This is a genomic window from Brumimicrobium aurantiacum (assembly GCF_003402975.1).
In the GTDB taxonomy this organism is placed as follows: Bacteria; Bacteroidota; Bacteroidia; order Flavobacteriales_D; family Crocinitomicaceae; genus Brumimicrobium; species Brumimicrobium aurantiacum.
This window is the reverse complement of the sequence record NZ_QURB01000001.1, coordinates 288,357-749,729: the sequence shown is the minus strand read 5'-3', so window position 1 is coordinate 749,729 and position 461,373 is coordinate 288,357. Positions and strand designations below refer to the sequence as shown.

The window sequence follows — 461,373 nt, the reverse complement described above, 5'->3', positions numbered from 1 at the left end:
TCCTCTTTAGACAATTTAGCTGTCATAAGTTGTTCTGTAAGTTCTTTCAACCTTAAACTAATGGATTGAAGTGTATCGTGAGAAGTCATAAAATGATAAAATTATTTGTTGTTCAAATTTAAATAAAAAGACAACACCTTCTTCCAAATGATGAAAGAAGGTGTTAACAAAATTAAAAGTAAATCGATTATAGTGTACCTCTCAAGGCTTGTTCACGCTCGATTGATTCGAATAATGCTTTAAAGTTACCAGCACCAAATCCTTTTGCTCCCATTCTTTGAATAATTTCGAAGAATAAAGTTGGACGATCCTCAACTGGCTTAGTAAAGATTTGTAATAAATAACCTTCTTCATCAGCATCAATCATAATTCCTAATTTTTGAAGTTTATCAATATCTTCTTGTAATTCGTGATCAAACTCACCTAATCTACCTGGTACTAAGTCATAGTAAGATTGTGGCGGAACAGATAAAAACTCTACACCTCTACTACGTAAATCCGCAACTGTTTTTAAGATATCGTCAGTGGCTACTGCAATATGCTGAACTCCTGGTCCTTCATAAAAGTCAAGATACTCTTCAATTTGAGACTTCTTGTTTCCTTCTGCTGGCTCGTTAATTGGGAATTTAATACGACCATTTCCGTTTGACATAACTTTTGACATCAATGCAGAGTATTCAGTGTGAATCTGCTTGTCATCAAATGATAGGAAGTTAACAAACCCCATCACATCTTCGTACCATTTTACCCAAGTATTCATTTCATTCCAACCAACATTTCCTACCATGTGATCAATGAATTTCAATCCTGTTGGCTCTGGGTTATAATCTGATTCCCATTTTACGAATCCTGGCAAGAAATCACCTTTATAGTTTTTACGCTCAACAAACATGTGAACAGTTTCTCCGTAAGTATAGATACCTGCACGAACAACTTCTCCATGCTCATCAGACTCTACTGTTGGCTCCATATAAGATTTTGCACCACGCTTTGTAGTTTCTTCGTATGCTTTTCGTGCATCCTCTACCCATAACGCAACGATTTTAACACCGTCACCATGCTTCTTGACATGCTCACCAATTGGGCTATCACTCTTCAAAGCAGTTGTAAGTACAATTCTAATTTTATCTTGTTTCAAAACATAAGAAGCTCTGTCTTTCACTCCTGTTTCTAAACCGGCATATGAGTGTGATTGAAATCCAAATGCTGTTTTATAAAAGTGAGCCGCTTGTTTGGCATTTCCTACATAAAACTCAACATAATCAGTTCCTAACAACGGTAAGAAATCTTGAGCTCCCTCAAATATTTTCTCTAAACCGTATTCTACATTCTTTACATCTTTTGCCATTGCAATATTATTTTGATTTTTATTTTATCCTTATTTATTAATCTTCCAACCAACTGTAAGCGTAATCTGGATCACAGATATCTAAGGCCGCTTGTGTTAATTGTAGTGGTTTGAAAGTATCCACCATTACTGCTGTTTCACCAGTCTCTTTTTTACCTATACTTTTTTCCATCGCTCCTGGGTGTGGTCCATGAGGAATTCCCATTGGATGTAAGGAGATAAATCCTTTTTCAACATGATTTCTTGACATAAAGTCTCCATCCACGTAGTACAACAACTCATCAGAATCTATATTACTGTGATTGTAAGGTGCTGGAACTGCCTCTGGATGGTAGTCATACAAACGAGGAACAAATGAACAGATCACAAAATTGTGCGCTTCAAAAGTTTGATGAATCGGAGGGGGCATATGAACCCTTCCTGTAATTGGCTCAAAATCTTTTATATTAAAAGCGTATGGAAAGTTATATCCATCCCAACCTACAACATCAAATGGATGAGAAGCATAAGTCACATGATGTAAAGCGTTTTGTTTTTTAATTTTCATCAAAAACTCTCCTTTTTCATCATGAGTTTCTAATTCACTTGGCGCTCTGAAATCACGTTCACAAAATGGTGAATGCTCCATCAGTTGACCAAACTTATTTCTGTATCTCTTTGGCGTGTACATTGGAGAAAATGACTCAACAATAAACAACCTGTTGTCTTTTCCATCAAAATGAATCTGATAAATAATTCCTCTTGGTACAATTAAATAATCTCCAGGTCCAAAAGGTATATTTCCCAACATCGTTTTCAGAGTTCCTGTTCCTTCATGAACAAAAATCATTTCGTCTGAATCCGCATTTTTATAAAAATAATCTTCTGTTGAATCTTCAGGTGCAGAAAGGGCTATATTCAAATCGTTGTTGAACATTACAATTTTTCTACTTTCTAAATAATCCGCCTCTGGATTTACTTTAAATCCGTTCAGCATTTGACTTGTCACAGACTTCTCCAAAGCAGCCTTCGGCGTCAAATCAATTGTTTCTCCAACCTTTTTAATCATAGTTGGACGATGAACATGATACATCAATGATGCTGTACCGCTAAAACCTTCTGTTCCAAAAAGTTGCTCATAATGATATCCACCTTCTTCTTTTTTAAAAGTGGTGTGTCTTTTATGTGGTATCTTACCAAGTTTCGTATAAAACGGCATAAAATCGTTTTTTTGTTATAAAATAAGTTGAAATATTTAGGCAGGCGAGTCAACAAGAATGAAATCACTCTGGATTGCGTTTCAATAAAGCTTTTCGTTTAGATTTAACTCTTCCGAATACGTTCATATTATGGACTTTTCTTATTTCTACAAATATACGAAATTGAATTACGAATTACGAATGATTCAATTATGAATTTGAATTTGTTTGGGTGGTAGGCTTTAAGCTTTAGGCAATATGCAGTGTGCAATATAGCGTATAGCGAACAGCCTACCGCCTTACACCAAAATAAAAATCACCTAACTTTAATTCTTTAGTCGTAGCAAGTCACTATATTCGCATTTAGAAAAAAAGTAAGCTATGAAAAAGATATTGGTTATCGGTGCAGGAGGTCAAATTGGTACAGAACTCGTGCTTTTATTGGAAAGTAAATTTGGAAAAGATGCTGTAATCGCTTCTGACATTAAAGAAGAGTGTCCAAAAGCCTTAAGTGACTCAAAATATATTCCTTTAAACATATTGGATAACGATAAACTTACTTCAGTTGTAAAGGAAGAAAAAGTAACAGATATCTACTTACTTGCGGCATTATTGTCGGCAACAGCAGAAAAAGACCCTAAATTTGCTTGGAAACTAAATATGGAAGGACTGTTCAATGTACTTGAATTGGCAAAAGATGGCTTAATCAAAAAAGTATTCTGGCCAAGTTCAATTGCAGTGTTTGGACCTACAACTCCGAAAAGAGACACTCCACAACGCACGATTATGGAACCAAGTACAGTTTACGGAATTTCAAAACAAGCTGGAGAGCAATGGTGTGCATGGTACCACGAAAAGCATGGAGTTGACGTAAGAAGTATTCGCTACCCTGGATTGATTTCTTATTCAACTTTACCAGGTGGAGGAACAACAGATTTTGCAGTGGATATTTTCTATCATGCTAAACACAATGCAGAATACACTTCATTTGTGGACGACAAAACTATGTTGCCAATGATGTTTATGGACGACGCAGTAAGAGCAACTGTCGAATTAATGGAAGCTCCAGAAGAAAACATCAAAGTTCATAGCTCTTATAACCTAGGTGGAATTAGCTTTACACCTGAGGATTTAAAAGAAGAAATTCAAAAACACATTCCTGATTTCAAGATAAATTACGCACCTGATTTCAGACAAGATATCGCCAACTCTTGGCCGCAATCAATTGATGACAAAAATGCCCAAGAGGATTGGAATTGGAAACATGAATTCGACTTACCAAAATTGGTGGATGTGATGTTGAAAAATGTTGATCCAAAGTTGATGTTTGACAAATAGCAACAGCTATGTATTGAACAATCTAGCCTTAATTAGGTTATTGTTCCATTGAACAAATTTATCTTCCAGCAAAAAACACACTAATTTGTGTATTTTAGCAATAGTATCATTCTAAATAAATTACAAATGTTGTATAAAGAAAACGAACTCAAAATAAACAATAGCCTTACAGGTGAAAAAGAAGTATTTGAATCAATTTTAGATGGTTTTGTAGGACTTTACGTATGTGGACCAACCGTTTACAGTAATGTTCACCTAGGAAATTGTAGAACTTTTATTTCTTTTGACGTTGTTTATCGTTACCTATTGCACTTAGGCTACAAAGTTCGTTACGTAAGAAATATTACTGATGCGGGACATTTAGAAAATGACGCTGAAGAAGGAGAAGATAAAATTGCCAAAAAAGCAAGATTGGAACAACTGGAACCAATGGAAATTGTTCAACAATACACTTTAGATTTCCATAAAGTATTGGATCAATTCAACAATCTTCCTCCAAACATTGAACCTACAGCGACTGGACATATCATCGAACAAATTGAAATGATTATGGACATTTTTGACAATGGATTCGCTTATGAATCGAATGGTTCAGTATATTTTGATGTTGAAAAATACAACGAAAGCAATAATTACGGTGAACTTTCGAAACGTAAAATTGAAGATTTAGTCTCAGGTACCCGAACACTAGATGGTCAAGATGAAAAGAAATCTCCTTTAGATTTTGCACTCTGGAAAAATGCCAAACCAGAACACATCATGAAATGGCCTTCACCTTGGGGATTAGGTTTTCCTGGATGGCACCTTGAATGTTCTGCAATGAGCACAAAATATTTAGGCGAAACTTTCGATATTCACGGAGGTGGAATGGATTTAAAATTCCCACACCACGAATGTGAAATCGCACAAGGAACAGCAGCTACAGGAGAAAAACCTGTCAACCATTGGATGCACGCCAACATGCTTACTTTAAACGGTAAGAAAATGAGTAAATCGACTGGAAACACTTTACTTCCTGATGAACTTTTCTCAGGAAACAATGACGTTCTTGGTCGTGCTTATGATCCTATTGTTGTTCGATTCTTTATGATGCAAGCGCATTACGCAAGTGTGTTAGATTTTAGCGCTGAGGCTTTAAATGCATCCGAAAAAGGATTCAACCGATTAATGGAAGCAATCCAATCCTTGAAGGAAATCACGCCAAAAGGAGATTCTTCAATTGATGTTGATGCGTTAATTGGTAAGTTTTACGCTGCTATGAATGACGACTTTAATACACCAATTTTAGTTTCACATTTATTTGAAGCAACTAAATATATTCAAGGAGTTAAAGCAGGAAAAGAAACAATTTCGTCAACTGATTTCGAAAAACTAGACAAAGCCATGAAAGCTTTCACTTTTGATGTCCTTGGTTTAAAAGAAATCACTGAAGAAAAACAAGATAACGGAAGTCTAGACACCGTGATGGAATTGGTACTTCAAATGCGTCAACAAGCCCGTGAAAACAAAGACTGGACAACTGCTGATGCAATTCGTGACAAACTAAAAGAAGCAAATATTGTTGTTAAAGACGACAAAGACGGTGCGAAGTGGGAAGCACAATAAGCGATTTAAACTTGAACAATTTATATTGCAAAAAAATACTCAAAAGATAACACACTAGTAATCTTTGCTTTAAAAATTATTTTAAAATAAATCATTTGAAATGTTTTGAATTCAATAAAATGTCCGTATATTTGCAACCCGTTTGGATACGGAAGCGCAACGCAAGCGCATCGAATTAGATAAAATTTACATAAAGATATATTGCGGGGTGGAGCAGTTGGTAGCTCGTCGGGCTCATAACCCGAAGGTCATAGGTTCGAGTCCTGTCCCCGCTACTAAAAACCAGAGAGAAAATGAGAGCGAAAGCGAACATTATCCTCTGGTTTTTCTCTTTGCACTCATCTCTCACACTCACTCTATAAAATCAATGCAGAAATTATTTTATTAAAAGGAAATCTATTTCTGATTTTATCAGATCAAGTCTAATTGTTAGGCATTAGGCATAAATTTCTGATAATTTAAAAAAGTGCTACATCTCACCCACAAAAATCATTGCCCTTGTTGAAAGATGTTAAGAATCATCCACCCTTCTCAATCAACTTAAAGGAACCTTTTTCTTACAAAATTCAACACCTTTAAAAGAAACCAATACCAACTAAAATCTTTAATCCTTTTACTCGAGTCTACCCAATACAAACTCAGTCATAACAAGTTTTTAACATGATCAGACCACCTGTTAAATAAGTTTCTTAACCAAACAATATTACCGTGTTTTTCAATAAAAAAACATTATGATTTATTTAACAAACTTTAAGTCGAATCAAAAACAAATCCATACAACTCTCACTTACACACACTTACACACGTGTGCAGGCTGACATTAATTATACCTTCACTCTAAAAAACAGGCCACGAGTACATAATATTTGGCAACTGTGCCAACTTATGTAATTTTGCAGCCGTTAATCAACCAATACATAAAAATTTAATTGGTCAATAACACCAAATTCATGAGTAATCTTCGAACTACAAGAACTGTCATTTTAATCCCGCATTACAATAATTTAATTGGATTAGAAAAATCTATTAAATCCGTATATCATTCTAAAGGAATCGACATTTTAATTGTAGATGACGGAAGTAGCCCTTCACAAGTTCCTGACTTGTTGAAATTACAAAAAATTGCGGCAAAAAACACAACTATCAAAATTGTATTTTCGAAAGAGAACAAAGGAATCGCAACTGCATTAAATATAGGCCTAGACATTATATTAGATTTGGATCAATACGAATTCATTGCTCGTCTTGACTGTGGTGACACCTGCGTGGCAAATAGATTTTTCCTACAAGAAAAATATTTAGACCAAAACTCAAAAACTGCTCTGGTAGGTTCTTGGGCAAGATGGATTGATCAAGAATCAAAAAATGAGCTTTTCAAATTTAAGCCACCTATCCATCATAAAAAAATCAAACGAATGATGTCTGTGCGATGCAACTTCATTCATCCGGCTGTAATGTATCGCACGTCTGTGGTTAAAGAAATAGGAAAATACCCAGACAACTATGAAGACGCTGAAGACTATGCTTATTTCTTCAATATTTCTAAAAATTACGAAACGGCAAATATCCCTAAGTTTTTGACTAATGTGGACTATAACACAAAAGGGATTTCAGTAGAAAACAGGAAAAGTCAAAACAGAAGTAAGTTAAAAATCATTCGCAACTTTGGCAAAACGGACATATTCCAAATTTATGGTGTATTTTATAATCTCGCATTACTTATAGTACCCGCAAAGTTTGTTTTTTCATTAAAGAAAAAGGTTTTTTCATAAATGACTATCATCCACATAGTCGAGCCTTTTGCAACTGGGATAAACACCTTTATTCATGAGTTGGTTGCCGGTATGCCAAATGATCAACACATCATTATACACGGGGAAAGAGATGATAATCGCAAACTACAATCTATAATGGATGAATATGGCGATAATGTAAAATTTGTTCGCTGGAAAAATGCTCAAAGAGAACTAAGATTCCTAAAGGATTTAAAAAGCTTTTTAAGTCTGAGAAAACTTTTAAAAAACAACCCTTTCGACATTATTCATCTTCATTCTTCAAAGGCAGGTGCAATTGGAGGTTTTTGGAGTTTTATCAAAGGGAGGAAAAATGTTGTTTATACTCCAAATGCTGTTTCCTTTTTAAGGACTGATGTTCCTCAATATAAAGTGAAAATATTCAAATTTATAGAGCAATGCATTAGTAGGTTTGGGGTTAACATCGTTAGCTGTTCACCTTCAGAACATCAAGCATATAAGAAAATTGGAATTGAATCTAGAATCATTCGAAATGGAGTAACGATTGCTCATAACAATGAAGAAAAACCTAAACAAGCAAACAAGGTTTTCACTGTAGTGATTAATGGTAAAATTACAACTCAGAAAAACCCATCTGTTGTAAATGAAATCGTGAAGCATTTTGAAAACGATGCCTCAATTTCATTTAATTGGATTGGAGATGGTGAACTCAGACATATATTGAATTCAAGTAAAATCAACATACTTGGATGGTGCAATAAAAAGGAAGTTTTCAATCATTTAGAAAAAGCAGATCTTTTTCTCTCAGCCTCGTTATGGGAAGGTTTACCGCTTTCATGCATTGAAGCAATGTTCTTTAAACTTCCTTTATTATTGAAACAATCTGTAGGAAATATAGATTTAGTAAACGAAGGAAAAAATGGATATACTTTTAATACAGTGCAAGAAGCCGTTGAGCATATCAACATCCTTAAAAACAATCCTCAACAACTAGCATTGATGTCTGAAAATGCAGAAAAAACATACGAAAACTACAGCAATTATAGATGTGCTAAGGAATACAGAGATTTATATAATGAATTAATTCGTGGTAAAACAAAATAATGACCAAATCTAGACTTGTCATATCACTACTCATTGTCTTACTAGCAATGCATCTATTGCCTTTAATGTACTTTACAGGAATATTTACTTTGCTGATCTTTCTATTCGTTTTAACCCAAGGCAATCTTAAGGAAAGAATCACTTTATTAGTCAGGAACAAGTCATTCTGGATGCTGTTAATTCCTTTTCTTATTTATGCTCTTTCTATGGCAACATCTGAAGATCTACATAGTGCTTGGAAGAGTTTAGAAATAGGTATTTCACTTCTCATTTTTCCTATCATCATTGGATTAATCAAGATTGAAAGAAAAGACATTATAATATTTCTAAAAAGCTTAGTATTTCTTGTTGCTTTTTTGCCCGTCTTAGGATTTATACAACAATACTTCACATACCTTGAGGTTCAAGATACAGGGTTATTTTATAATGACAATTTGGTGTCGATTCTAGACAAACAAGCAGTCTACTATGGTTTTTTCATCAATGTGGCACTTCTTACCTTATTCATTTTATGGAAGAAAGGAGAAATTCGGAATACCAGCACAAAAATTCTTGGAGTAACTTCTTTCATTTTACTCGTCAGCACCCAATATTTATTGGCAAGTCGTATTGCAATTGCCTTAACAGTTTTAATGATCCTTGCTTTTGCAATATTGTTTATGATCAGCTTTCTCAATAGAATTCAGGTCCTCATCTTCGCTACAGGTTTTATTGTTTTGGCATTTGTAATGTTATTTTCTTTTCCTAAAGTCCTCAAAAGATTTCAAAGTATTCAACATGTGGAATACAGATTTGACAACCCAAATCCAATCAACCACTTTAATGGAGAAATTAAAAAAGAAAATTGGAATGGTCTTAATACACGCCTTGCAATTTGGGAATGTTCAATCGATGCAATACAATTGAAACCTATTTTCGGACACGGTATTGGCGATGGACAACAAGAGCTTTATAATATCTATGAAGATAAGAACTTCATTTTAGCAAAGTCTAGCAATTATAACACCCACAACCAATACCTACACTTTGCTTTGATCGGTGGAATTATTGGTTTCTTGGCTTACTTAGGTCACCTACTCTACTTTCTACGTATTTCTCTAAAAAAGAAACACTGGTTACTTTTTGGATTTATATTCATTTATCTAATTACCGGTTTAACAGAGAACATTCTTGGTAGAAATCAAGGGGTAGTTTTTATCAGCCTCACCTTAAGCATTTTGGTCTATTTTAGTCCTGAATTATCAAAAAAAATTAAGCAATAATGAAAACAATCTACCAACATACAAAAGCAATACTGCTATCGCTTACAGTGCTTAACTTAGCAATTCACCTCGCAGGTTTCTATTATGGAACGCAACTTTTCAACTTGTTTTCAACTTTTGTTATTTCAGAATTATTACTCTGTATTATTTACCTCATCATCACTGTTTACAAGTGGATTAATGAAAATTTTCACAATGTTGAAACTGAGCAAATAAAACTTTCTAAAGAGATCACAAGAACAAATAACAGCACAATTGATAGGATTGAAAAGTTAGAAAACGATATTCTACTCAGCAAAAAAGCAACAAAAGAGAGTTTTACGAATTTTAAAGATATAATGCTCAACAAAATAGAATCAGAGCAAATGAAGCTTTCTTCAGACATCACAAAAACAAATAATAGTACTCTAGAAAGAATTGAAAAATTAGAAAATAAAAATCTAGAACTGATAAATAAATTGGAGTTTGAAATCCTTGATAGACTAAAGCATACTCAAGAAAAAAATACAACGGCTATTTTAGATGCGGTTAATTCACTAAAAGAACAAGCTAATAAAAACGACATATTTAATAAAAAAGAGCTTATAGCAATAGTAGAAATATTGGGTAGAATCAAAAAATTGTCTGAGCATTCTATTCATGAAATTGCAATGAATTATGAACTTCTTAAACACATAACATCAGAAGTCGACACTAAAACACATCAACTACTATTTGAATTCACTAAGGCAAATACTGAAAACAATTCTTTGAAATTAGGCATTGAGTCTACAAATCAGAATATAGATAAGAATAAAGAGGAAATTAGAAGTTTAAAAACGATTTTCAATAAAGAAATAGAAAAGCTTAATCAGAGCTTCATTCACCAATTGAATTCAAAAGAAGATGAGTTGTCATTGATTGTAGACAAAATTCACAATACGATTGACTTATTTAAAGAAAAAATAAACTCTTCAACATTTGATTTTCACTCATTAAAACAAGACATTGAACAATATAGATCTGATTTAGAATTAGCCATTGAAAATCATTTTTCACATCATAGTCAAAACCAAAAAAATCACTTTGATTATCAAATAAGAAAACAGCTTAACATTATTTATGACAGATTAGATGCTTTAATTTCAATACATGAGACTATAAAACCCATTGCTCCTTTACCTATTATGCACGATTGGAGAGTTAGTTCAGACTTTGCACATGCAACATTATCAACTCTTTTAGAAATAGGAAAAGGTTCAGTAATTGATATTGGAAGTGGTATTTCTACAATATTAATGGGCTATGGAGTTAAACAAAACGGTAATGGTAAAGTTATTTCTCTGGAACATTCATTGGAGTATTATAAGAAAACAAAAGCGCTAATTAAGTTTCATCAACTAGAAGAATACTGTGAATTATATTACTGTCCATTAATTGAATACGATATTAATGGGGATAAATGGTTATGGTATGATATCTCCAAGATTTGCTTTCCAAGCGACATATCATTGGTATGTGTAGATGGCCCTCCTGGAATCACACAGTATATGGCCAGATATCCCGCACTCCCCCTATTAATAAAACACTTAAATAATGATACGGTCTTATTTTTAGATGATGGCGATAGAGATGAAGAAGCAAAAATAGCATCAAAATGGGAAACCTCTTTCAAAAGAAAAAAGATAAAACATTCATCACATAAAGGATATTTCACTTTAAAAATAATAGAAAATGAATAGCGTCATAAACGGCTTTTTTGAGAAAACATTTGTTTTGAATATGTCTATTGAACAAGAAAAGTTAGCTCAAATAGAAAAAAAAATGAAACATGTAAATATAGACTATACCATTTTTAATGCTGTAAACGGAAGATCGAAGGAATATGATAAAATATGGGAATTATATACAAAACGTCCAAAATCAACTTACCTTGAAAAACAGTATAGAAAAAAATTCATTGAGAGTCGAGGAGCATTTGGTTATTTAAAAACAATGGAAGCACTAATTAAACAAGCTATAAAATTTAAGTATGATAACATTCTCATATTTGATAATGACTGTTTGTTTGATAATGATTTTGATCGAAAAGCAAAGAAATTTATACAAAAGATTAATTCAAAAAATTGGAAAGTAATACTTTTTGGAGCTTCTGATTATGGAATCTCAGAAAGAGAAGTATCGACTCCTTATTATTCGCCAATAAAATTAAAGACATGTGGTTCATTTGCGATTGGAATTCATAATTCATGTTACAAGGATATTTTAAGAGAAATCCAAAAAATGGAAACTCCATTTGATAATATGCCATTAGGCCAGATATATGAGAAATATCCAGAAAATTGTTTTGTTGCCTTTCCAAATATTGTAATTGCCGATGTATCAAATAGCTCAATTAGATCATCAAGAAATCTTAAGTTACATAGTGAAAAAATGAAGTGGAAACTTGATAATTTTAACTGCTAAATAATATTATGACTAACTATTTATTAACAATAATTATTCCGATGTATAATGTTGAAACTTATATCGGAGAGTGTTTGGAATCAATTTTGAAAAATGATGTCTTGGCCCTCAAACAGGTCGAGTTAATCTTAGTCGATGATAAATCACCTGACAATTCAAAAATGATAGCAGAAAAATTCATAAAAAAATCAATTTTAAATGCGAGAATAATAAGTCATGAAGAAAATTTAGGTTTAGGAGGGGCAAGAAATACTGGAATAAAAGCTGCAAATGGAAAGTTTATTACCTTCATAGATTCAGATGATTGGTATGCCGAACTATCCATCGAAAAAATAATCGCCCATTTAACTAAGAATCCTGAAGTTGACACTTTCGTTTTTGGTTTTAAAGCAATAAAAAATGGAAATATTACATGGAGCTATTTACCTGATAAGTCAAAACATATTATTTCAGGTAAGGAAGGGCTAGAGGACTTATCTTTAGATAAAATTACTCCTGCGGCATGGAATAAAATTTTTAATGCTGAAGTACTTAAAAACATTAAATTTCCATTGCATCGTTATTATGAAGACTTAGAGTATACACCGCAAGCATTTCAAAACTCTAAAGATATTCTTTTTCTGAATGAGTCATATCTATTTTATAGGCAAGATGGAAATTCAATTACTAGACAAGACACTAAACCTAAGCATATTGAAGACATTTCTGATGTACTATATACTCTTAATGAAAAAATTATTGATAAAAGTATATTTTCAAATTTCTTCTTTAATCGATGGGAATACCTCTTGAAGTCTTGGTCATTAAATAAGCATCTGTTTTCTTTGGCTATTGAACGTATTGATTCATTTATTTGTGAGCACCAACAATCTTTAAATTTTAAATCACCATTAGCAAAATCATTTTTTAATAGATTAATTACAGAAGCAGTTCAATTAAATAATTTAAGAGAAGTTAATAAAATATTGAATAACTTATTCAGTGTTGTATATCCTATTAGCTCTCACTTGACTCCTTTAATTAGCATTATAGTACCAGTATTTAACGCCGAGAATTTCATTTCTAAATTCACAGCTAGTTTTACAACTCAAAATCCTAATCTTTTTGAAATCATATTTGTAGAAGACTGTAGTGATGATAATTCATTAAACCTATTGTTAAATCAAAAAGACAATTTCAATAACATTAGTATCATTCAAACATTATCTAATTTTGGAGCAGGAGTTGCAAGAAATATTGGTTTAAGGCATGCTAAAGGTGATTATGTTATATTTCATGATATAGATGATATTCCTGATGAAAATCTTCTAGAGATAGCAGCATCTACAATAAAAGAGAACAATGATCCTGATTTAATTATACACCCTTTTTCAGTTTTAAATTCTGACTATAGTTATGCATGGTCAAGTGTAAAAATTCAAAACCTTAATAAGAAAAACTACACTGGGAGTGAAATTTTCGAACTAATTTCAGATTCAGTTATTAATCCAGCTCCATGGAATAAAGTATTTAAAAGATCTATCTGGCTGGAAAATAATATTCAATTCGATCCTTGGATTCATCATCAAGACCTTAGTACTATACCATATGCTTGCTTTAAATGTAAAAATGTTATTATACTAGATCAAAAACTATATAGCTATTATTTGAACAAAAAAGGAGTAACTCAAGGAGTTTCAGACAAACATGTTAGTTCTGTATTTTATGCACTCACAAGTTTATATGAACGCTTTAATAAAAACGAAAATGAAATAGATGAATTTTTAAAAGAGCAATTTTTAAATTTATCATTTGAAAATATCGCTTATAATTTCAAGCTTAGAAAAGACTTATTTTCTCATTCTCAATTAAACAGCTTTATACAACACTACATTGATTTTATTAAAGTTACAGATGTTAGTCTAACATATTTATTAGGATCAAAAGAAGCATTTACTATAACAAAGACAATTATCAACTCATCTATAGAAAATGGCATTACTCCTAAGGTTGGATATAAAATTGATGAAGTCGAATTTGAAAACTTAATTTTATTCCAACAGAATATAGACAATCAAATAGAGTTATTGCTCAATGAAATAAATACTGATGAAGTTTCCAATTCAAATGATGTTAATCAGATTTATTTAAAAAAAGAGAAAGAATATTTATCAATAATTCAACAACAAAAATTCGAATTAAAAGAGAAACAAAACTCAATAAATTGGTATGCCCGAACCTATGAACATTTACCAAAATGGTTTTTAAAAATTGGAGGGATTTTTAGATATTTAAAATAAGTATATGAATTTTAGACTAAATAAAAAATTAATCAAAGAGCGAGCTTTAACTAATAAGCTTTCGAAACAGCTTAAGTGTTTCAACAGACTGGTCTTGTGGGGTTACAAATCGCCTAGACACTCTCATTACTATATACACCAAGGATATTATTCTTTTTTTAAACAGAATATTGACATTGATATTGTTTGGCTTGAGAATGAAGAAGCCAGTAATGACCTCATAGAACCAAATGATTTAATTATGATTCCAGATACTCATCTAATTTCAAATTATGAGTCATTAAAAATTGATAAACCTAGGTTAGATTGCTTTTATATTTATCATAATTCTATAAAACTTCCTGAACACTGGCTGGATAAGAATATTAAGTATATAAAATTATATGAATATAGAAATGGATATAAGAAAGATTTAATTCAAAAAGGAGTATCATTTAAAGAAATAAGACCTTTTGTCTTGACAAGTAGTTCTGACAGATCAATTCTTCAGCCCTGGGGGTTTCCAATTCTACCTTCAAAAATGCTTTCACCTGTTACTGCGAAGACGAATCAAGTTAATTTCGCAGGGACAATTTGGGGAGATAAAGAAGGAAAGTTGAATGGAAATTATTTCAAAATAAAAAAATTAAATGAACTATTAGATTCTAAAGGTTTAGAATTCAATGTTCGAACTAAGATGACAGAAGAAGAAGAGATTAGTTTTTTGAGAAAATCAATAGTTTCAACATCTATCGGAGCAATAGGACATGATGCTTCAGACTATTTACAATGTAGAATATTTAAATCAATTACTTATGGTGTATTAACACTTACAGACACCAAAGCTTTCAAACATATCTTAAAAGACTCTTTTGTCAATTTTAAATCTTGGGATGAGGGAATTGATTTAGTCACCAATTTAAATGAGAAAGAGAAACGCAAAATAATTAAAGCTCAACAAAAATCAATTTTCGATTATTCATATTTAAATCATTGGATTAATATGCTTGATTTATTTAAAGAGATTTATCCAGAACAATTTAGATGAATAAACTGTCTTTAATATTAGCCATAACAACTTACAATAGAATTGAGTATTTAAAAGAATGTCTCGATTCTTGGAATAGAACCCGGTCAACAAATGTTGTCTGGCACCTTGTTATTGCTGACGATGGCTCAAACGATGGAACCTTAGAATACCTCTCTCAGCTTAAATTGAATAATTGTGAAATAACTGTTCTGAAAAACAACCGTATTGGTGTTCATCAACAAGTGAATACAATCTTGAACTATTTGGAGCAAATTCAATTTGATTTCTGTTTTAAAATAGATGATGACATTTCATTCTTGAAACCTGGATGGGATCATTTATATTATGATACAGCCATAAACTCAGGAAATCATCACTTAGTTTTCTGCGACGAAAATTGGAGTACTGAACAATTTTTGCATAAACCAAAAACATCAAAGAAACATGCGTTAATCGGTCGTGTACCTAAAATGCATGCACATGGATTCTTTTACACCATCACACCAAACATAATTGATAAAGTCGGTTATATGGACGTTGCTTCCTTCGGGTATAGAGGAATGGGACATGTGGATTATACTGCTCGTTGTGCAAAAGCTGGTTTTACAGATCAAGAAACCCCCTGGGATGCACTCAACAGTAATTCTTATATTACCGCTACCAAACATAATTATAAAAGTGTAATTCCCAATACTGCCACGAGTGTTTACGACTCCTTCAATAGAGAAAGAAAAGAGCAAATTATTCTTCAAAAAAATCGTATCTATATCAAGCGCCAAGAAGTTGACCCTGGTCTTTTTCCTAAGTTTGAAGATGAATTGATAATTGCTTTAACCCACAAGATGAGTAATTTCGAAACTGAAAAAAAAGAGCTTGTTACATGGTATGAAACCGAAATAAAAAAAATAACCAATTGGCATTTATCTCAATACGAATACTTACCAAAATGGTTTTTGAAATTGGGTAAACTATTCAAACTAAAAAAATTAAAATGAAAAGTCAAAATACAATTAAACCAGTCACCAGACTTCAAGAGAAACACGTTAAAAATGCAAGAGTTTTATCTGACAGATTTCATCTATTGAAACACCTCCCTAAAAATGGTATAGGTGCCGAAATTGGAGTGTTAGGAGGGGATTGGTCTGAACATCTTTTGGCGGAAACAGAGCCTTCTGAACTCGTTTTAATCGACACTTATTATTCTAACGACTATGACCATAAAAAACGATTCACCAAAAAGAATCATGAAGCTTATATCAGGGACAAATTCAATGTCCACGGAGAAAAAGTAAGGGTGATGAAAGGACTCTCGTGGAACATGTTAAATATTTTTGAAGATCATTATTTCGATTGGATTTATATTGATGCTGCACACGATTACAATTCGGTAGTCAAAGACCTTAAAGAAGCATATAGAACGCTAAAACCTGGAGGGATAATTATTATGAATGATTATATCGAATATGATCATTTCACGAAGGAAGAGTATGGTGTGGTTCAAGCGACAAATGAATTTATGACAGAACATAATTTTGAAATGCTCTTTTTTGCATTGCATCCAAATATGTTTTGTGATGTAATGTTGCAACAAATTAAGGATTAAAAATGAAATATTGGTTAATTACTACTGAGTTCCCTCCTATTCATGGTGGTGGAATTAGCACTTATTGTTGGCATACCGCAAAAATGTTTAGCGAAAAAAAACACGAAGTCACTGTGTTTGTTAATGACTATGCTGTAAATAATGTTTCAAAAGAGAAGGTTGAAGAAAATATAACACTTATTCGTTTTAATCCAAATCAAGTTAAAATGGGTAGCGCCCTTGGTCATGATGCAAGGCTAGGACTAGAATTTGCGAATATTGTTGAATTGGAAATGCAAAAATCTGGAGTTCCTGACATTCTTGAAACACAAGATTACTTAGGCATTGGATATTATATTCTTCAAAAAAAGGCATTACTCTACCCCTTATTTAAAGACCTCAAGGTAGTATTAACAATGCATGCTCCAAGCTTCTTGTACCTAGATTTTAATCAGGTGCCTTATTACAATTTTCCAGAATATTGGACTGGGGAATTCGAAAAAGCATCTATTCGAATGGCCGATTTAGTATTGTCTCCTTCGCAATATCTAATTGATCAACTTGATTCGAGAATGAATCTCCAAGAAAAAAATCCGATACGTGTTTTTAATCCATATAGAAATAATTGGTCTACCGGTGAAATACCAATCTATGATGAAGGCGATTTAGTCTTCTTCGGAAAGCTAACTCCACAAAAAGGATGTCTCGAAATGCTTTCCTACTTAAAAGAAATGTGGGACAATGGATTCAGTAAAGTTTTAACCATCATTGGTGGTGGAAATCACTTCTTTTATCCTTTTCAAGAGGATATGATTGAATACGTTAAAAAACGATATTCCACTTATATCAACAAAGGACTGATTACTTTTGAAGGAAACATGCCTCCTGTTAAGTTAAAGGAACGACTCAAAAAAGCACATGTGATCATTACCCCTAGTATTGTCGATAATTTACCTTATGCTGTACTGGAATCGATGGCGTTAGGAAAGTTAATTCTCGCTTCAGAAAATGGAGGACATACAGAAATCATCAAACATGGTGAAAATGGATTTATTTTCAAACATGGTTTGGAGGGAAGTTTTGCCGACACATTATCTGATATTTTACAACTTAAAGAGAAAAAAGTTCAGAACATTGGTATTCAAGCTCAAAAAGCTGTTGAGTTCAACACTAATTATGAAACTATATACAGTGAAAAAATAGAGCTACTTTCTGAATTAATGAGGAACTATAAACAGGAGGACACCTTCCCTTTTATTGAAACAGTTCAACGATCAAAACAGAATCAAGAATTTTCTGATAATTCAAAATTGAGTATAGTTATTCCATACTACAATTTGGGAGAGTTCATAATGGACACCATACATTCACTCAAGAAAATAACTGTTAGTAACGTTGAAATAATCATCGTTAATGATGGTTCTACAGATGCCCATAGCATAAAAGTTCTTGATCAGATCAAAGCAGATAAATCAATAACAATATACAACAAGCCTAATCAAGGTTTATCACTTGCTAGAAATTTTGGAGCGAAGAAATCTACAGGAACCTATTTAGCATTTTTAGACGCTGATGATACAGTCAGTCCAGAATACTACGAAAGGGCTATTGAAGTCTTAAAACAATATAAGAATGTCAGTTTTATTGGATGTTGGGCACAGTACTTTGGAGAAAGCACTGATATTTGGCCAACATTTAACCCTGAACCACCATACTTATTAACGCATAATATGATCAATAGTAGTGCACTTGTTTATAAAAGAGAAGACTTTCTTTCTTATGGTCAAAATGATCCGAATATGGTTTACGGAATGGAAGACTATGACAGTGTCATTTCTATGGTAAAAAACGGTGCAAGAGGACTTTCATTTCCAGAATTATGGTGGCAATATCGTATTAGGAAAAACTCCATGGCGCAATCATTTACAAAGAATAAAGAATTGTATCTTTACCGTAAAATAAGTGAGAAACACAAAGGTTTTTTCCAAAATTACGGTTCAGAAATAGCAAACATACTCAACCATAACGGAACAGGTATATATTTCGACAATCCAACTTGGCCACTACAAAGCAATAGAGGTCCAAAAATCTTTTCAGGAAGAGTAGCACAAATGGTAAAGAAAAATCCTACAATGCGATTCTTAGCAAAAAAAATATATAATAAATTAAACAAATAATATAGGGTTTATTATGGGAAGCAATGCAGCTAGTGCACAATTGACAAGAAAAAATCGTTGGGAACGGATTTGGCTTCTGGCAAAAATTGAATTTAAACTACGGTACTACGAAAATAGACTTGGACTGTTGTGGGCATTACTAAAACCACTTATTCAACTGGTAATTTATTTTATTGCCTTTAAAATAGTCATGCGAAATAACATAGAAAACTTCGCGATATATTTATTTGCTGGAATTATTATTTGGCAATTTTTCTCTGAAACAACCGGAGGATTAATCAATATTCTAAAGACAAAAAAGTATCTATACGAATACTCCAATATGTCTAAAATAGAAATTTATCTAGCAAGTTTAATTAGTGCCACTTTAGGGTTTGGCTTCAATTTTCTTATACTTATTATTTTCTTAATTGCTGGAGGAATTGATATTGGATGGAACTTATTTTACTTTCCTTTTATATTTATTTCCTTATTTATTTTCTGTTTTGGAATAGCATTAATTCTTTCAAATCTTTATTTAATGGTGAAAGACATTAATCAATTCTGGCCATTAATTTCACAGTTTTTAATGTGGCTTTCTCCTATATTCCTAGGTTTTGAGGCATTGAAAAACAATATTCCATTCATTAGTTTCTTAAATCCATTATTTGGCTATATATCGAGCTTTAGAGATGTAGTAATGTATAATACTAGTCCTGATTTTACAATCGTATTAATCAACTTTATCCATGCAATTATTGCATTATGTTTCGGTTTATTTTTACTAAGAACAATAGGTAAACGTGCGTCTGAATTACTTTAATATTATGAATAAAGAAATATCATTACAACTATCAAACGTTAATAAAACATTTAGGACTTCTAGTAAATCGTTTTCCACTTTAAGAGACCGATTAATCAATTTTTACAAGAAGAACGATGTTAAAACAATAAAGGCGTTAAAAGACATCAACTTAGAAATTTACTCAGGCGAGACCATTGGTGTGATTGGAAGAAATGGAAGTGGTAAGTCAACGCTAACGAAAATTATGTCAGGTACTTTTATTCCTGATCGTGGAGGTCAAGTCACCAAAAATGGAACTTCACTATTACTTAACTTGGGGGTTGGATTTAGTCATGAGCTATCGGCTCGAGAAAATATATATGTGAATGGTTCAACACTAGGATTACGCATTAGTGAAATCGACGAACTGTTTGATGAAATACTTGAATTCTCAGAACTAGAAGATTTCAAAGACACTAAAATCAAATACTTTTCGAGTGGAATGATTCAACGTTTATCTTTTTCTATTGCAATTTTTGCTAAAGCTGATATCATATTTTTAGATGAGGTTTTTGCAGTGGGTGATGATAAGTTTAGAAAGAAAGCAACAGAAGCCCTAAAACAAAACTGGTTAAGAAACAGAACCTCAATTATTGTCTCCCACAGTATTGGCACCATAAAAGAACATTGTGATAGAACAGTTTTATTGCACAAAGGTGAATTAAAATTTTTCGGAGATACAGAAAAAGCTATCGCTTTATATCAGGAACTAGAATAACCTAGATGAAAAAGTAAACCTCTAGATTGTTCCCATAGCAGTCAATACCAGCTTTCTCTTACCTCCGTGATTTCGGTGTTCACACAAATAAATCCCTTGCCATGTTCCTAAATTTATAGCACCATTGGTAATTGGTATCTGAACAGAACAACCCAATAATGAAGATTTTATATGCGCTGGCATATCATCACTTCCTTCGTAGGTATGCTCATAATATGGAGCGTTTTCTGGCACAAATTGATTAAAATGACTTTCAAAATCCATTCGAACTGTTGGATCAGCATTTTCATTAATCGTTAATCCGGCTGAGGTATGCTGGATAAAAACCTGGAGTGTGCCTATCTTAATCTCTTTAATTTCTGGAATTTCTCTTATAATCAGATCTGTTATAAGGTGAAATCCTCTTGAATAAGCTGGCAATCGCATTTCTTTCTGTATACACTTCATGGCTTGAATATAAAAATTTTTAATTTGTTTGGCCGTTATCACAAAAAAACACATCATTCTACAAAGTAGGATTAAATGCCTACCTTTGTACCATATATATAATACATGACATTTAAACAACTCGGGTTAGCAGACCCAATTTTAAAAGCCCTCGAGGAAGAAGGCTACGAGAATCCAACACCAATTCAAGAACAATCGATTCCCATCCTTTTAAAAGGAAAAGACCTTTTAGGTGTTGCTCAAACTGGTACAGGGAAAACAGCAGCATTCGGAATTCCGATTCTGCACCATTTATACAATGAAAACGCAAACCAAAAAGGAAAGCGAAAAATAAAAGCACTAGTCGTTACACCAACGCGTGAACTAGCACTTCAAATTGAAGAAAGTTTCAAAAACTATGGTCGACATACTGACCTACGCACCACAGTAATTTTTGGTGGAGTTAAACAAACAAAACAAGTTGCAAGATTAAAGCAAGGTGTTGATATTTTAGTAGCTACGCCAGGTAGGTTATTGGACTTATTGAGTCAGGGACACCTTACTTTTCGCGATTTAACACATGTGGTTTTGGATGAAGCAGATCAAATGCTTGACATGGGATTCATTCATGACATCAAGAAAATTATCGCCAAACTTCCTCCGAAAAGACAATCTCTTTTCTTTTCGGCAACAATGCCAAAATCAATTGTTGAACTTTCGAAGAAGATTCTAGGTGAATTTGAACAAGTAAGCATCAAACCACAGCAAGCTACGGCAGAAAAGGTAGAACAAGGTGTTTACTTCGTAAGTAAAGGAAATAAAATTCAATTGCTTTCTCACCTCATTAAAGAGGGTTCGCAAGAAGCTGTTTTGGTTTTCTCTCGTACCAAACATGGTGCAAATAAAATTGTCAAAAAGCTAGAAAAAGAAGGAATTGGTGCAAAAGCCATTCACGGTAACAAATCTCAACCGCAAAGGGAGGCGGCTTTAAATGATTTTAAAGAGGGAAAAATACAAGTTTTGATTGCAACAGATATTGCAGCAAGAGGAATTGATGTTGACCAACTTTCTTTGGTAATCAATTATGATTTGCCTAATGTTCCTGAAACTTATGTTCACAGAATTGGACGTACAGGACGTGCTGATGCTAGTGGAATTGCCTTATCTTTCTGTGCCAACGATGAACGCACTTTTTTAAGAAGTATTGAAAAACTGATTAAACAGAAAGTTCCTGTGATGAAACCACATGCAGAGGTAGAAGAGGAAATTGAAGATAAATCTGTAAAGCCAGTTAATCCACAGCAACGTGGTCGCGGTGGCGGAGGTGGAAGAAGAAAACCACAAAACAGACGAGGAAACAACAATAAAAATAGAGCCAAGAAAAAAGATTAATTCTGTTTCTTTGTACCAACATCAGGTGTTGAAATTTGAGTATGGCAAGTTTTTTGTATTTCTTCTAGTGAACTAATAAAAAAAGCTATGAAAACAATCATTTCAATCCTCACAGTTACAGCATTGCTAGTTGGAATGACTAGCTCTACCAACATTGCATATCCTACAATCCAAAGTAAAAGTTTTACGAGTGGAGAGAAATTAACTTACCGAATAAGTTATGGAATCATGGATGCTGGTGAAGCTGTATTAACGGTAAAAGAAACAAAGAAGAAAGGTGCAAATGGTAGACCACTTTACCATGTTAAAGGTGAAGGAAAAACCCTTGGAGCTTTCAACTGGTTTTATAAAGTAGAGGACGTTTACGAATCTTATGTAGATAAAAAAGGTGTATTTCCTTGGTTATTTTTGCGTGACATCAATGAAGGAGGTTACGAAAAAGAACAAGAGTACGTTTTTCAGCAGAATAAACAAAAAGTGGTTTCTGAAGGAAAATCATATAAAGTTCCACTTGGAGTTCAAGACATGATTTCTTCTTTCTATTATGCACGAACATTGGATTTTAAAAACATGAAAGTTGGTGAGATAACCGAATTTAAATGTTTTATGGATGAAGAGGTTTGGCCATTGAAAGTCAAATATGTTGGAAAAGAAGACATCAGTATTCGTAAAGGAACTTTTGAGTGTATGAAATTCCAGCCGGTGGTACAAGAAGGAAGATATTTTGAAGAACCAGATGATGTTGAATTTTGGGTAACCAATGATGAAAACAGAATTCCAGTGCTTGTAAAAGCGAAAATTCCTGTAGGTAGTATTAAAATGCACCTTGTAGAATGGGAAGGTTTGGTTGGAGATATCGCCATTAAAGATTAAAAAATTATCAAAAATGAACCCCGTTTTAATAGACGTGCAGCTTAATTGCTGCACGTTTTTTTATTTAATAAAATGATAAGTCGTAACAATTGAATACACTTTCGTAAATTTGCTGTATGGTAGTATACAATGTAACAATCAGTCTAGATGTAAATGTGGCTAAAGAATGGCTTTCATGGATGAAAGAAACACATATTCCTGATGTAATGGCAACAGGTTTTTTTAGAGACAGTAAGCTTTGTCGTGTTCATGGTGAAGAAGAGGGTGGAGTAACTTATGCAGTAATGTATACAGCTATTTCTGAAGATGCACTCAACACATATCAAGCTGAACATGCTCCGCAATTACAGGCAGAACATACACAAAAATTCAAAGGTAAATTCGCTTCGTTTAGAACTTTACTTTCAGTAGTTCAAGAGTTTTAGTCGATATGAGCGTTCAACCAAAAAAACATCTTGGACAGCATTTTTTAACGGATGAAAACATCTGTAAGAAAATTGTTGCGCAATACGTCAATTTTAAAGGCGCAAACAACATCCTAGAAATTGGCCCAGGAATGGGAGCAATCACGAAGTACTTTCTAGACATTGAAGGAACGGAACTTCACGTGATGGAAATTGATAAAGATTCTGTGGAGTATTTGTCTACAGTATACCCTCAACTTCAAGGAAAAATTCATTCTGATGATTTTCTAAAAACAGATTTATCTCAATTTTTTGACAAATCTCCTTTTGCTGTTGTTGGAAACTTCCCTTACAATATCTCATCTCAAATTCTTTTTCATTGTATTGAATACAGAAACCAAATCCCAGAAATTATGGGAATGTTTCAAAAAGAAGTTGCTGAACGTGTCGCTGAGCCTCCAGGTTCTAAAAAGTACGGTATTTTAAGTGTTTTAATGCAAACCTATTACGATATAGAATATTGTTTTACAGTGCATGAAAACGTCTTTAATCCACCACCAAAAGTAAAGTCTGGAGTCATTAGATGTTTGAGAAATGACAGAACGCATCTTCCTGTTGATGAAGAATTGTATAAAAGAATAATAAAAGCTACATTTAATCAACGCAGGAAAACCATTCGAAATGGACTGAAACTTATACTTGATGTAAGTCTATTGCCAGATCATCCATTTCTGAAAAAACGTGCCGAAACTTTAAGTGTTGATGACTTTATTCAGTTGACACAAATTATAGAGGAAACGATCAAAGAAAATTAAAAATAGATTTTACATTTTCATTAGGGAGTTCATAAAACGATAGAAATGCAGTTCGATTTAACAAAAGAATATTTAGATCAAATAAAGGTTGAGATAAACGCGAGTAATAGTCAATTTATTGATCGTGAGATTATACATCTTCACCCTGCAGATATTGCAGAAATTCTTGACGAACTTACCCGAGACGAAGCTAAATTCATCTATGATCATTTAGACCATGACCTTCAAGGTGATGTTTTGATGGAACTGGAGGATGATGTTCGTCAACGTTTTGTGGAGTCTTTTAACACCAAACAACTTGCTCAACAACTTGAGAATTTAGATTCCGATGATGCTGTTGACATTTTGGGTGAAATGCAGGTCGACAAGCAGTTGGAGGTTATATCCGAAATGGATAGTGATAACGCCTCCGAACTTGTAGATCTTTTAAATTACGATGAAAACACTGCCGGTGGTTTGATGCAAACGGAGTTTATCCGTGCAAAGTTAGATTGGCCAATAAATCGCTGTGTTATTGAACTGCGTAGACAAGCCGAAGAAGTGGATAAAGTACACACCATCTATGTCGTTGATAATAGTGACAACCTTGTTGGAACTTTATCTTTACGTTCCCTTCTAGTAGCCAATGCAAAAGCCTTAGTTAAAGATGTTTACACGAATAAAAACATGGCTTATGTTTACACCAACGAAGACTCTGAAGAAGTTGCAAGAGTAATGGATAAATATGATTTGGTTTCTGTACCAGTATTGAATCTCCAGAAGAAATTAGTAGGTAGAATTACCATTGATGATATCGTTGATGTGATTCGTGAAGAAGCTGACAAAGATTTCCAAATGGCATCTGGTATCTCCGAAAATGTAGAAGCCAATGCAGGAATTATTAAAATGTCTCGTGCCCGACTTCCATGGTTATTGATTGGTTTATTAGGTGGAGTACTAGGATCACAAGTAATTGGAAATTTTGAAACTCAGATTGGAGCCATTCCTTCTTTGGCCTTTTTCATTCCATTAGTTGCTGCAATGGGAGGAAATGTTGGAGTTCAATCTAGTGCAATTGTTGTACAATCTATTGCCAATGGAACAAGTCAATTCAGTAGTATTTTATCTCGTGTTAAAAAAGAGGCGATTTTAGGTTTACTCAATGGCTTAATTTGTGGAACCCTTATTTTTGCAATAACTTGGTTATTACAGGATATTAGATTAGGAATTTCTGTAAGTATAGCCTTGTTCATTGTCATCTTTTTCGCTGCGATATTTGGAACGCTTATCCCTTTGATTTTACATCGATACAAGATAGACCCAGCAGTGGCCACAGGACCATTTATTACGACACTCAACGATGTTGTTGGACTCTTTATCTACTTTGCAGTAGGAATGATGGTATTCGGCCTATAAAACCTTGTTACCTTCCAGGAGAGAATGATGTTCCAGATGAAGACCCTTCAATTATTTGAATACCGTTTTCGAATTTTTGTTCCTTGATTACTTTTCCATTTTCATCAAAGATTTTGACTTTTCCATGTTTGACACCATTTTTATACTCGGCTTCTGAAATTATACGATTCCCTCTAAACTCGAAAGTCTGCATTTTTCCATGCAATTCACCATTTTTATAGTGCGATATTACCGCTGGTAAAACTCCTCCCTTATGGTATACAATCCACTTGCCATGCTTCTCACCATTTTTATACTTTCCTTCTTGAGTTTTAGCATAATCTTTTTGAGAATAAGAAACCGTTTTTCCGTGCAATACTGATGTACGAACCTTTCTGTCTTTCATTGGTCCATATTTTACTTTAGATTTCTTCTCAATGACCTTAAAGTTCTCAACATCTTTCAATGCTCCATTGTCAAAATAACTCAACCATTCTCCAGTTTTTTGTCCATGGTCATAACTTCCTTTCGAAAGTGGTTTTCCGCTACTATAGAAAGACAACCATTCTCCATTTAGTTTTCCATTGGTGAAATCAGATTGGTTTTTCAATTGTCCATTTTCCCAGTAGTTTTTCCAAGTTCCTTCCTCTAGATCATCAATGTAGTCACCTTCCATCAACAATGTTCCATCTTCATACCAAGTGGTCCAACTGCCATTTTTTAAATCATTTTCAAAATGTCCTACCTTAAATTTCTTTCCATTCTTATAATAATAAGTCCATTTTCCTTCTTTCAGTCCTTCTTTAAATTTGGCACGGTAAGAAAGTTCACCATTTGGATAATTGTACTTCCAAACTCCATGCTGCAAACCATCTTTGAATTTTCCTTGCATATCAACAACTCCAGAGTTGGTGTACCAAGTCCATTCACCCGTTTTTTCTCCATCTTCAAATTGCCCCTCTACGTTGAGTTGACCATTGTCATAATAATAGTCGTACTCACCATTTAGTTTACCGTCTTTATAATGTGTGATTTTTTCTAAATCTCCGGTATAGTAATAATATTCCCATTTTCCTTCAGGTTTATTCTCTTTAAAAGCTCCTTTCATTAAATAATAACCTCTTACAGAAGCTTCTTCAAATTCACCGTGTTTTATTCCGTCTTTATAATTATACCAAGACTCAAGTCGACCATTTCCAAAATAAGTGGCCATTGCACCATTTCCTTCTTCTATGGTTTGTGTATGTGCCGAATCAGCGCCATAAAATTCCCAAACATATGAAGTACTGTCGATGATTTCTTCTACCATTTTTAATGCACCATCCGTATAAAAATAGCGCCATTCGCCAGTTGGATTCCCCATGTTGAAATACCCAACTTGTGAAGTATCACCCATTAAAGAAAACTCTATATAAATACTGTCTTGTAAATCTTGATGAAAATATCCTATACTTCTTAAAGAATCGTTTCCATAAAATGTTTTTACTTCTCCATGAAGCTTGTTGCGATCGTAATGACGAACTTCAACCAGTGATCCTTCACGATTAAAAAACGACCATTTCCCATGTCTTTCTGTTGTTTCCCCTAAATCATCAGAATAGTAATAGCCATGACTTTCAATCATTTTTCTTACACCTGGATCGTAATAAAACGTTTTTCTTTTAGACAAGTTTCTTTCCTTTCTGGATTGACTATACCCATTAAACATTAAGAAAGTAAACAAAACAAAAAGTACTGATTTATACATTGGAAATATATTTTTATTCAAATATTGAAAAACATTAATTATTAACTCAATTGAGCTTTAAACTAAAACGTTCGATAAGCGCGAAATATTATACATTTTACATTCTCTAATCTGATTTATCGCAGCCAAATTACAATACTGTTGATGACTAAAAAGCCACCAAATGCCATTAATATTGAACCTGTAATCCTATTTAAAGAACGTAAAAGTGCAGGGGTAATGAATGGACGTAGTTTTTTTGCACCAATGATTTTTAATACATCTATGGTAAAAAAAGTAAACAATACAATGGATAAGTAAAGTATCATTTCACCTCCTGACATAACTTGATTTGATCCTGAATGACCTAAAGCCAAAACAGAAAACCAATAAAAAACTACCAAAGGATTGGCAAGATTGAGTAGTAAACCTTTAATGAATAGAATCCAATAATCTTTCGGGTCCACATTCATTTTCTTGGTTTTCTTTACTTCTATCGGGCCTACTTTTTTGTTAAATGTAAGGAAGCCATAAACGAAAAACAAGACGCCACCAATCATTCTAATTAAAGCATTATCAGAACCACGTGACAATTCCTCCACCTGTTGGATAAACACGTAGGCTATCACAATGTAAATGATATCACTAATTAAAACACCTGCATCAAATGATAGAGCTGCGCGAATTCCTCTTTTAATACTGGTTTCCAAAAGCAAGAAAAATGCAGGTCCAAGCATAACGCTTAAGATTAATCCTGTAACAATTGCTTTTAAAAATAATTCGCTCAAAATCTCTTACTTCTTTTAATCGTTCAATTTTAAAACTGCCAAGAAAGCCTCTTGTGGTACTTCTACACGCCCAACTTGTCGCATTCTTTTCTTACCTTGTTTTTGCTTCTCTAACAGCTTTCTCTTACGTGAAATATCTCCACCATAACATTTCGCTGTTACATCCTTACGCAATGCTTTAATCGTTTCTCTAGCAATAACTTTCGCTCCAATACTCGCTTGTACAGGAATCTCAAATTGTTGTCTTGGGATTAACTCTTTTAGTTTTAAACAGATTTTCTTCCCTAAATCAAAAGCATTACTTCTGTGTACCAAAGCAGAAAGTGCATCTACTTGTTCGTGGTTCAATAAAACATCTAGTTTTACTAAGTCTGAAGATTGATATCCAATTGGATGATAATCAAACGATGCATACCCTCTTGACACAGATTTTAATCGGTCATAAAAATCAAAAACGATTTCCGCCATTGGCATATTAAAGGTAATCTCAACTCTATCTTGTGTTAAATACACCTGATTCTGTAATTCACCTCGTTTTTCAACACACAAATTCATTACTTGTCCAACATACTCAGATTTTGTAATTACTTGTGCCTTGATATATGGTTCTTCAATCATTTCAATAATTGAAGGATCTGGTAATTCAGAAGGATTATTTACGATTTGGCGAACAGTTGGTTCTTTCTTCGTATAACAGAAATAAGAAACGTTAGGAACTGTAGTAATTACAGTCATGTTAAACTCTCTTTCCAAACGCTCTTGGATAATCTCCATGTGTAACATTCCTAAGAATCCACAACGGAAACCAAATCCTAATGCAGCAGAAGACTCAGGTTCGAATACAAGCGAAGAATCATTCAATTGCAATTTTTCCATTGAATAACGCAATTCTTCAAAATCATCTGTATCCACAGGATAAATTCCAGCAAAAACCATAGGCTTCACATCCTCAAATCCTTTAACAGCAGTTTCACAAGGATTCTCATGATTGGTAATTGTTTCTCCAACCTTTACATCCTTTGCTTGTTTGATCCCAGAAATAATATATCCAACATCTCCAGTTTTAACCACGTTTCTTGGTTGAGGAGTCATTCTTAAAATTCCAATTTCATCTGCGGTATAAGATTCTCCAGTATTCAAAAACTTTACTTTTTCTCCTTTGTGCATCGCACCATTCATTACTCTGAAATAAGCGATAATTCCTCTAAAAGGATTAAACACAGAATCAAAAACCATTGCTTGTAAAGGTGCTTTTGGATCACCACTAGGCGCAGGAATTCTAGTTAAAATAGCTTCCAAAATTTTATCTACTCCTAAACCAGTTTTACCGGATGCAGGAATAACATCTGATGGGTCACATCCTATTAAATCTACGATTTGATCTGTTACTTCTTCAGGTTCGGCACCAGGCAAATCCATTTTATTTAGAATTGGAATAATTTCCAAATCATGCTCCAATGCAAGATATAAATTTGAAATTGTTTGTGCTTCAATTCCTTGAGAAGCATCGACTATTAACAATGCTCCTTCACAGGCTGCAATAGAACGCGAAACTTCATAAGAAAAGTCCACGTGCCCTGGAGTGTCAATCAAATTATAAGTATATTTTTCACCATCATGTTCATAGTCCATTTGAATGGCATGACTCTTAATGGTTATTCCACGTTCTCGCTCCAATTCCATGTCATCAAGTGCTTGACTTTGCATATCACGATCTGAAATCGTTCCAGTTGTTTGTAACAGCCTATCTGCCAAAGTACTTTTCCCATGGTCAATGTGTGCAATAATGCAGAAATTACGAATATTTTTCATTTAATATCTTTAGTTCTTTTATAATAACTGATCTATCTCCCCCTTATGAAATCGATACAAAAATCAATTTCTATGAATATAATAAATCGTATGCGAATTTAATGGATTTTAGTCAGTTTTCAAGTTAATTCCCTACAAGAATAAAAGTCGAAGATTATATTTTTTAAGAAAACACCCTTTTCTGATTTTCAAAATAATAAACAAATCAGATATAAACATATAAAAGCTTAATTATATGCTATTTACAACAAGAACTATCAAATAGAAACGCCCTAAAATAATAATTGGAGATAAAGGCGGGCGCCCTTATCTCCAATCAAACACTACTACTTATGAAACCTAACGGTGCAAAGATATAAAACTTTTGTGTTTCAAAAACATTTACCATGGTATTTATTCTTAAAATATTGTTAATTTTTTTATGCAAACATAATTTATTGAAACAGAAAACTAATTTCTACAGGTAAATCATTGTAAATCAAAGCATTAAAAAGAACGCTAATTATGAAATTCTATTTGTATAGAATGTAAAAAAGAGGAAAATTTTAAGAAAAGTTTTTAATCAAAAAATAAACGACCATTATACCATTCAGGATCTAGTGTTGCGCCAATACCTTTATAAAAATCAATTGCAGAGGTATTCCAATCCAAGACTTGCCAATCCATGCGTTTTACCCCCAATGACTTTGCTTCTTCCACAAGTCGGGAGAATAATTCCTTACCAATACCATTTCTACGGTAGTCTGGCTGAATATATAAATCTTCAAGATACAAACAGCGACCCCGCCACGTTGAGTATGAAATATAATATAAGGCCATTCCTCTAATTACTCCTTCTATTTCATAAACGAAACAATCACAGATATGATCTTCAAATAAATCTATGGCTAATTGCTCAGGTGTATTAATTACTTCATCAGGTGCTTTTTCAAAATCGGCCAACTCTTGAACGAGTCCCATTAAGGCAATCTCGTCTCCTTGTTTAGCTTTACGAATTGTTCCTTTAGGCATTTTTCCTATTTTAAATTCCACCAAGATTAAACCTCAATCTTAAGCCTGCTGCAGTATTTCCAGTAACATACGATGTTGCAATTGTAGGATCTGTTAATTGTTGATCGTAGAAAAGAGAGATGGTTACATTCTTTCCAATTAAATAATCAGCACTTGAACGAATTGAGAACACACGTTGACCTGCAGTGGCCTGAGTTTGATTCTCTACAATTTTTCGAATTACAGTAACGTTATCTCTAATTGAAAGGTCTATTCTTATGTTAAGATCTGAAGGTTTAAGCTTTGTTCCTTGGAAAGACAATGGAAGTGCGAAGTTCGTAAATTTATATCCAGTTCCTATCACAATTTCAGTTCCTAACATTTCAGTCAACTGGTTATTTGCTAATGACAACGAAGAAGATCTTTCCTTACTAATTTCAAATTTGGTTAATAATCCATTTCCATTAATTTTCCAAGTTGCATCAAAACCAATCAATGGAGAAAAACGTTCACTAATTGTAATATTTTGTACTTGCTGTTGTGAAATAAAGTTGTCGTTTATGTCTCGTGCAGACAAATAACCATCATCATCAACCTCTGCATTTAAATTGGTTTGCATTCCTGCAACTGTAACAGATGAAGTATATCCATGTCGAATCGTAAAGTTTTGTACAAACTTCTTGAAGAAATCAAATTTAGATAATCCGTTATAAGAAACTTGCCAATTTGGAAGTGGTACATTTCTAACAGGATTAATTGATTTACTGTTTGTTTTGTTTCCAGTAAAGGTATTTAGGAAAGCACCAATAATTACATCTTGTTGACTTGGTCCAAAACCATCTTTAAATCCGGCACTATCAGACAAACTATATGGATTTCCTTCTCCTAAAACACTAGATACCTCTGCTCTTCTATCTCGTAATTCTTCAAACGAACTTGACTTAAAGTTATCCGACTCACTAATTGATTCGAAAGCGGATTGAATAGATATTGTAGAATAACTTAAAGTTGTTGTTCTAAATTCACTTTGAGATTCGAAGGTTTGCAAACTATCCGAGAAACGGTAATATTGGGATGAGTTCTCTGTGAAATTACGCTTCAATGTTAAATCAACTTTTAAATCTTTTATTGGTTCAAGACTTGCTCTCAAGTTATAGTTTTGAGAATGCATGATGGTATGTTGCGTATTTAATCCACTAGTATCAACAATATATCCGTTTGAACCAGCGTAAGGTGCATATTCAAATCCATTTGATTGACCAAACACATTTCGCTCTTGTTGCCCCATTGCAAAACCACGAATTTTACTATCACCAAACATACTTTCGTTTAATCCGAAAACTTGCGCTTCTTCATTAAACCCAGGTAAAAGAATACCATCGTTCTGACTATAAGTTCCAGAGAGGGTTCTAACACTCATTAGCATTCTCGCTGCAAATCCAGTAACTGGGTGATAAGGTTTACCATATTTTTCTTGGTTTTCTTCTTCACGCTCTTCTTTATTGGCGAGTCGTTCATTCTGACGCTCCAATCGAGGCTCTTTATTCTCAAGTTTTCTTTCTACTTTATTTACTTCTTTTTGATGGGCAACCAATTCATCCGTTTCTAATTGATCAACTTTCACCTTCTCTAATTCTTCTTGTTTCTTCTGAAGTTCTGCTACCTTCTTGGCCAGTCGACTATCATTCTTGGTATTGTTTCCTCCCAGACCAGATCGATTTAGGTTATTGTTTCGCCCATTTCTATTTCCACTTCTAATCGTATTTCGACCACCTCGTCCACCATTAATAATTTTATTAAAGAATTCAGATTTTTTGTAAAGTGTCAACATATTCAACTGTGCAGTAGTGTTTATCGTTCTACTGTTTTGAATTACATTACCAAAGGCTTCTTGACCTAGATTTGGTCTTGACCATTCATAAGCTCCACTATAACGAATGTTTGAATTAATGAAATCCAAAGCTGGAATTTTATTAAATGGAATATTGTAAGAAATATTGTAGTTATGGTCGTAACGCATTGTTTTACCAAGAGTTCTAAATTGAGTTCTAACAGAATCTTGGAATTCACGATACAATTCTGGACTCTCATTTCTATCTACTTGACCTTCTGGCTCGTCAATAATCGAACTATTATTAGATCCAAAATCAAACTTCAAATTTCTAGTGATGTCATATTTGAAATTAAATGTTCTGTTCCAAGTAAAGTTCTTCAGGTAAATAGGTTGGAACTCGAAACTTGTATTCGGAATGTTATTTCTAATTTGTCTTTCGTTGTAATTACGCGTCAAATTGTTCTTAACACTAATGTTTTTTGGACCTAAGTATAAATTTGAAGATCTCACTAAATCCCACCACTTAGATTTACGCATAAATTTAACGTTTTTAAATGGCTCCCATAAAGTAGGTGTTCCATTGTAAACATAATTCACACCACCTTTCCAAACCTTCGTTCTGTCGTAGTTGGTATTAAAGTCTTGCAATAAATCTTCACTATAAGCATAATTGAATGAGAAATTACTTATGTCCCAGATGTGAGCATCAGCACCGGGTTTACGTTGCTTTCTAACATTCGTAAAGTTAAATGATTTCCTTTGTGTGAAATCTCTACCTGCCTTTAACTTTTCCTTTCGTTCTTCAGCATCGTAAGACGAAAGTTCCACATCAGGATTATAAGGATCAAAGCGTGGATTTATTGTTCCCACAGAATAAGTGTACAAAAAAGGAATATCAATTTTTGCATTTTCACCCAATAACTGACCCAATTGAGCATTTGCAGAAAGATCTAAATTCAAACGTGTATCTCTTTGCCTTTCTGCCACTCGACTATCAATACTTCCCCAGTTCAAGCCACTGTATGAACCGGCTACTTGAACGGTTGCGAAATCTGCAATTTGAAGATTAGCTTGTGCCAATGCAGCAGAACCTCCCTCATTTTCGAATTCAGTTAACCTTAACTCGTTTACCCAAACTTCTACACATTTGGCCAATCCATCATCTGGTTGCCAAGGGTGATCTGAATTCACAGAAGGATTTCGAATACCAATCATAATGGTTTTTACATCAGTTAGATTCGGATTTCCCTTCACCTTCATTAAACGAGGCGGATGATTCACATTACCATTATCAGAACTCCCTGGTTTATGTGCTACAACCTTACTGTATTCAACATTCGTTGCTGTACTCGATCCTGGCTGGGCCATTTCTTCATTTCGTTCCTTTTTTAAGGCAATTAAATCCTCAAAGACAATTCTGAGGTTATTTTCTTCAGGCCAAATTTCCGTATCTTGAGTTGATCCCCACGGAGTAACCGTCATAGGTACCTCATATTCGTAATAGTTTTCTTCGAAATCTGTACCCAATCGGATAAACACAGAAACATCTTCATCATTCAATGGACTCGTGGGCTCGGATTCTTCAGCATGGAGGTACATTTCAAGATTTTTGTACATGATCATGTCCATACCAACATTCTTGGTGGCAGCTCTAGCATCACCATCCTTTAAATTACAGACCTCAATCGTCATTGACTGCTCATTCAACTGTCTTTGGAACTGTTGAGATGGATCCACCTCACGCAATATCCCTGGAGGAATAACATAATTAACAGGCTCTCTTTGGTCGTGTTCTTCAACATTAACAGCACCAATATTAAATGAAGTTAAATCTGGATCTGTTTGAACACCATCTGTTGGCTGAACTAGACTCTCACTATATTTTCTCCATTCTCCTCTAACCAATTCTAACTTAGCAAAACGCAATGTTGTTTCCTCTTCAAAAGAACGCATAAACATTCTCATGAAACGAATAGAACGGAAATCAGAAATACCGTTAACAGCTTTATCAGGACTTCTTACTGGAATTCTAAATTGGTACCATTTATAAGCTTTACTTCCTATATCATATTCTCTTGAGTTGATAATGTAATTCTTACCTACTTCCATATCGTTTTCACGCAATGAAACTTTGTATTGATAGTAGCTTTCTGATTCACTTAGGTTATTATCACGATTCACATCTTCCATGTCTGGAGTGTTTGTTGCTTGTGTCGGATAGCCTTCTGAATTGATTTCCGCAGACATTTCTGGTGTAGGAGAGTTTCCTTCGTGTCCATTCCAGTATTTATAACGTTCAATAATACCTATCTCCTCTTCATCGTAACGATCATCTCGGTAATAGTTATAATTATCCTTAGAAATATCCTCTAAAATTTCATCTTTTGCAGCTTGGGATAAAGTAGGATTATTTTGTACCCATGCTACAAAGTTAGCGTAGGCATTTAACTCATCCTCATCACTATATCCGTCCAATCCAACATCTTGCGCAGCACGTGTTTCTTGATCATTATCAAAAGCATTCACAACAACTTGCTGTGTTGAAACTCTTGCCCAATTTGTTTCATCTGTATTTTCAGTATTCGAAAATTCTCGTGGCAATCCATTTTCAAAACTTTTCCTAGAATCTGGCAAAACATCTTCCGAAAGGTTACCAATATTAAAGTATAAATCTCCTCCTGTATGGTTTGTATTAGGTTCTTGCGCCTCTTGGTCTTCATTAAAAGGATCCAACATCCAGAATTGAATATATTCTACATTTGTTTCTTCAAAATTTGTTGTCGTTAATGAACGCATAATTCCATTCCAACGCTCTTGAGGATCAATAAACTCACCATCTTGATTTACCGTATTTGTCGTATCATAATTATACATACCTCTTTCCTTTGGATAGTAGGTCATGTTAAAAATCGGCAAATTCGTAATGTCACCTGTTGCCGGTTGAGTGTTTGGGAAAATATCCGTTTTATTCACCAAAGAAACATTCATATTTTCAGTTTCATCTGGATTTTCAGCAATATGTGTTGGAGTGATTGAACGATTTTCATGGAACATCGGGTCAATAGAATACCACGATAAATGAGAACGTTTGAATCCTGCAGCCAAATTGTTTTTCAAAGAAGCTTCAGGAAAAATATCTGATTGACCTTGTGGAATTGATGCTAATTTCCAAGAAGAAAAGTTCTTCAAATCTATTGTTGACTGACTTCCTTCAAAATCGTCGACATAAGAAATCCCCTCTTTTGAAATGGCACGTGGAGTTCCAGGAATTAAATGAGCGACCTCTGCATTTAATGTCAAGGTTGACATTTGCTTTGTAGAAATCGTTGGAATAAAATTAATCAATTTAGTTAAAAGTGGAATATCTGTTCGGTAAGACAAATTCATTCCTACAATATTATTTTTGAAAGGCTCATCACCAATATCCACCTTTTGCGTAATTGGCTTTTCAGTCATTCTCATCCATGTCGCACCAACATTAAAGTCAGGATTAATCATGTAATTCATGTGTGTTCCCATCAATGATTTATTTTGGAAACCAAAGACAGAATTACTTTCAATAGAAATTTTTATATCAGCATTTGATTCTAAAACTGCGCTATTTAAAATTTTCACTCTACCTAAATTATAATCTACAGTAAAGTCAGTTCCTTCTGTCAAACGAATACCTCCTGCAGTTACCACAACAGCTCCTTCAGGAACATTTAAGGCGTTCAATGGAATTTCATCACTCACAGAAGATTCATATTTACCTACGAAGTAGAACCTATTTTTCTTAGGCAATTGCTGTGCAGCAATTTTTGTGGAATCATACAGTTCATCAAAAGCTACATTGTCGGCAATCTGATGCAAGTCCTCTTCAATAAGTTCATCCTTTAAAGTTTGACCAAAGGGTTCAATGGTACTAAAGTAAATCCGTCCATTCCGGGTATTTATTGTTCCTCCATTTGTCGCCTCATTTCCATTGAAAGTAATCGGCATAAAGTCAAACACACCATCTTTTTGAGCACGATTATTTTGATTCAAGCGGTCCATTCCAACAACATCAATAACTTGTCTGTCATCTAAACCTGGATAAGGCATAAAATTCACGTTCAAACTGTTGTCTGGATTATTGTAAAGAATGTCCAATCTAAACCCTTCTTGACTTACTTGGTAGGCACCAATTGAATAAACGTTTTTCATCATCAAATCCCACAATTTATTTTTAGGATTTATGATTGTTGGTTTCAATAACTTAAGGAAAAGTGCATCTGTTCCTACGATACCATCTGTTGAGAACTCTCCAACTTGATATGTTCTTCCGGCATAAGTATATTCATAAGAAACGGCCAATACCTCATCATTATTTAAAGGAAGATTTACAGATATAAAACCTAACTGAGCATTATAAGTAAATTCTTGTTCGGTTAAACGTCTCGCATTTTCAACTTTTTCAAAATCTGTGGCTTGTTGAAAAGGACCAGGCTCTGTTTGTTCAGATTCAAGCGCTACTACAGCATTATTAAATCCACGAATAGTTGGGTTGTTTTTGGCGTATTCATACAATCCATTGGCTTCATTTCGTGGGAATTCATTACTTGAAGCACTTCCAGGATTTCCCGACCAGTTTTCAGGTTTTGCTTCCCCTAAATCCGTGAAGGCAATAATATTTCTTGTGTCTTCTACTTTATTGGTTTGATTGGTTACCCAAACTTCAATTCTTGTAATATTCACCAAAGAACTTACAATCGGAACACTTTCCATGGCTTCGTTGTAATGCTCCCTGTGATAATAGTTCAAGAAGTAGTGACGATTGGCCTCGTACTCATCTGCTTTTAATTCGAAGTCCTGCACCTGCGAACCACCTTGAATATTGATTTCTTGTTTTTGACCTCTCGAAGTTGATGCAATTGCGTCTACCGTTAAACGACCAAATTTCATTCTTGTTTTAACACCAAATAAAGTTTGTGACCCTTCGATAAGTGATGTTTCTAGTGGCATAGAAACGTTACCAGCTTCTATTTTTTGTAGAATTTGATCTTCGTTTCCTGTCCATTCCAGCTTCGTTACATTATCAAAATTAAAAGCAGCCTCTGTATTGTAAGATGCTCCCAACTTCAATTTCGTTCCTATCTGTCCAACAAGATTCAATTGTATTTGTTGTTGGAAATCAAAACGTGTTATTCTACGTTGGTTTTCTGGCAAACTTGGATTATCATAACGTGAAGAGTTCACTCCTAAAGACAATTCTACACTTCCTTCCGGACGAATTTGAATTTCATCAGAACCAAAAATATTGGCAAATCCGGGAGAATCAATTTTAATTGGTGGAATCAAACCTTGATCTTCTTCCGTTTGACTATCCACCTTATCTTTCCAATAACTTTGCATTTGCTGCTGACGCTCATACTCAATGTATTCTTCAAGCGTCATCATTGAAGGACGGCGATAATCAATCCCTCCTATCACTTCTTTAAAAACATACTTACCTGTCTTTGGATCATATACAATTGTTTTTTCAACTGACTTAGGATCACCTAAATCGAAACTTTGCTCTTCATTTCCTGTAGGATCGTATGGATTGTTTATTGGATATTTTAATTCTGTTGAGTCTGGATTATTCTGTCCATAGGTAAAATTTACCATTGAAAAAATGAGGGCGATAATTCCCCCTTTCCATATTGTATTTAGTGTTTGTCTATTCACAGTTGGATATTCCCATTAGAGCACCTTCAATGCATCTTTGATTAAAAGTTCTACGGAACTTTGTTCATTCATTACTTTATTTATGGCTTTTTCTGCAGTTTTCTTATCGAAACCAAGTGAAACCAATGCAGTTAACGCATCAAATCGTAGTGTATTGTTTGAAGACGAAACATTCTCATCAGAAACCTCGAATTTTAACATTTTATCCTTCAAATCAACAATCACTCGCTGCGCGGTTTTATTCCCAATCCCTTTCACTCCCTTGATAGTGTTTACATCTTCAGAAGTTATTGCATGGGCTATTTCAGAAGGAGAAAGTCCTGAGAGCATCAAAATGGCAGTATTTGGTCCAATTCCAGATACAGAGACTAAGAAATTGAACATTTCTCTTTCTTCAATATCTTTAAAACCATATAAAATTTGAGCGTCTTCTCGGACAACAAATTGTGTAAAGATCTTAATTGACTCTTCACTGCCTATCGATGAATAAGTATTTAAAGAGATTTTAACTTCATATCCTATTCCTCCACATTCTACAACTAAAACAGTTGGAGATTTTTCTACAAGCCTTCCATTTAAATATGTAATCATACTTATTTATTTTGAGCGTCCACTACAGCAACTTTTACCATATTTACAATTTCCCTAACTGAAGCTCCGAGTTGCAATACATGAATTGACTTCCTCAATCCAACCAACACTGGTCCAATCGCCTCGGCATCTGTCATTTCTTGCAATAATTTATATGCAATATTTCCAGAAGAAAGATTTGGGAAAATAAAAGTATTCACTTCTTTATTTGCCAATTCAGAGAATGGGAACTTCTCGTTCATTAATTCATTATTCAACGCGAAATTCGCTTGAACCTCTCCATCTGCTGATAGTGTTGGGTACTTATCGTGAATAATTTCAACAGCTTTTGCCATCTTCTTAGCATCTGCTCCTTCTGCTGAACCATAATTTGAGTAAGACAATAAAGCAATTTTAGGATTGACTTTAAACTTACGCACTGTTTTAGCAATATGGTGAGTCATGTCTGCAATTTCTTCCGCTGAAGGGTTAAAGTTAACCGTTGTATCTGCTAAGAAAATTGGACCGCGTTTAGTGATCAAAACATACATTCCTGCAACTCGATCAACATCTTTCTGAGTTCCTACAACTTGTAAAGCAGGTCTTAGCACATCGCTGTACTTACGTGTTGCTCCAGAAATCATTGCGTCAGCATCCCCAGATTGAACCATCATTGCACCAAAGTAATTACGTTCTCTCATAATTTTGGTTGCTTCATATGCTGTGAATCCTTTTCTTTTTCTTAATTCGAAAAACTCATCTGCATAACGCAATAAACGTTCTTTTTCTTCCTCTCCTTTCGGATCTAAAATTTCAACGTCTGGCAATTCCATATTGTATTCTTCAATCATGGACATTACCTTTTCCTTTCTACCTAAAAGAATTGGAATAACTACTCCTTCCTCATAAGCCGTTTGAGCTGCTTTTAGAATGCTATAGTTATCTGCTTCTGCAAAAACAACACGTTTCGGGTTTTTCTCCGCTTTCTCTGTAATTGTTCTTACCAGCTTATTATCAATTCCTAATCGTCTTTTCAGGTTTGCTTCATAAGCATCCCAATCTTCAATTGGCGCTCTTGCTACACCAGATTCCATTGCTGCTCTTGCAACAGCCGGTGCCACATGATAAATCAAACGTGGATCTAATGGTTTTGGAATAAAGTTTTCACGACCAAAAGAAATACTTCTTTCTCCGTAGGCTTCACTCACCTCCTCAGGAACAGTTTCTTTCGCCAATTCTGAAATAGCATATACTGCAGCCAATTTCATTTCTTCATTAATCGATTTAGCACGAACATCCAAGGCACCTCTAAAGATAAATGGGAAACCAAGTACATTATTTACCTGGTTAGGATGATCTGAACGACCTGTAGCCATAATCACATCTTCACGAGCGGCCATAGCATCTTTATAAGGTATTTCTGGTTCAGGGTTTGCTAGCGCAAATACAATTGGATTATCTGCCATAGATTTTACCATTGCCTTTGATACCACTCCACCTCTAGAAAGTCCTAAAAGTACATCTGCACCAACCAATTCAGTAGCAATATCTGAAGTCTTTTCATGGTGTTGAGCAAAAAACGCTTTATTTCCAGTCAAGTTTTCTCTGTCTTTACTTAGAAGACCTTTACTATCAAACATGAAAATATTTTCCATTTTCGCTCCCAATGAATTGTACAACTTTGCACAACTCATCGCTGAAGCTCCAGCTCCAGAAACAACTATTTTTACATCTTCTATTTTCTTTCCTGCTAATTCTAATGCGTTGATTAATCCAGCAGATGAAATAATTGCTGTACCGTGTTGATCATCGTGCATTACAGGAATATCCAGTTCTGCTTTTAATCTTTCTTCGATTTCAAAAGCTTCTGGTGCTTTAATATCTTCAAGGTTTATTCCACCAAAAGTTGGAGCAATTGCTTTAACCGTTTGAATAAACAAATCAGGATCACTTGCGTCAACTTCAATGTCAAAAACATCAATATCTGCAAAAATCTTAAATAACAATCCCTTTCCTTCCATAACAGGTTTTGAAGCTGCTGGACCGATATCTCCAAGACCTAAAACAGCTGTACCATTAGAAATAACGGCAACTAAATTAGATTTGGCAGTGTATTTATATACATCTTCAGGATTTTCAGCAATCTTTAAACACGGTTCTGCTACTCCAGGTGAATAAGCCAAAGACAAGTCACGTTGTGAACTGTAAGGTTTTGTTGGAATAACTTCAATCTTTCCAGGTTTACCTTGTGAATGATAGTCAAGTGCATCTTGTTTTCTTATCTTAGCCATAATGTTTTCTTTTGTAAATCTTTTGCAAGGGCGTAAATTTAACAAAAACCAACACATCAAAAGAATTTTAGCTTCAAAGTATGGGAAAAGAAAGAATAATTGTTTTTACAGGAGCAGGAATTAGTGCTGAATCAGGGCTCGGAACTTTCAGGGATAATGGAGGTTTATGGGAAAAATACAACATTGAAGAGGTGGCTACTCCAGAGGCATGGAACAAAAATCCAAAAATGGTTACTGATTTCTATAACATGAGAAGAAAACAGTGTTATGAAGCATCGCCCAATGCAGCACATTATGCAATTGCTGAATTAGAAAACAAATATGAAGTTGAAGTCATCACACAAAACGTTGATAATCTTCACGAACGTAGTGGAAGCACTAATGTTTTACATTTGCATGGAGAATTAAACAAAGTAAAAAGCTCTGGTCCAAACGCAGAAAAAACCATTTTAAAACAAGATAATTGGGAAGTAAAAATGGGAGATTTATGTCCGGAAGGCTATCAACTTAGACCACATGTAGTATGGTTTGGAGAAGCCGTACCAATGTTAGACAAAGCAGTCCAACATATTAAAAATGCCGATATTGTAATTGTTATTGGCACATCATTAAACGTCTATCCAGCTGCAGGAATTATAGAATATGCACCTGTAGACGCCAGTTATTATTTAATTGACCCTAACGAAGTTCATGTCCCTTCATATTTTAATGTAATCCAAGAAACAGCGACAAAAGGAGTGGTTCAACTCGTAAACCAACTTTTAGCATAAAAAAATCCCCGACCTTTTAAAAAGATCAGGGACATTAAACAAATTGCTTGGTTTATTTCTTAATTATTGGATTACTAAACGTTGAACATCGCTTTTCAAACCATTTTGTCCGTATACGTTTACAAAGTAAATTCCTCTTTTCAAATCTGAAACAGAAACTTTAGAATTGTTTGAAGTAATCTCATAACGCTTAACTTCTTTTCCTAATGCGTCCAAGAACACAACAGTTCCACCATTTTCAACTAAGTCACCATCAAAAGACACGTAGTTTTGTGCTGGATTAGGGTAAATACCTAATTTTGATTTAGTTTCTTGTTGAGCAACATCTAAGTTACATTCAGCATTTGTTGATTTATACAAGACTGTAATAGAATCTAACTCATCACCTGAATCATTCACAACAAAGTACTTATAAACACCACAGAACTCACTTCCATTTGGAGAAACTTGAGGTTTAAAAACACCATTATCACCTGACTCAATCGTATTTAATTGTGGAGTAGTCCATGAATAAGTATCGTCTGCATCAATACAGAAATGCTCATCACAAATAGCGTCTATCAAACCGCTATTAAGGATTCTTTCTCTTTTATATTTCACTTCAATAGTCGAACTACTATTATTTATTACTCTAAACTCGTAATAAACGGGCTGTCCGTTGGCATCTCCAACAGCTTCAACTGAAGTACCGCTGAGATCAGTGTTCATATCGTTTACACTTACTATTTCAATATCTTGTGCAAACACTGAAGTTGCAGCCAACATTAAACTAGTAATAAAAAGTAAAGTTAATTTCATATGTATATATTTTTTTAGTATTTGTACTGTAAATATAGAACAAATAGAGTGAATAACCAATAAATCATCAGAGATCAAAAAAACTAAACCCGCTTAGGAATACAATAATAAAAGTCAGATTCATCCATAAATAAGCATAGCTTTCTGATAAAAAAATATTTTAGAAAACTATTAAAAAACCAATGATACAAAGGCATTTCAACACAGCCGAAGCACACTACCAAACATTAAGCCAAAATTAACAAACCCTTCAATATTATTAAATCATTAAGCAATAATTAGATTTAATTAAACAAAATAGAGTTCGGTTTTTTATTGAACGGTCGTTAAAATTCTCTAAATTTGAAAGAAACAAATTAAACATTATTATGAAACAACAATTATTTAGCACGGCGGCAGCCTTACTAACTGCCTCCACATTATTTGGTCAGCTTCCAGTGAGTCAAACACAAGAAAACAGAAATGTTGTCTTAGAAGAGTTTACAGGTATATACTGTACATATTGTCCTGATGGTCACAAAAGGGCTCAGGACATTAAGGACGCAAATCCTGGTGATGTCGTATTAGTAAACGTACATACAGGAGGATATGCACAACCAAATGGTTCAGATCCAGACTTCAGAACTCCTTTCGGGACAGCATTAGCGAATCAATCAGGTTTACAAGGATACCCATCAGGGACAGTAAACAGAGAAGTTTTTACTGGTTCAAACACAGCACTTGGTAGAGGTGATTGGGCGACATACTCTTCAAACGTTTTAAATGAGACATCTTACGCAAACATCGCTTTAGAGTCAACTATTGATGTTGCTACAAGAGAGCTTACAGTTGATGTTGAAATTTACTATACAGCTGATGGGCCAGCAGCAAACAACTTAAACGTTGCTTTATTGCAAAGTGGTATTGAAGGACCTCAAACAGGAATGGCTGCCAACCCGGACCAAGTTCTTCCAAATGGAAATTACCAACACAACCACATGTTACGTCACTTTTTGACAGGACAATGGGGTGAAGTTATCTCAACAACGACTCAAGGAACATTAGAAACACGTCAGTATGTTTACACTATTCCTGCTGATCTAAATGGAGTTAGTTACGAATTAGGTGATTTAGAAGTCGTAGCATATATCGCTGAAGGAAACCAATATATTATTTCTGGTGCTGAAGGACCAATTGACTACATTATACCTCCAGGATCAACTTTGGCAGATCTTGAAGCTTCAACTTCTATGTCTTCACCAAGTGATTATTGTTCAGACCAAGTTACTCCAGAAATTACAGTTACGAACCAAGAATCAGATGCAATTAACTCTTATGAGGTTTCTTATATGCTTAATGGTGGTACAGCGGTTACTCAAACTGTTAATACTCCATTGGCACCAGGTGCTTCTACAACAACTACTTTCCCTTCAATTACTTTACCAGCGGGTGAAAATGTAATTAACTATGAAGTAAATGTTATAAGTGGTTCATCTTATGTTGAATTAGTTACAGGAAATAATACTGCTGCTTCTTCAACTATGTACATTATTCCTTCTGCAGCTTTTGGTACAACTAATGACGAAGGATTTGAAAACGTTCCTGGATACCCAGACGCTCCAGCAGTTCCAAACACTCTTGTTGAGAACGCTGATGGTCACCCATTCCACGTAATTAGTCAAGCAAATGTTAATGGATTAACACATGATTTAGGAGGTTTTGGTAACTCTACAAAGAGTTTATTCTGGAACTTCTTTGGAATCGAAGCAGGTGGTGAGGCAAGTCTTGTATTCCACAAGTTAGACTTTAGTACAGGTTCTGATTATGGAGTTACATTTAACCATGCTTACGCACAATATAGCGCTGAAAATGACAAACTTGAAGTATTAGTTTCTACAGACTGTGGTGCTACATGGACTACAGTTCATTCTGAAGAAGGTTCAAATTTAGCCACTGCATCTCCTGCAACTAGTAATTTCTGGCCTGCAGTAACTGAGTGGAGAAGTAACTATGTTGACTTATCAAGTTACGAAGGTGAGTCAGAGGTTATGGTTGCATTTAAAGGAACTTCTGGATATGGAAACAACTTATTCGTTGATGATATTAACATCTCTGATGGGTTAGTTGCAAACCTTAACAAAGAAGTAAGTCCATTAGCAGACATGAAAGTTTATCCAAACCCAACTTCAAACGTTGTTAACGTAGAGTTTGAATTAACAAACACTAATGACGTATCAGTTTCTATCTTGAATACTGTTGGACAAACTGTAACTTCAAATAACTTAGGAAACGTTTCTGGTGTTCAATCTACACAATTAGACGTTTCTTCTTTAGAGTCTGGAATGTACATTGTAAAAGTTCAAACAGCAAACGGAGAACAAACTAAACGTATCTCAGTAATCAAATAATCTGATTTTGATAGAAGATTGTTACTCAACAATTGAATAACAAATTTTAGATACAAATAACATTAAAGAGGGAGACAGAATCGTCTCCCTCTTTTTTTTGGATTCCAATAGTCCTTAATGATTTCTTAACGTATTTTCACTTTTTGTATCTATATTTGAGAACTACAGAACTATTGGTATGATGTATGCTAATATTCGGCTAAACTAAAAATATAAAACATGAAAAATTTATCACTATTAATTTCGACGGTATTCTTAATGTTCACAGCAAATTCATTTGCTCAAGGAAATGATAAAGGACTATTAGAAAAATCAATCCCTGAAGTTCAGTTAAAGAACACAGTAGGTGATGTCATCAACACAGCTAAATTACACAATGATGGTAAACCAATGATCATTTCATTTTGGGCGACTTGGTGTACTCCATGTAAAAAAGAATTAAATACTATCCATGATTTATATATTGATTGGCAAGATGAAACAGGCGTGAGATTAGTTGCTGTTTCAATTGATGATAACAAAACTGCTAGTCGTGTTGTTCCTTATGTAGATTCAAAATCATGGGAATATGAAATTTTATTAGATCCAAATGGAGATTTCAAAAGAGCAATGGGTGTAAACAATGTTCCTCATACATTTTTAATTGATGGAAATGGGAAAATCGTATATTCTCACAACAACTATGCTCCTGGTGATGAGTATGAACTTTATGATCACGTGTTAGAATTAACAGAAGAAAAGTAAACCATACATTTAACTCACTCAATTACGATGAAAATTTCAAAAATACTTGCTAGCTCATTGTTACTATGTTTAGGTTCAACTGTGCTTTCGCAAGGTTCTATCTCAGGTAATATGGAAAGTACATTTCAATATTTACTAGATGATGAAAAAATTGATGCAGAACAACCTGATGAAAAAGCTTTAATTAACTCATATGTAAATGTAAATTACCGCAACAGTGGTTTTAAAGCTGGAATGAGACTTGAAGCCTATTTACCAGCAATACTAGGTTATCCAGATCGTTTTGACGGAGCTGGTTTAGGTTATAGATATGTTGGTTACGAAAATGACTTGGTAGATGTTACAGTAGGGAATTTCTATGAACAATTTGGTTCAGGACTAATTTTCCGTTCATACGAAGATAGAGCGCTCGGTGTTGACAACATGATGAACGGAGTAAGCTTGAATCTCCGTCCATACAAAGGGGTAACCATCAAAACTGTTTATGGTCGACAACGTTTTTCTTTTACAGAAGGAAGCAACGTCTATACGGATGGAATTGTTAGAGGTGCAGATGCTGAAATCAACTTCAATCAATGGTTTCCAAAGTTAGCGAGTAGTAATTTTAGAGTTTCTGCTGGTGGTTCATTTGTTTCTAAATACCAAGAAGACAATAATACACAACTTGTTCTTCCAGAAAACACAGGTGCATATGGTGGACGTATGGAAGTTGCGTATAAAAAGTTCTTCATAAATGGTGAATACATCATTAAAGAGCAAGATCCATCACAAGACAATGGATATATTTACAATTATGGTAAAGGGTTATTATTAAACGCTGGATACTCTCAAAAAGGATTAGGGATAGTTGTTTCTGCAAAGTCAATTGACAACATGAGTTTCAGAAGTGACAGAGAGGCTGCATTACAAGATGCTACAATTGGATTTATTCCGGCATTAACAAAAACACATACTTATAATTTAGCAGCTACATTATATCCTTATGCTTCACAACCAAATGGTGAAGTCGCGTATCAGGCAGATGTTATTTACAAAATCAAAAGAGGGACAAAACTTGGTGGAAAATATGGAACAGATGTTTCGTTGAACTTTTCAACGGCATACGCTCCTGTTCAAAACACTTCTAATGTAAATCCTTTAGACTCTACTCGTGTGGCTTACGACTCAAAATTATTTGATGCAGATGACCAATTGTATTGGCGAGATTTTAATGTTAGCATCAAAAGAAAATTAAATAAAAAATGGACATTGAAAGGAAGTTATTTCAACATTTCAATGAACAATGATGTTTTAAAATTAACAGATGCCAAGGGAATTATTGAATCTCACATTGGAGTTTTAGATGTTCAATATAAAATTAACCGTAAGAACACTATTCGCGCAGAACTTCAAGGATTGTGGACAATAGATAATAAAGACAGAGGGGATTGGGCTACGTTTTTAGTAGAATACACCATTTCTCCTGATTGGTTCTTTAGTGCTTTGATACAATCAAACTACGGAAACCCTGTTGAAGAAGATCAAATCCATTATCCAATGGTTGTAGTTGGTAAAATTTGGGGTGCCACAAGACTACAAGTGGGTTATGGTCGACAAAATGAAGGTTTATTTTGTGTTGGAGGAATTTGTAGACAAGTTCCATCTTCAAATGGGTTAACGGTATCATTCACTCATAGTTTCTAAAATTTATTATTATGAAAAATTTACAAAAATATTTCTACTTAATGCTAGGGGCTTCTTTACTCATGACGAGTTGTGATAAAGTTGAAAACCCCTATGAACAAGTAGCTACAATTGATATCGACACAACATTATACAATGGTACTTGGAGTGATTATTTAGAAAACGAATATCCAGTTTTTTCCACCAACACCAACACAGATGTAAATGTTTTAATAGAAGATTATACAGGACACAAATGCAACAACTGCCCAACTGCGGCTGATGAAGCGCATGAAATTTACGGCAATAATCCTGGAAGAGTTTTTGTTGCTTCAATTCATTCGGGACCAGGATCTTTGTCCTTTCAACAGGCATATCCAAACAGCTCAAAATATTATACCGATCATACAAATCCTGAGGGAATAGCGTATGGAGAAGAATTCGAAAGTGGATTTGGATTCTTTGGAAACCCTCAAGGAACGGTAAACAGAAGTAAAGGAAATGGCGAAATGTTTTCACTTTATGGAGTTTGGGAAAGTAGAACCGATAATATTCTAAATACAAACGATTTAAAAGTCAACATACAGTCTGAATTTAACTATTATGATTACGCGAATGGAGGGTATCTACATGTCGAAGTGGAGAAGAAAACCAACGAAGCAATTGATATGAAGACCGTTGTTTATGTAATTCAAGATTCATTGGTTGATTGGCAATTAATGCCGGACAATTCCGATAATGAATTTTATGTTCATCGTGACAAGCATTTAGGAAGTATTGACAATAATCCATTTGGTATCACAACATTCGACGCCAGTGCTGCAAATGGTGAAAAGAAAATTATTGACTATTCGTATGTGCTACCTCAAGAATTGGATAAGGACAACATGCACTTTTTGATTTATACTTACGATGTTGATACTTATGAAATATTACAAGTTATCAAACAAACCATAGAATAAATTGAATTCCATTATAGAATTTCAAAGCCCACATAAAAATTTATGTGGGTTTTTTATTTTGAATAAATAGTGTAATACAATCGTTATTTTCATCTTACCAAGGCGAACACTTCAGCGATTTCGAAAAACTTTATTAATTTTGGTTACAAACTAATAATTCTTCAATGGGTAAGATATTAATCATAGATGACGAGAAAAGTATACGAAGAGCACTAAAAGAAATTTTAGAATTTGAGGACTTTGAAGTCGACGAAGCAGAGGACGGAAAAGAAGGGCTTGAAAAGGCTACTTCACAGTATTTTGACTTAATATTTTGTGATATTAAGATGCCGAAAATGGATGGAATGGAAGTGCTTTCTGCCCTTCAAAAAGAAAAGGTAGATAGTCCCGTAATTATGATCTCTGGACATGGTAATATTGAAACAGCTGTTGAAGCCATCAAAATGGGAGCTTTCGATTTTATAGAAAAACCACTTGATTTGAATCGAATTTTGGTGACCATTAGAAATGCCAATGAAAAGAATAATTTAGTTGAAGAAAAAAAGGTTTTAAAGAAGACTGTGCAACGCTTTAAAGGTTCTTCAATAATTGGTGAAACCGATCGCATCATTCAGATTAAAGAAATGATTGAAAAAGTTGGTCCAAGTGAAGCACGTGTTCTAGTCACAGGAGAGAATGGAACAGGTAAAGAATTAGTCGCACGTTCATTACATGACAATAGTCCAAGAAAGGACGAAGCGTTTATAGAAGTAAATTGTGCAGCTATTCCTGCAGAATTAATCGAAAGTGAACTTTTTGGACATGAGAAAGGAGCCTTCACCTCAGCCGTAAAACAAAAGAAAGGGAAGTTTGAACTTTCAAAGAATGGAACCTTATTTTTAGATGAGATTGGTGACATGAGCGCATCTGCTCAAGCTAAGGTATTGAGAGCCTTACAAGAAAATGTAATTCAGAGAGTTGGTGGAGAAAAGAACATCAAGGTTAATCCTCGAATAATTGCAGCAACCAATAAAAACTTACGTAAAGAAATTGAAGAAGGTAATTTCCGTGAAGATTTATATCACCGATTAAGTGTAATATTAATTCATGTACCCACTTTAAATGAACGAGAAGAAGACATTCCTTTGTTAGCAGAGCATTTTTTAACGATGACTTGTGCTGAGCACGGTATTCCACGTAAGAAGTTTTCAGAAGATGCATTAGAAGCACTTAAAAACACCAAATGGTCTGGAAACATTCGTGAATTGAGAAACATCATTGAAAGAATGGTGATTTTATGTGATCATGAGATTACGGGTTTTGATGTAAATACATTTTCTAATCCAAGAAGTTAATTCATGATTTTGCAATTTGAGCACAGCACTTAAAATTAAAGAATCACATGTTTTTTAAATCATTATTCAGTAAAAAAAAGAAGGCTGAACAAAATATTCCAACGGAAATGAAATACTTAATTGTAGGCTTAGGAAATCCAGGAGCGAAGTATGAAAACACACGCCACAACATTGGCTTTAAAGTAGTAGATGCTTTTGCAAAAGAACGTGAGGCGAATTTTGAAACCATAAAGCTTGGTGATGTTGCCAAAGCAAAATGGAAAGGTCGACAAATCATATTGTTAAAACCTTCTACTTTTATGAATTTGAGTGGAAAAGCAGTGAATTATTATCTGCAAAAGGAAAAAATCAGTGTTGACAACTTGTTAATCATCACGGATGATTTAGCGCTTCCATTCGGAAAACTAAGGATGAAAGGTAAAGGAAGTGATGGTGGACACAATGGGTTAAAAGATATTCAAGCCACCTTAAACACCAATAAATACGCACGTTTAAGATTTGGAGTTGGAAGTGAATTCAGCAAAGGTCAGCAAGTTGATTATGTTCTTGGTGAATGGACATCAGAAGAAAATGATATGATGGAGGAACGCATTAAAACTGCCACAGAGTTTATCAAAGGATTTTCTACGATTGGATTAAACCAAACCATGTCCAATTGGAACAACAAATAAGCAATGGAAGGTGTTTTAAATACCATTCAAAAAGCTTGTAAGTTTGAAACATCACCAAAGTTCATTTCAAATTTACATGGTGGTGACATCAACAAAGTTTATTTAATTCAAGCAGAATCAAAATTTTGGGTAGTAAAGCAAAACAATGCAAGCAACTTCCCATTCATGCTCGAAAAAGAAGCAAAAGCACTTCAATATTTTCAACAGATTGAAGGGTTAAGATATCCAGAACCCAAAACTCATTTTACTAAAGACAATCAGCAGTTTTTGGTCATGGAGTTTATTGAAGAAGGAGAGAATAATACAGAAGGTCAGTGTCATCTTGGAGCCAGATTAGCACAGCAACATCAACATTCAGAGGATAGTTTTGGATGGGAGGAAGATAATTATATCGGGAGTTTAGTTCAAGTGAACACACCAAAAGACCGCTGGATTGATTTTTTCATTGAAAATAGATTAAACAATCAAATTAAAATTGCTTTTGATCAAGGGTTGCTGAACTCTCATGATACTCGTCAATTTGAGAAGATGTATCAGCGACTTGATGAAATAATACCGCAAGAGAAACCCGCTTTACTACATGGTGATTTGTGGAGTGGAAATTACTTCATCACCGTCGATAAAGAAGCTATCGCTTACGATCCAGCAATCTATTTTGGACATCGTGAAATGGATATTGCGATGACAAAGTTATTCGGTGGATTTTCAAATTCTTTTTATGCATCCTATCAGGATAATTTTCCCTTAGAAAAAGAATGGGAACTTAGAATACCCATCTTCCAATTGTATCCCAATCTTGTTCATTTGAACTTATTTGGAGGTAGTTATTTACAATCAATTCAATCTGTTATACAACAATATTAAGGGCTTAGAATTCTTTAAAAGTTAATCTATAAACAGTGTTCCATTGACCTTCTGATCCAATGTTAACTTCACCATCATAATTTGAAATAATTGTTTCAATTAATTCAGTTCCAAAATTAGATTCATAATTACCGGCATCAAAACCCACTCCATTGTCTTTGTATTTTAATTCGAAAGTACTCTCCTCTAGTCTCTTCAAAGAAATATGAATCTCAGGATGATCAATAGAACTATTGAATGCATGTTTGAATGAATTGGTGATCATTTCATTAATCGCTATTCCAAGATTGATTAAAGTCTCAATTTTAAATGGAATCTCTTCAGAAACAATGGAAATATCGATACGGCTATCTCCTAATTGATGTAAGTTTTGAACCAGTTTCTCAAGGTAAATTTTGGCGTCAATGTCTTTAAATTTCTCCTGACGATAGATTACATCATGAACAATTGCCATTGCGTTAATTCTATTTACAGCTTCTTCAAAATTTTCCTGAAGTTCTGGATTATCAAAATTATAGGATTGAAGCCTCAACATACTTGAAACAATCTGAAAGTTATTTTTCACACGGTGATGCACTTCTTGAAGTAGTAGTTTTCTCTCTTCACTTTGTTTTATGATATTTTTATTGACTTCTTTAGTCGTTTTTAGACGAATTAATATAATGAATGAGAACACGAATAGTACAATAAATAGAATTAAAACGATGATATAATAAAACATCAATTGCTGGTTTTCTTTTTCACGAATAAGTTTAGCTTCCAATTGTTTACTTTCAGAAATCACTTTCTCAGTTTCTAATTTATAGCGTATGGTTTCATTTTGTGAAATTTGAGTCATAATTTGAGACTCTCGAATATCTTGATAATCCATCAATTTTTTCTGGTATTCTGCTACCTGTTTCCATTCATTCTTTGCTTTAAGAATTTCAATCAAACCTTCGATGGCTTTTAATTCTGCTTCTCTATTTTGAATTTCCTTACTCAACGCATAGGCTTCATTTGCTAATACTAAAGCTTGATTGAAATCTTTCCTTAATAAATAATTCTCTGCAATGTTCACATTAGTATAAACCACACCAATTTTAGAGTCATATTTGACGGACATCTTATTCGCCTTATTTAAATGAATTAATGCTTTTTCTATTTCACCTAATTTATTATAAATAGCACCAATATTATTGAGTACAAGTGCCGTTTTCATAGGTCGATTCGTCAACTTTGAGACCTCCAAAGCCTCTTGATAACATTTTAGCGCACCCTCTTGATCTTCTAATTCTTTTTTAATTCCTGCATAAGCATTTAAAACAGTTGAAAGTAATTCAGGATTATTCATTTTCCTTGCATAACACAGTGCTTTTTGAAGATACTCATTCGAACGATTTAAGTCATTTTGATCCCTATATATCTTTGAAATATTGATATAACCTTGTGTTATTCCTACTGAATCATTGTAATCTATAAAAATAGAGGTAGAAGCATGTAGACTTTCAAGAGATTTAGCTTGGTTTACTGTTTTAAGATAAATCACTGCACTATTATTTAAAGATCGTGCTAAATCAATTTTTTCGTTTTTCTCCTTGAATATTATTGTTGCCTTTTCGTAATAAGACAAAGCTTTCACAAAGTCTTTATCACGAAAACACTGCATACCTTGCAAAAAATACATTTTACCAACATAAACGTTTAAATCTTTAGGATCATCTGATCTCAAGTGTTGTTCTTGGGCAATTTTAAAACCAATATTCAAATAGTACCTTATACTGTCTTGATTTTCAACAGTGTTAAAATAGTTGATTTTTTCATGTAATTTCTTGAGCTCTTCTATAGAACTATCATGGGCTTTGGCAAAGCTTGCGCCAAAGAACACAAAACAAAAAATCAGAAATATAAAAATAGATTTCAAAGCGTTCATAAAGTAAGATAGTGTTAAAGTTCCAGCGAAACTGTATTCTCTATTCAAGATTCGTTTTACAAAAATCAAAGACAATAAGAGTGTTTCCTCTTGATCTGATTTATTTCACTTGACCTTCAATAAAGATATGCTAAAGTAAAAATAAATTGATTACAAAAAGCTTCAATGCAATCAACTATCAAATTAAATCATTTAATACGGTTTGATAACTAAATAAAGGGGGGAGATTTTTATTCTGTTGACTGCTCTTTTTCGTCATTCTTTACAAGCTTAATGGGAATAACTGTTTTCACTTCCCAATTCGCTCTAATGGTTGATTTTGTTGTAAACCAAGCTACTTTTTCTGCCTCTACACCATCAAAAATAGATCCAGTTGTCCATTCACCATCTTTATTCTCATCGTAAATATAATAGAATGAATAACTTCCTGGCTGTAAATATTCAATACGATGGCTTACTTTTTCTACACCATCAAACACCAATTCTTGTTTAAAATTATGCTCTTTATTCTCTACTACTAAAATACCGTATTCTGGAATTGTATCAAATTCAACAATCATTACCCCGGTTTCCTTATCTTTTTGAGGAGAAAAATCAATTTCCACACTGTCCTTCAAAGGATAGTTTATTCCACTTACAGCGTGAGGAGGAATGGTTAAAAACACCTCATCTATTTTACGTTTATCAAAAACAAGTGCTTTTTCAATTGGAGAAATATCAACAAGTTCATAATCCAATTTCTTTTGAACAGTGTCATCCTCAGCAATGGCTTTAAAGCTAACCATTGATTGATCAAAAGACTTAAAAGGTTCATTAGATTTTAATTTTAGGGTATCATTTGCCCAAAGAGAATTATTGATAATGTTATCCGTCAATTTAAGCGCCAAGTCGTCTTCATTCTTAAAGAAGAACCTTTTAATAATCGTATCATTTTTGTCATCAGCTTTTAGTATACCAGAAAACACTCCAGATTGATCCGTTTGACCATAAAAAGCACTCAACGAATCTTTATCTTCGTTCCATATAATCTGTAATGGTTCAACGGGTAGGAATTCGAAAGACTCATTTTCTCGTAATTCTCGACTAAATCCAATTCCCCAAGTTGCTGTAGGTAAAGCTTCATTCGATTGAATGGTTAACGCTTCATTTCTTGTAGGCATTAAACGGATAATAGGACCAGTTTCGAATAGGGTATCCAATTTCACAGGGTCAAACAAAGCAGCCCTTTTCTCTGTCGCATCAATACGATTATTTAAGTTTTCATCTTCAAAAGCATAGAGATAAAAAGTGGTATCTTTAATGTATCTGAAAATGGCTATCCCCTTATCATTCGTTGATGCATAATAGCGTGGCTCAATCTTCGAAGTATCACTTTTGACACGTTCAGTAAACAATCCAACCGTCACATCTGTAACAGGTTTACCAGTATAGGCATCGTTCACCTGAACACCTGTTTGCAAAGAATCGATAAATTCTCCTGTTGAAAAAACGTAAGAAATGATTGAATCATTTTGCTCAGTGATGTCTTTCACCGCACGATTGAGGTATATAGTGTAGGTTGTGTTTGGCTTCCATTCACCCGATTCTACCTTTAATTCAACAGATTTTCCTTTGATTTTGTAATCCAACTTCACGTCGTCTGGTGTAACGCGAATATTCTCAGCAGGTTTATTAAAAGAAATAAACTCGTCGAAAGGAATTAGAATTGACTCAGGGTAAATTTCAGTGCTGGCATTAGGAGGTTGTACTTTATCTGTAATAACTCTAGGCGCAGTAACATCAACGGGTCCACCGGTAATTGTACCCACTTGTCCACAACCTGAAACAAGATATATGGATAAAAGAAGAATTATAAAATTGAAACGAGCCATGCACAAATTTCGGTTAAATATTTTTGATCTACTTCATCAAAAGCGTTAATTACATCATGATCAAGGTCAAAAACACCTATTACTTCATTGTTTTTAATTAATGGAACCACAATTTCAGATTTTGACAAACTACTGCAAGCAATGTGATTTTCATACTCATCAACATTGTCAACACGTACAGTTTCTGCTTTTTCCCAAGCGGTTCCACACACTCCTTTACCCTTCTTGATGCGAGTACAGGCAATAGGACCTTGGAAGGGAGCCAAAACAAGTTCATTGTCCTCAATCATGTAAAATCCAACCCAGAAATAATTAAAAGTTTGTTTGATAGCCGCTGCAACATTGGCCAAATTTGCCACACGATTTGTTTCGCCTTCACACAAAGCTTTCAATTGAGGAAGTAAAGTAATGTACTTTTCTTCTTTCGAGCCTTTAACAATATTGAGGTTTTCCGCCATGATTATCTTTTACGAGGTGTCTTTTTTCTTCCTCTGTGCATTTGGGCTTGACGCATTTGATTACGAGATGCAACCATTCCCATTTGTTTTTTCATCGTTGTTAACTGTTCCTTCAACATGTTTTTGTCATCTAATTTCTTCGCTTCAGACAATAACATTTTAGCTTCGTTTTTACGTCCAGTTTGCATGCAGATACCTGCCAATTGCATATTTGCAACCGCTTGATCCTGTTTTGTTCTCAACCCCATTGAAAGGGCTTTACGAATCATTTGCTCACATTGTGCAAATCCTAAATTTTGTTGTAGTCCCAACATTCCTTTAAGGTAGATCACATAAGCATGCTGTTTTTTAGGTAAAAACTGAGGTGCTTTAATTCTATTTAAGGCCTGCCATGCTTTTTCTTGTTTTCCTAAACGCATTTGATAAAGCGCAATAATTACATTTTCATTTCGCCAGAAGGTTAACATGATAATGGCCAAAGGAAAAATCATTGTGATTCCCCAACCCCAAGATCCAGTGGCAAATAAATAAACATTAAAAGCCAATGCAGATGCGGCAATAATAACTCTAAGAATAAATCCAATCATAACTTTAATTAATCAATTGTTGCAATACATTTTAATTCAATAGCAATTGGTGTCGGCAGAGAAGAAATCTCAATTGTTGTTCTACACGGTTGGTTTTCTTTAAAGTATTCCGCATAAATTTTATTATAAGTATGAAAATCTCTTTTCATATTTACAAGAAAAACCTGAACATCAATTAACTGATCCCAACTTGATCCAGCATCTTCTAAAATAGCACGAACATTGTCGAATACTTGTCTACATTGAGCTTCAAAATCGAACTTGATAAAGTTTCCATTTTTATCCAATTCTAAGCCTGGCACATGTGAATCTGTGTCATCAGAACCCGCTTTTCTTGGCCCAACTCCTGATAAGAAAAGTAAATTTCCTGCTCTTCTTGCATGTGGGTATAAACCTACTGGTTTTGGAGCGTTGCTTGTGCTAAATTTTTCTTGATTTGACATATCCAATTTCTTTAAGTCGACAAATATAAGGAATTGAAGTGGGTTGTATGAAATTTATTGAAAAGGAAAATGACGAGGTCCAATAAAATGTCATAACAACATTAAAGCAAATGGAATTTACAACGATAAATAGAATTAAAAAATATGTTTGAAGCATTAGAAATTCCTTTCCAAGGAAAACTATTCTAAAACTTTTATTAAAAACATGAATTCTAAATAATTCTAAACTTCAGATGGGTGTTTAATTGCCATACAATTAAGTCAAAATATCTATTTCTGATTAAATCTTACTGTTTTTACCTAATACCATAAACTAGGTATTTTGACTTACAAACAAATGAATACCCACTTTTTGGTATTGGGGTTTCTTTACGTTGGAAGTATATTTGCAAAAGTTATTTGTATTTAATCTAAATAAGAACAAAGATGAAAAAAACTTTACTTTATACAGCACTACTTTTAATGGGTAGTCAATTTACATCAGCTCAAACAGATGACACTGTGAGTATCGGTGCGGGTTACACCAATGAAACTTGGTATAGCCTAGAGAATGGTGTACAAGGAACAGCTACGGCTGCTGACTGGGATTTGTCATTTGATTTGACAGGTTTTGGTACTTCTATCCGTGTAAATAACGGATTTGGAACTACCCTTTATGCTTACCCAAATGGAGACATCAACGATTGGGCTTCTGTAGATACTGCGGGACTTTCAACTTGGAACCCGGTTTACAACAGTGAATCTTCTTGGTTTGTTGGTGCGCTAGACCAAAACGTTAACACAAATGATCCTTGGGATGTTGGATGGGGAGTTTATGACCAAAACACACATGTTATTTCGGGTGATTCTATTTTCATTATTAAACTAATGGATCAATCTTATAGAAAGTTACGAATTGATGACATGACAAGTGGAACATACAATTTTACTTTCGCAAACCTTGATGGTACAAACGAAGTACAAGGAGCTGTTACAAAATCAGATTACACAGATAAATTATTTGGATACTATTCTATTCAAAACGAAACTGCTTTAGATTATGAACCAGTAACATTAGACCAATGGGATCTTTACTTTGGTAAATACACAGGATTTGTACCAACAGCTTATAATGTGACTGGAATTTTGGCAGGACCAACTACTCAAGTTGTTCAAGTTGATGGGGTTACAGATGTTGCGGCATTTAATGACTGGGGATCTCAAACATTTACAGACGACATAAGTACAATTGGTTCAGACTGGAAAGAATTTGAATTCGCTTCAATGTCATACGTTATTGCAGACGATGTTGTTTATTTCGCAAAAACAGCTGCCGGAACTATTTGGAAAATTGTTCCAACAGAATTTGGAGGTAGCGCTGATGGTAACTTCATTTTCACAAAGGAGAAAATGTCAACTGTATCATTAGATGAAAACGGAATTCAAAAAGCAGAGGTTTTGGTTTATCCTAACCCAGCAACAAACAATGTTTCTATCATCTTGAACAACCTTTCTGCTCAAAATGCTAAGGTTCAAATTGTAGGAACTGACGGAAAATTAATGTTCTCTAAAGAGTATGTTGGAGCATCTAACTTCGAAGTGAAGAACATTTCAGTGGACAGTTTTGAAACAGGAGTTTATATCGTAAACATCGTTTCAGGAAACGAATCAATGACTCAGAAATTAGTTATCAAATAAAGAATAAAAAAAATAATTATGAAAAAGTTACTTCTTTGTGCTCTTGCCTTAACAAGCACATTCATTTATGCACAAGACAAAAAAGAACAAGACAGAAAATCAATATTAGAAATGGAAGGTTGCTATTCAGTGACCTTCGATTTCGCCGAAACATTTTCTCCTGATACAGCTTATGTAAAGTATGACAACTACTCTTCTCAAGCAACAGAATATGTTTTTGCTATCGAAGACGAGCCAGATTTTATTTCATTACAACACATTTTGGTAGTAAATGACACTTTTATCGTAAAACACTGGCGTCAAGACTGGGCATACGAAAACAGAGAAGTTTTAATGTTTGACAAAGACAGAACATGGAAGAAAAATAAGATTTCTAAAAAAGATGCTGCAGGAACATGGACACAAAGTGTTTACCAAGTAGATGACAGTCCACGTTACCAAGGATATGGAACATGGGTACATGTTGATGGAAAACACTATTGGGAATCTGTTGCTGATGCTCCACTTCCACGAAGAGAGGCGACTGTAAGAAGAGATTACAATGTGTTACGTCGTCACAACAGAATGGAAATCACAGAAACTGGATGGAACTTAGAGCAAGACAATCAAAAGATTTACCGTAACGACGAAGGTAAAGACCAATTGATTTCTTGGGAGAAAGGACATGAGGTTTTTACAAGTGGTAATAAAGGCTGTCAACCAGCAATTGATTGGTGGAAAGAAAACCACAATTTCTGGGCTGATGTTCGCGATGTTTGGAACGAAACAATTGAATCAAACGATCAAATCAAATTAGAACGTAAAGTTGATAAACAATTAATGTATCAAAAGCTATTTGCATTGGGTGGTAAATATGAAGGAGACAACTATGACCAAGCCAAAGCAAAAAAAGAAATTGAAACAGTAATCAACTCTTTTACAAACATTTAACCCAACCACAAATCACCTAAATTGAGTAATTAATTCATAATTTATTAAATATAATCGTCCGGCTTGATTAAGGCCCAGGCTGGACGGTTTTTTTAATAAATTGCCAGGGGTTGACTGTTATAAAAAGAATACGATCATCATGTTAGCGAATTGTAAAAACATCTTCTTTACATCCATTTTACACTTATTTTTTACCACTTTCGTTGTTGGTCAAACCATAACGGTAATTTCTCTTGAAGATAGTCAACCCATTCCTGGAGCAAGAATTGACATTCAATACAATGAAGAAGTTTTCAACTTCAGGACTTCACTTGATGGAGCATTAAAAGTAAACAAGGAATTACAAAATAAGCCTGTAGATTTGACCGTTTCATTTATGGGATATGAAACAAAGCATCTATCTTCAATTCTTGTAACAAAAGACACAGCAATTGCCCTGGCTTCTTCAGTAAAACAATTTGAAGAAGTAGCCATTACAGCACAATATAAATCCCAGTTAGTTGAAAATGCGGTTCACCACATTAAAATCATTGATCGACAGAAAATCGAAGCAATGGCCGCCCAAGATTTAAAAGGAGTACTTACCAATGAGTTGAATGTTCGTATAGCGGAAGACAACGTATTGGGAAGTAGTATGCAATTACAAGGAATTGGTGGTGAAAACGTAAAAATACTTGTGGATGGAGTTCCTTTAACCGGACGATTAAATGGAAATATTGATTTATCTCAAATTCCCTTAGAAAGTATTGAACGTATAGAAATAGTTGAAGGACCACTTTCTGTAACATACGGAACTGATGCGTTGGCAGGAACCATCAATATAATCACAAAGAAAAATCAAGTAAAACGATTTGAACTTAATTCTAACAATTATGTAGAAAGCAGTGGTAAAGTAAACAACACACTTTCCTTAGGTTGGCAAATTAAAAAACATCAAATTCGTGTAGAAGGAGGTCGATATTTCTTCGATGGATGGAATCCAGATCATGCACCTTTTTATTATGATGCAAATCCTATTGCTGACAGTTCACGCGTGATGCAATGGAATCCAAAGGAACAATTATTTGGCGGTATCAATTACCGTTACAACAGAAAAAACACACTATTTAATTACAGTGGACAGTTTTTTAATGAAAACATTATTAATCGTGGTATGCCACGTCCGCCTTATCAGCAAACAGCGTATGACGATTACTACGAAACCAATAGGGTCAATCAAAGACTAAATTTTCAATACAGATTTGAAAACAACTACCGATTGTCTTTAATTGCTGCCTACAACGGATATTTTAGAAAGAAAAACACTAAAATCCGAGATTTAACAGAGATTACAGATATAATCTCTGGAAACCCTTCAGACCATGATACTTCGCAATTTCATAGTTTTATTGCTAGAGGTCGATTAATTCAAGCCAAACCAGGTTCCAAGATCAATTATGAAATTGGATACGACATACTTTATGAAATTGCCTCTGGAGAAAGAATTCTAGACAAGCAACAATCGATTGGAGATTATGCCCTTTATGCCACTTCAGAATATTCTCCTATTCAAGCTTTGACTATACGTCCTGGATTGAGATATGGATACAATAGTGAGTACACTTCACCTTTGACACCATCGTTAAATATCAAATACAAATTCTTTAACAGAAAGAAACAAAACATCAGTTTACGTGCTTCTTACGCAAGAGGATTTAGATCACCTTCAATCAAAGAATTACACTATGTATTTGTTGACATTAACCATAATATTGTTGGAAATCCAGATCTAGAAGCTGAATATGCGAACCATTTTAATTTCTCTTTACACCAGAACATAAATCTAGAAAAACTGAGATTAAAGAATAAATTAGTTCTTTTCTACAATGATATTCACGAATTAATTACCCTTGCTCAAGCTTCTACAACTGAGTACTCTTATTTCAACTTGGAGAGGTACACAACTACAGGTGTTCAAGCGGAAAGTAACCTTAATTATCAGAATTTAATTACAGGTGTCGGTGTAGGTTATATCGGTCGTTACAATGAATTAGCGAAAGAAAATAATAGTTCAACTGACTTTTTATTCTCTCCAGAAGTAAAGTTTAACCTTCAATACAATTGGAAGAAAATTGGACTACAAACAGCCGTTTTTTATAAATACACTGGTGTTCTACCAAACATTCAAAAAAATGTTGACGGTGAACTTTATGAAACACGTATCAATGACTATCATTCTTCAGACATTACGATTTCGAAGTCGTTTTGGAAAAATAAATTAAAATTCACAGTAGGTGTAAAAAACCTTTTCGATGTAACAACAGTTGCAGGAAACGCCAGTGGTCAAGGAGCACATTCTGTAAGCACAAGTGGTGTTAACGTAGGAATGGGAAGGCTTTACCATGTTGGACTAAGATTAAAATTAAATTCTAAATAATTATGAGACTTATATTGTTCATCGCCGCATTTATTACTTTAAGTTCTTGTTTAAAAGAAGAGTCGCCAATTCCAAAAAGGGAACCAGGAGACGTTGTTACGAATGAAACAAACATTGGATCCAACTATGAATACCAGGCTTATTTTGACCTTTCTCAGAATAAAATGACTGGTAAAATCTCAAAAAACAATTGGGATATTGGTTTTGAAACGGGCGAAAACGGAAGTCGTGTAATCATCAATACTGCACGTAATATGATGGTTTACCATACAGACCAAACAGAATTAGCGAATATCACAAGTGCAGATGGATACAATGAAAACGCTTTGTTTGATCAAGCTACCGGTAATTTAGACTCAACTGGTATTGGAAACTGGGAAGATGGTTTTGTGCGTATTATCAACATGGGATACTCTTCCACACAACAAGAATTGGATTGGTATAAATTAAAGATTATTGAAGTAACTCCAACAACCTACACTTTTGAGTTTGCTAATTTAACCGCCAATTCTTCAATGACTAGAACTATATTAAAGCAGGATGAATATAATTTTACATACTTCAGCATGATGAGTGATATGGAAATTGAGGTTTCGCCAAAAACAACTGAATGGGACTTTGTTTTTACTCAATATATTCACCAGTTTTACGAACCAGTAGAAACACCTTATTTACTAACAGGATGCATCACTAACCGTAGAAATACGAAAGTTGCAAAAGTTACTGAAGTTGACTTTGAATCTATTGATTTAGAATATGCATCAAATCTTGTATTATCTGAGCACACCAATACTATTGGGTTTAGTTGGAAAACCCTAGTTGGAGAAAGTTACGAAATCAATAGCGATATGTCCTACATTATACAAGATCATGAAGGGATATATTACAAATTGAGGTTTATTGATTTTTACTCTGAAACAGGAGAAAAAGGAAATCCTGTTTGGGAGTTCCAATCGCTATAAAGGCACGAACATTTAAAGAAACAGTTTTATGCCTCTAAAATATATTTTTCTACAACTTTGGAGAACTTTTCATGTTCTACAGCAAGAACTTTCTTTTGAATATCGTCAATTGAATCGTCGCTAGACAGTTTCACTTTATGTTGAGCTAGAATTTCACCATTATCATACACCTCATCAACAAGGTGAATGGTAATCCCTGATTCAAGTTCTTTGTTTTCCTTAACAGCTTTATGCACATTCATCCCATACATTCCTTTACCTCCATATTTTGGTAGCAACGCAGGATGAATATTAATGATGTGCTTTGGATATGATTTTATTAATTCACTCGGGATCTTGCGTAAGTATCCCGCTAAAACAATATAATCGATACGTTCTTCATGCATTAAATCAACAAGAAAAGAACCGTCATTTGCCCCTTCATTATTGATAACCACTTGGTCAATAAACTCTTCAGTTTTGGCTAAAACACCAGCGTTTTCATTATTAGTGAGCAGTAATACAGCGTCAATATTTGGAGATTGATCAAAATGCTCTATAAGCTTGATAGCATTACTTCCACTTCCAGAAGCAAAAATTGCGATTCGTTTTTTATCCATACCGGTAAATTTAATGTTATTTCAAAAAAGGCGACATAAATGATAAAGAAAAGCCCTCCAAGATAAAATTCTACACTACATCAACAGGATTCTTGTTGTCGTCTACAGCAACCATTGTAAAAGTTCCATGAACTGCCTTTTCTCTCTTTTCAGAGTACATTTCCTCAACGTAAATATCTACAGCGACTACAATACTTGATTTCCCCACTTTTTCTACGTTCGCTACGAGTTCAACCAATGTTCCACTCGGAATTGGTTTTTTAAAATCTACACGATCTGAACTAACTGTTACTACCTTTTGTCGACTGAATCGTGTAGCACAAATAAAGGCCACTTCGTCCATTAGTTGGAGCGCTGTTCCTCCAAAAAGAGTATCGTAGTGATTTGTAGTATTAGGAAATACTGCTTTAAAAACTTTTGTTTCAGCAGCAGCTTTACGTTGTTCTAGTGTGTTATTCATAGTTATTACTTAAAGTTTCATTTTGAGGTATAGACGTCGATTTTACATGATTTGGATACTTTGTTTGATTCAATTTATAGTAGAGAAAACTCACCAATGCAGCACCGATATCAGCAATCGGAAATGACATCCAAATTCCATTCAAACCAAAGTATAACGGGAGTAATAAAACCAAAGGAATTAAGAAAATTCCTTGTTTTGTTAAAGCTAAAAACAATGCTGGACCAGCCTTACCAATCGCTTGGAAATAAGCACTGATAATTAAACTAACTGCCAACAACGGTGTCGCTAAAAATACGGTTCTAATAACTGGAGTTGTGTCATCTATTAAAGTTTGGTCTGAGGTAAACATTTGAGAAATGTCCGCAGCAAAAACCATTAACAAAATAAACAATAAGAAGGAAATAGCTGAAGCCCAACCCACAGATATCTTTACGATTTTCTTTACCCTCTTTTTTAAACTTGCACCATAATTATATCCTACGATAGGCACAAAACCTTGAGTGATACCCAAGACGGGGAAGTTGGCAAACATTAAAACACGATTAACAATTCCATACACTGATAAACCTTGTTCTCCCCCATAAAAGTAAAGGGAATTGTTCAATACAATAGCAAGTAAACTAATGACTCCCTGTCTGGCCAAAGTAACGGCTCCTAAGGCACTAATTTCTTTGATAATTGGAATTGAAGGTTTACAAGCATCAAATGAAATTTTTAATACTGACTTTCCATATAAAAAATGGCGAAGAGTAAATGCTGCACTTCCAACATAAGAAATAGTTGTAGCCCAAGCAGCACCTTCGATTCCCATGTCTAAAACAACAATAAATATGGGATCAAGGATTAAATTAATAATTGCTGGAATTACCATAGCAAACATTGCAACACGTGGATACCCTTCTGCTCGAATTACATTTATGCTCATCATGGCCCAAGCTAAAAATGGGATTCCAACAAGTAAAATGGTAAAGTAAGAAACTGCTGGTCCTTCCACATCACCTTTTCCACCAAAAACATGAATAATATCTTTGGTAAAAAATGCGCCAAGAATGACAAAAAATATTGCCAATACAAGCGTCATCAAGACTTGATTTCCGAAAGTTTTATAGGCTTTTTTTAATTTTCCATTTCCTAATGCTCTAGAAAGTACTGAGGATCCACCAACACCAATGGCCATTCCAATACTCGAGATTAAGAAAGTTATGGGTAAAACAACCGTAATGGCACCAATTCCCTCCGGCCCTACGAACTGTCCAACAAAAATAGTGTCAACAATTGCGTAAATCGACATTGTAAGAATTCCAACAGCTGCTGGAATTGCTTGTCCAGCCAATAATTTCCCTAAGGGAGCGGTTCCAAATTTTTCAGTTGATTTCATTCTTTACAACTAACACAAAGGTTTTAAAAATGTTGTCGAAGATAAATGAATTTAACGCTAATTGTAAAATTTCAAATATTTTAACAGAAGAATACAATCATTACTCATCTTTCTCAAGGTTTTTCAATTTAAAATAATAAAAAGTTCCTTCATCCTTGATTTCACGTCTAAACTCTCCTTCTAATTGATCTACAAAAATTTCAATTAGTTGCGTTCCAAAAGTATTACTACTTCCACCTTTCCATTTACCATCATCTGCATAAATCATATTGAAATATTCTTCATCTGCTGGTGAAACTTGAAGTGTGATTTTTCCAGAATGCTTAAAGGCATGTTTCATTGAATTACTCACCAATTCACTTATGATAAGTCCAAGAGGAACGATTGTAGTAGAACTAACAAAGCTTAGTGTAGATTCTACATTAAAGTCGATTTCTTTATCTATTAAACCAGTATTAATCAAGTTATTGACCAGTGTATTCAAGTAATCTTTTACATCGAGGTTGATTAAAGACTCTTTTTCATACATTTTTTGATGTATTAAAGACATGGTTAAAATTCTTGTAATAGCTTCTTCAAAACTTTGTCGTGCTTCTTCCGATTTGATCTCACCTGATTGCAAACGCAGTAGACTTACGATTACCTGCATATTATTTTTAACACGATGATGTATTTCTTGAAGTAAAACAGTTTTTTCGGTGTTTTGATACTCTACAATTCGTTTTTCTTCTTTAAGTTCTTCATAAGCACTATTTGCAGCATCCCTTGCATGTTTATTAATTAATCCAAATCGATACATGATATAACCAATTAGAAACATTGAAATTCCAAACTCAATCGAAAGAACTATAAGTGCTTCAGGTTTAATGGTTAAACTTAAGTAAGCCGTTCCAGGGAAAGTTACATTATAATAAATTACAAAAAACACTGTATTTACTATGAGGTAAAAAATTCCCGTTAAATTTCCTAATGTAAAAAAGGCTGATAATACAATAACAACCATCCAGAGAGACTCTTGCAAATGAAGTGATTCTGGAACAGTAAATATTGCCAAGGCCATAATAATAGTGACCGAAAAGTACAAAATATGAGCAATTACCTTATAAATCTTAAAATACTTCAACGCAAATAGGCCAAAGAAATTAATAAACAAAACGATTAAGTAAAAAATAAAAAAGCTGTCGTCGATAAGGTAAGTGAAAACAGTCATTATAAATCCAACAATCGTAAACACATAGTTTATGCTCCAAATAAAATTAAACTTGGTTTTTTCTTCGAAATTTGAAAGATCACTACTTGACATAATAATTGGAGCTCTTAATTTTCAATTGTTTGAGGATACAATGCCTTTAATCAATAATAGTATTCTCTGGTTATAGCGCTTACAACAAAGGTAGAACTTTTTTAATGAATTATAATGTTTATTACTCAGAAAAAAACATTAATACATACCTCTAAATATCAACCATTTAAAGCCGAGATAAAAACAAATACATATTAAAACTAAAAATGATTTCATAAAAACTATTTTGATTATTAGAGTCACGAATTTTACTTATAACACGAACCCTATACCGTCTAAAAATCGATAAAAATTGCTTACATTTGTTGGTAATTTTAAACTGCAATGCAAGAAGAAAAACACAAGTTCGCAACCAAGGCAATTCACGCTGGTGTAGAACCTGATCCAACTACAGGAGCTATAATGACTCCGATTTATCAAACGAGTACATACAAACAAGAGAAAGTTGGTCAACACAAAGGTTACGCATATTCTAGAACATTAAATCCGACAAGACATGCATTAGAAAATGCTATTGCTGAATTAGAAAACGCAAAATATGGCGCCTGTTTCGGAAGTGGAATTGCGGCAATTGATGCCTTATTAAAAATTTTAAATCCAGGAGATGAAGTAATCACAACAGCAGATTTATATGGCGGAACATACCGTATCTTCACAACAATTTTTGCCAAATATGGTATAAAATTTCATTTTATACCAATGAGTGATTTATCAACACTTGAAGCTACAATTAATGAAAAAACAAAATTGGTTTGGATTGAGACACCAACCAATCCGATGATGAATATTGTAGACATCGAGGAGGTGGCAAAAATCACTCAAAAAGCAAATATTACTTTAGCTGTTGACAATACTTTTGCGACTCCCTTTCTTCAAAGGCCAATTGATTTAGGTGCAGATATTGTCATGCATTCAGTTACAAAATATTTGGGTGGACACTCTGATGTGGTCATGGGAGCTTTGGTTACACAAGACAAGACATTGGCAGATGAAATCTACAGAATTCAAAATAGCTCTGGAGCAATTACCAGTCCAATGGATTCTTTTTTGGTGTTGAGAGGAATCAAAACTTTACACCTCAGGATGCAACGTCATTGTGAAAACGGAAAAAAAATAGCTCATTTCTTAAAAGATCATCCAAGGGTAGAACATGTTTATTGGCCAGGGTTTGAAGATCATCCGAAGTACGATATAGCTAAAAAACAAATGGATGATTTTGGAGGTATGATTTCTTTTTCTTTGATTGGAAACGAATTAAAAGAGGCGCACCAACTAATGGAAAACTTGAAAATTTTTACGCTTGCAGAATCATTAGGTGGTATAGAATCATTAACTTGCCACCCTGCAACAATGACTCATGCAGCGGTACCAAAGGAAGAAAGAGAAAAAGCAGGAATTGTTGATTCTCTTATTCGTTTGAGCGTTGGGATAGAAGATGCAGAAGATTTAATAAATGATTTAAAACAAGCTTTGGCTTAAATATATAAAATGGGGTTTAATAAATTTGCAGTAATTGGAGTTGGAAAATATGGATCGAATATTGCCCGAAGACTCGCCGAGAAAGGAGCACAAGTTTTTGCTTTCGACAATAGTGAAACAAGAATTGAAGACATCAAAGATGATGTTGCATTTGCTGTGACCTTAAACAGTACTGATTTTAAAATTTTATCTTCTCAAAAGCTAGAAGAAATGGACGCTGCGGTTGTGGCGATTGGAGAAAATTTTGAAGCTACTGTATTGACCGCCGTTCACCTAATGGATTTAGGTGTAAAACGTATTATTGCACGTGCAAATGGTGCCGACCAACGATTAATTTTAGAAAAAATTGGTGTTAAAGAAATTCTTACTCCAGAGGATGAGGTAGCCTTTGTAATCCGTGAAAAACTATTGAATCCTTCAATTTTATCTTTCCTTCAATTATCAGAAGAGTATGAAATTGCAGAAATTAAACCTCCAAAGGGAACTTTAAATAGAACAATTCAAGATATTGATTTTAGAAATAAATATCAATTGACATTAGTAACCATGAGGCGTGAATATGACATTAAAAAGAAAGGTCAGTACGAAGTAGAACAACATGTTATTGGTGTTCCGAAAGGAGACACGGTTATTGAATCTCGAGATACTTTAGTTGTTTTTGGTACTGCTAAACACGTTCAGCGCTTCATTGACGTAAACGAATCATGATATACATAATAACAGGAACATCATCAGGAATAGGAAGAGCTCTTGCTTTACATTTCTTAAACCAAGGAAATAAAGTCATTGGAATTTCCAGAAGTAACTCGATTTCCGATGAAAACTTTACGCACATCAGTTGTGACTTATCTGACAAACATCAATTGCATGAAATTTCTTTGTTAGACCATATTGCGAAGGAGGATTTTCCAATTCGATTAATCAATAATGCAGGTATAATTGGAGATATAAAAAGATCTCATGAATTAACTCTGACACACTATGTTGACATGTCGATGGTGAATTTGGTTGCTCCACAATATTTATGCAGCTATGTTTTATCAAGCTTTGGATTTGAGAATGTAGAAACAATCATAAATATTTCATCTGGTGCTGCGCAGCGACCTATACCTTCATGGGGTGCATATTGTGCAACAAAAGCAGCGATGGACCTATTTGCGGAAACATTACAAGCCGAAATTAATGAGTTAGGACAAGCAACAAGAGTTTACAATATTGCACCAGGAGTTGTTGACACCAATATGCAAATCAACATTCGAAAAAGTGGTCAAAAGAACTTCTCTAGTCATCAAAAGTTCGTTGATTTAAAAGAGAATCAAGAGTTGAGAACTCCAGAAGAAGTTGCACAATTGGTTGACGAATTTCTTCAAACAGATCACAACGAAAAAGAAGGTGTTATCTTTCGTGTTTAAGTCTCAAAATCAAAGCACTATTCTGAATTTTCGTGCTTAAAAATAAATTTTACTTTTTTAATTGGAGAATTCAATAAGCTGTCTTCCGCCGGATGATAATTGATTTCCATAGGTAGATTTTTGTTGTAGGAAACGAATCCATTTTCACTATGTAAAAAATAATTTTCTCCTGAGGTTAAGCTATCTGTGAATTGCTTTACGATACCAACTGAATCATAGAAAAATGATCGTTTTGTAATAAAATCATTATCGTAAAAAGATTGGTTTTTTAGAGCACCATTGTTGTAATAATTTTTGGATTGCTTCATTGTTTTTTCGACTAAATTTTCCAATTTAAACGATGAAGTATATGTCTGAGGAGCACCATAGTAAAAAAGGTTTTCCCCTTTAGCTTCGAAATGATGATCGATATAGGAAACATTCCAAAAGGAACTATCCAAAAGAAAGTAATGTTCTATTTTATCATTACTACTCATATCAATAAATTTTAGCACTGAAGTATCTTTATTCTCTTCCACAACAAGTCTTTCATATTGTTGGAGTTCTTGTATTGTGTTTAAAAAAGAAATCATACTTTTCTTTCTGTATTTGACATTACTAGAAACTGCTGGTGCAGAATAGCCTATCGAATCAATTTCATTTTTATAACTAAAGATATGTTCCGTTAATTTTACACCATCGATAAATTCAGTAATAAATACTTTTTTCACATTTCCCTTTGTATCAAAATCCACGTCAATTAACCTATTTGGCATAGTATCAGTGATATGAAATAAACTATCAGTCATGTTGAGATTAGTAAATTCAATGGATACTCTTTCTATTTTATTAGAATCAATTAAAGTTTTAGAAAACCAATTGGGAAAGCTCATATTCTTCCAGCCTTGACTATTCATTGCACTCCAATTAATAAGTTGAGGAACATTAGGAGGTTCAGGAATCGTTTTTTCCACCTCAACAGCCTCTTCTTCACAAGAATAAAAAGCGATTAAGCAACAAAGAATAAAGGTAAAAAATGGAAGCTTCATGAATACTGTCATTTGGTAATTTTAAAAATAAAACAAATGTCGGACTAATAAAAATTAAACAACAGATAAACAAAAAAAGTGCAACCTCATGGCTGCACTTTCTTGACTTTGATATTTGTTTCTAGAAATTCTCTTGACTTCTTCTAATTTTAGCAGCCCTCCAAAGATCGTAGTAACTTTTTGTTTCCATAATAATTACTCCACCAGTAGTATCTCCATATTTGGCAGGAATTGCACTAGAATAAACTGTAATAGCTCCAATTGCTGAACTTGGAACACTTTGAACAGTATTCATCTTTACTCCATCGATATAATGAATCAAGTCATTTCCTCTGGCTCCACGAATCATCATTTTTCCTTCAGAATCGATTTTAATGTCTGAATTTCGACTCATAATTAAAGCTTTCACATCGTTTTTTACTGCGCTTTGAGCGATATCTAAAGTACTGATTCTTTCCTGTCCAAAATCAAAACTAATCAAAGGATCAGTGTATCCTATTTTGGTATAGCCTTCAATTTCTTTCACTTCTTCGTATACATTGATACGACCAACGTTTTCAATTCCATCTGCTACAACTTTGGCGTAAACAGTTTGAGACAAAGAATCAAATTCATAGTTTACATTCAACACATACATTCCAGTAGGAATTGCAGCAATTTTAAAACGCCCTTCTTCATCTGTGACTGCTCCAAATTTTGTAGCTCCTCTTTCTACCCAAACTTTAGCAAACATTGCTGGCTTATCAGTTTCAGGGTTTTCAAAAAGCTGTCCTTGAATATCTCCTACAGCACCCTGAGCAAATGCAAAATTCACTAAGAACATTGCTACGAGTAAATTAATAGTTGTTTTCATCTTTTCTTTTTTTTGGTTCGCTATTGTGATGCAAGAAGAATTGATATTCCATAAATAAATTTTAAAAAATATGTTTCAAAACAGTTATATCAATAAAAAATCCCCCACTGCAATGCAATGAGGGATGAATAAAGTCAACGATATAAAATAGTATTATTCTTCGTCTTTAGATTTATTATTCTTCTTCTCTTCTTCTACTTTTTTCATTGCCTCACCAATTTGGTTTGACGCAGTAAATGATGCGACCATATTGTTTAACATATCACTTCCTGCTTGCGGTGAATTTGGAAGTAAAATCAAGTTGGTATTGGTTTCTTCACCTATCGATTGAAGTGTATCGTAATGTTGTGTTACAACGATTAATGCTGAAGCTTCTTGAGAATTAATACCTACATTGTTTAACACATCAACACTTTCTTCCAACCCACGTGCAATTTCTCTCCTTTGATCGGCAATACCTTGACCTTGTAATCTTTTACTTTCTGCTTCTGCCCGCGCTTTTGCAACAATTTTGATGCGTTCTGCCTCCGCTTCAAATTCTGCAGCTACTTTTTCTCGTTCTGAAGCATTAATTCTATTCATTGATATTTTCACTTGCTCATCTGGATCTATATCCGTCACCAAGGTCTTTATGATATCATAACCATAGTCTTGCATCGCTTCATTCAATTCAGATTTTACTGCATTGGCAACATCGTCTTTACGTTCGAATACATCATCCAACACCATTTTAGGAACTTCAGCACGCACTACATCAAAAACATAAGAGGTAATTTGAGCTTGTGGATTTTCTAATTTATAGAAGGCATCATAAACCTTGTCTTTGACGACTTGAAACTGCACAGACACCTTCAAACGCACAAACACATCATCTTTGGTTTTGGTTTCTACAAGAACATCCAACTGTTGAATTTTCAAATTAATGCGTCCAGCGACTTTATCTACCAAAGGTATTTTCAATTGAAGACCAGAGTTTCTTACCGATTGAAACTTACCAAATCGTTCAATAATAACTGAAGTTTGCTGTTTTACGAGAAAGAAAATACCATATATCAATAAAACGATTATGGCTAGTACAATCACATTGGAAAAAGGGAATTCATTCATAGTATTTAGTTTTTTAACGAATTTACGATAAACATGAACAATTTCCTATAAAAAAGCTTAAAGCGTTATAGTCCTTGCATTGTACTTAATTTGTGATAAAGGCCTTTTCTAGCAAATAACTCATCGTGCGTTCCACTTTCAACAATTTCTCCTTTTCTTAAAACTAAGATTTGATCTGCATTTTTAATGGTGCTTAATCGGTGAGCGATAACCAAGGATGTTCTGTTTTTCATTAAATTATCAAGTGCATCTTGAACCAGTTTTTCACTTTCAGTATCTAGCGCAGAAGTTGCTTCATCCAAAATCATGATTGGAGGATTTTTCAAAACTGCTCTTGCAATACTCACACGTTGCTTTTGACCACCAGATAATTTATTTCCGCGTTCACCAATATTGGTATGGTAACCTTCCTTCATAGATGATATGAAATCATGAGCATTAGCGATTTTAGCAGCGTTAATAACCTCTTCTTCTGTTACACCATCCATTCCGAAAGCGATATTATTGAAAACTGTATCGTTGAATAAAATAGATTCTTGATTTACAATTCCGATTTGGTCTCTTAAATCTCTTACTGTAAAATCTTTGATATTTGTTCCATCGTATAAAATATCACCTGCCGAAACATCATAAAAACGAGGTAATAAATCAGCGATTGTAGATTTTCCACTTCCAGATTCACCAACCAAAGCAACCGTTTTTCCTTTACTTAAATTAAAACTAAGATTCTTAAGTACATTTTCGGTTTGATACGCAAACGAAACATTTTGGAAGGTAATTCCTTGTTCTAAATCTTTAATCGTTTTTGGCTGAAGAGGATCTTCAATTTTTTCATCGGCATTTAAAATTTCATCTATTCGCTCTATACTGGCTTTTACCTTACTTAAGTTGGCACTGTTTTTCGCAATATTTTGAATGGGCACAAGAAGTTGTGAAAAAACCACGATAAAACCAATAAACTGTTCTCCAGTAAGTCCATCTCCTTCCCCACTTAAAATCATTGTACCTCCATACCAAACAATGGTTACCAGAACAACGGCACCTAGAAACTCGTTTAATGGAGATGCCAAATCTCTTTTTCTAAAAGCACGTGTAAACAAACGTTGATGATGTAGGTTGATTTTAGCAAACTTCTTAACCGTTTCTTCTGAAGCATTGAAAGCTTTAACAATTCTGATTCCTCCTAAATATTCATCTAAAAATGAAAAGAGTACTCCTAATTGTTTTTGTCCTTTACTAGCCGTTCGTTTTAAACTTTTTCCAATTCTAGAAATAATGAATGCTGAAATTGGCAATAAGATCAATGAAAAAAGGGTTAGTGCCGGACTCCAATAGATCAACACACTTAAGGTAATAAATACTGAAATTGGATCTCTAAAAATCAATTCAAGCATTGCAACAACAGAAATCTCCACTTCGTTTACATCACCATTCATACGAGACATTAAATCACCTTTCTTTTCTTCAGTAAAAAAAGAAATTGGTAATCTCATTGACTTAGAAAACATTTTATCACGGTAATCTCTAACCACAGACATTCGTAACTGTGACTGATGATAAACGGCTAAATATTTGAATAATCCCTTAAAGAAAAAGGAAATAACCACAGAAGTACAAACAAAAAACAATGCGTTTTTAGGATCTTCCTGGGCCATTGAAGTCATAAAATAATTGTAATAATCACTGATAAAGTCAATATAATCAGTGATTCCCGTATCTGTTAGAGTTGGTTTATTAACAATTTCAACTTTTTCAGAAGGGAAAATAACTTTTAAAAAAGGTACAAAAAGCACCAAGGAAGTCAAATTAAAAATCACATAGAACACATTAGAAATAATTGTTGCTATAGCTCTCCATTTGTACTTAAATGTAGCTTTAAATGTTGTAATAAGATGTTTCATACAACACAAATATAGGGGTATTTCTTGTTTATATGATTCAAAATATATCACTACTTTTGCAGTATGGGTTCAATAAGACAAAATAAGATTGAAAAGGTTATTCAAGAAGAAGTATCTAAAGTTTTCCAACAGAATGCGAGAGAGCTATGTTTAGGTGCAATGGTTACTGCTACAGTAGTTCGTGTAACACCAGATTTAAGTATGGCTCGCGTATATTTAAGTATTTTCGCTGGACCACCTAAAGAGGAGGTTTTGGAGAATATTCAATACAATAAAGGTAAAATTAGAGGTGATGTTGGACGTAGATTGAAAGATATGCGACACATTCCAGATTTAAATTTCTTTATTGACGATTCATTGGATTACGCTGAGAAGATTGATGAATTACTAAAGAAGTAAGTCATGAATGTTGCTCGATTTATAGCAAGACGGTATTTCAAAGCGAAAAAATCTAGAAATGTAATTAACCTCATCACTTTAATTAGCGTTGTTGGAATTGCTATTTCTACTGCTGCTTTGGTAATTTTACTTTCAGCTTTTAATGGAATCGAGCAAATGGTCATTAAGCTTTACAGTGATTTTGATCCACCTATTAGTATTCGTTCTGCCAAAGCTAAAACCTTCAACCAAGGCTTTCTAGATTTCAATAAAATTGATTCTGTGGAAGGGGTGATCAATAGGTCGCGTGCTATTGAAGAAGTAGTAATTTTAAAACACCAAGACAAGTGGGTACATGCCCAAATGGTTGGTGTTGACACGAGTTTTTTGTCTATGTCAAAAATGGAGGAACACCTAGTTGATGGTATTCCGAAACTATACATCGACGGGAAACCACAAGCTATTTTTGGTGCCTACTTATTAGATAAACTTGGAGGAAGTGTACCAAATTCTTTGCATTTTCAAGAGCAGATCACCTTTAATGTTCCATTAAGAGAAGGTAAAATACGACCTGGAAAGAAACCTTTGAATGTTAGAATGGTTGGCGTCTCCTCTCGTATGAATTACAACCGAGAAGTTAACGCTGAGAAAGCCCTAGTACCATATGAACTCGCCAATGAACTTCTAGAGTATGGAGAAGATATTACTGCATTATATATCGATATTGATGAAGATTATAATGTGAATGAAGTAAAGCGAAACATTCAAACCCTAGTAGGAAATGATTTCGAAGTGAAAACCAACTTCGAGAAAAATGAATTGATTTTTAAAACCAGTCAATCAGAAAAATTGATTGTTTATTTCATCTTGGTATTCATTTTCATCTTGGCTTCATTCAATCTCATCGCATCAATTGCCATGTTATTTGTTGAGAAAAAACCTGACATCAAAACGCTTTATGCAATGGGGGCCAATAAAAACACCATCTTTAGAATCTTTTTCTATGAAGGTTTAATGATTGTAGCAAGAGGCGCAATTTTAGGGTTAATTATTGGGTATGCTGTAACTTTTGCTCAAATTACCTTCGGAATGATTCCTATGCCTAGCGCAACAGAGGAATACTTCCCAATGGTCACGACTTGGAAGGACATTATTTTAATTATTGGCTCGGTTTCTTTACTTGGCTTTATTACATGCTACTTCCCTACTAAGATTTTAATTCGTAGACATCAAAACTTGAGTAAATAGAGTTACTGAAACTTTGAAAAGTAGTCATAAAAAATGGACAAAAATGATATTCTTGTCCACTTTCAAAAATCAATCTTAAAATCAAATGACTATTCTATATTTTGAATAATTAATTGAATACTTGAACATTTCCTGATTTCTCTATTTCTTGACCTAGACTTGTTTTTCCTTTAATTACATAGAAATAAGTTCCCGGATTCACTAAGTCTCCTCTTTTATTTCTTCCATCCCATTTAAAATTAGGATTAGCAAATTCTTGTACAACATTCCCCCATCGGTTAACAATTACACATTCTATAGAAGAGATTCCCTCTATCTCAGTTAATTTAAAGTAATCATTTACACCGTCTGAGTTAGGAGTAAAAACATTAGGAACTTGAATGTCACAATTAAGGTTAACACTGATGTATACAGAATCTAAATCCGAACGACAAGAACCAATAAAGGATTGAACATTAAGATAACTAGACTGATCAAAAGAAACATTCTGGGTGGCTCCATAAAATTCGCCTGGAAACCAAACAAACTCTGCATCTGGAAAAGTAGATTGCGCAGTAACATTGGCCTCGTCTCCTAAACACAATAAAATACTGTCTTGTACATTTACATCTGGCTTTTGACCTAAAATTAATTCTATTGAATCGGTTAAAGTTCCGCAAACAGGATGTGTTCCTTCTAGAAAAACCCAACCTAAATCATTCATTGTCGTATTCAACATCTCTCCAGTTTCGTTTCTTGGTAGCCAAAGATACGTGGTGTTCTCTAAGTTCGACTCTGCCACTAACTGATTCTGATCTCCTTCACAAAAGACAGTATCACCAACAATGTCTAAAGTTAGTTGATCGATAACAGCCATTTCGAAATAAGCAGTATCAACACAACCTAAGTTAGTTGTTGCAATTACACTATATATTGTTGTATCCGTAGGTTGAACATAAACTGAAGATTGTGTAAAACCATTAATCGGCCAGAAAAAATCTGTTTGAGTAATATCAGAAAACACCTCTATTTCACCAGTCATTCCTTTACAAATTACATCATCTCCCTGAAAAGTAATTTGAGGTAATGGATTAACATTCACAGTTACCGTAACAGGTAAAGATACACATCCGTTTGGGTCAGTTCCTTCAACCGTGTAGGTTGTTGTTTGAGTTGGAGATACTGTAATTGTAGCATTATTCAAAGTTCCTGGATTCCATGTATAATCTATATTTGATTCAACAGAATATGCTGTAAGATCGATTTCATCACCTTCACAAATTGTCTGATCAGGATCAACCGTTATCACTGGATTTGGAGGAATTATTACATCAACCTCATCTGTATAGTTACATACTGGACGAAAACTAATATCGTCAATTGCAAAATCATTTCCGCCACCTGAATTATTGAGGTTAGTGATACAAATATTTGCAGTGGTATTTGTTCCAGAATTCCAAGTTTCGAAAAACTGGTTCCACGTACACCCGTTCGTTGATGCTAAAAAAGGATTTCCAAGTGGTGTTCCATTAATGGTAAATTGTAATTCAGAAACATTAGGATCATTTAATGCATTTGTTAACCAAGTACTGAATTGATAACTGGTATTGGGTGTTACATTTACTGTTTGACACCAAACACTAGTTCCCGACGAATTCGATCCATTCACAATCATCATGTTTCCTGAACCTGATGTATGGTCTCCACATGCACTAAAATTATTGTGAACGCTGCTAGGAGATGTATTTATAGCATAGGTGCCAGGATTAGTTAGTTGCCCCCATGCTCCACCTGTACCTACGATATAATCTGTTAAAAAACCTGTGTTTCCGTTCGAAAAATCACCATTTGTAACCAATTCAGGACCTAAAGCTACAGCATAACAAGTATAAGTTCCAGAACTATTTACAGTAATAGAGGGCTGTGACGAGCCATTACTCCAAACGTAGCTATCCATTCCAGGATTGGCATTCAAGGTATAAGTTTGACCACAAAGCAATGTACTGTCATTTCCTATTGAAAAATTCACATTACATGAAGTCTGTGCATATAATGTAAATGAAAAAAGAATACAGGACGATAGAATAGTTAATAGTTTCATAATAAAGGAATTTTTAATAAAGGTGGCAAGCCCTCGGACTCACCACCTTTTACTACACAATTTACTGAACAATCAGCTTCTTTATTACCTTTTTAGTTTTGCTTGAAATGTGCACAAGATAAACTCCTCTACTCCAATTTCTAGTATCAACTTTAATATTTTTAATCACGTCATTAAATTCTTCAACAAGCTCACTTGTAGTGTTGTAGATCGAAATATTTGCAGACTTAGTATTACCTAACTCAACTGTAAACAAATCACTTGTTGGGTTTGGATAAACCTTCAATGTTTCACCATTTTCATCATCTGTCAAACCTAATGTTGAAGTAATAACAACTTCTCTTGTTATAGTTGTATCTCCACAGTTATTTGAAACTGTTACCATAGCATTATAAGTTCCTGATGTAGCATAAAAATGATTTACACTTGATGCTCCATTATTTATTGTGTTTCCATCTCCAAAATCCCAATCGTAAGTATATCCATTTTGAGCATTTTGAACATTAAAAACGGTTACACCTGTCGATTGTTGTACAACATCTACACCTGAAATATTTGGTGATTCTTCAACCTCAACAACTGTTGAACCAATCCCTATACAACCTAAAGTATCTGTTACTTGAACCGTATAAATTCCTGAATCAAAAACTATTCTTGTTTGTGAAACGATATTCGTTCCATTCCAAATATAAGAAGAAGTTGGGTTTTGAGCGTCTAATTCTAAAGAATCTCCTTCACAAATATTATAATTCCCTCCCAAATCAACTACTGGATTCGTGTTTATTACATCTATTTCTTTCACCATTTTTTGGCAATTTGAAGCTGCATCCTTTCTCATCCATAGATAATACGTTGCAGGTTGAACATTGTTAAACGCACCATGTGACTGCCATTGTGTTGGGGCATTAGTTGCATCAGTTGTTATTCCAAACTCGTATGATTTCGTTGAAATACTAAAGTTTTTCACTGCATGTCTCATCGCATCACCACCTGTTCCAGCACTAAATGCATGCTCCCATGAAGTGGTGTTTTCGGTTAAATATGAGTTTGGCAACTGAACATTGTCAAAAACAAGCGTACCATTAACTGTTAAGCTAAATAAACCATTGACGATTGAAAATTCAACGGGAATGTCTGTTTTATCCTTCCAAATACTGATATCACCTTCATACGCAAGTGTATTTGGACCATTTGGATTTGGTGCATTTGTATTATTTTGACCGTAAATCAAATAGATTCCAGCAATATTTGGAGAGTTATCTGCAGAGTCAAAGCTCAATCTTAATTTTGAACCTGAACCATTATGTGGGTTATTTGCATTTACATTAATATCATCTGCAAATGAATATGTAATTCCATCTGCACCTCCCGTACCCCAATTATTTATCGGTAAGTCAGCAGTTAAATCAAAACTAACGTTCATTGAATTGTTAGGTCCTAAAACTTGATTACTTGGAGAAATAACAATTGCTCCTGAAGATGAAGTTGCAGAAGGAGTAATAACAGCTCTTCCGTTAATAATTTCTGCATCACCAGAAAAGGCAATGTCAGTTACATTGTTCGGATCCGTTAAATCATTATCATAAATCAAAGATTCGATACTCTGACCAAAATCGTTTACTGCTTCAATAGAACCTCCAAGATTGATACAGTTATAATGTTCAACATCAACATCAGTTCCAAATCCAACGATTACATCTTTTAAAGTCGATTCATAGATTATTGATGGACATTCTGTAGATCTTACTTGGTATTTCACTTTATAAACAGAGTCGGTCGTTGCATTAATTGAAATACTATTGGCACTACTCCACGCTGCTAAAGTGGCATTGTTTTCATCCAAGAATGTGTATTCCCATGTTGAACTTCCTGTTAAGGATGGTAAGTTAATTACATCCAAATCAACAATTGCTGGAGCACTACATAGATTACTTGAACTAATAGAATAATCGATAACGACTTGATCAATTGGACTTACTTTTACAGTTTCTTCACTAGTACAACCATTTGCGGATGTACCGGTAACAGTATATGAAGTAATATTGCTCGGTGATGCATTTACTAGAGCAGTATTTGAATTTGACAAACCATTACTTGGTGACCATGCATATGTATCTGCACCTGAAGCGATAATTGCCGCTGGATTACCCGCACAATAAGCAACATCATTAAAGTTTACTGTTAAGTTTGGGCTTGAGTTTACTGTTATTAATTGATTCGTTGTATAAAAATCTGTTGATGAAGCGGCACAAGATATTTTTAATCTCAAATCTGTAGTTTGTGACATCGTACTTTCATACACTGTTGAATCTGCATTTGCAATATCAACCCAAGATCCACCATTTAATTCTTGCCATTGAAAACTCAGACCATTTACATAAGATAAACCATCAAAAGAAGCCCTCAACATTTCATTCTCACATAATGTAGTCTGATTTACGTTAAAATCATAAGTACCCGTAAAGTTTTGTGTTTGACAATCAACATAATTAATATGTTGAAACTTAATTTTTGGAACCTCTTGATGTGTATTTTGAGCAGTTGGAGGATTTTGGAGGTTTGGTACTGTACCGTCGTTTCTCGTCGTAATCGAACGAGTATTTGCGACATCATAAGTTCCCCAAGAGATTTGACTAAAGGTATAACCCGGTCTTTGATCTCGGAATCCAACAACAATATTTGATACCCCATCCCATAAGAAAGGAGTGTCTAAAGTAAGCTCCATCCAACTATTTGCACCATTTGCGGTAACAGTACCTTGAAATACCGTATCTAAATTTGCGGAATTTACCCAATCAGAACCATTAGAAAAATCCGTTTTAGTGGTTTGACCAATCAAGATTGTCCAATCATCAGTACTATTCACATTTCCTGAAACATTATATAAGCTGATGCTAGAAATTTCTGTTGGCGTTCCTTGAACAGCCGGTAAAAATTCTGAGGCGAGATAAATACTTTGATTGTAGCTATAGCCATAATAACTATAGAAAGGGGTTGTTGTGCTTTGTTCCGTTCCTTGATCAAGAACTGTTTCATAAATTTGCGCTTTTGAAAAGCCCGCAAAGAAATTGACTAATACAAAGATTAGTATAGAGTGTTTGAGTATCATAATAATGTAGTTTTAAATAAATTCTATGACTCAAATCTACATTCTGTTCTAATCAATAACGATTTTTTACCGAGACAAAAACGAGACAACTCACTATTTTAGCCGTATTACACAGACTTTATGAATTCCAACAACTCTTTTTGAGATGCTATTCCTAATTTCTTCCTTAATCTTAAATTTGATTTTCTAACCGAATCTTGAGAAATTCCAAGTATCCTCGACATTTCTAAATTTGTTAAATTAAGCTTTAACAACATTGCTAATCGAATTTCAGAATTTGTTAAATCTGAATGTTTTTTGATCAATGAATTGTAAAATCCTGGATGAACTTTATTGAATAAATGTTTAAATTCCAACAAATCATTTTCAGTTAGTAATGTAAAAGAATTGATTTTCTCGTAAATATGAACTTTTTCCTTTTCCAATTCAGTATTCGCTTTCAGCTTCTCCGTTTTAATGATTTCATTGTGTAAAACTTCAATGATCTCATTTTTCTCAGAAAGGGTTTTTAAAATCCCTGTTAGTTTTTCTTCATTTCTTTGAAGGTCTGTATGAATTTTTTCCTTTTCAAGTTCCAAAACCTTATGTTCAACAATTTTTCTTTTTCTAAGTAGGTAAATGATGAATACACAAGCAATCGAAATAATTAATAGTATAATTGCTAATCCATAAAAGTACTGTCCTTTTCGTCTTTCTTCTTCAATTTTTAACTCACTTTCATTTTTCTTTTTTTGAAATTCAATTTGAAAAATCATGTTTTGTAAGTTCGCTTGATCATATGCCAATTTTGAAGAATCTTGATAAGCAATACTCTTTTTATAATATTTATAGGCTTTTTCATAATCTTTCAATCGTTCCCAATAAATAGTTTTTGTATCATAATAGGTCATAAGAGGACTATATCCATTGACGTAATCAATCAAAGAGTCTAAAATCAACATATTTGAGTTTACCAATTCCATATTCTCTTCATCGAATCCTATTTTGATAATAAAAGCAATGGCGTTTAAGGCACTGACGTTTTGTTCTTTTTCTAAACTAAGTTTTTTGTCAATTAATAAATAACGTTTTGCTTTTTCAATATGACCTTCCAAATAATTAATATGACCTAAATTACCATTAATAATTCCTATCCATTCATTATTGTTTAAGGCTTCAGCTATGTTTAATGCCTCATTGTAAAAGTATATAGAGGAGTCAATTTTTTTTAATTGAATATATGTTAAACCTAGTGTATTCTCGATATTAATTCTTCTGGAACTAGAATCAGGACATAAGGCTCTTGCTTTTAAAAGTAATGGTTTTGCTTCCTCAAATTTTTTGAAATTGTAAAAATAGGTGCCTTTTAATTCGTAAAATCGCTCTGCAAAGTCAATTTTCGTTACATCATGATTTTTTAGTATGGTACTTACATTATCTAAATATTGATAAGTAATGTATAGTTTGTTTTCATTGTATAATATCTGTGCAATATGATAGCACAACTCAGCATAAATTAAAGATTCTGAACCTTTAAAAAGGTTTGCTTTATTCACCACAAAATTAATGACTTCACCATTCCAAGACTCCCCTTTTTCTTCATGGTCTTTGATGAATCTCAGTAATTCTTCCTCACTTAGTTTTTCTTGTGCATTCAGTTCCTGAAACGACCTATTCTGTTCACCATTATACTCTGCTTTTGAGTGACTATAAAAGGTAAATATTGATAGTATTACAGTAATAAAAATGGCGCTATACCTCATTAGGCATTAAATATAACTATTTAATCAAAACAACTGTTCCCATTTGGGTAATCACTAGCTCTGTTTTCAATTCGGTAAAGGTGATTTTCCAGTTATACATTCCATCTGCAACCAATTGATCTCCGTAAGTTCCATCCCAACCAATGTTGTAGTCGTTTGACTCAAATACTTTCTCTCCCCATCGGTTAAAGACTTCAAACTTGTACAACTGAGGATCTACTCCTACTGTCATTACTGGCTTAAATACGTTGTTGATATTGTCTCCATCTGGCGTGAATGCATTCGGAACATAATATATCGTTTGGTCGCGGATAGGAATTATTTGTGTGGTAGAATCTATACATCCTTTGGCTGAAACTACTGTTAATGTAACTTCATAATCTCCTTCTTCTCCAAATGGGAAAGTAAAACTAGGATTTACTTCATTACTCACTCCTTCTTCTGCAAAGTCCCAAATATTATTGGCATTCAACTGAGATTCATTCGTGAAATTTACCACAGGATTATCAGAAAAAATACTTGTTGGACTGTATTTAAACTCTGCTATTGGATCTGGATTTACACAAATCATCTGACTTTCTGTATGTGTATTCAAACACAGGTTGTCTGTTTCAATACTCAAGGTAATATCATAACATCTTACCTCATCAAAAACATAAGTCATTGTACTGTCTGTCCCTACCTGAGCTCCATCTACATACCAAATGTAATCTTTAGCTCCATCTACAATTGTCATGTCTGAAAAGTTTACTGTTAATGGACTACAACCTTCCAAAACATCTGAGGTGAATTGAATTTGCGCCATTTCACTTACTTGAATCGTTCCTACAGCTGTATCTGAAGAACACGGTGCATCACTTACCACAACATATTCAAAAGTGTAATCTCCTTTTGCCAAGCCATCAAGTACCAATATTCCTGTATTTGGATTGAATACATTTCCTGCCAGGCCATCCATTGATGTCCAACTTCCTGGATTCGCTACAGAAACAAAATTATTCAAGTCTACATTGCCATCATTACAAAACTGTTCTGTGAAATCGTTTCCGGCACTTAAAAAAGTTTTTACATCTAAATCGAAAAATCCTGTATCTGAAGGACAATATGTACTTGAAAGCACATAATCATACTGCTCTATACCCGCAAGGTTGCTCACATCTAATTGACCTCCTGGAATTGGATTTCCTTGTGGGTCATACCAAGTTCCTGTTGCATCATTTGCTGGATCAAGGAAAGAAAACAAATCCACATTGAGGTCAGTATCACAGGCTTCAAAAACTTGATTTGGAGGAGTAACACTAGGTGGGTTTTTGGTTACAACATTTGTATCTAATGTATTGACACAACCATTCACATCTGTTGCTGTTACTTCGTAAGTTGTGGTCGTATTCACCTGAAATGGAACTCCATTTTGAACTCCATTGTCCCAAACATATGTATTTGCTCCATTGGCAGTTAAGGTTACGTTTTCACCAATACAAATTGTATCATTGAATGGATCAAGAGTAATTGTAGGCAAAGGATTAACAACTTGTGTAAAAGGTTGTGGACCATTCGCACTACAGCAATTGATTAAACTTGATAGTGGTGTAAAATCGTATGTTGTAGTCGAGTTAGGTGTCCAAAACAATGTATCTCCAGTTTCTACTCCATTAATTACTGTTGTTGTTACTCCATCTGTATATTCAACATCTATTGGTGTAGTAGAATTATTAACTTGGAAGACCACCCATCCTTCTTCACCAATACAAATAGGACCACTTGAATCTGATATAGTATAACTTTCATCAACATAACCAATGGTCATAAAACGGGTATCATTCATTGGAATATGTGCTGTAGACAGTCCAGTAACAGTCAACGTTCCGCTTGCCACACTAAAAGTTAAACCACCTCCTTGAGCATACAAAGTTGCATTCGAGAAGTCGTCATCTGTATCAATCATCAATCGAATGTTTGTAGGGTCAATTCCTGCGATTGAGTTACATGTGTCAATGATAAAATCAATATTAAAATCTTGATTGAAATTTGTGTTTGTAATTTTAAATTCTCGCTCTAACCTAGAGGTAACAGGTGCTGGAGCTTCTGAATTTCCTGTTGGAGAACCACATAAAAACCCTCCATTATGTCCCATGGTTACATATGACAAATCTGTATTGATTGTTCCAAGATTGTTTTCATTTGCTTGAACCAAGGCATCAATATATATCCTTACACTGTCATCAAAACTATGAGATTGCTTTTGATTTAAATCTTCAACATCATCACGTCCTATTCCTATTACATCATTGTGGAAAGCAGGTGCATTACTGGCGTCCCAAATAATTGTTCCATCTGTAGCGAGGTAATCCCCTGAATTGTTGGTTGGGTTGTGAATTAAGGTTGTTCCATATTTAATCGCTAAATAAGTCTCCACCTTTTGCATTTCAATATCAGTAAGATCACGATCAAAAAATATCACTTCGTGAATAAAACCATTGTAGGCAGAAGTTCCAATAGAAGGGTGATATCCAATATATAAACCATCAGAACCCGAAGATTGAGAAGCTCCTATGGGTGTTGGAATTAAATCACTTCTATTATAGGCTTTCATACTTGTAGAATTTGATCTATTCCCTTTGTATGAAACGATGTTTGGAATATTACCATCAGAATAATTTCTTACAGCATTGGTTGAATTAGAAGGGAGTTTTCCAAGCGCTATTCTTGAATTCGCTCCGAGATTTCTAACCTGTAACCCAGTATTTCCATCATTGTACAAAGTGATGTGATGATTTATTGAAGCTGGCGTAGGTAGCATATAAGCACAAAAATAAGAGCCTTCATCAGTCGCATAGGCATTACTTAATAAAGCTGGTGGATTAGCATTTCCTAATCCTTGGACAGTTGTTAAGTTTTGTCCAGCAAAAGTATTCCCACTGAAATTTATAGTTCTGTTGTAATTTGAAATTGCTCCAGTTGGGGTTAGTTCCAACTGAGGATAAGGAGCTTGTCCATCTGTAACTGTTACCGCACCTGCCCCTGCAGGGAATTGTGTAGTCCAGGATGTGACATCTCCAACAGCTAAATCATCTGCACGAAACCAAGAAGTTAAATCTACTGTTCCAACACCTCCTGGTGAAATTTGCGCATTTAACATTGTTGATGTAAAAACTAATGCTATTAAAATTAACTTATTCATACTAACCTTTATAATTATTATATACTTTTATAAGAGTAATTGTTTTTTCAATGACTATATTAAATTTAAACGCCTACATTTAGTCTACATTAGCGTTAATTGGTTAATTACATGATTTATTTAAGTAAAGTCACTGTTCCCATTTGGGTAATCACTAGCTCTGTTTTCAATTCGGTAAAGGTGATTTTCCAGTTATACATTCCATCTTTAACCAATTGACCTCCATAGGTTCCATCCCATCCTACTTCATAATCATTTGATTCAAATACTTTTTCTCCCCATCGGTTAAAGACTTCAAATTTATACATTTGAGGATCTATTCCTACCGTCATTACTGGCTTAAATACGTTGTTGATATTGTCTCCATCTGGCGTGAATGCATTCGGAACATAATAAATCGTTTGATCTCGGATAGGTATTATTTGAGTTGTTGAGTCAACGCAGCCCTTAGGTGAATATACCGTAAGCGTTACTTCATAATCTCCTTCTTCTCCAAATGGAAAGGTAAAATCGGGATTGATTTCATTGCTTCCCCCTAAACCTGAAAAATCCCAAATATTATTGGCGTTTAACTGTGATTCATTGGTGAAACTTACCACAGGATTATCTGAGAAGATACTTGCCGGTGAAAACTTAAAATCTGCTATTGGATCTGGATTCACGCAAATCATTTGACTTTCTGTATAAGTCTTCAAACACAAATTATCTGTCTCTATACTCAAAGTGATATCATAACATCTCACATCATCAAATAAATAGGTCATCGTACTGTCTGTTCCTACCTGAACTCCATCTACATACCAAGTGTAATTTTTGCTTCCATTTACTATGGTCATGTCAGAGAAGTTTACCGTGAGCGGACTACAGCCTTCTGTAAGATCGGAAATAAACTGAATTTGGGCAAGTTCACTCACTTGAATTATTCCTACTGCTGTGTCTGAAGTACAAGGTGCGTCACTATACACAACATATTCAAAAGTATAATCTCCTTTCGTCAACCCATCTAGCGTTAATACTCCTGTATTTGGATTGAAAATATTTCCGCCTAATCCATCAATTGAGGTCCATGTTCCTGGATTTGTAACTGAAATAAAAGTGTTTAAATCAACTGTGCCATCATTACAAAATTGTTCTGTAAAGTCAGTCCCTGCACTTAAGAAGGTTTTGATATCTAGGTCAAACGAACTTGTGTCATCAGGACAAAATGGACTTGTGAGTACATAATCATATTGATTAAAGCCCGCAAGATTACTAATGTCTAATTGTCCACTGGTAATAGGGTTTCCAAGTTGATCATACCATGTACCTGACGCATCAATAGATGGATCGAGTAAACTAAATAAATCGACATTCAAGTCCGTATCACAAAAATCAGCTACCCCATCTGCTCCTGCATTAGGAGGAGAATGAAAAGTTACATTAAACTCTTGATTAGCATCACAGTAACCACCATCAGAAACAGTTACTGAATAAGTACCTGAAGTATTAACTTGAATAGTTTGTGTTGTTTCATTTGAACTCCATTCATAGTCAAAACCAACATTTTCTGCATCTAAAGTTAAAGTCGAACCATCACATTCATCGTAAGAAGTTGGCAAAGTAAAAACAGGGTTATTATTATACTCGACCTCAATCGTATCTGACTGAATACAAACTGGGGCAAAAGATATATCATCAATAGCAAAATCATTTCCTCCTCCAGAATTATTTAAATTAGTCACACAAATTGTTGCTGAAGTAGCTGTTCCAGAATTCCAAATAGAAAAGAATTGATCCCACACACAGCCAACAGTGGAGGTTAGAAATGGATTTCCGATAACTGTCCCATTGATTTTAAATTGAAGATTTGCAACATTCGTACTATTGATCACATTTGTAATCCATGTACTAAATTCATAATCTGTATTAGGAGTTACATTAACCGTTTGACACCAGACATCTGTTCCTGGTGTACTCGCTCCATTCACAATCATCATATTGCCATTATTTCCGGTATGATCTGAACAGAAAGTAAAATTATTGTGAACGTTGCTTGGTGAAGTATTAATAGCATAAGTTCCAGGTGATGATAGCTGACCCCAACTGCCTCCAGTTCCAACTGTATAATTTGTTGAAAAGCCTGTATTTCCTTGAGAAAAATCACCATTATTTACAATGCTCGTTCCAATATATTTTGCATCAACATAATATATCCCAGGAGTTGAGATTGTTCTAGTGGCTAAATTCGTACCATCATCCCACAAGAATACAGGGTTATTCGGCATTCCTGATAAATCAAATTGCAATGTATTTCCTGGACATAAAATGGTGTCATTTCCTAGATTTGGTGGTGTATTTTGGGCACATTGAGCACTAATACTACTTGAAATAAGAAGTAAAATACCAATAATGGTAAATTGGTTAAATGTCATAAATTTCATGTACAATAGTTAAATTCACGCCTTTGATTAAAAAGACGTATCTCACAAATATAGGTTGTTTGAGTTAAACTTAAATAATTTGCAATTATAAAGTCTTAAAATTCTCCTGTATTTTGTAAAAATATTAGTCGAAAACAGTGATGAAAATTAAAATACATATAATAGCTACAAAAATGATGTTAAGAATTTAAAGAATAATGATTCTAGACAACAATTTTCAAGCAATTACTTTTAAATTTGCTTTTTCTAAAACGATACATTATGTTGGAAATTACAAGAATTAGAGCAGAAAAAGATGCTCTTATTGAAGGATTGAAAAAGCGCGGCGTTGATTTCAGTAATCAACTCAACCAAATTAGTACCCTTGATGAATCATGGCGTTCTAAAAAAACAGAAATGGAAACAATTCAATCTGAGAGTAATAAAGTCTCCAAAGAGATTGGAAAATTAATGGGATCGGGTAAAAAAGAAGAAGCAGAAGTCGCTAAAAAGCAAACTGCCGAACTTAAAAAGAAAGAGCAATCACTTAAAGATGAAGTTATAGAACTTGAAGCAAAAATTCAAGAATTACTCTACGAAGTGCCAAATGTTCCTTTAGAAATTGTTCCTGCGGGAAAATCTGAAGAGGATAATATCACCATCGAGGAAGTTGGCCAAAAAGTAAAATTTTCAGGAGAAGCATTGCCGCACTGGGAATTGGCCAAAAAATATGATTTAATTGACTTTGAACTTGGTGTTAAAGTTACAGGAGCTGGATTTCCATTTTACAAAGGAAAAGGAGCTAAATTGCAACGTGCTTTGATTAATTTCTTTTTAGCTGAAGCTGAAAAAGCAGGATATACAGAATATATTCCACCTTTAATGGTGAATGAAGCAAGTGGAATTGGTACTGGACAGCTTCCAGATAAAGAAGGTCAGATGTACCATGCAACAAAAGACAATTTGTATTTGATACCTACTTCAGAGGTTCCATTGACTAACATTTATCGTGATACAATCTTGCCAGATGAGAATTTCTCAATTAAAATGACAGGGTACACGCCAAACTTCAGAAGAGAGGCGGGTTCATATGGAAGTGATGTTCGTGGATTGAATCGTTTACATCAATTTGACAAGGTAGAATTGGTTCGTATTGAACATCCAAACAATTCACAAAAAGCCCTTGAAGAAATGGTGAACCATGTGAAAGGTTTACTTGAGAAATTAGGACTTCAATATAGAATTTTAAGATTATGTGGTGGTGACTTAGGCTTTACATCTGCGATTACTTATGATTTTGAAGTTTACTCTGCAGCACAAGAAAAATGGTTAGAAGTAAGTTCTGTTTCTTTGTTTGAAACTTTCCAAGCCAATCGTTTGAAGCTTCGTTTTAAAAATGACAAAAAGAAAACACAATTGTGTCATACTTTGAATGGAAGTGCTTTAGCCTTACCTAGAATTTTAGCGGCATTACTTGAAAATTATCAAACACCAGAGGGAATCGAAATTCCAGAAGTGCTTGAGGATTACTTGAATTTTAAGGAGATTAAGTAAGCTTTTTTTGGCTATGTTACAAAAGTAACGGATATTGCTGATCGACATACCTAAATTTGTACTGTTAACTCATCTAAAAATTAAAATTATGGATAAGAATAGAAAAATAATTGACGTCCGTTCAGAAATGGAATTTATGGGAGGACATGTTGCAGGAAGCATCAATATTCCTTTACAGGAGGTTCCTGACAGAATTGAAGAATTTAGAGCTATGGACAACCCTATTCTTTGTTGTGCATCAGGAAACAGAAGTGGTCAAGCAGAACAATATTTAAAAGCCAACGGAATCGAATGCGAAAACGGTGGAGGCTGGATGGAAGTCAATAACAAACTAGCTCAAAACTCGTAAATATGGGGTTTTTAAGTAAGTTATTTGGAGTTGGACCTAAGGCTGATTTTCAAGAGTTGAAAAAGAATGGTGCCCTCATCATTGATGTCCGCAATCCAGGAGAATTCAAAAGAGGTCATATTAAAGGATCGAAGAACATTCCGTTACAAGAATTGAAAAATAAAATAGGAGGTTTAAAAAAAGACCAAATAATCATAACATGTTGTCAATCTGGCGTTCGTAGTGTTAGTGCTAAAAACACCTTAAAAAACGAAGGTTTTGAAGTCTACAATGGTGGTGGTTGGGCTAATTTAAACAGAAAGCTTTAAGCCTTTTCACTTCATAAGAATTAACAAAAAGTCACACCATGTGGTGTGACTTTTTTGGTTTTTGTCGACATAAAAGCTAACTTTACTTTCTTACCTAAAAGGAGTTACTAATGGACGCATACTTACTACATATCATTGAATCAATCGTTGTTTTCTTAGCTTATATCATATTAATATACATTACAAAAAAGGCTACAGATAAAGCTGCAGATAGATACTCTAAATCCGCGGCAAGGGTAAAAATCATCAAAAAAATCATTCAATTTATCTTAATAGCGATTTCCGTTTCTTTCCTATTATTGATTTGGGGAGTAAAACAATCTGAATTAATGTTTTTTGTTTCATCCCTGCTCACAGTATTGGGAATTGCATTTTTTGCGCAATGGTCTATCATTTCAAATATTACTGCAACACTTATTATATTCTTCAATTATCCTGCAAGAATAGGAGATGAAATAGAAATATTTGATATTGATCATCCCGTAAGAGGTAGAATTACTGATATCGGTATTTTCTTTGTTACAATTACCAATAATGATGATGCACTGATAACAATACCTAGTAATTTATTTATTCAAAAAATGGTCACGCGTAAAAAAGTAGAGCGTAAAAAATTAAATACGCACAAGTCCACGAAAACCTCTTGAAATATAAAATGATTTGGCGCTATTATGATAAATAAACACTTGATCATAACGGAAATCTCCAAATATTGCGCCTCCAAGTTTCCTCACTTTTTCGGGTGTCTTTAACCAACTCGAGGTTTTAGTATCCATTTGACAAATACTTTGTAACTCTCTGTATTGTTCTGCTGTAAGCAATTCAATTCCTATTTCTTTAGCTACATCTATTACATTACTTCTAGGTTTGGACTTTTGTCTGGCTTCTAATGCTTCTTGATCATAACATAGGCTTCTTCTTCCTTTTGGACTATCGACAGCACAGTCTACAAATACATAAGTATCCGTTTCATTATCATATTCAACAACATCTGGTTCCCCACCAGTGGTTTCCATCTTGTGAAGGGTAACTAATTTATCTGGGTTAGAGGTTAAACGCTCCAATAAGTCTTCCCATTTAATTTCTTTGTGGCGTTCAAGATGATTTTCGAAACGAGATTTCAATGTTCTCAATAGGGAATTGATCTCCTTTTTAGAAAGTGTTGTACTCATTTTTATTTTGGTGTTAGTTTAGCTATAAATATATCTGTATCAAGATATTTACATTTTAGAAAATTACACTTTTTTTTTATTCTAGCTCCCTTCCTCCATTATTTTTTTTTAACTTAAATTCATTTCTTCAAATCCGCTTTTTGTGTTTTGCATAAATTTTCTCCCTAAAAAAAATAGAAGTACACCGCTAAATCTTTCTCTATGTATGAATTCTACAGAACCCTCATCTTTTTCAATAATTTTAAAAGTATGTTTTCCATCTAATATTCCACGAAATAAAAAACGACCCAACCAGGTCAATTCCACATTTTCTTCCAAAGTAACCAATTTTGGTTTGAATGTCATTTTTTTTCCGTTGGGAGGTTTGATGTTTACATTTAATTGACTGCCTATTTCCAACTTTCCTGAAATAGAAATTATAAACGGATTCCAAATAGGAAACTTATTAAAATCAGTTAGTGCATTCCAAACCTCCTCTTTTGTGGCCTTAATCTTAATTTTTGATTGAATTTCTCATCCCATTTTATTTAGTTTTAATGATGGGACAAAATTGAGGAAGTTGAATTAAAATCTACTTGACAAATATCAAGAATTGAAATATTTATGGCGAATTTTAAAAGATCTTGATGAATAAAACATGTTATTTATTTTTAGACAAAACCTCCAAATACTTCCCTAAATTCGCTTTCACAGCATATTCTTCAACGATCGTTTTTCTACCCTCCTTTCCTATCGCTTTGCGTTTTTCTATATTTGTTAGTAGTTCTACTAAACGTGTTTTCCATTCTTCAATTGAAGAACATAAATAGCCGTTTTCGCCATCTTTTACAATTTTGGTATTGACACCTACAGGTGATAAAATTGTGGGGATTTCAAGCGCCATATATTGTAGTGCTTTGAATCCACATTTTCCATTCGACCATTGGTCTTCTATAAGAGGCATCACACCGATTTGGAATGTTGCAAGGTCTTTGATTTCAGTTTCTTTATTCCAAGGAATAAAATCTAAAGATTGAAGGTCGAATTGTGGTTTTTCATTCGAAATCACACGAAAAATGAAATTGTGTTCTTTTTCTAATTCTGCTAAAATTGGAATCAATACATCCAAATATCGCAAAGTCGTTTGTGTCCCTGTCCAACCAATCACAACGGGAGAGTGAGTATGATCTGTTATTCTATTGTGATGATTTTCTAAATCAATTGTAGTAGGAATTACTGTAATATTTTTGTTGTGTGGTGAGGCATACTCCGCTAAATAGTCATTTCCAACACTTAATTGTTGTGCCCATTTCATGCAGTAATTGACTTTCCAATATCCTTTTAACCAATGTACTTTTGCATTGACTTCACTATAATTAGGTAACCAAATTGCATCGTCAAAATCATAAATGTATTTCTTGCGCAAAACCTTTGCCACAAACCACTCAAAAATAGGAGGTCCAACATGCGACATTTCACGGTGAACGAAGAGAATATCAGATTTTTTCAATCGAAAAATAGCTCCTACCCGCTTAAAAAAGCTACCAAGCATTCCCAGTCCTTTTTTTATAAAATTACCTTTTGTATAGAGTAAATTCCATGTTTTTTGGTCCAAAAAGCTATCATAAATAACTTCATAGCCTTCTTTTTCAAGTAAAGGAATAAATTGTTCAAAACGAAAACGTTGTGAAGGAGCTGTTCCTTTAGGATATGGTGCAAAGATTACGATTCTAGGTTTCATTTAATTTACTTTTACCATTCCAGAACTACTTTACCGGTCGATTTTCCTGAAGCTAAAAAAGCATGTGCTTCACTAATTTCTTTCGCAGAATAAACCGCACTTACTTGCGGTTCTACTTCTCCATTTCGGGCCATTCGAACAACTTCTTCCAAACAATATTGTAATGTAAGTGGTTTTAAATCTCCTACTTTCAACATATTGATGCCAATAATACTTTTGGCTTGCATCATTAGTCCAATCGGGATTACAATTCCCATTTTACGAACAAAATTCAAAGTAGATAAAATTCCCCATTTTTTACCAGAGCGTTCACTTCCTCCAAATAGGACAAGTGTTCCTGTTAAACCTAAAAGCTTAAAGTCTTTCTTAAAAGTTGAACCCGCAACAGGATTAAAACTCGTATGCAGAATTTCATCTTTCAAAATTCCCTTTACTTGCTCTGCATAATCACTTTTGTTATAATTCACAATATGGTTTACTCCTAAGGCTTTTAAATAAGGGGTCTTTGAATCACTTCCTGTCTTGGCGATAATGTTTACCCCTTTATGCTTTAATATTTGAATCAATGCCGTTCCTACCCCTCCAGCCGCTGCATGTATCAACACATTATCACCTTTTTGAATGGTCGTAGCAACATGACTCATATAAAAAGCAGTGACATATTGCGTAGCCAGACACAATGCTTTGTTTCCATCGTAATCACCAATTTCTGCCACTGCAACATGTTTAGTATTTACGCATTGACTATATCCTCCAAAACGGGTAAACGCAACGACTCTTTTTCCGAGTAATGCTTTTGGGCAATCTTTACCGATTTTAGTGACTTCACCCACAACTTCATATCCTAAAACACATGGAAGTGGAGGAGTTTCTTTGTAATTTCCTTCACGTGCCATCACGTCGGCATAATTAATTCCAAAGCGCTCTACAGCTATTTGTACCTCATCATGCTGTGGACCTGGTATTGTTAATTCTGTGTAAGAAAAAGCTTCCTCTGGCTTTCCAAATTGAGTAAGTTGAATTACTGTATTAGTCATTCTTATGCTCTTTTGTTTTTGCACTTATCACAATTACGATTTCACCTTTTGGTGGTTTTTCTTCAAAATATTCTAATAATTCAGCGGCTGTCCCACGATGAAAATTTTCATGTAATTTAGATATTTCTCTAGCCACACAAATTTGTCTGTTCGGTGCTAAAAATTCAACCATCTCTTTTAACGCTTTCTTTAAACGGTGAGGAGATTCATATAAAACAACAGACTTAGGTTCTTCTGCTATGGCTTTCCATTTGGTTTGACGCCCTTTTTTATGGGGTAAAAAACCTTCGAAAATAAAGCTATCGCACGGAAATCCGCAACCTACAATTGCAGGAATGATTGCAGATGGACCTGGCAAACAAACAACATTAATATCATTTTCTATACACGCACGCACCAATAAAAAACCCGGATCCGAAATTGAAGGAGTTCCTGCATCAGAAACAATAGCGGCAGATTTAGCCGATTTAATTTGATCAACCATTCGTTCAACGGTTTTATGTTCGTTGTGAATGTGATGCGAAATCAATTGGTTTGAAATTTCATAGTGTTTTAACAATTGTCCAGTAGTTCTGGTATCTTCAGCCAAAACAAAATCAGCTTCTTTTAAAATGCGAAGCGCTCGCAAAGTGATGTCTTCTAAATTACCAATTGGCGTGGGAACAACGTATAATGTACTCATAATTAATCAAAATAAAATGATATAAATGTATATCAAGCCATAAAGGTAATTAATAAAAGTAAAAGCTACAGAAGGATTATTGGGCTATTCATTTTGATAAAATAAAAGTGAACAATTAAAATAATTTATGTGATTTTAAATCTGATCTTTTTTCCTTTTTAAAGGAATCCATGGATGAACTTGGAATTTTCTCGACAAAGTAAAATATAGTCCTGAACTTCTGCTAGATTGATTATATCTATAATTTGTTTCAGTGCCATGATCCATTACAGTAATTTTACTTTCTTGCTGTTGAACAACTATAGAATTAAGTATATAAGAAACATCAAAAGAGAATAAATGAAAATCTTTTTTTGTACTAAAGTCAACTCCTAATCCAAATTTAACATAAGGTGAAACACCACGATAAATTTCAATTTCACTTACGTAATCCGTTATAAAAACGTCAGGTTCTATTTGATGCATTTCATCGTTTCCATAGTTTTCATTAATAATTCCAAACCCGAAATCATCACTACTCAATAATCCCGGACCACTTGCACTTCCATTTGCACTATAATTTCTATTACCACTAGGATTAAGTAAAACACCTATTCCTGCCATGCTTCGAAAAGCTATGGTTTCTTTTTTGTTTTTCCAGAAATTATTGTGGTAATCGGCAGATATTCTCCAATAATAAATACTTGTTGTATTGTGTGAATATGCATCTCTCATGTAACTTTCCCCAGTTTCATTATCAATTACAGTTGAATGGGTTAAAAGGCTTCTTCCAATGCTAGAATGATCTGATGAAATTCCTAATTCTATAAAATGTTTTTCTTTTATTTGAACTCCTACATTAACTCCCAAATCAATATGACCATCTAAAAACATAGGTCTGTTTACAAAGGTAAAATGTTCATTTGTAACTGAATTATAAGAATTCATTTGATGTAATGTCCCAAAAGTGCTTTTATTTGTCTTCATATTCACTGTTGGGCGCAAATAGAATGCAAATTGTGCGTTTAGGCTTGTTCCTATTAATAAATACAGTCCTAATACAGCAGCTTTTGATCGATTAAATCGTATGGTGGATTTAAAAGTTGAATTTTTCATAGTAGTTGAATTTTTTTACATAGTTACACAATTAATTATGTTTACGCTAAAAATACAGCATTGTTTTTACTATCCTAGAACTCTACACTCTAGTCTCAGAAACTTGAAAATCAAAATATGAATAACTGTTTTCCAACATTTTTACAAGAAAAATCACATGTTTACACTTGAAAACTTAAATTTGAGGTGAATTGTCCAAAATCATATTTCAATTTATTAAATGAAAAACCCTTTTTCATATTTGTTACAAATTGAGAAACATACGTTTTTCACTGCTCTTTTTACAAGTATTTTAATCTTGATTTTTGGATATGATTCAACTGACTTTACATTAGAAAAGATGAATAAACTCATCATTAGTCAAGCTACGGTTGATGGTGTTTCTATTCAGTCTCGTGTTGATTTATTTTATGGTTTGATTTTTAGGCTCCTCCTTTTAATGGTCGTTTTGCTAAAGGTATTTTCAGTTACTTTTGATAAAATACGCCTTCAAAATCACCAAAAATCAAGTGTTTTATTTTTAAGTAGTATTGGTATTTCTATTCAATTACTTCAAATTATTGGAGTTCAAACACAATTATTAATCAGTACGTTATTTTTTATTTTGCTGTTTAAAATCAGTTGTTATTTCCTTGGAAACAGCGCTAAATCCAGTTTTAAAATATTCAAATCAGAGCTATTGAGTCATTCTGTTTTAGGGTATGCCTTCCTCCTCTATTTTGCTGTACTTTACTTAGGAATTTCGAGTAACTTTCTCCCAGTTTATATCATTATTTCCATTGTTTTGATGATTTTCTTTTATGGAATAAATCGATACACAAAGCTTTCAATAAGACAAATAAACTACGCTTTTCTTCCTTTAGTTTTGTTTTCAATTTTGGCTTTTATCTCTGTCGAATTGGTTTTACTTCAATATCAAAAAGGCTCAGATTTTATAGGGTATAGAAAACTCTATTTACTCTTGTTTCTCCTTTGTTCTATTGGATACTATACCCATCTTAAATTCAGGAAGAATCGCTTAAAAAATTCTGCTTTTCTTTTCCGAAAATACATTGCTCCTTCTGTTATTGTCGCCTTTGCTTTGTTGGTTTATTACTTCCCTATTGTACAACAAAACACCGAAGTATTTGAATTGGGTAATCCGGCAAATGCACTGCACAATATTTTTAAATTCAATGAAATTCCATTTGTTGACTTCATGAGTTCTCACATGTTTTCTGAGCAATGGTATGGTATACTTTATTCATTAATTTTTGGATTTAATCAACGATTGGACTTTCAAATTTATGCTTTTTTTAATCACGTAATATTCTTATTCGTAGTTTATTATCTACTCCAAAAACTATTTAAAAACACCGCTTTTTCACTGCTTATCATTCTTGCTTTTCCATTTTTAACGCAAGTGTTTTCAAGTGACCTTGTATTTTGTATTCTTCCTTTTATGATAATTCGTCGCATTGAGAGAAAATCAACAAGCCAACTGTATTTTTATCTAATTGCTTCCTTAATTCTACTTATTATTTGGCGTATCGACACTGGATATGCAGCATTGGTTTCAACTCTTTTCTACTTTATTTTCTTAATCATTACGGCTTCAATTAAAATCAACTGGAAACACTTTTTAAAAGGAAGTTTATGGATAGGTTTGACTGTTCTTTCACTCTTAATTTTGGCCATTATTTTAAGAGATAGTTCAACGATTTTAGACCATTTTAGAACCGCTCTCCATTACGTAAGTGGAAGTCAAGCTCATGGTTACACCAACATTGCATACAACTATCCTCATCAATTTTATATTTCCTATTTCTTTTTACCTAGCATTGCTGTGTTATGTGTAATGTACATCTTATTTATACTGTGGAAAAAAGAAAACTTTAACGTGGTGACAAAGCAAAATATATTCATTTTACATGCTTCTCTTTTCTTCTTTTTAATATCATTGGTGAATGCACAGCGTGGAATTGTGAGACATGGTTATGCGGAACACAATGATGGTGCAGTAATTACAACTTTCTATTTGGCCCTTAGTCTTTTACTTATTTTCGTTTTTCGTAATATGGTAAAATCCAATAGACTTACATTATTTTACGTTTTGTGTTTTAGTTTGTTTCTCAGCTTTAGGTATTTTCCTTATGATCCTGAGTTTGGAACTTTCGACAGAGCGTTAAAAAAGAATTGTTTTTTGAGATTAGACAATGAAATTTCAGCCAAAACAAAGGTGAAACGAACGCAAGTTAATGCTAGTTTTCATGAGAAAAAGATCAAAGATTTTAAAGCATTTCTCGATAAAGAATTAACAGAAGAACAAACATTTTTAGACTTCTCAAATACACCGATGTTATATTATTACACTGGTAGAGAAGTTCCTGGATATTTCTGTCAGAATCTTCAAAATAGCATTGACGATTATTCACAATTGAATTTATTACAGCATTTATCTCCTTCCAAGATTCCTGTTGTTGTTTTCTCTTCTTATCCCAAAACATGGTTTGATGCAACAGATGGAATTCCCAATGAAATGCGTTATTATTTAATTTCAGAATATATTTATCAAAACTATAAACCTTATGGAATCATCAGTGAAAAAAGCATTTGGGTGGCCAAAGATTTTAAATTGAACAACGAAAAATCAATAGAACAAGACAGTTTAATTGATTTACCAAAAGAATATAATTACAAAAAAGCGGCGCATCTCATTCACGGCTATCATCAACGTGATGATTTTAAGGAATTAAAGAAAGTAAATTATTGGAATACAGATCAATTGGATTCCATAAATATTCAAAAATGGGCCAATGAAAATCCTAATGCTTATCTGTCTATAACTTTTAAGGACGAATTTTATCCTATGAAAAACAGCATTACTTTACTAGATAAGGCAGGCAATAAGTTGGATAGATTTATGTTTGAAACCAATCCGGAATATGGAAAACACTACATGATAAGAGTTTCAAATAGTTACCATTGGCATAATGGAAAAGCTGTATATTTGGACTCTGTATATGAAACAATAGAAGGCATAAGTTTGTTTAAAGATATTCGATTTGAAGACTAAACATCAATTAGCAATAGACAATTACCTCATTAAGCCCATCGCTTTTTTGATGAATTTCTTGGTGCGAATTGTGGGTAAAATATTGAGTATTGATCACAATTTAAATAGAGATTTTAAAAAAATTGCGGTTTGTAAATTCAAAGGAATGGGGAGTATTATTCAAGCTACTCCAATGCTAGAAGCCTTAAGAAAACAGTTTCCAGATGCTGAAATAATCTTTGTTTCTACAAAAGCCAACGCAACTGTCCTAAAGAAAATTGATAGCATTGATACCGTTGTTTGCCTTAATGATAAAGGAATATTTAAATTGATTTCAACTACTTTATCGGCCTTATATCAATTGGTTAAAAAACGTCCTGATGTTTATATCGATTTAGAAATTTACTCAAACTTCAGTACTTTATTTACTTTGTTTACCTTTTCAAAGAATAGAATTGGTTTTTATTTACGTTCTAGTTCTTTCAATATGGGAATATATACCCACATGATGTTTTTTAACAATAACGTCCCGATTTCAGAAGTTTATTTGCAAATTTCACGGCTTTTTGGAACAAATCATACAAAAAACAAACTTTTCCCACTTCATAAAAACACACCAAAATATAATGCTATTCCAGATCAAAAATACATTATTGTAAACCCAAATGCTTCAGATTTACGCTTGGAAAGAAGGTGGGGAGCAGATAAGTTTAAAGCGCTAATAAAACAGTTGGTTGTTGCTTATCCATCTATGCAAATATTAGTCGTTGGTAGTAAAGATGAACGTCCTTATAGCACCAAAACTGTCGAAGGAATCAACCATCCAAATGTGAAAAACATTGCAGGAAAAACGTCAATTGACGAATTGATTTCTTTGATTCATCATGCTACTTTAGTTATCACTAATGATACTGGTCCTATGCATATTGCGTTTGCTTGTGAAACACCAACAGTGTGCTTATTTGGGCCATGTTCGCCAGATCAGTATGGTGGAAATGCTTATACAACCGTGATTTATAAAAAGGTATTCTGCAGTCCTTGTGTTCATGATTTTAATATTTCGCCTTGTAATGGCGACAATGTGTGTATGAAATTAATTTCAGTTGACGAGGTTTTCAACAGTGCCAAAAACCACTTAGATGATCAATTTGAACCAAAACTAATGCATCAACAACAAACGATTTACTACAGCGATAAAGGACAAAAAACTTTAGGATTGGTAAGAAGAACGCTTTAATCTCGGTGAATTATTCAACATTTGCTCCTTTTCTCGTAGCAAAAATACTGATGATTAAAATCTGAAATGCATGGAAAAGCATCAACGGAAGTAACATTAATCCCATAATGTTGGTTTGACCAAATAGTGCTTCAGAAAAAACTGTTCCATGAACAAGTGACTTTTTGGTTCCACAAAATTGGGCGGTAATTTGATCTTCCCTATTAAAATTAAGCTTTTGAACTATCCATCCAATAATAAAATAGACGAAGAAAAAGATAGAAACAACCAACACAAATAAGAGTATTAAATCAATGAATTTCAATTCACTAAACACCTTTTCTTCAAAAGAATGGACAAAACTTTTATAAATGATTATCAGAATAATTGATTTGTCAAATAAACTAAGTTTTCGACTATTTTTTCGGGCTAATTCTCCCAAGAATCTTCGCAGTAATAAACCTAAAATTAAAGGCATTAATATTTCAATAATTAACTGCATATAAATCGCAGTAAAATCATACTCGATTGACGTTTCTTGAATAAAAGAAGACATCCACAATGGTGTAATTGCAATACCAATTAATCCGGAAATACTCGCATTAAAAATAGCTGCTGAAACGTTTCCTTTGGCCAAAGATACCATCACCACAGAGGAGGAAACTGTAGAAGGTAATGCAGCCATAAACAAGATAGAAAGCCATAACATTTCATGTGATGTTCCTTTTACAAAAGGATAAAACACAACTACCAATAATGGAAACAATAGAAAAGTTGAGGCTTGAACAACGATATGTAACTTCCAATTTTTTAGTCCACTTTTAATGGCCTCACTAGATAATTTTAAACCATAGAAAAAGAAAATTAATGATATTCCAATACTTGCTATTGTATCTAATGGAACAGGACTTTCTCCAAGACCCAATTGAGGAAAGAAATACGCCAAAGTAATACTCAAGGCTATGGCTATTACAAATGGATCTATTTTCATGCTACTTAATATACAATTGTGGCAAAGATATGATTATGAAAATGAAATTACGATTTGAAATGCGGCGCATATTGAATTACCCTAAAATCGATGGTATTCATGGATGGATTCTCAGCTTTTAACTTTTTGTATAAAGCCATACTCCCAACTGCGCGATTTGCTGCTCCAGATGGTGCTGTCAGTGAAACAGTTTTAATTGTTCTTTTTCCTAACTTAAAATAATGAACCTTTGGTATACTTTCATCTTCACGTTTGAGTTGAATTTGTGGGTAGTCTTTGATGTGTTTTCTAAAAAAATACTCTGGTCCATTTTTAGAATTTCCTCCTGTAAATAGCAGCGTATCAATGCTTGGGTTTTCTTCTAAAAGTTGAATAATTGGTCGTAAAATTGCGTTTTGTATTCCAGCATCTGAGGCATCGATTTTATCTCGATCTGCACATTCTACCATATCACAAATCCCAATTTTATGTTCCTTGAGAAAATCTTTACGTTGTAAAATTGCATGACCTGTATTTTCATACTTGAGGTTTAAACCATAAATTATATCAATAATTTGCCACAACTGACCATCTCTACTTCCATAACAAAAATCCACATCTCCTGGCTTCAAATCACCCGTTGTAAAACGCGGTGGCGGAAGTGTACCAATGATTAGTTTTTTAGTGTTTTGAGGAATATAAGGAGGATATGGATGCTGGTGTTTAAACATTCAAATACTGATTAATCCGGTTTTCCAAACATTAAATTAATACCAAAAGAAGCATGAAAGTTTTTCGATTGTGTTGGAGCAAAAAACCCAAGAACATTATCTGTAACTACAAAAAACTGAACAGGTCCTCCTCTTAGTGAAACTCCCGCACCAATATTTCCAAATGATCTCGCATATTGAGAGTAATTTAAGGTTGCAGTAAGCCAATTCTTTAGTTGAATTGATCCTGAAACGATTGCTGCTGCGCGGTAGCGAGATTCCAATATTTCATTGTATAAGGTCGCTGCCACTTGAATCTTATTTGTAAGTTGATAACTACCATTCAAATAAAAACGTGTGGCCAAACTAGATTTATACTCATCATTGTTTTCATTACCAGAAAAGACTTTTCTGAGGGTATCTTCCAAATTTTCAAAAACCGCTTCCGTTGAATCTGTTAAGAACTCTTTTAAATCGATTCCTTCGTAACGATAATCTATTTCATTTAAAACAAAATTAGAGTTATCCTCTTTCCAAGTGATGTAACCCAAATCCAATAAACTTGCTGAGACACTAATTTTATCGTTGATTTTATACTGCGCACCCAAATCTAAAGCAATTCCAAAATTCTTAAAGCTAGCGGCATTTTCAGCAGGAGTGTATCCTTCAGGAGCAAGCGAATCATACATAGAGTTAATTCCAGAAGTATTGATTGTTGCCGAACCGTCAAAAGTCAAATTGAAAGTTGTTGCATCAGTATGTAATCCTAATTTTGTTTCTCTGGTATCTACATTTGCCATTCCGGATAAGAATTTCACGCGACCACCAACTGACAATTTATCATTGATTTCTCTATTAAATCCAACAGCATATTCAAGGTAAGAATTCAAATTAATTCCTGTTTCATCTAAACTGGCACGTTTTCCAAGCAATGATTTTCCATTTCCTTCAGTAATTAAGGTAAATAAGTCTTTTGTGTAAACAAAGTTGGAATTCAAACGATTGGTTACTCCAAAGCTGAAATAGTTTTTCTTGACACGAAATCCGAAGGCAAAAACTTCATTGTAGGTTTCCAATGTAAGGAAGTTACGATCACTCATTTTTCCAATGGCATTAGATGGATTTATATTTAAAGAGTCATCTTGTGGTCTTTCAGTTAATAAGTCATTGAGACTAAATCCACTATTTGAAGCTCCAAAACTATTATTCGAAAGTACCGGAATACTCACAAAAACTTTTGCATTAGGTTTGTATGCAGGATTTAATACATGCGCTTGAGGAATGTTATCAAGTCCATACATTGTATAATTTCTCTGCGCTGTACTCATATTTCCAATACAAGACAACAAGGCAGTTAAGAATAAAAGTTGTATATTATTTATGTATTTTATTTTCATCGTAAGCAGTATTAAAATTGAACATTCCCCTCAACTTGAAGACCAAGTTTAAGATCTAAATTATAACTATCAAACAGTTTTACAACCTCACCACTTTGACCGTTGAGTGTTTCTGCAACTCCACCTACCAAAATATATTTAGCAGAGGACAATTGTAAAATTTGGGTTTCTGATAAATATGCATCTGTTATTTTTGTTACATTTTCATTTACATGACCATTATTATCAGTTAATGCAGGGCTAATAACATCTTGAGGAGTATTGAATAAATTAAAAAGTGGAGTGTAATTTTCATCTAGGAAAACAACATTTGAAGTTAATTTAATTGGAAATCCATTATTGATATTTAGCCTAAACATCACAGATTCTAATGCTTCAACATCCTCATTAAAATTAAAATCGAAGGTATCCTGAAGTGCAAAACCATAAGCAGAACCTTCCAAGGGTAATAAAACCTCTGTGTTAATCTTTAATTGACTAGTGTCAGAAACAAAATTTAAAGGAGGAACATTTCCATTTGGATTCGATTGAACATTTGAAGAATAAACAAAGTATTTAGGTACCGATGAAACCAAATTTGATAAATTATTAGTGTTTGAAGTTGTCAATTCGAATGTTGACAAAGCCTCTTGTCCAATTGCTGGTGCAGCAGTGATGTCAAATGTACTCGGAAACCCTGTCAATGGATATTCATCACCTGTATTAATATCAACCGTTTTTAAGTTTGATAAATCAATACGAATAGGAAAACCAAATGAGTTAAAAGCATCAAACTTAATTTTTGGATTAACAAGTTCAAAATAGCCGTTAGAAGCATTTTGATATAATTTCAGAAGAACAGAATCACCAGGAATACCGAGATTAAACTGACCAAAATATCCCGTTGCATTTTCAAATTTTAAATCTTCAAAAGCATAGGCTATATTAAGTTCTTCATTACCGTTAATCGCTTCTCCAGATCCATTTATTGTCGTAGAAATCTCCGCTTCTAATTCATTTACGGTAGTATTTCCCATTGTAAAATCACCTTCTACCCCATTAAAATCAATCGTTGCTGTTGCAGTTTGTGGAACTGTTCCATTATAATTAAAGTTAAGTGTTGTTGAAACAGGAACTCCATTGATTTGCAAATCTGGAAAAGTAATTTCACAGATTACACTGTGTCGAAGATCTGTTGAGGCATTGATCATAAGCACACCAGATTTAAAATTCACTTCATGTATTTCAGCCATACCAGCATCAAAATCGAAGTTTTGAGTATTATTGGCTGTTACTGATCCATTAAAAGTAGGAATTGGTGGAGCATTCAAATCAGCAATACTCAAATCAGTTGAACCGTTTAAGTCTTGAATACTTAAAATAGACTCAGCATTAAAAGACAATATTTCTCCCTCATAAGCCAAAGCAATCGCTCCTGAATTTTCATCAATAACCACCAAATCAGTACTGTCATCTCTGGCGAAAATATCATACACATTAAAATTAGAATGCGCTAAAGGAACAGCTAAATTTGGATTCCAAGCGCCTGAAGCGATCTTGTCTAAATTGTTTTTCTTACAGGCTGTCGAAAGCACTAAAAGCGTAAGAAAAGACACAGTGCTTATAAATGTAAAACGTTTCATAAATATTGTTTTAATTACATTAGTATTACAAAAATAGAGAATTAAAATGACTTTCATTCCAAGTCGAAGTGACGATGAAGTCTTCCTTTAATTGTTACTATAATTTCATTTTCAATAACTTTCATAAAGGCTATGAATCTATTTATCAATAAAGCCACAGCTAAATATTCCTTGAACTAACCAATGGATAGCACATATTTCATAAAAATTAAAACATTCAACATTTGATTTAGACATTTTGTATATTGCCAAAAAGCATTGTGATTACAGTGTAAAAGTAGACGTTATGAGTATCAATTGGATTTTATTGATTATTGGTGGATTGTTTGAAACTGGATTTGCCATTAGTTTGGGAAAAGCCCAACAAACAAGTGGTAAAGAATTTTACTTATGGATTTTAGCATTTGCAATTTTTGTGTGTGCAAGTATGTTTTTATTGTACAAATCAATGGGCGGTGAACATGCTATTCCTGTGGGTACAGCCTACGCAGTTTGGGGAGCTATTGGAGCCATTGGAACCATAATTGCTGGAATTATACTTTTCAAAGAACCTATGGGATTTTGGAGGTTGTTTTTTCTCACCACCTTAATAATATCTGTTGTTGGGTTACAAATTGTAAGTAGTAAAGCTTAATTAAAAATAATGACAGAATTAGAGGTTTATATCAGAGAAGGTTTTGGTGTTGTTGATCCAACAGAATTAGCTAAAATTAGTACGCTTTTCACTTATTCAAAACTTGAAAAAGGTGACTTTTTATTACAATAAAATAACAAATGTGAGGGCTTGAGTTTTGTTCAATCAGGCTACTTACGCATGTTTGCTTTAATTGACGGAAAAGAGGTTACACAATGGGTTTCTTCGAAAGGTTATTTTGCCACAGATCTTGCGGGTTTTATTTACAGCCAAAAATCAAAACTATCTATCCAAGCCTTAACAGCAACAGAAATTTATACTATTTCAAAAGATGACTATGATAAAATAGGAACACTCGTTCCGCAATGGCACGCTATAGAAAAGCAGTTTTTAATCAATTGTTTTATTGCGCTAGAAACACGCGTTTTTAGCCATTTATCAATGACCGCTGAAGAGCGTTATGCCGCTTTTTTTGAAACAAATAAATCTATTTTTAATAAAATTCCGCTTCAATATATCGCATCTATGCTTGGAATGTCACCTGAAACTTTGAGTCGAATAAGAAAAAAGCAAGTGATGTAAACGAATTCTACGTAGAGAAAGATCTTTCAATAGGCTTTTACAAGCTCGCATTATATTACGAACACCTTTTTAAGATTATCATCACCAAAATAAAAATTGAAATGTAGAAGTTGAAATTTCTACTAAAATCAAAAAAGTCTGAAATTGGTGTATTTTTTTTCTTTTTAGGCTTCTTATTTTTATTGTAATAGGAATTAAACATATATTGTAAATGATTAAGCGGTAGGATCATTAAATTTCAAAGCCTCAAATTGACCACTTAATTTTGTGTATTTTTCTAAAACTTTTAAACAAAGTAAATCTTCTAAGTTTTCATTTTTAAAGCGGTTAACATGAGCATGAGCATTACTAATAATTTGTTCTGCCTCCGCACTGTTTTTTGAATAGTACAAAATTTTCTCTTCTAAGTCAGAGTAATCACTTTTAACTTCAACATAATGTACACCAGCTTTTAATGTTCCCTCCATAAACCATGTTTCATATTTAGGTTTAGGCATTAAACAAAGAGAATTAGACGACATTACCCATTTCAAGTTTGTAGCGACGTCATTGCCTTCAGGACAAAAAATAAACTTATATTTCAATTGCTCTTGAATAGATAAAAAATCTCCTTGCCACGGAAGATCTTCAACTGGTCTGTTGGTTTGTTTAACATTACACAATGGATGATTATAAAACTTTTTAACAAAGCTTTTTCTTAATTCTAAATAAGCTCCTCCTCGCCAAACCATTAAATCTTTTTTATCTGTAAACTTTAAATTATCATTGACCCAGTTAAAATGACGATTCTTATTCAGTTTAAACAGTACCGAATTGGCATTATTTCCATCAATTGGACGTGCTTTTACAAGTGTAGGAAATGAATTAACATCTGTATCATCTCCAAATCTATAGTCAAAACGAGTGCTTAATTTAAAATAGTGTAAAAACTCCTTTAAATCCAGGAAGTAATCTGTTCCTTTTGTTCTTTTATAATTTTCGATTGATGTTGCCCTTTTTGAAGTTTCAAAAGGTTGATTTACTTTATTGTAATAATTGATTCTGTACTCTATTTCTTCTTGACTAAAACTTTTTTCAAAACGTTTAAGTTTTTGATACTTCCTTTTAAAATAAAGACTTGGGAGTGCATTGTAACCAAATCTTTTTGCGTAATAAAAAACTTTCATAGTCAAAATTTAGTAAGGGCACAGTATCTATAATTGAACTTCAAAACAAATTTTGGTTAGATATGAGTATTAATTATACAAAGCACCATTCGCGCAATAATAAACATTTACATTGAAGTGAGAATAGTGTAATCTAGTAAAATTAACTGAAAACCATAAACTTGTTTATTGGGACCATAAATTGTTCTAATATGAATATGAGCTTTCATACTATTATACGAATGAATTAAAACAATTTAATCTATTGACTTATTCACATCAATTATCAATTTGGTACATGCCCCAGGATCATTAAACAGCTCTATTGTACCATTCAATTGTTCTATCAATCCATCAATAATTGCAATTCCAAATGAATCGCTTTCTCGTATTTCATTTAAATCTTCTTGATAACCTACTCCATCATCGCAATATGTAATATAGAGGAAGTTTTCATCTTTTTTAATACTGATGGATATTTTCATTAAATGATCATCAGAACGACCGTGTTTCATAGAATTATTTACCAATTCGGTGATAATTAATCCAATTGGAATTAAGAAATCAATGTTCTGTTTGTATTCTATAGGTTCAATACTGAAATCAACTTTTTGACCATCAATTATAGGAGTAACTACTTTTTGAATATAAGAATGAATACTTACAACATCAAAATCTACTGTTTTGTATATAGCTTCATAAGCTTGTGCTATTGAACTAATTGAATTTTCAATTTCATGGGTATCAATTTTCCCATTTTTATTTTTCAATCGAGATAAACTTTGAATCAATTGTAAGTTATTCTTAACGCGATGATGAACTTCTTTAAGCAAAATATCTCTTTCTTTTATTGCTTTTTTAAGTTGAAATTCAAGCTTTTTCTCTTCTGTTATATCTACATGACATCCTATCGCACGTAGTGGTTTTCCATCATCACTCCATTTTACAACTTTTCCATTGCAACGTACCCATATAATACTTCCATTTTTGTGATGATAGCGAATTGTAATATTAAAAGGAATTTTTCCCTTAGAAGCAATATGCCTATCCAATGAAGCATACATATCTGGCAAATCTTCTTTAAATGCAATTTTTTGCCAAGCTTCTGGTTTATTCTCCATTTCTGTTTCAGAATAACCAAACATTTCTTTAAAACGTGGACTTAAATATTCCTCATTTGTTTCCATGTTCCAATCCCAAAAACCAGCCAAAGAACTTTCTAAAGCACTTTCACTTAATAATCTAAGATCTTCTACTGAATTATATCTTTTCATATATCATATTTACGACTCAATAATGATTAAAGTTAGAAGATGGGAATAAATATAATTAATTATATTGAAGTTGATATAAATCTTCTTTTAAGATTATTAAAGTAATTATTCTTTATTCAAAAATAAAAACAAAAATTTTAAAGTCAAAATATAATAACTTGAAAAACAGATAGATGTAAATCAACTATAATTGATTAGAGATAACTGCAGGATCCCAATGTACTAGGGCCGCCATAATTTTTCCGTCGCTACTGATTCTAAATTCCTCAACACCTTCATAAGCGATTTTTTTATCATTATAAGCTGTAGATTCAGACTTCCAGTAAACTTTTATGGAATCTTTCTCAAAGGTTTTACTCACAACTGACATATTTAGTGCTTTAAAGAAACGAATTACCCCTTTAAAGAAAATGGCCAATTGTTGATGTCCAACATAAGGTCTACTCCCTACAGGATCTTCAATATATCCATTTTCAGTGAAAAGCTCGACCCACTTTTCTTGGTCTAAAGCACTAATTAATTCAAAATATGAATCGATTACTGCATTTATGGTATCTTGATTAGAAGTATGTTCTTCTTTATCTTGAGGTGTAAAATCCTCTTTTTCCATAATCAATTGACCTGCAATACTACCATATTGAAAATTAGTTTTTAAGGTCAAATCATATTTTGCATCATCAATTTCTTTAAAAATAGGTTCGACAAATTTATCAACTAATGAAACTAAATCATATCCAATAGAACCAAAAGATTGTGAACCTATGATATTTGAAGTAAGTACATAATGTTGAAAGAAAAAGTTCTTTAATGAACGCTCTAAATTTGTAAACTGATTAATGAGTGCAACATAATTAGGGTTTGTTTTAGGATTCTCTAAAATATGAACAATACTCTTATCCTCATTTTTAATGGTATGTAGGAAGGTTTTGAACAATTGAATGGCGATTCCAAACATCTCATAGGCTTGCTGTGATTGACCACCACTCGCACCTCTTAATACTACCCTTAACGGGTGATAATCTGATAAAACCATGTGATCCAACAACAATATGTGATCTGCCAAATACAAGAATATTTCATAATTGGCTTTAAAATGATGCATTATGGCTTCACTATTTTCATCAATATCATAGAAAATATTTTGAATCGCTTTTAATTCATTGATGGCTAAATAAAACCAGCATTCAGAAATCTGATGAACAACCATAAAAGTTTTATCTTCAGAATTAAAGTATTCTAAATCATCAAGTTTCAAAACCTCCAAAATATTTGGATATTCTATTTCTTTAGTATCATTATTTGACCCAATAGTAATCTCAGGTAAATTAAAATGACTTCGAATCTCATTCATTTGAACATCAAGTCCAATGTTTATCTTTTTTGTAAGATCGAAATACAATGTACTAATACGTTCAATATCATTTCTGTAGGATGAATCTAATAACTTTAAATGCTCTAAATTTTTAGACCTTCCTGACTGAAATGCTTTTCCTTCTACACTGAAATCACAAGTATTTAATAACTTAAACTGTGTTTTAATTCCGCGAAGTAAATGCTCTACTTTATTTAAGTTGATGTTATTATCAGTAAATAAACTACCCAATAAATATGCAGATAACTCAATGGATGTTAGTCCACATCTTAATAAATCTTCCTTATGATTATTGTCTCCTTTCAGGAAAAAATCTAAGGCTTCAAAATGAATATATAAATTATAAGGTATTTTTTTCATTGTATTTAATGATTAACACTATATGGTAACTTCTCAATTACATCATTAGTTATAAAGCTCTATTTAACACGTATTGTGAATTCGTTCCAAATCTAACATTTTTAACCGAAAAATATAATTAGACATGGTATAATAATTTTGACTTATTTTTTTAATCAAACACATATTTAAGTCCTATACTAAACCCAAATCCATAATGTCGTACTTCTGTATTATTGAAATAATTTTCATTGGTAAAAGACGTAAAACTGTGTTGATAACCAAAAGTAGTATACATGATATACTGATCAAATAAAGTATAACTTCCTCCTATTTCAACCAATCCTCCTAAATCAAATTTTGTAACTTCATCTGTTACATCTAAAACTACCCCTTCCCAAGAACTTTTATTGGCAGGTGATCTATACACCGCAGATGTCAACCAAGATGGAACGATACCTATATTCATAAAAGATGATAACTTATTTCCAACTGAAAATCCAGCTTTTAATGGAATTGAAAAATAGTTATAATCAAACTCTGATGTATATTTTGTACCTGTGGAATTTCCAAAATCATCAGTAAAAACGATGATATCATCAAATCCTTTCTGAGCATAAATAAAATCTAAACCAAAATGATAATTATTTTTTAACTGATATTGATAGCTAAGTCCTGCTGTATATCCGATTTTATATTTTGTATTCTCAAAAGAATTTTTCGCTCTAACATTTGTCCAGTTAACACCACCTTTTAAACCAACATGATGATTTTGTCCTAAAACAGGCAGTGCAAAAAGTAAAACAAGGATTGTAAATAGTTTACTCATTTTTATCAATATTTAAGTAATTTCCACCTTCTTTTGATAAACATTTTCCCTTCTCCTTTGTCGAGTTCATTATCCCAACCGATGAGGTATTTAGTAAGTGGGGAAATCGTAAGAGAATCAAGGTTTCTATAGGCAAAAGCCATAATTTCATTCGGATACCTTTTCATTGCTCTACGTTTTTTCCATTTCGCAAAAATATTTCTATCAAAAGGTGAAATATATAAATCCCAAGCGCCAAATAAATGAAGGAATTCATGAGCTATTACCGTGGGTTCTTTTTCACTTACAATTGCATATTCTGTTTCTGTTCCGCTTGAAGTATGTAGTGCTACACTAATTTCGTTTTCATAATAATTATTGATAAAAAACATCAATGCAAGATTATCCGTTTGGTATTTATTGCGCAATTTGGCAATCAAACGTTCTCTGTTATTCGATCTGTTTTTTGTTAAAACAACTTCAGAAGTATCATCGGGAAGTGTTCTTGCTACATCTTTAGAAACCTTATTAGACCAATCATCAACTAAGTCTATTCCCTTTGAAATATCAATATATTTAAACAAGGTTCCAGAAAGGGTTTTGTATCTAAAATTTTCTTTAAATGGAATTACATTTCCTTTTGAGGTATTCTCTCCGTGCTCCAATAGAATTTCAAGCGATTTACCATTCTTTTTGGCTTGCTCTTCTAGCCAATCCACCGAAACTTGAATAGAATCTAATGTGGATTGAATATCGTATTCCGTCCATGGATTTATTTCCTCTGAATCTACAAAAACAGCATATAACACTGTTTTTTTCTGCATCGTTTTACACACGTTGTTTCTAACTGAACCTATTCGAGTATAGCTTCTACAACTCAATAAAAAAAAGGTTATAATAAATGTGTAAATTAGGTATTTCATATGTGAAGTAAAGATTTAATAAAAGTACTAAATTGTTTTTATAAAGCCAGAATTTTAATTTCTACCCTTCTATTCTTGGTATGCAAAATTTCTTTTTCTTCTTGTGTTTTAGCAGCATTTATAATAGACTCTGAAATAATAGGACTTAATTCACCATATCCTTTTTCTGACATTTTATAAAACACTTATTTCCATTTTTTTTACAAACAAAAAAGCATTCATTTCCTCAACCAACCTATAATTTGTGAATGATCAATTTTCCACTTTCCATCTTTATAAAAGAGTCCTATTCTTTTTCGAGAACTTCCAAAGGTTCCAGGATTTTGCTGAATAATTTCAATTTCATGCTCGAAAACATTAGATATAATGGCAACATGACCATATTGATTAACCAATGTTCCTGAATAAACTACTAAATCATTTATGGCTGGTTTCTTTAAACTAGGATTGGTAAATTGTTTCAAGTTACGTTGTTCATTTAATAGACCATCCTCGAGCTGAACATTGAAAAAGTCTTTGGCATGACCATAACTATCTGGCATTTTATGATTCAATGCTTCGAAATAGTAACGTTTAACAAACTCAACGCATTGATATTTTAATCCAAGATTATAGCCATCTTCAGTTAATGATCTTCCTTCTACATTACCAACATTTCCATTGTAATAGACGTAAACGCCATTTAGACTATCCACTTTATCGCCAATTTCATATGTTAGACTCATATTTGATTTAGTAAAACCTAAAACTCCGATAAAACCTAAGACAACAATGATGGTTAAAATGTAAAATAGTTTTTTCAAAATTCGATCACCTTATTTAAATGACCAATCGAAAGTATCTATTTCAGAAACGCAGGCAATTAATAAATCAATACTGTATTGAATATCTTTTTTACTGGCCATTTCAATTACTTGATGCAAATGGCGTGTTGGAATAGAAATAGCACCAGCAATTGATCCTCCTTCTGTCATTCGTTGAATTCCAGCAGTGTCTGTTCCTCCGGCTGTAAGTATTTCAGGTTGCCATTGTATATTGTTTCTATCGGCAGTTTTTTTCATGTATTCTACCATTCGATAATCGGCAATTGTGGAAGCATCCATAATTTTAATGGCTGTTCCTTCTCCTAAAGAAGTTATTTTTTCGTGGGCAGCAGCACCTGGTAAGTCATAAGCAATGGTTGTATCTAAACCAAATCCAAAATCAGGTTTTATACGCAATGCAGCAACGTTTGCTCCTCTTATTCCTACTTCTTCTTGAACAGTGAAAACACCGTAAATATCGTAAGGAACCTCTTTATCTTTCAAGTTTTTTAAAGTTTCAATCAAGATAAAAACAGCCAAACGATTGTCTAGTGATTTAGAATTTACACAATCGCCCATTTCTACAAAAGAACGCTCACGTGTAATTGGATCTCCAATTTTAATTAACGCTTCAACCTCTTCTTTTGAACGACCAGTATCAATAAAAAAGTCTGTTGTTTTTGGGTTTTTATTACGCTCTTCTGACGACATTACGTGAATTGGTTTTGCTGCCATTACACCCAATACATCTTCTTTTCCATGAATTAAAACACGTTGAGCCGTCAATGTTTTAGGATCAAAACCTCCTAAAGTATGAAAACGTATAAAACCTTTATCATCAATGTGAGTAACGATAAAACCAATTTCATCCATGTGGGCTCCAATCATGACTTTTTTGTCAGATTTACCACGTTTAATCGCATAAACATTTCCCATATTATCGATTTCAACCTCATCTACTAAAGGTTTAATCTCTTCTAAAATTAGGGCTCTTATTTTTTGTTCATATCCTGGTGCACCTGGCGCTTTACAAATTGCATCAAGTAATTCAATGTTTAAACTCATGGTCTATTGGTATTTCGATTTCTTTTCTTCTCTAACTTTTCTTTTAGGCAACGGGTTTTCATTTATTTCTTTAATGAATTTTCGTTTTCTAAAAATATCCATTGCTAAATAAATAGCACTTCGCATAGATTGTTCATTGGCCTCATCTTTCCCTGCAATATCGAAAGCTGTTCCGTGATCTGGTGAAGTTCTCACAATAGGTAAACCTGCTGTAAAGTTTACACCATCATCAAAAGCCAAGGATTTAAACCCTGTTAGTCCTTGATCGTGATACATTGCCAAAACACCATCAAAATTTGAATATTGACGACTTCCGAAGAATCCATCAGCTGGATAAGGTCCAAAGGTGATAATTCCTTCCTCCATTGCTTTTTGAATGGCAGGTGTAATTTTTTCAGATTCTTCTGAACCCATTTCTCCCTTTTCTCCGGCATGTGGATTTAATCCTAAAACAGCAATTCTTGGTTTTACTATTCCAAAATCCTTCTTCAAACTTTTATTCAGTTCTCTAATTTTGTCCAAAACTTTTTGTTCTGTAACGTCTTCAATGACTTGTTTTAATGGAATATGACTTGTTACCAATGCTACTCTTAATTCTCCAGAAACCATCATCATTAATGCATCTTCAGCTCCAGATAAATCGGCTAAATATTCTGTATGTCCTGGAAATTTAAAACCAGCTTGGTGAATTGTTTCTTTAGAAATTGGTGCGGTTACTAAGACATCTATTTTACCAGCAGCTAAATCTTGAGTTGCTCGTTCTAAAGATAAAAAAGCATATTTACCTCCTTCTTCTTTGGCTTTACCTAATTGAATATTAACCACTTCATTCCAACAAGGAATAATATTTATTTTTTTATTTTTTGCATCAGAAGCGTCGGTTACTCTTTGATAATTAAACAAATCGTCATTGATGGCTTTTTTGTGAAAAGCCATAGTTTTAGTTGAACCATAAATAATTGGTGTACATTCCATAAGCATCTCATTATTACGCAATGCTTTAATGATTACTTCAGGACCAATTCCATTGATGTCACCAATAGAAATACCCACCCTAACAGGTTCACGATCAGATTTTAAAATTAATTTATCTTTTATTTTCTTACTTTGCATAATCTACGTTTTAGCTCAAAATCAATGCTTATCAAACGAATTCAATAGCGATTTGATTAAACATAATGAGAAAACTCATTATGTTTTATTCTTCACCTTATAAATTAAGGTGATTACACAAAAATAACAATTGTAAGGAGAAAAACTGAGAATATTGAAAGGAAGAAAAACACTACATTCTACGTGAACTTGGTTTTCTGTATCGTGGTCTTTTAAAGCCCCATTGATATTTTCTCTTTGTAAAATGATTACTTTTTTTCTTGTCTAAATCTGGGACTTTATAGATTAATCCAAAATGGGCATGACCGTAGTTAGAATCTTTTGAAAGAACTCCTATATTTCCTGAACCCCTCACTTGAATACCTAATCCACCGCCAATCATGAGATTAAAACCTGCTCCAAATGAAAGTCCAAACATACTTTGAGGATCTATCGCTTCTCTTCCAGTATATCCTACTCCTGCAAAAGTAAAAGGATCAAACCACTGTTGTTCTAGAATATATCCAAAACTATATTTGAAATGTGTTTTAAAAGAGAAAAATTGTCCTGAAACGGTCGTATCTTTATCTATTCTTTTACCTAATTCATAGTAATTATGTGATCCAATTACATCAATACTCATTCCCTTCAAAAGATAAACATCAACATTTACTGCTGAAGGTAATTTAGGTAAATTCCAAGATTTCTTAGTATCCATTAAATAGGTTCCACCGTGACCGTCATCAATTACGTTATTCCAGTAAACACCTAACATCCATGTATAAGGTTTTACCAATCGAAAATTCCTGTTCTGCGAAAAGCTAAATATGCTAATCAAAAGAAATAAAAATAAAATTATCGCATTTTTCATACTAACCTTACAATAGTGATTTAGTTACTGTAGTGTAACAAATTAAAAAAATAATTGTGTAAAATTAATTAAATCCTATTAGGGAAGAATAATAGATTAAAAATAAGCGCTCGATTATCTGTGAATACGTAATTGTTGATACTTGTTTATGGTATTTCCTGCATCATCTTCAGCTACAATGATGTAATAATATATTCCTGCTTCAACTGGCAAGCCATTTTTATCCATACCATTCCATCTGAAATCAACATCATTGGTTGTGTAAACAGTATTTTGCTTTTGATCTATTATTGTTAATTGCATTGAATTAATGTTCTCACACTTAACAAAAAACTCATCATTTCTACCATCTCCATTTGGAGTAAAGACATTTGGTAATTCAATTTTTCCTGAAATCTTTATTTCTATTTGAATACTTTTTGTCTTTTCTTCTGACTCAGTTTTCACAGTACATTGTACCCTATAATTACCTGCTTCAGCATAAAAATATTCTGGATTTTTAGTTCTTTCAATTACTCCATCGCCAAAATCCCAAACTATGTAAGCATTTTCGGGAACGTTTTCAGATTTAAAAGTAACATATTGATTTTTTTGCTCAACCACAGCTATTTCAAAATCTTCTAATTCTGAAACTTCCTCTTTATCTGGAGCTTGAGTTACTTCTTTTATTTTATCTTCTACTTTTGATTCTGCTTTTCTAACAACAGTTGTTGCTTCGTTTTCAACATTTGCACTACTTTGAATAGAATCTGTTTTTGTTGTCGCTGACTGAACAATATTTTGCTTTTTAGCTTGTGTAACTGTTGAATGATCTTCAACTTTTAAAGCATCTTTCTCAACAACTTCTTCTGTTTCTATTTGTATTTTTTCGTTAATTTCTTCAGGTTCAATTTCAGTTGTTGATTGAATGACTTCAATTGTTTCTTTTTCCTCTGAAACTTGATCAGAAGACTCCTTTTCTGTTTTTAAAGTTTTTGTAATTTGTGATTTTTCTTCAGTATTGTTAAGAACAAATACAGAGCCAACAGTTATTGCTGTAACGATAGAAACACCAATGGCAATTTTACCAACAATACCAATAGAGGCAGTTGTTCCAGCAGTAGCACTAGTGGCTCCTATTCCAGCTTGGATTCCGTTCCATAAACTAGGGTCTACCTTTGCTTGGTAGTTTCCTAACTCTTTTTGAAACAATTCTTTTATTTCGTCTTTATCGCTCAATCTTCAATTTTTTTAATGTTTTTCGGAGTAATGATTTGGCACGTGAATATTGTGATTTTGAAGTATTTTCTGAAATTTCTAGCGCTTCTGCTATTTCTTTGTGACTATATCCTTCTATGGCATACATATTAAAAACAGTTCTATACCCATCTGGCATTTGATGAATAATTTCCATCAAAACTTCTGCCTCCAATTTTCCAATTGCCTCACTGTTATGAACCAATTCAAAATGAGAATCATCTAAATGCAAATCATTTAAATTTTTCTTATTTTTTCTTAATTGATCCAATGCTGTATTCACAACAATTCGTCTAATCCATCCTTCCAAAGAACCTTTGTGTTCAAATCGATGAAGGTTTTTAAAGACTTTTATAAAAGCATCTTGAAGTACATCTTCAGCATGCTCTTTATCTTTAATATAACGCATTGCAACTCCTAACATAAGAGGAGAAAAACGGTCAAACAACTCACGTTGCGCTACACCGTTTCCAGAAACACAATTCTGTACAAGACTTTCATCATCCATTATTCCACTTCTATTTAAAGACTACAATATTACATAAAAGGTTGCAGCATTTAAAAGATGCTATTATTTTTGAACAACAATTTAAATATATGAAACGCTCTTATTTGGTTATTTTATTTTTTACAATTTCAATTTTTACTACTATTCAAGCACAAAGACTAGATGAAGGGTATTGGAAAAGTCAGCTAAAATTGCAAAACAATTATTCTTTAGATTTTCACTTTTCTATAGATGAACATCAACAAATGATCATTTATAATGATACTGAAGAGGTTGAGCTTAATGCATTTGAAAAATCAGATGATAGTATAAAAGTATATTTCACAAACTTTCCAACCTATCTTATATTTAAAGCTAGTTCTTCTAAATCACTAAAAGGTTATTTTGTTAATCCTGATAGAAAAGGCTTTAAAAGAATTGAATTTGAAGCAGATTTCGCCGGAAAAAAACTAAATCAGGTCTTTGATTACAAAAAAACTTCAACAGATATTGCCGGTAAATGGGAAGTTTATTTCAATCCAAATACAAAACATGAGCATCCTGCAATTGGATTATTTAAACAACAAAAATCTAAAGCATCAGGTACTTTTTTAACTGAAACAGGTGACTATCGTTTTTTAAGTGGTAATGTTAAAAACAACAAATTAGTTCTTTCATGTTTCGATGGAGCCCATGTATTTTTGTTTTCTGCTACATTAGAAAATGATACTTTGAAAGGTAAATTCTTATCAGGTATCCATTATCAAACCAATTGGTATGGAATAAGAAATGAAAATTTTGAATTAAAAGATCCAGATTCATTAACTTACTTGGTTAATGATGAGTTTAAGTTTAATGTAGAAACTGTTGAGAACGAAGTATATAATTATCCAAATGATGATTTAAAAAACAAGGTTGTAATTATCCAAATCATCGGAACCTGGTGTCCAAATTGTCTAGATGAAACTCGTTTTTACAAAGAATTATATGAAGAATATAATGAAAAGGGATTAGAGATTGTTGGAGTTGCTTATGAAGTACCAAAAACATTTGAAGGAAAAGTAGATAGAATCAATAGATTTACTAAAAATAAAGAAATAGAATATCCTATTTTAGTTGGAGGTTATGCTTCTAAAAAAGAATCATCAGAAGATTTTGGTATGTTAAATGAAATCAGTTCTTTTCCTACCTCTGTCTTTATCAATAAAGATGGAAAAGTTGTAAAAATTCACACAGGATTTAACGGTCCTGGAACTGGAAAAATATATGAAGACTATAAAATCAAAACCAAAGCACTAGTTGAAAGACTTCTGAATGAATAAACAACTATACTTCTGTTTTTAATCTGTTAATTAAAGCTATGCTGTTGACTTCTATATAAGTCTCGCTTGTACTATTTATTCAATTGAAAAACATGTTTAAAACGGATAGCAGAAAAATAACTATGATTGTATTTTTAAAATGATTATATCAGTATAATTTCTAACAGGTTATGCTATATAATAGACTTATAAACAGTATTATTAAGTTAATATACCATTTAAAAATAGTTGTAGTAAAATTGAGGATTTAGTACCTACCAAAAAAAATAGTAATGATCAATAAATTCAATTAGAGAAGTTATTTCACATTACTAATATATTAAACTAAGTTTATTCTCTTCACTAATTTTTCCTTGTATGAACCTCCAATTGGTATCAATTTCTTTTCTTTTTCTAATTGTAAGTTAGGATATTCAATAGAAGAAATTTTATCTAAACGAACAATAAATGATCTATGAACACGAATAAAGTCGACATCACCTAATTTCTTATCAATGTCTTTCATTGTTGAGTGAATAGTATATCGTTCATCTGCAGTATTGATAATCACATAATCTTTCAATGCCTCAACAAAGAAAATATCATCTGTACGCAGTTTTACCAACTTAGAATTAGATTTTACAAAAATGAAATCTTTAGAATCTTTGTTTTCAACTATTGAATAAAGTAAATCTCTCTCTTTTGTAACTTCAGATTCTTTTTGGTGTTTATATAAAGCCATTTCAATAGTCGTGTGTAAATCGATCTCTTTGAATGGTTTAATGATATAACCATAAGGTTCTGTTACCTTCGCCTTAGAAAGTGTCGCTTCGTCTGCATACGCCGTTAAAAAGATAACAGGAATCTGATTTTCCTTTCTAATGATTTCTGCAGCTTCAATACCGTTCATTTCTCCTTTTAACATAATATCCATCAAAACGATATCAGGTTTCTCTTCAGCAGCTAATGTAATTGCTTTTTCTCCAGTTGCGGATGATCCCGATATTACGTATCCTAATCTTTTTAAACTATGTTGAATATCTTTAGAAACAATTGATTCATCTTCGACAACTAAAACTTTAATCTTTGCCATATTTTTTTTTAAGTTTTTTGTATTACTAATTCTAAGCTATTCTGTAATTCTTTTTTGAATAAGTTCAAATTTAAAACAAACTAAAAATCAAGTAATTACATTAATCTAATCTAACAGAAAATGAAGATAATCTTTTTTTTAAATAATTCAAAATTCTTTTCTTTTTCTTAAACTCTAAATAATTAAAACAAAGAAAATTTTTTAAAAAAGACTTTACTACTATTATAGTACTGTTAATACCGTTAATTTCTTTTTTGAAGTTTACTTGTATTTATAACTTATAAACAAAATAGATGTGGTTATACACAATTGTATTTTTTACAAATATCTATAATTTAATGCTTTATAAGGTTATAAACAATTAACTTTATTTAAAGTTTATGTAAAACTTATTTTAATTTCAACTTTTAAAAAGAACATTTTCATTGTGTATAAGTAAAGTTAAAAAGTAATAACTTACTATTGTTTTTCTCAATCCTATTTTTGTTTGGAATAATTTTTAGAATATCCAAGTAAAAGTTTTTGAAAGTAATCAACATTATATTATCACAATGTTAACAACCTTGTCAATAACTCATATTTCAAATTCCAATGTTATCAGGACTTAAAGAAATTGAAAAAAAGTACTTGTTGATAATTAGAGCCTATTGTTAATTGTGTAATATTGTAAAAAATTCTCTGTTATGGCAAAAAATAAAATTATCCCAATTGGAGCTGATCACGCTGGTTATCAGTTAAAAGAAGCTGTTATTAAACATTTTAAAGAACTAGGGTACGAATTTAAGGATTATGGAACTCACTCTGAAGAAAGTATTGATTATCCTGATTATGGACATCCTGTTGCAAATCACGTTCAAGAAAACGATGGTACTTTAGGTATTGTGATTTGTGGAAGTGGAAATGGTATTAATATGACAGTGAACAAACACCAAGGTATAAGAAGTGCGTTAGTTTGGAATGAAGAATTGGCTGAATTGGCAAGACAACATAATGACGCTAATATTATCGCGCTGCCTGCACGTTTTATTTCAACTGAATTAGGAATAAAAATGGTAGAAAAATTCTTGACCACAGCATTTGAAGGTGGAAGACACCAAAATAGAGTGAATAAAATTGCTTGTGGGTAATTTTTAAATGCACGTATGGACGAATTGCTATTCGTCCATACAATTGCTATTCGTCCATACTGCAATTCGTCCTTGCATGTAATTTGTCCGTATTTGTTATTGCACAAGCTCCAAATCTACTTGCTTCTTCAACATATCCACACCAACTACCTTTACCTTAACTTGATCCCCAAAATTGAATACTTCTTCAGTTCTTCTTCCTATAATTTGGAAACTATCATTGTCAAAATAATAATTATCGTTTGGCAGTGAATTAATCGTAATCATTCCTTCACAATGGTTTTCATTCATTCTTACAAACATTCCAAAATCTGCTAAACCAGATACAGTTCCCTCATATTCTTCTCCAACTTTATCTTGTAAATATTTTGCTTGGAAAAACTTATTCGATTCTCTTTCTGATTCAATGGCTTTTCTTTCTTGCTTAGAAATATGTTCTGAAATTTCATTCAATTTATTTCCGTAGTTCTTTTGTTTGTTTTCTAGTTTATCCATTAATAAACGGTGAACAACTAAATCAGCATATCTACGAATAGGAGAAGTAAAATGCGTATAATATTTAAACGCCAACCCATAGTGTCCTATATTATTGGTTTGGTAAGTTGCTTTAGCCATTGATCGTATTGCCATTGACTGAATTAAATCATATTCTGGAGTATCTTTGATTTTATTCAATAAACCATTAATTTTCTTTGATACATTATCAATGTTTTCAAATTCCATTTCATAATCAAACTTCTCAATGAATACAGAAAATGTATTGAGTTTGTCAATTGATGGTTTATCATGACAACGATAAATGCATTGATCATTTGAACCTTTATCTCCAGGTAATTTTCCTAAGAATAATGCAACTCTTTTATTGGCGAGTAACATAAATTCTTCAATCAATTTATTGGCATCTTTTGATACTTTTTTAACTACACCATTAGGCATTCCTTCATCGTCGAAAACAAAACTAACTTCTTCAGATTCAATGGATAATGCCCCGTTTTCCATGCGTTCTTTTCGTATGGTTTTGGCGATTTTATCCATTGCTAAAATTTCTTTCTTTAAAGTATCACTCTTTCCTTCTATTACCTCTTGAGCATCTTCATAAGCAAAACGATAATCTGAATGAATTACAGTTTTTCCGAACCATTCCTTTTGTACTTTTCCATTATCGTCTAATTCAAAAATTGCAGAAAAAGCAAATTTATCTTCGTTAGGTCGTAATGAACATGCAAAATTTGAAAGTTGTTCTGGTAGCATTGGAATTACCCTATCCTCTAAATAGACAGAATTTCCTCTTTTCAGGGCCTCTTTATCCATAGCTGTACCTGGTTCTACATACTGACTCACATCAGCAATATGTACACCAACTTCAATATTGCCATTTTCTAATTCCTCATAAGAAAGGGCATCATCAAAATCTTTTGCATCAAATGGATCAATAGTAAAAGTTAGTTTATCTCTTAAATCTCTTCTATTTTTTACTTCCTCTTGATCTAGTTCTATTCCAACATTTTCCGATTCTTGAATTACTTCTTGAGGAAATTCAATTTCAAATTCATTTTTGAATAAAATAGAATACATTTCTGCATCATTATCTCCTGGAGAACCAATCACTTCTAGTACTTCAGCGTACGGACTATCCACTCCTTTTGGCCATGAAGTCATTCGTGCAATTACTTTTTCATTGTTTTTTGCACCTTTCAATTTTTCTAAAGGAATGTAGAAGTCAACATTAATTTTATTGTTGTCGAGTATTAAAAATGCAAATTTATTTCTAACATCAAGTGTTCCAATAAATTGAGAAGATTTACGATTTATTATTCTGACAATTCTACCTTCTGTTTTGTTTTTTCTTTGTCTTGTAATTTCTACCTCCACTTCATCACCATGAAATGCTTTGTTGGTGTTTTCTGGAGCAACATAAATATCTCCATCTCTATCAGGAATTACTATATATGCTGCACCTCTAGAAGTTGAATCAACAGTTCCTATAAAACTATTTTGAAAATTATCGTTAAGGATAAAATATCCTCTTTGAAATTCATTGAGAAAATTCTCACTTTTTAGGTCATTAAGTATGGATAAAACAAGTTTGCGCATGTTTTTATCCGTGATTTGTAGAATTGCGCTTATTTCCTTGGCAGTATACTTTTGGTCTGGTTTGTTTTCAAATATCTTACGTATTGCTGATTGTATACCTTTTTTTTTGATTTTTTTTCTTGACATTTATTGTAATTTACTTCAAATATAAATGTAATTAATTTCTAATTAACACACTCTCGTATTATGAGTAAGTTAATACTTATTTTTAATTAGAACAATTCCATTCTGTTAAAGGGGTATTTATAGTTGTTAATAATTCGTATTTTTGTTTAAAACCTTATTATTATGAATAAAAAGATAGAAAAATTATTAAACGATCAAATAGAAAAAGAATATTCATCTAGTCAATTGTATTTATCAATGGCTTCTTGGTCAGAAAACCAAGGATTCAATGGTACAGCATCTTTCTTGTATGCACATAGTGATGAAGAAAGAGAACACATGTTGAAATTGGTAAAATTTATCAATGAACGTGGTGGTGAAGCAATTATTCCTGCGATTTATAAACCAGATGTAAGTTTCGATTCTATGGAGTTGATTTTTAAAGCTTTATTAGAGCACGAAGTAAAAGTTACAGAAAGTATTAATAACATAGTTGGTGCCTGTCTTGAAGAAAAAGATTATACAACGCATAACTTTATGCAATGGTATGTTTCTGAACAATTAGAAGAAGAAGCTTTGGCAAGAAATATCTTAGATAAACTTAAATTAATCGGTAACGATAAAGGTGGTTTATACTTGTTTGATAGAGATATGCAAAGCTCTAGTGGTGCAGATGCTGAAACAGCTTAGAAAAATCCTAAAAAGTGTTTAGACACTATTTTAAATGAAAAAAAAATTAAATTTTCATTTATTTTTACTGTATGTGATTTTGGTTTGTCCTTTGTTAAATATAAAGGCCCAAGATCATATACAGTTTAAAAATTATACCATCAATGATGGACTTTCTCAAAGTACAGTATCGTGTATTGTACAAGACAAATTAGGTGCGCTTTGGTTGGGTACCCAAGACGGTATCAACCGCTTTAATGGCAAGAACTTTGAAGTTTATTCCTCAACTAAAGGCTACAATATTTCCAATGAATTTATTCATACAAGTTATACAGATCGACAAGGAAATATGTGGTTTGGTACCAATAATGGACTGACAAAATACAATCCTTTAAAAGTAAAATTTTCCTCATTTCAATTATCAGATCAAAGAATAGAAATTCATTCTATTACTCAGGATAAGAATGGATTACTATGGCTTGGAACTTCTTATGGTGAAGTTTATTCTTTTAATCCTAATAATGAAACTTTTAACCTTGTTGATGATAAAACTTTTGATTCGCGGATTGTAGATATTACTATCATTAGAAAATCACTAGTTGTAGTGAGTGAATTTGAAGGTGTTCTGATCACTGATTTGGTTTTCTATAACAAGAACATTATTCTTCCAAAATCATACAATCAAGAGAGTTTTACTATAAATGGGTTAATTGAATCACCACATCATGAAATTGTTATTGCTACAAATGAGGGTGTTCAATTTTTAGATCCAACACAACGTTATTTTCATCCTTTAAATGATATGTTTTCATCTTTGAAGGGGATAAACATTGTAGATGCATTATATTTATCAGAAGATAGACTCCTAGTAGCCTCAGAAAACTCTGGTTTATATCAATTGTCAAAGAATATCAATGACAGTATTAATATTGTTAATTACGTAGCAGATATCTTTCAAAAAGGAGCTATTGTTTCTAATAAATTAACTGGACTTTTTAAAGATAATCAAGGCGTTATTTGGATTACCAGTCAAAGTGGATTAAGTAGTTTTAATCCTGAATTTTTAGGTTTTAAAGGTGTAGGAATTTCTGTTGATTTAACACGAGGTTTACCTTCTCAAAATATTTGGGGTTTTGATGAATCTCTTGATCAGAAATTTTTATATATCGCTGCAGATCATGGAGTAACGTCTTTTGATAGGACAAGTCATAATTATGTTCATTATTACAGAAGTAATCATGAAAGTCAAACAACCTTGAATGTTCATGTTCTCTCGGAAAACAAGCTTTTAGTTGGTTGTACTGATGGCTTATTTTTATTAGAAATAGATCCATTCAATAGAAGTAATTATAATTTTACAAAGTTTGAACATGATGATTCTGTAGCTAGGGATTTTGATATTACCTATTCGATTTTAAAATTTGAAAATGAAGGTGAGTTTTTAATTGGTACAAAGGCTGGTGTTGCATTATTTGATTATGATAAACAAAGTTTCAAATATCTTCGACATGAGGAAGGAAAGAAAAATACAATTGGACCTGGTCCATGTCGTTTAATTTTTAGTGAAAAAGGAAATTTTTATTCTGCACCTGCAAGTGGAGGTATTTACTTGATTAAGAACATCAATGACGAACTGATTGCTTTTAAAGAAAATAAGTTTGCACATCTAAATGCGGTAGCAAAAAATTATTTTTCAGATGTTTTTATAACCAAAGAGAATGAATTTTGGTTTGGAACTATGGGAGATGGATTGTTTAAATACAATGCTGTTTCAAAAGATATTGCACATTACGATCGAAAGAGAGGACTTACCAATAATGTAATTTATTGTGTCGAAGGAATTGCAGATCAACCAAAATACCTTTGGTTATCCACAAATAAAGGTGTTGTTGCTTTAAATATTAAAAACGATGAGTTTTTCACTTTCACTGAGAAAGATGGATTAATGTCAAATGAATTAAACTCTGGTGCTAGTTTTGTTTCTAAAACCGGCGAAATATACTTTGGTGGAATTCAAGGATTTAATTACATAAAACCCTCAGAAGCATTTAATGTCAATAAAAACCTACGTGTTTATTTTTCAGGAATTGAATTAGAAAATGAAGCTATTTTTCCTTCTGAAGACGGTCTATTATCTCAAAGTATTGCATTTACTGAGCATTTATTAATTCCTTATAATAAAAGAAGTCTTAAACTTAAGTTCTTTGCCAATGACCTTAGTAATCCTGATCGTATTGAATATAAATACGTGATGAGTGGTGATGATGAAGTGGAGGAAGAATTGGGTGCTTCTAATGAGTTACGTTTTACCAGTATAGCTCCAGGGACTTATGAATTGTACATATATGCTAGAAATACGAATGGAAGTTGGTCGGTTTCTCCTGCGCATATCACTTTAGAGGTTGAACGACCTTTCTGGCTTACCTGGTGGTTTTATAGCATTATTGCAATTTTTATTGGATTAATAGTATTGTATAGTGTTCGAAAAAGTATTGACAAAGAAAGAAGGCAGCAAGTTAGATTAGAATTAAAAATTGCTGAGCGTACGCGTGAGTTACGTAAAATGAATACCAAAATCGAACAGCAAAAAGAAAAACTTGTAGAACAAACAGAAGAATTAGAAAGAGAGAAAGATAAAACTGAACGTTTACTGAACAACGTTTTACCAAAAGAAACAGCGAGTCAATTAAAAAAAGATGGTCGTTCAGCTGCACGAGATTTTAGTAAAGTTTCCATCATGTTTACAGATTTTGTTGGATTTTCTAAAATTGCTGAAGTGATGGATGCTAAAGATCTTGTTTCAATTTTAGACATGCATTTTAGAAAGTTTGATCAAATTATTGAAAAACATGATTTGGAGAAAATAAAGACTATTGGTGACGCTTATATGTGTGCTGGAGGAGTTCCTATTCGAAATAAAACCAATCCGATTAATACAACACTTGCAGCTGTACAAATTAAGCAATATATGCTCGATTTTAAGGAAAAACAGATTAAGCTTGGTAAACCATATTGGCAATTACGTATTGGAATTAATACAGGACCTGTTTCTGCTGGTGTTATTGGTACAAAGCGTTATGCTTATGATGTATGGGGTAATACGGTTAATCGTGCACAAAGAATGGAGCAATTATGTAAACCTGAGCGCATAGCTGTTTCACAAGACACATTTGATCATATTGAACCCTATTTTGAATGTAAACAGATTGGAAAGGTAGCAACCAAAAGTGGTGTTAAAATCATGATGTATGAAGTAATTTCAATTAAACCAGAACTTTCAATAGGCGGTTTAGGAATCAAACCTAATAAATCTTTCAATAAACTTGTTAATTTACATCATTTCAGTAAAATCAATTATTATAAAGCCGAACGTTTTATAATGGCTAAGTTACGTCGGGAATTAAGTGATAAATTACATTACCATTCTTTTGAACATTCTAAGGATGTTACCCGTCAAGCTGAACGTATTGCTATTGGTGAAGGAATTACAGATGAAGATTTATTCCTATTAAAATCTGCTGCATCTTATCATGACGCTGGTTTTATTGAACAATATGAAAGAAATGAGCCTATTGGAGCACGTTTGGCCGCGGAAATATTGCCTAAATTTGGTTATACAGATGTACATATTGAGCGCATAAAAGAATTGATTTTTGTGACACAAGTACCGCATAAACCAAAAGACAAATTGGAGGAGATAATTTGTGATGCTGATTTAGATTATTTAGGTCGTGACGATTTTCATGAAATTGCTGATCGTTTGAGAAAAGAATTACGTGAGCATGGAAAAATAGATAGCGACCGAAAATGGGATGAAATGCAAGTTGAATTTTTAACGAAGCATCGCTACTTCACCAAAACATCTATAGAAACAAGACTCGATAAAAAACGTAAAAATCTGGAAGAGATTAAACAGAAATTGAAAACCTATAATTACAAGGATTAGATTTATCTTTAAATCGCTTTTTTAGTGAGCTAATCATTTTAATGATAGGAAAGTATAGACCAAAAAAAAGACCGTCATTAACGGTCTTTTTTTTAATTTTTTTACTGTCTATGAAAACAAAACACTACTTCCATAAGGTGTTTCTATTGGGTTTACCACTAATGTTGGTATTTCAGCATCGTTGGTAATCATGTACTGTTCATAATTTGATCCAAAAGCACCTAGATAGTTACTTTTATTTTGGTTCATAATTGCAATTAAATCAGCATCTTTTTCAATGGCTAATTTTACAACTTCCTTATCAAATCCATTACTTGGCGCTAAAGTAGCAGTCATCTCAATTCCTCTTTCTTCGAAGAATCGCTTAGAGAATAGAATGTTCGCTGTTACTTTGTTCTTAAGGAATTCATCAGTTTCATTTGGAGTAATTACATGAACTCTTGATTCAAAGAATTTCGCCATTGAAGCAACGATTGCTAACTTTTGTTTAGTTTCTTTATGTAAATCAAGTGGAACAACAATATCATCGTATCCATTTTCGCCTAATGGTTTTTGTTGAACAATAATGAATGGAACTGTTGAATGTGTAATTACTTTCAATGCATGTGAACCTGAAATGTGTTGCCATCCTGAAGCTCCGTGTGTTCCCATAAAGATTAATTCAGCGTGGTGTTCTGCAGCAAAATCTCCGATATCTTCAAAGATCGTTCCTACCCTCACTTTTGGGATTAACTCTACTTCTACTGCTTCATGTGATGCAATAACTTCATTCAGTTTTTTTTCTGCTCCAGAAATCTCTTTGTTCTTAGAAACAACATGAAGGATGTATACCTTAGCATTAACAACTTTTGCTGTCGTAATTGCGTGGTTTAAAGCGCAATCTGCTACCTCTGAAAAATCGTGAGGAACGATAAAACTTTTGTCGGACATAATTAGTATATGGTTTATATAGCTCACAACAAAAATAACAAATGTTTGTTACCTGTGACGCTTTCAGCACTTCTAATATACTAAATTTAACTGACTAATTATATTATTTGAAAGGGAATTAAATAAAAAAAGCTCCTAACTTTTGAAGTTAAGAGCTTTTGAGGTCCCGAGCAGATTCGAACTGCTGTAGATGGTTTTGCAGACCACTGCCTAGCCACTCGGCCACAGGACCATTAATTGGACTGCAAATATAATAATATTTTTTGTTTCTAGAATTAGAAATTTTGAGTTTTTACTTACACAGCTCTAAATGAATAGGTTATTGTTCAATAATAATTGCAACGTCGTTCACATCTCCTCCAATTGGTGGACAATGTTTAATAACTTTAACTCTAGAATGAATTACACCATCAATTTCTTTCTGCAATCTTTGAAGAATTCTATATCCGACATGTTCAATCAATTTAGAACGGATGTCCATCTCCTCTGCAACAATTTGATTAATTTTTACATAATCTACTGTATCTGATAATTCATCAGAAGCAAAGGAAGCTGTAAAATCAGTAACAATAGACACATCCACCGTGTAATGTCCACCGATTTTACCTTCTTCTTCCAAACATCCGTGATAAGCATAACGCTTTATTCCGTTAACCTCAATTGTATGTTGCATACTAATCTTTCAATTTTACAATTGTTGGTGTATTGGCATCGATTCTTTGTAAACTTTCTTCTTTGCCTAATAATGCAGTAATTTCAAACATACTCGGTCCCATTCCTTTTCCTGTGATTACAAGCCTAAATAATGGCAATACTTTACCAATACCTAGTTCTTTCTCTGCAAGGAATGCTTTGAAAGTTTCTTCTATTGTTACTGCATCAAAGTTTTCGATTTTAGAAAGTGCTTCGCGCCATGCTGTAATAAGTTCAGCTGCGTTATCTTTCCATTTTTTTCTCACAGTTTTTGCATCAAACTCTGTTGGGTTTTTAAATAAATATTCTCCTTCTGAATAAATATCCTCAACAAATGTTGCTCTTTCTTTCATTAAATGACATGCTTGAGCAATATACTCATCGCTGATGTCCTTAATTTCATCTCCAACTTCTTCACGCAGTAAGTTTGTTAATTCTTTTTCTGAAGCAGCTCGTAAATATTGTTGTTGGAACCATTTCGTTTTGTCTGCATCAAATTTTGCTCCTGCCTTACTTACTCTTTCCAAAGAAAATGCTTCAACCATTTCTTCTAATGAAAAAATCTCTTGAGTCGTACCAGGATTCCACCCTAAGAAAGCTAACATATTGGTGAACGCACCAGCCAAATATCCTTGTTCTCTATAACCTGAATATTTCTCTCCGTCTGCCGTAAACCAATCAATAGGGAAAACAGGGAAACCTAATCGATCTCCATCTCTTTTAGATAATTTTCCGTTTCCATCTGGGCGTAAAAGCAATGGACAGTGCGCAAATTTTGGTGCTTCCCATTCAAAAGCTTCATACAATAAAACGTGAAGCGGTGCTGATGGCAACCATTCTTCACCTCTAATTACATGTGAAATTTCCATTGTATGGTCATCTACAATATTTGCTAAGTGGTAAGTTGGCATTCCATCACTCTTAAATAATACTTTATCATCAAGATTGTTTGTGTTTACTACAACCCATCCTCTAATTTCATCCTCAAATCTTACATCTTCATTGCGTGGCATTTTGAAACGAATAACGTAAGGATCTCCATTTGCCAATCTTTTTTGAACTTCATCTTCTGGTAAAGTCAATGAATTTTGCATTGAAGTTCGCGTTACTGAATTGTATTGCCAGTTCGGCATTTTCATTTGTATCGCTTGCTTACGCATTTTGTCTAAATCCTCTGAAGTATCAAATGCATAATACGCTTTTCCATTTGCAATTAATTGCTCTGCATATGGTTTATAAATTGCTTGACGTTCAGATTGTTTGTAAGGTCCATAATCACCTCCAATACCTTGACCTTCGTCTGGAGTAATTCCACACCATTTTAGAGCTTCCATAATATACTCTTCTGCTCCTTCAACAAATCTTGTTTGATCTGTATCTTCTACTCTTAATATAAATGTACCGTTATGTTTCTTTGCAAATAAATAATTATATAATGCAGTACGAACTCCTCCCATGTGTAGAGGACCGGTTGGTGATGGCGCAAACCTTACGCGAACTGATTTATCTGACATAAATTCTAAATTTTTATGCAAAGATAATTGATTACATTGCCTTTATCCATAGTTCTCTTTAAAAATTGATTTTATTTTTCTTACTTCTCCCCTTCTCTTTTTGTTCTTTCTTTTCGATTTTTTAATTTTTTCACGGATTTCATTGTCTTCATAGAAAACTTATTGATGTTTTTTTCGTTGACTTACAAGGTATTCTTATGCTGTTAATGCTTTTTTTACTTATAATTACTTTAAATTCAATTTGACATTCAAAATGGGAGCTTTCGATGATTTAATAAACCAAGTGGATGCATTTATCCGTAAGTATTACAAGAATTTAATGATTAAAGGATTATTCCTTTTTGCCATTATTTTTCTATCTACTTTTTTATTGATAAGTGGTTTAGAATATATAGGTCGTTTCAATTCTTTTATTCGAGGTGTTTTATTCTTTTCTTTTATCGTATTGAACGGTTTTGTTCTTTTCAAATACTTTATAGTTCCATTGTCTAAATTATTTTCTTTCGGAAAAAGAATAAGTCGATTTCAGGCTGCTCATATTATCGGTGATTTTTTTCCTGACGTAAATGATAAATTATTGAATACACTTCAACTGAAAGAATCAACTTCCGCTAATCCTAAGAATATTGATTTTCTTAAAGCAAGTATAGCTCAAAATTCAGCTCAACTCAATACTTTAACTTTTACTTCTGCAATAGATTATTCAGCGAATAAAAAATTTCTAAGGTATTTTATTCCTGTACTAACCACTGTTGTTTTAATAGGAATCGTAGCGCCAAATTTTCTGACGGATAGTACTCAACGTTTAATAAAATATGACCAAGTATTTACTGTCGCTCCAGATTATACTTTCGAAATTGTAAATGATGAACTTATTGTTGAAGAAGGAAATCCTATTCAGATTGAAGTTTTGTTGACTCCTAATCCTGGTAAAGCATTGCCTGATCGCGTGTATATTGAAAGTGAGGAAGGAACCTTTTTAATGGAAAAAACGGCAAAAAATAAAGCTGCATTTACCTTTTCAAATCTTAATAACGATTTATCTTTTCGTTTTAAAGCGATTAATGCTATTTCAGAAAACTATTCCATTGATGTTGTAAAAAGAACTTCTTTAGGACATTTAAATGTCGATCTAACTTATCCTTCGTATTTAAATCGCGCAAAAGAAACGATTGATAATCCTGGTGATCTTATTTTACCAGAAGGTACTCAAGTTACATGGAATGGAATTACAAAAAATACAAAATCACTTTCAGTTCATGCAAGAGATACAGTTTTTAATTTTAGTGATGCTGCTGGTTTTAGATTTTCTCAGATTGCTAAAGAGACTTCCGTTTTATCTTTCATTTTGCGAAACAAAGAAATCGAAACATTAGATACCACTGAATTTTTTATTAATGTTGTTAAGGACGAATTTCCGCGTATTTCATTGAATTCAAGAAATGATTCAGTTCAAAAAACTAAAGTTTATTTTTCAGGTAATGTTCAAGATGATCATGGTTTATCACGGGTAACTTTTAATTATACTATTCGCAAGAAGGATGGTAAAGAAATTAATGAATCTATATCTGTTCCTGGAATAAGTGGAAAGGAATCACCTTTTTCTATGACATTTGATATTGGTCAATTAAATCTGTCTTTAGAAGATCAAGTTTCTTATTTCTTCACTGTTTTTGATAACGATGGAGTTAATGGACCTAAATCTACAAAGTCAAATGTGTATCAATATAAAACACCTTCTTTAAATGAATTGCAAGAGAAACGTAATGAGGAAACAGACAATGCCAAAGAGGAATTAAAAGAATTGATTCGAGAAACAAAAGATTTTAAAGATCAAATCAATCAATTAAAAAAGGAAATGTCTAATTCTAAAAGTTCGTCATGGCAACAACAAAAACAAATGCAGAATCTTCAAGAAAATCAAAAGTCATTAAAGGAACGTTTAGAGCAATTGAAGAATAAAATGAAGTCTTCCTTTGAAGAGAAATCTAAGTTGAGTCCTATGGATGAAAAATTAATAGAGAAGCAAAAAGAGCTTGAAAAATTAATGGAGTCTGTAATGGATGAAGAACTTGAAGAATTATTGAAGGAACTAGAAGAAATGATGAAGCAGAACGACAGTAAAAATCTTCTAGAGAAAATGGAAGAAAGCGAAATGTCTGCCGAAGAAATGGATCGTCAGTTAGATCGTACCATGGAAATGTTGAAAAAGATGGATGTAGAAGAACGAGTAGAAGATCTTCAAAAATCTTTAGAAGATTTAGCCAAGAAACAAGAGGATTTAAAAAATGATCTTGAATCCGGAAATAAGGAAGAAGATATAGGTGCTAAAGAACAAGAGGATTTAAAGAAAGAATTTGAGAATGTTCAGAAGGACTTAGAAGAAATGTTGAAGAAAAACGAGGAATTAAAGCGACCTTTTCAACTAGAAGATTTAGAAGAATCAGGTGAGGATGTTCAGAAAGAAATGAAAGATGCTTCTGATGATTTAAAGAATGGTAAGAAGTCTTCTGCTGGAGAGAAACAAGAAAATGCTAGCGAAAAGATGGAGGAAATGGCTTCTCAAATGTCTGCTCAAATGCAGTCTAGTCAGCAAAAACAAAAACAGGAAGATATAGAAGCTTTACGTGCATTATTAGAAAATCTCATGCAATTAAGTTTCGACCAAGAAGAGAATATGCAATCCTTTAGAGAAACTGGTAAATACGATCCACAATTTGTTGCTTTAGGAAAAGAACAACGTAGCATTATGGATAATCTGAATCCAATTAAAGATAGTCTACGAAGTTTAGCTGACCGTTTAACGAAAGTGTCATCCTTTATTGAACAAGAGCTTTCTACATTAGAAAAACAATACAAATATATACCTACTCATATTGGTGAAAGAGAATCTTCTCAACTTCAAACTAAACAACAGTTTGCTATGACGAGCTTAAATAATTTGGCATTGTTTTTAAATGAATCGTTGGAGAATGCACAGAAAAGCATGGCTCAAATGCAAGGAAACCAAAGTTGCGATAAACCAGGGGAAGGAAGTCCTGGAAAAGGAAAGCCAGGTCAAGGTGCACCTAATGATGTTGAAGGCATGAAAGAAATGCTGAAAAAACAATTAGAAAATATGAAGAAAGGATCAAATCCTGGTGGCGATAAACCTGGTGGTAAGCAAGGAGGAATGTTGCCAATGAATTCCCAACAAGCAGCAAAAATGGCAGCCCAACAAAATGCTATGCAAAAGAAACTACAGGAATTGAAAGACCAAATGAATAAAGATGGTAGCGGAGATGGAAATAAGTTGAATGAATTGATGAAAGAGCTAGAAGAGCAAGAAAATAAACTAATAAATAAAGAGTGGAACGCTGAATTGATTGAACGTCAACAACGCATTATGACAAGACTTTTGGAGAGCGAGAAAGCGATGCAAGAAAGAGGTTTAGATGAAAAAAGAGAAAGTAATTCAGGAAAAAATGTAGAGAATGGTAACCAAATTGAGTTTTTGGAGTATAAGAAACAAAAAGAAAAACAAATTGAGTTACTTAGAACATTAGATCCTTCTTTTAGCAAGTATTACAAGGAGAAAGCCAATGCTTATTTTTTGAATGTTAATTGATGTCTTCTGTTTGATATATAGATTATATGAAAGCAAGTTATAAGGAAATTGAATCTGTGTCATTCGCCTCTGATGTTAACAATATTAGTATTGCCGAATCAATGGTTGATACCATTTGTAAAAATCATACTGTGCATGAAGATAATTATGGTAATATTTTAATTGCCGTTACAGAAGCTGTTAATAATGCAATTCAACACGGGAATTCAGAAGATGTCAATAAAAATGTAGTTTTATCAGTACGACAAAACGATAAAGAATTGAGTTTCGTAGTTCAAGATGAAGGCGCTGGATTTGCTTTCGATAATTTACCTGATCCTACGGCGCCAGAAAATATTGAGAAAGAATCTGGACGTGGAATTTTCTTGATGAAATCATTAGCAGATGATGTTCTTTTTGAAGAAAATGGTTCAAGAGTAGTTTTAACTTTTTCTAACCTATAATGATCAATTTTCAGTTTGTTGATGTTACTCCTACTGAGTTAAACCATGTTCAAGAATGGTTTGAACAAGTAGTCGAAAACGAAGGTAAAATACTTGCAGATTTATCTATTGTTATTGGTTCTGATGAGTGGTTATTAGAAAAGAATATTGAATTTCTAGATCATGATTATTACACCGATATCATCACTTTTGACTATTGTGTGGGTGATACTGTAAGCGGTGATTTATTAATTTCTTTAGACCGCATAATCGATAATGCGAATGAATTTAATGTTTCACGTGAAACAGAATTGAATCGTGTTTTGGTTCATGGTTTACTTCATTTGTGTGGATATGGTGATAAAAGTTCAAAAGAAATTGAAATAATGAGAAAAAAAGAGGACTACTATCTATCACTGTTGTAATTTTGTTCCACGTGAAACAAAGTGGATATGTTAAAAGAATATGATGTTATCGTTGTTGGTGCTGGACATGCAGGTTGTGAAGCTGCAAACTCAGCTGCCAAGCTTGGGGCTTCTACCCTAGTTGTAACAATGAATATGAATACTATAGCGCAAATGTCTTGCAATCCTGCCATGGGTGGAGTTGCTAAAGGACAAATCTTGCGAGAAATAGATGCCTTAGGAGGCGGATCTGGTATTGTCTCAGATAAAACAGCAATTCAATTTCGAATGTTAAATATGAGTAAAGGACCTGCAATGTGGTCTCCTCGTACTCAAAACGACCGTATGCGATTTGCTGAAGAATGGCGATTGCTTTTAGAGCGTAACCATAATGTCGATTTTTGGCAGGATATGGTGACTGGAATCATAACTAAGGATGGTGCGATTACTGGGGTTAAAACGAGAATGGGTATGGAGATATTCGCCAAGTCTGTTGTGTTAACCAGTGGTACTTTTTTAAATGGTACTATTCATTTAGGTGAAAAAAACTACGGAGGTGGACGTGCTGGAGAAGGTGCTTCAACGGGAATTACTGAAGATTTAATTGCACTTGGATTTGAGGCCGGAAGAATGAAAACTGGAACTCCCCCTCGTGTTGATGGTAGGTCATTAGATTATTCTAAGATGGAAGTTCAAGGTGGTGATACAGTTGCAAGTAAATTTAGTTTTACAGATGAAACTCAAGCTTTAACAGAACAGCGTCCTTGCCATGTAACTTATACAAATCCGAAAACGCATGAAATACTAAAAACTGGATTTGATCGTAGTCCTATGTTTAATGGTGCGATTAAGTCTAAAGGTCCTAGGTATTGTCCGAGTATTGAAGATAAAATAGATCGTTTCGCTGAGCGTGATCGTCATCAATTATTTGTTGAACCTGAAGGTTGGAATACTGTAGAAATATATGTTAATGGTTTTAGCACAAGTTTACCGGAGGAAGTTCAATTAGAAGCATTAAAAACTATTCCTGGTTTTGAGGAAGTGAAAATGTTTAGACCTGGTTATGCTATAGAATACGACTACTTCCCTCCTACTCAATTGAAACATACTTTAGAAACTAAATTGATTTCAGGGTTGTATTTTGCTGGACAAATTAATGGTACAACAGGATACGAAGAAGCGGCTTGTCAAGGATTAATGGCGGGTATAAATGCAGCTCGAAAAGTTCAAGAAAAAGAAGAGTTTATTTTGAATCGTTCTGACGCTTATATCGCTGTTTTGATTGATGATTTAATCACGAAAGGAACTGAAGAGCCATACAGAATGTTTACTTCACGTGCTGAATATCGTATTCTTTTGAGACAGGATAATGCTGATTTAAGACTCTCTCCTATTGCTCATGCTATTGGAATGATTTCAGATGAACGCCTTGATCATGTGAATCAAAAGATTGAAAATGTAAAAGCATTAAAAAAGAAATTATCTAAAATTGGTGTAATTCCGGGTGATGCCAATCCTGTCCTTGAATCATTAAAATCTTCTCCAATTAAACAACAGGTTAAATTAAGTCAGTTGATTACTCGACCAAATATTGGTATGAAACAGATGCTAGAAATGAGTCAAGAATTACGAGATTTCACTAAAGATTTGTCTACTGAAGTTCTAGAGCAAGTTGAGATACAATTAAAGTATGAAGGTTATATTAATCGTGAACAAGAGGTGGCTAATAAATTAAACAGGTTAGAAGACGTTATTATTCCAGAAGGAATTGAATTCGAAAAACTCAGTAGTTTAAGTGCGGAAGCTGTGAACAAGCTAACAGATATTCAACCGAAAACAATTGGTCAAGCCTCTCGAATTAGTGGAGTGTCTCCTAGTGATATCAATGTTCTTTTGATATATTTAGGTCGTTAGTTTCACGTGAAACATTATTAAAATTAAGAAATGAAATCCATTAGAAATTGTCCTGTTTGTGAAGAGTCCTATTTTAAAGACTATCTAAGCGTAAAAGATCACATGATCACTAGGGAGGAATTTAAGATTGTAGAATGTGATAATTGTGGATTCCACTTTACAAATCCAATTCCTGAAATTGATAAAATTGGTGAGTATTATAAGTCTGAGGAATATATTTCTCATAGTTCAAACAAGAAAGGAGTCATTAATTTTCTTTACAATAGGGTGCGTAATATCACTTTAAAAGAAAAGGTGAAATGGATTAAAAATGAAACTGACGGAAAATGTTTGTTGGACATTGGATCTGGAACAGGACACTTTTTGAAGGTTGCAAATGATCATGGATTTAAAGGAACAGGTTTGGAACCTGATGCTGATGCACGTGATTTTGCTCATAAAAACAATCACGTTAGAAGTAGTGATCAAGCAGAACTTTATAATATAGAAAGTAATTCTTTTGATGTTATTACCATGTGGCATGTTTTGGAACATGTTTATGATTTGAGAAAAGACCTGAAACGAATTGATGAAATTTTAAAAAGTGATGGTCGTTTGTTTATCGCTGTTCCAAATATGAATTCTCATGATGCGCGACATTATAAAGAAGATTGGGCAGCCTATGATGTTCCACGTCACCTTTATCATTTTCAAAAAAACGATATTTCTCGCTTAATGTTAGATTTTGGATTTGACTTGAAAAAAGTTATTCCAATGCCATATGATGCATATTATGTTTCCATGCTTTCAGAAAAATATAAAAACCGTTTTTCATTGCTTGGAGTATTAAGAGGATTTATTTCAAATATGAAAGCAAGAAAATATGGTTACTCAAGTCAAGTTTACGTTTTTGAGAAAAAATAGTTGGTTTTCTACCTCTCCCCTATTTTTGACATAATTTTTAAGTTTAAAATTTATTCAAAGTAGTGAATTTTGATTTTAAGACGGTATTTAAGCTGTTTCTTATCTATTATGGTATCGTAGGTCTAAAAAATCGAGATCTTCCATTTATAAGAGGGTGTTTTTCGATGAATTTGAGCAGTTTTCTATAAATTTTTGATTTTGTACCCATAATTTTATTTTTTTCCGTTTTTGTCACCTAAATAAATTTTCACACAAATTTGAAAGTTTCTTATTCTTCATTTTATATTAACATGGTTGTTTCTTCGTGAAACATCAATTTGTTTATTTTTGGTGTAACTATGAAATTTGCAGCAATTGATATCGGAACAAATGCTACCCGACTTTTAATCGGTGAAGTTGATTTATCATCTCCAAAAGGTTTTATCCGTAAACATTCATATGTGCGTATACCTTTACGATTGGGTGTTGAGGTTTTCGATACTGGTTTTATTTCTGATCAAAAACTGATTGAGTTTAAGAAATCAATGCAAGCCTTTAAGTTAATTGCAGAAATATTTGAAGTTAAACAACTCAGGATATGCGCTACATCTGCAATGCGAGAAGCAAAAAATGCTGAGAAAGTCAAAAAGTATATTGAGGAAGAAGTTGGTATATCCATGGAAATTATTTCAGGTCAAGAAGAAGCTGAACTTATTTTTTCCACTTTTTCACTGATTAATAAAGACGAAGAAAATTCTTTTATTGTAATTGACGTTGGTGGTGGCTCAACGGAAATTAGTGTTTTTGAAAATGGCAAAAGGGTTGAAGCAAAGTCTTTTAAGATTGGAACATTGAGAGTGCTAAAGAATAAAGTACCCAAAAATTGTCGTAAAGAAATTAAAACATGGATCGCGAATAATATCAGTGAAACAAATAACTATAAAGTCTTTGCAACAGGTGGTAATATAAATAAAGCCCAAAAACTCATTGATGGTGATTCGGTAAAACCGGTTTCACTGAAGAAGTTAAAAGCGCTGCATAAAGAACTTGAAGTATTGAATGTTGATGAACGAATGAATAAATATAAACTAAAACCAGATCGTGCTGATACAATTGTTCCTGCTTTAGATATTTATATTTATATAGCTAAGTTGCTGAAGATTAAAAAGGTAGCAATCCCTAAGATTGGTCTTTCAGATGGAATGATTTACAGTATGTTTTTAGAGAATTCAAAAAATTGATGTTTTGATTCTATAAGCTTCGAGAAATTTATTCAATAAATAATATTGGCTTAATATACTTTTCAGGACTCAGATTTACATTTGAGGATGGACAATAAAAATTGTATTTATCTTAACTCAGATTATACTTCCCTCACCAACAATCAATTCCATAAGGAGAAATTTCGCTTGCAAAAGGAGCTTTTAAAACTTCAAGAATGGATGCTGAAGTATAATAAAAAGGTAGCCATCATTTTTGAAGGAAGAGATGCCGCTGGAAAAGGAGCTGCAATTCGTCGAATTTCTGAACACCTTATGACAGGACATTTTAGGGTCGTTGAATTGGGTATTCCGACAAAGAAGCAACATAAAAACTGGTTAAATACCTACAAAGCCAAATTACCAAAAGAAGGTGAAATTGTTTTTTTTGATCGTTCATGGTATTCACGAGCTTTGATACAACCTACTATGGGTTATTGTACAGATCATCAGTATAATTACTTTATGAAACGTGTTGTTGATTGGGAAAAAGAACTTGTAAAAGAAGGTGTAATTATTATTAAGTTTTACCTCTCCATCAATATTTCAACGCAAGCAACGCGATTTGAAATACGCCGAAATCATGATTTAAAATATTGGAAACTATCTGAAAATGACCTAGAATCTGTTGATCATTGGGAAACCTATACCAAGTATAAGGAAAAGATGTTTGAAAAAACTTCATGGGACGGTGCTCCTTGGGTTATAATGAACGCCAACAATAAATTAATAGCCCAGCTTAATTGCATCCGTTATGTCTTGCGTACGATTGATTATGAAGGTAAAAAAGAACTAAAACCTAAATCATGGACGATTGATGAATATGATAGAAGTTTAATGTTCCTCGATGTGAAATTTGATAATCTGTCAGAAGAACAATATGTTTTGTTGAGTCGTATAAAACAGTATTTGTAATATTTTTCTTTACCTAATTTCTATTTATTCCTTCAATTTTAGTTTTTCAAGCTTTAATTCTAATTTGTATTCTCCTAACTTTACAATTTTAGAAATTAAATAAAAGCGAATTGAAATCGAGTCAACTGAATTTGGTTCTTGCAAAACTCCGGGAGTATTTAAGTGATAATGCTGATTTTGTAATTGTTGGAAGAGCTTACAGCTACTACCCTACACTTGTTACGCAAAATAACGATACATTTTTATACGAATGTAATGGATCAGAAATAGAACCTTATGACGTTTTTATTGATCTTTCTGATTACTACAACATCAAAACTTCTTGTAGTTGTAAATATCATGGTGTAGGCATTTGTAAACACCTAGTGGCTGCATTTAAAAATCTAATGCAACAAATCGAAGATGAAACTATTGATTTAACGAATAAGGTGGTTAAAAATGAGTTTTTGTCTAAAATCACTGAAATTCCTCATAAGGACGGCATTATTGATACTGAAAAACTCAATAAAATGGAGTTTGCCCGTCAAAATAACTACTACACTCCTTTGAATTTTACTGCTGTAAATAAAAACAGAGTTGATGCCGTATATGAAGATTTTAGAGAAGATTTCTTTTTGTCTTTTAACATCAAACGGAAAACCAATGACTTACTTTTAAAATGCAGTTGCGAAGGCAGTAAAATGATTTGTACACATAAGTTCACCTTCTTAAAAACATTCTTTGCGAAATTTGGGAAGGATTATTTTGCTGATGATTTTATCGAACGCTTCAAACAAAGAACCATGGAAGCTTCAAAGTTCAAAGGTTTATTGGAGTTTGATCAAGCTTTTGAAATGGTAATTTCAACGGAAGGAATTTCTGTTAAAGAGAAAATTAAGAATGTAGTTGATGAGGGAAACAAAATGTTTAACCTTTTCGCCAATGATAGAAAAGCCTTTTACCTTCCTTCAGAAAATGAAGAAACCGCTGCTTATGGTGTTGGAATCGCATTGTCAACAGTAGATTATAAGATAAGCGATGTAGAAGTTTTTTATGGTAAACTTGATAAGGCCAAGAAGAATTTGTCAACCAAGTTTAGAGAAATTTCAGATATCAACTTCTCTGAGGCCTTGTCTAAAATCGAAGATAGAAATGATAAGGATGTTGTCATTCAAGGTATTCAATTATCTGAAACCTTTGATAAAGAAAAGTACAGTGGAATAACGATTGAAAGAACGAAAAAACAAATTCACTTGTTCTCTTCAATTGTAAAGAGCAAAGCTTCCATCAAATTGTATTGTTATAAGGCAAAAGATTCACTTACAAAACGCAATACAACAGAAATAACGGTTAGTGATAAGGAAGTTATTCCTGTGTTGAAAATCACAGATAAGAAGCCTTTTTACCAACTTGATTTTAAATTGAAAATTGAAGATGAGCTTTTTGCTGTAAATTCAACCAAATTGTTGATTACTTCATTCGGTGTGATTGCCAATAATCAATTTTATCGCTTCTTGAATCCTGAACGTGCTTTTGCTGTTGTCAATTCTATTGATCAAGCGCAAATGAATATTGTTCATAAGGGAATTGATGAACTAAAGTCAACAGTAATTGAACCAATGTCGCGCGTTTATGAAATTGATTTTAAAGGGATTAAAACCTCAAAATCAAAAGTAAAGCCTGCGATAGAAAAGCATGTTTACCTCTCTGATGAAGAAGGAAAATTTGTGGTCTTGCAACCATTGGTACAATATGGAAAAACACTGGTTTCTCCAGAAGGAAATGAAAAAGTTTGGACCAATTCAAAATCATTGAGTTTTCAAAAACGTGATAAAACTTTAGAAGAAGATTTCTTTAAAAACTTTAAGGCACTTCATCCAAAATTTGAACATCAATCCAATTACTTTTATCTGTCTGTAGAAGAAGCGCTCAAATCGATGTGGCTAATGCAAGTCATTGACCAATTGAAATCTGAAAATGTGCGTGTTTTTGGTTTAAATGATCTTAAATCAATTAAATACAACTTGAATAAACCAACTTTTTCAGTGGGTTTAAGTTCGGGAACTGATTGGTTTGATATGAATGTCGATATTGCATTTGGCAACCAAAAGGTGAATTTAAAAAAGCTTCAAAAAGCCATTATAAAACAAAGTAATTTCGTTGAATTAAATGATGGTTCAATTGGAGTTTTACCGAAAGAATGGATTGAAAAATACAAGAAGTACTTTAAGCTTGGAAATGTCAAGAAAGACAAAATAGAAATTTCAAATTTTCAATTCAATATCATAGATGAATTGTACGAAGAGGAAACAAATGTGCCTCATTTTTTAACTGAATTACATGAGAAGAAAAAGCGAATCAATAATTTAAAATCGCTAAAACCTATTCCTCATCCAAAAGGATTAAACGCAACTTTAAGAGCTTATCAAGAAGAAGGTCTTAACTGGTTAGTTTTCTTACATGAAAATCAGTTAGGTGGTTGTTTAGCAGATGATATGGGATTAGGAAAAACCCTCCAAACAATTGCTTTTTTCCAATATTTAAAGAATCAGAAGTCGACAACACTCCCCCATTTGGTGATTGCTCCAACTTCTTTGATTTTTAATTGGGCTGCTGAAATTGAAAAATTTGCTCCAAAACTTTCTGTTTTGAGTTTTATTGGACCAAAAAGACATGATTTCGCTTCGAGTTTTGGTGATTTTGATATTATTTTGACGACTTACGGTTCTTTAATTAAGGATATTGAAATTCATGTAAAAAACAAATACAACTATATTATTTTGGATGAAAGTCAAGCCATTAAAAATCCAAGCTCACAACGCTTTAAAGCCGTAAGATTACTGAAAGGATTTAACCTTTTGGCACTCACAGGAACGCCAATTGAAAACAATACTTTTGATTTATACAGTCAGTTTAGTTTTCTGAATCCAGGAATTTTTGGAAGCGTGAAACATTTTAAACAAACATTCTCAGATGAAATAGATAAAAATCAGGATGAATATACCTCAGAATTATTGTCGCGCATGATTCATCCATTTTTGCTGCGTAGAACCAAAACACAAGTGGCCAAGGAATTACCCACGAAAACGGAAGTCGTGATTTATTGTGAAATGGGTCAAAGACAACGACAGGTTTACAATGAATTTAAGGATTATTTCAAGCAGAAAATTAACGACCAAATAGAAGACGAAGGGATTAATAAATCTCAAATGTACATTTTACAAGGATTGACTAAATTACGTCAGATTTGTAATTCCACCGCGCTAGCTGACCAAGAGAAAGACTACGGAAATGAATCTGCAAAATTGGATGAACTTGTCCGTCACTTAACAGAGAAAGTTGGAGGACATAAAATTTTGGTTTTTTCTCAATTTGTGGGAATGCTTCATTTGGTAAAAGCCCGTTTAGAAGAAGAAGGAATTCTATTTGAGTATTTAGACGGACAATCGAAAAACAGAGAAGAAAAAGTCAATAATTTCCAAAATAACGATAAAATACGTGTATTTCTCATCAGTTTAAAAGCAGGAGGAACAGGTTTAAATCTCACCGAAGCAGACTATGTTTATTTGATTGATCCTTGGTGGAATCCTGCGGTAGAAAGTCAGGCGATTGATAGGTGTTATAGAATTGGACAAGACAAAAAAGTAATGGCTTATCGCATGATTTGTAAGGACACCATTGAAGAGAAAATTGTACAATTACAAGACAAGAAAAAAACAGTAGCAACAGATGTAATTCGCGTTGATAAAGAATCAAAATCATTTGATAGTAATGATGTGGAAAGATTTTTTGGGATGTTGTAGGGACGGATTGGTGTAAGGACGGATTGCAAACCGTCCCTATTCTTTGTAACAGAATAGAGGTTAATTGTGTGAAATGCTCTTAATGGATTGGAATTCGTTGGTGCGCCAATCACTATCAATCCATAAAATGATTTGCCTTAAGCTTTTTTATTTTTGATCTAATTCACACAAACAAAGTCTATATTTACCGTTTTGATTATTTAATAAATAGCTAAAATTGATTCAAAAACTATTCATAATATCACTTCTTTTATTGACTTCGTCGACTAATGATGAAAAGTACATTTGTAAATGTAAAGAGTATCAAAAATCAGCATTAGAGAATTCGACTCCTCTTTTAGAGTTTAAAAGTAATTTAAACAATAAAGCGTTTTCTAATACCATAAATCGTTTAAGTGAAGACACTACTTTTATAAAGGAAAACTCAAAATTTGATAGTCTCTCGGCCTTTTTTATTTCCAATATTTCAGCAAATAATGAATATTTAAACAGTCCAATTATTGGATATGCAAAAATGAATGACAAAGCAATTGTAAGTCATATTTTTAAAAGATTTGTAGAAGAAAAAAAGATTGACAACATGACTAACATAGATTTTATGTGGAGTCAAAAACCTAAGAACTTAACTAATGACGGCGATAATTATTTTTCGCTTTATGCTTTAAATAATAAAGGTCGTTATCAAATAACCCATGAAAATATCGATTTTGCGCGTTTATCAAAACATCCTAACGACAAGTTTTACGGTGTTTCAATCAGTTTTGACGAAGAAGGAGCAGTTGCATTTAGTGAACTCACAAAGGAGAACATAAATAATTGTATTTCTACGATATCCTACAGTAAAGTACTAAGCGCTCCTTTCATTTTTAACCAAGTAGTTGGAGGGTCCGTCTTTATTGATGGTAACTTCACAAAGTTAGAAGCAGAGAAACTAATAAAAAGGCTGAATTGTTACAATTATTCACAAAGAATAGGACAACGCAAATTTGATAGAAAATTAAATAGGTGTAATTGAAAATCTATTTAATTTTAAACTTTCATGCTTAAGCTTTATTATTTAGAACAAACCAAATTATGACACTATCTACTTTCGATTACGGAATTATTTTTTTCTTTTTTGCCCTGGTGATTGTCATCGGAATTATAGTTTCAAAGAAGTCGGGGAAAAACAGTTCAGAGTTCTTTCTTTCGGGAAGAAATATGCCGTGGTGGTTGCTTGGATTCTCAATGGTGGCCACTACTTTTTCTACAGATACTCCAAATTTTGTAACGGATGTTGTTCGAAATAAAGGCGTTTCAGGAAACTGGATTTGGTGGGCTTTTCTACTCACAGGTTTATTAACGGTTTTTGTTTACGCCAAGCTTTGGAGAAAGTCTAATGTCAAAACCGATATGGAGTTTTACGAACTGCGTTATGGTGGAAAACCAGCCCGATTTTTACGTGGATTTAGGTCTATTTACTTAGGATTCGCTTTTAATGTTTTAGCTATGGCAGGTGTAACGCTTGCGGCAATTAAAATTGGTCAAGTAATGCTTGGCTTATCATCATTAGAAGTTGTAGGAATTGCTGGAACAATAACCGTACTTTTTAGTGCTATTGGAGGGTTTCGTGGTGTAATTTATACGGATTTTATTCTCTTTTTTGTGGCTATGGCTGGATCTATTGGAGCAGCTTACTATTTGGTGAATCTTCCTGAAGTTGGAGGATTATCCAATCTTATCGCGCACGAAAATGTACAAGATAAAATAGCGCTTTTACCGAGTTGGAGCGACAAAGAAAAATTCATCACTTTATTGATTATTCCACTTGCTGTTCAATGGTGGAGTTCTTGGTTTCCAGGAGGAGAACCAGGAGGAGGTGGTTACATCGCGCAACGAATGTTGGCGGCCAAAAACGAAAATCATGCGGTTGGAGCAACTTTCTTTTTTAATGTAATGCACTATGCTTTACGTCCATGGCCTTGGATTATCGTAGCCTTGGTTTCATTAGTTGTTTTTCCTGATATTGCGAGTATTCAAGCTGCATTTCCAAATGTTGAAGAAAGTAAATTGGGTCATGATTTAGCTTACTCTGCGATGTTAACAATGCTACCTTCTGGATTGTTAGGTTTAGTCTTGGCTTCTTTAGGTGCAGCCTATATGTCAACAATTTCTACACATTTGAACTGGGGTTCGTCTTACATTGTAAATGATTTTTACACCCAGCATATCAAAAAAGATGCTTCAGAGAAGGAATTGGTGCGTGTTGGCCGACTTTCAACGGTTTTATTGATGCTTATCAGTACAGGATTGGCTTTGTTATTAAATAACGCATTACAATTATTTGACATCATCATTATGTTTGGTGCCGGAACAGGAATGGTTTTTATTTTAAGATGGTTTTGGTCTAGAATTAATGCTTGGAGTGAAATTACAGCAATGTTTGTTTCAGGAATCATATCCATTTTATTGAACTTCACTTCCTTGGGTGCTTATTTGTTTGGTCAAACTTTAGAAAATGGTCAATTGCAAGAAGGTGTTTTTGAAAGTTGGTGGCAATATCCCTTTGTTGTTTTATTTACTTCAATTTGTTGGTTGACTGTTACTTTCTTAACTCCAAGAGAAGCCAAAAGAGTATTGTATCATTTTTATAAAACGACGCAACCTGGTGGTCCAGGATGGAAATCGGTAATTGAAGAAGCCAAAAGTGAAAATGTAGATCTTGAAGAAAACAATGAAAAATGGTCTGTTCCTAATGGAATACTTGCTGTTATATCAGCAACGATAGCTATTTATGGATGTTTGTTTACCGTTGGAAAACTCATTTATGGAGAGTATAACAATGCCCTGATTTTCTTGGCCATTACCATAGCTTCGAGTATCGCACTACTCTATATTTGGAAGAAAATGAAAGGAAAAGCTTTTTAACCTTGCTCTTTTTCGTCGTAAATGTATGTTAAAGCCTCATCAATTGTTTTGTGCTTAAACTGAAAGCCTGTTTCTAAAAGCTTGCTATTATCGATTCGTAAACCGTCCAAAACAATAGTTGCCATTTCTCCTAAAGCGAGTTTTAGGGCAAAGCTTGGAACATTTGGAAGGAATAAAGGCTTGTCAATTTTCTTAGCAATAGCTTTTGTTAAGTTTGCATTTTTGATGTTAGTACTACATGCATTATAAGCACCATCTAATTGATGATTAACAGCATGTACATAAACCCTTGCGATATCTTTTAAAGTAATCCAAGGCATTTTTTGTTCACCAGATCCTAATGGAGCTCCAATATAGTTTTTGATTGTTGCAGAAATTTTATCTAAAGCACCTCCTTTTTCTGTTAAAACGGTTCCTGTTCTTACCTTAACCACTTTTTGTTGAGGTGAAAATAAATCAGCAACTTCTTCCCATCTTTTCACAACTGTAGAGAGGAAGTCTGAACCAAACTTATCTGTTTCTTTGTGGATTTTTATTGGGTTATCAGTACAATAACAATTGATACCAGAAGCAGAAATGTATTGTATAAGAGAAGGAATATTCTGACTAATTTCATGAAGAAATTGTGTTGGTTTTATTCTTGAATTCAAGATTACTTCCTTTCTTTTGTCGGTCCATCTTTTATCGGCAATTCCAGCTCCAGCAACATTTATGATGACATGTACACCTTTGATTGCTGCTTTATCTATCTTTTTTTCTTTTGGACTCCAGTGGAAATAAGGAGGCTTTGGGTTTTCTTTACGTGTCAATACACGCACCTCATGACCGGATTTTTTGAGCTCCTTTTGAATCTCTTTTCCAATCAATCCTGAACCACCAGCAATCAATACAGTTCGTTTTACTATTGACTTTCCCATTATAATTTTCTCCTTTTTATTTTCCTTCTTTTACACTTGGTATTAATCTACACATATTGTTTGATCCAACCAAAGGGTTTTACAAAATTACAATTAGTATTTCGTTTCTGATTAATATTTATCAAATGAATAGGTTCTATTCAAATTCTTATCTATTTTTGAAGTAACTAAAACCCAATTCATGAAGACTACATTACTATTAATTCTAGGAATATTACTAACCTTTGCTTCAAGTGTTTTTGGTCAAGATATAGCTTCGGAAAGACATGAAAGAGTAGACAAAACTGAATTTAAAGAAGCTATAGAATCAGGTGATTTTATTTTGTTGGACATTCGATCGGTTGAGGAGTATCAAGAAAGCACCATTGAAGGTTCAAAGTTAGTTGAGTTTAATAATGGAGATTTGGATCACGTTTTTAGTCGTTTGCCTAAAGCGCAGAAATATTTGATTTTTTCTAATAATGGAGTAAGAAGTAAAGTCGCTTTAACAAGAATGAAGGAACTTGGTTTTACTTATGTTCTTGAATTAGATACTGGCTTATCAAATTGGCCTTAAACATTTTTAGTTGGATGTTGTTTTTCTTTTTTGCAAAGTAATATGAAGTCAATCGAGTTGTCTCAAAAATATCATCAATACAAATCACTAGTGCTAATTTTGATATTGGTAATATTTTATTTGGTGGGAATTGTTGGGCTCACTTCCTCCTTTCGTGAAGATTTTTTGCCGCTTTCCTTCATGAATTTATTGATTTCATTTATTGTTCTATTATTGGCTTTAAAAAATCATTCGCTTCGTTTTTACACTTTTGTTGTAGCTGGGTTTTCAATCGGTATGGTAGCTGAATGGATAGGTGTCCATACTGGATTACTTTTTGGAAATTATATTTATGGAAATAACCTTGGACCAATATTGTATGGAGTTCCTTTAATTATTGGAATTAATTGGGTAATGCTCACGATAATTTCGGGTTCAATTGCCGAAAGATTCAAAATTCATTGGTTTTTAAAAGCAGTATTAGGCACCTTTTTGATGCTGTTTTTAGATTTACTAATTGAGCCTATTGCAATTATTAGTGATTATTGGACGTGGAGTGGGGATATACCCTTTTCAAATTTTGTGGGATGGTTTATGATTGCTTTCGTTATTCAATTACTCTATTTTTCTATGAAATTAGGTGAACAAAATACAGTAGCAACTGTTTTGTATATTCTACAATTTGTGTTTTTTCTCATATTAAATATTGTTTTGTAATGTATTGGTGGGGACCTCTTGTATTCATTTTAGCATTTGTATTAACTGAGTTTAGCGCATGGTTTAATCATAAATACATCATGCATGGTTTTCTGTGGAAATTCCATAAAGATCATCATCAGCCAAAGCCTGGACCTTTTGAGAAAAATGACATATTCTTTCTAATTTATGCAATTCCTTCTTGGTTATTGATCATGTTGGGAATTATGTATGATGGATATTTCTTTGTTTGGTTCGGATTCGGAATAGCAGCTTATGGCTTAGCTTATTTTCTCTTCCATGATGTATATATTCACCGAAGGTTTAAGTTTATGGATGGTTTAGATGGTCCCTATTTTATGGCCATTAGAAAAGCACATAAAGTTCATCATAAAGAAAGAGGTAAGCATCATGGTTCCTGCTTTGGAATGCTGATTGTGCCGATGAAGTATTATAAAGAAGCAAAGAAAGCATATCACCTCAAAAACAAGAAAATATGAGTTTATACCTATGGATAAATATCTTGAGTATTGCTGGTCCACTGCTTTTATCTTTTGACAAAAAAGTTCATTTTTATTCCCATTGGAAAACGCTTTTCCCTTCCATTTTAGTGATAGGAAGTTTGTTTATCGCTTGGGATATTTATTTTACGGATATCGGGGTTTGGGGCTTTAATGAAGAATATCTTTCTGGCTATTATTTTTTTAACTTGCCCATTGAAGAATGTTTGTTCTTTTTTACTATACCTTATGCTTGTGTGTTTATATATGAGGTTGTAAAAGCCTATTTTCCAAATTTTAAACCTGTACGATTCAGTTATTATTTCTCATTAATATTTACTGTGTTTTGTATAGTAATGTCCATTCTGTATAGTGGAAATTGGTATACCTTTGTTGCATTGTTAGGCGCGGGAATCCTTAATTGGATTGTTTATTTTGGATTTACTCCTAAATGGTATTCTAGTTTTATTGTCGCTTTTTTAATTACTCAAATTCCGTTCTTAATTGTTAATGGAATACTTACAGGTGTTGCAACAGATCATCCAGTGGTGTGGTACAATGAAAATGAAATAATAGATTTTCGTATACTATCTATTCCTATAGAAGACGTTTTTTATAACTTCTTTATGTTGTTTTCCATAGTTATTGTCCATGAATATTTAAGAAGCTTATGGGATATAAAAACAAAAAACACGTAGCGAAATACCACGTGTTTTTCTGTAACCTATTCTATTAAGATGGCTGCATACCGTTTATGTGATTTAGGAGGTTAGCAGCAATTTTACCATTAGATATTGTAGTAAAATCGTGATTGAATAGTAAGAGGTTTTTATTCGTTTCGTATTAACTTAAAGCAACAGCATTTTTTACTTCGATTGAAGTGAAAGATTTTGATTCACCTTTTTTTGATAAATAGTTTCTAGTGACTAACTTTCCTGTAATTGCAAGTTGTGTACCTTTTTTACCCGATTTTGCAATATAATTTGCCGTTGGTCCCCAAGCATGAATGTTATGCCAAAACGTTTTATCTTGTTGCTTACCATTTTTATCTACATAACGTTCGTTTGTGGCTAGTGTAAAGCGTACTTTTTTTGCACCACTTTCGAAGTTAGTGATTTCTGGATCAATACCTATATTTCCGATTAATTGTACTTGATTTCTCATGATTTCTAGTTTTTAAGTGAATATTTTAAAGAATTACCAAATCATTGATTTCTATTTCTGTAAATGATTGGCGTTTTCCATTGGCGTTGTAAAAACGAGATCTTAACCTCCCTTCTATCGCTAAGGCTTGTCCTTTTGCTCCTAATTGTTCAAGAACAGGCACCCATTTTCCCCAAGCAGTTACTTTATGCCAATTTTTGGCGTTTTTCGTGTTTCCTTCATCATCTAGATATGATTCTTTAGTTGATAATGAAAATCGTGCAATTCTTTTGCCACCATCCAGTTCTACAAAGGTTGGCGCTGATGACATTTGTCCGATTAAGTTTACGTGATTCATTTGTTGTACTTTCATGATATATGTGTTTAAAGGTTAAAATTTAATAGGCTTGGATACCCGGTTCGTTGGATATCCAAACCTGGTTAAGTGCTTACTTTTCTTGCTTCTTATCGCGGTCTAAAACCATGAATTCTCGCATTGAAATTTCGGTTTTGTATCTTTTTTCACCTTCTTTGGTTTCAAATGAATCGTTAACAAGCTTTCCTTCTAAGGCGATTTCAGTACCTTTTTTTAAGAGTTTGTTACATAGTTCTGCATTTTTTCCCCATGCTACAACATTGTGCCATGTCGTGTTATTTACCCATTCACCTTTTTTGTCTTTATACGATTCGTGTGTTGCTACACTAAATCTCGCAAGTGAATTATTGTCTCCAAATTGTGTGATTGCTGGATCTGCACCTAAATTACCGATTAAACTAACTGTGTTTCTTAATGTGTTCATGTCTGTAAATTTTAATTAATAATGGTTTGAACATGTATCAGACTGTCTTTCAGTCGTCGACACTGCAAAGTTGGGGTAAGGACTGAGCTTTATCTGGTTGTTTATTAATTGTTGTCGACTAATTTTCGTTTGTAAGTAATTAAAACCGTTTATGTGACTGATATAAATGCCATAGGTGATTTATAAAAAGTTTAAATTTTTTACGATGTAATTATTTGAAAAGATTGTTAGAATCAGCTTTTTAGGACCGTGTTATTTAGAATTGATATAAATAAACATTTATATATCGTATGAATTACGGTGTTAGTCTAAAATTGTTTTTGTCTTTACCTCAATAAAATAAGGTGATTGAATAAAGTTAATTCATAATTAATCGTGTCATAATGTATATTCATCTAAGAAAATATATGTCTTATGTAACAAAAGTTATGCATACATAAATAAAAAGAGTGTATATTTGCACCGAATTTAAATTATGCACGCACAATGAGACGTTTATTATTTACTTTATTCCTAGTTTTAGTTTTTGTTCCACATTCAATTGGACAATATCATTTTACAACCTCATTCAAGGTACAAGGAAATAAGACAGTTGTTATAGAATTGGTAACAACAGGTATACGAATTAACCAACAAAATTCAGAAGGGTATAATTTTGATGTTGAATTTGATTATAGTATTAAAGCTTATAACAAAAACGGTAAGGAGAATTCATATAGTTTCTGGACAATGCAAGGTTACTTTTACTGTGATGGTCGAGAAGCTTATTTTCCTCTTTCAAATAGTACAGGTTCAGGTTCAGGTGTTTCGAGTGGTAATATGTGGTCTGATTTTTCTGACCCTAACAGTGCATCAGTTGAGGATTTGATGTGTAATACACTTAAATTTGAAATTGGAGGTCAAGGTTATAAGGGTGGACAATTTGTATATGTAACTGGTAACTCCACTCTCCCAATCGAACTCATTTCTTTCGATGCTAACACAGTGAACCAACAAGTAGATTTAAACTGGTCAACTGCTAGTGAGTTAAACAACGACTACTTTACTATTGAACGTTCAAACGATGGAATGAACTGGGAAACTGTTCAAACTATTGAAGGAGCTGGAAATAGTTCTAGAGTTTTAAACTATACTTGGACAGACTATTCTCCTTATGGTGGAATTTCATATTATAGATTGACTCAAACAGATTTTGATGGGGCATTTGAGACTTTTGATGTATTATCAGTTGTCAATAATGAACTTACAAAATTACAAGCATCACCAAATCCAACTTCTGGATTAACAACATTAACAGGTTTAAATCAAAATACTGAATTGCATATCTGTAACTCAATGGGCGTTGAAGTTTCTAGTAAGGTTAATATTTCAAGGAATGGAGGTCATACTGTTTTGGACATGAGTTATCTTCCAAGAGGAATATACTTTGCTCGTAGTGGTGATCAAAGTTTGAAGATAGTGAAGCAATAACTTAAATCATTTATATAGTAAAGAGGTTGGTTTTTAATCAACCTTTTTTTTGTTTGAATATTTGTAAAACTCCGCTTTATGTTTTTCAAATAAATGTTCTTAATACCGCTTCCTTAAAAATTATCTAATCCGTATTTCACTTATAAATACGATGAATCTCTTGTTTTGTTATTTAGATTGAATATAAATATGTTATTCATTCGTCGAAGAAATAACTATGTTTGTCGAGACTTTATTTGGTTTGAACCTATCGTTTTTATTGATGTTTCGGATATATATTCGTCGACTGAATTTGATGTTTAGTCTAATCATTAATTAGTTTAATCGAAAATAAAACTATGCAAACATAGTTAAATTACAGATTAATGATTTACATTTGTCGATGAATACTAATAATATATCGATGAAAAGTTTAATAGCTACTACCCTATCCTTTTTAATTTTAAGTTTCGTAGTGCAAGGTCAAAGCGTAATGTTTAGTACTACTGCTCAAGGGAACAATGGAATAGAGTTACAAGTTGAAGTGACTGCCACAGATGTTATTGTTACGCAGAATAATGGAGGGTGTACAGTAAAGGTACAATATGATACGGATGTAAAGTTTTATCAAAATGGTAATGAAATGCATAGTGGATATCCTAGTATTTGGACATTGCAAGGAGATTTTAAAGTTGATGGTAAATCATCATTTTTTAATATTACAAATTCAGTAGGTCAAGAATACAATAAATTATCTTCCACTTATTCTATCAATGGATTAGCAGCTTGTGCGACATACAGTATGCTTACAGCAGATTTTGAAAAAATTAAGCTTAAAGTTCAATTTCAAGGACATAACAAAACGATTCACGTCAACGGTTCTACTTCAAATCTTCCTATTGAACTTCTGTCTTTTGATGCTAATCTTAATCAAAAACAGGTTGATCTAAGCTGGTCAACAGCAAGTGAATTAAACAACGATTACTTCACCATTGAACGTTCAGCAGATGGGATGACTTGGGAAACTATTCAAACTATTGAAGGAGCGGGAAACAGTACTCGTGTCATCGATTATAATTATACAGATTACTCACCTGTTTCTGGAATTTCATATTACAGATTGACACAAACAGATTTTGATGGTGCATTTGAGACATTTGATATCTTGGCTGTTGAAAACAATACGCTAATTGAAATGAATGCTTTTCCTAATCCATCAACAGGATTTACAACAATAAGTGGATTAGATGAAAATAGTGACCTTCGCATTTTTAATGCTATGGGAGCTGAAGTAACTTCTAAAGTTTCAATTACCAAATTAGGGAGTATATCCAAATTAGACATTACACAATTAACTGAAGGATTATACTTTGTACACTCCGGAGAGAATAGCTTAAGGTTGGTGAAGAAATAGTTAAAATAATCATGAATTATCAACTATGAATGATGAATTAAGTAATTGGTTTCTTAGTATAGTTTTACCAACATCTTAATTCATCATCTTCTTTATAAGCAGTTGTAATTTGAGTAATAATAATTTGGACATCAAAATAGTCCAAGTAATGTTTTGTTAGAAAAGTTGAACTATAGACTCACCACGTTCATTCTTAAATTAAATCTTACTCACCTTCTCCAAAGCATCATCAATTCCAGTTACATTCATAAATACAAGTCGTAACTTATCGTTCTTTTGATTCATCGTAACTCCCTTAGGATTGGTTTGAATGTAGTTTAGAACTTTCGTAAATATTGGACTCTGATAATAAATGTGTTCTGGATTTTCATGGAAATACCCAATCATTTTTTCGGATTTAATCACCAATTTCGTAAAGCCTATTTCTTGCGATTTTCTACGTAAACGTATCGATTGTAATAAATCTTCAACCACCAAAGGAATAGGTCCAAATCGGTCGGTCAACTGCTGTTCAAACAATTTTAATTCCTCTTCTGTATTTAAACTATCTAGTTCTTGATACAGCGATAATCGCTCCGAAACATTATTGACATAATCATCTGGAATTCGAATCTCTAAATCCGTTTCCAACACACATTCTTGCACGTATTGTTGATAATCATCGGTGTTTCTGTTTTCGAATAATTCCTTAAATTCAGATTGACGCAATTCATCTATGGCTTCGTTTAAGATCTTCTGATACATGTCAAATCCAATATCCGCAATAAACCCACTTTGCTCTCCTCCTAAAAGATTTCCAGCTCCACGAATATCTAAATCTTTCATCGCAATACTAAATCCTGAACCTAAATCAGAAAATTGAACCAAGGCATTGAGTCGTTTCTGTGCTTCTGATGTCAACATGTTGTAACGTGGCGCTATTAAATAACAGAATCCTTTTTTGGTCGACCTTCCAACACGTCCTCTCAATTGATGTAAATCACTCAATCCGAAATTGTTGGCATTATTGATTATCATCGTGTTGGCATTCGAAATGTCGATTCCAGATTCTATAATTGTGGTGGCCAACAAAACATCATATTCGTGTTCAATGAAGCCCATCATGATCTTTTCTAATTTCTTTCCGTCCATCTGACCATGACCAATTCCTACGCGAACTCCCGGACAAAGGCGCTGAATCATTCCAGAAACTTCTTGGATATTTTCTAGTCTGTTGTGAACAAAATAAACCTGACCACCTCGACTCACTTCATACGCAATGGCATCACGAATTATTTCTTCATTGAATTCAATAACTTCCGTTAAAACAGGTTGACGATTGGGCGGAGGTGTGCTGATAATACTCATATCTCGTGCGCCCATCAACGAGAATTGCAAAGTTCTAGGAATCGGAGTTGCGGTTAAAGTTAAAGTATCAACTGTCGCTTTTAAAGTCTTTAATTTGTCTTTTACCGAAACACCAAATTTTTGTTCCTCATCAATAATCATTAAGCCTAAGTCTTTAAACTTAACGTTTTTGCTGGCTATTTTATGCGTTCCAATTAAAATGTCGATTTTCCCATCTGCCAAGTCTTTTAAAGTTTCATTGGTTTGCTTAGTGGTCTTAAATCGATTAACATAATCCACACGTACAGGAAAGTCTTTTAAACGTTCTTTAAAGCTTCTATAATGTTGTAGTGATAAAATCGTCGTTGGCACTAAAATAGCTACTTGTTTACCATCTGTTGCGGCTTTAAACGCTGCTCGGACTGCAATTTCTGTTTTTCCAAATCCTACATCTCCACAAATCAATCGGTCCATCGGAGTGTCTTTTTCCATATCTTCTTTTACCGCTTCCGTCGCTTTTAATTGATCGGGAGTATCTTCGTAAATAAAAGAAGCTTCAAGTTCGTTTTGGAGATAGGTATCTGGCGTAAATGCATAACCGGGCTGACTCTTTCTTTTAGCGTACAATTGAATCAAATCAAAGGCAATTTCCTTGATTTTCTTCTTGGTTTTGTTCTTCAGTTTAGCCCACGTTTGTGTTCCCAATTTATTCATCGATGGCGCTGTTCCATCTTTCCCCGTGAATTTTGAAATACGGTGTAAAGAGTGAATGGAAACATATAAAACATCATTGTCCTTATATACCAAACGAATCGTTTCTTGTGGTTTTCCATTAACATCAATGGTTTCAAGACCGCTAAATCGACCAACACCATGATCAATGTGCGTTACAAAATCCCCTTTTTGAAGATTATGTAATTCTTTTAAGGTTAAAGCTTGCTTTGCTTGTCTAAATCCTTCTTTCAAACGGAATCGGTGATAACGCTCAAAAATTTGATGATCAGTATAGCAAACAAGTTTTAGTTCTTCATTTATAAAACCTTCGTGAATTGCGTTATTAATTGGCGTAAATTCAACTTCAGCTTTAATATCTTTAAAAATATCAAGTAAACGCTCAATTTGCTTTGGCTGATTAGAAAAGATGAGGTTTTTATAACCAAGCTTCTTCCTTTGTTTAAGGTCTTCCGTAAGTAAATCAAAGTTCTTATTGAACGCCGGTTGTGGCTTATCGTTAAAAGAAATTACCGTTGCATCTTTATTGGTATAATCTGGTCCCCATTCAATTTGTGAAAACAATGGAGATTCTTTTTCCCATTCCGTAGGGTGAAAATACAATTCTGAAGGCTTACTGTGCGAAACAGTGTCTTCTGGTAAATCATTGAAAATCTTTGTCGCTTTTTTATATTCAGTATCCAGTTGACCTTTAATTTCTTTGTATGAACTCATCCAAAGGGTCGTGTCATTGCCTACGAAAGACAAGAAACTTCCATTTTCTTCATGGTCTAATGAAAGTTGAATATTCGGTACAATATGAAAAAAAGCATGTTCTTTAATCGACAATTGAGAAACAGGATCAAAAGTACGAATGGTCTCGAGTTCATCTCCAAAAAACTCTAATCGAAAGGGTTGATCGTTAGAATAAGAGAAAATATCTAAAATTCCTCCTCGAATTGAAAATTGTCCTGGTTCGTAGACAAAATCCACAATATTGAATTCATTTTCTTGTAGAAATTCATTCAAAAATTCAATATCGTAGTCCTTTCCTTTTTCAACTTTAAAAGTGTTTGTGGATAGTTTCTTTTTGGTTGGCACACGTTCAAAAAGTGCTTTTGGATAAGTTACAATCCAAGAGTTTGGCGACTTCGTGATTTTGTCTAAAGCCTCTGCTCTCCCTACCACATTAGCATTGTCGACTTCCTCTAACTTGTAAGGAACTTTATAAGAGGCAGGATAAAAAACCACACGGTCATCATCGGGATACATTCCTTGTAAGTCATTCAAAAAATAAGCGGCTTCTTCTTTGTCTTGAAGAATAAATAAATGATGTCCTGGGACTTGTTCTGCAACAGCACTTGCGTTGAATGATTTACTTGCACCAACAACTCCCTTCCATTGAATGTTTACCGACTTTTGTTGTAATTTTTCAACCGTAGAAATAACTCCCGTAGATTTGTGAAATTCTGCTTTAACCGACTTTATTTTCATATGCTTAATTGTGAGTACAAAGTTAATCGAACATTGTATTATAACAATTTAGTTTTTAATTGCTATATTATTTAATTGTTATTCTGCTTAAAAGTCGAAGGTTCACACTCAGAAGAAAGCTTCGAAAATCTAGGTTTTAACACCATCGGTTAGATAAAAGTTCACCCTATTCCAAAATTCCAGATTCTTTCTAAGTTTCTGTTGTATTTTTGAAATATGAAAATTTTAATCATTGAAGATGAGCAAGGTTTAAGGGATACGATTGAAACGTCGCTCTTAAAAGAGAAATATATTGTGGAGACAGCAATTGATTATCATTCTGCTATCGACAAGATTTCTATTTACGAATACGATTGTATTTTATTGGATATTATGTTGCCCGATGGCAACGGATTAGACCTTTTGCAGGAATTAAAAAATCAGAATAAATCTGAAAATGTAATTATCATTTCGGCTAAAGATGCCTTAGATGATAAGGTGAACGGATTAGCGCTTGGAGCAGACGATTATTTAGCAAAACCTTTTCATATAGCAGAACTCAATGCAAGAATTAAAGCCGTATTACGTAGAAAAAAGCTAGAAGGAAAAGATTGTATAGAAGTTGGAAATGTGAGCCTTGAAATACTTGAACGAAGCCTCAAAATCAATGATGAGTTTGTCCACCTTAACAAAAAGGAATTTGACATTCTCAACTACTTTTTAAGCAATAAAAATCGACTTTTAACCAAAACCGCACTTGCCGAATACGTTTGGGGCGACCATATCGATCAAGCAGATAATTTTGATTTCATTTATTATCAAATTAAGAATCTAAGGAAAAAATTAGAAGAACATCAAGCGCAAATAAATATTGAGACGGTTTATGGTGTTGGATATAAACTCGTTGAAAAATGAAATTATTAAATCGGTCATTAATTTATTTAACAGGCGTTTTCTTCCTCATTATTGGAATTTGGTCTATCATTTTCTATTTCAACCTCAAAGATGAAATCAGAGACAGCATTGATGATGGAATTGACAACAATCGTATTTTGCTTTTGATGAAAGTATATGATGATCCATCATTATTAGAACATCATGATTTTGGAGGAAATAACTTTCGAATTCGCCCAATAGAAAAAGGCGATGCCCTTGAATTTCGAGATATTTACAAGGATACGATGATGTATCGCATTAATGAAAGTGATCTTGAACCTGTGCGTTTATTGCATTCTGCTTTTGAACATAAGCAGAAATATTATCGCATTACCGTAATTTCTTCATTGGTGGAAGAGGATGATTTAATAGAAGATTCTTTTTGGAGTGTGGTAACACTATTTGTAATCCTCATTGTGAGTATTGCAATTGTGAATAATTACGTACTGAAAAAAGTTTGGAATCCTTTTTACAATCTACTCAATCAATTAGAAACTTATCGATTAGACAGTAATGAAGATGAGTTAAAAATTAATTCTACCGTTTCTGAATTCGTTCAACTAGAACATGCAGCCAACACTTTGATCAGTCATTCAAGAGAAGCTTATATTTCACAGAAAGAATTTACAGGAAACGCATCTCATGAGTTACAAACGCCGATTGCGATAATTATCGGACGTTTGGAATTATTACTCGAGTCTAAAAAACTGCAAGATGAAGACGCAGAGACCATTGCACAAGTTATTGACATTGCAGGTAGAATGAAGCGTTTGAATCAGTCCTTATTGTTATTGTCAAAAATTGAAAACAAGCAGTTTCTTGATACAGAAACAGTTTCCATAAATGAGATAACTGAGAATTATATCGCCAATTATGAAGAGTTGTTGGCCTTTAAGAAGATAAAAATATCCGTCGATCAAAGTACTGAACTCAAAGTGAAAATGAACGCCGCCTTGGGAGAAGCATTAATTTCTAACCTGATTAAGAACGCTATTTTCCATAATTTTGAAGGAGGGAGCATACGCATTTTATTTACCGATGAAATGTTCATTATTCGCAATACGAGTCATCAAGCCGAATTGAATTCAAAAAATATATTCAATCGTTTTGTAAAAGACCAATCCAATCAAAATAATACGGGGTTAGGTCTTTCGATAAGTCAAGCGGTTTGTGATTCTTATGGGCTAAAAATTGATTATGATTTTTATGAAAGTTACCATACTTTCAAAGTTGATTTCAAAAATATTCTTGCAGAAGAGTAGATTCCAAACTCTTTCCAGATTCGTAGGCTATGTTTGTACTATAATTAAAAAACAAAGAATGATGAAAACAAAAGCAATACAACTCGTAGCAGCGTTATTAATTGGAACAGGAACTTTATTTGCACAAGATATTCCGCAAAATCAAGTACCATCTGTAGTCGTTAATAATTTCAAAAAAGAATTTCCTAAAGCAGTAGATATCGAATGGGAAATGAAAGGAGAACAATACAATGTTGAATTTGAAATAGGGTGGAGTAAAGATTTTGAAGCTTGGTTTAGTGCCGATGGAACGATAATTCGATATACAGAGGAAATTTCCCAAAGTGAATTGCCAAGTGATGTGAAATCAGCAATTACCAAAAATTATCCAGGTTATAGCATTGATGATGTAGAAAAACTAGTCTCTGGAAAAGAGGTTTCCTATGAAGTTGAATTGGAAAAAGGAAGTGAAGATGTTGATGTGATTTTTTCTGAAAACGGAAGTGTTATTTCTTTTAAATAGATAATTATGAAAAAGTTAATGATATTCCTTGCAATGATGATGTTTTTAGTTAGTTGTGATAAGGAGACAATAATTTCCTCAGGTGATTTACCAGATGAAATTAATGATTACATCTCAACTCATTTCCCAAGTCATACTATTCTTCAAAGTATTGAAGACAAGGATGCTTTTACGAAGACTTATGATGTTCAGCTCGATGGAAATGTTTCTTTGGAGTTCAATAGGAAAAAAGAAATTATTGAAGTTGAAAGTGAAACTGAGTTGCCGAGTAGTGTAATTCCAGCGAAGATCAGTCATTACGTTACTGAAAACTATCCTTCGAATGTAATCACTGATTGGGAGTTGGATGATAATAACCAACATGTTGAACTAGACAATGGTGTTGAATTAAAATTCACAACTGATGGTGATTTTTTAAGCATTGATGACTAGTCATTGAATAGATTTATTAGAACGGTTTGGGGATTTCCTCAAACCGTTTTTTTGTTACTTTAGTCCGATTGTTACACATTGATCAATAGCGATGGAAAATAAAACACACAATTTCTTTTTGTCGAAAGAAGAACCCAATAAAAGTTGTCTTTTGGCACTTAGAGAAATCATTTTAGAACAAAATGAAGGCATTTCTGAATCCATTAAATGGGGTTCACCTTGTTATAGTTTTAAAAATAAAATGCTTTGTTTTTTGATGGTGGATAAGAAAAGTGATCATCCTTATTTATTAATGGTTAAAGGCAATGAATTAGATTTTGAAGCTTTGCAGCAAGGCACCCGAAAAAAAATGAAAGTGTTACCTATTCATCCTGAAAAAGATATTCCTATTCGGCTATTGGAAGAAATAATTCAAAGCGCTTTAAGTCTTTACTAGTCGTGCATTCGTAAGTTTTATTTATACCGTTTTAAAGATTTTACCCTTTCTTTATTTTTGATTTAATATTTTTCGCTAACTTAAATATAAACATAGCAAAGGTTGTTGTGTTTTATTTGAAATAATTATCAAAATAGGCGAGAATTAAAATATTGTTCTTATATTTGATTATAATTTCGTCAAACAAATGTTTAAATAAATATCAAAATGACACATTTAGAAAAAGGAGATAAGGCTCCAGAATTTACATCGAAGGATCAAAATGGAAAAGAAATTTCACTTTCAGACTACAAAGGTAAAAAAGTAGCCTTGTATTTTTATCCAAAAGATATGACACCGGGATGCACAAATCAAGCGTGTAACTTACGTGATAATTATGCCGCATTAGAAAAAGAAGGTATAGTTATTTTAGGTGTAAGTCCAGATGATGAAACACGTCATCAAAAATTCATTGACAAGCACGAATTACCATTTCCATTAATTGCAGATACAGAGAAAAAAGTAATTCAAGATTATGGAATTTGGGGATTGAAGAAATTTATGGGGAAAGAATATGATGGGTTACACCGAACAACCTTTTTGATTAATGAAGAAGGGAAGATTCACGACATCATCAAAAAGCCTAAAACTAAGGCCCACGCTGAAGAAATCATTGAAAAATTTAATCAATAATATTTGCTTTCAACAAGTTGATTATCAATGTTGAAACATTTGTAAAAGAACGAAATCAATATAATTTAACCAGAACGTAAAAAGATTACGTTCTACACACCTAAATTTGCTAAAAATAAACGATATGGCAGACACGAAAAAAGCAAGCGCAAAAGCGAAAGTAAACGAAGATAAGTTGAAGGCACTTCAGCTTACAATGGACAAAATGGACAAAACTTATGGAAAAGGATCCGTAATGAAATTAGGAGATGGAGCAGTGGAAGACGTAGAGGTCATTTCATCTGGATCTGTAACCTTAGACATTGCATTAGGGGTAGGCGGTTTTCCAAAAGGTAGAATTGTTGAAATATACGGACCAGAATCATCTGGTAAAACGACTTTAGCAATTCATGCAATTGCAGAGGCACAAAAGAAAGGTGGAATTGCAGCATTTGTAGATGCAGAGCACGCATTTGACCAGTTCTACGCAAAAAAACTAGGCGTTGATACAGATAACTTAATTATTTCTCAACCTGACAATGGTGAGCAAGCATTGGAGATTGCAGACAACTTGATTCGTTCAGGTGCAATTGATTTACTTGTTGTGGATTCTGTTGCGGCATTAACGCCAAAAGCGGAAATCGAAGGAGAAATGGGCGATAGTCAAATGGGACTTCAAGCACGATTAATGTCTAAAGCATTACGTAAGCTTACTGGTTCTATTAATAAAACCGGTACATGTTGTATTTTCATTAACCAATTGAGAGATAAAATTGGTGTAATGTTCGGAAACCCTGAAACGACAACTGGTGGTAATGCCTTGAAGTTTTATTCTTCTGTTCGTGTTGACATCCGTAGATCGAGTCAAATTAAAGACGGAGATGAAGTGATTGGTAACAGAACAAAAATAAAGATTGTAAAAAATAAAGTTGCTCCACCATTTAGAAAAGCAGAATTTGACATCATGTATGGTGCTGGAATTTCTAAAGTAGGTGAAATTTTAGATTTAGGAGTAGACTTAAATGTAATTAAGAAAAGTGGTTCATGGTTCTCTTACGGAGAAACACGTTTGGGCCAAGGACGAGATGCGGTTAAACAAATCATTGCGGATAACGAAGAAATGATGGTTGAACTCGAAAACAAGATTAAAGACGCTCTTGCTTCCAAAGGGGAGGAAGTGTAATTGCATATCGTTTATGTGGAAAGGTGTGGATTCGTTCACACCTTTTTTTGTTACCTTACATTTTTAAATTAGAAACTTTATGAGAAAGGAGATATACGGAGTTGTAGGTTGTGGTTGGTTAGGAACACCAGTAGCTGAGGACTGGATAAGCCAAGGAAAAATAGTTCACGGAACAACGACATCACCAGAAAAAATAGAACAACTTCAAAAGAAGGGAATTCACACGCATCTACTCACCAAAGAAAATTATACGCAACAGGAATGGCTCAATCAATGTGATGTGCTTTTGCTCAATATTCCACCTTCAAGTTTAAAAGAAAATTACGGAAATTATTTGCTTAAAATAGTGCAACAACTTAATTCTTCGGCTAAAATTATTTTCATTGGTTCAACTTCAGTATACGCCAATAAAAATCAAATTGTAACAGAAGATGATCCTTTAGATGGAACAATGCGAAACGCCGCTTTTTTAATTGAAGCCGAAAAAATACTGAGTGATTTTTCGGGTGATCGATTAACAATATTACGCATGTCCGGATTAGTGGGGGAAGACAGAAATCCTGTAAAGTATATGTCTGGAAGAACAATAAGCGGAGGTAATGAACCTGTTAATTTAATTCATCAAGAAGACTGTATTCGATTGATAAACTTTGTGTTAGAAAATTCCATCTGGGGAGAACAGTTAAATGCTGCGGCACCAAAACATCCTACAAAAAGGGATTACTACAGTTTTGCAGCGAATCAACTCAATATGGAACTTCCTTTATTTGATGAAGAAGAAAAAGAATATAAGATTATTGGAAATGATAAACTAACGAATTGTTATGGGTTCAATTTCAGGTATTTAGATCCGTATACTTTTCCTGAATTCAAGTATTGAATTGTACAGTATTTTATGTAATTTAGTAGGAATGAAACACCTACTTGCAATCATATTAATGTTTTTTAGCTTTCAAATTATGGCTTCCCATATTGTTGGAGGAGAGATTTCTTATGAGTGTTTGGGAAATGATCAATACAAGATAACAATCAAAGTTTACAGAGATTGCAATAGCAATGGAGCAGGGTTTGATATACCATTGTATTTAGGTGTTTTTGAAAAAGGAACAAATAATAGAATATCAACGGAAGCGGTTCCGTTTACAGGAAGTATCAACTTACCAGTAGAATTTAGTAATCCATGTGTTACACCACCAGATGATATTTGTGTACAAGGAGCAGAGTATACGCATGTTATCACTTTACCTCCAAATCAAAATGGTTATATCGTAACTTATGAAAGATGCTGTCGTGGTCCAGGAATCATCAATTTAATGAATCCTGATAGTGAAGGGTTAACTTTATTAGCTGAGATTCCAGGAACAGCTTCGGGAATTACTTGTAATAGTAGTCCTAGTTTTGATAATTATCCACCGCTATTATTATGTAATAATGATGATTTAATTTTTGATCATTCAGCAACTGATCCTGATGGAGACATTTTAGTGTATGAATTATGTACTCCTTACCATGGTGGTTCGAATGCTAATCCTGCACCAAATCCTCCGAATTACCCACCTCCAAACTACGTCGTTTGGGAAAATGGATTTAATGAAACAATTCCTTTTGGGGTGAATGGTCCCATTACAATTGATCCAAATACAGGATTAATGGTTGCATCTCCAGATTTAGTAGGGAAATTTGTAGTAGGAGTATGTGTAAGTGAATACAGAAATGGGAATTTAATCAGTACAACTAAAAGAGATTTCTTGTTTACTGTTTTTAATTGTGATATCTCTGCGGCGGCTGAAATCGTTCCTCAAGATGAACTACCCTCATTTAATAGTTTTTGTGATGGATTAACCATCAACTTTGAAAATAACAGTTATGGAGGAACGAATTATTTATGGGATTTTGGGGTGCCGACCGATCCTAATGCAACAAGTACTCAATTTGAACCATCGTATACTTTTCCTTCCGAAGGAACTTATCAAGTAACGCTATATATGAATCCAGGATGGCCCTGTTCAGATTCTTCAGTTCAAGACTTCAACGTTTATGAAAGTTTAAATGTGAATTTTGAACCTCCAGAGGATCAGTGTATTGATGGGAACTCATTTGACTTTGAAGGAGAAGGCGATTATGGAAATGGAGCTTCTTTTTTATGGGAGTTTGGACCAAATGCTAATCCTGAAATTGATTCTACAGAGGATGTTTCTGGTGTGACTTTCAATGCTCCTGGAGTTTATCCCATAAACTATACGGTGACTTGGAATACATGTGAGGAAAGTTTTGAAGATTCGATAACTGTTCATGTTCAACCTATAGTTGATTTTGATTTTGAGTCAGGCTTGTTTTGTGCTCCTGCTGAAGTACAATTCTTAGATGAGAGTGTAACTACTTCGCCAATGGAATATACATGGACTTTTGGTGATGGAGCTTCATCTATATTGGCCAATCCTATTCATACATACGAGCATGCAGGTGTATACGATGTGAGCCTCGAAATCATTACTTTGGATGGGTGTATAGATACACTTAAATTAGAGAAGCCAATGTACATTAAGGTTTATCCTCCGCCAATTGCAGATTTTTCTGTAACACCAGAAGTAACAAATGTTTTCGAAACTGAAGTTTTCCTTAGTGATCATAGTATTGATAGTGAAGAACATTTTTATCAACTTAATGATGAAGTAGATACTACCCAACGTAATTTGTCTTTTCAGTTTATAGAAGGTGGTTATCATTATCCATATCAAGTAGTAACTAATGAGTTTGGATGTAAAGACACTGCGATTAGAACGATTTTCGTTGAGCCGCAAACAACATTTTATGTTCCAACAGCATTTACTCCTGATAACGACGATTATAATGAGGTGTTTTTACCCATTATTTATGATGTTACTGATTATCAATTCGAAATTTACGATCGTTGGGGGTCAAAAATCTTTGAAACAACCAATACAAAAGAAGGTTGGAATGGTAGAGTAAATGGAAAAATTGCCAAAGACGGTGTATATATTTGGAGAATAAAATATAGAAATCATAGGGAGATTTTCCATGAGCATCAAGGACATTTCTCTTTACTCAAGTAATTTTAAATTACTCCTCCAAAAACAACATAGCGGCAATATAATCAGCTTGTAACTTCCCTTTTTGAGTCAATAAAATTGTATCTGTTTCTTCTTGAATTAATCCAAAGGATCTAAAAGAATTAAGCTGTTTTATAAATGCTTCTGAAGGTTTATGAAGTTCGGAGAGTTTCTTATAATTAACACCCCATTTTGTTCTCAAGCCAGTTAAAAGTAATTCGTTAAATTGATCAGTTGAGCTCAATATTTCGTCTTCGTGGTTGCTAAAACCTTCAAAAATTCCTTTTATATATTTTGGATTGTTGGCGATGTTCCAACGGCGACTTTTACCATCAAAAGAATGTGCAGAAGGTCCTATTCCTAAATAATCAACGCCATTCCAATAATTTGAATTATGACGTGAATAATTTTCTCCTTTTGCAAAATTTGAAATCTCATATTGATGATAACCGGCATTATTCATTTCCTGCAAGAGCATTTCAAATTGCTCCGATTGGTCGTCTTCACTCACCTGAGGTAAATCTCCTTTATCAACCATGTGATGTAAGGCTGTTCTTTTTTCTATGGTTAAACAGTAGGCAGAAATATGTTCAGGATCAAGTGATGTTAATTTTTGAATGTTGTTTTTCCAATCGTTTAAACTTCGATTAGGTAATCCATAAATCAAATCAACGGTGAGCTGAAACCCAAACTTTTTTGCTAACCGAACGGCACTTTCTGATTCTATTGCAGTATGTGCCCTGTTCATCCAATCCAAATCTTCTTGTAGAAAAGATTGTAAACCAATACTTAAACGGTTAACTCCAGCTGCCTTCCACATTTCTAATTGTGCTTCAGTAATATCGTCTGGATTAGCCTCTAAAGTAAATTCAAAATCTTCCTCAACGGTGTAGTTTTTACTTACTGTATCAACGATCTTTTTCAGTTCTTCTTTGGTAAGTAAAGAAGGTGTTCCTCCACCAAAATACACCGTAGAAATACTTTGATTTTGAAGATAGTCAACACGTTGTGTTAACTCCAAACAAATGGCTTGAATCATCTTTTCACGATAAGACTTAAAGCTCGTGCTAAAATGAAAATCGCAATAAGTACACTTTTGTTTACAAAATGGAATGTGGATGTAAATACCTGCCATAACGCAAAGTTACATATAATTTATGCGCTGTATTACAAAAAGAAGAGTGGTATTATTCTATTATTACTTTTCTAGTGATGCTGTTTGATGAACTCGAAATGTTTACCAAGTAAATTCCTGATGAAAGCTGAGCATTGTTAACCTTCAATTGATCTGAATTAGTATCGTGTATAGAGATTATTTGTCCTGCTATACTGCGTATTTCGATGGTTTTTTGTCCCGCGAAATTCATATCAATGGTAAAATATCCATTTGAAGGATTAGGATAAATTAATACATTTTTTTCGAGTGTTTCTTTTGCTAATGAAACGTCTTCTACACAAAAATTAAAAGAGATTTCTGAACCGAAATTGGCATTTGCTTCTAGTAATTCAGCTAAAACACTGCCGTTATCAGTTTGTGTTAGGGTCATACTTCCAGAATAATCGCATTCGTTGTAAGCAGCTCCTTCTACACCGTCACCATTATCATCTTCTAAAATAAGTTCATAACAACCTTCCAATAAACAGAAGTTTTCAGAAACTAAATTGCTTGTATTTCCATTTGAATAATCATCTCCTTCGTAAAGGATCGCATTGTTTTCATCAATCAATTTCCAAGAAACTTCTTCCCCATAACAGCCAAGGTAAAAATCAAAATCTAAAGAAACAGCCGAAGGATTAGCATCATAACTTTCAATGATTTGATTGTCTGAAGGGTCTTGATCTGTTGTTCCATTCGGGTCAAGCAATTGTATTTCAATATTGTTCTGACCATCCACTTGAGTCATGGAAGGCAATTGAACAACACTTGAAGAATAAGTACTTAAACTACCTGTCCAATTCATGGTTTGAACTGTTCCGTTATAGGAGTACATGATGTTTAATGAAGTCAAAGTATTTGCACCAAGATTTAAAATTTTAAGTTCTGGTGTATATGAATCAGCGCAAAGATTATCGTTATACCCTTTCAAACTAATGATAGAAACATTGTCGTTGAGTGGAGTATTGTAAGGATCAAAACCAATGATTTCACCAACACCACTATTATTTGGATCCAACCAATGTTTTAACTGATTGCTGCTTGTACTTCCAGTTGGTTCCCAAGAATTGTGTATTCGTCCAAAATAATCTTCATCTAGTGAAGTAGGATCACAACTTGCATTTCCGCCCCATAACTGTCCAATTATTTTCCCTTCTTGATTGAATAATGACGCGCCTGAAGAAGCACTTTGCGTTGTTGTATTTCTATCCCAAATTACTTTCCATGAACTGTTGGCTTCAGTAGAATTCATCGCTTGTACAGCTACTGAAGGATCGTCATCAAATGAAATTTTCTTAATGTCTCCCAAGGGATGATGAATGCTAAACGACATTAGAGGCGGAATATCTTCATTATTCCATCCTGCGAAATAAGGAGAATGACTTTGAGGAACTGTTCCATTTGAAAGACCTCCTGTAATTTCGACGAGTAAAAAATCAGATTCAGATCGATTGGCACGCAAAACGGAACCCGATAAAGATTCAAACGATGGGGAAGAAGTTGGGTTGTTACAGTCATCAGACTGCCAATTGAATCTAAAAACCCAACTCGCTTGATTGTTGTCATTACAGTGGTTAGCTGTTAAAACATAAGGTGTTCCATCAAATTCTGTGTTGTTGATTAATGCTCCAGAACAAGAAAGGTTTCCACTTGTGATGATCATTAATGCGCTATTTCGTTGGTTTACAAAAGGAGCTCCATCAGGACAATTTACATTCATATTACAACTTCCTGAAGAACCGAAAGAACGCGTACGAAATTCTTGTGCTGTTCGGTAACCATGAGTTATTTTGGCGATTTCTAGATTTCCAATATTGTTGCTATTTGATTGAGGGACGAAATACTCCAAAATAACAGTACTTCCTGGCACCAATTCTGTACCCAATTGACCTTGGTAAATATGCTTTGAAGTGAATTTACCTAAAATAAAGTCTTTGGATGGATTATAAATATACAGTTCATTGCCTTCTGGTATTCTTGAATTGATAAACGACAAATTGATGGTTTGAGCTTCTTCCGATGTGATTTTAATAAAGCCCAGTTGATCTCCATTTTCTTGGGTAAACCAAGCTGCAGAGTTCTCAACATTTATACTGACTTCATGATTGTACCCAAATCGCCATGGTCCTTTAAAAAGGGAATCGTTGATTTCGTCCTCGGCTCTCAATTCATCTATATTAGGTTGGTCAAATTCATAGCTTGGAATTTCAGCTCCAGACTTTAAAAATTGGATATAACCATGTGGTTCACCACCATCACCTTGTTGAGCAAATAATGGAAGAACAATGATAAAAAGAAGGGCAAATAAACTAAATTTCATATTTCGAAGAATTCCTGATTATTGTTGAACATCAATATACAAAGTAAATACATTTCACTGAGAATAAGGGGCACTTTGAATAAACTAAACAAACACCTTAATAAATAACGAGTGATAGGTTCATGAGGTTGGTTTTCTTCATCCAATGAATAATTCTGTATTTTTACGCTTTAATTATTAAAATCCATTAAAATGAAGTATTTCCTTAGTCTGTTTATTTTTCTTTTGATCTCCTTTTCAAATATTTATGCTCAAGTTGAAGTGCCCAAAGGGAAATATCCATTTTATAAAATGGTAGAGTGGCCTCACCATGGTACACTTTTATTATCAAAAGATTTATCAGGAGCTAAAAATGATATCGAAGTTAATTTACTGAATCATGATGGAGAAGCAATATGGGATAAGATTATTTATCCAAGTGTAGATGATGCTAAATTGATTGTTTCAGATGAAACAGATTATGTTTATTTAATTGAAAACTTTAGTCCAAAGAAAAACTTCATTCATTACCACCAAATCAACCAAAGTGGGAATATTGTATCTACAAAGTTTGATGTTTTGAAGGTGATACGTACTTATGGCTACACAATTCCAAGTGAAATGGAATTAACAGAGGTGGTCAATACGCCAGAATCAATTGTTTTCTATTTCCAATTGCCAATCAAAAGTGAAGACATTATCGAAAATATATTCGTTTCAATTACGCATCATAACAACAGAGTTTATCATTATAAAGCGCCTGCAACAGAGATGAAGATGAAAAAGAAAGAAATGGTTGATCCAATTTTATACGCAGGTTCAAATCTTTCGTCTATTTACTTCAGTTATTATTCTACAGATGGCAATAGTCAATCCGCAAACTTTATTGGTTTTACCCCAAAAGGAGATGAATTGATAGCATCTTCATTTAAAATGAATAATGTTCAACCTATATTTTCCGAATTTAACACTTTGAACCTTGATGGAAGTACTTATGTTGAGGATGAAGATCGATATACAGCGAGAGGAAAAGGCGTTTTTAATCATGGAAAATTTTACTTTATGGTAAATGATGCCAAAACAAGTTGTTTGAAGATTTATGGTGAAAATGAAAAAGGAAAAATTGATGTTTTAAATTCATGTAGTGGAAATCCAAATGAAGACAGAAATCCGGATGCTTCGGTTTTTTATTTCGAATTAGATGGTGATTTATTTGTAACGAATAAAATTGATGATAATTCAGGTGCTTATCAAATCAAGGAAAGTAAGGTGATTACACGTGATTTTTCAATTAATTCATTGGATAATGTTCAATTTAATCCAAGTTCTTTCAAAACAAATAATAAAACTTCTAATTTTGTGCACCTTATTAATGGAGTTCCAGTTTCAACATCAACGGAAAATATTAGTAAGCAAGAAAAAATCATTTTTAAGTAGAAGGTATGAAGGTTATTGGAATTTGTGGAGGAAGTGGATCAGGAAAAACGACATTGTTAAACCGATTAGCTGAAACATACAGTGATTATAGCCCGTCAGTTTTCTCGATGGACAACTATTATAAACCAATTGAGGAACAGTCTGTTGATACGAACGGAAAAGTGAATTTCGACTTACCAACAGCACTTGATAAAGAAAGATTGGTTCAAGACTTGAAGGACTTAACCAGTGGAAAAAGCATCGAGGTTTTTGAGTATCAATTCAACGCAGGAAACAATAGAAATGTCTTAATTACTATTGAGCCTTCACCTTTACTCATTGTCGAAGGACTTTTTGTATTCGAATATGAAGAGGTGAGAGAATTGTTAGATTTTAGCATTTTTGTTGATGTTGATCCTGCAATCCAGTTAGATAGAAGAATTTACCGTGACCAAGAGTCGAGAGGGTATTCTCGTTCAGAAATTATGTATCAATGGGATAACCATGTGATTCCTTGCTATAATTCTTTCTTAGCACCACACGAAACAAAATCTGATTTCATTTATCATAACGACAGTCGTTCAGAAAATGATTTTTTACGTTTAACAGGTGTTTTAGACCCTGTACTTCCTAAACTAAAGTAATTATTGCTTTAAAATAGTTAGTTTTGTTTGTAATGAAATCTATTTCAAACAAAACGAGGTGGCTTATTCTGGCCTTAATTAGTATCATTTTATCGTGGTCTACTTATTCTGTATTCTACAATACGGCAATTGAAAGTGAAGAAATTAGATTTCAAGAAGATTTTTCTGCACTCGAAAAAAGTCAGACGAACTATAAAAAATCTCTAGAAAACGTTGTTCGAAGGAATACCTTATCCTATATCTGGTCTATTGAAGAATTCCAAGAAAGTGATTATGTAATTCAAATTATTCGTAATGATTCTCTGGTTTATTGGAATTCAAATCAAATTAACTTTGAGCATAAACTAAAAGAAAATGATGCACATTATGTTGATGCTTTCTCAAATGGACATTATTTAATTGACCAGTTCAATGTGCATGATTTAACGGTTGTTTTAGGAAGTAAAATCAAAAATGATTTCTTTTTCGAGAACAGTGCCTTGAAGAATAAATTGACAGCTGCATTTAGCACAACTAATGATGTAACAATTCATTCTAAGGCAAATGAGAATAGTGTAGCCATTAAATCTTTGAATGGTGAGGAACTCTTTTATCTTACTGTACATCAAGAAAAATCATTGAGTACCTCAAAACAATTTTTGATTTTCTGTTTTTATGCTTTTGGTTTCCTTTGTTTTTTCATTGCGGTAACAAAAAGCATGATTCCATTGGCTAAAAAGTATAAATGGCTTATTGTTGTTTATCCTGTTTCAATTGTGGTGTTGCGCTACTTTTCAATCAAAAATGCTTGGATAAAACTATTTAGTGAATTTGAATTATACGACCCAATTTTATATGCCAATAGCAGCTTGATTCCCAATTTAGGAAGTTTAATTCTCACCATGATTTTTGCGGCGATTATTGTTTGGTGGGTGCTTTATTTCCTTGATACTTTAAAAGAAGATAATAGGCGAGGGGCTGCAGTTTTAGTAATTGCCTATTTATTCGTGTTAAGTTTTTCTGGTTTTATCAGTTATATTTTTGAATCTCTCATCATCAATAGTTCCATTTCAATGAAAATTGATGAGGTCTTTACGCTTTCACTTTATTCTGTCATTGCTTTAGTAATTATTTCATTCCTATTTCTGGCCTACTATTTATTGATTCGTTTGGTGAGTTTGAAGTTAATATCCTCAACAATTCCATTAAATATCCTTGCGATTTTGTGGTTCATCAGTGGTAGTGTCTTTATCTTTATTGAAATTGCTTTTGTACAGAAAAATATCTTCAATGCACTTTGGCCTGTACTTTTGAATGCCTTATTCTTTTACTTGGCAACCAAAAATCAACGCTTAAACACCTTCAAATATCATATCGCTATTGTAATTGTTGTAGGGTTTTATGGTGCGATTATTTTATTTGAAAACAATGAATCCAATGAACATCAAAAGCGCGAATTATACGCCAATCAGTTGATTTCAGATCAAGATCCTAACATGGAGATGGAATATGCTTCAACAATGGATCAGTTGATAGAGAACGATGAATTTTATCAATTGCTTAGAGATGCAGAATTATTCAATGCTCCCAATTTATCTTCATCTATTGAAAGCTGTTGTTTTGGAGACTTTTGGGAAAGGTATGAAATGAGTTTCTTCTTTTTCCAACCAGATGGAACTCCTTTGGTCGATTATATTTCAAATCAATCTAAGACGATTCAAGAGATTAAACACCTCATTCAGTTTCACTCTACTGCATCTTCTATCACGGATGATTTGTACTTTATCACTGATTATTATGATCAGTTAAGTTATATAGGGCATCGTGAAATCACGAACGTAGATGGCGCTAAACTGGACTTCTATGTTCTTTTCAAATCAAAAAAAATTCCCGAACAAATTGGTTTCCCTCGTATTTTGATGAATGAAAAAACCTATGCCTTACAAGATTTAGAAGATTATTCAATTGCTAGATACTCTAAAGGCGAATTAGTGATGAGGTTTGGAAGTTATAACTTCCCAACAACCATTGAATATTTTACTGGTAAAATGAATGTCAAAACAGGTTTCTTAACTACTGGAGGCATGAGTCATTTAGTTTATCAGCAAAATGGTGGTCAAGCAGTGGTTATTTCGAAACCAGAAAAACGACTCATTGAAAAATTAAGTACCTTTTCTTATTTGGTGCTATTTTTCGGTGTTTTCGCCCTTATTGTATTATTATTTTTCAACTGGAGATCTATATTTCCTCTTACTTCGCTTCAGCTGTCTCTAAAAGTGCAAGTTGTGTTGATTGGTATGGTTGTAGGATCTTTTATTGTTTTTGCTTTTGTGGCTATTCAAAATGTGTCACAGCAGTACAGTATTTACACCAATGATAATTTAAAAGAGAAATTATATTCTGTTGAAATTGAAATTGATCAAAAGATTGGAGATAAAGATAAACTTGATCCTGAGGTTAATGGGGATTATCTGAATTACATTTTACGTAAATTCTCTAATGTTTTTATTACTGACATTAACTTTTACACATTGGATGGTAATCTATTTGCAACTTCTCAACCAAAGATTTACAATAAGGGATTGAGTGCAAAGCAAATGAATAGTCAAGCCTTTTATGCAATGAATTTTAATCAGCGCAGCGAATTTATTCATAAAGAGGACATTGGTGAACTGTCTTTTCTATCCGCTTATTTGCCTTACGAAAATCATGAAGGGAAATTATTAGGATATATCAATTTACAACATTTCTCTAAGCAAAACGCTTTTGAAAATCAGATGAATGATTTTATTGTGGCGGTAATCAACATTGCGGTTCTTCTCTTAGTGTTTACTGTAGTGGTCGCTATTTTTATTTCAGGATGGATAACAGCTCCATTAAGACTGATACAGCAAAGTTTCCGTAAAGTAGAGCTTGGAAAAGAAAATACACCGATAGAATACGAAGGAGATGATGAAATTGGTGCCTTAGTTAAAGATTACAATAATAAATTGGTTGAGTTAGAACTAAAGGCGATGCAATTGGCACAAAGCGAAAGGGAAACTGCATGGCGTGAAATGGCCAAACAAGTGGCGCATGAAATTAAAAATCCATTGACGCCAATGAAGTTAAGTGTTCAGCATTTCCAACGTTCATTTGACGTAAATGATCCCAATGCCAAAGAAAAAATGCAACGTATTGCCAATTCTTTGATTGAGCAAATCAATACTTTAACCAAAATAGCCAATGAGTTTTCAAATTTTGCGAAAATGCCAAAGGCCAATGAGGAAGAACTAAACTTGGTTCCAATCTTACACAATATTGTTGATTTGTATTCTTCGCAAGATGTGAGAATAACTTTGGATTTAGATGAAGCCTCAGAATGGATTGTATTTGCCGATCGTAACTTGCTGCTACGTGTATTCAATAATCTTGTTAAAAACGCAATACAAGCCACTCCAGATGGAGAAATTACAGCTGTTTTGATTGCTTGTCGAGAAGACGGATCAGATTATGAAATTTCGGTACATGATCAAGGAACAGGAATTCCGATAGAAATTCAAAAGAAAATGTTCTCACCGAATTTTACAACAAAAACAACAGGATCTGGATTAGGATTGGCAATGGTAAAACAAATTATAATGAACCATAACGGAGAGGTTTGGTTTACATCTAGGCTAGGGGAAGGAACAACATTCTTTATCCGTTTACCGAAGTATAATGGGTAAAGATTAGGGCGTATTGTAGGGGCGTATTGTAGGGGCGTATTGCAATACGCCCCTACAATACGCCCCTGTAATTATATATTTTTAGTGTTTAACAGCAGTTTTTGCTTTGATCAATTCACGGTTCATACGTGCGATATTTTCCAAAGAAATTCCTTTTGGACATTCGGCCTCACATGCTCCAGTGTTTGAACAGTTACCAAATCCTTCAGCATCCATTTGTGCAACCATGTCTTGAACACGTTGTTTCGCTTCAACTTTACCTTGTGGAAGTAAAGCATACTGTGAAACTTTTGCAGAAACGAATAACATTGCAGAACTGTTTTTACAAGCAGCAACACAAGCTCCACAACCAATACATGTTGCAGCGTCAAATGCCATATCTGCATCTTCCTTAGGAACAGGAATTGAGTTGGCATCTTGAGTGTTACCTGAAGTATTAACAGAAACATAAGCACCTGATTGTTGAATACGGTCAAATGCACCTCTATCCACAACTAAATCCTTAATGATTGGAAATGCTTTAGCTCTAAATGGCTCAATGTAAATTGTGTCTCCATCGTTGAACTTACGCATGTGTAACTGACAAGTTGTAATTCCTTTATCTGGACCATGAGGCTCTCCGTTAATATGTAATGAACACATACCACAAATACCTTCTCTACAATCGTGATCAAATGCTACAGGTTCTTCATCCTTTGAAATAAGGTCTTCATTTAAAACGTCAAGCATTTCAAGGAAAGACATATCTGGTGAGACATCACTGATTTGATACTCCACCATCTTTCCTTTATCGTTGGCGTTTTTCTGTCTCCATATTTTTAATGTCAAATTCATATCTCTAATTTTTTATGATTTGAAAGTTGTTGTTCACAAACTCTCAATTTACATTTATTTGTAGCTTCTAGTTTTAAGTTCAATATTCTCATAAACTAGGTCCTCTTTGTGTAGAATTGCTTCTCCTGGATTTCCAGTGTATTCCCACATGGCTACATATTTGAAGTTCTCATCGTCACGTTTTGCTTCTCCTTCGTCTGATTGTGATTCTTCACGGAAGTGACCTCCACAAGACTCATCTCTGTGTAAAGCATCAGTTGCAAATAATTCACCTAACTCTAGATAATCAGCAACTCTTCCTGCTTTTGCTAATTCTTCGTTATATTCATTTTTACCTCCTGGAACCTTAACCTCTTTCCAAAACTCTTCACGTAATGCTTTAATTTCAGAAATTGCAGAGATTAATCCTTCTTTATTTCTTGCCATACCACATTTCTCCCACATGATGTGTCCTAATCTTCTGTGGAAATGGTCAACAGATTTTGTTCCTTTATTATTGATTAAGTGATCAAGTCTTTCATTTACACTCTTCTCAGCTTCATCAAATGCTGGATGATCTGTTGAAATTGCTCCGGTTCTAATATCGTTTGATAAATAATCTCCAATTGTGTATGGTAAAACAAAATAACCATCAGCCAATCCTTGCATCAATGCAGAAGCTCCTAATCTATTCGCTCCGTGATCAGAGAAGTTCGCCTCTCCAATTGCATACAATCCAGGAATTGTTGTCATTAAGTTGTAATCTACCCAAATTCCACCCATTGTATAGTGTACAGCTGGATAAATCATCATTGGAGTTTCGTATGGATTCTCATCAACGATCTTTTCATACATTTGGAAAAGGTTACCGTATTTATTGGCAACAACCTCCTTACCTAATTTTGTAATTAGCGCTTTATCGTTTTCGTTTAATCCTTTAACGTGTGCTGCTTCTTTTCCGTATCGCTCAATTGCTGATGCGAAATCTAAATAAACAGCCTGACCTGTTTGGTTTACACCATATCCGGCATCACAACGTTCTTTTGCAGCTCTCGATGCCACATCACGTGGAACCAGGTTACCAAACGCAGGATAACGACGCTCTAAATAATAATCTCTATTTTCTTCAGCAATTTGAGTTGGCTTTAATTTACCAGCTCTGATTGCTTTAACATCTTCTATGTTTTTAGGAACCCAAATACGACCATCATTTCTCAATGACTCAGACATTAATGTCAATTTCGCTTGAATTTCTCCAGCTACTGGAATACATGTTGGGTGAATTTGTGTAAAACATGGATTTGCGAAATACGCTCCTTTTTTGTGGATTTTCCATGCTGCTGAAACGTTACTTCCCATTGCATTTGTTGACAAGAAGAATACGTTTCCATATCCACCCGAACCTACAACTACTGCGTGAGCACTGTGACGTTCGATTTTACCAGTTACTAAGTCTTTCGCAATAATTCCACGTGCTTTTCCATCAATCAATACTATATCCATCATTTCGTGACGGTTGTACATTTTGATTTTACCACGACCGATTTGACGGTTCATCGCCGAGTAAGCTCCCAATAAAAGTTGCTGACCTGTTTGACCTTTTGCGTAGAAAGTACGAGATACCAATACACCACCAAATGAACGGTTGTCTAATAATCCTCCATATTCACGTGCGAATGGTACACCTTGTGCAACACACTGGTCAATAATATTTGCCGAAACTTCAGCCAAACGGTAAACGTTGGCTTCTCTTGAACGGTAATCACCTCCTTTTACAGTATCGTAAAATAAACGGTAGATAGAATCACCATCACCTTGATAATTTTTTGCTGCGTTGATTCCCCCTTGAGCCGCAATCGAGTGCGCACGTCTTGGTGAATCTTGAAAAGCAAATGCTTTAACGTTATATCCTAATTCTGCTAAAGTCGCTGCTGCAGATCCTCCTGCAAGTCCAGTTCCTACAACAATTACGTCAATTAAACGCTTGTTGGCAGGGTTAACTAAATTAATATTGTTCTTGTGGTTAGTCCATTTATCCTTTAACGCACCACTTGGTATTTTTGCATCTATTTTTGTCATAACCTACGAGTTTAATGTCGTTACATAAAGTACAATTGCGATAATGATAAATCCTAATGGAACTGCAATTGAATAAATAACTCCGAATTTTTTTAATCCATCAATATATTTGTTGTTCTGTCCCATTGATTGAAAAGCAGAACCAAATCCGTGTAACAGGTGTAGTGCTAACAATACAAAAGCAACGATGTAAGCAACTACTCTAATAGGACTAGCGAATTTTGCCAATAATTCTGGGTAGTATCTATACTCTCCATGGTGCATTCCTGACATATCTCCAACAATATATTTCGTATTAATTTCAGGAATCCAAAAATCTATGAAGTGAAGTACTAAGAAAGCCAAAATTACCAACCCAGAAAGGATCATGTTTCTTGACATCCAAGTTGAGTTGGCAGCTCCGTTAAATTTTGTGTAAGAAACTGGTCTTGCTGATCTGTTTTTTAACTCTAGCACAAAACCCATTACAAAGTGAAACACTACTGCAAAAATTAATATAGGCTGTGCTATAAATTGCACCAGAGGACTTGTTCCCATGAAGTGGGATAGCTCATTAAATGTGTCAGGACTAATAACCGCTGTTAAGTTAATAACAAGGTGTTGAAGCAGGAAAATCATAAGGAACAATGCCGATAATGCCATTGCGAGTTTCCTACCTATTGATGATTTGAATAAACCAGATTTGCTCATAATTGTAATTATATTTCTATTGTAATAAGCAAAAATAAAGGTTAGTTTGATTTATTAACTATTTTTTTATCTATTTAGAATTGATTTAGATAAGAGAATTGCAACTTGTTTAAGTTTTAAAAGGTTTAATGACTTTTAAATCAGTGGAAAAGATGCTTATGACTGAGATGGTCTGCTTGTCTTTAATATTTATTAAAAACGATCAGTTATAAACTTTTGAAATTTTAATGAGGACATAAATTTTAGGAGCAATTCTGACTAAAAACTATGGCTTTTTCTAAAGGGATGCTCAATGATTTCAAAAACTATATTTTCATGTTTTTTATGATTAAGAATTCTACTTTTAGCTTCCCATTTTGTGATTGAAATTTAAAAATCGAATCCTTCTAAATTTATCAAAGACTAATTCTTTGCAAATTTTACCTTTCTAGCAATAAAAGATATAGTATTTTTGCTTGACAAACGTACCCAGAATGAAGTATTGCTATGATCCTTTTAATCGAAGTAGATTAAAAACAGAAGAAGTTATGGTTGGTAAAGTTGGAATAGGTGGTGAAAACCCTATTCGAATTCAATCGATGACAACAAAAGACACAATGGATACTGAAGGTTCTATTGAAGAATCTATTCGTATGATTGATGTTGGTTGTGAATTGGTACGTTTAACAGCTCCTTCTAAAAAAGAAGCACATAATTTAGCAGAGATCAAAAAAGGTCTAATCGAAAGAGGTTATGACACTCCATTGGTAGCAGATATTCATTTCACGCCAAATGCAGCTGAAATTGCAGCAGGAATTGTTGAAAAAGTACGTGTCAATCCTGGAAATTACGCCGATAAAAAGAAATTCGAGGAAATAGAATATACCGACGAAAGTTATAAAGCAGAATTGGACCGTATCGAGGAAAAGTTTACACCTTTGGTTAAGCTTTGTAAGGAAAACGGAACGGCAATGCGAATTGGAACGAATCATGGTTCTTTATCAGATCGAATTTTGAGTCGTTTTGGAGATACTCCAGAAGGAATGGTTGAATCGGCGATGGAATTCATTCATATTTGTCAAAAAAATGATTTCCACGATTTTGTGATTTCAATGAAAGCGAGTAACACTTTGGTGATGGTTCAAGCTTATCGTTTTTTGGTGGCTAGAATGCTCGATGAAGGCAAAATTTATCCTTTACATCTTGGTGTAACAGAAGCAGGAGATGGTGAAGATGGTAGAATAAAATCTGCTGTTGGAATCGGAGCATTGTTGGAAGATGGGTTAGGAGATACGATTCGTGTTTCATTAACTGAAGCGCCAGAAGCAGAAATTCCTGTAGCCGAAAAATTAGCGTACAATTATAAGGAAGATGGAAAACAAGAATTTCCAACAGATCTGCAATTGCCCTATAATCCTCTAGCATATCAAAGAAGAGCTTCTATGGAAGTTCATAATATTGGAGGGAGCAATCATCCAATTGTCTTTGCTAATTTAAGTGGTAAGGACGAAATCAGTCCTGCGAACTTCTTTGGATTTGGTTATAATTATTCAAAAGTGACCGACAAATGGTCAACACAAGATTTAGCCGCTGATTTTGTTTTTATAGGAGACAAAACCGTAGATTTTGAAATTCCAGGAATGTTGGGAGTTGTAGCCAGTGCTGAAACATGGAAGGATAAATACAGTAATAAAAAGCATTTCTATCCTTTATATGAGACAATCCCAGCAGGTGGTTTCCAGCATGAATCTTTGAATTTTCTTCAATGGGATCCAAAAAACACCAAAGATTTAGATCAAATTCAATTCCTTACAGATGTTGTTTTAATTGTTGAGGCGCCATCGGAAAACTTCACGCAAGTGATGCGAAATTTCTACAGATCCTTGGTTTTACACAATATAGATTTGCCTATTATTTTAAAGCACACGACCTCAACCACAGATATGGAAGCATTCCAATTGTGGCATTCTGCAAAATTAGGAAGTGTTTTAATCGATGGATTTGGAGATGGTGTTTGGATAGAATCCACCGAAAAAGTAGCACCTCAATTGGTGAATACCACTAGTTTTGGAATCTTACAAGCCACACGAACACGTATTTCAAAAACAGAATATATTTCTTGTCCTTCATGTGGTAGAACACTGTTTGACTTACAAGAAACAACAGCAAAAATCCGTAAAAGCACTTCACATTTAAAAGGAGTAAAAATCGGAATTATGGGGTGTATTGTGAATGGTCCGGGAGAAATGGCAGATGCCGATTACGGATATGTTGGAACCCGACCAGGGAAAATTCACTTGTACAAAGAAAAAACAGTCGTGAAGAAAAACGTTCCTGAAGAAGAAGCTGTGGAAGCTTTAATTGATTTGATCAAAGAAAATGGCGACTGGATAGCACCGAAGTAAAAATTGTCTTCAATTTTTACAACGAGAGTGAAGTCAGCAAGAGTTTAGAGCAAGAGTAAACAGGTCTTATTTAAGCTTCAGATAAAGTCGATATCTTGACCTTACCTTTTTACGATCATTAATCGCTATTCTCCATTTGTCAAGGTTTTTTATATTATTAAAAAGTTTAGCTTCAATGTCGTCCAAGCTTCCTTTTTCAATTTTAACATTGCTTGTTGAGCCATCCTTGTTCACGACAAGAGAGATAATGATATCAGCATTGTGATCATCTTTTACTATTTTGACAGGATGTTCTATGTTTTTATTTAGTCTTCTATTTCCTCCTTTAAGTCTGGCTTCAATATCTGGAAATTCAATAATCGGGTCAGTATTTTCAAACTCAAAATTTATTGGGATTTTACACCTTACCCTCACCAATTCTCCTTCATGCATTCCCGGAATCCATTTAGGCATTGATTTTATGACTCTAATGGCTTCTCGATCAATTGCCTCACTAACGGATTTAAGAATAGCTACCTTAGTGATTGAACCATCCTTATCTACCACAAATTCCAAAAAAACTTTACCATGATCACCCATTTCCATCGCTTCTTCCGGATACTCTATATTTTCACTCAGGAAATCAAACATTGCTTGTTTTCCTCCAGGGAAGGATGCCTCTCGTTCAGTTTCTTGAGAGAAAAGAAAAAAAGGAGTAATTATAAATAGGAGGACGATTGATTTAAATTTCATAACTGGTTTTTTTAGGGCATAATTACAATTTATTCATGAATTTCAACAAGTTTTTTATTGAAAACTCAAAATAATACACATTTAAATCCTTTGATTTTCGCAAATTATCATGTGTTGATTTTTATAAAAAATAGGTGTTCATAAGCTACTTCTATATTCAACAGGATTCATCCTCAAAAAATGGTTAACTTCTCAAGAAAATTCCGATATTTAACCCCTATTCAATGAAGAAATTATGGAAGATATCAATAAAAAGTTAATCGAAAAACGCGAAGAAGCAAAGTTAGGAGGAGGTCAAGCACGAATTGACAGTCAACACAAGAAAGGAAAACTAACAGCAAGAGAACGTATTACACTTTTATTGGATGAAGGATCATTTCAAGAAATGGGAATGTTCGTTGAACACCGTTCACAAGATTTTGGTTTAGATAAACAAAAATACCCAGGTGATGGAGTTGTAACAGGATATGGAACTATTCACGGTCGACCAGTATATGTGTTTTCACAAGACTTTACAGTACTTGGTGGATCGCTTTCTGAAACTTATGCTGATAAGATTTGTAAGATTATGGATTTGGCATTGAAAAGTCAAACACCTGTAATTGGACTAAACGATTCTGGTGGAGCACGTATTCAAGAAGGAGTTGTTTCATTGGCTGGATATGCTGATATATTTTACCGCAACACAAGAGCTTCTGGTGTAATTCCTCAGTTGAGTGTAATTATGGGACCTTGTGCGGGTGGAGCAGTTTATTCTCCAGCCTTAACAGATTTCGTTTTTATGGTTGAAGACACTTCATATATGTTTGTAACCGGACCAAACGTTGTAAAAACGGTAACACACGAAGAGGTAACTTCGGAAGATCTAGGTGGTGCAAAAGCACATGCTGAAAAATCTGGTGTAAATCACTTTACAAGTCCAAACGATGTTACAGTATTGAAAGAAGTACGTGATTTAATGACTTACTTACCTCAAAACTGGCAATCATTAGCTCCACACAAAGAGAAATTTAATTTTGATGAGAAAAAATTGGAGAATATTGCTTCAATTTTACCAGCAAATAATAACATGCCTTACGATATTCGCGAGGTGATAGAAAGCGTAATTGACGACGAAACATTCCGTGAGGTACACAAAGATTTTGCAACAAATATCGTTGTAGGTTTTGCACGTATCGAAGGAAGAACAATTGGTGTTGTTGCGAATCAGCCAATGTCATTAGCAGGAGTTTTGGATATCGATTCTTCGAGAAAAGGAGCGCGTTTTGTACGTTTCTGTGATTCATTTAACATTCCATTATTGACTTTTGAGGATGTACCAGGATTCTTACCAGGAACAGACCAAGAATGGAATGGAATTATCGCACACGGAGCAAAGCTATTGTATGCATTTAGTGAAGCTACAGTGCCAAGAGTTACTGTAATTACACGTAAAGCTTACGGAGGAGCATTTGACGTAATGAACTCTAAAAACATTGGTGCTGACTTTAACTTTGCTTGGCCAACAGCAGAAATTGCGGTAATGGGAGCCAAAGGAGCTGCTGAAATCATTTTCCGTAGAGAAATCGCAGCTGCAGAAGATCCAGCGGCTAAACTGGCAGAGAAAGAAGCAGAATATGCTGAAAAGTTTGCCAATCCATATAGAGCAGCAGAACGTGGAATTATTGATGATGTGATCAAACCATCTGAAACAAGAAACCGTTTGATTAACGCATTCAAAATATTAGAAAATAAAAAAGAGGAATTACCAGGTAAGAAACACGGTAATATTCCGATGTAATATGATTTTTACCAATATGTAGGGGCGTATTGCAATACGCCCCTACATATTAATATAAAACATCAATTAACCCACCAAACCAAAAGATTTCATTAATTTAATGCTCCACAAAAACACAGCATAAATGAGTGAAATCAAATCAAAATTGCCTCACGTTGGAACCACTATTTTTAGTGTGATGTCCAAAATGGCGGCAGATTACAAGGCAATAAATTTATCACAAGGTTTTCCAAATTTTCCTGTTGCTCCAAAATTGGTTGAGAATTATGAACGCGTAATTCGTGGAGATTATAATCAATATATGCCCATGCCGGGTTCGCCTCAATTATTGACTGAAATCGGTCAAAAAGTGGAAACGCACTACAATAGAAAAGTTAATCCAGATAATGATATTCTTGTTACAGCAGGAGCTACAGAAGCTATATTTGCAACCATTCAAGCGCTAATCCATAAAGGAGAAGAAGCCATTGTTTTAGATCCGTCATACGATTGTTATGCACCAACTGTGGAACTCGCCGGAGGAACACCTATTCATGTGAATATGGAAGCGGATTTCTCAATTGATTGGGATAAGGTAGAAGATGCTATTTCAGCAAAAACAAAGTTGCTGATCATCAATAATCCACACAATCCAGGCGGAACGGTTTTGTCCGAACAAGATCTTGAAGCGATTGAGCAAATCATGGAACGAAATCCACATATTTTCTTGCTGTCTGATGAAGTGTATGAATTTATTCATTTTGAGCAAAAACATATCTCAATCAATACAAGAAAAGCAATTCGCAAACGCGCGATGATTGTTTCCTCTTTTGGAAAAACATTTCATGTTACAGGCTGGAAAGTTGGATATTTAGTTGCACCAAAATACATTATGGATGAGGTGAAAAAGATTCATCAATACATTGTTTTTACGGTTAATAGTACAGCTCAACAAACTTTGGCCAATTATTTACCGAAAGCTAATTTAAGTCAACTGAGTTCTTTTTATCAAAAGAAACGCGATTTTTTCCGTGAATTGATGAAAAACAGCAGGTTTGAGCTCTTAGATTGTCAGGGAACTTATTTTCAAGCAGCAAGATACAATGAAATTAGTAACTTAGGCGATGTTGATTTTGCAACGGAACTCACCCAGAAACATGGTGTGGCAGTAATTCCAGTTTCAGGATTCAATAAAGACAAACATGATGATCATTTGATTCGTTTTTGCTTTGCCAAAGACGAGGAAACAATATTAAAAGCAACAGAAATATTATGCAAGATTTAAAAGTAAGCTTGATTCAATGTAATCAAGTTTGGGAGGATAAAAAAGCCAATTTAGCACATTATGAAACGATGTTGGAAGAGGTTCAACTACCTACAGATATTGTTGTTTTCCCAGAAATGTTTCAAACTGGATTTACAATGAACGCTGTAGAAATGGCAGAATCCATTAATGGAGAAAGTGTGCAATGGATGAAGAAAATGGCGGCTAAATACGAATGTGCAATTGCTGCTTCATTAATCATTCAAGAAGGTGACCAGTTCTTTAACCGTATGGTTTTTATACAAGCGGATGGAAGTCTACAACAATATAATAAGCGTAAACTTTTTGGTTTAGCTAAAGAAGACCATACCTACTCTTCTGGTGAAGAAAACACCATATTTGAATACAAAGGATGGAAAATTCTATTGCAAGTATGTTACGATTTACGCTTTCCTGAAGTCATGAGAAACAAAGTGGAAAACGATGTTTATGACTACGATTTGATGATTAATGTAGCCAATTGGCCAGAAAAAAGAAGTTTACATTGGCGCACCTTATTACGTGCTAGAGCCATCGAAAATCAAGTGTATGTGATCGGTGTAAACCGTGTTGGAGAAGATAAGAATGGCCTGAATTATTCGGGAGACTCTTGTATTATCGCTCCTTCGGGAATAGATGTCGCTGATGTTTCTTACGATGAATACGTTGTAAACGAAGAGTTGGAGGCAGAAACGTTAAAGCTGGTGAGAGAGAAAATGCCGTTTTTGAAAGATAGATGAATATTATCACAAGATTCAATCTCGTCGTAGTCTCTGTTTAAAATTGTTACCATTAAATATGAAATGCGATTTTGGTGCGTTATTACAAAAGAAATAAACAATAAATGAAACTCTATTCGAATAAGCAGAAGTGGAAAATTGGATTGTTATTCATCGCGATAATTCTCGTTGGAGCTTCATTATATGTTTCCAGTAAAATCGTAAATGAAGTTGCGAAGCGTGAGCGAGAACGTGTAACGCAATGGGCGGATGCCATTAAAAAACGTGCTGAGTTGGTACGTCTCACCAATAATTCATTTGAAGAACTCCGTAAAAAGGAGCTCAACGATATGCAGTTATGGATTGACGCAACGAAAGAAATTTCTAAAAATACTTCTTTAGAAAGTCAACAATCCTATGATTTACCACTGAAAATCATTAATAGAAATGATGATATTCCAGTGATTGTATTGGATCAAGATGATGGTGTTTCTACATACATTAATTTGAGTTTTACTGTTGAAGATATTCAAAATGAATTGCCTGGAAATTCTAAAAAGGAAGCAGAACAAATTTTCACAGATTCCTTAGTGAAATTGGCTTATAGTTGGGAGAAAATCAATCCGTCCTTTACCATTGAGGTTTACGAAGGTTTATTTATGTCTTATTTTTATAATGATTCACGAAATATCTTACGATTAGAGGAAGAACGTGATTCTCTTTTTCAGGCCTTTAACACAGAATTAATTGAAAATACTGAATTGGTTCCTGTGGTTTTAACCGATAGCTTAAAGAAAGAGGTTATCGCTTCAAATTTAATTGAAGGAGATATCGATAGCTTACAATTAAGTAAAAAACTCAATGAACTTGCTACGGAAAATCAACCGATAAAAATAAGGTTTGCAGATGACGAAGTGAGGTATGTTTTCTATGCCAATAGTCCTGAATTGGTGCAATTACAGTATTTCCCATACATCCAATTTTTGATTATTGGATTGTTTATTTTTATTGGATATATCATCTTCAGTACTTTCAGAAAGGCAGAACAGAATAAAGTTTGGGCAGGAATGGCCAAAGAAACAGCGCATCAATTGGGAACACCTATTTCTTCGTTAATGGCATGGGTTCAGTTGCTCGAAGGCATGGACAATACAAAGGACATCGCTTTAGAAATGAACAAAGATGTGGAGCGCTTATCTCAAGTGACAGACCGTTTTTCAAAAATTGGCGCAACAACTCAGTTAAAAGACATGGATATTGTACACACTACACGCCATTTCCTAGACTATTTTAAAACGCGTTTTCCTCAAAAAGTAGAATTAACTTTCACTACTTCAGATGAGGAAATAAATATCCCTCACAATGCTGCACTTTTTGAATGGGTGATCGAAAACATTTGTAAAAATGCCATCGATGCCATGGAAGGAAAAGGTAAAATAGACATTGATATTTCAAGGGTAAATGGTCAAATTATTATCGATATCAAAGACAACGGAAAAGGAATGACGGTGGCACAACAACGCAGTGTTTTTGAACCTGGATTCACCACCAAAAAACGTGGTTGGGGACTTGGACTACCATTGGCCAAAAGAATTGTACACGAATACCACAAAGGCCGTTTAAAGGTGCTTCATTCTGAAATAGGAAAAGGAACAACCTTTAGGATTATATTGTCAGCGTAAGGACGAATTGCAGTAGAGACGTATTGCTGTATGGCGTATTGCAATACGCCCCTACTGCAATACTTCAATCGCCTCTTTTATTTCCTCTTCATTCTGATTGAAAATATAATACGCACCCAATTCCAACCATCTTTGACGCGCAATTTCTGCTTTTATACTTGTTTTAATGCGCTGTGATGATTGATTGAACTCCTTTTCATTATATGTGATATCATGTTTCTCTTCTGCATATTCAAAGAAGTCTTTCAACAGCTTTTCTGTTACTTTAAACTCGTGATCAAATTCTTGAACTGTGTTGAATTTATTAAGGTTGTGGAAACGCGCATAGTGATATGAAAATTCGTTGAAGACATTCGCATATTGTAATCTTCTAAAGAAAGTTGAATTTCCTGCAGTGTCTAATGGAACAAAAACATCGGGCATAATTCCACCACCACCATAAACAACTTTACCTTTTGGTGTGGTGTATTTTAATGAATCCACTAACAAAGAACTGTCGACTTCATACAATTCACCGTTTTCGTAACGATTGATCTCATCCATCAAATATTCGTCGTAATCTTCCGTGTATGGTTTTTGAATACTTCTTCCGGTTGGTGTGTAATAACGCGAAACAGTCAACCTCAAGTTACTTCCATCTTTCAATTGAATGTCTTGCTGCACCAATCCTTTTCCAAAAGAACGTCTTCCAATGATTGTTCCTCTATCATTGTCTTGAATAGCACCTGCAACAATTTCACTTGCTGAGGCAGAACTACTATTGATTAAAACTGCAATATTAGCATCGCCTAAAAACGGATCATTTTCTGCAAAAAGTGTTTGTTCTGGACTGTTTTTTCCTTTTGTAGAAACAATTGGTGTCCCTTTATCTAAAATAGCATCTAAAATAGCAACAGCACTTCCGAGAACTCCTCCACCATTAAATCTTAAATCAAGTACGAGATCTTTCATTCCTTGGCTTTTCAATTTCACTGCGGCAGTTAAGAACTCATTTGCAGATTGCATACTGAACTGACTCAATCGAATATAACCAATGTCGTCAGTTAACATATAAGAAGCCATAACTGACTCGATAGGAACAGCGCCACGAATGATTTCTTTCTCAATTTTCTGTCCTTTTCGAAGCAAAGTAACTTTAACCGGAGTTCCTTCTTCACCTTTGAGTAATTCCCTAACATGTTCATTCGACAAGCCAACATTGGCAATGTCTTCTCCATCTACATTGATAATTTGATCAAATTTCTGAACTCCAGTTCTATAAGCAGGAGATTGGTCAATAACATTCACAACGCTCAAAGTGTCGTCATAAATTGTAAATCGAATTCCGACACCACCAAACTTCCCTTGAATTCCTTCACTTAAGGCTGCAAGATCTTCTGCAGCAATATAGTTTGAGTGCGGATCAAGTCCATGCAATAAATCAGTAATTGTCTTTTCGAAAAGTTCTTTTTTATCAATAGAATCAACATATTCACGATCCAAAACCTGAATAATATCCGTTAATTTTTGTTCGTATTTCCCTTCGATAGAAGATCCAGAAGTTTTTCCCTTCCCTAGAGAAACACCTAAAAGTAAACCTATGGCAATAAGTAAACTTCCGATTAATGGATATATAGCCTTGTTTGAATTATTCATTCTCTATGTCTTTAATTTGCTCGATATTTACTCCAGCGGTTTTTAAAAAATGTACTCCAGAATCGTCTTTATAGTGATCGATATATACAACACGTTTAATTCCCGCTTGTAAAACCAATTTACTACAATCTTTACATGGAGACATTGTCAAATATAATGTGGCACCTTTCGCATTGTTTGTTGATTTTGCAACTTTTAAAATGGCGTTGGCTTCCGCATGCAATACATACCAATGCGTTTTTTGATTTTCATCTTCACAACAATTATCAAATCCAGATGGCGTACCGTTGTAACCGTCAGAAATGATCATATCATCTTTAACAATTAAGGCACCAACTTGTTTACGGTTACAGTGGGAGAGTTGCGCCCACTCTTTAGCCATTCTTAAATAGGCCTTGTCATATCGAAGTTGCTTTGCTTTGCTCATAATCCATTATTATAGTGACAAAAATAGGGTTAATTTTAAATTGATGAACGATTGAGGAAAGCAATTGTAAAATGAGTAGATTACAACTTACAAATGCGACAATACGGTTTTTAAAATCAAAAATGCCGACATTCTAAACGACGTGATGGGATCAGACCATTGTTCGGTCCTGTTGGAATTGGGGTAAGTTTTTTTAGGTCTCTGATACATTTTGTTGGTTTATACATTTTCAATGCTCTAAAACACTTGTTGGTAAGCTCTTCCCCCTTTGGAGGGGGACAAGGGGGAGGACTTCAAAGATGCAATTTCTGAGTTCATCTTTAATCCAAATAAGCAACTTTTTATGATATAATTTTATTTCTAGGCCACCATTTCCGACTACGTCCTCAAGTTTACTCCTTCTTTTTGGCTGTATAATTATTCGAATAATATACGAATATTTATATTCTTACGCGAATAACCTATTTTCAACTTCTTGCGATAAGCTATTGAAAATAGATAATGTGGCAAGGTTTTGTATGGAGATTAATGCTATATTTGATGGAAAAGATACGGGCGATAGCGCAATGTGTATAGTTTGTTGTTGTGTTTCATACAGAAAAAGCCAACCGCACAGTTAAGCATATATTGTTTTGCTCGTACCTCACAAAATAAAAAGAGCTTTCACTTTCCACCACCTCCCTAAAAGAAAAAATTTAAAAGTAAATTTTATTCCAGATAAGTTAATATATTTGCGTAAAACACAAATAAATTGGCTAAAGTAGAAATCAACAGAATTAAGGTTGCTCTTGCTGAAACAAGAAGAAAAAACAAATGGTTAGCTGAACAAATTGGAAAAGATGAATCTACTATATCCCAATGGTGTACTAACGCGAGACAACCATCGCTTGAAAATTTAATGAGAATAGCGAGCGTATTGGATATCGACATACGCGAATTATTATACTCAACAAAAGAAAGTGCTTAAATGAACAAATCTAAAACATATATAGACCTATTCTCGGGTTGCGGAGGACTTTCTCTTGGTTTACATAATGCAGGATGGAAGGGTGCTTTTGCAATTGAAAAAAGCGAAGATGCTTTTAAAACTCTTGAACATAATTTAATCAAAAAGAAAAAGCATTTTGACTGGCCTAATTGGTTGGAACAAAAACATCACGATATAAATGAAATTCTAGAGAATAATTCAAATGAACTAATTAAGCTTAGAGGAAAAATCGATTTGGTAGCAGGTGGACCGCCTTGCCAAGGATTCTCAATGGCTGGAAGAAGAATCGAAAATGACTCTAGAAATGACTTGATTAATTCTTACATAAAATTCATTGACTATGTAAAACCAAAATTGATATTCTTCGAAAATGTCAAAGGTTTCACCCTTGGTTTCAAAAATAATGACAAAAAAGGTAAAGCATATTCAGCTTACGTTGTCGAACAACTGCAAAATTTAGGATATTCTGTAAAAGGACAGTTAATAGATTTTTCCAAATATGGAATTCCTCAAAAACGAACAAGATTTATTTTAGTCGGAATTCAAAATGATTTTATTAAAGAGAATCCAACTATAAATAAAGAAAGCTTCTTTAATGGAATTCAAAATAACAAAGAAGCTTTTTTAGTTAGCAAAAATCTTACTCTGAATCCTACCTTAGAAAATGCAATTTCTGACTTACTTCAATCTAACGGAGTAATTGAATCTGAAACACCTAAATTTAAAGAAGGAGTTTATGGTGAACCTCTATCAAATTATCAAAAATTTGTTCGAAAATATAAAAGACAAAATAGTAGAGTTGATAGTCATAGGTTTGCAAAACATACAGATACAATAAAAACTAGGTTTAAAATTGCATTGGATGAAAGTCTTACAAGCTCAGCATACAGAGAAAGATTCCAACTTAAAAAAAGCAGTACAAAAATACTTCAAGCAAATAAACCAACACCTACAATTACAACATTACCAGACGATTATATTCACTACTGCGAACCTAGAATTATGACAGTTCGTGAGTACGCAAGAATACAGTCTTTTCCTGACACTTATGAATTTAAGGGTAAATACACCACTGGAGGAAAAAGAAGAACACAAGAGGTTCCGAGATATTCACAAATTGGAAATGCAATTCCACCATTATTTGGTGAACAAGCAGGTTTAGTTTTAAAACAGCTTATTTCCTAATGCAGAAAAAACCACTACAATTTAAAATTAGTTCTGCATTAAAGAACATCATAGGAAGTGACTTAATTAGTGATGATTTCATTGCTGTTTTCGAGTTAGTCAAAAACTCATATGATGCACACGCAACAAAAGTTGAAATAACATTTGAGAATATTTATTCCGAAAATGCCAAAATCATAATCAAGGATAATGGCAAAGGAATGAATTATGATGATTTAATTAATAAATGGCTATTTGTTGCTTATTCTGCGAAAAAAGAAGGAACAGAAGAAGACAGTTATGATTATCGGGATAAAATCAAGATAAAAAGAGCGTATGCTGGAGCAAAAGGCATTGGACGATTTTCTTGTGATAGACTTGGTGGAGAATTATATCTGGAAACAGTTAAAGATGAGGAAAATTCAAAAGTCGAAACTTTATTAACTGAATGGGATAAGTTCGAAGGTAATTTAAAAGAAGAATTTGTAAACATAAGTGTACTTCACGAAACCATTCCTAAAAGCAACTATAATTTAGAACACGGAACAGTTTTAGAAATTTCAAACCTTAAAAGTGATTGGGATAAGGGTAAGTTTTTAGAATTGAAAAACTCTCTAGCAAAGTTAATTAATCCAAATAACCAGTTTGAAGAAGATGAGTTTTCAATTGAACTCATTGTCCCAGAAGAATTTGAAAACGATAAAAACGAGAAAGAATATCATCATAAGGTAAATGGAAAGATTGAAAACTTAATTTTTGAGACTATTGATTTAAAAACAACTAAAATCATTTCGTCAGTTTCAAGCAAAAAAAAGAATGAAATTCAAACAAGTTTATATGAAGCCGGTCAGCTCGTATATGAAATAATTGAAGAAAACCCTTTTAAAGATTTATTTAATGTACATCTTGAGTTATTCTATCTAAATCAGTCTGCTAAAGCCACCTTTTCTAGAAGAATGAAAATGCAACCAGTTCAATATGGTCATTTATTGGTTTACAAAAATGGCATTAGAGTTTATCCTTATGGAGAAAGAGGTGAAGACCAGTTTAAATTTGACAATAGAAAAGCTCAAGGCTATAATCGCTTTATTGGAACTCGAGAACAAATAGGTTTTATATCAATTTTTGATACAGAAGATGAAACTAATGACCAATTAAGAGAGACTTCAAGTCGTGGTGATGGTTTAATGCGAACCCCAACTTACATTCAGCTTGAGGAATGGTTATTAGTCACCCTTAGAAGATTAGAAAAATTTGTAGTTGATATTGTGAACTGGGGTAATGATTTATCAGAAGATGAATTCATTAGCTTACCAGAATTGAAAAAGAAAGAAGAACTAAGAAAACTAATTGAATCGCTAACTAAATCAAAAGGATTAGTTTCTTTCAATCTTTCACAAGATATAATCAACATTATTGATGAAAAATCTAGTAAAACAGTAAAAAGTAACCTTTCTAAAATTATAAAAAATGTCAAAGAAGGTAACTTCAATCCTGGAGAATTAGCAACTGACATTAAAAAAGAACTAAAACGACTTGAACAACTAGAAAATATAACAAAAGAAGCTCAAGAGTCTGAATTTGAAGTCACTAAGGAGAATGTAAAAATTTCTGGTGAACTTGAAATTGAAAAGAAAAAAGGAGCTTTCCAAGGTGCTTTAATTGGTACAGACAAAGAAAGAATAGTTTCGTTACAACATCAGGTTTATCATTCTTCGGGTAGAATTCATAGAAACATCAAACTTCTTATTAGACATTTAGGCATAGAAAATATTGATACTAAAAGTCAAAAACATATTGCCGTAATCTCAAGAGAGACTACTAAAATTAACTCGATAGCTAAATTTATTACCAAGGCTAATTTTAGCCTTACAGCATCTGAGATTGAAGTGGACTTGGTAAATTTCATTGAGGACTATATTAATGAAGTTTACCTCTTTGAAGATAAAATTATCGACACCAAAATGTCTATTAGCATAAACAAGAACGGTTTAGAATTAGAAAAGATATTTAGACCACTTGAAATAACAACATTGGTTGATATTTTCATTTCAAATTCAGAAAAAGCAAAAGCAACCGAAATTAATTTTAGCTTTAAAGTTTTGAAAAAGAAACTATATCTATTTGTTTCTGATAATGGCAAAGGAATCTCTGAAAACCATTTAGAATCAATTTTCGATTTAGGATTTACAACAACTAGTGGTTCTGGAATTGGATTATTTCAGGCAAAAGAAATCGTTAATAGTGATTTAGGAGGTGAGATTATAGTCGAGAAAACAAGCAAGGAAGGAATAACTTTTAGAATAGCACTACAATAAAATGAAATTAGATTATAAATTACTTTGGCTTGATGATAAAATTAAATCTGTCGTACTTTCAGATTATCAGGACGATATTGAAGACTTGAAAGAATATATTAAATCACTTGGTTTTAAGGAGACTATTGATTTTGTAAGAACCGAAGAAGAATTATTTTCCAAACTTGATAAAGCAGGCGAATATGATTTAATAATGACTGATTATCATCTAGATGAAACAAAGGGAAATACGAGAAATGGAGCAGAAATTATTAAAACAATACGTGATAAAAATATATTCACAGAAATAATGTTTTATTCAGCTCAAGGTGAAATTGTTGACACTCATAAACTTGATAGAATTACTTTTTTCTCAAGCTCAAGAGTTCTTGGAGGTGATCATTATTCAGCAATATTTAATAAAGCTAAAGAGCTAATAGAATTGACTGTCCGTAAATTCCAAAACATTGTCGCAATGCGAGGAATGATAATGCACGAGACAAGCATTTTAGATGAATTTTGTTTTGAATTAATTTCGGACTATTTGACAAAAACAGATAGTCAAAAAGTTAAAGAATCAATCTTTGATGAAATCATTTCATTTTACAAAAGAAAATTTGAAGAAGTTAGTAAATATAAAAAGAATGGTAGAATAGATAAGGTGCTTAACGACCCATTACTATTCTCGTTTTCGCAAAGAGCGAATACTCTTAAATCGATTATTGAAGAAATTAATTTTGACGATTTTATTGATGAATTTAAACTGCGAGTTATAAAAATTAGGAACCAATTTGCTCATTCCATTCTAGAGATAAATGAAGATGGAATTGAAGTATTTCGTAATAAATCTGAGGATATAACTTTTGATGAAGAGTTGTGCAAACAAATCAGGCTTGACATAATAAATCATAAGGGAAATTTAGACAGTTTAAAAATGGAACTAGATAAATAGCCAACGCAAGTTCAAGTACATTTAAAGTTTTCTCGTGCCTCACAAATTTAAAAGAGCTTTCACGCCAACACTAGCAAGTTTGCGGAAAGAAAAGCCAGCCAGGTAACAACGTATATAAAAAATAGCGGTTTAATTGCTTAATCGAAAGAAATTAAATAAATTAAAGGTTTGTTATAATTCTGAAAGTTAGTGCTTTAAATCCGTCACTACTCATACACAAAGCGTCAGCTACAATTTGAAAACAGACGACAAATACATATTGAAATCGAAAGGACGAAGACTCTTTAGAATTGGCTTTGCTGTAATTTTGATTGGACTGCTTTTGACTTATGGTTTAAGGGACAACTCAACTGTGATGCTGATTTTTGCTGCAGCAATTGCTTTCTCTGTATTTATAGAGTTAATAATTCATGAAGAAACCATAATAGAATTAACGGCTGAGAAAATGAAGGTCAGAATTTCAAAACTGTCAGGAACTATAAAGGACAATTATGAAATTCCTCTTTCCGAAATTCAGTCGAGATTCTTTGAAAGAAAGAGATATGATGGATACGGCTTGGCATTTCATACCCTTTGGGAACTTTATTTTCCGACCAATAAAAGTCAGCTGACAATTCATTTAGAAAAAGGAAGAAAGAAGGAAATACCTTTGAATGTATCTGATTTAGAAGCGAAGAATCTTATCAGTAAAATTCCAGAAAGAATTCCGAATTTTTAAGTAAGAAAAAAACTTGCCTAAATAATTAAGCATCAATAAACTCAAGTAAGACTTAACCTCATTGTGCTTAGTGTTGAACGCTACCTTCGGTAGCGGGTTCGAAGCCTAAAAACTAGACTTTTTATTTTTAGAAGATAATGCAGTTTTAGGTATCGATTTACCTTACATCAATAACTTCAAATACTTTGTGTTACGAGAGGATTTGTTCAACAAATGACATCCCATCTCCCAACCCATTTCTTCATTTTGTCGTATTTTAAAGTAGAAACTTAATAACAAAATAAGACATTATGAAACGATTGATTTTTGTGAGCCTTTTGTTTATTGGATTCAATTCAGTGGCTCAAACTACGACTATTCCAGATGTTAATTTCGAAACAGCCCTCATCAATTTAGGTTATGATAGCGGTCCAACAGATGGAGCCGTACTTACTGCAAACATTAGTGGGATAACTACTTTGGATTTATATAATCAGGATATTTCAGATCTCACTGGGATTGAAGATTTCCTTGCACTGGAATACCTAAATCTTGAAGTAAATAACTTAACTTCATTAAATGTTACTCAAAATACAGCGCTAATTGAACTGAATTGCAACGGAAATAACCTCAGTAGTTTAGACGTTTCACAAAATATAGGATTAACTCATTTTGAAATTGCTGGAAACAACCTAACATCAATTGATTTAAGTCAGAATAATAACCTTGAATTTCTAAATGTTCAGGGTAATTCACTTGGAAGTATTGATGTTTCCAATCTCACAAACCTTACGAATTTAGTGATATCATACAACACTTTTAATAATATAGATTTAAGTGCTAATGTCAATTTAGATTCACTTTATTGTGACGGGAATAATCTAAATGCGTTGAATTTGGACAATAATTCAGGCTTGATAGTGTTGAGTTGCACAGGTAATAACTTAACAGCATTAGATGTTACAGGCTTAACTCAACTTGATCTTTTAGCTTGTTATGACAATGCCATCACCAATCTCGACGTGAGAAATTGTAGTCAGTTAACTGGTCTTTTCTGCCAGCTCAATCAATTGACTGAATTAGATGTTAGTCAAAACAATGCTTTGATATATTTGAGTTGCATGAATAACATGATCGATTCACTTGATGTTAGCTTTAATCCTAATTTGGAAATTTTAAGATGTACAGACAACTTGTTAACCAGTTTAGATCTTAGTCAAAATCTAAATTTAGAAAGCTTGTATTGCGGAGAGAATAACATTTCAGAATTAAATGTTTCTGGAAATCCAAATTTAAGGGTTGTAAAATGTCATGATAATGCCTTAACGTGTTTAAATGTTAAAAATGGAAACAATTACAATATGTATCATGGTGGCTTTGATTGTACAGGAAACCCAGATTTAACTTGTGTAGAAGTTGATGATGCTACTTATTCAACTACAAATTGGTTTAACATTCCTGCAACAGCAAGCTTTTCTGCTGGTTGTGAAAACGAATGTTCATCAGGTGTGTCAAGCAATATTACCTATGAAAACAAAGAATTGATTGTATTTCCAAATCCTACAAGGGATCAATTTCAAATAAAAAATATAGACGATTTTGAAAAATTAGAAATCGTTGATTTAAGCGGTAGAATTGTGTATCAATCCAAAACAAATGGTGTCTTTGACATTTGTTTTGTGGAAACTGGAAATTATATCTTAAAGGTTTACAGTAGGAATGCTATTGCCAAGCAAATGTTGATAAAGCAATAGAGAATGAAATAGACTACTTCTCACCTAAATTAAATTGTTATCTCTTCTTCTTTAGACCATGAAATATATTTTATCTTTGATCGAGAAATGAAAGAAATTCGATTTATAGCAGCACTATTTAGTTCACTCACATTATTGTCTGGTTTTGTGTTTATTGGATTTATATTTTACATCGACATTTCATCGCCGCTGAATATTATACTTACGGTATTCGTTTTGTTTCTTGGAATTATCGCGAGCGGATTACTTTTTAAAATGATGTTGAGAAGAGGTGTGATTTCTGTGATGTCAGGAACTTATGCTTCTTATGATCTGGATGAACTTGAACCCAATTCAACAAGCAATATTCTAAAGTGCAAGCCGAAGGAGTTGGTTGAATTATTTCAAGTCAAGAAACTTGAATATGCACGTGGTCTTTCTGTTTCCATTTGGGGAGATCAAGTGGGAAGAAAATTAGACGTAAAACACACGTTAAAAGCTATTTCATATGATGATTCACTCGAAACACTCACCATTATCTTTTCCGATTTTTGTCGCTTAAAAATTGTAAAACCAAATTTAGTTTTGTCGACCAAAAGCTATTTGAAAGTTGTGAAAGCCAAAGAAATTATTTGGGAAACAAATTTAAATGAAGAGGAAGGTAAATTCTACCACTATAAAAATAATGGGAAGAAAATCGAAACCGCCAGCAATACCTCTTGGAAACCACATTGTTTTGATACCGGAATTGGAATTCAAGCATTATATATGCAAGGGTAGATCGGTACTGAAATAAACGATTCAAAAAAAAACTACTTCCAGCGCGTTTCTAAGGTTTCGTATGCTTTTTGAATCTCTATAAATCTCTTTTCGGCAATTTCTTGATGTGCTTTCGACTGAGTGGCAAAAACATCAGGATGGTGCAATTTAACCAAGCGACGGTAGGCTTTTTTTATTTCTTCTTTTGAAGCATTCGTAGAAACACCCATAACTTTACTTGCGACTTCCAGTTTAGTAGCTCGTGAAGTTGAATTACCCGAAGATTTTTCTCTTTTTTGTTGTTGCGTGTACATTGCAATAATACTGTCAAAATCTTTAGTCGAAAGATTTAACAAAGTGTTGACCTCTTTTAACAATGCTATTTCTCGCTCATTCATAGTTCCGTCAACAGTGGCTAAACTTGCGAGGAAATACATGATTTGTAAACGCTGTTTTCGATGTGGTAACTTTCTACGTAGCCAATTCGAAATCACACGTGGACGAATAGGATTTTTTAAACTTTCTGTAAACGAGCGTCCAAAATCATAATGTGAATTTGGAAAATACCTAGAGAAATAATTATTTAAATACAGTATTTTCTCTCTGTAAGCAGAACTGTCTTTACGAACCATAAGCGCACCGAGACTTATGTAGGCCTCCAATAAAGGATCATGAGGAGGCATTTCCTTTGTCGGTTGTTCATTCGTAAATAAGTTGTGATCCCATGCTCTATCGTTTTTAATGTTTCCAATAATATGTATGAGAAAAACTAAAATCAAAATAAAAAAGAAAGTCATAGTTATACCTGAGTTATCGTGAGTAGTATTGTATTACAGTGAATGAAACTGAATCAGCTTTTAATTTGAAAATCGCCTATAAATAGTGTCCAAAATAGTTAAAATAAGTGTAATAACTATTCGTGCTTACCTTATGTTTCAACATTTTTATTTTTTGTCAAGACTCCTTCATAGAGCCATCGTAATGAATTTTTATAAAACCTGCTTTATAATCTCGGTCGAAATATTATCTTTAAATCCATGAAGGATCTCAATTTATACTTACTCACAGGACTCGCGTTAGGATTATTTATTGGATACAGAAAGTTAAAGGACTCAAGGCAAAAATTTCATAATTCAGTGAAGCCTATTCACAACAATAATCCGAAGAAACCATTTCCAGGATTATGGAGACAAATACTTCAGGATAAAGTCAATTTTTATAGTCGACTTACAAGAGATGAAAAAACAGAATTCGAAAGAAAAGTACACGTTTTCTTGTTGAATGTTAGGATCCGAGGAATGGAAACAGAAGTTTCTCATGAAGATAAAATATTGATTGCTGCGGGAGCTGTAATTCCTGTTTTTCGTTTTTCAAGTTGGAATTATGCAAACCTCAAAGAAGTTCAGTTATATCCAGATAAATTTCAAATTCCAGATTCAAATCAAATGGCCCATGGATTGGTGGGTTGGGGAGCTAAGGAAGGAATAGTGATGTTATCCCGAAAATCTGTCCATGAAGGCTTTCACGACAATACCGATCACAAAAACGTGGTCATCCATGAGTTTATTCATGTGCTAGATATGCAAGATGGAAAAATCGATGGGGTGTTGGGGAATTCCATGAATGATGTAGACTTAATGCCATGGCTACACATCATAAACATTAAAATGAATGAAATTGACTTTGGAACGTCATCAATTAGAGATTATGGTGCAGCGAATCGTGCTGAGTTTTTAGCTGTTGTGAGTGAATTCTTTTTTGAAAATCCAGAACGATTAAGAGTGGAGCATCCAGGATTGTATAATGCATTGGATGCGTTTTATGCGGAGAAATAAGAATAGTTGGGAAAGTTCGACAGTTTGCAATAATGGATAACCTAAAAAATATAACAATGAAAAATAAACTCTTATTTACCTTTTTAATGTCAAGTATATTCACATTTGCTCAATCATATACGGTTGAAACAAGCACTGATCAATATACACCTTTGGTATCAAGTAACTCTCTGAGTATTATTCCTTCTGATACAGTCCCTCATGTATTTGGTTCGGACACAACCTTTTTGACATACTATAATAAAATCCCTATCGGTTTCGACTATAATTTATTGAATGGAACTTTTGACTCTTTGAGATTGGCGCAAGACGGTTATGCACTGTTTCAAGAAATGAACACAAACAAGTGTTATATCTCCATGTTTGATAGTGATTTATCTGATACAACCCATGGTTTTAATTCTAAACTCAATTATTTAACCGAGGGCACAGCTGGTAATCGTATAATGAAAGTTCAGTATGCGAATTTTGGGTTTGTAGAAGATCATGAGTTTGATGACACAGTTAATTTTCAACTTTGGTTATACGAAGAATGTGGTGATTTTGAAGTGAGAATAGGGCCAAATTCTATCAACTCAAATGTTTTCTGGAACAATAATTTAAGCCCGTTTATTGGAATTGGTGATTACACTAACCACAATAAAACTTATCTATCAGGTGACCCCAATTCACCCGACTTTATAGATGATCAAACTATGAATGATATCCCGAGTGAAGGAATGGTCTACAGGTTTTCTAGATGTTCTGTCGAAACGGAGAAATATGGCAAAGAAGAAAATGTGAATATCTACCCAAATCCATTCAGTTCTACACTTAATTTAAAAGGAATTAAGGATCAAACGGAGTATTCGATCTTGCATATTGATGGTCGTATAGCGAAAAGTGGAATTGTTTTTAACGAAAGAATAGTTAATCTTGACAAGCTGTCGAAGGGCAGTTATATTTTAAGAATAAAATCGGAAGATGGTTTAGTTGTGAAGAAGGTTTCGAAATAGTTAAACGGCTTAAAGGACGCTTGTTCATTCTCGTCCCGTCTATTGAAAGTCATTTGATCAAGTATTAGTACTTTTCGAAACACCAATACTATTAATTCTATGAAATAATCAGGTTTTATAAGTCTTTTGCAGGAGTTGCCTTAATTTTCCCCTCCTTCATTAGTTTTAGCTCTTTGAAAGATTGTTTTAGACTTATTTTTATTTCCTCAGCTTTGTCCTTATCATCACTTTCTACATGAACAAAATCAAGACTTTTAATATATTCTAAAAAAGCTTTTACCTTTGGGTTGGAAGAGTCTTTTATGTGAAAAGTATGATGCATAATTATTAATTTTTAAAACAAGTAACTAATTTCTCAATCACCAAAAACCTCAATCCTTGGGGTTTATACAAATTTAAACAACTGTTTGTTTAAAACCAAATCTACTTCTTTCCAACAAACTTATACCCAACACCTCTTATACTATGGAAATACTCAGGGTTTTTGGCGTCTTTTTCGAAGAGTTTTCTGAAAGATAAAATGTAATTATCGATGGTTCTAGAAGTTGGATAAGCGTCTTTTCCCCATATTTTATCTAAAATGAAATCACGTGAAAGCACTTCACCTTCGTGTTCATGAAACAATTGCAATAACTTAATTTCTCTTTTGGATAAAGTAGAAATCAATTGATCGTCTTTTTTCACTTCGTAAGTCAGCAAGTTCACTTGGAACTCACCTAAATTCAGCGTTTGTTCATTTGATTTTTTTCCTTGGTGTCTCAAAATTAAAACCTGAACACGTAAGAGCAATTCTTCAAGGTCGAAAGGCTTGGCTAAAAAATCGTCGGCTCCTAATTTTAATCCTTTAATCTTGTCGCTTGACGTCCCCTTGGCAGAAACAAATAGAATTGGTGTGTCCGCAACGCTTTTATACATTTCGCAAATATCCCAACCACTTACTTCAGGCAACATCACATCCAAAATGACCAAATCATATTGACCAACTTGATGGGCATGATCAAAGGCTGTTCTTCCGTTAGAAATACAGTCAACATTGAAACCTTCGAGCTTTAAATTGAGTTCAACCACGTTACTCAAACTCTCTTCATCCTCAATCAGTAATATTTTCTTAGATGTATTTGGCATTTATTCTTTGTATAAGTATCGAAAAATTGATTTTAATGATTTTCACAGAACCAACCTTGTGAGCTGATTTCTAAAGTAGTGAAAATTGAAATCAAAAACGAAACAATAAGCAATGTACAAAAATACAATTCGTCTTGAGTTTTACTATAATTCGTCCTATTAATCAATTCATTTTTATCAATCTTAACACGGAATAGCATTTTTTTAAAATTTATATGGTAACAAGGCGCTATAATCTTCTTTTTTTCGTTTATTTTACAAAAAATTAGCGTTGAAAATTATTCAACATGCTATTTCTATTTAAAACACACGTCATTGATGGATAAACTGGTTGCTCAATTTCCAAAACAAATTGCAGATGCGCTTGAAATCGCTTCTCGCAGTGAACTTTCATTTTATAAAAATAAAACTTTTTCAAACGTTGTAATATGCGGAATGGGAGGTTCAGGTATTGGTGGGAAAATGGTTCCTCAATTATTTGCTGATCAAGCGAAATTGCCTATTGTATTGGTTCAAGACTATCAAATACCCTCTTTCGTAAATGAAAATACATTGGTTATAGGATCTTCGTATTCCGGGAATACTGAAGAAACACTTTCAGCCATTAATCAAGCAAACCAAAAGGGTGCAACAATAGTTGGTGTAAGTTCTGGAGGTGAATTGGTGAAATTCTGTAAAGAAAATAACTATGATTATATCAAGTTGCCTGGAGGAAATCCACCACGTAGCATGATGGCGTTTTCTGTGATTCAACTTGTCAATATTTTGGCAAAAGCTGAAATTATCGATGCCAATGCGCTTGATGCAGTTGCTAAATGTCGTCATTTGTTGAACGATGAATTAATGACCATCAAAGCAGAAGCGAAGAAATTAGCCGAACACTTATTCAATAAGCAAGCTGTTTTTTATGCCAACAACGACCTTGAATTCGTAGCGATTCGTGCACGTCAACAAATCAATGAAAACAGTAAACGCCTTTGTTGGCATCATGTTGTTCCAGAAATGAACCACAACGAACTCGTTGGTTGGGCTGGTGGTGATAACAATTTTGCAGTCACTTTCTTTATTTCTCAATTTATTTCTGATAGAAATGCCAAAAGAATGGAATTGAGTAAAGAAATTATCGGTAAAAGAACCGAAAACATTTTGAGCATCAATGGTAAAGGAAAATCAAAAGTAGAAGAAGCATTTTACTTTATTCATTTGATTGATTGGGCTTCATTATATCTAGCTGAATTAATCGGTTGTGATCCTGTTGAAGTAAAGGTTATTGATTACTTAAAAAGTACTCTAGACAAAGATTAATTCACCATGGCTGAAGTAATTCTCGAAGATTTAGGCTTAATCGACTACAAAAAAGCATGGGATTACCAAGAGCAGCTATTTAAGTCAACTATAGATCTTAAAATAGAACAAGGCAGAAACGAATCGGAAGAAAAAACGAAAAACTTTCTATTGTTTTGTGAGCATCCTCACGTATATACACTAGGGAAAAGTGGTGATCAATCTCATTTGTTGCTTTCAGAAGAACGTTTAGAAGAAATCGAAGCCACATATTACAAAATCAATCGCGGTGGTGATATTACCTATCACGGTCCTGGACAATTGGTTATGTATCCGATTTTTGATTTGGAAACTTATTTCTTTACGGATATTCATAAATACATGCGTTTTTTGGAGGAAGCAGTTATTCTTACCATTGCAGAATATGGAGTGAAAGGCGGAAGAGTTGATGGATATACTGGTGTTTGGATCGACGGTGGAACGAATCAAGAACGTAAGATTTGTGCTATGGGTGTAAAGTCTTCCCGTTGGGTTACAATGCATGGAATTGGCTTTAATGTAAATACAGACTTGAATTACTTTAATTATATTGTTCCTTGCGGAATTGAAGATAAAAGCGTAACTTCCCTACAAAAAGAGTTGGGCCATTCAGTAGATATGAATGAAATAAAGGCTAAACTTCAACACCATGTAGCTACACTATTTAATGCAAAATACACCGAGAAAAAATAAAGGATTTTGGTTTAAGGTAAAACGCCTTTTGCTCATTCTTTTATTATTTTTTGGACTTCTGAATCTCATTATTTTTGTCACGGGTAAAAGCTATCTTTACAAAGGTGTTCAAGCAACATATTTACAGGGAAAATCTGGACCAGGAATATATGATTCACTCCTTTTTCCAGTACGTATAGCTGAGGCTGCTGAAAATCCTGAATCATGGAAAGTGAGCACTACTCAAAAAGCAATTTCTTCATCTGCTAAAGATTCACTTTTGGCAATTGAAACGACTTCCTTTATGGTGGTTCAAAACGGTGAAATTATCCATGAATCTTATTACGGTGAGCACAATCAATTCATGAAAAGCAATTCCTTTTCCATGGCCAAGAGTTTTATTGGATTATTGATCGGAATAGCAATCGATGAAGGAGCAATTAGTGGCTTTGATGCCTTAATAAAAGATCATTTGCCTTTTCGTTTAGTCAATGATGATGAGGTTACCATTCGTCATTTGTTGGGAATGTCAAGCGGACTTGACTGGTCAGAAAGCGGAAGTAATCCATTGTCTGATAATGCTGAGGCGTATTATACCAATGAACTTACACGCTTTATTCAAACAGAAAGTTTTAGTGGTAAACCAGGTGTTCAGTTTGATTATGCCAGTGGTAATAGTCAGTTATTAGGCTTAATCATAGAAAATGCCACTGGCAAGAATCCCACTGAATATTTTCAAGAGAAAGTATGGCAGAAAGTAAATGCTGAGAATGAAATGTTGTGGAGTTTGGATCACGAAAATGGCATCGAAAAAACCTTCTGTTGTGCTTATGCTACTACACGAGATTATGCAAGAATTGGTCAACTCATTTTAAACAATGGGAAATGGAATGGAAAAGCAATTATTTCTGAACAAAACCTAAGTGAAATAATTGCGCCTTTCAACCGTGAAACTAAACATTACGGTTTACATTTTTGGCGTTTTAATCATCTAAAACACCCTGCCATTTATGCACGGGGAATATTGGGTCAATATATTATCGTTATTCCATCTTTGGATGTTGTAATGGTTAGGACAGGCCATGAACGAAGACAGAAATACTTTATTCCAAAAAGTAAACGAAAAGATGCCGAATTCGTATCAAAAAACAAGTACAAAGAATATCATCCATTAGATCTTTTTAATTATTTTTCCATCCTCGAAGAGTTAATTGACCAAGAAATAGATTGAGATTATGAAAGAGGAGTTGAAAGGACCAGAAGTTGAAGGCGTTTCTGTAGCAGTAGTGCAAGAGTTAGGTGATGACAATGTGATTGTTTACAATGTGTATATCATTAATGAAAAAGAGGAAGAGCTAGAGCAAGTTTTGGTGACTTCAAAAGGTTACGCTACACTTAAAAAAGGAACCTCTCAAGTTGGTGAAACGGAGCAAAAAGTGGAAACAACAACTTTACGTAAATTATTAGGATCAATCGAAGCAAAATCTGCAAAGAAAGTAGAGCCAATTATGGAAGATGTCTTGACTTTAAATAATGAATACTGGGTAAGTTTCTTTGTCGGAACAACAATGTATGATAAGAAATTCATATTCCTTTCAGAAACTGTTAAAGAGGAAAACTTTGTCAATATTCCAATTCTGAATAAAAAAGGAGTTTTGGTTGGGTAATTATGCTGATTTAAAGCAATAATTACATTTTAAACTTCCTCATTATTTACCATTTTGGACAAGTGTTACAACCATTTTTTGGTCGTGCAAATACATTGAACCCTAAATGTAAAGAAGGAGAGAAGAACCCATGAACTTGTTGACCTTGAGCTGAACCATTGGCAGATAAGTCTATTCTTTTTTGATTCAATATTCCACCATCTACTTCTAATTGTAGATAGATATGTTGGAAAAATTCAAATCGAATTCCAAGGTTGGCCGCAACACCAAATCCACCTACAGATCTAATGTGATCCATCGTTGTGTAATCATAGGTGTAGTCAACATTTGAGATTAAAGGACCTATTTGCACTCCATAAAGTGAGTGTATAGCAAATTCAGATTTTCGAGTTCTTGTGAGTAAATCATTACGTTGTATCCCGATGGAAATGAAGTTTATTCCTTGAGTTTGAGCGATATCAAAGTTGTCTCCATTCAGTTCAATATCTTCATTAATTTCTCCTGAATATTCTGAATTTGTTTGAGGGGCAATTGTTCCGGAAACATTTACGGTTTGATTACTTTCAAAAAAGGTGTTGTATCGGTCAAATCCAATAGTAATGGCCCATTTTGGTTTAAAGAAATAACCCAGTTTGAGATTGATTTGAGGAGATTCCATCTGGAAAAAATCACTTAAACCTTTTCCTTCAGCATTATCATGAACCGAAGTGTTGCTTAAGGTTAAATCATAATAATCGTCCTTTAAAACAACATCTGTATTGCTGTATAAACTACGGTTCATCCCGATTTGGGCAAATAAAGTTCCTTGGGCGTTGGTGTTCAATTTCGTTTTACGTTGACCAAAAACTGGCGATATTAGCAACGTAGAAATAAATAGGATGAAAAGAGTATAGTTTTTCATAATGCTTAAAAATAAGAAAAGGCATGAAAAATCATGCCTTTAATACTAATATAATGTTGTATAAGTAGGTAATTCTAATGAAATAGAAAAACCGTGTGATTTACTTACACTAAGTTAATCGTTATTAAGATTAAGTCAATAATAATTGTGATTACAGCCAAGTTAAGGATTTGCTTAAGCGGTGCAACAGCAATTAGGAAAGATAATGTTAACATTGTTGGAAGTACAACTAAAAATAGTTGCCATGTATGGTGGATTGCACCTAAACCAACTGTCATTCCTCCAAGACATCCGATTACCAGTAATACAATACTAATAATTCCCAGTCTGTTAACTTCTAAATCATCACCTAAAAACTTATTCCAAATTGAAGTGCTTGTATCTGCCATAACCTGATTTTATTTATTTTATAGAACAAATATATACATTTATCATTTATTATGATTTGTGACACGATGAAAAAGTATGATAAAAATTGAAATAATGATTTTTAATAGGGCAAAACCACTCGCTCTTTTCTCTCCTTCTCCCTTTAATCTCTCTTTTCGTCTACCTCTCTACGCTCTATGTATATAACGCATAATTTCGAAAGTAATGTTTGTAAACAGTAGTTTACTATTGGCATTACGCTCAATATTATAATGAGCTTCGTTGAACAAAGAATGAAATTCTAAAACGTTATTTCCTGTAATGAAACGTGCAAAATTGGCAAGGAACTTAGCCTCATCAGAAGATACACGCATCAATAAGTCCTCTGTATAATTTTTCATCATACTTTGTCTTACCATATATAATGCGTATTTGATGAAGTGTTTTTGTTCTTCTCTACTTTCTTTTGACATTGTTTCTGCCCAATGCATCATGGGTAACACTTCTTTTTTGTAGCAAACACGCATGAGTTCAACGAATCGTTGATAGTTGCTATTAGATTGTGCGCTGGAATTCAACATATCTAAAGCAGCAGTCACATCTCCCTCTGCTCTTGATGAAACACTTTTAAGTAAATCTTCATTAGAATGCCCTTGGTTTCGTAAAAAACCAATGAGATGCTCATCGTTGAGCTGCTTTATTTTTGTGATTTGCGTTCGACTTAAAATGGTAGGTAAAACAGTGTCTTCATTTTCAACTACCAAAAAGAAAATAGTGTCTTTAGGTGGTTCTTCTATGATTTTCAATAATTTGTTTGCACAAGCTATATTCATTTCTTCTGCAATCCATATAATACTGATTTTATATCCTCCTTCGAACGATTTTAATGTTAACTTCTTAATGATTTCCTCACTTTGATGAACGGAAATAATCGGTTTTCTTCCTTTTTCATCTGAAATGTTAATCCATTCATTCAAATCCATGTAAGGATTTTTCAAGACGGATTCTTTCCATAAGGAAAACATTGGATCCGAAGTTTTTGAGATTGCTTGTACTGTAGGAAATGAAAAATGGATATCGGGATGTTCCAACTTCTGCACTTTTTTGCACGAAGAACATTGTCCGCAACTATCATTTTCTTGTTTGTTTTCACACATTAAATATTGTGAAATTGCCAAGGTCAAGGAAAGGCCACCGTAGCCTATTTTTCCAAGCATGAGATGTGCGTGAGAAACCTGTTGTTTCTGTACATCATTGATGAATTTGTTCTTCAGATCTTGATGTCCTAAAATGTTCTTGAAAAGCATAGGATAAAGATAAATATTTCTGCTTGGAATTTGATTGTTTGCCAAAATAAACCGTGTAAAAAATAAATGTTCAATGGTATTTTAGAAAAAGTTGTGAAGCTCAAGTCTAACTTATTCTGAATTTTTCCGTAGATTGTTATGTTAATACAAAAAACTACAAAATGAAAAACAAAAAAATTGCACTACTTACTACGTTTGCACTTGGGATGAGTTTATCGCCAATTGTAAATGCTAATAATGAATCAGCTTTTATCACTGAGAAAAATATACTTGAGGCAAAATCAGTTAGTATTAAAGTCAATGTGACATATTTAGGAAAGCCTGTTGAAGGCGCTAGAGTAGAAATTATAAATAATGGTTCTGCTTTGGCTTCATCTGTGACTTCTGTAGATGGACAGACCAGTATTACTGTAAACGATTACAACGGTGAAGAAACACAGTTAAAGGTGAGTAAAGAAGGGTATAAATCCCAAGTTCTAACAGGATTCATTTTAAGAGATGGAAGTGATTATGAATTTTCTTTGGTTCGAGGAACTGGAGAAATAACAACGGCTGTATCCAATAACGTAGCGGAAATTTCCGAAAAAAGTAAAGAGGAGATTCAGGCCTTAGAATCCAAAAAAGAAAAAGCAGAAGAAAAGGCTGAAGATGCCAAATCGGAAGTTAAAGAATATAAAGAGGATGCGGCTGATTATAAGGAGAAAACAGAAGCTGAAAAAGAAAAGATTGCGGCAGCCAAAAAAGCAGCTGAAGAAGAGTTAGAAGAATCTAAGGAAGCTGCTGAAAAAGCTGCTATGATGGAGAAGCAATTAGAAGAGTCTACAGCTAATGAAGCAGTTCGTAAAGAACAAGCAGAAAAAAGAGCGGAAAGTATTTCTGCGTTAGAAGAACAAAAGGCTAAAGAAGCAGCCGCAGCCGCAGCGGTAGCAGCTAAAAAGGAAGCTGAAAAGGCAGCCAAGGAAGCTGAGAAAGAAGCAAAAGAGGAGGCTAAGGCAAAAGAAGAAGCAGCAAAAGAAAAACTTGAAGCTGAAAAACAAAGAGCCAAAGAAGCCAAGGAAGCTGCAAAAGCAGAAAAAGAAAGGGTAAAGGAAGAAAAGGCTGCCGCTAAAGAAGCTAAAGCTGCAAGAAAAGCTGCCGAAAAAGAAGCTAAAGAAGCAGAAAAAGCTGCGAAAGCTGAAGAAAAGTACACGAAAAAACTTTCTAAACTGGTAAGGTCTCAAGAGAAAATTGCGAAGAAAAGAGCTAAATTGGACAAGTCTCAAGAGAAACTAGATAAGAAAATTGAAAAAGGAAAAATCGAAGTTGAAGAAGCACGTGAAGAACAAAATGAAATCAACGAAGAACATAAAGAACTTGATGAGGATCTTAAAGAAATCGCAGAAGATTTAGAAGCGTTGAAAAAGAAATATGGTAAAGATTAAATCTGAGTAGTGTAATCAAATTCAGTTGATTTTGGGGTGCTTTTTTAAGCGCCCCTTTTTTTATGCATTAAATAAATCAATGCTTTTAGACCGTTTTAAACCTGATATTTTAGATATTTGTAAAAAAAGTAAATTATGAAAAACCTACTGATTCTGTTGTTTGCTGTAAGCCATTTCGCATTTGGACAAAATGTTGAACCTTTTCAATTGTATAATAAGAAAGGTAAAAAAATAAAAACCAAAAAGTTCTTTAAAAAAATAGATGAAGGTCAAATCATCCTTTTTGGTGAATTGCACAATAATCCAATTGCACATTGGATGCAATTGAAAACAACGCAAGTGATGAATGAAAATAAAACGATTTCATTAGGTGCTGAAATGTTGGAAGCGAATAATCAAGAGCAATTGGACGCTTATCTTAAAGGTGAAATAACACAGCAAGAACTTGATTCTACAGCTTCATTATGGATGAATTATAAGACAGATTATAAACCATTGGTTGATCATGCAAAGGAAAATAACTTGAATTTTATCGCGACAAATGTGCCAAGAAAATATGCAAGTCATGTCTACAGAAATGGATTAGAGTCTTTAGACACTCACCTAACAGTTGTAGAGAAAAATTGGATAGCGCCTTTACCAATAGCATTTGACCCTGAATTACCAAATTATAAAGCAATGTTGACAATGATGAGCGATCACGCAAATCCTAATTTTCCAAAAGCACAAGCAATTAAGGACGCAACGATGGCACACTTTATTTATCAAGAATACGCGAAGAATCAAAATCAATTTATTCATTTCAATGGGGATTACCATTCGAAAGATTTTGAGGGGATTTACTGGTACTTAAAAAGACAAGATGAATCCTTAAATATTATTACAATTTCAACTGTAGAACAATCTGATGTCAATACCCTAAATGAAGAATTTGTTGGTCAAGCAGATTACATTTTAGTAGTGGATAAAGACATGACCAAAACCTATTAATTCATGTTGCCTCATAATCTTAAAAAAGGAGATACTGTCGCCATTGTCGCACCAGCAAAAGGGATTGAAAAGCATTTTGTCGACTATGCAAAGCAATGTATTGAAGAGCGAGGCTTTAAAGTGCTAACCTCAGAAAATTGCTTAGGCCAACATCATTACTTTTCAGGTACAGTGAAAGAAAGAGCTGATGATTTACAATGGGCAATTAATAATGATGAGGTCACTGCTATTTTATGTGCAAGAGGTGGTTATGGTTGTGTTCAATTGTTAGATCGTATCAATTGGGCTGGCTTCATCGATGAGCCAAAATGGTTGTTAGGGTTTTCTGACGTTACTGTTTTTCATCAACACCTAGCTAAAATTGGAGCGCCTTCTATACATTCTACCATGCCTTTGAATTTTGAAAGTAATACAAAAGAGGCTCTTGATAGTTTGTTTAAATCTCTTGATGGTTCTAAACTTCACTATTCTTGGACAAGCGAAACTTCAAATATTCCAGGAAGTGTAGGAGGGGAGGTCATCGGTGGGAACCTTACAGTATTGACTGGATTGATAGGTACGAAACATCAACCTGATTTTCAAAATAAACTCTTGTTTATTGAAGATGTTGGAGAACATTTGTATGCTATAGATCGTCAGTTTCATCAGTTGAGTAAAGCCGGTATTCTTGATCAAATTCGTGGTTTGATTGTTGGAGATTTTAGTGGAATTAAAGACACTAATCCACCTTTCGGAAGTAGTTTAACTGAAATCATTAAATCTCATTTTGCTTATAATTCTATTCCGATCTGTTTTGATTTCCCAGCAGGTCATACAGAAGATAACCGAGCCTTAATTTTTGGTAAGCATGCGAATTTAAAGGTAGAAAATAATACTGCCGAACTCATTTATGATTAGGCAAATTCATTGTCATTAAAATTTCCTTTAGCTCTTCAAAGTTAGAATACTTCATGGTGTAATCCGCTTGCATTCCTTCTGCTAAAATTGCTGACGCAGTAGTTTTACCCCAAGCAATTATTTTTTGATGTGGATAAACTGTATTCTTTTTTAAAAATGACCTCAAATTCGTTGGGCTAGTAAAAACAAGAATAGATGGATTTTCTTTAAGTTGAATAGGAGTGTATTGCGTTTCGTAAATCACTAAATCAATAATCTGACTTTGATTTAAATTTTTTTGCATCGAGCGATGAGAAAAATTAGATTGTGGAAATAGCACTGTTCTGTCTCCAACAAATGATTTAAACGAAGCGCTTACAATCTCCGGTTCTCCACTCGTTTTTCCAGTGAATTGAACTGTATATCCTTTGTCTGTTAAATGTTGTGTCGTTGAATCGCCAATTGTAGCAATTACAACATCTTTAGGTATTCTATATTGTGCTAAAAAATAAGCGACAGATCGTGGACTTGTGAAAAAGATTATTTCAAAATTTGTTTCTGGAAGCTCAAATGGAACATGCGCAAATGAAATCATTGGAATGTCACATAGCCGAATCGCTTTCGATTGTATGTAATCTAAAAATGAGGGATCGTTTACTTTTTTCGAAACAAATAACATTGTGGACTAACTAGCTTGTAAATCACCAGTAATTTCGTCTACGATGTTGACATTGTCATTAGCGGAATAAGTGCTAAATTCTGCGCCATTTTTCCATTCTTCAGCAAATGCTACGTGAACCGTATTATCAGTATCACAGTAGATACCTAAAGGCAATTGACACCCTCCATTTAATTGTTTTAATACTCCTCTTTCTATGGCGATTCTATTGGCCACAGATGTATCATTCATTTTTGATAAAATCGCTGATAATTCTTCATCTTCCTCCCTGATTTGTAAACCAAGAACACCCTGTGCAGGTGCTGGAATAAACATTGTTGGGTCTAATGTTGAAATTGTTAAATCAGATAAATCTAAATCTAATCTTTTTACTCCAGCCATAGCCAAAACAATTGCGTCGTATTGACCTTCGCGAAGCTTATTGATACGTGTTCCTACATTTCCACGTAAATCTTTGATCTCTAAATCATCACGGAAAGTGATTAATTGAGATTTTCTTCTTGCTGAAGAAGTTCCGATAATTGGATTTTTCTTAATTCCTAAAACCGCTTCATTGTCTACAGATTCATTTCTGATCAATAACAATTCAGACGGATCTTCACGGTGTGAAACAGCAGCGATTTTTAATCCTTTTGGTGATGTTGTTTCCAAATCTTTGTGTGAGTGGACTGCTAAATCAATGGATTTATCGAGTAGCGCAGCTTCGATTTCTTTCGTAAAGAATCCTTTCCCTTCCATTTTGTCAAAACTCAAATGCTGAATTCGGTCACCTTGTGTAGAAATCACCTTAATTTCAACTTCTTGCCCTAATTTTTCTAATTCGTCTTTAACAAAGTTTGCTTGCCACAATGCAAGGTCACTACCACGAGATCCAATGATTATTTTCTTCATTTCTTCAGTAATATTTCTTTTGCCATTTTCATTGGCACGCTCATATATTTCTTTTCAAAATAAGCGATTATCTTTTCAACAGTTTCTTTCGAAGTATCGTCAAGGTTTTCAATTTCCTTAGCGAAAACCTGTTCAATAGCTGCTGTTTTAATTTCTTTAACTGTTTGAGGAACTTTACGCATTGCACGTTCAACTTCACGTTCATGTGCAATAGATTTAAATTCGCGAACAGCATCTTCTACGATTTCTTCCACATGAATAATTTCACGCGCTCGTTTTTCTAAGTTTTTAGAAGAGATCTTTTGAAGATACTCAATAGAGATGTAATCTAAGGTATTTGTTTCTGTAACTTTTACATCTAAGTCGTTTGGAATAGCCAAATCTATTACAATTTTTGAATCTTGATCTCCATTCAATAAATGCGTGTACAATGTTGGACTAATGATCGAAGAATCGGCACCAGTACAAGTAATAATTATATCAAACCCTTTGTTGTAAATAGGTAATTCATTAAGTGAATACGCTTCGCCATTCAGTTGTTGAGCTAAATTTTGTGCTTTACTTAATGTTCTATTAAAGACTGCAAAATTGGTAAAACCATGCTTCTTTAAAAAGCGACTCATATTGGTATTTGTCACTCCAGCTCCAATAATTAAAATTCGCGCATCTAGCGGAATCTCTTTAAGTCGGAGTGTATGATAGGCCAAAGAAACAACGGAAACAGGGCTTTGTGCAATATTTGTTTCTGTATAAATACGTTTTGCTGTTTCTATGGTATGACGAATCATTAATCGAATCGAATCTCCAGTAAGGTCAAAAGACTTACAAGTATCAAATGCTTTCCTTATTTGTGTAATGATTTCTCGTTCTCCAATCACCATAGAGTCAATTGAAGAGGTTACTTTAATTAAATGTTCAACCGCAGAGAAATCATCATACTTTTCAACTTGTTTACCAAACAAACTAAGTTGATCAGCATTTAAATGAGGGAATAGAAAGGCTAAAAATGATTGAAAAGTCAATGTATCTATTTCCTCTTTTCTAGAAATGATGAATTCCACACGATTACAAGTTGAAACGTACATCAATTCATCAAGGTCAAATTTAGACTTTAAAAGAGAGAGCTTTTCCTTTTGGTCATCAATAGCAATGTGCAATAGCCCAATTTGACTAACTTCAAGTTGGCGATGGGTAAATGCAAATATTTGAATTCCTTTCACTGAATCTTCTCTTTTTGTACTTGCAAATATCGTGATAATGCCTGTTTTTATTGTCATAGCATTGTCACAATTTGTTATTTAGAATGTTTTTAAAATAAAGAGATGCTTTTATTCTGATTTTGGAAACCTAGTTCACAGATGTTTATATCAAAAAAACGCAAGACTCACGATTCACTTTTATTAAATTTAACTAACTTTTAATAACGAAGCTTAAAAATTTCGATTTGATTCCCTAAATTTGCATCGATGAAAAAACAAAAAATTTATGCAATGATATGCTTAGCAAGTTTGCTAATGTTTTTTCAGTCGTCTGTACTTTTCATTGCAGACACTTTTATCAATTACCACATCGACGAAGTTAATGCATGTATGGATCTTGGAGAACAAGAAAATTCAAACCGGACTGCAAATCCTTTAGAAGAGGAAACCCTTCACCCTTCAATTGAAATAGTTCATACGTATAACACTTCATCTCAAAAAGAGAAAGAATACAGTCTTTATTTCTTCAAAATAAAAACCAATTACCAGGAGAATACAACTCCACCCCCTGAACACGTATAATTTTTTTCCGCAATTTATTTAATTATTTATTCAGCCTTAATAGGTTGTTTGTTACGTTGTTATATGGCATTTCTATGCCCAAAAAAATTATTCATGAAAAGTTCAGATTTATTTAAAAATTTAAAATATGATATTCCTTCAGGATTGGTAGTCTTCTTAGTCGCATTACCATTATGTTTAGGAATTGCACTCGCATCAGGCGCGCCTATGTTTTCAGGAATTATTGCTGGTGTTGTTGGTGGTATTGTTGTTGGTGCTATAAGTGGTTCGTCGCTTGGAGTATCAGGTCCTGCTGCTGGTTTAGCAGTAATTGTTGCAGATAGTATATTAGAATTAGGTACCAATGCTGCTGGAGAGTTTGATATGGCCGTTGGTTTTCAGGCATTTTTGGTAGCTGGTGTAATCGCAGGAGTTCTTCAAATTATTCTTGCTGTATTAAGGGCCGGAATCATTGGTTATTATTTTCCTTCTTCTGTGATTAAAGGTATGCTAGCAGGTATTGGTATTACCTTGATATTAAAACAAATTCCTCATGCATTTGGAATGGATAAAAATCCAGAAGGAAATTGGAAGTACTTCGAAATGGATAACAGCGGATTCTTCTCTGATATCCTTTATTCATTCAGTCATTTTTCTCTTGGAGCCATAATTATTACAATTATTTCATTAACTATTTTAATCTTATTTCAAAGACCGGCTTTTAAAGAGCATAAGATTTTAAAAATAATTCCTGGTCCTTTGCTAGCTGTGGTTGTTGCAGTTTTAACAAATGAATTGTTTGTCGTAGCAGCTCCAAATCTTGCGCTAACAAATGAGTTTATTATGATGGGTGAGCAACAAGTTGCAAATTCTCATTTGGTGGACATACAAGCCGCTGATAGTAATTTGCCTTATTACGGTTTATTGACTTTTCCTGATTGGACTATTTTAAGTAACCCAAGAATTTATTTGATTGGTGCAACTTTAGCCATTGTAGCCAGTCTTGAAACATTGTTAAGTGTAGCAGCTACAGACAAGTTAGATCCATATAAAAGAACAACACCAACCAATAGAGAGTTACTTGCTCAAGGTTCTGGTAACGTTGTTTCATCACTTATCGGAGGACTGCCGATTACCCAGGTAATTGTGCGAAGTTCAACAAATATTTCTTCTGGAGGTAGAACAAAAATGGCGGGTATTTCTCATGGTATTTTCCTGATGGTTTTTGTTTTAGCTTTGCCATCAATTCTTAATAAAATTCCTTTAGCTGTTTTGGCTGCAGTACTTTTTGTTGTAGGTTATAAATTGGCGAATATTTCCCTGTTTAAGGAGCTTTACAAGCAAGGTATGAGTCAGTTTTTACCGTTCATTGTAACAATTGTAATTATTGTTGGTGTTAATCTTTTATGGGGTATAATCATAGGTTTTGCTATTGCTGTTTTCTATATCATTAAAAGAAATTATGAGAATGGAATGCATTCTAAGTATATGAAAAAAGAAGATGTACAAACAATTCAACTTGGTGAGGTAGTTTCATTTTTTAATAAAGGAAACTTACACAAAACCTTTGATGAAATCAAAGATGATAGTAACGTAGTTATTGATGGCTCGTTAAATAAACATATGGATTATGATATTTATGACCTTCTAGAAGATTTTTATCATAATTCTAAAAGTCGAAATATTAACGTTAAATTCGTTGGGTTTTACAACAGAGAAAATCTAAGTGAAAATTCATTTCTAAAAACAACATAATGATGGAAACATTAAATAAAGAATTACAAAGTAAATTATCAATTTCGGAGGTTAAACAAATTTTAGTTGATGGAAATAAAAGATTCGTCAACGGAGAGTCTGCTGAAAGAAACCTTCTTCAACAAGTAAATGAAACCTCAACAGGTCAGTTCCCTCACACTGTAGTGTTGGGTTGTATTGACTCGAGAGTAACAGCTGAACAAATATTTGATTTAGGAGTTGGGGATATTTTTAACGCACGTGTTGCAGGAAATATTGTCAATGAAGACATTCTTGGATCTATGGAATACGGCTGTAAAGTTGCCGGTTCAAAATTAATTGTTGTGTTGGGGCATACTTCATGTGGTGCAGTAACTTCTGCTTGTAAAGGTGTAGAATTAGGAAACATCACTACTTTATTGAGCAAAATGAAACCTTCTGTTCAAAAAGTTGAGAAAGAGGTAGAGGACGTTACAACAACTGAATCAATTCAAAAAGTTGTGATCGAAAACATTCATAATTCTATGGCTGAAATTCGTAACAATAGTGAAATCTTAGCTGAAATGGAGAAGAATGGTGAAATTGAAATTATCGGTGCATATTATGATGTAGCTGATGGAAAAGTTCATTTCATTTAAACCGAAAAATAGAGCATAAAAAAAGTCTGTCTAATATATTAGACAGACTTTTTTTTGTTTAATATTTTGAGACTAATAAAGCTCTTCTTTCAAAGCTGTACGGTAGTCTTTAATTTCTTCTCTGTTAATCTTATGGTCAGATTTAAGCATCAAGTTCAAAAGGTTCAAAAGATTTTCTTTATCATCGATTTCCAATGGAAATTCACCACCTTCTTCGTCTTCTTCCCATAAAGCTTGAACATCATAAGCTTCGTTTTCAGTTAGGTACTCAAATGATAATCTTGTAACTTTAGCCAATAACGGATCTTCTTCTTTTAAAGCCAATTCTCTTAGTTCAGTTAATTCTTGAACCAATGATTCTGCAAGTACACCTTCTTTTTCAACTAAAGCGATGATCTTTTCTATTTTTTTATTTGCTATACCTGTCTTCATATTCTGATAATATTTATGTTGACAAATTTAATACCTTAATGCAATTAACCATCAGTTTTATGTAATTTTTAAATAATCTTATGATCCAATTGTCTATTTGAAGTTCAATTAAACTAATTTATTGGCTGCTCGATCTAAAAATAATATTGAAGTCCTAATTGCATAGCAATGGTTTGATATGAAAAATGTTTGGTTAAATTCCTTTTAGTAGCGAAAGTTTGTTTCATGGTAAAATCTAAAAGTATATTCTCCTTTAGTGCGATATCAACACCAATCTTAGGTTGAATTGCAAAATAATACGAATTATACCATTCTCCATTAATTTTAATACCTGTGGATAGAACTCCTGTATTTAATCCTATAAATGGTCTTATTTTGTCTTTTAAAAAGCGATAATCGACTCCCATGGTTACGGGTGAAATGAATGTCAAACTATTGTTCATGTAAAGTTTAATTGGAGCTTGACTTCCTTGTGATGAAGAAAGGTAGGTGATCTTTTCTTTTCTAAATAACATCTCCAATGATAAATCTGCTCTCCATCGATCATTTAGTTTATAATTAAGTCCTGTATTGAATCCAATATGAGTTACATATCCTGGCAAATAATTCGGACTTCCAGTTACGATTGAAGCCTTTATTCCGAGTTGTGCATTTGATTGTGAAGTAATACATAGGAGGAGTAGCGTAATTGTAGTTATAGCGTATCTCATCATTCTATTTTATGTTTCAACGACTTTTTTGCAGAGTTATTTTGATGTCAATAAAGTATATACATAAAAAAAATCCAGACCATAAAGGTCTGGATTCATATTCTTTAATGATTCGAATTTCTAGAATTCAAAATCTTCCATGAATTTGGTCGTAAAATCACCAGCATTGAATTTCTCATCAAGCATTAATTTTTGGTGGAATGGAATAGTACTTTTCACACCTTCAATAATGTATTCATCCAAAGCTCTACGCATTTTCAAAATAGCTTCTTCACGAGTTTGTGCCACTGTGATTAATTTTGCAATCATTGAATCGTAGTGAGGTGGAATTGTATATCCTGCATAAACATGCGTATCAATACGTAATCCATGTCCTCCTGGTTCATGATATTCTGTGATCTTTCCTGGAGATGGACGGAATCCATTGTGAGGGTCCTCAGCATTAATTCTACATTGAATTGCATGCATGATAGGCTCATAATTTTTTCCACTGATCTCACTTCCAGCTGCTAATTTGATTTGCTCTTTAATCAAGTCGAAGTTAATTACTTCTTCTGTAATTGTGTGCTCAACCTGAATACGTGTATTCATTTCCATGAAGTAAAAATCTCTGTTTTTATCTACAAGAAATTCTACCGTACCTACACCTTCATATTTTACAGCTTTTGCTGCTTTAATAGCTGCTTCACCCATTTCCTTACGCAACTTTTTAGTCATGAATGGAGATGGTGTTTCTTCAACTAATTTTTGGTGTCTTCGCTGAATAGAACAGTCTCTTTCAGAAAGGTGACAAGCATTTCCGTATTGGTCACCAGCAATTTGGATCTCAATATGACGTGGCATTTCAATGTACTTTTCCATGTACAAACCATCGTTTGAAAATGCAGCTTTTGACTCTTGTCTTGCAGAATCCCAAGCAGCTTCCATTTCATCTTTGTTCCATACGATTCTCATCCCTTTTCCTCCACCACCAGCAGTGGCTTTTAGAATTACAGGATATTTAATCTTCTCAGCTATTTTATAACTTTCTTCTAAATCTTTTAAAAGACCTTTTGAACCAGGAATACAAGGAACACCGGCTTTAATCATTGTTGCTTTAGCATTCGCTTTATCTCCCATTCCATCAATTTGTTCTGGGGTAGCTCCAATAAATTTAATATTGTGTTCTTGACATACTTTTGAAAACTTAGCGTTTTCAGAAAGGAATCCATATCCTGGATGAATTGCATCAGCATTTGTAATTTCTGCTGCAGCAATAATATTTGGTATTTGAAGATAAGACTTTGCACTTTGTGCTGGTCCTATACATACTGCCTCATCGGCGAAACGAACATGCAAACTATCCTTGTCAGCTATACTGTATACAGCAACAGTTTTAATTCCCATTTCCTTACATGTTCTGATAACACGTAAGGCAATTTCGCCCCTATTGGCAATCAATATTTTTTTGAACATGCCTTATTGGGTATTTAGTTCTTATAAATAATTTGCTTACGATGGGTCAACCAAAAATAATGGTTGGTCATATTCTACTGGAGATGCGTCATCTACCAATACTTTTACAATCTTACCTTGTACTTCCGCTTCGATTTCATTAAATAACTTCATCGCTTCGATAATGCATACTGGATCTCCATTTTTGATTGTATCTCCTACTTCAACAAATACAGGTTTCTCTGGAGATGGCGAACGGTAAAAAGTCCCAATCATTGGTGATTTCACTGTGATGTATTTACTATCATCATTTGCTTCTGGAGCTTTCTCTTGAGTCGCTGCAGGTGCAGGAGCTGCTTGAGGCATTTGAGTTTGAACAGGCTGCTGTTGTGGCATTGCTTGCATCGGTTGTTGGATGTAAACAGTTTCCTTCGCCTCTTCTTTCTTTCTTTTTGGTTCAGACTTAATCGTAATTTTAAAGTCTTTTTCTTCGATTTCTACCTCTGTAACACCAGATTTTGAAACGAATTTTATAAGTTCTTGTATTTCTTTTTGATTCATCATGTATGAATTTTTATAGGATAAATGTAAGTATTTTTTTAAGAATTATATGCCCATTTTAGATAAATAGCTCCCCAAGTGAAGCCACCTCCAAATGCTGACAATACAATATTATCACCTTTTTTTAGTTTCTTTTCCCAATCCCAAAGGCATAATGGTAAAGTTCCAGCAGTTGTGTTTCCGTATTTTTGAATATTGATCATCACCTTATCTTTAGATAATCCCATTCTGTTTGCTGTAGCATCGATAATACGCAAATTTGCTTGATGTGGAACCAACCAATCTACATTTTCTGAAGTTAGCTCATTACGTTCCATAATTTCAGCCGAAACATCAGCCATATTGGTTACCGCAAATTTGAATACTGCTTTACCTTCTTGATGAACATAGTGTAGTCTTTCGTCTACAGTTTTTTGACTTGCTGGTTGTTTGGATCCACCTGCTGGTTGTACCAAGAATTTCTTCCCTTGACCATCGCTTTTTAATACGCTGTCAATAACACCTAAACCTTCTTCGTTTGGTTCCAATAAAACAGCTCCACCACCGTCTCCGAAAATCACACATGTTGCACGATCTTCATAATCTATGATAGAAGACATTTTATCTGAACCTATTACAATAACCTTTTTGTATTTCCCTGTTTCGATAAACTGAGAACCTGTTGTTAAAGCATAGATAAATCCAGAACAAGCCGCATTCACATCAAAACTCCATGCGTTTTTCATTCCTGTTCTATCAGAAATAATATTCGCTGTTGCTGGGAATGGATGATCTGGCGTAACTGTTGCACAAATAACCAAGTCAATTTCTTCAGGAGAAATTCCTTTTTTTGCTAGCAATTTATTTACGGCCGCCACTCCAATATCAGAAGTAGGGTTTCCGTCTCCTAGCATGCGCCTTTCCTTGATCCCTGTTCGAGTAGTGATCCACTCATCAGTTGTGTCAATCATTTTTTCTAGGTCTTTGTTCGACAGAATATTATCTGGAACATAACCTTGAACGCCTGTTATTGCTGCAGTTATTTTTTTCATTATTTAAAAGCTTCTTTAATCTTTTGTGTTAATTCAGATTTTGCGACATCATAAGCCAAACAAAGCATGCCTTTTACAGCAACGTCATTTGATATACCATGGCCTATAATCACATCTGAATTTACGCCCAATATAGGAGTTCCGCCATAATTTTCATAATTAAAGCGTTCTAAGTAATCATCTTTTATCCCCAATTGACGTGTAATTGTATACATACCTTCAGCTTGTTTCAGTACTACATTACCCGTAAATCCGTCACATACAACTACATCTGCCTTGCCTGTAAATAAATCTCTTCCCTCAATATTTCCAATGAAATTGAAATCTTTCGATTCCTTCATTAGCTTATATGCTGATTGGGTTAGTAAATTTCCTTTACCTTCTTCTTCTCCTATATTCAATAAACCAATACGCGGATCAGAAATATTCATTACATTTTTAGCATAGAGTGAGCCTAAACTTGCAAATTGATATAACACATCAGGTTTACAATCAGCATTTGCTCCAACATCTAAGATGATAGAGTCCCCTCCATTTACTGTTGGTAGGACAGATGTTATACAAGGACGAATAACACCAGGGATGGCGTTTACCTTATACATAGATCCAACAAGCATAGCACCAGTGTTACCAGTACTTGCAAATGAATCTATTTTGTTTTGGGATAAAAGTTCAAAACCTACGGATATTGAACTGTTTGGTTTTTGTGGAATTGCTCGGGTAGGATGATCCTCCATCGTAATGACGTCCGGAGCATCAACTACTGAAATACGGTCAGATTTTACCCCCTTTTCTTCCAAAATTGAGGTAATATCATTCTCACGACCGATGAGAACTAATTCTACATCGTCGGGCAGTTGCTCGAGGGCTAATATTGCACCAAGAACGTTTGCTCTTGGTGCAAAATCACCTCCACTAATATCTAATCCAAGTTTCATAAGTGTATCTTACACTTTAGTTATGCCGGATCAGCACAATTATACTGCTACTTCTTTTTCAGCAATTACTTGACCTTTGTAATAAAGTTTACCTTCGTGCCAGTGTGCACGGTGGTATAAATGCGGTTGTCCTGTTGTTGGACAAGTTGCTACATTTGCAGCTACTGCTTTCTTGTGTGTACGTCTTTTGTCTCTTCTTGTTGTCGACGTTCTTCTTTTTGGATGTGCCATTTTACTTTATATTTAAGATTTTTAATTCAAATTTTTTAATGCATTCCAACGTGGATCTATTTCATCCTCATCGGTATCTTCTTCTTCTGATGAATCAACATATTTGTCAATCAAATCCAACATATCCTCATTACATTCATTCTCGTCATGTACATTTCGAGTAGGTAACGAAACCGTTAATAACTCATACATGGTAGAAGAAATGTCAATCGTAAATGCTGATGACGGCAATACAATTAAATTTTCATCTTCACTCTCGTTCTCCCCAAACTTATAAATCATTTGGTGAGATAAGTCAATGTCAATGTCCATTAATTCTGTACATCGGTCACAAGGCTTTTGAATTGTTCCTGACATTTCAAAAGCCCCGATTAACATGGTATCTTTCTTATTCAGTTGGAAGTCGACTTTAACATCTCCTCCTTGAATAATTGAATACGCTAATTCTTCAAAGAACGCTGTCGTTATCTTGAACTCAAAGGAATGTTTTCCATTCTTTAAGCCCTCAAACGGGATAATATACTCTTTATTCGAAGCCATAATGTCCAAAAAATTGGAGTGCAAATGTATAAAAATTAATATACAACGCACTTCTTCTTACAAAAGAATCGACAAAGTTACACTTTTTTACACTAAACAAGTTATGAACACATGTTAACTTTCTATTTTTTTATTTTTTTATTTGTTAATTCTGTGTTTATCTCTCTCTATTTTATGTCGTATTTGTTACTTTTATATTATGTTTCATACTGAAAATCTTGTGTACGGACCTGTTTCGGTTTTTTTACTTTATTATGATGATTTTGTGACTGAAGAACATTTGCATAATCTCTTACCTGAAGAACATCAACGCCTGAAAAGTTTTAACCATAAAGGTCGTCAAAGAGAGTATGTTGCTACACGTGTACTGAGGACAATGCATTTTGGTAATGAGCCCATTTTGTATTCTGAAATCGGAGCGCCTTATATTGAAGGAGAGGGGTTTATTTCTATTTCCCATGCAAATCATGTTGTGGGTATGGCTTACTGTGCTGACTTTCAGATTGGTCTTGACTTGGAGCCAATTCGGGAAAAGGTGATGCGCGTAAAACATAAATTTTTAAGTGAGACCGAAAAATGTGCATATGATACTTCCTCTGTAGAAGAAATGATAAAAATTTGGTCTGGAAAAGAGGCGCTTTATAAATTAGCAGGAAGAAAGCGTATAATTTTTGCTGATAATTTATTGTTGACTAGAAAAGATGATTTAAGATGGAAGGGTTTAATCACATTTCCAGAAATGAAAAAAGAAGTGGAATTGATTCTGCAAACTAAAAACGATTTCGTTATTTCAATTAATGCTACCCCCGTTTATGAGATTAAATGAAGAAATATACAAACAATTTAAATCGAAGACTGGTCAGATAGCTGTGCTTATTGATCCTGAAAAAACGCATGAACTTTCCGTTCTTAAAAGGATTGTTGAAAAATCTGCTTTTGCCAATGTGGATTATTTCTTTGTTGGTGGAAGCACGGTCATGAGAAAGGACTTTCAAAATACAATTGCAATTCTAAAATCGTTAACAGAGATTCCGGTAGTAATGTTTCCGGGAGATTTTCAACAATTGTCAAGAGATGCAGATGCCTTACTTTATTTGAGTCTTTTGTCGGGAAGGAATCCAGAGTATCTAATTGGACAACATGTCAAAAGCGCTAAAGAAGTTTTGCAGCTTAATATTGAGGTAATTCCAACGGCTTATATTTTAATTGATGGTGGAACACAATCTTCAGTGGCTTATGTGAGTCAAACCAGTCCGATTCCCAAAAATAATTCTTCCATTGCTTTGAATACTGCTATTGCAGGAATACTGAAAGGTAATAAAGTCTTGTATTTTGATGCTGGAAGCGGAGCGAAAAATTCTGTTGATTCTTCTTTAATAAAGGAGGTAAAAGAGCATTTAGAAGCGGTAACAATTGTTGGGGGAGGTGTTAGAACCTTGGAACAGATCCAGGAATTAGAAAAAGTTGGGACAAATGTGATTGTTGTTGGGAATAAAATAGAAGAGGATATAGATTTCCTGTTGGATGTTCAAAATTATAAACAGACAAATTAGGAATGAGGTATATAAGCGTAAGACGATTAGTAGTTTCACTGGGGCTGAATAACGCTTACCTTAATAAAGATCTAATTGCCGAAATTAACCGTAAACTATCAAAACATTTTGATAATGAAGATACACTCTCTGTTTTTGAACAGAAGTATAGGTATTATGAATTTCGATCTTTTTTTGACTTACTTGAAAAAGAGGAATATCAAATTTACTATAATGAAATTGAAAACAATAATTCACTCGTAAGCTATTTATTAAATAGTGGTGAATTCCAAAGTATGCCGGAAATTTCCGTAGTGCATTCTATTGAAGTGGAAAATGCAGAGAAATTTCAATCTTTTGTTTCTATTTTCTTAAAGCCAATCTTGATTGAAAAAATTCAATTTAACTTAAAGAATAGTTCTACAGTTGAATTGAGTTATCATTTGAAATTTTGTGATTTTATTCCATACAAATCACGTATTGCTATTCAAAAACCAATTGCTAATTATTTAAATCAGATTATTGGTCAGCTTAAAGTAAGTCAAGGAGTTAGTTTGCGATTTCAAATTTTAAAGGTTTTCGATAATGATATTGCATGTGTGCTTAATGAAATGGATGACTACTTTTCTTCCCTGAGACAGCAATTTGTGCAAACTGCAAAGTTATTATTTAACAAAAATGAATTGAGTAAGGTAGAATTAGAAATGATTAAGTCTACCATCATGAAAGTTAAATTAGATAAAGAATCGAGTATTCGGAGAGATGTTTTTATTAGAGCGAAGAAGATTAAGGAGCCACCTATGAAAACAACCTCTAACTTTGATAGTATGGTTAAATCACCATTGTTTTTAATCACATCGATTGTAGTGATACTAAATTTAATTTTCTATTACGAGATAAAAAGTGATGAGATGAAATCGACTTCAGAAGAAAATTTAATTGAAAATGAGACTTTAGTTCCAAAATTCCCTTTCCTAATAGATACAGTTAAAACTTGTGATTCACTTAGGATTCTTGTTGGATTGAGTAAGTCTGATTCTAAAGTCTTGTATATAGGTGAAGAAAAAGATAGCTTGATGTTGGATTATGATTTGAGTGATAAATACTTCTCTTATGAAAATCCTGTCGTTCAAGAAGTCCCTTTGCCTAATGATGAGAGTGATTTTTTAATTAAAATGACGTCTTCTAATCTACAAAATATTGATTCAAATCTTTACAGTGATTATTTTAAAGATCCATATCTAGGGCGACATATTCCCAATTGGAATAATGCAAAAATAGAATTGTCTGTAGATACAACTCAGATTGTAAGTAATTATCGTGAGGCAACTTTTTCTACAGAAAAAGCCTGCTATCGTGCCTTCCCAGTTCGTTTAAAAAACATTAGTGATTCAACTATAGTGATAGGTTATGGCGCGCAAATACCTCTCGTTCTTCAGAGGAAAGATTCTACAAATTCTTGGGTAATTTGTGATCATCCCTTTACTTATGCGTGTGGCATGGGCTTGTCATCAATATTCTTACCGAAAAATGAAATAGTAATTAGTTCGGTTGCCATACTTTCAGAAGACTTACCTTCTCTGTATAGGTTGAAAATAGGCGAGAACTTTTCTCCACCATTTAATTTTGATAATAAATAATGTTTATGGGGTTTTGTGATGATAAAGTTCTACTGCTTGATTGTCTATCATTTTTAAGATTTTAATTGATTGAACTCCTAAGTTTCTATTGTATTGAACCGAAAATTTATTTCTTCTAATTTGATCATTGATGAGTTCTTCATTTATTTGTGCTTCTTTCTCTTCAATGATTTGCTGATATGGCTCTTTTATCACCAGCTCTTCAATGATTTCGCCTTCTCCATCTAGCAGTTGAACAATGAATTTTCCTATTTTATTGGATGGATAAACAATCTTACTTTCTTTTAACTGCCCCTTAATAGTAGATGCTTTTTGAAAGGATACTTTAAAATCTTTATTTTTTCGCTCAATCATTTCAAAATCAATTACAGTTATTTCAAGTGGATTACTAGTTCCAATAGTACTTTGTTCCTCAGGTGTTGGAATATTTGTAGTTTTAGTGTTGGCACAACTAATTAGTAAAATAATTGTAAAGAAAAATGATGCGGTTTTTATTAGCATTGTGTGTGTTTTCTTTAAATCTAAACATTCTTTCGGAAAATTCATAGGATTTATAATTTATTGTATTTTCATTTCTTATTTATTCATCAATACGAGAAATTAGGTCTTTATTGATTCAGAAAATCAACTATTTACGCTTACTTTGTTTAGATATGTGGATATCTGTTTTTACAATGCTAGCTGGAGTTTGTGTAAGTTTTTTTTATAAGAGAAGAGCACAAGGCTTCGTGTATAACTTGATATATGGAGCCTTAATTTTGGGCTTTGTTTTGTCGCTTTTTCAAAACTCAATGTTGACAAGTATTGGGTTACATGTTTTTGTCCTTGCAAGCTTAGCTTACGCAATTAGATGTGTTTTGGTTAAGAAATTAATAAGTTTTACCATAAGTGTTTTTACCTTAATCCTAATTGCAATTCAACTTTTAAATTTACCAGGATTAAATGTCTTTCGATTGACTTTATTGGTTCCATTTATTTTGCATGTTATTACTTTTAAAATGGATAAAAAAGAGTTCCATTACACACACGACTACTCTATAAATACAATTTTAATTGCGAATCTTCTTGCTTCTTTTTTTCAATTATATTAGTGTTGAACTACAATGAAATTGAGTTGTTAAGTTTCAGGAAAAACTGAAAATAGAGCACTTATCTAATTCCTTTCTTTTATCAAAAGAACTTATTACATTTGTGTGAATCAAAAAAAATGAATAATGTCAGGAATTGATATCAAAAAAGTACTTAACCAATTAGGGGTAAATAGCGAGGTCAATAAAGGAGCATCGACAGGTAAAAACTGGATCGATACTCAAGGCGAAGTTATAGACTCATTCACACCAGTAGATGGTTCAAAAATAGGACAAGTAAAGTTAGCTTCAGTTGAAGATTATAACAAAGCAGTAGAAGTTGCTACAAAAGGATTTCATGAATGGAGACAATGGACTGCACCAGCGCGTGGAGAAGTTGTTCGTCAATTAGGAAATGCTTTAAGAGAATATAAAGAACCACTAGGAGCACTCGTTTCTTATGAAATGGGTAAATCTTATCAAGAAGGATTAGGAGAAGTTCAAGAGATGATTGACATCTGTGACTTTGCAGTAGGTCTTTCTCGTCAACTTTATGGTTTAACAATTGCTTCTGAGCGTCCAGGTCACAGAATGTATGAACAATATCATCCACTAGGAGTTGTAGGAATTATTTCTGCTTTCAATTTCCCAGTTGCTGTATGGAGTTGGAATACTGCATTGGCATGGGTTTGTGGTGATGCTTGTGTTTGGAAACCATCAGAGAAAACACCTTTAACTTCTATCGCTTGTCAAAACATCGCACAAGAAGTTTTTGCCAAAAATGATGTTCCAGAAGGAGTTTCAACAATGGTTATTGGTGGTGCTGAAATCGGTAAAGCATTGGCTGAAGATCCAAAAATGGCCTTGGTTTCTGCTACAGGTTCAACACGTATGGGTAAATCTGTAAATGAAGCGGTAGCCAAACGATTAGGAAAATCACTATTGGAATTGGGTGGAAACAATGCAATGATCATTACTCCAGATGCTGACTTGAAAATTGTAGTTCCAGGAGCTGTATTTGGTGCAGTTGGTACTGCCGGACAACGTTGTACATCTACTCGTCGTTTGATTATTCATGACAGTATTTATGATAAAGTAATGAATACTATTGTTGATGCTTATGGTCAAATTAAAATTGGTAATCCTTTGGATGAAAACAATCATGTTGGACCGCTTATCGACAAAGATTCTGTAAACAATTACTTAAACGCTATCGAATCAGCTAAGAAAGAAGGTGGTAAAGTACTTGTTGAAGGAGGTGTACTTGAAGGAGAAGGGTATGAGTCTGGTTGTTATGTTAAACCTGCAATCATCGAAGTAGAAAATCATTATGATATTGTTCAGAATGAAACTTTCGCACCTATTCTTTATGTGATGAAGTATTCTGGTGATGTAACAAATGCTATCGAATTACAAAACGGTGTTGCTCAAGGATTATCTTCAGCAATCATGACAACGAATTTGCGTGAAGCGGAGCAATTCTTATCTGCACAAGGTTCTGATTGTGGTATTGCCAACGTAAACATTGGAACTTCTGGTGCTGAAATCGGAGGTGCTTTCGGTGGTGAAAAAGAAACTGGTGGAGGACGTGAGTCTGGATCAGACGCTTGGAAAGTTTACATGAGAAGACAAACAAATACAATTAATTATACGACTGAGTTGCCATTGGCACAAGGTATTAAGTTTGATTTATAATCGAATTAGAATAATTGATAGCCCACGCATTAATTTGTGTGGGTTTTTTTATGTTTAGATATGCCGTTTTTTTCCTTTAAACAAATAGGTATGCCCAATAAATAAGTAAAAACTGCAATGGAAGTCGGATAAAAGCAATCCATCTATTTTTACTTTTCTTTTCGTGCATTCTTTTGGCCATATAAATGTTTGCCGGAAAAACTGCGATCAATAATAAAATGAGCCCTACTGCTGAAAATGATTGTGTAACTTCAAAAAGTAAGCCTATTCCAAAAATCAATTCAAATAATCCGGAAATGTAAACCATAAGTTTTGGATAGGGAATATAGCGTGGAACAATCTTAATATATGGTTTAGGTTTTACAAAATGTAGGATTCCTGCAATACAGTATAATGCTGACATAATATAGAGTGAATTGTTTAAAGACATAAGTATTGTATGTTATATATTCGTATTTAACCTCATTTTAAGTAAGCCAGGTTCGAATCCGATTTTTTTGTAGGCCCTTTTAGCACTTTCATTTGCATCGTAAACTTCCAAAACAACTTCTGATATTTCATGTACTCTTGCCCAGTCAACAAGGTAATTAATTACCATCGCGTTAATTCCCTTTCCTCTGTGTTCCGGAACAACATACATGAAGCCAAGGTAAACATGATTTCTATATTTTTTGTTGGGAGAAGACTCTTGAATGAGTGCATATCCAGAAGCAATTAATTTACCTTCTTTCTCTGCAACAATAAAACAGGCGTCATCATTTTTAATTAAATCTTCAATGGCATAATAATGTATTGGATCAGGTTTTAATTGTGGTGCAAAAGGGCGTTCATATTGAATAACTCCTTGCTCAAATTCCTCAAGCGCATCAAGATCATCTAAAGTGGCTAGTCTCAGTTTTATATCTGTCATTTTATAGAAAAGTTTATGTTTTATAAAGCTAATGAAATAAATGGATTAATTTTTTGTCATAATGGTTTTGTAGTACACGTTCGAATATTACAGTTTATTATCTCAATTGTTGATAAGTCTTATTGTGATATTCCCAAAGCCCCGTTTTTCATCAAAAAACTCCTTTAAAAAGATATCCACATTTATTAGCTTTAACGTTGTTTGGTGTTTAAATATATCTGATTCTTGAAATTTACAGCTGTGTTAACAAACTTTATGAATTGATTTTAAAGTAGATGAGCGATTTTATCCCTTGAAGGCACTAAAATCCTAAGGATAATTTCAACTTTCGTCTTATTTAAAATCGTTCTAAATTAATTTCAAAAGCGTCAATTATGTCATGAAACTGTCATAGACTAGGGATATTCTGCTAATTTTGCTACCGATATGTATTACGAATTTTCATGTAAGTTTGTGAAATTATAAATCAAAATATCTAAGAATCAGATGTTTAATATGGGAAATAAAGGATTGTTTGCGTTGGTTTTAACGCTTATTATGTTGACTACTTTTACGTCAGGAGCGCAAGAAGGCGAGTCAATATTTAATTCAAAATGTGCCACGTGTCACCAACCTCACAAGGATATGACAGGGCCAAAGTTATTCGAGGTTCGTCAAAAATGGGAAGAAGGCGGTGCAATGGAAGGTTCGCTTCACCAATGGGTGAGAAACTGGCAAGTAGCAGCAGCAACTGATCCTTATGCGAAGGAAGTGTCTAGTTGGGCGGCTTCTTCAATGACGACTTTTGCAGACTTAACAGACGAGCAAATCGAAGCTGTTTTTGATTACGTTGATGCACAACCTAAAGAAGAAGCAGTAACTCCAGGAGATACTGGAGGTAATAGTGGTACTTCAACTCCAGTAGAAGAAGAAAGTCTTGGATGGGTTTGGTATGTATTAGGAGCTGTTTTCTTAGTATTGATAATTTCACTTGGAGGGACTAAGCGTCAACTTCAAGAGATGGACGAGGATAATGATTCTTACATTAAAGTAGGTTCTAAAGCTTGGATCTTTAAGAACAGAAAGTATGTAGGAATGGGAGTGTTAGTTGTCGTTATGGCTGGAGTAGTTTGGTTGTTCTTAGGTCTATACCAAATTGGTGTTGTGACTGCTTACCAACCAAGTCAACCAATTGCGTTTCCACATGATGTCCACGCTGGTATTAATGGAATTGACTGTAAATACTGTCACAATTCAGCGAATAAATCTAAAACAGCTGGTATTCCAACAACCAATGTTTGTATGAACTGTCACAAACAGGTTCAGGGAGAAGGTGATCAAGTAGAGAAAATCAAGAAAATTTACGCATCAGCTGGATATTCTCCAGAAGGTGGAGGGAAGTATAGTGGTGAAACAGAAAATATTGTTTGGAATAAAGTACATAACTTACCAGACCATGTTTACTTTAATCACTCACAACACGTTGAAATCGGAGGAATCGATTGTAAGCAATGTCACGGAGACATGACAAAGCAAAATGCTTTGCCACGTGTAGTTCCAGTTGAAGAATTAAATGAAATCGAAGGTAATATTCAATTAACTAAACCAACATTGACAATGGGATGGTGTATTGAATGTCACAGTGAGAAAGAAGTGTCAACAGGTAGTTTAGAAGGAAAAGGAGGTTATTATGACGAAATTCATAAAAGACTACTTGAGAACGACGAGTCATTATACGAGGAATACCTTGAGGATGGCAAAGTAACAGTGAGCGAACTTGGCGGATGGGAATGTGCTAAGTGTCACTACTAATTAATAGAAAGTTGATAGCTAAATAAGATATGGCAATGAGCAAAAAATATTGGAAAGGTCTTGAGGAGTTAAATCAAACTCCAGAGTTTATTAAAAACAGAGATCAAGAGTTTAGTCAAGAGGTAAGTGTAGATGAGTTTTTAGCTGATGAAAAGCTAAGCGAGTCATCAACACCAAGAAGAGATTTCTTGAAATTCTTAGGATTTAGTGTTGCTGCAGCTACAATTGCTGCGTGTGAGGCTCCTGTAACGAAAGCTATTCCTTATGTTAATAAACCAGTAGATGTTACTCCTGGTGAAGCGACATGGTATGCTTCTACTTATTACGATGGAAATTCTTATGCTAACATTCTTGTAAAAACAAGAGAAGGTCGTCCTATTTATATTAAAGGGAACAAAGACTTTGGATTTACAAATGGTAATGTTACACCACAAATTATTGCATCTGTATTGTCATTATACAATGAGGCTAGATTGCAATATGCATTTAAAGATGGACAAGGAATTTCGACTCTAGATGCAGATAGTGAAATCATTGCTGAAATCAATAAGATTAAAAGTAAAGGAGGAAAAGTAACACTTGTATCCAATACTTTAGCTTCTCCTTCATCTTATAAAGTAATTGAAGAATTTGAAAGATCGATTACTGGTCGTGTAGCGCCTAAAGCAGCTCCAGTTGTTTCAACTGAAGAGGATGGTGTGATTGATAAAGTTGTTGACAAAGTAAAAGATGTCTTCAATGGAGATGATAATAATGTTGCTGCAGCAGTAGCTGGAGGAACTCCAACAGGTGCGAAATTCGAACATATCCAATATGATGCTGTTTCGTATGCTGGAATCAGAAAAGCGAATGAACTTTCTTTCGGTAAGGCAGTTATTCCTGATTATGATTTTTCAAAAGCAAAAACAATTGTAAGTTTCGGAGCTGACTTCTTGTCAACTTGGTTGTTGTCAACTCAGTACTCTGGACAATACGGACAAAGACGTAACCCTGATGGTGAGTGGATGAACAAGCACTACCAGATTGAGTCTAATATGTCTATCACTGGTTCTAACGCAGATGTGCGTTTGATGATCAAGCCATCAGAGGAAGCAGGATTACTTGCTGCATTGGTTAAGGAATTAGGAGGAAGCACAAATGGTGTTTCAAGCGCTATTCCATCAACTGTTGGAGCTGAGAATGTAAAGAAAATTGCAAAGGATTTAAAGAAAGGAAACGGTTTAGTTGTTTCTGGATCAAATAACGTTGCTATTCAAGTTTTGGTTAATAAAGTAAATCATTTAATTGATGCTTATTCTTCAACAGTTAACTTGAATAACCCAGTTCAGATGTTTGCATCTGAAGATGATAAAATGATGAAGCTTGTTGCTGATGTACTATCAAACAAAGGACCAGATGCAGTATTCTTCTACGGTGTTAACCCTGTATATTCTGCTCCAAACGGTGCTGAATTCGCAGAAGCATTAAAGAAAATAAACTTGTCAGTATCATTATCTAGCGTAATGGACGAAACAGCTTCTGTATGTAAGTTTGTTGTTCCAGATCATCACGCATTAGAGTCATGGAATGACTTCTCACCAAAAGCAAATGAATTTTCTATTGCACAACCAACAATTCGTCCATTGTACGATACTGTAAGTGCACAAGAATCTTTCCTTGTTTGGTCTGAAAAAGCAGAACGTGAAGGAAAAGACAGTAAAGTTTTCTTTAACTTTATTAAAGAGAATTGGAAGAATAACGGATTAGGAGACAGTTCTAATTTCGAGACATTCTGGAATACGTCTATTCACAATTCTGTATACTCTAAGAAAATGGCTGCACCAAGCAAGCCAAGTTTCAATGGAAGTGCATTGTCAACTGTGGCAAAACAATTACCTAAAGCAGGTGAATTAGAAGTAGTATTCTATCAAAAAGCTGCAATTGGATTAGGTCAACAAGCTGCAAATCCATGGTTACAAGAAACGCCAGATCCAATTACAAAAGTTACTTGGGATAATTATATTACAATGAATCCTTCTATTATGAGGGATAAAGGTTACAATACGATAATTGATCAAGAAAACGGTTGTACATTAGCTTCAATTACTGTTGGTAATGTAACTTACGAACTCCCTGTTTACCCATCTCCTGGACAAGCTCCTGGAACTGTTGGTGTAGCATTAGGATATGGTCGTGGTGAAGGTGGAGCAAACATTGGTAAAGCTGCATTCCAAACAAAAGAATACGGTGGGTTATACACTGATGAAAATGGAAACCCTAAACCAATTGGTAAAAACGCATTTAGAATGATTCAAACTGCAAATGATACGATGGAGTATACTGCAGTTGCATCAATCGAAAATAAAAATACAAATTACCCTATAGCAACAACTCAAATTCACAGAACTGTGATGGCGAGAAATTCTATTGTTAGAGAAACAACACTAGATATTTACAAAAACCATTCTAAGGAAGCTTATAATCCTGATTGGACATTACAAAAAATCGATGAGCATGGTCACCACGTTGAGGCACCAATCGCTGAATTCGATTTATGGGATGCACATCCAGTAGAGAATGTAGGTCACCGTTGGGGAATGACTATTGACCTTAACGCTTGTTTCGGTTGTGGTTCTTGTCTAGTTGCTTGTCAGTCTGAAAACAACGTACCAGTTGTTGGTAAAGACGAAGTAAGAAGAGGTCGTGAAATGCACTGGTTGAGAATTGACCGTTACTATTCTTCTGATGAAGAAGCTACGGTTGGTCAACGTAAAGACAAAGATGACTTTGATTATAGCGATGCAGAGATTGCTTCAATGAATCCAAAAGTTGTTCACCAACCAATGATGTGTCACCACTGTAATCACGCACCTTGTGAAACAGTATGTCCAGTTTCTGCGACAACGCACTCAAACGAAGGATTAAACCAAATGACATATAACCGTTGTATCGGTACACGTTACTGTGCGAACAACTGTCCTTATAAAGTAAGAAGATTTAACTGGTTTAATTATCCATCTTATAAGAAGTTTGGTGAAGTTAACCCAGCACAAGACGACTTAGGACGTATGGTATTAAATCCAGATGTTACTGTAAGAACGCGTGGTGTTATGGAGAAATGTTCTTTCTGTGTTCAACGAATTCAAGAAGGAAAACTAAACGCGAAGAAAGATCAACGTCCAGTACAAGATGGAGATGTAACTACAGCGTGTGGTGATGCATGTCCAGCCAATGCAATTATCGTTGGGGACTGGAATGATCCAAACTCTAAGATTAGAAAATCAGCTGATCATAAACGTTCTTACCAAGCCCTTGAAGAAATTGGTTTAAAACCAAACATGTGGTATAAAGTTAAAGTACGTAACGAGGAGAATGAACTTCTTTCAGATATTCAATTGGCCAACGAACATTCAGGTAGTCACGGTCATGCTGAACACGAAGAAGCAAGTCATTAATTGAATTATTAGTATTAAAACAATAAATATATTGTAATGCATAAGGAAGCAACAATTAGAGAACCTTTGGTGATTGGTCACAAAACCTTTCATGAAGTAACTGAAGATGTTTGTAAACCAATCGAAGGAAAAGCACCGAAAACATGGTACGTTCTTTTCGCTATCGCTGCCATTATTGGTTTGTATGGTGTAGGATGTATCCTTTATCTATTAGGTACAGGTATTGGTACTTGGGGATTGAACAAAACCATCAACTGGGCATGGGATATTACTAACTTCGTTTGGTGGGTTGGTATTGGTCACGCAGGAACATTGATTTCTGCAGTACTTTTATTATTCCGTCAGAAATGGAGAATGGCCATTAACCGTTCTGCTGAGGCGATGACAATTTTCGCAGTATTCATGGCAGGTATGTTCCCGTTAATTCACATGGGACGTATTTGGGTAGCTTACTGGGTAATGCCATTACCAAATCAATTTGGTTCATTATGGCCAAACTTTAATTCACCACTTCTTTGGGATGTATTTGCGATCTCAACTTACCTTTCAGTTTCATTAGTATTCTGGTATATTGGTTTGATTCCTGATTTCGCAACAATTAGAGATCGTGCTAAAAAGCCAGTCGCTAAAAAGATATATTCCTTATTATCTTTTGGTTGGTCAGGTAGAGCAAAACAATGGAGTCGTTTCGAAATGGTTTCATTAGTACTTGCAGGTTTGGCTACTCCACTTGTATTCTCTGTACACTCTATTGTATCATTTGACTTTGCCACTTCTGTAATACCAGGTTGGCATACCACTATCTTCCCACCATATTTCGTGGCAGGTGCGGTATTCTCAGGTTTTGCGATGGTACAAACATTAATGCTTGTGATGAGAAAAGCATACAACTTAGAAGCATACATTCACACTAAGCATATTGAATATATGAACATCGTTATTATGGCAACAGGATCTATTGTAGGTGTTGCATACTTAACAGAGTTATTCGTATCATGGTATTCAGGTGTTGAATATGAAGCATACGCATTCATTAACAGAGCAACTGGTCCTTACTGGTGGGCATATTGGTCAATGATGACTTGTAACGTTGTTTCTCCACAGTTGATGTGGTTCAAAAAATTAAGAACGAGTTTAACATTTACATTCTTAATTGCGATTGTTGTAAATATCGGGATGTGGTTTGAGCGTTTCGTAATTATCGGAACTACACTTCACAGAGATTACTTACCATCTTCTTGGAGTATGTTCTATCCATCTCACATTGATATCGGTGTGTTTGTTGGTACAATCGGATTGTTCTTTGTATTCTTCTTATTGTTTACAAGATACTTCCCAGTTCTTGCATTGAATGAGGTGAAAACTATTTTGAAATCATCAGGACAGTCGTTCAAAGATGGAGATGCTAAAACACCTGCATTCTCAATTGAAGAACAACATTTAGCTGATGTTAAAATGAAGCCATCTAACAATTCAGACTCAGATGGATCAGATGTTGAATTAAATAACGATAATAAATAAGTCATGGGATCAAACGTAGTTTTTTATGCAATGTATAACGACGATGATGTGCTTAAAGATGGCGCAAAGAAGTTAGTTGCAAAAGGAGTTAAAGTAACAGATGTTTTCTCACCATTTCCAATTCATGGACTTGACCCAATAATTGGACTGAAAGAAACGCGCTTAGGAATTATGGCTTTCTTATACGGACTTACTGGATTGGCATTAGCTTTAATCGGTGTGCGTTATATCATGATTACTGATTGGCCAATGAATATTGGAGGTAAGCCTAACTTCTCTTTCTTAGAGAATATGCTAGCGTTTGTTCCAATCGGATTTGAGCTAACAGTTTTATTTGCTGCTCACCTTATGTCGATTACTTATTTATTAGCGAATAAAACGATTCCTGGAATGCCAGCTGAAAATCCAGATCCACGTACAACGGATGATCGTTTTGTAATGGAATTAAGATTAAGTGAAAACAGCAAATTTTCAGAAAAAGAACTGGAAGCAATGTTGATGGAAACTGGAATTGTAGAATTAGATCAAAAACACATTAAATAAGTCATGAAAAAGAATTTTAAGGCAATATCAACTAAGGCACTTGCCCTTACCTTTGGAATCGGAACGCTTTTTTCTTGTGTTTCTGATAAAGATTCTCCAGGTTTAGAATGGATGCCAGATATGTATCGTTCTCCAGCGGTGGAGACATATGTAGATTATGGTTGGGTGAAGGAAGAAGTTAATCCTGAAGCAGTAATGAAACAATCTGCTAAACATCCTCCATTGGCGACTATCCCTTACCAAGGTAAAGTGGAAGATTTAGAAATGTATTTACCATACCACAGAAAAGCAAGTAGTTTTGCTGCTGTAACTCATGGTTTACAAGAAAAGGACGGTTGGAGATTAACAACAGAAGAAGGTGATGCTGAATATAATGCAGCAGCTGCAGATAAAAACCCAATCCAATTAACTGAAGATAATCAAAAATCTATTTTCAGTGATGGTAAAGAACTTTACGAAATCAATTGTGCGCACTGTCATGGTGAAGACGGTGATGGAAAAGGTTCAATGGTACAAAGTGGTGCTTATGCAGGTGTACCTGATTATTCAAACTTGAAAGACTTACCTGATGGTCAGCTTTTCTATTCAATTTACTATGGTAAAGGAATGATGGGAGCGCATGCACCATTGTTGAATAAAAAAGAAATCTGGACAGTAGTTCATTATATCAACAAATTACGTTTTGAAGATTATGGTGCTGCAACTCCTCAAAAAGTAGAAACTGATACAACAGTAGTTGTTGAAGATACTGTACAATAATAGTTATTTATAATATAGAAAATTAATAGATAAAATGGATTATCAAGTTTCAAACAAAGCTAAAATATGGACTACAATCTTAATGATTGTCGGAATCGTATTTACAGGTATTGGTATAATAGCTGCCTCAGGCAGTGGTCATCTTGGTCAAAAGTTCTTAGGAAACCTATTGTCAAATAGTTTTTTCTTCTTTTCTATTGCCATTAGTGCTATGTTCTTCTTAGCATTACAATATGCTACTGAATCAGGTTGGTATGCTTACGTTAAAAGAGTTATAGAAGCTGTTACTGGTTTCTTGCCTTTAGGAATTGGATTATTAATTGTTACTTTCTTATCATTAACTTTTACTAACGGAGCGCACATTTATATGTGGATGGATCCAGAAGTTATGAATGAAGGAGGTTCACATTATGATGCTTTATCTGCTGGAAAAGGTGCGTATTTGAACAAACCATTTTTCTGGGTAAGAACACTTGCTTATTTAGCGATTTACTACATTATGTGGAATGGGTTTATGAAAAGATCTATCCAACAAGATAATAGTCCTGAATTAGCAGAAGAAATTCACTTCAAAAACTACCGTAAAGGAGCTACTTTCCTTGTATTTTTTGCTGTATTTAGTTCAACAAGTGCTTGGGATTGGTTGATGTCAATTGATATTCACTGGTTCTCTACTTTGTTTGGATGGTATGTATTTGCAGGTGCTTGGACAAGTGCAATGGTAGTCATCATCATTTTACTATTGTACTTAAAGAAATTAGGTTATTTACCAAAAGTTAATGAAAGTCACATCCACGATATTGGAAAATGGGTTTTCGCAACTTCATTCCTTTGGGCTTACTTATGGTTCTCTCAGTACATGTTGATTTGGTATGCGAACATTCCTGAAGAAACAACTTATTACTTAATGAGAATTGAGCATTATAAATTACTTTACTTCGGTATGTTTATCATTAATTTTGCATTCCCAATGTTGATTTTAATGTCAAGAGATGCCAAAAGACATGCAGGAATACTTACTTTTGTTGGGCTTGTAATTTTAGCTGGACACTGGTTAGATGTATGGATTATGGTTATGGGTGGTTCTATGGGGCCAACTGCAAGTATTGGTTTCTTAGAAATCGGAATGGCAGTTTTATTCTTAGGATTATTTGTTAGAGTAATATTGGTTAAATTATCGAAATCTCCACTAGTAAGTAAAAATCATCCATTCTTGGACGAGTCCTTACATCACGAGATATAATTTTTTAAATTTAGAATAAGTTAATTTTAGAGAGATGGATAGTAAGTTAATTATCATATTGGTGATCATTCTAGGAGTACTTGCAATAGCGCAATTGATCCGTGTGAATGAGCTAACAAGAAAAAGAAACAAACTGAAGGAGGAAGATATTCCTAAAGTTGAGAACAAGTTCAATGCAAATATGATGCTTGTTTTCATGGTAGCGTTATATGCAGGATTCGTATACTTAATCGTAAAGTTTGGTGACGTTCACCTTGGACCTGCTGCATCAGCTCATGGTCAGGAAATCGACTGGTTATATAATGTGAACTGGTTTATCGTAATTTCAGTTTTCCTATTAACAAATACCTTATTATTTGTTTTTGCTTGGAAATACTCAAGAAAAGAAGGAGTAAAAGCATATTACTATGCTCATAATAATAAGTTGGAGATGGTATGGACTGTAATTCCTGCAGCTGTACTTTCTATCATTATTATTTTGGGTCTTAGAACATGGAACGAAACTACTTCTAAAGCAGGAGCAGAATTTGAAGATATTGAAATTTTCGCCTATCAGTTTGCTTGGACAGCTCGTTATTCTGGAATGAACAACGAATTAGGTAAATTTGATTATAAACTTACAACAGCTGAGAATCCTTATGGAATTATGACTAAGGACAACATCGAACGTTCTTTATCTCTTATGAAAGTTGGAGCTCCAGGACAAGAAGGTGTAAAAATGTTGGAGGAAAAATTGAATGACCGTTCAATTATAATGTCTGCTCAAGATAGAAGTGATCTAGAAGATCAACTAGGTAGAAAGGAAAGAATGTCTCGTATGTTAGAGGCGATGTCTATAACGTATAATGATTCTTTGGATGAACTAGCGAATGATGATGTTATTTTAGAAGATAGTTTAGTTCTTTTAAAAGGTCAAAAGTATAATTTCTCTTTTAGATCTAAAGACGTAATTCACTCTGCTTATTTCCCACATTTCCGTGCTCAAATGAACACTGTTCCTGGGATGACAACATACTTCAAATTCCAACCAATTTATTCTTCAGATGAAATGAAAGAAAAGTTGGATGATCCAGAATTTGAATATGCTCTTTTATGTAACAAGATTTGTGGAGGTTCTCATTACAAGATGAAGATGTCTGTGAAAGTATTGGAACCAGAAGAATACTTAGCTTGGCAAAAAACAAAATCTACTTATGATGGTACTCCATGGGTTGAAGATGATGAAGCAGAAATGCTTGAATACTATCAGTCAATCTCAAATAGAGTAGTAGAAAACTAATTATTATTATCAATAAATAAATATATTTAAACATGGCAGCTGCAGCTCAAGAAGCAATTCACGAACATGATCACCACGAAGAGAGCTTTGTATCAAAGTATATCTTCAGCTACGACCATAAAATGATTGGTAAACAATTTTTACTAACTGCTATTTTTATGGGAGTTGTGGGAATGATGTTGTCTATATTTTTTAGAATTCAATTAGCATGGCCTGGAGAATCTTCAGACCTTCTAAATATGTTTTTAGGTGAACGATGGGCACCAGATGGAATATTAAATCAGGATATGTATCTTGGTTTAGTTACCATTCACGGTACAATTATGGTTTTCTTTGTATTAACAGGAGGATTAAGTGGTACTTTCTCAAATGTATTAATCCCGCTACAAATTGGAGCACGTGATATGGCCTCTGGATTCATCAATATGATGTCGTACTGGTTATTCAACGTTTCTTCAATTATAATGTTGATTTCTCTTTTCGTTGAGTCAGGACCAGCAATGTCAGGTTGGACGGTTTACCCTCCTTTATCAGCTTTACCACAAGCAGTTTCTGGTTCAGGTTTAGGAATGACATTGTGGTTATTATCTTTAACAATTTTCATTGCATCTTCTTTAATTGGTTCTTTGAATTACATTTCAACGGTAATTAACTTAAGAACAAAAGGGATGAAGATGACAAGATTGCCATTAACAATTTGGGCTTTCTTAATTACAGCTATTGTTGGGGTATTATCTTTCCCAGTTTTATTATCAGCAGCACTTTTATTGTTCATGGATAGAACAATGGGAACTTCATTCTACCTTAGTGAAATCATTATTGGTGGTGAAATGTTAGATAATGTTGGAGGTTCACCAATTTTATACCAACACTTGTTCTGGTTCTTAGGTCACCCTGAGGTATATATTGTACTTCTTCCTGCATTAGGTATTTCGTCTGAAATTATTTCTACGAATTCTAGAAAACCAATCTTTGGTTACCGTGCGATGATTGGTTCTATTTTGGCTATTGGTTTCCTTTCATTTATTGTATGGGCTCACCACATGTTCGTTTCTGGTATGGATCCATTCTTAGGTAGTGTATTCGTATTTACAACACTATTGATTGCAATTCCTTCTGCTGTAAAAGTATTTAACTACTTAACAACACTTTGGAGAGGTTCAATCATCTTCACTCCGGCGATGTTATTTGCAGTAGGGCTTGTTTCTACATTTATCTCTGGTGGTGTTACAGGAATTATCTTGGCCGATTCAGCATTGGATATTCAAGTTCATGATACATACTTTGTTGTTGCTCACTTCCACGTAGTAATGGGACTTTCTGCAATCTTCGGTATGTTTGCTGGTGTTTACCACTGGTTCCCGAAAATGTATGGTAGAATGATGAATAACCGTTTAGGTTATGCTCACTTCTGGACAACAATTGTATCTGGTTATGGGGTATTCTTACCAATGCACTTCGTTGGATTAGGTGGAACACCAAGAAGATACTATGATAATTCAGTATTTGATACATTTAACCCAACTGCTGGGGAAATGGTTCTAGATTTAAATATCATTATAACTGTATTTGCAATTATTGGAGCATTCGGACAATTGTTCTTCTTCTTCAATTTCTTCTACAGTATTTTTAGAGGGCCTAAAGCTCCGTTAAATCCATGGAAATCGAATACATTAGAATGGACAACTCCAACAGCAATGCCAGGTCATGGTAACTGGCCAGGTGAATTACCTGTTGTAGAACGTTGGCCGTATGACTACTCTAAGCCTGGTGCAGAGGATGACTTCATACCTCAAACTGTACCTTTAAAACCAGGTGAGGAAGAGCACTAGTATTCTAAATAAAATTAATAAAGCCCAGTACATTTAGTGCTGGGCTTTTCTTATATTTGAATATTGTATAAATATACTTACGTACAATTAATCGTATTCATCAATTTAATAACAGTATAACAAGTGGAGGAAGAAGATTTTGACTATCAAATGGAAAGCGTTAACTCTGATTCAGATTTTGATCGTGTACTACGTCCAAAAACCTTAGATGATTTTACTGGACAAAAGAAAATCGTAGAGAATCTTCAAATCTTTGTTCAAGCCACAAAACAAAGAAATGAACCTTTGGATCATGTCTTGTTGCATGGACCTCCAGGACTTGGTAAAACAACACTTTCTAATATTATTGCTAATGAATTGGGAGTTGGTTTTAAGGTTACCTCTGGACCTGTTTTGGACAAGCCAGGAGATTTAGCAGGTTTACTCACCAATCTTGATGAAGGAGATGTACTTTTTATTGATGAAATCCATAGATTATCTCCAGTTATTGAAGAGTATCTTTATTCAGCGATGGAGGATTTTGTCATCGATATCATGATTGATTCTGGTCCAAATGCGCGTACAGTACAAATTGCACTTAATCCTTTTACTTTAATTGGCGCAACAACGCGTTCAGGATTACTTACAGCACCTTTAAGAGCACGTTTCGGTATCAATGCTCGATTACAATATTACAATGCCAAAACCTTAACTTCGATAGTTAATCGTTCTGCAGATTTACTAGATATACCAATCTCTCATGAAGCAGCCTATGAAATAGCAAGTAGAAGTAGAGGAACTCCACGTATTGCAAATGCTTTGTTGCGAAGAGTAAGAGATTTCGCTCAAATTAAAGGAGATGGTACCATTAAAATTGACATTACAAATATTGCTTTAAAGGCATTGAATGTTGATCAAAATGGATTAGACGAGATGGATAATCGTTTGCTTACGGCTTTAATTGAGAAATTCAATGGTGGTCCAGTTGGAATTACAACCCTTGCCACTGCAGTTGGTGAAAACGCAGGTACTATTGAAGAGGTTTACGAGCCATTTTTGATTCAAGAGGGATTTTTGGTTAGAACACAACGTGGAAGAAAAGTTACACCTAAGGCTTATGAACATTTAGGAAAAACACCGAGCTCACAACAAGGAGACTTGTTTTAGTAAAATAAAAAAAGGAGTTTTAAAACTCCTTTTCGATTATCTTTTATTAAATACCTTTTTTAATACTGAGGGATATAAATGCCCAAATTCTATCATACACCATTCTCTGAAAGAATGTAAATCTTCTGATTTATTGATCCATTTGATAGATTTTTCCAATTCTTTTTGGAACAATTGTTTATCAAAACTAACTTTTGTGAGTATATTTTTACTTAATTCAATCATGGTTGATAAAATTTATTTGTGTTTACAATATACGTAATCTTAGGCAGATTATTGGAGGTTATTTTGTTAAAATGTGGATTTGAAAAGCTCCTAACACCCCCTGTTTTACTAGTTATTGTGTATGCCTAGCTTTTTTACCGACCTAGTGATAGATGTCTCAGATATTTACGTATTTTTTTCTCGATTTAAATGTCTATAAAATAGACTTGTTAAAATACCCTAAAATGGTTATGGTCAAAAATACGCAATAATTCACTTTTTGAAATTTATTCTGATCCTATGTCAGATTTGAGACCGATATATATCAACTGCGTTTTTTCGGATAGAGTATTAAGTATTCTTCTCAATATTATGAGTAATTATTAAAGGCTTTCAATTCATTTTTGGGCAATAAATGTTACTTTTGAATTGAAAAATATAAACATTATGGGAAGAGCATTTGAAGTAAGAAGAGCTTCTAAGGAAAAGCGAAGTGGTAAGATGTCTAAATTGTTTCCAAAGTTATTGAAAGTAATAACGATGGCTGCAAAAGAAGGTGGAGACGATCCAGCAATGAATGCTACTTTGAGAACTGCAATACAGAACGCCAAAGCCCAAAATGTACCTAAGGACAACATCGAAAAAGCAATTAAAAGAGCTTCAGCTAAAGATGTTGAGAATTATGAGTTAGTTAATTATGAAGGAAAAGCACCGCATGGTGTCTTAGTATATGTAGAATGTGCTACAGATAACACAACCAGAACAGTTGCGAATGTAAAATCATATTTCAATAAGGCTGGAGGTCAAGTCGTACCTAATGGATCAATTGAATTTATGTTTAATCGTAAAGCTGTTTTTGAAATTGAAGAATCTGAAGGTTTGGATATCGAGGAATTGGAGTTTGAATTAATTGACGAAGGTTTAGAAGAAATAGAGCAAAACGATGAAGGACATATTACCATATACGGTGATTACACTAGTTTTGGTACACTTCAAAATGCTTTAGAGGAGAAGAAGATTGAGGTTGCAAAATCTAACTTGCACAGAATACCAACTTCCCCTATTCAATTATCTGAAGAACAATTAGAAGAAATAGAAAAGTTGCTTGATAAAATCGAAGATGACGATGATATTCAACAAGTCTTTACCAATATTGAATAAAAACCTTTGTTTTTAGGGGTGAACTACAGTGTTTAACGCCAATCAAATACTTATTGTTAGCAACATTTTAGTGAGCTGATTTTTGCTAAAGTTTAGTGTTGTAAATTTGAAGTATGAATTTCGTTGATATAGTCATTACTGTTCCATTACTCTACGCTGCATGGGTTGGATTTCGAAAAGGATTAATAATTGAAATATTCACTTTGCTGGCTCTATTAGTAGGGATTTATGCTGGAATTAACTTTTCAGATTATACTTCGGAGTTAATCAAGGATAAAATTAATATTGAAGGCCGCTATTTACCTGTGGTTGCTTTTACATTAACCTTTCTAGCAGTTGGTGCAATGGTATATTTTGCAGGAAGGGTAATTGAAAGACTACTTAAGGCTGTAAAACTTGGTCCGGTAAACAAAGTATTGGGTTTGGTTTTGGGAATTATCAAAATGCTGTACACTTTGTCAATCCTTATCATATTGATAGAAACTTATGATGAAAGAGGAAACTTTATTCCTAAGGACGTTAAAGAAGAATCTCTTTTATATGCACCTGTTAAAGTGGTTGCCTCTGCAACGATTCCTGCAATTGAAGAAAGTACGATTTGGTTGAAGAATAGTGTGAATGAGAAATTTTCAGATGAATATGATTTCAATTTTAATGATCTTCAAGAATTAAGAGAGAATGCTGATAGTCTTGGAATCTCCATAGATGATTTAAAAGATGCAAAAAGCAAGTATATTGATTCATTGGATATAGATTCATTGAAGCTTAAAATGAATCAAGAATGATGAGATGTTTGATGTATTTACTTTTTGGTTTTGCTTTGATTTTCAACGTGCCAACACTCAATGCACAAAAGAAAAAACCTTTGCTTGATCCTAGTGTGAGAAAATTAGGTCCCTATTTTGGGGTGCAAAAAGGTAAGTATTATGTTGGTGAAATTGGAATGGAGGCTCAATTTAAAGACATCAAATTAGTAAAACCTAAAACTCATGCCTTACATGCAGGAATAGAATACAATATTCCAAATAATGTTTTAGGATTTAATGCTGGATACTGGCATAAACCAAGTCGAGTAGATCTCACCTATGGGTTTGATGTTACATTAAGATCGAATTTCGAAGAAGAAAGATATGGTATTTCACCAGTAATTGGCTATAAGTTATTTGGATTTCATATTCGTGTTGGGTATATGTTATTAACACCTTCAAAAACCTTTACTGAAACAAATACATTATTCATTAATCTTAGGTTCATCCTGGTGAATAATCGAAAGTTTAAATGGAATAACCGAAAGAAGAAAAGATAAAGTTTAGTCACTTTTCTTGGGTGGTCTCTAATCAAAGTTTATTTTCCGCTTTGAATGAACATCATTACAAAAATGAAGGAAGAATACGAAACATTATTATCGAATTATGATGGTGCCCTTCTTTATCAAGAAGAGAGTCGTTTCAACGTATTTGGTATGACCTATGATGGTTTCATGAGCAAATTTGTCCTTAAAATTCCATATAAAGATCATGAAATAGAGGTTGAAAACGAGTATGGAAAAGCCAATGTTGGCGAAGTAAGAATGAAGTTGTGTGATTGTAAGTGGGTTGCCTTTAATATACAAACGAGAAACCATTTAAAACGTTTGTTCTCTTTCAATAAGGCGTCGTTCATTGTTCAGTCTTCACAATATAAAAGGTATTTCTCGAAAAACTATTATGTACTTCGGGAATGCAAAAAATTGAAAAGGACAATCTTTTTGAACCATATATATCACTAGAAAACGATTCAAATGAGTTTGTGGTGCTAACTCGTTATCATTTGCAATTTGAAGACAAAATTAAAGCGCTAAAAGCAATTATTGACTTCTATATTGGATTAGTAAATTACCGTTGAGTATTTGGGTTTTTATGTCAAAAAAAAACGGAGAACAATACTGCTCTCCGTCTAAAACAAAATGTTAAACCATTAATCTCTGACTAACTGAACAAAACCTTGCTCTTCTATAACTTCTGATCCACTTCCTTGGATTTTGAACTGATAGAAATATGTTCCATCATTACATTCAGCACCATTGTTTTGAATTTGACCATTCCAAGCAAAGTTTAAGTCAGTACTCTCATAAACAACATTACCCCAGCGATTTACGATGACTACTTCCAGTTTAGTTGCATATTCTGCATTAATCGTAAATAGGTCGTTTTGACCATCACCATTCGGAGTAAATACATTTGGTAAGTCATAAGTCATTGGGAAAAATACTGTAACTGTTCGCGTTGCCTGATCTGAACAATTTCCTTCTGTGATTTCAAGTGTTACTGTATATGTTCCTTCTTCATAATAGGTCGTAAACTGATCACTTAAATCATTCACTGTAATTCCTTCTCCATTACCAAAGTCCCATACATAACTAGAACCAGGGTCAGAATTATTTACAAAAGTAACATCTAATGGTGCAGCACCTTGCGCAGGAGTTGGTGTGAAATCTGCAACCGGAGGTGGATTTTGCTCTAAGAAAATGCTATCATTAACAATACAAACATCATCTTTTATTGAGAAATAATACCAGCCTGAAGGTTTATCTGACCAAACACTTGCGGTAACACTATCTTGTGAAGTAAGTCCTGGACCTTTCCAAAGGTATTTTGGTGTTCCGGTATATCCACTTCCCATACCCGAGACATAACCATTTTCTAATCCACAGTCGGCAGGACTTTGTAATAAAGTATCTATGCCTAATGTTTGATTAACGAAAAGAAAGGCTGAATCCACTTCACTGAATCCACATTGATCTGTAACTGTAACAGGATATGAGTGTAGACCATTGGCATTTACATCGTAGTATGCAGTGTCTAGCAATACTGAGTCTAAAGATTCTCCATTTGACCAATCAAATGTGAATGGCGCAACTGTTCCTGTTGCACTAGCCCAAACCGGAACACTGTCAGACATACAGAAAATTGTATCATATGAAGTTTCGATCTCAATTAATGTATCTAGAACATGTATCGCTAAAGTTGTATCATAAGAACATCCGAAATCATCTACTACATTAAATTGGTATGTATAATCTCCTGGAGTTGGAGGTTCAACAACAATAGAAGTATCATTATTAGGATCTGTAACAATTGTAGGGTCTGGTGTCCAAAATGCATCAACAACAGATGTTTGGTATGTTTCATTTGTAGGGTATAACGCTGGGTCAAAGTAAATTCCCCATTCAAAAATATATCCGTCATCACCACCCCAATTATCTTTAATGTGTAATGTCCAGTCTCCATTTAATGGACAACCAACAAAGTCAGCAAAAGACTCTTCAGGAGCCCAAATTCCGTTTGGATCAACTGTGTTTCCAGCTGAAGGTGCAGTAGGTGGTGTTGGAATTGTATTTGCAGCGTAATCATTTTCAAACGTGCTCCAAGTATTGTTTACAGATGAAAAACAATATTCATATCCATTTCCAGGGCCAGTACCTGAGTCATTTGGTTCCCCAAGATAAGTACCTCCTCCACCAAATCCTCCTGGATAATTACCTCCAGCAGCATAAGAATTGAAAATTAATACATTTGTTCCGTTAGGACATTCTAACCACATTTCTAAATCACCGAGGAAACTATGTTCCATATTTACACACATTTGTTGAATGTCACTAGCTGCAGTTACAACTGCTCCTGGAGTAAATGAAGCCATGTTGATATCTGTAGTATATTCTGCATTTGAACCATCAGGTAAGAAAGTTAACCCTGCAAAATTTCCTCCTAACTCAAATGTACCTAGTGGAAGAGAAACTCCTGCTGTATCTGAAGTTGTTACACCACCCGATAATTCAACTTGTTGTCCAAAACAAACAGTGTCTTCTAAAGGTCCAGAAGAACTAAAGTCTGGTGTTGGACTAACCCTAATTCTTGAACGTATAGATGCGTTATGTGGATATTCATCAGTAATGGTTAAATTGGCGAAAACTCCAACGTCATTTTGAGGTTTAAACCATACACTATCATCATTCGGTCCTACTTGACCATCACTAAACTCCCATAAGAAGTCAATATTGTTCATGTTTTGAGAATACCCTGAATTTGTATTCTCTAATGAATAAGGAAACAAAGGTTTTGCAACAAGTAAAACAGAATCGCCTTGACAAATGTTGACATATCCAGTATCTAATGGAAACATTGAGTTTGTTGTTGAAGTATTCACAAAAGCTTCCATATGTAAATCCATATCTTGTGAAGGTGAGGCACAAGAAATGTTAGCTTCCCAACCAGTACCTTCGTTTGATCCATCAGAGATAAATTCAATCGTCAAACATCCAGAAGTGTTGGTCCAAGAAGCTACTGCTCCAAAGCCTGTAGGTGCAGTCGCACTGTTATATGTCCCGATAACTGGTGAGGAGGTGTTCGGACCATCATATACTGTGATGAAGTCACTTGCATGAACATCCCAAGTTAGACCTGTTCCTGTACCAAAGGAAGCTTGAATTTTTGGTGTTCCATTAGGAAGGTCTGGACAAATCGTAATGGTCTCATTAATGTTTGGACTGTAATCGCCTGTTCCTCCATCATCAAAGAAGTTCGCGTTTCCTACTGTTGTGTAGTTAGAACATGTTAATGGATTAGATTGCGGAAAATCGGGGTCTGTTATATTAATAGACTGTCCAAGTGTAAATTGCCCCGACAGAATAAAAATCAGTATGTAAAAAAAGTTCTTCATGTCTATTTGATTAAAGTGATTTTATCTTTTGGACGTACAATAACCATTTTGTTTGTCCCTTTGAATTTATAATATTGGTAACGATTTTCTAATTTTAAACCTAAACTAATGTAGGTATGCGGTAGATTTGGATCTTTATCTAATGTTCCATCAAATTTTAAATCCTTTCCTTCTTGAATATCGCCAATAGAAATACCAACTTTTAAAGCATGATTAATTATTTCGTACTCTTCAGGATTGTTTTTCTGTAATTCGTTTAATTCTACTTCAGTGTAACGGTCAAGTAATCGCTCGTCGTGATTAGTTTGAGAAAAACCAATCAGTGAAACTGACAAGAACAAGCAAAGTATTATTTTATTTATCATAGGTCTGTTTTTATTAATGACGTTTTTGAATTCAATTTTGTTGCATCAAGACTTTGCTTAGAAAGCAGGGTTGCAATATTAAATTTACTTCTAATCTACAAAAATAAGTATAAAAAACAGTAAATGAGGCCTAAAATAGACCTCATTTATTTTTGCTATGTTATTTATTTTTGGTAAAAACAGGTTTACGGTATTCTGAGATTTGGTTTACTTTGAATCTGTGGTGAGCTTTGTTTTATCTCTCCTTCGGTATTTTCAATTTTCGGTTTTGGAGATTCTTGAATATTAATTTCTCTTGTCGGCTTATTTTGAATGTCTGGTTTTGTTTCGATGTTTGGAGAACTATCCGGAGTTGTGTTTTTAATAGTATTACATGGATTTTTTGGTTTTCTTAATCCAGTTCCATAATTAGGAGTGGTATTTGTCGAGATACAAATGCTCCATTGACCAGGCATATCTTTCCTATTCCTAGAGAAATCAACTGTCATCAATCCTTTAAAGTAATAATAGTTCCCTTGGTATATTTTATACGGTTTTCCATTTACCATTAAATACCCTGTAGATTGAGCTTTGAAATATATAGCACTCGCTTGTCCAGCGTATATGAATTTAGCATTTCGCATAAGATCTAAAGTGGTAACTGTCCCGTTTGAAGTTGTCAAACAAAATTCAGAGCTACTATTAATGATCTCAACAACTACTCCACATTCAGGTTCCGGCTTGTAATTAAACTGATAAGTCTTCACGATAGTTCCGCAAGAATTTGTTATATGTAGTTTGTAAGTGTTTTTCCCTTCTGTTAATTTAATGGTGTGTTTGAATAGTTTTGTTTTTGAATTGAAAGTAAAACCTTTAATTGTTTTTCCATTTAGTGTAACCTTTATTTGATTATTAGAAGTAATGTTACTTAGAAATGCAACAACATTATAAGACTCCTCATCAACATTAGAAGTTGTTGTTCTTGGTGAGGTGAAGCTCGCTTTTGGCTTTTCACAAGGCGTTGGTTTAATACCAGTGTTTCCACCTTCGTCTTTCCCAGGTCCTTCACCAATTCTTGTGATTTGAGCAGTCTCTTCCGCATTACCGTCATTGTTTTGAGCTTTAATCTTAAATGTGTTCACACCAATAATTAAAGTACTTGGAAATGTAATCAGTTTTGATTGTGGACTGAAATTGTAGTTGTTAGCGCTCACTAAACTACCATTGAAATATACCTGAATATCACTTCCTTGAGTTACATTGAATACTTTGGCCATCATGTTATACGATTCTTGTGTAACTGACCCTTGATTTTGAACAGGTGCTAAAAATTGAATTGTTGGAGGTTGAGGTACATTCTGCTCTTTATATACAATCGTTGCTTCTTCAAAATTAACTCCATACATATTCGTCCCAGTAACTTTTACAGTATTCATTCCTGTATTTAAGCTTGCGGAAAACTGTACTTCTTTTGTTGTGTTGTTAAAAGTGAAGTTATTCGTAGATGAACCGTTGATCTCTACATCGATCTCTTGTGCAGATGAAACATGGTCCACTTGTGCTTTAATTGATTCCGAAAATTGGAAGGTTACATATGGATTAACATCTGGTGTAATAAATGTAACTACTGGAGGTAAACCTATGTCTGGATTTGTATTCAAAATTAATTGTGCTTCATCAAAATCACTTCCATCGTTGTTTGTAGCGGTGATTTTTACAGTGTTTGATCCCAAATTCAATGATGCAACTAATTGTACTTGTTGTGTACTACTATTAAATGTAAAGTTGTTTGTTTGTACCCCATTAAAAAGTACTTCAATTTGCGTTGAAGAAGAAATGTGCTCTACTTCAGCGATTATTGTTTGTGTTTGTTGCGTAGCTGTATACGGACTCACGTTAGGTGAGATAATGTTTACAGTTGGTGGCGTAACAGGGACAGGCTCTTTGTAGATGATTTGCGTTTCATCAAAATCGCTTCCGTCATTGTTGGTTACCGTTATATTCACCGTGTTTACTCCAGCATTTAAAGGTGCAGTAAATTGAATACGCTTCGTAGTGTTGTTAAACGAGTAGTTACTTGTTTGTGCACCATTGATACGTACTTCAATTTGAGAAGTAGAAGTAATGTTTTCAACTTCAGCAATAACTCCTTGCGTTTGCTGAGTTACCGTGTAAGGACTCACGTTTGGAGTAAGAATATTTACAGTTGGAGGCGTAACAGGAACAGGCTCTTTGTAGATGATTTGCGTTTCATCAAAGTCACTTCCGTCATTGTTGGTTACTGTTATATTCACCGTGTTTACACCAGTATTTAAAGGTGCAGTAAATTGAATTCGCTTTGTAGTGTTGTTAAACGAGTAGTTACTTGTTTGTACGCCATTGATGCGTACTTCAATTTGAGAAGTAGAAGTAATGTTTTCAACTTCAGCAATAACTCCTTGCGTTTGTTGAGTTACCGTGTAAGGACTCACGTTTGGAGTAAGAATATTTACAGTTGGAGGCGTAACAGGAATAGGTTCTCTGTAGATGATTTGTGTTTCATCAAAGTCACTTCCGTCATTGTTGATTACTGTTATATTCACCGTGTTTACTCCAGCATTTAAAGGTGCAGTAAACTGAATTCGCTTTGTAGTGTTGTTAAACGAGTAGTTACTTGTTTGTACGCCATTGATGCGTACTTCAATTTGAGAAGTAGAAGTAATGTTTTCAACTTCAGCAATAACTCCTTGCGTTTGCTGAGTTACCGTGTAAGGACTCACATTTGGAGTAAGAATATTTACATTTGGAGGCGTAACAGGCGTAGGACGACGATAAATGATTTGTGTTTCATCGAAATCACTTCCGACAGCATTTGTCGCACTAATTTTTACCGTGTTTGTTCCTGCATTAATTCCAGTAGAGAATTGTACTCTTCCTGTCGCGGCATTGAAAGTGAAATTTGAATAAATATTACCATTTACGCGAACCTCGATGTTCTGTTTTAAGTCAACATTTTCAACCTTTGCAACAATATTCTCATTTAACTGCGCTGTTATATGAGGATTTGAACTTGGTGTTAAAATATTTACAACAGGTGGCTCTCTGTCATCTGTATTTACAATTGGCTTGTAGATGATGATGGCTTCATCCATATCTTGACCAAATTCATTTCTTCCTTCTATTTTTAATTTGTTGGTTCCTTCAATAAGGTTTAATGGAATTGAAAAATTGTTTGTTCCATAGCTAGAGAAATTATAATTGCTTACAACCATGTCATTAAACCAAACTTCTAACCAGCCACTTGATTGAACATTTTGAATTGTTGCAACAACAGTGTGTGTTGATGAACTAGTTCTGTAGGGCAATGCTGTTGGGTTTGTGATGTTCACGATTGGCGGATTTCCACGTTCAATTTCTTCAACGTAATAGATTTCCACAACATCTCTATCTTTTCCAAACTGATTTGTTCCCTTAAGGAAGAATGTGTTCGTTCCGGGAACCAATTGAACGGTTGCTTCAAATTGATTCGTTGATGGATTGAATACAAAGTTTGTGTTTGTTTGCTGATTGTTTGTGAAAGTAATGTCACTAGCACTTGCAACATTGTAAACATTTGCTCTTAAGTTAAAAAGTCTAGAATTTGTTCTATGTGGAGAATTAGAAGGATTTGTAAAATCAACGATTGGTTGATCTTTGTTTACAGGCGCTGGAGTATATGGATCATCTTCAACTGGTTCTTCCCATTTGTCATTACTTGATTTCCCTTTTAAATACCATTTGAAGTAAATACTAGTGTAATGATACATGTCATTGTCAAGAAAACTACTTGTTGCACCATCTTGATCGAAGGTTGTACCATCAAAATAGTCATCCATAAAAAATGTAGTTTTGTGTTCAATTCCCATTGAGAATCGGCTATTGAAATAATATCCTAAACCGACACCCAAGCTAGGGAGAACTTTTACATCAAACTCATTACTTGGATACGGATCTCCATTCTGATTAAGGTCTAGTGGGGTTTCATATTCTTTTTCAATTAAACTCCCATTTGGCGTTTGATCATAGGCATAAATATCGCCTTGACTTGTTCCTGGCACATCGTCCAATAAATCACCTCGAAGAGAAGACGCAGTAAAACCAATTCCACCAAAAATATAAGGATCAATTCCTGTTCTTTCTTTGAATCGATTGGCGTGCATTGAAAGTTCTAATGCAAATCGGTGTTGCGCGTTTCTGAAATTTTGAACGGTATAACCCAAAGTGTCATAATATTGGTTAACCGCATAGTTGTTGGAAATAGCTCCAGTAGTATCGGTATCTTGTCCATACCAAACACCACCTAAATACCTAAAACGAAGGTCGAAAGAAACAGCGTTTCCATAGTTTTGATTGATAGAACCTCCGATCACAAAACCAGCTCCAAGTGGAAAACGGTTTTTTACGTTCTGAACGTCAGAAGTGTGCCAAACGCTTCCAATATTTAACCCCAAAAACATTTTTGAAGTGTTTTCATAATCGAAACGTTGTGTTTTTCCTTGGAAAACGATAAGGAGCAAAAGTACTGAGGTGAGTAAAATCTTTTTCATAAGCTATTCATTTCAAAATGACAAAACAGAATTTGTGCCAAACTAATTTTTTTACAAAAATAAGATATATTCATAATAAGCCTGTAAGTCTGAGATTCGTTTCGAGACCAAAAGATCATCCATAAATTTGTGTTGTTGATTACAGCAGAGGAAAAAGAGTTTTAAATGGAATATTGGAGCTAGGGATTTGAGGATATTTGTATTTTTAAGCATGGCAAAAGCTAGAATTCAGATGATCACGTGAACGGATCCGACTGTTCTCGGGATATGTGGTAGTTCCAGGGGAAGAAAAAAAAGATACAGAAAACAAAACTAAATCGAGAAATCCAAGATACTTATGAGAATTGTTAATTTGAAGTTACTTGTTATTTTCGCTCTAGGGTTGATTTTTTCAAGTTGTATGATTGGTGATAAATGGCATTCATATTATAAATAGGTTCCAGAGTATGATGAAATGAAATTTGATAATCAATTATCAGAAGCTTTTTTTCAATATTCACAAGGAAAAAACACCTTAACAGATCAAAATTATTTCATTAGTGAAGGATTTACCAGATATGATCAAGATTATTGTCTAGAATGTACTTACCCGAGTTACCCTGTAACAGGAATTAAGTTTCGAATTTCGTTGAAGAGTGTTGAAGAAGAGATGCTTTTGAATGTAGTTGATACGATTATTGTAAATCAATCTTTTTATAAAGTAAAACACTTCATTGATTATTCAGAACCTGAACTAGAAGAGTTATTTAGAATAGAGAAATGTTATTTGATAAATTACAATTTCAAAAAGGCTGAGTATTTATTTCGATTGGATGATGTTTTATATAAATTAAAAATTTCAAAAAAAATGAATCATCCTGCTTTGATTAGAAAACTTATTTCTAAAGAAGAAATTCCATCGAGATATCTAAAAATGTTTTTTCAACATGTAGGTATGTATAATCATTATGGACAAAATGATTATACGAATAGTTTCGGTTTTGGCGGTGATGAGATATTTAAACGTAGTGGAAATACAAAAATTGAATTTTTAAATATCCCAAAAGACAGTGTAAATGATAAACCGTAAAACTTATAATCCATGAGAATAATGTTGTTTGTCCAAGGGGTAACTATTAATGGCTGAGAACCCTAATAACTTAAAACCACAAGAACAATGAGAGGTAATATATCGCCTACATCAAAAGATGTTTGGATGATTTTTTTGTTCCCGTACAGGGATCATTTGTGAGGATTATAGTACCTTTGTAAAAGAGATGAGTAATATAATAGCACTAAGAACCTTAAGAGAACATTGGGAAAAGTCAGGAAGAGAAGATTCGAAAGAACAACTGAAGGCTTGGTATCATGAGGCAAAACATGCAGAATGGCAAAACCCAAACGAGGTGAAACAACAATACGGTAATGCAAGTATAGTTGGAGATAATAGAGTAGTGTTTAATATATGTGGTAATAAATATAGATTGATTGTTAAAATCAATTACGAGGCTCAATGGATGTTTATACGTTTTGTGGGAACACACAAAGAGTATGATAAAATTGATGCAGCAACAATTTAATAATGAGTTTGGAATATTGAATTATGGAAGTGAAATTAATAAAAACAGAAACAGATTACAATAAGGCTTTAGCGCGTATGGAGTTGATATTTGATGCAAAACCCAATACAAAGGAGTTTGATGAAGCTGAATTGTTAATAACTTTGATTGAGTTGTATGAAGAGCAACATTACAAGATTGACACGCCAGATCCAATAGAAGCTATTAAATTTAGAATGGAACAAATGGGACTGAAACGAATTGATATGACAAAGTATTTTGGTACGCGTGGTAGAGTGTCAGAAATTCTTAACAGACAAAGAAGTTTATCACTTACCATGATTAAAAAGCTTCATAAAGAATTCGGAATTCCAGCAGAATCATTGCTAGCGTAAATTTATCTTACTCCATCATCCTCAGTATTCCCCAACTCATGCGCGAACCCTACAGCTGTCGGATCCGTTTGTGTTCGCTGGGAACCTAAAGTTTTTCCTTAATTCAAAATAATGCCTCGAACTATACCATAAATCAAGAATATATTCGTTTCATCAATTGTAAACAGGTGAATTATATATAGTTTTGTAATTATGATGAGAAACTTTGTACTTCTTTTAGCGCTCTTTGGCCCTTTATTTCTTCTTGCACAAGAGGATTATAATGAATGTACAAATGCTTTCGAATTGTGTCCGAATACCACATTTACATTAAATAATATCGGAGCCAACGCAACAGTATGTGCAAATTGTGAGGATGACTTTAATTTCTGCTTTAGCGGAGAAAATTCTATTTGGATGACTTTTACCACCAATAGCACAGGTGGTGATGTCAATGTAAACTTCAATAATATCAATTTTGAGAATAATCCTGGACAAGGAATAGAACTACAAGCGGTAATCGTAAAGGCAGATCTTCCATGTATACCCTCGTCATATACTGAAGTTTCAAATTGTGAGGCAGCAGCTACAACCAACTTTACTTTAAACGCACCTGGATTAGCTCCAAGCACAACGTATTACGTGGTTGTTAATGGAGTGGCAGGAACAACAGAAAATGCTGAAGCAACTTTTGATGTTTCAATGACTGGATTAGGTGTCGAAAGAAATCCACAAATTACTATCTCAACCAATGATAGTGTGGTGTGTAAAGATGAAAATGTTGTTTTTAATGCTTCAACTGTTGACTGTGGTAATCCGATTGCATTTAATTGGTTTGTTAATGGTGTTGAAGTTGGAACAACCATTGATCCTGTTTTTGAAACAAAGGATTTGAATGATGGGGATGTCGTTTCTGCAGAAATGATTTGTTTTACGCAATGCAGAGATACTGTTTCGAGTAATACGATTTCGTTTACCGTCTATGATTTTGTTGTTGATGCTGGTCCAGATTTATACATTACCCAAGGAGAAGAAGTTATGCTTGAAGGAGAGACGAGTCAAAGTACATTTTATTGGACACCGATATACAATATTAATGACGCTAATCTTTTAAAACCAATTGTTTTTCCAAATGAAACAACGACCTATTATCTTACTGGGTATAATGGGCATTGTTATATTTCAGATGAGATGACCGTCTTTGTTGAGAATACATTGGAAATTCCCAATACTTTTTCGCCTAATGGAGATGGAATTAATGATGATTGGGAAATTCTAGGAATAGAAAATTTCCCTGATTGTTTTATCCAAGTCTATAATCGATGGGGACAAGTTGTGTTTCAAACGACAGGTTATCCAATTGAAAAAAGATGGAAAGGAAACTCCGAATCAGGAAAACCATTGGCTTCAGGGAGTTATTATTATGTTGTGAATTTACGAGATGCAAATTATGATGAACCATTTAAAGGAACCGTTACAATAATTAGATGAGAGGATTAATCACATTTCTAATTTTGACTATCTCCTTCTCAGTTTGTAGTCAGCAAATTGCCCAATATTCTCAGTGGTCTTTTAATCAATTTGCTATAAATCCGGCCTTGGCAGGAGTAAAACGTTGTTTGGATGTGAGAACAGCTGCAAGGGTGCAGTGGGCAGGATTTGAAGGCGCGCCACAAAGTGGGATTTTCACAATTAATGCCCCTTTAAAAAAGAAGAAAAAACGCTACAATGCCTCTTTTCATGGACTTGGAGGGAAAGTGGAACGAGATGTTTACGGTCCATTTAATAATTTTGCATTGAGCATGGCTTATGCTTTGCATTTTCCTATAAAAGATGGTCGACGTTTAAGTTTTGGAGTTTCCGGAGGAGTTCAACAATTGGCCTTTGATCATACAGAGGTTAGCACGATTGAAGCAGATCCTGCTGTAGCACAATCTGTAAATCAAATGTTGTTTCCATTAATTGGTGCAGGAATTTGGTACAATACAAAAGTGTTTTATGTTGGTGCTGCAATTGATCAATTGGGAATGAACGAATGGAGTGATATTGGAGATGATTCAAGATATAGACTTCACACAAAAATTCAAGCAGGAACAAAATTTACTTTTGAAAATGATAATTCATTATTGCCAGGGATGTTGGTACGCATTCCACCTGCGGGTCCGATTAATTTTGATTTAAATTTGATGCTTGATTTTCAGAATAATTTTATGATTGGAGTAGGGTATAGAAATGTTGATGCAATCATAGGATTTATGAAAGTGAGTATTAAAAAATTCTCCATTGGCTACAGTTTCGATTACATTACTTCAAATATTCGTGGAGGAAATTTTCATACACATGAAATATCTTTGCAGTTTAATGGATGTAGACGTGCAAAAAGATCAAATACTGCTTGTCCATTGTTTGAATAATCTGTAGTCCAATTGAATAGTCCAAAAGTTCAGGTTCTCTTAGAGTTGTTTATTTATCAAAGATACTTTTGAACTATAAACACGATTGTAGTGGATATTTTAGAAGGTGAGAATTTCTCTATTTGATTGCTTGCTTCATAAAATATAAAATTCATCAATACATTTTACATCTATTCTCTCTTTTTATTAAACAGGGTTTTGTTAATAGAAATTTCCGGAGGGTTTTTAACATTTTTTTCAACACTATTTTGGCCAATTTTTTTTGTAATTCCCTTTGTGAATAAGCGGTTACAAAATGAGATTTTTTTTATCAAATGAATCGCGTTTTGAAAATGTGAATAACTAAAAAATGATATAATTTCTTTCGGACAAATATGTCAATTAAAGTTTCTAATTTTACCTTTCAATTGAGAATAAAAGTATCTGAATAAGATACAATCGAAAGATTCTTGATAGAACCATTGAATTTGATACAGAATTATTGATAACATAAAATAAATTGTGATATGAGCGACGGATTGGCACTTAAAACTCAGAAAGCTAGTGATTTAAAGAGTTTTTCTCAGGAGGAGGTTTTGAAATCTGCTATTGAATATTTCAAAGGAGACACTCTAGCAGGGGAAGTTTGGATGAAGAAATATGCATTAAAAGATGCAATGGGTAATCTTTATGAAAGAACTCCAGATGAAATGCATAAACGTATTTCAAGAGAGTTTGCTAGAATCGAAGCGAAGTATCCAAATGCACTTTCTGAACAAGAAATTTATGATGTAATTAAAGACTTTAAATACATCGTTCCTCAAGGAAGTCCAATGGCTGGAATTGGAAACGATTTCCAATACGTTTCAATCTCAAATTGTTTTGTGATTGGAAATGACAAAGACGAAGATTCTTACGGTGGAATTTTGAAACTAGATCAAGAATTGGTTCAGTTGATGAAAAGAAGAGCTGGAGTTGGTGTTGATTTATCATTTGTTCGTCCAAGTGGATCGCCAGTTCAAAACTCTGCTTTAACAGCAACAGGTGTTGTGCCATTTATGGAGCGTTTTTCAAATTCAACGAGAGAAGTTGCTCAAGGAGGTCGTCGTGGAGCGTTAATGGAATCAATAGCAATTGATCATCCAGATTCAGAGGCATTCATCGATGCCAAAACAACTGCAGGAAAAGTTACCGGTGCCAACGTTTCTGTAAAAATTTCTGATGATTTTATGAGATCTGCCTTAACAGGTGGTGATTATACTTTGACTTATCCTGTGAAATCAAAGAATCCAACATTTACAAAGACTGTAGATGCAAAAAGAATTTGGGATAAAGTAGTTCATAATGCATGGGCTTCTGCTGAACCTGGAATTTTGTTCTGGGATACTTTGATCAAAGAATCTATTCCTGATTGTTATGCCGATTTAGGTTTTGAAACTGTTTCAACTAATCCTTGTGGTGAGATTCCACTTTGTCCAAACGATTCTTGTCGTTTGTTGGCAATCAATTTATATTCTTATGTTAAAAATCCTTTCACGGATGAAGCGACATTCGATTATGAATTGTTTGATAAGCACGTAATCATTGCGCAACGTTTAATGGATGACTTGATTGATTTAGAACTTGAAAAAGTTGATAAAATCATCAATAAAATTAAGAATGATCCAGAATCAGATAACGTTAAGAATACAGAGTTAAGTTTATGGATGCAAATCCGTGAAAAATGTAAGCAAGGACGTAGAACTGGTCTAGGAATTACAGCTGAAGGTGATATGTTGGCTGCACTTGGAATCTGCTATGGAACAGATGAATCAAATGATTTCTCTGATCAATTACACATGAGATTAAAGCACGGTGCTTACCTTTCATCAAGCATTATGGCTGAAGAAAGAGGTGCATTCCCAATTTGGGAAGCACAACGTGAGAAGGATAATCCTTTTATGTTAAGAATTAAAGAGGAGAATCCAGCACTTTACGAAAGACTAGTAGAGCACGGAAGAAGAAATATAGCGTTGTTGACAATTGCGCCAACAGGTTCAGTTTCAATTTTAACGCAAACAACATCAGGTATTGAGCCGGCATTTATGGTTTCTTACATGAGAAGAAGAAAAATTAACCCAGATGATAAAGATGCACGTGTAGACTTTGTTGATGAGGTTGGTGATTCTTGGCAAGAATATCCTGTATTCCACCACAAATTTGAAACATACCTTATTGCAAAAGGGTATGATTTAGAAGAGGTGCGTAAAATGGATCAGGATCAAATTGACTCAATTATCGCGAAGTCTCCATACCATAAGGCAACATCTAACGATGTGGATTGGGTGAAGAAAGTAGAAATGCAAGGTCGTGTGCAAAAACACATTGATCACTCTATTTCTGTAACTGTTAACCTTCCATCAGATGTAACTGAAGATATGGTAGGAAAAGTTTATCAAACAGCTTGGGAGTCTGGATGTAAAGGTGTTACTGTTTACCGTGATGGCTCACGTTCTGGTGTACTTGTTTCTACTTCTGAAAAAGAAAAAGAAACTAAAAGTGTGAATTTTGACGATCACCATGCTCCAGAACGACCAGAATTCTTAGAAGCTGAAGTTGTACGTTTCCAAAATAACTTGGAAGAATGGATTGCTTTTGTAGGAATGTTAGATGGTCGTCCATACGAAATCTTTACTGGACGTAGAGATGGATTTAATGGAATCCCGAACGATGTAAAGAAAGGATTAATCAAGAAAGTGAAGAGTGACGACAGTAGTCGTTATGACTTCCAATACGAAGATAGAGGAGGTTATAATGTTACAGTTGAAGGACTTTCTCGTTCTTTCGATAAAGAATACTGGAACTATGCAAAAATGATTTCTGGTGTATTACGTCACGGAATGCCATTGCTACATGTTGTAGACCTTGTAGGTTCTTTAAACTTAAGTGACGACACTTTGAATACATGGAAAAATGGTGTTTCTCGTGTTGTGAAGAAGTTTATTCCTGATGGAACACAAAGTAACAACGAATGTCCTGAGTGTAATCAGAAAAGCGTACAGTTCCAAGAAGGTTGTTTAACTTGTACAAACTGTGGTCACAGTAAATGCGGTTAATTATATAAAGTTATTTCATACGCTAATTTGATGAATTAGTGAACAAATGTTAGATTTTAAAGGTCGTTTCCTCAGGAGGCGGCCTTTTTTGTTGATTTTGCTTTATTCTCTCCTGTTTTAGTCCTATTTATGATTTTTAACTTAAACTCATTGGGTGAATAATAAAATGTAAACTAATTATTTCTTTATATTTAGGTTTTACAGACAAATTAAATTTAGAAAGACAAAACAGGATGGCTACAGTGTTTGAGACAAGATTGATTGGAAATTTAGGTAAAGATGCAACAGTAAGAAAAATAGATAGGGGAGTTGTCGCAATTAATTTTCCCGTAGCGCACAATAAAAATTGGAGAGATAAAAAGACGGGAGAATCAAGGACAAAAACCACATGGGTGAATTGTACCATTTGGAAAAAAGAAGGATCTAATATGCGAATTTTAGATTTTCTAAAAAGTGGGGCACTGGTTGAAGTTGTTGGAACTCCTTATGCTAAAGCTTTTCAACAAGATGATGGTTCTATAAAAACAGAGATTAGGCTGAATATTGCACGTACTAATATTCTGAGATCAAGTAAAAGTGCCAGCAATATTAGCGATGACAATTATAATGAGAATGAAGAGAGTGAAAGTAATACTGATATGTATGGAGGTTTAGATGGCTTTACACTCAATGAAGATGATTTTTAAGGAAGAATTATTCATGGGGGACAATTCTAAAATGAAGTAATTAATAATCGTAATTTAAAACTTGAGAATATGAAAAGATCATTGATGACATTAGGTGTTTTTGCCATTGTTATGACAGCACCAGTTTTTGCACAAGTAAATGCAAATGCAGAAGTTAAGAAGGTTGAGAAAGCACCCGCTCTTTTGTTAAATGAGAAAGTAGCAAAACAAAAACCCTCAAAAGAAGAAGGGCTTATTAATTCAAATAAGATAAACAAGGAGATAAAGTCGGAGAAAAAGAAAGAATTCAAGTCGGCTTCACCAGCAATTAAAGAGGAAGACTAACATCTTTTTTTACAATATTTTTGAATAAGCAGTTCTCTTAGCGGACTGCTTTTTTATATTCAAGCCTTATATGAGAACACGCTTTTATTATTTAATGGAAATCCAATATCTTGGCTTTCGTTATCACGGCTGGCAAAAGCAACCCAATGTAATCACGGTTCAAGAAATGATAACTAAAACTTTGAATTGGGTCTTGCCAGATGAAACATCAAGTAAAGTTTTGGCTGCAGGTAGAACCGATGCTAAGGTCTCTGTTAATCAAACTTATGTTGAAGTATTTACAGATCGTGCCATTGAGGATCTGCCACAATTTCTTGATGAATTTAATCTTAACCTTCCAGCAGATGTAAAAGCACTTTCCATTGAGCCTACTGATGCTAAGTTCAATATTATTCAATCTGAAAAGATCAAAGAATACCATTACTATTTTGCTTTTGGAGAGAAGTTTCATCCCTATTGTGCGGCATTTATGTGCAATATTTTGGCAGACTTAGATGTTGAAATCATGCAAAAAGCAGCCACGATGTTCGTCGGGAAAAAAGACTTTTACTCTTATACTTTTCGTCCTAACCCAGAAACGCAAACCAATGGAGAAGTGATTTCATGTGAGTTAACTAAAAACACCGAATTAACAGCTTCATTTTTCCCAGAGGAGAGTTATGTCGTAAAAGTAAAAGGCATCGGTTTTAAGCGTAATCAAATACGTTTAATGATGGGTATGCTCTTTGAACTTGGACAAGGAAAAAAAGCCTGGAGCGAATTTCTAGCAACCCTCGACGGATCAAATAGAATTAAACTAAGTTATAACGCCCCAGCCTCTGGACTGCAATTGCACGCTGTTGAATTCGTTAATTCATAATTTCAAATATGCATTAACGAATTACGAATTGCCAATTGCCAATTGCTTCACTTCTTCAATTGCATCTTTTAATCCTTCAGGTTTTTTACCTCCTGCAGTTGCAAAGAACGGTTGACCACCTCCACCACCTTGGATGTGTTTAGCGGCAGAACGTATCATGTTTCCTGCGTGTAAATCTTTTGATTTTACCACTTCATCATCAATGATGATACTCAAAGTACATTTTCCATCTTTATCGCCTCCTATAACAGCAAATAAGTTTTCAACCTCACCTTTCAATTGGAATAAAATGTCTTTGATTGATCCACCATCTAATGGAACAATAGCGGAAAGGAAATTGGTGCCATTTTGCTCAACAATGTTGTTTTTTAAATCAACTTTGATGCTTTTTGCACGGTCCTTCTCAATTTGCTCAATCTGCTTTTGCATTTTATTATTGCTTTCAATCAAGTCTTTAACTGATTGAACAACGTTTTTGGTGTTTTTAAACAATGCGTTTACATTATCTAATTGCGCCAACTTATCGTTGATGTATTTCTCTGCTGTAGTATTTGAAATTGCTTCAATTCTACGGATCCCAGAAGCTACAGATCCTTCTGACACAATTTTAAACCAACCAATATTTCCTGTTCCTTGAACGTGTGTTCCTCCACACAATTCAATAGAATCTCCAAATTGAATTACACGAACAGTATCTCCATATTTCTCACCAAACAACATCATTGCACCAAGTTCTTTGGCTTCGTTGATTGGAGTGTTTCTCAATTCATTTAATGGCTCATTTTGACGGATTAAATCATTGACGATCTTTTCAATCTTTTCGATTTCTTCATCTGTCACTTTTGAAAAATGAGAGAAATCAAAACGTAAATGATCAGCATTTACCAAAGAACCTTTTTGTACTACATGATCTCCCAATACTTCACGTAATGCATGGTGTAAAAGGTGAGTAGCACTGTGGTTTGATGCAGTTAGCGCTCTTTGTTTACTGTTTACAACTGCTTTAAAAGTTGCCTTTGGATTTGAAGGAAGTTCTTTCGCGAAATGTACGATCAAATTGTTTTCCTTTTTGGTGTCAAAAATCGCAACTTTTTCACCATCAAACTCAATATATCCTTTGTCACCAACTTGTCCACCTCCTTCAGGATAAAACGGTGTTAAATTGAATACCAATTGGTAAAATGACTTTTTCTTTTGCTCAACTTTTCTGTAACGTGTGATTTTCACTTCCGTTTCCAGTCGGTCGTAGCCAATAAATTCTTCTTTTTCGTCTTTTAAAATCTCTGTCCAATCATCTGTTTTTACAGAAGTTGCCGAACGAGATCTGTCTTTTTGTGCTTGTAAGGATTTGTTGAATCCTTTTTCATCCAGTTTCAAATTGGCCTCTCTTGCCATTAAGGCTGTCAAATCAAATGGGAAACCGAATGTGTCGTACAATTCGAATACTTGTTCACCAGAAATTGTGTCGTTTCCAACTTTTTTCTGTTCCTCAATGATGACTTCAATTCGCTTAATACCTTGTGCTAAAGTTTTAAAGAAACTCAATTCTTCTTCACGAATTACATTTTCAATTAAAGTTTGGTTGTCCACCAATTCAGGGAATGCGCCACCCATTTCTTGAACCAACACTTTACTCAATGGAGCCATAAATGGTTCATCCATTTTCAAAGTTTGGTAACCATAACGTACTGCTCTTCTCAAAATTCTTCGAATAACGTATCCAGCTCCTGTATTTGAAGGCAATTGACCGTCAGATATTGAAAATGCAATAGCACGAATATGATCTGCAATTACGCGCAAAGCAATGTCAGTAGTTTCGTTTTCTCCATATTTAAAACCAGATTGTTTTACGACCTGACCAATTAGGGTTTGAAACAAATCAATATCATAATTCGATTGTTTTCCTTGAAGAACCATTGCTAAACGCTCAAGTCCCATTCCTGTATCGATATGAGTTTCTGGTAGTTTTTCTAAGCTTCCATCTGCTTTTCTGTTGAATTGTATAAATACAAGGTTCCAAACTTCAATTACTTGAGGATGGTCTTGATTTACCAATGTTTTTCCGTCAACCTTTGCTTTTTCTTCATCAGAACGAATGTCAACATGGATTTCAGCACATGGTCCACAAGGTCCCATCTCACCCATTTCCCAGAAATTATCATCTTTATTGGCTTCTAAGATACGGTCTTCAGCAATCCATTTTTTCCAAAAGTCATAAGACTCAGTATCTCTAGGCACACCATCTTTCTCGTCTCCTTCGAAGATTGTCACATAAAGGTTTTCTTTACTAATTCCATAAACTTCAGTCAACAATTTCCATGACCATTCAATCGCTTCTTCCTTAAAATAGTCACCAAATGACCAGTTTCCTAGCATTTCAAACATTGTGTGATGATAGGTGTCAACACCTACTTCATCCAGGTCATTGTGCTTTCCAGAAACACGCAAACATTTTTGCGTATCAGTTACACGTTTGTTTTTGGCGACAGCATTACCAAGGAAAAATTCTTTAAATGGAACCATTCCAGCATTGATAAACATTAGCGTTGGATCGTTTTTTACAACCATTGGAGCCGATGGTACAATGGAATGCTTTTTCTCTTCAAAGTAAGTGAGAAATTTTTTTCTGATTTCTTCAAGTGTCATTTCTATTCCCTATTAAATTGGTATACTGTTCTTTGTGTTAATCAAGGTTAACGATTTTGCAAAGTTAGATTATTTACATAATTTTGCGATGTTTTAGTGTAAAATAATGTCAAAGACAAAATTCAGGTATAATCCCAAAACACTTTCATACGAAAAAGTGGATCGTTCTATTGGTGAGCGTATCCTACGTGGATTCGTGTTTATAGCCCCAACCATTGCATTAAGTCTTGTTTTTGCATTTATTTTAGCCTACAGAATAGAATCTCCAAAAGAAAAAGCCCTTAAAAAAGAACTTGCCGAATTAAAAGGTGAGTTTAAAAATATTCAATCCCGTTTGGCTTTGGTGGATAAAGTAACTGAGGTGATTAAAAAACGTGATGAAGAATTATACAGAATCGCACTTGGAGCAAACGAATTTCCAGAAGAACTTCGTTTGATGGGAGTTGGTGGAAGTGACGCCTACAGTTCGTATAAGAAAATGTCAAACAGTGAAATTTTAATAGAGTCTATCTCAAAATTAGATGAAGTTGAACGTAAGTTACACGCCCAAAGTTTATCTTTTAAAGAACTAGTTAATTTAGCGAAAGAACGTGAAAATCGTTTGGCTTCCCTGCCGGCAATTCAACCTGTGAATAATAAAGAGTTAAAAAGAATGGCTTCTGGTTATGGCTGGAGGATAGATCCTGTTTATGGAACTCGAAAAATGCACTGGGGAACAGATTTTTCCGCTGAAGTGGGAACTGATGTCTACGCTACAGGAAGAGGAGTTGTTGAAGAAACACGCGTAAGTAGCTGGGGTTATGGTAGAGAAATTGTGATTAACCACGGCTTTGGATACAAAACTAGATACGCTCATTTAAGTTCTTTTTTAGTGAAAGAAGGTGATGTGGTTGAGCGTGGAGATCTTATCGGATTACTCGGGAATTCTGGGAAATCAACAGGTCCACACCTTCATTATGAAGTGATTAAAGACGGTCATAAAGTCAACCCAATCAATTATTTTCATTCAGATTTAACACCAGAACAATACGAAAAGATTGTTGAGATTTCAAACAATGCAATGAAATCTATGGATTAGAATTCTATTTTAATTACGAATTACGATCTGCAAGCTTTCGGATAAAAAATCACAAATCTTAATTCAAATCTATCAGATTTAATCCATTCAAAAAATAAAGATTTAAAATCCATTCTCTATCGGATGTATTGCTTTATTTTCATTAAATTAGCACCAACGATCTCAAGTTATGATTAAAGCAAGTGAATTAACAAAATTATATTATTCTATTGGAGAAGTCGCACAAATGTTTGATGTGAACACTTCATTGATTCGTTTTTGGGAGAAAGAATTTGATTCTATTAAACCGAAGAAGAACAAAAAGGGAAATCGCTTGTTTTCTCCGAAGAGTATTTTAGAAATTCAGAATATTTATCAATTGGTAAAGGTAGATGGTCATACTTTAGAAGGTGCAAAAAAAGCCTTGAAAAGTGGTGATGTTGAAATTACCCAGCCAGAGATCAATAAAGAGGAATTAATCGAGAAACTTGAGAATATCAAATCGAGATTATTGTCTTTGAAAAAGTAATTTGTAGCTTAATTTTAAGAAATTATGAGTAAATCAATCGAGGTAGGAGATCAATGCCCACTTTTTAGTTTAAAAGATCAAGAAGGGAAAGCTTTCAACATAGAGGAGGTTTTAGGGAAAGAAAATATCATTATCTATTTTTATCCTAAAGATGATACGCCAGGATGTACAAAGCAAGCATGCTCTTTCCGTGATGCATTCGAAGATTTTACAAAAGCTGATGCTAAGGTGATCGGAATTTCTAGTGACAACGAAGAAAGTCATAAAAAGTTTGCGCAAAAACATCAATTGCCTTTTACATTGCTGGCTGATACCCAAAAATCTGTCAGAAAGGCGTTTGGAGTTCCGACAAATCTATTGGGTTTAATTCCAGGGCGTGTAACTTATGTGGTGGATAAAAAAGGAATTGTTCAAGGAGTTTTTAATTCTCAAATGAAAGTTGAACAGCATGTTGATGAAGCATTGTCAATTTTAGAAAAAGCTAAATCCTAGTAGATTTGATTTTGATATGTTTCTGAAAAAATAAATTTTACCTGCTATACTTTAATATGTAGAACCAACAATGAAGAAAAACTTTTATCTTTATTTTTTAAATTGAAAGATCATGATTTTTGTAGATAATGCAGGTGTAACAGACCCAAGATTAAACCTTGCCCTTGAAGAATATATTGTACGTAAATTTAGTGGTGAAAATGACTATTTACTGTTCTATATTAATGAACCTTCAATCATTATTGGAAAGAATCAAATTACAATTGAAGAGGTAAATCAAGATTATATTGATGACCATAATATTCATGTGGTACGCCGTGTAAGTGGTGGTGGTGCAGTTTATCATGATTTAGGAAATTTAAATTTTAGTTTTATCACCAATCATGATGTAAAGAAGCTTCATAACTTCAAAAAGTTTACAGAACCAGTTGTCAAATTGTTGAAAGAATTGGGGTTGGATGCTGAACTGAAAGGACGAAATGATATTTTGGTTGGCGATAAGAAAATTTCAGGTACAGCTCAGTTTTCTACAGGACGAAGAATGATTAGTCACGGAACATTGTTGTACAAAACAGACATTGGTGAAGTGGTAAATGCACTAAATGTAAAGCCTAGCAAATTAGAGTCAAAAGGTCATAAATCTGTAAGAAGTCGTGTTGCGAATATTAGTGATTTAATGGATGTAGACTTATCAATTGAGGAGTTTAGAGAATTGCTTTTAAAAGGATTGTTTGCAGAATCAGACCATTTTGTGACCTACACTTTAAGTGAGGAAGAATGGGATGAAGTTCGTGCCTTAAAAAATGAGAAATACGATACTTGGAAATGGAATTATGGACGAGCGCCTAAATTCAATATCCAACACAATAAACGCTTTTCAGTTGGTGAATTAGACGCTAGAATTTACGTAGAAAAAGGTTTAATTCAACAAGCCAATATTTTTGGTGACTTCTTTGGACGTGATGCTGTATCTGAATTAGAAAAACATCTTATCGACATTCCTTATGATAAGCCTTCTATTCAAAAAGCCCTTGAAAATGTTGATATAACTAACTATTTCGGTGCTATTGATAAAAATGAATTCATAGACTTTTTGGTTGGAGGATAAATTATTTCTCCATTCCAAAATCATCAGTTACGCTTCATACAAGGAAAGTGGTTTAGTTTATATACTGTACCAATTAATGGTCGTATCATAAACAAAGCTCCTTCAAACCACATTCAGATTTCTCCATCCCAAAATCGAAGATTTTGAGCTGTTCGAAATGATACCGTTCGGAGGGTGGAAATGAAAAAAGAAACGAAAGCGCAGCTTTCGTTTCTTTTTTCCCTACGCCTGCGTTTACGTTCATTTCGACAGAGCGAAGCGACGAGAAATCTATCTAACATTGATTCTTGTTTATGCATTGTTCGGAGAGAAATCTATCTAACATTGATTTTTGTTTGTGCATTGTTCGACGAGAAATCTATCTAACATTGATTCTTGTTTATGCATTGTTCGGAGAGAAATCTATCTAACATTGATTTTTGTTTATGCATTGTTCAACGAGAAATCTGTTTTTCAACTTCCTATTTTGATGATTAATTCTAAAATTGTAGCGGAGAGAAGTTTATTTATTGATTTTTCATTTGTTGGAAATTTGAAGACTTTTGATTTTTTCGATAGTTCTTGTTATTATTAATGAATAGGCTTAACTTAAATAAAACTAAATCATCTAAATCAAATGAGAATTAATAGAGTTTACTTTGTTTATATTTTAACAAATCCTTCAAAAACAACTTTGTATGTCGGCTATACAAGTGATTTGTTAAAACGAGTTCATCAGCATAAAACTGGATATTATGAAAGTTTTTCAAAAAGATATAACATTACAAAATTAGTGTATTATGAAACCTTCAACGATGCAAAATTAGCTTTCTCAAGAGAGCGACAAATAAAGAAATATAGAAGATCTAAAAAAGAAGCTCTAATTGAAATAGATAATCCTAAATGGGAAGAAATCATTGCACCTATCAGTAATTAATTCATAAACAAAGCTCCTTCAAACCACATTCAGATTTCTCCATCCCAAAATCGAAGATTTTGAGCTGTTCGAAATGATACCGTTCGGAGGGAGGGAATGAAAAAAGAAACGAAAGCGCAGCTTTCGTTTCTTTTTTTTCCCTACGCCTGCGTTTACGTTCATTTCGACAGAGCGAAGCGACGAGAAATCTAATCTAACATTGATTTTTGTTTATGCATTGTTCGACGAGAAATCTATCTAACATTGATTCTTGTTTATGCATTGTTCGGAGAGAAGTTTATTTATTGATTTTTCATTTGTTGGAAATTTGAAGACTTTTGATTTTTTCGATAGTTCTTGTTATTATTAATGAATAGGCTTAACTTAAATAAAACTAAATCATCTAAATCAAATGAGAATTAATAGAGTTTACTTTGTGTATATTTTAACAAACCCTTCAAAAACAACTTTGTATGTCGGCTATACAAGTGATTTGTTAAAACGAGTTCATCAGCATAAAACTGGATATTATGAAAGTTTTGCAAAAAGATATAACATTACAAAATTAGTGTATTATGAAACCTTCAACGATGCAAAATTAGCTTTCTCAAGAGAGCGACAAATAAAGAAATATAGAAGATCTAAAAAAGAAGCGCTAATTGAAATAGATAATCCTAAATGGGAAGAAATCATTGCACCTATCAGTAATTAATTCATAAACAAAGCTCTATCAAACCACATTGAGATTTCTCCATCCCAAAATCGAAGATTTTGAGCTGTTCGAAATGATCCCTTTCGGAGGGAGGGAATGAAAAAAGAAACGAAAGCGCAGCTTTCGTTTCTTTTTTCCCCTACGCCTGCGTTTACGTTCATTTCGACAGAGCGAAGCGACGAGAAATCTATTTAGCATTGATGCTTGTTTATGCATTGTTCGGAGAGAAATCTATCTAACATTGATTTTTGTTTGTGTGGTATTCGGAGAGAAATCTAATTAGCATTGATACTTGGTCATGTTGTGTTCGACGAGAAATCTATTATTACAAACAATAATATTGGAGTTTATTTTTTGAAGTCATTCGACGAGAAATCTAATTTCCAATCCTCAACATTAAAGCTTATGTTTATCAGTGAATTTGAGCATGATTTTCTAATAGCAGTCCATTTTAATTTTACCTTTCTCGATTAGGTTTTCTATCTTGAGGTTACTGTTGGATACACATTGTTTTAATTCTTCTAAAACGCCATCACGCATTTTTAGTGAACCACAAATCATTATGCTTCCTTTGTTTTTCAGGTGCTCTAGTACTTCGTGTTTATGCTTACGAATTAAATCTTGAACATATTTACATTCACTTTCTTCCTTCGATATGGCAAAATGTAAGGTGTTGAACTGCTCCTTTGAAGAGTTTTCTTGGATTAAATGATGGTATAATTTGAATCCGTCCTTAGTTCTTCCCCCTAAATAAAAGGTCTTTTTCTGGTTGGTGTACATAGAATTCATGCCCAAAAATGGTGCTATACCCGTACCGTTGGCAATCAATATAACGTCATTGTTTTTAGGTAAATGGAAGGACTTGTTAATCTTGATGATTCCTCGAATTTTATCACCCAATTCTTGCTTAAATAAATACGTTGAGCATTTTCCTAAGTCATGTTTTTTGATGCTCAAAAGGATATTTCCATCGTGGGTTTTACCCATCGAATAATAACGAACATGTTCTTCTTCTGGAGGAGCAATGGCCAATAAATCTCCCGCTTGAAACTTATTATGATTTAAAGGTTTTAATGAGAGGGTGAATGTTGTAGAGTAGCCATCATCAACGATTTCCTTCCTGACGATCTCAAAGTTAGATTTTTCTTGTGAAGGATGGTCTTCTTCGTTGGGTAAATCGATTGAAATTTTATGCTGTTTGGCCCATTCATCAATGGCTAGTTTGAAGCTTGTGAATGACTGCTTGTCGATTAAAAATGGAGGAGCGAAAAGATCAAATTGTCGGTTGTTTGCTAATGCTTCATGAACATCAATGGCGTACTGACAAAATTGAGGATAACTCATCGAGCCAAAGCCAATGACATAGGTTGATAAGGTGTTGGGTTGACTAATTTCATTTACTTTGTCAAGAAATTTTCGGGCTTTAAAAGGTGCTTCACCATCTCCATAGGTTGAAGTTAAAACAAGTAAGTGTTTTGCTTTAGGGTAGGCTTGGTAGGCATTCATTTCATCTACAAAGACAGTATTTCCTTTGGAGATTAATGCTTTGAATAATTGTAGTGCGAATTTCTTCGTTGAACCATTTTCTGAGCCGACTAAGATGATGATTTCAGCATCTTCTGCACCAAATTTATTGCGGGTTTTTGAAGATATTCTGTTCCAAGCAATTTTAGTACCTGAATACATAAAGTAGATGAGGTTGATAGAGATCAAACCTAAAATAATTGCCCAAATAAATTGCCCTCTTCCTGTGTGTAAAGTTTCGGATAGATTAACTAATTGTTCTGTATTCGATTTTGGAGTATCCGAAACTACAGAGTTAGTGTATTGATGGATTTTTAAATTTTTATCATGCAATTCCAGTTCAAAAAAGTCAGTTTCGTCGGATGAAAATGGGAAGTTTAGGGTAACTACCTCAGAAAGCAGTATGTCCTCAAAAATGTTTTTATTGTTAGATTCCTTTACTGAGCTGGATGGAACTTCTTTTTCCAATAATCCTTGGGTGTCTAGAAACATGATCGTTCCTCCGAATGCCATTACCATGATGGGAATAAAAGACCAACGTCCTAAAACGGTATGGAAGTATTGTGCTTCATTATGTTTTTTGAGACGCGTGAAAATGTGTTTTAATCCATTCGTGCTTTTGATGACTAAGGCAATTCCAGAAGTCGCCATCAATAGTAAAAGGAATACCGTTATTCCCATAATAATTCGACCGCTATTATGCATAAATAATGAACGGTGAAGGGCAGTTACCCATTCAAAAAAGTCACTTTTTGGTTCTATTTCAGCACTTTTTTTGGCCGTAGCGGGATGAATATAAAATGCACCATCCGTTTCCTCATCAAATCCAATAACATCTACCTTAACAGCGCCTTCTTTTTCAACCTCAACGGAAAATACTTCGATGTATTCGTTTTTTAGTTTTGGAATCAAATCAGAAAGCGTAAGGGTGTCTAATGCCGCTTTTTCTGCCGGAGATTGTGCTTGCTGAATTACAGGCTCAGCGGAAAGAATAATTCCCGTGGCTGCTGCAATAAATAAGAAAACACTCGAAAGTAAAGCTAAAATTAAGTGACTATACCTCCAAAAACTAGACGCCATTCAATACTGATTTTAATAAGGTTAAATTCTTCCTGTTAGAAATTAAACAGGAATCAATCTTATCATTCTGATATAACCTTTTTCTCCTTCGTATTTCCCTTTACTTAAATTGTCTTTGCTTAAGTCGATGACAACATCTTCTTTGTGATATTTTTTGTCTTCAACTGATGTTTCAAATCGTAAAGTATATCCTTTATCGATGTATTGTTCTTCTAAAGTGAATGAAACAACCGAGCGTTCACCACTACCAATTGAAGCACCTGTAATTCCGTCTAATCGGGGTTGAAAACGGTTTTTCTCCCTAAACGTATTCCAAGCAGGCAAATCTGGGTACCATTCACGATCATCACCTAAAACACGCAAGGTTTTAACATATTCTCCTTCATTATCAATTAGAGAAATGACAACATACGCACCTTCTCCTTGATAGTTTTTTAGTTGAATTAAACATTTGTAATCACCTCCACCACTGTTAACTTTGTTCACAAATGAAGTCAAAGAGATTGTTAAAACAACAAACAAACCTAATATCGATAACCTTTTCATTTCTTTACTTTTACTTTATTTCAAAAACTTTAATCTTCCTTCTAATAATTCATTGTTTTTTGCCAGTTCGTAAACTGTTTCTCCAAATTCTGTTTGGACATCCTTGTCAGCTCCTTTTGCAATTAAAAACTTAATAAATTCAGTGTTTTCACCTTTCATAGCAGCCAGCTGTAATGCAGTTAAACCTTCTTTGTTTTTGGCGTTAATGTCAGCGCCTTTTTCAGTTAAAAAATTGATTAAATATTCATTTTCTTTTGAAGTAGCAATTTGCAAAGTTTGAGCTTGAATTTCGACATCTTTTGAGATAAATAATTTCATGTATTTTTCAAAAAACACCTTGTCTTCCTTTTTATAAGTATCTACCAGATGAGTGATGAAGTTGTTTCCTTTTTTATCTTCTAAATGATAATTAACGTTCTGTTCCATTAATTTAGAGATGATCTTTTCATTTTTCGTACGCAATGCATAAGTAAGGATAGAATATCCATCTTTATTAATGATGTTTTTCTTCTCAGTGACTTCAAACAAGATTTCAATCGCAGGAGTGTTATTTCTAGCCATTGCAATCATCAAGGCTGTATTTCCTTCGACATTAACCTTGTTTACATCAGCACCAAATTCCATGAAATATTTAAAAACCGTTTCATCTTTCTGACTTCTTGCAAGATAATGCAAAACTGTACTTCCACTATTGTTGATCAAATCCAATTTAAGTCCTTGTGTATGTAAAAACCTGAACAATTGAAACTCGTTTACATGACTACGTTTTCCTCTCGCCGCAAAGAAGAGTGCATTTTCTCCATTTTTATTTTTTGCCTTAGGATCAAAGTCCTTTTCTATCAGTTGATTTAATACTTTTATATTTCCTTGTGCTGAAGCAAAGTGGAATAGATTGTTACCGGCTTTATCAGTTTGTTTTAAACTTAACCCATGTTCAAGGAAGAAATTTAATTGTTCAATATCTTCAATATGTTGACTCAATAAATGCATTGCAGTTTCTCCTTTTCTACTTGGTGTTTTTATAGGCAAACCATTTTCTTCAAGAAGAGTATAGATGTCAATGTTTAAGTTTCCACCCATTGCGGCAAAAGTCTGTGTGTTTTGACCTTTATCGTCGTAGATGTTAATGTCCGATCCTTTTTCAAGGAGTAATTTAACCACTGGATAGTTGTGTTTGTATGCAGCCCACATTAAGTAATTTCTTCCGTCGTGTGTAATTTTACTCACTTCATTTCCTTCGAGTGAAAGTAGGTAAGCGATTGTTTTTGTTGGAGCATTTTGTAAAATAGCATAAACTGTTGCGTCAAAGTTATATTTGTTAAACTCCGTTGGACTATTGCCTTCCTTTACTGCTTCTTTAACATCATTAATTGATGTCTTTTCATTCCAAAATGTACGATCTAGGAATACGTTTTTTTGAGCGTTTAATGTAAAAACGCAAGAAAATAAAATGATACTTAATATTGCTCTCATAACTAACTTAGAATTGTTCTAAATAATGGCAAAAATACAAATCTTTTAAAGGAATTACTGTACCATGTTTAGGGTAAAATTCCAATCACCATGCTTTTTAACTATAGTACGTGAAAGAAAAGCAGTAGGAGAATGAAGAAAGACACCATAATCGTATCTGAATTTAGGGAACTGTTTACTAATCTCTGTTTTTAAAAGGAATGCAAATCATTTGCTTCTCGTACGCGCCTAAGAAAACCGCGTTTGGGCCCCACCTGACTTCAGTCTTTTTGAAAAAATTATAGTGTTTGAGAACGACGAAGGAAGCTCAAGAATACAAATTAAAACAGGCAAGAATGAATAATGGCAAAAAGTAAATGACTAATTGAAAACAGATTTCTCAGTCACTGCGTTCCATCGAAATGACGAATTTAATTGGTTTGAGTCGTCGCGCTGTGCGCGACGAAGATCCACCCCAAAGCGAGGCCATTTCGAACAGCATGTACTGCTGGAGAAATCTGAGTAAATAGACAGTTTATCTATGGAGTACTTAAAAAAAGAATCCAAACGTTGATCTTTTCGGATGCGCATGAGAAAACCATGTTTGGGCCCCACTTGGCTTCATCCTTTCTGGAAAATTTATAGTGTTTGAAAACGACGAAGGAAGTTTGAGTTTATAAATTTTAGAAAGTGAAGGCAGAAGTGGGTAAAAGGTTTTCTAAGCGCTAGCCTTTTTGGCTTTACTTTTTGCGGTGATGGGAAAAAGTAAATAAAGACTTCTCGGTCAGTTGTTATTAAGCTGCCCTGTTAGGGCGAAGTTGCACTTATTCCTCTTGCTAACTGAGGCGATACCTCAGTTAGCAAGAGTTGCCCCTTCAGGGCGGAAATACAGTAGTGTACAAGAGTTTGGAGTCTTGAAAATTCAACTTTCTACTGATTTCAACTTTGAAAAAGTAAATAACTAATTGAAAACAGATTTCTCAGTCACTGCGATCCATCGAAATGACGAATTTAATTGGTTTGAATCGTCGCGCGCAGCGCGACGAAGTTTCACCCCAAAGCGAGGCCATTTCGAACAGCATGTAATGCTGGAGAAATCTGAGTAAACAGACAGTTTATCTATGGAATATTTAAAAAAGAATCCAAACCTTACTCTTCTCGGATGCGCCTAAGAAAACCACGTTTGGGCCCCACATTACTTCAGTCTTTCTGAAAAATTTATAGTGTTTGAGAACGACGAAGGGAGTTTGAGTTTATAAATTATAACAGGCAAGAATGAATAATGGGAAAAAGTAAATAACTAATTGAAAACAGATTTCTCAGTCACTGTGTTCCATCGAAATGACAGGATTATTGGATTAATTTCGTCGCGCGCAGCGCGACGAAGTTTCACTTAATGCCACGTCATTCCAATGATGTGAAACGACGAGGAGTCTTCATTCTTAAACTCTACCCTGTTGTTTTTAGTGTTTGAAAAATATAATCTTCTACTACATCTTAACAAACTCCCTAATCACCACGGTTTCTTTGCCTTCAATATCCGTTGAAACATAAATTTTATAGTTTCCATTACTGAAATTGTCAGTGTTAACTGTAGTGGTGTTCAGTCCTTTCTCCATTGCCTCTTCTTTGCTTACTTCTTGAATAATTCTTCCCAAATTATCCAAAATACGAATCGAAGCATTTCCTTCTTTTGGCATCACAATCTTGATGGTCAGCAAGTCGTGCACTGGGTTTGGATAAGGTTGAACTACAACAGCATTGTCTTCAGTTAAGGATTTACAAACTTCATTGTTTGCAGTTTCTTGTTCTGTAAATTGAGACGGATTTATGATTTCTCCTTTGATGCAAATATAGTTTTGTAAACTATCGTTTTTAGAAATAACAGCACTCGGCGAAGCGTTAAATACAAAGATCTCTTCTTCTTCAGCCAGTAACATTCCAGTCCATGTTTCTTTGATTAATCCTTCGTTTGGACTACTCAAAATTAAATCTACCTCTGAAATAGGAGTGCTTCCTGAGTTCTTTAATTGAACGCCAATTGTTAAGAATCCATTTGTCTCTTGTACAAAAAGTTGACCCAATTCAAGATCTGTTCTTTGTTTTAGCACAGGGAGTTGGATAATCATACTGTCTGTACAGTTCCATTGATTTTCCACCTTTAGTTTTACCGATTGTGTTGTTCCTATTTGAGTGTTGTCGAAAACAATACTTGTATCATTTTGAGTCGAGTAAATTCCGTTTCCAAAGTCCCAAATCAAAGTGTTTTCTCCTGTACTTGTATTTTCAAATAAAATTGGATAATCAGCGATAAATGCATTAGGTGTAAATGTGAAATCTGCGGCTAAAAATGGATTGATGGTAATTGTTGAAACTTCAGTGTTTAGACAGCCGAATCCAGAAGTCACAGTTTGTTCCAATGTGTATGTTCCATCTGTTGGAAAACTTTGTGTTATTGAAAATCCTGATTGTGCATTTTGATTGTTGAAATCCCAATCGACAATAGCCACACTTCCGTCAGGTACGAATGATGCATCTGAAAACTCAGTTGCTAAGCCTGCACAATTTTGTGAAATCGTGTTTGCCACTTGAGGTATTGCATGAATTTTAATGTCTTTTGAAACACTATGACTACAGCCATTGTCTGCTGTTGAACTTAAAGTTACGGTATAACTTCCATGCGTACTATATGGTTTTTGAGGGTCCGTTTGCGTGGCATTGGTTCCATCTCCAAAACTCCAAAACTGACTATTTAAACTCGCGGGTGCTGCTACAGTAGAAGTATTCTGAAAATCAACTACACTACCTTCACAAACTTCAGTGAAAGTGAAATCAGCCACAGGTTTAGGAGCAATCGTTTTAGTTTGTGTAAGGGTGTCAATACATCCGAAAACATCTGTTCCTACAAGCATCACATCATAATCTCCAGGTGCGTTAAAAATATGATCAGTGTTTTGACCTGAAGCCATATTATTGCTGCCACTTGAAGGGTCATCAAAGTTCCATTCCCATGTATTAATTAACGATGGAGTCATTTGACCGCCATTGAAAAGTATACTTTCGTCTTCACATTGATTGGAAGTAGCAAATGTCAAAATCGGTAAGCTACGTACCTCAATGGTGTCTGTTATATTGTTAAAACAACCTGCCGAAGTTTCAATCGTAAGGTGAACAGGGAAAAATCCGCTTGTGTCATACACTTGTGTTCCAGTTGCTATTGTTAAAGTGTCGTTATTGGCAAAAGCCCATTCCCAGTCTATTATTGTAGAACCATCTGTTGTTGTCGATTGATCTTGAAAGTTAAATGTATCCCCCAAACAAACTTCAGCTGGAATTTGCATCTGTACAATGGGTGCGTCTCCCAAAATGGTCACATCAATGGTGTCCTTTGCTATACAGCCATTACTATTTTCTACAATCACACTGTATGTTCCAGTAGTGTTGATTGCAATTGACGGCGTAACATCATTTGTATTCCATAAATAACTTACCGCTCCATTCGCGCCATTGAGGAGTTCAATTGTGTTTCCGGAACAGAGATTGGTGTCAGGGCCCAAACTCACCGAAGCTGGATATGGATCTTCTGCAAATGTTAAGGTATCCGATTTGAAAATACAACCATTCGTGTCCGTCACCACAACATGATAATCACCCGGAGTTTCTATCTCAAGTGTATCCCCCGTTGAACCATCCGACCATAGGTAGGAGTAGTGCTGACCGAGACCTGTGTCCCAAATTATTGAATCGTTGGGACAGTAGAGTTGAGTGGTAGGGTAGTTGAGTTCTGGGAGTACTTCAATAGTATCTCGAGAAACAAAACCAAAGATATCTTCCACTTCCACCCAGTAGGTACCAGGCCCATTAGCAATTAAACTATCTGCGGTAGATCCATCTGACCAGAGGTAGGAGGTGAATCTTTCTCCTGCGTATAGGGTGGTATCACAAAATCCGTATTGAGAGATGTTTCTTCCTAAATTAACTGGGGGAGCGTATTTGTGTTGCATTTGTGCGTGGACAAGATTTCTTAAAGAATCAGTAAGTACGGTATTGAAGAATAGGATTTGACCGAATGAGCCGTCGAAGTAGTAGTTCGCACCATTTCTCCCTCGGCCTAGCAAAGCTTCATTTGTGAAGATTACGCTGCCATTTGAAGAAGAAAACTTTGTAGAATTATTGATGTTAAAATTAAAGTTAATTCCACTTGAAATGTTTAAAATATGAGAAGTACACATTTCTAATGAATCAGTTAAAAACAAATTAGTAAAACGTATTGATCGACCAAATCCCGAGTAAACATAGTTGTTAGTGTAGGGATATACACCAATATCTAAACTTGTATTAAACCTCCATATTGCACTATGAAATTGATTTGTGATAGGAAAATTAAACTTTTTAACTAAAGAGATTATCTCTCCTTCTAGTAAATGAGATAAATCTGGACCAATTAAATATTCATTAGAATTAGGATTGAATTGAATGGTGTTTTTGTTATTTATTTGTTGGTCAATTGATTTAGACGGTCTTGAACTCAAGTTAGATTGGTTGAAATTTAAACCATTTCCAGATAAATCAGTCCATTGCTCAACTTTTCCATTCACATCTAGTATGACGCTGTCAGGATCTAGCATAAACTCTAATTCTGGCCAAGTTCTGAAATCAACTAAAGTGAAAATATGAGCATTTGACCAATTGGAGTTGTTGGGTTTTACCCTCCAATAATAAACAGTATTTGGGGTTAGGTTTTGAGCTAAATAAGAAAGTGAGGTTAAGTTGCTATTGTTTACGATCAGATTTGTAAAAGTGGGTTCGTCAGCTATTTGTAAGTGATAGTTGTTTGCCCCATTTTTACTGTTCCATTCAAATTGAATTTCTGTAACATCAAATACAGCACTGTCTTTTGGATATACGAGCAATCCTTGAGCGAAGGATAAAATACTTGTAAGGCAAAGTAAGAATGAAATAAGAGTTGGTTTTAAATTCACCATAATCAAGTAGAAAAATTTTCAATCAAAAGTAGGGAAAAAGGATGAAAAAGACATCAGCCTTCGGTACATTTTCCTCCTGGTGTCGGAAAACACTCAGTCTGACAAACAGAGAATACAGTTTTTCTCTAGTGTAGCGAATCATTCAGTCTGACAAGGAAAAGCATTGTTTGAAGATGATTGTCTCTTGGTAGTAATTGACTATAATATATAGTTTTTGTCAGACTGAGTGATTTCATGAGGAACGAATGAAATAGTACCGAAGGCGGACAAAAGCGTGTTATTTAAACTTCTTCTTCGCTAAATCTTTTAGCTCCCCTTCCCACCCGTTAATCAAAGCTTCCTTCTTCTTTCGTGTCCAACCTTTGAGTTGTTTCTCTCTGGCAATGGCGTTAATTATATATTCTGAACTTACGAAATAAACTAATTTTAATGGACGACGAGAGTAGGTGTATGATGTAGAGTTTTCTCCGGTGGTATGTTCAGAAAAACGACGCTCAATGTTATTGGTAACCCCGACATAATAAGAGTCATCACTGCATAAAAGGATATAGGTGTAATACTGCATTTGATTTAGAATTGTTAATTGTCTTATCATTAAGATAGTAAAAAAATTACTACTTTCGCAGCTGATTTTACAAGGCTATAATGAATACCATCAAGAATTTAATAAAAAAGTACTTTTCCTCTTTTAGCTACTTTTACAGTTATTTAGGATATAGAATATTTCTAATGCTTTTTTTAAGTATTCTAATTGGTATGCTTGACGGATTAGGATTGACCATGTTTTTACCCCTATTGCAAATGGCAGATGGGAGTTCCCAAGTTTCCAGTGAAGGTATGGGAAGTATGGGGTTTGTTGTAGAGGGGATTGAAAGTTTAGGCATTGTATTAAATATCAGAACAGCACTTCTCTTTATGTTTGGATTCTTTACCTTAAAAGGGATTATCTATTATGCTTCTTTGAAATTTAACGTGAGAATCCTACAATTCTTTGTGTCTTCAATGAGAATTAAACTCACGGACTTATTCACACGTTATTCATTTCAACAATTTGTTAGTTCTGATGTTGGAAGAATACAAAACTCTATGACTGGAGAAGTAGCTCGAGTTTCAAATGCTTATAAGAACTTTGCAGATAGCGTCCAAAACCTAATTATGGTGATGGTCTATTTGAGTTTCGTGTTTTTAGTGGATTGGAAGTTTGCTTTATTGGTAAGTGTCGGGGGTGGATTATCCAACCTGTTTTTTAGTCGTTTATTTAAAAAAACCAAGGAACAATCTGCTGAGTTGACCAAAAATAACAGTAAGTTTCAAGGGGTGATAATTCAGTATATCGCCAATTTTAAATACCTAAAAGCAACAGGGTTTGTGCGTACATATGCACACAGATTAAAAGATCAAATTAGAGAAGTTGAAAAGAACAACACTCAAATAGGAATTCTACACTCAAAAATAACAGCCTTACGAGAACCGATTTTAATTGGTGTTGTTTGTATTGTTATTTTGATTCAGGTTGAGTTTTTAGGAGGACAATTGGCCAGTATAATGATCAGTTTACTTTTCTTTTACCGCGCATTATCTGGATTAATGATTTTTCAAGCGAGTTATAATAACTATCTTTCTGTATCAGGGTCTCTAGATAATATCGTTAAATTTGAAAACGAATTGAAAGAAAGTGCAGAGCTTGAAGGCAAGAGAGAAATCCATCAATTTAAAAATCATATTGTTGCAGACAAAGTTGATTTTGGATATGATCAAGCGGATGGTATCTTAAAAGGATTAAGTCTTAAAATTCATAAAAACAAAACGATTGCATTTGTTGGGGAAAGCGGAAGTGGAAAAACGACTTTGGTCAATCTCTTAGGAGGATTATTAAGACCGAGTAATGGAGAAGTTTATATCGATGACATTCCATTTAAAGAATTAAATATGCATTCTTACCAATCGCGCATTGGTTATATTACACAAGAACCTGTTGTTTTTAATGATACGATCTATAATAATGTTACCCTTTGGGCAGAAACAACAGAAGAAAATATACAGCGTTATGAAGAGGCCTTAAATCAAGCTTCCTTAATAGAGTTCATTAATACACTTCCAAAAGAAGGAGAGACCTTATTGGGTAACAATGGGATTAACTTGAGCGGAGGACAAAAACAACGTATTTCAATTGCTCGTGAATTGTTCAAAGATATTGATATTCTTATATTAGACGAAGCAACTTCGGCTTTGGATTCCGAAACAGAAATGGAAATTCAAACGAATATTGATCAAATTAAAGGTGATTATACTATTTTGATTATTGCTCATCGTCTTTCAACAATCAAGAACGCTGATAAAGTATATATGATGGACAAAGGTAAGATAGTTGGACAAGGTAATTTCAAAGAGTTAGTTAAAAGCTCTGATAGATTTAAAAGAATGGTGGAATTACAAGAATTATAATATGTAATGGAAGATTTAGAAAAATTAATACCAGTAACAAAAACTTTTGTACCTCCAATCGAAGAATATACAAGTCAAATCAAACGTGCGTTTGATAAAGGGTGGTTAACCAATCGCGGTGCATTGACAATTGAACTTGAAGAGAAGTTGAAAGATTATCTGGAGGTTCCCCATATTAACCTTATGGCAAATGGTACTCTTCCTTTACAAATAGCCTTAAAACTATTAGGTGGAAATAGTGAAGTCATAACAACTCCTTTTTCGTATGTAGCTACAACTTCTGCGATTGTTTGGGAAAACTGTACTCCAGTTTTTGTTGATATTCATCCCGAATATTTAACAATTGATGAGAGTAAAATTGAAGCTGCTATTACTAAAAACACAACATGTATTTTAGCAACTCATGTTTTTGGAAACCCTTGTGATGTAGAAGAAATAAATCGAATAGCGAAGAAACATAATTTGAATGTTATTTATGATGCAGCCCATTGTTTTGGGGTTAGATATAAAGATAAGTCGATATTCGAATATGGAGATATAAGCACAATAAGTTTTCACGCAACAAAACTTTTTCATACTGGTGAAGGAGGTGCCCTTTTTGCTTCAGATTTTAATTTGCAGCATAAAAGTTATTATAGTCATAATTTTGGACATAATGGAGCAGAAAACTATTTTGGCGTTGGAATAAATGCCAAAATGTCTGAGTTACAAGCTGCAATGGGATTAACTGTTTTACCTTATATTAATGAGATACAAAAAGCACGAAATAAGGTGGTGGATTATTATATTGACAAATTAAATTGGAATAGCTTAGATAGAATTAAAATTCGTAATGGAACTGAATGGAATTATAGTTATTTTCCTGTGATTTTTAAATCAGAAGAAGTTTTATTAGAAGTTGTAAATGTTTTAAACAATGAGGGTGTTTTTCCTAGAAGATACTTTTACCCATCCTTAAATAATTTACAATTTGTTGAAAATTGTTTAATGGTAAATTCTGATTCAATTTCCTCAAGAATTCTATGTTTACCCTTATATGTTGGGCTTAATAAGGTAAGTCAGGATTCAATTATCAAATTAATTAATAATATAATAAACTCGTATTCATGTTGATTGTTGGAGCTAAAGGGTTTGCAAAGGAGGTACTGGAAGTTTGTGCCCAAAATGATTATTTGAAGGATTTAGTATTTTATGATGATGTTAGTTCTGATATTGAGGATAGAATGTATTCACGATTTCCAATATTAAAAAGTGAAAGTGAGGCGGCAGATTATTTTAATAAAAATGGAAAAAGCTTTGCTTTAGGTCTTGGAAACCCAAAAGCAAGGAGGTTAATGACCGAAAAAATGATTAGAATAGGAGGTGATTTAAAATCAATTATCTCTGAAAATGCAAGGATCGGAAGTTTTCTAACAAGTATAGGGAAAGGAAGTACAATATTAGATGGGGCCATAATTTCTAGTAATTGTACGATAGGAATAGGTTGTATAATCTACTATAACTCTGTTGTCTCTCATGATTGTATTGTAGGTGATTATTCGCAAGTATCACCATCTGCAACTATTTTAGGGAGATGTGAAATAGCCGATAATTGTTTTATTGGTGGTAACGCAACAATTCTTCCTGATATAAAAATAGGTAAAAATGTAATTGTAGCAGCAGGTGCAGTTGTAACGAAGGATGTTCCTGATAATGTGATGGTCGCAGGTATACCTGCAGTTATTAAAAAGCGAATTTAGATATGTATAAAATTATTCATTTACATACAGATCCAAAATTCTTTTATCTATCAAATTCATATCAGGACAAGGAGTTTGAAAATGTTGTTATTTACCTAGGTGAGATAAATGATACAATACATGATAAGTTAAATTCATTAAAGATGAAATTTAAGATTTATCCAAAAACAGAACAATCAATTGTAGAGATTTCTCGCGAATATCAACGTTTTAATGGCGCTGTTATTTACGACTTATGTGATTTTAAACAGCAATTTTTAAATAAATTCCCCAAATCTTTCAAGTTCTTTTGGTTGTTTTTTGGTTATGAAATCTATGGTCAGATACCAAAAAAATTTCTTTGTAAAGAAACATTCAAAAATGCATATCCAATTAACTTGAGTGTTTATGATTTCAAAAATTATATAACCAGGAAAATCAGTAGGATAAGAAATAAAGAGTTTGGCATAGATGAAATAAAAGAAATGGATTTTTATTCAAGAATTGATGCGATATTAATACATAGTAAACAAGAGTATGAGGAATTATCTAACTTTATTAAGTTGCCTAACTTTATTAAAAGAAATTTAAATGAAAAAGTTGTTTTTAAAACCCACCAAAAGGAACCTAAAATAATATTAGGGAATAGCAAGTCACACTGGAATAATCACTTGGAGGCTTTGTCTATTATTGATTCTGTTAAAAAAAGCAACATAACATTTTATATGTTTTTTAGTTATGGGAAAGAAGGCTTTTACTCAGATAAAGTTAGAAAAACGGCGTTAAAAAATGATAATATAAGAATAATAGAAGATTTTTTAGATTTTAAAGAATTTGAGAGTATCTATAAGGATTCGGCTGCTTTAATTATAAACTCTTATAGACAACATGCATTAGGCAATATATATACTGCTATATTTAATGGTTGCAAAATATACTTAAACACTAAGAGTTCTACATATAGGTGGTTAACATCTGAAGGTTTTAATATTAGCTCTATTGAATCCTTAAAATACGATTTAGAGAAGGATCTTATTTTTTTAAACTATGAAGAACAATTGAATAATTTTAATAAGTACATACAACTGCAAAGAGATTATACAAAAGAAGATTTTCTAAATAATATAAAAGAAACGTTAGATTCGTGAATTATATCTCTTGTTTACATTTTCAAGTTGAAGACAACTATTGAATATTCAATTCTAGGTCTATAATATATACAGTTAAAAACTAACTATGTCACTTTCTATATCTGTAATAATACCTGTTTATAATGCAGAGCCATTTCTGCGCAAGGCTGTAGAATCTGCATTGCAATTTAAAGAAGTAAAGGAGGTAATTCTTGTTGAGGATAAGTCTCCTGATAATGCTTTACTTATATGTGAACAATTAGTTTCAGAAGACAATAGAGTTCAATTGTTACAACATCCCAACAATGAGAATTTAGGAGCTGGAGAAAGTAGAAACTTAGGATTAAAACATGCTAAGCAAGAATACATTGCTTTTCTAGACGCTGATGATATTTATCTTCCGAATCGATTTGAAAAGGAGAAGGAACTTTTTAAAAATCTAGATGTCGATGGTGTTTATAATGCAATTGGTGTTCATTATTACAGTGAAGAAGCAAAAGTGAAATTTTGTAATACCTTTAATCATCCTTATAACTTATCTGAGAACTTTTTGACCACGGTTAATCGAGAGATCAACCCTAAAGAATTATTTGAAGCTTTAGTACGACCAAAAAATAGCGAAGGATATTTTTCTTTAGATGGTTTGACAATACGTAAGTCTTCTTTAAAGAAGTTAAAAGGAGGTTGGTTTAATGATGAACTACGGCTCCATCAAGATACAGAGTTTATAGCTCGACTATCCTTTTACCTCGATTTGTATACTGGTGAGATAACTAAAGCAACAGCTCTTCGTGGTGTTCATGAAAGCAATAGAATCACCAACAATATAGATGAAAAGGAACGAAATCTATTTTTAAAACACAATGCTATTGGATGTTGGGCCAAGTCTGAAGAATCTATGGATAATGACATTCAGCATTATCTAATTAATCAAAAACTATATCATGAAACATTTCAAAACAAGGGTTTTAAATTAATTAGCACTTTTATTAAAAATTCTTTCTTTTCTAAAGGCTATGTTGCAAAAAGAAAGTTTAAGGAATTGTTATTTCCTATCTATAATAAATTCAGATAATTTGACTTCAAAGGAAATCATAAATTTATAAGTATTATTATTCTTTAATTAAAATCGTCCAAAAGACAAGTAATGAAATCACTCATCACAATCACCTCATGCAACCGTCTTCCTGAAGTTCAGAAATACATTTGGGATTATTTAAAATTCGTTAACTCAAATGAATCTTTTCACTTCGTTCTGGCTTTAGATGGTAATGATCAAACTTATATTGATTTTTGTGAAGAATACAATATTCCGTTAATTTACTCCGAAGAACGTGAAGGTGTAGGATTGTCTAAAAACAGAGTGTTGACTCAATTTCCAGATTATGGTTATTACTTTTTTATAGAGGATGATGTTGAGTTGATTAATAGTGAAGTATTTCAAGACTCTATACGAATTCATGAAAGAATAGGGGCACCTCATTTATGCTATCCTCATGGTTGTAAACCCCATAACCAAACCGATATAGATTCATTATCAGTGGATTGGTTTTTGTTTGGAGGGGCGCAGTTTGCTTCTTATACTAGACAAGGTATTCACAAGGTTGGAGGTTTTAATACATTGTTTGCAAAGTATAAGAGATATGGGCATACAGAGCATTCTTATCGTTTCTTTCATCAAGATTTACAGCCATCTCCTTTTATATTTCCATCAGATGCCCAAACCTACTTTTTAGTGCATGATCCTCCTTCAGTTACTATTAAGAAGGTTAATAATGCAAAGTTTTCCCCTAATGGGATTATTATGGATGAGCAAGAAATGATAGATCAAAAAACAACCTATTTTCCACTAGAAACGCTTTCTAAATTCTATTTTAATGATAAATTTTTAGGATACAATAAGGTTGTTGCTCAATTTTTAAAGGACAATCCACAACAATATCCATTATCGACTAGTAAAGCCAGAAAAAAAGCTTTCGGAGAATATTATGCTCTTAAAATCAATAAAACCCAAAACTCTCATTTTAAAAATTTATTTTTGGCATTTAAATCCATGCTCTACGCTCCGATGAATAATGAATTAAAACATAAGGTTAAATATTATTTGAAAAAATGAAAGAAAGTGCATTAATAAGCGTAGTTATACCGTGCTACAACGGAAAAGATTTTATAGTTGAAACAATTAATTCTGTGCTTAAACAGAAATACACCAATTTTGAAATCCTGATTGTCAATGATGGTTCAACAGACAATTCTGTTGAAGTTATTCAATCTATTAGAGATAAACGCATCATATTAATTGATAAAGCGAACACAGGCGTTTCAGATTCCAGAAATTTGGGTTTTAAAAAAGCAAGAGGAGAATTTATTATCTTTTTAGATGCAGACGATCTTCTTTCTACAAATTTCTTTGAAAAAGCAATAGAAAATTTCACTGTAAATAGGAGCGTTGATTATTTAACTTGTGGTATCATTCAGATTGATGAAAAAAGTGAAGCTATTTTAAATGAAAATGTTTTAAGAGGTACTTATGAAAACGTTCAGAATGAAATTGTTTCTTTTCTTCCTAACATAAGCACATGCCCATCAGCTTATATTTATCGTAAAGAGAGTTTAACTCAACACAATATTTATTATAATAAAGCACTTTCAAGTCCTGCAGATCGCTATTTTTTGTTGGAAGTGGGGGCGCATTTGAAAGGTGGTTTTATGATCGAGGCAAAACTAAAATATAGAATTCACCCTAATAGCATGTCACATTTCAAAAGTGAAAAGCTAATTATAGATCAAGAATTTTATTTGCACCACACCTTAAAGCAAAATCTTCTAAAGTCAAAAAACGATATTTCTATTTTTAAACGTAAACTTGCCTATCAATTATTTATTGATTACTTAAAAATGAAACGTTTACCAAAGGCGTTAAAATATGGAGGTAAATACTTAGTATCTTTTTTTTAAATTAAAAAAATTAATTCACTAATAACTGTTTCAATATAATTTTTTTTATTTAAGATGTACAATTACACTTATTAATTTGATGAGGCACTAATCATTTCCTTTTTTGTTATGAATTAAATTTTGGTTTATTATTGAAATCTGGTTTTAATACTACTAAGTTTAAAAGGTATTTGAAATTATTAGCAAGGCTTTCAAATGAAATAGTTGTGGAATTTACAAGACAAGAAGTTAGCGGAGATATTATAGATTGAGAAAGACAGTGAGAGCGATATTCTCTGAACTAAATGTCTAACAGGTTACTAATAAATTTCCTTCTCTTCTCATACTTGACCCTAGCCATTATTGTTTTGACAAAGCTTGAAGGTGTAAGCTAGCAAACGACGAGGAATCTGATTATAATGTGAGAAACAGTATGAAGATAATAACTTTATTGCTTTTACTTATTGCATGATCAAAAATAGACTAAAAGAGAGGCAAGGCTTGGGAATCGTCCTCGTTTGATGCCGTAACACTAAGGGGGTACCCAAATTGCCTTTACGGTCGTATATGCCTTTCGGTTCTTTTCATGCTTCAAAACCAAAACTGACGCAAGGAAGCTGTCCATCATAGTAAACTTCAGGCACTTTACCAATATAAGGATTTATTCCTCACGCTCGCCTGGAGGGATTTCCGAGTATGTCATGCACAAACTAAAATAGGATTATTGTGGGCTATTTTACAACCAGTAGTAACATTATTGATTCTTTCATTGGTTTTTGGTCGTTTTGTTGGAGTAGAAACAGAAGTTCCGCACATTTTATTTACAGTAGCTGGAATGAGTGTGTGGAGTTACTTTTCTTATGTCATGACCAACTCTGGAAGTTCGATAATTGCCAGTCAAAACATGGTGAAAAAGATCTATTTCCCGCGCTTGATTATTCCATTATCTAAAGCAGTAGTAGGTTTTATCGATTTCGGAGTGGCTTTATTGATTATGATTGTCTTGATGATTTACTTTCAAGTGCCACCTTCTGCAAATGTTTGGTTGGCACCAGTATTTATTTTAATTGGAGTGATTGCAGCATTGGCTGTAGGGATTTGGCTAAGCGCATTAACAGTTCGTTACCGAGATTTCCAACACATCGTCCCTTTTATGGTTCAAATAGGTTTATACATTACACCAGTTGCTTACCCAGCTGAGTTTGCAGTTAAGCAACTTCCAGAATGGGCAGTCACTCTTTATTACCTCAACCCAATGGCAGGAGTTGTTCAAGGTTTCCGTTGGTCAATGTTTGGCGGTGATGCTCCAGGTCCTTTGATGTATGTTTCAATTCTTATGATTTTGGTGATATTTGTATCTGGGCTGTTTTACTTTAGGAAAGTAGAAGGAGAAATGGCAGATTATGTTTAGAAATAGTTTAAGTCTTGAAGACTCCCCTCATGCTTGATAGTTTATGAACTTCAGAACACACTCAAAATATTGAACACACCACTAAAAAAATATTGTTAGCTTCTGTTTGTTATTTTAAAAATCACTAATTTCGGAACCATTAGTTTTCCTAATGAATCACATATAATAATTTTCTAACTTTATTGATGAAAAAACATGAGTAACTACCTATATATTTTTGGAACTCTATTCTTTACAGTTTATGGTCAAATTATTTTGAAATGGCGATTATCGAAATTAGAGATTAGCCTACCCGAAGGTATATTAACAAAACTTGTTTATTTAACAAAATTAATACTTGATCCTTTAATATTTTCTGGTTTTGCTTCCGCTTTTATAGCTTCTCTTTTTTGGATGGGAGCAATGACAAAGTTTGAAATAACCACGGCATATCCTTTTATGAGTTTAGCACCTGCATTTGTTTTTATAATAGGAATTCTGTTTTTAGGAGAGACTTTTACTATAGGAAAGATAGCGGGGTTAATTCTAATAATAATTGGTACTATTGTTACTGTAAGGTTTTAATTATTATTTTCGTGATAACCCAACTTTAAATTAAGCATTAGCTATCTGTTAAAATAAATAAATTTTATGATCGAAAACAAAGTTGCAATTCTGCAATCAAACTATATTCCATGGAAGGGCGTCTTTGACATGATAAACATGGTGGATACTTTTGTTTTTTTTGAAGATGTTGATTATACAAAGCGTGATTGGCGTTCTAGAAATAAAATTAAAACACCAAATGGTGCAATCTGGTTATCGGTTCCTGTGGCGAAATCACCTAGAGGAACAAAAATTTCTGATATACAAATATCTCAAAGTGAAGATTGGCAATTGAAGCACTATAAGTCGATTGAATTAAACTATAAGAAAGCTCCTTTTTACGATAAATATAAATATATAATAGAAGATTTTTACTTAGGAAACAAATGGATTAATCTATCTGAAATGAATATTTATTTTACAAAAACAATTTGTGAAATCCTGAATATTCAAACGAAATTTATTAATTCAAAGGATATATCCGTGTCGGGGGCAAAAGATATTCGGTTGATTGAGATATGTAAAGAATTAAAAGCGACTGAATATTTAAGTGGTCCTTCAGCCAAAGATTATATTGATCCTCTTAACTTTGAAAACAATAACATTCAATTATCATATATAAAGTATGAATACCCGGAATATATTCAAATGCATGGCCAATTCAATCATTATATTAGTGTTTTAGATGTGTTGTTTAACTGTGGTGATTCTTCTAGAGAATATATATTAATGGGAGGTAAAGAGTCTATATAATACATTTATTATGAATTTATCAATTGTTTCTACATTATATAAATCAGAAGTCTTTTTAGATGAATTTTTAACTGAAACCATTACCGCGATTAATAGTTTAGATATTTCTGACTTTGAAATTATTTTTGTGAATGACGGTTCTCCTGATAACTCTCTAATATATTTAATAGAAAAGAAAAAAGAAATACCTCAGATAAAAATAATTGATTTGTCCAGAAACTTTGGGCATCATTACGCTATGCAAGTCGGATTACAACAAGCTATCGGAGAGTACGTCTTTTTGATTGACAATGATTTGGAGGTCTCTCCTGATTTTTTAATTGATTGTTTTAAAGAACTATCAGAAGATGCTAGTTTAGATGTTGTTTATGGCTTCCAACAAGAAAGAAAGGGTCGTTTTATTGAAAACATTGGAGGAAGAATGTTCTGGTGGGCAATAAATAAATTTTCAGATGTTAATATACCAAAAAACATTCTAACAGAAAGATTGATGACTAGGAAATATGTAGATAGTTTACTTCTGTTAGGTGATGCTAATTTGTTTTTGGGTGGAATGATGTATTGGGTGGGATATAATCAAAAGAGCCTTCCTGTAGAAAAAAAACAAAGAAAAGGTGAGAGTACATATAGCACAAGGAAAAGAATGGAGTTAATGATTCAAGCAGTTACTTCATTCTCTGGAAAACCATTAGAATATCTATTTTACTCAGGCATTCTTATTACTTTCGGGAGTCTTTTAACGATAGTGTATTATACGGTTAAGAAATTGATATACGGAGATTCTGTTCAATTAGGTTGGACATCATTAATTTCGTTGAATGTTTTGATACTAGGAATTATTTCAACTTTTTTGGGTCTGATAGGAATCTATATCTTTAAGATCTTTAAGCAAGTTCAAAATAGACCGAACGCAATAATTAAAAACATCTATTAGAATGAAAACGTTAGCTATCATTGGTGCAGGAGACTTAGGTTTACAGATTGCTCATTATGCAATCGAGGACAAACATTACAGTAAAGTGGTATTTTTTGATGACTTATCAAAGACTTCGCACATTAAAAGCTTTCAAATATTAGGGGAAACCGCTGATATAATTCAACAGTTTAACTTGGCTGCTTTTGATGAATTGATTATTGGAATTGGATATAAACATTTGAACGCAAGAGAGAGGTTTTTTAATGAATTTAAAGGCATAATTCCTTTTGGAAAAATAATACATTCAACTTCTTGGGTTGACAAATCAGCTCATATTAGTGAGGGTTGTGTTATTTATCCATCATGTTCTATTGATATAAACGTGCATATTGACCAAAATACAATTATTAACAATTCATGTTCAGTAGCCCATGACTCTTATATCGGTAAACATAGTTTTTTGAGCCCTCGTATTGCAATTGCAGGTTTCGTAAAAATAGGTGAGAAATGTATACTAGGAATTAATTCAACTATTATAGATAACATTAATATTGCAGAACAAATTCAAATTGGAGGAGGGACTGTTGTTATAAATGATCTAGAGAAAAAAGGACTTTATGTTGGTAATCCACAAAGGTTTATTAATTAAACAAACTTATTTATTAAAGATAACAATAGTTTATGTCAATCACTAAATCACAACCAAAGGTTTATTTTAAGAATTTAAATGCCATTAGGTTTATCGCGGCATCACTTGTTATAATTCATCATACAGAACAAATTAAAAACATCTTCCACATAGAAAATAATTGGGGAAATCAAGGGGTGGCAATTGTTGGGAAATTAGGTGTCATTTTATTTTTTGTTTTAAGTGGTTTTTTAATTTCTTACCTATTGTTCAAAGAAAAAGACACAATCGGTAATATTGATGTAAAGAAATTCTATGTCAGAAGAATTTTAAGAATATGGCCTTTGTATTTCCTAATAGTTATCATGGCTTTTTTCATCTTTCCTTTTGTTGATGCATTGAGTATTCCAGGTTATGAAAGTCTTGGTTCAAAAGGTAATGTTGTTGAAATGTTTCTTCTATATATCTTTATGATGCCTAATATTGTTTTAACCGTTTATGGTGTGGTGCCATACGCTTCTCAATTATGGTCAATCGGAACCGAAGAGCAGTTCTATTTAATTTGGCCAATCTTAAACAAGAAAATCAATAATAAATGGTTACTTATGTTATCCGTGATCGGGATATATCTTATTATAAAAATTATCCTCAATTTTTCACCAGATAGCTCTTCTATTGAATTATATAGAAAAATATGGAATACTGTTCCAATTGATTGCATGGCTATCGGGGGAGTTTTTGCAATAATTGCTTATAGTCAGAGTGCTATGGTTAAGAAAATTAAAAGTATTTTATTTAATAAAATATTGCAGTGGTGTGTGCTTGCATTAACTATTTACTTTTTAATTATTGGATATGTTTTACCATCTCCTATAGGTTTTTTCCATTATGAATTTTATTCCATCTTATTTGGAGTACTAATTTTAAACTTCGCATGTAATGAAAATCGTATCTTTTCTATGGAAAATTCTATTTTAAACTTTTTAGGTAGAATTTCTTACGGTTTATATATGTTCCATTCTGTATCCATTGTCTTAGCTATTTACTTATGTTCTACATTTGATCAAAGTTCTAATTTTTTATTATATTCAATAATATTTTCATTTACCATTGTTATTGCTTCTTTATCTTACTATCTATTCGAAAATAGATTTATAAAATTAAAAACAAATTATTCACATATACTTAGCGGAGCTAATGCTAAACAGCCTAAATTATGACCCCATTCAACAAACCCTATTTAACGGGAAAAGAAACCCACTACATTTACGAAGCAGTAAATAGCGGTAAAATATCTGGAAATGGCATGTTTACCCAAAGGTGTCAAAATTACTTCGAAGAAAAATATGGTTTCGAGAAGTGTTTACTTACCACCTCGTGTACTGATGCATTGGAAATGAGTGCTATTTTATGTGATATTAAACCAGGTGATGAAGTTATTATACCGTCTTATACTTTTGTTTCAACAGCCTTAGCTTTTGTGCGTCAGGGCGCAAAAATAGTTTTTGCTGACAGTCGAAAAGACAATCCAAACATTGATGAGAATAAGATTGAAGCTCTCATTACCTCAAAAACGAAAGCCATTGTTCCCGTCCATTATGCAGGGGTTGCTTGCGAAATGGATAAAATAATGGAACTTGCGGAGAAATATAAACTTTTCGTTGTTGAAGATGCTGCACAAGCCATTGATAGTTTTTATACTGGAAAGGATGGGGTTAGAAAGTCATTAGGTTCAATTGGCCATTTTGGCTGTTTTTCATTTCATGAAACAAAAAACATACAATGTGGTGAGGGTGGGATGTTAGCTATTAACGATAATCGTTTTTTAAAACGTTCAGAAATCATTTGGGAAAAAGGAACTAACCGCGCTGAGTTTTTCAGAGGCGAAGTCGATAAATATGGATGGGTTGACACTGGGTCTTCTTTCCTTCCTTCTGAAGTTACCGCAGCATTTCTATATGCTCAAGTTGAGAATATCGAAAAAATTCAAAGGAAAAGAAAAGCCATTTGGGAGAAATATTATGAATTATTAAGCCCTATATCAAATTCCAAATTTAGACTTCCAGAGATTCCTGTTTTTGCAACAAATAATGCGCATATGTTTTATTTAATTTTTTCTTCTATTGATGAAAGGTCGAAAGCTATTGAAAAATTAAAATCGAAAAATATCTCTTCTGTTTTCCATTATTTATCTTTACACAGCAGCCCCTATTATATTGAAAAACATGATGGACGAAACCTCCAAGAGGCAGATAAGTTTACTAAATGCTTGTTAAGATTGCCTTTATTTTTCGAGTTGCCAGAAAAAGTACAGGAAGAGCTGTTTCAAACACTAAAATCAATTTAATGAAATTAAAAGCTGTATCTAAAAAATTAAATTATCATTCCACAAAAGTTTATTTGGTTCTTTTTGTATTGATTTTCATTTTTCAATTAGTCAAAGTATTAATATTTAATGACTTTAATTTGTATCAAATTAAAGCTGATGGAAAAGCTTATATAGGTTTAAGTGAAAATTTATTTAGCAAGGGTGTTTATGAATTTAATGGTAGTTATACCTCAAGAATGCCCGGTATCACCATTTTGTATTTACCCATAAGGTATTTTTTTTTACAGCATATCACACTACAGTTTTTGTCAGTTTTTATGTTGTTATTTTATTCTTTTTCAGTTATTTATTTTTCAAAACAGTTATGCGCATTTTTTAATAAGGGAATAGTTTTTTTTATACTTCTTGTCTCTATTTTAGGGCTAACTGATTATATAACATATTGGGGTTTTCCTTTTTATACTGAATCATTGGCTTGTAGCTGTTTATTAATAGGATTTGCATTCTTATTAAAAGCAGAAAAGAAAAGAAAAAATGTATATTATTTCTTATCTGGTGCTTTCATCTGTTGGTTAATTTTTTTACGTCCATTTATGATTGTTATTTGGATACTAATGGCACTTTACATCGTTTACAAATTCCGAAATGAAATAAGAAGTAGGCTAATGTTATCTCTTTTTCTTTTTACTTCAATGTTCATAATTGTTGATTCAATATGGATTATTAGAAATTATAGTATTGAAAATAAATTTACTCCACTACAAGCGTACCCAGATTTTTCAAATCATCTACTGAGCTATAGGGAGTTTTTAAAATCTTTTGGTGGGGATGCTGTTGAATGGAACCCTAACTCTGAAGGACTTTGGTTTCAAAACCAAAAACATTTAAAAGATGGTGGTTTTGAACGGCCTTCTGATGATATATTTCCAGAAAGAATTTTTAATAAATCTTTTACCTTAGATAGTTTGAAAAATTTAAGACAAATTTATTGGGATGCAAACAATGACTCCTTGATACTAAATGAACGGCAATTTAAATCAGATTTATTTATTGAAAAAGTAAAAGATTTTATTGATAATTATAAAAAAGAATCACCTTTCGATTTTTATATTGGCTCTAGATTAACATTATTAAGAAAATTCATTTTTCAACCTTTTACTTATTACTTGAATATGAGGAATGATAGTCCTGTTCAATTCTTAATTAAAGGATTGATTTATATCATTAATGCTTTTGTCATCATTATTGGTTTTTTTAGTTTAATTTTGTTTACAACAAACTCTTTAATTAAACGAAAATTCAAAGCAAAGGATGGTTTGTTGATAATGGTTCCGTTGTTTTTAATTGCGTTATTTCCTGTTTATTATGGTTTTGTTGAGTATAGATTTCTAGTTTTAGGTTTTCCTTTTCTTGCTTATTTTAGTATTCTTCTATTAAGAGAACTTTCTAGACAGAAAAATTAAAGTTGTCCAACTATTGGGGAGTATCATAAATTAATCCAACTCAATTTTCACTATTTGAACTTTATTTTTTTTTTTCGGTAATATTTTCTTTGTTCATTTTTCGTACTTGTTTCAAGTTTTTGAGTAGCTGAATCTTCTGTTTTAATCCCCATTCTTTAGTATAATTGGTTTTTCCTTCTCCTATCTCTTTTTGAGCAACATTTGACCTTCCGCCTACTTGAATGAAATTAACAGCTTTTAAGTACAAATTATGTGCGTGTTCCATTACATTAATATGGATATCCAAAAGTGATTGCTCCCAATCTATGTCTGTTTGTTCGGTCGTTACAATATTACCAGAGTCAATACCTTCATCAATCCACATAATCGTATTTCCTACCAAGTGAAATTGTTTTGTTGCGATACACCAGTTGGTGCAGTTTGGCCCACTTTTAATATAGGGCGATAAGCCAGTGTGTAGGTTTAAAATGCCATGCTTTACAGGTATGGAAAGCATTTCTTTTTTTATAAGTCTTGTTCCTGAAACAATAATCAAATCTGGTTTTAGGTTTCTAGTGAATTGCTCAGCCTCATTAGAATTAATATTCTCAATATCTAAACGTGCAATTTCTGGAAAATTTGAATAATATTTTTGATAGTAGTTTTGCAAACCCCACCATGCCTTATTAATAGACGATAGAAATAGCCTTTCAATAATTGAATGTTTAATTTTTTGAACAGTAATCTTTCGTTGTTGTTTTCTTGTTTCTGTTACAATCCCAACAACATCAAACTGTACAGCCATTTTGCTAGCTAATGCTTTTTGATTAGGTTCGTTTCCCAACCATAGTACTATTTTCATCTGTATCGAATTAGTTTTTTAATTTGCTCTAATTTGTTTGAAATTCTAAGTTTTGTTTTCCACCAGGCTTCATTATATAATTCAATTCTAGAGACTTCAATAAATCTTCTGTGTTGGGGTTAAAAGTGTCTTGTTTTACAGCCAATCCAATAGAATAGCCAACTTTTTTACTTAATTTTTTAATCCTTTCATCAAAACTCCCAATAGGATAAGAAATGGTTGTTGGGAAGTAACCAAGTTCTTCTTTTATTCGATTGCCAGATTCTTGTAATTCTTTTTCAATATCACCTTCATGCTCCATTGTTCCTAGCATGCTATGTGTTACAGAATGGCTTCCAATGTAATGACCTCTTTCTTTCAATGCTCTTACTTCTTCCCAATTCATCATTAATTTAGGAGGTTCCACATCGTTGAATTGTTTTTCAATACTTAAAAGAATTTCCTCTCTTTTTTGGTGTGGTATTGTTTTTAAAAAAGGTTTTAATTGAGCCGCAAACTTTAATTTATCCTCATCGTTTAAAAATGATTTAGATTGAAGTTCTTTAGGTAAAATATCGAAAGGGAGTTCAAGATTTTTTATTTGTGTAGCTTGAAAAGAATGTTCTAATACATGAGTCCACGTTGGAACATTTTTGTCAATACAGTCAGTTACAACATAAAAAGAAGCCTTTACTTTATATTTTTCTAAAATGGGTAGTGCATATTCGAAATTGTCTTTATATCCATCATCAAACATAATGGTTGCAAATTTATTTTTCTTAGAAAGTGCACTTTTGTCTTTTGCCAAATCTTCAAACAAAACCACTTCATATTTTTTTGCAATGTATTGTATACATTTATCGAATAGAGCTAAATCCATGGGGTCCCATAATGGATCACGTTGTGGATGTACACGATGAAATAAAAAGTTACGAATCATAGGGTGCTAAGTTTATTGTATTTCTAATTGACCAAATTTAAAAAACATTTTAATTAAAAGGTTTTCTATTCCAACAAATCCCCATTCATCCCTCATTCCACCCGCTCAATAAAATTGTAGAGAGTACTGCAGTCTTTTCTCTATATTTACGTTTATTCAAATTTTATTTTAATTGAGCACTATGAAGAAAGTTATACTTTTTGGGCTGTCCCTTTTTGCTGGAATGGCATTTGCCCAGCATGATCCAACAGCTGTTGAACAATGTTTATCACATCAATACATTGAATGGCAAGAGGAACAAAATCCTGGTTATGCAGCACATGTTGAGGAGCAGTTTGAAATTGCAAAAAACAGTGCTGCGACAAAAGGTCCTGAAGCTGAATACAAGTTGCCGGTTGTTGTACATGTGGTTTACGATCCGTCAACTCCAGAGCAAAATATTCACGACAGTATAATCTATAATCAAATTGAAACTTTAAATCAAGATTATAATCGATTGAATCCAGATACAGTCAATATGCGTACTGATTTTGCTGATGTAGCTGGTAGTCCAAAAATTGAATTTGTTTTGGCTCAAGTAGATCCAAATGGAAATCCTACCACAGGAATTACAAGGACACAAACATCGCAATATACATTTGGTGATATCGGATTGTTTACTGGTGATTTTTCGAGCTTAGAAGAAGTGAAGTCAACCGCTGATGGCGGAATCGATCCGTGGGACCAAAGTCGTTACATTAATATTTGGGTGTGTAATATGGAGATTTCAGGCTTCACATTGTTATTGGGGTATGCAACGCCACCTTCGAATTTATCTAATTGGCCTGCAGGTGGAGTTGGAAATTTAGGTGATGGTGTGGTTGTACAATATCAAGCCTTTGGAGCCAATAATCCTAATGATTTATTGTTAGGACCTGGAAATAATCATGAGGTGTTAGGGAGAACATTGTCTCATGAGGTTGGACATTATTTAGGGTTGCGTCATATTTGGGGTGATGGTGATTGTTCTAGTCAAGATGGAATTGATGATACACCAAATGCAACAGATCAATCAGATGGGTGCGATACCACAATGAATAGTTGTGTGGATGTAATCAACGGTGTTGATTTGCCAGATATGTTAGAAAACTATATGGATTATTCTGATGAAACTTGTCAGAATTCATTTACGAAAGGTCAGGTAGCCTTGATGCATGGTGTATTGGAAAACCAGCGTTATGACTTGGCTTACAATAATCCTGCATCAGTTATTAAAGAGGAGTTAAGCGCTTCGATTTATCCCAATCCTACACGCAGTACATTGCATGTGGAAATAGACAATGGTCAAATTGAAAAGGTTGAGGTGTTTAACACGCAAGGTCAGGTTTTATTGACCGATGAAGGAGGAAATCAGTTCGTAAAACTTAATGTTGAAGGATTGAATAATGGAGTTTACTTTGTAAAGGTGAATAATAATGCCGGAATTACAACAGTTCAAAAATTCATTAAGCATTAGATTTTAGGAGCTGGCTTAGTCGAAATAAACTTGGTTAAATATTTGAAAGTGGAGTGAGCTTAGTTCTTTACTCCACTTTTTGATTTTCTATTTGGAGAAAGAGGCAGCCTGTTTATGAAAGACAAAGAAACTTCTCTAATAAATGGTTAAGGGATAAAATGATTTGGCATGTGAAAAGCAGTTTTATTTCTGAAGAGAAAGAAAAGTTAATATGAATATAATCATTAGATTTTTAACAATCTGAGATTTAATTCCTAACTTTACCTGCTTAATTCCTTGTTTTATAGACTTAATACCATGATCAATATACTTGTGACAGGAGGAGCGGGTTTTATTCCTAGCTGCCTAACAGATAAACTTGCAGAAAATCCAAACTACAATATCGTAGCAGTGGATAATTTTTTGACAGGTCATCCATTGAAGATTACCAAAAGCCAATACGATAATTATCAGTTTATTGAGGGCGATTGTAATAATTACGAGCAAATGAAAGCGATTTTCGATGCTACGAAATTTGATTATGTTTTTCATTATGCTGCTGTGGTTGGAGTGAAGCGAACTACCGATCATCCCTTGTCAGTATTGGAAGACATCGAAGGCTTGAATCACATCTTTAAATTGAGTGCTGAAACAAAGGTTAAAAGAATATTCTTCTCTTCTTCATCAGAAGTGTATGGGGAACCTGTTGAGTTGCCACAACGTGAATTAACAACTCCATTGAACTCGAAATTACCTTATGCAATTGTAAAGAATCTTGGTGAGGCTTACTGCCGATCTTATTTTCAAGCCTATAATTTAGAGTATACTATTTTCCGATTCTTTAATACTTATGGTCCAAAGCAAAGTCCAGATTTTGTAATGAGTAAGTTTATTAAGCAAGCTTTGAGTCATAAGGATATTACAATATATGGAGATGGTTCACAAACGAGAACTTTCTGTCATGTAGATGATAATATCGATGCTTGTATCACCGCTTTTGAGGAAAATAAATTCATTAATGACGTGGTAAATGTCGGGAACGACAAGGAGACAACGATTCTTGATTTGGCGAAGTCTGTGATCAAACAAACAGAGTCAAAGTCTAAAATTGTATTTCTACCACCATTAAAAGAGGGGGATATGACGCGAAGACAACCTTGTGCTGAAAATGTAAGAAGTTTGTTGAATCGAGAATTCCTTTCACTAGATGAAGGGATGAAAAGAGTTATTGCCTCACCTTTGTATCGAGAATTAAACAATTTGTAGTCTGTCTTTGACTTAAACTCTTTTAAGGCGTGTAAATTTATTAAGGTAAGTTTGCTGTTTTTTTAATGTGCCTGGTTCTATGTAGAACTTGATAATATACGCATAGCGTATTGTAGGTGTAATTTGGTTTACAGAGTATACTATTATTTTACTAACTTTGATCCTTCGTATTTTGAATTATTCAAAGTATAGAGAAGTAATTTTCTGAACTATTTTCACCCTTTGCTGTTGTTTTTGTATGGCAGATTTTAAAATAAAAGACTTAGCGATCCTTACAGGGATAAAAGCGCATACAATTCGTATGTGGGAAAAGCGCTATGGGCTTTTAGAGCCAGAACGTACTTCAACAAAAATCAGGAGTTATTGTGATCAAGATTTGGTAAGGTTACTCAATGTGGCGATTTTATACGAAAATGGGGTGAAGATTTCACATATTGCTCAACTTTCTGAAGCAGAGATAATTGAAAAGGTCAAGAAAATTTATGATGTTGATGGATCGAGCAGTGCTGTGGTGAGTCTGTTGGTGCAATCGATGATTAATGTAGATTGTCAATCTTTTGAAAGGATATTGAACAAGGCCATTACAAAGGAAGGTTTTGAAACAGTGTATAGAAATTATATGATTACCTTTCTTGAAAGGATTGGTGTTTTGTGGATGGTAGGAACAATTAGTCCGCTTCAAGAACATTTCGTTTCAAATATCATTCGTCAGAAATTAATTGTAGAGATTGATCGTTTGCCAATGGTGAAGAAGCGCAGGGTAGATGCTGTATTGTTTACTCCTGAAGGTGAATTTCATGAAATAAGTTTGCTGTTTTACCAATATATTTTGAAAAAGAGAGGTTTTCGAACGCTATACCTCGGGGTAAGTTTGCCTATTACTAATTTAAAAAACCACCTTTCTATTATTCATCCAAAAAACATCGTCGTCTCTTTGGTTTCTGGAATGTCAAAAGATCAATACCGCTCTTTCATAGATCAATTATTGGTTGAAGTTAACCTTCCTTCTTTTCTGGGAGGTTCCATTGTTGATAAGTTTGGATTGCCAGAACACGATATTATTTTCCCTGTAAAAGATTGGATTGGGGAATAAATGCCACATGTAGTGTGTGTTTATCTCCTCGTTTTGATTCTTTGTGTAATCTATACTCCCCAGATTGATGCTTTTTTTCTACTTTAAAGCCTAATGTTTCTTAGTGTTGTTGCATGTTTTATGTAAAAAGCATACATTTGGCACAGTTTTGTTTAATAAATATTGTAGAAAACTAAACAAAATAGAAAATGTCAACATTAGAATTCAATAATACATTAACATCAATGGAGTCGTATTTATTGGCTTTTGCGATGAACTACACAAAAAACATGGAGGATGCGAAAGATTTAACGCAGGAAACGATGTTAAAGGCGATAAGATATAAAGATTATTACAAGCCAAAAACAAATTTTAAAGCGTGGATTTTTACGATTATGAAGAACACTTTCATTAATCAATACAGAAGAAAAGTTCGTTCTAAAACAATCTTTGATAATTCAACAGATTTATTTTTGCTAAATAATTCAACAGAAAACAGAGATTCTCCGTATAATTACATGACAGATAATGAGGTGAATGCACAATTGGATAAATTGAGTAGCGAATATAAAGAGCCATTCGAGCTTCATTATTTAGGGTATAAATACAAAGAAATCGCTGAAAAACTTGATATTCCATTGGGAACAGTGAAGAGTCGAATTTTTATTGCCCGTAAACAGTTAATGGATTTACTACCAGATTATAAACACTACAATAATTAATGAATCAACGCAAGGTAACCGTTATAGGAAGTGGAGTTGCAGGATTGTCTGCAGCGAGTTATTTGGCCAAAGAAGGTCATGAAGTTACAGTCATTGAGAAGAACCCCTCCATTGGTGGTCGTGCTCGAAAGTTTAATTCAGAGGGTTTTACTTTCGATATGGGGCCGAGTTGGTATTGGATGCCAGAAGTTTTTGAAAAGTTTTACAATCACTTCGGTTTTACAACTCAAGACTTTTATCGACTGCAACGTTTAGATCCTAGTTACCGTGTGTATTGGAAAGATGATTCGCATGATGATGTGCCGGCCAACATAGATGATTTTTATGCTTGGTTTGAAGCTTTAGAACCGGGGTCTTCAAAAAAATTAGATCAGTTTTTAAAAGAAGCAGCGTATAAATACGATGTAGGAATGAATGATTTGGTGCATAAACCAAGTTTGAAAATTACAGAGTTTGCGGATATGCGAATTGTAAAAGGAACTTTGAAGCTTCATCTGTTTTCATCATTTACAAAATATATCAAGACCTATTTTTCGCATCCGAAAATCATAGAATTGCTTGAATTCCCTATTTTGTTTTTGGGCGCGATGCCAAAAGATACTCCTGCCTTGTATTCTTTAATGAATTATGCGGATATCAAATTGGGAACTTGGTATCCAATGGGAGGAATGCATAAAATCATCGAAGCTTTTGCGACGATTGCACAAAATGAAGGAGTGAAAATTATCACTGACTGTGAAGCGAAAACTTTCAATTATCAGGATGGAAAAATTCAATCCGTTAATACAACAAAAGGTGATTTCGAAACAGATATCGTCGTTTCAGGAGCAGATTACCATCATACAGATCGTATGTTGGCTAAAGGAAAGTCAAATTATACCGAAAAGTACTGGGATAAACGTTTGATGGCGCCCTCATCATTGCTGTTTTATCTTGGAGTTGACAAAAAAATTGACGACCTTTTGCATCATAATCTGTTTTTTGATGAAGATTTTAGTGACCATGCAGAGGAAATTTACAAAGATCCTCAGTGGCCCTCTAAGCCATTGTTTTATGCATGTTGTCCTTCCAAAACGGACGATTCCGTTGCGCCTGAGGGAATGGAGAATTTGTTTTTATTAATTCCTATTGCACCAGACTTGGAAGACTCTGAAACTTTACGTGAGCAATATTTTGACATTATATTGCAGCGCTTGGAAGAGAAGACAAATACTGAAATCAAATCGCATATTGTTTATAAAAGAAGTTATTGCTTAACTGACTTTAAAGAAGATTATCATGCGTTTAAAGGGAATGCGTACGGATTAGCAAACACACTTCGACAAACTGCTTTCTTGAAACCTCGCATCATAAATAAGAAGATTAAAAACCTTTTTTATACAGGCCAATTAACAACTCCAGGACCAGGTGTTCCGCCGAGTATTATTTCGGGGAAGGTTGTGGCCGAAGAAATAAATAAAAGACTACTTACTAACAAACTATAGATGAAATTAATATTTGATAAGCTTTCTAACGACATGAGTAAATGTGCAACCAGGATGTACAGTACCAGCTTTTCGTTAGGAATAAGATTTTTAAGTAAAGATATTCAACAGCCGATTTATAATATTTATGGTTTTGTAAGGCTGGCAGATGAAATTGTTGATTCATTTCATGATTATGAGAAAGAAGAACTGCTTAAGGAATTTAGAAAAGATACCGAATTGGCCATTGAACGAAGAATTTCGCTTAACCCAATTTTAAACTCCTTTCAAGAAACAGTTCATCAATATAATATTACACCAGATTTGATAGCGTGTTTTTTGAATAGCATGGAAATGGATTTGGATAAATCAACTTACAATCAAGACGATTACGAACAGTATATTTTAGGTTCTGCTGAAGTTGTTGGTTTAATGTGTTTAAAGGTGTTTCTAAAAGGAGACGAGACAGAATACCAAAGATTAAAACCTGAAGCGATGAGTTTGGGATCTGCTTTTCAAAAAATTAATTTCCTAAGAGACTTACAAGCGGATTATAAAGAGCTTGATCGTTCATATTTCCCAAATGTTGATATGACAAGGTTTGACGATAAAACAAAAAAGGAAATTGAAAAAGACATTGAAATCGACTTCAAAAAAGGGCTTAATGGAATAAAAAAACTACCAAAATCGGCACGTTTTGGAACATATATGGCATATATCTATTATTATAAGTTATTTTCAAAAATTAAAAACGCAAAAGCTGATATTATATTAAACGAAAGGGTGAGGATTTCTAATAAAAGAAAATTCATGCTGATGTTTTCTTCGCTAATGCGTCACAAATTGAATTGGATATAGAAATGGAAGAAACAGGAACGAAAGAGGTGGTGCTCGTAGATGAAAATGACCGCGTTTTAGGTACAATGGAAAAACTGAAAGCACACCAAGATGGACTTTTGCATCGTGCTTTTTCTGTCGTTATTTTCAATGATAAAAATGAAATGTTAATCCATAAAAGGGCCAGTGATAAATACCATTGTGGAGGGTTATGGACAAATACCTGTTGTTCTCATCCACGCCTTGAGGAAACAGTTAAAGAAGGTGCTTTAAGAAGAATGAACGAGGAAATGGGATTCACCACTTCAATTCATTATATTGGTCAATTCATTTATAAAACTGCTTTTGAAAACGGACTAACAGAACATGAATTAGATCATCTTTTTGTAGGAAGGTTTAATGGAGAGCCCAAACCTAATCCAGAAGAAGTTGAGGATTTTCGCTACGTTACCATTGATGAATTGAAGGCAGATATTGAAAAGCATCCTGAAAATTACACCGTTTGGTTTAAGGAAATTGTAGATAAATATTTAACAGAATTATTGGCGTATGGTTAAAATAGGACGAAGAACAACATTTAATTCCGCTCATCGATTACACAATGATAAGTGGTCTGATGAAAAAAATCAAAAGGTTTTTGGAAAATGTAACTCACCTAATTATCATGGTCATAACTACACACTAGAAACTTGGGTTGAAGGAGAAATTGATCCTGAAACAGGTTTTTTAATTGATCTTGCCGACCTAAAACAAATCATCAAAGAGGAAATTGAAGAAGAATTTGATCATCGAAATCTCAATTTGGATGTTCCAGCATTTAAAGACTTAAATCCTACAGCAGAAAATATAGCAAAAGTGATTTATCAAAAATTAAAGCCGAGACTTCAGGGTTTTAAACTGACGGTTAGATTGTCTGAAACACAAAATAATATGGTCGAATATTCAGAATAAGCGATTTACCGAAATTTATTTTACATTATGAAAACTTTTTTAATAGAGGAGCTTAACGATCTCGACAAACGATATAGAACGAATTTGATTAATTGTTTGAGCGGAGTAAAAAGCTTGAATTTGATAGGAACTAAAAATAATCATGGACAAAGTAATCTTGCTATTTTTAATTCTGTAGTTCATATTGGGGCGCATCCTCCGTTAATGGGCTTCATTCATCGGCCGACATCTGTTGAGCGACATACTTTTGAAAATATCAATGAGACTTCCTTTTTTACAATTAATTCGGTAACGGCAGCTATCCACAAGCAAGCCCATCAAACTGGAGCTCGATATGAAAAAAGTGAAAGTGAATTTGATGAGGTTTCTTTAACTGAAGAGTATTTTGACGGTTTTGAAGCTCCTTTTGTTCAAGAATCACCTTTGAAAATTGGATTAGAATTGGCGGATATTATTCCAATTCCGCTAAACAATACGAAATTGATTATTGGTAGAATTAAAATGCTGACCTTAGATGAAAAACACCTTCGCAATGATGGGTTTTTATCACTTTCTGATCAGGGTATTGTGGGTGGAACAGGTTTAGATAGTTATTTATCTACCCAAGAAATTGGAAGGTATAGTTATGCAAAACCCGACTCTCCATTGGATGATATTAAGTAAATCAAGCTTTGTAGTATTAAGAGGAATTCGCTTTATAAATATAACTTTTAAGCAGTGAAAAAGATGACGATTTTTTGGCACAGACGAGATTTAAGGTTGGAGGACAATGCTGGGCTTTTCGCGGCTCTGAGAAAAGAGGACAATGTTCAGCCCATTTTTATTTTTGACAAAAACATTCTTGAAGATTTAAATAAGAATGATCAAAGGGTTTTGTTTATTCATCAATATATTCAGAAGTTAAAAGATGAATACCAAAATCATGGAGCTGACTTATGGGTGTTTTATGGAACTCCAATAGAGGTTTTTCAAAAGCTGATTAAAGATTGTACAATGGAAAAGGTTTACACCAATCGAGATTATGAACCTTATGCAAAATCGCGCGATGAGCAAATTCAAAAATTGCTGTCCAATAATGGAATTCAATTGAAAACACTGAAAGACCATGTCATCATGGAAGGCAATGAAGTATTGAAAAGTGATGACACGCCTTATCGTGTTTTTACTCCCTATATGAGACAATGGAAGAAGGAGGTGACGGCTTTTCATTTGAAGTCTTATCCAGTTAAAAAGTACTTGGATAATTTGCATCAATCAGAAGAACCAACAGCGTTAATTTCTCTGCAAGCAATGGGTTTTTCAGAAGAACAAACACAAGATTTCCCTCCAATTCAGGCAAGTGATTCCATTATTAAGGATTATGAAAAAACACGAGATATTCCATCAATTAAAGGAACAACAAGGATGAGTGTTCATTTGCGTTTTGGAACAATTTCGATTCGTGAACTAATGCGTCAAGCCCAAAAAAACGAAAAGTATTACAATGAATTGATTTGGAGAGATTTTTATCAGATGATTTTGTATCACTTTCCTAAAACAGTTGATCAATCTTTTAAACCACAATATGACGATATTCCTTGGGAGAACAAAGAATCGTATTTTAAAGCTTGGTGTGAAGGTAAAACTGGTTATCCAATTGTAGATGCAGGAATGAGGGAGTTGAATAATACTGGTTTTATGCACAATCGTGTACGAATGATTGTCGCGAGTTTTTTAACCAAACATTTAATGACCGATTGGCGATTGGGTGAAGCCTATTTCGCTGAGAAATTATTGGACTATGAAATGGCAAGTAATGTTGGTGGTTGGCAATGGGCGGCTTCATCAGGCGTAGATGCTCAACCTTATTTCCGTGTTTTTAATCCAACAAGTCAACAAGAAAAGTTTGATTCTGAATTTAAATACATTAAAAAATGGGTGCCGGAATACGGGACAGATAAATATCCTGAGCCAATTGTAGAACACAAAAAAGCACGCGAACATGCCATTGCTGTTTTTAAGGAAGCTTTAGCTTAACCCATCTTACTTTTAAAGAAAGCTTTAATTCTTTTGCGGAATGTGATTCCTAAGATGGCCAACAAAATATAAGGTGAAGCCATGATGTAAAGAATCGCTGAATTGATATTGTTTCCGTTGTTGTTGTCAAGAATACTGTCGTCAATCGAATCTCCACTTTGTTCTGCCAATAATTTACATTGAGAACATTGTGCTTCTACATCTCCGTTGAAGAAAAAAATAAAAGCAACTAATAATAGGATATATGGAAGCCATTTTTTCATGTTACAAAGATAGATGAAAAGCAATTCAAAGCCTAAATTATTTAGTTATAAATTCGTGAAATATACAGACTTTAGAAATGTAAGCTGTCATTATAAGTCTTGTATGATGGCTGTAGCTGTTTCCATTCTTTCCTTGGCTGAGCCTTTAAGAATAGTGAAACTAACTTTTTCCTTTTCTAATACCGAACGATATAATTCAAAGAGTTCACCTCTGTGGTTTGGACTTTCCCTCAAAGGATCTTCTTCCCATGGAATACCTTCTGGACTGCATAAGAAGTAATGGTCAAAGTTTTGGTTTTTAACCAAATCCACAATGTAATCTGAAACCTTTTCGTATTTGAATTTCGACCAGATGTACAACACAATGTTTTCTGTGTCATAGATGTTCATTCCTTGAATTTCGTTTTCCTTCCTTTCAGATTCTTGTGCCCTAGCGATGATTTCTAAATCTTTAAATTGGTATTCTCCATCGCGTTCCATTAAGAAATCTCTAGCATATTCCGCAAACCAAACACCATCAAAATGTTGTGCAATAGCTTTTGATATTGTTGATTTCCCTGAACTTTCAGGTCCTGTGAATGTGACTTTCAATTTTCTGAGCTTTATAGATTCGAATCCATGAGATAAAAGCAAAAATAGCAATTATTGTATAGATCAAATAATGGAATCCTGTGAGGTAAAGTCCTCGGGAAGAGTATAGGGAAATTAATGTGGCGTCAATAACAATCCAATAAATCCAGTTTTCCAATACTTTTTGAGTCACCATGTATGTCGCTACCAGACTAAAAACAGTACTGAATGCATCGAGGTAAGGGTTTTCTTGATCTGTCCAAATAACCATAATATAGCCAAGGGCAACAGTTACAATTGAGCTCGCTACGATATTGAGGAGATGGTATTTAATCGGCCAACGAATGATTAGTCGTTCCTCGCTACTTCCTTTATTCCACGTAATCCAGCCATAAATTGCCATAACAAAATAGAAAACTTGTAAGCAGGATTCTATGTAGAGTTGACTTATGTAGCACAAATAGATATAAATCGCTGTGCTTACCATTGCAAAAAACCATCCGAAACGATTTTTTAAGGCAATTAAAATTAGGTATCCAGTACCAATCAAAACACCAGCCCATTCTAGCAAAGAAGTGTTTGCTAACCCTTCTAAAACTTCGTCAATTATTTCCACGTTGGCGAAAATAGTGATTTATCTATTGCAATTGAAAAACAATAAAAGCTTTGATTTGAAAATGCACTTAAATTTTTAGGACTCGCCTTTTGAATAATCTTCCAACAAAGAAAATTATGTTTAATACAATGGTAGTAATTATTGTTACGGCAAAAAAGTCTAATGTTTCTGATTTCTTTATAAAATAATAAGGACTTTCCTTGAGATAAAAAAGAATTAAGGTGAAAACAACGGCTATTATTAAAAGTTTTAAAAACGGTTTTTTCATCACAGAAAAATTTATGTTACTTGTTTACCTGTAAAAATAGACCATTAATCTTTGAAAAAGAAAACTTTATCGATAAAAAAAACATGTTTTTGTCGTCGTGTAGCGTTCTTAATAGTTTGATTATGAAAAAGGTGTAAATTTTCAATTCTCTGGAGGTGCATCATAAAACAACCTTTGTGATTCACTTGGTTTCAGTCTTTTTACTGTCAGTGATTACTCAAATTCAAATATAGATTCCTCCTTCTCTTTTTCATTCTCTTTTTTCCAAGCATCAATTTTCCGTTGCAGTGCGTTTTTCTTCTTTTTCTTACTTTCTTCAGTGAAATCCTCTTGAATAGTGTCTTGTCCAAAATCCATGATAATTTTCTCTTTGGGTTTCTCGGTAGTCTTTATTTCTTTAATGGTCGTATCCTTCTTGTTGATACCAAATCCTGTTTTTAAGGCACTTTTCAAATCGTCTTTAGCTTCCTCGCGCTTTTCTTCTTTCACTGCTTTTTTTGCTTCTTTGTCCCATTTAAATTCAGGATAATCAATCGTGCCATACATTTTTAAGAATACTCTAAACCCTGTTCCATCGTCTATCACGTCTCCAAATTCAGAACTTGTGGTTCCTTTTATTTCTCTAAATCTAAAATCAAATGAATAATCGATAGCGTTGTCAAATGAATGCGTTCCCGATAAATTTACATCTAATGCATTGGATCGAATGGTCATTTTGGGGATGGTGATTACTCCATTTTTTACTGTGAATTCATTTTCAAAAGAGTCAAATTGTAAATTCAATAATCGCGCTTCAAAAGCATCAATCTTTGATTTTTTAATCAGAAGTCCTCCACCTGAAGCACGCAAACTCTGTGTGATTTCTTTAAATGGTTCTACATTCATCAGTGCCCCATCTGTGATTTTAACCTTTGCTTTCACATCAAACTTCTCTTTTAAAATCTCCTCTTCATACAAGTCAAACGGACCTTTAAAATCCAATTGTATTTTTGCACTTCCATTGATGTTCTCTGATTTTATTACTGTTTGATCAAAGTTGTTCCATTCAGCAAATAATGGCTTAAAGTTTACTTTTGGAGAACTTAAACTGGTTTCTACAACTAAATACATCGGACGAGTTTCTGTGATTTTCAGGCGTCCATTTATCTTAGCCTTGGCACTTACCCCTGAAACATAAGGGAAAGTCAATTTACGTTTTCCAAAGTTCATTTTTCCTTTAATGAATGTGTATTGATGGTCGCTATAAATAACCTCGTTGAGTGTTAGCATTAACTTTCCGTCAATTTTGTTGGGTAAAATCCATGCTTTACTTTTACTTGTTTCTTCTTGGGTTGAGGAAAGATCATCTAAATTCAAAAAGTCGCTACTAACACTTGCATCAACAGACAGATTACGTGCTCCTTTAAAATAATCCGCTAAATGGTTGAATTGCCCATCCAAGGTAAGTGACGATTGATTAAGAGAAACGGATAGATCTGTAATTCCTGCAAATTGATTGCGAATGGTGATTTTTCCATCCTTTATTCTCACTGCTCTTTCGTCATTCATAAATTTTGTAATTATATTATTCAATCGCAAGGAAGCTCTTAAATCATAAATGGTAAGATTTTGTGGGTCCGTCTTTGGACTATTCATTCTTAAATCAAAATTCCCATCGAGTAAAACGCTTCCAGATAGTTCTGACAAGGAGAAAGGTCCAAATAAACGATGAATCGCTTTTAAATCGAGTAATCCTTTCGCTTTTCCTCTTAATCTTGGTCGATCAAAATCAGAAATGCTAAGGTTCCCAGAAAAGGCTTCGTTTAAAGTATTGAACTGTAGTTTAGACAATACAACTTGTTCTTTGCCAGTTGAAATACCATTGGTGTAACTCCCGTTTAAGTTGATGTTTGAAAGTGAAAACCCTTGCTCTGATAAACTTCCGTTTTCGATATTAAAATTGGCATCTATGGCAGGTGATTTTGTTTTTTCATTGGCTCCTCTGATGAAGAGTTCAAAATTTACTTTCCCTTGACCATTGATTTCATCAACTACATCAAGTTCTTGGATGGAGAAATTATTCGCGACTTGAGAAAGTTCAAGGCCTCTCGATCCTACATAAAAGTTTAAGCTATCATTGCTTACTTTTCCCCTCACCAAGAAAGGCAACTTGTTGATGGATAAATCTGCTGAAATAATTTCAAAAACATCATTGATTTGATCCATTTGAATGGAAATATCACATTTTGCACTTTTGTTTTCTATTAAAGTAAGTGACTTCGATTGAATAGTTTTAACGTCAAATTCGGTGAGGGCATTTAAAACAAATTGCTTTTCATTAAAGGAACCGTTAAAATCTAGATTTTTGAAATACCCTTCATAAAACTGTTGCGTCGACTCGTTGTGATAAGTGAAATCTGTAGCACGTAAATTGATACGTTCCAAATTAAATTCAAATGGCGAATTTGTAGTGTCTTCACTCGGTTTGAGGAAATCATAATTCACTTGGCCGTTTTCAAGAATTTTTAAATTGAGTTTTGCTTGATCAATATCAATCCGGTGAACGCTGAAGTCGTTGTTGAAAAAATCGAGTGGATTAAACCTAAGGTCGATCTTTTTAGCATAAATTGCGGTATCGGCCGTTATTGTGGTGTCAAATTTACTGTGCACCAAAACATCATCAAAGGATAGCCTCATGTCTGGAAAGCTTTTCCAAATCCCAACATCTATGTAACCAATATGTACACGCTTGTTGAGGTATTTGTTGGCTTCCTTTAGAGCGTATGATTTGATGTCGTCTTTGAAAACGAGAATTAAGGCACTAATGGCAAGCATGAGTCCGATGGTAATTCCAGCGACCCATTTGAAAATATTAAATGCCTTTTTCCAGTTCATAAAACAAAATTAATAGGGAATCTATTACAAATTGACCAAGCTGGTTATACTTATTAACGTAGAATGTTTTAAAAAGGTACATGGCTTTTTGGGAAATAGAAGAATATTGTAGGTCTCTTAATGGCGTATCTTTATATTAAACAATATATTTGCACTAAAATTAAAGATTATGAGTTTAGTAACAGTTGGAAGTGTCGCGTTTGATGCTATTGAAACACCGTTTGGAAAAACAGATAAAATTATCGGAGGAGCAGGTACATACATCGCTTTTTCTTCTTCATATTTCATGAAAAAACAGAATATTGTTTCTGTTGTTGGAGAGGATTTTCCACAAGAAATGTTAGACAAATTAACAGATAAAGGTGTTAATCTAGAAGGTCTTCAAATCAAGGAAGGTGAAAAAACTTTCTTTTGGTCAGGAAAGTACCGAAATGATATGAATTCAAGAGACACACTTGTTACTGAATTAAATGTATTGGAGCATTTTGATCCAATTATCCCAGATTCTTACCAAGGTTGTGAATACTTAATGCTAGGAAACTTAAGTCCAGACGTTCAGTTGAAGGTAATTGAAAGAATGGAGAAGCGTCCTAAGTTGATTGCAATGGATACCATGAACTTTTGGATGGATATCGCAATGGATGACTTGAAGAAAACCTTAAAAAAAGTAGATATCTTAATCATCAACGATGAGGAAGCGCGTCAACTTTCTGGTGAGTATTCTTTAGTGAAAGCAGCGAAGGTGATTCGTGATATGGGACCAAAATATTTGGTGATTAAGAAAGGTGAGCACGGTGCATTATTGTTCCACGGTGAAAACACCTTCTTTGCACCAGCATTACCTTTGGAGGATGTGTTTGACCCAACAGGAGCTGGAGATGTATTTGCTGGAGGATTTGTTGGTTATTTAGCTTCGTCAGATGATATTTCTTTTGAGAATATGAAAAGAGGTGTTATTGCGGGGTCTGCAATGGCTTCATTCTGTGTGGAGAAATTTGGTACTGAAAGATTAGAGAATTTAACAAAAAGTGAAATAGAAGGTCGTATTCAAAAGTTTGTCGATTTGACGAATTTTAAAATGGATTAATCTATTTAATATCTATTACAATGGAGAAAAGAGAGTTTATTGAGGCACTTAAAGAACTAACCGAGAAGGAAAATGTTCTAAGTACTGGAAGAGAAGTGAATGAATTGCGAACGCAATTTGAAGATTATTTAATTGAAGCGACTCGTCAGTTTCAGATTGCTGAACTAGAAGCCAAAGATAAAGGTGAAGAATTCACTGAACAAGATTGGATGACACCACTCAAAGAAGAGTTTTATGAAATCTTTTCTCCATACAAAGAAAAACGTAAGGCGGTGATTGACGCTAAGCGTTCTGAAGAGGAAGAGAACTTAAGAAAGAAAAGAGCTTTGATCAATCAACTTCAGTCTGTTATTTCAGATGAAGAAAATATCGGAGCTGCTTTTTCTGCGCATAAAGAAATCAATGAAAAGTGGAAAGAAGTAGGTGACATTCCACGTGATAAGAGAAATGATGTTCAACAAGAATACAGTCGTTTGTTGGAACAGTTTTTCTACAATATGAACATCTACAAAGAAATCAAAGACTATGATTTCAAAAAGAATTACGAAACAAAGAAAGCTTTAATTGAGCAAATCAAAGCGCTACTCAAGGTAGAGAAAATCAAGGAAGTTGAGGCTTCAATTAAACAATTGCAAAATGAATGGGAAGACGTAGGTCCAACCAAACAAGAGCAATGGGAAGAATTGAAGGATGAGTACTATTCAACTGTAAATAAGATTTATGACCGTATTCGTTCTTTCTATGATGATCGAAGAGAGAAAATGCAAGCCAATATCGCTCAAAAGAAAGAGTTGATTCAGAAAATGGAAACAATCCTGGCTCAAGCGCGTACAGACGTAAAAGCATGGTCTGCACAAACTAAAGATGTACTTGCTTTACAAAAAGATTGGAAAGGAATTGGATTTGGTCCGAAGAAAGAAAACGATGAGGTTTGGTCTACTTTTAGAGGGTTATGCGATCAGTTTTTTGATGAGAAAAGTGATTTCTACAAAGATATTCAAAAGGAATATGATAAAGTTGCTGAGGTTAAAAAAGCTTTGATTGCTAAAGTGAATGAGCTTAAAGAAAGCACTGATTGGGGTGCAACAACAAAAGCAATTATCGACCTTCAAAAGCAATGGAAAAGAGCAGGAAGTGCTGGTCAGAAAAATGAACAAAAACTGTGGAAGGAATTTCGTGGGGCTTGTGATGCCTTTTTTGATGGTAAACAAGCACATTTCGAAGAAAAAGATAAAGCTTTCGAAGGTAACCTAAAAGCGAAGGAAGAATTAATCGAAGAGATTTCAAATTGTAATTTACCCGAAAACAAAGAAGAAGCGATTGCCAAAATCAATGATTTTACTGAACGTTTTAACGCAATTGGTTTTGTGCCTTCAAAACAAAAGGACAATGTTTTTAAAAGTTACAAAGCTGCGATAGATAAACTTTATGCTTCTCTAAACCTTGAAGGAGAAGAAAAAGAAAAGGTAATGTTTGAAGCGCGCATTAAAACAATTCAAGGGAGTGGAAATGCTGCTGAAATGTTCGAAAAGGAAAAACAAGCCATCCGCAATGAGATGAGCAATGTGAAGCAAGAAATTATTCAATTTGAGAATAATCTTGGATTCTTTGCAAATTCTAAAGGAGCAAATGCCCTAAAAGAACAAGTTGAAAATAATATCAAAGCGGAGCAAGAAAAATTAAATAGTCTTAAAGCAAAGCTTAAAATGATACCTAATGAATAAAATATACAATACCTGGATTTTCATTATCTCAGTGCTAACACTGCCTTTTGCGTTTGCAGTTGGACTTAATGAGGTGTTTGGTATTTTTGGCCTTAAAATTCACGGAGACCAGTTCGAATATACTGAATTGGTCTTTGGAATTGCCGCCGGTTTACTCTTTCTTCTAGGTGCATCACGTTCTTCAAGAAAGTGGTCGGGAATAAAGATTGTAAATCAAAAAGAAAAGTTTCAATTTAATTCTAAAATTAACTCAGAGAGACTTCAACGTGTATTGTTGTACAATAGTCTTGAAGTTGTTGGCTTTTTCTTGATTGGAATCGTGTTTTTTGTCTTTTCTAAAGATGCTTTATTTATTACCCTTATTTTTTTCATCTTTATTGCAGATGCAATTGCCAATACCTTAAGAGGTGTGGTTGGTCATAAATATAGAGTTGGGATGACAAGTAAAGCAATTGTTGCTGTAGATCGTGAAGTAGTGGCAATTTATTTTAAAGGGTTAAAGCGAATTTCTATTTCAAAAGGACAACTTTTTTTCGAATACAATAACAACGATTTGGTGCTCGATTTTCAACTAAATATGATACCAAATGACCAGCAGGAAGAGTTTATGCGCCTCTTACGCTTAAATGTCGACGAAACTAAGGTTTACTTCTCTGGATTCGATAATTCTTAAGACTAACCATTTTTGGTTAACTTTCAATTATAATTTTGTGGCTCTAAGTTAATTTATTACTTTTGGGGAGAATCATTAACTAACTCCACTTGTATGAGATTGATTATTATAGCTTTAGCGGTTTTTCATTGTGTTTGCGCGCATGGCCAATTTGGTCCAGGTGGTGTAGGTTCTCCATCTACCAATGGCTTATGGTTAGATGCTAGTTCAATTACTCCAAATGCAAACACCGTAGAAATATGGAATGATGACTCCGGTAATGGTAATCCTGCGAGAAATCAAACATCAGCTGAACAGCCAGTATATGTTTCTAATGGTATTAATGGGAAACCCTCTCTTCGATTTGATGGAAGTGATGACCAAATGGAGGTGAATAATAATCACACAATATTAGACGGTACTTCAGGAATTACGATGTTTGCTGTTGTAAGGCCTACAAATCTAGATGGAAAACCACGTGGAATTTTTGGTAAAAGAGTTGATCAAAACACGAGTACCAATTATGCCTATACTTTCTTCTTTTACCATGGTTATAAATTGAATTTAGATGTCACCACCCAAAACAATAGATTTGCCACTCCTGTTGGTTTTAATAATGGAAAAGACTATTTACTTGCCTTTGATTTTGATGGTACTCAACCTGTAGAGAAAAGATCCCGTATATTTAACGGTGGTAACCTCTTGGCTGAATCTATCGAGTCCTCAACTTTAGTGCAAAATAGTGATAGGGGCCTAACATTAGGTGGCTTGAATTATGATTATACTAATGGAGGCTTTTATAGACTAGGCGGTTTATACTCAGAAATTATTCATTTCAACTATAGATTAAATACTGCCCAAAGAATTATTGTTGAAAATTATTTAGGAGCGAAGTATGGTATTACAGTAGCAAATAAAATGTACCATCATGAGTCCTCACATGATCATGATGTTGCTGGAATAGGTAAAGAAGATAACAGTAACTTTCATGATGATGCACAAGGTCGTTCAATCGTCAGAATCAATAATCCATCAAATCTTACAGGTAGGGATTATTTGATGTGGGGACACAATGGAGCTTCACTCGAGTATAACAACATTATAGATGTAGATCAAGCTACGATTCAGTCACGTATGTCAAGAACTTGGAAGGTGAGTAAAACGGGTGATTTAGGAAAAGTTGACATGACCTTTGATATTTCAGATTTTTCTCCTGTTACAGCGTCAGATATCCGCTTGTTGGTTACACAAAGTACTTTTGCAAATGCAAATGTGATTGATTATGCTACAATTATTAATGGAGATAAGATTGTATTTGAAGGTGTAGAACTTTTTGATGGAGACAGTTTTACACTTGGTTCAATTAATGTTGAACAAACTCCTTTACCTGTAGAGTTGACAGATTTTAATGCTATTTCGAATGAAAAGAACGTTGAAATTAATTGGAGTACAGCTTCAGAGTTAGATGCTGATTATTATTTGGTGCAGAAAAGTAAATATGGGGTGGATTTTAATAACATCGCACGAATAAAAGCTGTTGGTACTACTACCAATAGAAGTGAATATTCAATTATTGACGATTCACCATTTTCTGGTATTTCATATTATCGATTGATTCAAGTCGATATTAATGGAGAAGAAACAAAATATGGAACAGTTTCCGTAGATCGTGTACAAGATCAAGCTTTTTCTATTGTGCCTAATCCTTCTAATGGTAGGTTTAGGGTTAAAAGTGCAATTGCAACAATGGAAAATACAAATGTATCAATACTAAATGCCACGGGACAAAAGGTTTATGATTTGACGCTTCAACCTAATGAATTAAATTATAAGCATATTAATTTAAACCTAAATTCAGGATTATACATGGTTAGGGTCTCTCAATCCAATGGAGCTAGCGCTGTCTTGAAATTGTTTGTGAAGTAATTGTTTAACAATCCTTAGATAGTTGGTTCGAACATTTCTAAAGATGATATGTTACTTTTGTAATATGAAAGTTGTATTGTTTTTTTTGACTTTAATCCCCTTAAGTGTTTTTTCTCAATTCGGACCAGGTGGGGTTGGAAGCTCTTCTGATAATGGTTTATGGTTAAAAGCTGATAATATTCTTGGACTTTCTGATGGAGATCCTGTTATAACTTGGGAAGACCAGTCTGGGAATAATAATGATGCTTCAAATCCATCCACTGTAGAAAGACCAATTTACTCCTCAAATAGTGCTATTAATGGTCGACCGAGTATAGTATTCGATGGTAGTGATGATCAAATGTTTATTGGGGATGCAGATATTTTGGATGATAGTCGACAAATTACTTTTTATACTATAGTGAGGTGTGCCAATTTGGATGGGCAGGCAAGAGGTATACTTGGAAAAAGAGTAAACTATTCAACCAGTACTGATTATTCTTATTCGTTCTTTTTTTGGTCTGGAAATACTTTGACTTTAGATACCGAAAAAAGGGATAACCGTTTCAATACAACTCAAAGTTTTACAAATGGATCTAAAACTATGGTTGGTTTTGATTTTGATGGGTCAAGAAATGTTGATAAGCGATCTAGGATTTTTGAATCAGGGGATGTAATTGAAACACATAGAGATGATGCCACAGCCATAGGAAATAGTAATCAAGATCTTGTATTGGGTGGCTTGAACAAAAATTATCATCTTAGGTTTAAAGGTGATATGTCTGAAATTTTACACTATAACCGAGTTTTAAATACTGCAGAAATGAAAATCGTAGAGAATTACTTGGCAAGTAAATATGACTTTGATTTACCTAATGCAAAAACCATTTATCAACACAGGAATACGCATGCAGGAGAAGTGGCAGGGATAGGACAAGATGATAGCCAAAATAAACACAATGATTCACAAGGATCTGCTATAGTACGCATAAAATCACCTCAAAATATGTATGATGGAGATTTTTTGCTTTGGGGACACAATGAAGCTCCATTTTCAACTAATAATACTGTTGATGTTGATGGATTAGTAATAAAATCTCGAATGTCAAGAACATGGAAAACTTCTGAAATAGGTGATGTTGGAGCTACTGATGTAAGCTTTGATTTAAGCGGTTTTTCACCTATTGAATATAGTGATGTAAGACTTATTATTGATCGAGATGGAGATGGTTTTGCAGACAATGATATTACTCCATTAGTTGGGGTTGTAAATGGAAGTACGATTAATTTTTCAAATGTTGATTTTGAGGACTCAGATGAATTTACATTAGGTTCTATTAATTCAGTTCAAACTCCTTTACCTGTAGAGTTGACAGAATTTAATGTTCATTCAAACGAAAATCATGTAGATGTAATTTGGGAAACAGCTTCAGAACTTAATGCTGATTATTATATCATTCAAAAAAGTACTGATGGAAAAATCTACAGTCAAGTATCAGAGGTGAAAGCCAATGGAACAACTTCTAATGTTTCGTACTACTTACACGAAGATCACCGTCCATATTCAGGTGTTTCTTACTATCGATTAATTCAAGTAGATTATGATGGTAAAGAGACAACTTATGGTCCAATAGCTATAGATAGAGTACAATCTCAATCTTTTATATTGGTTCCTAATCCTACATCAGGTTCTTTTAGGTTGAAAAATACAATATCAACAAATCATACTACAGAACTTGAAATTTATAATGTTAACGGAAAATTGATGAAGTGTTTAACACTTTTACCAGATGAATTAAATGTAAGATCAATTTTGCTTAATGCTGAATCTGGTGTTTACTTCGTTAAAACTTTCGTTGAAGGAAAATATAACTCAACCTTGAAACTGGTAGTTCAATAGGCTCTTTCACTTTTTTTAATGATTTCCATGGACTAAAATCAATTTTTTAAGTAAATCTTGATGGTTTTATTCCCATATTTGTAAATTCAATTGAATAAATTATGGATTTCTGGATTAAAGCCGCTCAACTATTATTATCTCTCGCTATTCTTGTTACTCTTCATGAGTTTGGTCACTATTTAGCTGCCCGTGCATTTAAAATTCGTGTAGAGAAATTTTACCTTTTCTTTGACCCTTATTTTTCCTTGTTGAAAAAGAAAATTGGAGATACAGAATGGGGAATCGGTTGGTTGCCTCTGGGTGGATATGTTAAAATTGCAGGTATGATTGATGAGTCGATGGACAAAGATCAAATGGCGCAACCCCCAAAAGACGATGAGTTTCGCTCAAAACCTGCTTGGCAACGTCTGATTGTAATGGTAGCAGGTGTAGTCGTAAATGTTATCGTTGGTTTCTTTATTTATACTATGGTTGTCTCTGCATGGGGTGAAAGCGTGGTTAAAAATGAAACCTTAAAATATGGCCTTGCAGTGAATCCTGAGTTTCAAGCATTGTATCCTGAAATCGAAGATGGTGATATCATCACTGCTGTTGATGGAGAAAAAGTTGAGAACTCAAGCTTGGTTAATATCCAAATTTTCTTGCGTGGTTATAGAAATTTAGAAGTGCAAAAACCAAATGGCGAAAAAATCAACGTTAAACTAGATGAGGAGATCAATGATTGGATGTGGAAAAATGATGCTGTTTTAGCCTTTAATCCACGAAAAACTACGATTGTAGATTCTGTTTTGCTAGATAGAGATGCATTCGTGAAAGGTTTAACCAAAGGCGATAGTATTGTGAGTATTAACGGAGTTTCAACACCTTATTTCCACGAATTACAATATGAACTCGCAAAAATAGAGGAAGATACTGCGCTTGCTAGTGTTGGACTTTATAGAAACGGAGAATATAAAGAATTAGAGATTTATACCGATGTCAATAAAACAATTGGTTTCTTGGCGAAAAACCCTGAATGGCTAAAAGCAACACATACTGATTTTACTTTTGGAGAATCAATTTCTAGAGGAATTAGTAAGGCTGGTTGGACAATGTATGATTATGCCGCACAATTACCATTGATCTTTACTTCAAAAGGAGCTAAAAATGTTGGTGGTTTTGGAGCGATTGGTAGTTTATTTCCTCCAGCTTGGGATTGGCAAGTTTTCTGGATTAATACTGCATTTCTTTCCTTGGTCTTGGCCATAATGAATATCTTACCTATTCCTGCATTGGATGGTGGTCATATTGTGTTTTTACTATATGAAATGATTACAGGTAAAGAGGCGCCTCAAAAAGTGCTTGAATATGCACAATTGGTTGGATTTATCATTGTATTGACCTTGTTTGTGTACGCCAACGGAAACGATGTCTATAAGGCTTTGGTAGAATAATCTCCTTTCAATTAGGTTGTGTAATGTTTATGATTTGTTGGTTTTGATTGTCTTGACTAGGTTTTAACTTCCTTCAAATAGACATATTGTATTTTATAGCTAATATTCTACCGGTTGTCAATATTGTTTGATTTCATTCAGACAATTGACTTAATAATCGTATTTTTGAGAGTAAAGATTGAATGCTATGAAAACCCTATTTTTATTTTTGAGCTTAAGCGTAATTTTTACAAGCTTAAATGCTCAAGAATTCTCTGTGAAATATCAAATTTCAATGGAGTCCTCTGATGTGAAAATGCAAGAGCAATTGCAAATGTCGCAAGGCTCTACATTACACGTTTTTACAAAAGACAATAAATCTCGCGTCGAAATAAATATGGGGCAATTAATGAAAACCACAACTATCCTCGATTCGGAAGAAGGAAAAGGACTTATATTTATGGATGGTGTTTTGGGAAAACAAGCCGCAAATTTTGAAGGTGAAGATTTTGAAAACTACAAAACAGAGAAAGCTGAAGATGAGATAACAATAACTCATTTGGATTCTGTAAAGACTATTTTAGGGCAAACTTGTTCTCTTGCAATTGCAACTATAGAAGGTGAAGATCTTGAAGTTGAGTTTTGGTACAATAAAAATATAGATGGATCTAAATTATATATGCTAAACAATACCAATTATAAATTACCTGGATTAGTTCTTGAGTATGTAATAGAACAACCTGATGTTAATGTTTCTTTTAAAGCGATAAGTTTTGAAGATAAAATAGAAAATGAAGAGCTTTTCGATACAGCAATTCCTGAGGGTTATATAGAGAAATCCTTTTTAGAGTTAACCAATATGTCTGGACAATAATATAAATTAATAAAAATGAAAACAATGAAAATTAAATCAATACTTGCAACAGCATTAATGATGGTCTCACTGACTACCATGGCGCAGATAAAAAAAGGTACAGTTTCTTACGATGTATATATGTCGTCTGACGATCCGAATGTTTCGGCTTATGTTGATCAAATGGGGGAAAGTACTTTAGACATTCATTTTACAGAATTCAATATTCGAACTGATTTGATTATGGGATCTTTTATGACGAATTCAACTATTTCTGAAATAGATTACGATACATCTTTAGTCCTTATGGATGGAATGATGGGGAAGATTGCCATGAAGGTCACTGATGAAGATATGAGTGATGACCAAAGGGCTGCTTTTGAAAATGTTGACGTGGAATTAGTTGATGAAACAAAAGAAATCATGGGCTATACTTGTAAAAAAGCATATGTGACAACTGAGGATGAAAATGAATCTGTTGTTTGGTACACTGAAGAAATTTTACCTGTATACCGTAAAGGTCAATTCCTTTCAGAAGAAATCCCTGGACTACCTCTAGAAATGGAAGCCAAAAATGGAAAAATGAATATGAGAATGGTTGCCTATAAATTTAAATCAAAAATAAAGAATGAAAAAGAAATCTTTAGTTTAGAAGTACCAGAAGGATTTAAGATTTACACTCCTGAAGAATTGAAAAAAATGGGAATGGGTGGACGATAATTATTTAAACTTAAAACGATTTACATTAGCTTTAATTTTGGGCTTCCTGTTTACAAGTTGTGGAAATGTGGTCAAAAATTATGATCAATTTCTGACCAATAAATTCAAACGTAATGGTTTTGTGTCCGAGACTGCTAATATAAATAATCACAACATATTTTATTATGATAATAAACAGGAGGAAGCTCCTGTTTTATTGTTTGTACACGGTTTTGGTGGAGATGGAAAACTGTCGTGGAAAGAACAGGCTTTTGCTTTTAATGATGAGTATCGCGTAATTATTCTCGATATCTTATGGTTTGGAAAAAGTCTAAGTTCTTCAGAGCCGCAATTGGATACACAGATAGAAGCCGTAGGACAGTTGATCAATCATCTTGCGTTAGAAAATGTAAATATTGTAGGGATTTCTTATGGTGGATTTATCAGTTTAGGAGTCGCTCAAAAATTTGAAGATAAATTGGCTTCCTTAACCATTGTTGATTCACCTGGTGTTCATTATTCTCCAGCTGAACAAGAAGCGTTTTGTAATAAAATAGGTGTAGGTCATATTGAAGAAGCTTTCGTTCCTGAGAATAGTGAAGAGGTAAAGAGAATGCTTAACTTTACATCAAAGAAATCAGTGACCTTTACTAAAGGAATTAGGCAGCAAATTCTAGGATTTTATCTTAGCAAGTATCCTGAAAAACAAAAGGAAATGCTCAAGAATTTACCCAATAATAGGGCCCGATTTAAAGAATTGAATTTTACTGTTCCTTCCCTTATATTATGGGGAGAAGATGATGAAGTCTTTGATGTGGAAAATGCTAAGGCTCTACAAAAGCAACTGAATGCAAAATTGGTAGTGATTAAAGATGCGGGACATTCCTTGCCAATCGAAAAACCAAAGCAATTTAATAAAGCATTAAATGATTTCATCCAAAAAGTCGCTAACTTTAATTGAAGAATGCGCTATTTGGCCTTTTTAGAAAGTAAATTGATGAAGATTAAACCTTTTCATTCCTAATTGAAACATTCGTAATCCGGTAACTATCGGATCCTAATTATCTATATTCTTAATTCAATAACTATCTTTGTTTAACATTAAAATTTCATCATGTCAGAAGAGAAAACAGCACTCATATTTGCAACGCAAAACAAGAATAAGGCCTTCGAAATACAGGGGCTTTTGCCAGATCATATTATCGTGAAAACTCTACAAGATATCGGTTGTGATGATGATATTCCAGAAGAACAACCTGATTTGAAAGGGAACGCATTGCAAAAAGCGCGTTATGTTTATGAAAAGTTTAATGTAAATTGCTTTGCTGATGATACAGGACTTGAAATTGATGCTTTAAATGGTGAGCCAGGTGTGTATAGTGCGCGCTATGCTGGACCAGAAAAAGACAGTAACAAAAATATGGATTTGGTCCTTGAAAAGCTTGAAGGAGAATCCAATCGAAAAGCTCAGTTCAGAACTGTGGTTGCATTAATTTTGGATGGAAAAGAAAATGTTTTCGAAGGCAAGGTAACTGGAGAAATTCGAAAGGAAAAAAGTGGAGCAAAAGGTTTTGGATATGATCCAATTTTTGAGCCTGAAAACTTTGGAAAAACCTTCGCGGAAATGTCATTGGAAGAGAAAAATGAGAGAAGTCATAGGAGTAGAGCAATTGCCGCTTTAGTTGACTTTTTTAAATAGTAAGCAAGACATTTCTTATCTGTATTACGGGTAAAAAAACAGTATTTTTAAGTTTAATATCTTCTGAATTTTCAGAATCGATTTTCAAAATTATTTGAATTATGGCAAAAGTTAAAACAGCTCATTTCTGTCAAAATTGTGGACACGAATCCGCAAAATGGTTAGGACGTTGTCCTTCTTGTAGCGAATGGAATACATTTGTTGAAGAGGTGATCAGTAAAGGCAAGAATGAGGTCACTGCGTTTGCTAAAACTTCAAAGAAAACATCTAAGCCACGCGCAATTCACGAAATAAAGGAAGTGCCTCATCAACGTATTCAAATGGTAGATAAGGAATTGAATCGTGTACTTGGAGGTGGTTTGGTTCCTGGATCTTTAATTCTTTTTGGTGGTGAACCTGGTATTGGGAAATCGACTTTGATGCTTCAAATGGCCATGCAAGAAAACAAACATAAAATATTGTATGTGTCAGGTGAGGAGAGTGAACAGCAAATTAAAATGCGCGCCAGTAGAATAGGGGCTTTAAATGAATCTTGCTTTTTGCTCACAGAAACGCAACTGGAAAGTATTTTTAAACATGCCGAAGAATTACAGCCTACAATGTTAGTGGTCGATTCAATTCAAACTATACATAGCGAAACGATTGAAAGTTCGCCTGGAAGTATTTCACAAATACGTGAAAGTACTGCACAATTATTGCGTTTTGCAAAACAAACAGAAACACCTGTTTTCTTAATTGGGCATATCACCAAAGAAGGTTCACTCGCCGGACCGAAAGTGTTGGAACACATGGTGGATACGGTATTGCAATTTGAAGGAGACCGAAATCATGTTTATCGTTTGTTGCGAAGCATTAAAAACCGTTTTGGTTCTACAAATGAGTTAGGAATTTATGAAATGTTAGGGTCAGGATTGCGTCAAGTGGATAATCCTTCTGAAATTTTAATTTCTAACAATCAAGATCAGCTTTCAGGAACGGCAATTGCAGCAACTTTGGAAGGTTTGCGTCCCATGTTGATCGAAGTACAAGCTTTGGTGAGTACAGCAGCTTATGGAACGCCTCAGCGTAGTGCAACAGGTTTTGATTTGCGCCGACTCAATATGTTACTTGCCGTAATGGAAAAACGCTGTGGATTTAAGCTTGGTGCTAAAGATGTTTTCTTAAATATCGCGGGAGGAATTAAAGTGAATGACCCAGCTATTGATTTAGCAGTAATGGCTTCTATTTTATCTTCAAACGCAGATATTGCCATAAAGAAGAACATTTGTTTATCTGCCGAAGTTGGACTTTCAGGTGAAATACGTCCTGTAAATCGTGTAGATCAAAGGGTTTCAGAAGCTGAAAAGTTAGGCTTTGATAAAATAATTATTTCTAAAGAGAATAAAGGAATCAAACAAAAGGATTTTAAAATAGAAATTGTTGGATGCACCAGAATTGAAGAGGTTTTAAGGGAGTTGTTTGGTTAAGAAAATTTGATTAAATCATTTCTATTCTCCAAACCAACTAAAATAAGTGCGCAATAAAAAGAAGCCGTTTTCATTTTCTTCCAAAGGATAAAAATCAAGAAATAATCCATGTCCACGACCTGTTTCGATATCGAATTTATATTGATGAACAGGACAGATTACTTTTCCATTTTCTATGCTGCATCCTTGCATCTTTTGACCTTGATGTGGGCAATCATTTATAAAAGCATAGATTTCATCTTCTTTCTTGACGAATAATACTTCACCAAATGGAAAGTTCTGAATGTATTCTCCATGTGCATTAAAATTATTCAAAAATGCTTCACGAGAATCTGCTAATCTATATTTTCTTGTTTTATCTGAAAACATTGTGTCTTATAGTTTAATGAGTGGCTATTTCCTTCGATGCTATAAATTTTCTTCCTTTTGCGGTCAATCGATAGCGTTGTTCTTTACTTTTTTCGTTTTCTTTATCTGTAAATTCCAAAAGTTTTAATTCCCGTAAAGAATTAAGGTATTTTCTTTTATTTATGGATTGGTAGCTCATTCCTAATTCATTCTCAATAAGTTCTCTTCCTTTTTGTGGTGAATCTTTACAGGATATTAAAATTTTAAGATGTTTTTTATTAAGTTCTTCAATCCTCCATGTCTTGGTCACTTTTTTCTGTACATTGTATTCTTCTTTACTTTCCTTAACTATAAATTGAGTATCTGGATGCTCTCCTATTTGATCAAGTAACCATTCTATGTATTGGTCTAATTGACTAGCTAGAAAATAGGGTAAACTTAATAAATGGAATGGCTTTCCATTCTTTGTCTTTAATTCATCTAATTTTATTTCACCTGCGTATAGTCGTATTGCAAAATGTAATGGAGATCTGTCCATAAAAACCTGAAGTGATTTTAAGGTTCCTTTTGCTCCAGGCTTTACTTCGATGGGTATGATTTTTCCATTATAGACATGTAGAAAATCAATTTCAGCATCAGATTGCTTTTTTTGACGTATCCAAAAATGTAATTTATCTAAACTTAGGTTTTTTTGAGCAAGTAATTCTTGTCCTGTTAAATGTTCTATTAATGTTCCTTTATAAACACTATGTAGGTCTTGTGTGCCGATAATGTCTTTTTGGAGTCCTAGATTATAATTAATTAAACCGCTATCTAAAAATTGAATTCTCGGTGTCTTTTTTTGATCTGGTTCTAGTGGTAATGTTGTTCCTGTTACGGGATATAAAATGTGTAATAAATATGTTTTTTCTAATGCACGTAATACTTCTCCTATTTCTTTGGAACTGTAATTGGAATTTCCAAAACCAACAAGGGATGTTCTACTCCCTGCTTTTTTGATTGTTTGGTGTATACAAAATCTAATCAATTGTAATTGATGTTCTGATTTGGCGTATTTTTCTGCATCTTGTATGTAGGATTGAATTAAACTATCATACAATGGCCCTAATGCTGTAATGTCTTTGTGTTCCCGATAATGCTGAATTATCTCGGGCATTCCGCCGATTAATGCATAGGTGTGGAATGATTCAAGTAGGCTAGAATGGGCATAGTTTTCTATGGGTAATTTTGCATACTCTTCTAGCAATTGATCTTCTTCTAATGCGGTTAAATATTCCTCGAATGAAACAGGTCGCAACACCTTATATTCAACTCTTCCTACTGGGAATGTTACGTTTTTTCCGAGTAGGGTTTCTAACATACTTCCGGCAGATATTACGGCTAATTCTGGTAAGTCTTCTTTAAAATAACGCAAGATGTTTACGGCTTCTGGCATTTCTTGTATCTCATCGATGAATAGTAATGTTTCATTCACTAATTCTTTTTTCATACGATGTTGCAAAAGTATCTGTGCAAATAGTTGATGTATATCTCTGAAATTTTTGAAGTATAAACGGTCTTGTGCTGATTCGAGGTTGAGATATATGTATTGTTTGAATTGTTTTCCAAATTCATGTACCAATGTTGTTTTTCCTACTTGTCTAGCTCCACGAATAACCAAAGGTTTACGAAAACTGTTGGTTCTCCAGTTTTCTAATTCTTTTATCATTCTTCGGTAAAACATCTTCTTGTATGTCTTTGGATTTTAGTAGATTCACTCACACAAATATAGTAAATATTTTTAAGTAAGGGTTAGTTTTAAATAATATTAAACTAAAGTAAGGGTTGATATTTACAAAAAACGAACTAAAGTAAGGGGTGTTTTACACCTTAGAATCAAAATTTTACACTTTGGCGATGAAGAATTACCATTTACATTATTATGACGGTAGCTTTAAACTGTTATTTTTAAAGTGAAAAACTTAGTACCCTAAGTTAGAACTCAGCCATCTTTCCATTTCTTCAAATCTTTTTCCTTTGCGTTCTGCTAAACTTTCTACTTGGTCCTTGGCAATTTTTCCGACTCCAAAATATTTTGCTTCTGGATGTCCAAAATACCAACCGGCAACTGCTGCTGTTGGGTACATTGCCATATGTTCTGTCAGTTTAACTGTGGTATGTTTTGTGGCGTCTAGTATTTCAAAAAGTCCTGGTTTTTCTGTGTGATCTGGACAAGCGGGATAACCAGGAGCTGGACGAATTCCTTTGTATTTTTCTTTGATCAGGTCTTCGTTGTCGAATTCTTCTTCTGGGGAATAGCCCCAAAATTCTTTTCGAACTTTGGCGTGTAGTAATTCTGCAAAGGCCTCTGCTAATCTATCGGCTAATGCTTGAATCATGATTGCATTGTAATCGTCGTGATCGTCTTTAAATCGTTTGATGTGTTCATCTATTCCTATTCCTGATGTTACTACAAATCCTCCAATATAATCTTTGATGCCACTTTCTTTTGGTGCGATAAAGTCTGCTAAGGCAATGTTGTGCGCTTTTTTAGATTTTTTCAGTTGGGATCTTATAGAACGTTGAACATACAATACTTCTGTTCTCGATTCGTCTGTGTAGATTTCAATGTCATCATCGTTGATTGAATTAGCAGGAAATAAACCATAAACTCCTTTGGCTGTTAACCATTTTTCATCAATGATTTTTCGTAATAATTCCTGAGCTTCTTTATATAGTTTCGTTGCTGATTCACCAACAACTTCGTCTTCTAGAATTTTCGGAAATCTTCCGGCTAGTTCCCATGCTTGGAAGAAAGGGGTCCAATCAATGTATTTACTTATTTCTTCTAAGCTATAATCTTCAAAATGCTGAACGCCTAATTTGTTTGGAGTTTGAATATCTTCTTGCTTCCATTCAATTGGGAATTTGTTTTTTCTTGCTTCGACTAATGGTAAATAGACCTTTTTTGCACTTTTATTTTGATGATGTTCTCTTAATTTCTTGTATTCCTCTTTAATGTTGGATACAAAAATGTCGCGTTTATTTCCAAGTAAGCTTTCAACAGCGGTAACTGATCTTGAGGCATCTAAAATATGCACAGTTTGATTTTTCGTATAAAATTGTTCAATTTTTACGGCAGTATGTACACGAGAAGTTGTGGCTCCTCCAATTAAAAGTGGAATGTCAATATCTGCTCGTTCCATTTCTTTGGCTACTGTTACCATTTCATCTAATGAAGGTGTAATTAGTCCACTGAGTCCGATGGCGTCAGCTTTTTCATCAATTGCGGTTTGGATGATTTTTTCTGCTGGTACCATAACTCCAAGATCAATGACATCGTAGTTGTTGCAGCCCAAAACAACGCCTACAATATTTTTTCCAATGTCATGTACATCACCTTTTACGGTTGCCATTACAATTCTTCCATTTGGTTTATCTCCTTCTTGTTTGTCTTCTTCAATAAACGGTAGTAGGTAGGCAACAGCTTTTTTCATAACTCTTGCAGATTTTACTACTTGAGGTAAAAACATTTTCCCACTTCCAAAAAGATCTCCTACGATATTCATTCCATCCATTAATGGACCTTCAATGACTTCAATTGGTCGTTTGAAATTTTGACGACATTCTTCGGTGTCTTCAATGATATATTCTGTTATTCCTTTTACTAAAGCGTGCGAAAGTCTTGCATTTACTGGTTGTTCTCTCCACGATAAATCAACGACTTTCAACTTCTTTTCACCTACGAAGTTTTCAGCAAAATCGAGTAAACGTTCTGTTGCATCAGCTCTTCTGTTTAAAAGAACATCTTCCACTTTTTCAAGTAACTCTTTGTCAATGTCATCATAAACACCGAGAAGGGAAGGATTAACGATTCCCATGTTCATACCTCGTTGTATAGCGTGATACAGAAAGGCAGAATGCATTGCTTCACGAACAGCATTGTTCCCTCTGAAAGAAAATGAGACATTAGAAACTCCTCCCGAAACACTAGCTCCTGGTAAATTTTTACGAATCCATTCGGTGGCGTTAAAGAAATCTAAGGCATTGTTTCGGTGTTCTTCCATTCCTGTTGCAACAGGAAAAATATTAGGGTCGAAAATGATATCTTGAGGAGGGAAATTTACTTTATCAACTAATATATTATAAGACCTTTTACAAATTTCAATTCTTCTCTCGTAATTGTCTGCTTGTCCATCTTCGTCGAAAGCCATCACGATTACAGCAGCTCCTAATCTTCTTACAATTTTAGCACGTTCGATAAATAATTCTTCACCGTCTTTCAGCGAGATTGAATTTACAACTCCTTTCCCTTGAACGCATTTTAATCCTGCTTCGATAATTTCCCATTTTGAAGAATCTACCATAATTGGTACACGTGCAATATCTGGTTCTGATGCTATTAAATTAAGAAAGTTAATCATGGCTTCTTTACCATCGATCATTCCTTCATCCATGTTCACATCAATGATTTGTGCTCCACCTTGAACTTGTTCTAAAGCAACCTCCAAGGCTTCTTCAAATTTTTCTTCTTTGATCAAGCGTAAAAACTTTTTAGATCCCGTAACATTTGTACGTTCACCAACGTTAATAAAATTGGATTCAGTGCTAACAATTAAAGGTTCAAGTCCGGAAAGCTGTAAGGGTGGAATATTATTATTGTTCATAGATAAAGACTTTTGAAAATTTTTTAGATGCTTTGATTTAGTTTTCTAACCTTATGTTTTTCTGCTAGATCAGCAATTACTTTAATGTGCTCAGGAGTGGTTCCACAGCATCCTCCGATGATATTAACCAATCCTTCTTTCAAGAACTCTTCGATTTGTTCTCCCATAATTTCAGGAGTTTCATCATACTCACCAAATTCGTTAGGTAAACCGGCATTTGGATGTGCAGAAACATAAAATGGCGCTTTTTCATCCATTATTTTCAAATATTGTCTTAATTCTCTTGCTCCTAGAGCACAATTTAACCCAACACTTAAAACGGGTAAATGTGATATAGAAATAAGAAATGCTTCAGTGGTTTGTCCTGTTAATGTTCTACCTGATGCATCTGTGATTGTACCAGAAACCATTATAGGTAAATCTGTGTTTAATTCTTCTTGAATAACATCAATGGCATATAAAGCAGCTTTTGCATTTAAAGTGTCAAATATAGTTTCTACTAATAATATATCAACACCTCCTTCAATAAGTGCTTTAACTTGTAAACTATATGCTTCTACGAGTTCATCAAATGTGATTGCTCGAAAAGCGGGGTTGTTTACATCTGGAGAAATAGAACAAGTTCGGTTTGTTGGCCCAATTGCACCTGCAACATAGCGAGGTTTATTAGGTTCTTTTTGTGTGAATTCATCAGCAACTTCTTTTGCCAATTTAGCCGAATGAAAATTAATATCGTAAACGGCTTCTTCTAAATCGTAGTCTGCTTGGGCAATTGTTGTTCCAGAGAATGTGTTCGTTTCACAAATATCTGCTCCTGCTTCAAAATAGCTTGCATGAATCTCCTTGATGATTTCTGGTCTAGTTAGTGAAAGTAAATCATTATTTCCTTTCAATGGTTTTTTGGCATCTTCAAACCAGTTTCTACGAAAATCACTTTCCTCTAAATCATATTGTTGAATCATTGTACCCATAGCACCGTCTAGTACTAAGGTTTTCTCTTTTATTATGTCGCGTATGTTTCTTTTAGTCATAGTCATTTTATAATCGGTAATTGCTATACCGTAATTAAAAATAATATTTTTAATAAAAGAAAAAGGAAGAAAAAGCCGTAGTCACTTTAGTTCAACTTATCTATTTTCAAATCTTAATCGAAATTGAAAAAGGATTTGGCACCGAAATTAAAAGTTTAAAAGGTTGCCAAGGTTTCTTAGGGCCTGTCCCTCCACCTTTCTTTATAAGTATTATTTTATTCTTTTAAAGAACTTCTCAAATGTAAGAACTAATCGTAAGGAATAAAAATAGTTATACTTATTTTTTTATTCCTTGATTTTCACTTCCCGATTTTAAATGTACTTTTGATCTATGACAAAATGGGCGACATATTCTTTTGTAATAGCTTTGATATCAATGTTATTACCTACTATATTTAATGCACTTGGATTTGAAGGTTCTACAATTATTGATTTTTTACCATACTTTTCTATTGTTTTTGGGAGTGCAGGAGTCATTCTTCTTTTTTCAAGTATGATGAAGAACAAATCAATCAATTTATCAGGCGTTATGTTGTTGTTAAGTATAACTCTAATTATTTATGGGGTTTCTTTGAACCGTTTAGCAATTGAGGGTAGTAGCTACTTATTGTTAACTGGAGTAGTTGTAATTGGGGTATGGTTGATTATTCCAAACAAAATTAATAATAATTAATTTCTATAAACAACAAGAGAGAAAGCGGGCGCTTTCTCTCTTGTATAACACTACTACTTATGAAACCTAACACTATATAAACCTCTGATTTTTTCTTTTGTTGTGTTGATATGTAAAATAAATGTTAAAGAAATGTTTTTTTTAAGCATTATATTTTAGACAATCATTTATTCATATTTATTGTAAAAAACAACAGGAGAGAAAGCGGGCGCCTTCTCTCCTGTTTACACTACTACTTATGAAACCTAACATTGTAATAACACTGATTTAAATCATTTGTTGTACTCATATATAAAATATATGTTAAAGAATTTTTATCTCTTTTTGATCTTATTTAGACTCGTAATTGCTTTTTTATTTGAATGTTTAATGAAATTTAATATCATTAAATAAACAAGAGAGGAAGCAATTGCTTCCTCTCTTGTTAAACACTACTACTTATGAAAACTGTACAATTTTACATGCCTTAGACATGTTTGTATCTTATGGTGTAAAGATACGTTTTTCTATTGCTCCAATTTCGTATATAATTTGAATTGTATATTCTGTTTATTGAATTTACTTTTATTATGATTAAGTTGTTTTTGAATGTAGGTAAATGGAAATATTAGGCATAAAAAAAGAGGAGCTATTAAAGCTCCTCTTCTTATATCTTTTCAGATGATGATTATTTGTTCACGATCATTTTACGTGTAACGTTTGATTCACCAGCTGTAATGTTTAAGTAATAAACTCCGTTAGCGAAAGAAGAACCATCGATAGTGATTTGGTGATCACCAGCAATTGTGTTTCCTTCGTTTACATTCAACATAACTTTACCAGTCATGTCAACTACTGAGTAAGAAACATCAGCTGCTTCTTTCAAGTTGAACTGAACTGTAGTCTCAGTTGAGAATGGGTTAGGGAAGTTTTGAGTTACATTTAAGTTAGATAACTCATTGTTCTCTACATTCAATGTTGGATCAAAGTTCATACGGATAACTGGAGTAGATAAAGTATAGTACCAAGTAGTTTCATCTGGGTAATAAACAAATGAAGTTTGTGCAGCACTAGCTCCAGCAGTAGCTACTGAGAAGTCAGTATCAAAACATTTAACCGAAACTAAGTAAGTCTCACCAGCTACTAAATCAACTGGAGTGTCAAATACTAATGTGTGGTATGTTCCTTCATCACCAGAAACAACTGTATATGGCATTGTCTCACCATTAGCAATTGGGTCTAAGTTTGAGTCAAAAATCTCACCATAAACTTCTGAACCTTCAGAAATAACATCACCAAATTGGAAGTCAATTCCTGTTAATGATTGGTCTGTATAGATGTCATACAAAGTACCTGGTTGTAATTCTCTTGGAGATGGAGTTGCATTAGATCCTGTCATACGACCGTAAACTGTTCCCATTTCAGCTTGAGTTGAAGTATCTCTAGCATAGATGTTAGTCCCAACTGTGAAAGTGTAAGATTCTAACATGTTGTTAGAAGGTACATCATCTGTGTTGTCATAAGTAATTGAGTAATCAATTTGGTAGTTTCCAGCTCCTGATGGAGTAAAGTCTGAATTTACCGCAACTGAATCATCACCACCTGCAACGATAGCTACTGGTGTAGAAGTTGAAGAATAGTTACCAGCAATAACCTCCTCTGCGTTTAAAACAACGTTAGTTTGATCAGACGAACCTTGGTTGTTCAATACTACTGCAGATCCGATTGGTGCAATTTGAGTAACTGGGATTTGAGTGTAAAATAATCCAGCAGTACCATAGTTAAGACCACTCGTAGCGATATCGTGATCAGCTAAACTTGAGATTTGTACATCATCAACCATCCAAGCGTAACCTGAACCATATTGGTTGTCAGTACTTGTGTTCTCCCATCTAAATCTTACTCTTACATCTGAAGAGTTGTTTACGTTAAAGTTAACGAATTTTTCAGTTTCAGTAGCATATGTATTTACTACGATTCCTGCGTTAACATCAACTGTTTGTTCCCAAGTTAAACCACCATCTAAACTGATTTCAACGTATGTTACATCATCGTTAAATGCACGGTATTCTTGGTGAAAGTTAACTGTAATTTGTGAATGAGCTGAACAGTCAACACTTGTGTTAGACTCAACCCATGAATTTTGTACATCAACAGAACCTGCTAACAAGAACTGAACTCCTTCGAAAAATGCAAAACCATTTGTTGCAGTTGGAGAAGTAATTACTGAATAGTAGTTTGGGTTTGGAAGGTCAGCCTCAACACCAATGTCAAATGTACCTTGTTGACCAGAGTTACCAATTGTCCATGTAGTTTCATCAGAAAAGTCGTCTGACCATAAACTTACACCTGGAGCTTTAGTTACACCATTATTATTAGAAATTGCTTTCTTAGTACTTTTGGTAAAGTGAGAAGGCGCTTCCTGTACAACTTGATTAAAAGCAAATGAAGATGCTCCTAAAAAAGCTGCCATTACGTAAATCTTTTTCATAATATTATCTTTTAATTTTTAACAAATATATAAAATTAATTGCTATTAAAATAATTTTACCCTTGTTTTAAATCGTTAAAAAAACTATAATTCAATAGGAAATTGTACTTTCGTAAAGTTTTTAACAATAACTAGATTACATGTATTTATATCAAAAACTATTTCTTTTAGGATTGCTTTTTTTTGTCAGTTCTAAAGAAGTTTTCGCTCAAAAGAAAATTATTGACCATACCGTTTATAACGAATGGAAATCTCTAAGAAATCAAGAAGTTTCTGCAAAAGGTAATTTTGTTTCATATGAAATAAATCCTCACCGAGGAGACGGAAAATTAGTCCTTTTTGATGTTAAAAACAATAATTACAAGGAGTTTAATAAAGGTAGTAAAGCACAGTTTTCTTTCAATGAAGAAGTCCTCACGTATGTTGTCGACCCAGGGTTTGATACAACGCGTTATATGAAGTTGAACGACGTTAAAAAAGAGAATAGAACTAAAGACACGCTTGGTATTTACTTTATTCAAAAAGATAGTTTAGTGTTTGTTCCTGAACTTATTGATTACGCGATTCCTGAAAAAGGAAACTATCTTGCTTTTCTTATAGAAGAAGAGGACGTTGAAAAGGAAGAGAAATCAGGATTTTTTGGACTGTTCAAGAAAGAGGTCGAGGTAAATAATGAAGGTAATACACTTTATGTTATTGACCTCGTGTCAGGGAAAAAGGAATACTTTAATAACGTGACGGATTTTCACTTTAATAAAAATGGGACACATTTATTTATAGTTAAAGGGAAAAAAGAAAATGGAGAGCTTGTCTCAACAATAAGTTTATATGACCTAAAATCAGAGAAAGGGAAAAAGCTAGTCACAAACTTTACGGAGATTGCAGATTATACCTTTAGTGATAAAGGAAATGAATTTGCTTTTATGGCTTCAACTGATTCTTCTAAGGAAATACGTCTTTTTGATATCTATCAATGGAATGTGAATAAAGATGTGCCTAATATTGTTGTTCCTAAGGATAGTAGTTACTTGCCAGAAGGATTAACTCCAGCTCCTAAAGGAAGTATTTATTTTTCTTTAGATGAGTCAAAACTGTTCTTTGGTTTGAGAGAAATGCCGGAAGAAGAAGCAGAAGATACACTGTTGAAAAGTGAAAAAGCAGTACTTGATGTATGGCATTATAAAAATAATCGTTTACAACCACAGCAATTAAAGGAGTTAAGAAGAGACCAAAATAGAAGTTTCCGTTCTGTTTATGACTTGAATAAAAATTCATTTGCACAACTTGATTCTGATACCTTGAATATACGTTTGCTAGATCAAGGAAATAGTAATTATGCTTTGGGGTATTCTAATGAACAATATGCCTACGCTAATAATTGGAGATTTCCTTGGCCAAACGATTATTATCGTGTGAATATTGAAAATGGTGAAAAGGAATTGATTAAATCTAAAATTCCTTATTCTATTGGCTTAAACCCTGAAGGGTCAATATTTACTTACTTCAATAGCGAAGAAGGAAATTTCTATTCCTTTAACTTAGAAACAAAAGTAGAAACTTGTATGACGTGTAATCTTCAAGATTCTACAATCAATTGGAAAAGCGATATCAATGGAATGCCTTTTAATGCTGGGCCAGAAGGCTCACCAGGATATTTAAGTGATAATGAAATTATTTTGTATTCAGAATATCATATTTGGACTTACGATTATGTGACTTCAACATTAAAACCAATTACGAAAAAGGAAGAGAATCTTTCTAATATGGTGTACAGACTTCGTAAAATGAACTACGATAGTACTTTCATTTCTTTTGATGAGTCATATATTATCGGTGTTGATCAAGATTCGAAAGATGAATTTGTGTATTCTTATGTTGATGATAGATTGAGTCCTCATTTGGTGAAGTGGTTTGAAACAGATCATAAAATTACTTCAATTATAAAGGCTGAAGAAAGTGATGTTTTAACTTTCAGACAAATGTCAACAATTGATTATCCGGAAATTTATTTGACAAACACAAAGTTCGAAAATCCATTAAAAATCTCTGAAACAAATCCACAGCAATCTGAATACAATTGGGCAACAGTGGAGCAAGTAGAGTGGGAATCTTACAATGGAGAAAAATTGGATGGACTACTTTATAAGCCAGAAGATTTCGATTCAACAAAGTCTTATCCTTTGCTTGTGTATTTCTATGAAATGTACAGTGATAAAAAGAACTATCACTACATTCCAAAGCCAACAGCGTCAATTATTTTTGCAACGGAATATGCATCTGCTGGGTATTTGGTATTTATTCCGGATATTCGTTATGAAGAAGGTCATCCAGCGAAAAGTGCATACAATAGTATCATGAGTGGAACAGATAAGATTTTGGAATTGTATCCTAATGTAGACAGTACACGCATGGGATTACAAGGTCAGTCTTGGGGTGGTTACCAAACTGCTCAATTAATTACGATGACAGATCGTTACGCTGCAGCAATGGCTGGTGCTCCAGTAAGTAATATGTTTTCTGCTTATGGTGGAATTCGTTGGGGAAGTGGATATAACAGAGCATTTCAATATGAACATACACAAAGTAGAATTGGTAAAACCATTTGGGAAGCTCCTGAATTGTATATCGAGAACTCACCTTTATTTGGAATTCCAAATATCGAAACACCACTTTTAATTATGCATAATGACAATGACGGTGCTGTTCCGTGGTATCAAGGAATTGAAATGTTTACAGGAATGAAGCGTTTAAACAAACCTGTTTGGATGTTAAATTATAACGGAGACCAGCACAATTTAATGGATAATGCCAACCGTATGGATTTAAGTATTCGTATGCGTCAATTCTTTGATTATTTTTTACAAGGAAAGCCTGCTCCAAAATGGTTAATTGATGGTGTACCTGCTGTAGATAAAGGAAAAAATTACGGACTAGAGAATTACGAAAATAGATAATTACGAATTGGGGGAGTGCAATTCGTAATTAAAACATTCGTAATTCGTAATTATCTATTTTCGTAATTGATTCCCTATCTTTGTAGCCTAGAAAAATTGAATTCAATGAATAATAAACAGAAATATACTGTAACAGCTGCTTTGCCTTATGCAAATGGACCAATTCACTTAGGCCACGTGGCTGGTGTTTACTTACCTGCTGATATCTTCGTGCGATTTCTAAAGCATAAACAACATGATGTTGCTTTTATTAGTGGAAGTGATGAGCATGGTGCTGCAATTACATTAAGAGCGAAAAAAGAAGGTATTACGCCACAAGCAATTGTAGATAAATACAATAAAATTATTTCTGATTCATTCGAGAAATTTGATATTCAATTTGATATTTTCGATAGAACAACTACTGCTACACATAAAGAAACTGCACAAGATTTCTTTAAAGTTTTAAATGATAAAGGTGCGTTTACTCAAAAAACAACAGAGCAGTATTTTGATGAAGAACATCAACAGTTTTTAGCGGATAGATATATTTCTGGAGAATGCCCTAAATGTGGTAACCCTGGTGCTTACGGAGATCAATGTGAAAAATGTGGTAGCGCATTAAGTCCAACAGATTTAGTAAATCCTGTTTCAACTTTAAGTGGAAAAACTCCAGTTTTAAAAGAAACTTCGCACTGGTTCTTGCCAATGGAACGCCATGAAGACTGGTTGAGAGAATGGGTTAAAGAAGGTAAACTTGAAGGAATAGTTCAACATGATCCAAAAAAATGGAGAAATCAAGTCCTTGGACAATGTTTAAGTTGGATTGATGGTGGTTTACATCCACGTGCTATGACCAGAGATTTGGATTGGGGAATTCCTGTTCCTGTTGAAGGTGCCGATGGAAAAGTACTTTATGTTTGGTTGGATGCTCCAATTGGATATATTTCTGCAACGAAAGACTGGGCAAAAGCAAACAATAAAGATTGGAAAGACTATTGGACGGGTGACCGTAAATTGGTTCACTTTATAGGAAAAGACAACATTGTTTTCCATGCGATCATTTTCCCGATTTTATTGAAAGAGCACGGTGAGTTTATCTTACCAGACAATGTTCCAGCCTCAGAATTCTTGAACTTGGAAGGAGATAAATTCTCAACTTCAAGAAATTGGGCGGTTTGGTTACACGAATATTTAGAAAGACATCCCGAAAAAGTGGATGAATTGAAATATACTTTAACTTCAATTGCGCCAGAAAGTAAAGACAGTGAATTTACTTGGGTTGATTTCCAATCGCGTGTAAATAATGAATTGGCCGATGTATTGGGGAACTTTGTAAACCGAGCTTTGGTATTGACCAACAAATATTATGATGGTGTTGTTCCAGCATTGGGAGAACTAACAGCAGAAGATCAAAAAGTGATTGATGCAATGAAAGAAGTTCCTTCAAAGGTGGAAGAATTACTTTACAATTATAAAATTAGAGAAGCACAAAGTGAGGTGATGGCCTTGGCAAGAATTGGTAATAGATACTTGGCAGAAACAGAGCCTTGGAAAGTGATTAAAACGGATCCAAAGCGTGTTGAAACGATTTTAAACCTTTCATTGCAGATTGTTGCTAACCTTTCTATTCTCTTCGATCCTTTTATTCCTGGGACATCAGCGAAGTTAAGAGGCTTTTTGAATATGGAAGCATTCAAATGGGAGCAAACAGGTTCAATTGAACTACTTCCTGCCGGAACAAAAACGAATAAACCTTCAATTCTTTTCCCGAAAATCGATGATGAATTTATAGAAAAGGAGAAAGAAATATTGGCTGCATCTCAAAAAGAAAATGAGTCAATAGAAGAAGTTGAAGCCGAAGATGAAAAAGTTGTAGCACCTCAAAAAGAGGATATTCAATTTGATGAATTCTTGAAGATGGATATCCGTGTTGGAAAAATTCTTTCAGCGAAGAAAGTAAAGAAAGCGGATAAACTTTTAGAATTGTTAGTTGATACAGGCTTAGATCAAAGAACAATTGTTTCTGGAATTGCAAAACAATTTGATGCAGAAGAAATCATCGGTAAGAAGGTTTCTGTATTAATGAATTTACCGCCAAGAAAATTACGTGGCGTAACTTCAAACGGAATGATCTTAATGGCTGAAGACGATAAAGGAAACTTAAACTTTATTGCGCCAGGAGAAGACATGGAAGTTGGTGCGGAAATAAGATAGTTTTTGCCTAGAATTTCCATTAGCTGCATTGCAAATGTTTTGGAAATTCTAATTCAAAAATATGGTTAGCTCATAATTGTTTAGGGCAATTGATTATCGACAAGAGTAGTTTAATCATTTTTTATCCCTTTTGGACGAACAGCTTTTTCTACAAGAGCCATTCCTTGATCGGCAACAAGTGCTAGTATTGCGGCTGGAATAGCACCTCGTAAAATTAAATCGTTGTCGTTTAGGGTGATTCCCGTAATAATGGAATCTCCAAGACCTCCAGCACCAATAAATGCTGCTAAAGTCGCAGTTCCTATATTGATGGTTAAAGCGGTTCTGATACCAGCCATAATCATTTCCATGGCTAGGGGTAGTCTTACTTTTAAAAGTATTTGTCGATTGGTCATTCCCATCGCTTTTCCTGCTTCTATGAGGATGGGATCCGTTGTATTTAAGCCTGTGTAGGTATTTCTTACAATAGGCAATAATGCATATAACAATAGCGCTATGATTGCTGGTGTAAAGCCGATACCAAATAAAGGAATCATAAATCCAAGCAGTGCCAAAGAAGGAATGGTTTGTATAATTCCAGTTATCGATAATATAAAAGCGGCTATTCTTTTACGTCCAGTAATCAACACAGCGAGTGGAATAGCCAATATGATAGCCAAGAAGGTTGCGAGAAAAGTCAATTGAATATGCTCGATGGTTTGTGAAATGATAGGATGTAAACTTTTACTTTCTGATTTCTTATTCACAATTCCTTGGCCAGACAAAAAATGAAAAGCGATGTCGGAAATGGATTTTTTCTCAATTTCATATTGATAATTCAGCGCTTGCATTTGCTCTGCATCGAGTAGATTCTCTAATTGGTCAATTGCTACTTTTAATTTTGGATAAGTCGCCAATGTACTTTTCTTGATTAAAGGAAATGCACTATAATCAGGAAAGAAACTTTTGTCATCTTTTAATGCTTGAAAATTGTAAGCAGCCAATCTTCCGTCTGTGCTGTAGGCATCTGTAATGTCAATTTGGTTTTCCTCAAGGGCCTTATAAGCGAGACCGTGATCAATTCCACGAGGAGCGGATAAATGAAGTTGATAAAACCGATTGAGTCCTAAGAAGCCATCTTCGCGTTTAATAAATTCATTACTGAAACCTAATTTTAGATCATCTCTGTTCTTTAAATCTGAAATTTTATTTAGTTGGAGATTTTTCTGACTGATGATAACATAGCTATTACTGAAACCGAGTGTTGGACCTGCGGTAAATGCATGATGTTGGTCAACTTCTTTGGCGATATAGTTATAAATTTCAAGAGGAGATTGTCCTTCATATTTCTCTTTTAAAATTGCGGTGAGAACCGTACCTGTATATTCCGGGTAGAGGTCTATTTCACCATTGCTTAAAGCCTCAAAACAAATTAAAGTTCCTCCGAGACCAAATTGTCGATTGACCTTTAAATCGGTATTCTGTTCTATGGTTTGAGCGAAAATTTCTCCTAATAAACGTGATTCTGGATGATTTTTTGATCCTATTGTAATGCTTTGAGTCCAACTTTGTTTTGCAAAAAGGAGTAGCATAAAAAGCGAAATAAGTTTCAGCGGATTAATCATAATCTGTCGATATAAATTGCTTAACAAAATCGTTGGCAGGATGATTTCTAATTTCTTCTGGAGTTCCGATTTGAATTGCTTTCCCTTGATTTAGTATGAGAACACGATCGCCCAATAGATAAGCTTCTTTAACATCATGGGTAACAAAAATGCTTGTGGTATTTAATTTATCTTTTAAACGTATGACCTCTTGCTGTAATTCTCCTTTGGTTATGGGATCTAATGCTGAAAAGGGTTCATCGAATAATACTAAATCTGGAAAAGCGGCCAATGCACGTGCGATTCCAATACGTTGCTTTTCTCCACCGCTTAGTTCGGAAGGGTATCGTTTGCGATATTTTGCATGTGGCATTTGCATTAAGTTGAGTAAGGCCTCTACACGCTCGCTTATTTTATCCTTTGGCCAATTACAAAGTTGAAGTACTAATGCAATATTTTTCTCTACGGTCCAATGTGGAAATAAGGCGGGTTCTTGTAAAACATAACCTATTTGTCGGCGCAATTCAATTTCTGGAATCTCTTGAATGTTCTGACCACGAAATTTTATTTCACCTCCAGAAATGGGAATTAACCTATTTAAGGTGCGTAATAAAGTACTTTTTCCACTTCCACTCGTTCCAATGATAGACAAGGTTTCTCCTTTTTTAACCTCAAAAGAGACGTCATCTAGTGCAATAGTCTGGTTAAAGTGTTTCGATATGTTTTTGCCTTCTAAAATATGTTGTAAAGATTTATGATTCTTTAAAAGCGTATGCAATAATTCCTTCCTTTAATCCTGAAGGAGAGAAATAACAAGATGTAGCTCCAAGTTGTTCAAGTACCCATTTGGTCTTAAAAGCCGCCACGTTAATCATCTCTTTTCGGTAATCTACAATCCAAAAGTTTTCGTCTCTTTCCTTGCGGGCAGAATGCGTTAGATGCTCTAAACATTGCATTAATTCTTGCATCGGTAGCATATGACTCGTGTTTTTTGCATAAGTTGAAGTCTCATTCATCATTGAGAAAAAAGTTTCAAAACTTCCTGCTGCACCAATGAGACTATCTACATTAAGGTTTTGAAAATAGTCCTTGCTTTGATAGGCTAAAAACAATTCAATGCGTTGTAAATCTTCAGCGGATAATGGATCTGATAATTCAAATAATTGGGTAATGCGAGAAATTCCAATATTGAAACTTTTTTGGTCTTGAATTTGGCTTTTGTTCGTTACAGTGAATTCTGTGCTTCCACCGCCAATATCCATAATACATGAAGTATTTTCCTTAAAATAATGAATATTTTTCACGCCTTCGTAAACCATTTTCGCTTCTTGATTTCCGTCAATTAATTGGATTTCTAAATCGTGTTGAGCTTTAATTTCATCTAGAAATTCTTGTGCATTATTGGCATCACGTAGGGCAGATGTTCCAAAGGCTCTAATTTGTTCAGGATAAACGCCAAAAGAACGACAAGCATCTACGAAATGACTAATTGAACGATAAGCCCTGTCCATTGCTTGTTGGGTTATTTTATTAGCATTAATTCCGCCTTCTCCCAAATTCACAAAAGATTTGTCAGTATGTAAAACTTCAATCTGACCATTGTTTTTTTGAAAAACGATCAATCCAAAAGTGTTGGTTCCCAAATCTATAACAGCGCCTTTCATCATTTATTTTTTCATCCATTTAATGAGCATCTTCAACTTTAATCTGTGGTTGAATCGCAATAGTCCATTTTTATAAATTCTTCCTGCCAAAATCAACATTAAAAAAGCAGAGATGAACAGAATAGCAAGGGACAAAAACAGTTGCCATGCATTCCCGTCTTCAAATCCATTAGAAAGTTCAATCATCATCACCATTGGAGAAGTGAAAGGAATATAGCTCAACCACATCGCAAGTGTAGTGGAAGGAGAATAAACCACAAAATATCCTGATAAAATAGAAGCCAATAAGAGTAAACTTAATGGAATAATGAATTGCTGTCCATCCGATTCAGAACCCATTGAAGCTCCAATCATTGCGAAAAATGCACCGTAGAAAAGGTAAGCCCCGATGAAGAATAAGGCAAAGAACAATAACATGTTGGTGTATTGAATTTGATTGAAAATTAAATCAACGAATGGACTTTGTGTAGCCAATTCAGCGCTATAGTTGACATTGTTTACAGCATCGGCAACAAGTTCAGCACTAAACATGTCAGGGAATACAGTAGAACGGAAAATGGCCAATCCAGCGCCAACAATTAATGTCCAAACAGCAAACTGTACAATTGCAGAAAATCCAATTCCTAATACTTTACCTGTGAGGAGTTGTTTAGCGTTCACACTGGATAGTAAGACTTCGACTATTCGATTGGATTTTTCTCTTGAAACACTACGTAAGATGGTCATTCCAAACATGAAGACAAACAAAATAATTAATGCTCCAAAGCTAAATCCAACCCAACTTGCGGTGTTTGATTTTTCATTTTTTGGATCGTAGGCATCACGGAAATCAAAGTTTAAAGATTGTTTTATTTCCCTAAACTTCTCTACGGATAAATCGGTAAATTGGTCCACCATGATTTCTTCCATACGTCTTTCTACCAAAAAGATAATTTGGCGTTTTACGTGTTCAGGAAGCTTTTCCCGGTAGGTCACCATGACTTTTTTGTTACTGACAATTTTCTCGTTAATCCATACCGAAATATCATATTTCTGATATTTTTCTTGATGTGCAAATTCATCATAATCGATAAATGCATTAATGAAGAAGAAAGAAAGATTCTCCGGTGGATTTGGAGTGATTTTCGTATCAAATATTTCTTTTTTATCAAATAGAATTACATTCCATTCTTTCTTGTTCGTTGTGGTGGTGGCTAAAAAAATATAAACCATTCCCAAGACGAAAAGTGGTCCTAAGAACATCAGCCATCGGAATGACCTATTGTTGAATCGCTCTGCAATTTCACGTTTAGCTATGAGGAGAATCTTATTCACTTTCTATTTCGTTTTGAGCGTTAATAGATTTTACAAAAACGTTTTCCATACTTGGTAAAACTTCTTCAACACTAGAGATTTCGACTTGTCCAATTACAGCATTTAGCAGGTCATTGATCTTGTTTCCTTGTCTCATTTTTAGGTAAATCGTGAAAGTATCATCACTGTGAACCTCCTTGTCAATAATTTCGTATCCAGCCCAAAGTGCATTGGCAAAAGCAATCATATTTCCTTTGAATGAAATCTTGTAAATATCTTCTTTATGTTGTTGACGCAATTCATCAATGGTACCTTGTAAAACAACCTGACCTTTATTGATGAGAATGGCACGATCACAAATTTCTTCAACATTATTCATATTGTGTGTAGAAATAATAATCGACTTTCCTTTCTTTTTGAATTCGAGAAGTTCTTTACGAATTAACTCGATGTTGATAGGGTCAAATCCGCTAAAAGGCTCATCTAAAATAAGTACATCTGGTTCGTGTAGAATCGTACAAATGAACTGTACTTTTTGCGCCATTCCTTTGGAAAGTTCTTCGATCCGTTTCTTTCTCCATGCAGAAATATCAAATTTTTCTAGCCAAAAATCCATTTGAGTTTTGGTGTCAGTAGCTGACAAACCTCTTAATTTACCCAAGAATAACATTTGTTTTTCAACCGTCATGGATTGATATAAACCACGTTCTTCTGGCAAATAGCCAATATTGATGAGGTGTTGTTCTTTCATTAAATCACCATCAAAAGATACAAAACCTTTGCTGGGATTTGTAATTTTATTGATAATGCGCATTAAAGTTGTTTTCCCTGCACCATTTGGCCCAAGTAGACCGAGAATCTCACCTTTTTCTAAAGTGAAACTTACATCATCCAAGATGGTTTGGTGATGAATATATTTCGAAATGTTCTCTACGTTAATCATAATTTGTAGGGTGAAAATAATCATTCACAAGCAATAATCAACATTCGTAGATGAATTTTGACCTTAAATCGGTTTAATTGAGAAGTGTTTCGAATCAAATGATTATTCGATTTCAAAAGAGGATAACAATTTGATTTGATTGCGGTACAACAAGAGAAGATCTTCATTTTCTAATTTCTTTAATAATCTAGAAATTACAACTCTTGAAGTCGCCAAATCACGTGCTATTTCTTCATGTGAGAGATTCAATAATTTAGAGTTTGAGAGTTTCGCTTTTTGTTGCAAATAATGCTTTAATCGTTCGTCTAATTTTTGAAAAGCAATTTGATCTATGGTGTTCAACATCTCGTTAAAACGCCCTCGTATAGTACCCATTACAAAGCTTTTCCATGTAGAATATGTCATCAACCATTCGTCCATAAATTTGATTGGGATAGTTAGCATTTCCACATCCTCTTCGGCTACGGCTTTAATTTCACTAGGAAATTGTTCCATGCAGCAAGTGAAAGTCATGGCACAACTTTCTTTGGAATTTACATAATACAATAAGATTTCCTTTCCGTCCTCGTCAAGTCTTGAAACCTTTATCGTTCCTTTTGCAATTATAGGCATATTGCGCACAATTTCGCCGTAATCTAATATTACGTCACCTGCTTTGATTTCCAATTCTGAACCCACTTCTTTCATTTTTTCTAAAAGTTGAGGTTCGAACGTGTTTCTAAATTGATTAATGATGTCCATATTTCAAAAATAATCGAATTTTGGACATTTCAATAGATTTAGTTTGCTCTGTTTAATATAAGTTAAAAAGTTGAATAACTTTTCAATTGAAAAGTGCAGATTGTTAATGTATGATTTGGTTTGGTCAAACCTGTAAAAAAAATAAGACTTCTTTAGTATAAAATCTTCATTTATTGAGGTGACTAAAAGTCTTTAAAGATGATATCGTTTTCAATTTCAAAGTAATGGTAGAATAGTTAATATTTTTAGGTAAAACAGTCAACGTTTTTTAAGGTTATACAAATTTTCAATCGACAATTAATAATCAATAATTAGTAAGATGTCATTACTAATCACGATATTTGCAAAATAAATAAAGTATTATGTCGAAAATTACCACACTGAACGAATTTATCTTAGAACGTCAAAAAGACTTTCCATTTGCAACTGGAGAATTAACGAATTTATTGAATGATATTGCTGTCGCTTCTAAAATTGTGAACCGCGATGTAAATCGAGCTGGATTGGTTGATATTTTGGGAGCGAAAGGTGAAACAAACGTTCAAGGTGAGGAACAACAGAAGTTGGATGTAATTGCAGATGATGCTTTTATCGCTGCGTTTAAATCTGGAGAAGAGGTTTGTGGTATTGCTTCTGAAGAAAATGACGATTTTGTTGCTTTCGATGATGAAGCTTCAAAAAATGGAAAATACGTTGTACTTTTTGATCCTTTAGATGGATCTTCAAATATCGATGTGAATGTTTCTATTGGAACAATTTTCTCAATTTATAGAAGAGTTTCTGAACCAGGAACAAAAGCTGTAAAAGAAGATTTCTTACAAAAAGGAGCTGACCAAATCGCTGCAGGATATGTATTGTTTGGTTCCTCAACTATGCTTGTTTATACTACAGGAAAAGGTGTAAATGGATTTACATTAGATCCTTCTATCGGTGAATTTTGTTTATCGCATAAAGACATTAAATCTCCTGAAACAGGAAGAATTTATTCAATCAACGAAGGAAACCTTGACCGTTGTGATCCAGGATTAAAAGAATATGCGCAATACTGTCGTGAAGATGATTCTTCAACAGGAAGACCGTATTCAGGAAGATATATTGGTTCTTTGGTCGCTGATTTTCACCGTAATTTATTGAAAGGTGGGATTTATGTGTACCCAACAACAAACAATTGTCCAGAAGGTCGATTGAGATTGCTTTACGAATGTAATCCATTGGCATTTATTGCTGAACAAGCAGGAGGAATTGCAACAGATGGTCACCAAAGAATTATGGATATCGAGCCAAAAGAATTACACGAAAGATGTGGTTATTATGTAGGTTCGACACAAATGGTTGAAAAAGCAATGAGCTTGTTGAAACATAAAGAAGCGAAAATTACCGTTTAGTCAGAATACTAAAACAAGTAATCCTCCTCCTTTATCTCTCTCCGTCGATTGACTGAAGGGAACGAGGAAGAGGATTTTGTCTTTAAAATCATTTTTTGCAATTCAAAAACAATCATTCTATCATGAAAAAAATATATCATTTATCTTCTTGTAACACCAATCAACGCATTTTAAAAGAATTGGAGTTAGGTGACGATGTTGAATTACATGACATCAAAAAAGAAAATATTGACGAGCAAACATTGGACTTTATCAAAGAAAAAGTAGGCTCTTATGAAGCTTTATTTTCTAAAAGAGCAATGAAATATCGTTCAATGGGATTGAATGAAATGGACCTTTCAGAAGACGACTTCAAAAAATACATTTTAGAGGAATACACTTTCTTGAAAAGACCTTTTATCATTCTAGAAGATGAGGTTTTTGTTGGAAATGCGAAAAAAACTGTTGAAGCAGCAAAAAAAGCTTATCACGGGAGTTAGTTAAAATTGTTGCATTAAATGTAGGAAAGATTAAAGTTAGAAATCTAATCTTAGTTTTTAGGACTGCGCATTATGTTTAGACGAAACTTAAATGAATTGGGAACTGCTAATAATGGAGGAAGTTCCGGAGCTTGTCGAAGGAAATCACCGACATTATCAGTTTACAAGAATTTAAGATAGGAGAAACATACAGCGCTAGACTTTTTTTGCGAACTTTTTTTTGGCAATGAAAAAAAAGTGGAATGATATTGAAAATACATCTGTTAGAATATTAAATGAATAAAGTAATCCTCGCGCATATCGCGCTCTTCACCCTCAACGCCATTTATGGTGCAAATCACCTTTTAGCCAAAGGAGTAACGCCAGATTATTTAGGTCCAAGTGGATTAATTTTAGTACGCGGTGCAATTACAACCCTACTTTTTGTGGCGATTTATTTTTTATTTATTCGTGAAAAAGTTGATAAAAAAGATATCCCACTTTTAGCGGTAACAGGTTTGTTTGGTGTATGTTTGAATCAATTGTTTTTCTTTAATGGACTAGCGTTGACTTCTCCAATGAATGTGGGGATTATCATGACATCCACTCCAATTTTAGTGGTTATCTTATCCTATTTCATTCTTAAAGAAAAAATCACCAAACTCAAAGGAATTGGAGTTGTTCTGGGTGCAATTGGAGCAATAGCCTTAACAACCATAGGGAAGCAACCACAGTTTGACTCTTCGCTTGGGGATCTTTATATTTTTATCAATGCACTTTCTTTCGGAATCTATTTGGTGTTGGTAAAACCATTGATGAACAAGTACAAACCAATGACTGTGATTACTTTCAATTTTATGTTCGGCTTGGTGTTTATCATGATGTATCCTCAGGTGTGGACAGATGTTTTTGCGGCAGATTTTCAATTGTTTCCTAAAGTTATTTGGTTGAAAATTGCATTTATCGTAATCGGAGCGACCTTTTTCACCTATCTATTGAATACTTTTTCATTAAAGCATGTCTCGCCAAGTGTTAGTGGTAGCTATATCTATTCGCAACCTGTTTTGGTAATGTTCTTTACTTTTTTGTTTGCCTATATTGGTTGGACAGAAAACTTTATCGGTGCCATTAGTCTAGAAAAAATCCTTTACATGCTGATGATATTCGCTGGTGTGTTTATGATTTCGAGATCGAGTTATAATTTGAGGAGGGATCAAAAGGAGAGGGAGAGGTTGAAGAAAAAATCATGATACTGTTGGAATCGGGTGAAAGGTGCCTATCAAGACTTTAATCAGCAATGAAATTATTTATGCTCTATTTCCTAGCAAATGGTTTGCGCTGTAATGGAACGCGGTCCCGAAAACTTTCGGGAACACGGATGCAAGCAACGCGGATGCCCACGGATTTTCATCTTTGGTGAATTAGGATGGTCACGGACTTCTTGCTTCATGAATCCTATCTGTTCTCACATCTTGAGATATAATTATATATCATATTTAATAAATCCATGTTTTTTATGGAGAATTGAAGTTTAACTCTACTTTTACTGTAAAGTATCATATACTCACTTAAATGAAAAATGCGAGTTCAATGAGAGTTAGAGATATCCAATTTTATTAAGCCATGGAAATAGTAATTAGGGAAGCCGAAGAAAGGGATGTGGAAAGAATTCTTGAAATCATCAATTATGAAATTCTCAATTCAACGGTTGTTTATGATTACAAAGAAAGGACATATGATTTTCAGCTTAATTGGTTAAAGCAAAAAAAGAAAGATGGAATGCCTGTGATTGTTGCAGAGGGTGAAAATGGTGTGATTGGCTATGGAACTTTCGGGATTTTCAGACCTTTTGACGGTTATCAATTCAGTGTTGAACATTCAATATATGTGGACAAAGATTTTAGAACCCACGGAATCGGTAAACAACTTTTGCAAGGACTTATTACCTTAGCAAAGAAAGGTGGTTTTCATACAATGATTGCTGGTGTGGATGCTTCAAATGAACGCAGTATTGAATTTCACAAAAAGTTTGGATTTACAGAAGTAGGTACTTTTAAAGAAGTTGGATTTAAGTTCGAAAAATGGCTGGACTTGTTGTTTATGCAGCTTTTGTTGAAGTAAAAATCACCCAATGAATCTTTCCAAAAAGCCATTTTTAAAAGCCCTCCCAAGTGGAATGATCTTCTTGTTTTCGAGATAAATTTGATTTCCTGAGACTTTCAGCACTTTCTCTGTATTCACGATGTAGGATTTATGAACTCTTTTAAACTGTTGTTCGGGAAGCGTTTGCTCCCAATAACGCAAAGTTTCAGTAGAAAGGTGTTTGGCATTTTCTAAATGAACTTCGGTATAATCGGCATCGGACATGATATAGTTGATTTCATTAATTTTGATTCTGATGTGCTCAAAGCCACTTTTAATGAATACATCTTTTTTTGCTTGTTCATGATTTCCGTTTTCTTCTTTTGTTGTTCTAACCTTAGAAACCGCTTGAACAAAGCGTTGAAAAGAAAAGGGTTTGAGTAAATAATCGACCACATTTAATTCATAACCTTCCAGTGCAAATTCAGAAAAAGCCGTGGTAAAAATCACTTGCGGAGGATTGTTTAATGCCTTTAAAAAATCTATTCCAGATAGCTTGGGAAGGTGAATATCTAAAAACATCAAATCGACTTCGTTTTTGTTGACAAATTCCATGGCTTCAATTCCATTATTGAAAACGCCTATCAAATTTAAGCTTTCATAATCCGAAATGAATTTCTTTAAAATCCGTTGGGCTGGTAATTGATCTTCAATGATTATACATTTCATGTTTTATTAATTTAAATCAATTGTTAAATCAACAGTATAAACTTCACCGTTTCCTTCAGAGATTGTTAATTCATGTGCTTGTGGATAGAGTAATTGAAGTCGTTTTTTGACATTCGAAAGCCCAATTCCACCTTCTAAACTTGAGGTGTTTGAGGTTGAACTGTATGTATTTTGACAATGGAAACGAAGTTGGTCTTCTTCTGTTTTTTCAATATTGATATCAATCACAATGTTGTCACTTAAACTCGAAGCGCTGTGTTTAAATGCATTTTCAATAAAGACAATTAAAATTAATGGCGCAATTCGATTAGAACCAGTAATGTTTTGGGTTTTAAAATTCACTTTTGCTCGCCCTTCGATTTGAAGTTCACTTAAATTGACATAACTTTTTAATTGCTTAATCTCCTTATCGAGTGGAACATAATCGGCTTTACATTCATACAACATGTAACGCAAAACATCCGATAATTCTAGAATAATATCTGGGGTTTTTGGTGATTCTTCAACAGCATGTGCATATAAATTATTTAAGTTGTTGAACAAGAAATGCGGATTGATTTGTGACTTTAAATAGTTCAATTCGCTTTCTTTTACAGAGCTTTTCAACTCTTCAACCTTACGTTTGTTGGACAAGGCATCCCAACCAAATTTAAATCCAACCAAAACAGTTAAAGTGGGCAGAGTTCCCATTAAATTAAACATAACACCGAGGAATTTTCTTCCGCGTGTATCGGGATAATAAATCTTCTCCAAAATAGCCTCTTCAATAAAGATGACCAGCCCGACAATTACTAAGGCATAAATAATAAATGGAAGATATCGCCCTTTGTATAAAAACTTGGGAAGTAAAGCATAATTGATGACCAAAGCAGCGACAGCAAAGTTGAGATAAAAGAATAGCTTATGCGTTTCTATTACAGGATTTCGCTTCTCAAAAGCAAAAAAGATAAAAACAATTCCGTTTAAAATAATCTGGAAGATGATTTCAGAAATTGTTCTTTTATTGAGTTGTATTTTATTCATCAATGGGTAAAGATAACAAATAGAAAGTTGTGTTGAAATGCAATCTGCCAAACGACCATTTCAATCCTGTAATCGGTGAAATAAGGAAAAAAAAGCGATATTTTTTTGATTCAATGTTATTGACGGGGTCAAATATGTCGTTGAACGGATTGAATTTTTTAAACCCATTTAAACTTCCTTTTTTTGCGATTGTGAAAAGTGAAAGAATGAATAAGGTGATAAATAAGGAAAACCTTAACGGAATTGGTTTGTTGTTGTTGAGGATTTCAATTGGTTTAGCAATGTTGCTAGGGCATGGATTAGGTAAATGGTCTAATCTTATTGAAGGTGGTGAAATACAATTTGCAGATCCTTTTGGTTTTGGACCAATGACGTCAATGATCATGGCTGTTTTTGCGGAAGTGTTTTGTAGTTCCTTATTGATTTTTGGACTCTTAACCAGATGGGCCTTGATTCCATTATTGATAACTATGGCTGTTGCAACTTTTTATGTTCATTTTGCTGATGGCTTTGGAGGAATGGAAAAAGCATTTCTTTATTTCGTAGGGTTTGTTGCTTTGTTTTTTACTGGACCTGGAAAATTTTCAATTGACGCTTTAATTAAATCTAATAAATAAAATTGTGATGAGAAGTTTTATAATGTTTACACTGTTGCTTTTTGGAATGTTGAGTATTTCAAATAATGCTCTAGCGCAAGCTAAACCAACCAATGTAACAGGTTTGTTGAAAGAAAAACAAACAAAACAAGTGCTCCCATACGCAACTGTTGTGTTGAGAAGTATGGATACCAGTGAAGTGCTTTCTGGTACAACAACAGATGAAGATGGGAAATTTCAATTGTCGACAAAATCACAAGAGTTTTTAATTGAAATTAGTTTTATGGGCTATACTACTAAGTATATCTCAGATTATACAATTACTGATGGAACAGTAGATCTTGGAGAAATTAATCTCGAATCTGAAAGCCAAGCCATTGATGAAGTTGAAGTGCGTGGTGAAGTTTCAAAAACTGTTTTCAAACTTGACAAACGTGTGTTTAATGTTGGAAAAGACTTGAGCAGCACAGGAATGAGTGGTTTGGAGGTCTTAGACAATGTTCCTTCTGTAAATGTGGGAATCGATGGTGATATTACCTTGAGAGGAGGAGCTGGAGTTCAAATTTTAATCAATGGAAAACCTTCTGTCTTAGCAGATGAATCTGGAAATGCTTTAGGTACAATCACCGCCGACATGATTGAAAGTGTTGAGGTAATTACCAATGCTTCTGCAAAATATGAAGCTTCTGGAACTGCCGGAATTTTGAATATTATTTTGAAAAAAGAAGAAAAGAAAGGCTGGAATGGATCAGTAACTGCAAACACAGGATATCCCGACAATCACAGTATTGGTTTAAGTTTAAACAGAAGAACGGAGAAGTTTAATTTGTTTACTCAATTAGGCGGAGGGTATCGTAAGCAACCTAGATTTTCTGAATCTAGAAACTTCAATAAAATCACAGAGGAAACCATTTTAAGTGAAGGAGAAAACTATAGAAATGAGAAGTTCTTCAATATTACTTTGGGAACAGACTACCATATAAATGACTATAATGTGATAACGCTTTCAGGTAATTATGCTTTGGAAATGGAAGACCAACCTTCAGAAACAGATTTTTCATATTTGGACAGTAACGGAGACTTAGTTTCGAGTTGGACCAGAACTGAAGTTACGGATGCTATTAATCCTAAATGGCAATATGACTTGAATTATAAAAAGCAATTTAGAAATAACAAAGAGCATACACTTCAATTGTCAGCGCTTGGAAGCTTTTTTGGAAAAGATCAATCTTCACAATTTACTTCCAGAACTAATGCTGGTCTCGAAGAAAACAGAGACCAACGAACAGCAACTAATTTCAACAAAGTTGACTACACTTTTAAAGCCGATTACATGAATCCTATTACGGATGCATTTACCCTTGAATTAGGTTCACAGTATGTAATTAACAATGTTGGAAACGATTTTATGGTAGAAGACTATGTGGTGGATGAGTATGTTGTTGACCAAAATCAAACCAACGATTTTGAATACGAACAAAATGTATTAGGGATCTATTCTACACTTGCTTATGAAAGAGAAAAATGGGGTGTAAAAGGAGGTTTGAGAGTTGAAAACACAGAATTAAACACTTTCCTTGTAAATACGGAAGAAGAGAACAATCAAAATTTTACGGATTTCTTCCCAACGCTACATACTTCGTATAAGGTTTCAGATAAATTGTCTTTCCAGGCAGGTTACTCCAAAAGAATTTACCGTCCGAGATTGTGGGATTTGAATCCGTTCTTTAATATTTCAAACAACTACAACATTCGAGCAGGAAACCCAAATTTACTTTCTGAATACACAGATTCGTATGAAATAACAAGTATTTACAGAATTGGAAAAGCTTCATTTAGTTCGAGTCTTTACCACCAATACACAACCGATGTAATTGAGCGAGTTTCTACAATTGAAGGAAACACCGTTTATTCTCGTCCATATAATGTTGGTACAAATTCGAAAATTGGTTTTGAAACGAATGGAAAATATATTCCATCAAAATGGTTAACTATAAATGCAGATTTCAATTTTAACTATTTTGATAGAAAAGGAACATTTGAAAACCAAAATTTCAATTTTACTGGAAGTCAGTGGTCATTGCGAATGACGCCAAAATTCAAATTGAAATATGATATTGATTTAGAATTAACAGGAAGATATCAGTCGGGTTACGAGACTGTTCAAGGGGAAACATCAGCGTATGCAACACTTGATATTGGAGTAAGAAAAAAGATTTTAAAAGGGAAAGTAATGCTAAACTTGTCTGTAAGAGATGTTTTCCAATCCCGTATTCGAGAAAACTTTGTGAGTCAAGAAACTTTTGAAAACTACAGTTACGGCGTGCGTTCGCGTCAAATTGCTTTTGGGATTAGTTACGGATTCGGAAAAGGTGAAGCGATGAATTATTCTGGAAGAAGAAGGTAGTTGTTTTACATTTAGGAATCAATTTTTTCTTTCAAACGCTGAATTTACATTCCAAAATATCTGGGGTATTTAATTGATTTTGTTTTAACAAAGATTAATTAGATTTAATCTATAACTTCTATTATACTTGATGTATAGTGTTAGATTTGCACACCTATGAAAGCAAATGCATCTGGTATTTTGAAATCAATTACGCAAATTTATGTGTTGAGTCATTTGATTTGTTTGTTTTCTGCGGCTTTCGTTTTTGGTCAACAAACACGTGTTTATGAAGGCGATTATTTGCTTTCTAATGAATTAGAAGGAGAAGCTACTTATCAATATAAAATTGAAAATGGTTTACAAATTAAAGATGGACCATTCGAATTCTCAAGTCTAGGTGACCAGCAAGAATTTAAAGAAAAATACTTGCTAGAAGGTAGCTATCACCAAAATAAGAAGTCTGGCAAATGGAAATTCAGTCATTATCTATTAAAAGCTGATGCAGATGAGTTTATCGTTGACTATTCAATTCAGAAAACTTCTTCTGGAAAAGTACACTATGTTGAAGGAGACTTTAAAGCAGGAAAACCGCACGGAAAATGGTCCTCTTTAACCTTGAAAATTGAAAAAAGTGTTGTTGTAGATACTTTGAATTTTGTTCGCGCTGAATTCGATAATGGTAATTTTATTGGAAAAGTTCAGGCAAAAAATAAAGTTTATCAGTTGGCAGGTGAAATAGACGACAATTCCTTTCTGAACGGAGAATGGATTTTGTTTCAGCAAAAAGACTCCAAAGCAATAATTGATTACCGTAATTATAATGCGGGAATGCTTACTGCAAATAGTCTCGAACTTGAAGGAAAACGTCACTTCTTGAATAATTTTAGCGCAAAAGAACAGGATTTAGTAAGTAAAAATTTTATAACTATTTCATTTGACAAGAAGTACATCGCAATTCTTGAACAATCGACCTTAGGAAAAAAGACAGAAGGGAATAAAGATATTTCAACGGAGTTTTTAAGTGTACAAACCCAATCAAATCAACGGTTTTTAGAAGTTTTTAATGTCTTTCGAAAATATAATGAACTTCATATTTGGGGAAAGGATACAGCAATCAAACTTCCAAAAGTGAAGGTTAAAAAATATCCTTATACAAAAGAGGAGCTTGAAATCATTAAACAGTCGGCGCCGTTGGTGACAGAAACCAATCAAATGTTGTTGGATTTCTTGAATGATGCACAAGTAAAGATTAGTTTGAATGCGAACGATTCGATAGCAAAATATCATGTTGTTTATGCACATTACAAAACGGCCTTTTCAAACCTCAAGTCTGTTTTTGATGCTTTAGATCAACCAGCCTTCGAGTATGTTAATCGTAGTGTTGTTATTCCGCAAATTTTTAACGGTATTGATTATCCTGAAACGATTCAATTTGAAACACGAAACACAGCACAATCATTGAATTTCGATTTCCCTTCAGATGTAGAATCAGATCAATCCAATATTGCTGTTTTTTATGATCAATTAAAGGAAATTAATCAAGACCTCAAGAAATTTAGTAAAGTGGTTCAACCGATTTTGAGTCAAGAAAAACAACGTGAACATTTGGCAGAAGATGAAGCCCGGTTGGTCGAAAAAAGAGATTCTATTCTATTGTTGTTTGATACTGATAACAATGATCTCAACGATTATCAATTGCTAGTGGCTAAAGAAGTGGTGAATTATGTTGAAGAACAATTTAAGTTGTATGCTCAACAAAGCATAGAAGAAAAGGTAGAATCATTACGCAGTACATTAATTTGCTTTGATCAAATGATTTCGCTTCATGCCATGCTTGATGATATGCCAGAAAAACTGAATGAAATTAAAGTTTTGTACACCCGCACAGTTTGGAATCCATTTACGATGACCGATATGGATGAAATTGTAAAGGAGGATGTTTACCAAGCGTATCGAGAAATTCTATTAGACCATTACCTCACGATTTTGGAAAGTAGGATTAATTGCCTAGGTCTGGAAAGTGCAATGGATAATTTCGATGAATTATTCAATAAGATGATTACACTGAGAGAACAAGACACTCAAAAGCTAGAAAAGAAAGTGAAAAGAGAGTCAGATCCTGAGACTTTAATAGAGGCGTTTGAATTAAATAAAATTAAAAGTGAGTAAATTGAACTGTTTAAAATATAGTTTTTTAACGCTCGCTTTAACATTTGTTATCTCAAAAAGTTGGGCGCAAGAATATCCTAGTGAATCGGAGTTTGAGGATTTTACCAATGAGTTGTGGATGGGAACCTACGGGAATTTCCGTTTAACAGATAAATTGTATTGGGCAGGAGAATTTCATTTGAGAACTGCTCAAAAAGACGATATTCCATTGGCGGGTTACATCAGTAAAATTTACAATCGTCACGGAATCAAATATGTGCATTCAAAGAAGTTTAGTGCTACTGCAGGAGGAGTTTTGCGTTTAAACTTTTCAAAATACGGAAACGAAGGAATCAATAAAGCCTTGGTTTTAGAACCGAGAATTTGGCATGAATATGTTTTTGCAACACCGTTTAAACGATTTATGATTTATCACCGAATTCGTATTGAACACCGATGGAGTAAACCAAATATTGATGGTGCCGAATACATCTACAGGAACCGTTACCGATATATGTTTCAAGCCAAAATTCCTTTGAATAACAAAAAATTGAAACCAGGAACTGTATATTTTTCACCTTTCGTTGAGTTGATCATGCAAAGTGGTAAATCAGTGGTTGGAAACCCGATGGAAGATTTGAGGATTTTCCCGTATTTTGGGTATATATACTCTCCACAATTGTCCTTTTCTGCTGGACTTTTATATACTACAGGACAAAGCTCTGTTGAAGGTTATAGTTATCGCCAAAGATGGGTTCCTCGTGTAAATATGTATATCTCACTTGATTGGAGGAAGGATGAGTTGAAAATTCCTGAAATTAATATTAGAGATTAAATTCAAATTTGAACAAACTATTTTAGCTATATGCGCAATATCAATCATAAAAGAAAAGTAAAAAATGCAATCATAATTATTTATGTTATTGCTTCTCTTGCTGTATTGATTGGTGGGATTAGTTGGGCAAATAAGGAACAAAGTCGACTGAATGATTTGCTTTCTCAAAATGAAAGGAAACTCGCTGTTGTAGTTCAAGAAAATAAAGCGTTGGAGGCGATCCAACTTGGAGACCGTTACTTTCTGAATGGAAATAATGTAAAAGCAAAAGAGCGTTACCTTACTATTCTTGAGAAATATAAATTGACGTCATCTCAGAGAACCCAAATTAAACAAAAACTTGAAGATCTTGAAAAAGTAGAAGACTCTTCGGCAACGATGGATAAGGAATTAAGGGCTTTTCAATTTAAATTGAACCATCAAAAAAAGTTGATTGACAGTTTACATTTAGTTGTAGATCATTTGGAATTAGATAACTACAATACATTAAATGCTCAAAAAAGTCGTGTTGCGGAATTGCAACAAGAACTTAAAGAGAAGAATAGGGAATTAAGGAAAAAAGAAGGTGTTCAAACCATTTCTTTTAAAAGTGAAAATGGCGATGTCATTCATTATTTAGGAAAAGTAGATGATGAAAAGGCCAATGGTGGAGGAATAGGTATTTGGAATACAGGAAGTTTATATAAGGGAGATTGGAAAGACAATAAACGCCACGGAAAAGGCGAGTTTACTTGGTCGGATGGACATCAGTATGTTGGCGATTTTGTCAACGACAAGCGTGAAGGAAACGGAACTTATTATTGGCCAAGTGGCGAAAAATACGAAGGAGAATGGAGTAATGGTAAACGAAATGGAAAAGGCATTTTGTATGATAAAGATGGAAACATTCAATATGATGGAATGTGGAAGAAAGACAAAATTGTCAATGAATAAAGTGGTTTATTATTAGCCTTTTATTCACTATTTAATCATCTTTTCTTCTAGTAATCACAGTTGCTAGGTAATTTGGTTTACCATATATTTGTAAAGTAACAAAATCAATTTTATTATGATAAAGCAATTCTTAGTTTCTCTTTTTTTAATGTGTAATATTGCCATTTCAATGGCGCAGCAGACCATCAATTCTAATGTAGCTAAAGTTTCCTTTGAAGTATCCAATATGGCTTTTAATACTGTTGAAGGAACCTTTGGTGGAATGAAAGGAAAATTCAATTTTTCGCCAAATGATATAGAAAATGCTGAATTTGATATTTGTATTGATGCAAAAACCGTGAATACAGGGAATGAAAAAAGAGACGATCATTTAAGAACAGCTGATTTTTTTAATGTTGAAGTTTATCCTGAAATATGTTTTCATTCTAATAATATTGTGAAAACTGAGGATGGATATATAGCGAAAGGAACGTTGAATATGCATGGTGTTTCAAAAGCCAAAAACATCGCGTTTACTTTTACTAATAATACATTTAATGGAACTTTATCAGTTGACCGAACTGCATTTGATGTTGGTTCTGAAGGTAGTTTCATGGTGGGGCACACTATCGATATTGATGTTTATTGCGTAGTGAACTAGTTCCATATAAAGAATATTATTTCATTAAAAAAGCGAGCTGAATCAATATCAGCTCGTTTTCTTTTTATCAGTGTTTTAAGTTGAATTATTCTTTTACCAATTTCAACATCTTATTTCCGTTTTCCGTTGCCACAGTTAAGAAATATACACCTGGAGTCCATTGACTACAGTTGATAATATAACTCGATGATTGAATGTCGTTTGTTTTGAAGATTTCTTTTCCATCAACAGAAACAACGTAAATTCCAACAGCAGATAATAACATATCACTCTCAATAGTGAATGTATTTCTTGAAGGATTTGGATATGCTTTGATTGCTATTTGAGCCATATTGTTTTCCAACCCAACAGTTGTGATTGAAGTACATGCAGATGTATCTGAACAATTGTTTTCTGTTACAACTACAGCATAATCTCCATTCGATGTCGCTGTAAATGATTGGTTCGTTTCACCTGGAATCTCCATGTTTGTTGCACAGTCAATCCACTGGTAAGTTGCTCCAGCTTGGTCAGCAGTTATTGTTAATTCATCAACTGTTGTCATAACGTTCACTGTGTTGATTGTTAAATCTAAAGTCACAACAGAATCACAACCTGCAGCATTTGTTAGCGTGAAAGTTGCAGTATTGTTCGAAGCAGAATAAGTATTTCCATCAATCCAATCAAAAGTTTCACAAGCTACTTGAACATCAGTTCCTGTTGTTGGGGTGTTGATTGTTAAATCTAAAGTCACAACAGAATCACAACCTGTAGCATTTGTTAGCGTGAAAGTTGCAGTATTGTTCGAAGCAGAATAAGTATTTCCATCAATCCAATCAAAAGTTTCACAAGCTATCTGAACATCCGTACCTGAAATAGGTAAACAGATATTGCTAACAAAATAACTGATTACAATTTGAGCTCTATCAGCATAGTTTGCATTGTCTTCTTTTGTGCTGAATTTAAATTGTGTATTCCCATCAGACTCAGATTTTAATCCTAATGAAATTATAGAAGATGCCGCTGCATATTTATCTCTGATAAATGCTGTTATATCCGCAGCTGTATGAACAACTTCGACGGTGTCACCATCGTTATCTTCATCATTATCGTCGGTATTAAAAGTTGTCGTACTTTCAGATATTTGGTTTGTAAAGTTAGGAGCCGTATTAAAATTCACGGTTGATTCGGACCATGTTGGGTCGATATCGTAGAAACCAATGTCAATTGGACCATTAGTTACTTCAACATTTCCTGACATAAGTAAACTAGCATCAACGATTTTTACATTTGGAATTGAAGAAATAGAACTCATATCGAACTCTAGTAGACCACGGTATATATTGTTTGCATTAGAAGAATCTTCTTTGATCCGCATAAATTCCGGCTCTCCTGCTTGTTGTGGTGTGCTTGCGTAAGAGCCTCCACGGACATAAGCATCTTGCGTAACATAAATCACTTGATTCTGTACATATGTTAATCCATAAACCTTCTCAAGCACTTTTGCTGCGTAACGATTTCCCAGAATACGTTGTGCATTAGAGTTAAAATGTATCCTATCTGTTGTTTGCAATCCTACTGTTGAAACATAAGTTGTATTAGCGATGTGTAAAGGACCACCTACAACTGTAGTTTGACGTAAATTGGTATTGAAGTTTTCGTAGTCCAATCTATGTTTACTTAACTCTCCAACAAAAAATGGTAGATTAGGCATCGATAGATCTGTTCTAAATGCAGAAATCAATTCTTTTAATTTATGTATATAATTCGCATCGTTTTTATCACTTTCTCCTTGGTGCCACAGGATACCTTTTAAGGTACTTCCTCCTAGTGCCAAAGCAGCATCTAATCGAGTTAAAGCTTGAGCATAATATCCAGCTGTAGCATTTTCTCCCCAATCATTTATACTTGTTCCTCCACGAGCTTGAACAACTAAACCAATCTGTGTTCCGGTGAGCTTATAGGTCATTTTACCAAAAGTATACGCGAAACTTAAACCCTGTATTTTGTTGGTTTTACGTATAGGAGAGTAACGATTCATTCCTCCGTCTCCACTATTGCTTGTAGGGTCAATGTTCGTTGCAGTTTCCCAAGTTATTCCATTGAAGAGGTCTACACCAGGTAAACTAACCATGTCTTGGGCTTCTATAGCTCCACGACCAGAAGTATTAGATTGACCAATTACAAGATAAACATCTTTTTGTGCAAATGATAAAGATTGAACACAGATGTAGATAGTAATTAGGAGGATTCGAAAAAATTTCTGACCCCATTTTAATTTTTGTTTCATTAAAAAATGGTGTTTATAAAATCGGAGGCAAAAGTACTCTGTTTTTTTTAATTTCTCACTGTTTAATACGAATGATTTCATCAGGTATTGTTTAATTCCATTTTAGAAAAGCAGCAGTACAAAATACCTATGTAAAGTTTAAGTATTTGAGATACATGTCTATTAAGACTTTCTTATCATACATCAATGCACAGTTGTTTAAACATCCTCACCTTTGTATTGAACAAAAAAAAATAGAAAAATGGAAAATAATTGGAAAATTGACGAAACACATTCAGAAATCAACTTTAAAGTAAAACACATGATGATTTCTACTGTAACAGGTAATTTCGAATCATTTGATGCAAAAGTTGAATCATCTGATGATTCATTTAAGGATGCAAAATTTCAATTCAATGCTGATATTGAATCTGTAAACACACGAAATAAAGACAGAGATACACATCTTAAATCCGAAGACTTTTTTAATGCGGAGAAATTCCCGAAACTTTCGTTTAAATCTACTGCTTTTGATGGCGAAAAATTAAAAGGAGAATTAACCATTAAAGATGTTACTAAAGAAGTAGAATTGGATGTTGATTTCAATGGTGTTGCGGAAGACCCATACGGACAAACGAAAGCAGGATTTGATATGGAAACATCGATAAATCGTAAAGATTTCGATTTAACTTGGAGTGCTGTAACAGAGGCAGGAAGCATCGTTGTGAGCGATAAAGTAAAGTTGATCGCCAACGTTCAGTTTGTGAAACAATAGAATATATCTCAACCGATATAATACGAGTGGATTTGTCATTGGACGGATCCACTTTTTTAATCCTCCCCCCTTCCCCCCTCCAAAGGGGGAGTTTGATTGCTCTTCGTAAAACACTAAAAGGAAAGATTGAACTTTAATTCTTGATTAAATTTTATTTATTGCCCGGAGAGCGTTCTTCTTCCTTCGTCAACTGACGGATGGAGAAATTTTTTATTATTTATAGCCATTTATCGGAGCGTTTCCCCCTTAGGAGGGGGAAAAAGGGGGAGGACAGGACTCTACAACTCATTGTCTACTCTTCAACACCTCAATCACTCGTAAAATTTTATTTTCAACCTCAGGATAGCAATTAATGACTTCTCCTTCCTGAAATCGTATCACTAAATAACCAAGAGATTCTAATCTATCTTGTCGATAGCGATCATAAGCGCCCTTAAAATTATGAGAGTTTCCATCAACTTCAATGATTAAATTTACTTCAGCACAGAAAAAGTCAACAATAAAACGATCGATAGGCCTTTGACGTTTAAAACCAACGCCTAACTTTTTTCTACTGAGCCCCGCCTTCCAAAGATATTTCTCTGCTCTTGAAACTGATGTGTTTCTTAATTCATCGGCGTATTGTTTAAGGTTTTTATTATAATGATGATTCATAAGGTGTTGTTTAGGTATTCTTAATTAAGATAAGAAAATGATTGGAGTGAGAAAAGAATTTTTTAATCCTCCCCCCTCCCCCCTCCCCCCCTCCAAAGGGGGAGTTTGATTGTTCGTCGTTAAACACTAAAAGGAAAGATTGAACTTTAATTCTTGATTAAATTTTATTTATTGCCCGGAGAGTGTTTTCTTCCTTCGTCAGCTGACGGAGGGATACAAGGCGGAGGACCCTATCAAACAACAAAAATCCAAAAAAATATTTTCTCAAAATTATTGCTCATCTATTCTTTAATCGTAATTTTGCGATTAAGTAAAATAATTATGGAAATTACAACAACCAAAAAGTTCACCGAGGAACAAAGTCAGATCGCTTTATTTGCAAAAGCACTTGGTCATCCTGCAAGAGTAAAAATATTACAGTATCTATTTGAATCCAAAACTTGTGTCTGTGGCGATATCGTTGAAGAAATCGGATTGGCACAATCTACCATTTCACAACACCTAAAAGAGTTGAAGAAAATTGGATTGATTCAAGGAACTGTTGAAGGAACAAGCGTTTGTTATTGTATCGACACTGAAAATTGGATAAAAATGAAGAACATGATGAATGAATTTTTTAATCAAGATATAACAAAAACAGAGTGTTGTTAGTTTTTACCGCAGGTAAAAAGTTTAGCGAAATAAAAAACTCTGCGTCCCGACAATTGTACGGGACTCTGCGAATACTTAGCGGACTTTGAGGTTAAAAGAATAAAAATTAAAAAAATAGAATTATGAAATTATCAGAAGTAAAAAGAGTATTGAAAGAGCTAAAAGTCATTGCATTTCAATTGCCAAATGGAGAATTAGTTCCTAATCATTTTCACGTTACAGAAGTTGGAGGAATCACCAAAAACTTCATCGACTGTGGAGGAACAGTAAGAAAAGAAGAGGTTATTAATTTCCAATTGTGGAACGCCAATGATTACGATCACAGATTGTACCCAGATAAATTGTTAAACATCATTGAATTGTCTGAAAAGACGTTAGGTTTACAAGACCAAGAAATCGAAGTAGAATACCAAGGACAAACGATCGAGAAATTTGCGTTAGATTTTGATGGTAAAAACTTCTTGTTGACAACAAAACAAACGGATTGTTTAGCGCCAGATAAATGTGGTCCCGATAGCCATCGGGACTCTGAAGAAAAACCAAAAGTACAGTTAGTAGATTTGGGTAATAATGATGGTGGCACTTGTTCTCCAGGTGGTGGATGCTGCTAATTAGATTTTGTTAGAAAAAGTCAAATACTGCGTTATGCTGGTATAGAGTTACAGTCATTTATAAAGATAAACTCCTGTAATTCTATTCTGCGCATGTCTTGTCTTTATCATTTTCTAATCAAAATCTAAAGGGATAAAAATAAGAGAATTGAGTTTTGAGTAGAGAGTAGAGAGTACTGAGGCGAGATCAATTAAGGATTCTACTTTCGCATGCTGCCGCGAGATTTCGCATGACCACGAGATGAAATCTCGCGGCAGCATGCGGGACTTTGCGGTAAAAATATAAGAAACACAACAGGTAAACAGTTAAGAGCATAGAGCAAGAGCATACAGGAATAGAAAAAAAATAACAAATGAAACTATTTGAAAAAATAACGGACTTCGTATCACAATTAGACGTCACCTCCGTAAATGAAGAAAGAAAACAAATTCTTCAACCACTTATTGACTTCATACAATCGAAGCAAGATAAAAACGAAGTGATTAACCTCAACTTTATCTGTACACATAATTCGAGAAGAAGTCACCTAACCCAAATTTGGGCACAGACCATGGCGAATTTCTATGCTCTCAATAATGTTCGAACATTCTCTGGTGGAACAGAAGCTACAGCGTGTTACCCAGCAGTGATAGAAACACTTGCGAATAATGGTTTTGAAATTCAAAAACTAGTGGAACAAGAAAATCCTATTTATGCCTTAAAAAATGCAGAAAATAGTTTGCCAATCATCGCTTTTTCAAAAAGATGGGACAATGCATTTAATCCAAAAAGTGGATTCTGTGCCATCATGACTTGTTCACAAGCAGATGGCGATTGTCCAGTGGTTTTTGGAGCCGAAAAACGTGTTCCTGTGCATTATATCGATCCAAAAGTATACGATAACGCTCCAGAAAAAATGGAGGAATACAATAAAACAAGTGTACAAATTGCAACCGAAATGAAATATGTTTTCGGTCAAATCAAACAATCGAAGTAAGATGAAAAATATGAGTTTTTTAGACAGAAATCTGACCCTTTGGATTTTTGTTGCCATGGCAATCGGAGTAGGAATTGGTTATTTCATACCTTCTTTTCCCGACTTTGTAAATTCTTTGAGTAGTGGTTCAACCAATATTCCAATTGCAATCGGGTTAATTTTAATGATGTATCCTCCACTTGCAAAAGTGAATTACCGCCTTTTACCTAAGGTATTCAAGAACACGAAAATCCTCTCGATTCCTCTAGTGCTTAATTGGATTGTTGGACCAGTATTAATGTTCGCCTTGGCCATTATTTTCTTGCAAGATTACCCGGAATATATGGTCGGATTAATTCTAATTGGTCTGGCAAGATGTATTGCAATGGTGATGGTGTGGAACGATTTGGCAGAAGGAAGCAGCGAATATGGAGCCGGTTTGGTAGCACTAAACAGTATTTTTCAAGTGTTCGCTTACAGTTTTTACGCTTGGTTATTTATCACAATTCTTCCTCCTTACTTCGGATTTGAAGGAGCGATTATCGATATTTCTATTGGTACAATTGCAGAAAGTGTGGCCATTTATTTAGGAATTCCATTTCTGATGGGAATTCTTACACGAGTAATTTTAATTAAGCAAAAAGGGGAGAAGTGGTACAATGAAAAGTTTATACCAGCAATTTCTCCAATGACTTTGCTCGCACTATTGTTCACAATTATCATCATGTTTTCTTTAAAAGGAGAGCTCATCGTTGAAATTCCAATGGACGTTGTTACCATCGCCATTCCATTATTGATTTACTTTACATTGATGTTCTTCATTAGTTTCTTTTTTGCCAAAGCTTTCGGTTCATCCTACGACAAAACTGCTTCAGTTGCATTTACCGCAGCAGGAAACAATTTTGAATTGGCCATTGCCGTTTCTATTGCCGTGTTCGGACTCAATTCTGGTCAGGCCTTTGCTGGTGTAATTGGACCTTTAGTGGAAGTTCCTGTTTTGATTTTATTGGTGAAAGTTTCTTTATGGATGAAGAAGAAGTATTTTTCATCTGATTTAGGGTGATGAACTGATTGGAGGAGATAACTTAACTGTAGAACTGATGATGTCTTTGAAGTGTTTTTATATGTAAAGAATTTCTATTTAGATAAAGAAGAACTTGTTTTAAAAATGGTGCTAATTTAGTCATCTGAAATTTCAACTCACTTCCCTAATGAAGAAAATACTTGGATTAGACAGTTTAAGGTTCTTTGCTTTTTTAATGATATTTTTTCATCATACATTGCCAAAGACTGAATTTGCTCACCTAGCTATTGATTTGTTTTTTGTTTTATCAAGTTTCCTTTTGACTTTATTGGCGTTGAAGGAAATAAAGGACAATGGTGTTTTTGAGAAATTTAATTTTTTCATGAGAAGGGCATTACGGATATTCCCTTTATATTTTTTAATATTAATTTTTTCATTTTTATTCCTGCCTTTCTTTGCAAAGATTCTTGATGTTGATATTTCTTTACCAGATGAACCTCTTCTCTATGTTTTCTTCTTATCTAACTATGAAACCACGGACAGTCTGTTTGCATTAAAATTTTTATGGTCAATAGCCGTTGAAGAACAGTTTTATTTGATTTTTATACTTTTTAGTTTTTTATTTAAAAAGTATATATGGATATTCATTTTATTACTTTTTGGATGCTATTTCATTTTTATGAATTACGCATTAAACAATAATATCTCAATTTACTCACACACGCTTGCACATTTCTCGAGTTTTGCTTCTGGCATGGTGGGAGCTTATCTTTACTTTAAGGAAATAAACCACATTAAATTCGGAGTAATCGTTTTAACTTTAAGTTTTGGAGCTTTATTTTTTATAGACAATCCAATATTGTTTCACTTTATTCTGTCTATAATGTATATAAGTTTAATCTTGGTTTTTATCCATTTGTCTAAACATATTGAGGGTAATTCAATTTTTAAACTAACGGAGAAATTAGGCGTTTATACATATGGGCTTTACCTATACAGTGGTTTTGTAATTACTTTTTGTTTAATATTATTTCCAACCTATAATATTTATTTAAGAATGATTATTGAACTTTCAATTTTAATCCCAATCTCAATTTTATCTTATCATTTGTATGAAAAACAATTTTTAAAGCTGAAAAGCAATTTTAGAAAAGGTTAAAATAGCGGTTCCTCTTCTTTATGTCATCCTAACCGATTCAGTAATCAATTTGGATTTATTAAGTCTTTAAAAATAGGTAATGAGGTTTTAAAATAGCAGAAAGCCATACCTAAGTTTACGAGAAACAGTATTTTATTTATAGACACTTGTTATTTAAAGCATTGACTAAATGTTTTAATAAAACTCCTTCAAAAACGAAACCAAAGTATTAAAGAATTTGCTGAGTCTGAAAAATGGAAAACTGTCTTGGTTTAAGTTCCTTATGACTATTTAGTGGGTCAAGAGTTTAACTAACTAATTTGTTGTTCTAAAGGGAAATTCCCACAACTGGTCTAATATTATGTGTTTTTAACCGTTTCCATTTCAGTTAATCTAAAACAATTAGATATTTTTGGAAATAAAGGAAACTCCCTACATACTCAATAAAAGTGAATCAAACTGACTAAAAGCATACTCCTATAAATCGGTTCGCGACTGGCATTGAATATTTTTCTTGTAGTTCGTGATGAAAACGAGGTGGGCATTTAGTAATGACGTTAAACATGTTTTGAAAGTAATAACATGCTAATTATTAATGAATTATAGAAATGAACCAGACCGATGAAAACCACATAATAGCTATTTTAACGCAAACATTCCACGATAATAAATCAACGAATTTTGTGATTAAACAAGACAAGAAAAAAACAAAGAGATTTAGAACTCTCATTAAATATTCCATTTTTTACGGTGAGCATTTCGGAGAGGTATTTTTATCAAACGATAAAACAGCATGCTACATCACACTTGATTCAACCAAAAAGAAAACAACTTTGAAAAGCATATTTTGGGATTTGCGACTGATCTTTCAGTGTGTTGGACTTTCTAACGTAAGTAAAGTATTAAAAAGAGAAGCCTTAATCAAGGCTAACCATCCTAAAGATGGTTTTATGCACTTATGGTATATAGGTGTTCTTCCCTCTGAACAAGGAAAAGGGAAAGGAAGTTTAATGATGAAATCTATAATTGAAAAAAGTAAAATGGCAAATAAAAAAGTATGCTTGGAAACGTCAGTTGAACGAAATTTCGGTTTCTATACCTCTTTGGGTTTTAAAGAAGAAAATACGATTCAACAATTAGGTTATGCACTAAAAATGTATGCTCTACCATGAATCAGACAGTATTTGGAACCGAAATGGTTTTGCTCACATTTATCGCCATAATTATTCAAATAATTACGCTTTTTGTTCATTTTGGTGTGATCATAACGAAACCTTATCATAGGCCGAACTGGAGATTTCTTCTTTTAATTGCCCTTTTTATTATTTATAACATTTGTAGTGGCTTGTTTCCTGATGTTAACATTTCGTGGATGAGCGTTTTTACCCAGAATATCTTAGCCTTTGGAAGTGGGATAGCCTTAGCAAGTTACTATTTCTTTTTCTTGGTCAAGGAAATTGAAATCACGCAAAGAAAGTTTTTCAACGTTAAGTTCCTTGTTACATCGCTTATTTTTGCTTTCCTATTGCTTTATATAATAACTTATCTATTGTATGGTGATTTACGAACTTCAAAATCACTCTTTATTATCCCACCCGTAATTGTAGCCTTATATTTTGGTTTCAATACTGTAATGGGAATTCGATTAATATCATCAAACGATTCAGTTCGTAATTCTTATAGAAATTTGAACCTTGCTGGAAAATTAGGAATCGTTTTTATGGCTTCTATGCCTGTGGTGGTGGCAATTGGTGACTATCAAATGATTAACAATGGATTGGTCAATGTTAGCTTTTTACTAATTACTTTAGCATTTTACATCCTGATATTTCTTCAAGCAAAAAATAAGAAGGATATGAATTACAAATATATGAGAAAAGATATTCTCCTCGGAATAACAGAATTTGGTTTAACTCCAAGAGAACTTGAGATAGCTGGTTTTATCTTGAAAGGAGAAAGCTATAAAGATTTAGCTGATAAAATGAATATTGCGAGTAAAACAATCTCCAAACATGCTTCTAATATTTTTAAAAAAACAGAATGTTGTAATCGCGAAGAATTCATTAGAAAGTTCTTAAGTAGTTGATATTGTCGTGGTTGTTTGGCATACGTAATGACGTAGATGCAAAATACGTCCTAAATACGTCTGTCTAATAGTAGTTTTTTAAACGTGATAAATAGTTTTACTGACTTAGATACTAATGATGAAAAGAACTTATATCATTTTTTGGAAGGTATAGCCAGCTTTTGGTACAAAATGAATAGTCCAAAATAATAAAATAGGCAGGTTTCATTTAGTGGGAGAAAAATAGTAATATTGCTAGTATTGGTACTCCTTAATTTATCAAAGTCGAATAATGTCAAAAATTTAAAATAATGAAAAAGTTAATTTATGGAGGGTTGTTTCTTGCCTTAGTAGGAATTGGTGCTGTTGGTTGTAAAAAAGATTCACTAAAACCTGAATCAATGGCTCAATCATCAGTTCAATTAAAAAACAACAAAAGTCAAATACCACAAAAGAAAGCTATATCAGACGCTGATCAATTAAGAGAAATTCACTCTGAAATCATAGAAAATCCTACATACAAAAATCAAGAAGTATTCGATCAATACTCAGAAGAGGAAATTTTACATCTTGCTGATATTAACTTGGATAAAATTGAATCCATCGGAGCTCAAAATCATTTAACAGATAATGGGTATAGAGAAGATTTTTTGGATATGATTCATTATTGGTACTCTCTTGAAAGTTCAACTACGAAATATCAGAACTTTTTGGACATGTATCAAATTAATAATCAAGATGCGACTCTATTTTTTCAAGCAATTGAAATGAATAATGCCTTTATTGAATCAGCTGGCTTGGCAGCTCCATCGAGTGGTCCTTGCGCTGATGCTATAATTTCAACAGTTATAACTACTGCCGGTGCTATTGGGGTAGGAGGGCCATTAGGACTAGGGATTTGGCTAGTATCAAAAGGTTGGTCAACTTATCAGTTGATTAAAAACTGTACTTAATATGAGATGGGTTGTTGTTTTTATAATTTCTTTTGTTGTTTACCTTGCAATAAAATATATTTTATTTTTTGAAAAGTATATTTTATTTTTTGAACTTTCAATTCCAGTACTTTTAGTGTTGTTATTTATTTTAGTTCAAAAAAAAGCTCATAACAACAAATAAGCGTAAGGGACCAACACGTATTCGTGATGGTCCCTTACGCCTATTGTTAACCGTTATGAGCAACGTGAACACACTCAGAAACACGGTAATGCTACTTTAAATTGTAATTAATAAGTTGTAATAGCCAGATGAGTATATTCATCTGGCTATATTTTAATCAATTATATATTAAATATGTTTAATAGATTCTTAATAGTAATTATTTTCATTTGGGTTCATACTAGTGCCTTTTCAAAGAAGAGTGATAGCTTGAAATTGTCCAAGAAAAATGAGAGAATAGAAAAACGCTACATTCATCCCCAGTCGAAATACATTTCCGTTTCAGGTGGCTGGGTCTTTAATCTTACACATACAAATGACCCTAACAACTTCTTTGAGGAGATGTCCTTTAATAGCAGTGGTATTTATCCAAGCATGGTATATGAACATGGAATTGCTAATAATTTCTTTGCAGAAATAGGTTATGATTATACAAAACAAGATATTACTCTAAGTCGGGATATGGGAGACGAACAAACTTGGAGTAGATCCTGGTCATACGCTTCTCCTCTCAAACCATTTACTAAACAGAAAAGTCATAATATACATTTCGGAGGTGGTTATCGACTTATTGGTAAAAATAATCTTCATTTCGTAAATTTTCATGGAGGACTCTTTTTTGGTGTATCAAATAAAAGTAATTCATTTATGAGCGAATTTGTCGGTAACACAACAACACATACAATATATGAAGAACACACGAATTTGAATTACCAAATTCAATACACCTTAGATTCTTATTCCCCTATTTCTCTAGGTGCTTATCTTGGTATCTCAAAAGAAATTCGACTTTCTGAAGAAATTCGATTTTTTGTAAAATATATTCATCGATTTGGCTTTTTACCTACTTCAAAAGGAACGTATGTAATGAAATCTGATGATGTGACCTTTAAGCATGACACATCGTTCATTGTTAGAGGAGGAGGAGGATTTATTTCAGGTGGTTTGAAATTTATATTATTCAATAATAAAGTAATTTATAATGATTAATTCCAAGTATTTGCTGTTTGTACTTTGTTCAATACTGTATGATTTATCAGGTGTACATGCTCAAATTAAAACAACTATTTCTGAAAAAGTGACGAATTACTTTTCTACAGATAAGATTCAAGAAAGAACTAATAAAAGATATATTGAGCCAGGAACGCATATATTAACACTAGCTTTATCCAATAATAGATATCCTTTAATAATCAAAGATCCATCAGCTTTATTGGATTCTGAAATTATAACTGAATTTAGCAATCCAGCCAGAAAGTTAGCAGATGCTCTTTACATTAACTACCAATACTCTTTACCGAAAAACTTTTTTGTAGAAGCAGGTTTTAAATATCTAAAACATTGGACCTATTTTAAAACCAATGATTGGGCTATAAGCATGGAAACCGATATAAGTAGTTTTTCAACACTATCTTTTTCATTAGGGAGTGGCTACCGATTTGTTGGAGAAAATAATTTACGTTTTTTTGATGTTCATGCTGGGGTTACATTAGGAATAACGGATAATCCGGTAGGGAATGGTGGTAGCTTCTCGAGATCCTTTGAATATACAGATTACAACGGAAACACAGGTATGTTCAGCTATAATTTGCAATATCAAATTACTTCTCGTTACAGCTTGGGCTTTTATCTTGGACTTTCTAAAGATATACGCGTCACTAAGAATCTTTACCTAACGGCAAGATACCATTATCAATTTGGGGAAAATAGCGAATTGACAGGTCACACCATTAGCTATAGTTTACCTACTTTAGGTTTGTATGACACTGTTAAAGCAAGTAACACAGCCAAAGGACAAATGTTAGCCCTAGGATTAAGATGGATGTTTTTAGGTGATTGAATTACAGGTTTAAAGTTAGACTAAGATGTAATAATTACAATATGCCAAGACCAACTCATGATTGGACGGCTTTTTTCACAGAGTATGCACTAATCGAAAATTATTAATGACTATGAAGATTTTTTTAACAAGTTTATTCATATTGTTTTTTGGGATTGCACAATCCCAAAAAACATTTTATGCTTCCGTTGACTTATTTACTAAAATGAGTTTTAATAGCACACATCCATTCGAATGGGATACTAAGAATGTCAATGTATCGCCATTATTTGAATATAACCATTCAAGCGTTACTATTGCTGATCCATTGCGTTTAGGAGTTTCATTGGGTTGGAATATTAATCAAAAACACTCAATCGAAATTGGAGCTCATTATGATGGAGTCACAACTAAATCAAATTTTAGAATGACCACTTATCAAGAAGCTTTAGGTTATTACACGCCAAACATAGCTACAAGTCTTGGAAGGTCTCAACAAAATAGATATTTTATTAATTACAAATATTCTTTATTGAATAAAAAGGATAAGACTAGTTTATCCCTAATTGGGAGCCTTGGTTTAGTGACTAGAGCGGGGCCAAAAGAGGTTGCTGATGTTGGTATTATTGGTTCATCTGGAATAATTGTAAAAGATAGTATTCTATTCGATTATGAAAATGCATCCTATACATCTAATTCTAATAAAGCACTTCAACTTGGTCTAGGGCTTTCTTCTAATATTTATGTTTCCAACAAGTATTGGGTTACGCTTTCTTTTCAGTTTGCTTATTCAGGTAGATATTTAGGCTTAGATAAAAATTCTTTCCGTTTGATTTACTTGAACAGCGGAGATACTTATAAGTATGTATTCGGTCAGTATAAAAGAGCGATGGGAGTGTATTTTGGTGTTTCAAGGCATTTTAATTTAGATAATATTTTCAAGAAAAAAGAGAAATAATCATATTTCAGATAATAATTTTTTTCAAAAAACTCAAAAAACCATTCACCCAAGTAAACCTACATTTCGAATGTGTAAACATGTCGTTTGTTCAAAAAAGTAGCTTTTGCCTTTCTAAACTACTTGTTTTATAGGTGTTTTGAAATCTTTTGCCCTTTGAAAAGTGGAAAGTAATGTGTATGTTTGAGGGAAGTTGACTGTACACTATTTATTAGCTATGGATGTATATGTACAGTTTTATTGATTTTATAAATGAGTTAGGTGTAACAACCACAACAACCCATTAACACTGAATGCAAAATTACATTAAGCTATATCAAATTGACACTAATTTCTATGAGATTAGACATCTAAGTAGTATTAGGGATAAAATAACTTTCATTATCAACTATCATATTGAAAATTTTGAGAGTGAAACTGAAATTGATAACAGTACAACTGTTATCGATGAGGAAGATTATTCATTAGTACTGTATGTTTTTGATGAAGTCGAACAAGAATCTAAATGGAAAAGGTTTTTGCCTCCAAATATCACTGAGGCTCATGGATTCAATGTTGTTAACACCTCATTTGCTCTCTTCATATGTATTGAAAATTATGTTTTCGTCATAATCGGAGGAAAGGGTATATCAGTTATTAAGAGATACATTAATCACACATTCGGATTAGATTTGTTTGAAAAGTTCGCTGAGCCAGATCTTGATATTGTTCATAGCTTAACTACAAGAGGTGTAACAGGTGCACTGTCTTCCGAAGAACGCACATATAGAAGTAATCAAAAACTTCAGGATGCTCTGAACCTTGGTTCCATTCCAATCAAAATAAATCTTGTATTAAGAGATATTATTAAAGACTCAATATTTAATTTTATTGAGTTTGAAGAAAACGAAAATGTTCATTTCGAAATTGGTTCTTCTTTCTCATTAAAGTTCCCAATAACATTCAATCAAACACTTGAGTTAGCCGCTAAATCTGCAGAAGTTCTAACAAGCGATGGTGGTAACCCATTAAGTAGATTCGAACGTGTTCGTGACTCAGAATTCATCGAAGATAATCTACAAAACTCTCTATATACACATTTGCGCGATGACATGGTGAGATTAAATTCTCCAGATGCGAACCTAAACTACCTCTTAGATTATGACTTCATTCATCCAGGTAAATATGCGGAGTTTTACGAGTGTGAAATTTACAGGGTATTCCTCCGTAACGGAAGAAATCCAATTGTTGAAACCAGAGATAGAACCAGAATATACTTTGAGACTCTTCATTACCTATATAACAACGTAGAAAGTACTAACTTCATAGAATTTAGAAGAGTTCTGGCTGGAATAAAAGTACGGGGATTCTTAGGAGACAACGTGAAAACTGTTGCTCCGTTTGTAAGACACGTTTCTTGTGAGTTGAAAATCAATGGCTCACCATATTTTCTTTTAGACTGGAAATGGTATACAGTAAGAGGCGATTTCCTAGAAGATATTAATTCTCAGTGTTCTTCACTTATATTAACCAATAGTTTAGAAGAAAACCCACTTGATGAAGCATGGGATACAGAGGAGCACACAGAGGGTGACTACAACCTATTATATCGCGGTAGACAAAATTACTTAGTACTTGATAAAATGTTGGGTCAAAACATCGAACTATGCGATATTTTGTATGAAACTGAAGATACTGTCTATCTTATTCATGTAAAAGAAGGATTTGATGCTAAAATGAGAGATGTTACTAATCAGGTTACAGTATCATCATACCGTCTCTGGAATGATCTTCAATCAGATCGCACTTTCATTAGGGCAGTATATGATAGATTCAACAATAGTGAGAATAACACAGACGAAATAGATTTTGATACGTTCAGCTCAAAATTTGATAAGAACATAGAATATGTAATTGCTTATCGCCATGGTCGTAGAAATATCTCCGTCGCAGATCAGATTGAAAGATTTGAATCAAACATTGCAAAATTCTCTTTGATAATGTGTATGAAGGAAATGCAAAGTTATTCTTACCCTTTAAAAGTGATTGAAATTAATAATGGGTTAAATTAGTAGAATACACCTAACAACAAATAAACAAAATAGCGCCGATAGGGCTCAAGGTTTGCGCTACTTTGCTTATTTTAGAACGTTATACGCAATGAGTAAATCAAACCATAAGAAGAGCAGTTGGATACAGGATGTCTTTAATTTATGCGTTGCGAACAATTTTACAGAACTTGCTGCCTTAAATCAAAGTTTATGAAATACAGTTTACTAACAGTCACCCTATTAATTATTTCGTATTCTATTTGCTATTGTCAAGAGGATAATATTAATCAGTATAATAGTATTTCAGATAGTTTAGAAAAATATCAAAATTCCTCATTGATTTCAGGTGTTGAATCATTGGACTCAATTGTTCAGGATTACATAGATTTAGATTATTATTCATTCAAAAGTAAGTATGATTTATCTCACGAAGAAATGGTGGAGACTGCACATGCTTTGGAAGTAACTTATCAAATAGCAAGATCCGATATTAATATAGAAAGAAGTGTGGATAAGTTTGATTCAACGTTTAGTAATATGGAATATGATAGTATCGAATCAAGAGGAGATGATATGTTTATTATTGACACTTTAGATATGAATTCGTTAAAAATAGAGATTAAGTCCTATGAAAAAGATACGATTCGCTGAAAATGCGTATAACAACAAATAAACAAAATAGCGCCGATAGGGCTTAAGGTTTGCGCCACTTTTCCTACCGCAGAACCGTCGTGCCTCATGCGGAAAACGAGAGTAAAAACTACTTTTAAATACAGAACAAAGGTAAATAATTAGTATTTTTACCCTCGAAAAAGGTTCAAGTGTAAAAATTACTCTCGTTATGAAAGGATTCAACAAATCTACTCCATATAATAATTTACCTCTACTTCCTCCTAAAGTAGAGCTAGAAACTAAAGAGATTCTAACTAAAACTATTAAGGCAAGTAGAGCGTTGGCTCATCTCAATGGTGCAATAAGAAATCTTCCTAACCCTAGTTTATTTCTTGATACACTCCATTTGCAAGAAGCAAAAGCTAGTTCTGAAATAGAGAATATCATTACAACTAATGATGACCTATATAAGGCCGCAGTGGCAGATAAAAAATTCGACAATCTTGCTACGAAAGAGGTGATTAGTTACAAAGAAGCAATTTGGCTTGGATTTAAACGACTCGAGAAAAAACCTTTTATAACTACTAACCTATGTATAGAACTTGTTCAATGTATTAAACAAAACACAGCGAGTATTAGAAGCACACCTGGAACTACACTATCTAATACAAAAGGAGATGTAATCTACACACCTCCTTCAGGAGAACAAGTCATAAAAGAGAAAATGGCTAACCTTGAGGCTTTTATCAATGAAAATGACTCGATAGACCCTCTGATAAAAATGGCTATTTCACATTACCAATTTGAAGCTATTCACCCGTTTTCAGATGGTAACGGCAGAACAGGTCGAATAATACTTTTACTTCAATTAAAACTAGAACAATTACTTGATATTCCAGCTTTATTCCTAAGTGAATACATAATAGAACATAAAGATAAGTATTACAAAGGGCTAAAAGCAGTAACAGAAAAAAATGATTGGTCTGAATTCATACTCTTTATGTTGGATATGGTAGAGAAAACAGCTATAAAGGGTCTACATAGACTTGAATCCATAATTGAACTTATGGAAACTACAGGGAAAGAAATAAAAGAAAAGCTCCCAAAAGTATATTCCAAAGATTTAGTTGAAGTCATTTTTAAACTTCCTTATACCAAAAGGCAAAACCTAATAGAAGTTGACTTAGGAACTCCAAAGACAGTTGGTAACTATCTCATGGAGTTAGAAAAGGAAGGTTTCCTAAAATCTGTAAGAGTCGGGAAAGAAAAGTTATATCTCAACCAGAAGTTAATGAATATATTAGAAAATTAAAATGCACGGAGGCACAACAACAAATAGACAAAATAGCGCCGATATGGTTTAAAGTTTGCGTTACTTTGCCTATTTGAAAAACCTTGTCAACAATAACCATTATGAAACAAGTAACAATTTTATTAATACTGTTCTATTCCAGTCTGTTATTAGGGCAAACTCAGGAGCATACTGAAAAGTTTAGGAAGCTTGAGCCTGACCTTTGGCTCGATATATGGGATAAAGAGAATTCAGACGCTTCTTTTCAAATAGACACTCTAAGCTATGACGACATTCCAAAATATCTTGATTTCAGAGGAAACGTTGTAGAAGCTCTTCGTTGGAAAGATTCTGAGGGTGAAAAGATTTTAATCCAATGTGTTACAGGTCATTTTGTTTGGAAAGATTACGTAGAAGACTCCTCCGAGTATATGTTACAAGATAAGTCAGAATTGTATGCGTATCTATTTCTGCGTTCAGAAGGAGAAAAACTATTCAAGAAACAATGGAGGGTTTATGATTATACTGAATGTTTTGGCGTAGATTGGTTTACAGGCTTTATTCCGAAAGCTACTGCAATTACCGATCTGGATAATGATGAAATAACTGAAATAACATTACCATATGTTTCCATCTGTCGTGGAGGAATGGACCCTGGAACTATGAAAATAATAATGTATGAAGCTTCGACTAAATATGCTTTGAGAGGTTCAACAATGCTAATGTGTGAAAGTGAAAATCCGTACGGTGGAGAATATAAACCCATCGCAAACCTTAAAGAAAGAGAGCTTCTTTTCAATTTTCTCATTGAACACTGGAATAGAAATAAATGTGAAAGAGGCCGTTTTTACTGAATACCGCTCACCACCTAAAAATCACTACAACACTTACCCTTCAAATGATCAATCATCCTCAGCTCAATCACTCTGATTTCAAATTATTGATTAACTTTATGGATAGCAGCGATTTTTAACTGCCAGAACCTTATATCCAATGCCAATTAACGAAGAAAGGAAGTTTAAAATGAAAACCATTATCTCAATTATTCTACTCGTTGCACTTTCTGCCTCCGCCAATGCTCAGCATTGCGAATGGGATAACACTTACGCAATCATATTAGATGTACGAGATAGTTTGACCAATGAAATTATAACTGATTTAGATATCATTTTGACGGATTCTACAGAAAAACCTTATACAAGTGATTGGAATCTGAAAAATTACACGGACTATTCAATATATCAAAAGACGGACACTTTAAAATTTGGACTAAATGTCAACCATGGTGATAGTGCTAATACTTACACTGTTCCTATCGCAATAGATAATTACATGTTGTTCGTTTATGGAAATAACTATCCTAACTTTTATAAAAGTGGATTTTTTGAAGGAGGAAACGACAAAATAAAAATCCAAGACAAAAGTGGCAGATATGAAAGTATAACAATTGACGAATTTAGAATAGTCCACCTGTGTACAAATAATCAAATTTGGCGTAATAAAAAGATTCTTAAAAAAGCAAGCACTACAGTCAAACTAAAAAAGAGAATAGCAAAATAAGGGCTATAAGGTGCTGTAAAAAAATGATTGCCTATATACCTTGCCGAATGATAATGTTGTTGCCTTTGATGGGCAGGTGGTAGTCTATCTAAATCCATTATAAGTTGTTTAAAATGAGAATTTGATAAAATGGCTTTTTTGATTGTAAAATTAATTTTTTTTCAAAAAAACTTAAATAACCATTCATCCGAGAAAACCTACATTTCGAATGTGTAAACATGTCGTTTATTCAAGAAAAGTGGCTTTTGCATTGCTAAACCTCTTGCTTTATAGGTGTTTTGGAAGCTTCTGCCCTTTGAAAAATGGAAAGTAATGTGTATGTTTGAGGGAAGTTGATTTGACTGTATGCTATTTATGAGGAATGGATGTAGGTGTATGGTTTTGTTGATTTTATAAATGAGTTAGCAAACATGCAGCGGTACAAACGAACATTTCATTACTACGAAGCAAGAGCACCAAGTGCGCATTAATAAATATGATAGCATCTTTTTTTAATTTAAACCATTATTTTTTTATAAATTTAAATTCTAATATTATGAAATCAAGAATATTAACAATTTTCATTGTTCTTTTTTCAAGCTTTAGCTTTGGACAATATCAAGAATATATAAATATGGTTACGCCATATCTCAATGACTCTGTTCAAAGCGGGTTCTTTTACTTTACAACTCCTAATAATTTTCAACCTGGGAATGTACCAATTGTACAGACAAAATGCACCGGATTTAAACAACAATATGGTATTAACGGATTCTCATGTTGATAGTTTAGTTGGATTTACCCATCACAAATACCAACAAACTTATATGGATTTACCCATAGAAGGTGCAGGGTGTATTGAACACTATGAACCAAACGGTTCTTTGAACTTTATCAATGCAAAAATAGCAGATTCAATTAAAAAAAGTCATATACCGTCATTTGGTAAAGAAGAGGCAGTCAAATATTTAATTGATCAATTAAGAAAGGAAAAAATTGTTTTTGCGTGGGAAGATGAAGACTGGGAGCATCAAATTCAACTTGATGAACATAATGGAGATGCAACTTGGTATCCTGAGCCAGAATTAATTTGGGCAGTTGATACGATGAAAAACATGAACATGATAATTTCAGGTGATAGATATACACTTGCTTATAAGATGTCAATAAAGATTATAGAACCAGAATTTGAAACGTTTATTTATTATGTAGATGCAAACACAGGAGATATTTTAAAATTTCATTCAACGCATATCTGTAACGGTCCAGCTGAAGTAGATGGATACGGATTTAAAACAATTGATACAGATTGGAAAGGAGGATTTACTATGTCTCATATTCTTCGTGCTAATGATGATACAAGAAATATTCATACGAAGGAGAATCCTGGAGGTAGTTCTCCTTGGTTTCTAACATCAGAAACTACAGATGATGATGATGACTGGGGTTGGTCACACTTAACAGAAACATCTACCCATTTTCATGTCTCCAACAGCTGGGATTATTTTCGCCAAACTTTTGCATGGACTGGTTTAAATGGAATTGGCAGTGAAATTAGAGTAAGAGCTAATTGGGATTACCCTAATGCAGAGTATAGATCTGGTGAAACCCCTAGAGAGTTAGCATTTGGAAGAACTAGTGCTTATGGAGAACAAGGCAGGGAGCCGTCGGTGGTTGGGCATGAATATACTCATGGTGTTACTGATTATACAGCTGGTTTGGAATCTTTTAACGAATCAGGTGCTTTAAACGAATCTTTTAGTGATATTTTTGGAATTGTTATACAAGCAACGACCTTAGATGGAGGGTATACAGACTGGATATATGGTAATTTCGTTCCAAGTGATGTTGAAAAAACTAGGTCACTTAAAGATCCAAAATCAAGAGGCGAACATTTCGATAATAATGGCAATCTTGTACTGGGTCAACCCGATACTTATCAAGGTCAATACTGGTATGATGGTAATAATAATAATGGCGGTGTACATGTTAATTCAGGTGTTCAGAATAAATGGTTTTACGTGTTGGCACATGGTGATAATGGAACGAATGATTTGAACGATTACTACAATGTAGATGGAATTGGGATGTCAAAAACTATAGATATAGTGTTTCTATCGCTCGTTCACATATTGGATAACTCTAGTCAATATTCAGATTCTCGTCAAGCTACCATCAAAGCAGCCAAAATTATGTTTGGAGAGTGCTCTGTTGAACATCAAGCAACAATTGACGCTTGGTATGCTGTTGGTATTGGAAGTTTGAATGATTGTGAATATACATTATCCAATGACAATATTGGTCAACTGGAAGCGGAAACATTAGTTTTCCCAAATCCAGCAAGCAACATTTTAACCATCCAAGTACCTGATAAAGTTGATGATAATATCAAAATATTTGATGCCACAGGAAAAATTATTGAAAGCTTTAATGATAATAATTTAGTTTTTAGTAAAGATGTAAGTAGCTTGAGTAATGGGGTTTATTTTATCAATTTTTCAATAAATGGGAACCCAATAAGAAAACGTTTCATTATTCAAAAATAGATACAGATGAGACTACTTAAAACTTTTATTTTAATATTAACGCTTGGGGCAATTATTGCTCCAAGTGTTTCTTATGGACAACAAAAAAATATTGATTCTACAGAAGTAAAGAAAAACCGTATTTTAGTACAAATGGGTTTATTTCATTATTTTTTTGATAACGCACCAATTTTGAACGTCAACCACAGAGAGTTTAATGGAGAACCCCGTACAGGGCTGTTCAATCAGTTGTTAATTAGTTCCTATGGACTTCAATATGACCGTAAAATAAATCGAAAAAATTCATTGTCTTTTGAAGTTATAATGTTTTGGAACCTCTATTGGGGTAATAAGGAAACCTTTCCCGTATCAGGACCATACCACCCACCTACAAATACCAAAGCACGTGTTTCTAGAAGAGCCTTTACGACTGTAACGATTAATTACTCTCGCATACTAAAATTATCTAAATTATTTAATTTTGTTTACGGTGGAGGGGTTAATTATCGGCGTGGCTCTGAAGCAATAATTGTATCAAAAAATTCATTTGAAGACCTTCTTGAAGGAACTTTTAAAAATGACTTTGGTTTAAACACCTTTGTGGGTATTAATTATACACCTTTGAAATGGTTAACATTATACACCAAGTTAGATTTTATGGGGTTAGTTTATCTTCACGACAAAGAAGGCATAGAAACGTTAAAGAACTACGATAATGTACCCGATTACTTCCCAAGTAGATTTGATTTATCATTGCGATTTGGGATTGGCTTTAACTTCTAAAATAAATGCACGATTTGCTAACAGCAAATAAGCACCAGCCACAATTTACGCTTCGTTTTAAGCATTTTTTTAAAGGTAAAATTTGTAACTTCGTGTTTAATATTTAACTAAAATGTGGCCAAGTGCCTATTTGCAAAACGTTGCCAGTAATGCGACCAAACCATAAAAGTTTCCATATAATTCAACTTTTTTGTTATCTTTGCTAAAGTATAACGACAAATAAACTGAATGAAGCCAAAATTTGAGGTAGTTTTTCTTGAACAAGCAATTGACTTTATGTCCAAATTGGATGCTAAAGTAAAAAAGAAAATCTATTACAATTTGGATAAAGCGAAACTCGAAAATGACCCAAAACTGTTTAAGAAATTAACAGATGATATTTGGGAATTTAGAACTCTTTATCAAGGTATTCAATACAGGCTCTTTGCTTTTTGGGACAAAACTGACAAATCCGAAACGCTTGTATTATCAACACACGGAATGATAAAAAAAGTGAGTAAAGTCCCAAAATCGGAAATTGAGAAAGCATTGAAAATCAGAGCTGAATATTTTGACGAATAAACTTAAAATTATGGCAACAAAAAACAAAAAAATGAAAATGATGACACTTGACCAAATGAAGGACAAGGACATTGGAAAAGTTGGAACACCAGAACGTGACAAATACGAATTTGACTTGCGAATGGAAGTTCTTGGAGATATGATTAAGTCTGTCCGAAAAGAACGGAATTTGACCCAAGAGCAACTCGGCAAATTAATCGGAGTTCAAAAATCGCAAATCTCTAAATTGGAAAGAAATACTAAAAACGTAACTATCGAAACGATTTTAAAAGTATTTAGTGCATTAAAAGCAAACGTTCGATTTAGTGTCGAAATGAATGAATCGGAATTTAAAGTAGCATAAGCACTACTGGCAACAACGTTTTTAATTTATTGCCAGTTATAGCCTACTTACGTAAGTCCTCGCGGACTTTCTATCTGTGATTTATTTGCTAAACTTAGTGCTTAAAACACGCTACGAAATCATACACTAAACCGTCAAAACCTAAATGACCTATTTTATAGGTAGTATAACATTCCACCACTTTAAGAGGAAAACAGTCTTGGTTTAAATTCACTAAAAAATTAAGTTCTCTCGAAAACTTCTAAAAAACCATTCACCCGAGTAAACCTACATTTCGAATGTGTAAACATGTCGTTTGTTCGAGAAAAGAGGCGTTTCCGTTGCTAAATCGCTTGTTTTATAGGTGTTTTGGAAGCTTTTGCCCTTTGAAAAGTGGAAAGTAATGTGTATGTTTGAGGGAAGTTGACTGTACACTATTTATTAGCTATGGATGTAGGTGTATGGTTTTATTGATTTATAAATAAGTTACAAACAACAAATGACACTCGACCATATATACAAATTGATCATAAAAGGTTTTGGGGTTTTTATATTAATTAAATCCTTTGATTATTTATTTTTCGCGGCAGAAGTTATTATCGACTTTAGTCAAAATCCGAATGAACAGTTTGATTTATTCCTTGAGGGTCACACATTCATGAATATTTTAAAGTTTGCTTTGTATTTATTCATAGGTTTAATTTCAATTTTTAAATCAGAAAAGATAAAAGCACTATTGTTTAAAAAAGAAATATTAGATGATGATGTAATTGACCAGAGTAAACGTCATCGTTATCCAATTAATAATTTCTTCCTTTTTGTTGTAAGAATATGTGGGTTAATATTTGTTGTAATCGCCCTATCTCAAATTATATCAGGAATTTTTGCAGCAATATTTATACGTCAAACATCACATTATTCCGAAGGGAGTCTAGTTTTTGTGCTAGTTGGAGTATTATCAAGATTAATTTTACCAATATGCGAGTTAATTTGTGGCTTGATCTTGATAAAAACCCCTAATTGGCTTAGAAGACTGATGGGCTTAGAAAATTTGTAACATAGCCTATAAAACACTGCTACGATTGCGCTCCGAATGATAAATCATCCTAGCTCAATCGTTTGCCTTAAGAATTATCATTAACTTTAAGGAACAGCAGCGGTTTCATAGCCCTGAACGTCAAAACCTAAATGACCTATTTTATAGGTAGTATAACCTTCCACCACTTAAACAGGAAAAAAGTCTTGGTTTAAATTCACTAAAAAATTAACTTTTCCCGAATACTTCCAAAAAACCATTCACCCAAGCAAACCTACATTTCGAATGTGTAAACATGTCGTTTATTCAATAAAAGCGGTATTTGTGTTGCTAAACCTCTTGCTTTATAGGTGTTTTGGAAGCTTTTGCCCTTTGAAAAGTGGAAAGTAATGTGTATGTTTGAGGGAAGTTGATTGGACTGTATGCTATTTATGAGGATTGGATGTGAGTGTATAGTTTTATTGATTTTATAAATGAGTTATAGATAATTAAGAATGATAAATACAGAGAATATTGCATATTGTGTGACGAGGTTACATTGTTTCAAGGCTGATAAATCCGTTTCAGCTGGAACTGGATTCTTTTTTGGTATACATGAGGGCAAAGAGACACTTCTTCCGATACTAGTTACTAATAAGCATGTAATAAAAGATTCGGTAGAGTTTCAGTTTAAGTTGACACTTATGGACGGATCTGGAAATCCCATTTTAAAAGATTACCCTACTATAAGAATCCCCACAAAAGGATATTGGGTAGACCATCCAGATCCAAAAATTGACCTGTGTGCAACAACATTTGGTAATATCCTAAAACACTTTGAAACGGAACTTAAATCGAAAATTCGTTGGTCTAGAATAATGCCTGATAATATTCCATCAAAAGATATAGCAATGTCATTTTCAGAATTAGAGGATGTAGTAATGGTTGGTTATCCAATTGGTATTTCGGATGAATTTAATAATAGACCAATTTTTAGAAAAGGAGTAACTGCCACAAAACCAGGTTTGTCATATAATGGGAAAAGAGAGTTTTTAATTGATATTGCAGCTTTTCCAGGTTCCAGTGGGAGTCCAGTGTTCTTATACAAAGAAGGTTTTAACGTTGTAAACAGTGCCGGTGATAGACTTGCAGGAAGAGATGATAAGTTTTACTTTGTAGGAATTCTTTGGGGTGGCCATGAGCATTTAGCAACTGGAAAAATTGAATCTAAACCTATTCCTACTGCATTAGACTCAGTTTACAGGTCTAATATTCCAGCAAACTTAGGATTAGTTATTCCTTCAGAAGTATTATTAGAATTCGAAACTGTCTTCCAAAAGCCTAATTAAAACGATCTACAATAACTAAGTCTTCCCGTCAAAGGACGGATAAACTCATGCCGAGTGTCTCCGTTTACCAACGGATTACGCCCTGCGGTTGTGAGATCGCTTCGCTAAGTTGGCCATTATTTCGGCAAGCTCAATAGGGACTGCTGAACAACGAAGTTCTCATGAATACCTTTGAAAATAAACAAGAAATGAATAACACCATATTGACTGGTCCGGTGTTCCATTTGGGTGTATTGTTTTGTAACTTTTCTTGAAAACTTCTAAAAAACCATTTACCCAAGTAAACCTACATTTCGAATGTGTAAACATGTCATTTGTTCGAGAAAAAAGGAATTTACGTTGCTAAATCGCTTGTTTTATAGGTGTTTTGGAAGCTTCTGCCCTTTGAAAAGTGGAAAGTAATGTGTATGTTTGAGGGAAGTTGATTTGACTGTATGCTATTTATGAGGATTGGATGTAGGTGTATGGTTTTGTTGATTTATAAATAAGTTGGCAATAATGTGATAAACCCACGAACAACCATTAAATGAAAGTACTTTTAGATACCAACATAATTATTCATAGAGAAGCGAATAGAATTGTTGAACACGATATTGGACAATTATTTAATTGGATTGATAAGTTACATTACGAAAAATACATTCATCCAATCACAATCTATGAAATTGATTCCTATCAAAATAAACAAGTCGTTGCCACTTTTTCAATAAAATTAGATAGTTATAATCGAATTAAGCATCAACTTCCATTTTCAGAAAATGTTCAAAGTTTAAGTTCAGAATTTGATGTAAATGATAATGATATTAATGACACTCATCTGTTAAATGAAATTTACGAAGGCAGAATAGATTTATTAATTACTCAAGACAAAAAAATACATACAAAAGCTTCTAAACTTGGAATTTCAGACAAAGTATTTAAGATTCAATCATTTCTTGAAAAAGTCACTTCTGAAAACCCAGATTTAGTCCAATACAATGTCCTTGCTGTAAAAAAGGCAGACTTTGCAGAAGTTGACATCAATGATAATTTTTTTGATAGTTTCCGAGAAGATTACAACGAATTTGATAATTGGTTTAAATCAAAATTTGATAAGGTTTGTTATGTATGTTATAGCGACAATAATTTAACAGCATTTCTTTATATAAAAGTCGAGGAGAAAACTGAAAATTACTCTGAGATAAAACCAATATTTGACAAGAAAAAAAGATTAAAAATTGGAACCTTAAAAGTTATTAGTAATGGCTATAAAATTGGGGAAAGATTCTTAAAAATTGTCTTTGATAATGCTATTCAATATAAAGTAGATGAAATATATGTAACGGTATTTGACAAAAGACCAGAGCAAGGACAATTAATAGATATGCTTAAAGGTTGGGGTTTTGTAGAACACGGAATAAAATCTACCAAGAATGGAAATGAAATCGTATTAACAAGACCTTTTGGAAAATCTCAACCAATACAAATTAACAAGCCAAAACTTTCTTTTCCATTTTTTTCTAGGGACACAAGAAAATATATAATCAAAATAGAACCTAAATATCACACAGAATTATTTCCTGATAGCATTAATACACGAGAAGACGAAACAAAATATACAGAAAACGAACCACATCGCAATAGAATTGGAAAAGTATATATTTCACATTCTCAAGACAGACATCTTAAAGCAGGAGATATTATAGTTGTCTACAGAATGGGAGAAACAAAGCCAAAAAAATATTCAAGTACTGTAACTTCAATTTGCATTGTAGAAGAAGTTCTCAATGGTTTTAAGTCCTTTGATGAATTTTATAAAGCTTGTTACAGAAGAACAATGATTAAAAAGGCTGATTTAGAGAAAGATTGGTGGAATAAATATCCAAAATACAGACCTTTTGTAATAAAATTTCTATACGCTCACTCTTTTCCGACACCAAAGCCAACACTCAATGATTTGAATAAAATAGGCGTAATTCCTGACATTATGAATATGCCACGTGGATTTATAGAAATAAATAACAATCAGTTTACCAAATTAGTTAATTTTGCTTATAACCGAAAATAATATATGAAAGTCGTTTTATCAATTAAACCAGAATTTGCCTTTAAGATTTTTGATGGCTCTAAAAAATTTGAATTTAGAAAAGCTATTTTTAAAAACAATAATGTAAAATATATAATAGTTTATGCATCATCGCCTGTTCAAAAAGTAATTGGCGAATTTGAAATCGGTAAAATATTCAATAATGACCTCGAAACACTTTGGAATTTGACAAAAGAACATTCGGGAATTACAGAAGAATTTTTTTATGAGTATTTTTCAGAGAGAGAAAAAGGGTTCGCAATTCAAGTTAAGAATAAGAAAAAATATAAAGAACCTAAATGCTTAAAAACGGATTTTAATTTACATCCACCACAATCATTTGCATACGTGAAATAAGACACTATTGCCAACAACTAAGTCTTCGGCGTGCCGAGTGTCTCCGTTTACCAACGGATTACGCTCTACGGTTGTGAGATCGCTTCGCTAAGTTGGCCATTATTTCGGCAAGCCAATGGAGGCCGCTGGACAACGAAGTTCTCATGAATACCTTTGAAAATAAACTTTAAGGGAATTCTTGATTTGTTTTGTAATAGTATTTCTGGTGAAATTTATTATAAAAGTATAGTAGGGATTAATTTACCCCTTCCCAAACTTTCCCTCATAATCCCTTGCCTCAATTCAAAACAAAGTTTACTTTAGTAGGCATGTATTTAAAATTCAAAGCGCTGCTGTTTTTCGTTGCGTTGATGATTTTCACTTCGTCAGCTTTTGCACAAAACAATCCGTGTATCGTTTCCACAACTTATAAAATTGTGGTTTTGGGGTCTTCTACTGCTGCGGGGTCAGGACCTTCTACCTCCGACAGTGCATGGGTGAATCGTTACAGAAGCTATTTGCAAAATATCAATCCCGCAAATGAAGTGGTCAACTTAGCCGTTGGAGGCTACAATACCTATCGCATTATGCCAACGGGTTATGTTTCACCTTCCAATAGACCAAACCCAAATCCAGCAAAAAATATCACAGCCGCATTGGCTGAAAATCCAGATGCTATTGTCGTGAATATGCCTTCAAATGACGTGGCGAGTGGTTTTACCTACGAAGAACAAATGCACAACCTGGATACGATCGTTCAAATTGCCAATGCCGCAGCTGTTCCCATTTGGATTTGTTCCACACAACCCCGAAATTTTAATCCGGTTAAAGCACAATTGCAATGGGACCTCAAAGATTCAATTCTACAGCAGTTTGCACCCAATGCCATTGACTTTTGGACGCCCTTTGCAACGCCTTCCTATTTGGTTGATCCCTTATATGATTCTGGCGATGGAATTCACCTCAACGATACCGCACATGGAATCATGGAAAGTCGTGTGATTGCCGCTGATATTCTTCAAAATATTTACATTTCAATTCCCAATTCCGATCCTGCAATTTTAAGGATTTTGCCAATTAACCTAAGCGTTTGTGGCGATTCTTTGTCCCAATTTGAATATGAATTGATCAACTTTGGTCCAAATGATTCCCTCACAGTGGAGATTCAATCTGAATTAACGCATCAACAAACGGGAACAATAACCACAGCAACCGAAACTTTTGTGAATGGACTTGCAGAATGTAGCATAACCAATACCACTTTCGATGCACCAACTTTGGAGGCGGGAGATTATAGCTTGTCGGTGATTGTGTCGAGTACCTCCAATTCCAATACCTCAAACGATACCTTGGTTTATGAATTTTCAACTTCCGGACATCCAATATGGGTAGCCCATGACGATACCTTGTGTGCTTCAGATTCAACATTACTTTCTGTAACTGCCGACCCACAAGACACAGTGCTTTGGTATCAGGATTTAACGAGTCCAACACCAATTGAATACGGAAATACATTACAAACGCCTTTGATTACGACAACAACAGATTGGTATGCTGAAGTGGTGAGGGGAGACTTGTTTTACTCCGATGAGATTTTTACGACGAATACTTCAACAACAAACTTTAATGGAATTATGTTTGACTTGGTTGGACACGAAAACATTACAATTGATAGTTTTGATGTAAAAATTAACTCAACAGGTCCACAAACAATAGAACTTTATAAGAAAAATGGAAGTCATATCGGATCTGAAACCAACTCAAATGCCTGGACTTTATATGAATCAATAGACGTGAATGTTCTTGATCCGAATGTACAAACACATGTTCCGTTTACAGCCTTGAATATTGGCATTGATGATACCGTAGGAATCTATTTAAAAATGGCAAATTCTTCCGCTCGCTTATCGTATAGAAACTCAGGAACTCCTCAGACACGTTCAACCAATGAATTAACAATAAACACAGGAAGTGGAGTGAATTTTGGAATGACAGCGTCCTACTTCCCGAGAGATTTGAACGGACGTGTTTATTACCATTATGGCGAGCGTTTGCAAGGCGATTGTTCTTCCGGGAGATTTCCAGTTACAGCACATGTCAACAATGTTACTTTCGAAACCATTGAAGACACCATTATCGATATCCAAGAGGCCTTGTTAATTACTGCCACCCCAGGAATGGACAGCTATGAATGGATGGACGGTTCTACGGCAAGTACCTTTAATTTCGTGGCTTCACAATTTGGAAATGGAATACACTTCGTTAGTGTTGAAGCATTGGATTCGCTTGGGTGTTCCCACGAAGATACAGTCATTGTTGGAGTTGCAGAATTGGCAGGACTAAAGGGTTTAAGCTTAGAATTCACCGTTTTTCCAAATCCAACCACAGGGATACTTAATTGCTCCAATTCGAACATCGATAGAATAGATGTTATTTCACTTGAAGGGAAATATCTTGGTCAAATGAAACCTGTGAATGGTCAAGTTGATTTGTCGCCTTATAAATCAGGATTCTACATCTTAAAAGTCAACATAGGAGACAAAACCGGAAGTGTGAAGGTGTTGAAGCGGGATTAGGTTTTTTTGGGCGTTTCCCTTATCGTTTTTTTAGTTTTTTGCTCCTGCGAGCCCGAAGTCAAGCTCGTGGTCAAAAAACTAAAAAAACAATAAGCGTCGGGCTAACCGCTATATCTTTTTTTTCAAAAAAGGATGCCGCTTTTATCCCTAACGCGGAAAGAAGGAGTTAAAACAGCCCTACACAACTTCAAAACGATTTTCAACTTCGACCTTAAATACTGTGTAGATATTTTCTTTCGTCAAGACTTCTTGGTTTGCACCGTGCTTTACCAATTTCGCGTCATCCATCAACAAAATTGTGTCGGCATATTTCGCAGCAATATTGAGGTCATGTACCACACCAATAATTGTTAAATCAGCGTTGACAACCATGAAATCTCTAATTTTTTTCATTAAATCATATTGGTAATAAATGTCCAAAAATGTAAGCGGTTCATCCAACAATAGCAACCTTGATTTTCCAGGTACAGCTTGCCAAATCTGAGCAAAGACACGTGCAAATTGAACCCTTTGTTTTTCTCCTCCACTTAAGCTTAGGTAATTCCGATTTTGCATCTCATGAATATCGAATAGCTGCATCGCTTTTACACAGATTTCATCATCTAAAGTGGTCGCCTTCCCTTCAAAATGAGGATAACGTCCCATCATTACAACTTCTTTGACAGATAAAGGAAAACTCAATGCTAAATTTTGAGACAAAACAGCCCTGAATTTCGCATGTGTTTTTAAAGGAATATCTTGAAGATTTTGTTCTTCAATTTTTATCGAACCAGCATTCGGATGATGTTCTCCACTGATGAGTTTGATCAATGTTGATTTCCCTGCTCCGTTTGGACCTAATATCAAGTGAATCATACCTTTTTCAAAATTTGCAGAAACACCATTTGTTAAGTGTTTGCCTTTTATCGAATAAGAAATGTTATTTAGTTCTACCATATCAAAAGAAATAATTTGTGCGTCTAAGCAAGAAGATAAAAACGGGAACTCCGATCATTGAAGTTACAATTCCGATGGGCAATTCTGCTGGTGCAAGTAGCAGTCGGGCAATTAAATCTGAGGCAGTTAACACCAAAGCACCAAGTATAGCACCAGACCAAATCAAAAAGCGATTGTCTGAACCATTCAACATTCTCAGGAGATGAGGTACGATTAACCCAACAAACCCGATTACGCCAACAAAAGCTGTTGCCACAGCCACCATGATTACATTGACCAAAAGCACTTTTATTTTGAGTTGACGTATTTCAACGCCAAGCATTTTCGCTTCTTGTTCTCCCAACATCAAGGCATTCAATTGTTTTGAAAAACGTAAACTGAGTAAAATACACAAAACAGTAATGGAAATCACGAAGTAGAGGCCTTCCCAGTATGCCCCGGAAAGTGTTCCTAAATTCCAAAAAGTAATGGAACGTGCTTGTGGATCTCGGGCAATGTAGGACAGAAAACCAACACCACTCAGAAATAAGGCATTGATGGCTATTCCAGTCAGCAAAATGGAAATTACTGCAGTTTTATTGTTCTTCTTTGATTGAGAAAGATAAAAAACCAAAGCTGTGGAAAGAATACCACCCAAACAAGCTGCAAGAGGCAATATCCATTCTCCCAATTGAAGTCCGAAGGTGGCGCCCAAAACAAAGTAAAGCGCAGCACCAAAAGCAGCTCCACTAGAGGTTCCAACCAATCCTGGTTCTACAATCGGATTGCGAAATAGGGCTTGCATTAAGACGCCACCTACTGCCAATGCTGCTCCAACAAAAACACCCATGATGACGCGGGGCAATCGAATTTGGATAAAAATACGTTCGTTTAATGCACTGGGAGCTGTACCAGAAAACAGATGTAAAAATCCATTCCAAATTTCCTGATTTGAGATTTTAACTGCGCCAAACTTGGCCGAAAGTACAGACAGAATGATGAGTAATATCAACAAAATAACCCCAATGATTTTCGTTTTATTTTGTTTCATCGGGATGAATTAATTGTTGGATGAGTAAAACATTTTCACCTGTGCGTGGTCCCAAATACACCAAATCGTGTTCTTCAATCCTAAAAATGTGATTGTTTTTAAAGGCTTTGGTAGAGGATATTCCAGGAAGCTTTTCAATTTCATTTCCACCGTCTAAACGGTCATAGCCAAAATCGGTCAGTAAAATAATATCAGGATCAGCAGCGGCCACGACTTCTGGAGACAATTGTTTCATTCCTCGTTCTGCGTTAACAGCCATTTCACCACCAGCCCATTCAAGCATTTTTGCAGCATTACTTTTTTGTGTCATCACCAAGTAGGCATTCGTTGCTCTTCCAAAATGAACAATTAAAACCTTTGGTTTTTCGGTGTATTTTTGTGCTTCTTCTAAAGCCAATTCCATATCGCGGTTTAATTTTTTACATAAATCATCTGCTTGTTTTTCCTTTCCAAAATATTCACCCATTTCTCGAATCAAGGAGTCTGTTCCTGCAATAGTCGACTCATATTTATGGAATGTCTTTATGGGAATTTTTAGCGCTTCAATTTGTCTAACCACGTGTTCTGGCCCGATGTTATTGTCGTGTAAAATGAGGCTTGGCTTCATGGCTAACACCGTTTCAGCGCTTAAGGCTCTATGGTATCCTATTGTAGGAAGCGATTTGATTTTTTCAGGGTAAGTACTCGATAAATCTACTGCCACAATATCTTTTTCTGCACCTAAGGCATAAATGATTTCAGCATATTGCTTCGAAATACAGACTATGCGTTCATCGCTGTTTTGCTTTTCGTCAGCATTGCTAAACCTTCCGCAACTCATCAAAATGAGTGGGAAAAGTATATAAATATAGTTCTTCATTACTTGAAATATTTTAGAAAACCTGCCTCCAAAAAATCATGGAAGCAGGTTGTTTTTTAGTGATTCACTTAATTAAAATGTGTATTTAAGATTGACACCTCCAAAGAAGTTGATTTCATTTGGCGCTGGAATATAGGCATCAGGCAACTGATTCACGAAAACCATATTGTAATATTGTTCTCCTGTGATGTTGTTTGCCCCAGTATAAACATTCAATTCAAATTGCTTGATGTTTCTTCTGAATCCGATTTTAGCATTCAGCAAATTGTATGCGTTGGTTTCATTTAAACCATCGGAAGTATACGGCATACTGCTACGGTAATTGTAGTAAATGTTCCCATAAAGTCCAATTTTTGTTTCAAGGTCAACTCCAGCATTGAAAACTACGGGAGGAACTCCTGCAACTGCATTTCCAGAATAATCATCCACAATTACGATGTCTTCACCTAGGTCGTTTTCTCCGACGCGCTCAAATTGATAATCTTCATATTTGAAATCAGAGTAAGTGAAGTTGGCAAATGGTTGAAGCAAAGTGATGAAATTTTCCTTACTTTCAATTGCTTTATAACTCGCATAAATTTCAAGTCCATTGTTGTTTAAATTTCCCCCGTTCACCAAATACGAATAAAGTGTAGCGGTATTTTCAGGATTTTGAACCGCAATTGTTGTGAATTTGTCTTCATAACGCGTATTGAAAACGGCTACGGTATAGAACAATTTGTTGTTGAGGAAACTTCCTTTTGTACCCAATTCGATCTGTGAGCCTTTCTCTGGTTTTAAGCCTGTGTTGAGTTCACCTGTTGTTGAAATGAGGATGTTTCCACTCACTGGTGCCTTATATCCTGTTGAGTAGGACGCGTAAACAGAGGCCACCTTGTTGATTTTTTTATTGATGGCAAATGTTGGTGAAACAAGATTGTTGTAGCTGTTTTCATACACTTTTAAGGTGTTATTTCCGGGCTGATTGTTGTTTAATCCCCATAAGCGATCTTCCAAACTCAATTGCATATTGCTCACTCCAACTCCTGCAGTTAAACTGAATTGTAGAGGTAAATGGGCTGTCCATTGTGTAAAGTAGGAATAAGTAGAACTTTCTGTCATTTGGTTACTTTTTATCGAAGTGATGATGTTGTAACCGTCGAGGTTTGTACTGTCGGCACCCATTTTATACCCGATACTTTGGTTGATTGACTTTTGCGCTTCAATTCCTGTAATGCTGGAGAGTTTAACTTTTTCAGATAAATCAAAATTCATCTCCAATACTGAGCGCAGTCCAAAATTTAACGGTTGTTTGTCTGTCCATCCACCGGCAGAACTGTTGTTCATACTTTGGGAGGATCCAAAAAACGACGTCGTGTTTGAAAAGTGCTTATTGAATTTGTACGTATGACCTATCCCTGCTCTGAAAGTTTTGATCGCTGAATGGGCGTCGTTCTGGATATATCTCGCATTTCCAGAATAGTTAAGTGTGTCGTATTGTCCTTGCGTTAGCTCTCCATTACGTTCATCATAACTATCGGCATACCCCAAATAAGTGGTAATGCTTTGACGATCATTTAGACGGAAATCTCCAATCATATTCATGAATTCTTTTTGGGATGCCGTATGATCCATAAATCCATCAAATTCTTGGTGACCATAATTGACCAAAAGTGAGGCGTTTTTTCCTCCGATACTCAAACGGGTTGTAGAACGCAATAATCCATAGCTTCCAGTCATAACTTCTTGTGCGATTGAGGTTTTGTTTTTAAGAGCTTGATCTGTTTTCATATTCACAACTCCCGAAATAGCCATTCCATATAATGTTCCAGAAGGACCTTTTAAAATTTCAGTGTTGGAAACAGAACCAAAATCAAGATCGTCCATTACTGTAATTCCTTCAGCATCGGTGATGGCAATTCCATTGAGGTACATTTTTACACCTTGTCCATCGAAATTGTTGCTCACACCTTTAAAACCCATTCCACTTCCATATCCGCGAATGTTGATTTGTTGTCCACCCGATTGTGTTCGACGTTGCATCGTAACACCAGGAACATTTGTATTGATGGCGTCATCTAAATACAAACCCGTTGAACGCTTCATCGCCAAATGATCAATTTTGACAATTGAATTGGGATGTTCCAATTGTGATTTGTTTGGATTCGAAGTCGCTGTAACATCAATTGTTTCAAATACTTCAGCTTGTGATTTTAGCAGAATTTCGATTGTTTTTGAATTGTTACATGTAAAATATTGATCGACACTACGATACCCTACATGGTTGATTTTTATGCGTAAAGTGTCGCCGCATTTTACGGAGAACTCTCCATTTGTATTGGTGAAAACGCTTTCTCCGAAATTGGTTTTTATATTGACATCAGCCAATGGAATTTTTTCATTTTGATCAATTACCTTTCCTTTAAATTGATTGTGCTGTGCAAATGTTAGTGCAGCACAAAGCATGCTCATTACGAGCAAAATTGTATGTTTCATTTTAATTTTATTTAATTCGTTTTAATAAACTTTGGACGCAATAGTCCGCACCTCTCCTGGTCTTATTGAAAAGACTAAGGATAGAGGAAGTTGTAAAATTTAGAAATACCCGACTTATTCATTAAACAAGCTCCTAGGCGCATTGCATGAATCAAAACATGATTCCATCTCAATACCTTAAAATTGAAATGTAAAATCAAAAGAATTCAAGCATGAATGCCTTATCCGATAATTACCGAATTTGAAGCAGTCAAAATCTTTGTAAAAAACTGATGAGTTGTGTGAACGTCAGATAATTACATTCTTTGAAAAATAAATGCTATGAATAATGCGGGTTAAACGAAATCCGGTGGAGGAGTTGGAACACCTAAGTTTGGAGATTGATATAGTTTTTTGGTTTCGAAAAAACCATTTTCAGCATTCAGAGAGAGGTGCTGGAAAACATAATTTGTAAAGTCGTTGACATATACCACTTTAATGACTTTAATCATTTTATTGAGCGGACTTTTTGGGGTCTTCGATTCCTTATTCATCTTATTTTGAATCAATTCCTCAAGGTTAGCGAAAAGGAGCGTTTCTTCTTTGTCATTCACACAATGTAGTACAATATCATCGCCTTTATTTTCGCGACGCACAATGTCAAACATTTGTTTGTGTTTTCGGAATTCAATATCTGGTCGGATCCAATCCAACTGCTCATATTCAGTTGGAGTCAGATTGAATTCATGCAATTCATTTTCTGGAATTCCTTCCTTAATTTCATGTTTAATGGCAGATCGGATATGGGCTTGTTCGATTTTAAAAGCAATGTAAATCCCTGTCATATTGAAGAGGATGGTAAACAATAATAATATTGACAGAAGTCGTTTAAACATCAGTTTTTATTCTGTTTTTAGCTTTTAAATCAATGCTTTAAGTTTTTACCTTTCATCATATTTTGTATCTAAATATGAAAAGAGTAACATCCAAATGTAAGAAAAGTAATTTCGAAGAATGGAATTGAAGTAGAAATTAACAAGCTTTTAATAGATGAAAGGCTTTCTAAGAACACCTCAAAAAGGTGGCTGAGATTGCCGAAGGCACCTTTTTCATAGCAGTAAAGTTGAGCTTACAGATTTCTCAATGCAAGCATTTTCGAAATGACGAGACATTTGGGTGAAATCTATGATTTTACGCGATGGAGAAATCTATTTTTGAAGGAAGTAGCATGTTCAATTTACAAACCTACCTATCACTGAGGTCCCGAAAATTTTCGGGATCAATCCGCAGTGATCAATAGCAAGACAGCTTTTTGAAGATTGAATTAATTATTTATTCCTACAAAACTTATATCTGTAATATACTTGTTGATAATCAATGAATTCAACTAAATCGTTTTCACTTAAATGTTTAATGTAGAGTTCCGTTAATTCTAGCTTTTTATCGCAATTATCCAAAAGACCATAATTCATACCTAAATTCCATAGCGCATTGTAATTTTGATATTTATCCCAACACTTCTGGTTAGCCTCCGTACTTATGATTAAAGCACTTTTATCTTTCCACTTTAAATAGGCCTTGTAGTTTGTCATGCCCACATCGTAGAGATATTCTTCTTCTCCATTATTAATTTTAAATTGGGATAAAGAGTCTAAAAATTTTTTACTTCGGGATAAATCATCTGCGCTTTCTGTTCCGCATGAGATGGTGAATTCTTCACTGACCTTTTTATAGTCTATTTGACTAAACATGTTGGTCGACGACATTAAAATTATAAGTAGGAATAGGTTCTTCTTCATTTTGTAAATATAGTCATCCACAAAAACTAAAATTAGTTACTCGTAGCTGTGTTTTCAAATCAAATATACGGTTAAAATAAATAAGTTTGTTCATTGAGTCTGTCGGAGCTTACAGATTTCTCAATGCAAGAATTTTCGAAATGACGACCAATTAATGATTTAGTGGCGAAAGGGACTGCTTCAAGCCCAGCTTGAAGCAGTCCCTTTCGATGTCCCACCCAAATGTCTCGTCATTTCGATCATCGGTTGAAATCTATGATTTTACGCGATGGTGAAATCTATTTTTGAAGGAAGTAGCATGTTCAATTTACAAGCCTACCTATCACTGAGGTCCCGAAAATTTTCGGTTTCAATCCGTAGTGATCAATAGCAAATGCCTCTTGTTTTGGCGCGTATTTTTGAATAAAAATCGTGACAAAACAGATTATCAAGATGTAGCTTTATTCAAAATGTTTAACATGAAACTTTAACGCTTTTCATAGTGCCATCGCCCCGCGTGAAGGGTAGAAACGGCATCCTTTTTTGAAAAAAAAGATAGAGTGGATGACCTGACCCGGAATTCTTAGGATACTTTTCTTTTTTAAGTAATCCTCCGGGGCACGCCCACAACTAAAATAAGTATCAATAAAATGCCACAATAACACTGGAAATCAACTGTATTAAAGCGACTGGAGCCCAAATACGTTCAATTTTACTTGGTGTAATTGTATTCATAATTGTTCCCATGACAAAAAACGCAACGATGACCCAAATGCCAATTGCTGCGATTGATTTTAATGCTGGAAACATCAAATTAGCTTCGGATAAAACAAGTGCTCCCATAAAAGCCAGTAAGAGCATATTGATCACCGCAACGAATCTCATTTTTGGTGGATATTTGCCCGGATATTTACCTCCCATCGAGGCTTTTCCCCATGGCAATCCTGCCGCTAAGCAAGCTTGAAATAGGATTACAATAGTTGTTAATGTGCAGAAAATGATGGCTGAAACACTTGTTAACATAGTGTGAGAACTTGGTTTGACTGTTTTTAGAAATTCATTGTCCCATCAAATATAATAATATTTGCAGTTTTCAGTTGACTATATATTTCTTAAACACTGAATTACTTATCGCTGCCTCAAAAAGGTGACTGAGCCTCTCGAAGGCATCTTTTTGAAGTATTCTTTTAATACTTTAAAACACTGAGTTTACCTTTCCGGTAAAAAGAGTTCAGAAATCATGCAGCGAACGCTTCCACCGCCAATACGTTCAATGGTTTTTACATTCAGCGGAAACAATTCACAATAAGACTCTAGGGTCTTTTTCTGTGCTGAATTAAACTTGTCAAATGAGCTTTGTGACATTGCTAAAATGTTCCTTCCATTCGGGATTTCTAATTCTAGCATATTTCCACAAAAAGCGTTCATTTGTTCGTAGGAAATCGCAACAATTTCTTTGTTTGAATCTTCAAGAGATTTGATGACATGCGCTCTTTCAGAAGGATTTGAAATGCTTTCCAGACAAACCACCGCATAACCATTTCCAATGTTCATCATTACATTGGTGTGGTAAATTTCATGACCTGATTGATCTTTAGCGTCAAAATAAACTGCTTTGTAACCAAGAAGCTCACATGTGTTAACAAACAAATTTTTATCCGTTCTAGAGGCCAGACAGGCATATCCAATTTTGAATTGATGATCAAAAATTATACTTCCCGTTCCTTCTAAAAAAACACCTTTTTCTTCTTGTTTCGAGAGGTCGATGATTTCTTTGATTTCAAATTTTTTACCAATAATTTCAAGTATTTCCTCTCGCCTTTCTTCTCTTCTGTTTTCAGCAAGCATAGGGTATAGAATTACCCTTCCATCAGCGTGAAAAGAACCCCAATTGTTTGGGAAAATAGCATCGGGTTTTACCGGAGTAGGAGTATCTTCAATAACCAAAACATTGACCCCTTTCTCGCTAAGTTTTTGGGCCATCGTTTCAAATTCTTCAATGGCTTTTTTTGAAATCGCCTCATGATCCATGTCTTTTGACATTTGATTTTGAAAGGCGTTAGATGCTGCTGTTTCCGCATTGTACCCAAAACTTGCAGGTTTAACTAGAAATATATTGTTTGAACTTTGCATTTTCGATTTTATAATAAATAAACGTTGAACATTAAACTGGACTGGTTATTTTACAACAGTAACTGTACCTGTAATGATTTTACTTTCATTTCTGTTTCCACGGTATTTTATTTTCCAAACATAGGTTCCATCCTTTACAAGCTTACCGTTGTATGTTCCATCCCAAGTGTTTAAAGCACTCTCTGATGACCATAATGGCGTTCCCCATCTATTGAAAATGGTAATGGTTTCTACGATGTCGTTAATGTCGGAAACCCTAAACACGTCATTAACACCGCTTCCATTAGGGGTAAAGGCGTTAGGCACATAAATAAATGCTGAATTTTCCACTTCAATACGTCGTGTCAATCGATAAATACAACCATTTTGATCAGTTATTCGTAGTTGAACATCTAAATTACTTTCATTAATAGGCTCAAAAGTCACTTCCTCATTGTTTGGATATTCATTACCATTAATGGACCATGCAAAATCATAATCGGTTTGATTACTCGTAATATCAAACTCAATTACATCGTTAAAATCAGGATTTTCGGGTTGGGATGAAATTTCAAAATTATAAGTAGGAAATATTTCAATGGAAGCAATATTTTGAACACTGTAATTACAGCCCGCAAGACTTGTTCCTGTAAAGTTTATGGTATACATACCAGGTGCCGAATATTGATGTGAAAGGTTTGGATTTGTACTTGTATTTCCATCACCTAAATCCCATAAAACAGATGTAAATTGATCACCAGCATCTTGATTGATATTTAAAGTGTATGTTCCACATAAACTCGTATCAATGAGGTTTGAATTTAAAGCAATATCTTCCAATTCAACAATGATCGTATCACTTTGAACTGTACACGCTCCGATTTGTCGCTCTAGCCAATAAGTGCCAGGTGTGTTGATTGTTAACACAGAATCTGTACTTCCATCTGACCATAAGTAATTTTCCAAAGCATTCGGTTGGAAATCACCATCTAATAGAACAGAACCGTTTGCGCATAATGTTGTATCATTTCCTAAATCTAAAGGTGGAAGACTTAAGGGAGTTGGGTCGTAACGCCAAGGAAGTCCATAAATAGTGGTTACATTTCCTAAGTTTACAGCGTTTTCAATATAATTGCAACCCAGTCCAATTGTATTTGGATTATTGATCACGCCCAGGAAATTCGCACCTGAAGGAAATACGTTGTAGTTTACATATATTTTATCATCTGGTGCAATTTGTAAACTACCGACTTCCCCTCCGGGTGTAAGATCACCAATTTCAGTACGTGTTGCTGAAATATTTGCCGCAGTGAGGTCGTATTGATGAATCTTTCCATTGATCAAACTACCGATATAAAGAACATTTCCATCTCTTGAAAACTCAGCTCCGTTTCCACGTGTGCTTGGATCATCGTGAATTAAATTTGAATTGGAGGCTAGTCCAGTGAAATGGTCAAAATCAAATAAGTAAATTGTTCCTGAAAATAAGGGTTTGGTGAAGACAAATTGATTTGTTCCTGGACGTGGTTTTATTTCTCCTTGACAATGATCTCCTGCATTAAATTGCACACCAATACTACTTGTGACTGGAGTAGGGCTAATCCCATTAGCTGTTAGTTCAAAAGCATTAAGTGTTGGATTGGTTTCGTCACCATGCGTTAAAATCCATGTATCGATACAATTTCCATGTGGTGCTGCACTTAACCATTCACCAGAATTAGGAGACAATAACGTGTTTTTATTCGCAGCAACAACATCACCCATTCCACCATTTAATGAAAGATCGATTTCAGAATAAAATGTGTTTATCGTAGTGTTTGGTATACTCGAATGAGCTTCATTATAAATGATGTAATAAGTATTGGGAGCATTTGGTTTTTGAAGTGCTAAACATTTGGAAGAGGTGTTTCCACTTAGTCCTGTTCCATTCGGCATAAGGTTGTGGTTTGCATCCCAAACTTTAACACCATTAGTATAAAAGAGTAAGTTTCCATTGGCATCTGTTGCTGTATAACAAGCTTCTGAAGTTTCTATTGAACTATTTATGGGAACAGGGTTGCCAGAAGAAAAATCTAGACCTGTAAATTCTCCAAAATGCCATAAATCATGTTGTTGGGCACTAATTGCAAAAGACAGCAATAAGAAAATGATGATTTGAATGATTTTCATGTTAATCGTTTTAATGCTTAATCGAAAAACGTAAATGACTTTAAAGGGTTGCTGAATTTTTTACATTTTACTTTAAGTGTAGTTTTGAGTGAATCACTTGTGTATTTTAGCTATTCAAAATCCGTTAGTGGGTTTACTATTTTGTTACTATTGACTTTTCTTAGAGAGTTTCACCAAAGTGTATTTTCGTTCTACATGGTCTCCTGTTTTGCTCTTAACAAGTTCCGTATTTTCTTTACTTTCAATGATTTTTAAATTTGAGTTTTTTACAAGTTCCTTAATGTCACTTTCATTGTATAACTGAAATTTATCTCCAACAAAAGGAAGTTTTTCCATAAAATCTTTGTTCGCAAAAGTGATAACACAAAATCCATCTTGTTTTAAAGTTCGCTCAATTTCATGTATTACTTTTAGGGGATTTGTCCAGAAATAAATCGTGTTTACTGACATTATGCGGTCAAAATGATTATTTCCAAAAGGTATAGTCTCCCCTTCATATAGTCTAAAGTCAGCTTCTTTTTTTGCATTTAATTTTTTTGATTCTAGGTGCATGGTTTCGGAAATTTCCAATCCAAAATAGCGAATATTTTCAGCGAAGTCCAATAGTTGATCTAAATGGCTGCAATTTCCGTGTCCTAGTTCAAGAATTGAGTTTTTATTTTGAATATTAAGAAAATCAATGGAACTCGAAGTCATTCCAATATTCGTTTCATTCATTGTTTTACCTACTTCAATTCCGATTTCTCCATTGGGGCAACCAAGTTGATTTTCTAATTCTCTTATTTCTGCTTCTGTCATTATAATATTGTTTATCAAGTTCGTTTCAAATGTTGGGTTGCACTCAGGACCCATTTTGAACAAAATCGTTAAACGTTCCTAGGTATTTTCTATTCATAATTAAAGAAATTCTTGAAAGAATAAATACAATCAAAAATGATACAAGCATATACAAGAAGACCCCTTATCTACTCTACAATAAATTTCATTACTTTACTACCTTTCACATTATTAACACGTATAAAGTAAACCCCTTTTTTTGCCTGATTGAGTTCTACTTTGTGATTTGACCCTGTAATAGTCTTTTGATAAATCATTTGCCCTAAAGCATTCATAACTTCAATAGTTGATACACCTTGAAACGCACCCATTTTTATGTTGAATGATCCCTTGTTTGGGTTTGGAGCAATTGAAAATTGTAACTCATCAAAATCTTCAAGTCCAACAGTTGATTCAATTTCGAAAGTCAAAGAAGTATCACAACCATTGGCATCGACAACATTTACTTCGTATGTTCCAGCAGATAGTCCATTTGGGTCTTCAACTGAAGGAGCTCCATTGGTCCATGTAAAACTATAAGGGGGAGTTCCGCCAATAACTGTAAGATCTATTGACCCATCATTCCCTTGTGTTTCGTTAAAAACAGTTCCGTTAATGGTTAATAATGAAGGTTCTATAATCTCAATTGAATCAATATTTACACAATTGTTCGCATCAGTTGCAACAATATAATACCAACCACCAGGAAGGTTTGAGATTGTATTGGTTGTTTCACCGGTTGACCATATGATGTTATAGAAAGGGGTTCCTCCAGAAACTGCAGTACTCACCATTCCAGAAGAATCTCCGAAACAATTTATATCTGTACCCGTCAATGGGGAGATCAATGGATTAGGTTGAGTAAGCTGAAAAGAATCGCTTATTGTACAGCCTAAACTGTCAGTTATGATAATACTATTCCAACCTGCTGTAGCATTCGTTATTGAGTCTGTTGTTTCACCATTTGACCATAGGTAGGAATAATTTGGTAACCCTCCAGAAGGAGTTGTCCTAACTACACCAGAAGAATCTTCAAAACATTTTAAGTCCGTTCCATCCATTATAGTATTCAATTCTGGAGGCTCTGAAAGGAAAATAGAATCTTCAGCAATACATCCAGAGTTGAGAACAACTGTTGCAGAATACCAACCAGCACTAAGATTTTGAACTGTAGAAGATGTTGCCCCTGTGTTCCATGTAATATTTGAGATTGGTGATGGACTTTGTGGTGTGATTGAGATATTCGATGTTCCGATATTTTGATTTGTAGAACATGTCCAATCTGATGCATCATTGCTTTCCATGTTTGTTGATCGAACCAAAGAACTAGAAATACATCCATTGTTTATTCCATCGCCTGTCCAGCTTGCTGGGTCAAAATTAAAATTAATGATGTTATTAACTGGGGAAGGATCAAAAGAAGCAATATCATTAGCTGTCCAATGCCAAAAAACAATATCGATAATATCCCCAGAAGGATCACAAATCGCCGCCCATCCAGGATAGTTTTCTCCAAGTAACATGTTTCTACTCCAATATTTTGGTCCACCTAAGGCATTGTCATCATGACGATAATCAATCCAGCCACTAGGTAATACCCCGTTTAAATTCCAAGCTGCTAAGTTGACTTGGTTAATATTAGTATAACTATCGCTGCAAATAACAAAATACCCTGTGGCATCGAAAGGCGCTCCAGTGACATTTTGGATTTCTAATAGATCTGGATTCCGAAGATCAACTTCTGTAATCATTAATGGTGTCTCAATTCTAGAGCTTACAGTAAGTGCTCCATTTGAATCTCCAAAACATGTAATTGGTGAAGTCGGTGCTATACTAACATCGCATTGTCCGTTCACACTTTGACTCAATATGAATATGAATATTATTGTGAATACCCTCATTTTTGAGGTTGAGCTTATGTGGCAATTTTTCATCAGTAGATTGTGCTATTTTTGAACAAAACTAAAGAAAAAGTTATAATTTAGAATATTAATGACTTAATAATTCCCTTCCTTTAATCTAAGTTTAATACCCGAGTTTTTATAAATTCAACAAACCAATGTGTTCTCCTTGGTTAAACTTACCCCAGAGATGAATTGGATTTTTACAACTTCCATTGACTTTCATATTTGTTAAGCCATTCTTCAGCTACTTTAACGCAAATTTGTGAAATGTTTTTGGCAGTTGCTCCTCTCCAATAATGATTGAAAGGATATTCTGGATCAAATTCATAATCTACCCATGCATTATTGAGTAGATAAAAATCATAGATTTCATCGAGATAATCCTCATGAATACAAATCTCATGTAGTGTTTTTATGTTTTTTCGGATATTCTCTTGCTGTGCTATTTCATAGATGTAATATCGACAATAGCAAATCCATGCTTCAATATCTGTTTTTCTACTTAAACCTAGCTCATTTAAAGCTTTTTCTAAATATGGAAGCACTTCATAAAAAGGTGATTTTTTCGGGATACTGGCAATAGTGTAAAGAGATGGAGCAGTGTAATTAAGTGATAACATGTCTTGTGCCCAGTCAATCACATCATCTGATATTAGTCTACTAACATATCCATATCCTATCACTTTATATGTCAATTCACTGATCATAATTTAAATTCAAAGTATCTAATGTCAAAACGAATAAAATCATTTCTTAATCCATTTTCATTTCAAAATCCCCAGTGTAAATATCAGAAATAACATCATCCGTTCCTAATAAATTTGTTTCTCCTTCTACCTCCCATTCTCCTTCCCAAATGCCTTTTTCTTCATTCCAGTAACCATCATATATAACTTCATGTCCAGGTTTCGAACAATCGATTATAAGTTCACCATTTATATCAGAAGAAAAAAAACAAGGATACTGTTTTATAAAACTGATGTGGTCTTCATCAATAAATCCCTTAACAGATAAAAATTTATCTGTTTTTTTCGAAAATACTTCTTCCCAAACTTTTCCTTTAAAAATCATTTTTGAGTCGAAAACAACGTTCATGCTGAATTGTACTGAAAAAGGGATATCATTTTGATCAACATCATGATATTTTCCTGTATATTTTCTATTCATAATTAAAGAAATTCTTGAAAGAATAAATATAGTTAAAATCATACAGATATAGCGTACATCTTGATTTAAAGCTACCCATCGCTGCGGTCCCGAAAATTTTCGGGATCAATCCGCAGTGATCAATAGAATGTGCCTCTCGTTTTGGCGCGCATTTTTGCATAAAAATCGTGACAAAACAAATTGTTCAAGACAAAGCCTATTCAAAATGTTTAACATGAAACTTTAACGCTTTTCATAGTGCCATCGCCTCGCGTGAAGGGTAGAAACGGCATCCTTTTTTGAAAAAAAAGATAGAGTGGATGACCTGACCCGGAATTCTTAGGATACTTTTCTTTTTTAGCAATGCTCCGGGGCACGCCCAAGAAAAAGTTCAATGATAAGCTAATAGAGCATTTAATCTAATTTTAATTTCGCAATTCCTCTAAATTCATCAAAATCGCTAACTTTAGGCTTAAAATATTCAGATATGAAACGTCGCGATTTTTTCCGTAATTCTTCTTTAACAGCAGCTGGTTTGGCTTTATCTCCAATGCTATTTTCAGCAGATGACAATACATCTCTGTTGCTCGCAGATCTTAAAGACGAAGCTAAAAACATCATCTTTTTAGTGTCTGATGGAATGAGTATCGGGACTTTGACGATGGCAGATTTGCACTTGCAAACAACAGTTGGAAAGCACAGTACGTGGATAGAAAATTACAAAAATGGGCGTTTCAAGAGGGCATCAATGGACACCGCTTCAGCGAGTTCACTAGTGACTGATTCTGCAGCAGGTGGTTCTGCTTGGGGTGGGGGAGTGAGAGTTCCGAATGGAGCGTTAAACGTTGGTGCAAATGGTGAATTTCATAAGCCAATTCTTCAAAAGTTTAAAGCTGTAGGTAAAAAGGTGGGTTGTGTAACAACAGTGCCGATAACACATGCTACGCCAGCATCATTTTGTGTGAATAACAAAAGCCGAAATAATCAACCTGAAATTGCTGAGCAATATCTAGAATTGAAATTTGATGTCATGATGGGCGGTGGAGATCAGTATTTCTCTGCTGAAAAACGCGATGATAAAAAAGATGTTTATGCCGGGTTTAAAACGGCTGGATACGATATTGCCAAGACAAAATCGGGGATGAATAACAGTCTGAATACGAACAAACCATTGTTGGGCGTCTTTTCAGATGATTCAATGCCATATACGATTGACCATAAAAGTGATAAAAAGCTCCAAAATGAGGTGCCAACTTTAGCCGAAATGACAGGAGTAGCTATCAATAAAATGAAAGGAAGTTCAGATGGTTTTGTGTTGCAAGTAGAAGGAGGAAAGGTGGATTGGGCTGCACATGCGAATGATGCTCCTGGTTTAATTTATGACCAAATTGCTTTTGATGAAGCGTTGAAAGTAGCCTTGGATTTTGCAATTGAAGATGGAAACACTTTGATTATCGTAACAACAGACCACGGAAATGCAAATCCGGGATTATTCAAAGGAAGTAAAGCCGATGAGAATTTTGCGCGCTATCAAACGATGAAGAAAAGTAATACGTGGGTCATGCAAAATTTACATGCAAACCTAAAACCCAGTCAATTGACAGAACTGATAGAATTTGGTCAGGGTTTTGCTATTTCAGACGATGAAGTGAAAATTATTTTGAATCATGTGGAAGGTTTAAGTGAGGAGGAATTACAAGATTACAATAAAATGCCCTACGAGAAATTCGCTCAAATTCATAAGAACTATACGAATGTTGGTTTTGGAGACATGAATCACTCGGCTGATTTTGTAGAATGTGCAGCTTTCGGACCAGGAAGTGAGTTGTTAACCCCATTTATCAAGAATACTTTTTTGCATAATATGATGCTTAGATCTGTGGGAATTACGAAATAATCAATTGCGATCCGAAAGCTTTCGGATTACGAATTGGAGGTGTAGGTGTGCGGTTCAAACGCTAGGTGATATACATGAAGCAACGCGGAAGACGTAGATGCTAGGGTAACACGGATTAAAACGGTTACTTTTTAGAGATGCTAAAAAATTCTAGTAAAACAGTGTAAATTCGCGTTCGAAGATCTGTGTGATCCGCGTTCCAATAAAATATGTGATTTAAAAATTAAACTACAGATAATCAATGAATGTTTATCTCGTTTGTGCAAACAAAAAATTAACTTTGCACCTGTTAATTCTAATAAGATGAATTAATAATATAAATCCGTTTTAATATGATGAAATTACTCCCAATATTATTGTTCCTTTCGTTATCTATAGCACTAATTGCGCAGCATAAAGATGAAACCGACATTAATGAAGAAGCATTGTCTAAACCATTGGTTGAACGATTTATACTCGATGAAATAAAAAGCTTGAGACAAGAGAATCAAAGTTTGAGAACCCAAGTAACAGAACAAATTGCAGAAGCAAAATTGGAGTCCTCAGATAGAGCAGTGGATTACACAACAAGTACGATCAATAATATCTTTTATATCATTACTGCAGGAGCTTCATTGCTTGTGTTGTTAGGTTGGCGTTCATTGAATGACATTAAAAAGAGTTTGAAAATAGATATGTCAAGAAAAGTCGACAACTTGACAAATGACTATGAGAGTAGATTAAAAAATATTGAAACCAAAATGGCCGAGCGTTCGAAGACCATAATTGAGACGCAACAAGACATTACCAATACGAATTCAATACATTCATTATGGATGCGTGTAGGATTGGAAAAAAGTGAAGAAGAAAAGATTACGATGTATGATGAAATTTTAAACATCAATCCATCTGATATTGAGGCGATGGCCTATAAAGCAGACGCATTGTTAGAAATTGGAGAAGTACGCTGGGCATTGAACCTTTCAAATACAGCGATAGGACTAGATGATGAATATGCTCAAGCGTATTGGCAACGTGCCTGCGCTTATGCACGACTAGATAATAAAGCGGAAGCGGTAAGAGATATTAAAAAGGCACTTGAACTTTCAGATGCGCTAGAATCAGAATTGCTGACTGAAAAGCATTTTGACAACTTGCATGATTACAAATCTTTTAAAGAACTAACCGCTCATTTAGGTGAATCTAACTAGAAGCAAAGCGTTAATCAGTAGTTGCTTCATTGAAAGCTCCATGTAATGTATAGGTTACTATTTTATTCCTTACATTAGATACTTCTAAAGTTTATAAAAGAAAACATGAAACTAAGTATCATTTGCATTTTGTTAAGCATTTTTATCTGTGGCAATTTATATTCTCAAAATGATACTATTGAAGTCATAATTGATCTAAAGAACATTAAAGATGATAAAGTTAATGTAGTATTAAACTTTAGTCAAAAAAAAACGAAACAAGTCTATGCCTTACCCTACACCATACCTGGGACTTATGAAAATTTAGAATACGCTAAATTCATTAATGATTTTCAGGTGTATGGTGCTGACGATAAAAAGAATATACTCCTTTTTGGAGACGAAAAGACCGAGCTTCTTCAAAAGTATGGTTTAGATCAATTAGAAACAGATAGAATTAAGGAGCTATTTGTTTTTCCTGAAACTACACGAAGTATTAAATATAGTGTTGATGATGCCTATGATAGAGGTAAGAATTCTGTTAAGAATTTCATCCCAGAAGCATGTGTTTTTGTTAAGGATGAATTGTTTCAGTTGAACTGGGGAGCTGTTATAGGTAGTTTCAATTCTACTATTCATAATTTTTACAAAATTAGTGTCATAAAGCCGAAAAACCTCTATGGTGCAACAACGCTAGACAAACTTGTTATCAATGACACACTAGAAGTTTTATATGCAGATAATTATTATGATTTAATTGATCAACCAGCATTCTACGCAGGAGCTGATACATCCAGTATTAGCGTGAATAATTCTATTTTTGAGGTGGTTGTTTTTTCAGAAGATGGTCATTTTTATGCTGATAAAATTGCGAGTAAATTAGAGCCAGTCTTGAAAACAGCCTGTAATAAATATTTGAAAGGAATAGCTCCAGAAAAGTACATTTTCATGTATTATTTAACAACTGGAGGTGCAATGGGAGCACTAGAACACAAAACAAGTTCAGTTTATTTTTTAAGTGCACGAAAACTATTAGAGCGTTCAGACCTTCTTGCCATTTCTGCTCATGAAGTTTTACACGTTTTGACACCTTTAACTGTTTGTAGTTCAGAAATAGGTGATTTTGATGCTAATTTTCCTTCAACGTCGAAACATTTATGGATGTATGAAGGTGTAACGGAATATTTATCTCAGTTGATGTTGATGGAAACGGATACTGTTTATTCCTCTTATTTTTTAAAAACCATAGGATGGAATAGCAGAGATGCCAAGAAGAAATTCTCCATGACGAAAATGAGTGATAATATTTATCAAAAAAAGTGGAGTAGGAAATACGGTACAGTTTATACAAAAGGAGCACTTACTGCTTTTGCTCTTGATGTTGAGATTTATTCTATGACCAATGGGAAAATGAGGCTTTTTGATGTGATGATGGAGTTAAAAAGTCGATATCAAGACAGTTATTTTTCGGATGATGAGCTTATAAATGAAATCATAGAAATTGTTGGAGATCCAAATATTTCAACTTTTTTCAATCGTTATATTAGCGGTCGTAAGGCTTTGCCTTTAAAAAAATACCTTTATGAGATCGGTTACGAAATTAAGCACGTAAAAGTAGAAAAGGACGGATTGTGGGATGGGTTTAAAAAACGTATTTCATTTAAAGGAAGTCGTGTTTTTATGAGAAGTCCAAGTAAAAAAGTATATGGGAACTTAAAATGTGGTAGAAATATTGAGGTTCTATCTATTAATGGAAATACTGAGGTTTTCGAGAATAGAATGAAGTTATTCAGTTTAAAAGAAGGTGACTATATTGAGTGTCTATGCAACGGTGAAAGAAAGAAAGTCGAAATCAGAATGCAAGAACGTAAACATAAATATTTAGTGAAAAAAGTTGTTAAGCTTGAAGAGTCGAATGAAAAACAGAAGACATTGTTTAAAGAAATAACGAAATCAGAATGGTAACCCATACTCTTATTCCTCAATGTATTTTCTATATCTAAAAAAATCCGTGTAAATCCGTGTTCCCGAAAGTTTTCGGGACCGCGTTCCAATACAGCGCAAACAAATATTCGTATTCCGATAGCTATCGGAACGTAATTAACTACCTATACTCCGGATTTTCAAATTCCCAGCGTTCTCCATCATCCCAATCTTCTCTTGAATTTCCATGTTTTGGATATCCACCATTCGCTTTAAGCATTGCTGCCAAATGCATTAAATTGTAGGTCATAAACGTGGTGTTTCTATTCGTAAAATCACTGTCTTTTCCAACAGGTTTTTCCAATTTTTCACCTTTCCATTCATTATCACCATAACTTGGTCCAGGTCCAACTTCTCCAATCCATCCACTGTCGGCTTGCGGAGGGATAGAATAACCAACATGTTGGAGTGAATACAAAATTCCCATGGCACAATGCTTTACGCCATCTTCGTTTCCAGTGATCACACAACCTCCCACTTTTCCATAAAATGAATATTGCCCTTTTTCATTGGTTTGTCCACTCAAGGCATAAAGTCGTTCAATTAATTTTTGTGCCTCAGAAGATTTCTCTCCCAACCATATTGGTGTTCCAACAATCAGAATATCGGCTTCCATCACGCGTTTTGAAATTGCTGGCCACTCGTCTTTGTCCCAACCATGTTCTGTCATGTCTGGATAAACTCCACTCGCTACATCGTGGTCTATCAAGCGAACTTCATCCACTTCAACACCTTCTTTTTTCATGATGTTTTTTGAAATTTCCATCAATTTATCCGTATGACTTTCTGTGGGCGATTTTTTAAGCGTACAATTGACATAAATTGCTTTTAACTGACTAAAATTTTTACTTTCCATAATCTTAAATTTTTATCCATTTAAATTCGGATTGTTGTTAATTGCACTTTCAATTTGTATTGCCGCCATGTCGAAGATGTGCTTGTGTTTTACCCGAAGTGCAACTGAAAGCTCTGTACAAGCGATGATTACGGCGTGTTTATCTGCATATTGATTCACCATTTCATTAAACTGCTGAATCATTTCTGGACTTTCTTCTTGTTGGTAGACTTTTCTCCTGACCAAATCGATGAATTCAGCATCGGAAGCTGAAGGAGGGACCAAAATGATATTCGCTGTTTTAAAAGCTGATCTTAAATAATCTGAATCCATGGTGTAATACGATCCAAAAACCACTGCTTCTTTACATTTTTCTTCTGCAACTTTTTGTCGGGTTAACCTTACAGGATGATGAATTGGAAGTTGGATTTCTAAACGATCTAATGTTTCATGCAATGTTATATTGGGAACTAATATTGCATTGATGTTTAATTGCTCAAGTTCCTCAATGTATTCAGCAACAATTTGATCCAATGCTGATGAGGTGTTCGGCAATAAGGTGTTGATTGTATTGAAATTTGTATTGAGCATTTTGAATGGAAAAGTACTATATCCACCTTGCTTTTGAAGGTATGATTTATTGAGTTGTTCGATGTAATAAAGCGTCGAATAACTTCCCAATCCTAGTATGCCCAATGTTTTACTCATTGCTTTTTTGTGCGGTTTAAAATGTAATTTGCAAAATAATTATTGCGATCTGTTAATTTTGACGAGATCTTAAAGTCAGCATTTTTAATGACCTTCTCAACAATTTCGTCATTGTATTTACGTGAAATTTCAGTCGCGATTTTTTCCCCTTCTTCAAAATGAAAGCTTTTGTCTAAAGCCTCGATTTTAACTTCTTGTTCTTGCTCACTACGTATAAAACTTTTGGCAATTCCTTCTGTTTCGTCGTATTCAGGTTGATGCGAAAATTGGTCAAGGTCAAAATTTGCACCTAACTCATTGTTGATTCTCCTCAATAAATTCATGTTGAAATCTCTCGTGTATCCTTCACTATCGTTGTAAGCTGGTTTTACGATTTTAGCTGGCTTAATGAGATCTACACCCAAATAGAGTTTGTCATTTTCCGAAAGGTTTTGACTCAGTTTCGATATGAATTTGGTTGCCATTTCGTCACTCATGTTTCCCAAATTGGAGCCCAAGAACAACACTACTTTCGGTGTTTTGGATTGATTTAAAGTCTCTAAAACTTTAAAATAATCCCCTTGTTGTGTTTTAATAGAGACTTTAGGTAGTTCTTCGTTGATTGATTTTTCTAATTGGTCTAATGCATTTTGAGAAATGTCCACGGGTAAATAATCAAAGGAGAATTGCTCTTGAGATAAAACCTTCAATAATTCTTTTGTTTTGAGTCCATCACCAGCACCTAATTCTATCAATTCAAAATGTTGACTTTTGTCCAGCTGAAGCTGATCAATCATTTGTTGTGTTTGGTTTTGGAAAATATCCAACTCTGCTCTGGTTAAATAGTATTCTTCCGAATGCATAATTTTGACAAATAAGGCATCGCCAATTTTATCATAGAAATACATGGAAGGCAAAGTCTTTGGAGAGGAACTCAATCCATTGTCTATATCTTTTTTAAATTGTTCTATCATTTTACTAATCTTAGTCCGGTAAATTGCCATCTCTCCTCTGAATAGAAAAAGTTTCTATAGGTAGGACGACTGTGATTTTTTGAGGTGGCAACAGATGCGCCACGCAGTACTTTTTGTTTGTCCATGAATTTGCCGTTGTACTCTCCAACTGCTCCTTCAGATTTTTTGAAATTTGGATAGGCTAAATATGCACTATTGGTCCATTCCCATCGTTGTCCCCAGTCAAATTGTTGGGAAGCAATTTCCCATTCAGCTTCGGTTGGTAAGCGCATGGATTTCCATTCTGCAAATGCAGAGGCTTCGTAATAACTGATGTGTGTTAAAATTTGGTCGGGATCAACTTTTTTCATTCCAGCTAAAGTAAACTGATACCAAACGCCATTAATTTTCTCCCAATACAATGGTGAATTGATATTGTTTTTTGCTTTCCAATGCAATCCTTCTTCTAGCCAAAAATTAAAATCTTCATATCCTCCAGCTTCCATGAATTCTAGATATTCTCCATTGGTGACTAGTGATTTACTGATTTCAAAATCGTTGAGGTAAACCTTGTGACGACCCAATTCATTATCATAACAAAAATCATTGCCTTGATAACCGATTTCGTATACACCTTCCTGAACACTTGCGAATCCTGTTTCAGTATTCTTGCTGTTGATGATATCAAATTTAGCATCGTAAATTGGATGAAGTGGATTACTTGCAAACATGAATTTTAAATCTGTAATCAATAATTCCTGATGCTGTTCTTCATGATTGATTCCAAGCGTAATCAATTCTATGGCTTTTTCATCGGGATTTCCTTCCAGGTATATTTGAATGGCTTCCGTGACATATTTCCTGTATTCATAAATGCGTTCAACAGTTGGACGGGTTAAATAACCACGATCAGATCTGCTGATTCGCTTCCCGGAATTGTTATAATAACTATTGAAGATAAAGTTGAAATCGTCATCAAAGTGAGTGTAGTCTTTTTGATAAGTTTTGAGTACAAATTCTTCAAAAAACCAAGTTGTATGTGCGATGTGCCATTTCGCAGGGCTAGTGAATGTTGCAATTTGTACAATATAGTCTTCAATGTTTAGAGGAGCGCATAGTTGTTCTGTGTAATTTCTCGTTGATAGAAACTTTTCAAGTAGTGACATGTTTTTCTCTTCTTTAGTTTTAAAAATTAACCAATGGCAATGTAAAAGGTTTTGCCATTTCTTCTAAAATAAGAATAATAACTGTGTATTAAATGTTTAAGTTTGTTAATGCGCCACAGCGATTGTACTTAAACTGACCTTTCCTTGGAATCCACCTTCATAAATTGCACGACTCGCAAACTCTAGTGTAGAGCCAGTTGTGAGTACATCATCAACGATTAATACATGCTGATAATCATCTAGAGCATTTGGTCTTAGGGCAAATTTGTCTTTTACATTCTTGAACCTTTCGTCTTTACTTTTTCGTGTTTGCGATTCATCATGCGATTTTCTATATAATGCTTCTACAACGTGACAATCTATTGTCTCACTTAGCCCTTCAGCGATTATTTGACTTTGGTTATAGCCTCGAGAAAATTCCTTTTTGGAGTGAACAGGTATAGGAACAATAACATCAATTGTAGAAAAGCGGTCACTTTGAATTAACCTTTCGCCCATCATTTTTCCCATGTAATTAGCCAAATCAATACCTTCATTGTATTTTATGTGGTGAAGAATTTCTCTTGTTGAAGTTGCTTTTTCATAGTAAAGTAGTGCAAAAACATGCTCGATTTTTAATCTTCCCCAAAATACTTGATCTGCAAAGGTGTAGTCACTGTATTTTTCAAAGTAGGTGTAGTGTAAATTGGCTTCACATTGTACGCAAAAGTGTTCTCGATTTCTATTCAATTCATCTTCACATATAATACAATATCTTGGAAAAACGAGTGTTCGTAGTCCGTCAGAATATTCATTAAACAATTGAAGAAGATGACTTTTCATGAAGAGGCAGTTTGAATTTTCTAATAAGATAATTTAAAAATGTAACTTCTCAAAGGAATACTCATTTTTCGATTGATTTATCTTATAAAGTCCTTACAAATCTGTATTTTTGGAATCCGAACAAAAAACATAAAAAACATTCAAATGAGCAACACAGACGCAGTTAATCAAGGAGACGTTAAGTATTCAATCAATGATAAAGGAATTGCAACGGTAATTTTTAATCACCCTTTAAGTAATTCATTACCAGGAAGAGTATTAAAGAAATTAGCAGATACGATTACAGAGATTGGTCAAAAAGACGAAGCAAAAGTAATTGTGTTGAAATCTGAAGGTGATCGTGCATTCTGTGCTGGAGCTAGTTTTGATGAATTAATTTCAATCAAAGATTTAGATACTGGAAAGAAATTTTTTATGGGATTTGCCAACGTAATCAATGCTTGTCGTAAATGTCCAAAATTAATAATTGGTCGTGTACAAGGAAAAACTGTTGGTGGAGGAGTAGGACTTGCTTCTGCAGTAGATTACTGTTATGCAACGAAATTTTCTGCAGTTAAATTATCAGAATTGGCCATTGGAATAGGACCATTTGTGGTTGGACCAGCAGTAGAAAGAAAAGTTGGTACTTCTGCAATGAGTCAATTGGCCATCAACGCTACAGAATGGCAATCTGCTGAATGGGCAAAAGAAAAAGGCTTGTATGCAGATGTTTTTGAAAATGTTGAAGAAATGGATGCTGCAGTAGAAACGCTTGCGAATAAATTAGCAGATTCAAATCCTGAAGCAATGAAGTTATTGAAAGGAATTTTTTGGGAAGGAACAGAAAATTGGGATCAATTGTTACAAGATCGTGCTGCTATGAGTGGTGAGCTTGTACTTTCTGACTTCACTGTAAATGCAATTAACGCATTCAAAAAGAAATAATATTTAGGAATGGACGAACAGTTTTTTATAGATCTAAAAGATAAATTGTTTGATTTCCTGTGGAGTATTGGACCCACAGTGATAAAAGCGATTGTTGCTCTTGTTTTAGGGGTGCTAATCATTAGATTATTAAAAGGACTGTTGAAGAAATTTTTACGTAAAGCAAATACCGAATTGTCGCTACGGTCTTTTGTAGAAAGTTTGACCACTTTTATCTTATATGGATTACTGTTTGCGGTTGTAGGTATAATTTTAGGAATTGAGACAACCTCCTTTATCGCCATGTTTGGTGGTGCTGCAATTGCTGTTGGATTGGCCTTACAAGGTAGTTTGGCAAATTTTGCTGGAGGTGTTTTAATCCTTGTTTTTAAACCTTTTCGAGTTGGTGATTTGATTCATGTAAACGGTACGCTTGGGTATGTTGAGAAAATCGATATTCTTTATACGCGACTCAAAACCTTTGATGGAAGAATTATCACTATGCCTAACGGAAATGTAGCCAATAGTGATGTCGATAATCGCACAATGAATGACGGCCGAAGAATGGATGTTAATATTTTGGTGGATTTAAGTCAAGATGTTGATGAAGTAAGAACAATTTTATTAAAAGCTATGAGTGATCTTCCAGGAGTTTTGAAATATCCAGAACCAGATGTTTGGCTTGATGGTATTGAAGAGTATAGCTTGAAAATTACTGCGCGTTCTTGGGTGAAATCAGTTGATTTTTGGCCACTCTATTGGGAACAACTCGAAAATGTAAAAAAAGCACTTGATGCCAACGGAATAGAAATAGCATTGCCAAAACGAGAAGTTTTTTATCCTGAAGGGAAGCCAAGTTCAAAATAGTAATGAATTGAATCTTTGCCTATGAGTTCAAAAAAAGCACTTTGTCTAAATTGCCGTCAGTGGTCTTTCGATATACATGTTTGTGAACATTGTGGATACATCATTAGTCAAGCAGCTAAAGATGAAATCAAACAGAAAGAATACAATAAATTGAATCCGCCTAAGCCTCCATCGAAATTAAGGAGGGCAATGGAATATTTGCGTACATCAAAGAATCCTTTGTTGAAATTACTTTACTATTTATTAATGGGGGTGTGGATGATTTATGTTGGCTTAGTGATGTCAATTATGTATATCGCTGCTGCAGCCTCTGGATAAAGTAGAATGAAAACAATAACGCATCCATATTTTATCGTTTCTGCTTTAATTTATCTTGTTTACTATGGTTTAAAACAAACCGATATACAACTGCCTATTTTTATCTCCAATTACTTGGCTGATTTATTGAGTGTGTTTTTGGTCAACACTTTTGTTTTGTGGTGTATTAGAAAAGTTCAAAAACGACCAGAATATGAATTATCTACTTCCATGGTTTTTCTTAGCGTTGTTTTGTTTTCGGTTTTTTTTGAAATATACCTACCCAATCAAAATACAAAACATGTTGCAGATGTGTGGGACATTCTGTGCTATTTGATCAGTGGAATAAGCTATGTTTTATGGCGCAAACGCTATTTTTAACAGCATAAAAAAAGGTTTTATTTGCATCACTTTAGCAATTCAAATAAAACCTCTTTTATTCTATATTAACTTTTTACTTTTTTAAATCCTCTATCAATTCACTTAATCTTTCAATGGTTACGTGATCCATAATTACAATCTTGTTCCATTTTGGATTGTGATGATTGTCAGGAACTAATCCGTATTTCTTCGCGATTTCTGGTTTCACAAATTCATTTTTGATCGTGATGATGTTTGATGAAGGGTGACGGTAAAATTCAATTTTTAAAGCATTTAATTGCTCACACATCCACGCTGTTCTTTTTTGAAGAATAAAAATTTTCTCCATCCAACCGTAAGGTCCGTATTTGGTTAAAATCATCCAAACAGCCACTGCATTTGCTCCAGATCTACTACCAATTAATGTAGAGTCTTCACCTTCAACATAACTCGCTTCTTTGGTGTTGGCATATTGCATTAAGTTTTCACGAATTACAAAAATTCCCGTTCCATAAGGTGCTTGTGCCATTTTGTGTGCATCAAGTGTTACTGAACTAATTTTTGGATTTCTAAAGTCTAAATGATGCTCTCTTTGTGAAAACGGGAAGTAAAATCCTCCGTATGCTCCATCTACGTGAATAAAATAATCAAGTTCTTCTCTTTCTAAAACAGTTGAATAGAATTCAGGCTCATCTATTGATCCAAACATAGTAGTCATCATGTTGGCTACCACAATAAATGCTTTAACACCTTTTTCCTTTTGAATGCTTACAGCCTCCTGAACGCTTTCTTCTGTAATGAATCGACCTTCTTCAGTGACTTGTACTTTTTGAATTGGAAGACTGAAAACATTTCCAGCTTTGTCCATTGAGTAATGATTGTCAGATGAGGTAAGAATACAAATTTCATTATGCTTTAAGCCTTTTTCTTGCATGAAATAGTTTCTATATATCCAAATGGCTTGCAAGTTAGCTTCTGTTCCTCCAGAAGCAACATAACCGTCAAATTTTGACTCATCATCACCACCTAGAATGTCGTGCGCACAAATTTTAATTAAATCCTTTTCAATTTCATGTGTTCCAGCAAAAAAAGATTCTGAAGCACCTAAAGTATGACAACCAATGTGGTTAGGGTTTTTAATTAATGTAGATAAAAAAGGAGCGTCTTTTAGAAAAGAAGCGTCCTGATTAAATACTGTTTGATCCAAGTAAGAGGCTGGAACTCCAATAATGTTTTTCTCATCATAATTGATGTTTTTTGATAGTGCATCAAAAACGATTTCTTTAATTTTTTCCTCTGACTTTTTATCCCAATATTTATTCATTACAATGGTCTTTAATTTTTTGCAAAAGTACAATAAAAACAGTTTTGAGCAAGGAGAAGAAGTTTGAACTATTTTTAATTAAATGATAGGTTTAACGATTGATAAGAATCTGGAGGAGGATTATCAAGAGAAGATTGAATTAGCACAAAACGAACTATAAAACTTTATAAAATTGTATCGAATGAGAAAAGATTTGAATTTAGAATTGTCGAAATTGTAGGTGCCTAAAACTTTATCATCTGATAATGCTCGAATTTCTAATTCAATCAGGCTATGATTACTCAAAATCACAGAGATTTGTTTCGGTCAGTCATCACTAAGTTAAGAAAAACGATTATTTCGATCGATTTCAGTTTTAAATCATTTCAATTGTCAGTTAATTCACTAATTTTGTCACACAATTTAGAAATGAAAACCTAAATAGTAGGTTATGGCTAAAAATTCAAAGGTTAAAGATTACGTTCTATTTACTAAGTTCAGACTATCATTTTCAGTGATTATCTCAGCACTTTCAGGGTTTTTATTCGCTGGAGGAGGGACTTGGTTGGAAGCTGTTTACTTGATGGCTGGTGGTTTGCTTGTTACTGCTGCCAGTAATGGAAGTAATCAAATTTGGGAACGCGACCTTGATAAGAAAATGTCACGTACCGAAAAAAGACCTTTGCCAAAAGGAACAATGGGACTTGCGGAAGCTTATATTGTTGTAATTGTTTCCTTAGTGATAGGTTCTTGGATGCTTTATCAATTGAATTTGAATGCAATGATTTTAGGTCTTGTTGCTTATGTTTCTTATTCTTTTATCTATACTCCATTAAAACAAATTACTCCATGGGCCGTTATTGTTGGTGCCTTTCCAGGAGCAATTCCACCAATGCTGGGAGCCATCGCAGTGACCAATGAGTTTGCAGCTATGCCAGGTGCATTATTCTTTGTTCAATTTGTATGGCAGCTTCCTCACTTTTGGGCCATTGCTTGGGTTTCTCACAATGATTATCAAAAAGCCGGATTCTATTTGTTGCCTTCAATGTCAGGAAAATCTAAAACATCAGCTTTTAGAATTGCACTTTCAGCTATGTTATTGATACCATTTTCATTATTTCCATGGGTGTTGGATTATGTAGGGATTTTTAGTGTAATGATGGTTTCAGTTCTTGGACTATTGTTCTTTTTATATGCTTATAGTTTGTATGTGACTTTGGAAGATAAAGACGCGAAGAAACTTATGTTTGCTTCTTTTATTTATTTGCCATTAGTCCAATTTGTTTACGTTATTGATAAATACTACTTTTTTGGTTAATCCAATCGAGTAGAAAAATATAAAGTCATGAAGAAAAATTTTGACGATTCTTATCCAAAAGAAGTTCAGGCCAAGGCCAAAAGAAATCTTGTCTGGATTGTATGTGTAAGTATCAGTATGATGTTTGCCGGATTTACTTCAGCATACATTGTTTCTATGGGGGACAGTTTTTGGGTGAAGGTAGATTTACCACCTGCATTTTTTATCAGTACAGCCTTAATCGTTTTAAGTAGTATCGTTCTTGTTGCTGCAAATCGTTTTGCTAAAGCAGGAAATTTAAAGAAAGCCAAATTATTTATTATTGCTACTTTGTTTTTAGGAATTGGCTTTGGGATTTTTCAGTTTTTGGGATACAAAGATTTGGTGAAAAGTGGAGCTCACTGGGTAACGAATGTAATTGTGGATGATGGTCGTTACGGTGATTATTTCGAAATCAAAAAAGATGGAGAATATTTAACGGTAGAAAATAATCAGTATTACTATAAAGGAAAACAAATAGAAGGCGAAAATAAAAAGCAATTGCAAGAATTTGCAACTCAGTTTTTGGTTCCAGAGATTGCCGATTTAAAAAATAAAAACATCAATTACGGAACGTTTACCTTATTATATAAGAGTGAACCTCTAAACTTTATTAATGGAGAATTTATTCGTCCAAATGGAGAGCGTTTAGAAGCTTTAGACTTTAGTCGATTAAAGTATCTTGCCCAAAACATCAGAGATGATCGAGCAGATTTCTTTATGAAAGGAGAGATGGGAAAAGACTTTCAGTTGTTTTATAACGGTAACGAGTTAGATTATAAAGAAAGAACATTAATGTATAAAGGAGAGCCGTTGAGTGCAAACTTGCAAAATAAGCTCTTGAGAGGAAACAAAGACATGAGTACTGCATATTTTTATGTGATTACTATTTTGCACTTGCTTCATGTGATTGCAGGTTTAATAATGTTAATTGTAATTTCAATTCGCTCATATTCAGCAGGGAATGAATATAAAATGGCGATGTCTTTAGGTGCTGGATCAATTTTTTGGCACTTTTTAGGCGCATTATGGTTATATTTATTACTATTTTTACTTTTTATTCATTAAATTCGCACACAAAACAAATTGAAAAATGTCGGGACACGCTTCAAATGAAATAAATGCTAAAGCGGGATGGGACGGTAAGGTTTCACCATTTAGCGCAGGGTATGGTAAGTTAATGATGTGGTTTTTCCTTGTATCGGATGCATTGACGTTCGGAGGATTTCTTGTCGCTTACGGATTTATTAGACACTCTTATGATGGTTCATGGCCAATTGGAGAGGAAACTTTTGATGCATTGCCGCTATTACACGGAAGTTACCCACTTGCTTATGTCGCCTTAATGACTTTTATCTTAATTATTAGTTCTGTAACGATGGTGCTTGCTGTTGAAGCTGGACATAGAATGGATAGAAAAGGTGTTACTAACTGGATGCTTGCAACAGTGCTTGGTGGATTGATCTTCGTTGGATCTCAAGCTTGGGAATGGTCACACTTTATTCACGGAACTAAATTTGGTAAAGTTGAATTGAGCGATGGTTCTATTGCAACAGCGAAAGGTGAGTTTGGAAAAATAAATAGCTTCACAGTTGTTAAGCCAGGTACACACTACCATGAAGCAGGAACAGTAATTACAGATGAAAATATCTCTGCTGAAGAAGGTGATTTAATGCACGCTTTTCAACATGCAGCTGCTGACGGACACTTGTCTGGTTCTGCTGATCAGTTAATGATTACTTTACACGATGGAACAGTTGCATCAGTAGATAAAGAAGCAGATAAAGATCTTCAGTTAATTGTAAAACAAGCAGGAAATGATCATGCTGTTTCAGTAGCTTCAGATGAGGAAACAAGAATTCACGAAAATGAAGGTTCTGTTGATTTATATTATGAAGCATTAGCAAAAGGAAACGTTATATATGGAGCGAATCTTCAAGAAAACGAATACGGACCACAAACTTACGGTCAGTTCTTCTTCTTCGTAACAGGATTCCACGGTTTCCACGTAACGATAGGTATTATTCTTAATATTGTTATTTTCTTGAACGTATTGAAAGGTACTTACCACAGAAGAGGACATTATGAAATGGTTGAAAAAGGTGGTCTTTACTGGCACTTTGTCGATTTAGTATGGGTGTTTGTATTTACATTCTTCTACTTGATATAACCAAAATTAATTAGGATAGTTATTCACTTGTATTTATAAGAAAATGGAACAAAGAGACGACATAATAGAATATTCTTTATATAACCACCACTCTGAAGAGGAAGGAAAGAAAAAGAGAAAAACAATTTGGAAAGTGACTTTAATCTTGTCAGTTATTACAGCTGTTGAGGTTCTTTTGGGAGCTTTCATTAAACAAGGTAGTGACTTTTGGTTGTCAGTTAAAATACTTTTTATCGTATTGACAATCTTTAAAGCTGCATATATTGTTTTGACATTTATGCACCTTGGTGACGAAAAGAAAACCTTTAAATGGATTATCCTTTTACCTTATTTGATCTTTATGCTTTACCTTATTTTCATAGGTTTGTATGAAGGTACTTCTGTAGGTATTAGAAGCTTATAATAGCAAAAACATTTCGTTTTGACTGAAAAAAAGAAAAGAGGCCGATTTTTAAAGCCTCTTCTTATGATGTTTGTTGTTTTTGGTCCCGCTGCCATTCTAATCTTGATTACGATGGGGAAATGCGAGCATAACTTCACAACACTTCCCATTTATTCTGATATGCCTGAGTACGAATTCATCGGTGCCGATGGAAAAGTAATCAATAACGCAACGCAAGAAGGGAAAATCACTCTTTTTACAACTTTACAAACTTCTTGTCCGCAAGAATGTGCAATCGATCTTTTTCAATTTAACTTAGGACTTTATCAAGATTATCGAAAAAATCAAAAAAGCCTTAGTCATGTTGAAATCGTTTCTGTTGTTACAGATGAAAAAGGAAATCCAGTTGACAATATCGATGAATTATTATTCACAATGAATGATATGATAGAAGGATATGATTCAACAATTTGGAATCTTGTAACTGGAGATCCTAAACAAATCTATGATATTGAAAATAACGGTATAAATCTTTATACTGTGGAATCTGATTCTGCATTCGCAGGAAAGTCTTATCTTGAAACCATGTTGATTGTTGACAAGCAAAATCGATTGAGACTGGTAAGAAGAGGACATAAAGAAGGATTAATTCGTGATTATAAACAACATGTTGCTTTGTTACAAAAGCAGTATGATAAAGAAGAAAAGCGTAGAAAAGATGAATCTAAAAACGAAAATCACTAAATTTCTTAGCTTATCTAAATCCCTTATTTTATTTGGTTTAATTGTGCTTAGTGCTTGTACTGAAGCTCCAAAGAAAGAAACCAGAGTAAATCTTCCTTTTATTGGTCATCACGATATTGTTTACGAAGCAACTGATGATTATAATGTTGGAGATACAATATTCCATACCGTTCCAAATTGGGAATACCTTACACATGATTCGGTAATGTTAAATGCTAAATCAATCAATGATAAAGTTTGGATCGTTGATTTTTTCTTTTCTTATTGTCCTACGATTTGTCCACCAATGACGCATGCAATGAGAGGGGTGAATGATTCATTAAAAGCTTATAAAGATGAGCTGAACTTTCTTTCTTTTAGCATTGATCCAGATCGTGATACTCCAAAAAGATTAAGATTATATAGAAAACGTCATGAAATTACAGCTGAGAATTGGTTCTTTCTGACCGGTAATGAAGCCGAAACTCATAAGCTTGGATTAGATGGTTTTCAACTTTTAGCCAACGCGGATAAAAACGCACCAGGTGGTTATGCACATAGTCCAAATTTTGTTTTAGTGGATAAAAACCAACACATTCGTGGTGTCTATGATGGATTAGATGCTGCAAGTAGAAAACAGCTTATTATTGATGCAAAAAAATTGTTAGATGCAAACTAAAGAGAAAACCCCAGCGCAAATCAAATCTTTTAAAAAGATTATTGTAGCATTATCTATCATTATTCCACTTGCTGTTGCTTTACTTTTCGAAATTAAAATTCAACCTGAAGGAATGGATTTCTCATTTCTACCAGGAGTTTATGCAACGATTAATGGGATAACAGCAGTTCTTTTAATTGCTGCTTTAGTAGCTGTAAAAGGAAAGAAATTTAAGCTCCATGAAAAGCTAATGAAAACGGCTATTGGATGCTCTTTACTGTTTCTAGTTCTGTACATTGTTTATCACATTACATCAGATAGTACAGCCTATGAAGGTGATAGTGCAATGATTTATTACTTCATTTTAATCACTCATATTGTATTGAGTATAGGTGTTGTTCCTTTGGTGCTTTTCACTTACTTCTATGCATGGCAAGGTGACTTTGAGAAACATAAAAAATGGACGCGCTTCTCTTACCCAATTTGGTTATATGTTGCTGTTACCGGAGTTATTGTTTATGTAATGATTTCGCCTTATTATTAAATTAATAATTAGACTTAAACATCTTGCATTTTTCTTACCGTTTTTAATACCATTTTCTTGGGTAAGAATGGAATCATTTTAATCATTAATTTTTGGCTAAACGTCAATCCTGTAATCACATCAAGCTGACCCTTCATCATTCCATCATATCCATCTTGAGCAACATTTTCCGCACTTGCTGGAGATTTAAACATATCCGTTTTATTCATACCAGAAGTTTTTCCAAATTCTGATGCAGTTGCTCCAGGCATTAAATTCGTTACTGTAATGTTGGTGTGTTTTAATTCCTCTGATAGTGCATTAGAAAAAGATGCAACAAAGGCCTTAGAAGCATAATATACAGCTTGAAATGGTCCAGGCATTATACTTGCTGTAGATGAAACATTGAGTATTTTGCCATTATTTAAAGCTTTAAAATCTTGTAAGAAATAATAGGTTAACTCTGTTAATGCCGTAACATTCAATTGAATCATTGATACATCAGTTGCAATATCTCTCTCATCAAATCGGCCTAGACCTCCAAATCCAGCATTGTTAATCAAAATTTCAACTGCTAAATTTAGTCTTTTAACTTCTTGATAAATTTCTAAAGCAGCATTTGTAGTTGTTAAATCCTTCTCAATAATATGGATGTTCACAATATATTTATCTTCCAAAGTTTTCTTAAGAGCTTCAAGTTTATCGCGTCTTCTTGCAACGATAATTAAATCTACACCTTTTTCCGCGTGAATTTTAGCTAGTTCTTTACCTATTCCACTACTAGCTCCTGTTATTAATGCTGTTTTTCTCATTGCGTTCTTTATATATGTATCTTCTTTATTGAAACAAATGAAAATGAAAAGTGTTTGGTTGAATAAGTGTATGATAACAAAAAAGCCACATTAAACAACTTCGTTTAAATGTGGCTTCAAAAGTATGATGTAATTTCTAGTGATCGTGGCAGTGTACTTCGTAGTCTTCACCGTTTACAGACATTCCTGCATCTTCGATGTCCTCTAGATCATCTCCACAATATTCACCTAATTCTACTTCTCCGTTTGGTCCGTCATAGTGACATTCTGCACATTTTTCACAAGATGTGAATGAGAACCCAACAGCGATAATTGCTCCTAAAATTAATTTCTTTTTCATATTATTTGATTTTAAAGATTACAGATAGATATGCATTGATTCCTGGTTGTGATAAGCCCAGATTTTTCAATGACGATAAGTGCCCCTGGTAGTCTGTATTTAACAAGTTTCTAACCCCGGTCGAAAAACTCAAATTTTCGGCATTTCCGATCACAAATTGAGTTGATAAATTCAGTAAATGATAATCAATTGAAGTAGTTTCATTTATTCCTACCCTGTTCTGAGGTAAGAAATATTGGTGCTCCAAAATGATGTTTTTTACTTTGAATTTATTTTTATTGTTGACATCAAATCGAATAGATGAATTGATGTTTGGTTGTGGAATTAAACTGATAGGTGTTCCATCTTCAGTTTCTGCAATTGTTACAGAAAAAGTACTGTTAATATGTAATCGGTGAATACTGTGAGGGTGATAATGGAATCCAACTTCTCCTCCGTATAAATGTGCAAGAGCGGTTTGTCCATATTCGAATATTGGAAAACTACCAGCGAATTCATCTGACTGATTCAAGTAAATGAAATTACGAATGCGATTGTAATAAGGATTGATAATAAATTCAAAATGATCAAAATGTAATTCAAAAGCTAAATCAAGTTGCAGTGCGTGTTCAGCCTCTAAATTCTCATCTCCTTTTTCATAACGCAAAGAACCATGATGAAATCCATCAGCTCGTAATTCAGAGACATGCGGAGCTCGGTAACCGCTAGATGCATTGAATCGAAGTGATGTTCGTTTGGAATTACGCACAAATCCGGCAGAATAATTCAACCCGTGAAATGTTCTTTCTAAGGCTTCTGTATTAATATTTGTCGTTAAACTTGAATCTTGATCTTCGGTACTTAAAATATTTAGATTTCTAACATCATAGCGAATACCACCTTGGAAACGCCATTTTTTTACTTCGTAATCCATTAATGCAAATACTCCATTATCAATTGTATTGGCATCAGGAATTAAAAACGCAGAAGTCGGAAATCGATTACGATTGATTTTAACCATTCCTTGAACTCCCGTTTTTAAATTGATCTTTTCTGTGACCTTATAGTCATACTTAATATTGTATGTTGAATTGTTTACATTTAAATGCGTAAATGGTTTTGTGACCTTTTCATCGTATTCTTGTAAATCATTATTGGTGTTGCCTAATGAAACTAAGAGCTTAGAACGATTGAAAAATAGGGTGTTTTCAACCAAGAGAAAATTGTTGAAATTATATTGAACAGGTAACGAGATTGCACGTACACGCTCGTTAGAAATAAAATCAATTGCTTGTGGATTCTCATTGTGCGAATGTCCTGGAATTCCTAATCTTAAATAAGACATTTGGTAACGAATATTCAATTGATAATTGTTCTTTCTATAGCCTAAACTTGTTTTAAAATTCGTTCCCCAAAATCTTGAGTTTTTAATAAAACCTCCGTCAGGAAGTTGAAAATCGGCATGATTCAAATAGTTAGCATAAACATTCGCGCGCCAATTGTCTTTATGTACCCTAAATCCAACTTCATTTTTAGTTCCCATTGAATTCGATTCGAATTTTGAAGAAACATACGCATCCACTTTTCCTTTCTGAATATATGGCTCATCTATAAAGTGAATGACACCTCCCAATGCATCTGCGCCATATAGTAGTGATGACGGACCTTTTACCACTTCAACATTTCCTAAACCTAATTCAGAAGCTGCCATTCCATGATCACTTCCCCATTGCTGATTTTCAATCCTTAAACCATTATTATAGGTAACTACGCGCATTCCAGAAAGTCCACGAATAACAGGTTTTGTAATTCCCATTCCTACAGAACTAGATTGCACTCCTGGAATAGAATTTAAAGACTCTCCTAGTGTTGTTGCGCCAGTCTGAAATAATTCATCTTTTGTGGCAACGGTAATAGAGGTGATGTTTTCTCGTTGTATTCTTCCTTCAGAAGCTGTTATTTTTACTTCTTCAAATACAGTGTGAAGCGGTGTCATTTTTATCAATAACAGTGAATTGCTCGTTAAGTCAACTTCTTGAATCAATACTTCGTAATTGAAGGCTGTTGCTTTTAAAGTGAGATGAGATTTAGGAAGGTCCTTAAACATAAAACTTCCTTGTGCATCTGCTGACGTAAAAATGTTGATATCGGGAAAGCCAACCTTTGCAAATGGGATTACTTCCTTTGTTTTTTTATCAATAACTTTTCCTTCAAACTCTTGTGAATAGAGATGAAATGAGAATACTAAATAAATAAAAATGCCTAATTTTGCTTTCATAATTCTTTATCGAATTGCAAATTTAATACAAATGCAACAATATTGCATCTATGAATGATACTATTTTACGTAAAAAGAAATTAAGGGTTACACCATTTCGAAAAGAAGTACTTAAAGTATTCTTAAAAAATGACCATGCAATTTCAATGCAAGATATTGAAAATGAGTTGGGTGATTTTGATAGGATTACTTTGTATAGAACAATAAAATCATTTATAAATAAAGGTGTTATTCATGAAATTGTAATGCCTGGAGATATTAGGAAAATGGCTTTGTGTGATCAAGTTTGCGATCACGACAGTGGTTTGCACGACCATAATCATATTCACTTTCAATGCAAAAAGTGTGAAGAGGTTTTCTGTGTAGAAATCGATAAAATTCCAGAAATAAAAATTCCCGGTTTTCAAATTGAAGAACAAGAGATTCAAGCTAAAGGAATATGTGAAAAATGCAGTGGTAGTTAGAATAATAGGGTTACCTCGTTAAAAAAGTCCTAATTCCTACCTCTTCTATCAATTTGATTAACTTTGTATGTTTTAATATAATTTAGTTTATGTGGTTTAAACTCTCTCAGATAATATTGAGGAATAGAATTGTTATTCTTTCTATAATAACTCTATTAACAGTATTCTTCGGTTATTTCGCACTTACAAGTCTAGAAATGGACAATAAGTATGGTAATATGCTACCGAAAAAATCTCCTGCCCAGGATGATTATTTGCAATTGAAAGAAATGTTCGGAGAAGATGGGGGAGCACTCATCATGGCGGTAAAAACCGACCAGCTTTACACCGAAGAAAACTTCATTTTGTGGAAAAAGATTGGAGATTCAATCGCGAAATTAGACGGTATAAATTCAGTTTTATCAGAAGCAGACCTTTTTACCATTAAAAACAATACCACAGAGGGGAAGTTTGAAGCGGAACCTGTTTTTTTAGACCCAACTTTTGAAACCAAATCGATTGAAGAGGTAAGAGAAGAAATTAGACAAATACCGTTGTATGATGGATTGCTCTACAATGACTCTACCAATGTTTCCTTAATGATGATTTCAATTGATGAAGCATATTTGAGTGATCAAAATAAATCAGGAGTTGTTTTAGAGGCTGAAAATATTGCCTTGGCTTATGAATATGTTTTTGGTAAAATGCACTTTGCTGGTTTACCTCATATTCGTGTCGTAATGGGGAAACGTGTGGTTAGCGAAATGTATATTTTCATTGGACTAGCCATCGCTGTAACTTCTTTATTACTTTATATTTTCTTCCGCTCTTTCAGAGTGGTTTTATTTTGTAATCTGGTTGTATTTACTGCGGTTATCTGGTCGTTGGGAAGTATCGGCTTAATGGGCTTTAAATTGTCTATTTTAATGGCCTTGATTCCACCTTTGATGATTGTCATCGGAATTCCCAATTGTATTTTCTTACTCACCAAATTCCATCGGGAAGTTAAAGATCACGGAAATAAAACAAAAGCATTGTCAAGGGTAATTGCAAAAGTGGGAAATGCTACTTTTTTAACCAACCTTACTACAGCACTTGGTTTTTCAACTTTTGTATTCACAAATTCAGAAAAACTAATTGAATTTGGAACCACAGCATCTTTGAATATTTTGTTTGTGTTTATCCTTTCAATTTGCATCATTCCTATTTTATTCTCTCTAACAAAACAACCAAAATCAAGACATCTTAAACACCTTGAAAAGAAGTTTGCTAAATCAATTGTAAATAAACTAGTTTACCTTACAACTACACATAGAAAGCGTATTTATCTAGTAACATTTATTGTGATTGGGGTAGCGATTTTTGGTGCTACGAAGATGGAAGCCACTGGGAATCTAACCAGTGATTTACCTGAATCCGATCCAATGCTTCAGGACATCCTATTTATTCAAGAGAATTTTAATGGTGCAGTACCTTTTGAAATTCTTATTGACTATAAAAAAGACGGTAGAAAATTTGATAAAAAAACACTTGAAAAGGTAGAGTCAGTTCAAAATCAATTGAAAAAAGACACCATTTTCAGTAAGACAGTTTCCATCGTGAACTTTATGAAATTAATCAACATGTCCTACTATGGGAATAATGTTGATATGTATAAGTTGATCGAACGAAAAGATATGCTGCGCCTGAAAGGTTACGTGGAAAACTTTCAAGCGGATATGGCAAGAACCAAAAAGGTTTATGTTTATCAGGATTCTGTACGTAATGGAAATTTAAAGTATACAGACTCTTTGATGTTAGGCTTTCCTTTAATAGCCAAAGAAATACTTGACTTTACTCCACAAGAAGCACCAAATGATTCTGTAGAGGTTGAGATTTTACCGAATGATTCATTAATCAAATCATATTTAGCGCAAGGACCAAATCACGAAGAAATCTTATTTGTTTCAGAAAGTATTTTCCCTCCTGCTGCAATTGGTTTGTCACTCAAAGAATTGATTGATACAGCCAATACAACGTATCGTTTGAGAATGCAAATTCACGATTTAGGATCTTATGAAATTGATGAGAAAATCAAAGGTGTTTCGGAAATGTTGGATACCATTTTGAATCCAAATGCAGAGCAAGTAAATGAATATTGGGCGAAATATGATGCGGGTGAAACGAAATATGTCGATTCAATTTTTAATGTTTCAAATGCTTATAGAAACAACACCGCTTATGCTATTGCAGATGGAAATGATTCTCTTTTATTCCAATTCGATTTAAATCCAGATTTGCTTTCTTCATATTATGACAAGCCTGAATTTAAAGAAGCTTTGAAAGTATCAATCGATGAAGAGCAAATGTCCTACTTGATTACAGGAACCTCTGTTGTTGCAGCTGAAGGAACGCAATACTTGATCAAGAACTTAATTACGAGTTTATCAATCGCAATTTTAATTATTGCAGTATTAATGGCCATTCTTTTCCGTTCGTGGAGAATGGTTGTAATTTCATTGGTGCCTAACTTTATACCTTTATTGGTAACGGCTGGAATCATGGGAATCTTCTCTATTCCAATTAAGCCATCAACTTTGTTGGTATTTAGTATTGCCTTTGGTATTTCCGTAGATGACACGATCCACTTCTTGGCCAAATATCGTCAGGAATTGAAAATTAGAAGCTACGACCAAAGAGCTTGTGTAATCAATGCTTTATATGAAACAGGATTGAGTATGTTCTATACTTCAATCGTTCTGTTCTTCGGATTCTCCATGTTTGCATTCTCTCAATTTGGAGGGACAAAAGCCTTAGGACTACTTGTTTCCTTAACGATGCTTGTGGCAATGTTGACTAACCTAACGGTACTTCCATCATTATTGTTGAGTTTGGAGAATAGAATTGCTTCAAAAGCATTCCGTGAGCCATTTATCAATATTTATGATGAGGAAATCGATATCGAATTGTCAGATTTAGAAGTTGATCCTAGAACACGTATAGACTATAATGCAGGGGAACGTTTTGAAGATGAAGACGAAGACGATGAAAGCAATAAGTCAACTTAAATAAGACGAGAAATACATAATTTTTAGCTTAAGAAAATAAGAATTTAAATGGTCCAACTACAAGAATATCAGCAATTACTAGAAAAGAAAATTGCAGCATTAGAATTACCCAAAGAGCCTAAAAATCTGTATGATCCTTTGCGTTATTTCCTTACCTTGGGAGGGAAACGCACAAGACCTTGTTTAACAATGTTGGGATGTAACTTATTTGGAACTCCTGGAATTAAAGCCATAAACGCTGCACTTGCGGTAGAGTTGTTCCATAATTTTACATTAATTCATGACGATATCATGGACGATGCACCTTTGAGAAGAGGACAGTCGACAGTACATGAAAAATGGGACCAAGATATTGCGATTCTTTCCGGAGATGTGCTATTTGTAGAGGCATATTCTCTATTGGCAAAGCATGATACGGATGTTCTACCTAAATTGTTGAGCGTTTTTACAAGAACGGCAAGAGAAGTTTGTGAAGGTCAACAAATGGATATGGATTTCGAAACTTCAAATAGTATTACGAAAGAGGAATACATCGAAATGATCCGTTTAAAAACTTCTGTTTTATTAGGTGCTGCTCTAGAAATGGGAGCGCTTATTGGAGGAGCAGAAAATGAAGAAGATATTTCAAATATCTACAATTTTGGAATGAATATCGGACTCGCTTTTCAAATGCATGATGATATTTTAGATTTGTATGCCGATCCTGAAAAATTCGGTAAACAAGTTGGAGGAGATATCTTGTCCAATAAAAAAACATATTTGTTGCTCACTGCTTTAGAATTGGCGGAAGGAGAACAAAAGAAAGCCCTTCTTGACCTGTTAGAAAACCAAGATGGAGAAACTAAAATAGAAAATGCAAAAACTATTTTTGAAGAATTGAAGGTGAAAGAAATAGCGGAAGAAAAGAAAGAAGAATTCTATCAACGCGCGCTTGAAAATATGAGTAATATTAATGTCTCAAATGAACAAAAGCAACCGTTGTTAGATTTAGCAAAATACCTAATGTCACGCGATCATTAAGCAATGAAACCCAATATTCAATACATTCAAACCAATGCTGAATTAGCAACAGTTGTGGAAACTTTGCTCAAAAAAAAAGAGATTTTTATTGATTTAGAATTCGATAAGAATCATTTCAGATATGGTTTTAACCTTTGCTTGATGCAGGTTTTTGATGGAGAAAATTGTTTTTTAATTGACCCTCTTGATGGGATTGAAATTGAGCTTATTTTTCCTGTATTGGAGAACCCTGACATTGCTTTAGTTTGTTTTGCTTTTAATGAAGACATGCGTCTTTTACATCATTTGGGAGCAAGACCTAACAATATTGTAGATTTGGGAGTTGCTATGCGCTTGTTGGATTTTGAAACATTGTCTTTGAATAATTCAATCTTAGCCGTTTTAGGTGAAGATTATCCCATCGATACGAAAGGAAGTCAGCAAAAGAGCAATTGGTTTCAACGTCCTTTAACAGAGCAGCAGCACAAATATGCGGCTGAAGATGTATTGCATTTACCTGCGGTAAAAAAAGTATTGATGCAAAATTTGGAAGAGATCAATCGAGAAGAATGGTTTGCTGAAGAAATGGAAGCATTTGAAAAACACGATTGGTCGGGTGGAGAGAAAGTGGCTTATCTCACGAAAAAAGATCAAAAAACAATGACGCTGCGTGAGTGGATCCGTTTTGAGAAATTGATGGATTACCGTGAGGAATTGGGTGCTTCATTGAAACGTCCTACATATAAAGTATGGGATAAAAAAATCGCATTATTACTGGCGAAAACACCAGCGAAGGTAAAGGAATGGAAGACTTTAAAAGGTATCCATCCAAAGTTGAGAGTTGATAAAGTACAACAAAATGTTGAGGCTTTATTGGCATTGGCGGAAAAGGAAATTACCGAACATAAAATTGCAGAAAATCAATCGAGTATTCCTGCATTGACCAAAGAAAAAAGATTGAAAATTAATCAGCAACGCACAAGAATTCAAGCTGCAAAAGAGCGTTTTTTCCTACCGATTAAAGAAGAGTTGAAAAAAGAAATCGGAGAAAACTACAGTAATTTCTTCCTGTCTAATCGAAAAATGACGGAGTTTGCAACTGGAGAACAGGTTCTGCTTCCTTATCAAAAAAAGATGATTCAAAACACCGCTAATAAGTTGAGTTTGGAGTTGCCTTCTTTTATGATGGGAAAATAAGATTAAATTCTACTGCATAAGGAAATTCTCTTCATTGCATTATCTAATTTCAGTATAGACTATTGGTACGGGTTTCAACCCGTGTTAATAGTAGAAAGGGATGTCATTTAATTTTGGCGCGTAATTTTGAATAAAAATCGTGACGAAAGAACCACCATAGCGATACGACATGTTTTTTCTTAATTAAATATTTTTCTTAATTTAGGGAGACTTTAAAAATTTAGTTTTAAAACCTTACAATAATTATGAAACAATTACTACTTTTTACCTTCGTTTTTACCACTTTTTTAACTCAAGCACAGAACTTTCAAATTGCAGATCAATACGTTTTTGGAGGGAGTTCTTATGATAGTCCCCGCGCTGCAATTGCTATTAATAATCAAACTATTGTTGGTGGGGCTTCATTGTCAGGTATCTCAGGAGATAAAACCACATCAAATTTTGGAGATATTGATATATGGGTAGTTTCAATGGATAATAACAATACGATTTTGTGGCAAAGAGGTTTTGGTGGAACAGCAACAGATGATCTAGTAAAAATGATCGAAACTTCTGATGGCAATGTTTTAATTGGTGGTTTTAGTGATTCTTGGATCAATGGAAACAAAACAGCTCCCAATAAAGGTCTATCAGATTTTTGGATCATTAAAATAGATGATCAAGGAAACGAACTATGGCAAAAAACCTACGGAGGTTCAGGAAATGATTATTTTAGTGATTTTGTAGAATTTGATGACGGTTCCATTTTGTTGGTAGGAGAATCATATTCAGGTATTTCTGGCGATAAAACGGAAAGTTCTTATGGTCAAAATGACGGTTGGATTGTGAAAATAGATGCTCAAGGAAATGTACTTTGGGATAAAACGATAGGAGGAAGTGACGATGATGGTTTTATATCAGTTGCTTTAGATGAAAATGAAAATATATTTGTTACAGGGTCTTCTAGTTCGCCTATTTCTGGACTTAAAACAGAAGATAGTTATGGTAGTATGGATTACTGGGTGTTAAAGCTTGATGAAAATGGGAATGTGATGTGGGATAGAACTATAGGTGGTACCGGTATAGATTTAAGTAGTAAATTGGTTTATTCTGAGAATAGATTGTTCGTTATTGGGAATACTTTATCTGGATTGTCAGGAACTAAAACAGAATCTTCAAGAGGTTCTAATGACATATGGATTACTAAACTAAATCAAAATGGAGCCATTTTGATGGATAAAGCCTATGGAGGTAATAATGTTGATAATGAAACTAATACACTTTTAACGGAATCAGGTGAACTCGTTATGGTTGGAACTTCCGATAGTGATATATCTGGAGAAGTAACTTTAGCCTCACATAATAATTCAACAGACTTTTGGATATTGGTGAACGATACAAGTGATTTATCGTTAAAAGATCAATATAAATTTGGGAGTGATTTGGGTGACTATTTTCCTGGGGTTATTGAAATAGAAAATAACTCTCTACTGATATTCGGAAATACTGAGGGAGGTGTTTCAGGTGATAAAACAGTACCTAATGTAGGTATGTCTGACTTCTGGCTGCTCGAACTATCAACAGATTTAAGTACAAACAATTGGTCTTCTGAAAACAATTTCACGATGTATCCCAATCCTGCAAATCACTTTGTTCAAATCGATAACCTAGAAAAGGGTCAAGATTATGAAGTAAAAGTGTACAATGTTATAGGGAAAGAAGTATTGGAAACGGAATTGAATACCTCAAATAATAGGATTGATGTTGAAGGATTTTCGCCAGGGATTTACACCGTTACATTCAATAACCATGAACAGCGATATACCCAAAAACTTGTGATTGAGTAAGGAATATAAACCTTAGTATTGATGCATTTTTCTAACACAACTATTTTAGGATAGACTATTGGCACGGGTTTCAACCCGTGTTAATAGTAGATTAGAAAGAAGAAAGCTTCTAATTATTAAATTATCAAAATCCATCTCATTCTAATTTTATTTCCTTCTAATTCTTTTGATTCATTTAAAAGTTATAAATTTGACAAGTAAACACAAATAGTGTTGAATTAAATGCAATAAATGACAACCTTTTTTATGTTGTTTACGTATATTTAGCGAAGAAACATGAATGTTATGAAATATATAAATACGATATCAATTTTTTTAGGAGTAGCTTTACTCAGTTCTTGTGTAAAGCATGAGGTGGTTCCAAAACCAACTTATGAATCTGACTTATCCGTTTCTTTTCAAGCAAGAATGGATGGCGCATCCTACGAAATCATTGAAGATATTAAAGGGTTTTCTCATGAGGCTACTCAGTCTAAAGAAATTAATCCTTCTCCTCAAGCCTCTGCAATAACATATAATTCTACCTTTAGTAGTTCACAAAAAACAGATGTTGTGGAATTGAGAATGGGGAAACTTTTATTTAGTTCTAACAATACTGAAACTCCTTCAGTTGAGAACTTTTATGACTTTTTCTATAATGGAATTACTCAACCGATTCAGTTTAAAGATGACGCCGAAGATGGTGTTGAATTTTATTTTGTGGACGGAAGTGGTAGAACTTGGTTAAGTAAAGAAAATTCTGGATTTCCTGAAAGTTTTGAATTTACAGATCTAGAGGAAGATACAGATGAACAAGGAGATTACCTATCATTCGTTGCAAGATTTAACGTAACAGTGTTTACCAATCCTTCAGATCTTACTTTATCTGATACATTAGAAATTCAAGATGCTGTCTTTCAAGGTTATTTTGAAAGATAGAAAATCATAAAAATTATATTTAGTGGTCATTTCATAACGGAATGACCACTTTTTTTTATATATTTCCCTATTATCAGTGTTTTAGAGTATGACTGAATCGATAAAAATTGTAATAATAGGTGATTTTAACTTCACTTTTAATGCACATCATGCAACTAATTTAGCTGTAGAGCATTCAGCTGAATTATTGGGGTTAAGTGTTAATTATTACTGGATGAGAACGCATGAAGCCAGTAAATTAAAACCTAACAAATTCACACAGTTTGATGGCGTAATTGTCGCTCCAGGTCCTTACGATAACGCTTTCTTTATCGAAGAAATTCTAAAATCAGTATTGGCTTCCCAAATTGCACTATTGGTCACAGGAGAATCTTTCCGTAGCTTCCTTAATTTAATTATTAAAATGTATCACCTTAACCCAGATCAAGAAAAAGTTTTGTCTGAAAATTTAGTGGTTCAAAATTCATTTGAAAAGGTGGAGGTAACGCCGATCTCTGAAGCATTGAAGGGGCTATATCAAAACCAAAGTCGTGCTGAACTAACCAATGCACGATTCTCTATCTATCCTCATATTTATGAAGTTTTAAAAGCAGAGGTTTTAGATATCGAAGCCGTCAATCAATTCAATGAACCTGAAATTATCAGTTTAAAAACCCGACCGTTTTGTGTGGCATCTATGAGTCTGCCGCAAGTTTGTAGTACTTCCGAAATTCCACATCCTTTAATTAGTGGATTCTTAAGTTTTTCAAGTAATTGGGAGGCGGGAAAAGAAGTGAAGAAACAAGGTTAATTAGTCAAAAAATCCTGAAATAGATTGCTTTTTATAGATGTTTTAAAGTGGTTGAAACCACTAGGCTGAAACTCGGAAATCTATTGTATGCGGGATAAACCCCGCATCAATAGCATGTAAAGATAGTTTCATTTTAAAGAAATATAAGTTTAAATTCTAGTGCTATTTACTTTCGATGTGGGATTCATCCCGCATGAAAGAGAGGTAAATAGATCTAATTTTGCTTGCCGTTTCAACGGCTTTAAGAATCGAGAACTGAAGTTTTATATTGGGATTAATCTCTCCCTATTCTTCCTCTTCAAAATACCTCAAAACCTCAGGTATTTCAATATTGTCTATATTCTCGTTGTTTTCCGCCTGGAAATAGGTCAAAATTGCCTCTTTCATCAAGTGTTGTTGCTGACGTTCATCTAGTGGTGGAAGTTCTTTTAAAAACTCAAAATGTGGCCAATTGTCCTTGTCTCTACCTATAGTTTTGTAAAAACCATAAGGCTCTAAAACTGTACATACAGCAACGTGCATCAATTCGGTCTTTTGACGTTTACTGAATTTTTGATGTCCTTTCCCTAATTCTTGAACACCAATCAAAAATAGAATAGATTGCACATCAAGACCTCCACCAAATCTTTCATTAAGTTCAGCAAGTAGTTCCTTAAATTTTATTTCTATCGCGTAATCCATTTCAATCTTATGTTAAAAAACGAAGAGGGATAAAATTCCCTCCTCGCTGTATAATTATTTCTAGTTCTGTTTTTTGATTATTAAGCTTTAAAGATAAGGCATATGTAATATTAAATTCTCGAGAGTTTATATTAATAAATGACCGAGATTTAATATGAATATAACGCAAGATTTAGAGCCTTAAAATCAAAAAAAACATTATGCAAATGCCTCTTCCTCCTCACTATCATAAGAAGAAACCGCAGGACAAGAACACATTAAGTTACGGTCTCCAAAAGCATCATCAATACGACGAACTGGAACCCAGAACTTGTTACGTACAAGGTAAGGTAATGGATAAGCCGCCTCTTGTGGCGTGTAATCATATTTCCAATCCTGGTTGATCATACACTCAGCGGTGTGCGGAGCATTTTTCAATAAATTTGAAACTTGATCTGCTTTTCCATCTTCAATGTCTTGAATCTCCTTACGGATACTAATCATCGCATCACAAAAACGGTCCAATTCTGCTTTGTCTTCAGACTCTGTTGGCTCAATCATTAATGTTCCAGCAACAGGGAAAGATACAGTAGGAGAGTGGAATCCGTAATCGATTAATCGTTTGGCAATATCTCCAACTTCAACACCTGCTGTACGTTTAAATTCACGACAATCTAAGATCATTTCGTGACCAACGGTATTGTTTTCTCCAGAATATAAAATTGGGAAGTGTTTGCTCAATCTTGCTTTGATATAGTTTGCATTTACAATTGCCATTTCTGTTGAATGCTTCAATCCTTTTGTTCCTAACATCTTGATGTAAGCGTAAGAAACCAATAAAATTAAAGCACTTCCGTAAGGCGCTGCAGATACAGAATGAATCGCTTTGTCACCACCAACTCCGTCAATAATTGGACTTCCTGGGATAAATGGTGCCAAGTGTTTAGCAACTCCAATTGGACCCATTCCTGGTCCACCACCTCCGTGAGGAATTGCAAATGTTTTGTGTAAGTTCAAGTGACAAACATCAGCTCCAATATTTCCAGGATTTGTTAATCCTACTTGGGCATTCATGTTTGCACCATCCATATAAACCTGTCCACCGTGATCGTGAATGATTTGTGTAATTTCTCTAATACCAGCTTCAAAAACTCCGTGTGTAGAAGGGTAAGTTACCATTACTGCACCAAGTTTGTCGCTGTATTTTTCAGCATTCTTTCTTAAATCGTCAATATCGATATTTCCGGCGTCGTCACATTTCGTCACTACCACTTTAAACCCTGCCATTACCGCAGAAGCTGGGTTTGTTCCGTGCGCAGAAGAAGGAATTAAACAAATGTTTCTATCCATATCTCCATTCGCTTCATGGTATGCTTTGATCACCATCAATCCAGCATATTCTCCTTGCGCACCTGAGTTAGGCTGCATAGACATCGCATGGAAACCAGTGATTTCACATAAATCTTTTTCGAGACCTTTGATCATTTCATGATAACCTGTGGCTTGATTTACTGGAGCAAATGGATGTAAATTTGAAAATTCTGGCCATGTAATTGGCATCAATTGCGCTGCGGCATTCAATTTCATTGTACAAGAACCTAAAGCAATCATGGAATGAACCAATGAAAGGTCTTTATTTTCCAACCACTTCATGTAACGCATCATTTTTGTTTCAGAATGATACGTATTAAATACTTCGTGTGTTAAAATTTCAGTCTTACGCGCTAATTCTTGGTTTACTTCCGATGAAATAAATTCAACCTCGATACCTTTTGCTTTAGCAGCCAATTCTAAAACGCCCACTAAACCTATAACCTCTGCATCGTTTGTTCTTTCACCAACACTAATAGAAAATTGATTTTCGTTGATGTAACGTAGATTAATGTGGTGTTCTTCCGCAACCTCTTTTAATTGTTCACAAGATAATCCGGCTGGAGTTTCAACCCATAAAGTATCGAAATAGTCGTTGTGCAATACGTTGTACCCTGCTTTTTCAATCGATTGATGAATTGTTGCCGTTTGGTTGTGAATGTTCTGAGCAATGTATCTCAATCCTTCTGGACCGTGATAAACAGCGTACATTCCTGCCATTACAGCCAATAACGCTTGTGCTGTACAAATGTTTGAAGTCGCTTTTGCTCTTTTAATATGTTGCTCACGTGTTTGAAGTGCCATTCGATAAGCGATGTTTCCATCTGCATCTTTTGATACACCAATGATTCTTCCTGGTATGTGTCTTTTGTATTCTTCTCTTGTTGCAAAATAAGCTGCGTGAGGTCCACCGTATCCCATTGGAACACCAAATCTTTGTGTAGAACCACAAACCACATCAACCCCCATTTTTCCTGGAGCTTCTAATAAAACCAATGACATGATATCTGCTGCTACAGCAACTTTTATATCTTGTTGGGTTGCTTTTTCAACAAACCCTCTCAAGTCTTTTACACGACCATAAGCATCAGGATATTGAACTAAAGCACCAAAAATTTTGTCATCTGTTAAGTCGTAATTTGTTGGGTCTCCAAAAATCAATTCGATTCCTAAATGAACGGCTCTTCCTTTGATTACATCAATCGTTTGTGGATAAGCATATTCTGAAACGAAAAACTTATTTTTTCCAGCTTTTACGTCCGCACGTGCTCTTGCATTAAAGAACATAATCATTGCTTCTGCAGCAGCTGTTGATTCATCGAGTAAAGATGCATTTGCGATCTCTAAACCAGTTAAATCGCTAATCATGGTTTGGAAATTCAATAATGCTTCCAAACGACCTTGCGCGATCTCAGCTTGGTATGGCGTGTAAGCCGTGTACCATCCTGGATTTTCTAAAATATTTCGTTGGATAACTGGCGGTACATTTGTTTCACTGTATCCCAATCCAATATAAGATTTGAAAACTTTGTTTTTTACTGCCAAATCACCAATGTGATCTAAATACTGCTTTTCTGTTAAGGCAGTATCGATTTTTAATTCTTCTTTCAATCGAATGTCCTTAGGAACCGTTAGCTCCATTAATTCGTCAATTGAATTTACTCCGATCTCAGCTAACATTGCCGATTTCTCATCCTGTGAAGGACCAATGTGTCGTTTAGAAAATGCGCTCATTTATTACAGTTTATTTGAGACTGCAAATATAAGATATATAGTATTGAGAATAGAATTTTTTAAGTTAATATGATACATGTAAATTGTTTTCTGTTTATGCTGTTGATTTTTCTAAGAAGATGTAACAAGAATACATCGAAAAAACCAGAAGAGTTGTAAGCGGTGCAATTAGTTGTAGAGTTTTCAGTTAAGATGAAAAAAAGAGGGAGGTTTCATAAGAACTAGGGATTGTCTACTGGTATGAAGAATAAAGAAGTAGAGTAAGAATCATCGAGGACGTTGTTTTTTAATTCTACATTTTTTATTAACTTAAATAAAGTTTTTTTTAAGATTACCTATAAAAGTTTCCTTTCGTGAAACAAATGTTATACCTTTAACCTAAATAAATGAGTGTTTATCTGATTAAGAAGAATACACAAAGTAAAACTGCCCTTCGAAATTGGCTTTCAGTGATCAAGATGGTAGATTGGGAATATTCAAGTTATATGATTTTTATTTTAGGGGATAGCTCATGTCGATGTTTAGTAACGAAATAAAAGAGAAATAGATTATGGTAGGTTTCATTCAGTACATTTTATTCTGGGCGCATGTAATTGTAGGAGGAGCAGCAATATTATTAATATTAACAGGAGTATTAAAAAAATAAATCATGGATAATAAATATATATTTAGAGTACAACAATCAATTGCATAATTATGCCTGATTCTATTGCATTTTTATGTTCTTCATTAACTGTTTCTTGATCCATTAACACGGAAACTTTAGTTTCTTTGGATGCTGGATTGGGCTGTGCTTGTAAATCAATTCCGCTGTAGATAAGTTTTCCAATGCTGTAGTTTCATTGTTGCTGGGTTGAATGATAATACTACTGCCCGTACTTTCTCTTTTGATGCGGTTGCCAGCATCATCGTAGGTGTAGGCTACCTCGTTCTGAGCGAATGTTATTCCTGTGAGGAATATAAATGTTGTAAAGATTGTTGTTTTCATGGTGCTGGATTTAGTCTATTTAACATAAAACTTGAAATAGAAATAATAAATAAATTATGAATTTTCTCATTAATTATTGTTTTTAATATTATACTTAAATTGAACCCCAAACCAAGGCAAAATTTGTGAACTATTTCGATTCTCATAAATTGAGATTTGATATAAAAGATAAGAGTTGACTAAAAACTGATATTTTTGATTTTTCGTTTTATAATAAACGCCTAAAGAATTAGCTGGAACAACTCTATAAATTGGAGGTTTATCTGCTGGGTGTAAAAAATCTAGATTGCTTGTAAATGTAATTGGATTTATGCTAAAAGTAGTGTTAAAACCAACTCTAACTCCTATGTTCTCTCCAAATTCGTAAAATGGAGATACATTAAAACTGTAGTTTAAAAATTTAACTTCAGGAACTGAATGCTGGTTTACTGAAGTTCCAATTCCTAATCCTACACCATAATTTCCTACAGTCTCGTATCCCAACGAGTATGCTCCATTTCTGCCAAGTAACTCTAAATATATACCATGGGATTTTATTTTAGGAACGGTATCATCTTTTAATTTGGTTGCATTTCTATTAAAATCATTAGTCGCTTTTTCAAAACTATAATTCGAAACCAAGTTCTCCCATTGGCCCATAGCATTAGTCGTTATCACTATAACACTAATAATTAAAATAAATTTACTTTTTTTCATATCTAAAAAATATAACTAATGTTAATACTAAACTAACTGAAGAAAAATTAGTAGTTGAATTTAGATTAGAATTTAAAACAAAAGTTTGCTTTCCGCTCTCTGGATCTTCTGAATATTTAACGTTCGGTATTCCTATTTTTTGCATTAAAACCCCATTGCCGTCCCTGATGTTAAAACCTTTTAAAACGGGTGGTTCAGAAAGATAATTTTTGATAGGCTCATCTTTTTTGCAAGATATAGATATCAGGAGTAATGTTAATAATAGTGTTGCTTTCATAAAGTTTTAATTACATTAATTAAATAAGCCTTTCATTAAAGATAAAATTAATTTTTATTCTTAAAACACCCGCCAAAAATCATTAATTTTAGTAGGCTCCAAATATAATTCTTGAACTTTTAGAGTAGAAGTATCTCCATTAGTTTCTAAAAATTTGCCTTCAAAATTTAAGTAAAGACTATCCTCATGAAACTTTTTTGATAACACAGGTAGCTCAACCTTGCACTTAATCAAAGTGTAATATGGTGAGATTTTTTTTGACGTAAAGTCATTGTAAATTGAATCTTTAATGACTAGTTCTCCTAAAATATTATAAACTTCATAATTGAAACTTATCAAATTAATGGAATCATTATTACATGAGGTCTTCATTTCTATCATATATGGATCATTACTCAATTGAAAACTATACAACATAACTAGTAAAGGAATCACTCTCTCAGGTTTTCTAATTTGAAAACATATTTCTTTACAGTCTGTTTGAGATTTATAACATTCTTTAACTCTGGAGGTGTTTTCATAAACTATACAACTTCCAAATAAGAATGAAGTTAAAAGGATTGAAATTATTGCGTTTATTCTCATCGTTGGATAGTTAAAGATGGATAGAAAATATTTTTTTATCATAATATTTGATCTTTACAGGTTTCTATTTTACAATTTCTATTTGTTCTTTTGAGCTATTTAAACTTTCATCAAGTTTAAAGACTACACCATTTTGGTTTTTTATTTCTCCTTGATAGGAAAAATGAATATTATATTTCCCAGAGTCTAAGTTTGGGTATAAATCAGCAATTGAATAGTTATAAATGACCTTTTTAATTTCCCCATTGTTAATCAATGTAAAATCATCTAAACAATCTGAATCCAATTTTATCTTGACTGGAGAAATGTGTTTGCCATTGATATCATTCAAAAAAGGAATGGTATTAATATAGCATCGAGGAGAGCTTATTTCCCAAACTTCGTCCGATGTATTTTCTATCACAATTTCGACCTTATTTCTATAAATATCATGCTCTGGATAATTGATGTTAATTTTAAACTTGCTATGCTGTATCTTTTGCGTAATCATAGATTTTGAATTTAAAGCACAATGGGTATGGCCAAATAAACACAAGGAAAGTACTATATAAAAAATCAACCTTCTCATAACATCAGTATTATAATTCTACTATTTGCCATAATGTGCTAAAAGAAAAATCATACGTTAGCATAAATATAAAAAGAAAAACCGGTTGATTTTGAAATGTTATTTTCAATATACTAACTTCGTTGAACTCGGTTTACGTAATTTTGCGATTAATGATGCGATTTCTTCAATATCTAATATACAGTAACCTGCTAGTAAGTACTTCTGCTGGGTCTTTGGCTTATGCTTGCGCTGTGCAGCTTGGTAATCCGCATGATGTTGGAATTGGATTTACGGTTTTCTTTGCCACACTTTTCATTTATAACATTCAGCGTATTTTGCGATTAGGAGAAATCAAAGTGAAGTCTTCGGCTCGTCACCATTGGATAGAAAATCACACCCTTTTTATAAAAATCCTTGCTGGTGTTGGAATTGTTGGTGCGGTACTCATTTACTTTTTAGTTTTGGGTTGGAATATCGATTTTTGGTTCTTGGCTTTTAGTGCCATAATCGGTGTGCTTTATGCCATGAAAATTCATCCAAAATCGATGGCATTACGCGACATTCCACATGCAAAAATCTATTTGATTGCTGCGCAATGGGCACTTGTTTGCGTTTATTGGCCTTATATGAGAATTGCTAGTTCAACAGACTTTCCAAAAGGATTGGGTTTGGCCATTTTCTTTTTTATTCTTGCGGCAACAGTTCCTTTTGATATTCGAGATTTGGTGTATGACAAAAAACAGAAATCAACGATTCCACAAGTTTTTGGAGCATTTGGTGCTAAAATCATAGCCTTGTTATTTTTAAGTATAAGTGCAATCTGTCTTTATTTTTACTTTCCTGTTATCAATCACCTTTTGTGGTTTGGAGTAAGTTATTTGGGGTTGGCAATCTTAGTCCTCCTCAGCGCAACGAAGCGACATGAGATGTTTTATTCGGGAATTATCGATGGATGGATTATCGTTTTTGCTTTGTTGATTTATGTGTTGTGAGTAGATCTATGGTTCTTTTAAGACTTCGGGATATTGTTTACTTTCCTTTAGGCCTATCGTTCTAAATTAAATTATAACATCCCGTTGGGATTAAACGGTTCTTTAGAAATAGGGATGGAATTTTACTTATTTATCTATTCCTCAACTATCGTCCTGAAAGTTAGGTTAATTCTTGGAGTTTTTACCTTTTTGGTGGGCGGTAATCGATGTAGCCAATTCGTTTGTGTTGTACCTTTCATTACGAGCAAACTGCCTTTTTCTAAAATTACAGAAACGTTTTGTTTAGTTTCTTTATGTTTGAATAGGAATTTTCGTTCAGCTCCAAAACTAAGTGATGCTATTGCACCGTTTTTCTTTAAATCTTTTTCTGCATCGCTGTGCCACGCCATTCCTTCTTCTCCACTGTGGTAGAGATTCAGCAAACAAGAATTGTAAGTTTCACCAGATTTTTCTTCGATAATTTCCTTTAATTCTAAAAGTTCTTTGGTCCAAGGCAATGCTGATTTTGTTGTTTTTGAATAGGTGTATTCGAAGGGTTCGTCTCCGTACCAAGCTACCTTTCTTTTCGTAACGATTAGTTTTCCGTAGATAATGGCTTTATCGTTTTTCCATTCAATTTTCGACATTAACTTTTCAAAATACTCTTGCGCTTGAGATTGTGAGAGCACAGGTCCATAGTAATCTACTTCACCGTCAAATGGAAGGATGTTGAGTTTGGTATTGAATAAGTCCATATTCAAAATTAGTAAATCAGATCGAATTATTTTAAAGGGAATTCAAGGAATACTATTTATCTCCCAAATACACCTATCTCTAAAGATTTCACTTTAATCATATTGATATTCAATGGTTGAAAATCTTTCTATTCCAATTTCTACTGATCTCATTTTGAATGATTCTAAACTTTTTATGTTCTTCAATTCAAAACCATGTTTCTTTTTGATGAGGTGATTTACTAATGATAATACATAGTTATCAACATATCCGTTTTCTATGTAAAAAGGTAAAATAGCGCTTGAAAATGATCGATAATTGCTCGCATCCACCTCTTTCAATTGTTGAACACTTATTTTTTCTAATAAGCGTATTGCCATTCTTTTATAGAAACTTTCTTTAGACTTATCCTGACTTTCATTGCTAAATCGATATATATTTATTGAAGGATTTGGAGGGTCATATTTATATTCATTGTGAACTAAATGCTTGTTTTTGTATTTCACACCTATTAATCGAATAAAAGCTTCAATATAGCTGTCAGGCGTATTGCATCCGTCATTACTTATTGATTTTATGGAGTAATCTAAGCCATTTTCGTCAAACAAATCCCATAATTCAAATCCGCTTTCTATCAATTTTGGTTGCTTGCCTTCAATTAGATTCCTCATCATTTCAATATAATCAATGAAAATTGGATAATGCCTTTCTCTAACATCAGATGAATCTATAAAATTCACATTTGCTCCATTCTGAACCAGAATTTTTGCTGCATTAAAATTGTAAAATCTTACTGCGAGCATCAAAGATGAAAATCCATCAATTCCTTTTGACATTCCCGTAACAACAGAATTAGCCAAAGCTGGAAATTGAATTAAATACTCCTGGATTTTAGTTGAATAGTCAAATTCTTCATCGATGATGAGTTTGAAGAATTCTCTTTCTAGTTTCTTTGTAAGTTTCTTAGGTCTTGAAGGTTTATTTTTCTTTGCCAAATACTCAACAACTCCCTCAATCACCTCTTTCGTTCTCAATATACGAAAATGTCCTGTTCCTTCAACTTCTTTAAAATCGCAAACATTCCAGTTTTTTTGAACGTTGCGTGAGCGTTCAATAGGAATCACCTTATCATTTTTGTCATGGAAAATAATTGCATTTTTTACGTTTACATTTTTAACAAAATCACTAACATTAAGTGATAGGACATCCATGTTCGTCTCTTTCTCTAATTTAGTGATTAACTTACTTTTTACCTTTTCGTTGATGCCTACCATTTCAGCAACATCGTCGATTCGTTCTTCAAATTTGTCTGGAGTAGTGATTAAAGCATATTTGTCAATTTCTAAATCAGGATTGTTGTGTAAGGCATAAGTTGTCGCAACTCCACCAAAAGAGTGGCTGATTAAATTGTTGACCTTGTATTTATCAATTAAAACACCAACAAGATTCGCAAATTCAAGCAAGCTAGTTTCTCCTTTGCTACTAAAGCCGTGAGATGGTCCGTCAAAAGCGTAGATTGTGTAACCGTCTTTTAAAAGTGGAGCTATAAAATCTGAAAAATTTCCTGCTTGACCTTCCCATCCATGAATTAAAAAGACTGTTTTACCTCCTCCTTTCCAAGTGTAAAGTTGAATATCAAAGTCATTAAACTTGAATGTTTCTTTTTCTGCTTTGTCCAAAACTTCCAATTCATTTTGACGTAATTTTCGCACTTGAGGATTCATCAATTGATCAAAAGCAAACTTTGTGATTGTAGTAGGAAAGAGAACAGATGCTAATTTGACTAGCTTTTTTTTCACGACTTTAGTTGTGTTGTTTCTTGTAAAAAACTTTATTGATTCATTTTTAGATACCCGTAAATCGCTAAATGATCTGAATAACCTCCATAATAATTAGGACCTCCATATGTTCTACTTGGTGATTTCTCTCCTTTTTTGTTGAAATACATGAATTTATCATCGTCAACTAAATACGCTTTACTTTCTTGAATATGTAAACCTTTCTCTGGAGCAACTAAGCTTGGAGAAACAATAAATTGATCCAACATTCCCCAGTCGCCACGATAATTGTAACTTCCTATTCCTTCTTCGTGCATTGGCAATGTTAAATTCACAAAATTAGATGCGTTTGAGGCAATATCTGCGCCTAAAACCTCACGAATTGATTTATTTGTTGGGTAATCGTTGAAGTCTCCCATAATAATGATTCTAGCCTCCGCATCTGTATTTCTGATAGAATCAGTTTTATAAACCAATGCTTTTGCTGCATTAATTCTCTTATATTCACTTTCCTCTGCACCACCTCTTCGCGAAGACCAGTGGTTTACAAAAACATGAAGGTCAACACTATCTTTCAGCAAACCTTTAACATAAAGAATGTCACGTGTTTTATAATCTGGTTCGTTTGGTATTGACAAGTCAATGGCTTCGTTGTATTGAATTTTGAAACGTTCATTGTCATAAACAAACGCAACGTCAATTCCTCGTACATCAGGTGCATCAGAATGAACAACTCTGTAATTACTCTGTGCTAATCTTCCTTTTTTTACTAAATCTAAAACCACAAAACGATTTTCGATTTCAGCCAATCCAATAAATAATGGGTTGTTCTCAGAAGGATGTGTTAACACTTCTGCCAACTTTTCTAGTTTGTCTTCAAACCTTTCTCCTGTCCATTCTTTTTCGCTTTCCGGCAAAAATGCTTCGTCAATAGTTTCTGGATCGTCAATAGTGTCAAAAAGATTCTCAACATTGTAGAAGAAAAAAGGATGATCTTCATACGTTTTCAATAATTCATGAGGATAAACACTGTCTTCTTTAACTGTTGTGTTTTGCTTTGAATCTTGTCGCTTTTCACCATTTCCACAGGCTACAAGAATTGATGAAGCGATGGCGAAGTAAAGTAAATTTTTAATTGTCATGAGTTGTAAAATGAGTCAATTGATATAAGGCAAAAAAAAGGGGAATTGCTTCCCCTTAAATTAATTTATTTCATGATTTTTTTCGAGATTCCTTTTGGAATACCATCCTTGTGTAAATAAACATTGATGGTTTTCAATTTGAAGTAGTTTTCAGAAACATAAAGATATCCTTCTGGGTAATTTCCTGTTCCCCAAGAATTCTTTACTAAGAAATATCTTGTTCCGTTTGCTTCTTCATAAAGCCCTGTAATGTGCATTCCATGATCGTCAGTTGTTGTTTTGTTATCATAACCTTCTTGACGCATTTCAGGTGTAACAGTGATTTCTTTAACTGGCGTTAAAAATGCATTTGACTCTTTTGAAGCACCAGCATCAGAGAAGTTTGAATTGTCTCTTCCACGTACCTTAATTGTACTTTCGTCTTCAGGAACAATCGCTAAACCTTTTCCAAAGTTAAATCCTTTTTCAGAAACATCAGCTCCCCAGGCAACAGTATATCCGTTTTCTAAAGCGCTTACTGTAGCTTCCAATAATTCATCCATTGAAACATTGTAACTTGTTCCGTTTGACCAGTTGTCAGGAATTAACAATTGTACTTCTTCATGCATTGGGAAATGTGTAAATGAAGTCAAAGAAACGTAGTCATCCATGTTCAACTTTGTAGACTCTGCAAAAGATTTTGGTGTATATTCCTTCCCTTCATAAGTAAATGTTGTAGGGTCTTCACCAAGATATGCGTCTAAAATACCACTCAATCCAGCTTTCCAGTTTTTAGATAATGCAGCATCCCCTTTGTTGTCAACATAATTCAGAACACCACCCATGTATCCATTCAATACACTGTACACTTCTTTATGGTTGTGTTTGTCTGTTCCGTAGTTCAAACCTTCATACGCTTCGATTGGAACAATTCCATATCTTTCAAAAACGTAAGGAATATCATGGAAAGCTCCACCTTGAGAGAAGTTGCTTTTACCATCCATTCTGATATAGTTCTCTGCTTTTCCTTCGTATGCCTTTCTAGCGATATACATCTGAGATAAAATTGGTGGATTCTCAACTCCTTTTCTGATCATTTCTGATTCAAAAAATGACAAAGCAGAAAAACTCCAACACGTTCCTGTGTATCCTTGAGATAATACTGGTGTTGCATCATGGTGAGCTACTTCAGTAAAAGAGTAACTTGATCCTTCAGTATTTGTGTTTTGCGCATAGGCAATTAATCCCGCAGAAAATACCGCAAGAGAAAGAATAATTTTTTTCATAACATTAATAAATTTAAAATATATTATTTTTTAAGAATCCAAACAGGTAATTCTGTTGGTATAAGTTGTTGTTTCAATGAAGAAATCTCAGATCTCTTCGTAACGTTTCCAGCAGAAACACGGTGTAAACCACCTTTAACATCAACTTTGTAGGCGTTAAATCCTTTTGATTTTAATTTTGTAATTAAATCACTAGCATTTGAAGGGTCACTAAAACATCCTACAATAGCATGATAACTATTGGATGGAATTGCATTGATGATTTCTTCTTTAACTTCAGCTTTGGTTGTTGTTTCAACCTTTCTCCAAACAGGGATAAACAAATCCTCATCCAATGGATAGGTAAAGATAGGTGTCGAGGAATTAAGATTCTCAGTAATTGAAGTAAGTTCCGTTGATGGTTTAACTTCGTCTATCGTTAAGGATTCTGCTTGTACATCTGGTTGGTATTTAGTGTCTGACTTCCCATTGAATGGATTGAAATCTTCTGTGTAAACAACTCCTGATTGTAGAACATCTGTTTTCATTGGAATCCAGAAGCTATAAAACGCAACAGGAACCAAGGCCGCAACAGCTGCGTATTTGACAAGTTTTCGAAGAATATTGCTCGAAGATTTTGTACCAACAGCTGGGTGCTCAATTTCTTTTGCATCATCAGTGTTTTGTTCCTGAATATGCTCCTCTTCAATCGCTGCTTCTGCAGTAAATGATGGAGTTATCGTTTCAACGGTTTGAACTGTTTCTATCTTTTCTTCTTCGCTAATGAATTGAACACTGCTCATTCCATATGAAGAAAGTAAAAGATTGAAAAAACGATCTTGTTCAAATGCTATTTTTCCAGCAGTATTGGTGTATAAAAAACCAACATTGTGGAAATGAACTCTTTTTCCTTCGTTTAACTGTGCTTTGATTTGTTGAACTTCTTTTGAAATAATGCTTTGTGCATCATCAAAAGATATTTGGCGGTCACTTGCAAGTTGACTTATAATTAATCCGTCATTATTACTCAAGTTTTTATTGAAACTTAAAGCTTTACTTGGTGGAGTAATTAACCCATTTTTTACATCTACTTTTGCAGATACATTATTGGCTACAAAACCTCCAAATGAAGGGATTACAACGCAATTATTGCGTAAAAGTAATGTTCCGAGAATGGCGTCCAAATGTGTCATAGTAACAAATATACAAATTTAAAGTTTTAAGTATACTGAAAGCCGTCTTAAATGTTTCAAAAATGAGACGGATAATTGCACTTATATTGAATTAAGTTTTCAAGTGTTTGATAATCTGTGTATTTTAACTTTTTAATTTTGCTAAAACAAGCTCAACATCTTCTGGCGTATCTATATTTGGCGTCTCAATTGAGGTCTCAACAACCCTGATTTTATACCCATAATACATCCATCTTAGTTGTTCTAAACTTTCTGTTTTTTCTAAAGTTGTTGGAGTTAGTTTTACCAGTTGCTTTAATGTTTTGGTTCTAAATCCGTACAAACCAATGTGTTTTAAGAAAGGATAACCTTCATCGTTTCTTTCAAATGGAATAGGACTTCTAGAGAAATATAATGCATCAGATTGATGATTGACGACCACTTTAATTCTGTTGGAATCCTTTACATCAGCAACATTGATTTTAGGTGAGCCTAGTGTGGCAATTTCAACCTCAGAATTTTCAAACGCAGAGAGTAATAAACGCAATTGTTCTGCATCAACAAGCGGTTCATCACCTTGGATGTTGACAACAATATCGAAGTCTGAAAAATGCTCAATAACTTCACCACAACGATCAGTTCCGCTTTCATGTGTAGATTTTGTAAGGATTACTTTTCCTCCAAATTCTTTTACATGATCTGCGATTTTTTCATGGTCTGTTGCAACGACTAAATCATCAAATTGATTTGAATTGTAAACACCTTCCCAAACACGTTGAATCATCGTTTTTCCGGCTAAATCAATAAGTGGTTTTCCAGGAAAACGTGTTGAAGCATATCTGGCAGGAATAATTGCGAGTTTTTTCATTGTTTTGAGAAGATTTTAATTCTGCTTAAAGATATTATTTATAATAAAAAATTGATCGATATGCACTAGATTTTAGCTTAGAGATAGGCAGATTATTTTTTAAATAAAAAATGGAAAAGAGTTTTTTAATTGGAATAAATTCTCTTATCTTAGATAGTGTTTTGATGTAAATCGCTGATTATGTGTGTTTACGTCAAGCAGTATTTAACCTAAATTAAAAAGTAAAGATTTGAAAGTTAACCACCTTAATCACCAAGTGGCGTTAACCCGATTAGAAGGAGTCGGAGCGCGAAAAGCAAAAGTTTTATTGGCCTATCTCGGTAGTGAATCCAAATTATTTGAGGATAAAATAAATCTGCGAACGGCAATTCCTGGTTTTGCTAAAGAACGCTTTCGTAAACTTAATCGTGCAAAAGCCTTAAATGAAGCGAAGTCTATTGTCGATTATGTTGAAAAGCACAATATCGATTCAACATTTTTTACCCATAAGGACTATCCTAGGAGATTAAAAGAATGTTCTGATGGCCCAATTTTGTTGTATCACCAAGGAAACTTTGATTTTAATCCACCCAAAACCATAGCAATTGTCGGAACAAGAAACATGACCAGCTATGGAAAGCAATTGATAAATGAATTGATTGCTGCCATTGCACCTTATAACGTTCAAGTAGTTTCTGGATTAGCTTATGGCGTGGATGGTTATACCCACGAAAAATGTTTGGAGCATGGCATCCCGACCATCGGAGTTTTAGGACACGGTTTAGATAGGGTTTATCCAAGTGCTCATAAAAACATTGCACGAAAAATGATTGAAACTAAAGGATGTGGTTTGTTAACAGAATTTCCACACAATACCAAACCTGATAGAGAGAATTTCCCACAACGAAATAGAATAGTTGCAGGAATGACTGATGCAACAATCGTAATTGAAAGTGGAGCAAAAGGAGGTTCTTTAATTACAGCTTATATTGCCAATGGATACAGTAGAGATGTTTTTGCTTTCCCAGGAAATGTGGATCGTCCTTTTTCAAAAGGCTGTAATCGTTTGATCAGTGAAAGTAAGGCTCATCTCATTACAAATGGTAAAGATTTGATCCGATTGATGGACTGGAAGGTTGAAGACAAAGAGGCAGTGGTGCAAACGGATTTGTTTGAAGGATTGAATGGAGACGAAAAATCAGTAGTAAAAACAATTAAGGAATTTGAGAAAATTTCATTGGATGTATTGTCTGTCCGATTGAAAAAGCCAGTAAACTTTTTAAGTAGTCTCTTGCTTGGTTTAGAACTACGTGGTGTGGTGATGACTTTACCTGGAAAGAAATATACCTTGAGTCGTTTGTGTTGAGAAGTGTTTTGATTCCGCAAGTTTATATTATTTTTAAAACAGTCGTGCTCAATCGATTTTATATATTTGTAAAACTGGAAAGTGGTATGACCAAACTGATTGCTATGAAAACATTAAGTAACTGTACATGAGGAAACTTTTTTTTAAATTGGAAACAGTAGTTTTCTTGGTAGCATTATTGATTGTCTACGGATTTAATCATTCCATTTTCTTTCGACTTAATGATGTTTTATTTGCAGGTGATGGAGATGGTATAAAGAATTATTATACCTACTTATATCATGCAAAACACGATGATTCATTTTGGGGTTTTACTGGAATGAATTACCCTTTCAATGAACATATTGTATATACTGATGGACATCCTTTATTGTCTTATTGTATCAACCTTCTTGGACTCTCGAATTATGGAATTGGAATACTCAATTTCCTTATGCTTATTTCAATCCCGATTGCGGTATTTTTCCTCTTTAAAATATTGAAACATTATGGGGTTCAGCGTTTCTGGTGCTTTTTGTCAAGTATCACTATTGCATTTATGACTCCACAATTGTTTCGAATGTCTGGACATTTGTCACTCTCTTATTCATTCGCGATTCCTTTAATGTGGTGGCTGTTAATCCAGTTAACCCATTCTAATCGTCGATTATGGCTTGCGCTTTATGTGTTACTTTTGATTTGGACATTTTTTACTCATCCGTATTTGGGTCTAATTATTTCAGTTTTTGGACTGAGTTATGGTTTTGTTTTTTGGTTATTCAATACGAAAGAATGGAAGCTTTATTTAATAAAAATTGGAGCTCCAATTTTGTTCATCATCGTTTTGTTTCAAGTCATAGTGGCTTTCACCGATTCACACAGTGACCGGATGAAAACTCCTGTTGGGTTCTTTGATTACTATGCAGATTGGAATTCCTTGCTTTTTCCTCATCATGGGCCTTTTTCATTTATGATTGATTTGTTTTCTTTGGGTGCAGTAAAATGGGAAACGTGGTCTTACCTTGGGTTTTTTACCATCGTTTTGATGGTTTTAGCATTGTTGTTTTTAATCTTCAACTTCTGGAAACTGGATAGAAAGGAGATATTTTCTCAATCCATTTTTAAAGTCCACTTAGCGGGTTTTTTAGTGTTGCTTTTTTCATTTTGTATTCCATTTAAGTATGAATTTTTTAAGCCAATTGTTGATCTGTTAACTCCGCTTAAGCAATTTAGAGTGTTGGGACGTTTTACATGGGTTTATTTCTATGTGTTAACAGTGTCTATGGTTGTTTTTCTACAATATTTATTTTCTGTTTCAAAACGTTTTAAAACACCTATTAAAGCGTTTTATATACTTGGAATTACAGCTACTTTCTTAGAAATAATCCCAGCACATCAAGACGTTTCGAATTCAATTTCTGAACATCAAAATACCTTTAAAAAAGAACATCTTTCTGAAGAATTGAGTGAACTGGTTGAATGGACAAATCAGCAAAATTATGATGCGGTCTTATTTTTACCTTTTACACATTTATCTAGTGAAAATATTGTTCTTCAAGGTTCAGAAAAAGCAAGTTTTGAAGCGATGATGTTGAGTTTTCATACACAAACCCCTTTGCTGAATACGGTGACATCGCGAACATCGGTACAAGAGGCTGTTTTGATGCATAATTTGTTTGCTCCAGATTATATTGAAAAACACATTTTTGATCATATCCCTGAAGAAAGTGAAATAGTTGTGATGATGAATAAGGAGGAGCTAAACCCTAATGAAAAACGCATCGTCAATACCAGTGAATTACGTTACGAAAATGACGAGTTTAAGGTATATCACTTTTCAAAAGAAAATTGGAACAATTCCAAAGCTTTTGATGCGGTACTTACTCAGAATGAAGCTGCCAATCATATCTTGTCTAATAATTGGAGAGCAGATACCAATGAAGTATGGTTTTTCTACGAAGGTTTTGAGAATCAAAAAAGTGATCTTGCCATGGCTGGTGAAGGAGCTTTTGAATCAGTAAAACATGAATATGATATAATATTAGACAGTTTAGATTTTCCTACTCCTGGTACTTATCGTTGTAGCTTTTGGTATAATATGAAAGTTGATCGTGTGAATCAGTTTGGATTTATAGAACATGATTATGCAGTAAGGAAATCGGTTTGGTCAGATATTGTTAAAATTCGAGAGAGTAATTTAATTGTTGGAGATTGGATTCGTGCAAGCTTTGATTTTGAAGTTGATGAAAATGTAAAGACTTCTCGTTTTGTTCTATCAACAAAAGCTTCCGATGCTACTTTTGTGATTGATGAAATACTGATTCAGAAAGTAGGAGATCCATCCTTGTTTAAGGAAGAGTTAAAAGATGGGGAGGAATTTGTTGTTTATAATAATGATTGGATTTCGGTTAAATCATTTTCGCATTAAAACTTTCAAGAAATTAAATGATTCCTTTGCTAGAATTTTTGGGTTTACCTTGCTGAACACAATGTTTGGTTTTAAATCAACATGAACAGTTGAATACTTTAATTTTCTTTTTCCAATCAGTTTTACAAACTCTAGATCAAATAAAAATCGATCAATTGTGGTGGTCAAAAATAACAAGGCTCCTTTTTCATTGAATCCTTTTATTCCACATTGTGTGTCATCAGTTGGGAGTTTTAAAAAGAATTTAAAAGAAGCTCTTAAGGTTTGTGATATTAGCTTGCGAACCAAAGGTGTGTTTTCGTAGTAAGACTGGTCCCTATTTCCTAAAGCGACATCCACCTTTCCTTGATTGACCGTTTTGTAGATGGAAAGAAAGCTCTCTGTAGTATAAGGAAAGTCAATATCTGTATAGACAACTGGGAAATTTTGAACATTTTCTACTCCTTTCCTCAAAGCATATCCTTTACCACGATTTTCTGCATAGGAAATGTATTTTAAAAGTGGAATTTTTGATTCCAAATAGTCAATTTCCTTTCGAGAAACATTTTTTGTAGAACCATCATTGACGATTACTAAATCAATTTCTATCGCTAGTCTCTTTTTTAATTCTTGGTAAACATCAACAACTGTTTCTTCCCAACCAATGATAGGGTTGTAGCAAGGTAAAACAATTGTAAAAGACTGTGATGTTTGCATTGTCATGCGAATTTAATCAGACATTTCTCAAAAAGAAATGAACGGGCTAAATTATCTTATATTGTTTATTTGGCTTTAGTGTTCATTGAATTGCCTAAAAACAAGAAGAGCAACAAGATTTCTCTTATTGCTCTCTAAAGTTATAAAGCTTTGTACTTCAGTTTTGAATTATAATCAAAACTACTTAAATTCTTTGTATGCTTCTTGTAGATTGTCAGAAATCATTTGAGCCGTAACACCCTCAATATGATGACGCTCTAAGAAGTGTACTAATTTTCCATCTTTAAATAAAGCAACAGATGGAGAAGATGGAGGGTAAGGCAAAAAGTATTTTCTTGCTTGGTTTGTCGCTTCACCGTCAACACCAGCAAAAACTGTTGCCATTGCATCTGGTTTTACCTCTCCTGTAAGTGAGTGTTTTACACCTGGACGCATATTTCCAGCAGCACAACCACATACACTGTTTACAACCATTAATAAGGTTCCTTTAGAATCCTTGATCATGTTGTCAACATCTTCTGGTGATGTTAAGTCCTTGAATCCTACTGAAGTTAAATCTTCCTTCATTGGAGCAACTAGTTCTGGTGGATACATATATCTAATTTTTAAAATTTCGTTTGGACAAAGTTAATAAGCAAAGTTTGAATAAAAGATTTTTTAAACTTTATTTTAACTTAAATTGAATTTTTGGGCAGGAAGTACTTCTTGTAAAATCGTTGAATGTCGACTTCTTTGTCTAATTCTTTACCATTTAACAAGTTCTCAATAAATGCAATAGCAAAGTAAGGAGCGATCATGTATCCTTTAGCGCCAAGTCCGTTGAAAATATAGAGGCCTTTTTGCGTTGGATGTTCGCCTATTAAAGGTCTTCTGTCTGCAACTGCAGGTCTAATTCCTGCTTCGTGTCCAGTGACTTTAATTTTTGCCGAACTTAATAATTTGTAATTTTCGAGAATATCCGTTTTTGCTTTTTCAGTGGGTGAAGGGTCTTTAGTGTTCCAAGCATAAGTAGAACCTAATTTAAAATCACCATATTCGGTTGGAAGAATAAAGCATTTTTTATTGAGTATTTCAGATTTGTTAAAGGTTTCAGATTCTATATTAAGAACTTCTCCTTTCGCATTTTTAAAAGGAAGATAACCAAAATAGGGGTTGTCTTCTCCTTTAAAGCCTTCACAAAAGATGAGGTGAGTGTATTGCTCGCCATTATACGTTTTAGCTGAAATATCTAATTTGTCAAAATCAAATTGTGCGTATTCGAGAAGCTGTTTCTCTTGGAAATACTGGTGATTAGACTCCATAAATGCTTTTGCATCGATGTAGCCAGGTGTATTGATAAAGCCATTTCCAAAAGGAGCATTTAAGAATTCAGGGGCGTCTTTTTCAGGTGAATTGATGTAGTTGTTGTAAGCATCGTCCTCCAGACGTTCCATCCATAAATCTCGTTCGTGTTGAGAGGCAAAAGCGCGTCTGAGTTTTCGCTGAAAGAAAAAACGAGCATTAATTTTATTTTCAATTTCTGAATAAAATTTTTGCAAACAAGGAATGAGGTCATCACCACGCCACGTTTTAATCATTCTACGGAAAGTCATTGGATTGATCATCCCTGCAGCAACCTTAGAACTGTGATTGATGCCTTGGTCGATGATTCTAAACGAAATATTATTCTTTTCTAATTGATGGGCCAGACAAATTCCAGAAAGGCCACCTCCAACGATAATTACTTTCACGTTTTAATGATGTTTACACTTCAGGTTCTAAAGCAGGTGTGACAGTAAGTTTTAGTCTTTCTAAATCTAACTTTTCTTTCAATGGTTTGATGTATTCAAAAAATTCAGGTTTAACCTCTTCTTTCATTGGTTCTGATTTTGGGAATTTTTCTGATCGATGATTAATTTGACGACCATTTTTCCAGAATCGGTAACAAACGTGTGGACCTGTTGCGGCTCCCGTTGAACCTACATAACCAATTACATCTCCTTGTTTTACCCTAACACCTGGACGAATTCCGTTGGCAATTTTGCTCATATGCAAATACTGAGTGTCGTATGTTTTGTTGTGACGGATCTTTACATAAATTCCATTTCCACGGCTGCGAGAAGCTTTTGAAATTGTACCGTCTGCTGTCGCTAAGATTGGAGTTCCTGTTGGTGCTGCATAATCTGTCCCTAAATGAGGCCTTCTCGTTTTGTATATTGGATGTAGTCTATTCATGTTAAAAGACGAACTGATACGAGAGAACTTTACTGGAGACATTAAGAAAGGGCGTTTCATTTCGTTGGCTTTGTCGTCATAATAGCCAGAAACCTCTCCAGTCGAATCTGTAAAATTAAAAGCATATAATCCTTCGTTGGCATGTTCAAACCAAACATATTTGATTTTATCTACTGAGTAGGGAACTCCATCAACGCTTTTTTCATCGTAATAAACAACAAACTTATCTCCAGCCTGTAATTTAAAGAAGTCAACACTCCATGCATAAACGCCTTCAATTGCATCAGAAATTGCAGCAGTCATCATGTAATTGTCAAAGTTTTTTCCAAGTTCCACAGAAAGATTTGAATTTTTTTCAATTCTACCACTCACCATCTTTTCTTGTATTTCAATAGGTCGTTCTTCTTTGCGAATGCCTACTGAATCTGAGTTGAAATCAAAAGTTAC

At 33.9% G+C, this 461,373-nt stretch carries 390 protein-coding genes, 2 tRNA genes, 1 pseudogene and 1 riboswitch (2 of these 394 running past the window's edge); of the genes and pseudogenes, 233 read left to right on the top strand and 160 right to left on the bottom strand.

Translation table 11 applies throughout. The features are described from left to right. The 3 genes from DXU93_RS03250 to DXU93_RS03240 all read right to left on the bottom strand — a co-directional run. Window positions 1-89 carry the beginning of a hypothetical protein gene (locus tag DXU93_RS03250; protein ID WP_116879802.1) on the bottom strand. The gene continues 784 nt to the left of window position 1, outside the view, so only the first 89 of its 873 coding nucleotides appear in the window; the start codon lies at window positions 87-89; its stop codon lies off the left edge, out of view. 98 nt (window positions 90-187) lie between these two features. Then, on the bottom strand, window positions 188-1,348 hold the full coding sequence (gene hppD / locus DXU93_RS03245) for a 4-hydroxyphenylpyruvate dioxygenase (protein WP_116879801.1): 1,161 nt from the start codon (window positions 1,346-1,348) through the stop codon (window positions 188-190). A gap of 37 nt (window positions 1,349-1,385) precedes the next feature. After that, a complete protein-coding gene (locus DXU93_RS03240) occupies window positions 1,386-2,546 on the bottom strand; it encodes a homogentisate 1,2-dioxygenase (protein WP_116879800.1) in 1,161 nt (386 codons plus the stop codon). A gap of 361 nt (window positions 2,547-2,907) precedes the next feature. Between DXU93_RS03240 and DXU93_RS03235 the strand changes: the two genes are divergently transcribed. From DXU93_RS03235 to DXU93_RS03165, 15 genes are all read left to right on the top strand, one after another. Further along, window positions 2,908-3,864 carry an NAD-dependent epimerase/dehydratase family protein gene (locus DXU93_RS03235; RefSeq protein ID WP_116879799.1) on the top strand — a complete coding sequence of 319 codons (957 nt, stop codon included), beginning with the start codon at window positions 2,908-2,910 and terminating at the stop codon, window positions 3,862-3,864. Between the two features lie 126 nt (window positions 3,865-3,990). Beyond that, window positions 3,991-5,469, top strand: coding sequence for a cysteine--tRNA ligase (cysS, locus tag DXU93_RS03230; RefSeq protein WP_116879798.1), 1,479 nt, complete (start codon window positions 3,991-3,993; stop codon window positions 5,467-5,469). A 202-nt stretch (window positions 5,470-5,671) separates the two neighbouring features. Further along, window positions 5,672-5,744, top strand: a tRNA-Met gene (locus DXU93_RS03225). A 675-nt stretch (window positions 5,745-6,419) separates the two neighbouring features. Next, window positions 6,420-7,241 (top strand): glycosyltransferase, encoded by an 822-nt coding sequence (locus DXU93_RS03220; protein WP_123776029.1) that lies wholly within the window; start codon window positions 6,420-6,422, stop codon window positions 7,239-7,241. Further along, complete coding sequence (locus tag DXU93_RS03215) at window positions 7,242-8,327, top strand: glycosyltransferase (RefSeq protein ID WP_116879796.1); 1,086 nt, start codon at window positions 7,242-7,244, stop codon at window positions 8,325-8,327. Beyond that, entirely contained in the window at window positions 8,327-9,589 is a 1,263-nt protein-coding gene (locus DXU93_RS03210) for an O-antigen ligase family protein (protein WP_116879795.1), read from the top strand. The genes DXU93_RS03215 and DXU93_RS03210 overlap by 1 nt, the downstream gene beginning before the upstream one ends. Then, entirely contained in the window at window positions 9,589-11,310 is a 1,722-nt protein-coding gene (locus DXU93_RS03205; RefSeq protein ID WP_116879794.1) for a class I SAM-dependent methyltransferase, read from the top strand. The genes DXU93_RS03210 and DXU93_RS03205 overlap by 1 nt, the downstream gene beginning before the upstream one ends. Next, window positions 11,303-12,034: a glycosyltransferase family 25 protein gene (locus DXU93_RS03200; protein ID WP_116879793.1), complete on the top strand. Its 732-nt coding sequence runs from the start codon at window positions 11,303-11,305 to the stop codon at window positions 12,032-12,034. The genes DXU93_RS03205 and DXU93_RS03200 overlap by 8 nt, the downstream gene beginning before the upstream one ends. Window positions 12,035-12,042: 8 nt before the next feature. After that, on the top strand, window positions 12,043-14,313 hold the full coding sequence (locus tag DXU93_RS03195; RefSeq protein WP_116879792.1) for a glycosyltransferase: 2,271 nt from the start codon (window positions 12,043-12,045) through the stop codon (window positions 14,311-14,313). A gap of 4 nt (window positions 14,314-14,317) precedes the next feature. Beyond that, window positions 14,318-15,340, top strand: coding sequence for a hypothetical protein (locus DXU93_RS03190; RefSeq protein ID WP_116879791.1), 1,023 nt, complete (start codon window positions 14,318-14,320; stop codon window positions 15,338-15,340). Continuing rightward, window positions 15,337-16,317, top strand: coding sequence for a glycosyltransferase family 2 protein (locus DXU93_RS03185; RefSeq protein WP_116879790.1), 981 nt, complete (start codon window positions 15,337-15,339; stop codon window positions 16,315-16,317). The genes DXU93_RS03190 and DXU93_RS03185 overlap by 4 nt, the downstream gene beginning before the upstream one ends. Continuing rightward, the gene (locus DXU93_RS03180; RefSeq protein WP_116879789.1) at window positions 16,314-16,925 is read left to right on the top strand and encodes a class I SAM-dependent methyltransferase; all 612 of its coding nucleotides are present in this window, start codon (window positions 16,314-16,316) and stop codon (window positions 16,923-16,925) included. Before DXU93_RS03185 ends, DXU93_RS03180 begins: the two co-directional genes overlap by 4 nt. 2 nt (window positions 16,926-16,927) lie before the next feature. Continuing rightward, complete coding sequence (locus tag DXU93_RS03175; protein ID WP_116879788.1) at window positions 16,928-19,081, top strand: glycosyltransferase; 2,154 nt, start codon at window positions 16,928-16,930, stop codon at window positions 19,079-19,081. Window positions 19,082-19,094: 13 nt separating this feature from the next. After that, window positions 19,095-19,883 carry an ABC transporter permease gene (locus DXU93_RS03170; RefSeq protein ID WP_116879787.1) on the top strand — a complete coding sequence of 263 codons (789 nt, stop codon included), beginning with the start codon at window positions 19,095-19,097 and terminating at the stop codon, window positions 19,881-19,883. 4 nt (window positions 19,884-19,887) lie between these two features. Continuing rightward, complete coding sequence (locus tag DXU93_RS03165) at window positions 19,888-20,622, top strand: ABC transporter ATP-binding protein (RefSeq protein WP_116879786.1); 735 nt, start codon at window positions 19,888-19,890, stop codon at window positions 20,620-20,622. A 21-nt stretch (window positions 20,623-20,643) separates the two neighbouring features. Here DXU93_RS03165 and DXU93_RS03160 read toward each other — a convergent pair whose 3' ends face one another. Further along, window positions 20,644-21,069, bottom strand: coding sequence for a secondary thiamine-phosphate synthase enzyme YjbQ (locus tag DXU93_RS03160; protein ID WP_116879831.1), 426 nt, complete (start codon window positions 21,067-21,069; stop codon window positions 20,644-20,646). 105 nt (window positions 21,070-21,174) lie between these two features. Between DXU93_RS03160 and DXU93_RS03155 the strand changes: the two genes are divergently transcribed. The 5 genes from DXU93_RS03155 to mgtE all read left to right on the top strand — a co-directional run bounded on the left by DXU93_RS03155 (window position 21,175) and on the right by mgtE (window position 25,927). Further along, the gene (locus DXU93_RS03155; protein ID WP_116879785.1) at window positions 21,175-22,440 is read left to right on the top strand and encodes a DEAD/DEAH box helicase; all 1,266 of its coding nucleotides are present in this window, start codon (window positions 21,175-21,177) and stop codon (window positions 22,438-22,440) included. A gap of 87 nt (window positions 22,441-22,527) precedes the next feature. After that, window positions 22,528-23,313, top strand: a complete 786-nt coding sequence (locus tag DXU93_RS03150; RefSeq protein ID WP_116879784.1) for a DUF3108 domain-containing protein — start codon at window positions 22,528-22,530, stop codon at window positions 23,311-23,313. Between the two features lie 116 nt (window positions 23,314-23,429). Further along, on the top strand, window positions 23,430-23,738 hold the full coding sequence (locus DXU93_RS03145) for a DUF4286 family protein (RefSeq protein ID WP_116879783.1): 309 nt from the start codon (window positions 23,430-23,432) through the stop codon (window positions 23,736-23,738). 5 nt (window positions 23,739-23,743) lie between these two features. Further along, on the top strand, window positions 23,744-24,532 hold the full coding sequence (gene rsmA, locus DXU93_RS03140; protein WP_116879782.1) for a 16S rRNA (adenine(1518)-N(6)/adenine(1519)-N(6))-dimethyltransferase RsmA: 789 nt from the start codon (window positions 23,744-23,746) through the stop codon (window positions 24,530-24,532). 45 nt (window positions 24,533-24,577) lie between these two features. After that, on the top strand, window positions 24,578-25,927 hold the full coding sequence (gene mgtE / locus DXU93_RS03135; RefSeq protein ID WP_116879781.1) for a magnesium transporter: 1,350 nt from the start codon (window positions 24,578-24,580) through the stop codon (window positions 25,925-25,927). Between the two features lie 7 nt (window positions 25,928-25,934). Here mgtE and DXU93_RS03130 read toward each other — a convergent pair whose 3' ends face one another. The 7 genes from DXU93_RS03130 to DXU93_RS03100 all read right to left on the bottom strand — a co-directional run bounded on the left by DXU93_RS03130 (window position 25,935) and on the right by DXU93_RS03100 (window position 41,605). Further along, complete coding sequence (locus DXU93_RS03130; RefSeq protein WP_116879780.1) at window positions 25,935-27,653, bottom strand: toxin-antitoxin system YwqK family antitoxin; 1,719 nt, start codon at window positions 27,651-27,653, stop codon at window positions 25,935-25,937. Window positions 27,654-27,769: 116 nt separating this feature from the next. After that, window positions 27,770-28,420 (bottom strand): LysE family translocator, encoded by a 651-nt coding sequence (locus DXU93_RS03125; RefSeq protein ID WP_116879779.1) that lies wholly within the window; start codon window positions 28,418-28,420, stop codon window positions 27,770-27,772. Between the two features lie 15 nt (window positions 28,421-28,435). Then, entirely contained in the window at window positions 28,436-30,232 is a 1,797-nt protein-coding gene (gene lepA, locus DXU93_RS03120) for a translation elongation factor 4 (protein ID WP_116879778.1), read from the bottom strand. A gap of 558 nt (window positions 30,233-30,790) precedes the next feature. Continuing rightward, window positions 30,791-31,243 (bottom strand): GNAT family N-acetyltransferase, encoded by a 453-nt coding sequence (locus DXU93_RS03115; protein WP_116879830.1) that lies wholly within the window; start codon window positions 31,241-31,243, stop codon window positions 30,791-30,793. 10 nt (window positions 31,244-31,253) lie between these two features. Continuing rightward, a complete protein-coding gene (gene sov, locus DXU93_RS03110) occupies window positions 31,254-38,744 on the bottom strand; it encodes a T9SS outer membrane translocon Sov/SprA (protein WP_123776028.1) in 7,491 nt (2,496 codons plus the stop codon). A 15-nt stretch (window positions 38,745-38,759) separates the two neighbouring features. Next, entirely contained in the window at window positions 38,760-39,335 is a 576-nt protein-coding gene (gene ruvA / locus DXU93_RS03105; protein ID WP_116879776.1) for a Holliday junction branch migration protein RuvA, read from the bottom strand. A gap of 2 nt (window positions 39,336-39,337) precedes the next feature. Next, window positions 39,338-41,605 (bottom strand): NADP-dependent malic enzyme, encoded by a 2,268-nt coding sequence (locus tag DXU93_RS03100; protein WP_116879829.1) that lies wholly within the window; start codon window positions 41,603-41,605, stop codon window positions 39,338-39,340. A gap of 80 nt (window positions 41,606-41,685) precedes the next feature. Between DXU93_RS03100 and DXU93_RS03095 the strand changes: the two genes are divergently transcribed. Next, on the top strand, window positions 41,686-42,375 hold the full coding sequence (locus tag DXU93_RS03095; protein ID WP_116879775.1) for an SIR2 family NAD-dependent protein deacylase: 690 nt from the start codon (window positions 41,686-41,688) through the stop codon (window positions 42,373-42,375). A 63-nt stretch (window positions 42,376-42,438) separates the two neighbouring features. Here DXU93_RS03095 and DXU93_RS03090 read toward each other — a convergent pair whose 3' ends face one another. Then, a complete protein-coding gene (locus tag DXU93_RS03090) occupies window positions 42,439-43,173 on the bottom strand; it encodes a T9SS type A sorting domain-containing protein (protein WP_116879774.1) in 735 nt (244 codons plus the stop codon). A gap of 368 nt (window positions 43,174-43,541) precedes the next feature. Here DXU93_RS03090 and DXU93_RS03085 point away from each other — a divergent pair, with 368 nt between their 5' ends. The 7 genes from DXU93_RS03085 (at window position 43,542) to DXU93_RS03055 (ending at window position 51,797) form a co-directional block, all read left to right on the top strand. Continuing rightward, window positions 43,542-45,560: an Omp28-related outer membrane protein gene (locus DXU93_RS03085; RefSeq protein ID WP_116879773.1), complete on the top strand. Its 2,019-nt coding sequence runs from the start codon at window positions 43,542-43,544 to the stop codon at window positions 45,558-45,560. Between the two features lie 219 nt (window positions 45,561-45,779). Further along, a complete protein-coding gene (locus DXU93_RS03080) occupies window positions 45,780-46,304 on the top strand; it encodes a TlpA family protein disulfide reductase (protein WP_116879772.1) in 525 nt (174 codons plus the stop codon). Window positions 46,305-46,331: 27 nt separating this feature from the next. Beyond that, the gene (locus DXU93_RS03075; RefSeq protein ID WP_116879771.1) at window positions 46,332-47,987 is read left to right on the top strand and encodes a DUF6029 family protein; all 1,656 of its coding nucleotides are present in this window, start codon (window positions 46,332-46,334) and stop codon (window positions 47,985-47,987) included. An 11-nt stretch (window positions 47,988-47,998) separates the two neighbouring features. Continuing rightward, window positions 47,999-48,928, top strand: a complete 930-nt coding sequence (locus DXU93_RS03070) for an Omp28-related outer membrane protein (protein ID WP_116879770.1) — start codon at window positions 47,999-48,001, stop codon at window positions 48,926-48,928. Window positions 48,929-49,092: 164 nt separating this feature from the next. Next, a complete protein-coding gene (locus DXU93_RS03065; RefSeq protein ID WP_116879769.1) occupies window positions 49,093-50,262 on the top strand; it encodes a sigma-54-dependent transcriptional regulator in 1,170 nt (389 codons plus the stop codon). Between the two features lie 107 nt (window positions 50,263-50,369). Next, window positions 50,370-50,933 (top strand): aminoacyl-tRNA hydrolase, encoded by a 564-nt coding sequence (pth, locus tag DXU93_RS03060; protein WP_116879828.1) that lies wholly within the window; start codon window positions 50,370-50,372, stop codon window positions 50,931-50,933. A gap of 3 nt (window positions 50,934-50,936) precedes the next feature. After that, the gene (locus DXU93_RS03055) at window positions 50,937-51,797 is read left to right on the top strand and encodes a fructosamine kinase family protein (protein WP_116879768.1); all 861 of its coding nucleotides are present in this window, start codon (window positions 50,937-50,939) and stop codon (window positions 51,795-51,797) included. A 4-nt stretch (window positions 51,798-51,801) separates the two neighbouring features. On the opposite strand, the gene DXU93_RS03050 is transcribed toward DXU93_RS03055, so the two are convergent. From DXU93_RS03050 to DXU93_RS03030, 5 genes are all read right to left on the bottom strand, one after another. Further along, entirely contained in the window at window positions 51,802-53,757 is a 1,956-nt protein-coding gene (locus DXU93_RS03050; protein ID WP_116879767.1) for a tetratricopeptide repeat-containing sensor histidine kinase, read from the bottom strand. A gap of 182 nt (window positions 53,758-53,939) precedes the next feature. Beyond that, window positions 53,940-55,580: an Ig-like domain-containing protein gene (locus tag DXU93_RS03045; protein WP_116879766.1), complete on the bottom strand. Its 1,641-nt coding sequence runs from the start codon at window positions 55,578-55,580 to the stop codon at window positions 53,940-53,942. Next, complete coding sequence (locus DXU93_RS03040) at window positions 55,559-56,038, bottom strand: GAF domain-containing protein (protein ID WP_116879765.1); 480 nt, start codon at window positions 56,036-56,038, stop codon at window positions 55,559-55,561. The genes DXU93_RS03045 and DXU93_RS03040 overlap by 22 nt, the downstream gene beginning before the upstream one ends. Before the next feature lie 2 nt (window positions 56,039-56,040). Continuing rightward, the gene (locus DXU93_RS03035; protein WP_116879764.1) at window positions 56,041-56,625 is read right to left on the bottom strand and encodes a DUF2892 domain-containing protein; all 585 of its coding nucleotides are present in this window, start codon (window positions 56,623-56,625) and stop codon (window positions 56,041-56,043) included. Between the two features lie 8 nt (window positions 56,626-56,633). Further along, window positions 56,634-57,068 carry a RidA family protein gene (locus DXU93_RS03030; RefSeq protein WP_116879763.1) on the bottom strand — a complete coding sequence of 145 codons (435 nt, stop codon included), beginning with the start codon at window positions 57,066-57,068 and terminating at the stop codon, window positions 56,634-56,636. Between the two features lie 426 nt (window positions 57,069-57,494). On the opposite strand from DXU93_RS03030, the gene DXU93_RS03025 reads away from it, so the two are divergent. From DXU93_RS03025 to DXU93_RS03010, 4 genes are all read left to right on the top strand, one after another. Beyond that, the gene (locus tag DXU93_RS03025; RefSeq protein WP_116879762.1) at window positions 57,495-58,745 is read left to right on the top strand and encodes a T9SS type A sorting domain-containing protein; all 1,251 of its coding nucleotides are present in this window, start codon (window positions 57,495-57,497) and stop codon (window positions 58,743-58,745) included. An 18-nt stretch (window positions 58,746-58,763) separates the two neighbouring features. Next, window positions 58,764-59,675, top strand: coding sequence for a DUF6607 family protein (locus DXU93_RS03020; protein ID WP_205679220.1), 912 nt, complete (start codon window positions 58,764-58,766; stop codon window positions 59,673-59,675). 139 nt (window positions 59,676-59,814) lie between these two features. Then, complete coding sequence (locus tag DXU93_RS03015; RefSeq protein ID WP_116879760.1) at window positions 59,815-62,091, top strand: TonB-dependent receptor; 2,277 nt, start codon at window positions 59,815-59,817, stop codon at window positions 62,089-62,091. Between the two features lie 2 nt (window positions 62,092-62,093). Then, window positions 62,094-63,053, top strand: coding sequence for an HmuY family protein (locus tag DXU93_RS03010; protein WP_116879759.1), 960 nt, complete (start codon window positions 62,094-62,096; stop codon window positions 63,051-63,053). A gap of 26 nt (window positions 63,054-63,079) precedes the next feature. Here DXU93_RS03010 and purN read toward each other — a convergent pair whose 3' ends face one another. The 4 genes from purN to DXU93_RS02990 form a co-directional block, all read right to left on the bottom strand. Next, window positions 63,080-63,652, bottom strand: a complete 573-nt coding sequence (purN, locus tag DXU93_RS03005) for a phosphoribosylglycinamide formyltransferase (protein WP_116879758.1) — start codon at window positions 63,650-63,652, stop codon at window positions 63,080-63,082. Window positions 63,653-63,722: 70 nt separating this feature from the next. After that, window positions 63,723-64,112: an acyl-CoA thioesterase gene (locus DXU93_RS03000; protein WP_116879757.1), complete on the bottom strand. Its 390-nt coding sequence runs from the start codon at window positions 64,110-64,112 to the stop codon at window positions 63,723-63,725. After that, on the bottom strand, window positions 64,105-65,493 hold the full coding sequence (locus DXU93_RS02995; RefSeq protein WP_116879756.1) for an MATE family efflux transporter: 1,389 nt from the start codon (window positions 65,491-65,493) through the stop codon (window positions 64,105-64,107). Before DXU93_RS02995 ends, DXU93_RS03000 begins: the two co-directional genes overlap by 8 nt. A 100-nt stretch (window positions 65,494-65,593) precedes the next feature. After that, on the bottom strand, window positions 65,594-66,796 hold the full coding sequence (locus tag DXU93_RS02990; protein WP_116879755.1) for a sensor histidine kinase: 1,203 nt from the start codon (window positions 66,794-66,796) through the stop codon (window positions 65,594-65,596). Window positions 66,797-67,120: 324 nt separating this feature from the next. On the opposite strand from DXU93_RS02990, the gene DXU93_RS02985 reads away from it, so the two are divergent. The 3 genes from DXU93_RS02985 to DXU93_RS02975 are packed head-to-tail and all read left to right on the top strand — an operon-like array spanning window position 67,121 to window position 69,687. Next, on the top strand, window positions 67,121-68,275 hold the full coding sequence (locus tag DXU93_RS02985) for a cystathionine gamma-synthase (protein WP_116879754.1): 1,155 nt from the start codon (window positions 67,121-67,123) through the stop codon (window positions 68,273-68,275). A gap of 9 nt (window positions 68,276-68,284) precedes the next feature. Continuing rightward, window positions 68,285-68,983 carry a potassium channel family protein gene (locus DXU93_RS02980; protein ID WP_116879753.1) on the top strand — a complete coding sequence of 233 codons (699 nt, stop codon included), beginning with the start codon at window positions 68,285-68,287 and terminating at the stop codon, window positions 68,981-68,983. Continuing rightward, window positions 68,980-69,687 carry an SDR family NAD(P)-dependent oxidoreductase gene (locus tag DXU93_RS02975; RefSeq protein WP_116879752.1) on the top strand — a complete coding sequence of 236 codons (708 nt, stop codon included), beginning with the start codon at window positions 68,980-68,982 and terminating at the stop codon, window positions 69,685-69,687. Before DXU93_RS02980 ends, DXU93_RS02975 begins: the two co-directional genes overlap by 4 nt. A 17-nt stretch (window positions 69,688-69,704) precedes the next feature. On the opposite strand, the gene DXU93_RS02970 is transcribed toward DXU93_RS02975, so the two are convergent. The 4 genes from DXU93_RS02970 to DXU93_RS02955 form a co-directional block, all read right to left on the bottom strand. Beyond that, window positions 69,705-70,727, bottom strand: coding sequence for a hypothetical protein (locus DXU93_RS02970; protein WP_123776027.1), 1,023 nt, complete (start codon window positions 70,725-70,727; stop codon window positions 69,705-69,707). A 109-nt stretch (window positions 70,728-70,836) separates the two neighbouring features. Beyond that, complete coding sequence (locus DXU93_RS02965; RefSeq protein WP_116879750.1) at window positions 70,837-71,568, bottom strand: carboxypeptidase-like regulatory domain-containing protein; 732 nt, start codon at window positions 71,566-71,568, stop codon at window positions 70,837-70,839. Window positions 71,569-71,721: 153 nt separating this feature from the next. After that, window positions 71,722-72,675, bottom strand: a complete 954-nt coding sequence (locus DXU93_RS02960; RefSeq protein WP_116879749.1) for an SPFH domain-containing protein — start codon at window positions 72,673-72,675, stop codon at window positions 71,722-71,724. A 65-nt stretch (window positions 72,676-72,740) separates the two neighbouring features. Next, a complete protein-coding gene (locus tag DXU93_RS02955; protein WP_116879748.1) occupies window positions 72,741-74,576 on the bottom strand; it encodes an ABC transporter ATP-binding protein in 1,836 nt (611 codons plus the stop codon). A 63-nt stretch (window positions 74,577-74,639) separates the two neighbouring features. Here DXU93_RS02955 and rbfA point away from each other — a divergent pair, with 63 nt between their 5' ends. Beyond that, entirely contained in the window at window positions 74,640-74,975 is a 336-nt protein-coding gene (gene rbfA / locus DXU93_RS02950; RefSeq protein ID WP_116879747.1) for a 30S ribosome-binding factor RbfA, read from the top strand. Window positions 74,976-74,978: 3 nt separating this feature from the next. After that, window positions 74,979-76,202 carry an ABC transporter permease gene (locus DXU93_RS02945; protein WP_116879746.1) on the top strand — a complete coding sequence of 408 codons (1,224 nt, stop codon included), beginning with the start codon at window positions 74,979-74,981 and terminating at the stop codon, window positions 76,200-76,202. A 109-nt stretch (window positions 76,203-76,311) separates the two neighbouring features. On the opposite strand, the gene DXU93_RS02940 is transcribed toward DXU93_RS02945, so the two are convergent. The 5 genes from DXU93_RS02940 to DXU93_RS02920 all read right to left on the bottom strand — a co-directional run bounded on the left by DXU93_RS02940 (window position 76,312) and on the right by DXU93_RS02920 (window position 88,734). Continuing rightward, on the bottom strand, window positions 76,312-78,282 hold the full coding sequence (locus tag DXU93_RS02940) for a gliding motility-associated C-terminal domain-containing protein (protein ID WP_116879745.1): 1,971 nt from the start codon (window positions 78,280-78,282) through the stop codon (window positions 76,312-76,314). Between the two features lie 61 nt (window positions 78,283-78,343). After that, entirely contained in the window at window positions 78,344-81,391 is a 3,048-nt protein-coding gene (locus DXU93_RS02935) for a T9SS type A sorting domain-containing protein (RefSeq protein WP_116879744.1), read from the bottom strand. Window positions 81,392-81,498: 107 nt separating this feature from the next. Beyond that, window positions 81,499-83,133, bottom strand: a complete 1,635-nt coding sequence (locus DXU93_RS02930; protein WP_116879743.1) for a transcriptional regulator — start codon at window positions 83,131-83,133, stop codon at window positions 81,499-81,501. Between the two features lie 16 nt (window positions 83,134-83,149). Next, the gene (locus DXU93_RS02925; RefSeq protein WP_116879742.1) at window positions 83,150-86,314 is read right to left on the bottom strand and encodes a T9SS type B sorting domain-containing protein; all 3,165 of its coding nucleotides are present in this window, start codon (window positions 86,312-86,314) and stop codon (window positions 83,150-83,152) included. 116 nt (window positions 86,315-86,430) lie between these two features. After that, window positions 86,431-88,734, bottom strand: a complete 2,304-nt coding sequence (locus DXU93_RS02920) for a T9SS type B sorting domain-containing protein (protein ID WP_116879741.1) — start codon at window positions 88,732-88,734, stop codon at window positions 86,431-86,433. Window positions 88,735-88,995: 261 nt separating this feature from the next. Between DXU93_RS02920 and serS the strand changes: the two genes are divergently transcribed. From serS to DXU93_RS02900, 4 genes are all read left to right on the top strand, one after another. Then, on the top strand, window positions 88,996-90,267 hold the full coding sequence (gene serS / locus DXU93_RS02915; protein ID WP_116879740.1) for a serine--tRNA ligase: 1,272 nt from the start codon (window positions 88,996-88,998) through the stop codon (window positions 90,265-90,267). An 88-nt stretch (window positions 90,268-90,355) separates the two neighbouring features. Next, window positions 90,356-90,616, top strand: a complete 261-nt coding sequence (locus DXU93_RS02910; protein ID WP_116879739.1) for a rhodanese-like domain-containing protein — start codon at window positions 90,356-90,358, stop codon at window positions 90,614-90,616. A 2-nt stretch (window positions 90,617-90,618) separates the two neighbouring features. Beyond that, window positions 90,619-90,924, top strand: a complete 306-nt coding sequence (locus DXU93_RS02905; protein ID WP_116879738.1) for a rhodanese-like domain-containing protein — start codon at window positions 90,619-90,621, stop codon at window positions 90,922-90,924. 110 nt (window positions 90,925-91,034) lie between these two features. After that, entirely contained in the window at window positions 91,035-91,571 is a 537-nt protein-coding gene (locus DXU93_RS02900; protein WP_116879737.1) for a mechanosensitive ion channel domain-containing protein, read from the top strand. On the opposite strand, the gene DXU93_RS02895 is transcribed toward DXU93_RS02900, so the two are convergent. The 6 genes from DXU93_RS02895 to DXU93_RS02870 all read right to left on the bottom strand — a co-directional run bounded on the left by DXU93_RS02895 (window position 91,539) and on the right by DXU93_RS02870 (window position 96,630). Continuing rightward, window positions 91,539-92,096 carry a DUF4256 domain-containing protein gene (locus tag DXU93_RS02895; protein WP_116879736.1) on the bottom strand — a complete coding sequence of 186 codons (558 nt, stop codon included), beginning with the start codon at window positions 92,094-92,096 and terminating at the stop codon, window positions 91,539-91,541. The genes DXU93_RS02900 and DXU93_RS02895 overlap by 33 nt on opposite strands. A gap of 108 nt (window positions 92,097-92,204) precedes the next feature. After that, complete coding sequence (locus tag DXU93_RS02890; protein ID WP_262510722.1) at window positions 92,205-92,594, bottom strand: SRPBCC domain-containing protein; 390 nt, start codon at window positions 92,592-92,594, stop codon at window positions 92,205-92,207. A 142-nt stretch (window positions 92,595-92,736) separates the two neighbouring features. Continuing rightward, window positions 92,737-93,816 carry a glycosyltransferase family 4 protein gene (locus tag DXU93_RS02885; protein ID WP_116879734.1) on the bottom strand — a complete coding sequence of 360 codons (1,080 nt, stop codon included), beginning with the start codon at window positions 93,814-93,816 and terminating at the stop codon, window positions 92,737-92,739. Between the two features lie 11 nt (window positions 93,817-93,827). Continuing rightward, on the bottom strand, window positions 93,828-94,853 hold the full coding sequence (locus tag DXU93_RS02880; protein WP_116879733.1) for a quinone oxidoreductase family protein: 1,026 nt from the start codon (window positions 94,851-94,853) through the stop codon (window positions 93,828-93,830). Beyond that, complete coding sequence (gene rsmI / locus DXU93_RS02875; protein ID WP_116879732.1) at window positions 94,846-95,535, bottom strand: 16S rRNA (cytidine(1402)-2'-O)-methyltransferase; 690 nt, start codon at window positions 95,533-95,535, stop codon at window positions 94,846-94,848. The genes DXU93_RS02880 and rsmI overlap by 8 nt, the downstream gene beginning before the upstream one ends. Before the next feature lie 135 nt (window positions 95,536-95,670). Next, a complete protein-coding gene (locus tag DXU93_RS02870; protein WP_123776026.1) occupies window positions 95,671-96,630 on the bottom strand; it encodes a hypothetical protein in 960 nt (319 codons plus the stop codon). A 220-nt stretch (window positions 96,631-96,850) separates the two neighbouring features. Here DXU93_RS02870 and DXU93_RS02865 point away from each other — a divergent pair, with 220 nt between their 5' ends. Together DXU93_RS02865 and DXU93_RS02860 are read left to right on the top strand one after the other, a co-directional pair. Next, window positions 96,851-99,685: a hypothetical protein gene (locus DXU93_RS02865; protein ID WP_116879730.1), complete on the top strand. Its 2,835-nt coding sequence runs from the start codon at window positions 96,851-96,853 to the stop codon at window positions 99,683-99,685. Beyond that, window positions 99,675-100,901 carry a glycosyltransferase family 9 protein gene (locus DXU93_RS02860; protein ID WP_116879729.1) on the top strand — a complete coding sequence of 409 codons (1,227 nt, stop codon included), beginning with the start codon at window positions 99,675-99,677 and terminating at the stop codon, window positions 100,899-100,901. The genes DXU93_RS02865 and DXU93_RS02860 overlap by 11 nt, the downstream gene beginning before the upstream one ends. Before the next feature lie 10 nt (window positions 100,902-100,911). On the opposite strand, the gene DXU93_RS02855 is transcribed toward DXU93_RS02860, so the two are convergent. The 4 genes from DXU93_RS02855 to DXU93_RS02840 are packed head-to-tail and all read right to left on the bottom strand — an operon-like array spanning window position 100,912 to window position 105,579. Then, window positions 100,912-101,871 carry a bile acid:sodium symporter gene (locus DXU93_RS02855; RefSeq protein WP_116879728.1) on the bottom strand — a complete coding sequence of 320 codons (960 nt, stop codon included), beginning with the start codon at window positions 101,869-101,871 and terminating at the stop codon, window positions 100,912-100,914. 47 nt (window positions 101,872-101,918) lie between these two features. Next, window positions 101,919-102,581, bottom strand: coding sequence for a uracil-DNA glycosylase family protein (locus tag DXU93_RS02850; protein WP_116879727.1), 663 nt, complete (start codon window positions 102,579-102,581; stop codon window positions 101,919-101,921). Between the two features lie 11 nt (window positions 102,582-102,592). After that, on the bottom strand, window positions 102,593-103,957 hold the full coding sequence (locus DXU93_RS02845) for a DUF5723 family protein (protein WP_116879726.1): 1,365 nt from the start codon (window positions 103,955-103,957) through the stop codon (window positions 102,593-102,595). An 11-nt stretch (window positions 103,958-103,968) separates the two neighbouring features. After that, entirely contained in the window at window positions 103,969-105,579 is a 1,611-nt protein-coding gene (locus DXU93_RS02840) for a hypothetical protein (protein WP_116879725.1), read from the bottom strand. Between the two features lie 292 nt (window positions 105,580-105,871). On the opposite strand from DXU93_RS02840, the gene DXU93_RS02835 reads away from it, so the two are divergent. Genes DXU93_RS02835 through DXU93_RS02830 form a run of 3 tightly spaced genes read left to right on the top strand, consistent with a single transcriptional unit; the run spans window position 105,872 to window position 106,795 of the window. Next, complete coding sequence (locus DXU93_RS02835; protein ID WP_116879827.1) at window positions 105,872-106,213, top strand: DMT family transporter; 342 nt, start codon at window positions 105,872-105,874, stop codon at window positions 106,211-106,213. Window positions 106,214-106,222: 9 nt separating this feature from the next. Continuing rightward, window positions 106,223-106,345 (top strand): hypothetical protein, encoded by a 123-nt coding sequence (locus DXU93_RS15265; RefSeq protein ID WP_262510719.1) that lies wholly within the window; start codon window positions 106,223-106,225, stop codon window positions 106,343-106,345. An 18-nt stretch (window positions 106,346-106,363) separates the two neighbouring features. Next, on the top strand, window positions 106,364-106,795 hold the full coding sequence (locus DXU93_RS02830; RefSeq protein WP_240623408.1) for a Crp/Fnr family transcriptional regulator: 432 nt from the start codon (window positions 106,364-106,366) through the stop codon (window positions 106,793-106,795). A 215-nt stretch (window positions 106,796-107,010) separates the two neighbouring features. Here the strand turns inward: DXU93_RS02830 and DXU93_RS02825 are convergent, their stop codons facing one another. The 12 genes from DXU93_RS02825 to DXU93_RS02775 form a co-directional block, all read right to left on the bottom strand. Next, window positions 107,011-107,961: a glycosyl transferase family 90 gene (locus DXU93_RS02825; protein WP_116879723.1), complete on the bottom strand. Its 951-nt coding sequence runs from the start codon at window positions 107,959-107,961 to the stop codon at window positions 107,011-107,013. A gap of 236 nt (window positions 107,962-108,197) precedes the next feature. After that, a complete protein-coding gene (locus DXU93_RS02820) occupies window positions 108,198-109,214 on the bottom strand; it encodes a sensor histidine kinase (protein WP_116879722.1) in 1,017 nt (338 codons plus the stop codon). A gap of 184 nt (window positions 109,215-109,398) precedes the next feature. Continuing rightward, window positions 109,399-110,946, bottom strand: coding sequence for a tryptophan 2,3-dioxygenase family protein (locus DXU93_RS02815; RefSeq protein WP_116879721.1), 1,548 nt, complete (start codon window positions 110,944-110,946; stop codon window positions 109,399-109,401). Between the two features lie 151 nt (window positions 110,947-111,097). Further along, window positions 111,098-111,754, bottom strand: coding sequence for an outer membrane beta-barrel protein (locus DXU93_RS02810; RefSeq protein WP_123776025.1), 657 nt, complete (start codon window positions 111,752-111,754; stop codon window positions 111,098-111,100). A 5-nt stretch (window positions 111,755-111,759) separates the two neighbouring features. Next, window positions 111,760-112,557: a hypothetical protein gene (locus DXU93_RS02805; RefSeq protein WP_116879719.1), complete on the bottom strand. Its 798-nt coding sequence runs from the start codon at window positions 112,555-112,557 to the stop codon at window positions 111,760-111,762. Window positions 112,558-112,694: 137 nt separating this feature from the next. Beyond that, window positions 112,695-112,829 (bottom strand): hypothetical protein, encoded by a 135-nt coding sequence (locus DXU93_RS15260; RefSeq protein ID WP_262510718.1) that lies wholly within the window; start codon window positions 112,827-112,829, stop codon window positions 112,695-112,697. A gap of 45 nt (window positions 112,830-112,874) precedes the next feature. Further along, window positions 112,875-113,459, bottom strand: coding sequence for a CHAP domain-containing protein (locus tag DXU93_RS02800; protein ID WP_165851328.1), 585 nt, complete (start codon window positions 113,457-113,459; stop codon window positions 112,875-112,877). Window positions 113,460-113,471: 12 nt separating this feature from the next. After that, window positions 113,472-114,524 (bottom strand): M42 family metallopeptidase, encoded by a 1,053-nt coding sequence (locus tag DXU93_RS02795; protein WP_116879718.1) that lies wholly within the window; start codon window positions 114,522-114,524, stop codon window positions 113,472-113,474. A 3-nt stretch (window positions 114,525-114,527) separates the two neighbouring features. After that, complete coding sequence (gene pdxA, locus DXU93_RS02790) at window positions 114,528-115,637, bottom strand: 4-hydroxythreonine-4-phosphate dehydrogenase PdxA (RefSeq protein ID WP_116879717.1); 1,110 nt, start codon at window positions 115,635-115,637, stop codon at window positions 114,528-114,530. A 172-nt stretch (window positions 115,638-115,809) separates the two neighbouring features. Continuing rightward, a complete protein-coding gene (locus DXU93_RS02785; RefSeq protein ID WP_123776024.1) occupies window positions 115,810-116,412 on the bottom strand; it encodes a hypothetical protein in 603 nt (200 codons plus the stop codon). Between the two features lie 189 nt (window positions 116,413-116,601). Then, window positions 116,602-117,705 (bottom strand): T9SS type B sorting domain-containing protein, encoded by a 1,104-nt coding sequence (locus DXU93_RS02780; protein WP_116879715.1) that lies wholly within the window; start codon window positions 117,703-117,705, stop codon window positions 116,602-116,604. Further along, entirely contained in the window at window positions 117,695-118,231 is a 537-nt protein-coding gene (locus tag DXU93_RS02775; protein ID WP_116879714.1) for an RNA polymerase sigma factor, read from the bottom strand. Before DXU93_RS02775 ends, DXU93_RS02780 begins: the two co-directional genes overlap by 11 nt. Before the next feature lie 89 nt (window positions 118,232-118,320). Here DXU93_RS02775 and DXU93_RS02770 point away from each other — a divergent pair, with 89 nt between their 5' ends. Then, window positions 118,321-119,532, top strand: a complete 1,212-nt coding sequence (locus DXU93_RS02770) for a TlpA disulfide reductase family protein (RefSeq protein WP_116879713.1) — start codon at window positions 118,321-118,323, stop codon at window positions 119,530-119,532. 319 nt (window positions 119,533-119,851) lie between these two features. On the opposite strand, the gene DXU93_RS02765 is transcribed toward DXU93_RS02770, so the two are convergent. Continuing rightward, on the bottom strand, window positions 119,852-120,604 hold the full coding sequence (locus tag DXU93_RS02765) for a response regulator (RefSeq protein WP_116879712.1): 753 nt from the start codon (window positions 120,602-120,604) through the stop codon (window positions 119,852-119,854). Between the two features lie 683 nt (window positions 120,605-121,287). Here DXU93_RS02765 and rpiB point away from each other — a divergent pair. Continuing rightward, the gene (gene rpiB, locus DXU93_RS02760; RefSeq protein ID WP_116879711.1) at window positions 121,288-121,731 is read left to right on the top strand and encodes a ribose 5-phosphate isomerase B; all 444 of its coding nucleotides are present in this window, start codon (window positions 121,288-121,290) and stop codon (window positions 121,729-121,731) included. Between the two features lie 96 nt (window positions 121,732-121,827). Here rpiB and rnr read toward each other — a convergent pair whose 3' ends face one another. After that, window positions 121,828-123,951 carry a ribonuclease R gene (gene rnr, locus DXU93_RS02755; protein ID WP_116879710.1) on the bottom strand — a complete coding sequence of 708 codons (2,124 nt, stop codon included), beginning with the start codon at window positions 123,949-123,951 and terminating at the stop codon, window positions 121,828-121,830. 159 nt (window positions 123,952-124,110) lie between these two features. On the opposite strand from rnr, the gene DXU93_RS02750 reads away from it, so the two are divergent. Both DXU93_RS02750 and DXU93_RS02745 read left to right on the top strand, forming a co-directional pair. Next, a complete protein-coding gene (locus DXU93_RS02750; RefSeq protein ID WP_116879709.1) occupies window positions 124,111-124,620 on the top strand; it encodes a ferritin in 510 nt (169 codons plus the stop codon). Between the two features lie 34 nt (window positions 124,621-124,654). Beyond that, on the top strand, window positions 124,655-128,545 hold the full coding sequence (locus DXU93_RS02745) for an adenylate/guanylate cyclase domain-containing protein (protein WP_116879708.1): 3,891 nt from the start codon (window positions 124,655-124,657) through the stop codon (window positions 128,543-128,545). Between the two features lie 108 nt (window positions 128,546-128,653). Here DXU93_RS02745 and DXU93_RS02740 read toward each other — a convergent pair whose 3' ends face one another. The 4 genes from DXU93_RS02740 to gltX all read right to left on the bottom strand — a co-directional run bounded on the left by DXU93_RS02740 (window position 128,654) and on the right by gltX (window position 131,682). Further along, entirely contained in the window at window positions 128,654-129,475 is an 822-nt protein-coding gene (locus DXU93_RS02740) for a universal stress protein (protein WP_116879707.1), read from the bottom strand. Between the two features lie 161 nt (window positions 129,476-129,636). After that, window positions 129,637-129,707, bottom strand: a tRNA-Cys gene (locus DXU93_RS02735). Between the two features lie 87 nt (window positions 129,708-129,794). Beyond that, window positions 129,795-130,148 (bottom strand): dihydroneopterin aldolase, encoded by a 354-nt coding sequence (gene folB, locus DXU93_RS02730; protein ID WP_116879706.1) that lies wholly within the window; start codon window positions 130,146-130,148, stop codon window positions 129,795-129,797. Window position 130,149: 1 nt separating this feature from the next. Beyond that, a complete protein-coding gene (gene gltX / locus DXU93_RS02725) occupies window positions 130,150-131,682 on the bottom strand; it encodes a glutamate--tRNA ligase (protein ID WP_116879705.1) in 1,533 nt (510 codons plus the stop codon). A gap of 253 nt (window positions 131,683-131,935) precedes the next feature. Here gltX and DXU93_RS02720 point away from each other — a divergent pair, with 253 nt between their 5' ends. From DXU93_RS02720 to DXU93_RS02675, 10 genes are all read left to right on the top strand, one after another. Beyond that, on the top strand, window positions 131,936-135,289 hold the full coding sequence (locus DXU93_RS02720; RefSeq protein ID WP_116879704.1) for a hypothetical protein: 3,354 nt from the start codon (window positions 131,936-131,938) through the stop codon (window positions 135,287-135,289). A gap of 26 nt (window positions 135,290-135,315) precedes the next feature. Then, a complete protein-coding gene (locus DXU93_RS02715; RefSeq protein ID WP_116879703.1) occupies window positions 135,316-135,732 on the top strand; it encodes an ATP-binding protein in 417 nt (138 codons plus the stop codon). After that, the gene (gene ybeY / locus DXU93_RS02710; RefSeq protein WP_116879702.1) at window positions 135,732-136,136 is read left to right on the top strand and encodes an rRNA maturation RNase YbeY; all 405 of its coding nucleotides are present in this window, start codon (window positions 135,732-135,734) and stop codon (window positions 136,134-136,136) included. Before DXU93_RS02715 ends, ybeY begins: the two co-directional genes overlap by 1 nt. A gap of 27 nt (window positions 136,137-136,163) precedes the next feature. Next, complete coding sequence (gene mnmG, locus DXU93_RS02705; RefSeq protein ID WP_116879701.1) at window positions 136,164-138,029, top strand: tRNA uridine-5-carboxymethylaminomethyl(34) synthesis enzyme MnmG; 1,866 nt, start codon at window positions 136,164-136,166, stop codon at window positions 138,027-138,029. 30 nt (window positions 138,030-138,059) lie between these two features. Next, entirely contained in the window at window positions 138,060-138,932 is an 873-nt protein-coding gene (locus DXU93_RS02700; RefSeq protein ID WP_116879700.1) for a class I SAM-dependent methyltransferase, read from the top strand. A gap of 338 nt (window positions 138,933-139,270) precedes the next feature. Beyond that, window positions 139,271-140,152, top strand: a complete 882-nt coding sequence (locus DXU93_RS02695; RefSeq protein WP_116879699.1) for a Ppx/GppA phosphatase family protein — start codon at window positions 139,271-139,273, stop codon at window positions 140,150-140,152. Window positions 140,153-140,239: 87 nt separating this feature from the next. Further along, window positions 140,240-141,085, top strand: a complete 846-nt coding sequence (locus DXU93_RS02690; protein WP_116879698.1) for a polyphosphate kinase 2 family protein — start codon at window positions 140,240-140,242, stop codon at window positions 141,083-141,085. A 110-nt stretch (window positions 141,086-141,195) separates the two neighbouring features. Then, the gene (locus DXU93_RS02685; RefSeq protein ID WP_116879697.1) at window positions 141,196-144,867 is read left to right on the top strand and encodes an SNF2-related protein; all 3,672 of its coding nucleotides are present in this window, start codon (window positions 141,196-141,198) and stop codon (window positions 144,865-144,867) included. 217 nt (window positions 144,868-145,084) lie between these two features. Next, window positions 145,085-145,882 (top strand): SecDF P1 head subdomain-containing protein, encoded by a 798-nt coding sequence (locus tag DXU93_RS02680; protein WP_116879696.1) that lies wholly within the window; start codon window positions 145,085-145,087, stop codon window positions 145,880-145,882. A gap of 59 nt (window positions 145,883-145,941) precedes the next feature. Next, window positions 145,942-147,774 carry a sodium:solute symporter family protein gene (locus DXU93_RS02675; protein ID WP_116879695.1) on the top strand — a complete coding sequence of 611 codons (1,833 nt, stop codon included), beginning with the start codon at window positions 145,942-145,944 and terminating at the stop codon, window positions 147,772-147,774. On the opposite strand, the gene DXU93_RS02670 is transcribed toward DXU93_RS02675, so the two are convergent. After that, on the bottom strand, window positions 147,771-148,691 hold the full coding sequence (locus DXU93_RS02670; protein ID WP_116879694.1) for a TIGR01777 family oxidoreductase: 921 nt from the start codon (window positions 148,689-148,691) through the stop codon (window positions 147,771-147,773). The two genes, DXU93_RS02675 and DXU93_RS02670, sit on opposite strands and share 4 nt — an antisense overlap. A 181-nt stretch (window positions 148,692-148,872) precedes the next feature. Here DXU93_RS02670 and DXU93_RS02665 point away from each other — a divergent pair, with 181 nt between their 5' ends. From DXU93_RS02665 to DXU93_RS02650, 4 genes are read left to right on the top strand one after another with little or no spacing between them, the layout of a single operon-like run. After that, entirely contained in the window at window positions 148,873-149,247 is a 375-nt protein-coding gene (locus DXU93_RS02665; protein ID WP_116879693.1) for a rhodanese-like domain-containing protein, read from the top strand. Window positions 149,248-149,289: 42 nt separating this feature from the next. Next, window positions 149,290-149,943 (top strand): carotenoid biosynthesis protein, encoded by a 654-nt coding sequence (locus DXU93_RS02660; RefSeq protein ID WP_116879692.1) that lies wholly within the window; start codon window positions 149,290-149,292, stop codon window positions 149,941-149,943. Further along, complete coding sequence (locus tag DXU93_RS02655) at window positions 149,943-150,422, top strand: sterol desaturase family protein (protein WP_116879691.1); 480 nt, start codon at window positions 149,943-149,945, stop codon at window positions 150,420-150,422. The genes DXU93_RS02660 and DXU93_RS02655 overlap by 1 nt, the downstream gene beginning before the upstream one ends. Continuing rightward, window positions 150,419-151,120, top strand: a complete 702-nt coding sequence (locus tag DXU93_RS02650; protein ID WP_116879690.1) for a lycopene cyclase domain-containing protein — start codon at window positions 150,419-150,421, stop codon at window positions 151,118-151,120. Before DXU93_RS02655 ends, DXU93_RS02650 begins: the two co-directional genes overlap by 4 nt. 145 nt (window positions 151,121-151,265) lie before the next feature. Here the strand turns inward: DXU93_RS02650 and DXU93_RS02645 are convergent, their stop codons facing one another. The 3 genes from DXU93_RS02645 to DXU93_RS02635 all read right to left on the bottom strand — a co-directional run bounded on the left by DXU93_RS02645 (window position 151,266) and on the right by DXU93_RS02635 (window position 152,365). Further along, the gene (locus tag DXU93_RS02645; RefSeq protein ID WP_116879689.1) at window positions 151,266-151,586 is read right to left on the bottom strand and encodes a single-stranded DNA-binding protein; all 321 of its coding nucleotides are present in this window, start codon (window positions 151,584-151,586) and stop codon (window positions 151,266-151,268) included. A gap of 25 nt (window positions 151,587-151,611) precedes the next feature. Continuing rightward, a complete protein-coding gene (locus DXU93_RS02640; RefSeq protein ID WP_116879688.1) occupies window positions 151,612-151,938 on the bottom strand; it encodes a single-stranded DNA-binding protein in 327 nt (108 codons plus the stop codon). Window positions 151,939-152,014: 76 nt separating this feature from the next. Beyond that, the gene (locus tag DXU93_RS02635) at window positions 152,015-152,365 is read right to left on the bottom strand and encodes a single-stranded DNA-binding protein (protein WP_116879687.1); all 351 of its coding nucleotides are present in this window, start codon (window positions 152,363-152,365) and stop codon (window positions 152,015-152,017) included. 486 nt (window positions 152,366-152,851) lie between these two features. Between DXU93_RS02635 and DXU93_RS02630 the strand changes: the two genes are divergently transcribed. Next, window positions 152,852-153,835, top strand: coding sequence for a T9SS type A sorting domain-containing protein (locus DXU93_RS02630; protein ID WP_116879686.1), 984 nt, complete (start codon window positions 152,852-152,854; stop codon window positions 153,833-153,835). 403 nt (window positions 153,836-154,238) lie between these two features. Beyond that, the gene (locus tag DXU93_RS02625; RefSeq protein WP_165851327.1) at window positions 154,239-155,228 is read left to right on the top strand and encodes a T9SS type A sorting domain-containing protein; all 990 of its coding nucleotides are present in this window, start codon (window positions 154,239-154,241) and stop codon (window positions 155,226-155,228) included. A gap of 198 nt (window positions 155,229-155,426) precedes the next feature. Here DXU93_RS02625 and mfd read toward each other — a convergent pair whose 3' ends face one another. Beyond that, complete coding sequence (gene mfd, locus DXU93_RS02620; protein WP_116879684.1) at window positions 155,427-158,759, bottom strand: transcription-repair coupling factor; 3,333 nt, start codon at window positions 158,757-158,759, stop codon at window positions 155,427-155,429. Between the two features lie 216 nt (window positions 158,760-158,975). Here mfd and DXU93_RS02615 point away from each other — a divergent pair, with 216 nt between their 5' ends. The 9 genes from DXU93_RS02615 (at window position 158,976) to DXU93_RS02575 (ending at window position 167,214) form a co-directional block, all read left to right on the top strand. After that, window positions 158,976-159,653 carry a response regulator transcription factor gene (locus DXU93_RS02615; protein WP_116879683.1) on the top strand — a complete coding sequence of 226 codons (678 nt, stop codon included), beginning with the start codon at window positions 158,976-158,978 and terminating at the stop codon, window positions 159,651-159,653. Then, on the top strand, window positions 159,650-160,936 hold the full coding sequence (locus DXU93_RS02610) for a sensor histidine kinase (protein WP_116879682.1): 1,287 nt from the start codon (window positions 159,650-159,652) through the stop codon (window positions 160,934-160,936). The genes DXU93_RS02615 and DXU93_RS02610 overlap by 4 nt, the downstream gene beginning before the upstream one ends. Window positions 160,937-160,994: 58 nt before the next feature. Further along, on the top strand, window positions 160,995-161,438 hold the full coding sequence (locus DXU93_RS02605; protein WP_240623407.1) for a PepSY-like domain-containing protein: 444 nt from the start codon (window positions 160,995-160,997) through the stop codon (window positions 161,436-161,438). A gap of 6 nt (window positions 161,439-161,444) precedes the next feature. After that, window positions 161,445-161,870, top strand: a complete 426-nt coding sequence (locus tag DXU93_RS02600) for a PepSY-like domain-containing protein (protein WP_116879681.1) — start codon at window positions 161,445-161,447, stop codon at window positions 161,868-161,870. Between the two features lie 91 nt (window positions 161,871-161,961). Then, window positions 161,962-162,306 carry a DUF1801 domain-containing protein gene (locus DXU93_RS02595; protein WP_116879680.1) on the top strand — a complete coding sequence of 115 codons (345 nt, stop codon included), beginning with the start codon at window positions 161,962-161,964 and terminating at the stop codon, window positions 162,304-162,306. Between the two features lie 207 nt (window positions 162,307-162,513). After that, window positions 162,514-162,978 (top strand): thioredoxin-dependent thiol peroxidase, encoded by a 465-nt coding sequence (bcp, locus tag DXU93_RS02590; RefSeq protein ID WP_116879679.1) that lies wholly within the window; start codon window positions 162,514-162,516, stop codon window positions 162,976-162,978. 124 nt (window positions 162,979-163,102) lie between these two features. Beyond that, window positions 163,103-164,140: a recombinase RecA gene (recA, locus tag DXU93_RS02585; RefSeq protein ID WP_116879678.1), complete on the top strand. Its 1,038-nt coding sequence runs from the start codon at window positions 163,103-163,105 to the stop codon at window positions 164,138-164,140. Window positions 164,141-164,219: 79 nt separating this feature from the next. Continuing rightward, window positions 164,220-165,020 (top strand): NAD(P)-binding domain-containing protein, encoded by an 801-nt coding sequence (locus tag DXU93_RS02580; protein WP_116879677.1) that lies wholly within the window; start codon window positions 164,220-164,222, stop codon window positions 165,018-165,020. 31 nt (window positions 165,021-165,051) lie between these two features. After that, window positions 165,052-167,214, top strand: a complete 2,163-nt coding sequence (locus tag DXU93_RS02575; RefSeq protein WP_116879676.1) for a PKD domain-containing protein — start codon at window positions 165,052-165,054, stop codon at window positions 167,212-167,214. 7 nt (window positions 167,215-167,221) lie between these two features. Here the strand turns inward: DXU93_RS02575 and hemW are convergent, their stop codons facing one another. Beyond that, window positions 167,222-168,346, bottom strand: a complete 1,125-nt coding sequence (gene hemW / locus DXU93_RS02570; protein WP_116879675.1) for a radical SAM family heme chaperone HemW — start codon at window positions 168,344-168,346, stop codon at window positions 167,222-167,224. A gap of 52 nt (window positions 168,347-168,398) precedes the next feature. Then, on the bottom strand, window positions 168,399-170,687 hold the full coding sequence (locus DXU93_RS02565; RefSeq protein WP_116879674.1) for a T9SS type A sorting domain-containing protein: 2,289 nt from the start codon (window positions 170,685-170,687) through the stop codon (window positions 168,399-168,401). A 192-nt stretch (window positions 170,688-170,879) separates the two neighbouring features. Between DXU93_RS02565 and DXU93_RS02560 the strand changes: the two genes are divergently transcribed. From DXU93_RS02560 to DXU93_RS02550, 3 genes are read left to right on the top strand one after another with little or no spacing between them, the layout of a single operon-like run. After that, window positions 170,880-172,103 (top strand): hypothetical protein, encoded by a 1,224-nt coding sequence (locus tag DXU93_RS02560; RefSeq protein ID WP_116879673.1) that lies wholly within the window; start codon window positions 170,880-170,882, stop codon window positions 172,101-172,103. Between the two features lie 5 nt (window positions 172,104-172,108). Beyond that, complete coding sequence (locus DXU93_RS02555) at window positions 172,109-172,726, top strand: uridine kinase family protein (protein ID WP_116879672.1); 618 nt, start codon at window positions 172,109-172,111, stop codon at window positions 172,724-172,726. Between the two features lie 32 nt (window positions 172,727-172,758). After that, entirely contained in the window at window positions 172,759-176,412 is a 3,654-nt protein-coding gene (locus DXU93_RS02550; protein WP_116879671.1) for a sensor histidine kinase, read from the top strand. An 81-nt stretch (window positions 176,413-176,493) separates the two neighbouring features. Here DXU93_RS02550 and DXU93_RS02545 read toward each other — a convergent pair whose 3' ends face one another. From DXU93_RS02545 to DXU93_RS02535, 3 genes are read right to left on the bottom strand one after another with little or no spacing between them, the layout of a single operon-like run. Then, window positions 176,494-177,246 carry a succinate dehydrogenase/fumarate reductase iron-sulfur subunit gene (locus tag DXU93_RS02545; protein WP_116879670.1) on the bottom strand — a complete coding sequence of 251 codons (753 nt, stop codon included), beginning with the start codon at window positions 177,244-177,246 and terminating at the stop codon, window positions 176,494-176,496. A gap of 54 nt (window positions 177,247-177,300) precedes the next feature. Next, window positions 177,301-179,304, bottom strand: coding sequence for a fumarate reductase/succinate dehydrogenase flavoprotein subunit (locus DXU93_RS02540; RefSeq protein WP_116879669.1), 2,004 nt, complete (start codon window positions 179,302-179,304; stop codon window positions 177,301-177,303). A gap of 3 nt (window positions 179,305-179,307) precedes the next feature. After that, a complete protein-coding gene (locus tag DXU93_RS02535; protein ID WP_116879668.1) occupies window positions 179,308-179,994 on the bottom strand; it encodes a succinate dehydrogenase cytochrome b subunit in 687 nt (228 codons plus the stop codon). A 473-nt stretch (window positions 179,995-180,467) separates the two neighbouring features. Here DXU93_RS02535 and ispG point away from each other — a divergent pair, with 473 nt between their 5' ends. Continuing rightward, a complete protein-coding gene (gene ispG, locus DXU93_RS02530) occupies window positions 180,468-182,378 on the top strand; it encodes a (E)-4-hydroxy-3-methylbut-2-enyl-diphosphate synthase (RefSeq protein ID WP_116879667.1) in 1,911 nt (636 codons plus the stop codon). A 66-nt stretch (window positions 182,379-182,444) separates the two neighbouring features. Here ispG and DXU93_RS02525 read toward each other — a convergent pair whose 3' ends face one another. Further along, window positions 182,445-183,110, bottom strand: a complete 666-nt coding sequence (locus DXU93_RS02525; RefSeq protein ID WP_116879666.1) for an energy transducer TonB — start codon at window positions 183,108-183,110, stop codon at window positions 182,445-182,447. Window positions 183,111-183,345: 235 nt separating this feature from the next. Between DXU93_RS02525 and DXU93_RS02520 the strand changes: the two genes are divergently transcribed. From DXU93_RS02520 to DXU93_RS02505, 4 genes are all read left to right on the top strand, one after another. After that, the gene (locus DXU93_RS02520) at window positions 183,346-184,890 is read left to right on the top strand and encodes an acyl-CoA carboxylase subunit beta (RefSeq protein WP_116879665.1); all 1,545 of its coding nucleotides are present in this window, start codon (window positions 183,346-183,348) and stop codon (window positions 184,888-184,890) included. 124 nt (window positions 184,891-185,014) lie between these two features. Beyond that, window positions 185,015-186,154, top strand: a complete 1,140-nt coding sequence (locus tag DXU93_RS02515) for a methionine aminotransferase (protein WP_116879664.1) — start codon at window positions 185,015-185,017, stop codon at window positions 186,152-186,154. Then, window positions 186,142-186,912, top strand: a complete 771-nt coding sequence (locus DXU93_RS02510; protein WP_116879663.1) for an amidohydrolase — start codon at window positions 186,142-186,144, stop codon at window positions 186,910-186,912. Before DXU93_RS02515 ends, DXU93_RS02510 begins: the two co-directional genes overlap by 13 nt. Window positions 186,913-187,016: 104 nt before the next feature. Continuing rightward, entirely contained in the window at window positions 187,017-188,573 is a 1,557-nt protein-coding gene (locus tag DXU93_RS02505; protein WP_116879662.1) for a sensor histidine kinase, read from the top strand. 51 nt (window positions 188,574-188,624) lie between these two features. On the opposite strand, the gene DXU93_RS02500 is transcribed toward DXU93_RS02505, so the two are convergent. Further along, window positions 188,625-190,208 carry a S41 family peptidase gene (locus tag DXU93_RS02500; protein WP_116879661.1) on the bottom strand — a complete coding sequence of 528 codons (1,584 nt, stop codon included), beginning with the start codon at window positions 190,206-190,208 and terminating at the stop codon, window positions 188,625-188,627. Then, window positions 190,201-190,635 carry a deoxycytidylate deaminase gene (locus DXU93_RS02495; RefSeq protein WP_116879660.1) on the bottom strand — a complete coding sequence of 145 codons (435 nt, stop codon included), beginning with the start codon at window positions 190,633-190,635 and terminating at the stop codon, window positions 190,201-190,203. Before DXU93_RS02495 ends, DXU93_RS02500 begins: the two co-directional genes overlap by 8 nt. Before the next feature lie 751 nt (window positions 190,636-191,386). Between DXU93_RS02495 and DXU93_RS02490 the strand changes: the two genes are divergently transcribed. The 7 genes from DXU93_RS02490 to DXU93_RS02460 all read left to right on the top strand — a co-directional run bounded on the left by DXU93_RS02490 (window position 191,387) and on the right by DXU93_RS02460 (window position 199,246). Then, a complete protein-coding gene (locus tag DXU93_RS02490; protein WP_116879659.1) occupies window positions 191,387-191,602 on the top strand; it encodes a helix-turn-helix transcriptional regulator in 216 nt (71 codons plus the stop codon). Then, window positions 191,603-192,808, top strand: a complete 1,206-nt coding sequence (locus tag DXU93_RS02485) for a DNA cytosine methyltransferase (RefSeq protein WP_116879658.1) — start codon at window positions 191,603-191,605, stop codon at window positions 192,806-192,808. Beyond that, a complete protein-coding gene (locus DXU93_RS02480; RefSeq protein ID WP_116879657.1) occupies window positions 192,808-195,105 on the top strand; it encodes a sensor histidine kinase in 2,298 nt (765 codons plus the stop codon). The genes DXU93_RS02485 and DXU93_RS02480 overlap by 1 nt, the downstream gene beginning before the upstream one ends. Before the next feature lies 1 nt (window position 195,106). Then, window positions 195,107-196,036 carry a response regulator gene (locus DXU93_RS02475; RefSeq protein ID WP_116879656.1) on the top strand — a complete coding sequence of 310 codons (930 nt, stop codon included), beginning with the start codon at window positions 195,107-195,109 and terminating at the stop codon, window positions 196,034-196,036. A 235-nt stretch (window positions 196,037-196,271) separates the two neighbouring features. Beyond that, a complete protein-coding gene (locus tag DXU93_RS02470; protein WP_123776023.1) occupies window positions 196,272-196,754 on the top strand; it encodes a hypothetical protein in 483 nt (160 codons plus the stop codon). A 290-nt stretch (window positions 196,755-197,044) separates the two neighbouring features. Beyond that, window positions 197,045-198,487, top strand: coding sequence for a leucine-rich repeat domain-containing protein (locus tag DXU93_RS02465; RefSeq protein WP_116879654.1), 1,443 nt, complete (start codon window positions 197,045-197,047; stop codon window positions 198,485-198,487). An 87-nt stretch (window positions 198,488-198,574) separates the two neighbouring features. Continuing rightward, window positions 198,575-199,246: a hypothetical protein gene (locus DXU93_RS02460; RefSeq protein ID WP_116879653.1), complete on the top strand. Its 672-nt coding sequence runs from the start codon at window positions 198,575-198,577 to the stop codon at window positions 199,244-199,246. A 32-nt stretch (window positions 199,247-199,278) separates the two neighbouring features. Here the strand turns inward: DXU93_RS02460 and DXU93_RS15315 are convergent, their stop codons facing one another. Next, window positions 199,279-200,022, bottom strand: coding sequence for a DnaJ domain-containing protein (locus tag DXU93_RS15315; RefSeq protein WP_116879652.1), 744 nt, complete (start codon window positions 200,020-200,022; stop codon window positions 199,279-199,281). Window positions 200,023-200,262: 240 nt separating this feature from the next. On the opposite strand from DXU93_RS15315, the gene DXU93_RS02450 reads away from it, so the two are divergent. Both DXU93_RS02450 and DXU93_RS02445 read left to right on the top strand, forming a co-directional pair. Continuing rightward, entirely contained in the window at window positions 200,263-201,060 is a 798-nt protein-coding gene (locus tag DXU93_RS02450) for a M90 family metallopeptidase (protein ID WP_116879651.1), read from the top strand. A gap of 56 nt (window positions 201,061-201,116) precedes the next feature. After that, window positions 201,117-202,055, top strand: a complete 939-nt coding sequence (locus DXU93_RS02445; RefSeq protein ID WP_165851326.1) for a T9SS type A sorting domain-containing protein — start codon at window positions 201,117-201,119, stop codon at window positions 202,053-202,055. A gap of 115 nt (window positions 202,056-202,170) precedes the next feature. Here DXU93_RS02445 and DXU93_RS02440 read toward each other — a convergent pair whose 3' ends face one another. Beyond that, window positions 202,171-202,377 (bottom strand): hypothetical protein, encoded by a 207-nt coding sequence (locus DXU93_RS02440; protein ID WP_205679219.1) that lies wholly within the window; start codon window positions 202,375-202,377, stop codon window positions 202,171-202,173. Window positions 202,378-202,478: 101 nt separating this feature from the next. Further along, the gene (locus DXU93_RS02435; protein ID WP_116879648.1) at window positions 202,479-203,180 is read right to left on the bottom strand and encodes a response regulator transcription factor; all 702 of its coding nucleotides are present in this window, start codon (window positions 203,178-203,180) and stop codon (window positions 202,479-202,481) included. Between the two features lie 318 nt (window positions 203,181-203,498). On the opposite strand from DXU93_RS02435, the gene DXU93_RS02430 reads away from it, so the two are divergent. The 4 genes from DXU93_RS02430 to DXU93_RS02415 are packed head-to-tail and all read left to right on the top strand — an operon-like array spanning window position 203,499 to window position 206,842. Continuing rightward, a complete protein-coding gene (locus tag DXU93_RS02430) occupies window positions 203,499-204,485 on the top strand; it encodes a bifunctional phosphoglucose/phosphomannose isomerase (RefSeq protein ID WP_116879647.1) in 987 nt (328 codons plus the stop codon). Window positions 204,486-204,491: 6 nt separating this feature from the next. After that, window positions 204,492-205,196, top strand: coding sequence for a lipoyl(octanoyl) transferase LipB (gene lipB, locus DXU93_RS02425; protein ID WP_116879646.1), 705 nt, complete (start codon window positions 204,492-204,494; stop codon window positions 205,194-205,196). Then, window positions 205,171-206,406 carry a serine hydrolase domain-containing protein gene (locus DXU93_RS02420; protein ID WP_116879645.1) on the top strand — a complete coding sequence of 412 codons (1,236 nt, stop codon included), beginning with the start codon at window positions 205,171-205,173 and terminating at the stop codon, window positions 206,404-206,406. The genes lipB and DXU93_RS02420 overlap by 26 nt, the downstream gene beginning before the upstream one ends. A gap of 4 nt (window positions 206,407-206,410) precedes the next feature. Continuing rightward, window positions 206,411-206,842 (top strand): hypothetical protein, encoded by a 432-nt coding sequence (locus DXU93_RS02415; RefSeq protein WP_116879644.1) that lies wholly within the window; start codon window positions 206,411-206,413, stop codon window positions 206,840-206,842. Window positions 206,843-206,888: 46 nt separating this feature from the next. Here the strand turns inward: DXU93_RS02415 and DXU93_RS02410 are convergent, their stop codons facing one another. The 3 genes from DXU93_RS02410 to DXU93_RS02400 all read right to left on the bottom strand — a co-directional run bounded on the left by DXU93_RS02410 (window position 206,889) and on the right by DXU93_RS02400 (window position 209,464). Continuing rightward, window positions 206,889-207,743 carry a hypothetical protein gene (locus DXU93_RS02410; RefSeq protein ID WP_116879643.1) on the bottom strand — a complete coding sequence of 285 codons (855 nt, stop codon included), beginning with the start codon at window positions 207,741-207,743 and terminating at the stop codon, window positions 206,889-206,891. Between the two features lie 104 nt (window positions 207,744-207,847). Then, complete coding sequence (locus DXU93_RS02405) at window positions 207,848-208,132, bottom strand: hypothetical protein (protein WP_116879642.1); 285 nt, start codon at window positions 208,130-208,132, stop codon at window positions 207,848-207,850. Window positions 208,133-208,300: 168 nt separating this feature from the next. Continuing rightward, window positions 208,301-209,464, bottom strand: a complete 1,164-nt coding sequence (locus DXU93_RS02400) for a DNA polymerase III subunit (protein WP_116879641.1) — start codon at window positions 209,462-209,464, stop codon at window positions 208,301-208,303. A 116-nt stretch (window positions 209,465-209,580) separates the two neighbouring features. Between DXU93_RS02400 and DXU93_RS14945 the strand changes: the two genes are divergently transcribed. The 3 genes from DXU93_RS14945 to DXU93_RS02385 all read left to right on the top strand — a co-directional run bounded on the left by DXU93_RS14945 (window position 209,581) and on the right by DXU93_RS02385 (window position 212,727). Next, on the top strand, window positions 209,581-210,840 hold the full coding sequence (locus tag DXU93_RS14945) for a carboxypeptidase-like regulatory domain-containing protein (RefSeq protein WP_123776022.1): 1,260 nt from the start codon (window positions 209,581-209,583) through the stop codon (window positions 210,838-210,840). Window positions 210,841-210,975: 135 nt separating this feature from the next. Beyond that, window positions 210,976-211,830: a ChaN family lipoprotein gene (locus DXU93_RS02390; RefSeq protein WP_116879640.1), complete on the top strand. Its 855-nt coding sequence runs from the start codon at window positions 210,976-210,978 to the stop codon at window positions 211,828-211,830. A gap of 3 nt (window positions 211,831-211,833) precedes the next feature. Next, entirely contained in the window at window positions 211,834-212,727 is an 894-nt protein-coding gene (locus DXU93_RS02385; RefSeq protein ID WP_116879639.1) for a S66 peptidase family protein, read from the top strand. Here DXU93_RS02385 and DXU93_RS02380 read toward each other — a convergent pair. From DXU93_RS02380 to hemA, 3 genes are read right to left on the bottom strand one after another with little or no spacing between them, the layout of a single operon-like run. Continuing rightward, entirely contained in the window at window positions 212,714-213,385 is a 672-nt protein-coding gene (locus DXU93_RS02380; RefSeq protein ID WP_116879638.1) for a uroporphyrinogen-III synthase, read from the bottom strand. The two genes, DXU93_RS02385 and DXU93_RS02380, sit on opposite strands and share 14 nt — an antisense overlap. 6 nt (window positions 213,386-213,391) lie before the next feature. Then, window positions 213,392-214,276: a hydroxymethylbilane synthase gene (hemC, locus tag DXU93_RS02375; RefSeq protein WP_116879637.1), complete on the bottom strand. Its 885-nt coding sequence runs from the start codon at window positions 214,274-214,276 to the stop codon at window positions 213,392-213,394. Continuing rightward, the gene (gene hemA, locus DXU93_RS02370; protein WP_116879636.1) at window positions 214,273-215,553 is read right to left on the bottom strand and encodes a glutamyl-tRNA reductase; all 1,281 of its coding nucleotides are present in this window, start codon (window positions 215,551-215,553) and stop codon (window positions 214,273-214,275) included. The genes hemC and hemA overlap by 4 nt, the downstream gene beginning before the upstream one ends. 189 nt (window positions 215,554-215,742) lie before the next feature. Here hemA and DXU93_RS02365 point away from each other — a divergent pair, with 189 nt between their 5' ends. The 3 genes from DXU93_RS02365 to DXU93_RS02355 all read left to right on the top strand — a co-directional run bounded on the left by DXU93_RS02365 (window position 215,743) and on the right by DXU93_RS02355 (window position 218,408). Next, window positions 215,743-216,057 carry a hypothetical protein gene (locus DXU93_RS02365; protein WP_116879635.1) on the top strand — a complete coding sequence of 105 codons (315 nt, stop codon included), beginning with the start codon at window positions 215,743-215,745 and terminating at the stop codon, window positions 216,055-216,057. Between the two features lie 93 nt (window positions 216,058-216,150). Then, complete coding sequence (locus DXU93_RS02360; RefSeq protein WP_205679218.1) at window positions 216,151-217,791, top strand: SulP family inorganic anion transporter; 1,641 nt, start codon at window positions 216,151-216,153, stop codon at window positions 217,789-217,791. Further along, window positions 217,791-218,408 (top strand): carbonic anhydrase family protein, encoded by a 618-nt coding sequence (locus tag DXU93_RS02355; protein WP_317126913.1) that lies wholly within the window; start codon window positions 217,791-217,793, stop codon window positions 218,406-218,408. The genes DXU93_RS02360 and DXU93_RS02355 overlap by 1 nt, the downstream gene beginning before the upstream one ends. Before the next feature lie 72 nt (window positions 218,409-218,480). Here the strand turns inward: DXU93_RS02355 and DXU93_RS02350 are convergent, their stop codons facing one another. The 8 genes from DXU93_RS02350 to DXU93_RS02315 form a co-directional block, all read right to left on the bottom strand. Continuing rightward, window positions 218,481-218,840 (bottom strand): hypothetical protein, encoded by a 360-nt coding sequence (locus tag DXU93_RS02350; RefSeq protein ID WP_116879632.1) that lies wholly within the window; start codon window positions 218,838-218,840, stop codon window positions 218,481-218,483. 134 nt (window positions 218,841-218,974) lie between these two features. Further along, on the bottom strand, window positions 218,975-219,553 hold the full coding sequence (locus DXU93_RS02345) for an outer membrane beta-barrel protein (protein ID WP_116879631.1): 579 nt from the start codon (window positions 219,551-219,553) through the stop codon (window positions 218,975-218,977). 117 nt (window positions 219,554-219,670) lie between these two features. Next, a complete protein-coding gene (gene accC / locus DXU93_RS02340) occupies window positions 219,671-221,005 on the bottom strand; it encodes an acetyl-CoA carboxylase biotin carboxylase subunit (RefSeq protein ID WP_116879630.1) in 1,335 nt (444 codons plus the stop codon). A 36-nt stretch (window positions 221,006-221,041) separates the two neighbouring features. Further along, on the bottom strand, window positions 221,042-221,545 hold the full coding sequence (gene accB / locus DXU93_RS02335) for an acetyl-CoA carboxylase biotin carboxyl carrier protein (protein WP_116879824.1): 504 nt from the start codon (window positions 221,543-221,545) through the stop codon (window positions 221,042-221,044). 38 nt (window positions 221,546-221,583) lie between these two features. Beyond that, on the bottom strand, window positions 221,584-222,576 hold the full coding sequence (locus tag DXU93_RS02330; protein WP_116879629.1) for a beta-ketoacyl-ACP synthase III: 993 nt from the start codon (window positions 222,574-222,576) through the stop codon (window positions 221,584-221,586). After that, window positions 222,576-223,514 (bottom strand): phosphate acyltransferase PlsX, encoded by a 939-nt coding sequence (gene plsX / locus DXU93_RS02325; RefSeq protein ID WP_116879628.1) that lies wholly within the window; start codon window positions 223,512-223,514, stop codon window positions 222,576-222,578. Before plsX ends, DXU93_RS02330 begins: the two co-directional genes overlap by 1 nt. Before the next feature lie 39 nt (window positions 223,515-223,553). Then, window positions 223,554-223,745, bottom strand: coding sequence for a 50S ribosomal protein L32 (gene rpmF / locus DXU93_RS02320; RefSeq protein WP_116879627.1), 192 nt, complete (start codon window positions 223,743-223,745; stop codon window positions 223,554-223,556). Between the two features lie 21 nt (window positions 223,746-223,766). Beyond that, a complete protein-coding gene (locus tag DXU93_RS02315) occupies window positions 223,767-224,285 on the bottom strand; it encodes a YceD family protein (RefSeq protein WP_116879626.1) in 519 nt (172 codons plus the stop codon). Window positions 224,286-224,484: 199 nt separating this feature from the next. Here DXU93_RS02315 and DXU93_RS02310 point away from each other — a divergent pair, with 199 nt between their 5' ends. The 3 genes from DXU93_RS02310 to DXU93_RS02300 are packed head-to-tail and all read left to right on the top strand — an operon-like array spanning window position 224,485 to window position 227,457. After that, window positions 224,485-225,111 (top strand): 4'-phosphopantetheinyl transferase family protein, encoded by a 627-nt coding sequence (locus tag DXU93_RS02310; RefSeq protein ID WP_116879625.1) that lies wholly within the window; start codon window positions 224,485-224,487, stop codon window positions 225,109-225,111. Then, window positions 225,098-225,838 (top strand): geranylgeranylglyceryl/heptaprenylglyceryl phosphate synthase, encoded by a 741-nt coding sequence (locus DXU93_RS02305; protein ID WP_165851325.1) that lies wholly within the window; start codon window positions 225,098-225,100, stop codon window positions 225,836-225,838. The genes DXU93_RS02310 and DXU93_RS02305 overlap by 14 nt, the downstream gene beginning before the upstream one ends. Before the next feature lie 2 nt (window positions 225,839-225,840). Continuing rightward, window positions 225,841-227,457, top strand: a complete 1,617-nt coding sequence (locus DXU93_RS02300) for a hypothetical protein (RefSeq protein ID WP_116879623.1) — start codon at window positions 225,841-225,843, stop codon at window positions 227,455-227,457. A gap of 3 nt (window positions 227,458-227,460) precedes the next feature. Here DXU93_RS02300 and DXU93_RS02295 read toward each other — a convergent pair whose 3' ends face one another. Then, window positions 227,461-228,003, bottom strand: a complete 543-nt coding sequence (locus DXU93_RS02295; RefSeq protein WP_116879622.1) for a hypothetical protein — start codon at window positions 228,001-228,003, stop codon at window positions 227,461-227,463. Between the two features lie 668 nt (window positions 228,004-228,671). Here DXU93_RS02295 and amaB point away from each other — a divergent pair. Further along, window positions 228,672-230,219 carry an L-piperidine-6-carboxylate dehydrogenase gene (gene amaB / locus DXU93_RS02285; RefSeq protein ID WP_116879620.1) on the top strand — a complete coding sequence of 516 codons (1,548 nt, stop codon included), beginning with the start codon at window positions 228,672-228,674 and terminating at the stop codon, window positions 230,217-230,219. A gap of 76 nt (window positions 230,220-230,295) precedes the next feature. Here amaB and DXU93_RS02280 read toward each other — a convergent pair whose 3' ends face one another. Further along, window positions 230,296-230,622 (bottom strand): DoxX family protein, encoded by a 327-nt coding sequence (locus DXU93_RS02280; RefSeq protein WP_240623406.1) that lies wholly within the window; start codon window positions 230,620-230,622, stop codon window positions 230,296-230,298. Between the two features lie 39 nt (window positions 230,623-230,661). Then, window positions 230,662-231,129: a GNAT family N-acetyltransferase gene (locus tag DXU93_RS02275; protein WP_116879618.1), complete on the bottom strand. Its 468-nt coding sequence runs from the start codon at window positions 231,127-231,129 to the stop codon at window positions 230,662-230,664. A gap of 495 nt (window positions 231,130-231,624) precedes the next feature. Between DXU93_RS02275 and DXU93_RS02270 the strand changes: the two genes are divergently transcribed. From DXU93_RS02270 to DXU93_RS02205, 13 genes are all read left to right on the top strand, one after another. Then, a complete protein-coding gene (locus tag DXU93_RS02270) occupies window positions 231,625-232,920 on the top strand; it encodes a c-type cytochrome (RefSeq protein ID WP_165851324.1) in 1,296 nt (431 codons plus the stop codon). A 35-nt stretch (window positions 232,921-232,955) separates the two neighbouring features. Then, a complete protein-coding gene (locus tag DXU93_RS02265) occupies window positions 232,956-236,354 on the top strand; it encodes a TAT-variant-translocated molybdopterin oxidoreductase (protein WP_165851323.1) in 3,399 nt (1,132 codons plus the stop codon). 36 nt (window positions 236,355-236,390) lie between these two features. Further along, window positions 236,391-237,875, top strand: a complete 1,485-nt coding sequence (gene nrfD / locus DXU93_RS02260) for an NrfD/PsrC family molybdoenzyme membrane anchor subunit (protein WP_116879615.1) — start codon at window positions 236,391-236,393, stop codon at window positions 237,873-237,875. A 3-nt stretch (window positions 237,876-237,878) separates the two neighbouring features. Beyond that, window positions 237,879-238,418, top strand: coding sequence for a DUF3341 domain-containing protein (locus DXU93_RS02255; RefSeq protein ID WP_116879614.1), 540 nt, complete (start codon window positions 237,879-237,881; stop codon window positions 238,416-238,418). 3 nt (window positions 238,419-238,421) lie between these two features. Further along, window positions 238,422-239,177: a c-type cytochrome gene (locus DXU93_RS02250; protein WP_116879613.1), complete on the top strand. Its 756-nt coding sequence runs from the start codon at window positions 238,422-238,424 to the stop codon at window positions 239,175-239,177. Window positions 239,178-239,211: 34 nt separating this feature from the next. Beyond that, a complete protein-coding gene (locus DXU93_RS02245; RefSeq protein WP_116879612.1) occupies window positions 239,212-240,420 on the top strand; it encodes a quinol:cytochrome C oxidoreductase in 1,209 nt (402 codons plus the stop codon). 34 nt (window positions 240,421-240,454) lie between these two features. Next, window positions 240,455-241,699 (top strand): cytochrome c oxidase subunit II, encoded by a 1,245-nt coding sequence (locus tag DXU93_RS02240; RefSeq protein WP_116879611.1) that lies wholly within the window; start codon window positions 240,455-240,457, stop codon window positions 241,697-241,699. A gap of 32 nt (window positions 241,700-241,731) precedes the next feature. Continuing rightward, entirely contained in the window at window positions 241,732-243,531 is a 1,800-nt protein-coding gene (locus DXU93_RS02235) for a cytochrome c oxidase subunit I (protein ID WP_116879610.1), read from the top strand. Window positions 243,532-243,681: 150 nt separating this feature from the next. After that, window positions 243,682-244,677 (top strand): Holliday junction branch migration DNA helicase RuvB, encoded by a 996-nt coding sequence (gene ruvB, locus DXU93_RS02230; protein WP_116879823.1) that lies wholly within the window; start codon window positions 243,682-243,684, stop codon window positions 244,675-244,677. Window positions 244,678-245,328: 651 nt separating this feature from the next. Beyond that, window positions 245,329-246,042 carry a YebC/PmpR family DNA-binding transcriptional regulator gene (locus tag DXU93_RS02220; protein WP_116879608.1) on the top strand — a complete coding sequence of 238 codons (714 nt, stop codon included), beginning with the start codon at window positions 245,329-245,331 and terminating at the stop codon, window positions 246,040-246,042. A 113-nt stretch (window positions 246,043-246,155) separates the two neighbouring features. Further along, window positions 246,156-246,827: a CvpA family protein gene (locus tag DXU93_RS02215; RefSeq protein WP_116879607.1), complete on the top strand. Its 672-nt coding sequence runs from the start codon at window positions 246,156-246,158 to the stop codon at window positions 246,825-246,827. Next, entirely contained in the window at window positions 246,824-247,348 is a 525-nt protein-coding gene (locus DXU93_RS02210; protein ID WP_116879606.1) for a hypothetical protein, read from the top strand. The genes DXU93_RS02215 and DXU93_RS02210 overlap by 4 nt, the downstream gene beginning before the upstream one ends. A 72-nt stretch (window positions 247,349-247,420) precedes the next feature. Then, window positions 247,421-247,810 carry a hypothetical protein gene (locus tag DXU93_RS02205; RefSeq protein ID WP_116879605.1) on the top strand — a complete coding sequence of 130 codons (390 nt, stop codon included), beginning with the start codon at window positions 247,421-247,423 and terminating at the stop codon, window positions 247,808-247,810. A 188-nt stretch (window positions 247,811-247,998) separates the two neighbouring features. Here the strand turns inward: DXU93_RS02205 and DXU93_RS02200 are convergent, their stop codons facing one another. The 3 genes from DXU93_RS02200 to DXU93_RS02190 all read right to left on the bottom strand — a co-directional run bounded on the left by DXU93_RS02200 (window position 247,999) and on the right by DXU93_RS02190 (window position 255,649). Next, window positions 247,999-250,740 carry a T9SS type B sorting domain-containing protein gene (locus DXU93_RS02200; RefSeq protein ID WP_116879604.1) on the bottom strand — a complete coding sequence of 914 codons (2,742 nt, stop codon included), beginning with the start codon at window positions 250,738-250,740 and terminating at the stop codon, window positions 247,999-248,001. Between the two features lie 2 nt (window positions 250,741-250,742). Beyond that, window positions 250,743-251,105 carry a hypothetical protein gene (locus DXU93_RS02195; protein ID WP_123776021.1) on the bottom strand — a complete coding sequence of 121 codons (363 nt, stop codon included), beginning with the start codon at window positions 251,103-251,105 and terminating at the stop codon, window positions 250,743-250,745. A 185-nt stretch (window positions 251,106-251,290) separates the two neighbouring features. After that, window positions 251,291-255,649 (bottom strand): phage tail protein, encoded by a 4,359-nt coding sequence (locus DXU93_RS02190; protein WP_116879602.1) that lies wholly within the window; start codon window positions 255,647-255,649, stop codon window positions 251,291-251,293. A gap of 454 nt (window positions 255,650-256,103) precedes the next feature. Here DXU93_RS02190 and DXU93_RS02185 point away from each other — a divergent pair, with 454 nt between their 5' ends. The 9 genes from DXU93_RS02185 (at window position 256,104) to DXU93_RS02145 (ending at window position 264,918) form a co-directional block, all read left to right on the top strand. Further along, the gene (locus DXU93_RS02185) at window positions 256,104-256,718 is read left to right on the top strand and encodes a hypothetical protein (RefSeq protein WP_116879601.1); all 615 of its coding nucleotides are present in this window, start codon (window positions 256,104-256,106) and stop codon (window positions 256,716-256,718) included. Window positions 256,719-256,905: 187 nt separating this feature from the next. After that, window positions 256,906-257,208 (top strand): type II toxin-antitoxin system HigB family toxin, encoded by a 303-nt coding sequence (locus tag DXU93_RS02180; RefSeq protein ID WP_116879600.1) that lies wholly within the window; start codon window positions 256,906-256,908, stop codon window positions 257,206-257,208. 23 nt (window positions 257,209-257,231) lie between these two features. Then, entirely contained in the window at window positions 257,232-257,582 is a 351-nt protein-coding gene (locus tag DXU93_RS02175) for a helix-turn-helix domain-containing protein (RefSeq protein WP_116879599.1), read from the top strand. Between the two features lie 192 nt (window positions 257,583-257,774). Then, complete coding sequence (locus DXU93_RS02170) at window positions 257,775-259,052, top strand: gliding motility-associated C-terminal domain-containing protein (protein ID WP_116879598.1); 1,278 nt, start codon at window positions 257,775-257,777, stop codon at window positions 259,050-259,052. Then, entirely contained in the window at window positions 259,049-259,975 is a 927-nt protein-coding gene (locus DXU93_RS02165) for a PorP/SprF family type IX secretion system membrane protein (protein WP_116879597.1), read from the top strand. Before DXU93_RS02170 ends, DXU93_RS02165 begins: the two co-directional genes overlap by 4 nt. Before the next feature lie 506 nt (window positions 259,976-260,481). Continuing rightward, window positions 260,482-263,049 (top strand): adenosylcobalamin-dependent ribonucleoside-diphosphate reductase, encoded by a 2,568-nt coding sequence (locus DXU93_RS02160; protein ID WP_205679217.1) that lies wholly within the window; start codon window positions 260,482-260,484, stop codon window positions 263,047-263,049. 233 nt (window positions 263,050-263,282) lie between these two features. After that, window positions 263,283-263,735 carry a single-stranded DNA-binding protein gene (locus DXU93_RS02155; RefSeq protein WP_116879596.1) on the top strand — a complete coding sequence of 151 codons (453 nt, stop codon included), beginning with the start codon at window positions 263,283-263,285 and terminating at the stop codon, window positions 263,733-263,735. A 69-nt stretch (window positions 263,736-263,804) separates the two neighbouring features. Next, window positions 263,805-264,059: a hypothetical protein gene (locus DXU93_RS02150; protein WP_123776020.1), complete on the top strand. Its 255-nt coding sequence runs from the start codon at window positions 263,805-263,807 to the stop codon at window positions 264,057-264,059. Window positions 264,060-264,129: 70 nt separating this feature from the next. Then, window positions 264,130-264,918, top strand: coding sequence for a tRNA pseudouridine synthase A (locus DXU93_RS02145; RefSeq protein ID WP_116879594.1), 789 nt, complete (start codon window positions 264,130-264,132; stop codon window positions 264,916-264,918). Between the two features lie 21 nt (window positions 264,919-264,939). Here DXU93_RS02145 and alaS read toward each other — a convergent pair whose 3' ends face one another. Beyond that, window positions 264,940-267,564 (bottom strand): alanine--tRNA ligase, encoded by a 2,625-nt coding sequence (gene alaS / locus DXU93_RS02140; protein ID WP_116879593.1) that lies wholly within the window; start codon window positions 267,562-267,564, stop codon window positions 264,940-264,942. Window positions 267,565-267,670: 106 nt separating this feature from the next. Between alaS and DXU93_RS02135 the strand changes: the two genes are divergently transcribed. From DXU93_RS02135 to DXU93_RS02110, 6 genes are all read left to right on the top strand, one after another. After that, the gene (locus DXU93_RS02135) at window positions 267,671-268,642 is read left to right on the top strand and encodes a M23 family metallopeptidase (RefSeq protein WP_116879592.1); all 972 of its coding nucleotides are present in this window, start codon (window positions 267,671-267,673) and stop codon (window positions 268,640-268,642) included. A 169-nt stretch (window positions 268,643-268,811) separates the two neighbouring features. After that, window positions 268,812-269,150: a MerR family transcriptional regulator gene (locus DXU93_RS02130; RefSeq protein WP_116879591.1), complete on the top strand. Its 339-nt coding sequence runs from the start codon at window positions 268,812-268,814 to the stop codon at window positions 269,148-269,150. Window positions 269,151-269,174: 24 nt separating this feature from the next. Continuing rightward, window positions 269,175-269,642: a peroxiredoxin gene (locus DXU93_RS02125; protein ID WP_116879590.1), complete on the top strand. Its 468-nt coding sequence runs from the start codon at window positions 269,175-269,177 to the stop codon at window positions 269,640-269,642. Window positions 269,643-269,754: 112 nt separating this feature from the next. Continuing rightward, window positions 269,755-270,750, top strand: a complete 996-nt coding sequence (locus DXU93_RS02120) for a lipoate--protein ligase (protein ID WP_116879589.1) — start codon at window positions 269,755-269,757, stop codon at window positions 270,748-270,750. A gap of 616 nt (window positions 270,751-271,366) precedes the next feature. Continuing rightward, entirely contained in the window at window positions 271,367-271,666 is a 300-nt protein-coding gene (locus DXU93_RS02115) for a GIY-YIG nuclease family protein (RefSeq protein WP_116879588.1), read from the top strand. Window positions 271,667-272,057: 391 nt separating this feature from the next. Continuing rightward, the gene (locus tag DXU93_RS02110) at window positions 272,058-272,357 is read left to right on the top strand and encodes a GIY-YIG nuclease family protein (RefSeq protein WP_116879587.1); all 300 of its coding nucleotides are present in this window, start codon (window positions 272,058-272,060) and stop codon (window positions 272,355-272,357) included. 435 nt (window positions 272,358-272,792) lie between these two features. On the opposite strand, the gene DXU93_RS02105 is transcribed toward DXU93_RS02110, so the two are convergent. From DXU93_RS02105 to DXU93_RS02085, 5 genes are all read right to left on the bottom strand, one after another. Next, window positions 272,793-274,961 carry a PepSY domain-containing protein gene (locus tag DXU93_RS02105; RefSeq protein WP_116879586.1) on the bottom strand — a complete coding sequence of 723 codons (2,169 nt, stop codon included), beginning with the start codon at window positions 274,959-274,961 and terminating at the stop codon, window positions 272,793-272,795. Window positions 274,962-275,003: 42 nt separating this feature from the next. Beyond that, the gene (locus DXU93_RS02100; protein ID WP_116879585.1) at window positions 275,004-275,507 is read right to left on the bottom strand and encodes a DUF2271 domain-containing protein; all 504 of its coding nucleotides are present in this window, start codon (window positions 275,505-275,507) and stop codon (window positions 275,004-275,006) included. 15 nt (window positions 275,508-275,522) lie between these two features. Beyond that, window positions 275,523-276,980 (bottom strand): ankyrin repeat domain-containing protein, encoded by a 1,458-nt coding sequence (locus DXU93_RS02095; protein ID WP_116879584.1) that lies wholly within the window; start codon window positions 276,978-276,980, stop codon window positions 275,523-275,525. Between the two features lie 1,469 nt (window positions 276,981-278,449). Then, window positions 278,450-281,944, bottom strand: a complete 3,495-nt coding sequence (locus tag DXU93_RS02090) for a PKD domain-containing protein (protein ID WP_116879583.1) — start codon at window positions 281,942-281,944, stop codon at window positions 278,450-278,452. 277 nt (window positions 281,945-282,221) lie between these two features. Then, a complete protein-coding gene (locus DXU93_RS02085; RefSeq protein WP_240623405.1) occupies window positions 282,222-282,539 on the bottom strand; it encodes a GIY-YIG nuclease family protein in 318 nt (105 codons plus the stop codon). Between the two features lie 134 nt (window positions 282,540-282,673). On the opposite strand from DXU93_RS02085, the gene DXU93_RS02080 reads away from it, so the two are divergent. The 15 genes and pseudogenes from DXU93_RS02080 to DXU93_RS02010 all read left to right on the top strand — a co-directional run bounded on the left by DXU93_RS02080 (window position 282,674) and on the right by DXU93_RS02010 (window position 298,259). Further along, window positions 282,674-284,389, top strand: a complete 1,716-nt coding sequence (locus DXU93_RS02080; protein WP_116879582.1) for an ABC transporter ATP-binding protein — start codon at window positions 282,674-282,676, stop codon at window positions 284,387-284,389. Between the two features lie 6 nt (window positions 284,390-284,395). Continuing rightward, a complete protein-coding gene (locus DXU93_RS02075) occupies window positions 284,396-285,502 on the top strand; it encodes a DegT/DnrJ/EryC1/StrS family aminotransferase (RefSeq protein ID WP_116879581.1) in 1,107 nt (368 codons plus the stop codon). Further along, window positions 285,496-286,128: an acetyltransferase gene (locus DXU93_RS02070; protein WP_116879580.1), complete on the top strand. Its 633-nt coding sequence runs from the start codon at window positions 285,496-285,498 to the stop codon at window positions 286,126-286,128. The genes DXU93_RS02075 and DXU93_RS02070 overlap by 7 nt, the downstream gene beginning before the upstream one ends. Before the next feature lie 2 nt (window positions 286,129-286,130). Further along, complete coding sequence (locus DXU93_RS02065; protein ID WP_116879579.1) at window positions 286,131-287,255, top strand: TDP-N-acetylfucosamine:lipid II N-acetylfucosaminyltransferase; 1,125 nt, start codon at window positions 286,131-286,133, stop codon at window positions 287,253-287,255. Between the two features lie 88 nt (window positions 287,256-287,343). Then, a complete protein-coding gene (locus DXU93_RS02060; RefSeq protein WP_116879578.1) occupies window positions 287,344-288,312 on the top strand; it encodes a glycosyltransferase family 2 protein in 969 nt (322 codons plus the stop codon). Window positions 288,313-288,384: 72 nt separating this feature from the next. Then, on the top strand, window positions 288,385-289,353 hold the full coding sequence (locus DXU93_RS02055; protein WP_116879577.1) for a hypothetical protein: 969 nt from the start codon (window positions 288,385-288,387) through the stop codon (window positions 289,351-289,353). Further along, window positions 289,350-290,195: a glycosyltransferase family 2 protein gene (locus tag DXU93_RS02050; protein WP_116879576.1), complete on the top strand. Its 846-nt coding sequence runs from the start codon at window positions 289,350-289,352 to the stop codon at window positions 290,193-290,195. The genes DXU93_RS02055 and DXU93_RS02050 overlap by 4 nt, the downstream gene beginning before the upstream one ends. Before the next feature lie 652 nt (window positions 290,196-290,847). Beyond that, window positions 290,848-291,585 (top strand): annotated as a pseudogene (locus DXU93_RS02045) (ABC transporter permease); the annotation flags it as partial. 195 nt (window positions 291,586-291,780) lie between these two features. After that, window positions 291,781-292,149 carry an EamA family transporter gene (locus tag DXU93_RS02040; RefSeq protein WP_116879575.1) on the top strand — a complete coding sequence of 123 codons (369 nt, stop codon included), beginning with the start codon at window positions 291,781-291,783 and terminating at the stop codon, window positions 292,147-292,149. 66 nt (window positions 292,150-292,215) lie between these two features. Continuing rightward, the gene (locus DXU93_RS02035; protein ID WP_116879574.1) at window positions 292,216-292,923 is read left to right on the top strand and encodes a WbqC family protein; all 708 of its coding nucleotides are present in this window, start codon (window positions 292,216-292,218) and stop codon (window positions 292,921-292,923) included. 10 nt (window positions 292,924-292,933) lie between these two features. Continuing rightward, entirely contained in the window at window positions 292,934-293,857 is a 924-nt protein-coding gene (locus DXU93_RS02030) for a glycosyltransferase family 2 protein (RefSeq protein ID WP_116879573.1), read from the top strand. Between the two features lies 1 nt (window position 293,858). Further along, window positions 293,859-294,488 (top strand): acetyltransferase, encoded by a 630-nt coding sequence (locus DXU93_RS02025; RefSeq protein ID WP_116879572.1) that lies wholly within the window; start codon window positions 293,859-293,861, stop codon window positions 294,486-294,488. A 32-nt stretch (window positions 294,489-294,520) separates the two neighbouring features. Continuing rightward, window positions 294,521-295,687 (top strand): acyltransferase family protein, encoded by a 1,167-nt coding sequence (locus tag DXU93_RS02020; protein WP_116879571.1) that lies wholly within the window; start codon window positions 294,521-294,523, stop codon window positions 295,685-295,687. Beyond that, window positions 295,684-296,814: a dTDP-4-amino-4,6-dideoxygalactose transaminase gene (rffA, locus tag DXU93_RS02015; RefSeq protein ID WP_116879570.1), complete on the top strand. Its 1,131-nt coding sequence runs from the start codon at window positions 295,684-295,686 to the stop codon at window positions 296,812-296,814. The genes DXU93_RS02020 and rffA overlap by 4 nt, the downstream gene beginning before the upstream one ends. After that, window positions 296,814-298,259 (top strand): glycosyltransferase family protein, encoded by a 1,446-nt coding sequence (locus tag DXU93_RS02010; RefSeq protein WP_123776019.1) that lies wholly within the window; start codon window positions 296,814-296,816, stop codon window positions 298,257-298,259. The genes rffA and DXU93_RS02010 overlap by 1 nt, the downstream gene beginning before the upstream one ends. Before the next feature lie 61 nt (window positions 298,260-298,320). On the opposite strand, the gene DXU93_RS02005 is transcribed toward DXU93_RS02010, so the two are convergent. Further along, window positions 298,321-299,100, bottom strand: coding sequence for a formyltransferase family protein (locus tag DXU93_RS02005; RefSeq protein WP_116879568.1), 780 nt, complete (start codon window positions 299,098-299,100; stop codon window positions 298,321-298,323). 28 nt (window positions 299,101-299,128) lie between these two features. Continuing rightward, on the bottom strand, window positions 299,129-300,019 hold the full coding sequence (locus DXU93_RS02000) for a polysaccharide deacetylase family protein (protein WP_116879567.1): 891 nt from the start codon (window positions 300,017-300,019) through the stop codon (window positions 299,129-299,131). A 181-nt stretch (window positions 300,020-300,200) separates the two neighbouring features. On the opposite strand from DXU93_RS02000, the gene DXU93_RS01995 reads away from it, so the two are divergent. From DXU93_RS01995 to DXU93_RS01950, 10 genes are all read left to right on the top strand, one after another. Beyond that, window positions 300,201-301,514 carry a M43 family zinc metalloprotease gene (locus tag DXU93_RS01995; RefSeq protein ID WP_116879566.1) on the top strand — a complete coding sequence of 438 codons (1,314 nt, stop codon included), beginning with the start codon at window positions 300,201-300,203 and terminating at the stop codon, window positions 301,512-301,514. Between the two features lie 297 nt (window positions 301,515-301,811). Beyond that, window positions 301,812-302,759, top strand: coding sequence for an NAD-dependent epimerase/dehydratase family protein (locus DXU93_RS01990; RefSeq protein WP_116879565.1), 948 nt, complete (start codon window positions 301,812-301,814; stop codon window positions 302,757-302,759). 238 nt (window positions 302,760-302,997) lie between these two features. After that, complete coding sequence (locus DXU93_RS01985) at window positions 302,998-303,852, top strand: MerR family transcriptional regulator (protein WP_116879564.1); 855 nt, start codon at window positions 302,998-303,000, stop codon at window positions 303,850-303,852. A 188-nt stretch (window positions 303,853-304,040) separates the two neighbouring features. Next, entirely contained in the window at window positions 304,041-304,553 is a 513-nt protein-coding gene (locus DXU93_RS01980) for an RNA polymerase sigma factor (RefSeq protein WP_116879563.1), read from the top strand. Beyond that, window positions 304,553-306,037, top strand: coding sequence for a phytoene desaturase family protein (locus DXU93_RS01975; protein WP_116879562.1), 1,485 nt, complete (start codon window positions 304,553-304,555; stop codon window positions 306,035-306,037). Before DXU93_RS01980 ends, DXU93_RS01975 begins: the two co-directional genes overlap by 1 nt. Next, window positions 306,038-306,874, top strand: a complete 837-nt coding sequence (locus DXU93_RS01970) for a phytoene/squalene synthase family protein (protein WP_116879561.1) — start codon at window positions 306,038-306,040, stop codon at window positions 306,872-306,874. 2 nt (window positions 306,875-306,876) lie between these two features. Then, a complete protein-coding gene (gene idi / locus DXU93_RS01965; RefSeq protein WP_116879560.1) occupies window positions 306,877-307,410 on the top strand; it encodes an isopentenyl-diphosphate Delta-isomerase in 534 nt (177 codons plus the stop codon). Continuing rightward, window positions 307,403-307,804 carry a 6-pyruvoyl trahydropterin synthase family protein gene (locus DXU93_RS01960; protein WP_116879559.1) on the top strand — a complete coding sequence of 134 codons (402 nt, stop codon included), beginning with the start codon at window positions 307,403-307,405 and terminating at the stop codon, window positions 307,802-307,804. The genes idi and DXU93_RS01960 overlap by 8 nt, the downstream gene beginning before the upstream one ends. A gap of 27 nt (window positions 307,805-307,831) precedes the next feature. Further along, window positions 307,832-308,467 carry a flavin reductase family protein gene (locus DXU93_RS01955; RefSeq protein ID WP_116879558.1) on the top strand — a complete coding sequence of 212 codons (636 nt, stop codon included), beginning with the start codon at window positions 307,832-307,834 and terminating at the stop codon, window positions 308,465-308,467. Window positions 308,468-308,530: 63 nt separating this feature from the next. Continuing rightward, on the top strand, window positions 308,531-309,820 hold the full coding sequence (locus tag DXU93_RS01950) for a cryptochrome/photolyase family protein (RefSeq protein WP_116879557.1): 1,290 nt from the start codon (window positions 308,531-308,533) through the stop codon (window positions 309,818-309,820). On the opposite strand, the gene DXU93_RS01945 is transcribed toward DXU93_RS01950, so the two are convergent. The 4 genes from DXU93_RS01945 to DXU93_RS01930 all read right to left on the bottom strand — a co-directional run bounded on the left by DXU93_RS01945 (window position 309,817) and on the right by DXU93_RS01930 (window position 314,411). Beyond that, entirely contained in the window at window positions 309,817-310,083 is a 267-nt protein-coding gene (locus DXU93_RS01945; protein ID WP_116879556.1) for a hypothetical protein, read from the bottom strand. The genes DXU93_RS01950 and DXU93_RS01945 overlap by 4 nt on opposite strands. Before the next feature lie 90 nt (window positions 310,084-310,173). Next, complete coding sequence (locus DXU93_RS01940) at window positions 310,174-310,674, bottom strand: AAA family ATPase (RefSeq protein WP_165851322.1); 501 nt, start codon at window positions 310,672-310,674, stop codon at window positions 310,174-310,176. Then, the gene (gene pnuC / locus DXU93_RS01935; protein ID WP_165851321.1) at window positions 310,649-311,269 is read right to left on the bottom strand and encodes a nicotinamide riboside transporter PnuC; all 621 of its coding nucleotides are present in this window, start codon (window positions 311,267-311,269) and stop codon (window positions 310,649-310,651) included. Before pnuC ends, DXU93_RS01940 begins: the two co-directional genes overlap by 26 nt. Window positions 311,270-311,750: 481 nt before the next feature. Beyond that, window positions 311,751-314,411 carry an AsmA family protein gene (locus tag DXU93_RS01930; protein ID WP_116879553.1) on the bottom strand — a complete coding sequence of 887 codons (2,661 nt, stop codon included), beginning with the start codon at window positions 314,409-314,411 and terminating at the stop codon, window positions 311,751-311,753. Window positions 314,412-314,577: 166 nt separating this feature from the next. Here DXU93_RS01930 and DXU93_RS01925 point away from each other — a divergent pair, with 166 nt between their 5' ends. The 11 genes from DXU93_RS01925 (at window position 314,578) to radA (ending at window position 327,808) form a co-directional block, all read left to right on the top strand. Continuing rightward, entirely contained in the window at window positions 314,578-315,498 is a 921-nt protein-coding gene (locus tag DXU93_RS01925) for a PfkB family carbohydrate kinase (protein WP_205679224.1), read from the top strand. A 20-nt stretch (window positions 315,499-315,518) separates the two neighbouring features. Next, window positions 315,519-317,222 (top strand): DUF349 domain-containing protein, encoded by a 1,704-nt coding sequence (locus DXU93_RS01920; protein ID WP_116879551.1) that lies wholly within the window; start codon window positions 315,519-315,521, stop codon window positions 317,220-317,222. Beyond that, window positions 317,215-317,895 carry a hypothetical protein gene (locus tag DXU93_RS01915; protein ID WP_116879550.1) on the top strand — a complete coding sequence of 227 codons (681 nt, stop codon included), beginning with the start codon at window positions 317,215-317,217 and terminating at the stop codon, window positions 317,893-317,895. Before DXU93_RS01920 ends, DXU93_RS01915 begins: the two co-directional genes overlap by 8 nt. A 93-nt stretch (window positions 317,896-317,988) precedes the next feature. Beyond that, a complete protein-coding gene (locus DXU93_RS01910; protein ID WP_116879549.1) occupies window positions 317,989-319,800 on the top strand; it encodes a T9SS type A sorting domain-containing protein in 1,812 nt (603 codons plus the stop codon). Between the two features lie 64 nt (window positions 319,801-319,864). Further along, window positions 319,865-321,679, top strand: a complete 1,815-nt coding sequence (locus DXU93_RS01905) for a T9SS type A sorting domain-containing protein (RefSeq protein ID WP_165851320.1) — start codon at window positions 319,865-319,867, stop codon at window positions 321,677-321,679. A 101-nt stretch (window positions 321,680-321,780) separates the two neighbouring features. Beyond that, on the top strand, window positions 321,781-323,112 hold the full coding sequence (rseP, locus tag DXU93_RS01900) for an RIP metalloprotease RseP (protein ID WP_317126912.1): 1,332 nt from the start codon (window positions 321,781-321,783) through the stop codon (window positions 323,110-323,112). Window positions 323,113-323,299: 187 nt separating this feature from the next. Further along, window positions 323,300-323,965, top strand: a complete 666-nt coding sequence (locus tag DXU93_RS01895; RefSeq protein WP_116879546.1) for a hypothetical protein — start codon at window positions 323,300-323,302, stop codon at window positions 323,963-323,965. Between the two features lie 24 nt (window positions 323,966-323,989). Next, window positions 323,990-324,664 (top strand): hypothetical protein, encoded by a 675-nt coding sequence (locus DXU93_RS01890; protein WP_123776018.1) that lies wholly within the window; start codon window positions 323,990-323,992, stop codon window positions 324,662-324,664. Continuing rightward, the gene (locus DXU93_RS01885) at window positions 324,654-325,604 is read left to right on the top strand and encodes an alpha/beta fold hydrolase (RefSeq protein ID WP_116879544.1); all 951 of its coding nucleotides are present in this window, start codon (window positions 324,654-324,656) and stop codon (window positions 325,602-325,604) included. Before DXU93_RS01890 ends, DXU93_RS01885 begins: the two co-directional genes overlap by 11 nt. A 153-nt stretch (window positions 325,605-325,757) precedes the next feature. Continuing rightward, window positions 325,758-326,342 (top strand): non-canonical purine NTP diphosphatase, encoded by a 585-nt coding sequence (locus tag DXU93_RS01880; protein WP_116879543.1) that lies wholly within the window; start codon window positions 325,758-325,760, stop codon window positions 326,340-326,342. Between the two features lie 101 nt (window positions 326,343-326,443). Next, the gene (gene radA / locus DXU93_RS01875) at window positions 326,444-327,808 is read left to right on the top strand and encodes a DNA repair protein RadA (protein WP_116879542.1); all 1,365 of its coding nucleotides are present in this window, start codon (window positions 326,444-326,446) and stop codon (window positions 327,806-327,808) included. A gap of 21 nt (window positions 327,809-327,829) precedes the next feature. Here the strand turns inward: radA and DXU93_RS01870 are convergent, their stop codons facing one another. The 4 genes from DXU93_RS01870 to DXU93_RS01855 form a co-directional block, all read right to left on the bottom strand. Beyond that, window positions 327,830-328,177, bottom strand: a complete 348-nt coding sequence (locus DXU93_RS01870) for a Rieske (2Fe-2S) protein (protein WP_116879541.1) — start codon at window positions 328,175-328,177, stop codon at window positions 327,830-327,832. A gap of 13 nt (window positions 328,178-328,190) precedes the next feature. Then, entirely contained in the window at window positions 328,191-329,864 is a 1,674-nt protein-coding gene (locus DXU93_RS01865) for an ATP-binding protein (protein WP_205679216.1), read from the bottom strand. Between the two features lie 253 nt (window positions 329,865-330,117). Further along, window positions 330,118-332,802, bottom strand: coding sequence for a methionine synthase (gene metH / locus DXU93_RS01860; RefSeq protein WP_116879539.1), 2,685 nt, complete (start codon window positions 332,800-332,802; stop codon window positions 330,118-330,120). Window positions 332,803-332,825: 23 nt separating this feature from the next. Further along, complete coding sequence (locus DXU93_RS01855; RefSeq protein WP_116879538.1) at window positions 332,826-333,839, bottom strand: homocysteine S-methyltransferase family protein; 1,014 nt, start codon at window positions 333,837-333,839, stop codon at window positions 332,826-332,828. Window positions 333,840-333,926: 87 nt separating this feature from the next. Further along, a riboswitch (SAM riboswitch) is annotated at window positions 333,927-334,043 on the bottom strand. A gap of 121 nt (window positions 334,044-334,164) precedes the next feature. Here DXU93_RS01855 and DXU93_RS15115 point away from each other — a divergent pair. After that, on the top strand, window positions 334,165-334,506 hold the full coding sequence (locus DXU93_RS15115; protein WP_116879537.1) for a hypothetical protein: 342 nt from the start codon (window positions 334,165-334,167) through the stop codon (window positions 334,504-334,506). A gap of 667 nt (window positions 334,507-335,173) precedes the next feature. Here the strand turns inward: DXU93_RS15115 and DXU93_RS01845 are convergent. Further along, window positions 335,174-336,976 (bottom strand): T9SS type A sorting domain-containing protein, encoded by a 1,803-nt coding sequence (locus tag DXU93_RS01845; protein ID WP_116879536.1) that lies wholly within the window; start codon window positions 336,974-336,976, stop codon window positions 335,174-335,176. A 140-nt stretch (window positions 336,977-337,116) separates the two neighbouring features. Here DXU93_RS01845 and DXU93_RS01840 point away from each other — a divergent pair, with 140 nt between their 5' ends. Further along, window positions 337,117-339,930, top strand: coding sequence for an alpha/beta hydrolase family protein (locus tag DXU93_RS01840; protein WP_116879535.1), 2,814 nt, complete (start codon window positions 337,117-337,119; stop codon window positions 339,928-339,930). A gap of 105 nt (window positions 339,931-340,035) precedes the next feature. After that, window positions 340,036-342,126, top strand: a complete 2,091-nt coding sequence (metG, locus tag DXU93_RS01835; RefSeq protein ID WP_116879534.1) for a methionine--tRNA ligase — start codon at window positions 340,036-340,038, stop codon at window positions 342,124-342,126. A gap of 110 nt (window positions 342,127-342,236) precedes the next feature. Here metG and DXU93_RS01830 read toward each other — a convergent pair whose 3' ends face one another. From DXU93_RS01830 to DXU93_RS01805, 6 genes are all read right to left on the bottom strand, one after another. Next, window positions 342,237-343,730 carry a glycine betaine ABC transporter substrate-binding protein gene (locus tag DXU93_RS01830; protein ID WP_116879533.1) on the bottom strand — a complete coding sequence of 498 codons (1,494 nt, stop codon included), beginning with the start codon at window positions 343,728-343,730 and terminating at the stop codon, window positions 342,237-342,239. Then, complete coding sequence (locus DXU93_RS01825) at window positions 343,723-344,487, bottom strand: ATP-binding cassette domain-containing protein (RefSeq protein WP_116879532.1); 765 nt, start codon at window positions 344,485-344,487, stop codon at window positions 343,723-343,725. The genes DXU93_RS01830 and DXU93_RS01825 overlap by 8 nt, the downstream gene beginning before the upstream one ends. Further along, window positions 344,462-345,376 carry a Ppx/GppA phosphatase family protein gene (locus DXU93_RS01820; RefSeq protein WP_116879531.1) on the bottom strand — a complete coding sequence of 305 codons (915 nt, stop codon included), beginning with the start codon at window positions 345,374-345,376 and terminating at the stop codon, window positions 344,462-344,464. Before DXU93_RS01820 ends, DXU93_RS01825 begins: the two co-directional genes overlap by 26 nt. After that, window positions 345,377-346,687 carry an ABC transporter permease gene (locus DXU93_RS01815; protein ID WP_123776017.1) on the bottom strand — a complete coding sequence of 437 codons (1,311 nt, stop codon included), beginning with the start codon at window positions 346,685-346,687 and terminating at the stop codon, window positions 345,377-345,379. Next, window positions 346,680-347,609 carry an ABC transporter ATP-binding protein gene (locus DXU93_RS01810; protein WP_116879529.1) on the bottom strand — a complete coding sequence of 310 codons (930 nt, stop codon included), beginning with the start codon at window positions 347,607-347,609 and terminating at the stop codon, window positions 346,680-346,682. Before DXU93_RS01810 ends, DXU93_RS01815 begins: the two co-directional genes overlap by 8 nt. Window positions 347,610-347,711: 102 nt before the next feature. After that, on the bottom strand, window positions 347,712-348,350 hold the full coding sequence (locus DXU93_RS01805) for a Crp/Fnr family transcriptional regulator (protein WP_116879528.1): 639 nt from the start codon (window positions 348,348-348,350) through the stop codon (window positions 347,712-347,714). Between the two features lie 362 nt (window positions 348,351-348,712). Between DXU93_RS01805 and fbp the strand changes: the two genes are divergently transcribed. The 4 genes from fbp (at window position 348,713) to DXU93_RS01785 (ending at window position 352,314) form a co-directional block, all read left to right on the top strand. Next, window positions 348,713-349,735 (top strand): class 1 fructose-bisphosphatase, encoded by a 1,023-nt coding sequence (gene fbp, locus DXU93_RS01800; RefSeq protein WP_116879527.1) that lies wholly within the window; start codon window positions 348,713-348,715, stop codon window positions 349,733-349,735. 122 nt (window positions 349,736-349,857) lie between these two features. Then, window positions 349,858-350,214, top strand: coding sequence for an arsenate reductase family protein (locus DXU93_RS01795; protein WP_116879526.1), 357 nt, complete (start codon window positions 349,858-349,860; stop codon window positions 350,212-350,214). A gap of 275 nt (window positions 350,215-350,489) precedes the next feature. Then, window positions 350,490-351,443, top strand: coding sequence for a DMT family transporter (locus DXU93_RS01790; protein WP_116879525.1), 954 nt, complete (start codon window positions 350,490-350,492; stop codon window positions 351,441-351,443). A gap of 373 nt (window positions 351,444-351,816) precedes the next feature. Continuing rightward, window positions 351,817-352,314 (top strand): GNAT family N-acetyltransferase, encoded by a 498-nt coding sequence (locus DXU93_RS01785; RefSeq protein WP_116879524.1) that lies wholly within the window; start codon window positions 351,817-351,819, stop codon window positions 352,312-352,314. Window positions 352,315-352,317: 3 nt separating this feature from the next. Here the strand turns inward: DXU93_RS01785 and DXU93_RS01780 are convergent, their stop codons facing one another. Both DXU93_RS01780 and DXU93_RS01775 read right to left on the bottom strand, forming a co-directional pair. Beyond that, window positions 352,318-353,004 carry a LytR/AlgR family response regulator transcription factor gene (locus DXU93_RS01780; protein WP_116879523.1) on the bottom strand — a complete coding sequence of 229 codons (687 nt, stop codon included), beginning with the start codon at window positions 353,002-353,004 and terminating at the stop codon, window positions 352,318-352,320. A 6-nt stretch (window positions 353,005-353,010) separates the two neighbouring features. Then, on the bottom strand, window positions 353,011-354,078 hold the full coding sequence (locus tag DXU93_RS01775; RefSeq protein ID WP_240623404.1) for a sensor histidine kinase: 1,068 nt from the start codon (window positions 354,076-354,078) through the stop codon (window positions 353,011-353,013). A gap of 155 nt (window positions 354,079-354,233) precedes the next feature. On the opposite strand from DXU93_RS01775, the gene DXU93_RS01770 reads away from it, so the two are divergent. The 6 genes from DXU93_RS01770 to DXU93_RS01745 all read left to right on the top strand — a co-directional run bounded on the left by DXU93_RS01770 (window position 354,234) and on the right by DXU93_RS01745 (window position 361,568). Continuing rightward, window positions 354,234-354,644 carry a DoxX family protein gene (locus DXU93_RS01770; protein ID WP_116879820.1) on the top strand — a complete coding sequence of 137 codons (411 nt, stop codon included), beginning with the start codon at window positions 354,234-354,236 and terminating at the stop codon, window positions 354,642-354,644. A gap of 7 nt (window positions 354,645-354,651) precedes the next feature. Further along, window positions 354,652-357,030: an outer membrane beta-barrel family protein gene (locus DXU93_RS01765; RefSeq protein WP_116879521.1), complete on the top strand. Its 2,379-nt coding sequence runs from the start codon at window positions 354,652-354,654 to the stop codon at window positions 357,028-357,030. Between the two features lie 156 nt (window positions 357,031-357,186). After that, window positions 357,187-359,181 carry a hypothetical protein gene (locus tag DXU93_RS01760; RefSeq protein ID WP_116879520.1) on the top strand — a complete coding sequence of 665 codons (1,995 nt, stop codon included), beginning with the start codon at window positions 357,187-357,189 and terminating at the stop codon, window positions 359,179-359,181. Further along, window positions 359,174-359,995, top strand: a complete 822-nt coding sequence (locus tag DXU93_RS01755) for a DUF2490 domain-containing protein (RefSeq protein WP_116879519.1) — start codon at window positions 359,174-359,176, stop codon at window positions 359,993-359,995. Before DXU93_RS01760 ends, DXU93_RS01755 begins: the two co-directional genes overlap by 8 nt. Before the next feature lie 30 nt (window positions 359,996-360,025). After that, a complete protein-coding gene (locus DXU93_RS01750; RefSeq protein WP_116879518.1) occupies window positions 360,026-360,928 on the top strand; it encodes a hypothetical protein in 903 nt (300 codons plus the stop codon). A 115-nt stretch (window positions 360,929-361,043) separates the two neighbouring features. Continuing rightward, entirely contained in the window at window positions 361,044-361,568 is a 525-nt protein-coding gene (locus DXU93_RS01745; protein ID WP_116879517.1) for a YceI family protein, read from the top strand. Between the two features lie 85 nt (window positions 361,569-361,653). Here the strand turns inward: DXU93_RS01745 and DXU93_RS01740 are convergent, their stop codons facing one another. After that, complete coding sequence (locus DXU93_RS01740) at window positions 361,654-363,837, bottom strand: sialate O-acetylesterase (RefSeq protein ID WP_165851318.1); 2,184 nt, start codon at window positions 363,835-363,837, stop codon at window positions 361,654-361,656. 241 nt (window positions 363,838-364,078) lie between these two features. Here DXU93_RS01740 and DXU93_RS01735 point away from each other — a divergent pair, with 241 nt between their 5' ends. Continuing rightward, on the top strand, window positions 364,079-364,591 hold the full coding sequence (locus DXU93_RS01735) for a YceI family protein (RefSeq protein WP_116879515.1): 513 nt from the start codon (window positions 364,079-364,081) through the stop codon (window positions 364,589-364,591). A 285-nt stretch (window positions 364,592-364,876) separates the two neighbouring features. Here DXU93_RS01735 and DXU93_RS01730 read toward each other — a convergent pair whose 3' ends face one another. Then, the gene (locus DXU93_RS01730; protein WP_116879514.1) at window positions 364,877-365,245 is read right to left on the bottom strand and encodes an endonuclease domain-containing protein; all 369 of its coding nucleotides are present in this window, start codon (window positions 365,243-365,245) and stop codon (window positions 364,877-364,879) included. A 321-nt stretch (window positions 365,246-365,566) separates the two neighbouring features. Between DXU93_RS01730 and DXU93_RS01725 the strand changes: the two genes are divergently transcribed. The 25 genes from DXU93_RS01725 to DXU93_RS01605 all read left to right on the top strand — a co-directional run bounded on the left by DXU93_RS01725 (window position 365,567) and on the right by DXU93_RS01605 (window position 392,626). Continuing rightward, complete coding sequence (locus DXU93_RS01725) at window positions 365,567-365,896, top strand: ArsR/SmtB family transcription factor (RefSeq protein ID WP_116879819.1); 330 nt, start codon at window positions 365,567-365,569, stop codon at window positions 365,894-365,896. 122 nt (window positions 365,897-366,018) lie between these two features. Beyond that, a complete protein-coding gene (locus DXU93_RS01720; protein ID WP_116879513.1) occupies window positions 366,019-366,507 on the top strand; it encodes a DUF6428 family protein in 489 nt (162 codons plus the stop codon). Between the two features lie 353 nt (window positions 366,508-366,860). Beyond that, window positions 366,861-367,484, top strand: a complete 624-nt coding sequence (locus DXU93_RS01715; RefSeq protein WP_116879512.1) for an arsenate-mycothiol transferase ArsC — start codon at window positions 366,861-366,863, stop codon at window positions 367,482-367,484. A gap of 1 nt (window position 367,485) precedes the next feature. Continuing rightward, complete coding sequence (gene arsB / locus DXU93_RS01710; protein WP_116879511.1) at window positions 367,486-368,526, top strand: ACR3 family arsenite efflux transporter; 1,041 nt, start codon at window positions 367,486-367,488, stop codon at window positions 368,524-368,526. A 148-nt stretch (window positions 368,527-368,674) separates the two neighbouring features. Beyond that, window positions 368,675-369,646: an acyltransferase family protein gene (locus DXU93_RS01705; RefSeq protein WP_116879510.1), complete on the top strand. Its 972-nt coding sequence runs from the start codon at window positions 368,675-368,677 to the stop codon at window positions 369,644-369,646. Between the two features lie 662 nt (window positions 369,647-370,308). Beyond that, window positions 370,309-370,797: a GNAT family N-acetyltransferase gene (locus tag DXU93_RS01700; RefSeq protein WP_165851317.1), complete on the top strand. Its 489-nt coding sequence runs from the start codon at window positions 370,309-370,311 to the stop codon at window positions 370,795-370,797. Continuing rightward, window positions 370,794-371,711 (top strand): helix-turn-helix transcriptional regulator, encoded by a 918-nt coding sequence (locus DXU93_RS01695; protein WP_116879508.1) that lies wholly within the window; start codon window positions 370,794-370,796, stop codon window positions 371,709-371,711. Before DXU93_RS01700 ends, DXU93_RS01695 begins: the two co-directional genes overlap by 4 nt. A gap of 290 nt (window positions 371,712-372,001) precedes the next feature. Further along, a complete protein-coding gene (locus DXU93_RS01690; RefSeq protein ID WP_116879507.1) occupies window positions 372,002-372,643 on the top strand; it encodes a hypothetical protein in 642 nt (213 codons plus the stop codon). 337 nt (window positions 372,644-372,980) lie between these two features. Next, entirely contained in the window at window positions 372,981-373,835 is an 855-nt protein-coding gene (locus DXU93_RS01685; RefSeq protein WP_116879506.1) for a hypothetical protein, read from the top strand. Continuing rightward, window positions 373,828-374,685 (top strand): hypothetical protein, encoded by an 858-nt coding sequence (locus DXU93_RS01680; protein ID WP_116879505.1) that lies wholly within the window; start codon window positions 373,828-373,830, stop codon window positions 374,683-374,685. The genes DXU93_RS01685 and DXU93_RS01680 overlap by 8 nt, the downstream gene beginning before the upstream one ends. A gap of 112 nt (window positions 374,686-374,797) precedes the next feature. After that, window positions 374,798-375,622 carry a hypothetical protein gene (locus DXU93_RS01675; RefSeq protein ID WP_123776016.1) on the top strand — a complete coding sequence of 275 codons (825 nt, stop codon included), beginning with the start codon at window positions 374,798-374,800 and terminating at the stop codon, window positions 375,620-375,622. Between the two features lie 293 nt (window positions 375,623-375,915). Then, window positions 375,916-377,673 carry a DUF6119 family protein gene (locus DXU93_RS01670; RefSeq protein ID WP_116879503.1) on the top strand — a complete coding sequence of 586 codons (1,758 nt, stop codon included), beginning with the start codon at window positions 375,916-375,918 and terminating at the stop codon, window positions 377,671-377,673. Between the two features lie 189 nt (window positions 377,674-377,862). Further along, the gene (locus tag DXU93_RS01665; RefSeq protein ID WP_116879502.1) at window positions 377,863-378,303 is read left to right on the top strand and encodes a hypothetical protein; all 441 of its coding nucleotides are present in this window, start codon (window positions 377,863-377,865) and stop codon (window positions 378,301-378,303) included. Window positions 378,304-378,493: 190 nt separating this feature from the next. Beyond that, window positions 378,494-379,576, top strand: coding sequence for a Fic family protein (locus DXU93_RS01660; protein ID WP_116879501.1), 1,083 nt, complete (start codon window positions 378,494-378,496; stop codon window positions 379,574-379,576). 101 nt (window positions 379,577-379,677) lie between these two features. Next, window positions 379,678-380,409: a M949_RS01915 family surface polysaccharide biosynthesis protein gene (locus DXU93_RS01655; RefSeq protein ID WP_116879500.1), complete on the top strand. Its 732-nt coding sequence runs from the start codon at window positions 379,678-379,680 to the stop codon at window positions 380,407-380,409. Window positions 380,410-380,548: 139 nt separating this feature from the next. Further along, window positions 380,549-381,115, top strand: coding sequence for a hypothetical protein (locus tag DXU93_RS01650; RefSeq protein ID WP_116879499.1), 567 nt, complete (start codon window positions 380,549-380,551; stop codon window positions 381,113-381,115). A 632-nt stretch (window positions 381,116-381,747) separates the two neighbouring features. Beyond that, window positions 381,748-383,640: a M4 family metallopeptidase gene (locus DXU93_RS01645; RefSeq protein WP_116879498.1), complete on the top strand. Its 1,893-nt coding sequence runs from the start codon at window positions 381,748-381,750 to the stop codon at window positions 383,638-383,640. A 6-nt stretch (window positions 383,641-383,646) separates the two neighbouring features. Next, window positions 383,647-384,402 carry a hypothetical protein gene (locus DXU93_RS01640; RefSeq protein ID WP_116879497.1) on the top strand — a complete coding sequence of 252 codons (756 nt, stop codon included), beginning with the start codon at window positions 383,647-383,649 and terminating at the stop codon, window positions 384,400-384,402. Window positions 384,403-384,630: 228 nt separating this feature from the next. Further along, window positions 384,631-384,963: a type II toxin-antitoxin system RelE/ParE family toxin gene (locus tag DXU93_RS01635; RefSeq protein WP_116879496.1), complete on the top strand. Its 333-nt coding sequence runs from the start codon at window positions 384,631-384,633 to the stop codon at window positions 384,961-384,963. Between the two features lie 10 nt (window positions 384,964-384,973). Further along, on the top strand, window positions 384,974-385,306 hold the full coding sequence (locus DXU93_RS01630) for a helix-turn-helix domain-containing protein (protein ID WP_116879495.1): 333 nt from the start codon (window positions 384,974-384,976) through the stop codon (window positions 385,304-385,306). Between the two features lie 502 nt (window positions 385,307-385,808). Continuing rightward, window positions 385,809-386,342 carry a hypothetical protein gene (locus DXU93_RS01625; RefSeq protein WP_123776015.1) on the top strand — a complete coding sequence of 178 codons (534 nt, stop codon included), beginning with the start codon at window positions 385,809-385,811 and terminating at the stop codon, window positions 386,340-386,342. A 473-nt stretch (window positions 386,343-386,815) separates the two neighbouring features. Then, complete coding sequence (locus tag DXU93_RS01620) at window positions 386,816-387,649, top strand: S1 family peptidase (RefSeq protein ID WP_116879493.1); 834 nt, start codon at window positions 386,816-386,818, stop codon at window positions 387,647-387,649. A gap of 526 nt (window positions 387,650-388,175) precedes the next feature. Next, complete coding sequence (locus DXU93_RS01615; protein WP_116879492.1) at window positions 388,176-389,696, top strand: PIN domain-containing protein; 1,521 nt, start codon at window positions 388,176-388,178, stop codon at window positions 389,694-389,696. 3 nt (window positions 389,697-389,699) lie between these two features. Further along, entirely contained in the window at window positions 389,700-390,071 is a 372-nt protein-coding gene (locus tag DXU93_RS01610; protein WP_116879491.1) for a hypothetical protein, read from the top strand. A 308-nt stretch (window positions 390,072-390,379) separates the two neighbouring features. Beyond that, window positions 390,380-392,626: a GDSL-type esterase/lipase family protein gene (locus DXU93_RS01605; RefSeq protein WP_116879490.1), complete on the top strand. Its 2,247-nt coding sequence runs from the start codon at window positions 390,380-390,382 to the stop codon at window positions 392,624-392,626. 177 nt (window positions 392,627-392,803) lie between these two features. Here DXU93_RS01605 and DXU93_RS01600 read toward each other — a convergent pair whose 3' ends face one another. The 13 genes from DXU93_RS01600 to DXU93_RS01540 all read right to left on the bottom strand — a co-directional run bounded on the left by DXU93_RS01600 (window position 392,804) and on the right by DXU93_RS01540 (window position 407,851). Beyond that, complete coding sequence (locus tag DXU93_RS01600) at window positions 392,804-393,562, bottom strand: heme ABC transporter ATP-binding protein (RefSeq protein ID WP_116879489.1); 759 nt, start codon at window positions 393,560-393,562, stop codon at window positions 392,804-392,806. 1 nt (window position 393,563) lies between these two features. Next, window positions 393,564-394,592 (bottom strand): FecCD family ABC transporter permease, encoded by a 1,029-nt coding sequence (locus tag DXU93_RS01595; protein WP_116879488.1) that lies wholly within the window; start codon window positions 394,590-394,592, stop codon window positions 393,564-393,566. Beyond that, complete coding sequence (locus tag DXU93_RS01590) at window positions 394,579-395,451, bottom strand: heme/hemin ABC transporter substrate-binding protein (RefSeq protein ID WP_116879487.1); 873 nt, start codon at window positions 395,449-395,451, stop codon at window positions 394,579-394,581. The genes DXU93_RS01595 and DXU93_RS01590 overlap by 14 nt, the downstream gene beginning before the upstream one ends. Before the next feature lie 72 nt (window positions 395,452-395,523). Further along, the gene (locus tag DXU93_RS01585) at window positions 395,524-397,926 is read right to left on the bottom strand and encodes a TonB-dependent receptor (protein ID WP_116879486.1); all 2,403 of its coding nucleotides are present in this window, start codon (window positions 397,924-397,926) and stop codon (window positions 395,524-395,526) included. 335 nt (window positions 397,927-398,261) lie between these two features. Next, a complete protein-coding gene (locus tag DXU93_RS01580; RefSeq protein ID WP_116879485.1) occupies window positions 398,262-398,750 on the bottom strand; it encodes a hypothetical protein in 489 nt (162 codons plus the stop codon). 483 nt (window positions 398,751-399,233) lie between these two features. Continuing rightward, a complete protein-coding gene (locus DXU93_RS01575) occupies window positions 399,234-399,704 on the bottom strand; it encodes a hypothetical protein (RefSeq protein ID WP_116879484.1) in 471 nt (156 codons plus the stop codon). 621 nt (window positions 399,705-400,325) lie between these two features. Further along, on the bottom strand, window positions 400,326-400,706 hold the full coding sequence (locus DXU93_RS01570) for a hypothetical protein (RefSeq protein WP_116879483.1): 381 nt from the start codon (window positions 400,704-400,706) through the stop codon (window positions 400,326-400,328). Window positions 400,707-400,892: 186 nt separating this feature from the next. Continuing rightward, on the bottom strand, window positions 400,893-401,816 hold the full coding sequence (ctlX, locus tag DXU93_RS01565; protein WP_116879482.1) for a citrulline utilization hydrolase CtlX: 924 nt from the start codon (window positions 401,814-401,816) through the stop codon (window positions 400,893-400,895). A gap of 45 nt (window positions 401,817-401,861) precedes the next feature. Beyond that, the gene (locus DXU93_RS01560) at window positions 401,862-403,964 is read right to left on the bottom strand and encodes a T9SS type B sorting domain-containing protein (protein ID WP_116879481.1); all 2,103 of its coding nucleotides are present in this window, start codon (window positions 403,962-403,964) and stop codon (window positions 401,862-401,864) included. 147 nt (window positions 403,965-404,111) lie between these two features. Next, the gene (locus DXU93_RS01555; protein ID WP_165851315.1) at window positions 404,112-404,762 is read right to left on the bottom strand and encodes a class I SAM-dependent methyltransferase; all 651 of its coding nucleotides are present in this window, start codon (window positions 404,760-404,762) and stop codon (window positions 404,112-404,114) included. A 167-nt stretch (window positions 404,763-404,929) separates the two neighbouring features. Beyond that, window positions 404,930-406,681 (bottom strand): T9SS type A sorting domain-containing protein, encoded by a 1,752-nt coding sequence (locus tag DXU93_RS01550; RefSeq protein ID WP_165851314.1) that lies wholly within the window; start codon window positions 406,679-406,681, stop codon window positions 404,930-404,932. A gap of 203 nt (window positions 406,682-406,884) precedes the next feature. Next, window positions 406,885-407,391: a hypothetical protein gene (locus DXU93_RS01545; protein WP_116879478.1), complete on the bottom strand. Its 507-nt coding sequence runs from the start codon at window positions 407,389-407,391 to the stop codon at window positions 406,885-406,887. Window positions 407,392-407,437: 46 nt separating this feature from the next. Continuing rightward, window positions 407,438-407,851 (bottom strand): hypothetical protein, encoded by a 414-nt coding sequence (locus DXU93_RS01540; protein ID WP_123776014.1) that lies wholly within the window; start codon window positions 407,849-407,851, stop codon window positions 407,438-407,440. A gap of 466 nt (window positions 407,852-408,317) precedes the next feature. On the opposite strand from DXU93_RS01540, the gene DXU93_RS01535 reads away from it, so the two are divergent. The 3 genes from DXU93_RS01535 (at window position 408,318) to DXU93_RS01525 (ending at window position 412,861) form a co-directional block, all read left to right on the top strand. Beyond that, window positions 408,318-409,727, top strand: coding sequence for an alkaline phosphatase (locus tag DXU93_RS01535; RefSeq protein WP_116879476.1), 1,410 nt, complete (start codon window positions 408,318-408,320; stop codon window positions 409,725-409,727). A gap of 332 nt (window positions 409,728-410,059) precedes the next feature. Further along, window positions 410,060-410,917 carry a tetratricopeptide repeat protein gene (locus DXU93_RS01530; RefSeq protein WP_116879475.1) on the top strand — a complete coding sequence of 286 codons (858 nt, stop codon included), beginning with the start codon at window positions 410,060-410,062 and terminating at the stop codon, window positions 410,915-410,917. A 105-nt stretch (window positions 410,918-411,022) separates the two neighbouring features. Continuing rightward, on the top strand, window positions 411,023-412,861 hold the full coding sequence (locus DXU93_RS01525) for a M61 family metallopeptidase (RefSeq protein ID WP_116879474.1): 1,839 nt from the start codon (window positions 411,023-411,025) through the stop codon (window positions 412,859-412,861). 139 nt (window positions 412,862-413,000) lie between these two features. On the opposite strand, the gene DXU93_RS01520 is transcribed toward DXU93_RS01525, so the two are convergent. The 5 genes from DXU93_RS01520 to DXU93_RS01500 form a co-directional block, all read right to left on the bottom strand. Continuing rightward, window positions 413,001-413,735: a flavodoxin family protein gene (locus DXU93_RS01520; RefSeq protein WP_116879473.1), complete on the bottom strand. Its 735-nt coding sequence runs from the start codon at window positions 413,733-413,735 to the stop codon at window positions 413,001-413,003. Between the two features lie 12 nt (window positions 413,736-413,747). Then, window positions 413,748-414,422, bottom strand: coding sequence for an aspartate/glutamate racemase family protein (locus tag DXU93_RS01515; RefSeq protein ID WP_116879472.1), 675 nt, complete (start codon window positions 414,420-414,422; stop codon window positions 413,748-413,750). Next, window positions 414,419-415,375: an L-histidine N(alpha)-methyltransferase gene (locus DXU93_RS01510; RefSeq protein ID WP_116879471.1), complete on the bottom strand. Its 957-nt coding sequence runs from the start codon at window positions 415,373-415,375 to the stop codon at window positions 414,419-414,421. Before DXU93_RS01510 ends, DXU93_RS01515 begins: the two co-directional genes overlap by 4 nt. Then, window positions 415,372-416,520 carry an ergothioneine biosynthesis protein EgtB gene (gene egtB / locus DXU93_RS01505; protein WP_116879470.1) on the bottom strand — a complete coding sequence of 383 codons (1,149 nt, stop codon included), beginning with the start codon at window positions 416,518-416,520 and terminating at the stop codon, window positions 415,372-415,374. The genes DXU93_RS01510 and egtB overlap by 4 nt, the downstream gene beginning before the upstream one ends. Window positions 416,521-416,625: 105 nt before the next feature. Next, window positions 416,626-417,342 (bottom strand): ComF family protein, encoded by a 717-nt coding sequence (locus tag DXU93_RS01500; protein WP_116879469.1) that lies wholly within the window; start codon window positions 417,340-417,342, stop codon window positions 416,626-416,628. Window positions 417,343-417,486: 144 nt separating this feature from the next. Between DXU93_RS01500 and DXU93_RS01495 the strand changes: the two genes are divergently transcribed. From DXU93_RS01495 to DXU93_RS14940, 4 genes are read left to right on the top strand one after another with little or no spacing between them, the layout of a single operon-like run. Then, entirely contained in the window at window positions 417,487-418,266 is a 780-nt protein-coding gene (locus DXU93_RS01495) for an enoyl-CoA hydratase/isomerase family protein (RefSeq protein WP_116879468.1), read from the top strand. 9 nt (window positions 418,267-418,275) lie between these two features. After that, window positions 418,276-419,112 (top strand): mechanosensitive ion channel family protein, encoded by an 837-nt coding sequence (locus tag DXU93_RS01490; RefSeq protein WP_116879467.1) that lies wholly within the window; start codon window positions 418,276-418,278, stop codon window positions 419,110-419,112. A 21-nt stretch (window positions 419,113-419,133) separates the two neighbouring features. Then, window positions 419,134-419,430 carry a hypothetical protein gene (locus tag DXU93_RS01485; RefSeq protein ID WP_116879466.1) on the top strand — a complete coding sequence of 99 codons (297 nt, stop codon included), beginning with the start codon at window positions 419,134-419,136 and terminating at the stop codon, window positions 419,428-419,430. A gap of 6 nt (window positions 419,431-419,436) precedes the next feature. After that, entirely contained in the window at window positions 419,437-419,790 is a 354-nt protein-coding gene (locus tag DXU93_RS14940) for a hypothetical protein (RefSeq protein WP_123776013.1), read from the top strand. A gap of 73 nt (window positions 419,791-419,863) precedes the next feature. Here DXU93_RS14940 and DXU93_RS01480 read toward each other — a convergent pair whose 3' ends face one another. Then, window positions 419,864-421,093, bottom strand: a complete 1,230-nt coding sequence (locus DXU93_RS01480; RefSeq protein WP_116879465.1) for a pyridoxal phosphate-dependent decarboxylase family protein — start codon at window positions 421,091-421,093, stop codon at window positions 419,864-419,866. Between the two features lie 430 nt (window positions 421,094-421,523). Here DXU93_RS01480 and cyoE point away from each other — a divergent pair, with 430 nt between their 5' ends. From cyoE to DXU93_RS01445, 7 genes are all read left to right on the top strand, one after another. Beyond that, window positions 421,524-422,390, top strand: a complete 867-nt coding sequence (gene cyoE, locus DXU93_RS01475; RefSeq protein ID WP_116879464.1) for a heme o synthase — start codon at window positions 421,524-421,526, stop codon at window positions 422,388-422,390. Between the two features lie 27 nt (window positions 422,391-422,417). Next, the gene (locus DXU93_RS01470) at window positions 422,418-423,476 is read left to right on the top strand and encodes a cytochrome c oxidase subunit 3 family protein (RefSeq protein ID WP_116879463.1); all 1,059 of its coding nucleotides are present in this window, start codon (window positions 422,418-422,420) and stop codon (window positions 423,474-423,476) included. A gap of 25 nt (window positions 423,477-423,501) precedes the next feature. After that, window positions 423,502-424,578 (top strand): cytochrome c oxidase subunit 3, encoded by a 1,077-nt coding sequence (locus DXU93_RS01465; RefSeq protein WP_240623403.1) that lies wholly within the window; start codon window positions 423,502-423,504, stop codon window positions 424,576-424,578. 43 nt (window positions 424,579-424,621) lie between these two features. Beyond that, the gene (locus tag DXU93_RS01460; RefSeq protein WP_116879462.1) at window positions 424,622-424,981 is read left to right on the top strand and encodes a cytochrome C oxidase subunit IV family protein; all 360 of its coding nucleotides are present in this window, start codon (window positions 424,622-424,624) and stop codon (window positions 424,979-424,981) included. Between the two features lie 63 nt (window positions 424,982-425,044). Beyond that, window positions 425,045-425,704, top strand: a complete 660-nt coding sequence (locus tag DXU93_RS01455; protein WP_165851313.1) for an SCO family protein — start codon at window positions 425,045-425,047, stop codon at window positions 425,702-425,704. Then, on the top strand, window positions 425,652-426,362 hold the full coding sequence (locus tag DXU93_RS01450) for an SCO family protein (protein WP_165851312.1): 711 nt from the start codon (window positions 425,652-425,654) through the stop codon (window positions 426,360-426,362). Before DXU93_RS01455 ends, DXU93_RS01450 begins: the two co-directional genes overlap by 53 nt. Beyond that, window positions 426,352-426,885 carry a DUF420 domain-containing protein gene (locus DXU93_RS01445; RefSeq protein ID WP_116879459.1) on the top strand — a complete coding sequence of 178 codons (534 nt, stop codon included), beginning with the start codon at window positions 426,352-426,354 and terminating at the stop codon, window positions 426,883-426,885. Before DXU93_RS01450 ends, DXU93_RS01445 begins: the two co-directional genes overlap by 11 nt. A 14-nt stretch (window positions 426,886-426,899) precedes the next feature. Here DXU93_RS01445 and DXU93_RS01440 read toward each other — a convergent pair whose 3' ends face one another. The 3 genes from DXU93_RS01440 to DXU93_RS01430 form a co-directional block, all read right to left on the bottom strand. After that, window positions 426,900-427,676 (bottom strand): SDR family NAD(P)-dependent oxidoreductase, encoded by a 777-nt coding sequence (locus DXU93_RS01440; protein WP_116879458.1) that lies wholly within the window; start codon window positions 427,674-427,676, stop codon window positions 426,900-426,902. Between the two features lie 136 nt (window positions 427,677-427,812). Beyond that, window positions 427,813-428,016, bottom strand: coding sequence for a hypothetical protein (locus tag DXU93_RS01435; RefSeq protein ID WP_116879457.1), 204 nt, complete (start codon window positions 428,014-428,016; stop codon window positions 427,813-427,815). A 1-nt stretch (window position 428,017) separates the two neighbouring features. Next, window positions 428,018-430,273 (bottom strand): TonB-dependent receptor, encoded by a 2,256-nt coding sequence (locus DXU93_RS01430; protein ID WP_116879456.1) that lies wholly within the window; start codon window positions 430,271-430,273, stop codon window positions 428,018-428,020. A gap of 50 nt (window positions 430,274-430,323) precedes the next feature. Between DXU93_RS01430 and DXU93_RS01425 the strand changes: the two genes are divergently transcribed. From DXU93_RS01425 to DXU93_RS01395, 7 genes are all read left to right on the top strand, one after another. Beyond that, window positions 430,324-430,737, top strand: a complete 414-nt coding sequence (locus DXU93_RS01425) for a Fur family transcriptional regulator (RefSeq protein WP_116879455.1) — start codon at window positions 430,324-430,326, stop codon at window positions 430,735-430,737. Between the two features lie 197 nt (window positions 430,738-430,934). Further along, window positions 430,935-433,763 carry an efflux RND transporter permease subunit gene (locus DXU93_RS01420; protein WP_165851311.1) on the top strand — a complete coding sequence of 943 codons (2,829 nt, stop codon included), beginning with the start codon at window positions 430,935-430,937 and terminating at the stop codon, window positions 433,761-433,763. Window positions 433,764-433,811: 48 nt separating this feature from the next. After that, entirely contained in the window at window positions 433,812-434,783 is a 972-nt protein-coding gene (locus DXU93_RS01415) for a polyprenyl synthetase family protein (RefSeq protein WP_116879453.1), read from the top strand. A 3-nt stretch (window positions 434,784-434,786) separates the two neighbouring features. Then, on the top strand, window positions 434,787-435,959 hold the full coding sequence (locus DXU93_RS01410; RefSeq protein WP_116879452.1) for a ribonuclease D: 1,173 nt from the start codon (window positions 434,787-434,789) through the stop codon (window positions 435,957-435,959). Window positions 435,960-436,204: 245 nt separating this feature from the next. After that, a complete protein-coding gene (locus tag DXU93_RS01405) occupies window positions 436,205-437,785 on the top strand; it encodes a T9SS type A sorting domain-containing protein (protein ID WP_116879451.1) in 1,581 nt (526 codons plus the stop codon). Between the two features lie 285 nt (window positions 437,786-438,070). Continuing rightward, complete coding sequence (locus DXU93_RS01400) at window positions 438,071-438,703, top strand: hypothetical protein (protein ID WP_123776011.1); 633 nt, start codon at window positions 438,071-438,073, stop codon at window positions 438,701-438,703. A gap of 88 nt (window positions 438,704-438,791) precedes the next feature. Beyond that, window positions 438,792-439,493: a CTP synthase gene (locus DXU93_RS01395; RefSeq protein WP_116879449.1), complete on the top strand. Its 702-nt coding sequence runs from the start codon at window positions 438,792-438,794 to the stop codon at window positions 439,491-439,493. A gap of 285 nt (window positions 439,494-439,778) precedes the next feature. Here the strand turns inward: DXU93_RS01395 and DXU93_RS01390 are convergent, their stop codons facing one another. The 7 genes from DXU93_RS01390 to DXU93_RS01360 all read right to left on the bottom strand — a co-directional run bounded on the left by DXU93_RS01390 (window position 439,779) and on the right by DXU93_RS01360 (window position 446,294). Continuing rightward, window positions 439,779-440,174, bottom strand: coding sequence for a hypothetical protein (locus DXU93_RS01390; protein ID WP_205679214.1), 396 nt, complete (start codon window positions 440,172-440,174; stop codon window positions 439,779-439,781). A 198-nt stretch (window positions 440,175-440,372) separates the two neighbouring features. Beyond that, complete coding sequence (gene gcvP / locus DXU93_RS01385) at window positions 440,373-443,258, bottom strand: aminomethyl-transferring glycine dehydrogenase (RefSeq protein WP_116879448.1); 2,886 nt, start codon at window positions 443,256-443,258, stop codon at window positions 440,373-440,375. A 748-nt stretch (window positions 443,259-444,006) separates the two neighbouring features. Continuing rightward, the gene (locus DXU93_RS01380; RefSeq protein ID WP_116879447.1) at window positions 444,007-444,246 is read right to left on the bottom strand and encodes a hypothetical protein; all 240 of its coding nucleotides are present in this window, start codon (window positions 444,244-444,246) and stop codon (window positions 444,007-444,009) included. Window positions 444,247-444,315: 69 nt separating this feature from the next. Beyond that, complete coding sequence (locus DXU93_RS01375) at window positions 444,316-444,942, bottom strand: hypothetical protein (RefSeq protein ID WP_116879446.1); 627 nt, start codon at window positions 444,940-444,942, stop codon at window positions 444,316-444,318. Next, on the bottom strand, window positions 444,929-445,219 hold the full coding sequence (locus DXU93_RS01370; RefSeq protein WP_116879445.1) for a hypothetical protein: 291 nt from the start codon (window positions 445,217-445,219) through the stop codon (window positions 444,929-444,931). Before DXU93_RS01370 ends, DXU93_RS01375 begins: the two co-directional genes overlap by 14 nt. Window positions 445,220-445,279: 60 nt before the next feature. Continuing rightward, window positions 445,280-445,804 carry a hypothetical protein gene (locus tag DXU93_RS01365; RefSeq protein ID WP_116879444.1) on the bottom strand — a complete coding sequence of 175 codons (525 nt, stop codon included), beginning with the start codon at window positions 445,802-445,804 and terminating at the stop codon, window positions 445,280-445,282. A 64-nt stretch (window positions 445,805-445,868) separates the two neighbouring features. Beyond that, window positions 445,869-446,294: a hypothetical protein gene (locus tag DXU93_RS01360; RefSeq protein ID WP_116879443.1), complete on the bottom strand. Its 426-nt coding sequence runs from the start codon at window positions 446,292-446,294 to the stop codon at window positions 445,869-445,871. Window positions 446,295-446,524: 230 nt separating this feature from the next. Between DXU93_RS01360 and DXU93_RS01355 the strand changes: the two genes are divergently transcribed. Further along, the gene (locus tag DXU93_RS01355) at window positions 446,525-447,346 is read left to right on the top strand and encodes a UbiA prenyltransferase family protein (RefSeq protein ID WP_116879442.1); all 822 of its coding nucleotides are present in this window, start codon (window positions 446,525-446,527) and stop codon (window positions 447,344-447,346) included. Between the two features lie 134 nt (window positions 447,347-447,480). On the opposite strand, the gene DXU93_RS01350 is transcribed toward DXU93_RS01355, so the two are convergent. The 6 genes from DXU93_RS01350 to kdsB form a co-directional block, all read right to left on the bottom strand. Then, window positions 447,481-448,080 (bottom strand): alpha-ketoglutarate-dependent dioxygenase AlkB family protein, encoded by a 600-nt coding sequence (locus DXU93_RS01350; RefSeq protein WP_116879441.1) that lies wholly within the window; start codon window positions 448,078-448,080, stop codon window positions 447,481-447,483. A gap of 93 nt (window positions 448,081-448,173) precedes the next feature. Continuing rightward, complete coding sequence (locus tag DXU93_RS01345; protein ID WP_116879440.1) at window positions 448,174-449,859, bottom strand: alpha/beta hydrolase; 1,686 nt, start codon at window positions 449,857-449,859, stop codon at window positions 448,174-448,176. A gap of 32 nt (window positions 449,860-449,891) precedes the next feature. Beyond that, window positions 449,892-450,980 (bottom strand): endonuclease/exonuclease/phosphatase family protein, encoded by a 1,089-nt coding sequence (locus DXU93_RS01340; protein WP_116879439.1) that lies wholly within the window; start codon window positions 450,978-450,980, stop codon window positions 449,892-449,894. A 65-nt stretch (window positions 450,981-451,045) separates the two neighbouring features. Further along, a complete protein-coding gene (locus DXU93_RS01335; RefSeq protein ID WP_116879438.1) occupies window positions 451,046-452,245 on the bottom strand; it encodes a C1 family peptidase in 1,200 nt (399 codons plus the stop codon). Window positions 452,246-452,268: 23 nt separating this feature from the next. After that, the gene (locus tag DXU93_RS01330; RefSeq protein ID WP_116879437.1) at window positions 452,269-453,417 is read right to left on the bottom strand and encodes an HU domain-containing protein; all 1,149 of its coding nucleotides are present in this window, start codon (window positions 453,415-453,417) and stop codon (window positions 452,269-452,271) included. Window positions 453,418-453,541: 124 nt separating this feature from the next. Then, window positions 453,542-454,264 carry a 3-deoxy-manno-octulosonate cytidylyltransferase gene (gene kdsB / locus DXU93_RS01325; RefSeq protein WP_116879436.1) on the bottom strand — a complete coding sequence of 241 codons (723 nt, stop codon included), beginning with the start codon at window positions 454,262-454,264 and terminating at the stop codon, window positions 453,542-453,544. Window positions 454,265-454,493: 229 nt separating this feature from the next. Between kdsB and dprA the strand changes: the two genes are divergently transcribed. Both dprA and DXU93_RS01315 read left to right on the top strand, forming a co-directional pair. Beyond that, window positions 454,494-455,609: a DNA-processing protein DprA gene (gene dprA / locus DXU93_RS01320; RefSeq protein ID WP_116879435.1), complete on the top strand. Its 1,116-nt coding sequence runs from the start codon at window positions 454,494-454,496 to the stop codon at window positions 455,607-455,609. 127 nt (window positions 455,610-455,736) lie between these two features. Further along, entirely contained in the window at window positions 455,737-458,016 is a 2,280-nt protein-coding gene (locus DXU93_RS01315) for a glycosyltransferase family protein (RefSeq protein ID WP_116879434.1), read from the top strand. On the opposite strand, the gene DXU93_RS01310 is transcribed toward DXU93_RS01315, so the two are convergent. The 4 genes from DXU93_RS01310 to DXU93_RS01295 all read right to left on the bottom strand — a co-directional run. After that, entirely contained in the window at window positions 458,002-458,712 is a 711-nt protein-coding gene (locus tag DXU93_RS01310; RefSeq protein WP_165851310.1) for a glycosyltransferase family 2 protein, read from the bottom strand. The two genes, DXU93_RS01315 and DXU93_RS01310, sit on opposite strands and share 15 nt — an antisense overlap. A 180-nt stretch (window positions 458,713-458,892) precedes the next feature. Further along, a complete protein-coding gene (locus DXU93_RS01305; RefSeq protein WP_116879432.1) occupies window positions 458,893-459,306 on the bottom strand; it encodes a BrxA/BrxB family bacilliredoxin in 414 nt (137 codons plus the stop codon). Window positions 459,307-459,386: 80 nt separating this feature from the next. Next, on the bottom strand, window positions 459,387-460,442 hold the full coding sequence (locus DXU93_RS01300) for an NAD(P)/FAD-dependent oxidoreductase (RefSeq protein ID WP_116879431.1): 1,056 nt from the start codon (window positions 460,440-460,442) through the stop codon (window positions 459,387-459,389). A gap of 13 nt (window positions 460,443-460,455) precedes the next feature. Then, a protein-coding gene (locus DXU93_RS01295) for a peptidoglycan DD-metalloendopeptidase family protein (RefSeq protein ID WP_116879430.1) crosses the window boundary here: on the bottom strand, window positions 460,456-461,373 show its 3' portion. Its footprint extends 381 nt past the window's final position; only the last 918 of its 1,299 coding nucleotides appear in the window; the start codon falls outside the window, past its right edge — the gene reads right to left on this strand; its stop codon occupies window positions 460,456-460,458.

Bases quoted from the DNA above. Each gene is read 5' to 3' on its own strand.
- hppD (WP_116879801.1), bottom strand. From the start codon at position 1,348: ATGGCAAAAGATGTAAAGAATGTAGAATACGGTTTAGAGAAAATATTT.
- DXU93_RS03240 (WP_116879800.1), bottom strand. From the start codon at position 2,546: ATGCCGTTTTATACGAAACTTGGTAAGATACCACATAAAAGACACACC.
- DXU93_RS03235 (WP_116879799.1), top strand. From the start codon at position 2,908: ATGAAAAAGATATTGGTTATCGGTGCAGGAGGTCAAATTGGTACAGAA.
- cysS (WP_116879798.1), top strand. From the start codon at position 3,991: ATGTTGTATAAAGAAAACGAACTCAAAATAAACAATAGCCTTACAGGT.
- DXU93_RS03220 (WP_123776029.1), top strand. From the start codon at position 6,420: ATGAGTAATCTTCGAACTACAAGAACTGTCATTTTAATCCCGCATTAC.
- DXU93_RS03215 (WP_116879796.1), top strand. From the start codon at position 7,242: ATGACTATCATCCACATAGTCGAGCCTTTTGCAACTGGGATAAACACC.
- DXU93_RS03210 (WP_116879795.1), top strand. From the start codon at position 8,327: ATGACCAAATCTAGACTTGTCATATCACTACTCATTGTCTTACTAGCA.
- DXU93_RS03205 (WP_116879794.1), top strand. From the start codon at position 9,589: ATGAAAACAATCTACCAACATACAAAAGCAATACTGCTATCGCTTACA.
- DXU93_RS03200 (WP_116879793.1), top strand. From the start codon at position 11,303: ATGAATAGCGTCATAAACGGCTTTTTTGAGAAAACATTTGTTTTGAAT.
- DXU93_RS03195 (WP_116879792.1), top strand. From the start codon at position 12,043: ATGACTAACTATTTATTAACAATAATTATTCCGATGTATAATGTTGAA.
- DXU93_RS03190 (WP_116879791.1), top strand. From the start codon at position 14,318: ATGAATTTTAGACTAAATAAAAAATTAATCAAAGAGCGAGCTTTAACT.
- DXU93_RS03185 (WP_116879790.1), top strand. From the start codon at position 15,337: ATGAATAAACTGTCTTTAATATTAGCCATAACAACTTACAATAGAATT.
- DXU93_RS03180 (WP_116879789.1), top strand. From the start codon at position 16,314: ATGAAAAGTCAAAATACAATTAAACCAGTCACCAGACTTCAAGAGAAA.
- DXU93_RS03175 (WP_116879788.1), top strand. From the start codon at position 16,928: ATGAAATATTGGTTAATTACTACTGAGTTCCCTCCTATTCATGGTGGT.
- DXU93_RS03170 (WP_116879787.1), top strand. From the start codon at position 19,095: ATGGGAAGCAATGCAGCTAGTGCACAATTGACAAGAAAAAATCGTTGG.
- DXU93_RS03165 (WP_116879786.1), top strand. From the start codon at position 19,888: ATGAATAAAGAAATATCATTACAACTATCAAACGTTAATAAAACATTT.
- DXU93_RS03160 (WP_116879831.1), bottom strand. From the start codon at position 21,069: ATGAAGTGTATACAGAAAGAAATGCGATTGCCAGCTTATTCAAGAGGA.
- DXU93_RS03155 (WP_116879785.1), top strand. From the start codon at position 21,175: ATGACATTTAAACAACTCGGGTTAGCAGACCCAATTTTAAAAGCCCTC.
- DXU93_RS03150 (WP_116879784.1), top strand. From the start codon at position 22,528: ATGAAAACAATCATTTCAATCCTCACAGTTACAGCATTGCTAGTTGGA.
- DXU93_RS03145 (WP_116879783.1), top strand. From the start codon at position 23,430: ATGGTAGTATACAATGTAACAATCAGTCTAGATGTAAATGTGGCTAAA.
- rsmA (WP_116879782.1), top strand. From the start codon at position 23,744: ATGAGCGTTCAACCAAAAAAACATCTTGGACAGCATTTTTTAACGGAT.
- mgtE (WP_116879781.1), top strand. From the start codon at position 24,578: ATGCAGTTCGATTTAACAAAAGAATATTTAGATCAAATAAAGGTTGAG.
- DXU93_RS03130 (WP_116879780.1), bottom strand. From the start codon at position 27,653: ATGTATAAATCAGTACTTTTTGTTTTGTTTACTTTCTTAATGTTTAAT.
- lepA (WP_116879778.1), bottom strand. From the start codon at position 30,232: ATGAAAAATATTCGTAATTTCTGCATTATTGCACACATTGACCATGGG.
- DXU93_RS03115 (WP_116879830.1), bottom strand. From the start codon at position 31,243: ATGCCTAAAGGAACAATTCGTAAAGCTAAACAAGGAGACGAGATTGCC.
- ruvA (WP_116879776.1), bottom strand. From the start codon at position 39,335: ATGATTACATATTTAAATGGAAGGCTTGTAGAAAAATCTCCAACTGTT.
- DXU93_RS03100 (WP_116879829.1), bottom strand. From the start codon at position 41,605: ATGGCTAAGATAAGAAAACAAGATGCACTTGACTATCATTCACAAGGT.
- DXU93_RS03095 (WP_116879775.1), top strand. From the start codon at position 41,686: ATGGGAAAAGAAAGAATAATTGTTTTTACAGGAGCAGGAATTAGTGCT.
- DXU93_RS03090 (WP_116879774.1), bottom strand. From the start codon at position 43,173: ATGAAATTAACTTTACTTTTTATTACTAGTTTAATGTTGGCTGCAACT.
- DXU93_RS03085 (WP_116879773.1), top strand. From the start codon at position 43,542: ATGAAACAACAATTATTTAGCACGGCGGCAGCCTTACTAACTGCCTCC.
- DXU93_RS03080 (WP_116879772.1), top strand. From the start codon at position 45,780: ATGAAAAATTTATCACTATTAATTTCGACGGTATTCTTAATGTTCACA.
- DXU93_RS03075 (WP_116879771.1), top strand. From the start codon at position 46,332: ATGAAAATTTCAAAAATACTTGCTAGCTCATTGTTACTATGTTTAGGT.
- DXU93_RS03070 (WP_116879770.1), top strand. From the start codon at position 47,999: ATGAAAAATTTACAAAAATATTTCTACTTAATGCTAGGGGCTTCTTTA.
- DXU93_RS03065 (WP_116879769.1), top strand. From the start codon at position 49,093: ATGGGTAAGATATTAATCATAGATGACGAGAAAAGTATACGAAGAGCA.
- pth (WP_116879828.1), top strand. From the start codon at position 50,370: ATGAAATACTTAATTGTAGGCTTAGGAAATCCAGGAGCGAAGTATGAA.
- DXU93_RS03055 (WP_116879768.1), top strand. From the start codon at position 50,937: ATGGAAGGTGTTTTAAATACCATTCAAAAAGCTTGTAAGTTTGAAACA.
- DXU93_RS03045 (WP_116879766.1), bottom strand. From the start codon at position 55,580: ATGGCTCGTTTCAATTTTATAATTCTTCTTTTATCCATATATCTTGTT.
- DXU93_RS03040 (WP_116879765.1), bottom strand. From the start codon at position 56,038: ATGGCGGAAAACCTCAATATTGTTAAAGGCTCGAAAGAAGAAAAGTAC.
- DXU93_RS03035 (WP_116879764.1), bottom strand. From the start codon at position 56,625: ATGATTGGATTTATTCTTAGAGTTATTATTGCCGCATCTGCATTGGCT.
- DXU93_RS03030 (WP_116879763.1), bottom strand. From the start codon at position 57,068: ATGTCAAATCAAGAAAAATTTAGCACAAGCAACGCTCCAAAACCAGTA.
- DXU93_RS03025 (WP_116879762.1), top strand. From the start codon at position 57,495: ATGAAAAAAACTTTACTTTATACAGCACTACTTTTAATGGGTAGTCAA.
- DXU93_RS03020 (WP_205679220.1), top strand. From the start codon at position 58,764: ATGAAAAAGTTACTTCTTTGTGCTCTTGCCTTAACAAGCACATTCATT.
- DXU93_RS03015 (WP_116879760.1), top strand. From the start codon at position 59,815: ATGTTAGCGAATTGTAAAAACATCTTCTTTACATCCATTTTACACTTA.
- DXU93_RS03010 (WP_116879759.1), top strand. From the start codon at position 62,094: ATGAGACTTATATTGTTCATCGCCGCATTTATTACTTTAAGTTCTTGT.
- purN (WP_116879758.1), bottom strand. From the start codon at position 63,652: ATGGATAAAAAACGAATCGCAATTTTTGCTTCTGGAAGTGGAAGTAAT.
- DXU93_RS03000 (WP_116879757.1), bottom strand. From the start codon at position 64,112: ATGAATAACACACTAGAACAACGTAAAGCTGCTGCTGAAACAAAAGTT.
- DXU93_RS02995 (WP_116879756.1), bottom strand. From the start codon at position 65,493: ATGAAATCAACTGAAAAATTTGGAACCGCTCCCTTAGGGAAATTATTG.
- DXU93_RS02990 (WP_116879755.1), bottom strand. From the start codon at position 66,796: ATGTCAAGTAGTGATCTTTCAAATTTCGAAGAAAAAACCAAGTTTAAT.
- DXU93_RS02985 (WP_116879754.1), top strand. From the start codon at position 67,121: ATGCAAGAAGAAAAACACAAGTTCGCAACCAAGGCAATTCACGCTGGT.
- DXU93_RS02980 (WP_116879753.1), top strand. From the start codon at position 68,285: ATGGGGTTTAATAAATTTGCAGTAATTGGAGTTGGAAAATATGGATCG.
- DXU93_RS02975 (WP_116879752.1), top strand. From the start codon at position 68,980: ATGATATACATAATAACAGGAACATCATCAGGAATAGGAAGAGCTCTT.
- DXU93_RS02970 (WP_123776027.1), bottom strand. From the start codon at position 70,727: ATGACAGTATTCATGAAGCTTCCATTTTTTACCTTTATTCTTTGTTGC.
- DXU93_RS02965 (WP_116879750.1), bottom strand. From the start codon at position 71,568: ATGAAAACAACTATTAATTTACTCGTAGCAATGTTCTTAGTGAATTTT.
- DXU93_RS02960 (WP_116879749.1), bottom strand. From the start codon at position 72,675: ATGAATGAATTCCCTTTTTCCAATGTGATTGTACTAGCCATAATCGTT.
- DXU93_RS02955 (WP_116879748.1), bottom strand. From the start codon at position 74,576: ATGAAACATCTTATTACAACATTTAAAGCTACATTTAAGTACAAATGG.
- rbfA (WP_116879747.1), top strand. From the start codon at position 74,640: ATGGGTTCAATAAGACAAAATAAGATTGAAAAGGTTATTCAAGAAGAA.
- DXU93_RS02945 (WP_116879746.1), top strand. From the start codon at position 74,979: ATGAATGTTGCTCGATTTATAGCAAGACGGTATTTCAAAGCGAAAAAA.
- DXU93_RS02940 (WP_116879745.1), bottom strand. From the start codon at position 78,282: ATGAAACTATTAACTATTCTATCGTCCTGTATTCTTTTTTCATTTACA.
- DXU93_RS02935 (WP_116879744.1), bottom strand. From the start codon at position 81,391: ATGATACTCAAACACTCTATACTAATCTTTGTATTAGTCAATTTCTTT.
- DXU93_RS02930 (WP_116879743.1), bottom strand. From the start codon at position 83,133: ATGAGGTATAGCGCCATTTTTATTACTGTAATACTATCAATATTTACC.
- DXU93_RS02925 (WP_116879742.1), bottom strand. From the start codon at position 86,314: ATGAATAAGTTAATTTTAATAGCATTAGTTTTTACATCAACAATGTTA.
- DXU93_RS02920 (WP_116879741.1), bottom strand. From the start codon at position 88,734: ATGAAATTTATGACATTTAACCAATTTACCATTATTGGTATTTTACTT.
- serS (WP_116879740.1), top strand. From the start codon at position 88,996: ATGTTGGAAATTACAAGAATTAGAGCAGAAAAAGATGCTCTTATTGAA.
- DXU93_RS02910 (WP_116879739.1), top strand. From the start codon at position 90,356: ATGGATAAGAATAGAAAAATAATTGACGTCCGTTCAGAAATGGAATTT.
- DXU93_RS02905 (WP_116879738.1), top strand. From the start codon at position 90,619: ATGGGGTTTTTAAGTAAGTTATTTGGAGTTGGACCTAAGGCTGATTTT.
- DXU93_RS02900 (WP_116879737.1), top strand. From the start codon at position 91,035: ATGGACGCATACTTACTACATATCATTGAATCAATCGTTGTTTTCTTA.
- DXU93_RS02895 (WP_116879736.1), bottom strand. From the start codon at position 92,096: ATGAGTACAACACTTTCTAAAAAGGAGATCAATTCCCTATTGAGAACA.
- DXU93_RS02885 (WP_116879734.1), bottom strand. From the start codon at position 93,816: ATGAAACCTAGAATCGTAATCTTTGCACCATATCCTAAAGGAACAGCT.
- DXU93_RS02880 (WP_116879733.1), bottom strand. From the start codon at position 94,853: ATGACTAATACAGTAATTCAACTTACTCAATTTGGAAAGCCAGAGGAA.
- rsmI (WP_116879732.1), bottom strand. From the start codon at position 95,535: ATGAGTACATTATACGTTGTTCCCACGCCAATTGGTAATTTAGAAGAC.
- DXU93_RS02870 (WP_123776026.1), bottom strand. From the start codon at position 96,630: ATGAAAAATTCAACTTTTAAATCCACCATACGATTTAATCGATCAAAA.
- DXU93_RS02865 (WP_116879730.1), top strand. From the start codon at position 96,851: ATGAAAAACCCTTTTTCATATTTGTTACAAATTGAGAAACATACGTTT.
- DXU93_RS02855 (WP_116879728.1), bottom strand. From the start codon at position 101,871: ATGAAAATAGATCCATTTGTAATAGCCATAGCCTTGAGTATTACTTTG.
- DXU93_RS02850 (WP_116879727.1), bottom strand. From the start codon at position 102,581: ATGTTTAAACACCAGCATCCATATCCTCCTTATATTCCTCAAAACACT.
- DXU93_RS02845 (WP_116879726.1), bottom strand. From the start codon at position 103,957: ATGAAAATAAAATACATAAATAATATACAACTTTTATTCTTAACTGCC.
- DXU93_RS02840 (WP_116879725.1), bottom strand. From the start codon at position 105,579: ATGAAACGTTTTACATTTATAAGCACTGTGTCTTTTCTTACGCTTTTA.
- DXU93_RS15265 (WP_262510719.1), top strand. From the start codon at position 106,223: ATGACAGAATTAGAGGTTTATATCAGAGAAGGTTTTGGTGTTGTTGAT.
- DXU93_RS02825 (WP_116879723.1), bottom strand. From the start codon at position 107,961: ATGAAAGTTTTTTATTACGCAAAAAGATTTGGTTACAATGCACTCCCA.
- DXU93_RS02820 (WP_116879722.1), bottom strand. From the start codon at position 109,214: ATGAAAAGATATAATTCAGTAGAAGATCTTAGATTATTAAGTGAAAGT.
- DXU93_RS02815 (WP_116879721.1), bottom strand. From the start codon at position 110,946: ATGAAAAAAATACCTTATAATTTATATATTCATTTTGAAGCCTTAGAT.
- DXU93_RS02810 (WP_123776025.1), bottom strand. From the start codon at position 111,754: ATGAGTAAACTATTTACAATCCTTGTTTTACTTTTTGCACTGCCTGTT.
- DXU93_RS02805 (WP_116879719.1), bottom strand. From the start codon at position 112,557: ATGCAGAAAAAAACAGTGTTATATGCTGTTTTTGTAGATTCAGAGGAA.
- DXU93_RS15260 (WP_262510718.1), bottom strand. From the start codon at position 112,829: ATGTCAGAAAAAGGATATGGTGAATTAAGTCCTATTATTTCAGAGTCT.
- DXU93_RS02795 (WP_116879718.1), bottom strand. From the start codon at position 114,524: ATGAGTTTAAACATTGAATTACTTGATGCAATTTGTAAAGCGCCAGGT.
- pdxA (WP_116879717.1), bottom strand. From the start codon at position 115,637: ATGCAAAGTAAGAAAATAAAAGATAAATTAATTTTAAAATCTGATCGT.
- DXU93_RS02775 (WP_116879714.1), bottom strand. From the start codon at position 118,231: ATGGATGATGAAAGTCTTGTACAGAATTGTGTTTCTGGAAACGGTGTA.
- DXU93_RS02770 (WP_116879713.1), top strand. From the start codon at position 118,321: ATGAAACGCTCTTATTTGGTTATTTTATTTTTTACAATTTCAATTTTT.
- DXU93_RS02765 (WP_116879712.1), bottom strand. From the start codon at position 120,604: ATGGCAAAGATTAAAGTTTTAGTTGTCGAAGATGAATCAATTGTTTCT.
- rpiB (WP_116879711.1), top strand. From the start codon at position 121,288: ATGGCAAAAAATAAAATTATCCCAATTGGAGCTGATCACGCTGGTTAT.
- rnr (WP_116879710.1), bottom strand. From the start codon at position 123,951: ATGTCAAGAAAAAAAATCAAAAAAAAAGGTATACAATCAGCAATACGT.
- DXU93_RS02745 (WP_116879708.1), top strand. From the start codon at position 124,655: ATGAAAAAAAAATTAAATTTTCATTTATTTTTACTGTATGTGATTTTG.
- DXU93_RS02740 (WP_116879707.1), bottom strand. From the start codon at position 129,475: ATGTCCGACAAAAGTTTTATCGTTCCTCACGATTTTTCAGAGGTAGCA.
- folB (WP_116879706.1), bottom strand. From the start codon at position 130,148: ATGCAACATACAATTGAGGTTAACGGAATAAAGCGTTATGCTTATCAC.
- gltX (WP_116879705.1), bottom strand. From the start codon at position 131,682: ATGTCAGATAAATCAGTTCGCGTAAGGTTTGCGCCATCACCAACCGGT.
- DXU93_RS02720 (WP_116879704.1), top strand. From the start codon at position 131,936: ATGGGAGCTTTCGATGATTTAATAAACCAAGTGGATGCATTTATCCGT.
- DXU93_RS02715 (WP_116879703.1), top strand. From the start codon at position 135,316: ATGAAAGCAAGTTATAAGGAAATTGAATCTGTGTCATTCGCCTCTGAT.
- ybeY (WP_116879702.1), top strand. From the start codon at position 135,732: ATGATCAATTTTCAGTTTGTTGATGTTACTCCTACTGAGTTAAACCAT.
- mnmG (WP_116879701.1), top strand. From the start codon at position 136,164: ATGTTAAAAGAATATGATGTTATCGTTGTTGGTGCTGGACATGCAGGT.
- DXU93_RS02700 (WP_116879700.1), top strand. From the start codon at position 138,060: ATGAAATCCATTAGAAATTGTCCTGTTTGTGAAGAGTCCTATTTTAAA.
- DXU93_RS02695 (WP_116879699.1), top strand. From the start codon at position 139,271: ATGAAATTTGCAGCAATTGATATCGGAACAAATGCTACCCGACTTTTA.
- DXU93_RS02690 (WP_116879698.1), top strand. From the start codon at position 140,240: ATGGACAATAAAAATTGTATTTATCTTAACTCAGATTATACTTCCCTC.
- DXU93_RS02675 (WP_116879695.1), top strand. From the start codon at position 145,942: ATGACACTATCTACTTTCGATTACGGAATTATTTTTTTCTTTTTTGCC.
- DXU93_RS02670 (WP_116879694.1), bottom strand. From the start codon at position 148,691: ATGGGAAAGTCAATAGTAAAACGAACTGTATTGATTGCTGGTGGTTCA.
- DXU93_RS02665 (WP_116879693.1), top strand. From the start codon at position 148,873: ATGAAGACTACATTACTATTAATTCTAGGAATATTACTAACCTTTGCT.
- DXU93_RS02660 (WP_116879692.1), top strand. From the start codon at position 149,290: ATGAAGTCAATCGAGTTGTCTCAAAAATATCATCAATACAAATCACTA.
- DXU93_RS02655 (WP_116879691.1), top strand. From the start codon at position 149,943: ATGTATTGGTGGGGACCTCTTGTATTCATTTTAGCATTTGTATTAACT.
- DXU93_RS02650 (WP_116879690.1), top strand. From the start codon at position 150,419: ATGAGTTTATACCTATGGATAAATATCTTGAGTATTGCTGGTCCACTG.
- DXU93_RS02645 (WP_116879689.1), bottom strand. From the start codon at position 151,586: ATGAGAAATCAAGTACAATTAATCGGAAATATAGGTATTGATCCAGAA.
- DXU93_RS02640 (WP_116879688.1), bottom strand. From the start codon at position 151,938: ATGAAAGTACAACAAATGAATCACGTAAACTTAATCGGACAAATGTCA.
- DXU93_RS02635 (WP_116879687.1), bottom strand. From the start codon at position 152,365: ATGAACACATTAAGAAACACAGTTAGTTTAATCGGTAATTTAGGTGCA.
- DXU93_RS02630 (WP_116879686.1), top strand. From the start codon at position 152,852: ATGAGACGTTTATTATTTACTTTATTCCTAGTTTTAGTTTTTGTTCCA.
- DXU93_RS02625 (WP_165851327.1), top strand. From the start codon at position 154,239: ATGAAAAGTTTAATAGCTACTACCCTATCCTTTTTAATTTTAAGTTTC.
- mfd (WP_116879684.1), bottom strand. From the start codon at position 158,759: ATGAAAATAAAGTCGGTTAAAGCAGAATTTCACAAATCTACGGGAGTT.
- DXU93_RS02615 (WP_116879683.1), top strand. From the start codon at position 158,976: ATGAAAATTTTAATCATTGAAGATGAGCAAGGTTTAAGGGATACGATT.
- DXU93_RS02610 (WP_116879682.1), top strand. From the start codon at position 159,650: ATGAAATTATTAAATCGGTCATTAATTTATTTAACAGGCGTTTTCTTC.
- DXU93_RS02605 (WP_240623407.1), top strand. From the start codon at position 160,995: ATGATGAAAACAAAAGCAATACAACTCGTAGCAGCGTTATTAATTGGA.
- DXU93_RS02600 (WP_116879681.1), top strand. From the start codon at position 161,445: ATGAAAAAGTTAATGATATTCCTTGCAATGATGATGTTTTTAGTTAGT.
- DXU93_RS02595 (WP_116879680.1), top strand. From the start codon at position 161,962: ATGGAAAATAAAACACACAATTTCTTTTTGTCGAAAGAAGAACCCAAT.
- bcp (WP_116879679.1), top strand. From the start codon at position 162,514: ATGACACATTTAGAAAAAGGAGATAAGGCTCCAGAATTTACATCGAAG.
- recA (WP_116879678.1), top strand. From the start codon at position 163,103: ATGGCAGACACGAAAAAAGCAAGCGCAAAAGCGAAAGTAAACGAAGAT.
- DXU93_RS02580 (WP_116879677.1), top strand. From the start codon at position 164,220: ATGAGAAAGGAGATATACGGAGTTGTAGGTTGTGGTTGGTTAGGAACA.
- DXU93_RS02575 (WP_116879676.1), top strand. From the start codon at position 165,052: ATGAAACACCTACTTGCAATCATATTAATGTTTTTTAGCTTTCAAATT.
- hemW (WP_116879675.1), bottom strand. From the start codon at position 168,346: ATGGCAGGTATTTACATCCACATTCCATTTTGTAAACAAAAGTGTACT.
- DXU93_RS02565 (WP_116879674.1), bottom strand. From the start codon at position 170,687: ATGAAATTTAGTTTATTTGCCCTTCTTTTTATCATTGTTCTTCCATTA.
- DXU93_RS02560 (WP_116879673.1), top strand. From the start codon at position 170,880: ATGAAGTATTTCCTTAGTCTGTTTATTTTTCTTTTGATCTCCTTTTCA.
- DXU93_RS02555 (WP_116879672.1), top strand. From the start codon at position 172,109: ATGAAGGTTATTGGAATTTGTGGAGGAAGTGGATCAGGAAAAACGACA.
- DXU93_RS02550 (WP_116879671.1), top strand. From the start codon at position 172,759: ATGAAATCTATTTCAAACAAAACGAGGTGGCTTATTCTGGCCTTAATT.
- DXU93_RS02545 (WP_116879670.1), bottom strand. From the start codon at position 177,246: ATGAATTTGACATTAAAAATATGGAGACAGAAAAACGCCAACGATAAA.
- DXU93_RS02540 (WP_116879669.1), bottom strand. From the start codon at position 179,304: ATGACAAAAATAGATGCAAAAATACCAAGTGGTGCGTTAAAGGATAAA.
- DXU93_RS02535 (WP_116879668.1), bottom strand. From the start codon at position 179,994: ATGAGCAAATCTGGTTTATTCAAATCATCAATAGGTAGGAAACTCGCA.
- ispG (WP_116879667.1), top strand. From the start codon at position 180,468: ATGAAGTATTGCTATGATCCTTTTAATCGAAGTAGATTAAAAACAGAA.
- DXU93_RS02525 (WP_116879666.1), bottom strand. From the start codon at position 183,110: ATGAAATTTAAATCAATCGTCCTCCTATTTATAATTACTCCTTTTTTT.
- DXU93_RS02520 (WP_116879665.1), top strand. From the start codon at position 183,346: ATGGAAGATATCAATAAAAAGTTAATCGAAAAACGCGAAGAAGCAAAG.
- DXU93_RS02515 (WP_116879664.1), top strand. From the start codon at position 185,015: ATGAGTGAAATCAAATCAAAATTGCCTCACGTTGGAACCACTATTTTT.
- DXU93_RS02510 (WP_116879663.1), top strand. From the start codon at position 186,142: ATGCAAGATTTAAAAGTAAGCTTGATTCAATGTAATCAAGTTTGGGAG.
- DXU93_RS02505 (WP_116879662.1), top strand. From the start codon at position 187,017: ATGAAACTCTATTCGAATAAGCAGAAGTGGAAAATTGGATTGTTATTC.
- DXU93_RS02500 (WP_116879661.1), bottom strand. From the start codon at position 190,208: ATGAATAATTCAAACAAGGCTATATATCCATTAATCGGAAGTTTACTT.
- DXU93_RS02495 (WP_116879660.1), bottom strand. From the start codon at position 190,635: ATGAGCAAAGCAAAGCAACTTCGATATGACAAGGCCTATTTAAGAATG.
- DXU93_RS02485 (WP_116879658.1), top strand. From the start codon at position 191,603: ATGAACAAATCTAAAACATATATAGACCTATTCTCGGGTTGCGGAGGA.
- DXU93_RS02480 (WP_116879657.1), top strand. From the start codon at position 192,808: ATGCAGAAAAAACCACTACAATTTAAAATTAGTTCTGCATTAAAGAAC.
- DXU93_RS02475 (WP_116879656.1), top strand. From the start codon at position 195,107: ATGAAATTAGATTATAAATTACTTTGGCTTGATGATAAAATTAAATCT.
- DXU93_RS02465 (WP_116879654.1), top strand. From the start codon at position 197,045: ATGAAACGATTGATTTTTGTGAGCCTTTTGTTTATTGGATTCAATTCA.
- DXU93_RS02460 (WP_116879653.1), top strand. From the start codon at position 198,575: ATGAAAGAAATTCGATTTATAGCAGCACTATTTAGTTCACTCACATTA.
- DXU93_RS15315 (WP_116879652.1), bottom strand. From the start codon at position 200,022: ATGACTTTCTTTTTTATTTTGATTTTAGTTTTTCTCATACATATTATT.
- DXU93_RS02450 (WP_116879651.1), top strand. From the start codon at position 200,263: ATGAAGGATCTCAATTTATACTTACTCACAGGACTCGCGTTAGGATTA.
- DXU93_RS02445 (WP_165851326.1), top strand. From the start codon at position 201,117: ATGAAAAATAAACTCTTATTTACCTTTTTAATGTCAAGTATATTCACA.
- DXU93_RS02440 (WP_205679219.1), bottom strand. From the start codon at position 202,377: ATGCATCATACTTTTCACATAAAAGACTCTTCCAACCCAAAGGTAAAA.
- DXU93_RS02435 (WP_116879648.1), bottom strand. From the start codon at position 203,180: ATGCCAAATACATCTAAGAAAATATTACTGATTGAGGATGAAGAGAGT.
- DXU93_RS02430 (WP_116879647.1), top strand. From the start codon at position 203,499: ATGGATAAACTGGTTGCTCAATTTCCAAAACAAATTGCAGATGCGCTT.
- lipB (WP_116879646.1), top strand. From the start codon at position 204,492: ATGGCTGAAGTAATTCTCGAAGATTTAGGCTTAATCGACTACAAAAAA.
- DXU93_RS02420 (WP_116879645.1), top strand. From the start codon at position 205,171: ATGCAAAATACACCGAGAAAAAATAAAGGATTTTGGTTTAAGGTAAAA.
- DXU93_RS02415 (WP_116879644.1), top strand. From the start codon at position 206,411: ATGAAAGAGGAGTTGAAAGGACCAGAAGTTGAAGGCGTTTCTGTAGCA.
- DXU93_RS02410 (WP_116879643.1), bottom strand. From the start codon at position 207,743: ATGAAAAACTATACTCTTTTCATCCTATTTATTTCTACGTTGCTAATA.
- DXU93_RS02405 (WP_116879642.1), bottom strand. From the start codon at position 208,132: ATGGCAGATACAAGCACTTCAATTTGGAATAAGTTTTTAGGTGATGAT.
- DXU93_RS14945 (WP_123776022.1), top strand. From the start codon at position 209,581: ATGAAAAACAAAAAAATTGCACTACTTACTACGTTTGCACTTGGGATG.
- DXU93_RS02390 (WP_116879640.1), top strand. From the start codon at position 210,976: ATGAAAAACCTACTGATTCTGTTGTTTGCTGTAAGCCATTTCGCATTT.
- DXU93_RS02385 (WP_116879639.1), top strand. From the start codon at position 211,834: ATGTTGCCTCATAATCTTAAAAAAGGAGATACTGTCGCCATTGTCGCA.
- DXU93_RS02380 (WP_116879638.1), bottom strand. From the start codon at position 213,385: ATGTTATTTGTTTCGAAAAAAGTAAACGATCCCTCATTTTTAGATTAC.
- hemC (WP_116879637.1), bottom strand. From the start codon at position 214,276: ATGAAGAAAATAATCATTGGATCTCGTGGTAGTGACCTTGCATTGTGG.
- hemA (WP_116879636.1), bottom strand. From the start codon at position 215,553: ATGACAATAAAAACAGGCATTATCACGATATTTGCAAGTACAAAAAGA.
- DXU93_RS02365 (WP_116879635.1), top strand. From the start codon at position 215,743: ATGAAAAAACAAAAAATTTATGCAATGATATGCTTAGCAAGTTTGCTA.
- DXU93_RS02360 (WP_205679218.1), top strand. From the start codon at position 216,151: ATGAAAAGTTCAGATTTATTTAAAAATTTAAAATATGATATTCCTTCA.
- DXU93_RS02355 (WP_317126913.1), top strand. From the start codon at position 217,791: ATGATGGAAACATTAAATAAAGAATTACAAAGTAAATTATCAATTTCG.
- DXU93_RS02350 (WP_116879632.1), bottom strand. From the start codon at position 218,840: ATGAAGACAGGTATAGCAAATAAAAAAATAGAAAAGATCATCGCTTTA.
- DXU93_RS02345 (WP_116879631.1), bottom strand. From the start codon at position 219,553: ATGATGAGATACGCTATAACTACAATTACGCTACTCCTCCTATGTATT.
- accC (WP_116879630.1), bottom strand. From the start codon at position 221,005: ATGTTCAAAAAAATATTGATTGCCAATAGGGGCGAAATTGCCTTACGT.
- accB (WP_116879824.1), bottom strand. From the start codon at position 221,545: ATGAATCAAAAAGAAATACAAGAACTTATAAAATTCGTTTCAAAATCT.
- DXU93_RS02330 (WP_116879629.1), bottom strand. From the start codon at position 222,576: ATGAAAAAAATAACTGCAGCAATAACAGGCGTTCAAGGTTATGTTCCA.
- plsX (WP_116879628.1), bottom strand. From the start codon at position 223,514: ATGAAACTTGGATTAGATATTAGTGGAGGTGATTTTGCACCAAGAGCA.
- rpmF (WP_116879627.1), bottom strand. From the start codon at position 223,745: ATGGCACATCCAAAAAGAAGAACGTCGACAACAAGAAGAGACAAAAGA.
- DXU93_RS02315 (WP_116879626.1), bottom strand. From the start codon at position 224,285: ATGGCTTCGAATAAAGAGTATATTATCCCGTTTGAGGGCTTAAAGAAT.
- DXU93_RS02310 (WP_116879625.1), top strand. From the start codon at position 224,485: ATGTTTCATACTGAAAATCTTGTGTACGGACCTGTTTCGGTTTTTTTA.
- DXU93_RS02305 (WP_165851325.1), top strand. From the start codon at position 225,098: ATGAGATTAAATGAAGAAATATACAAACAATTTAAATCGAAGACTGGT.
- DXU93_RS02300 (WP_116879623.1), top strand. From the start codon at position 225,841: ATGAGGTATATAAGCGTAAGACGATTAGTAGTTTCACTGGGGCTGAAT.
- DXU93_RS02295 (WP_116879622.1), bottom strand. From the start codon at position 228,003: ATGAATTTTCCGAAAGAATGTTTAGATTTAAAGAAAACACACACAATG.
- amaB (WP_116879620.1), top strand. From the start codon at position 228,672: ATGTCAGGAATTGATATCAAAAAAGTACTTAACCAATTAGGGGTAAAT.
- DXU93_RS02280 (WP_240623406.1), bottom strand. From the start codon at position 230,622: ATGTCAGCATTATACTGTATTGCAGGAATCCTACATTTTGTAAAACCT.
- DXU93_RS02275 (WP_116879618.1), bottom strand. From the start codon at position 231,129: ATGACAGATATAAAACTGAGACTAGCCACTTTAGATGATCTTGATGCG.
- DXU93_RS02270 (WP_165851324.1), top strand. From the start codon at position 231,625: ATGGGAAATAAAGGATTGTTTGCGTTGGTTTTAACGCTTATTATGTTG.
- DXU93_RS02265 (WP_165851323.1), top strand. From the start codon at position 232,956: ATGAGCAAAAAATATTGGAAAGGTCTTGAGGAGTTAAATCAAACTCCA.
- nrfD (WP_116879615.1), top strand. From the start codon at position 236,391: ATGCATAAGGAAGCAACAATTAGAGAACCTTTGGTGATTGGTCACAAA.
- DXU93_RS02255 (WP_116879614.1), top strand. From the start codon at position 237,879: ATGGGATCAAACGTAGTTTTTTATGCAATGTATAACGACGATGATGTG.
- DXU93_RS02250 (WP_116879613.1), top strand. From the start codon at position 238,422: ATGAAAAAGAATTTTAAGGCAATATCAACTAAGGCACTTGCCCTTACC.
- DXU93_RS02245 (WP_116879612.1), top strand. From the start codon at position 239,212: ATGGATTATCAAGTTTCAAACAAAGCTAAAATATGGACTACAATCTTA.
- DXU93_RS02240 (WP_116879611.1), top strand. From the start codon at position 240,455: ATGGATAGTAAGTTAATTATCATATTGGTGATCATTCTAGGAGTACTT.
- DXU93_RS02235 (WP_116879610.1), top strand. From the start codon at position 241,732: ATGGCAGCTGCAGCTCAAGAAGCAATTCACGAACATGATCACCACGAA.
- ruvB (WP_116879823.1), top strand. From the start codon at position 243,682: ATGGAAAGCGTTAACTCTGATTCAGATTTTGATCGTGTACTACGTCCA.
- DXU93_RS02220 (WP_116879608.1), top strand. From the start codon at position 245,329: ATGGGAAGAGCATTTGAAGTAAGAAGAGCTTCTAAGGAAAAGCGAAGT.
- DXU93_RS02215 (WP_116879607.1), top strand. From the start codon at position 246,156: ATGAATTTCGTTGATATAGTCATTACTGTTCCATTACTCTACGCTGCA.
- DXU93_RS02210 (WP_116879606.1), top strand. From the start codon at position 246,824: ATGATGAGATGTTTGATGTATTTACTTTTTGGTTTTGCTTTGATTTTC.
- DXU93_RS02205 (WP_116879605.1), top strand. From the start codon at position 247,421: ATGAAGGAAGAATACGAAACATTATTATCGAATTATGATGGTGCCCTT.
- DXU93_RS02200 (WP_116879604.1), bottom strand. From the start codon at position 250,740: ATGAAGAACTTTTTTTACATACTGATTTTTATTCTGTCGGGGCAATTT.
- DXU93_RS02195 (WP_123776021.1), bottom strand. From the start codon at position 251,105: ATGATAAATAAAATAATACTTTGCTTGTTCTTGTCAGTTTCACTGATT.
- DXU93_RS02190 (WP_116879602.1), bottom strand. From the start codon at position 255,649: ATGAAAAAGATTTTACTCACCTCAGTACTTTTGCTCCTTATCGTTTTC.
- DXU93_RS02185 (WP_116879601.1), top strand. From the start codon at position 256,104: ATGAAATTTGATAATCAATTATCAGAAGCTTTTTTTCAATATTCACAA.
- DXU93_RS02180 (WP_116879600.1), top strand. From the start codon at position 256,906: ATGAGTAATATAATAGCACTAAGAACCTTAAGAGAACATTGGGAAAAG.
- DXU93_RS02175 (WP_116879599.1), top strand. From the start codon at position 257,232: ATGGAAGTGAAATTAATAAAAACAGAAACAGATTACAATAAGGCTTTA.
- DXU93_RS02170 (WP_116879598.1), top strand. From the start codon at position 257,775: ATGATGAGAAACTTTGTACTTCTTTTAGCGCTCTTTGGCCCTTTATTT.
- DXU93_RS02165 (WP_116879597.1), top strand. From the start codon at position 259,049: ATGAGAGGATTAATCACATTTCTAATTTTGACTATCTCCTTCTCAGTT.
- DXU93_RS02160 (WP_205679217.1), top strand. From the start codon at position 260,482: ATGAGCGACGGATTGGCACTTAAAACTCAGAAAGCTAGTGATTTAAAG.
- DXU93_RS02155 (WP_116879596.1), top strand. From the start codon at position 263,283: ATGGCTACAGTGTTTGAGACAAGATTGATTGGAAATTTAGGTAAAGAT.
- DXU93_RS02150 (WP_123776020.1), top strand. From the start codon at position 263,805: ATGAAAAGATCATTGATGACATTAGGTGTTTTTGCCATTGTTATGACA.
- DXU93_RS02145 (WP_116879594.1), top strand. From the start codon at position 264,130: ATGAGAACACGCTTTTATTATTTAATGGAAATCCAATATCTTGGCTTT.
- alaS (WP_116879593.1), bottom strand. From the start codon at position 267,564: ATGACACTTGAAGAAATCAGAAAAAAATTTCTCACTTACTTTGAAGAG.
- DXU93_RS02135 (WP_116879592.1), top strand. From the start codon at position 267,671: ATGTCAAAGACAAAATTCAGGTATAATCCCAAAACACTTTCATACGAA.
- DXU93_RS02130 (WP_116879591.1), top strand. From the start codon at position 268,812: ATGATTAAAGCAAGTGAATTAACAAAATTATATTATTCTATTGGAGAA.
- DXU93_RS02125 (WP_116879590.1), top strand. From the start codon at position 269,175: ATGAGTAAATCAATCGAGGTAGGAGATCAATGCCCACTTTTTAGTTTA.
- DXU93_RS02120 (WP_116879589.1), top strand. From the start codon at position 269,755: ATGATTTTTGTAGATAATGCAGGTGTAACAGACCCAAGATTAAACCTT.
- DXU93_RS02115 (WP_116879588.1), top strand. From the start codon at position 271,367: ATGAGAATTAATAGAGTTTACTTTGTTTATATTTTAACAAATCCTTCA.
- DXU93_RS02110 (WP_116879587.1), top strand. From the start codon at position 272,058: ATGAGAATTAATAGAGTTTACTTTGTGTATATTTTAACAAACCCTTCA.
- DXU93_RS02105 (WP_116879586.1), bottom strand. From the start codon at position 274,961: ATGGCGTCTAGTTTTTGGAGGTATAGTCACTTAATTTTAGCTTTACTT.
- DXU93_RS02100 (WP_116879585.1), bottom strand. From the start codon at position 275,507: ATGAAAAGGTTATCGATATTAGGTTTGTTTGTTGTTTTAACAATCTCT.
- DXU93_RS02095 (WP_116879584.1), bottom strand. From the start codon at position 276,980: ATGAGAGCAATATTAAGTATCATTTTATTTTCTTGCGTTTTTACATTA.
- DXU93_RS02090 (WP_116879583.1), bottom strand. From the start codon at position 281,944: ATGGTGAATTTAAAACCAACTCTTATTTCATTCTTACTTTGCCTTACA.
- DXU93_RS02085 (WP_240623405.1), bottom strand. From the start codon at position 282,539: ATGATAAGACAATTAACAATTCTAAATCAAATGCAGTATTACACCTAT.
- DXU93_RS02080 (WP_116879582.1), top strand. From the start codon at position 282,674: ATGCTTTTTTTAAGTATTCTAATTGGTATGCTTGACGGATTAGGATTG.
- DXU93_RS02075 (WP_116879581.1), top strand. From the start codon at position 284,396: ATGGAAGATTTAGAAAAATTAATACCAGTAACAAAAACTTTTGTACCT.
- DXU93_RS02070 (WP_116879580.1), top strand. From the start codon at position 285,496: ATGTTGATTGTTGGAGCTAAAGGGTTTGCAAAGGAGGTACTGGAAGTT.
- DXU93_RS02065 (WP_116879579.1), top strand. From the start codon at position 286,131: ATGTATAAAATTATTCATTTACATACAGATCCAAAATTCTTTTATCTA.
- DXU93_RS02060 (WP_116879578.1), top strand. From the start codon at position 287,344: ATGTCACTTTCTATATCTGTAATAATACCTGTTTATAATGCAGAGCCA.
- DXU93_RS02055 (WP_116879577.1), top strand. From the start codon at position 288,385: ATGAAATCACTCATCACAATCACCTCATGCAACCGTCTTCCTGAAGTT.
- DXU93_RS02050 (WP_116879576.1), top strand. From the start codon at position 289,350: ATGAAAGAAAGTGCATTAATAAGCGTAGTTATACCGTGCTACAACGGA.
- DXU93_RS02040 (WP_116879575.1), top strand. From the start codon at position 291,781: ATGAGTAACTACCTATATATTTTTGGAACTCTATTCTTTACAGTTTAT.
- DXU93_RS02035 (WP_116879574.1), top strand. From the start codon at position 292,216: ATGATCGAAAACAAAGTTGCAATTCTGCAATCAAACTATATTCCATGG.
- DXU93_RS02030 (WP_116879573.1), top strand. From the start codon at position 292,934: ATGAATTTATCAATTGTTTCTACATTATATAAATCAGAAGTCTTTTTA.
- DXU93_RS02025 (WP_116879572.1), top strand. From the start codon at position 293,859: ATGAAAACGTTAGCTATCATTGGTGCAGGAGACTTAGGTTTACAGATT.
- DXU93_RS02020 (WP_116879571.1), top strand. From the start codon at position 294,521: ATGTCAATCACTAAATCACAACCAAAGGTTTATTTTAAGAATTTAAAT.
- rffA (WP_116879570.1), top strand. From the start codon at position 295,684: ATGACCCCATTCAACAAACCCTATTTAACGGGAAAAGAAACCCACTAC.
- DXU93_RS02010 (WP_123776019.1), top strand. From the start codon at position 296,814: ATGAAATTAAAAGCTGTATCTAAAAAATTAAATTATCATTCCACAAAA.
- DXU93_RS02005 (WP_116879568.1), bottom strand. From the start codon at position 299,100: ATGAAAATAGTACTATGGTTGGGAAACGAACCTAATCAAAAAGCATTA.
- DXU93_RS02000 (WP_116879567.1), bottom strand. From the start codon at position 300,019: ATGATTCGTAACTTTTTATTTCATCGTGTACATCCACAACGTGATCCA.
- DXU93_RS01995 (WP_116879566.1), top strand. From the start codon at position 300,201: ATGAAGAAAGTTATACTTTTTGGGCTGTCCCTTTTTGCTGGAATGGCA.
- DXU93_RS01990 (WP_116879565.1), top strand. From the start codon at position 301,812: ATGATCAATATACTTGTGACAGGAGGAGCGGGTTTTATTCCTAGCTGC.
- DXU93_RS01985 (WP_116879564.1), top strand. From the start codon at position 302,998: ATGGCAGATTTTAAAATAAAAGACTTAGCGATCCTTACAGGGATAAAA.
- DXU93_RS01980 (WP_116879563.1), top strand. From the start codon at position 304,041: ATGTCAACATTAGAATTCAATAATACATTAACATCAATGGAGTCGTAT.
- DXU93_RS01975 (WP_116879562.1), top strand. From the start codon at position 304,553: ATGAATCAACGCAAGGTAACCGTTATAGGAAGTGGAGTTGCAGGATTG.
- DXU93_RS01970 (WP_116879561.1), top strand. From the start codon at position 306,038: ATGAAATTAATATTTGATAAGCTTTCTAACGACATGAGTAAATGTGCA.
- idi (WP_116879560.1), top strand. From the start codon at position 306,877: ATGGAAGAAACAGGAACGAAAGAGGTGGTGCTCGTAGATGAAAATGAC.
- DXU93_RS01960 (WP_116879559.1), top strand. From the start codon at position 307,403: ATGGTTAAAATAGGACGAAGAACAACATTTAATTCCGCTCATCGATTA.
- DXU93_RS01955 (WP_116879558.1), top strand. From the start codon at position 307,832: ATGAAAACTTTTTTAATAGAGGAGCTTAACGATCTCGACAAACGATAT.
- DXU93_RS01950 (WP_116879557.1), top strand. From the start codon at position 308,531: ATGACGATTTTTTGGCACAGACGAGATTTAAGGTTGGAGGACAATGCT.
- DXU93_RS01945 (WP_116879556.1), bottom strand. From the start codon at position 310,083: ATGAAAAAATGGCTTCCATATATCCTATTATTAGTTGCTTTTATTTTT.
- DXU93_RS01930 (WP_116879553.1), bottom strand. From the start codon at position 314,411: ATGAACTGGAAAAAGGCATTTAATATTTTCAAATGGGTCGCTGGAATT.
- DXU93_RS01920 (WP_116879551.1), top strand. From the start codon at position 315,519: ATGGAGAAAAGAGAGTTTATTGAGGCACTTAAAGAACTAACCGAGAAG.
- DXU93_RS01915 (WP_116879550.1), top strand. From the start codon at position 317,215: ATGAATAAAATATACAATACCTGGATTTTCATTATCTCAGTGCTAACA.
- DXU93_RS01910 (WP_116879549.1), top strand. From the start codon at position 317,989: ATGAGATTGATTATTATAGCTTTAGCGGTTTTTCATTGTGTTTGCGCG.
- DXU93_RS01905 (WP_165851320.1), top strand. From the start codon at position 319,865: ATGAAAGTTGTATTGTTTTTTTTGACTTTAATCCCCTTAAGTGTTTTT.
- rseP (WP_317126912.1), top strand. From the start codon at position 321,781: ATGGATTTCTGGATTAAAGCCGCTCAACTATTATTATCTCTCGCTATT.
- DXU93_RS01895 (WP_116879546.1), top strand. From the start codon at position 323,300: ATGAAAACCCTATTTTTATTTTTGAGCTTAAGCGTAATTTTTACAAGC.
- DXU93_RS01890 (WP_123776018.1), top strand. From the start codon at position 323,990: ATGAAAATTAAATCAATACTTGCAACAGCATTAATGATGGTCTCACTG.
- DXU93_RS01880 (WP_116879543.1), top strand. From the start codon at position 325,758: ATGTCAGAAGAGAAAACAGCACTCATATTTGCAACGCAAAACAAGAAT.
- radA (WP_116879542.1), top strand. From the start codon at position 326,444: ATGGCAAAAGTTAAAACAGCTCATTTCTGTCAAAATTGTGGACACGAA.
- DXU93_RS01870 (WP_116879541.1), bottom strand. From the start codon at position 328,177: ATGTTTTCAGATAAAACAAGAAAATATAGATTAGCAGATTCTCGTGAA.
- DXU93_RS01865 (WP_205679216.1), bottom strand. From the start codon at position 329,864: ATGATAAAAGAATTAGAAAACTGGAGAACCAACAGTTTTCGTAAACCT.
- metH (WP_116879539.1), bottom strand. From the start codon at position 332,802: ATGAACAATAATAATATTCCACCCTTACAGCTTTCCGGACTTGAACCT.
- DXU93_RS01855 (WP_116879538.1), bottom strand. From the start codon at position 333,839: ATGACTATGACTAAAAGAAACATACGCGACATAATAAAAGAGAAAACC.
- DXU93_RS15115 (WP_116879537.1), top strand. From the start codon at position 334,165: ATGACAAAATGGGCGACATATTCTTTTGTAATAGCTTTGATATCAATG.
- DXU93_RS01845 (WP_116879536.1), bottom strand. From the start codon at position 336,976: ATGAAAAAGATTTACGTAATGGCAGCTTTTTTAGGAGCATCTTCATTT.
- DXU93_RS01840 (WP_116879535.1), top strand. From the start codon at position 337,117: ATGTATTTATATCAAAAACTATTTCTTTTAGGATTGCTTTTTTTTGTC.
- metG (WP_116879534.1), top strand. From the start codon at position 340,036: ATGAATAATAAACAGAAATATACTGTAACAGCTGCTTTGCCTTATGCA.
- DXU93_RS01830 (WP_116879533.1), bottom strand. From the start codon at position 343,730: ATGATTAATCCGCTGAAACTTATTTCGCTTTTTATGCTACTCCTTTTT.
- DXU93_RS01820 (WP_116879531.1), bottom strand. From the start codon at position 345,376: ATGATGAAAGGCGCTGTTATAGATTTGGGAACCAACACTTTTGGATTG.
- DXU93_RS01810 (WP_116879529.1), bottom strand. From the start codon at position 347,609: ATGATTAACGTAGAGAACATTTCGAAATATATTCATCACCAAACCATC.
- DXU93_RS01805 (WP_116879528.1), bottom strand. From the start codon at position 348,350: ATGGACATCATTAATCAATTTAGAAACACGTTCGAACCTCAACTTTTA.
- fbp (WP_116879527.1), top strand. From the start codon at position 348,713: ATGTCGAAAATTACCACACTGAACGAATTTATCTTAGAACGTCAAAAA.
- DXU93_RS01795 (WP_116879526.1), top strand. From the start codon at position 349,858: ATGAAAAAAATATATCATTTATCTTCTTGTAACACCAATCAACGCATT.
- DXU93_RS01790 (WP_116879525.1), top strand. From the start codon at position 350,490: ATGAATAAAGTAATCCTCGCGCATATCGCGCTCTTCACCCTCAACGCC.
- DXU93_RS01785 (WP_116879524.1), top strand. From the start codon at position 351,817: ATGGAAATAGTAATTAGGGAAGCCGAAGAAAGGGATGTGGAAAGAATT.
- DXU93_RS01780 (WP_116879523.1), bottom strand. From the start codon at position 353,004: ATGAAATGTATAATCATTGAAGATCAATTACCAGCCCAACGGATTTTA.
- DXU93_RS01770 (WP_116879820.1), top strand. From the start codon at position 354,234: ATGAATAAGGTGATAAATAAGGAAAACCTTAACGGAATTGGTTTGTTG.
- DXU93_RS01765 (WP_116879521.1), top strand. From the start codon at position 354,652: ATGAGAAGTTTTATAATGTTTACACTGTTGCTTTTTGGAATGTTGAGT.
- DXU93_RS01760 (WP_116879520.1), top strand. From the start codon at position 357,187: ATGAAAGCAAATGCATCTGGTATTTTGAAATCAATTACGCAAATTTAT.
- DXU93_RS01750 (WP_116879518.1), top strand. From the start codon at position 360,026: ATGCGCAATATCAATCATAAAAGAAAAGTAAAAAATGCAATCATAATT.
- DXU93_RS01745 (WP_116879517.1), top strand. From the start codon at position 361,044: ATGATAAAGCAATTCTTAGTTTCTCTTTTTTTAATGTGTAATATTGCC.
- DXU93_RS01740 (WP_165851318.1), bottom strand. From the start codon at position 363,837: ATGAAACAAAAATTAAAATGGGGTCAGAAATTTTTTCGAATCCTCCTA.
- DXU93_RS01735 (WP_116879515.1), top strand. From the start codon at position 364,079: ATGGAAAATAATTGGAAAATTGACGAAACACATTCAGAAATCAACTTT.
- DXU93_RS01730 (WP_116879514.1), bottom strand. From the start codon at position 365,245: ATGAATCATCATTATAATAAAAACCTTAAACAATACGCCGATGAATTA.
- DXU93_RS01725 (WP_116879819.1), top strand. From the start codon at position 365,567: ATGGAAATTACAACAACCAAAAAGTTCACCGAGGAACAAAGTCAGATC.
- DXU93_RS01720 (WP_116879513.1), top strand. From the start codon at position 366,019: ATGAAATTATCAGAAGTAAAAAGAGTATTGAAAGAGCTAAAAGTCATT.
- DXU93_RS01715 (WP_116879512.1), top strand. From the start codon at position 366,861: ATGAAACTATTTGAAAAAATAACGGACTTCGTATCACAATTAGACGTC.
- arsB (WP_116879511.1), top strand. From the start codon at position 367,486: ATGAAAAATATGAGTTTTTTAGACAGAAATCTGACCCTTTGGATTTTT.
- DXU93_RS01705 (WP_116879510.1), top strand. From the start codon at position 368,675: ATGAAGAAAATACTTGGATTAGACAGTTTAAGGTTCTTTGCTTTTTTA.
- DXU93_RS01695 (WP_116879508.1), top strand. From the start codon at position 370,794: ATGAATCAGACAGTATTTGGAACCGAAATGGTTTTGCTCACATTTATC.
- DXU93_RS01690 (WP_116879507.1), top strand. From the start codon at position 372,002: ATGAAAAAGTTAATTTATGGAGGGTTGTTTCTTGCCTTAGTAGGAATT.
- DXU93_RS01685 (WP_116879506.1), top strand. From the start codon at position 372,981: ATGTTTAATAGATTCTTAATAGTAATTATTTTCATTTGGGTTCATACT.
- DXU93_RS01680 (WP_116879505.1), top strand. From the start codon at position 373,828: ATGATTAATTCCAAGTATTTGCTGTTTGTACTTTGTTCAATACTGTAT.
- DXU93_RS01675 (WP_123776016.1), top strand. From the start codon at position 374,798: ATGAAGATTTTTTTAACAAGTTTATTCATATTGTTTTTTGGGATTGCA.
- DXU93_RS01670 (WP_116879503.1), top strand. From the start codon at position 375,916: ATGCAAAATTACATTAAGCTATATCAAATTGACACTAATTTCTATGAG.
- DXU93_RS01665 (WP_116879502.1), top strand. From the start codon at position 377,863: ATGAAATACAGTTTACTAACAGTCACCCTATTAATTATTTCGTATTCT.
- DXU93_RS01660 (WP_116879501.1), top strand. From the start codon at position 378,494: ATGAAAGGATTCAACAAATCTACTCCATATAATAATTTACCTCTACTT.
- DXU93_RS01655 (WP_116879500.1), top strand. From the start codon at position 379,678: ATGAAACAAGTAACAATTTTATTAATACTGTTCTATTCCAGTCTGTTA.
- DXU93_RS01650 (WP_116879499.1), top strand. From the start codon at position 380,549: ATGCCAATTAACGAAGAAAGGAAGTTTAAAATGAAAACCATTATCTCA.
- DXU93_RS01645 (WP_116879498.1), top strand. From the start codon at position 381,748: ATGACTCTGTTCAAAGCGGGTTCTTTTACTTTACAACTCCTAATAATT.
- DXU93_RS01640 (WP_116879497.1), top strand. From the start codon at position 383,647: ATGAGACTACTTAAAACTTTTATTTTAATATTAACGCTTGGGGCAATT.
- DXU93_RS01635 (WP_116879496.1), top strand. From the start codon at position 384,631: ATGAAGCCAAAATTTGAGGTAGTTTTTCTTGAACAAGCAATTGACTTT.
- DXU93_RS01630 (WP_116879495.1), top strand. From the start codon at position 384,974: ATGGCAACAAAAAACAAAAAAATGAAAATGATGACACTTGACCAAATG.
- DXU93_RS01620 (WP_116879493.1), top strand. From the start codon at position 386,816: ATGATAAATACAGAGAATATTGCATATTGTGTGACGAGGTTACATTGT.
- DXU93_RS01615 (WP_116879492.1), top strand. From the start codon at position 388,176: ATGAAAGTACTTTTAGATACCAACATAATTATTCATAGAGAAGCGAAT.
- DXU93_RS01610 (WP_116879491.1), top strand. From the start codon at position 389,700: ATGAAAGTCGTTTTATCAATTAAACCAGAATTTGCCTTTAAGATTTTT.
- DXU93_RS01605 (WP_116879490.1), top strand. From the start codon at position 390,380: ATGTATTTAAAATTCAAAGCGCTGCTGTTTTTCGTTGCGTTGATGATT.
- DXU93_RS01600 (WP_116879489.1), bottom strand. From the start codon at position 393,562: ATGGTAGAACTAAATAACATTTCTTATTCGATAAAAGGCAAACACTTA.
- DXU93_RS01595 (WP_116879488.1), bottom strand. From the start codon at position 394,592: ATGAAACAAAATAAAACGAAAATCATTGGGGTTATTTTGTTGATATTA.
- DXU93_RS01590 (WP_116879487.1), bottom strand. From the start codon at position 395,451: ATGAAGAACTATATTTATATACTTTTCCCACTCATTTTGATGAGTTGC.
- DXU93_RS01585 (WP_116879486.1), bottom strand. From the start codon at position 397,926: ATGAAACATACAATTTTGCTCGTAATGAGCATGCTTTGTGCTGCACTA.
- DXU93_RS01580 (WP_116879485.1), bottom strand. From the start codon at position 398,750: ATGACAGGGATTTACATTGCTTTTAAAATCGAACAAGCCCATATCCGA.
- DXU93_RS01575 (WP_116879484.1), bottom strand. From the start codon at position 399,704: ATGAAGAAGAACCTATTCCTACTTATAATTTTAATGTCGTCGACCAAC.
- DXU93_RS01570 (WP_116879483.1), bottom strand. From the start codon at position 400,706: ATGTTAACAAGTGTTTCAGCCATCATTTTCTGCACATTAACAACTATT.
- ctlX (WP_116879482.1), bottom strand. From the start codon at position 401,816: ATGCAAAGTTCAAACAATATATTTCTAGTTAAACCTGCAAGTTTTGGG.
- DXU93_RS01560 (WP_116879481.1), bottom strand. From the start codon at position 403,964: ATGAAAATCATTCAAATCATCATTTTCTTATTGCTGTCTTTTGCAATT.
- DXU93_RS01555 (WP_165851315.1), bottom strand. From the start codon at position 404,762: ATGACAGAAGCAGAAATAAGAGAATTAGAAAATCAACTTGGTTGCCCC.
- DXU93_RS01550 (WP_165851314.1), bottom strand. From the start codon at position 406,681: ATGAGGGTATTCACAATAATATTCATATTCATATTGAGTCAAAGTGTG.
- DXU93_RS01545 (WP_116879478.1), bottom strand. From the start codon at position 407,391: ATGATCAGTGAATTGACATATAAAGTGATAGGATATGGATATGTTAGT.
- DXU93_RS01540 (WP_123776014.1), bottom strand. From the start codon at position 407,851: ATGAATAGAAAATATACAGGAAAATATCATGATGTTGATCAAAATGAT.
- DXU93_RS01535 (WP_116879476.1), top strand. From the start codon at position 408,318: ATGAAACGTCGCGATTTTTTCCGTAATTCTTCTTTAACAGCAGCTGGT.
- DXU93_RS01530 (WP_116879475.1), top strand. From the start codon at position 410,060: ATGATGAAATTACTCCCAATATTATTGTTCCTTTCGTTATCTATAGCA.
- DXU93_RS01525 (WP_116879474.1), top strand. From the start codon at position 411,023: ATGAAACTAAGTATCATTTGCATTTTGTTAAGCATTTTTATCTGTGGC.
- DXU93_RS01520 (WP_116879473.1), bottom strand. From the start codon at position 413,735: ATGGAAAGTAAAAATTTTAGTCAGTTAAAAGCAATTTATGTCAATTGT.
- DXU93_RS01515 (WP_116879472.1), bottom strand. From the start codon at position 414,422: ATGAGTAAAACATTGGGCATACTAGGATTGGGAAGTTATTCGACGCTT.
- DXU93_RS01510 (WP_116879471.1), bottom strand. From the start codon at position 415,375: ATGATAGAACAATTTAAAAAAGATATAGACAATGGATTGAGTTCCTCT.
- egtB (WP_116879470.1), bottom strand. From the start codon at position 416,520: ATGTCACTACTTGAAAAGTTTCTATCAACGAGAAATTACACAGAACAA.
- DXU93_RS01500 (WP_116879469.1), bottom strand. From the start codon at position 417,342: ATGAAAAGTCATCTTCTTCAATTGTTTAATGAATATTCTGACGGACTA.
- DXU93_RS01495 (WP_116879468.1), top strand. From the start codon at position 417,487: ATGAGCAACACAGACGCAGTTAATCAAGGAGACGTTAAGTATTCAATC.
- DXU93_RS01490 (WP_116879467.1), top strand. From the start codon at position 418,276: ATGGACGAACAGTTTTTTATAGATCTAAAAGATAAATTGTTTGATTTC.
- DXU93_RS01485 (WP_116879466.1), top strand. From the start codon at position 419,134: ATGAGTTCAAAAAAAGCACTTTGTCTAAATTGCCGTCAGTGGTCTTTC.
- DXU93_RS14940 (WP_123776013.1), top strand. From the start codon at position 419,437: ATGAAAACAATAACGCATCCATATTTTATCGTTTCTGCTTTAATTTAT.
- DXU93_RS01480 (WP_116879465.1), bottom strand. From the start codon at position 421,093: ATGAATAAATATTGGGATAAAAAGTCAGAGGAAAAAATTAAAGAAATC.
- cyoE (WP_116879464.1), top strand. From the start codon at position 421,524: ATGGCTAAAAATTCAAAGGTTAAAGATTACGTTCTATTTACTAAGTTC.
- DXU93_RS01470 (WP_116879463.1), top strand. From the start codon at position 422,418: ATGAAGAAAAATTTTGACGATTCTTATCCAAAAGAAGTTCAGGCCAAG.
- DXU93_RS01465 (WP_240623403.1), top strand. From the start codon at position 423,502: ATGTCGGGACACGCTTCAAATGAAATAAATGCTAAAGCGGGATGGGAC.
- DXU93_RS01460 (WP_116879462.1), top strand. From the start codon at position 424,622: ATGGAACAAAGAGACGACATAATAGAATATTCTTTATATAACCACCAC.
- DXU93_RS01455 (WP_165851313.1), top strand. From the start codon at position 425,045: ATGATGTTTGTTGTTTTTGGTCCCGCTGCCATTCTAATCTTGATTACG.
- DXU93_RS01450 (WP_165851312.1), top strand. From the start codon at position 425,652: ATGATAAAGAAGAAAAGCGTAGAAAAGATGAATCTAAAAACGAAAATC.
- DXU93_RS01445 (WP_116879459.1), top strand. From the start codon at position 426,352: ATGCAAACTAAAGAGAAAACCCCAGCGCAAATCAAATCTTTTAAAAAG.
- DXU93_RS01440 (WP_116879458.1), bottom strand. From the start codon at position 427,676: ATGAGAAAAACAGCATTAATAACAGGAGCTAGTAGTGGAATAGGTAAA.
- DXU93_RS01435 (WP_116879457.1), bottom strand. From the start codon at position 428,016: ATGAAAAAGAAATTAATTTTAGGAGCAATTATCGCTGTTGGGTTCTCA.
- DXU93_RS01430 (WP_116879456.1), bottom strand. From the start codon at position 430,273: ATGAAAGCAAAATTAGGCATTTTTATTTATTTAGTATTCTCATTTCAT.
- DXU93_RS01425 (WP_116879455.1), top strand. From the start codon at position 430,324: ATGAATGATACTATTTTACGTAAAAAGAAATTAAGGGTTACACCATTT.
- DXU93_RS01420 (WP_165851311.1), top strand. From the start codon at position 430,935: ATGGACAATAAGTATGGTAATATGCTACCGAAAAAATCTCCTGCCCAG.
- DXU93_RS01415 (WP_116879453.1), top strand. From the start codon at position 433,812: ATGGTCCAACTACAAGAATATCAGCAATTACTAGAAAAGAAAATTGCA.
- DXU93_RS01410 (WP_116879452.1), top strand. From the start codon at position 434,787: ATGAAACCCAATATTCAATACATTCAAACCAATGCTGAATTAGCAACA.
- DXU93_RS01405 (WP_116879451.1), top strand. From the start codon at position 436,205: ATGAAACAATTACTACTTTTTACCTTCGTTTTTACCACTTTTTTAACT.
- DXU93_RS01400 (WP_123776011.1), top strand. From the start codon at position 438,071: ATGAAATATATAAATACGATATCAATTTTTTTAGGAGTAGCTTTACTC.
- DXU93_RS01395 (WP_116879449.1), top strand. From the start codon at position 438,792: ATGACTGAATCGATAAAAATTGTAATAATAGGTGATTTTAACTTCACT.
- DXU93_RS01390 (WP_205679214.1), bottom strand. From the start codon at position 440,174: ATGGATTACGCGATAGAAATAAAATTTAAGGAACTACTTGCTGAACTT.
- gcvP (WP_116879448.1), bottom strand. From the start codon at position 443,258: ATGAGCGCATTTTCTAAACGACACATTGGTCCTTCACAGGATGAGAAA.
- DXU93_RS01380 (WP_116879447.1), bottom strand. From the start codon at position 444,246: ATGAAAACAACAATCTTTACAACATTTATATTCCTCACAGGAATAACA.
- DXU93_RS01375 (WP_116879446.1), bottom strand. From the start codon at position 444,942: ATGAAAAAAAGTAAATTTATTTTAATTATTAGTGTTATAGTGATAACG.
- DXU93_RS01370 (WP_116879445.1), bottom strand. From the start codon at position 445,219: ATGAAAGCAACACTATTATTAACATTACTCCTGATATCTATATCTTGC.
- DXU93_RS01365 (WP_116879444.1), bottom strand. From the start codon at position 445,804: ATGAGAATAAACGCAATAATTTCAATCCTTTTAACTTCATTCTTATTT.
- DXU93_RS01360 (WP_116879443.1), bottom strand. From the start codon at position 446,294: ATGATTACGCAAAAGATACAGCATAGCAAGTTTAAAATTAACATCAAT.
- DXU93_RS01355 (WP_116879442.1), top strand. From the start codon at position 446,525: ATGATGCGATTTCTTCAATATCTAATATACAGTAACCTGCTAGTAAGT.
- DXU93_RS01350 (WP_116879441.1), bottom strand. From the start codon at position 448,080: ATGGACTTATTCAATACCAAACTCAACATCCTTCCATTTGACGGTGAA.
- DXU93_RS01340 (WP_116879439.1), bottom strand. From the start codon at position 450,980: ATGACAATTAAAAATTTACTTTACTTCGCCATCGCTTCATCAATTCTT.
- DXU93_RS01335 (WP_116879438.1), bottom strand. From the start codon at position 452,245: ATGAAAAAAATTATTCTTTCTCTTGCGGTATTTTCTGCGGGATTAATT.
- DXU93_RS01330 (WP_116879437.1), bottom strand. From the start codon at position 453,417: ATGACACATTTGGACGCCATTCTCGGAACATTACTTTTACGCAATAAT.
- kdsB (WP_116879436.1), bottom strand. From the start codon at position 454,264: ATGAAAAAACTCGCAATTATTCCTGCCAGATATGCTTCAACACGTTTT.
- DXU93_RS01315 (WP_116879434.1), top strand. From the start codon at position 455,737: ATGAGGAAACTTTTTTTTAAATTGGAAACAGTAGTTTTCTTGGTAGCA.
- DXU93_RS01310 (WP_165851310.1), bottom strand. From the start codon at position 458,712: ATGCAAACATCACAGTCTTTTACAATTGTTTTACCTTGCTACAACCCT.
- DXU93_RS01305 (WP_116879432.1), bottom strand. From the start codon at position 459,306: ATGTATCCACCAGAACTAGTTGCTCCAATGAAGGAAGATTTAACTTCA.